Source organism: Aeromonas sp. FDAARGOS 1409, assembly GCF_019048705.1.
GTDB lineage: Bacteria > Pseudomonadota > Gammaproteobacteria > Enterobacterales > Aeromonadaceae > Aeromonas > Aeromonas sanarellii.
On record NZ_CP077395.1, the window covers coordinates 3124615 to 3585987 of the forward strand.

The following is a 461373-nucleotide window of genomic DNA, read 5'->3' on the forward strand; positions in this document are numbered from 1 at the left end:
CGAGGCCATCGGTGCCGATCGCACCACCGCCATCAACCCCATCTTCCAGATCATGCTGGTCTATCAGGCCAAGGTGGACTTCAACGATCTCATCCCCGGCTGCCAGCTGGTGGAGGAGACCTCGCCGGTGCTGCCGGCCAAGACCGACATCTCGGTCAAGGTGACCGAGCTGATGGACTCCGTCAGGGTAGACTGGCTGTTTGCCACCGCCCTGTTCGAGCGAGAAACCATCCAGGCTCTTGCCGATCGCCTGCTGCACCTGATGCGCGCCGTGGTGGCGGCCCCCGAGACCGACATCTGGCAGTTGCCGCTGGAGGCGGGCACCGACCAGGCGGCGCTCGCGGCACAGCTTGCCGACCTGCCGCCGGACTACCCGAGCCGTGACACCCTGCTCTGCCATATCGAGCGGCGGGCTATTCAGTTGCCGGACGCGCTAGCGGTCAGCGACGGCGCGCAATCGTTGACCTATGGCGAGCTGGAGGCGCGCGCCAACCGGCTGGCCCACTGGCTGCAGGCTCAGGGGATCACCCCGGGCGCCGCCATCGGCATCCAGGCCAGACGCGATGTCGCCTTCGTGGTTGCCCTGCTCGCCTGCTGGAAGGCGGGGGCGGCTTATGTGCCCCTCGACCCTGCCTATCCCGCCGAGCGGCTGGCCCATATCCTGGGCGATGCATCCATCAGCCTGGTGTTGGGGGGCGTGCCGGACCCGCGGCTTGGCGAGGCGCTGGCGGGCACGACTGCCGAATATCACGATCTGCACGGGCTGGCGCTGGACAAGATGCCAACCAGCACGCCCGTACTGCCCCGGGACGCCGCCATGCTGGCCCAGATCATCTACACCTCCGGCAGCACCGGCCTACCCAAGGGGGTCATGGTGGAGCAGGGCAGCCTGGTCAACCTGATGGCGGATCACGGTGAGCGCATCGACCTTGGGAAGGGTGGCGCCATGTTCAACTGCATGTCCCTCTCGTTTGATGCGGGCAACATGACCAGCTTGCTGCCCCTGTACTGCGGCGCGGCCCTGCACTTCGGCGTGCCGGGCGAGGGGGTGATCAGTGCCGCGATCGCTTGCGGTGCCAGCCACATGATCCTGCCCACGGCACTGTTGGCGAATCTATTGCCACCGACGGATCTCGGTTCCCTCAAGGCCATCGGCTTTGGCGGCGAGGCGTGCCCGAGCAGCCTGGTGGAGCGTTGGGGAGAGCGGGTGGCGCTGTTCAACATGTACGGCCCGACCGAGTGCACCGTCACCGCGCTCTGCGCGCGGCTCACCCCGGGGACGCCCATCACCATAGGTCGCCCCGTCAACCACCTGAAGGCGCTGATCCTGGACGAGGCGGGCAACCTCTGCCCGGTGGGGGTGCCCGGCGAGCTCTGCCTGGCAGGGCTGGGGCTGGCCCGCGGCTACCTCAATCTGCCACAGCGTACCCAGGAGGCCTTTATCGAGCTGGCCTTTGATGCAACGAATGAGGAACGTACCCATCGCCTCTATCGCACCGGCGATCGGGCCCTGCTGCGCCGCGACGGCAACATCCAGTATCTGGGCCGGATAGACGAGCAGATCAAGCTGCGCGGCTATCGCATCGAGCCGGGTGAGATAGAGACCCGGCTTGCCGAATTGTGCCCGGTTATCCGCCAGATCAAGGTGGTGGTGCAGGAGGGGCGTCTGCTCGCTTACGCCTGTTTGCAGGCCGGGGCCAGGGAGCCCGACGGCGATGCCCTGCTGCAGCGTGCCGGCGAGTGCCTGCCCGAATACATGGTGCCGGCGCGCCTCTGCTGGCTGCCCGAGATGCCGCTCACCCCCAACGGCAAGCTGGATTTGCGCCGCCTGCCCGCCATCGTCTGGCAGCAGAGCAAGGTCGAGCCGCAAAACGAATTGGAGCAGACCGTGCTCGCCATCTGGCAAGGGGTGCTCAAGCAACCGCTCGGGGTGGAGGATGACTTCTTCCGTCTGGGCGGTGACTCCATCCTCAGCATCCAGCTCACCACCCGGTTGCGGGATGCGGGGCTGCACTGCAGCGTGAAGGACGTGTTCGAAGCCAAGACGGTGCGCCGCCTCTGCCGCCAGCTCGGCCAGCAGCAGGCGGTCAGCCACAGAAGCGAGCAGGGCAGCCTGACCGGTGAGTTCCCGCTCCACCCCATCCAGCACTGGTTCTTCGAGCAGGGCTTTGCCAGGCCCGGTCACTGGAATCAGGGGGTGATACTGCGCCTGCCGGCCGGGGTGGACGACGAGGCCCTGCGCGGCTGGCTGAATGCGTTGCGCCAGCACCACGATGCGCTGCGCCTGGCGGTGACCCCGACCGGCCAACGCTACCTGGCCGAACTGCCATTGCCGCCGTTGCCGACCCTGGATGCCGCCAATCTCGATGAGGCAGAGCTGCAGGCCCGCCTGACCGAGCTGCAGGGGGATCTCGACCCTGCCAGCGGCCACACTTTGGCCTGGGCCCGCCTGCGCAATCTCTCCCTCGAGGGGGCGCGCGAGGGCGAGACGGTGGAGGGGCTCTTCCTCGCCTTCCATCACCTGGTCATCGATGCGGTCTCCTGGCGCATCCTGGCCGAGGATCTGGCACGGGTGAGCAGGGGCGAGCCACTGCCCGCCAAGGGCAGCAGCTATCGCCAGTGGGGCGAGGGGCTCGCGGCCTACGCCAAGCGAGAAGAGGAGCAGCTTGGCTTCTGGCTGGCTCAGGGGGAGGCCAGCAAGCTAGGCTTGCTGGAGGAGCGACGCGCCGCCGATGGCCGCGCCGCCGCCAGCCTGCTGCAACTGAGTCAGGAGACCACGGCCCGTCTCATCGACACCGCCAACCAGGCCTACTTCACCCGGGTGCCCGACCTGCTGCTGGCGGCACTGACTCGTACCCTGAGCGAGCAGGGTTACGGCAGCCGTCACTGCGTGATGCTGGAAGGACACGGCCGTGAGGCCATCGATGCTGAACTGGACGTGAGCCGTACCCTGGGCTGGTTCACCAGCACCTACCCGCTGGCGCTGGCGGATGCCGGGGCGTGGGATGCACTGGTGTGCGCCACCAAGGAGCAGCTGCGCGCCGTGCCGGACAAGGGGGTGGGCTTCAACGCCCTGCGGCTGCACCACCCCCGTGGTGCTGAGCTGCCCCAGGCCCTGGTGGTCTTCAACTACCTGGGGGTCAGCCATCAGGGCGAGGCCGCTCAAGCCTGGCAACCCCTGCCCGTGGCGCCGGGGGCACCCACGTCCCCTGACAACCTGCCGCGGGAGCTGGTCAGTCTGCACGGTGGCGTGTTTGATGGCCGCCTCACCCTGCGCCAGGTGGGCGCCCTCAATCAGCAGGCGAGCGACGCCCTGATGGCGCGGCTGGCGGACAATCTGACGGCGCTGGTGGAGCACTGCTGCACAGTGAAGGCCCCGCGCCATACCCCGAGCGACTTCCCGGGGCTTGGCCTCTCGCAAGCCGCGCTCGATGGGGTGCTGAGCGGACGCGAGGTGGAGACCCTGCTGCCCATGACCTCGCTTCAGCAGAGCATGTTCCATCACAGGGCGTTGCTGCCCCGGGATCACGCCTATCACCTGCAGACCGAGATGGACTATCACCAGCCGCTGGACGTGGCGGTCTACCGTCAGGCCTGGCAGGGGCAGATCGCCCGCTGGCAGGCCCTTCGCAGCGAGCTGGTGCTGGCGGATGGGGTCGCGCTGCAGCGCATCTTGAAGTGCGCCGAGTTGCCATTCCACTATGAGGACTTGTCCGAGGTGGGAAATGCAGAGGCACGGGTCCAGGCCTACCGTGAGCAGGATCTGGCCCGCCCGATCCCGCTCGAGCAGGCGCCCCTGCTGCGCCTTGCCTGTTTCAAATTGGCCCCCGATCACCACAAAGTGATCTTCAGCGCCCATCACGGCGTGCTGGATGGCTGGAGCGGCCCCGTGTTGCTGGGTTCCTTGCATCGCGGCTATCAGGCGCTGATGAACGGCCTGTTGCCGCAGGGCGAGCCGGATACCGCCTGGCTCGAGTTTGGCCGCCATATCGCCAGCCGAACCCGCAGCGCCGACGCCTACTGGCAGGGGCGGGGCGAGCTCTTGGCCAAGCCCAACGATCTCGCCTGCCTGTTCGGGGTGACGCTGGACGCTCGCTCAAGCGGGCGCCATACCCAGCAGCGACCGGCGGTGTGCGCCACGGCGCTGCCGGCCGAGGTGGCGACCTTGCTCGCCCATCGTGCCCGCGACCTTGGCGTGACTGCGGGCCTGTTGGCCCAATATGCCTGGCACCGTCTGCTGGCTCGCCGCTCTGGCGATGCCGTCACCCTGGTGGGCAACGTGACCCCGGGCCGGGACTATCCCATCGAGGGGATCACCACGAGCGTCGGGCTCTACATCAACAGCCTGCCGTTGGCGCTGGGGTGGTGCACCGAGCTGACCCTGGCCGAGCATATCGCCCAGTTGCAGACCGACCTGATGGCACTCAATGAGCACGGCACCCAGTCGCTGGCGGCACTGACGAAAGGTAGATCGCGTCTCTTCCAGAGCCTGTTCGTGTTCGAGAACTACCCCATGCCGGCGGCCCCTGCCGCCCCCGAACCCCACCAGCTGGTGCCGCGCTTTGGCACCGTGGTGGAGAAGGTGGAGCTGCCTCTGTCGCTCGTGGTCAGCAGTCGGGGCGAGACGTTCCAGCTGCGCCTCGAGTTTGACGGCGAGCAGATCCCCGAGGCCCGGGCCGAGGCGGTGCTGGCTGACTGGCTGGCCGAGCTTGGCTGGCTGGCGCAGGCGGACCTGAGCCAGCCGGCCAGAGTGGCGGCGGCCGCGCCGTTCCCTGTGAGGGCGCAAGTGGCCGCCACCAAGGCTGATGAACCCGGTCTGGCTCAGCCGCCGGCCGAGGCCCGCGCGCTGGTGGCCCTGTGGGAGCGCCAGTGCGGCGTGCCCGGCATCTGGCAACAAACCTTGATGGATTTGGGGGTGGATTCGGTGCAGCAGCTCGCCCTGCTGGCGGCCCTCAACGAGGCGTTCGCACAGGATCGGGTGCCGCTGACCCTGCAGATGCTCAAGGCCCACCCATCCCCCAGCCGGCTCTATGGGCACTGGCTGGTGCGCCAAACGGAGGCCGCGCTATGACAGTGACCATCAAGCATGAGGCTCAACTTGTGCAAACCCGGCCCGCCCCCCGTGAGGGGGCGGCCAACCTGGGTGCGCGGCTGGCGGCTTGCCTCGCTGCTACCCCGCTGGCCCCCGCCATCCGTATGGGTGGGGAGGGCATCAGTGAGGGCGGATCAGATGAGCAGTGGCTTAGCTACGGCGCGCTCAATGATCGGGTGGCCCAGATTGCCGCCCGATTGCAGGGGCTGGCGGTAGGGGAGCGGGTCGGCCTCTATCTCTCCCGCAGCCCCGATCTGGTGGCCAGCCTGCTGGCCTGCCTGCGCCTCGGCCTCACCTTCGTGCCCCTTGAGCCGGACTTTCCGGTGGAGCGGCTGCAGGGGATCGCCCACCAGGCGCGCCTGTCGGCGGTGATCTGCGACGGCGACAGGCCGGCCCCCGCCTTCGGTTGTCCGCTGCGCACCCTCGACGGGCCGGCAGCGGCAGGGGCCGTCTCCTGGCCCCAGGTGGATGACGCCCTGGCCGCCTACATGATGTTCACCTCGGGCTCCACCGGCGAGCCCAAGGGGGTGGTCATCAGCCGGCGGGCCCTGCTCTGCTTCCTCGACGGGATCCGCGAACGGCTCGGGCTTTCACCGAGCTGCCACTGGCTCTTTATCACCACCCCGGCCTTCGACATCTCGTTGCTGGAGATGCTGGGGCCGCTCTGGGGCGGTGGTCGGCTGACGGTGGCCGGCGGCGAGCACAACAAGGATCCGCTGGGAATGATGGCGCTGCTCGAGGCCGACCCCTCCATCAACTGGCTGCAGGCCACCCCGGCCTGCTGGCGCATGCTGCTCAAGGCCGGCTGGCAGGGGCGCAATATCCTCACCGCCCTGTGCGGCGGTGAGGCGCTGGACCCAGGTCTGGCCGAGCAGCTCTGTGCCCGCACCCGGCGGTTGTGGAACTGCTACGGGCCGACCGAGGCCACCGTCTGGTCGCTGGTGAGCGAGGTGCGCTGGCCACCGACTGATGGCCAGATCACCATCAGCCACAGCCTGCCCGGCTATCGGCACTGGGTGCTGGACGAGGTGGGGAAGCCGGTGGCAGAGGGGGAGTGCGGCGAGCTCTGCATCGAGAGCCCGGCTCTGTGCGAGGGGTACTGGCGCAAGCCGGCCTTGACCAGCGCCGCCTTCCTGCGCCTTGCCACCCATCGCCTCTATCGCACCGGCGATCGGGTACGGCGGCTGGGTGCGGACAGCTTCCTCTATCTGGGACGGCGCGACGATCAGGTCAAGCTGCGCGGTTTTCGCATCGAGCTCGGCGAGGTGGAGGCGGGACTGCGTCGTCAGGCCGGGGTGCAGGAGGCGGCGGTGCGTCTGGTGGGCGAGGGGGACGAGGCCATGCTGGTGGGCTACGTGGAGGCGAAAAGCGGGGTGACCCTCAACCGGCTGGCCCTGCGCAAGGGGCTGCAGGCGACGCTGCCGCACTACATGGTGCCGGCGCGGCTCATGCTGCTGGATGCCCTGCCCAAGACCGGCAGCGGCAAGCTGGACAGAAAGGCGCTGCCCTTGCCGGAATAAGTTGGACGTCAAAAGCCATGAATAAAAAAGAAGCCCGCATATGCGGGCTTCTTTGTGGGCTGCAATCACACGGGCTTACTGGGTGATGGGGGCCGCATCGTGTTTGGCCAGCAGCTGCTCGACGTCGTCTATCACCTGAAGGGCCGCCTGGGGGCCGCCGGTGGAGGTCCAGAGCGACCCGTCCACGGCGCCGAAGCGCTTGCCCTTGATGGCGCCGAGCTGCTGGAAGGCCGGGGTCTGCTCGGCCTGCCTCATGGCATCCACCGCATCGCCGCTGGTGCTGAGGGTACCGACCACCAGCCAGTCACCGTCCAGCAGGTTGAGGGACTCAAGGCTCAGGGCCGGAGAGTGGGGGCTCTTGTCGCCGATCTGGTGGGCAGGGCGAGCCAGCCCCATCTCGGTGACCACGCTGCTGGCGAAGGTGCCGCCATGCATGTAGCTCGGCCCCTTGGGGTTCCAGCGCACTATGCTCATCTGCTCCCCCTGATGTTGGGCGAGCTTGCTGCGGGCCTCTGCCAGGCGGGCCTCATACCGGGTGAGGAAGGCCTTGGCCTCGGCACCCCGGTTCATCGCGTCGGCGCTGCGGCCGAACACGGTTTTCCAGGGCTCGCCCCAGTTGCCGGTGACGACGGTGGGGGCGATCTCCTTGAGCAGGGCCAGCAGCTCGGGCTTGGTCTGGCCGGTGAGGATGAGATCCGGCTCCAGATCGATGAGGGTCTCCAGATTGGGGTTGTCCAGATCCCCGACCACGGCGATCTCCTTGCCCGCCTTGTCCAGCAGATAGCGGGGCAGGGTGGACTGGCCGCGTCCATTGACGGTGCCCACCGGCTGCACCCCCAGAGTCAGGGCGCTGTCGAGATCGAGTTCGCTCAACACGACGACCCGCCGGGGCGCATCGGGGACGCTCTGGGGCTGGCCGTTGGCATCGATGACCTGGCGGCTGCCCGCCTGGGCCTGGAAGCCCGTCAGGCTGGCCAGCATCAGCAAGGTGGCCAGCGGGGAGAAGATCTTCATGGTGACATCCTTATGGGTGAAATCGGTGGGCCGGAGTCTGTGGAAAGTGCCTGAGAGCCGCCCGGTCAGCCCCGAATGGGCGGGGACATGCTACCACAAAGCAAGTGAGAAGCGTTGTCATTTGTATTTGTGGCATGACCTCGGCTTGCTTTGGTACCATCGCAGACACCTGTCAGGAGCCTTTCATGTTGCCTCGTTGTCCCTCACTCGATGGATCCTTTGTCCGTCAATCCGATACCTTGTGCCTGCCGGGCCTGGAGACGCTGCCTCTTCATCGGGTCAGTTTTGATCCCGCCGCCTTCTCGCCGGAGTGCTTTGGGGCGCAGGGCATCATCCTGCCTGCTTCATTGCAGGGGGCTGCCCCCAAGCGCCTCGGGGAGTTTCTGGCGGGGCGTCTCGCAGCCCGTGAGGCCCTGCGTCCCTTCGGTCTTGCAGGATGCAGCGTGGCCATCGGAGCGGCCCGGGAGCCACTCTGGCCTGAAGGGGTGGAGGGGAGCATCAGCCACAGCCGGCTGGCGGGAGAGGGGGTGGCCCTGTGTGCGGTGCGCCCGGGCCAGGAGGGAATAGGGCTGGATCTGGAGGCCTGGCTCGATGGCGACCAAGGGGCGCAGCTCTGGCCCGGCATCATGGATGGGGAGGAGTGGGGACGGCTGGAGGCAGGGGCCCGCGCGCTCGGGCTGGACAGGGCCAGAGGGCTGACCCTGGTGTTTTCCGCCAAGGAGAGTCTGTTCAAGGCGCTCTATCCCAGGGTGGGGCGCTACTTCGACTTTCTCGATGCCCGCTGGCTGGGGATGACGGCACAGACCCTCACCCTGGAGCTTAAGGCTCCTCTTACTCCGACCCTGTCCGCCGGCTGGCGCTGCACCCTGCGCTGGCAGCGGCTGCCGGGAGGCCTGCTTACCCTGCTGGCGCTCTGAATCCGCCAGAACGTCAGACAATAAAAAACCGCCGATGGGCGGTTTTTTATTGTTGGTGTCAGGCGCGCTGCTGGTCCGCCGTGGCTTCGGTGCGCCGGCGCGGCACTATGACAGGGGCGCCATCGCCGGGGGCGTGCAGTATGTCCACGTCGGTCTGGTAGAGGCGGTCGATAAGGGGCTTGGTCACCACCTCCCGGGCCGGGCCCATGGCCTGGATGGCGCCATCCCCCAGGGCGATCAGCTCGTCGCAGTAGCGGGCGGCGGTGGCGAGATCGTGGATGACGATAAGCACCGTCTTGCCCTCGGCGGCGACCCGGTGGATGGCCTCCATCACCTCGGTCTGGTGGCCGATGTCCAGCGCGCTGGTGGGCTCGTCCAGCAAGATGATGTCCGCATCCTGGGCCAGCACCATGGCGAGCCAGACCCGCTGGGCCTGACCGCCGGAGAGCGAGCTGGCGCTCTGGTGCCAGATGCCGTCCAGCTGCATCCGCTCCCGGGCCCAGCCCACCATGCGGGCATCTTCCTCGCTCCACTGATTGAACCAGCCCTGATGGGGATGGCGGCCGTATTGCACCAGTTGCTCCACCAGGATACCGGGGGGGACCAGGGGGCGCTGGGGCAGATAGGCGAGCTCCCGGGCCAGGGCCTTGGCGCCATAGGCCCCGAGAGGTTTCTCCTTGAGCAGGATCTCCCCGGAACGGGGCTGCTCCTGGCCCGCCAGCAGTTTGAGCAGGGTGGACTTACCACCCCCGTTGGGGCCGACGATCCCCACCAGCTTGCCCCGGGGGAGGGAGAAGGAGATCTCCTTGAAGATGGTCTTTTGCGGGTAGCCGAACTGGAGTCGGTTCACGGTGAGCGTCATCGGGCGGCCCTCGGTCTGTGTTGGAAATGGATGAATGCCATGGTCAGTCGGCCTTCTGGCGATCTTTGAGCAGGATGAAGAGCAGCAGCAGGCCGCCGAGAATGCGGGTCATGATGCCGGTGGCCACCTCGTGGGGGCTGGCCAGCACCCGCACCAGGGTGTCGCTGGCGAGCAGCATCAGGGCGCCGCACAGGGCGGCAATCCAGAGCGGCACGATGCGATCCCGGCTGAGCCAGGAGGCGAGGATGGGGGCCGCCATGGCGATGAAGACCACGGGGCCGCCGATGGCGGTGCCAAGGGCTGCGACTATGATGGCCTGGGCCAGCACCCCGAGCTGGACCCGGTTCACGTTGACCCCCAGGGTGCTGGCCGTCACCGGTCCCAGGCGCAGCACGCCGAGGGAGCGGGAGAGACAGACGGTCCAGGGGCAGATGAGCAGGAGCAGCAGGCTCACCGGCAGCAGGGTGCCATAGCCCTGACCGACGAAGTTGCCCATGTTCCACAGATAGAGGCTGGTGAGGTGCACCAGGGACTGGGTGGACATGACGAACTGGCCGAGGGCGTTCATCAGCTCCGAGACCCCGATGCCGATCACCACGAACAGGTAGCCCTGTTCCCCCGGCTTGTTGCACAGGGCATAGAGCACGGCGGCGGCAAACAGGGCGCCGAAGGGGGCGGCCCACCAGGGCCAGCTGCCCAGGGTCAGATAGAGGGAGAAGATGATGATGGCAAGGGATGCCCCCTCGTTGACCCCGATCATGTCCGGGGTGGCGAGGCGGTTTCGCACCAGGGTCTGCACCAGGCAGCCCGAGAGTCCCATGGCGGCGCCGGCCACCAGCACCGCCAACAGGCGCGGCAGGCGGATCTTGAAGACGGTCACCTGATCGAGTCGGCTTCCCTCCCCGAGCAGGGTCTGGATCACCCCCATCATGGTGATCTTGCCGGAGCCCAGGGTGAGGGCCAGCAGGGAGAGCAGCACCAGTGCGACGATCAGCGCGAGGGTGATAAGCCAGGCGCGGCGGTGCAGCAGCAGGGTGCGGTGGCCGAGGCGCAGGCAGAGGGTGCCGCTCGGGAGTGAGAGAGGGTTCTTCATGGGCGTGGCACCTTATTTGACGGCCAGCAGGGAACGGAAGCCGCCGCTGCGCACCACCAGGATGAGTACGGGCGCCCCGATGAGCGCCAGAATGACGCCGTTGGGCAGCTCGTAGGGCTGGATCAGCCAGCGCGCCAGCACATCGGCACCGAGCAGAAAGAGCACCCCGAACAGGGCGGAGAAGCGCACCTGGATGGCGAGGCGTACCGGCTCCACCAGGCGGGCGCAGTAGGCGGCGAGGAAGCCGACGAAGCCGATGGGACCGGCGATGGCGATGGCGCAGGCGGTGAACAGGGTGGCGGCCAAGAGCACGCCGATCCGCACCCGGGTGGGGCGGATGCCGAGGGCCCTGGACTGGTGATCGCCCATCTGCATCAGGGTGAGGGGGCGGCAGAGCGCCAGGGTCAGCAGCAGGCCGAGCAGGGCAAAGGGCATCACGGTGAGCACCGCATCGAGATCTGAGGCGGCCAGCGACCCCAGATTCCAGAAGCGGAACTGCTCAAGCACCACCCGGTTGGAGAGCAGCAGGAAGTTGGAGAGGCCGCCGAAGGTGGCGGAGAGGGCGACCCCCACCAGGATGAGCTTGAGGGGGTTGGAGCGCCCCACCATCAGACCGAGGCCGAGCACGATGAGGTTGCCGAGCAGGGCCCCCATGCCGGACCAGAGCAGGTAACCGTAGGCGGATTCGACGCCAAAATAGGTGAGGCCGATCACCAGGGCAAACACGGCGCCGGCGTTGACTCCGAGCAGGCCGGGTTCGGCCAGCGGATTGCGGGTGGCGCTTTGCAGCATGGAGGCCGCCAGCGCAAGACAGACGCCCACCACCAGGGCACACAGGGTGCGGGGCAATCGCAGGGTGTGGACTATCATGGCGAGCTTTTCATCGGCCATGAGGGCGGGATCGCCCAGCAGAAATCCGGCGACCTCGCGGCCACCATAGACACCGGCCCCGGTGGCCAGTGACAGACAAATCAGCAGGAAGAGGAGCAGCACGCCGAGCCAGAACAGCCGAGCTTGGTATCTGAGCACTCAATGACTCCTTGAATTCGGGGAGGCAGAAACGCAAAAAGGGAGCCCCGCGACCGGGGCTCCCGCATACAGGATGGCTTACAGCTTGTAATCGACCCCGGCGTAGACGGTACGTCCTTCAAGGATGAAGTCGGCGTCGGTGGCCACCTGGTCACGCTTGGTGTTGGTGAGGTTGGTGATGCCGAGCTTGAAGTCCAGGGCCGGGGTGACGGTCCAGTTGGTGTTGACGTCCAGGGTCTGGTAGTGCTTGGAGGTGAACGCCTGGGCGTTGCGGGCCGGCACCTTGATCACCTGGCTGCCGACATACTGCCAGGCCAGGTTGGCGCTGACGAGCTCGCTCGCCTGCCAGTCCAGGCCGAGGTTGCCGGTGTGATCCGGGGTCTTGGCCAGATCGTCCCCCGTGCTCCTGTCCACTGAGTCCAGCAGGGTGAAGTTGCCGGTCAGCTTGACGTTGTCCAGCACGTCGACCCAGCCGGTCAGCTCCAGACCCTTGATGCGGGCCTCCTTGACGTTGAGGTAGGTCATCACGGTCGGACGGTAGCCCGGGCCCCACTGATCGCTCTGGATCAGATCCTCGATCTCGTTGTGGAAGCCGGTCACCCCGGCGCCGAAGCGCGCGGCCTCGTAAGCGGTGCCCAGTTCATAGCTGACGGCGGTTTCCGGCTTCAGATCCGGGTTGCCGATCACCTGGCAGGCGCCGCGGCAGGCGGTGGTGGAGAAGCCTTCGCTGGACTGGGCCAGGGTCGGTGCCTTGAACGCCTTGCCGGCGCCACCCTTGATCACCCACTCGTCGGTCAGGGTGTAGAGGGCATAGGCACGGGGGCTGAACTCGGAGCCATAGGTCTCGTGGTGATCCAGACGACCGGAGAGGGTCAGCGCCAGATCGCCGAAGCCGAACTCGTCCTGCAGGTAGACGGCGCTCTGGGTCGCATCCACGCTGCCATTGGCGATGTTGCGGCTGTGCTCCAGCTCGGTCTTGCGCAGCTCGGCGCCCGAGGTGAGCAGGTGATCCCCGAGGTAGCCGCTGACCTGACCGTCCACCGTGTTGTTGGTCTGGGTGATGTCGGCGGCACCGCCATTGAGCTGGGAGTCGTCCATCAGATCGGTCTGCTCGAAGTAGTAACGAGCCCGGCTGTCGAAGTGCTCCCAACGGCCGTTGTGGGTCAGCCCCAGGCTCAGGCGATCGAGCTTCTGCACGTTGTGCGGGGTGGCCGGTGCGGTCGGGGCGCGCGGCACGTTGTTGAAGTAGCTGTCCATGTCGTTCTGGTTGTAACCCAGATCGAAGTCGATGTCCTGGTTGTCCGCCACCAGCCACTTCAGGCTGGTCAGCACGTTGACCACCTCGCGCTTCTCCAGCGCGTCGGCGTCCGGGTTGTTGGACTGATCGCTCTTCCAGTTGTCGCGCTGATACCCTTCCACCACCACGCTGCCCAGCAGCTTGTCGTCGATGAGGGCGCCGGAGACGAAGGCGCTGCCCTGGTTGGCATCGCCGCCTTCCCCCTTGGTGGGCATGCTGTGGGTGTAACCCACGGCGGCCTCGGTCTTCTCCTTGGCCTGGCGCAGGATCACGTTGACCACGCCCCCCAGGGCATCTGCTCCGTACAGGGAGGAGACGGGGCCACGGATCACCTCGATGCGCTCGATGGCGGCCATGGGGATGGAGCTCAGGTCGAAGTCGTTGCCGTAGGCGCTGCCCAGGGTCTCGCGGGCGTTGACCCGCTTGCCGTTGATCAGCAGCAGGGTGTAGTCACCCCCCATGCCACGGATCTTGATCTCGTTGCGGCCGGTGGGGTTGGTGGCGATGATGTTGACGCCGGGCACGTGCTTGAGGGCATCGCCGATGTTGTTGACGTTCATCTTGTCCAGATCGGCACGGGTCACCACTGAGACGCTGGCCGGGGCGGTCAGCTCGGTGTGCTTGGTCTGGGTGGCGGTGACCACCACAGTCTCGTTGGCCTTGACGGACTCGGCCTGGGCCAGGCCCGGCAGAGCGATAAGGCCGAGGGAGAGCAGGATGGGGTTCAATTTAAACGGGCCGTGCTGCAACTGCATTGTCAAAAACTCCATGAATAAAACCAGGGTTATGGGGTCCGGATTCTTCTGATCCGGTGCTCACTGACTTCCTTGTCTGGCAGTACCAGAGGCAGGATTATTGTTATCTCTTGTGCTCTTCAGGCTCCGGATGAGGAGCCAGACGCCGGCGCAGGCCAGGAGGCCGCAGGCGATGTTGATCCAGGCCAGGGTGGCGAAGTCGTGCAGGGCGCCCCGTTCGTCGGAGACCAGGTATCTGGCGGAGAGCAGGCTGCCGAGCCCGGCCGCCACATTGGTGACCGTGCCCTGGAAAGACACGAAGGCGGCGCGCTGATGGGGGGCCGGAATGGCCGCCGTGACCGCGAGGGTGGTGCTGGCGCGGGCGGAGCTCAGCGCCATGAAGAGGGTAAACAGCAGATAGACGGGCAGGCCTGCCGGCAGGGCGAAGCCCAGCAGGGTGACCAGGGCCAGCAGCAGGCTGGTGATGAGGATGGCCCCCTGGGCGCGGCCGCGGTCAATCCAGCCGCCGCACAGGCGCATGGTGGCCATGCTGGCGAGGCCGCCGCACAGGTAGAGGGTCGCGATCTGCTCGCGCGGGAAACCCAGGTTGAACTGGAAGTAGTTCGCGAAGTGCGGGATCAGCAGGAAGTGGCCGAACATCTGCAAACAGAGAATGCACAGGGCCCCCTGGCAGAGCGGCGACCCCAGCAACTGGCGCACGCCCTGGCCTGCCGGGGCCCGGTTGACCGGCAGGGACGGCAGCAGCCGGGCGCACAGCAGGGCCAGCAACAGGCCGCTGGCGCCAAACAGCAGGAAGGGGCTCTGCCAGCCGAGCCACTGGGCCAGCACCAGGGCGACGGGCACGATCAGGATAGCGGCCAGGGAGAACGCCATGCCCACGTAGGCGAGACGGCGTCCGCGATCGCTTGGGGGCACCAGATCCAGCACCGCCGCCATCAGGATGGCGGAGAGCGGGCCCGCCACGCAGCCGGACAGGATAAAGAGCAGCAGCAGGGTCTGGCTATCCTCGGCCAGGGCGCAGGCCATCAGCAGCAGGAAGCGCAGCGTCAGCAACAGGATCAGGGCGGGTTTGCGATTGACCCGATCCAGCCAGGGGGCGGCCAGGAGCCCCATCAGGGCGGCGGCCAGGGTGGCGCCGCCGCTGAAGTCACCGGTCTGCTCCGGCGCCATGCCGAGACTCGTCACCAGATCCGGCCCAAGGGGCATCACCATCATCATGCTGCCCATGGAGAGCATGTTGATGAGCAGGGCCAGATGGATGGCTGCAGGGGTGGAGACGACGGGTTCTGGCTTCATCAGAGGCTGACTCGAAAAAATGAGTCCGAATTGTATCCGAGGGTTTTTGGTGTGACAACAAATGATAACCATTTTTATTTGTATTGAGTGGTCTTTTAATGAGTCTTTGTGAAGGAGGCTCCTGCCATCCGGCGGGAGTCTGGACGAGCACGTTCATTGCAATCGGGGCGCCATGGCCCATGATGGCAGGAGTGATGGATGCGAGGGGAAGGCGATGATGAGAGTGTGGTTATATGGGGTGCTCGGGTGCTGCTGGCTCTGGGCCCAGCCCCTGCGGGCCGAGGTCAAGGTGATCCCGGTGTTTGAGGCGCAGGCCATGGTGCAGACCCTCAAGGAGATCTACCCGGATCTCGGGGTGAGCGCCATGGGCAACCAGCTGGTGTTGAGCGGCAGCGCGGCCCGGTTGCAGGAGGCCGAGGCAACCCTGGCCCAGCTCAACCTGCCCCCCCAGAGCCTGCTGATCGAGTGGCGGGTGGATGGCGCCTCGAGCAGCCGGCAACTGGGAGTGGGTGTTGGCAATGACAATGCCAGACGAGAGTGGCTGGTGGAGGGCGGGGCCCAGGATTACCAGCGCACCCAGCAGGACAACTGGCAGGTACGCGGCCTCTCCGGGCGGCCCGTGCTGCTGCAGATGGGCTCCTATCAGCCGGTCACCTTCTACCGGTGGCAGGGGGGGAGGGTGGTGGCCATGATGCCGCTGGTGAACGGCCTCTACGCCACCGCGACCCTGATAGGGGAGAGGGTGCAGGTGGCGCTCAGCAGCGAGCAGGCTCGCCTGGAGAGAGGGGATGTCAAGACAGGCCAGAGTGCCACCGAGGTGAGCGGCGCGCCGGGTGAGTGGCTGACGGTGGGAGAGCTTTCCACCACCCAGGGAAGCCAGGGGGCCGCGATCGCCAACCCATCAGGCATAAACACGGCCAGCGGCAGCGAGCGCCAGACCCTGCAGATCCGGGTCACCCGTCAATGAGGCTGATCCACGGCGTAATCCCGCAACTGGCGGCTCCTTAGCAGATACCAGAGTGCCCAGAGGCTGGCGATCAGCACCAGGGCGGTGGGCCAGCTGAACGACCACTGCTGCAGGTTGAGGCTGTGCAACTGCATTACCAGGCCGCTCGCGGTGGAGCAGAGCAACAGGGCGCGGCTGTGGCGCCTGAGCCAGGCGCGCGGGCTTCGGGTCTGGCGATAGGTGCCGCCGCAGGCGAGCAGCGCCAGCATGGCGGGCAGGTCGGTGAGCAGGCTGAGGTAGAGGGTGATCCTGTCCGGGTAGAAGAGGGTCAGGATGGCGCTGCCGCTCTCCCGGGTGACGCCGGCCATCAGAAACAGCCAGACCGAGCGGGTCAGCAGCAGGGCGATGGGCCAGAACCAGAGCGGCGGGCGCAACTGGCCGTGATCGTCGTAGCGGTGTTCGGGGTAGAGGGTCATAAGGCCCGTTCCGGGGTTGAACTATTGATGCAGGGGATATGGGGCGGGGGGCTGCCCTTTGCAAGGCGGGGGAATTAATCGGGGGGCCCTGCCCCCCAATCCACGTCTCTCTTGTCCGGTGCCCGGATGGCCGTTACAGCCAGCCCTTGCGCTTGAAGAAGAGGCCGGTGCCGAGGGACGACATCACCATCAGCACCAGGGACATCGCGTAGCCATATTCCCAGGCGAGCTCCGGCATGCGGCCGAAGTTCATGCCGTAGATGCTGGCGATCAGGGTCGGCGGCAGGAAGATCACCGCGGCCACCGAGAAGATCTTGATCACCTTGTTCTGCTCCAGGTTGGTCACCCCCATGGAGGCCTCCAGCTGGAAGTTGATCTTGTCGAACAGGAACTGGGTGTGGGGCAGCAGGGACTCCACGTCGTGCAGCATCTCGTCGATCCACTTGTTCTGCTCCCCCGTCATGCGCTGGCGCAGGCTGCGCTTGAGGAAACGCAGGGCGCGGCGGGTATCGTGCAGGGAGAGGCGGATCTGGCCGTTGGCCTCTTCCTGGGCCATCAGCTCCTTGAGCATGGGGTTGATCTGGTCCGGCTCGAAGATCTGATCGGCGGTGTTTTCCAGGGTCTTGTACCCATCCTCGATGAGATCGGAGAGATATTCCACCTTGAGGTTCTGCACCTCCAGCAGGATGTCCAGGGCGTCTTCGACCTCCAGCCTGTCCTGGCGCATGTAGTGGCGCAGCAGGCGCACCAGGCCGATGTCATCCTCGCGGATGCTGATCAGCAGGTTGTTGCGCAGGGTGAAGGAGACGTGCACCCCCTTGGTGTCGCGGCCGATGCGCTGGGGAAACAGGGAGTGGATGTGCAGACCGTCGGTGTCCCAGTAGAAGCGGGCGGACGCCTCGATGTCATCCAGCTCCTCCTTGTCGGGGACCTCCTCCAGGAACAGGCCCGTCAACCATTCTCGCTCCGCTGTATCCGGCTTGTAGGCATCCAGCCAGACGGTGTTGTCGGGGACGATGTCGTCCGGCCCGAGCGTGACTATGTCCAGCACCTTGTTGTTGAGAATGTAGGCGGTGATCATCTGTCCCCCCTTAAGAAGTCATGGGTAATCAGGGATGGTTGCACAGGTTCATGCGGCCTTAGATCGCACGGAAAGCGATCCCATGAAATAGCATAACGAGGCCGATGGACAACCTGAATGCGGCGAACTATACAGGGGCGGGCCCCGCTTGTCAGGGCCTATTCATCGGGGGTTCAGCCTGTTTGCTCAAAAAATCGGCGAGGTCGGAGCAGCGGATCCGGCCGCGAAAGCGGGGATCCTGGCGCCGCCCTTTCCTATCCCCCCATGGGGGAGGTGGAGCCGTCTTCTTGTGGGTTGTGGGGCGTCCCAGCCGCAAAGGGGCCGCAGGCGGTGGATCCTCAAGGCCGCCGGCTTCCTCGCATATCGGGATAGTGGGGCCCCGAGCCCCCTGGGGCGGGCCGGGACTGTATTCTGGCACCGAGCATCCTGGATATAGCGGGTCTCCTCACATATTGGGATAGTTGGGCCCCGAGCCCCCCTGAGGCGGGGTCCAGACGATGTTCTGACTGGGGTCCTTGATGTCGCAAGTCTTGCAGTGGATACAGTTGGCTGCGTTTATCTGCAGCCTTGGCCGGGTCTCTTCATCCAGGATCTCGAAGACGCCGGCCGGGCAGTAGCGCTGGGCGGGTTCGGCCCAGGTGGGCAGGTTGACCTCGACCGGAATGCGCGCGTCCTGGAGCCTCAGGTGACAGGGTTGATCCTCGTCGTGGCTGGTGTTGGAGAGATAAACGGAAGAGAGCTTGTCGAAGCTGAGCCGCCCGTCCGGCTTGGGATAGTCGATGGGCTGGCAGCGGCTCGCCAGGCGCAACTGGCGGTAGTCCGGCTCCCGATCCTTCAGGGTGAAGGGGGAATTGCGAGCAAAGAGGCGCTGCTCCAGCCAGTTGAAGGCGCCGCCCAGCCAGGGGCCGAAGCGGTGTAGGGCGGCGCCGAAGTTGCGGGCTGCGATCAGCTCCCTAGCCAGCCAGCTCTGTTGCAGCGCGTCCTGATACTCGGCCAGATCCCGCCCCCCTTCATCGCCCCCGCGCAGGGCCATGGCGACCGTGCTGGCCGCCAACATGCCGGACTTCATGGCGGTGTGGATCCCCTTGATGCGGGAGAAATCCAGGGTGCCGGCGTCGCAGCCGATGAGCAGGCCGCCGGGGAAGTGCATGCGCGGCAAGGAGTGCCAGCCCCCCTTGGCGATGGCGCGGGCACCGTAGCTGATGCGCTCGCCCCCCTGCAGGGTCTGCGCGATGAGCGGGTGGTGCTTGAGGCGCTGGAACTCGTCGAAGGGGCTGAGCCAGGGATTCTGGTAGTTGAGATCGACGATGAGACCGACCGCCACCTGATCCTGGGCCAGATGATAGAGATAAAAGCCCCCCTGGCTCTTGCTGCCCTTCCCCTCGCCGAGCGGCCAGCCGCTGCCGTGCAGCACCCGGCCAGGGTGGGACTGGCTCGCCGGCACCTGCCACAACTCCTTGAAGCCGATGGCGTAATGTTGCGGCTGGATCCTGCTCTCCAGGTTGAACGCGTCGATCAACTGCTTGCCGAGGTGGCCGCGGGCCCCCTCGGCGAACAGGGTGTAGCGGCCATATAGCGCCATGCCGGGCACGTGATCCCCCTTGGGGTTGCCCTCCCGATCCAGCCCGAGATCACCGGTGATCACGCCTCTCACCCTTCCCGCCTCCAGAATGAGCTCGCTCGCGGCGAAGCCCGGGTAGATCTCCACCCCCAGGGCCTCGGCCTGTTTGCCGAGCCAGCGGCAGAGGTTGCCGAGGCTGATGATGTGGCTGCCGTCGTTGTGCATGCGCGGCGGCACCGCCCAGTGGGGCAGTTGCAGGGCGCGGCTGTCGCTTTGCAGCAGGTGCACCTGATCGTCGTTGACCTCGACTCCGAGCGGAGCCTGTTGCCACGTATCCGGCAGCAGCTCCTTGAGGGCGACGGGGTCGAACAGGGCGCCGGAGATCAGATGGGCGCCGATCTCGGCCCCCTTCTCCAGCAGGCAGACCGAGAGGGCCGGGGCCTGCTGCTTCAGTGCGATGGCGGCACTCAGGCCTGCCGGGCCGCCACCGACGATGACGACATCAAATTCCATTGCTTCGCGTTCCATCTTGCCTCTGCACTCGACTTGGCCTAGGGTAGTGCTGGTAGTTTACGTAAACGTAAACCACTTTGTCAGCAGAAAAGTGAGTGACGACAAGGTGGACCCACACAACAGGCACGAGGGATGACCGCCATGAAGCTGCTGGTCGCAGTCAAACGGGTCGTTGATTACAACGTCAGGATCCGGGTCAAGGGCGATGGCTCCGATGTGGAGCTCGCCAATGTGAAGATGGGTATGAACCCGTTTTGTGAAATCGCGGTGGAGGAGGGGGTCAGGCTGCGGGAAGCCGGGGTGGCGAGCGAGCTGGTGGTGGTGACCTTGGGCCCCGAGGCCGCGGCCGAACAGCTGCGCCACGCCCTGGCCCTGGGGGCGGATCGGGCGCTGCACTATGTGACCGACGAAATCCTGACTCCGCTCACCGTGGCCAGGGCGCTGCAAAAGGTGTGCGGGCAGGAGCAGCCCAGTCTGGTGCTGCTCGGCAAGCAGTCCATCGATTCTGACAACAATCAGGTGGGGCAGATGCTCGCCGCCCTCAATGACTGGCCACTCGCCACCTTCGCTTCTGCCATCAGGCTGGTGGAGGGGGAATTGCAGGTGACCCGCGAGATAGACGGCGGCCTCGAGACCCTCGGCATGGCGCTGCCCGCCGTGGTGACCGTGGACTTGCGCCTCAACGAGCCGCGTTTTGCCTCGCTCCCCAACATCATGAAGGCGAAGCGCAAGCCGCTGGAGAGCCAGCCGTTTGCCGCCCTCGGGGTGGTACCGGCCGGCCAGACCCGGCAGCTCGGGGTGATGGCGCCGCCGGTGCGCCGTGCCGGCATCAAGGTGGGCTCGGTGGACGAGCTGCTGGACAAGCTCAAGCACGAAGCCGGGGTGCTCTGATGGGCGGGGTAGGAATGCCTCCCGCAGGCCAGGGCGCCGTGCGTGGGGCAAGGGCCCCGGGGAGCGAGAGATCAATGGATGACATTAAGGTGCTGCCATGAGCGTACTTGTGATTGCGGAACATCATCAGGGGCGGATCGTCGACAACCTGGCCCAGCTGGTCACGGCGGCGGGCCTGCTGGGGGGCGAGGTGCACCTCCTGCTGCTGGGGCAGGGGCTGACGGAGGCGGGCGAGCAGGCCGCCGCCCTCACGGGGGTGAGCCGGGTGCTGCTGGCCGAGCACCCCATGCTGGCTGAGGAGTTGAACGACGGGGTCGACAAGCTGCTGGCCAGCGTGGTGAAGGACTATCAGCACTGCCTGATGGCGGCCAGCAGCCAGGGCAAGGATCTGCTGCCGCGGGTGGCGGCGCGGCTCGGCGTCGAGATGATCGCCGAGGTGATCGGCATCGAGGGGCCCGATACCTTCCTGCGCCCCATCTATGCGGGCAACGCCATCGCCCGGGTGGCGAGCAGTGCCCCCGTCAAGGTGCTCACCGTGCGGCCCACCGCCTTCGCCAAGGCCGGACCCGGCGGCGGTCACGCCGTGATAGAGCGTCTGCCGGTGACCGAGATGTGCTGCCGTACCCGCCTCATCGAGCGGCGTGCGGTGCGCTCGGCACGGCCCGAGCTCGGGGCGGCCCGGGTGGTGGTCTCCGGCGGGCGGGCGCTCGGTTCCAAGGAGCAGTTTGCCCTTATCGACGCCCTGGCGGACAAGCTGGGGGCCGCGGTCGGGGCGTCGCGGGCGGCGGTGGATGCAGGTTATGTCTCCAACGACCTGCAGGTGGGACAGACCGGCAAGGTGGTGGCCCCCGAGCTCTATATCGCGGTGGGCATCTCGGGCGCCATCCAGCATCTGGCGGGGATGAAGGAGTCCAAGGTGATCGTCGCCATCAACAAGGATGCCGAGGCCCCCATCTTCCAGGTGGCGGACTACGGCCTGGTGGGGGATCTCTTCACCCTGCTGCCGGAGCTCACCGCCAAGCTGTAAATCTGTCGACGCGGGGCGGGAGGCGTCAATGGTGCGCGCTTGCTCCCATATCCACGCATGTTCTCTGCAAGCCCTGACTCGTTCAGGGCTTTTTTCTGGTCGGTGCCCGGTGGCGCGGGGGCAAAAGCTTGCGCCGGATCCCAAAAAGCCTTTGCCCCCACGGGGGCCTGTCGTGTAAAAACGTTCGAGTCATCGATCACTCTCATCCACTCACGGAAAGCGTCATGAGCAAACAGATTTACAACTTCTGCGCCGGCCCCGCCATGCTGCCGGTTGAAGTCATGGAGCGCGCCCAGCGCGAATTTTGTAATTTCCAGGGGCTGGGAGCCTCGGTCATGGAGCTGTCCCACCGTGGCAAGCCCTATATGGCGGTCGCCGAGAAGGCCGAGGCGGACCTGCGCGACCTGCTGTCCGTGCCGGACAACTACAAGGTGCTCTTCATGCACGGCGGCGGCCGGGGCCAGTTCTCCGCCGTGCCTATGAACCTGCTGGGGGGCGCCAACAGGAAGGCAGATTACCTGGTGACCGGCGTCTGGGCCCAGAGCGCCGTGGATGAAGCCCAGAAATATGGCGACATCCAGACCTTCCAGGGGGTGGCCAAGAACGAGCAGGGGGTGTCCCACCTGCTGCCGACCCCGGCGTTTCGCACCGATGCCGCCTATGTGCACTACTGCCCGAACGAAACCATCGACGGCATCGAGATGTTCGACATCCCGGCCACCGGCGATGTGCCCCTGGTGGCGGATCTCTCCTCCACCATTCTCTCCCGTCCCCTCGACGTGAGCCGCTTCGGCATCCTCTATGCCGGCGCCCAGAAGAACATCGGCCCCTCGGGGCTGGCCATCGCCATCGTGCGGGACGACCTGCTGAACCAGGCCCGCGCCGACGTGCCCTCTGTCTTCGACTACCGGCTCACCGCCAAGCACGACTCCATGTTCAACACGCCGCCCACCTACGCCTGGTATCTGGCCGGCCTGGTGTTCGAGTGGCTCAAGGGGCAGGGTGGGCTTGAAGCGATGGAGGTGCGCAACAAGGAGAAGGCCGACTTCCTCTACGGCTACCTGGATCAGTCCAGCTTCTATGGCAACAAGGTGGATGCGGCCTGCCGCTCCCGCATGAACGTGCCGTTCCAGCTCAAGAACGAGGCCCTGGACGGACTCTTCCTGGCCGAATCTGAGGCCGCCGGCCTGCTGGCGCTCAAGGGGCACCGCATCGTCGGTGGCATGCGTGCCAGCCTGTACAACGCCATGCCGCTGGAAGGGGTCAAGGCCCTGGTGAGCTTTATGGATGACTTCGCCAAGCGCCACGGCTGAGGCGTGTTTCCCCGATAGCATTGACGCCGGGAATGCCCGGCGTCTGTTTTTCCAGAAGATCCTGACCGCCGGCGTTCTCGTCCCGGTTTTGTGCCGCCGCCGGTCTTGCCGCGCGGGGCGCGGGCTGCTAACGTCCGGTCAGGTGATTTACTTGAGATCGTACAGGAAGTCTATGAATTCGTTGCGTTTGGAACCCATTTCTAGCGTGGCCGGTGTGGTCAATCTGCCCGGCTCCAAGAGCGTGTCCAACCGGGCCCTGCTGCTGGCAGCCCTGGCCCGTGGCACCACCCGGCTCACCAACCTGCTCGACAGCGACGACATCCGCCACATGCTGGCGGCGCTGACCCAGCTTGGCGTGAAGTACAAGCTCTCCGCCGACAAGACGGAGTGCACCGTGCACGGTCTGGGTCGCAGTTTCGCCGTGAAGGAGCCGGTCAATCTGTTCCTCGGCAACGCCGGCACCGCCATGCGTCCGCTGTGCGCCGCGTTGTGTCTGGGCTCCGGCGAATACACCCTGGGCGGCGAGCCACGCATGGAAGAGCGCCCCATCGGTCATCTGGTGGATGCCCTGCGCGAAGCGGGCGCCCACATCCAGTACCTGAAGAAAGACGGCTATCCGCCCCTGGTGGTGGATGCCAAGGGGCTCTGGGGCGGCGACGTCCACGTCGACGGCTCCGTATCCAGCCAGTTCCTGACGGCGTTTTTGATGGCGGCCCCCATGGCGGCCGGCGACACCCGCATCCACATCAAGGGGGAGCTGGTCTCCAAGCCCTACATCGACATCACCCTGCACATCATGAAGCAGTTCGGGGTGGTCATCGAGCACGACGACTACAAGGTGTTCTACATCAAGGGCAACCAGAGCTATGTCAGCCCGGGTGACTTCCTGGTGGAAGGGGATGCCTCCAGCGCCTCCTACTTCCTCGCGGCGGGGGCCATCAAGGGCAAGGTGCGGGTCACCGGCATCGGCAAGCACAGCATCCAGGGGGACATCCACTTCGCCGACGTGCTGGAGAAGATGGGCGCCCGCATCACCTGGGGCGACGACTTCATCGAGGCCGAGCAGGGCGAGCTGCACGGCATCGACATGGACATGAACCACATCCCGGATGCGGCCATGACCATCGCCACCACGGCGCTGTTCGCCAAGGGCACCACCACCATCCGCAACATCTACAACTGGCGTGTGAAGGAGACGGACCGCCTGCACGCCATGGCCACCGAACTGCGCAAGCTGGGCGTGGAGGTGGAGGAGGGGCACGACTTCATCACCGTCACCCCGCCAGAGCAGCTCAAGCACGCGGCCATCGACACCTACAACGATCACCGCATCGCCATGTGCTTCTCCCTGGTGGCCCTGTCGGACACCCCGGTCACCATCAACGATCCGGGTTGTACCTCCAAGACCTTCCCGGATTACTTCGACAAGCTGGCCAGCGTCAGTCAGGCCGTTTAAGCCCGTCGGGCCCGCCTTGGTGCGGGCCTTTTCGTTTCTGCTCCCCGCCAGCCCCCCGCCTTTAGCAGCATTGATAAAACTTGCAAGGTTACGTAATAAAATTCTTTATCAGGGAATGTAATTTTCTATTTACACCGACCCGGCACAGGGCTAGATTGAGATCTCTTCATCGCAGTCATCTAGCAGGAAACTTGGTCATGCAGCATCAAACCGACGACGTTCGTATCAGTGAAATCAAAGAGTTATTGCCCCCGGTTGCGGTGCTTGAGAAGTTTCCGGCGACCGAGACCGCATCAAATACCGTGTTTGAATCCCGTCAGGCCATCCACAACATCCTGGCCGGTGAGGATCAGCGCCTGCTGGTGGTGATCGGCCCCTGCTCCATCCACGATCCGGTTGCCGCCCTGGAGTACGGCAAGCGCCTCAAGGTGCTGCGCGACGAGCTGAAAGATCAGCTGGAGATAGTGATGCGGGTCTACTTCGAGAAGCCGCGCACTACTGTGGGCTGGAAGGGGCTCATCAACGACCCCTACCTCGACAACAGCTGCCAGATCAACGACGGCCTGCGCCTGGGGCGCAAGCTCTTGCTGGATCTCAACGACATGGGGCTGCCGACCGCCTCCGAATTCCTCGACATGATCACCCCGCAATACGTGGCGGATCTGATGAGCTGGGGGGCCATCGGCGCCCGCACCACCGAGTCCCAGGTGCACCGCGAGCTGGCCTCAGGTCTCTCCTGCCCGGTGGGCTTCAAGAACGGCACAGATGGCACCATCAAGGTGGCCATCGACGCCATCGGCGCCGCCAGCGCCCCGCACCACTTCCTGTCGGTGACCAAATACGGCCACTCCGCCATCGTCTCGACTCGGGGCAACCCGGATTGCCACATCATACTGCGCGGTGGCCGCGAGCCGAACTACAGTGCCGCCCACGTGGGCGAGGTGGTGAAGGGGCTGGAGAAGGCCGGTCTGCCCCAGAAGGTGATGATCGACTTCAGCCACGCCAACAGCAGCAAGCAGTTCAAGAACCAGATGCTGGTGGCCGAGGACGTGGCCGGTCAGCTGCGTGCCGGCAGCAAGGCGGTGTTCGGCGTCATGGTGGAGAGCCACCTGGTGGAGGGTCGCCAGGATCTGGTGGAAGGGTGCGAGCTCACCTTCGGCCAGAGCATCACGGACGCCTGCATCGGCTGGGCCGATACCGAGGTGCTGCTGCGCAACCTGGCGGATGCCGTGGCTACCCGCAACGCCCTCTGAGCCGACGGGCAGGCCTGCCCGCCCACGGCGATGAACAGACAATAAAAAAGCGCGACCTCGGGTCGCGCTTTTTGTTGGCTCTTGAAGAGGGGGCTTACTTGGCCCGCTCCTGATGGCCGCGCAGGCGGATGTTGATCATCTCCACCACCAGCGAGAAGGCCATGGCGAAGTAGATGTAACCCTTCGGAATGTGCAGATCCAGCCCCTCGGCCATCAGGGCGACCCCGACCAGGATGAGGAAGGCGAGGGCCAGCATCTTGATGGTGGGGTGGGTGTCGACGAAGTCGCCGATGGCCTTGGCGGCAAACATCATGACGCCGACGGCGATGACGATGGCCAGCACCATGACAGGCACGTGATCCGCCATGCCGACCGCGGTGATGACGGAGTCCAGGCTGAAGATGATGTCGAGGATGGCGATCTGCACCAGGGTCGACAGGAAGCCGGCGGTCTTGCTCACCACCCCCGCCTCTTCGGCGGCCCCTTCCAGGCTCTGGTGGATCTCGTGGGTACTCTTGGCGATGAGGAACAGGCCCCCCACCAGCAGGATCAGATCCCGACCGGAGATGGCTTCATTCAGCACGCTGAACAGCGGCTCGGTGAGGCGCATCACCCAGGCCAGGGAGAGCAGCAGCAGGATGCGGGTGCCCATGGCGAGCCCCAGCCCCAGGATCCGCGCCTTCTGGCGCTGTGCCTCCGGCAGGCGACCCACCAGGATGGAGATGAAGATGATGTTGTCGATGCCCAGCACGATCTCGAGCAGGGTCAGGGTGGCGAGCGCGACCCAGGCGGAGGGGTCAGCAATCCATTCCAGCATGATTGAACCTTGGTTGAACTTTGGTTGAGGGGTGAAGTCGCGCATTCTAGCAGGGGGTTATGGCTTGTCCCAGTGGCGGGAAAAGATAAAAATGGCGGCGATCCAACAGGAGGGAAACATGTTTCGATTAGGGCTCATCATCAACCCCATCGCCGGTATCGGCGGGGCCGTCGGTCTCAAGGGCAGCGACGGCATGGTCGCCGAGGCGCTGGCGCGGGGCGCCGTCCCCAAGGCCCGGGAGCGGGCCCGCCAGGCCCTGGCCCCTCTGTGCGAACTGACCACGCCATTCGAGCTGCTGACGGTGGCCGGGGAGATGGGGGCCGGGCTCGCCGCCGAGCTGAACCTGCCCCATCGCATCGTTTACCAGCCCGCCGGGGCCCAGACGAGCGCCGAGGACACCCGGGCCGCCGCCCTGGCCCTGCGCGAGGCCGGTGTGGATCTGCTGCTCTTCGCCGGTGGCGATGGCACCGCCAGGGACATCTGCGCCGCCGTGGGAGAGTCCTGCCATGTGCTCGGCATCCCGGCGGGGTGCAAGATCCACTCCGGGGTCTACGGGGTGACGCCGGCGGCGAGCGGCCGGGTGGTGGCACGGATGATCGCCGGCGAGCTGCTGAGCCTGGTGGATGCCGAGGTGATGGACATCGACGAGGAGGCGTTCCGGGCGGGCAAGGTGCGTGCCCGCCACTACGGCCAGCTGCTGGTGCCCGGGGATCTGCGCTACGTGCAGGCGACCAAGCAGGGCGGAAAGGAGTCCGAGGAGCTGGTGCTCGCCGATCTCGCCGCCGGCGTGGTGGAGCAGATGGAACCCGATACCCTCTACCTGATGGGGTCGGGGAGCACGGTGGCCGCCTGCATGGCGGAGCTGGGTCTCGAAAATACATTGCTCGGTGTGGATCTGGTGGAAAATGGCCGGCTTATCGGGCAGGATCTGTCCGCCGCGGATATCCTGACCCGGATCCGCGGCCGTCGCTGCCGTCTGATCATCACCCTGATCGGCGGTCAGGGACATCTGTTCGGGCGCGGAAATCAGCAATTGAGTCCAGACGTGATCCGGGCCGTCGGGCGAGACCATATCCAGGTGCTCGCGACCAAGACCAAGCTGGCGGCCCTCGATGGCCGTCCGCTGGTGGTGGATACCGATGACCCGGCACTGAACCGGTCGTTGAGTGGTTATCTGCGCATAACCACGGGATACAAGGATCAGGTCATCTACCCGGTGGCCAACCCGGAATAGGACATCAAGGATGCGGCTGGCCTGGCGCCAGAGAGCCGCGATCAACCGGATCGCGGTTTCACTCCCCCGAATTTTTGCCGGCAACCCCGGAAATGAGGCTGCGTTAAATGACGATTCACGATTTTGAACACAAGTTGTTGGGACTGATCGACGCCATGGTCGCCACGGCCAGCGAAGACGAGCTGTTTGCGGGCGGCTATCTGCGGGGTCATATCTCCCTCGCGGTGGCCCGTGCCGAGCTGGAGGGCAAGACGCTGGTGCGGGACGTCAAGAGCTATGTGCTGCGCAGCCTGAACGAGGCCATCCTGCAGGGGGAGCTCTCCGAGCAGGACGAGGTGCTGGTGCAGGAGATGTGGAAGCGTCTGCAACAGCAGGCGGAAGCTTGATCCCATTCGCAGTTCAAACACAAGTTTAAGTAATCTGCTTCCCTGAGTGTTATCAAAAGGTTAATAATGAGGCTCGCCTTTTGTTTCAGGGATTAAACCATGGCCTCCTCCGCACGCATTGCCAACAAACTGCCGCTCGAGATGCTCTATCACTGGGAGCGGCAGTGTCCCGACCGGATCTACCTTCGCCAGACCATCCACCGCGAGTACGTCGACTTCACCTGGGGTGAGGTCGCCGACGAGGCGCGACGCATGGTGACGGCACTGCGTGCCCTGGGGCTGGCCCCGGGGGACAAGGTGGCCCTGCTCTCCAAGAACTGTGCCCAGTGGTTCATCGCCGATCTGGCGATGCAGATGGGGGGCTACGTGAGCGTACCCATCTACCCCACCGCCAACGTCGACACCATCGAATACGTGCTGCGCCACAGCGAGGCCAGGGCGATCTTCGTCGGCAAGCTGGACGACTGGAAGAGCCAGGAGGCGGGGGTGCCCGGCGACCTGCTGCGCATCGCCTTCCCCTATGACACCATGCCGGCGGCCCACCAGTGGGACGATCTGCTGGCGCAATACGACCCCATTCCGGATAGCCCGGTGCAGGCGCCGGATGCCCTGCTGAGCCTGGTCTACACCTCCGGCAGCACCGGCAAGCCCAAGGGGGCCATGCTGAGCGTGGAGCGTTACGCCTGGTCCTGCGAGAAGCTGGTGGAGGCGGTCTCCCTCACCGCGGAGGATCGCGGGTTCTCCTATCTGCCGCTCGCCCACATCACGGAGCGGGTCTACATCTACGGCGGCAGCCTGTTCAGCGGTGCCACCATCGCCTTCCCCGAGTCCCTCGACACCTTCATCGAGGACGTCAAGCGCTGCCGTCCCACCGTCTTCATCTCGGTGCCGCGGCTCTGGGCCATGTTCCGCATCAAGATCCACGAGAAGCTGCCCCAGAAGAAGCTCGCGCTGCTGCTCAAGATCCCGTTCATTTCCGGCCTGGTGAAAGGCAAGCTGCAAAAGGGGCTGGGGCTGGATCAGGCGCGGGTGCTGGGCTGCGGCTCGGCGCCGGTGGCGCCGGCCCTGCTCGAGTGGTATCACAGCATCGGCCTCAATATCACCGAGGCCTGGGGCATGACCGAAAACCACGCCTACTCCACCCTCAACTACCCCTTCCGGGCGGACAAGATAGGCACCGTCGGCAAGGCAGGGCCCGGGGTGACCATCAGGATCTCCGAGGAAGGGGAGATCCTCTGTCGCTGCGACGGCATGATGGTGGGCTACTACAAGGATCCCGAGCACAGCCGCGAGGCCATCGATGACGACGGCTGGCTCCACACCGGCGACATGGGCAAGCTGGACAGGGAGGGCTACCTCACCATCACCGGCCGCATGAAGGACGTCTTCAAGACCGCCAAGGGCAAGTACGTGGCCCCGGTGCCCATCGAGGGGATGCTGGGGCAGGAGCCTATCATCGAGCAGCTGTGCGTCATCGGCTACGGCATGCCGCAGCCGGTCGCCCTGGTGCAACTGGCGGAGAGCGCCATGAAGGCCGACAGGGCCGGGGTGGACGCCGAGCTGGAGGCCGCCCTCGATCGGGTCAACGACAAGCTGGAGTCCCATGCCCGCCTGCGCGGCATCCTGGTGGTCAAGACCCCCTGGAACATCGAGAACGGGGTGCTGACCCCCACCATGAAGATCCGCCGCCACCTGCTGGAGCAGAAGTACGCGGACATCGGCGAGCGCTGGTCCGGCAGTCAGCGCATCCTGTGGGAGTCCTGACAGGGGAGAGAGAGCGGTATCTGGAAGACACATACAAACAGGGGAGCCAATGGCTCCCCTGATTCGTTCCGGCGCGGGATCAGACCGCCAGGTACTCCAGCTGGACGGCGCCCAAGGCCTTGAGGGTGGACTGGGCCGAATCCCGCTGGCTGATCTGGCCATCCTTGCTCTCCAGCAGCACGGCGCGGCGGACGGTGGCGAGATCCTCGCCATTCAGCACCGCGTGGGCGCAGGCCATCTGCATCGGCGGCAGGCTGGGGTTGAAGGCGGCATTCTCGGCATAGCGGCCACAGAAGATGCGCCCGTCCTCGAACTGCAGCGCCACCGCGGCATAGCCCTGGCTGTAGGGGGCATAGCTCTGACGGGCGGCGGCCAGTGCGGCCTGCCACAGGGGATCGTCGCTCTCAAGCACCAGCTCGTCGTGGGCCTGGGGGCTCATCAGGGCGTCGGTGATCTCGAGATCGGCGGGGCCGAAGGAGTGGGGCAGGAAGGATTGCAGCTCGCTGAGATCGTCCGGCAGGGAGACCTTGAGGATCTTGGCGGTGCTCAGTTCGTTCATGAACTGGCGGCAGTGGCCGCAAGGGGTGTAGTTGACGGTGATCTCCGAGATCCCGGTCTCGCCGCCGAGCCAGGCGTTGGAGATGGCGGACTGCTCGGCGTGCACCGAGTGGAACAGCCCTTGGCCCGCGAACTCCATGTTGGCGCCAAAATACCAGGTACCGCTCAGGCCGCAGGCGATGGCACCGACAAAGAACCTGGAGATGGGCGCCACCGAGCAGGCGGCCGCCAGCGGCAGCAGGGCCAGGCGCAGGGCCCTGTCATCCAGCCCGGTGGCGGCTTTCAGGGTCGCCACCTGACTGGGGGTGAAACGGGCCTGGAAATCGTCCCCCAGCATGGGGTGCAGGCTGGCCTGGAGCGGGGCGGAAAGGGTCTCGAATGGCTTGGCAAAGCGGGGATGCATACTGTGTCCTCAAAGGCCAATTGGGGGGCCATTGTAGGGAGCAAGCGCGGCGAAATGTGTGAGCGCGCTCACGCCTTGATGGGCAAAGGGCCGGGGATGGTAAAGGAAACGTTTGTCTTTCGCAATCTGTGCGCCAGCTCCCGGCATCAGGGGATGAGGGTATCGTATGGAGATGGTGAATGGGCACAGAGGCCATGGCCACAGGGGCGGCCATGGCAGCGGGGATCAGGTCAGCCAGTGGTAGAGGGCGAACAGCAGGGGGGCGATGGCCGCGGTCAGCACGCCGCACACCACCATGGCGAGCGACGAGAAGGCTCCCTGGGTGATCCCCTGCTCGGCGGAGGCGGCGGTGCCGATGGCGTGGGCACAGGCTCCCATGGCGAGCCCCTGGGCCTCGGGGTCGGTCACCCGCATCAGGCGGAGCAGGGGGTAGCCCACCAGGGCCCCCAGGATCCCCACCACCACCACCACGGCGGCGGCGATGGCGGGAATGCCGCCGAGGGACAGGCTGACGCTCATGGCGAGCGGGGTGGTGATGGACTTGGTGGCGATGGAGGCGAGCAGCGCCGGATCCGCCCCCATCAGGTGGCCAATCCCTAGCGTGGTACAGACAGAGATGAGCACAGAGGTCAGGGTGCAGAGGAGGATGGGTTTGAGCTTGTCCCGGATCTGGCGCGCCTGCTGGTAGAGGGGCAGGGCCAGGGTCACCACGGCGGGCTCCAGCAGGGCGGTGAGGGGGGCGGCGCCGCCCTGATATTGCGTCAGCGGCAGATCGAGCCAGAGCAGCAGGCCGATGATGACGGCGGTGGGGATCAGCACCGGATTGATGACGGGCCAGGGCAGGCGGCGGTAGAGGGCCCGGGTCATGAAATAGAGCGCCAGGGTCAGGGGAATGGCCAACCAGAAGATCATGGCTGCATCCTTGTGATGACAGGGTGAGGTGACGTGAGCGGCAGGGCGAACCAGAGCATCATGATCGGTTCATCCTCTGATAGAGGTGGCCGACGGCGGCCAGGATCAGCACTATGCCGAGCACCACGCAGAGCATGATGAGGCCAAACGACTGGCGCAGGGGCTCGAGCCAGGCCACGAGACCGACCGCCACCGGCACGAACAGGACGCCCATGTGGCGCAGCAGCAGGCCGCCCCCCAGCTCGACCCAGGAGAAGCGGATGAGCTGCAAGGAGAGCAGCACGAACAGCAGCAGCATGCCGAGGATGCTGCCGGGGAAGGCGAAGGGCAGCAGGGCGGCCAGGGCCTTGCCGGCGAGGAGGCAGGCGATGATGACCAGAAAATCACGAAGGTAGAGCAGGGTGCGTCGGAGCAGCACGGGGGCCTCATCTTGGCAACTGTGAGCGAGGTCGCAGTTTAACAGGCGCGGGGGGCATGGAACAGGGTCAACTGACCCGCAGGGGATACAATGGCCCCCGCATAGTCCCCATCCACAAGCAGGAGATCCCATGTCGTACCCCTCTCTTCTGGCCAGGCTGCGCCAGCTGCCCGCCGATCCCGCCCTGCCATCCCGGCTGTTACAGACCCGCCAGTGGGAGGGCCCTCTGTGCCGGGTGAGGCTCGACAATACGGGCAGCACCGCGGAGTCGGTGCACCGGTGGCGGCTGTTCGAGGGGGATCTCGGCATCGATCCCGCCTCGGCCATCTACGGGGAGGGGTTCCAGATGCTGGCCCAGACCATGGGTAGCTGGCAGGCCCCCGAGCCGGTGGGGCGCTGCCCGGACGCCTCTGTCTACCGCATCACCGACGACGACGGCTATCACACCGTCCACAACCTGCTGCTGGTGGCGCAGGAAGGGGGCTGGCTGCTGCTGGCGTTCGCAAGCTGCCAACGCTTTGGCGGCGAGTTTCGCCTCTACCCGGACGGGTGCCTCGAAATAGTGATGAACGCCGAGGGGCGCGCCTTGCCCGCCGGGCAGCACTGGCAGAGCGAGGCGCTGATCTGCCTGGAGGGGCCGGACAGGGAGGCCCTGCTCGCGGCGTTGGCGGACTATATCGAGGCCGAACACGGGACTCTCGTCTGCGGGGTCAAGGCGCGCCCTAGCGGCTGGTGCTCCTGGTATCACTACTATGCCCAAGTGAGCGCGGACGACATTCGCGAGAACCTGGGGACACGAGCCAGCCGCTTTCCCGAGCTGCGTTACGTGCAGATCGACGACGGCTATCAGGCCAGGATGGGGGACTGGCTCACCCCTTCCGCCAAGTTCGAGCAGGGGGTGGCCGCGCTGGCACAGGAGATCCGCGCCGCCGGCTGCGAGCCCGCGCTCTGGGTCGCCCCCTTCATCGCAGAGCCCGGCTCCCGGGTGTTTCAGCAGCACCCGGAGTGGTTCGTGAAAGGGGAAGACGGCCTGCCGCTCCCCTCCGAGCGGGTCACCTACGGCGGCTGGCGCTGCACCCCCTGGTACGTGCTGGACGGCACCCATCCCGAGGTGCAGGCCCACCTGGAGCAGTTGTTCCACACCCTGCGCGAGCAGTGGGGCATCAACTACTTCAAGCTGGACGCGAACTTCTGGGGCGCCATTCACGGCGGCCGCTTCCACGACCCTGACGCCACCCGGGTGGAGGCCTATCGCCGTGGCATGGCCGCCATCCTGCGCGGCGCCGGGGAGGGGGTCTTCCTGCTCGGTTGCAATGCGCCGCTGTGGCCCAGTCTCGGCCTGGTGCACGGCATGCGGGTGAGCGACGACGTGGAGCGCCAGGGCCCCCGTTTTCGCCAGATAGCGCGGGAAGCCTTCTGCCGCGCCTGGCAGAACGACCGGCTCTGGGCGCTGGATCCCGACTGTGTCTGCCTGCGGAATATCCCGGGCCAGCACGCCAGCCGCGCGGAGTACGACTTCCACTTGGCCGCCCTGGTGGCGAGCGGCGGCATGGTGCTCGCGGGAGACAGGCTGCAGGATCTGGACGACGCGCAGGGAGCGCACCTTGGCAAGCTGCTGGCCCTGTGCGAGGGACGTGCCCCGGCGGCCCGCTTCGACGACATGGGCTTTGCGCGCGGGCGGGTGGCGCTGCCCGGGAGCGGCGAGCTGCTCTGCCTGTTCAACTGGGGTGAACAAGCCACACGGGTCGCGCTGCCGCCGGGGGGAGTGGATTTCTGGGATGACGCTCCCCAGGCAGAGGGGCTGGTGCTGCAGGGGGGCCAGGGGCGAGTGATCCGCTACGGCTGATCCCGGTCAAGGGCCGGGACAGGCATGAAAAAGGCTCCCAAGGGAGCCTTTTTGCCGGAAGGGGCGCTGATCCCTAGAAGTGCCACTCCACGCCGATGGCGTAGTTGGCGGAGCCATAGCCCGGGATCTCGTTGCTGGAGGCGAGCGCCTTGACGGTCAGGCGGTTGCTGAGGGGAATGCCGAGCCCCATGCCGATGGCGATCTCGTCGCTCTGATCCCCCATCATGTCGACCCGCAGGGTGCGATAGAGGGAGAGATCCTGGCTCATCTGGGCATAGATCTGCGACGACTTGTTGTAGAGCTGGCCGAACACCTCCATCTGGAAGCCGTTCTGCGGCGTGATGGCGAGAGGGATGCCGGCGAAGCGGTAGAGATCCGAGTGGTTGAAGTAGCTGTTGGTGATCTGGGGCGTGAAGTCGGTCTGCTGGTAGAGGGTATTGAAGTTGCGCTCGATCAGCCGATAGGTCTGCTCCGGCAGGCGCAGCAGGTAGTCCGGCACCTCGAAACGCACGCCGGCCAGGGCGGCCGAGGGCAGCAAGGCACAGGCGACGAGTGTCAAAGCAGGCAGAGCTGAACGCATAAGACGAGAGATCCCCAACGGTCGAGAGCACGGCATCCATGCCGGTAGCGCATCGTAATTATCAAACTATCAGGAGCTTGGGCCCCGTGCTCATTATGTCTCGCCCGCGGGGTCGGCACAGGGATTTAACTGTGAATCGGCTCACATCTCACAGATCTTCCAGATAGCGGTAGAGACTCTTTAGAATCGCGAAGTTCCGTTCGTTCCCCTGATTCTGTTCGGCCAGGGCTTCCAGGCGGGGCACATAGTCCGGCAGGCGGCGGCTGAAGTAGTCGCTGCAGTGCAGGCGCCAGCGCTTCTGCTCCGCCTCGCTGAGGGTGTGGGGCCAGTTGCGGGCGCGGTAGCGGAAAAGCATTTCCGGCAGCCGTGGATCCGTGAAGGCAAACTCCCGCTCCCCCAGCAGATCCGCCGGGGTGGCGCGCACCAGATCCATGGTGGATTTGTCGCCGTGGCCGAAGAAGCCGGCGTAGAGCTGGGTATCGGGATCCGCATCGCTCTGGCCTGCAAACTCCTGGTTGAACACCTCCACCAGTTTTTCCCGCACCTCGGGGTGGGCGCGCAGCAGATCCAGGCTCTTGCGGCACTGTTCCCGATCGATGCCCAGCTCGTCGGCGCGCTCCGCCGTCAGGGTGGCGGCCGGGGCCAGCACCGGGCACTTGTTGATGTGTACCAGTTTCACCGGAATGGCCGCCAGATCTCCCAGCTCCTCTTTCCTGGTGTAGAGGCGTTCCCTGATCTCCTCGCTGGTGAGCTCGATGAGGGGGGTGGGGTCGCGGGTCAGATCCACCATGATCACCGCGTTCTGGTTGCTCGGGTGCCAGGCGAGCGGCGACACCCAGCTCGCGCACCCCTGCCAGGGGGAGAACATGCCGGAGACGTGCACCAGGGGCTTCATGGTCACCACGTCGATGAGGGCCTTCACCTTGTTCTTGTTGCGCAGCTCAAAGAGATAGCCGAACAGCTTGGGCTGGGCCTTCTTCACCAGTTTGGCCATCTCTATGGTGGCCAGCACGTCGGAGAGCGCATCGTGGGCGTTGGCGTGGGTCACGCCGTTGGCCACCGTCAGTTTTTCCAGTCGGAAGCTCGGCTTGCCCTCCTCGTCAAAGGCCCACTCTATCCCTTCGGGGCGCAGGGCGTAGCAGGCCCGCAGCATGTCGAGGATGTCCCAGCGGGAGTTGCCGTTCTGCCAGGCGTAGGCATAGGGGTCGTAGAAGTTGCGATACAGGGTGTAGCGGGTCACCTCGTCATCGAAGCGGATGCTGTTGTAGCCCAGCACGCAGGTGCCAGCGGTGGCGAACTCCCCGTGGATCTGGCGGATGAAGTCCGCCTCGCACAATCCGTCCTTCATCGCCTTCTGCGGCGTGATACCGGTGATGAGGCAGGCTTCGGGGTCCGGCAGATAATCCGAGGGCGGCTTGCAATAGATGACCAGGGGCTCCCCGATGACGTTGAAATGGGCGTCGGTGCGAATGCCCGCGAACTGCGCCGGCCTGTCCTTCGCCGGGCTGATGCCGAAGGTCTCGTAGTCGTGGAAATAGAAGGTAGGCTTTGTCTGCTGGCTCATTTCGTGGTTCTGAATTGTGTTTATATGCTTGAAAAACAAGTCGTTATACGGAGTGTTATCTCAGATTGTCTCACTTTGTCTGATCTTGATTCAGTCCGTTTCAGACCAGTTTGGTACGTATCTGTGTACACGTCAGGGCGCGTTAATGTGTCAGTGAAAAATCAGATGGCCAATCACAGGAGAGTCATATGCCACTTACTGATGCGAAGCTACGTGCCCTGTATGGTAAGCCCTACTTTGGTAAGACGGAATTGTCAGATCGTGATGGATTGTCAGCTCGGGTCACCGAGCGTGGCACCATCTCATGGCAATATCGCTATCGCTGGCAAGGAAAAGCGGCGAGACTCAAAATTGGACGCTATCCCGACCTTAAACTCGCTGATGCCAGGGCATTGATCCCTGCTATCCGTGGTGCGCTGGAGCGTAATGAACACCCTAGAGTTTTCTGGGATAAGCTCCACCAGAAGCATGATGTCACACTGAAACAGTGCTGCGAGCATTTTCGTGAGCACCATCTGCCCAAGCTGCGGCCTCGTACGGTCATGCTCTATGAGCATACCATGCAGCGCTATTTCGAACCTCTGTTTATTGGTATTCCGGTTGAACAGATCCCGTTTTCCAGCTGGCTGGAGTGGTTTGATAAAATTGGCAAGAAAAAGCCCAAAAATGCCGGTCATTTATTACGCAGATTAAAGTCCATTCTTAGTTTTTGTATTCGGAGAAATCTCATTGGCGGCTCCCCGGTGTTGCAATTACGCACCGAAGATGTTGGATCTCAACCTGAGAGAGGTACTCGTGTGCTGACCATGCGTGAACTCGCTCAGATTTGGATTGCATTTGAACAGAGCAGGGCCAGCCGCGGATTAAAATTGGCCGCCAAACTGGTGATCCTGCTGGGCTGTCGCAGTGGCGAGGCATTGGGGGCGCAGTGGAGTGAGTTTAATCTGGAGGAGCAAATTTGGACGGTTCCCGCTGCTCGTGCCAAAAGTGGATCACCAATACGTCGGCCTATTCCTACCCGGGTGATGATGTTGCTGCAAGAAGCGGCGGCGAAATCTCGGCTAAAGGGGGGGCCAGTATGTCGCTCGCCGGTGAATCCAAAGCAGTCATTGAGCAGTGCGTCCCTGATCCAGCTAGCAGAGCGGGTGCGAGATAAACTGGATCTTCCGTATTGGCGTATGCACGACATGCGTCGGACGCTGAGTACGCGTTTATCGGAGGAGCGCATCATGCCACAGGTAACCGAGAAAATGCTTGGTCACAGGATGGCTGGTGTCATGGCTATTTACAATCTTCATGATTGGACCAATGAGCAACGTGAGGCATATGAGTTATGGGATAAAAAATTAATGGAGGCAGTGAAATCCATTCAGGAAATGTAAATATTATGGAGTCATAAAATAGCGGTATAATTCATCATCTAAGATGAGCGGTTTTCCCTTGATATCCAACTGTTGACCTCTGCGGCAGAATAAAAGCCTTTATTGTGTGGCGGTGGAAACTTGTGTTCTTTAATCCACCTGTACAGAGTCGATCTAGATATGCCAAGTTTGTTTAATAGTGCTTTGGTTTTTATTAGTGCTGGTTCATTCTTGTTCATATAGCCTCCTGTTTTTTAGGAGGTTAAACATCATTGGTGAATGTGTCAATTTGCTCCGTTTTTAGATGGCTTGCTTTTATGATATAGAAAAACAAGTCGCCATGTTCATACTATAAAAATGAACTTTAAAACTGTTTTTGTATATTATAAAAGCAATGAAAATGGTCGTGTATCAATATGGCTCATGGTCATGATATATAAAATTCAATGATAATGGTGCTCAGTTGGGTGTCTTGGATGTGTTTAGAAGGGCGTTGTTTCCCAAATCAGCGATCAAGTCATGACTTCCCCAGTCCTGGGTGACCACTACACTCGGGGCTTTCTGACAGGTAGGCCAAGGGTATTAAGTTTGTTTATGGTGCTAACATACGCCATGACTTCTCCCACTTGGCCGTTGTAGTTACGCAGACTGATTTTCCCTGTCAGCAACAGCTTGAACCGGCGTTGTTTCCCAAATCAGCCATCAAGTCATGCTTCCCCAGTCCTGGGTGACCACTACACTCGGGGCTTTCTGACAGGTAGGCCAAGGGTATTCAGCTTGTTTATGGCGCTCACATACGCCATGACTTCTCCCACTTGGCCGTTGTAGTTAAGCAGACTGATTTTCCCCGTCAGCAACGGCTTGAACCGATACATCGCCGTCTCTGCCAGCGAGCGACGGTGATTCCCCGATATCTTCTTCCAGTGCGCCAGCCCTTCCTTGCGTATCACAAGCACAGCGTCATTTCTGGGATGCCCCTTTTCCCATAACCCCGCGCTCTTACGAGGCGGGATACAGGCTGTCGCCCCTTTGTGCGCTATCAGCTGACGGCTGGCTTTGCTGTCATAGGCACCATCCGCATAAACATGTCCCAGCTTGCGCCGCAGTGGATTGAGCAAGGTCGGCAACACCTCGGCATCATGGACATTTTCCAGCGAGACCTCCGCCGCCACGATATCGTGGGTGGCCGGGTCGACTGCCAGATGCAACTTGCGCCAGACTCGCCGCTTCTCCGCGCCGTGTTTTCTGACCTTCCACTCGCCTTCACCAAACACCTTCAGGCCAGTCGAGTCGATAACCAAGTCGGTGATGCGCCCCTTGCCGGGCTGCCGATAGGCCACTGTCACCGTGCGGGCCCGCTTGCTGACACAGCTATAGTCCGGTGCGCACAACGGCACATTCATCAACTCGAACAGAGAATCGAGTAGTTCCTGAGTGGCCCGCAGGGTGAGGTTGAAAATCCCCTTGAGCATCAGGAAGGTACAGATGGTCTGGTCAGTGTAAAGCGGGCTGCGGCCCCGCCGCCCATGATGGTCGTGGTGAAACCAGTTGCTCATGGCCTCGGCATCAACCCAGAAGGTGAGTGAACCACGGATAATCAAAGACTTGTTGTATTTAGGCCAGTTGGTGATGGGATGAAGCTATGTGCCCATGATGCAGACTTGAAGAGGATGGTGGTGATCAGATCACCGAGTCCTCAGTTAGTTCCATTCAAGCTGCATCGATTTGGGCAACAACGCCCGTTTCTCTATATCGAATGGAGCTGCGGTTCCCCAGAACTAGGATGCTGGGGTCAGTCCACTCGATTGGTTTACTACAGAGTTGCCAAGTTGAACAGGTCTGGATAAGGTGATCACCGGAATACAGCATTGATGAGTGCAGTATTTATTTTCGATGTTCAGGTCCTGGTCTATTCATATTTAATTCAGGGTTAAAAAAGGCTTTTTGTTTTATCACACAGCCAATGAAATATAAATATTATCGCGTACCTTAATCAAATGATTAAATTAAATATATCACTACATGGTTATGCTAAATAAGGCGGCATAGACTATCACTAAATATTAGTATTTTTAATGTGGCACGCTATATAGAAAACATCTTACCCTGAAATACAGGTGTAGATTGAGATGTAAATGATGAATAGAAAGAAAAGATATGTTTTTTAGCATCGCTAGGGATGGCGGCGAAGACTCATAATATGCATAACAAAGAATTTAATGTAATTGGAGTCAATTGGCATCCATCAAGGGTGCCTGGTTATAATTAATGGTATCCCATTGTACTATCGTTGGACAAGGCTCGGAGATGAGTATGAATGTGAAAGAAATTGAATTTATAGTCACTTCCTCCTCATATTTAATGGGTTTTATGCGTTATCTGTGTGATAAGTAGGTCCAGTAAGGGGGGCATATGGGAGTGTCTGCCAAAATATGGCAGCGCCAAATGCTCATTGCCATATTATGGCACGGATTTTTGACCTTGAGATAGTAGTCTAATTAAGTTAACAAATTGTTTTTTAACATTTTATTTTTTAATGAATAGGGTTTGTGTACATGATTAAATCAAAGACATAGGTATGCCAAAACTTGGAAAAATCTCTGATAAAAATTGCCATAATATGGCAATTCCCCCTTTATATGCCATCAAGCAAACCTTGTCATGAATCTGTATTGAGGATGGTATTTTAATGGTCGTAGCTTTGTACCTGGATGTGGCGTTGTTGCCTAAATCAGCCTGACTTCCCCAGATCCAGATGGCCGTGGCACTCGGCGCGTTCAAACAGGTGTTATTGCACGATGGCACCTCCTTTGCGGTGCACCGACGCCTGGCTGCTGACTTTCCCGGCCGGTTCAAGACCATCAGTCCGGCGGTTATCGAGTGCCATATGACCATGTCTTTGTCGGAGCAGAGCCCGCTGTGCATGAGTGTGTCTGCCGATACCGCAGGGGAACGGAAATCTCTGCCCAAGGCCCACACGCTGACCAACTGCCTGCTGCTGGCTGACGCAGGTTACATTGACAGGGCTTGGTTTGGGCAGGTGAATGAAGCCGGCGGATTTTATCTGGTGCGAGGCACGAAAAGCCTAAACCCCAAGATTATCCAAGCCTGGCGCGGTGATGGACGGGAAGTGCCTAAGCTGGTGGGACTGTCACTGAAAGAAGTCGGGCGACGACGTTGTCGGGCCGAGGTACTGGATACGGTGGTGAAGTCTGGCCAGGTCAAGTACTGGTTGATCCGGCGCTGGTTTGCCGAGGAAAGCGGTCCTGTCTGTAGATGACGAACCTGCCGCGATCGGCATGGTCAGCAGAGCAGGTGATGTGCCTGTATCGCTGCCGTTGGCAGGTGGAGTTGTTATTTAAAGAGTGGAAATCGCACAACCGGCTCAAGGGATTTGTGACGGGGGAGAAAGCCATCGCCGAGGGATTGGTGTGGATGAGCCTACTGTCGCTGGTGATGAAGCGACTGGTTGCGCGGAGTGTGATGAGTGGGGAACTCTCGATGCTGAAAGTGTCTTTGAGTTGCATCTTTGGGATGCTTCATCGTAATATGAAAAACGTCTAATTTTCGAGTTGAACCTGTGTCCTTGCTGCAAAAGTATCTCCGAGTGCTCCTTGCGCTTGTTGTAGTCATCAAAGTGGCTACGGCAGGAGAGTCTTTTGAATTGCATGGCAACGTTCACTCCGGACATCATGAAAATGTGGCAGAGCATGCTGTCTCTCCTCAAGACAAGTATCATGATCATTGCGCTCTCGACTTGGCCAACGCGTCAAGCAGCCATTGCGGTGTCAGTATTTACGCGTTAATCGACTCATCAAGAGCCTTGTTCTACGCCAGCATGGGCGTGGATGTTGTCCCTTTCGTGGATCAAGCATGGTCCACGCTTAATTTCCCTCCGCGTCTACGCCCCCCCATGCGCCTAGCCTGATCCCGGCGCAGTCAATTATTAAAAGAGCACTGACACATGAGGTTAACCCTCGTGTGCTGTGGCGTCTGCGGCTATGCAGAGCCTGCATTGCTATCCTGATTGCGTTGGAATGAATTGATATTTATTCATAATCTAGGATGGTTTTATGACGACTTTCAACCAAATGAAAATCGGGTTGGTTCTGGTCTATTTCTTTTTGACCAGTGCAAATGCTGCCTCTTTGCAGCAGGTGTTGGATCATGCGTGGTCTGCACAGAACAACAAATGGCGTTCAGAGGCTGATAGCCATCTTGCCGAAATTGAGCTCAGCCAGTCATGGACACCTGAGCCGCCCAAGCTTGAAGTTTCGCATACCACCGATCAGGTTGATACCAACCATGGACGTCGCGAATGGGAAGTCGGTGTCGGTATTCCTCTTTGGCTCCCAGGGCAAAGGGATAATTCCATCAATGCAGCTGTTGTCGAGCAACGCGCCTTTCAGGGGCGACAAGCGTTTGAAAAATGGAAATTGGCTGGCGAGCTGAGAGAAGCTTGGTGGGAGACGAGATTCAGTGAGGCAGAGGTTGCCAGCGCAACCAAAAAGCTGCGGTTGCTTGAGCGTTTAACGGCTGACACTGCAAAAAAGCTCAAAGCAGGTGAAGTCGCACCGTTAGAGGTCAACCAAGCAAAACTGGCTGAGTTGGATGCCCGAAAGGAACTGGCTTTGGCTACTGCGGCCTATGACCGGGCCATCCAGGCTTTTCAACTCATTAGCCTCGGTGCTGAATTGCCTGATCAGGCTGAAGAATTACTACAAGGCAGTATTGAACATCCCGCATTGGTAAATGCCGCGCTCGAATCAGGAGCGGTGAGCGCGCAACTGAAAAAAACGAGCAACTCAGTGTTGGGTACACCAGAGCTCGGGCTTTCTTATACCTCAGAACGTGATGCCTTCGATGAACCTTACAGTGGCACTGTCAAAGTGGGCGTCACCATTCCCTGGGGTACAGGGACTCAGAATCGCGCCCAAATGGCCGCAATCAATGCATCGTTAAGCCAAGCCAAGATCAATCAAGAACAAACAAGCAGAGCAATTCTGATGCAACAGCGTATTGCGGCTAATGAATTACAACAGGCCAAAAATAACGCCGATAATGCAGGTATTCAGGTGGAGCTTGCTCGAGAGAAATCAGCTTGGGTAAAGAAAGGATACCAAAAAGGCCAATTTGATCTCGCTATGTACCTGAAGACATTACAGGAAGAGTGGCAATCCCAATCCTTACTTATCCGCTCAAGACTTGAAGTTGCTCGTGCCATCTCGCGCAGTAATCAAGCCGCTGGAGTTAATTAATGAAAAGCAAAATTATGCTGGCATCTTGGATGCTGATTGTCCTGTCAGCCCAAGTCTATGCACATGGTGACGAGGATCATGGCTCCAAAGTGGCAGCTCCCACTACACAAAGCCAACCCTTTGTTGAAACCCATTCTCCTGACTTTGAACTGGTTTTGTCACTGTCAGGTTCACAGTTGCTTCTTTATCTGGATCGATACGCAGATAACAAGCCAGTTGATGGCGCTCAGATCGAGATGGACTATGCCGGTCAATTATTCTCATTCAAGCAAGTTAATCCTGGTGAATATACGGCATTAGCCAGCGACTTGACCAAACCGGGCAAGTACCCAGTCAGTTTCACCGTGCTCGCAGGCGACACGTCCGACTTGCTGGATGCCACATTGGTTGTGCCCCCGTATTCTGATGCCCCTGTTAGCTCAGTCAATAATCAGATGTGGTACTGGGTAGGAGGGGGGATCGTTGCTTTCCTGCTCAGTGGTGGTGCCTACCTATTTCGTCGTCGACCCTCCGGAGTTAAAGCATGAAAACGACCAAATTGCTCTCCCTTCTGCTGTGCATGGTCGCGATGCCACTGTGGGCACATGGCGGTGAAGATCATGGTGAAATGCCTCAGACAACCGTATCGGCAGACAAGCCGCAACGCTTGCCTGATGGGCGGGTACTTTTACCCAAGTCGGCTCAGCATCGACTCTCCATTCATACCACCATTGCCGTGGAGGGATCTTATCCCAAGGCTTTTGAACTCAGTGGGCATGTGGTGATTGACCCCAATAAAGGAGGTTGGGTGCAGTCGGCGGGGGCTGGAAAAATCCAGGCGCCCGCCTCTGGATTTCCTCAGTTGGGTGCCGTGGTTCACAAAGGCCAAACGCTTGCCATAGTCCATCCTGCAGCAGATTCGTTCGAAAGCTCACGGCGACAAGCAGAGCTCTCTGATGCGCAAAGTGCCTTGCGTTTGGCAGAGCAGGACGCCACTCGCCTGGCTGACCTCACCGGCAGTGTGCCACGTAAAGACATTGAAGCCGCGGTGATTCAACTCAAAACAGCCAGAGCGAAAGTCGTTGCCCTGAACGCTGGCTCTGCGGGGGAAATATTGCGAGCGCCGGTTGATGGTGTGGTTGCCACGAGTAATGCAATGAATGGGCAGATGGTTGAGGCCGGAACCCTGATCTTCGAGATCATCGCCGAAGACGGTATGCAAATCGAAGCACTTGCCTACGATGCCTCGATGGTGAATGACATTGCCAGTGCGACTTTGAATGGCAAGCCGTTACGCTATCTTGGTGGAGCCCTTTCTTTACGCGATGGCGCCTTGCCAATGCGTTTCAAACCTGAAGTAACAATGCCGCTTGCGCTCGGCCAACCAGTCAAAATCGTGACCCAAAACAAGGCACAAATGAAAGGTATAAAAGTGCCCGCCAGCAGCGTCGTCAAAAATGCAGCCAACGAATCCATTGTCTGGTTGCATGAGAGCGCACTGTTGTTTCGTGCAATGCCAGTACGGGTGTCCCCTCTTGACGGGGAATCTGTACTTGTCCTTGGCGCTCCAGCCCAGGCGCGTGTCGTTACTCAGGGTGCGACCCTGATCAATCAAATCCGCTAAAGAGGTGAAACATGTTTAGCTGGATTGTGAATCACAGCCTGAATAATCGGCTATTTGTCAGCGCGATTGCACTGATCTTGCTAGTTTGGGGGGGATTAGTCGCCAGCCATATGCCGGTTGATGTGTTCCCTGACTTGAACAAACCGACGATCACCATCATGACGGAAGCGGGCGGTATGGCTCCGGAAGAAGTCGAGCAATTGGTCAGCTTCCCTCTGGAGACGTCGCTTAATGGTATGCCGGGCGTGACTCGGATCCGCTCCGTTTCCGGGGTCGGGCTCTCCATTATTTATGCCGAATTTGACTGGGGATCCGATATCTACCGTAACCGGCAGCTGGTTGCAGAGCGTCTGGCTGAGGTCAAGGAAAGCCTCCCCCCGGAAGTGAGTCCTGTGATGGGGCCAATCTCGTCCGTTATGGGCGAAATCATGCTAATTGCGTTTCCGGCTGATCCCGACAAGGTGAGTCCGATGGCCGTCAGGGAATACGTGGATTTTGTGTTGCGTCCACGCCTGCTGTCTATTCCTGGCGTTGCCCAAGTCATTCCCATTGGTGGCGAGGTACGGCAGTTCAGGGTTGAGCCCAATACAGCATTGATGGCTCAACTCAGAGTCAGTTACAGCGACATTGAGGGGGCGTTGCAAGGGTTTTCCAGTAATACCAGTGGCGGCTACCTCGAACTCAACGCACGTGAATACCTTATCCGCAACATGGGGCGCACAACACGTCTGGAGGATATGCAGAACCTGGCCGTGAAAGATGTCAATGGTCAGCCTATTTTGCTCAAGCAAGTTGCCGAGGTGAAATTCGCTCCTGCATTTAAGCGAGGGGATGCAGGCTTTGGCAGCAAGCCTGCCGTCATTGTCAGTGTGCAAAAACAGCCGAATGCCGATTCAGTGAAGCTCAGCACAGAAATCGAACATGCCCTGGACAGCTTGACCAAGAGTCTGCCTGCCGGGATCAGCAAACCGCAGATTTCGTTCCGTCAGGCCGACTTCATTGATGCTTCCATTGATAACGTCAAAGAGGCGCTGCGAGATGGCGCCATCATGGTGGCGGTGATCCTGTACCTCTTCCTGATGAACATGCGGACCACCCTCATCTCCTTGACTGCCATCCCACTGTCTTTAGCTGTGACGTTCCTCATCTTTAAAGCACTGGGTTTGTCTGTCAATGTGATGACGCTCGGGGGCCTGGCAATTGCGATCGGTGAGTTGGTCGATGATGCTTTGGTCGATGTCGAGAATGTGCTCAGACGGCTCAAAGAGAAGAAACCTGTCGGGATCATCAAGACAATCAAGGTGATCGCCAGTGCTTGCAATGAAGTGCGTTCAGGCGTGGTCGTGGCAACGCTCGTCGTGGTACTGGTGTTCGTGCCACTTTTTGCCTTGCCCGGCATTGAAGGACGACTGTTTGCCCCGCTGGGCGTCGCCTATATCACATCGATACTGGCGAGTCTCGTGGTCGCACTGACCGTCACACCAGTAATGTGCTTTTTCCTGTTGCCACGGATGAAGCAGATTGAGCATGGTGATTCGAAATTGGTGAGCTGGCTCAAGCATTGGGATAAACGCATCCTGCAAGCATCTTTCAACCATGCTCGAGTGGCTTTGGCTGGCGCCACGATTTTACTCGTGGTCACCCTGACTACGGTGCCATTGCTGCCCAGAGCGTTTTTGCCGACGTTCAACGAAGGGACCTTGACCATCAGCCTGCTGTTGAATCCTGGCACGTCATTGACGGAAGCCAATCGAGTGGGAAGCCTGGCGGAGAGCCTCATAGCACAGGTCCCTGAAGTAAAAAGTGTTGGTCGTCGCACAGGCCGTGCAGAACTGGACGAGCATGCTGAGGGGGTACATTCCAGTGAAATTGATGTTGATTTGAAGCCATCTGACCGTAGTCGTGAAGAAGTGATGGCCGATATTCGCAATCAGCTAGCGCCACTTCCTGCCACCACGACAGTTGGCCAACCCATTTCGCACCGGTTGGATCACCTGTTGTCAGGCGTCAGGGCACAAATTGCACTCAAGATTTACGGTGATGATCTGGACACCCTGCGTGGTCAAGCTGCACTTTTGAAGGATCAGTTAGCCGAAATCCCTGGTGTGACTGACCTCCAAGTGGAAAAGCAGGTGCTGATTCCACAGTTGAAAGTTAGGCTGGATTACGATCGTGCTGCCAGCTTGGGCGTTGCGCCAGGAACCCTGCTGAAAATACTGGAGACACTCACGGAAGGGGACTCGGTTGCTCAGATCATCGACAGCAATAAGCGTTTCAACTTGGTGATTCGTTTACCTGACAGCGCACGGACACAACAAGGTCTGAGCAACGTGCTGATCGATACCCCTCATGGCAGTGTTCCGCTAAGCCAGGTCGCGACCATTGAAGAGAGTGATGGGCCAAATCAAATTGGCCGGGAAAACAGTCGTCGTCGGATAGTTGTCTCTGCTAACACCGATGGTTCTGACATGGCTGATATTGTTGCGCAGATCCGTGCTGTCATTGCAGCCAATACGCTTCCTGAAGGATATTTCATCAGCTTGGAAGGGCAATTCCAGGCTCAGGAGGCGGCCAGTAAATTGATTGCGGGGCTGTCCTTAGTATCACTGGCATTGATTTTCATGGTGCTTTACAGCCGATATAAGTCCATCACGCTGGCGACGATGATCATGGGAAATATTCCCATGGCCCTCATTGGGAGTGTGATTGCCATGTGGTTGGCTGATATCACTCTATCGGTGGCCTCGCTGGTCGGTTTTATCACGCTGACGGGTATCGCAACGCGAAACGGAATCCTGAAGGTCAGCCATTACATCAACTTGTGTAAGTTTGAGGGTGAAACATTTAGCCAATCAATGATTATTCGTGGCTCGCTGGAACGGCTTACGCCCGTGCTTATGACAGCACTGACTGCGGCTCTTGCTCTCACGCCCTTGCTGTTTGCCGCAGATGCACCTGGCAAGGAAATCCTGCACCCTGTTGCTGTAGTTATATTTGGTGGATTGGTCAGCTCAACGCTGCTGGATTCACTGTTGACGCCACTGATGTTTTGGCTGTTTGGAGAAAAACCGCTCAAACAGTTATTGGACGATTCAGACCAAGATATGTTCTAAACACCCCATATGGGGAATCAACATAAAAGGAAAATATTATGAAACGAGTTCTGGTTGCAACCTTGCTCTCTTTGGTCTCCACTGCTGCGATGGCTGATGGCGAAATGAAACCTATGCATAACGGCATGATGTCTGAAGCCACTTCCGGTGTTCGGGCAGAATTATCCACTGAGGGCAACATGATTATGCTGTACTTGACCAGCCACCATGGGGAAGCCATTGCGACCCAAGGAGCAAGTGGTGAGTTGACCCTGCTGAAAGGTAAAGACAAGCAGGTGTTGAAACTGCAGCCATCCGGCGGTAACTCATTAATGGCACAAGGGGAGTACAAGCCAGTCTCTGATGCTAAAGCGTTAGCAAAGGTAGCGTTACCAGGCAACGTAGTTGAGCAGTTCCGTTTCGATTTTAAATAACATTCACGTCTCGCACTCTGGCAGCAGAAATAAAAACTCTCTGCTGCCAATTATTAACGGAGGTAAACACATGAATCGACGCCAGTTTATCGTGGGGGTAAGCGGTGTAGGGTTGGTTGCGTTAGTGCCAAAATGGATTACAGCCGCAGAAGAGCACATAGTATCTTCAGCAGAGAATACGATGAGCTTATCGCCATTGTCGGGTTTGAAAGTGGCAAAGGAAGCAGCGCTTTTACCAGAAAATGCACTCCCCATAGGGTTACCACTCCCCAGCCTCAGCATGCTCAAAAACACAAGCTCGGAGCCAAAAACCTTTGCTGCGCAACTGACAGCTGTAATGCATGAGGTCGAATTGGCTGCTGGGGTGCGCACAAAGGTATGGGCGTATAATGGGCAATTACCGGGCCCGTTAATCGAGGTTAATGAGGGCGATATGGTTGAAGTTCACCTGCGCAATCAGCTGCCCCAAGCAACAACAATTCATTGGCATGGTCTACCTATACCTCCGAACCAAGATGGTAATCCCCAAGACGCTGTTCCTGCTGGAGCTGAGCGGATTTACCGATACAAGCTACCAATGGATTCTGCAGGTACCTATTGGTACCATCCTCATCCTCATGGGGATACCCCGGAGCAGGTTTATCGAGGGTTGGCCGGTTTAATGATTGTTCGTAGTAAATCCGACCCGCTTGCGGAATTTGTTGAGCAATATCTAGTTATCTCTGATCTAAAACTTACAGCTGATGGGCAAATTCCTGACAATACAGCTGATGACTGGATGAATGGTCGTGAAGGTCAATTTGTGCTTATCAACGGTGCTTATAGGCCGAAAATAACTATCGCAGGTCGTCAGCGCTTGCGGATTTGGAATGCTTGTAGTGCTCGTTATCTCCGGTTAGCCATTCCAGGCCAAAGTATGACTCTAGTTGGCACTGATGGTGGGTTATTGGAATATCCCCAAGTATTGACAGAGATTCTGCTTGTGCCAGGCCAACGAATTGAAGTGATAGTGGGTGATAATAGCCATGCTAACACTATCTTGGAAAGCTTGATTTATGATCGCAATAAGATGGGGGCTGTTTCAGAAGAGCACAAGCGCACACTAGCCACTCTAAATTTAGTCGCTGGGCCTTCACCCGAAATTCCTGAGACATTGCGAGAAATTTCTGATCTAGGCAAACCAGTTCAAACCAAGAAAGTCGAGTTTAGCGAAACCATGTCCATGGATAATGGTCGACACACGATGAATTTTCTGGTGAATGGTAAAAGATATGATATGGATAGAATCGATTTGATCAGCAAAGCCGGCGATGTTGAAGTTTGGGAGATTTTCAACAATTCACATATGGATCATCCTTTCCATTTACATGGAACTCAATTCTTGATAATGGAGCGCCAACGCGATGGCAAAATTGAAATAGTCAACGAAAAAGCATTGTATGATACAATAAATTTGCAGCCATATGAAAAAATATTGATCAAAGTTAGACAGATGGAACTGGGCATCCGACTTTTTCACTGCCACATTCTGGAGCATGAAGGGCAAGGAATGATGGGGCAACTAAGAGTTATTTAATTCAATGGTTACCATATCTGAAGTACATATATTGAGATGGTATTCACTTGACAACCGTCAGCAAAAGGGAGTGGTCATACGGCTTCAAACCGGATAACAAAACGGTAATCTAACAGGGTGACATGAACCAGATAGCACAAAGCGGCTATATCACAAAGAAGTTATATATTGCAAAGCTATATAAGCTATACTTTCTTGACATTCCCCTTACGGGATGGGTCATGGTTTTTTTGAAACATCAACTGCCATTTGACGCAACATCTACCCGAGTCACCCAAGGAGAATCATCATGAACACTTGGAGAAATGGTATATTTTTAGTCGCCTCAGCTTTATTATTTAATACCTCCTTCGCAGCGCAACCCACCGAAGCTGAACATCAGCAACACCATCCGGAAGCCTCGGTTTCTTCTGCCGTGGAGAGTCAAGTGCCAGACAATGGCGGTGTGGCATCCATGGAGATGATGAAACGTTGCGATACCCAAATGAAGGCGATGCAGGAGATGCACGAAAGGATGCGTAGGGCAACAACTCCTGAGCAACGGCAAGCCCTCTACGACGAGCATGCCAAACTCATGCGTTCGGGCATGGCCATGATGACCGAGTTGAAAGGCATGATGAAGGGGGTGAGCACAACCGGGTCCATGATGCAGGTCAACGAATCGATGATGATGCAAAAGCGCATGGACATGATGGAAATGATGATGCAGATGATGATGGATCGGATGGACTTTACTCCCGCCAACTAATCATCAGCTACATGGAGTCTTGCCATGAAATATCATCACCATGAGAGGCAGAGTCTGCCCCCGTCCTTTTGGAGATCGCGTTACGCCATTGGTCTGCTCGTCATTGGCAGCGTGGCGGGATACTTTCTGTTCACCGAGCATTGGGCTCATCTTCGTAGCGCAGTTCCCTATTTGTTGTTGCTGGCTTGCCCGCTGATGCATTTGTTCATGCACGGTGGACACCATCACGGGACACATGCGGATGATGACAGATCCAAGGACAGCACAGAACGCAAACCGGGAGATCGATCATGAGCCATTCGGAATCTGCTTACGGTTTATGGCTTTTGGTTATATTGAATTCGGCAATTTTTATCCTATTTGCCTTCAGTTTTTTCAAACCCAGAAACGCTCGCGACTGGCGAACATTTGGCGCTTATACGGCCTTCATCGTTGCGTTATTCACCGAAATGTATGGCTTTCCGCTCACCATCTATCTGCTGTCGGGGTGGTTGCAATCAAATTACCCTAATTTGGATTTGCTGGCTCACAATACTGGGCACCTGTGGTCGACTCTGCTGGGTAGCAAGGGGGATCCGCATTTCAGCTTGCTTCATATCGCAAGCTATGTACTACTCATCTCAGGCTTTTACCTGCTCTCCAATGCCTGGCATGTGCTCTATCATGCCCAGTGCGACCACACCCTGGCCCACACCGGGCCCTATGCTTATGTTCGCCACCCCCAGTACGTGGCATTTGTATTAATCCTATTGGGATTTTTGTTTCAATGGCCAACGCTGTTGACCCTGCTAATGTTTCCACTGCTACTGCTGATGTATGGCCGACTCGCCCTTGCTGAGGAGCGCGACATGCAGCATGAGTTCGGTGAGGCCTATCGGGTCTACCAGGACGAGACTCCGAGATTCATCCCTAATTTCCAACGCCGCCGACCCGTTTCAGGATCAGGAGAGTGAATCATGTCCCTCCATACCCATCATGCAGATCACCTACAACCTGAGGTGCACCATGCTATCCACGATCCGGTGTGTGGGATGCCGGTAACGGAGCAATCTACACACCACCTTCAATACCAGAACAAGACCTATTACTTCTGCAGTGAGCACTGCCTGGCCAAGTTTGAACAAGAGCCAACCACGTACATCCCGGGTCCAGATACCAGCCACCGTGCGCAGGGTTCGACAGAACTTCAAGGGCAGGCTGGCACAACCTATACCTGCCCGATGCACCCCGAAATAGTACAAGAGAGTCCGGGTGTCTGCCCCAAATGTGGTATGGCACTGGAGTTGGTATTACCGTCTCTGAACGAGGATGATAATCCGGAGTTACGCGACTTTCAGCGCCGTTTCTGGCGTAGTTTGCCTTTCACTGTGTTGGTTATCAGCGTGGCCATGTTTGGGCATCAGCTGTCTTGGCTGCCTGTTCACCTGCAAAGCTGGTTGGAGTTGTTGCTGTCGGCACCGGTTGTCCTCTGGGCGGGCTGGCCATTTTTTGAACGCGGCATGCGGTCGATATACCAGCTCAGCCCGAATATGTGGACTCTTATCGGAATAGGGACAGGCGCGGCCTTTATCTATAGCCTGGTCGCTACGGTACTACCCGACTCTTTCCCGTCATCCTTCGTTTCGATGGGGAGAGTAGGGGTGTATTACGAGGCGGCAGCCGTCATCATTTCCCTGACCTTACTAGGGCAACTGCTTGAACTAAAAGCACGATCCCAGACTTCTGCGGCCATCAAGTCTCTACTGGGACTAGCGCCCAAGACTGCACGACGAATTCGTGGGGAGGGGGTTGAAGAGGATATTCCACTGAGTCACGTTCATGTCGGTGACTTGTTACGTGTTAGACCGGGTGAAAAAATTCCAGTTGATGGCATCGTCATCGAGGGTTGCAGTGCGGTCGATGAATCTATGCTGACCGGTGAACCACTCCCGGTGACCAAACAAATGGGCGACTCGCTAATAGGCGCAACTCTGAATACCAACGGTGCTCTGATCATGCGATCAGAACGGGTCGGCGCTGCCACTATTCTCTCGCAGATCGTACAAATGGTAGCTCAGGCCCAGCGATCCAAGGCGCCCATGCAGCGAATGGCGGATGCGGTCGCCGGCTATTTTGTCGTGGCCGTGGTCGGCATTGCCCTGTTGGTCTTTCTGGCCTGGGGCTTCTGGGGGCCAGTACAGGGCTGGGTCTACGGATTGATTGCCGCCGTGTCCGTCCTAATCATCGCGTGTCCCTGCGCCCTCGGGCTGGCAACCCCCATGTCGATCATGGTCGCCACGGGACAAGGAGCAATTAACGGTGTGCTGTTCAGGGATGCCGCCGCAATCGAGTGTCTTCGTCGTATTGATACCTTAATCATCGATAAAACCGGCACGCTCACCGAAGGTAAGCCGACATTTGAACAAGCCATTGCTGTCGGCGATATGTCGGAGACAACTATCCTCCAATTGGCTGCCAGTCTGGATCAAGGCAGTGAACATCCTCTGGCGGATGCCATTGTGAAAGCTGCCAACGCACGAGGAATCAGCATCGATCACGTTCAACATTTTGAATCACTGGCTGGTCTGGGGGTGCGTGGTGAGGTGAATGGTCAGGCTCTGCTGCTCGGCAACGCCGCCCTGATGGAGCAAAATAATGTCGACCTAGCATCTTGGCAGGCACAGGCCAACGCCTTACGTGAGCGAGGAGCTAGTGTCATGTATCTGTCCAAGGAAGCAAGGCTCGCTGGATTACTGGTGGTATCCGACCCGATCAAGGCGAGTAGTCAGGAAGCCGTCTCTACTTTGCAAGCATCAGGTTTGCGCATTGTGATGGCCAGTGGTGATGCCGTCGCGAGCGCTAATGCTGTCGGGAAACAGCTTGGGATCGAAGAGATCCACGGTGAGGTCAAGCCAGCCGATAAACTGCAACTGGTCGAATCTCTACAAGCTGGAGGGCGAGTTGTTGCCATGGCGGGTGACGGGATCAATGATGCACCGGCGCTGGCCAAGGCAGACGTCGGTATTGCGATGGGGAGTGGCACTGACGTTGCTATGAACAGCGCACATGTAACCCTGGTGAAAGGCGATTTACGCGGTATTGCCCACGCCAGAGTTCTATCGGTGGCAACAGTGAAAAACATGAAGCAAAATTTGCTGTTTGCTTTCATTTACAATGCTTTGGGAATTCCCATCGCAGCAGGGGTTCTGTACCCGCTCACCGGGTGGATGTTGTCACCGGCACTGGCTGCTTTGGCGATGAGCCTCAGTTCCGTTTCTGTTGTATTTAACGCACTCCGTTTGAAGACAGAAATCAAAATAAATGAGTGAATAACCATAAAATTCTGTTCATAGCACTCTTTATGATACAGCCATAATAACGTGACGAGTTTTATAAATTAATTTTTCAAGTATTAAACTGGAACCCATATGGTAATCCCTCCGAAACACAATGTGGGGATTACCGTGTAATCTTGATCTGATAACGGGTATTTCTACCGCCCCCAGGCATTTTTTCAAGGCAGCCTTTCTCTAACAAGTCGGCCAGATGGCGGGTCGCGGTGGCTTTACTGACCTTGGCTACCTTCTGATACTGGCTGGCGCTGATACCCTGCAAAAAGCCGTTTTCGCCGCCGTCCAGCATCCTGTTCAACACCTTGATCTGTTCGGCACTCAGCGGCTCGCCGCCGTGTTGCTGCCAGACACGGCTCTTGGCCAAGGTGCGGGTGATCGCTTGTTGGGCCTGCTCCAACGTGGCATTGAACAACCTACAGAGAGATCACAACTAGCGACGCCACATCAACCAATGATGGGGTAGCCTCAGTAGAGGCTAAAATCGACCTCATCTGGGATGCGTATTTAGTTAACAACTTTAGTTAGATGATAGCTAAAGAGGTAAATCTTATTGATAATTATTGACTTTCCAGTCGCTGTAGACTTTAGCCTAAATATATAGCTTATGTTAATGGCGACGAAGTCTCATAAGCGCTTCAAGATAAAAGTTAATTAAGGGGTTATGATTTAAGATAATTATTGTATTAAAACAACTGCATCTTAGATAAATGTGTTAATGATTTTTTATAATTAAATTCCAAATATTTTTATAATTTCCTTCGTGGTTTTATTATCCATTCAGTTGGTCCCTTTTTCTGAGAGGCTAGAGAATGTAGAGCTTGATTTATAAGATGTATGCCATGTGCACATGGCTTCATATTTACATGATATGTTGATGTCAGGAAATGATTTTATGTGAAACCTCAATGTTTATTCAGGGAGGAAGTGATGAGCATTGATAAACTATCTAATATGTCTAAAGTTTCAATTGAGATGATTCTATACTATCAGAGAATAGGGTTGATTCCTACCGCATATATAAATGAGAATGGCAGTCATATTTATACACACGTCGATGTTTGCAGGTTAGATTTTATTAGGAGTGCAAGAGAGAGCGGATTTTCAATTTGTGAGATTAAAGAGTTGTTTGATTTAAACCCCAACGTATCATATGAAAATTTTGATGTTGAAAGTATCGTTCATGAATATGCAATAGATCTCGATAATAAGATAGATAGGATGCTGGGTAAAGTTGAAGCCCTTAAGAGTCTGTATTTGTTAATTTAAAGTATCTTTGTTTTTTATGTGAAAATATACTTATCATCTGACAATCCTATGTCAGGTGATAAGTATAACTGTACATACAAATGATTTTTATTGGTAATAGTATGGGCGCTTAAGGCGCCCATACTATATAAATTATGATAACGGTTTAGCTAGTTGCTTAAGAATATTGCAGTGTGGGCTTCCATCACCACGACAACTCTCAGCAAGAGCTGTCAGTACATTCTGCATGTGTTGCAGTTCGGCGATTTTTTCTGATATCTCATTAAGGTGCTGTTGTGCAAGTTGTTTAACTGCACGACTTTCACGCTCGGGATTTTGCCACAACTCAAGCAATGAGTGAATATCAGTCAATGAAAATCCTAGGCTGCGAGCTTGACGGATAAAACGCAATTGATTGACTTGTTCACTGTTGTATAGCCTATAGCCTGAATCGCTACGCAATGAGACTTTAAGCAATCCTAACTGTTCATAATGGCGGATCATCTTTGCCGTTAAACCACTGATTTTGGCTACATCACCTATAGTTAATAATGATTTCATATGAGGCACCTTATTTAAATGACATCCGCTGTAAGCGTAGAGCATTGGTAACAACTAAGACACTACTACAAGCCATCGCTGCACCAGCAATCACTGGATTTAAAAATCCCATAGCTGCCAGAGGAATACCAATTGTGTTAAAGGCGAATGCCCAGAATAAGTTTTGCTGAATATTTTTGTACGTAGCACTAGACAGAAGTAACGCAGAGGATACGAGCTCCGGATTACCACGCATCAACGTAATAGCGGACGCGCTTACTGCGACTTCTGTGCCGGTTGCCATTGCTATTCCCAAATCAGCTTGTGCCAGTGCTGGAGCGTCATTGATACCGTCACCAACCATTGCTACTTTAAATCCTTGTGCCTGATAGTCGATTACGGCTTGAGCTTTACCTTGTGGCAATACTTCTGCTTGAACATTATCCAGACCAAGCTCTTTGGCAATGTAAGCGGCGCTATCTTTTGAATCCCCCGTCAGCATTGCCACCTTGATCCCGCTTTGCTGTAATTTTTGAACCGCAGTTTTCGCCTCTGGTTTTGCTTTATCGGCAAAGCAAAGTAGACCAAGGAGTTCAAGCTCACCTGATTTCATTTCTGCTAGCCAAGATACAGATGCACCTTTTATTGAAATTTTCTCAGTCGGTAATGTCAGACCAAGTTCGCGCATCCAATAACTAGAGCCAAGTAGTATATTACGTTTATCAATTACTGCTTTAACACCTTTTCCTGCTACTACAACGAAATCACTAACCTCACTTAATCTAACCTGATGTAGTTGTGCATAATTTACTACAGCTTTGGCTAATGGATGCTCGCTATTTTTAGATAAAGCATAAGCAAGTATTGCAAGATCATCATTGTTGGTTTGCAATGACATTAACTGCATCAGTTCTGGCTTGCCTTCGGTAAGAGTACCTGTCTTATCAAATATTACATAATCAATTTTCGTTGCCTGTTCAAGTGCAATAGCATCTTTCACTAAAATGCCATGTCGTGCTGCAGTTCCTGTTCCAGCCATGATTGCAGCAGGCGTTGCTAAACCGAGTGCACATGGACACGCGATAACTAGTACGGCAACTGCGTGCAATATTCCTTGTGTCCAGTCATTAAACACCATCCCCCAAACTAGTACGGTGACTAATGAGATTAAAAGAACAGATGGTACGAATATACCACTAATTTTATCAACTAGTGCCTGAACTGGCGCTTTGGCTCCTTGGGCTTGTTCAACCAAACGAATAATCTTCGATAATGTCGATTCTGCACCAACTGCAGACGCTTCAAACTCTAAAACACCATCTAGATTAACAGCACCTCCGGTTACATGATCTGCAATAGCTTTATGTAGTGGAATACTTTCACCACTAATTAGTGCTTCATCAACATGACTGCTACCTTTAGTAACAATACCATCAGATGGTATGCGATCTCCGGGGAGCACTCTGACCTTGTCACCCTTTTTAAGATCCGCTACGGAGATCACTTTCCAATCGTCATCGCGCCATACTGTGGCTGATGTTGGTTTTAAATTTTCGAGAGCTTTAAGAGCGTCAGTTGTGCGCTGTTTTGCTCGTCTCTCTAAAAGCTTTCCAAGTAATACCAGAGTAAGTACAGCTGCACTACTTTCAAAATATAGATGTGGTGCTCCATGGTGCCCATCAAAGGTATACCATAAGTAGATCGATAATCCGTAGGCAGCACTAGTACCTATTGAAACTAACAAGTCCATATTCCCAGAGAAGGCTCTTAATGCATGCCAGCCAGCCTTGTAAAAGCGTGCGCCAAAATAAAACTGTACAGGAGTGGCTAGTAACCACTGCCAGAATGGAGGCAACATCCAATCTACCCCAAATAGAACTCCTAGCATTGGTAGCACTAATGGCAAAGTAAGTATGGTCGCGCCAACTACTGGCCAGCTATCTTTTTCATAAAACTTCTGCGTTGATTTCGCTTCAGTCATCTGAGCCGAATTTTTCTCTACGACTAGATCGTAACCCGCAGCAATTGCTGCTTGCTGTAAGGCTTCAATAGAAGCACTGGCTGTAGTGAGCTCTAGGCTAACTTGCTCGGTGGCGAGATTGACTGTGGCAGATATTACACCAGGTACTTTCAGTAGGGCTTTTTCTACTCGATTTGCACAGGACGAACAAGTCATACCCTTAACATCAAACACTCTTTTATGAGTATTTATTTGATAGCCTGCAGTCAGTATCGCATCAATGACATCTTTTAATTTTGCATTACCATTTACTGTTGCTGTTTCTGTCGCCAAGTTAACATTGGCCTGAGTTACTCCTGTTACTGAGTGTAAGGCTCCCTCAATCCGACTTGCGCAGGATGCGCAAGTCATACCTTCTATTGCTAACTGAATGTTTGCTGTCATGTCTGTTACTCCCAAGTACAAGATGGTAGGGCTTGCAGAACAAGTCTGAACCTTTCCATCGTGTCAAGGTCAAGGCTGCCGCTACTAGGCTATGCCATAAAACTAATGAGGATGTAATATCCATTATTATCAATGCTTTAAATCCTGCTCAGTGCCCCATCGCTATCAGTTGACTGATGGCTTTTGATGCCCCTGTGTTCATATCAACGCATGAATGGGCGCCCTACTCGTTAGCTACATCATCAGGTGTTTGATGACATTCTTGGATACTCCACACCGACACTAACTGGTGCGATATGCCAGATCGTTATCGGATGCGTCTATCGCATCTTGCCTCTGAAAATGCCTATAGCAACGGGGCTTTACGAGCAGAGTTGGATAAAAGTGTCTAAAGAAGCCGGGCGATTCACACAGCACACTTGACCCTGTCATTATGGCAACCTTTACAGTGCTTATTGAACTCAGCAAAGGAGACTCAAAATGATGAAGTTCTACGTTTCGGATATGACATGTGGCCATTGCGTTAGCGTAATTACAAAAGTAATTTTGCAGCTACAGGATGATGCAAAAATTGATGCTGATCTTGTCAACTATACTCTTTCGGTAGAGAGTGAGTTAGATGCAGATGAGATTATTGAAGCGTTAAAAGAGGTTGGCTATGTAGCAACTACCATTAAAACTAGTTGCTGCAGTCCATCGAATAGCTGTCATTCCTGATAAAGAGTACTTCTATTACAAGACACCGGTCTGAAAATCGGTGTCTTTTTATGCGGCGCTGGCTGTACTCTTAAAGTAAGGAAATATCAATTAAAGTGATTTAATAATCTTGGGTTCAGACGCAAAAATTGGGGGTGGAATAATTTTTAGGGCAGCAGTTAAATTTATGCAATGTGATTTGTTCAATAATATCAAGGTGATGTTTTTTACTTGGAAATAGCGGATATATTAAACTATATCCTTTCAACTACTTTCAATTATAGGGAGACAGAGGTTGGCAAAATGATGCCCTCTGGAATGCAGCTTCGTATGAGTTTCATGATCTCAAATCACAGATTTGTTCGCACCTTCCTTAGTTCAAGTCAGTTGTTTCTATGAACTCGATTCTTATGAATTGGCGCGTTTGGCAAGTGAATTGGCGCGTTTTGCCTATAGGTTATCCCTTGCCCCTTGTATTGTTCTGCTATGGCTTAATTTGTGGCTCAAGTCTCTTTTGTGCCTCTTTTTTGCCATGGTACATCCCGTTTCCATTCCACAATTGGAATCATCCATATGAAAAACCTCCATATTTTGCGGCGTAGTGAGTCGCCTTTGTTGATCATGCTTACCTTCGGCATCCTGTTGCTTGCAGGTTGCAACGACAATGCCGGCCCGGTATCTGTTGCTCCGCCCGAGGTGAGCGCGGCGCAGGTTGTGGTCAAACCGGTGACCCAGTGGGATGAATACAGTGGCCGCATTGAAGCGATTCAACATGTCGATCTGCGTCCCCGTGTATCTGGTTACCTCGAGAGCGTGAACTATCGGGAAGGTCAGGAGGTAAAACAAGGCGATGTGCTGTTCACTATCGACGCCCGCAATTACCGCGCCGAGTTGGCGCGTGCCAATGCACAGCTTGCTCGTGCGGCCAGTGTGGCAGCACAGAGCCGCAACGAAGCGCGTCGCGCCAAGGTGCTGGCCGCGCAACACGCCATTTCTACCGAGCTGTGGGAGCAGCGCAACGCCGCCGATAAAGCTGCACAGGCCGATATGATGGCAGCTCAAGCTGCGGTCGATACGGCAAAGCTCAATCTGGAGTGGACCCAGGTACGTGCACCGATCGTCGGTCGGGCAGGGCGTGCGCTGGTGACCAAGGGCAACCTGGTTACGGCAGACGGTACGGCGAGTGTGCTGACCACGCTGGTATCGCAAGACAAGATGTATGCCTATTTCGACATCGATGAGAATGCCTTCTTGCGTTATACCGAGCGCGTCCGCACTGACCTCGGTGGCCACAGCGCCAAGATCCCGGTGCAGGTAGGGCTCTCCAATGAGGAGGGCTTCCTCCATACCGGCGAGGTCGACTTTCTCGACAACCGGGTGGAGCGCAGCAGCGGCACCCTTCGCGTTCGCGCCGTTCTTAATAACAAAGATCGCTTGTTGACCCCCGGTTTGTTTGCTCGGGTGCGCCTGCAAGGTGGCCGTATTCCCAATGCTGTGCTGATCGACAGCAAGGCGCTGCTCACTGATCAGGACCGCAAATATGTCTATGTGGTCGATAAAGATGGCAAGGCTCAGCGCCGTGATGTGGTCCCGGGACGAGAAGCCGAGGGGCTTCGCATCATCGAAAAAGGGTTGGTAGCCGGCGATCGCGTGATCATCGAAGGCTATCAGAAGGTGTTCATGCCGGGCATGCCCGTGAACGCCAAAGAGGTGCCGATGCAGGGCGCGGCAGCATTGACGGCGGCGATGAAATGACCGCACCCATGTTCACTGCTGCACGTGTGCTGACACGACCGGTGCCTCTCGAACCGTCTGTTTAAGGACCTATTCCATGGACTTTTCCCGTTTCTTTATTGAACGGCCAATCTTTGCGGCGGTGTTGTCGATCGTGATCTTCGCTGCGGGATTGATCACTATTCCCAACTTGCCGGTGAGCGAGTACCCGGAAGTGGTGCCACCGTCGGTGGTGGTGCGTACTGTCTATCCGGGTGCCAATCCCAAGGTGATCGCCGAAACTGTGGCCACGCCTTTGGAAGAGGCGATCAATGGCGTCGAAGGCATGATGTATTTCAAGTCGGTAGCTGGGTCTGACGGCGTGCTGCAGATGACCATCACCTTCCGCCCGGGCACCGATCCTGACGCGGCAGCAGTCAAGGTACAAAACCGTGTTGCGCAGGCGCAGGCTCGTCTGCCGGAAGATGTGCGCCGTCAGGGCGTGACCACGCAGAAACAGTCACCGACGTTTCTGATGGTGGTGCATTTGACCTCGCCGGGCGGCAAGTACGACACCCTGTATTTACGTAACTACGCGCGTTTGCATGTGAAAGATGCGCTGGCGCGGATCCCGGGGGTAGGCGATACCCAGGTATTCGGTGGTGGTGACTATGCCATGCGAGCCTGGCTTGACCCGGATAAGGTCGCTGCTTTGGGTCTGACGGCCAGTGATGTGATCAGCGCCATGCGCGAGCAGAACGTGCAAGTATCGGCTGGTCAACTGGGTGCCGAACCGATGCCAAACAGCCAGTTCCTCACGCTGATCAACGCCCAGGGGCGTCTGCGCACCGAGCTGGAATTCGGCGATATCGTGCTGAAAAATGGCGATAACGGTGAAGTGGTGCGGCTGGCTGATGTGGCCCGCCTCGAGCTCGGGGCAGGGGATTACACCCTGCGCTCCCAGCTCGATGGCAAGAATGCGGTCGGTATCGGTATCTTCCAGTCGCCGGGAGCCAATGCGCTTGAGATCCGCGATGCGGTCATCAATGCGATGAACCAGATGCAGAAGACCTTCCCGTCTGATGTGAAGTATGAAGCAGTCTACGACACCACCATCTTTGTGCGTGATTCGATCAGTGCCGTGGTGGACACACTGCTCGAAGCGGTGTTGCTGGTAGTGCTGGTGGTGATCCTGTTCCTGCAGACCTGGCGCGCTTCAATCATTCCGCTGATCGCCGTGCCGGTGTCGGTGGTGGGGACCTTTGCTGCCCTCTATGTGCTGGGCTTTTCCATCAATACCTTGAGCCTGTTCGGTCTGGTGCTCGCCATCGGGATTGTGGTGGACGATGCCATCGTGGTGGTGGAGAACGTCGAACGTAACATCGAAGAGGGACTCTCGCCTGTGGCTGCGGCACACCAGGCGATGCGCGAAGTATCCGGGCCGATCATTGCGATCGCACTGGTGCTGTGCGCCGTGTTTGTGCCGATGGCGTTTTTGTCCGGTGTTACCGGCCAGTTCTACAAGCAGTTCGCCGTCACCATCGCTATCTCGACCGTGATCTCGGCCATCAACTCCTTGACCCTCTCGCCGGCGCTGGCTGCCCGTCTGCTCAAACCGCATGATGCGCCCAAAGATGGCCCGAGCCGACTGATTGACTACCTGCTTGGTTGGCTGTTCCGTCCTTTTAATCGGGCCTTCAAAACGAGCTCCGAGCGCTATGAGCGCAGCATCTCCCGCATTCTTGGCCGCCGTGGCTCCGTGTTTGTGGTTTATGCCCTGCTGCTCGGCGCTACCGGTGTGATGTTCAAACTGGTGCCGCCCGGATTTATCCCGACCCAGGATAAGCTCTACCTGATCGCCGGGGTAAAACTGCCGGAAGGCTCGTCGATTGCCCGTACCGACGAGATGCTGCGCAAGGTTGCCCAGATTGCACAAGAGACCGACGGGGTGGCACACACCATTTCGTTCCCGGGTCTTAACGCGTTGCAGTTCACCAACACGCCTAACACCGGGGTGGCGTTCATACCGCTCAAGCCGTTTGCGGAGCGCAATGGTCGCACAGCGGCACAGATCAATGCCGAGATAAACCAGAAGATCGCTGGTCTGCAAGAGGGCTTCGCCTTCTCGATGATGCCGCCGCCGATCCTGGGGCTTGGTAGCGGTAATGGCTATCAGATGTTTATCGAAGACCGTGGCAATTTCGGTTACGGCAAACTGCAAGAAGCGGTGCAGGCGATGCAAGGTACCGTAGTCCAGACACCGGGCATGGCGTATCCCATCACGAGTTATCAGGCTAACGTGCCGCAACTCGATGCCCATGTGGATCGCGTCAAAGCCAAGGCGCAAGGGGTCGCGCTGACCGAGCTGTTCGATACCCTGCAGACTTACTTGGGTTCGACCTATGTCAATGACTTTAACCAGTTTGGCCGCACCTGGCAGGTGATTGCGCAGGCGGACGGGGCGTTTCGCAATAGCGTCGAGGATATCGGCAAGCTGCAAACCCGTAATGCGCACGGCGAGATGGTACCGATCGGTTCGATGGTGACCATCAAGGAGACCTACGGTCCGGACCCGGTGCTGCGCTTTAACGGCTATCCCGCCGCCGATCTGGCCGGTGAGGCCGATCCGCGCATGCTCTCGTCGGCGCAGGTGATGGGCAAGCTGACCGATATCGCCGGGCAGGTCTTGCCGGTGGGGATGACCACCGAGTGGACGGACTTGAGCTATCAGCAGGCTACCCAAGGCAAGGCTGCCTTTATCGTCTTCCCGGTGGCGATTTTGCTGGTGTTCCTGGTGCTGGCGGCACTGTATGAAAGCTGGACCCTGCCGCTGGCGGTGATCCTGATTGTGCCGATGACGCTGCTCTCGGCGCTGTTTGGAGTCTGGATGACCGGTGGTGATAACAACGTCTTCGTTCAGGTGGGGCTGGTGGTGCTGATGGGTCTGGCGTGCAAGAACGCCATCCTGATCGTCGAGTTTGCCCGCGAGCTGGAGATGAACGGTCGTGGCATTGTCGAGGCCGCGTTGAAGGCATGCCGGCTGCGGTTGCGTCCGATAGTGATGACATCCATTGCCTTTATCGCTGGCACGATTCCGTTGGTGCTCTCTACGGGTGCCGGGGCGGAAGTGCGCTCGGTGACTGGTATTACGGTCTTTGCCGGGATGCTCGGGGTGACGCTGTTTGGCCTGTTCCTGACACCGGTGTTCTATGTGGCGCTGCGTAAACTCTCCGGCCGGCCCTTGGTCCAGCATGGCGAGTCGACCTTCGTGGGCGATCCGCTCTGAATTCGGGCGCATTCCAACCTCTTTTTGGACGAGTAACTTTACGATGTATGTGAACTCGAAAACCCATCCATCCCGTCGCGTGCTCACGGTGAGCCTCGCTGCGCTGTTGTCAGCGTGCAGCGTCGGACCGGACTTTGAACGTCCGACCCTGCCGGTCGTGAGCAGCTATGCCCGTTTGGATGCCACTGTGCGTCAAGAGTCGGCTCCTGATGCGGGGCCGGCGTTCTGGCGCGGATTTAACGACCCGGAGCTCACCAAACTGGTTGAGCTTGCCCTGCGTCATAACCACGATGTGCAGCTGGCCCTGGCCAATTATCAACAGGCCAATGCCATGCTGGGTAGCGCAAAGTACGACTTGCTGCCTACGCTCACCGCCAGCTCGCAGGCAAGCAATGAGCGCAGCAGTGCCAGTCAGCAGCCCGGCGTCGCGGCTGCCGATCGCGATTATCACCAATATCAGGGTAGTGTCGGTTTTAGCTGGGAGCTGGATCTGTTTGGCCGCGTGCGGCGTTCCGTGGAAGCGCAGCGCGCCGACACCCGTGCCAGTGCCGATGATATGGCTGCCATGCAGGTGGCGGTGGTGGGGGAACTGGCCCAGACCTACTTCCAGCTGCGCGGCTGGCAGGAGCAGCTGGGCATCGCCCGTGACAACGCCGCCAACCAGGCGCAAACCCTGTCGCTATTGCAACTGCGGCAAGGAGCGGGCATGGCCAGTACGTTTGATGTGGATAGAAGCCGTGCCCAGCTCGAAACCACCCGAGCCAGCATCCCGCCATTGGAGGCGCAAATTGCGCTGGCTACCCACCGACTTGGTGTACTGACCGGTAATGTGCCGGAGTCATTGATTAGCGAACTGGAGGCGCCGGCAGCGCTGGCGCAGTTGCCTGCCAATGTGCCCATGCAGGCTCCTGGCGAGTTGCTTCGCCGCCGTCCGGATGTCGCTGCTGCCGAGCATCGCCTGGCCGCGTCGACAGCGCGCATCGGTGTGGCCACTGCCGATCTCTTCCCCCGATTTACCCTGGGGGGCTTGATCGGTACTCAGGCATTGGATACCGGCTCTCTGTTTGCTCGGGACAGCGAGACCCGGTCGCTGACACTCGGTATTGATGGCTCATTTTTGAATGTTGGCCGCGTTCGCGCGCGCATCGCTGCCAGCAATGCGCGGGCAGCCGGTGATCTGGCCAGCTATGAGAAAACTGTCCTCACCGCGCTGGAAGAGACCGAGAATGCATTGGTTCAGGTGTCACGCAGTGAGCAGCAGCGCCAGCATCTGGAGCAGGCTGCCGCGGCCAGTGTGCGTGCCGCCGAGGTGGCCAAGGTGCGCTTCGACCAGGGCGCCATCGATCTGCTGGAGTTGCTGGATGCCGAAAACGTGCGTCTGCAAAGTCAGGATGCGTTGGCACAGAGTCGGGTCGGATATACCCGGGCCGTGGTGTCGCTCTACAGAGCCATGGCCGGCGGTTGGCCGGAATATGTGGCCGATGAGGCATCCAACAAAACCTGAGCAATGGGCCCTTGTGTGAGCCGATGACATGGCACCTTCACATATCAAGAACGTGAATGACTGCATGGTGTGATGTCAGATATTTTTTTGCTAAAAAGCGGCATTGGCCCACCAATGCCGCCAAGCGGTATCAGCGACCTGACAAGGTCACGTTATCTACTTTGATTGGGTACAGCGCACGATGATCGATCGTTTTCGGATTTCCAAACAGTGGATGCTGCGCATTGCAGAGCGGGGTCTCTCGTTAGAAATGTTGCAGCGCAAAGCCGGACTGCCTGAGCTGTTTTTTCAGCAAGATAAGATCTATGCCTCCACGGCAGAGTTGTTTTCCCTGTGGAGCACGATCACAGACCATTGTGGCGATGTGGCATTTGGTCTCAAGTTGGGCGCAGATATGCGACTCGAGCGCAATCATCCGATGGCGATTGCGGCGGTGTGCAGCAGTTGTTTACGAGATGCACTGCAGCGTCTGGCCCGTTATAAACGGGTCGTCTGCCCGGAAGAGATCCGTGTCGAGATAAAAGGCGATGAGGTGATCATCGACTCCCATTATCTGGCAACCAGTGAGCAACCGCCCCATATCATGACTGATATGGGCTTCTCTTGGATGACGGCCATGGCACGACACAGCTCTGATGGGCATATTCACCCGCTGCGCATCGAATTGACGCGTGGCCCCGAGCATCTCGCGTTGCTGGAGGGGCACTTTGGTTGCCCGATCACCTTCAATGCGTCGCGCAATGCGCTGGTGTTTCGCACCAGCGATCTGGATTTTCCCTTTTATACCCACAACGAAGAGCTGCTCGCCGTGATTGCCCCGCAGCTCGATGCCGAGTTGCAGGAGCATGACCAAAACACCAGAATCACCTACGCGGTGAAACAGGTGCTGAAACGCACTCTCGCAGGTCGGCGTCCGACGCTGCAATCGCTGGCCAAAGAGCTGGCGATGAGTACGCGAACTCTGCAACGGCGGTTGACCGATGAGGGCATCACTTTTCAGCAACTGGTAGAGGAGACCCGCCGCGAACTGGCGCGATCCTATTTGCAGACTGGCGCGATAGAGCCCAACGAGACGGCGTACCTGCTCGGCTACGAAGATTCCAACTCGTTTTATCGAGCGTTCAACGGCTGGGAGGGGGTATCTCCCGGTGAGTGGCTCGAGTTGCAGCGCAAAGTCGCCAGAGGTGCGGTAGTGTATGGTTCTGGAAGGGGGGGATTTGAGGCTTAAAGCGAACCGGCGTTTTAGTCCAGGTAATGGTGAGACACTCGTATCGCGGCTTAGCGGCCGCATGAGCCGATTTGACCGCGCAGCTATCCAGAGAGCCATAACAAGATCATCCTAGCCTTCTCTGCCTTTTGAAACGATCATCCCTCCTCTGACCGTAGCATCAGTCAACCACTCCATGACTGACAATTTTCGCAGCCCTGAGCATCCATGCTGCCACCACGGCAATTTGCCACCTAATCCCACAAAGCAAGGGGGCCAGTTCGCACTGGCCCCTTCTTCCTAAAACGTTTCAACGTCCGCTGTCAATGTTGCCATCTCCTATCTAAAGGAGGGGCCCTTTGGTGTTTCTGGCATGGTGACGCCTTGGAAAGCGGCGAAGTACTGCTCTGTGTGCTGTTGGGTCGGGATGAGCGAGTACGGTTGGTCTATGGTCTGCTGGTGGGTGCTTTCTACATGGATGAGCCCTTCAGACTCGAATAATGTTGTTTGAATTCTGCAGCAAGTGATTTAAATATATAAGGAAAATGAACTTCTGCAGTTTATGTCCACGAACTTCTGCATGTTGTGTTTCACATATGAAACAGCTGGACGGATCTGGCTTGGCTCTATTACGGCACAAGCGGATGAAATCCTGACCCTTCAGTCACTCAAACGAACACCGTTGCTATTTGTAGCAATAACTCTCAAATTTCACCATGTCCCAATTGTGTACCACAGCCATCGACATTAAAGTAATAAATTCATGTAAATCAGAGCATTAAAAAAGAGGTATTGCAAAACGTGGAAGTAGAAGGTGGGCCCGCTGGCCGGGTGCGCTGTGTTGCTCATGTTGTTCGAGATGGGGTATCCGATGACGGCGGCGTCAGGCGCCGGGGTGGGGGTGCCAGGCACCACAATGGTCAGCATGGTAAACCATAGCGCAGGCGGAGCGAAGTACGGGGCGTCTGCCTGGCGCTTTAATGGGCAACGGGGAGGCTATCTGGCGATAGCCCCCAGGCTCTGCGCTACCCGATGAGCGATGGCTTGAACGGCCCCGGTTCAGGGCAGGGGGAAGAGAGGGGTCAGGCTGCCCAGATCCAGCAGGGTGAAGTAGCCGCCCTCGTCGGGGTACCAGCCGCCGGTGTCGATGTAGTACACATTGCCAAGGCGTGCCGGGACGCTCACCGGGGTGTGGCCCACCACCAGGGCGACGAGATCCGCGACGCCGCTCTCGTCCAGCCGCTCGATGCGGCGCCTTGACCAGAGGCAGACGTTCTTGATGGCCCGAAGCCTCCCGCCGCTTACCCCGGCATCGAGTTGGTCCAGCAGGCCCTGCCAGGAGGAGAAGGGGCAATCGGCGTGGAGCAGCCCGACGGGCCCGGCCGGGGTCGCCACCTCGATGGCGATCGGCAGGGCACGATAGTGGATGGCGAACTGCGCCTGTTCGGCCGGGGTCAGGCGCTGAAACCAAGCGCCGCCGTTCTGGAGCCAGTTCTCCCGATCGCAGCTCTCGTAACGGCAGACGTAGTCGTCGTGATTGCCGCAGACGGGGTGAAACCAGGGGCTTGCCAGCCAGTGGAGGACCTCGCCGCACTCGGGCCCGCGATCGGTCAGGTCCCCCACGGAGAAGAGGCGATCCCGGGCAGGATCAAATCCCACCTCTTGGAGCGCCAGCCGCAGCAGCGCGAAATGGCCGTGGATGTCGCCGACGGCGAGATCGCGCCCCTGCGGATTGGGCGCGAAGCGCCTGATGAGGGGCGAGGGTGTCATGGCTTGCCTCCTTGCCTGAGTCGGTGCGCAGTCACGCTGGGTGTGCTATGCCCGGGCATGACCCATACAGGTGCAGCATGGCACGCTTGGTCGCGACCTTGAAGAGGCAAATGCATCGCCCCGTGGCGGCGCATCTCAGGGATAAAAAATGCCAGTCGATGTCGACTGGCATGGTGTGATGGCGGTCCGGCGTCGGGATCAGAGCAGATCTTCGAGCTGGTACTTCTTGAGCAGGGTGTCGAAGGTGCCGTCGGCCTTGACGCTCTCGATGGCGGCATCGAAGCGGGCCTTGAGCTTGTCATCGTGCTTGCGCAGGGCCACCGCCACCCCTTCCCCGAGGATCTTGTCCTGGGTGCCGTTGAACTGGGGACCGACGAAGGCGAACTGCTTGCCCATCTCCTTGTCGAGGAAGCCCACCTTCAACTGCACCATGTTGCCGAAGGTGTAGTCGGCGCGGCCGGACTGCAGATCCAGCATGGGGGACTGGGCGTTGACGTAGCGCTTGATCTTGGCCACTTCACCGTAGCGGGCGGTGACGAAGTTGTCCTGGGGGGTGCCCTCCTGCACCGCGATCACCTTGCCCTTGAAGTGGGCCGGATCGTCGGCAAAGTCGGCGGCCTTGTCGCTGCGCCCCACGAAGCGGTTCTGCATCATGTAGTAGACCTGGCTGAAGTCCACTTTCTGGCGCCGCTCGTCCGTGATGTTCATGGAGGACATGATGGCGTCGTACTTGCGCACTTGCAGGCCCGGCAGCAGGGCATCCCAGGGCTGGTTGATCACCTCGCACTCGGTCTTCATGGCCGCGCACAGGGCATAGGCCAGATCGACCTCGAAGCCGCCGAGCTTGCCGCTGCTGTCGACCATCTCGAACGGAGGGTAGGTGGCGTCGGTGGCGATCACCAGGGGTTTGGCGGCGGCCTGGCCGGCGGTGGCCAGGGCCATCAGCATCATCAGTGTCTTGAGTTTCATGGTCAGTCCCTTGAAGTGTGGTGTCATTCCTAGCGTGCTAAAGGGTGCCGGCCTCAAGGGCCGACGGCTATCTTGCGATGGGTGAGGGCCGGCAGCTGGCTGCGCACTTTGCGCTGGGCCACCAGATCCAGGGTGGCGATGGCCAGGCCCTGACCTTCCTCTACCTGGGCCAGTATCCGGCCCCAGGGGTCGATGATCATGCTGTGGCCGAAGGTGCGCCGCCCACCGGGGTGGTGCCCTCCCTGGGCGCTGGCAAACACGAAGGCCAGGTTCTCCACCGCCCGGGCCCGCAGCAGCAGCTCCCAGTGCGCGAGCCCGGTGGTGTGGGTGAAGGCCGCGGGCAGGGCGATGAAATCGGGGGCAGGATCGAGTCGAAACAGCTCCGGGAAGCGCAGGTCGTAGCAGATCCCGACGCGCAGCACGCCCCAGGGCAGGGGGTGGCTCACCACCTCCCGGCCCGGGGTCATGGTCGCGGCCTCGTCATACTGCTCCTGCCCGGTGCAAAAGCCAAACAGGTGCAGCTTGTCGTAGCGGCTTGCGAGCTGCCCTTGCGGGTCGATGAGCAGGCTGCTGTTGTGCATCTTGCCGGGTTCGTCGCTGGCAAGCGGCAATGTGCCCGCCAGCAGCCAGATCCCGAGCTCCCGGGCCAGCCCCTGTACCCAGGTCAGCAGGGGATGATCGCTCACGGGGGCGGCCAGGGCGACCCGCGCCCGCTCATTTTCCGGCATCAGGTAGAAGTATTCGGGCAGCAGGGCCAGCTCGGCCCCCTCGGCCGCCGCCTGGCGCAGCAGCGCCTCGGCCTGGGTCAGGTTGTGGTCAAGGTCATCCCCGGAGACCATCTGGAGGACGGCAACGCGCAGTGAATCCATGGTGCCCCCTAGACGCCGCACAGGCGCTCGGCGCCCGCCAGCAGGGTGTCGTCGTCCTTGGAGAAGGAGAGGCGGATGACCCGCTGATCCGTGCCGTCGTGATAGAAGGCGGAGACCGGAATGGTGGCGACCCCGTGATCGCGGATGAGCCGCTGCACGAAGAGGCTGTCCGGCTCGTCGCTTACCCGCTCGTAGCTCGCCAGCATGAAGAAGCTGCCCGCCGAGGGGAGCAGGGTCAGGCGCGAATCCGCCAGGGCCGAGACCAGCAGGTCGCGCTTGCGCTGGTAGAAGGCGGCCAGCCCCTGATAGTGGGCCGGTTGCTGCAACAGGTGGGCGAAGCCGTACTGCATGGGGGTGTCGGCGGCGAACATGGCGAACTGGTGCACCTTGCGGATCTCCTCCATCAGGGGACGGGGAGCCACGCAGTAGCCCACCCGCCAGCCGGTGACGTGGAAGGTCTTGCCGAAGGAGAAGACGGCGACGGAGCGTTCCACCAGCTCCGGATAGCGGATGACGCTCTGGTGCAGGGCGCCGTCGAACACCACGTGCTCGTACACCTCGTCCGAGAGGATCAGGATGTCGGTGCCGCGCACCAGGCGGGCGAGGCGCTCCTGATCCCCTGCCTGCCAGACGGTGCCGGTGGGGTTGTGGGGGGTGTTGAGCACTATCATGCGGGTGCGGGGGGTGATGCGGGCGGCCACCTCGTCCCAGGGAATGGCGAAATCCGGCGCCTTGAGGGCGATCACCACAGGGGTGGCTCCCTGCAACTGGATCATGGGGCGGTAGCTGTCAAACGCCGGCTCGAACATGATCACCTCGTCGCCGGGGTGAACCAGGGCGGTGATGGCGCAGAACAGGGCCTCGCTGGCGCTGGCGGTGATGGTGATCTCGTCGCCCGCGTCATAGTGATGGCCGTAGCTGGCTGCAATCTTGGCTACCAGTTGTTCGCGCAGGGCAGGCAGCCCCGTCATGGGGGCGTACTGGTTTTCACCGGCCAGCATGGCCTCGTGGGTAACCCGGATGAGTTCGGGATCGCAGGGGAAGCTCGGCGCCCCCTGGGAGAGGTTGATGCTGGGGTGGCGGGCGGCCAGATCCCCGATCACGGTGAAGATGGTGGTGCCCACCTGGGGCAGTTTGCTGGAAACCTGGGGGATGGACATGGGGCCGTCACCTGCGTGTGTGAAAGAGGTCCCTTTTTAGCCCCCCCAAGGCTTGCCGGACAACGGATTATTCGGCATGGTATGCATGAGTTTTTCTCAAGCATGGAGGCTTGTATGTTGTCCACCCAGCCGCGCACTCAGCTGCCCCTCTATGGCCTGCAGGTCTTCGAGTGTTCTGCCCGCCACCTGAGTTTCACCCTGGCCGCCGACGAGCTGTGCGTGAGCCAGGGGGCGGTGAGCAAGCAGATCGCCCAGCTGGAGGCGCGCCTCGGCCACCTGCTGTTCGTGCGCGGTACCCGTTGCCTCACCTTGACCCCGGCCGCCGAGCGGCTGCTGCCCTTCGTTCGCGAAGGGCTGGCCCGCATGGGGGAGGGGCTCAGCGCCCTGCAGACCCTGCCCCACGAGCAGGCGATCAGCATCAAGGTGCCCTCCTGCGCCAGCCGCTGGTTGCTGCGGCGGTTGCAGGCGTTCGAGGGGGAGGCGGTGGAGGTGCGTGGCAGCCACAGCCATGGCATCGACTTCTCCCGGGAGCCCTTCGATCTCGCCATCGTCTACCAGCCCTGCCAGGGGCGCTATCCCCACAGCCAGCCCCTGTTCCGGGAACGGCTGACCCCGGTCTGCGCCCCCGCCTTTGCCGCCAAGCACCGCCTGTTCGAGCGCGATCTGAACGAGCTGCCCCTGCTGCCCCTGATCCATGCCAGCGCCGATCGGCGGGACTGGCGCAACTGGTTTGCCTCCTTCCTCGACATTCCCTGGCAGCCCCAGGGGGGGCAGCTGTTCGATACCCTGGACTTGGCGATGAACGCCGCGCTGCAGGGGTTCGGCCTCTCCCTCGGGGATCCCACCATAGTGGCCGAGGAGCTGGAGAGTGGCGCCCTGGTCGCCCCCTTCGCCCCCGTGCTGGAGACGGACCACGAATACGCCCTGCTCGCCCGGCCCGACAGCCAACGTCACGGGGTGCTGCGGGTCTGTCACTGGCTGCTGGAGGGGGATGGTCATCCCTGAGGGGACGCGAAATGAAACAGCCCCGCGGGCGGGGCTGTGATCATGGGGTGACGGGAAGGGGTCAGTGGCAGATCTTGTAGTAGACCTCGTTCCAGCGCAGCTGCTCCTTGAGCGCGGGGATGCGGGTGTGCTCGTCGATCACCACGAACTCGATGCCCAGTATGTCGGCAAAGGTGCGCAGCTGCTCGATGTCCACCGCCTGGGTGAACACCGAGTGGTGGGCGGCGCCCGCCAGGATCCAGGCCTCGGCGCTGGTCTGCAGGTCGGGCATGGGCTTCCACAGGGCGCTCGCCACCGGGAGTTTCGGCATGGCCTCTGGCAAGTCCACCACTTCCAGCTGATTGACCACCAGCCGGAAGCGGTTGCCGAGATCGATGAGGCTGGCGTTGACCGCCTTGCCCGCCGGGGCGGCGAACAGCAGGCGGGCCGGGTCGGCCTTCTTGCCTATCCCTAAATGCTGGGCATCCAGCACGGGTTTGCCCGCGGCGATGGAGGGGCAGACTTCCAGCATGTGGGCCCCCAGCACCAGGTTGTTGCCCGCCTCCAGGTGGTAGGTGTAGTCCTCCATAAAGGAGGCCCCCCCCGGCAGGCCTGCGCCCATCACTTTCAGGGTGCGCAGCAGGGCAGCGGTCTTCCAGTCCCCTTCCGCGCCAAAGCCGAAGCCTTGCTGCATCAGGCGCTGGCAGGCGAGGCCCGGCAGCTGGTGCAGGCCATACAGATCTTCGAAGGTGGTGGTGAAGGCGCCGAAGCCGCCGTCGGTGAGGAACTTCTTCATCCCCAGCTCCTGGCGCGCCGCCTCATACAGGGAGGTGCGAAGCTCCCCGCCCGCCTGCACCGCCTCGGTCAGGGTGTAGGTCTCTTCATATTCGGCCAGCAGCGCCTCGATGTCGCTTGCGGGCACGGCGTCGATCACTTTCACCAGATCGCCGACCGGGTGGTAGTTCACCTGATAGCCGAACTGGATCTGGGCCTCAATCTTGTCGCCCTCGGTGACCGCCACGTTGCGCATGTTGTCGCCGAAGCGGGCGATCTTGAGGTGGCGGCTGTCGTGGATGGCGGCGGCGATGCGCATCCAGTTGCCAATCTTCTGTCTGGCCTCTTCATCCTGCCAGTGACCCACCACCACGGTGCGGGGCAGCCGCAGGCGGGCCCCCATGAAGCCGAACTCGCGCCCGCCGTGGGCGGTCTGGTTCAGGTTCATGAAGTCCATGTCGATCTCGCTCCAGGGGAGATCCCGGTTGAACTGGGTGTGGAACTGCAGCAGGGGCTTTTGCAACTGGCTCAGCGCCGGGATCCACATCTTGGCGGGGGAGAAGGTGTGCATCCACACCATGAGCCCGGCGCAGCGCTGGTCGTGGTTGGCATCCCGGGCCACCGCGCTGATTTCATCCAGGGTGGTACCGGTGGGTTTGAGCACTATCTTGAGGGGCAGGTTCGCCCCCTCGTTGAGCTGGCTGGTGATGGTGTGGGCGTGATCGGCCACCTGCTTCAGGGTGGCGGCGCCATACAGGTGCTGGCTGCCGACCAGGAACCAAACTTCCAGCTGTTTCATCAATTCCATGAGTTTGTCCTCTTTTAGGCTTTTGTTTGGCCGTAATAGGCGTGCTTGCCATGCTTGCGCTGGTAGTGCTTCTCCAGCAGGTAATCGGGCAGGGGGCGGGCCCCCGGGTTGATCTGGCCGGTGAGCCAGGCCATGCGGGCCACCTCTTCCAGCACCACGGCGTTGTGTACCGCGTCCTCGGCGCTCTTGCCCCAGCTGAAGGGGCCGTGGTTGGCTACCAGCACCCCCGGCATGGTGAGGATGGGGGTCTGCTTGAGGGTTTCGACGATGAGATGACCGGTCAGCCCCTCGTAGTCCTCCTCCACTTCGCCCGGGGTGAGCAGGCGGGAGCAGGGGATCTCGCCGTGGAAGTAGTCGGCCTGGGTGGTGCCGAAAATGGGGATGGGGCGCCCCGCCTGGGCCCAGGCGGTGGCATGGGTGGAGTGGGTGTGCACCACGCCGCCAAGCTCGGGATAGGCGCGATAGAGCACCAGGTGGGTGGCGGTGTCGGAGGAGGGGCGAAGGTCCCCCTCCACCTGCTTGCCCGCCAGATCCAGCACCACCATGTCCTCGACCCGCATCCGCTCGTAGCTGACGCCGCTCGGTTTGATCACCACCAGATTGCGCGCTCTGTCGATGCCGCTCACGTTGCCCCAGGTGAAGGTCACCAGGCCGTGGCGCGGCAGATCCAGGTTGGCGGCGAGCACCTGCTCCTTGAGGATCTTGAGGTTCATGCCTGTCCCCCCCGGTTGTAGAGCGGCTCGGCGGCGGCGCCCCAGGCGAGGTAGCGCTGGTAGAGGCGCTCGTACTCGGCGACCCGCTCGGGCTGCGGTTGGTGGGTGCGCTCCACGGCGCTCGCCATGTGGCGCTGGGCCTCGGCCACATCGGGATGGATCCCGGCCGCCACGGCGGCGAAGATGGCCGCCCCCAGGGCGCAGCACTGATCCGAGGCCACTACCTGGATGGGTCGGTTCATCACATCGGCGCAGGTCTGCATCACGGTGGCGGACTTGCGGGCGATGCCGCCAAGGGCGATCACCTGCTCCACCGGCACCTGCTGGTGGGTCAAACACTCCATGATGCTGCGGGCGCCGAAGGCGGTGGAGGCCACCAGGGCGCCGAACAAGTCGGGGGCATCGGTGCCGAGGTTGATCCCCGTGAGGGTGCCTTGCAGGCGCTGGTTGGCATAGGGGGTGCGGCGGCCGTTGAACCAGTCGAGCACCACCGGGAGGTGGGCGAGATCGCGCTGCTGCTCCCAGGCGGCGGCGAGGCCGGGCAGCAGCTCCCGCTTGTGGGCCTCGATGGCGGTGCGCAGCTCCGGATACTGGGCGGCGAGGCTGTCAAGGGGCCAGCCGAGCTGGCGCTGATACCAGGCATAGATGTCACCGAACGCCGATTGTCCCGCCTCCAGCCCCACCCTGTCCGGCACCACGCTGCCATCCACCTGGCCGCAGATCCCGGCAATGGCGCGATCGCCTATGGTGGCTTCGTCGGCGATCAGGATGTCGCAGGTGGAGGTGCCTATCACCTTGACCAGGGCATTGTTGCCGGCCCCGGCTCCCACCGCCCCCATGTGGCAGTCGAAGGCGCCGCCGGCGATCACCACCTCGCAGGAGAGGTGCAGCCGCTCCGCCCACTCCGGGGTCAGGGTGCCGACCGGCAGATCGGCGGTCCAGCTGCCGGTAAAGAGGGGGAAGTCGAGATCCTCCGTCAGCAGGGGATCCAGGGCATTGAGGAAGTCGGCGGGGGGCAGGCCGCCCCAGCTCGGGTGCCAGAGGGACTTGTGGCCGGCGGCGCAGCGACCGCGCTTGAGGGTGGCCGGAGCCTGGGTGCCGCTCAGGATGGCGGGCACCCAGTCGCACAGTTCGACCCAGTTGCAGGCGGCGGCGCGCACGGCGGCATCGGCTCGGGATACGTGCAGGATCTTGGCCCAGAACCACTCGGAGGAGTAGATGCCGCCGATGTAGCGGCTGTAGTCGGGGAACTGGCCGCCGTGGCACAGGGCGGTGATGGCCTCCGCCTCCTCGATGGCGGTGTGATCCTTCCACAGCACGAACATGGCGTTGGGGTTGTCGGCAAACTCCGGACGCAGGGCCAGCACGCGCCCCTCTCTGTCGATGGGGGCGGGGGTGGAGCCTGTGCTGTCCACCCCGATGCCGCGCACGGCGGTGCGCTGACTCGGCGTGAGCTGGCTCACCACCGCCACCACCGCCTGCTCCATGGACTCCAGATAGTCGAGGGGGTGGTGGCGGAACTGGTTGGTGACCGGCTGGCAGTAACGACCTGCCTGCCAGCGGGGGTAATAGACGACCTGGGTCGCCAGCTCGGCGCCGTCCTGGCAGCGCACGGCGAGTGCCCTGACCGAGTCGCTGCCGAAATCGAGTCCGATGACGATGTGTTCAGACATAAGTGCTCCTGACCATCAATGAGGGGTGACTGGGGGGAACCATAGGAGATGGGCAGGAGGGGCGGTTAGCCATTGGCTGCTGGAAATATGGATTTTAACGCTGTCAGTGCGACAGGGTGACGGCTCTCTAAAATTCAATATGTGACGAAATTGCTAATTATATAGACGAAATGGCTGCAATCTCATGGCGTGATCCTGCTCTCCATTTTTAATTGTGAAAACGATTACAACTTGGTTCGCTCAATCAGCAACAACAATAACGTCCTGTTTAAGCATGTTTTTATATGGCTGCGACTTGATTGACTCAACGAGCAGCACTGCGTGGATACATGGATTGATAGAACCGTTGGAGACATTCGCATGAACAAAATCGTTAAAGGCATGATCGCGATGGGGTTCGCCCTTGGTATGGCAAATTCTGCTTTCTCGGCCGAAGCGCTGAAGCTGGGCTACCTGGTCAAGCAGCCCGAGGAGCCCTGGTTCCAGACCGAGTGGAACTTCGCCGACAAGGCGGGCAAGGATCTGGGCTTCGAGGTGATCAAGATAGCCGTCCCCGACGGGGAGAAGACCCTCAATGCCATCGACAGTCTGGCGGCGAATGGCGCCAAGGGCTTCGTCATCTGTACCCCTGATCCCAAACTCGGTGCCGCCATCATGGCCAAGGCCAACAGCATGGATCTGAAGGTCATCACGGTGGATGACCAGTTCGTCAACGCCAAGGGCCAGCCCATGGAGCAAGTGCCCCTGGTGATGATGGCCGCCACCAAGATTGGCGAGCGTCAGGGCCAGGAGCTCTACAAGGAGATGCAAAAGCGCCAGTGGGATGTGAAGAGCACCGCCGTGCTCGCCATCACCGCCGACGAGCTCGACACCGCCCGTCGCCGGGTCGAGGGCTCCCTAGGCGCGCTCAAGGCCGCCGGTTTCCCCGAGGGCCAGATCTTCCGCGCGCCCACCAAGAGCAACGACATTCCGGGGGCGCTGGATGCCGCCAACTCCATGCTGGTGCAACACCCCGAGGTCAAGAACTGGCTCATCGTCGGCATGAATGACAACACCGTGCTGGGCGGCGTGCGCGCCACCGAAGGGCAGGGCTTCAAGGCGGAGAACGTCATCGGCATCGGTATCAACGGGGTGGATGCGGTGAACGAGCTCTCCAAGTCCAGCGCCACCGGCTTCCTCGGCTCCCTGCTGCCCAGCCCGGACGTACACGGCTACAAGAGCATCCAGATGCTCCATGACTGGGTCGTCAACGGCGCCGAGCCTGCCAAGTTCACCGAGGTGACCGACGTGGTACTCATCACCCGCGACAACTTCAAGGCCGAGCTGCAAAAGAAAGGGCTGTGATCCCCATCCCTTGATACCCATGCCGGCATGGCGGAGTGCGCCGTGCCGGCTGGTTGGAGTCATGTCATGAATCAAGTTCCATATCTGGAGTTTTGCGGCATCAGCAAGGAGTTTCCCGGCGTCAAGGCGCTGCAGAACGTCTCCTTCGCCTGCCAGCAGGGCACGGTACACGCGCTGATGGGAGAGAACGGGGCCGGCAAGTCCACCCTGCTCAAGATCCTGAGCGGTTTTCAGGCGCCCACCCGCGGGGTGGTGAAGCTGGCGGGTCAGGAGAAAGTGTTCCAAAACACGGTCGATGCCCTTGAGAGCGGGATCGCCATCATCTATCAGGAGCTGCACCTGGTCCCTGAAATGAGCGTGGCGGAGAACATCTACCTGGGGCAGTTGCCGACCCGGCGCGGCGTCATTGATCGGGAGAAGCTCTATCAGGATGCAGCCAGGCAGTTGGCGCGCCTCGGGATGGACGTCTCCCCCGAGACGCCGCTCAAGTACCTGTCCCTGGGTCAGTGGCAGATGGTGGAGATCGCCAAGGCCCTGACCCGGGACGCCAGCGTCATCGCCTTCGACGAGCCGACCAGCAGCCTGTCGTCCCGCGAGATTGAGCAGCTGTTTCGGGTCATCCGCCAGTTGCGGGACGAGGGCAAGGTCATTCTCTACGTCTCCCACCGCATGGACGAGATCTTCGCCCTGTGCGATGCCATCACGGTGTTCAAGGATGGCCAGTTCGTGCGCACCTTCGCCTCCATGGCCGAGGTGGACCGGGATCTGCTGGTCAAGACCATGGTGGGGCGCGAGCTGACCGACATCTATGGCTACAGCCCAAGGCCGCTTGGCGAGGCGGGCTTCAAGGTGGAACACCTGATGGGGCCCGGTCTCAAGGCGCCGGTGTCGCTCGAGGTGAAACGCGGGGAGATCCTCGGCATCTTCGGGCTGGTGGGGGCCGGGCGCAGCGAGCTGATGAAGCTTATCTTCGGCGCCGAGACACCTCGAGGGGGCGAGATATCGGTGTTCGGCAAGCCGGTGGTGATCCGCAGCCCCATCGACGCCATTCGCAGCGGCATCATGCTCTGCACCGAAGACAGGAAGGCGCTCGGCATCATCCCCATCCATTCGGTGCAGGAGAACATCAACATCAGCGCCCGCCGTCACCACGCGTGGGGAGGCTTCTGGATCAACCAGAAGTGGGAGGACGAGAACGCGAGGCTGCGGATCCGCGACATGCGGGTCAAGACCCCGTCTCCCCAGCAGGCCATCATGAACCTCTCCGGCGGCAACCAGCAGAAGGCCATTCTGGGGCGTTGGCTGTCGGAAGACATGAAAGTGATCCTGCTCGATGAACCGACCCGGGGCATTGACGTCGGGGCGAAGAACGAGATTTACAACGTGATTTACGATCTGGCCAAGGTGGGCATCGCCGTGGTGGTGGTCTCGAGCGAGCTGCCGGAGGTGCTGGGCATCGCGGACCGGATCCTGGTCATGCGGGAGGGGGAGATCGCCGGCGAGCTTTCCCACGACGAGGCCAACGAGGTCAAGGCGCTCAATCTGGCCATGCCGGCCCGTTGATCTGCTGACCGCAACGAGATAGCACCCGGAATTTTCAGGAGAAATACCATGACAACAACGACCTCGGTCGGCCAAGCCGCCAACGACACCGCGGCGAGCGGTACCCGCCTGCAACTGACCCGCATCTGGGATCAGTACGGCATGCTGGTGATCTTCGCCATCCTGTTCCTGCTCGCCTGCGTGCTGGTCCCCAACTTCGCCAGCCTTATCAACATGCGGGGGCTCGGGCTTGCCGTCTCCATGTCGGGCATGGTGGCCTGCGGCATGCTGTTCTGCCTCGCCTCCGGCGAGTTCGACATGTCGGTGGGCTCCGTGGTGGCCTGCTCCGGGGTTGCCTGCGCGGTGGGCATCAACGCCACCGAGAGCATCCCCCTCGGCATTCTGGCCGGTCTCTCGGTGGGCCTTGTCTTTGGCCTCATCAACGGCATCGTCGTGGCCAAATTCAAGATCAACGCCCTCATCACCACCCTTGCCACCATGCAGATGGCGCGCGGGGTGGGCTACATCATCTCCGACGGCAAGGCGGTGGGCATCGTGGAGGAGGGCTTCTTCGAGCTTGGCAACTCCGCCCTGCTTGGCATCCCGACGCCCATCTGGCTGACGGCTGTCTGCTTCGTGTTGTTCGGTCTGCTGCTCAACAAGACCACCTTCGGGCGCAATACCCTGGCCATGGGGGGCAACGAGGAGGCGGCGCGTCTGGCCGGGGTCAACGTGGTGCGCACCAAGATCATCATCTTCACCATGACCGGGCTCATCGCCTCGCTCGCCGGCATCATCCTCGCATCCCGCATGACCTCGGGTCAGCCCATGACCTCCATCGGCTTCGAGCTGGTGGTGATCTCCGCCTGCGTGCTGGGTGGGGTCTCCATGAAGGGGGGGATCGGCAAGATATCCTATATCATCGCCGGGGTGCTGATCCTGGGGCTGATGGAGAACGCCATGAACCTGCTCAACATCTCCCCGTTTGCCCAGTACGTGGTGCGTGGCCTCATCCTGCTCGCCGCCGTGCTGTTCGACCGCTACAAGCAGGTGCGCAAAGCCCGTATCTGAGCGATGTCTTTCCTCGTCACCGGGCCGGCCTCGCGCCGGCCCGGTGTTTTCCCCGGCAAGCTGTGAGCCAGTTCAACAATTTCACAACGAACAGCTTGCGAACATAGGGGGTTCCTACGCCGGATCTCTACAATGGCCCATGTCGACTTTTTTACCGAAACCCTGTTTTCCGCCATGTCCTCGATGCAAAAAGAGAAGCCGAAACAACTCAATCCCCTGCTGCCTGGCTACGCCTTCGACGTCTTCCTGGTCTCGGGGATGACTCCCATCGAGCAGGGGAGCGCGCTGGATTTCACCATCGACAGGCCCCACGGCATGAAGGGGTTCATCGTCAATCTGACCATCAAGGGCAAGGGGCAGATCTTTCAGGGGGACAAGGCCTTCACCGTGGAACCCGGCGACCTGCTGCTCTTTCCACCAGCGGCGGTGCACCATTACGGCCGGGCGCCGGATGCCCGGGAGTGGTATCACCGCTGGGTCTATTTCCGGCCGCGGGCCTATTGGACTGACTGGCTCAAGTGGCCCCAGGTGACGGAGCAGGTGGGGCGACTGCAACTGGCGGACAACCAGCTGCTCACCGAATTCGACGCCCTCTTCCTCGACATCGAGGAGACCCACAAGCAGCTGCGGCCCATGTCGGAGCAACTGGCCATGAACCTCTTGGAGCGGTTGCTCATCCGCTGCTACGAGGCATCGTCCCAGAATGCCTATCCCGCCATCGATCACCGGGTCCACGAGGCGTGCCAGATCCTGAGCGAGTCCCTCTCGGCCGAGATCTCGGTGGAAGCGCTGGCGGAGCAGGTGTTCTTGTCCCCCTCGCGCCTCGCGCACCTGTTTCGCGAGCAGGTGGGGGTGAGCATAGTGCGCTGGCGCGAGGATCAGCGCATCATGCGGGCCAAGCTGCTGCTGCAGACCACGCCGCTGTCGGTCGCCACCATAGGCCAGCAGGTGGGCTATGACGATCAGCTCTACTTCTCGCGGGTGTTTCGAAAGCGGGTAGGGGTCAGCCCCACCGAGTACCGCAAGTGCGCCACCCCGCTGTGAGCAGAGCCCAGAGATGACAAAGCCCTCATGACGAGGGCTTTTGTTATCCATGAGGGGCGGATGCGCAATCAGCCCTGACGAGCCTTGAACCTGGGATTGCTCTTGCAGATGACGAACAACTTGCCGCGCCGACGCACGATCTGGCAGTCCGGGTGACGCGACTTGGCGGATTTCAGGGAGGCGAGGACTTTCATTGTTTCTCTTTTCCTTTGCTGAAGAACTGACCGAATCGCTGGCCGAAGCGAGCGACCTGACCTTCCTTGCCGACCTGCTTCTGTTTGCCGGTATAGAAGGGGTGGGAGGCGCTGGAGACATCCAGCGTCACATAGGGGTAGGTGTTGCCATCTTCCCACTCTCTGGTGCGATCGGTGGCCAGCGTGGAGCCGATCAGAAAGCAGGTATTGCTGGCGAGATCGTGGAACAGAACCTTGCGGTATTCAGGGTGGATGTTGGGGCGCATGATTGTCTCTTTTGTTATGTTATATCATGTCTAAAATGATGCTATGGATGAGAATTAATATCAACTGTTTTTTCCATGATGAAGGGGATGCGAGGAAATGCGGGGCATACCGGCAGCACAACGTTCGCGGGGCCTGATGCGCTATGGTGACCGAAGTGAGGGAGCCGTCTTTACTTTTTAAAATTACTGTATAAAAATACAGTTAATTATCATGGAGACGTACCCTATGCGCCTGGAAATCATCATCGACAGAAAACACCAGATCCCCACCTCGACCATGGAGGCCTTGCGCCAGGAGCTGCTCAAGCAACTGGGTGAGCGCTTTCCCGATCTGCATGTGCGGGTGGCGCCGGGCAGCGCCATGGCCCTGACGGTCAGTCGCGCCAGCAAGGAGGAGAAGGAGCTGGCCGAGGCCATGGTGCAGGAGGTGTGGGAGAACGCCGACAGCTGGATGCCGGAAGAAGAGGCCGTGGAGGCCTGACAAGGCGCCGACAAACTGCCCGGGCACAAGTGTCAGCCGGGTCGAGATCTGCCCACCGCTCGCATCGCTTCGAAAAAAACGCAGCCAATGGCTGCGTTTTGCATTGATGGGTGAGCCTGCAGGAGAAGTAGAGGGAAAGGCAGGCTCCAAGCGGACCGTCAGAGCCCCGCCCAGAGCTTGAGGCTGCCGCTCTGTACCCGCTGGTTGGCCCCTGCGATGTCGCCATTGGCGCGAAGCGCCTTGAGGGCAATGGGCAGGGCTGCGCGGACTTCCTCGGCCGTCATGCCGGCATGAAGGGCGGGGTGATAGGCAAGCTTGAGCAACAGGTAATCGAGCCCGGTGGGAAAGCTGTCGACGCTGTTGTCGTTGAAGATGGAGGGAAACACCTTGTCCGAGTCGTTCGGCAGCCCCATCACCTGGGTCAGCTCTTCCACCACGCAGTCGAGAAAGCGGCCCTTGGCCCGGCTGTAATCCACCGGGATGATGATGGTGGCACGGGTGATCTCGAAGCGGCCGTTGGTGGCGAAGTTGGCCAGGCAGATCCCCTCCTTGAGGGCGATGCGCACCGACTCGTCCTGGCGCATGGTGCGCGCGGCCCAGCTCGCCATCTGCTGGTGCCGGGTCATGACGAGGGTGAGATTGGGGTTGCTGCTGACGATCTCGATGGGATGGCCGGTGATCCTGGCAAGGTGCTGGCTCTGCACCCTGACTACCTCGGCCTGCAGCGGCTTGTCGCCGAACTCGTTGATGAGCTTGAGGCGGATGGGGGCTTGCCAGCGGGAGAAGCGTATCTGGGCCTCATGACCATATTCCCGCTTCATGGCGACTTCCATAAAGCTCTGGAGCAGGTAGTCATCGCGCTGCCAGCGCTCCGCCGCGCAGAGTGGCAGGGAGAGGAGCCAGAGCACCAGCCCCCGGGCGAGCCAGGCCCCATGGCGAGCGGGCTGGTGATGGCATGGCCAAGGGCGCATCTTGCCTCCTTGCAAGCTGGGATCAGCGGCTGGCGCGTTCGATGTCACGCCAGGTGAGCCAGAGCCTGAGATCGAACTCCAGTTGATGATAGTCCGGTTCCATGTGCTGGCAGAGCTGATAGAAAGCCTTGTTGTGATCCTTCTCCCTCAGGTGGGCCAGCTCGTGCACCACTATCATCTTGAGGAAGGCGGGATGGGCCTCCTTGAACAGGGCGGCGATGCGGATCTCGTTCTTGGCCTTGAGTTTGCTGCCCTGCACCCGGCTGACATAGGTGTGCAGGCCGAGGGCATCCTTGATCACGTTGATCTTGCCGTCGAAGATCACCTTGGAGAGCGGTGCCGAGCTCTTGAGATAGCGGTTCTTCAGCTCCATGGTGTAGGCCAGGAGCGCCTTGTCGCTCTGGACGAGGTGGGTCTCCGGATAGCGTTTGGCCAGCATCTCGCCGAGCTTGCCCGCCGCGATCAGCTGCTGAACCTGGGCCTTGAGCGGGTCCGGGTAGCCCCCTAGATAGGTCAGTTCCGCCATGATTCCTCCCTCTGTCACGAAAAAGAGCGCCATTGTAATCGCGGTGCCGGGCCTTGGATACCCGGCGTGATGGCGAGCATCCCCTCGTCCGGCACGAGCTGCGCCTTCATCCAATGATAAGGGCCGTCATGATGACGGCCCTTGTCTGATATTTATCGGTGCAGGGTGTCTGTTCAGCGCCTGCGATAGAGGCCTGGATCCACCTCTTCATACCGGCCCACCAGATACTGGTAGAAGGCGAGATGGGAAGGGGAGCTCGGCTCTTTGAGCTCTTGTGCCACCCGCTCCGGCTTGGCGATGATGAACTTGGGCGACTGGCGCTGGATGTCGGCCAGCACCCGTTCGCGCACGTCATAGGGCGGGTTGACGTTGGCAAAGAACAGATAGGCGGAGGCCGGCTGGCGATCGGTCCAGAGGTAATATTGCGGCTGGATGCCGTCCACCCAGATCTTGTCGGTTGGTCCGGTTTCGGCCTTGATGCGGTCGACCCGCACCTGGGCCGGCGGATTGAACGGCCTGCCCTTGAGGTTGCCCTCCCAGGCGTTGTTGACCAGCAGCGCCAGCATGGCGAGCGAGGCGAGCCAGGGGGTGGTGCTGCGCACGTCCCAGGCGCGCCAGAGCGGCACCAGGATCAGCACCGGCAGGGCCCACAGCAGGCTGTTGCCGAGCACCTCGCGCACCCGCTCCAAGGACCACTCCTTGGTGCTCCAGCCGTAGCCAAGCTGCTGGGCCAAGAGCCAGCTGGCGGTCAGCACCACCAGGGAGATGCAGAGCAGGCCCAGGGCATCGGAGTGCTGTTCGCTGCGATCCAGCAGGCAGGCCAGCGGCAACAGGCCAAGCTGCAGATAGAGCACGTCGTAGTGGTCGAACACATGGCCGGAGACCGAGTTGGCGACCAGGGTGAACAGCACGCCGAACAGGGTGGCGCACAGGACGGGCAGATACCACTCCTGGCGCCGGCTCATCATCAGCAGAATGAAGGCCGGCAGCAGCATGACGAGGCCGGTGCGCAGCAGGCCGACGGCTCCCACCTCCGGCGAGAAGCCGTTGCCGTAGCTGCCCTCGAAGAAGATGCCGAAGGCGTAGTACTGGAATTCGGCCAAGAGGCCATGGTGCTGGAAGTAGGCGAGCAACGGGCCGCCGATCACTGCCAGTCCCAGCAGGCTGGAGAAGAGCAGGGCGAAGGCGCAGCGCCACTGCTCGCGCAGGCACCAGTGGCAGAACAGCACCAGATACCAGGCGCCCCAGAAGGCGCCGTTGTTGGTGCGCATCCAGGCCACGACTGCGAAGGTGAGCGCGGCCACCAGGGCCGGTCCCCAGCTGAATCGCTTGTCCAGCAGCAGGGTGACGAAGGCCCACTGGGCGATGAGGGCCAGATGGAACGTCCAGTCCTCGGTCATGTTGCCGTAGTAGTAGCGGGTGCCATAGAGCGCCAGCAGCGCCAGCATGCTGCCAAGGCGCGCGCGCAGGGAGAGGCCGAGCTGGGCGAAGGCCTGCCAGCTCGCGAGCAGCCCCAGCCAGCAGAGCGCCCACTCCAGCAGCCAGATCCCGAAGAAGCCGCCCAGGGAGTAGCCGAGGGCATCGAGGGCGAAGATCATGGGGCCCTTGATGTCGATCATGTCCCGATAGAGCACGCCCCCCTCGCTCCACATCTTGCCCATGACCGCAAACAGGGAGGCATCGAAGCCCGGCGCCATGGCGTGAAACAGCGGATTGCGCAGGCAGAACAGCAGCGCCATCAGGGCGGTGAGCAGGACAACCAGCGGCCGGATCCCGGGATTGTGGCGTTGCGGGGCAAAGTGGATGGCGTGATTCATGGGTGACCTGTTCCTGCGGGAAAGACTGAAAAAGCGGGCTTATCTTGCCGAGCCGGGCGGCACGATGCAATGGAAGAAGAGTAGGCGCCTGAAATAATTCGCAAAAGTAACGTTTTCAGTGCCGTCACGCACAAGAAAGGCGGGGTTTGCCCTGGCCTTGCCGAGCCGCATGAGGCAGGAAAGCGCTGGCGCCTGGCACATTCGCCAGTCGCCCTCCGTGGTCTGGTTGCCGACGGACGGTGACAGGGGGCCGGGCCCGAGGCCCGGCCCCGGTTTAGTGGCCCTGGTACTCCACCAGCGCCGGCAGGGGGGCGAGCTCGGGCAGGTGACGGGCCCAGCGGATGAAGGCATCCGCCAATGTGATGCCGAGCTCCTGATTGTGCTGGGTCAGGGTGCGTGCCAGCGCCGTGTAACCCTCCTTGCCGGAGGCGGTGTAGGCGCTGGAGACCCCCCGATAGATGGCATCGGGCTCGACCGCCTGCCACTGGCCAGGGCTCGCCTCCCATTCGAGGCGGGTGATCCGGCTCCCTTTCGGCCTGTCGGCCCGATAGCAGAAGCGCACCCCGGCGGTGTAGGGGAAGCTGCCGCTGCCGTTGCCGACCACGCCGTTGTTGGTGGCGTTGTCGATGGCCCCCTCCAGCGCCTCGGCGAGCTCATGGCCGTGCACCCGGTAGAGGGTGAGGGGGATGGCAAACGGCAGCAGGCGACCGGCAATGTCCGCCTCGCTCAGGGGGCCGGGTTCGAGGGAACAGCGCACGCCGCCGGCGTTGTGCAGGGCGAAGTCCACCTGCCCCACCTGCTCGCGGGCGGCGGTCAGCATGGCCTGCGCCACCAGGGGGGCCACCTGGCTGCCGGCGGGCAGGGTCGTATCGGGCAGGCGCTGATGGTGCAGGGGCCCGTCGAGCCGGGTCACCACGCGCTGGGTCATGGTTTCGAGCTCGGGGCGATAGCGCCTGGCCAGATGCTGCTCTATCTCGGGGGCCGGTTCACAGAAGTGCAGCCCTGCGGGGGGCTTGGAGTCGAACGGCCAGGGTTGCCAGGGCAGCCACTCCAGCCGGCCGCGGCTTCGCCGCACCCGGCCGTGCTCGTCAAACGCCAGCTCGCACACCCCGAGGCAGAGGGCGCTGTGGGCGGCGTGCAGGATGGCGACGTCGTTGACCATCAAGGGATATTCCCCCTCGCTCTCGAGCCCGAGGGGGGCCAGATCCCCCAGCAGACTGTGGGTGTGGCCACCGACGATGAGGCTGAGGGCCGGGAAGCGCTCGGCCAGCCGCCTGTCCTGCTCAAGCCCCAGGTGGCTCAGCAAGATGATGTGCTGGATCCTCTCGGCCCTGATCTCGCCGAGGGCGGCGTCCAGGGTCTCCTCGATGCCGTGGAAGCGGGTGTGGGGATCCGGATTCGCGATGGCCGCCATCTGCGGCAGCGTGATGCCGAGCAGGGCGAAGGGAACGCCGTCGATGACGCGCCTGTGCCAGGGGCGGCTGGCGTCATGGAGCCTCGGCAGCCCCTGCAGCCGCAGGGGCGCATCGGCGGGCTCCTGGCGACTGTCGAGGTTGGCCGCCAGCACAGGGAAGTCGAGCTGGCGCAGGAACTCCACCAGGGGACCGTTGCCGAGATCGAACTCGTGGTTGCCGATCACCATGGCATCCGGTCGCAGCAAGGCGAGCAGGTCGGCGTTGGCCCGCCCCTTGAAGCGGTTGAAATAGAGGGAGCCCTGGAAGGTGTCGCCGCCGTGCAGGAAGAGGCAAGTCTGACCGGCCGCCTCGGCCTGTTGGCGCAGGGTGGTGAGCCTGCTCAGGATGCGGGCGTAGCCGCCACACTGGGTGCGCCACTCGGACTCGCCGACGGGGGAGAAGCGCATGGGGGCGCCGTCGAAGTGGGAGTGGCAGTCGCTGAAGTGGGCAAGTTGAACCGTAATACTCATTTCGGTCCTCCCTAGAGAAAAAGAGCACCGAGTCTACTGCATGGGGCGGGGGGGATGCCAGCCCGGCGGGCGCCGGGCTGGCGACCAGTCAGGCAGGTACCATGATCTGGGTGGCGAGGATCACCACCAGCAGGCCGACCGCGACCGGCAACGAGGTGCGCTTGACCACCTCGAACGGCGACAGGTTGCCCATGCCCGCACAGGCGACCACCACCCCGGAGACCGGCGAGATGGTGCGGCCCAGGTTCGAGGCCTGCAGCATGGGGATCACCAGGTAGGCGGGGTTGACCCCGAGGCTGGTGGCGAGATGGGGAATGAGCTCCACGAAGGCGTAGAAGGGGGCATTGCCCGAGCCCGTGGTGAAGGCGGCCAGGGTGGTGATGACCACCAGCATCAGCATGATGACGATGCCGCCGGTGCCAAAGCTCTGGGCCAGATCCAGCAGGTTGGCGATGAAGCCGAGCCCCATCAGCCCCTGGGCGAAGACCCCGGCTCCCACCAGCAGCATCACCACGCCGGCGAAAGCGTCGGCCATGCTGCGCCAGCACACCTGCAGCCCGTCCAGCAACTCGCGGCCGTTGCGCTTGCGCGCCAGCTCCAGCAGGGCGGTCAGCACCAGGCAGATGACGATGATGGTGACGATCTCGAGCTTGGGTCCCAGCTTGCCGTCAAACAGCAGCACGCCGATGATGGGGGTGAAGGGCAGGATGGCGTAGAAGCCGGGGGCATCGGTGACGAGATCGCTCGGGGCGACCGGCGCGTTGTGTTCGCCGGACTTCCCATCCAGATAGCGCTGCCAGAAGAAGTGGGTCACCGCCATGGCGGCGATGGCGGTGAGGGAGATGGGCAGGGTCAGCTTGAAGGCGAAGTCGATGAGCTCCATGTTGGCGGCCTGGGCGGCCAGCACCACGTCCCCCGAGGTGGGGGAGAGGATGATGGCGGCCGGGGAGGCGCACACCGCCGCCGCGGCGCCGCGGGAGATCCCCATGTTGACCATCAGCGGGAACAGGGTGGCCATCAGCAGCACCCCGAGGCCGGTGGCGGAGCTCACCGCGAGCGACATGGCGCAGGCCACCAGGTAGGCGGCTACCAGCAGGATGTAGGGGGACTTGATGACGCCGAGCGGCTTGCTGGCCAGCTTCACCAGTATGGTGTTGGCGCCGATGTGGCTCATGTAGCCGGCGAAGCCACACAGCACCATGATGAGCATGCCGAGACCACCGCCCCTGTCCACCAGCAGGAAGCGCACGTACTCGAACACGTCGGTGGCCGCGTGACCGGTGGAGGTGACGCTGGCGGGCAGCACCGCCTTGCCCATCAGGGCGGTGATGACCAGCAGCAGCAGGCCGCCGCTGAGCAATACTCCGGTGGCCGAGTAGCCCTTGAAGATGTAGCGACCCACGGCCAGGGTGACCAGGGTGCCAATAAGGAGTTCCATCATATGCAGGTTCCTGAGAGTGAAGTGATGCCGGGCCTGTCACGGGATAACCGGGGGTTGTGCTGGTTACATCGACACGGGCCAACAAAAACGCCAGAATTATTACCTCATAAGGAGTATTTCACCACGGGTTAGGTGGCTGCCTGTGATCTCGCCTGCAAATCCCCGCCCGACCGGGGTGATATTTCCCACCTTTGTACCATCCCGCTGCCGACAGCAGGTGACAGCGCCCGGGATCGCGGTTAATCTCCCAATCTGACTATTAATTCATTGATTATTAATTGAAATTAAGCTGGGACTCACAAGGGGCAAGGTCGCGGGCAGATGGGACTCTTTAGCAAGACAGGGGTGATGGCGACCCTCATGTATGCCGCGTCGATCGGTGCAGTGCCATCCCATTACGAAGGCATTCGGGTGGCGCCTGACATCAAGGTCGACTTCCAGTTCTACCGGGTGTCCGGTGCCGATGTGGCCGCCGTGATGCGTCAGATCACCGCCTTGTCCCCCGCCCAGGCGGACGGCCACATCGGCAGGGCTAGCTATCAGCTCTCCTGGCAGTTGCAGACGAGGTCTGCGGTGGCGCGCTGCGAGCTGGATCGGGCCAGCGTGACGGCCAGGATCAGGGTCAGGGTGCCGAACTGGATGGACAAGGCCAGGGCGCCCGCGAAGGAGCGCCAGAAGTGGGACAAGCTGGTGGCGGCCATGTTCGACTACGAGAGTCGTCACAAGGACATCCTGCTCGAGAGCGTCAGCCAGCTCGGCACGCGCCTCGCCCAGTTGCCGGTGACCAAGGACTGTGCCGCCTTGCAGCATCAGGGCTGGCGGGCGGGGCAGGAGGTGCTGGAGGCGACCCGCGAGCGGTTCGCCACCCTGGCCAGGCAGACCGATGGGGGGCGCAAGCTCGGGGTCATCTGGCCAGAGCGACCCTGAACAGGGTCGGTGGACAACAAAAACGGGCTGCCCAGAGGGGCAGCCCGTTTTGTCTGAGGTCCGGCCCTGCTCAGGATGCCGGATCGCGCAGGGGCTTGCCCTTGAGCAGCCGGCGCACCCAGTAGCGGGCGGGATGCAGCGCCTCCAGCAGATCGGTCGACAGCGGCAGCGGCTCGCCGCAGATCTCGCCGGCGATCAGCTCCCCGCACAGGGGGGCCGAGCAGAGACCCCGTGAACCCAATGCGCCCAGCACATAGAGGCCGGGATACAGGGGCAGGGCGGGGGCACTCTGCTGATCGCAAGGTGCCTTCGGATAGTGATCCGCCAACGCCGCCAGTCTGGCGACGGGCCCCGCCACCGGCAGGTGATCCCGGCTGGCGCAGCGCACCCCCACCCTGGCCTCGCCGCCGCTCACATCCACCTCGTTTGGCCAGGTCTCGCCCGGCAGGCAGGCCAGCAGCCTGTCCCGGTTCTGGGCCTGCTCCTCGGGACGATACGCCAGATCGGTCTGGTTGCGGCCATAGCTGGCGCCGATGCAGTGCGCGCCACCCTGGGCCGGAGTGAGGTAGCCGTCGTAGCAGAGCACCGTCTTGAGTAGGCTCAAGCTGGCCGTGGTCGGCACATGGCTCACCTGGCCGCGCACCGGATAGAGCGGCAGTTCGGCGAAGGGGAGCAGGGCGGGCAGATGATGACCGGCGGCCACCACCAGATTGGGGGCTTTCCAGCGGCGGCCATCCTGGCTCTCGATATGCCAGCCATCTGCCTGCTCGGCAATGGCGACAGCCTCGGTATTGAAAGCCACCTGCAGCAGTCCGCTGGCCTGCGCCTCCTCGATGGCGGCGCGGGTGAGATCCGCCGGGCAGAGCCAGCCCCCTAGGGGATAGCCGACGCCACCCGCGCCGCAGGGCAGGCCGACCACCTGCTCAACTTCTGCCGCAGAGAGTGGGCGCATCAGCTCGGGGGGGAAGGGGCCCAGGCTCATCTTGGCGAGCTTGGCGGCGGACTTGTCGTCATAGCCGAGCTGTACCACACCGCACAAGTCGAACGCGACCGGATGGCGCTGTGCGAGTGCCTGCAACCGGCTTCTGGCAAAGCCGAAGGCGAGGGAATAGAAGCGTGAGAGCGCATCGTGTTCGCCGTTGAGCAGGGGGTAGAGGGCCCCCTGGCGGTTGCCAGAGGCGCCGGTTGCCGGCTCGCCATCCTGGCACAATAGGGTCACCCTGCGACCCCGCTCCACCAGGGAGAGCGCCGTCATGGCCGAGGCGATGCCGCCGCCGATGATCAGCACCTCGCCGTCCCGACCGGCGGGCCTGGCATACCAGGGGGCCAGGCTCTGCTCGGGGGACTTGCCCTCCCGCGCGCCCGCCAGCATCTCCCGCTTGCTGCCGTGGCCCTTCACCTTCTTCATGGCAAAGCCCGCGGCGATCAGCCCGCGGCGCACGAAGCCGGCACAGGTAAAGGTGGAGAGAGTGGCGTCGGGGCGGGCGAGGCGGGCCAGTCCGTCGAACAGCGCCTGGGTCCACATCTCGGGATTCTTGGCGGGGGAGAAGCCATCCAGATACCAGGCGTCCACCAGACCGTCTGCCGGATGGGGCACCTGGGGCAGCATCTCCTTGATGTCGCCAAACCAGAGGTCGAGGCGGATGCGGCCGCCCGCAAACAGCAGGCGGTGGCAGCCCGATACCGGCAGGGGCCACTGGGCGATGAGCGGCTGGCTAAGGTGCGCGAGCTCGGGCCAGGCCGACAGGGCCTTGCGCAGATCGTCCTGGGCAAGGGGGTATTTCTCGAAGCTGATGAAGTGCAGCCGGGAGCCCTTGCCCGAGGGAGGCGCCTGCTCCAGAAAGGCCGCCATTGTCGCCAGAAAGTTAAGACCCGTGCCGAAACCTGTTTCACCAATCACGAAATTGTCACTATCGTGGTGCGAAAATCGTTCTGGCAGCCGATTTTGCTGCAAAAAGACGTAGCGGGTTTCACTTAGACCGTTATCATTGGAAAAGTACACATCCCCGAACTCACTGGAGACTGGAGTTCCCGCTTCATTCCAGTCCAATCGGGCATGTTGTAAGGATGTTTGACTCACGTTTTCCTCTGCTCGCGTCACAAAATCGCGGGCATTCTACGTGAAAGCAGACCAGTTTGGCAGCCGAAAGCGGGTAGACTCGGTGCCAGTTTTTCCAGACGAGATGAATTAATGAGAAGAGCAGTGATCACCGGTATCGGCGTCATCTCCAGTATCGGCAACAACAAGGAAGAGGTGCTGGCCTCCCTGAAAGCAGGCAAATCCGGCATCACCTATTCCGAGCAGTTTGAACAGTACAACCTGCGCAGCCGTGTCTGGGGTAACATCAAACTCGATCCGTCTGAACTGATCGACCGTAAAGTCATGCGTTTCATGGGTGACGCCGCGGCCTACGCCTACCTCTCCATGCAGCAGGCCATCGAAGATGCGGGCCTGCCGGAGGAGATGGTCTCCAACGAGCGCACCGGCATCGTCACCGGTTCCGGCGGCGCCTCCGGCAAGAACACCTCGGAGTCTGCGGACATCGCCCGTGAGAAGGGGGTCAAGCGCGTGGGGCCCTACATGGTGCCGCGCACCATGTCCTCCACCACCTCCGCCTGCCTCGCCACCCCGTTCAAGATCAAGGGTGTCAACTACACCATCAGCTCCGCCTGCGCCACCTCTGCCCACTGCATCGGTCACGCCCTGGAACTGATCCAGCTCGGCAAGCAGGACATCGTCTTCGCCGGCGGCGGCGAGGAGCTGGACTGGTCTTCCACCATCCAGTTCGACGCCATGGGCGCGCTGTCCACCAAGTACAACGACAACCCGGAAAAAGCGTCCCGTACCTATGATGCGGATCGCGACGGCTTCGTCATCTCCGGTGGCGGCGGCATCCTGGTGGTCGAGGAGCTGGAACACGCCCTGGCCCGCGGTGCCCACATCTATGCCGAGATCACCGGCTACGGCGCCACCTCCGATGGCTACGACATGGTGGCCCCGAGCGGTGAAGGCGCGGTGCGTTGCATGAAGATGGCGATGCAGGGCGTCGGCAAGGTGGACTACATCAACACCCACGGTACCTCCACCCCGGTCGGCGATACCAAGGAGCTGGAAGCCATCCAGACCCTGTTCGGTGCGGATGCCCCCAAGCTCTCCGCCACCAAGGCGATGACCGGGCACGCCCTGGGCGCCGCCGGCGTGCACGAGGCCGTCTACTCCCTGCTGATGATGGAACACGGTTTCATTGCCCCCAGCATCAACATCGAGAACCTGGACGAGAAGGCGGTGGGCCTGCCCATAGTGCGCGAGTATGAAGAGGCTGACCTCAATACCGTCATGTCCAACAGCTTCGGCTTCGGCGGTACCAACGCCTCCCTGGTGTTCAGCAAGTTCAAGGCTTGATGCTCACCGAGTCGAGATGGAAAAAGGCGCCGAAAGGCGCCTTTTTTATTGGTTTTCTGTCATCAGCACGCTCAGCCCGGCTCAGCCCGGCTCAGCCCGGCTCAGCCCGGCTCGGCCAGGGGCAGGCGCATATAGACTGCGCCCTCCCCATACTCTGCCAGCGACTTCTCCGTGGCGGCGGGAACAAACCCCTGCTTGTGCCAGAAGGCCGGGGCATCCTGTACCGCCACCAGACCCGCATGGCGGTAACCCTCTCGGCTCGCGAAATCCAGCGCCGTGGCGAGGAGGCGTTGACCCACCCCTATGCCGCGCGCCTCGGGGGCGACGGCGAGATCGTGCAGATAGAACTCCTCGTCACCAGCCAGTCCCTGCATGGGCACCGAGAGGGGCGGGGGTTGGTGGGCACGCCAGGGGTGGCAGAGCAGGTAGCCCTGCACCTTGCCCCTGTGCTCGGCGACCCAGCAGCAGGCCGGGGCCAGCTCGGTCTTGTTCTGCATCACCTCGAGAGGCTCGGGATCGAACAGGTGATAGCACTGGTGCTGGATGGCCATGATGGCGGGCCAGTCGAGGGCCCGGATGGTGCGGATGTTAATCATAACCTGTGGCGCTATTGCGGTGGGCCAATCCATGACGGGACACCAAAATAGCATAAGGTGCTGATTAGTTGAATCGGAATGGTTTATATGACGCCCTTATAGGTTCAGCGAACGGCTTCCTTGCTCACCACCTTGATCAGTCGGTAGCGCAGAGAGGAGGCATCCGCCGGCACATCGGTCAGCTGCTCCTTGGTGACTTCCAGCTGATAACGGTAGCCGGGCTCGAAGGTGAAGCCCTCGATCTGCTGATAGAAGAGGCTCCAGCTCTCGCCGGGCTGGCCGCGCACCTGCATGCATTTCATGGGGGCGACACCGATGCAGTCGGCGAGTTTGTCCTGGACATAGAGGGTCTCGGTGGTCGGGGTGCTCTGGCAGGCGCTGAGCAACAGGGTGGAACAGAGTAGCAGGGGGGCTTTCATCAGGGTCTCTCCTTGGTGCGAAAGGGCGCGATTAAAGCGGCAAATAAAAAGGCGGTCAATGACCGCCTTTGTAACAAACCATGTCGGTACGCCGGATCAGCGTTGGTCGAGCGGGGTGAACTCGCGCTGCGGCAGACCGGTGTAGAGCTGGCGCGGGCGGCCGATCTTCTGGTCCGGGTCGGAGTGCATCTCGTTCCAGTGGGCAATCCAGCCGATGGTACGGGAGATGGCGAAGATCACGGTGAACATGGACATGGGGATGCCGATGGCCTTCATGATGATGCCGGAGTAGAAGTCCACGTTCGGGTAGAGCTTCTTCTCGATGAAGTAGGGGTCGGACAGCGCGATGCGCTCCAGCTCCATGGCCACGTCCAGCAGCGGATCCTTGATCTGCAGCTCGGTCAGTACCTCGTGGCAGGTTTCGCGCATCACGGTGGCACGGGGGTCGTGGTTCTTGTAGACCCGGTGGCCGAAGCCCATCAGGCGGAAGGGGTCGTTCTTGTCCTTGGCCTTGGCGATGTACTCGGGGATGCGATCCACGGAGCCAATCTCCTCGAGCATCTTGAGGCAGGCTTCGTTGGCACCGCCGTGGGCCGGACCCCACAGGGAGGCGATCCCCGCGGCGATACAGGCGAACGGGTTGGCACCGGAGGAGCCGGCCAGACGCACGGTGGAGGTGGAGGCGTTCTGCTCATGATCCGCGTGCAGGGTGAAGATGCGGTCCATGGCGCGTTCGACGATGGGGTTGACCTTGTACTCTTCGGTCGGCACGCCAAACATCATGTGCAGGAAGTTGCCTGCATAGGAGAGGGCGTTGCGCGGCTGCATGAAGGGCTGGCCGATGGAGTACTTGTAACACATGGCGGCCAGGGTCGGCATCTTGGAGAGCAGACGGAAGGCACAGATCTCGCGATGCTCCTCGTTGTTGATGTCGAGGGCATCGTGATAGAAGGCGGACAGCGCGCTGACCACACCGCACATGACGGCCATGGGGTGTGCGTCGCGACGGAAGCCACGGAAGAAGAAGGCGATCTGCTCGTGCACCATGGTGTGGCGAGTCACCAGACGCTCAAACTCCGCGTATTGGGTCTTGGTGGGGGCTTCGCCGTACAGCAGGATGTAGCAGACTTCGAGGTAGCTGGCCTGGGTGGCCAACTGGGCGATGGGGTAACCGCGGTGCAGCAAGACACCCTGGTCGCCATCGATGTAGGTGATGGAGGATTTGCAAGAACCGGTGGCCATGAAGCCGGGGTCGAAGGTGAAGTACCCTTGCGCGCCCAGCTTTCTGACATCGATCACATCGGGTCCAACGGTACCGGACAGGATCGGTAGTTCAACCGGCTCTTTTCCGGGCAGATGTAAGGTGGCTATCTTATCAGCCATAGCACGTCTCCTTTGCTCTTTTATAATTTGGTTCCAGCCCTACTTTATTACGACTTTCATGACGCTGGCAAAGGTTCTTACCCGTACCACGGCGGCTGGAGCGCCCTATTTGAACCAGAGAACCACAGCTTTGTCAATTTTGCTGGAGGATCATTAATGACTTGTTAAAGCTGTTGTGGGATCTGGTTTACGGTTTTGGATTTTCTGTGTAGCTATTTGATTGTCATTGGTTAAGGCCGCCGATATACTGCGCCACGTGGGTGATGGTCGTCGGTGTTTGAAACGCTTTCGCAAAGCCAGATGTGATATCTAAAATGTTATTTTTGGCTTTCCTGAGTTGTTTTGGTAACAAAAACCTAACAAATGCCACTCCTAGCCCTCAAAGCGTGTGAAAACAATAACTAACGTGCTCAATGGAGCTGAGTGGGCAAAGCCGTGAAAAACAAACAGAGACCTGTAAACCTCGACCTACAGACGATCAGCTTTCCTGTCACCGCCATCGCTTCCATCTTGCACCGTGTCTCAGGGGTCATCACCTTTGTGGCATTGGCCATCTTGCTGTGGATGCTTGGTACTTCACTCGCCTCTCCCGAAGGATTTGAATCTGTCGTTGCCATCATGGACAACGTCCTAGTCAAGTTCGTGCTGTGGGGGATCCTGACCGCGCTGGCCTACCACATCGTGGGCGGTCTGCGTCACCTGGTCATGGACATGGGCTATTGGGAAGAGCTGGAATCCGGTAATCAGAGCGCCCGCGTGGCCTTCGTGATCACCGCGGTTTTGGCGGTATTGGCGGGGGTGCTGGTATGGTAACCAATTCTGCAACTTTCGGGCGCAGCGGCGTTCACGATTACATTCTGATCCGCGCTACCGCCCTCATCATGACGTGCTACGTCCTCTATCTGGTGGGTTTCGTCGCGTTCAACGACATCACCTACGAGGTGTGGACCGGCTTCTTCGCCAACACCTTCACCAAGGTCTTTACCCTGCTGACGCTCCTGTGCGTATTGATCCACGCCTGGATCGGTCTGTGGCAGGTGCTGACCGACTATATCAAGCCGGTCGGGCTGCGCGGTGCGCTGCAGTTCGTGCTGGTGGTGGTGCTGTTTGTCTATGTGATGACGGGTTTCGTCGTGCTGTGGGGTGTGTAAGGTGACTATTCCAACTCGTGAATTTGATGCGGTCGTGATCGGTGCCGGTGGTGCCGGCATGCGCGCCGCGCTGCAGATTGCCCAATCCGGCAAGAGCTGCGCACTGCTTTCCAAGGTTTTCCCGACTCGTTCCCACACGGTCTCCGCCCAGGGCGGGATCACGGTCGCCCTGGGCAATGCCCACGACGACAACTGGCAGTGGCACATGTACGACACCGTCAAGGGCTCCGATTACATCGGTGATCAGGAAGCCATCGAGTACATGTGCAAGACCGGCCCCGAGGCCATCTATGAACTGGAGAACATGGGCCTGCCCTTCTCCCGTTTTGACAACGGTACCGTCTACCAGCGTCCCTTCGGCGGTCAGTCCAAGAACTTCGGCGGTGAGCAGGCCGCCCGTACCGCGGCGGCGGCCGACCGTACCGGCCACGCCCTGCTGCACACGCTTTATCAGCAGAACGTCAAGAACCAGACCACCGTCTTCTCCGAGTGGTATGCCCTGGATCTGGTGAAGAACCAGGACGGCCACGTGGTGGGTTGCACCGCCATCGACATGGAGAGCGGCGAGGTCGTCTACTTCAAGGCCAAGGCCACGGTGCTCGCCACCGGCGGCGCCGGTCGCATCTATCAGTCCACCACCAACGCCCACATCAACACAGGTGACGGCGTCGGCATGGCGCTGCGTGCCGGGGTCGGCGTGCAGGACATGGAGATGTGGCAGTTCCATCCCACCGGCATCGCCGGGGCAGGGGTGCTGGTGACCGAAGGGTGCCGCGGGGAAGGCGGCTACCTGCTGAACAAGGACGGCGAGCGCTTCATGGAGCGTTATGCGCCGAACGCCAAGGATCTCGCCGGTCGCGACGTGGTGGCCCGCTCCATCATGATCGAGATCCGCGAAGGCCGCGGCTGCGACGGTCCGTGGGGCCCGCACATCAAGCTCAAGCTGGATCACCTGGGCAAGGACGTACTCGAATCCCGCCTGCCGGGCATCTGCGAGCTCTCTCGCACCTTTGCCCACGTGGATCCGGTCAAGGAACCCATCCCCATCATCCCGACCTGCCACTACATGATGGGCGGCGTGCCGACCAACGTGAACGGCCAGTGCCTGACCCAGGACAAGAACGGCAACGACGTGCCGGTGGTCGGTCTGTTCGCGGTAGGGGAGATCGCCTGCGTGTCCGTGCACGGTGCCAACCGCCTCGGCGGCAACTCCCTGCTGGATCTGGTGGTGTTCGGTCGTGCCGCCGGCATGCACCTGGTCAACACCCTGGGTGAGATGGATCACGGTCGCGATGCCTCCGAGTCTGATCTTGATGCCGCCCTGGCCCGCTTCAACCGCTGGGAAAATACCCGCAGCGGCGAAGATCCGGTGCAGATCCGCAAGGACCTGCAGCGCTGCATGCAGAACAACTTCTCCGTGTTCCGTGAAGGGGATGCCATGGCCGAAGGGCTCGAGGAGCTCAAGGTCATTCGCGAGCGCCTCAAGTCCGCCCGTCTGGACGACACCTCCAGGGAGTTCAACACCCAGCGCATCGAGTGCCTGGAGCTGGACAACCTGATGGAAACGGCGTTTGCCACCGCGGTGGCGGCGAACTTCCGCACCGAGAGCCGGGGCGCCCACTGCCGCTTCGACTTCCCGGATCGCGACGACGAAAACTGGCTGTGCCACAGCCTCTATCATCCGGACACCGAGTCCATGACCCGTCGCGCTGTCAACATGTCACCCAAGACCCGTGAGGCGTTCCCGCCCAAGGTCCGGACTTACTGATTGCGGAGCCAGCACAATGAACGTCACATTCTCTGTCTACAGATACAATCCGGACGTTGATAACGTCCCGCATATGAAGGAATATCGTCTTGATATTCCTGAAGGTTCCGACATGATGGTGCTCGACGCACTGATCCAGCTCAAGGAGCTGGATCCCACGCTCGCCTTCCGCCGCTCCTGCCGCGAAGGGGTCTGTGGATCAGACGGTCTCAACATGAATGGCAAGAACGGTCTTGCCTGTATCACCCCGCTCTCCGATCTGCTGAAGAAGGGCAACAAGGTCGTCATCCGGCCCTTGCCCGGTCTGCCGGTGATCCGGGATCTGGTGATCGACATGACCCAGTTCTACACCCAGTGGGAGAAGGTCAAACCCTTCCTCATCAACGATGACAAACTGCCGCCCGTGCGTGAGCACCTGCAATCCCCCGAAGAGCGCGCCAAGCTGGACGGCCTGTACGAGTGCATTCTCTGTGCCTGCTGCTCCACCTCTTGCCCCTCCTTCTGGTGGAACCCGGACAAGTTCATCGGTCCGGCCGGTCTGCTCGCCGCCTATCGCTGGCTGGCAGACAGCCGCGACACCGCCGCGACCGAGCGACTGGGCAACCTGGACGACGCCTTCAGCGTGTTCCGCTGCCACGGCATCATGAACTGCGTGAACGTCTGTCCCAAGGGCTTGAATCCGACCAAGGCCATCGGTCAGATCAAGTCGATGCTGCTCAACCGGGCTGTTTAGTATCAGGGCCAGGGCGCCACGCGCCGGGCCCGACCTCTGGATAGCCATCCCGTCCCTGGTGGGATGGCTATGACCCTACAAGCTGCGCTGCAGTGAACAAGATGTACAAGGGATAGAAATGCATAACGGCGTGATGAAGGCCTGGTTGGAGTCATCTCACCTGGCTGGTGCGAATGCAAGCTACATTGAGGATTTGTACGAATCCTTCCTGGAAAACCCCGACTCCGTGGCCGACGAGTGGCGCAGCCTGTTCCAGGCGCTGCCCCAGGTCAATGGACATGCAGTCGAACAACCCCACTCCCAGGTCCGCGACTATTTCCGCCGCCTGGCCAAGGAACCCTCCCGTTACAGCGCCCCCGTCTCCGATCCCCAGGTGGATGCCAAGCAGGTCCGCGTACTGCAACTGATCAACGCCTTCCGTTTCCGTGGCCATCAGAATGCCAATCTGGATCCCCTGGGTCTGTGGCAGCGCGAACCGGTCGCCGAGCTCGATCCCGCGTTTCACAACCTGCAGGGGGCCGACATGGAGGCCACCTTCAACGTGGGCTCCTACGCCATCGGTCGCGAGACCATGGTGCTCTCCGAACTCTACGCCTCGCTCAAGAAGACCTACTGCAGCAGCATAGGTGCCGACTACATGCACCTCACCTCCACCGAGGAGAAGCGCTGGCTGCAGGACAGGCTCGAATCCATCGAAGGGAAGGGCAGCTACAGCATCGAGGAGAAGACCCGCTTCCTCGAGAGCCTGACCGCCGCCGAAGGGCTGGAAAAATACCTGGGTGCCAAGTTCCCTGGGGCCAAGCGTTTCTCCCTGGAAGGGGGCGATGCCATGGTGCCCATGCTCAAAGAGCTCATTCGCCGCGCCGGTGAGCAGGGCTGCAAGGAGGCCGTCATCGGCATGGCCCACCGCGGTCGCCTGAACGTGCTGATCAACGTGCTGGGCAAGCGCGCCCAGGACCTGTTTGACGAGTTTGCCGGCAAGCACGGGGAATCCTGGGGCACCGGGGACGTGAAGTACCACATGGGCTTCTCCTCCGACTTCGCCACCCCGGGTGGCAACGTCCACCTGGCGCTCGCCTTCAACCCGTCCCACCTCGAGATCGTCAACCCCGTGGTCATCGGCTCCGTGCGTGCCCGCATGGACAGACGCGGCGACAAGGACGGCTCCAGTGTCCTGCCCATCACCATCCACGGCGACTCCGCCATCGCGGGGCAGGGGGTAGTGGCCGAGACCTTCAACATGTCCCAGACCCGTGCCTATGGCGTGGGCGGGACTGTGCGCATCGTCATCAACAACCAGGTGGGCTTCACCACCTCCTATCAGCGTGACCTGCGCTCCACCGAATATTGCACCGACATCGCCAAGGCGGTGCAGGCGCCTGTGCTGCACGTCAACGGGGACGACCCGGAAGCCGTGGTGCTGGTGACCCAGATTGCCCTGGATTATCGCAACACCTTCAAGCGCGACGTGGTGATCGAGCTGGTCTGCTACCGTCGTCACGGCCACAACGAGGCCGACGAGCCGAGCGCGACCCAGCCCCTGATGTACCAGAAGATCAAGCAGCACCCGACCCCGCGCAAGATCTACGCCGATCAGCTGATCGCCGAAGGCAGCATCACGCCGGAGCTGGCCACCACCCTGGTGAACGACTATCGCGACACCCTGGATCGGGGCGAGCGGGTGAGCAAGGAGTGGCGCCCCATGGAGCTGCACTCCGTGGACTGGACCCCGTATCTGGGTCACGACTGGGCCATGGCCTATGACAGCACAGTGCCCATGGATCACTTGAAGGCCCTGGGCGAGCGCATCAGCCAGTACCCGGCCACCCATGTGCTGCAGCGCCAGGTCGAGAAGATCTACGAAGACCGCCGCCTGATGGCCGCCGGCGAGAAGCTGGTGGACTGGGGCTTTGCCGAGACCCTGGCCTACGCCACCCTGGTGGACAAGGGGTCCCGCATTCGCTTCACCGGCGAAGACTCCGGCCGTGGCACCTTCTTCCACCGTCACGCCGTGCTGCACAGCCAGACCGATGCCAGCACCTACACCCCGCTGTGCAACCTGCACGACGAGCAGGGTCCGTTCGAGATCTACGACTCCGTGCTGACCGAGAACGCTGTGTTGGCGTTTGAATATGGCTACGCCAGCGCGGAGCCGGCAGGCCTCACCATCTGGGAAGCCCAGTTCGGCGACTTCGCCAACTGCGCCCAGGTCGTGGTGGACCAGTTCCTCTCCTCCGGCGAGCAGAAGTGGGGCCGGATGTGCGGCCTGACCATGCTGCTGCCCCACGGCTACGAGGGCCAGGGCCCGGAGCACTCCTCCGCCCGTCTGGAGCGCTATCTGCAGATGTGCGCCCAGCACAACATGCAGGTGTGCGTGCCCTCCACCCCGGCGCAGGTGTTCCACATGCTGCGTCGCCAGGTGGTGCGCCCCATGCGCCGTCCGCTCATCGTGATGACGCCGAAATCCCTGCTGCGCCACCCGCTGGCGGTGAGCAAGCTCGAAGAGCTGGCACAAGGCACCTTCCAGAACGCCATCGGCGAGATCGATGCGTTGGATCCGAAGGGCGTCAAGCGCGTGGTGTTCTGCTCCGGCAAGGTCTACTACGACCTGCTCGATGCCCGTCGCAAGGCGGAGCAGCAGGACGTGGCCCTGGTGCGGATCGAGCAGCTCTATCCCTTCCCGGAAGAGGAAGTGCGCACCATCCTGGCCGACTACAGCCATGTCACCGACTTCGTCTGGTGTCAGGAAGAGCCGCAGAACCAGGGCGCCTGGTACAGCACCCGTCATCACTACGACAGCGTGCTGCCAAGCCATGCCCGTCTGCGTTACGCCGGTCGCCCGGCCTCGGCCTCACCGGCCGTCGGTTACATGTCCGTCCACGCCAAGCAGCAGAAAGCCCTGGTGGAAGACGCGCTGACCCTGGAATAAACGAGTTGCGGATGAGGGGGCCCGTGTCGGGACCCTCTCTGACCTGGAACAAGCCTGCTGGCCAAGAAGTAACAAGGAACTGATTACATGACTATCGAGATCAAGGTACCGGACCTGCCGGAATCCGTGGCGGATGCCACCATCGCGACCTGGCACAAGAAACCGGGTGATCTGGTTGCCCGCGACGAAGTGCTGGTTGACATCGAAACCGATAAAGTCGTGCTGGAAGTGCCCGCGCCGGAAGCCGGCGTGCTGGGCGACATCCTGCAGAGCGAAGGGGCCACCGTGCTCTCCCGTCAGCTGATCGCCATGCTCAAGCCTGCCCCCGTGGCCGGCGAAGAGACCAAGGAGAAGCCGGTGGAGGCCGTGGCCGATGACGCCGGCGAGGGGTTGAGCCCCTCCGTGCGCCGTCTGGTGGCCGAGCACGACATCGACGTGGCCAAGCTGACCGGTACCGGCAAGGGCGGTCGCGTCACCAAGGAAGACGTGGAAGCCTTCATCAAGAACCTGGGCAAGCCGGCAGCCCCCGTCGCCGCCGTGGCAGCCGCACCGGTTGCGCCCATTGCCCCCCTGGCCGGTCGCACCGAGAAGCGCGTGCCCATGACCCGTCTGCGCAAGCGCATCGCCGAGCGTCTGCTGGAGGCCAAGAACACCACCGCCATGCTGACGACCTTCAACGAGATCAACATGGCGCCCATCATGAAGCTGCGCAAGCAGTACGGCGAGATCTTCGAGAAGAAGCACGGCATCAAGCTCGGCTTCATGTCCTTCTATGTGAAGGCGGTGGTCGAATCCCTCAAGCGCTACCCGGAAGTGAACGCGGCGCTGGACGGTGACGACATCGTCTACCACAACTACTTCGACGTCAGCATCGCCGTCTCCACCCCCCGCGGTCTGGTGACCCCGGTGCTGCGCGACTGCGACAGCATGAGCCTGGCGGACATCGAGAAGGCCATCAAGGATCTGGCCGGCAAGGGCCGTGACGGCAAGCTGACCGTGGACGAACTGACCGGCGGCAACTTCACCATCACCAACGGTGGCGTGTTCGGCTCCCTGATGTCCACTCCCATCATCAACCCGCCCCAGAGCGCCATTCTGGGCATGCACAAGATCCAGGACCGTCCCATGGCCGTCGACGGCAAGGTCGAGATCCTGCCGATGATGTACCTGGCGCTCTCCTACGATCACCGCATCATCGACGGCCGCGAGTCCGTGGGCTTCCTGGTCTCCGTCAAGGAGCTGCTGGAAGATCCGACCCGTCTGCTGCTGGATGTCTGAGCAACTGACTGAAAGATAACGAGGGGCCGCCCAGGCCCCCATTCACAGGGGATTGAGAAACACGAGCCCCGGACGGAAATACCTACAACACGGATAGAGCATCTATGAATCTGCATGAATATCAGGCAAAACAGCTGTTTGCCGAGTATGGCCTGCCGGTCTCCGAAGGTTATGCCTGCGCTACCCCGCAGGAAGCGGCCGAAGCGGCCGACAAGATTGGCGGCAACACCTGGGTCGTCAAGTGCCAGGTCCACGCCGGTGGCCGCGGCAAGGCGGGTGGCGTCAAGCTGGCCAAGAGCAAGGACGAGATCCGCGCCTTCGCGCAAGCTTGGCTCGGCAAAAACCTGGTGACCTACCAGACTGACGCCAACGGTCAGCCTGTCACCAAGATCCTGGTTGAATCCTGCACCGACATCGCCAAGGAGCTCTACCTGGGCGCCGTGGTTGACCGTGGCTCTCGCCGCGTGGTCTTCATGGCCTCCACCGAAGGTGGCGTGGAGATCGAGAAAGTCGCCCACGAAACCCCGGAACTCATTCACAAGGCCGCCATCGATCCCCTGGTAGGCCCGCAGCCCTATCAGGCCCGTGAGCTGGCCTTCAAGCTGGGTCTGGTCGGAGATCAGATCAAGCAGTTCACCAAGATCTTCATGGGTCTGGGCCAGATGTTCCTGGACTGCGACTTCGCCCTGCTGGAGATCAACCCCCTGGTCATCACCGACAAGGGCAACCTGCACTGCCTGGACGGCAAGATCAACATCGACGCCAACGCCCTGTATCGCCAGCCCAAGCTGCGCGAGATGCACGATCCGTCCCAGGATGACCCCCGCGAAGCGCACGCCGCCCAGTGGGAGCTGAACTATGTGGCGCTCGACGGCAACATCGGCTGCATGGTCAACGGCGCGGGCCTGGCCATGGGTACCATGGACATCGTCAACCTGCACGGCGGCTCACCGGCCAACTTCCTGGACGTCGGCGGCGGCGCCACCAAGGAGCGCGTGACCGAGGCTTTCAAGATCATCCTGTCCGACAGCAAGGTACAAGCCGTGCTGGTCAACATCTTCGGCGGCATCGTGCGCTGCGACATGATCGCGGAAGGCATCATAGGTGCTGTGAAGGAAGTGGGGGTGAAGGTGCCCGTGGTGGTGCGTCTGGAAGGCAACAATGCCGAACTGGGTGCCCGTAAACTGGCCGACAGCGGCCTCAATATCATCGCCGCAACGAGTCTGACTGACGCAGCTCAGCAAGTGGTAAAAGCAGCGGAGGCCAAATAATGAGCGTTCTGATCAACAAAGACACCAAGGTGATCTGCCAGGGCTTTACCGGCGGTCAGGGTACCTTCCACTCCGAGCAGGCCATCGCCTACGGTACCCAGATGGTCGGTGGCGTCTCCCCGGGCAAGGGTGGCACCACCCACCTGGGCCTGCCGGTGTTCAACACCGTCCGTGACGCCGTGGAAGCCACCGGCGCCACCGCCTCCGTCATCTATGTTCCGGCCCCGTTCTGCAAGGACGCCATCCTGGAAGCCATCGATGCCGGCATCAAGCTCATCGTCACCATCACCGAAGGCATCCCGACCCTGGACATGCTGGACGTCAAGGTGAAACTGCAGGAAACCGGCGTGCGCATGATCGGGCCGAACTGCCCGGGCGTCATCACCCCGGGTGAGTGCAAGATCGGCATCATGCCCGGCCACATCCACAAGCCGGGCAAGGTGGGCATCGTCTCCCGCTCCGGCACCCTGACCTATGAAGCGGTCAAGCAGACCACGGACGAGGGTTTCGGCCAGTCCACCTGCGTCGGTATCGGTGGCGACCCCATCCCGGGCTCCAACTTCATCGACATCCTCGAGATGTTCCAGAACGATCCGCAGACCGAAGCCATCGTGATGATCGGCGAGATCGGCGGCAACGCCGAGGAAGACGCGGCTGCCTACATCAAGGCCCACGTCACCAAGCCGGTGGTCTCCTACATCGCGGGTGTCACAGCCCCGGCTGGCAAGCGCATGGGTCATGCGGGCGCCATCATCGCCGGTGGCAAGGGCACAGCGGCCGAGAAATTTGCCGCCTTGGAAGATGCCGGCGTGAAAACCGTACGGTCGCTTGCCGATATCGGCAAGGCCCTGCGTGAAGTGACCGGCTGGTAAGATGTTCTAGCCCATTCTCACCGAGAGAAAAATGCCGGCCCTGGGGCCGGCATTTTTTATGGTCCTGGGTTTCCATGCCGCTGGGTGCCAACAGATATCATGCCTCGTTCTATCGGTGGAGCTCGACCTGCATGGGGCCGGAATGAGAGTGCAAACGCCGGTTCGATGGATCATTGCCTGAAGTGCGGGTGGAAGAGGCCCCGGGGAAGCGGCCAGGGCTGTGCACTTATTCGGTTAAAACAGAGATGTCCTGCTGACCATGCTGCGGCATGGTGGCGGCAAAGTTGTTGCGACCTCCTCCCTTGCCGTAAGCAGGCTCCATTCCTCCTGATGGGAGGGCACCTCCAGCTGCGGGTGCTTCTCCCGGGATCACCGAGGAGGAGCAGGACGTGAGCAATAGCGATGCCGCTATCAGCAATGCAAGTTTCAACGTTTTCATGACAACGTCCTCTGTCCAGCTAATGGGCTGGACTTCGAGTTATCAGTTTAGTTCCTGTTGAGGGGTCACAATGCACCCGCGGTGACACTAACCCTAGTCGTTTGAGGCTTGCTGATGGGGATCTCTTATGAAATCAACGGCAAGAACGTCATGGCAAATTTGCCAAAAAATGCGATGAAATGATTAAAGGTGGATCCATTGTACCACTTTGGATGTCGGCGCCGGTCAACCCAGCCTGCGCAGGCTTAGTGCCGATGGGTGTTGGGCTTGACCCTCTGCCTTGAAAAATCGGGCCATAGGGCGTATAACCACGCGCTTGTCAGTGTATTTAGCGAGCCTTCTATGCAAACTCCTTTTTGGCAGGAAAAGACCCTGCAGCAGATGACCATGGCCGAGTGGGAGTCCCTGTGCGACGGCTGCGGCAAGTGCTGCCTGAACAAGCTGATCGACGAGGACACCGAGGAGCTGGTGTTCACCAACGTGGCCTGCAACCTGCTCAATACCAAGACCTGCCAGTGCTCCGACTACGTCAACCGCTTCAAAAAAGAGCCGGACTGCCTGCAGATCACCCACGACAAGATCGCCGAGTTCAACTGGTTGCCTTCGACCTGCGCCTACCGCCTGCTGGCGGAAGGGCAGAGCCTGCCCGAGTGGCATCCGCTCATCACCGGCAACCGCAGCGCCATGCACCAGGCCGGCCAGTCGGTACGCGGCAAGGTGGTGCACGAAGCCTATGCCGGTGACTGGGCCGACCATATCATCACCTGGGCCAGCTAAGCGGCTGCTCAGGTCATCCACAGCATCTATTTGCCACAGGGGCAGGGGAGGAGACTCTTCTGCCCCTGTGGCATTCAGTGGTCACGACGACGAACAGGGTTGTGACTCTCATCCTGGTCCTCGCAGCATCCCGTGGCTGAGTGAAAGGCAGCTTCCTCCCTGCCTCCCCTTGATAATGGGGAAGGGATAAAAGAACAGATGCCTCTCAGCCTCCTAGTCGGCAGGCCAGGGTGAGCAGGCATAAAAAAACCGGCGCCTGGGCGCCGGTTTTTGTTCACCGAGACTCTATTACAGAGAGGCGGTGAAGGTACGGGTGATGACGTCTTGCTGTTGTTCCTTGGTCAAGGAGTTGAAGCGAACGGCATAACCGGATACGCGGATGGTCAACTGCGGATATTTCTCCGGGTTTTCCATGGCGTCCAGCAGCATTTCACGGTTCATCACGTTGACGTTCAGGTGCTGACCACCTTCCAGGTTGGCTTCGTGGTGGAAGTAACCATCCATCAGGCCGGCCAGGTTGGCTTTCTGGGCTTCCATGTCTTTGCCCAGGGCATTCGGCACGATGGAGAAGGTATAGGAGATACCATCTTTGGCGTAGGCGAACGGCAGCTTGGCAACGGAAGTCAGGGAAGCAACGGCACCCTTCTGATCACGACCGTGCATCGGGTTGGCACCCGGGCCGAACGGCGCACCGGCGCGACGACCATCCGGGGTGTTACCTGTCTTCTTGCCGTACACCACGTTGGAGGTGATGGTCAGCACGGACTGGGTCGCCACGGCGCCGCGGTAGGTGTTGAGCTTCTGAATCTTCTTCATGAAGCGCTCGACCAGGTCGCAGGCGATGTCATCGACGCGAGCGTCGTTGTTGCCGAACTGCGGGTACTCGCCTTCGATCTCGAAGTCGATGGAGACGCCATCGGCATCACGTACCGGCTTGACCTTGGCATACTTGATGGCAGACAGGGAGTCAGCGGCTACGGACAGACCGGCGATACCACAGGCCATGGTGCGATAGACGTCACGGTCGTGCAGCGCCATCAGAGAGGCTTCGTAGCTGTACTTGTCGTGCATGTAGTGGATGATGTTCAGCGCGGCGACGTATTGCTTGGCCAGCCAGTCCATGAAGTGATCCAGTCTGTCCATCACGTCGTTGTAGTCGAGGTACTCGGAGGTGACCATTTCGGTCTTCGGACCGACCTGGATCTTGAGCTTCTCGTCCATACCACCGTTGATTGCATACAGCATGGTCTTGGCCAGGTTGGCACGGGCACCGAAGAACTGCATCTGTTTGCCGACGATCATCGGGGACACACAGCACGCGATGGCGTAGTCATCGTTGTTGAAGTCCGGACGCATCAGGTCGTCGTTCTCGTACTGAACGGAAGAGGTCTCGATGGATACCTTGGCGCAGTACTTCTTGAAACCGACCGGCAGCTTCTCGGACCACAGGATGGTCAGGTTCGGCTCGGGGGACGGGCCCATGGTGTACAGGGTGTTCAGCATACGGAAGCTGTTCTTGGTGACCAGGGTACGGCCATCAACGCCCATACCAGCCAGGGTCTCGGTAGCCCACATCGGGTCGCCGGAGAACAGTGAATCGTATTCCGGGGTACGCAGGAAGCGAACCATACGCAGCTTCATGACCATGTGGTCCATCAGCTCCTGGGCTTCTTGCTCGGTGATCAGGCCTTTCTTCAGATCACGCTCGATGTAGATGTCCAGGAAGCTGGAGGTACGACCGAAGGACATGGCGGCACCGTTCTGGGACTTGACTGCTGCCAGGTAGGCGAAGTAGGTCCACTGGACGGCTTCTTTGGCGTTTTTGGCCGGTACGGAGATATCGCAACCGTACTTGGCAGCCATCACCTTCATCTGTGCCAGGGCACGGTGCTGCTCGGAGATCTCTTCGCGCAGACGGATGGTGGCTTCCAGGTTGACACCGTTTTCCAGGTCGGCCTGCAGGGACTTGAACTGGGCCAGTTTGTCGGCCATCAGGAAGTCGATACCATACAGGGCAACACGACGGTAGTCACCGATGATACGGCCACGGCCGTAGGCATCCGGCAGACCGGTGATGACGCCGGACTTGCGGCAGTTCAGGATGTCTTTGGTGTAAACGTCAAACACGCCCTGGTTGTGAGTCTTGCGGTACTCGGTGAAGATCTTCTCGACCATGGGGTCAAGCTGGCGACCGTACACTTCGCAAGAGGTCTTGACCATCTTGATACCGCCGTTGGCGATGATGGCGCGCTTGAGCGGCTTGTCAGTCTGCAGACCGACGATCTGCTCCAGGCTCTGGTCGATATAGCCGGCATCGTGAGCGGTAATGGTGGAGGGCAGGTCGGTATCAAAATCGACCGGCGCGTGAGTGCGGTTCTCGATCTTGATGCCTTCCATGACCTTGTCCCACAGCTTGGTGGTGGCTTCGGTCGCACCAGCCAGGAAGGACTCGTCACCTTCATACGGGGTGTAGTTCTTCTGGATGAAGTCACGGGTGTTGACAGAGGTCTGCCATTCACCGGCTGCGAAGCCTTCCCATGCTTTTTGGAACTGTTCGTTAAGTTCTGCCATTTTCATTACCTCTCAAGGTATTTATGTGTCTGCCGCCATCCTTAATGATGGCGACGGAAGATAAACCAGTAAGTCAGCCCAACCATTACGCCACCACCAATGATATTACCTATGGTGACAGGGATGAGGTTGTGCAGGACGAAGTTGGACACGGTCAGGTCGGCAAAGGTCGCCGGATCCTGGCCGATGGCCTGCCAGAATTCCGGGCTCGCGACGCTGTGGATGGCGATACCGACCGGGATCATAAACATGTTTGCGATGCTGTGCTCGAAACCGGAGGCCACGAACATGGCGACGGGGAGCAGCATCACCATCACCTTGTCGGTGGCGCTGCGGGCGCCGAAGGCCATCCACACGGCGAGACACACCATGAGGTTGCAGAGGATGCCGAGGGCCACGGCCTCGAAGAAGGTGTGGTGGATCTTGTGCTGGGCCACTTTCATGGCGTTCAGCCCCCACTGGCCATCCGCCGCCGTGTATTCCGCCGACATGATGATGAGCCCGACGATGATGAGTCCGCCGATGAGGTTGCCGAAGTAGACCAGTCCCCAGTTCTTGAGCAACTGGGCCCAGCTGATTCGATTGGCCGCCTTGGCCACCAGGGTCAGGGTGGTGGAGGTGAACAGCTCGGCACCGAGCAGCACACAGAGGATGAGGCCGAGGGAGAAGCAGAGACCACCGACCAGCTTGGCCATACCCCAGGACATGCCGCTTGAGCCGGTAGTGACGGTGATATAGAAGACGAAGGCGATGGCGATGAAGGCGCCTGCCGTGATGGCCAGAGGAATAGTCTTGTATGCGGGCTTGGTGGCCTTGGCATAGGTAATGTCTTCGGCCAGTGCGGCGATGGCTTCGGGCTTGAGACAATCAAAGGGTGATTCTGCTTTCAATTCTCATGTACCTGCATATTTTGCCTGTGGAAATCATAACAAAGGGGCAGATCCCCAAAATTGACTCCGATCAAGAATTACAGATTGTGAATGTAATTTTACTACAGGATTTTTCGTCGTCCGGAAGCTTCTCTTTACACCAGGTTTCAGGTGAAACAGAAGTGAAGCATTTATTAATATTCTGATTTTTAAGAACTTATAAACGGCATCTCTAAAAAAGTACCGGCAAGGCACCTTTGCGGAACCCCTGCACCATGGGCATCAAATTAACAACCCCCTAAGAGGTATTTTTTGTCTTTTATTTCATCTTTGAATAAAGGCCAGCCAAAGCGTAGACCATAAAAAAGAAGGGGCCATAAGGCCCCTTCGTCACACTAGCATATCAGTTCCAGGTATGGATTCGTTTGGCTTTTTGCAATTTCTCGTAAGCGGCCAGCAGTTTCTGGTGCAGCGGGAACTGGGAGAGTGACAGGTCGGCGGCTTCCAGACCGTGGAAGCGCGCCTCGCCGCGGGCATTGGCCCAGGCCTGCGCCAGGGTCTCTTCCCCGAACATGCGGGCGAATACCGGGCGGTATTGCTCGGGGTCGCGATCCTCGTCCAGGAACAGCTCGACGCAGGCGCGCAGGGCGCGGTAGTAAGCGGCGCGATCGGCCGGGAATACCGACTGGTTGAACTCCATGGTCCAGTCGATGAGATCCAGGGCGCTCTCCAGCTCACCGGCGGCCAGCGCCAGCATGGCTTTCAGCTCGCCCACGCGCAGGGTGTGCAGGGCGGTGCCCTTGGCGGCGGCGATGCCGAGCAGCTCGCGCACCCGGGTCCGCTCGTCGTGACCCTCTTCATCCAGCTGATCGAACAGCGCCATGTACTGCTCCGCGTCCCACTTAAGCGACGGCAGCGCCAGTATGGTTTCCCGCAGGTGGGCGCCCATGGTGTTGTTGGCCAGCAGCAGATCTTCAACCGGATAGATGTCGGACATGCCGGGCACCAGGATGCGGCAGGCATAGACGCCGAGGTGTTCGTAATCGGCGATATAGACCGGCTGCTCCAGCTCGTGGAAGATGCCGATCAGGTGGTCGAACTCCTCCTGGGAGCTGCCGCGGAAGTCCCAGTCGGCAAACTCGAAGTCGGACTCCTGCTTGAACAGATCCCAGCTGATGAGGCCGGAGGAGTCGATGAAGTGGGTCTCCAGGTTGTGGTGGTCTGCCACCTGCTCGTTGTCGAATGACGGCGGCACGAAGACGTCCAGATCCTTGAGGCTGCGGCCTTGCAGCAGCTCGGTGACGGTGCGCTCGAAGGCCACTTCGAAGCGCGGGTGGGCGCCGAAGGAGGCGAAGCAGGTGCCGTTGCTCGGGTTGAGCAGCACCACGCAGATGACCGGATAGCGGCCACCCAGGGAGGCATCGAAGCTGTAGATGGGGAAGCCTTCGGCCTCCAGCGCATCGATGGAAGCCTTGATGCCGGGGTAGCGGGCGATGACCTCGCTCGGGATCTCCGGCAGGCTGATGGCCTCGGCGATGATCTTGTTCTTCACGTGGCGCTCGAACACCTCGGACAAACCCTGGGTGCGGGCCTCGGTCTTGGTGTTGCCGGCGCTCATGCCGTTGGAGACATAGAGGTTGCCCACTATGTTCATCGGGATGTAGACGGTCTGGTGATCGGACTGGCGCTCGAAGGGGAGGGCGACGATGCCACGCTCCTCGTTGCCTGATTGCAGATCCACCAGCATGTCGGCGGTCACTTCTCCGTCCGGGTTGTAGAACTTGCGGGTGAAGGGGTCGAGCAGGCCGGCGGGCAGTTGAGCCCCCTCGATGGGGAACCACTTCTCGTTCGGGTAGTGGACGAAGTCGCCATTGGCAACCTGTTCCCCCAGATAGAAGTCGGCGAAGAAGTAGTTGGTGGAGAGACGCTCGAAATATTCGCCAAGGGCCGAGGCCAGTGCCGCCTTCTTGCTGGCGCCCTTGCCGTTGGTGAAGCAGAGGGAGCATTCCTTGTCCCGGATGTGCACGGACCAGACGTTGGGCACGGGGTTGAGCCAGGAGGCCTCCTCGATATCAAACCCCAGGGCTTGCAGCTTGGTCTGGAAGCGTTCGATGGAGTCTTCCAGCGCCGCGTCCTTGCCGGGAATAAAAGTGTGGTCGGTCATCACAATATCCTGATTCTTATGGGCTCATGTTTGGACGCAGATAATAGCATGAGTGACGGGGAAAGCGGCCAGGGCAATGCGGTCGCGTCGCGCGCTTGCACGGCGCCAGGGTGATGATGGATTCATCGCTAAGGGGGAGGCACATCAGTTTTTCTGAAGTGCCTTAAGAGAAAGTCGATTTGATTGCGTGAAGGCTTCTTCCATCATGGCGCCTCGTCTGGTGGCGAGGGCTGCCCCTCGCCACCCCGTGTTTTCTCGTTATTGGTCATCGTTTGCTGACCGGGAGTCGCCATGTCCTTCATGATCCCCCGTATTGCCCCTGACGTCGCCCACCTGGTGTCCGGATTCAGAGCACTCAGTATTTTGGTGGAGACTCCTGGGGTGACGCACCCCGAGGTCGGCGCCGCCGCCCTGGCGCGGGCGTGCAAGGCCGTGCAGGCAGGGGAGGCACCCTGGGCTCAGGCGCATCTGTCTGCCTGGGACGAGGTGTTCAAGTCGTTTGGTGCCAAACCCCAGCGTACCCCCTGTTCGGCGCAGGCACTGCGCAAGCGGGTGCTGCGCGATGGCGTCATGCCCAGCATCGATCCCGTGGTCGATCTCTACAACGCGGTGAGCATCGAATATGCCATTCCTGTGGGTGGGGAAAATCTGGCGGCCTATGAAGGGGAGCCCCGCTTGGTGATCGCCGATGGCAGCGAACGCTTTGACACCATAAAGGAAGGGCTGCCAGCCCAGGAGAGGCCTGAGCCCGGGGAAGTGGTGTGGCGGGACGACAGAGGGGTGACCTGTCGCCGCTGGAACTGGCGTCAGGGGGTCCGTACCCGGCTCAGTGTGGAGTGCGGGCAGATGTGGTTCATCCTGGAGAGCCTGCCATCCATGCCGCTGGCTGCGTTGCACCAGGCCGGAGATCGGTTGATCGAGGGGTTGCTGCAGATGATGCCGCAGGCCCGGATCGAGAGAACCCTGATAGGTGAGCCTGGTGGGGCATGACCAGCGCTTCTCTTGCCGCTCACTGGTAAGAGAGATGTCTCTCACAAGCCGCGGGGGTCTGCTTTGACCGCCCGCGGCTTGTTGTGGTTTTTCGAGTTTTCCTTCGTGGGCAGCGCCGCGGCTCAACCGATCAGCTTCAACCCCAGAATGCCGCCGATGATCAGCAGCAGGCAGAGCACCCGGGCAAGGGTGGCCGGCTCGTTGAACAGCCAGATCCCCATCAGCACGGTGCCGACCGCGCCTATGCCGGTCCAGACCGCGTAGGCGGTGCCGAGCGGCAGTTGCTTGACCGCCATGGCGAGCAGCAGCACGCTTACGGCCATGGCACTCAGGGTCAGTAGGGTGGGGAGAGGGCGGCTGAAGCCGTCGGTGTACTTGAGGCCGATGGCCCAGGCGACCTCGAACAGGCCGGCCAACAGCAGGAGCAACCAGGACATAAGGCAGGTTCCGCAGGGAGCAGGGTCGTCCCTGCGCATCAGGAGGCCTCGGGGTCGTCCCCGAGGGGCAGCGGGGCTGCCGGTCGGTCTCAATGATGCCCCAAGTCGTGGCGGGATGCCAACCGGCCGCTCGCAGGCCGGCCAGGCTGGCGGATATTGCAACGAACGGCACAGAATATTGCGCAATTCGACTTGCGCCCGCCGTCACAATCCGTAATGTGGACAGACACATTCTTCGCAACCCATATTTTGTGAACACCTTGTAAACGGCCTGCGCCGGGCGAGGGGCACGGGTGCAACACACGGTTTCTATAGCAGCTATCCAGGGTAGGACATTATGAAAAAAGTAGGTTTGGTCGGTTGGCGTGGCATGGTGGGTTCGGTCCTGATGAGCCGGATGCAGGAAGAGAAGGATTTTGCCCGCATTCAACCCACCTTCTTCACCACCTCCCAGGCCGGTGAGGCCGCCCCCAACTTCGGCGTCGATGCCGGCATCCTGCAGGATGCCTTCGACATCGAGGCACTGGCCGCACAGGACGTCATCATCACCGCCCAGGGCGGCGACTACACCAAGGATGTCTATCCGCGCCTGAAAGCCGCCGGCTGGCAGGGCTACTGGATCGACGCCGCCTCCTCCCTGCGCATGGAGAAGGACGCGGTCATCATCCTGGATCCGGTCAACGGTGACGTCATCGAGCGGGCGCTGGATGACGGCGTCAAGACCTTCGTCGGCGGCAACTGTACCGTCAGCCTGATGCTGCTGGCCCTGGGCGGTCTGTTCAAGGCCGATCTGGTGGAGTGGGTGAGCGTGGCCACCTATCAGGCGGCTTCCGGCGGGGGCGCGCGCCATATGCGCGAGCTGGTTACCCAGATGGGGCTTCTACGTGATGAAGTGGCGGTGGAGCTGGCGGATCCCGCCTCCGCCATCCTCGACATCGAGCGCAAGATCACCGAGAAGACCCGCTCCGGCACCCTACCGGTGGACAACTTCGGCGTGCCGCTGGCCGGCGGCCTCATCCCCTGGATCGACACCAAGCTCGACAACGGCCAGAGCCGCGAGGAGTGGAAGGGCCAGGCCGAGACCAACAAGATCCTTGGGCTAGAAGACGCCGCCATTCCGGTTGATGGTCTGTGCGTGCGCATCGGCGCCCTGCGCTGCCACAGCCAGGCGTTCACCATCAAGCTGAAGAAGGATGTGCCGCTGGCCGAGATCGAAACCCTGCTGGCTGCCCACAACGACTGGGTCAAGGTGATCCCCAACGATCGCGACATCACTGCCCGCGAGCTGACCCCGGCCGCCGTCACCGGCACCCTCAGCATCCCGGTGGGTCGTCTGCGCAAGCTCAACATGGGGCCGGAATACCTGGCCGCCTTCACCGTGGGCGACCAGCTGCTGTGGGGCGCAGCCGAACCGCTGCGCCGCATGCTCAACATCCTGTTGGCCCGCTGAGCATAGGCCGCGAGCAAGTCCCCGAAGCACAGCAAGGAAGGCCTGGCCTTTCTTGTTGTGTGAGGCGGCAAGGCCAATAAAAAAACGGCATCCCTGCAGGATGCCGTTTTTCAATTTATCCAGTCTGACTCTTACATGTTCTGTGCTTCGTTTGGCACGATGACAGAGGCGTGATTTCCTTTCGGCCCCTGCTGCAGTTCAAAATTGACTGCCTGACCCGCTTTCAGGGTCTTGTAACCTTCCATTTGAATCGTGGAGTAGTGAGCGAAGATATCTTCACCACCGCCTTCCGGACAGATAAACCCAAATCCTTTTGCGTTGTTGAACCACTTGACTGTTCCGGTTGCCATACATCTACATCCTTTTATTGATTACCCTGAAGTCGTTGAGTAACCTGCGCCGGCCTTATATAACTAGGGCATGACCCCATAGCAGACGGGCGCCGATTAGCAAGTAACCAATCTAGTCCAACTTTTAAGCGAGTCAAGAAGTTGTTAACAACCGATGTGATCTGGTTAACAAGTCTATTGACAATCGAGAACGAGACGGTAGTAATCTAGAGGTACCAAAGCACAATTATGAGCAAGCAGAAAGAACTCTTTGCTAATGAAGAGATTGCAGAAGCAGAGAAAACGAAGCTGCAACCGCCACCCATGTACAAGGTTGTCCTGAACAACGATGACTACACACCGATGGAGTTCGTGGTGGAGGTGCTGCAAAGGTTCTTTGGTATGGATCTGGAGAAGGCCACTCAGGTGATGCTGAGCGTGCATTATAGTGGTAAGGGAGTCTGCGGCACCTTTACCGCCGAAATTGCCGAAACCAAGGTGGTCCAGGTCAACACCTATTCACGTAACAACGAACATCCACTGCTATGTACCATGGAAAAGGCTTGAAGCTGATGACTTGATGGCGATAACGACACCGCATTGTTGCTGTACTGAGGGGAGGTGCCTATGTTGAACAAAGATCTAGAAAAGACGCTGAACGAGGCTTTCAAGCTGGCCCGTGACGAGCGCCACGAATTCATGACCGTCGAGCACCTGTTGTTAGCCCTGCTGGATAACAGCTCAGCCCATGAGGCGCTGAGTTCATGTGGTGCGGACGTGGAGCAGATGCGCAAGGAGATCCGCGCATTCATCAATCAAACGACCCCGCTCATTCCCCGTGATGATGAAGACAGGGAAACCCAGCCGACCCTGGGCTTCCAGCGCGTGCTGCAACGGGCCGTGTTCCATGTCCAGTCCTCCGGCAACACCGAGGTGAGCGGTGCGAATGTGCTGGTCGCCATCTTCAGCGAGCAGGAGTCCCAGGCGGCCTATTTCCTGAAAAAGGCCGAAGTCAGCCGACTCGATGTGGTGAACTTCCTCTCCCACGGGGTGCGCAAAGACAGCAAGCCCGAGAGTGGTGGCGGCAATGCCGAGTCCGACGATGAGGTCTCTTCCGCCCAGATCGAGAGTTTTGCCACCAACCTCAACCAGCTGGTACTGGAGGGGCGTATCGATCCGCTCATCGGCCGCGATCAGGAGCTCAACCGCACCATTCAGGTGCTGTGCCGCCGTCGCAAGAACAACCCGCTGCTGGTGGGGGAGGCCGGGGTGGGCAAGACAGCCATCGCCGAGGGGCTGGCCTATCGCATCGTCAAGGGCGATGTGCCCGAGGTGATCGCGGGCAGCACCATCTATTCCCTGGACATGGGCTCCCTGCTGGCGGGGACCAAATACCGCGGTGACTTCGAGAAGCGCCTCAAGGTGCTGCTCAAGCAGATTGAGCGCCAGGAAGGGGCCATCCTCTTCATCGACGAGATCCACACCATCATAGGGGCAGGGGCAGCCTCCGGCGGCCAGCTGGATGCGGCCAACCTCATCAAGCCGCTGCTCTCCAATGGCTTGCTGCGCTGTGTAGGCTCGACCACCTACCAGGAATATTCCCAGATCTTCGAGAAAGACCGTGCCCTGGCCCGTCGATTCCAGAAGATCGACATCGTCGAGCCGAGCCTGGATGACACGACCCGCATCCTGATGGGGCTCAAGAGCCGTTATGAGTCTCACCATGGCGTGCGCTATACCGTCAAGGCGATCCGTGCCGCGGTGGAGCTCTCCGCCAAGTACATCAATGATCGCCACCTGCCGGACAAGGCCATCGACGTGATCGACGAGGCGGGGGCTGGGCAACGCCTGCTGCCGGTCAGCAAGCGCAAGAAGGTGATCAATGTGCCGGAAATCGAGGCCATCGTTGCCAAGATTGCCCGCATTCCCGAAAAGTCCGTCTCCTCTTCCGACAAGGAAGTGCTGAAGAACCTGGAGCGCAACCTCAAGATGGTGGTGTTCGGCCAGGACAAGGCCATCACGGTATTGACCGATGCCATCCGCCTGTCCCGCTCCGGCCTTGGCAACGAGCGCCGTCCCGTCGGCTGCTTCCTGTTTGCCGGCCCGACCGGGGTGGGCAAGACCGAGGTCACCCAGCAACTGGGCAAGGCGCTCGGGGTCGAGGTGCTGCGTTTCGACATGTCGGAGTACATGGAGCGTCACACCGTCTCCCGCCTGATCGGGGCGCCTCCCGGCTACGTGGGGTTCGAGCAGGGCGGCCTGCTGACCGACTCCGTGCTCAAGCACCCGCACTCGGTCGTGCTGCTTGACGAGATCGAGAAGGCGCACCCGGACGTGTTCAACCTGCTGCTGCAGGTGATGGACAACGGCACCCTGACGGACAACAACGGGCGCAAGGCCGATTTTCGCAACGTGATCCTGGTGATGACCACCAACGCAGGGGTGCAGGAGACCCAGCGCAAGTCCATCGGCTTCCAGCAACAGGACATGAGCCACGATGCCATGGCGGTGATCAACAAGACCTTCAGCCCGGAGTTTCGCAACCGGCTGGATCACATCATCTGGTTCAATCATCTGGACATGGCGGTGATCCATCAGGTCGTCGACAAGTTCATCGTCGAGCTGCAGGTTCAGCTGGACGCCAAGGGCGTCTCGCTCGAGGTATCGGAGGAGGCGCGCCACTGGCTGGCCGAGAAGGGCTATGATCGGGCAATGGGAGCCAGACCCATGGGACGGGTCATTCAGGAACACCTCAAGAAGCCTCTGGCCAACGAGATCCTGTTCGGTTCACTGGTCGATGGCGGTGTGGTGAGAGTCGAACTGGTGAACAACAGCCTCAGCTTTGATTTTCAGGTCAACGTTGAAGCTGTATCCCACTAACCTGTGCGAGTGCCAGCAATAGCAAAAAACCCCAACCGAGAGGCTGGGGTTTTTTGCTGAATTCCTGGCTTAGCGAGAGCGGAAAACAATACGTCCCTTGGAGAGATCGTACGGAGTCAGAGCCACCGTTACTTTGTCTCCAGTCAGGATACGGATGTAGTTTTTGCGCATCTTGCCGGAAATATGAGCGATAACCACGTGACCATTTTCCAGTTCCACACGGAACATGGTATTGGGCAAGGTTTCGAGAATGGTACCCTGCATCTCAATACTGTCTTCTTTAGCCATTGAATCCTCTTGATAAGCCACAACAAAAAACCGCTGGATCATGCCGGATTTAAGGCTATGTGTAAAGTTTACTCGGGCTTGGCGTCGAATTTTTTCCATTCTCCCTGCACCAGCAACTCGTGGGGCAGGTATTGGCGTTTGTAATTCATCTTGCGGCACTCCTCCACCAGATAGCCCAGGTACAGCCACTGGCGACCGGTGCGCCTGGCAAGTTCCAGCTGGCTCAGGATGGCGAAGGTGCCGAGCGACCGGTCGGCATAATCGGGATCGAAGAAGGTATACATGGCGCTCAGGGAATGGGGGAGCAGATCCGTGGTCGCCACCCCGATGAGGCGTCCCTCCTTGCGTATCTCCATGTAGAGAGGCGGCATCCAGTCGCAGTGCAAAAAGCCTTTATATTGGGTACGGCTCGGCGGATACATGCTGCCATCCCGGTGGCGCTCGCGGATGTAGCGCTCATAGAGCTGGTAATACTCGGGCTTGTCGTCGTAGCTCAGCACCAGCTCGAGGTCACGGTTCAGCTGGCGGATGCGTTTCTGGCTCCGGCTGGGTACGAAGCGTTCGCTGTGGATGCGCAGGGACTGGCAGGCGCTGCAGGCCGGGCAGTGAGGGCGGTAGATGTCGTTGCCGCTGCGCCGGAATCCGGCTGTCAGCAGCCGCTCATAGCCTGCGGCATTGAGCAGCTCATGGTCCATCAGCACCAGCAGTTGCTCCTGCTCGTGGCCCAGGTAGCTGCAAGGATGCCGGGGGGTCAGGCCTACCTTGAGGATCACTTCTTCACTCACAGGCTGATTCTCCTCGGTTGCCAGCAACCGTCCCGCAGTGGTTGCCGGGTCAGGTTTGCCAATGTGGCCAGAAAGCGGTGTCTGGGCCATTCCTGGACCCCCAGGGTGGCCAGAAAAGGGTTCTGCATCTGGCAGTCGATGAGGGCGCCGCCATGGTGGGCGAAATGGCGGCAGAGTGCCACCATGGCCAGTTTGGCGCCGTTGTCGATGCGGCTGAACATGGATTCACCGCAGAAGAGGCGGCCAAGGGAGAGACCATAGAGCCCAGCCTGCAGCCGATCATCCTGCCAGATCTCGACGGAGTGAGCATGGCCGAGCCGATGCAGTTGCCGATAGGCGTCGATCATGGGGGCACTGATCCAGGTGCCGCTGGCACCGCGACGAGGGGCGGCGCAGGCCGCGATCACCTCGTCGAAGGCACGATTGATGAACACCTCGAAGGACGTGCGGCGAATGCACTTCTGCAGGCTGCGGCCTATGTGGAGTTCGTCGGGCACGATGACTCCCCTGGGGTCCGGTGACCACCACAACAATGGCTGATGGGGTTCATTCCATGGAAAGATCCCGCTGTGGTAAGCTGCCAGCAATCGAGCAGGGGAGAGATCCCCCCCTATCGCCAGCAGCCCGTTGGGCTCTTCCAGCGCATGGCTGGGGGAGGGAAACCAGCACAGCTCATCATCCAGTTCGGTAAGATAGCGAGACATAAGGCAGAGGTTCATAGATGAAGGCCATTATCCTGATAGTATCCAGCTTGCTTGGCTTTGTCACGGCACCCGCCTGGGGCGCCGTGTATGAGCGCAACACGGCGCGTCCGGTGGAGCAGGTGGTCTTTGGCCAGGTCGATACGGTGCGCAACATCACCCAGCGCCAGGTGGTGGAGTCCGAGCATACCGGCTGGAAGACCCTGGGAGGTGCCGTGCTCGGCGGCCTGCTCGGCAATCAGTTTGGCGGCGGCCACGGGCGTGAGATTGCCACTGCCGTCGGGGCGCTGGCGGGGGCGGCCGCGGTGCAACATTACCAGTCCGGGGGCAGCGTGGTGGAGAACAAGCTGGTGGAACTCCTGATCAGGAGCGATCAGGACAGGCTCATCAACGTGATCCAGGATTACGATCCGGCCATGGTGTTTGCACAGGGAGACAAGGTGCGCATCCTCTATTTCAACGATGGGGTGCGGGTCGACAAGACTTACTGACGACTCGGTGGGCAGGGAGCCCTGGGGAAGGAAAATGACCCGGCGGCCACCGCAAGGGGCGCCGGGCGGAACTACACGGAGTGTCTTTCGTGAGGCGTTGTCAGGCGTTCTGGGCGACTATCTTGTCGCGCCCGGTGTTCTTGGCCTGATACAGCTGGCGATCGGCCTCGCAGAGCGCCTCGTCCATGGAGAGCCGCCCGACATTGATGACGCCAAAACTGGCGCGCACAAACAGCGGTGTCTCCCGTGACAACGGTTGCTGGCGCATCTGTTGCCGCAATCCCTCCAGCCGCTTGAGCAGCACGGGGACGGAGCAGTGGGGCACCATCAGGGCGAACTCCTCGCCGCCGAAGCGGGCTATCATGGCATCCGGGAAGAACTGGGTGAGCAGCCGGGTCAGGTGGCAGAGCAACTGATCGCCGATGGCGTGGCCCCAGTGATCGTTAACCTGCTTGAAATGATCCACGTCCAGCACGCACAGGGCGAGCGGCGCCTGTTGACGCTGATGCTCCTCGAACCACTTCTGTCCCTCGTTGAACCAGTAGCGCCGGTTGTAGAGCCCGGTCAGGTAGTCGCGATTGGCCGACTCCTGAATGCTGGTGAACTGCTCCAGTGCCTCCAGATTGTGGCTGACCCGGCACTGCAGTTCCTCGGGCTCGAACGGCTGGTTGAGAAAGTCGTTCGCCCCCTGCTTGAGGTAACGGGCCGAGAGGCCGTGCTTGTCCGACACCGAGATGCCGATGATGGCGAGCTGCTGCTTGCTGTAGCGTTCGCGCAGCATCCGCACCAGGCTGATGCCGTCGATCTCCGGCATGTAGTAGTCCACCAGCATGAGCCGGATGGCGGGATGTTGCTCGAGCAGGGCCAGGGCATCCCGGGCACAGTTGGCCTCGTGAACCTGCAGCAGTTGCTTGCGCAGCTGGGCCGCGGTGCGATGGCGGGAGGTGAGCGAGTCATCGACCACCAGCACTTCGATGGCCTGGTTGAGGTAGAGGCGGTGCACCAGGCTGACGGCGTATTGCAGGGAGTGGCGTGAATCCTTCATCACGTAGTCCAGCACCCCGGCCTCCAGCCAGGCCTCCCGCTTCTCCTCGCTGATGTCGGCGGTGAGAATCACCACCGGCAACCCGCGTGCCAGCAGTACGTTGACGGCTTCCCCGCCGGGGGCGTCAGGCAGGGTGAGATCCACCAGGGCGACCACGTACTCTTCGCCATGACAGTCGCGTGCCCCTTCCAGGGTGTCGAACGCATCGATTTCCAGCCCGGTCTGCTGCGCAATGGCCTGGGTCAGCATGCGGCGAACCGTCAGGCTGTCTTCCACAATCATGATTTTCCGTTTCATTCTGCTCCTTAAAAAGAAAAGGGCATGCCGGTTGGCATGCCCTTTATATCTTTATGGTTACTGGGCGTCCAGATATCGCTCGGCATCGAGGGCCGCCATGCAGCCGGTCCCGGCCGAGGTGATCGCCTGACGATAGACGTGGTCGGCCACGTCGCCGGCGGCGAACACCCCGGGGATGCTGGTCTGGGTCGCAAACCCTTCCAGGCCGCCACGCACCTTCAGGTAGCCGTTCTCCATGGCCAGCTGGCCCTCGAAGATCTGGGTGTTGGGCTGGTGGCCGATGGCGATGAAGACTCCCATCAGCGGCAGCTCGGAGGTGGAGTGATCCCGGGTGCTGCGCAGACGCACCCCAGTCACGCCCATGTCGTCCCCCAGCACTTCGTCCAGAGTCTGGTGGGTGTGCAGCACTATGTTGCCGCTCTCGACCTTGTCATGCAGGCGCTTGATCAGGATCTTCTCGGCGCGGAATTCGTCGCGGCGATGGATGAGGTGCACCTTCTTGGCGATGTTGGCCAGATAGAGCGCCTCTTCCACGGCGGTGTTGCCGCCGCCGACTACGGCCACTTCCTGGTTGCGGTAGAAGAAGCCGTCACAGGTGGCGCAGGCGGAGACGCCGCGGCCCTTGAACGCCTCTTCGGAGGGCAGCCCCAGGTACTTGGCGGAGGCGCCGGTGGCGAGGATCAGCGCATCGCAGGTGTATTCCCCGTTGTCGCCCTTGAGGCGGAAGGGGCGTTCGGTCAGCGTCACTTCATTGATGTGATCGAAGAGGATGCGGGTATCGAACTTCTCCGCATGCTCTTTCATGCGCTCCATCAGGGCCGGGCCGGTCAGCCCTTCCGCATCCCCCGGCCAGTTTTCCACTTCGGTGGTGGTGGTCAGCTGGCCACCTTGCTGCATGCCGGTGATGAGCAGGGGATTGAGGTTGGCGCGGGCGGCATAGACGGCCGCGGTGTAACCTGCCGGGCCGGATCCCAGGATCAGCAGTTTGCTGTGAGTGACTTGGCTCATGATGTGATTTCCGAGACGTGATGAGTTTGCGCGATTGTAGGTAATTCGTGATCCGCGGTCAAAGGCCGGCGCATCGATTGGGACAATCGCCAAAGTGAGGGGCAGGGGGGATGGCAGGCATAAAAAAAAACCGCCCATCGCGGGCGGGTTTTCACTCATCTACCTCCCCTCGCGGGGACGCGATCAGTTCAACAGGGTCAGGGGATCCGTGTAGGCCAGGTTGTGGGCCACGGCGACCTCCTTGCAGGTGATCTTGCCCGCCATCACGTTCAGGCCGTGCCGCAGGTGGGGATCGCTTAGCAGTGCGCTGCGATAGCCCTGTTCGGCCAGCTTGATGATGAAGGGCAGGGTGGCGTTGTTCAGGGCCACGGTGGAGGTGCGTGCCACGGCGCCCGGCATGTTGGCCACGCAGTAGTGCACCACGTCGTCGACGATGAAGGTGGGGTCCTCATGGGTGGTGGCATGGGAGGTCTCGACGCAGCCGCCCTGATCGATGGCCACGTCCACGATGGCCGACCCCGGCTTCATGCGGGCAATGTGGTCACGGCTGACAAGTTTTGGCGCAGTGGCGCCCGGTACCAGCACGCCACCGATGACCAGGTCTGCCGCCAGCAGATGGCGCTCCAGGGTCTCGCGGTTGGAGTAGACCACCTTGGCGGCGCCCTGGAACTCGCTGTCGAGACGGCGCAGGGTATCGATGTTGTTGTCGAGTATGGTGACGTCGGCACGCAGGCCGATGGCCATGCGGGCTGCGTTGGAGCCCACCACGCCTCCGCCGATGATCACCACCTTGGCCGGTTCCACGCCGGGCACGCCGCCGAGCAGCACGCCGCTACCGCCGCGGGATTTCTCCAGCGCCTGGGCACCCGCCTGAATAGACATGCGTCCGGCCACCTCCGACATGGGGGCCAGCAGGGGCAAGCCGCCACGGCCGTCGGTGACGGTTTCATAGGCGATGCAGATAGCGCCGCTGTCCACCAGCTCCCGGGTCTGGGCCAGGTCTGGCGCCAGGTGCAGGTAGGTAAAGAGGGTCTGGCCCGGACGCAGCATGGCGCGCTCGACCGCCTGGGGCTCCTTGACCTTGACGATCATCTCCGCCTTGGCGAAAACGTCTGCCGCAGAGGCCAGGATCTCGGCTCCGGCAGCCAGATAATCTGCGTCACTGAACCCAATGCCATTTCCTGCGCCGCTTTGGACGAAAACGGTATGGTTTCGTGCTGTCAGTTCACGTACACTGGCCGGAACCATGCCTACGCGATATTCATGGTTTTTTATTTCCTTAGGTACACCGATAATCATGCTATCCCTCGTCTATCGATTGGTGGTTTATGTTGCCTAGATGTTAAGCGACATTTGCGCCTAGTATATTCAGGTATTGACAGGATTTGTGACCATTATTATAAAATGACTGGTGATTCTTACCAAAAAATAGCCAAAGGATGGAATTAAATGATGGAAGCTAAGAGTCGGCTAAAGGATTTGGACAGGATTGACCGCAACATTCTGAATGAACTGCAAAAGGATGGCAGGATTTCGAACGTTGAGTTGTCCAAACGAGTTGGCCTGAGTCCCACACCGTGTCTGGAACGGGTTCGTCGCCTGGAGCGACAAGGCTATATCGAAGGATATGCCGCCATTCTGAACCCTCATTATCTGGACGCGTCTCTGCTGGTATTCGTGGAAATTACCCTCAATCGCGGCGCCCCCGACGTGTTCGAACAGTTCAACAAGGCTGTGCAGGTGCTCGAGGAGATCCAGGAGTGCCATCTGGTGTCCGGTGATTTCGATTATCTGCTCAAGACCCGCGTCAGCGACATGTCCGCCTATCGCCGCCTGCTGGGGGAAACCCTGCTGCGTCTGCCCGGCGTCAACGACACCCGCACCTATGTGGTGATGGAAGAGGTCAAACAGAGCAGTCGTCTGGTGATCAGCACCCGATAAGCGGGGTTGTGCTGTGACTTGCTCGTTCCATGACGAGTCACGATAGTCAGAAACGAGCGGCCGGTCCGCTCGTTTCTTCATTATTGCTGTTTCACGGCCCGCCTTCAGGCACTGGCTGACAACCGGTGGGCTTTTCAGGGATACTAGGCCCCCTATCCCGCATTCATGTTTTCACAAAGGAGCCGGAGTTTGGCCGATAAAAAGCTGTTTACTCCTTTATCAGGTACACAACGGATCTTCGAGGCCGTCTTGATCGCCATCACCCTGATGGCTGCCTATCTCTTGCTTGCCCTGTTGACCTATCACCCCGCCGATCCCGGTTGGTCCCAGACCTCCTGGCAGGGGGAGGTGAAGAACCTGGCAGGCAGCGCCGGGGCCTGGCTCGCCGACATCACCATGTTTACCTTCGGGGCGTTCTCCTACCTGGTGCCGCCGCTGACGGTGCTGCTTGGCTGGAGCCTGTTCTGGCGGCCGAGCAAGCTGCTGGAGGTGGACTATCTCACCCTGTCGGTGCGGATCATCGGCTTCATCCTCACCGTGCTCGGCATGTCCGCCATCGCCAGCATGAACTTCAACGACCTGCAGAATTTCTCCGCCGGCGGCCTGGTGGGTGACGTGATCGCCTCCGCCGTGGTGCCGCTGTTCGGCGGGGTGGGAGCCAACCTTATGCTGCTCTGCTTCGTGGCGACCGGCATCACCCTGTTCACCGGCTGGTCCTGGCTCACCATAGTCGAGCGGATCGGTGCCGCCTGCACCGGCAGCGTCAGCGCCATCTACCATTTCCCCACCACCCTGGGGCGCTGGCTGACCGGGGGCTGGCGTCAGCCCCGTTATGAGGGACCGGATCCCCTGCTGGAAGGGGGCGTGGGCGCCTTCGACCAGGACGACGAAGACGAGCCCCACGGCAGCTGGACGCGCAATCCCAAGGCTAAAAATCGGGCTCAAAAGACAAAAGCTGACGAGTGGCTGCCGGAGCTGGACGAGGACACCTTCCAGTTCGAGCCGCAGTTTGACGACGAAGATGAGGACGAGACCCCGGCCCCCAAGGGCAAACGCGTGGCCAGCGGCCGTCAGCGCCCCGTGGTGAGCCAGGAGGATGAGGACGACCTCGATCTGCCCTGGGCCGAGGGGGACGATGAACCCGAGGCACCGGTCGCCCCGGCGCCGGTCAAGGCCAAGCGCCGTCCCCAGCCCGGTCTGGCTCCCTTGCCGAGCATCGAGCTGCTGGACAGGCCGCCTGCCAAGACCCAGATGATGAGCAAGGACGAGCTGGAGCGCATGGGCCGGCTGGTGGAGGCGAAACTCGCCGACTACAACGTGCAGGCCAAGGTGGTCGGTGTCTATCCGGGCCCCGTCATCACCCGTTTCGAACTGGATCTGGCGCCGGGCATGAAGGCGAGCAAGATAACCAACCTGTCGCGGGATCTCGCCCGTTCCCTCTCCGCCAGCAGCGTGCGGGTGGTGGAGGTGATCCCCGGCAAGACCTATGTCGGCATCGAACTGCCCAACCGGGTGCGCCAGACCGTCTACCTGCGTGAAACCCTGGACTGCGAGGCGTTTCGCGACAGCCGCAATCCGCTGACCATGGGGCTGGGCCAGGACATCGCGGGGGAGCCCGTGGTGGTGAACCTCGCCAAGATGCCGCACCTGCTGGTGGCCGGTACCACGGGCTCGGGCAAGTCGGTGGGGGTGAACACCATGATCATCTCCATGCTCTATAAGTCCTCCCCCGAGGATCTGCGCTTCATCATGATCGACCCCAAGATGCTGGAGCTCTCGGTCTACGAGGGGATCCCGCACCTCCTGACCGAGGTGGTGACCGACATGAAGGATGCCGCCAATGCCCTGCGCTGGTGCGTGGGCGAGATGGAGCGCCGCTACAAGCTGATGTCCGCGGTCGGGGTGCGCAACCTCAAGGGCTACAACGACAAGGTGCTGGCCGCCATCGAGGCGGGCGATCCCCTGCTCGATCCCCTGTGGCGTCCGGGCGACTCCATGGATCAGATGCCGCCGGAGCTCGAGAAGCTGCCTCACATCGTAGTGGTGGTGGACGAGTTCGCCGACATGATGATGATCGTCGGCAAGAAGGTGGAAGAGCTCATCGCCCGCATCGCCCAGAAGGCGCGGGCGGCTGGCATCCATCTCATCCTCGCGACCCAGCGCCCGTCTGTGGATGTGATCACCGGCCTCATCAAGGCCAACATCCCGACCCGGATCTCCTTCCAGGTGTCGAGCAAGATAGATTCTCGCACCATCCTGGATCAGGGGGGGGCCGAATCCCTGCTCGGCATGGGGGACATGCTCTACATGCCGGCCGGTACTTCCAACCCGACCCGGGTCCACGGCGCCTTCGTCGATGACCACGAGGTGCACAAGGTGGTGGCGGACTGGAAACTGCGCGGCGAGCCGGACTACATCGACGAGATCCTCTCCGGCGAGTCGGACGGCGAGGGCGGTGGCGGCGACTACGGCGGCGGTGGCGACGAGGAGCTCGATCCCCTGTTCGACGAGGCGGTGGCCTTCGTGGTGGAATCCCGCCGCGGCTCCACCTCCAGCGTGCAGCGCAAGTTCAAGATCGGCTACAACCGGGCGGCCCGTCTCATCGAGCAGATGGAGAACCAGGGCATCGTCAGCGCCCCAGGTGGCAACGGCCAGCGCGACGTGCTGGCACCGCCGCCGGTGCGCGATTAAGCCTCACATCATCCTGGCCATGCCCTCTGCGGGCGTGGCCTTTTATCGAGAACGTCTTTATGAAGAGCCTGATGAAAAAACAACTGTTGATGGGTTCCGTGCTGCTGGTCGCCAGCAGCCAGGTGTGGGCCGATACGGCCAGCGATCTCAAGCAGAAGCTGGCAGGGGTGAGCCTGTTCTCCGCCAAGTTTGCTCAGACCGTCTATGACAGCAAGGGCAAGGAGCTGCAAAAGGCGAGCGGCTCCCTGCTGGTGCAGCGCCCCAACCGTTTCAACTGGCACACCACCTCCCCGGACGAGAGCCTGATCGTGGCCGACGGCAAGGACGTCTGGGTCTATGATCCCTTCGTCGAGCAGGTGACCGCTCTCAAGATGAAGGACGCCGTGCTCAACACCCCCTTCGTGCTCATCGCCGGCAACAACAACAGCCTCTGGAAGAACTACGACGTGACCCAGGAAGGGGATGTCTACACCGTCACCAGCCGCAGCCAGGACGAGCTGATCGCCTCCTTCCGCATCACGTTTGATCGCCAGAACAACATCAGCCGCTTCGACGTGAAGGAGGCCCAGGGGCAGTGGAGCGAATTCACCCTGAGCAACTTCAACCGCAAGCCGGTGCTCAAGGGCAACGAGTTCGTGTTCAAGATCCCCAAGGGGGTCGCGCTGGACGACCAGCGCTGATGACCCGCATCACCCCAAGCGAGCCACGCCGATGAGCAACCTGTCGCTGGACTTTTCCGCTGACTTTCGACCGCTGGCGGCCCGCATGCGGCCGCAGACCCTGGATCAGTACATCGGCCAGCAGCATATCCTGGGGGCCGACAAGCCTCTGCGAAAGGCGATCCTGGCCGGCCACTGCCACTCCATGATCCTCTGGGGTCCGCCCGGCACCGGCAAGACCACGCTGGCGGAACTGATGGCCCACTACTGCCAGGCGGAGGTGGAGCGGCTCTCCGCCGTCACCTCCGGCATCAAGGAGATCCGCGCCGCCATCGACAAGGCGAAGGAGAACGGCTGGCGCGGGGTGCGCACCATCCTGTTCGTGGACGAGGTGCACCGCTTCAACAAGAGCCAGCAGGATGTCTTCCTGCCCCACATCGAAGACGGCACCATCACCTTCATCGGCGCCACCACCGAAAACCCCTCGTTCGAACTCAACAACGCGCTGCTCTCCCGGGCCCGGGTCTATCTGCTCAAACGGCTGGAGGAGGAGGACATCCTCGCCATGATCGATCAGGCGATGACCGATCCCCGCGGCCTCAATGACCCCAGCCTCACCTTCGCCCCCGGGGTGAAGGAGGCGCTGGCAAAAGCCGTGGACGGGGACGGGCGCAAGTCCCTCAACTATCTTGAGCTCCTGGCAGACATGGCGGAGCTCGACGGCAGCGGCCACAAGCAGATCGACAGCGCCCTGCTCGCCGCCGTGGTGGGGGAGCACGTGGCGCGCTTCGACAAGGGCGGCGATCACTTCTACGACCTCATCTCGGCGGTGCACAAGTCCATCCGTGGTTCGGCGCCGGATGCCGCCCTCTACTGGTATGCCCGCATGGTGAGCGCCGGCTGCGATCCCCTCTACATCGCGCGCCGGCTGCTGGCCATCGCCTCGGAAGACGTGGGCAACGCCGACCCCCGCGCCATGCAGGTGGCTCTCTCGGCCTGGGACTGCTTCCACCGTATCGGGCCGGCTGAAGGGGAGCGGGCCATCGCCCAGGCGATCGTCTACCTCGCCTGCGCGCCCAAGAGCAATGCGGTCTACACCGCCTGGAAGGCAGCGCTGGCGGACGCCAAAACCCTGCCGGACTTCGAGGTGCCGCCGCACCTGCGCAACGCCCCCACCAGGCTGATGAGCGAGCTCGGCTACGGCGCCGAGTATCGCTACGCCCACGACGAGCCGGGGGCCTATGCGGCGGGGGAGGAGTACTTTCCGCCCGAGCTCGCCGGCAAGCACTACTACCAGCCCACCGAACGGGGCCTGGAGAAGCAGATCGGCCAGAAGCTCGACTACCTGCGCGAGCTGGACAGGCAGAGCCCGAAGCGGCGGGAAAAATAGCGGCAAGGGCCGGGTTCGGCCCGCTACGAGCGGTCTGCGCCTGGCCGGCCGGACCGATTGTGCGTTAATTGGCCAACCGATTCCATCGGGGTCGCCATCCCCCGGAAAACAGGGCAAAACGACCGCAATAGTCCCTGTTCGGGCGGGGGGGCGGTCTGCTACACTGCCCGTCTGACCCCGCTTGTCTTGGCCTGGTGCCATCTTCTTGATTTCGAAGGCCCCATCTTGCTGGCCCGATGCAAAAGACGACAGGGGTGTGCCAACCGATGTTAACTTCCGGATCTGTTTCCCGGCCCGGTCACGACGACCCGGGCCCAGATCCCATTAAAAAAAGTAGGTAAACCATGCTGGATCCCAAATATCTGCGCAGCGACATCGATGAAGCTGCCGCTCGTCTGGCGACACGTGGCTACGTTCTGGACGTAGCGGCGGTCAACGCTCTGGAAGAGAAACGCAAGGATCTGCAGTCCCGTACCCAGGAGCTGCAGGCCGAGCGCAACGCCCGCTCCAAGTCCATCGGTGAGGCTGCCCGTCGTGGCGAGGATGTGGCCCCGCTCAAGGCCCAGGTGACCAAGATCAACGACGAGCTCGAGACCAGCAAGGTCGAGCTGGACGCCCTGCTGGCCCAGCTCAAGGGGATTGCCGATGCCATCCCGAACCTGCCGAGCGACACCACCCCGGTGGGCCGCGACGAGAACGACAACGTGGAAGTGCGCCGTTGGGGCACCCCGCGCGAGTTCAACTTCCCGGTGCGCGATCACATCGATCTGGGTGAAGCGGCCAAGGGCGTCGACTTCAAGAACGGCGTCAAGCTCTCCGGCGCCCGCTTCGTGGTGATGAAGGGCCAGATTGCCCGCCTGCACCGCGCCCTGGCCCAGTTCATGCTGGACCTGCACACCCTGCAGCACGGCTACACCGAGTGCTACGTGCCCTATCTGGTCAACCCGGACAGCCTGTATGGCACCGGCCAGCTGCCGAAGTTCTCCCAGGATCTCTTCAACACCGGTATCGAGGGGGAAGGGGAAGACGAGGGCAAGCTGCGCAAGTTCTCCCTGATCCCGACCTCCGAAGTGCCACTCACCAACATGGCCCGCGACGAGATCTTCGACGAGCAGGAACTGCCCATCAAGATGACCGCCCACAGCCCCTGCTTCCGCTCCGAAGCGGGCTCCTATGGCCGCGACACCCGTGGTCTCATCCGCATGCACCAGTTCGACAAGGTCGAGATGGTGCAACTGGTGCACCCCGAGAAGTCCTGGGATGCCCTGGAAGAGATGGTGGGCCACGCCGAGAAGGTGCTGCAGCTGCTGGAGCTGCCGTATCGCGTGATGGCGCTCTCTACCGGTGACATGGGCTTCTGCGCCGCCAAGACCTACGATCTGGAAGTCTGGCTGCCGGCCCAGAACACCTACCGCGAGATCTCGTCTGTCTCCAACTGCACCGACTTCCAGGCGCGCCGCATGCAGGCTCGCGTGCGCATCGACGGCAAGCCGCAGCTGATCCACACCCTGAACGGCTCCGGCCTGGCGGTGGGTCGCACCCTGGTGGCGGTGCTGGAGAACTACCAGCAGGAAGATGGCCGCATCGCCATTCCGGCGGCGCTGCAATCCTACATGGGCGGCCTGACCCACATCGGGTAAGCGCTCGTTGCAGACGACAACGCCATGGCTTTGCCATGGCGTTGTGCATTCTGGCGCCGGCCGCGTGAGCGGGGCCCCATCGCCGTCCCGGCACGCCCGTCGTGCGTTTAACACATTTTTATCAAGCATTGCGCAATCGTTTTTGTTAGACTGCGCCGCAATTTCGCAGGACATCTTTTTCTATGGTCTGGATTGATTACGCCATCATGGGCATCGTCGGTTTTTCCGCCCTCATCAGCCTGGTGCGGGGCTTCCTCAAGGAAGCCATGTCCCTCGTCACCTGGTTCGTCGCCTTTTTCATTGCCAGCCGCTTCTATCCCGATCTCGCCGTCTATTTCACCTCCTTCTCCGACGCCATGGTGCGCAACGGCCTCGCCATCGCGGCCCTGTTCGTGGCGACCCTGATCCTCGGCAGCGTGGTCAACTATGTGGTGGGCCTGCTGGTGGAGAAGACGGGGCTCTCCGGGACCGATCGGGTGCTGGGGGTCTGTTTTGGCGCCATTCGCGGGGTGCTGATCGTCAGCGCCCTGCTGTTTTTCATGGATACCTTCACCAGCCTCTCCCAGAGCGACTGGTGGGCGGCATCCAGGCTGGTTCCCGAGTTCAAGCCGGTGATCCAGTGGTTCTTCGGGTTCATGATGAACTCGTCCAGTTTTCTTCAACAGGTACAGTGACATCGAGGTAGCAAAGACATGTGCGGTATTGTCGGTATAGTTGGCACCACCCCCGTCAATCAGGCCCTCTACGACGCCTTGACGGTGTTGCAGCACAGGGGACAGGATGCCGCCGGGATCGTGACCATTGACAGTGGAAACTTCCGGCAACGCAAGGCCAACGGTCTGGTGAAGGATGTGTTTGAAGTGCGCCACATGCAGCGGCTCAAGGGGAATATCGGCATAGGACACGTCCGTTATCCCACCGCCGGCAGCTCCAGTGCCGCGGAGGCCCAGCCGTTTTACGTGAACTCCCCCTACGGCATGGTGCTGGCTCACAACGGCAACCTCACCAACGCCAAGGAGCTCAAGGAGCAGCAGTTCAAGGTGGCCCGCCGCCACATCAACACCACCTCGGACTCCGAAGTGCTGCTGAACGTGCTGGCCCACGAGCTGGACCTGTGCGACAAGATGGCGCTGCGCCCGGAGGACATCTTCTCGGCGGTGCGCAAGGTGCATCAGCAGATCCGCGGCGCCTACGCCGTGGTTTCCCTGGTGATCGGCCACGGTCTCATCGGGTTCCGCGACCCGAACGGCATCCGCCCGCTGATCCTGGGTCGCCGGGTCGACGAGCAGGGCCAGGTGGAGTACATGCTCGCCTCCGAGAGCGTTGCCCTCGACGCCATCGGTTTCGAGACGGTGCGTGACGTCGCGCCGGGCGAGGCCATCTACATCACCGAGCAGGGCCAGCTCTTCTCCGAGCAGTGCGCGGAGAACCCGCAGATGAGCTCCTGCATCTTCGAGTATGTCTACTTCGCCCGCCCCGACTCCTGCATCGACAAGGTCTCCGTCTATGCCGCCCGCCTCAACATGGGTCGCAAGCTGGGCCAGAAGATCGCCCGGGAGTGGGACGATCTCGACGTGGACGTGGTCATCCCCATCCCCGAGACCTCCTGCGACGTGGCGCTGGAGATCGCCCACACCCTGGGTCTGCCCTATCGTCAGGGCTTCGTGAAGAACCGCTATATCGGCCGTACCTTCATCATGCCGGGCCAGACCCAGCGCAAGAAGTCGGTGCGTCGCAAGCTCAACGCCATCAGCTCCGAATTCAAGGGCAAGAAGGTGCTGCTGGTGGACGACAGCATAGTGCGCGGCACCACCTCGGAGCAGATCATCCAGATGGCCCGCGAGGCGGGGGCAGCCAAGGTCTACTTCGCCTCGGCGGCGCCGGAAATTCGCTTCCCCAACGTCTACGGCATCGACATGCCCACCGCCAACGAGCTGATCGCCCACGGCCGGGAAGTGGAAGAGGTGTGCAAGCTGATCGGCGCCGACGGCCTCATCTTCCAGGATCTGGAAGATCTGGAAGCGGCGGTGCGGGAGATCAACCCCGAGCTGCGCCACTTCGAGACCTCGGTGTTCAACGGCCACTACGTGACCTCGGACGTGGATCAGGGTTATCTGGACCACCTCAATGCCCTGCGCAGCGACGACAACAAGGCGGTGCGCGAGTGGCAGGAAGGGACCAGCAACCTGGAAATTTTCAACGAAGGCAGTTAAACGTTTTCCGCGTCGCGCTGAAACAACACATGGGGGCCCTGGGCCCCCATGTTATTTTCCACTGCATTAGTACATCACCCGGGATGCCCGGGCGATGCGCCATCAGGCCAGATCTTCCCCGTGGCTCGCGATCACCTTCCTGTACCACCAGAACGACTTCTTGCGCCTGCGCGCCAGGGTGCCCCGGCCGGCGTCGTCCCTGTCCACGTGGACGAAGCCGTAGCGCTTGCTCATCTCGCCGGTGGAGGCGGACACGAGATCGATGCAGCCCCAGCTGGTGTAGCCCATGAGGGGGATGCCGTCTTCGATGGCATCCCCCATGGCCTGGATGTGTTCCCGCAGGTAGGCGATGCGGTAGTCGTCCTCGATCTCTCCTTGCTCGTTCACCTCGTCCACGGCCCCCAGGCCGTTCTCCACCAGGAACAGCGGTTTCTGGTAGCGGTCGTGCAGGGTGTTGATGGTGATGCGAAGACCCAGAGGATCGATGCCCCAGCCCCATTCGCTTACCTCGATGTAGGGGTTTTTCAGGGACTTGACTACATTGGCCTCGCTGGTGTTGCCCTGGTTCATGTCGGCGGCGGCGCAGCGGGAGGCGTAGTAGCTGAAGGAGACGAAGTCGACGGTGTGCTGGAGGATCTCGTCGTCACCCGGCTCCTTGACCAGCACCACCCCCTTGTCGCGAAACACGCGAGCCGCATAGGCCGGGTAGGCGCCCCGGGCCTGCACGTCGATGAACAGCAGGTTCTCCCGCTCCTTCTGGAGCGCGGTCCAGACGTCGGCGGGCTTGCAGGAGTAGGGGTAGAAGCTGCCCCCCGCCAGCATGCAGCCCACCTGGTTGGCCGGATTGACCTCGTGGGCAATCCGGGTCGCCAGGGCGCTGGCGATGAGCTCGTGGTGGGCCGCCTGGTACTTCACCTGCTCCTGGTGTTCCCCCTCTTCGAACACCAGCCCGGCCCCGGAGAAGGGGCTGTGCAGCAGGATGTTGATCTCGTTGAAGGTGAGCCAGTACTTCACCAGGCCGTCGAACGCCTCGAAGCAGGTGCGGGCGTAGCGGGTGAAGAAGGTCACCATCTGGCGGTTGCGCCAGGAGCCGTATTCGGTCACCAGGTGCATGGGCACGTCGAAGTGGCACAGGGTCACCAGGGGTTCGATGCCGTGCTTCTTGCACTCCTCGAACAGGGCCCGGTAGAAGGCGATGCCCTCGGCATTGGGCTCCCGCTCGTCCCCCCTGGGGTAGATCCGGCTCCAGGCGATGGAGGTGCGAAACACGGTGAAGCCCATCTCGGCCATCAGGGCGATGTCGTCCTTGTAGCGGTGATAGAAGTCGATGGCCCCGTGGCTCGGGTAGAACTCGTCCTCCCGCAGGGAGAAGCGCTTCTCCTGGCCGAGCTTGACCGCCATGCGGCTCGGGCCGTGGGGGATCATGTCCACCGTGGTCAGGCCCTTGCCCCCCTCGAGATGGGCGCCTTCCGCCTGGTTGGCGGCCAGGGCGCCGCCCCACAGGAAGCCTTCGGGAAATCTTGCTAACGACATTGGTTACCTCTTGTCATGTCTGATAGGGAGTCACGCGCCGGCGGTGGCCTGTGCCTGGCTGGCCGCGACGGGCTGGGGAGCAGCGTTCTCGCCGGGGGCCTCCACCGGGATGTCCTCAAACCCCATCACCAGGGTCAGCACGAAGGAGAGCACCACGGAGAGCGCCATCACGCCGAACACCCAGGCGATGGTCATGGGGTTGGCCGGATCGAAGAACTGCACGCTGGTGAAGAGGCCGGGGGCCGCCATGGAGTGGCTGGCGAGGCCGGCCATGCCGGCGACGGCGCCGCAGATGAAGCCGCTGATGAGGCTGGCGATGAGCGGGCGCTTGAGGCGCAGGGCCACGCCGTAGAGGGCGGGTTCCGAGATCCCCGCCATGATGGCGGAGGCGGCCGCCGCGAGCGCGGTCTGGCGCAGCTCAGGGTTTCGGGTGCGCCAGGCCACCGCCAGGGAGGAGCCGCCAAGGGAGAGGTTGGCACCGATTTCGGAGGGCATCACCATGCCTTCCTTGCCGGTCTCGGCGATGGTCTGGATGATGGTCGGGGTGAAGACGCGGTGCATGCCGGTCATCACCAGCAGCGGCCAGAGTGCCCCCATGATGGCCACCGACAGCCAGCCCAGGTAGTCGTGAACCGTGTAGACCAGGCCCGAGATGGCGGTGCCAATCCAGATGCCGACGGGGCCGATGAGCAGGATGGCCAGCGGCGCCGCGATGAGCACGATCAGCATGGGCTTCAAGAAGTTCTTGGTGACCGCCGGGGTGATGCGGTCGACCCAGCGCTCGATGTAGGAGAGGCACCAGGTCATCACCAGGGCCGGAATGACGGTGTAGGTGTATTTGACCGCGGTCACCGGGACCAGGGCGAAGGTCACCTGCTCCCCTTCGGCGGCTCTGGCCATCAGCTCGATGAAGCTGGGGTGCACCAGCACCCCGGCGATGGCGATGGCCAGGGACATATTGGTCTTGAACTTGACGGCGGCGGAGGCGGCCACCATCAGGGGCAGGAAGAAGAAGGCGCCGTCCCCGGCCACAGTGAGGATGGTGAGGGTCGAGGAGCCTTTCTCCAGCAGGCCCGTCATCTCCAGCACCATGGCCAGCAGCTTGAGCATGGAGCCGCCGATGATGGCCGGGATCAGCGGCGACATGGTGCCGATCAGGGCGTCGAGGATGGCGGCGCCCATGCGTCGCAGGCTCCAGCCACGTGCGGGGTCTGGGGGCGGCGTCTGTCCGCCCTGGGGCAGCAGGGCCAGTACCTCGCGATAGGCGTGGGAGACGGTGTTGCCGATGATCACCTGGCACTGGTTGTCGGCCTGCACCACGCCGAGCACGCCCTGGGTGGCCTTCAGGGAAGGGCCGTTGACCCGGGCGGGGTCGCTGAGCACGAAGCGCAGCCGCGTCATGCAGTGCGTCACGGCGACGACGTTGTCGGCGCCGCCGAGTGCGGTGATGACGGTGCTGGCCAGGGCCGCATAGTTCTTTGACATCGAGGTTGATCCTTTTAACCAAGTGGGCCCGCTCGTGCTCGCCGCAGCTGATGGCGAGCGAGAAGGCATGAAACTGAATGTGGAACCGGTTCCACATAGCATGCGCAGTTTCCTGTCGGGACACAAGACGGCCGCCCCCCCATTGTGCAGATCCGTGAATGGGATCACTGAACCCGGGCCATGGCGCCATTCTTGCTACGACAAGCCGGCGAGGGTGCAGTACACTGCGACCCGTCGAACGCAAGGGGGACAAGAATGACGACGATGCTGGAGGTGGCGAAGCGGGCAGGGGTGTCGAAGGCGACGGTCTCCCGCGTGCTGTCGGGCAATGGTTATACCAGCCAGGAGACCCGGGACAGGGTGTTTCAGGCCATCGAGGAGAGCGGCTATCGTCCCAATCTGGTGGCGAGGCAGCTTGCGACCAAGAATACCCAGACCCTGGGGCTGGTGGTCACCAACACCCTCTACCACGGCGTCTACTTCAGCGAGCTGCTCTCCCATGCGGCACGGATGACGGAGGAGCGGGGGCGGCAGCTCATCCTGGCGGATGGCAAGCACAGCGCCTGCGAGGAGCGCCAGGCCATCCAGTACCTGCTCGACTCACGCTGCGACGGCGTCATCATCTATCCGCGTTTTCTCAGCGTCGAGGAGATGGACGAGATCATCGAGCAGCATCCCCAGCCCATCATGGTGCTCAACCGGCGCTTGCCACGTCATCCTGCCCACTGCGTCTATGCGGATCAGCAGGCGGCGGCGGCGGCCGTGGTGGACACGCTGGTGGCCATGGGGCACAGGGAGATCGCCTTCATTGCCGGTTCGGCGGATTCGCCCACCGGCGTCGAGCGTCTGGCCGGCTACCGCGAGGCGCTGATCCGGCACGGCATCCCCGTGCAGGACGCATTGATCGCGCCCGGCAGATGGACACCCGCCTGCGGCGCGGCCGCCGTCTCGACCCTGTTGGCGCGGGGGGCCCGTTTCAGCGCCCTGGTGGCCAGCAACGATGACATGGCGATCGGCGCCATCAAACGGCTGCACGAGTCTGGCGTGGCGGTGCCTGATGCAGTCTCGGTGGTGGGGTTTGACGACATCGCCCTGGCTCCCTATGTCATTCCCTCGCTTGCCAGCGTCAAGATGCCGGTGACCGGGATGATCCAGGAGACCATCAGTCGCCTGATCACCATGGTGGAGGAGGGGGGGAGTGACGCACTGCCCTCGTTCAGCGGCACCCTGATCCGCCGTGACTCTCTCAGGCGCCTGACGGGGTGATCATGATGGCGGTGGGCAGGCCCTGCGGGATCCGTTAGCATAAGCGCCCCGGCGTCCCGGCGTCGCGTGTCGTATCAACAGATGAGAGTTCAGATGGATGACCTGTTAGCCCCCGTGCGCCAATTCCTGCATTGCGAGACCCCGGATGAGTGGGTGGAGATGGCGCGGGATCCCGCCCAATTGCCGACCCTGCTCATCGATCACGCCAACTGTGAGAACAAGGCGGCCCTGACCGCCCACAGCCTGGTGCGCCGCTACTGCCTGCCCAAGGAGAAACGCCACCTGCTGCCCAAGCTCGCGTTTTACCGGGAGCTGGACGCCATCCCCGAGAAGGCGGAGATCCTGGGCAAGCGCACCATGGGCGAGGCCGAGCGCACCGTGTTCGCCGAGCTGGAGCGCAATCCCCTGCTGTTCCCCATGGTGCGGCTCATCCAGGAGGAGCTGCACCACTTCGAGCAGGTGCTGGAGATCATGCAGGCCCGCGGCATTCCCTACGGCCCCGTCACCGCCTCCCGCTACGCCCGCAGCCTGCTGGCCCATGTGCGCACCTACGAGCCGGCCGCCGTGGTGGACAAGATGATCATCGGCGCCTATATCGAGGCGCGATCCTGCGAGCGTTTTGCCAGGCTGGCGCCCCATCTGGACGAGGAGCTTGGCCGCTTCTACGTCTCCCTGCTGCGCTCGGAGGCGCGCCACTATCAGGACTATCTGGCCCTGGCGGAGCAGTATGCGGGAGAGGACATCAGCGAGCGAGTCGCCTATTTTGGCCGGATTGAAGCCGAGCTGATCCGTTCGCCGGACGCGCAATTCAGGTTCCATAGCGGACTGCCTGTCAGATCTGACAGTTGTTGAGGTGACGGGGGCTGCCTACCATTGCCCTGTTCCTACTACGAGCGACGCAATCACTTTTTTGAGCGCAATACCCGGCCTGCAAGCCGGGTTTTTTTATGCCTGCGCTAGGGGGAGGGAGCGCCGTGGGGATCAGCGGCGGTACTCGTTGTTGTAGTTCTGGATGAGGCGCCGGGTCACCTCGTGCTGGGGATCGGCGAACACCTTGAGGGTCTTGCCGCGCTCCACCACCCGGCCCTCGTGCATCACCAGCACCTCGTCGCTAATGTGGCTGACGATGCCCAGATCGTTGGCCACCAGCACATAGCTCAGGCCCATGGTCTCCTGCATCTCCAGCAGCAGGTTGATGATCTGGGAGCGCACCGAGATGTCCAGAGTGGAGAGCGCCTCATCCGCGACCACGATTTTCGGGTTGAGGATCAGCGCCCGCGCCAGCCCCACCCGCTGCTGCTGGCCGGCGGAGAGCATCTGGGGGTAGAAGAGGGCGTGATCCGCCAGCATGCCCACCATGCGCAGGGTCTGGATCACCTTCTCCCGGCGCTCCTCCTCGGTCATCTCGGTGTTGAGGCGCAGCGGCGTCTCCAGGATCTGGCCGACCCGGATCTTGCGGTTGAGCGACGTGTTGGGATCCTGGAAGATCATCCGCAGCAGCTTGCAGCGGGTCTGGTAGTCGCCGTGGACCAGGGGCTGCCCCTCGACGGCGATCTCGCCGCCGCTCGGCTCTATCATGCCCGCTAAAATACGGGCGAGGGTGCTCTTGCCGGAGCCCGCCTCCCCGACGATGGCCAGGGTCTGGCCGACGCCAAGATCGAAGGAGAGCGGCTTGATCGCCTCCACGGCGCGGCGCCGGAACAGGCCGGTACGATTCTGATAGGTCTTGCACAGGCCCCTGACCTGCAGCAGGGCGGGTTCGATCACAGGCTTGGCTCCTCGATGGTGACACTCATGGTAGTGCTCATTTCTTCGATTCTTCCATGTTCAGGGGGACGCGGCAGCTGGGGCATGGATGCCCCTTGGGCTTGTCGGGCGGACATGGGCTGGTGATGACCCCGGCTCATTTCTTCGGCTCTTCCATGTTCAGCGGGAAGTGGCAGCTGAACTGATGCCCCTTCACCTTGCTCATCAGCGGCGTCTGCACGCACTGCTTCTGGGCATAGGGGCAGCGGGGGCCGAGACGGCAGCCGATGGGCAGGTGCTGCAGCGGCGGTATTACCCCGGGCAGGGTCTCGAGCCGTGACTTGTGGCGCACCAGCTTGTCGAAGTCCGGGATGGACTTGAGCAGGGCATCCGTATAGGGGTGGTGGGGGGATTCGAGGATCTGCTCCCGGGTGCCCACCTCCACCATCTGGCCGCAGTACATGATGTTGATGGTGTCGGTCAGGTTCGCGATGGCGGCGATGTCGTTGCTGATGATGAGGATGGTGGTGTTGCCCAGCTTGTTCATCTTGTCCAGCAGACGCAGGATCTGGGAGTGGGTGGTGGACTCCATGGCGCTGGTGGGCTCGTCCGCCACCAGCAGACGCGGCTGGTTGGCGATCGCCATGGCGATCATCACCTTCTGGCACATGCCGTCCGACAGCTCGTGGGGATAGGCCCGCATCACCTTTCGGTGATCCTTGACCCCGACCCGGTGCAAGAGCGCGATGGCCCGCTTCTTGCGCCACTGGAAGCGCTGCCAGAACTTGCCGGCGAAGGCGCTGGTGGGGATGGCCTCCTCGAGCTGGGTGCCGATCTCCTCCGAGGGGTCGAGACAGCTGATGGGGTCCTGGAAGATCATGGCGATCTCCCGGCCCATGATGCGGCGCCGCTCCTTGGGGGCCATGGTCAGCAGGTCCATGTCGTTGAAGCGCATCCGGTCGGCTCGCACCGTCCAGTTGTCCTTCTGGATGCCGACGATCACCTTGGCGACCAAGCTCTTGCCGGAGCCGGATTCCCCCACCAGACCGCGGATCTCCCCCTCGTTCAGGGTCAGGCTGACCCTGTCCACCGCCTTGACCTTGCCCTGGGGGGTGTCAATCTCGATGGTGAGGTTGCGTATGTCGAGCAAGGGCATCAGTGGCGCTCCTCATGAGGGTGTGGCACGGCGCGTTGCATCGGTGTGATGCCGTCCTTGATGGTATAGAGCCGCAGTATCATCAATCGTTCCCCTCTTTGAGCGCTTCGCGGATCCCTTCGCCCACCAGCGGTGGGTTGACCAGCACGCCGTACGGCAATGGGCGGAGAACAAGGGTGAGCATGCCTTTCTTCGGCATAGAACATTGCATCAGTCGTTCCCTTCTTTAAGCGCTTCGCGGATCCCTTCGCCCACCAGCGATGGGTTGACCAGCACGCCGTACGGCAATGGGCGGAGAACAAGGGTGAGCATGCCTTTCTTCGGCATAGAACATTGCATCAGTCGTTCCCTTCTTTAAGCGCTTCGCGAATGCCTTCACCCACCAGATTGGTCACCAGCACGCTGAACAGGATGGCCATGCCCGGCAGGGTCACAGTCCAGGGGGCGAGGTAGATGAGATCGCTGGAGTCGGCCAGCATGGCGCCCCACTCCGGCTGGGGGGACTGGGCCCCGAGGCCGAGGAAGCCCACCGCCGAGATGTCGAGGATGGCGGCGGACAGGGTTCGGGTGGTCTGGGTCACCAAGGTCTCGACGATGTTCGGCAGTATGGCCAGGCGCATGATCCGCAGGGGCGGCGAGCCGTCGAGGCGGCTGGCTATGATGTACTCCTTCTGCATCTCGGCGTGGACCGCGTTGTAGGTCGCCCGGATGAAGGGGGGAATGAGCGCCAGCGTGATGGCGATCAGGGTGTTGAACAATCCAGGCCCCAGGATGGCCACCACTATGATGGCCAGCAGCAGGGAGGGGATGGAGAGCAGGGTGTCGAGCAGGTGATGGAGCACGCTCGACTTCACCCCCTTGCTCATGCCGCCGAGGATGCCGATGGCCGAGCCGACGACGAGGGCGATCACCACCACCAGCAGGGCGTTGCCGAAGGTGAGGCGGGCGCCCGCGACGAGGCGGGAGAGGATGTCGCGGCCCAGATCGTCGGTGCCGAGGAAATAGTCGATGTTGCCCGTGCTGGCCCAGGAGGGGGCGAGCAGCAGGCGGTTGCTGTGCTGATCGTCGATGCCGTAGGGGATCACCAGGGGCCCGATGAGGGTGACCAGCAGCAGCAGGCCAAAGCACCAGAGACCCGCCATGGCCAGCGGGTTGCGCCGGTAGGAGGCCCAGGTCTGCTCCAGGGGGGAGAGGATCCTGAGCTCCGGATAGATGTTCGATTTATCGTGCATGATGCAGGCTCCCGCCCTGGCCGTCAGCGGATTCAGTCTTGTCGTGCATAGAGTTCTTTGCGCCGTGCCGGATACCGCATGATGTTGGTGAGCCGTGCGGTGCTGGGCGGGGGGCGCTGGTGCCGAAAGGCGTCATTCGGCTGCTGTGTTCAGTCTTGTCGTGCATAGAGTTCTTTGCGCCGTGCCGGATACCGCATGATGTTGGTGAGCCGTGCGGTGCTGGGCGGGTGGCGCTGGTGCCGAAAAGTGTCATTCGGCTGCTGTGTTCAGTCTTGTCGTGCATAGAGTTCTTTGCGCCGTGCCGGATACATGATGGTGGTCAGCAGCTCGGTGCTGACGCTGATGAAGATGACGAAGCTGGCCACCACCAGGGAGGCGCCGCGGATGGCGGCATAGTCCTGCAGGGCGATACTGCTCACCAGCCAGCGGCCGATGCCGGGCCAGTCGAACACCACCTCGGTGATCATGGCGGAGGTGAGCACGCTGCCGAGTTGCAGCCCGAGCAGGGGCAGTACGGGCGGCAGGGCATTCTTGAGGCCGTGGCGCCAGACGATCTGGCGACGGGAGAGGCCACGACTGGCGGCGGCCTTGATGTAGTTCTGCTTCATCACGTCGATGAGGGAGCTGCGCACGTGGCGGATCACCTCGGTGGTGGGCACCACGGCCAGCACCAGAGAGGGCAGCACTAGGTGGCGCAGGGCGTCATGCAGCGCCGCTTCCCGCCAGGGCTCCTCGCTCAGCAGCACGTCGACGATGGCGATCCCCGTGATGGAGGGGACGTCGTAGAGCAGGCTGATCTGGCCGGAAGAGGGCAGCCAGCCGAGATCCAGGGAGAAGAACATCACCATCAGCAGGGCCAGCCAGAAGACGGGCACGGCATAGCCGACGAGGCCGGCGGCCATGATGGAGAGATCCAGTCCGCGCCCCTGGTAGAGGGCCGCCAGGGTCCCGAGCGGGATCCCCACCAGCAGCGAGATGGCGAAGGCCGCGAGACAGAGCGCCAGGGTGGCCGGGAAATAGTGGCGGATCTCGTCCAGCACCGGCTGGCCCGAGACGCTGGAGAGGCCGAAGTCCCCCGCGAAGATCCGCAGCAGGAAGTCAGGATAGCCGTGCCAGAAGTCCAGCACCTGGGTGACGAGGCGAAACTCCAGCAGGTAGGCCCCCAGGGTCAGCACCAGCAGGGTGATCACCAGCAGGGTGATGCGGCGCAGAATATAGAAAAACATGCTTATGCCTCCAGGTGCGGCTGCGCCGATGGGCGCCGACGGCCGCCGCCGATGGGATGGGTATCAGTCATCGTCACTCCCGATAGGCCTGGTTGAAGGTGGTGCCCCCGAAGGGCATGAGCCTCAGCCCCTGGATGTCGTTGCGACTCACCTGGGTGCGCAGGGCATGGGCCAGCGGAATGAGCGGCAACTGCTCGTTGAGCAGGGACTGGGCATAGTAATAGTTGCGCAGGCGGAAGGCGAGCTGCGGGGTGGTCACAGCGTCGTCCAGCAGCTGATCGAAGGCCGGGCTGCACCAGCGGCTGTAGTTGTTGCCCCGCTCGACGGCGGCACAGCTCAGCAACTGGCGGAAGAAGTTGTCCGGATCCGCGTTGTCGGCGATCCAGCCGGAGAGCAGGCTGTCGTACTGCCCCTTGGCGAGCCGGGTCTCGATGACCGGCCAGGCCTGCTGCACTATCTTGAGGCTCACCCCAATCTTGGCGAGATCGCTGCGCATCAGCTGGGCGGTCTTGAGGCCGTCCGGGTTGTAGGGGCGGGCGCCGGGTTGCACCAGCACCTGCATCTCGAAGCCGTTCGGGTAGCCCGCGTCCTTGAGCAACTGGCGAGCGAGCTTGAGATCCTGCTTGCGCTGGGGCAGGGAGGGGTTGTAGCCCCAGGAGAGCGGCGGCAACAGGCTGGCGGCGCTCTGGCCCGTCTCGAAATAGACCGCCTGCAGCAGGTTCTGCACGTTGATGGCGCTGGCCAGCGCCTGGCGCACCTGCACCTTGTTGAAGGGCGCCTTGCGGGTGTTGAGGGCGAGGAAGGCGACGTTCATCCCCGACTGCACCGACAGATCCAGGTGGGAGTCCTTGTCGATCACCGACAGCTGGCTGGCGGAGGGGGTGCTCATGACGTCGCACTCACCGGTCAGCAGCTTGGCGAGCCGCTTGGAGGATTTGGGGGTGATGTCGTAGACGAGCTGCTCCATCCTGGTCTCGCCCCCCCAGTAGCCGGGATGGCGCAGGTAGCGCACGAACTCGTTGTGGCGGTACTCCTTGAAGCTGAAGGGGCCGGTGCCGACGGGCCTGCTGTCCAGCAGGTTCGGGGTGCCGGCCTCCTGCATCTGCTGCGCATACTCCGCCGACAGCACGATGGCGTAGTCGCTGGCCAGGGTCGCGAGGAAGGAGGCGTCAGGCCGGCTGAGCTCGAACACCACCTCCCGGGGGCCCTTCTTGTAGACCCGCTTGATGAGGCTGCTGAGCCCCAGCCCGTAGAAATAGGGATACTCGCCGCCGGAGACGTGATGGAAGGGGTGCTGCTCGTCCAGCAGGCGCTGCCAGGTGAACAGGACGTCATCGGCGTTGAAGTGGCGTGTCGGATTGAACCAGGGGGTGTGGTGGAAGGTCACCCCCTTGCGCAGGGTCAGGGTATAGGAGAGGCCGTCCTCGCTCACCCGCCAGCGGGTGGCGAGCCCCCCCTCGATGTCCAGGGTGTTGGCATTGACCTCGAGCAGGCGATCGTAGAGGGGGCGGGCACTGGCATCCAGGGTCGCATCCGAGTTGGCCAGTTGTGGGTTGAAGGTCCGGGGAGCCCCTTCGGCGCAATAGATGAGCCCGGTTTTGGAGGCCTCATCGCGTTTTTGACAGCCGCCGACCAGTACCAGGACACCGATCAGCAGGGGGGTGAGCATTCTCATGTTGGAACCATGTTGTCAGACAAAGTTGCCCGCCATGGGGCGGGCGCGTTGCGGGAGCCTGCCGGGCGGGCACTCCCATCGGGGTTGGCGTGCGTCGCGCTGCGCAGTCCACACGCACAGCACGCACAGACCTGGCCTTGGGCAATCAGCCCTGCTCCAGGTTGCCACTGTTGTCATCCCCGTCGAGCAGCTGGTATTTGCGCAGCATGCCCCTGAACTGGTGGTAGCTCAGGGCCAGCAACTGGGCCGCTTTGCGCTGATTATACTGGGATTGCTGCATCGCTTGCTTGAGTAAATTAATCTCGTATTCCGCTACCGCCCCCTTGAGATCCAGCGGCAGGTTCGGGGCAGAGGCACCGTTTACCTGTGTCGGCTCGGGGGTTGCGGCAACGGTCTTGCCGGTGGCATTGGGGCGCCAGGGGGAGTCAAAGGGGTTGAGCACCAGCTCCGCCAGCGGCAACTGGGGGTTGCCCTGGCGATAGAGGCTGCGCTCCACCACGTTCTTCAGCTCCCGCACGTTGCCGGGCCAGGGGTAGTCCAGCAGCAGCTGGGTCGCCTTGCGCGAGAAGCCGGCAAACAGCGGATAGCCCAGCTCCCGGGTCATGCCGTGGGCGAAGTGCTCCGCCAGCATCAGGATGTCCTCGCGCCGCTCCCGCAGCGGGGGCAGGGTGATGACGTCGAAGGCGAGCCGGTCCAGCAGATCGTGGCGAAACTGCCCCTTGTCGGCCAGCGCCGGCAGATCCTCGTTGGTGGCGCACACCAGTCGCACGTCCACCTTGAGCGCCTTGGCGCCACCCACCCGCTCGAACTCCCCGTACTCGATGACCCGCAGCAGCTTCTCCTGCACCCGGGCGCTGGTGGTGGCCAGCTCGTCGAGGAAGAGGGTGCCGCCGTCGGCCCGCTCGAAGCGGCCCTGATGGCGCTTGGCGGCGCCGGTGAAGGAGCCCGCCTCGTGGCCGAACAGCTCGGTCTCCAGCAGGCTCTCGCTCAAGGTGGCGCAGTTGATGGTGACAAAGCTTTGATCCCAGCGATCCGAGAGATAATGTAGGCGGTGGGCGATGAGCTCCTTGCCGGTCCCCCGCTCGCCGATGATCAGCACGGGCTTGCGCAGGGGCGCGAGGCGCGAGGCCTGCTCGATGATTTCTAGAAACGCGTTGGATTCACCCAACAGACTTTCCGTGGCCGTGGTCATCCCTGCCCCTGTATCGTTGAAAAATCTGGTTAATCTTACCAAAAGTTGGTTATTTTAATCATCTCTTGTTTCTGGGGCACTTGAATGTCAACGGGAGTGCCCATATAAATCAACAAGTTAATAATTGTTCCAGATTGGCACACAAGTTGCCATTGTCAATGGAGAAACAACCCGATGCCTATCACAGGAGTACAATCATGAGCATTTTTTCCCGCCTGGCCGACATCATCAATTCCAATCTGACGTCCCTGCTCGACAAGGCGGAAGATCCCCAGAAGATGGTGCGTCTGATCATCCAGGAGATGGAAGATGAACTGGTGAAGGAGCGCTCCAACCTGGCCCGCTTCCTCGCCAACCAGAAAGAGATCGGCCGTCAGGTGAGCCGCCATCAGGAGCGGGTCGCCGAGTGGCAGGGCAAGGCGGAGCTGGCCCTGACCAAGGGACGGGAGGATCTGGCCCGGGCCGCCCTCATCGAGAAGAGCAAGCAGACCGAGCTCGCCGACACCCTCGAACGGGAGCTGCAGGCGGTGAACAGCGGCATCGACAAGCTGGGGGAGGAGATCCGCCAGCTGGAAGCCAAGCTGGAAGACGCCCGTGCCCGCCAGAAGGCGATGGCCATTCGCAGCGAAGCGGCCAGCAGCCGCCTCAACGTCCAGAGCCAAGTGGCCCGTGGCGGCAGCCAGTCCGTGGTCAGCAAGTTCGAGCGCATGGAGCGCCGCATCGACGAGATGGAGGCCCGCGCCGATCTGGGCCAGTCCGACAAGGCGCTCGCCCAGCAGTTTGCCGAGCTGGAAGCCGACGATCAGATCAGCCGCGAGCTCGAGGCCATGCGCCAGAAACTCGGTCAGAGCGACAGCAAACAGGGGGAGTAACAGATGGAAGATCTGCTGGGTGTGTTGATGGTTCCTATGGTGGTCTTCATGGTGGTGGTGGCCCCCATCTGGCTGGTGCTGCACTACCGTGCCAAGGGGCGGATCGGGGCAGGCCTTGCCGACAGCGAGCGGGAACAGTTGCAGGGGTTATTGGCCCGTGCCGAGAAGATGCAGGAGCGGGTCGGGGCGTTGGAGTCGATTCTGGACGCTGAAGTCCCGGGCTGGAGGAGCAGGGTATGACACAGTGGAGCAGAGAGAAACGCAATCTCTATCGTGACCCCCAGCGGGGCAAGATAGCGGGCGTCTGTGCCGGTCTTGCCGACTACTTCGGCGTCGAGACTTGGATAGTGCGGCTGCTGGCCATCAGCGGCCTCATCTTCGCCGGTTTCATCACCTTCACCGCCTACATCGCCGCCTGGTTCCTGCTCGACAAGAAGCCGGTCACCCTCTACGGGGAGCAGGAGGAGGAGTTTGCCGAGGTGCGCATGAAGGCGCGCAGCTGGCAGGCGGGGATCACCCCCCATCAGGCCCTGGGCCGCATCGCCCGTGAGCTCGACAGCCTGGAGCCCAGGGTGCAGCGCCTCGAGAAGCTGGTGACCTCCAAGGAGTTCACCCTGCAGCGGGAGTTCAGCAAGCTGTAATGCCCTGGGCCCGAGGGTGATGCCTCGCGGCCCCTGCGCCCGACCTGACAACAAGGAGACAAAGACCCGCCTTGATACGCAACAAACTCGAACACTCCTGGTCCGTGCTGCAGCACAAGGCCTTCGAGGTGGTGAACCGGGCCCGGGATCGCCACATCCGGCTGGCGGTCACCGGCCTCTCCCGCAGCGGCAAGACCGCCTTCATCACGGCGCTGGTGAACCAGCTGGAGCACGCGGCCATCGACGGCCGGCTGCCGCTCTGGGATGCCCAGCGCCAGGGGCGGATCCTGGGGGCCCGCCGGGTGCCCCAGCAAAACGCCCACATCCCCACCTTTCCCTACGAGCGGGGCCTGGACGCCCTGTTTGGCGAGCCGCCCGCCTGGCCGGAGCCCACCCGCGGGGTGGCCGAGGTGCGCCTCGAGATCCGCTATCGCACCCGCCACCCGGTGCGTCGGCACCTGGGGGAGATCTCCACCCTCTATGTGGATCTGGTGGACTACCCGGGGGAGTGGCTGCTGGACTTGCCGCTGCTGGAGCTCGACTACGAGCAGTGGAGCGAGCAGGTGCGGGAGCAACTGCGCCGCCCCGAGCTGCAGGCCCTGGCCTCGGGCTGGCTGACGCCCGGCTGGCAGGCGGATCAGCCCTTAGAGGAGCGAGCGGCCAGCGAGCTGGCGGCCCGCTACACCGACTATCTGCACGCCTGCAAGCGGGAGCTCGGGTTGCACCTCATCCAGCCGGGGCGCTTCGTGCTGCCGGGGGAGTATGCCGGTGCGCCGCTGCTGCAGTTCGTGCCCTGGGTCTGGGATGCCCCGGCCCGGACCCCGGCCGATGGTACCCTCTACGCCACCTTCAAGCAGCGCTTCGAGCAGTACAAGCAGCACCTGGTGCAGGGCTTCTACGAGCAGCACTTCGCGGGCTTTGATCGCCAGATCGTGCTGGTGGACTGCCTGCAACCCCTGAATGCCGGCGCCGCCAGCTTCGGCGACATGCAGCAGGCCATCGCCCGCATCATGGAGAGCTTCGCCTATGGCAAGAGCAACTGGTGGCGGCGGCTGTTTGCCCCGCGCATCGACAAGTTGTTGTTCGTGGCGAGCAAGGCGGATCACGTCACCCCGGAGCAGCACGCTCCCCTGGTCTCCCTCTTGCAGCACCTGGTGAGTCGCGGCCGGGGTCAGGCCCGCTTCGAGGGGATAGAGACCGAGTGTCTGGCGCTCGCCGCCATCAAGGCCACCGAGGTCGGCAAGGGAATGGCCAATGGCCGCGAGTTCCCGGCCATTCGCGGCACCAGCCTCGCCGGCGAGCCGCTGCTCGTCTTCCCGGGGGAGGTGCCCTCCCAGATACCGCCGGCCCAGTGGTGGCACACCCAGGGCTTCGATTTTCAGGCATTTCGCCCGCTGCCCATGAGCGCCCATCAGGCGCTGCCCCATATCCGGCTCGACGCGGCGCTGGAGTTTCTGCTCGGGGATCACCTCGAATAACCGGCATCGTCCGAAGGAGCAGACAACAAGATGAACGATCAGATCAAACCGGCACCGCTGCAAGGCAAGGTGATCCTGGAACCCGCCCTGGCGGCGCAGGAAGAGCGGCCACCGGCTCCCGCCCAGCGCCTGGAGGAGGCGAGCTTCGAGCGTCTCGAGGCGCTGGACGAACTCACCGAGGTCGAGCCCGCCCTCACCCCCAGGCCGCGCCGCCGCCACCGCCTGCTAGCCTGGGGGCTGGGGGCGGTCGGTCTGCTCTCCCTGGGCCAGTTCGGCACCTTCCTCGTCGATCAGTTTGCCTCGTCTCCGTTCTGGGGCGGCGCCTGGCTGCTCGCCAGCTGCCTGGTGGCGGTGGGCACGGCCGGCGTGGCAGGGCGCGAATGGCTGCGTCTGCGCACCCTTAAAAAACGGCAGGACGTGCGCTCGCGGGCCGAAGACCTGCTCGCCCATCAGGGTGTCGGGCAGGGGCAGGCATTCTGCGAGCAGCTGGCCGAGCGCAGTGGTGACAAGGGGCGGGAGGGGTATCGCACCTGGCTCGCCCAGCTCGACGAGAGCCACAGCGATCGGGAGGTGCTGACCCTCTACAGCCAGCTGGTGCTAACCGAGCGGGACAGGCTGGCACAGGCCAGGGTGGCGAAATGGTCGGGGGAGGCCGCCGTGCTGGTGGCCCTGAGCCCGCTCGCCACCGTCGACATGATGCTGATGCTGTGGCGCAACCTGCGGATGATCGAGGACATCGCCGACGTCTACGCCATCGAGCTCGGCTACTGGAGCCGCATTCGCCTCATTCGCCAGGTGTTTCGCAACATGCTCTATGCGGGCGCCACCGAGCTGGTGACCGAGGTGGGCATGGACTTGCTGGGCGCCGAGCTCACCGCCAAGCTCTCCGCCCGCGCGGCGCAGGGGGTGGGGGCAGGGCTGCTCACCGCCCGTCTGGGCCTGCGCACCATGGAGGCGTGTCGCCCGCTGCCCTGGAGCGCGGACGAGAAGCCGAAGTTGGGCGAGCTGCGCAAGCGGCTGATCGGCCAGCTGGCGGGCTACCTCAACAAGGGGTGAGTGGCGGGCCAGGGGTCGATTGTGGTTGTCACAAATTATTTACAAATGTCCGCGGCAGCCGACCCTTGGGTCGGCTGCTTTTTTGGGGGGCAAACCGTTACCATGATCCCATGGCTCGCAGGCGAGTCACCGCCCGAAGGGCGGGGTCGGCACCCAGAGGATGGAAGCATTCATGGCAAGTCTCTACACGGCGCATCAACCGGATGCACAGGGCAGGGTCCACTACACGGACGAGGAGCACGGCACCTGGCAGATCCTGATCGAACGCCAGCTCGCGGCGCTGGAGGGCAAGGCCTGCGACGAATACCGGGCAGGGTTGGCGCGACTCGCGCTGCCCCGGGATCGGATCCCGCAGCTGGGCGAGATCAACGCCGCCTTGACCCCAGCCACCGGCTGGTCGGTGACTGCGGTGCCCGCGCTCATCTCCTTCGACCGCTTCTTCGCCCTGCTGGCGGATCGCCAGTTTCCGGTGGCCACCTTCATCCGGCGCCGGGACGAGCTCGACTACCTGCAGGAGCCCGACATCTTTCACGAGATCTTCGGCCACTGCGCCATGCTGACCAACCCGGCCTTCGCCCATTTCACCCACCTCTATGGCCGGCTCGGGCTCGGTGCCAGCAAGGAGGAACGGGTCTTTCTGGCTCGGCTCTACTGGTTTACGGTGGAGTTCGGACTCTTGCAGGGGGGCGAGGGGCTGCGTATCTACGGCGGCGGTATCCTCTCCTCCATCGGCGAGACCGCCTACGCGCTTTCCGGCAAACCCGAGCTGCAACCCTTCGATCTGCTGGAAATACTGCGAACCCCCTATCGCATCGACATCATGCAGCCCGTCTATTTCGTGCTGCCGAGCCTGGATACCCTCTACCGTCTGGCACCCCAGGCCATCATGGACGCCGTCGCCCAGGCCCGTCGCCTCGGCCTGCGTCCGCCCCGCTTTGCGCCCGTTTCCGGCAAGCAGGCGAGCTAACCCGTTTCCATCCCCACGATGCTGTAATGAAAGGAGTCCCGAATGTCTGAACTGGCGAGTCAACGATGCGAGGCGTGCCGCGCCGACGCCCCCAAGGTGAGCGACGAGGAGCTGGGCGAGTTGATGCACCTCATCCCCGACTGGCAGCCCCTGGTGGTCAACGGCGAGCTGCAGCTGAGGCGCGAATTCGTGTTTCGCAACTTCAAGGAGGCGCTGGCCTTCACCAATCGGCTCGGCGAGCTGGCGGAGGCGGAGTTTCACCACCCGGCGATCCTGACGGAGTGGGGCAGGGTGACCGTCAGCTGGTGGACCCACAAGATAGGTGGGCTGCATCGCAACGACTTCATCATGGCGGCACGCACCGACGAGTTGCTGAAGTAATCGCCGCCAAAACACGGCACAAGATGGGCCTGCCCGGTGAAAACGGGGCGGGCCCGCATTTTTATGGGGCAGCGCTCGCACTGGCGGGATCGAGTCTGTATTATCCGGTCATTCAGAATGTTAGCTAGGAAGTGTGTGCCGAATGCGTCTTGAAGTCAGCTGTGAAGACCGTCTGGGCCTGACCCGGGAATTGCTCGACCGACTGGTGGAGCACAACATCGATCTGCGCGGCATCGAAATCGATACCTCAGGCATCATCTATCTCAACTTTCCCGAGCTGGAGTTTCGCGACTTCCAGCACCTGATGCCGGAGATCCGCCGCATTCCCGGGGTCTACGACGTCAAGACCATCCCCTACATGCCCTCCGAGCGGGAGCACCACGAGATCGAGGCCCTGCTCAAGGCGCTGCCGGATCTGGTCTTCTCCCTCGACAGCAAGGGGCGGGTGACCCAGGCCAACCAGGCGGCCCTCACCACCCTCGGCTTGTCGGTGGACGAGGTGCGCGGCGTGGCGCTCGGTTCCCTGGTCAAGGGCTTCTCCTTCACCCGCTGGCTGGAGGCGAGCGAGATCAAGCCCCAGACCTGCAAGCTGAGCCTCGGCGGCGAGGAGTACCTCGGGGATCTGATGCCGCTCTTCGTGGCCGAGGAGAAGGGCAGGCAGGCCCTGGCCGGCGCCGTGGTGGTGCTCAAGTCCGCCCGCCGGGTCGGCATGCACTTCAGCGCCCTGCACGCGGTGGAGGTGGGCGGCTTCGAGCATCTGCAGGCCGAGAGCCCCAAGATGAAAGAGGTGCTGGCCCAGGCGGCCAAGCTCGCGATGCAGGATGCCCCCCTGCTCATCGTGGGCGAGACCGGCACCGGCAAGGAGCTGCTGGCCCGCGCCTGTCACGGTGCCAGCCTGCGCTCCAGCCACCCCTTCATGGCGCTCAACTGCGCCGCCATGCCGGACAACGTGGCCGAGAGCGAGCTGTTCGGCTATGCCCCAGGCGCTTTTGGCAACAACACCGAGGGCAAGCGCGGCGTGCTGGAGCTGGCGAGCGGCGGCACCCTGATGCTGGACGAGATCGGCGACATGTCCCCCCATCTGCAGACCAAGTTTCTGCGGGTACTGCAGGACGGCGTGTTCCGCCGGGTCGGGGACGAGCAGGAGGTGAGGGTCAACGTGCGCTTCATCTGCACCACCCAGAAGCAGCTGCTGGATCTGGTGCACGAGGGCAAGTTCCGGGAAGACCTCTATTATCGCCTCAACGTGCTGAGCCTCAGCCTGCCGCCGCTGCGCGAGCGCAAGGCGGACATCATGGCCCTGGCCCAGCAGTTCGTCGCCCGCTTCGCCAGCGAGTTGCAGCGCCCCCGCCCGCGCTTTACCCGCAACATGGCCGAATACCTGACCGCCTACCGCTGGCCCGGCAACGTGCGCCAGCTGCGCAACTGCCTCTACCGTGCCATGACACTGCTGGAAGGGGACGAGCTCGGCCCCGAGCACGTGGATCTGCCGGTGGCGGCCGATGCCATGCCGCTCATCGACGAGTGGTTCGAGGGGGGGCTGGACGAGGCGGTGAAACGCTTCGAGAGCCGGCTGCTGGAGCGGCTCTACCCGGCATTTCCCTCCACCCGCCAGCTGGCCAAACGGCTCGGGGTCTCCCACACCGCCATCGCCAACAAGCTGCGCGAATACGGGATTGGCAAGAAGTAGCCTCGGCGCGACCTGCCGGAGGACTGTCCTGCCCCTCGGGGGCGCCGTTGCGACACGGGGTGACGCACCCTGTGCGTATACGGATGGGGCTCGGCCCTCCGGCTGGTAAGCTCGGTGCGACTCCCCTTCAGGCACACCCTTCATGGGCGTCGGCCCATTCCGGCGCCGGCGTGAACATAAGCGCGGGCATCATGCAGTTGTTTTGTTTCATCCGGATATTGACGTGGCTGGTGCCGCTGGTCTGCATGCTGGTGCTGGCCAACGCCGCCGTGGCCGCCACCTCGGCCGAGGTGCGCAGCGACATGGTGCGCCAGACGGTGCTCGACATCCTCAGCTATACCCGCTGGCCCAGCGAGCCTGCCCGGCTGCAGGTCTGCATCACGGCTCCGACGGAGTACGCGGCATCGCTCCTCGCCATAGACCGCCAGGCCAACGGGCGTCCGGTGGAGGTACATCGCTACGAGTTCGACGACGAGGCGCTTACCCGGCGCTGCGACGTCATCTATCTGGGGATCCTGACCTCGGAGCAGCGCCTCTCCCTGTTCGAGCGGCTGCGGGGGCACGCCATCCTCAGCATCAGCGAGCAGAGCCGCGAGTGCATCGCCGACGCTGTCTTCTGCCTGCAGGCAGGGGAGCGGGTGCGTTTTCGGGTCAACCTGGATGCGCTCGCCCGCAGCGGCGTGCGGGTGCACCCGGCCGTGCTCAAACTCGCACGGGCAGACGAGGATCCGCGATGAGGATCCCGTACGCAGGCCAGAGGCTCACCCTGCGCCAGAGCCTGGGACGCACCCACATGATGATCTCCCTGACCGCCGTCTGCATGGCGGGCCTGTTCCTGACCGTCACGGCACTGCTGGCGCTGCGCCTCTATGCGGATCACAACCTCAAGCTGGTGGCGCGGGCCATCAGCTATACCGCCGAGGCGGCCGTGGTGTTCGATGACGAGGAGGCGGCGAAGGACGCCCTGGAGGCCATCACCTCTCGGGAAGATGTGGCCAGCGCCAGCATTCTGCTGCCCAATGGCCAGGTGCTGGCGAGCTGGCGCCGGGACATCACCACCCCCTGGACCAGCCTGGAGCAGCACCTGGCCCGCCTCATCCTGCCGGGGCCCGTGGTGCAGCCCATGGTGCGGGAGCACCGGGAGATAGCCCGGGTGCACCTGGTCGGCCACGGGCAGTTCCTGTTGCGTTTCCTGCTGCAAACCCTGCTGGCGACCCTGGTGTGCCTGCTGCTCAGCATCCTCGGGGCGCTCCATGTGGCGCGCCGCATGCAGCGCTCCATCACGGCCCCCCTCAAGGCCCTGACCGAGGTCGCCTACAACGTCAGCCGCCAGCGCGCCCTCAAGCAGCGGGTGCCGGCGGCCAATATTGCCGAACTGCACGAGCTCGGGGAGGACTTCAACTCCCTGCTCGACGAGCTGGAGGCCTGGCAGGCCCATCAGAAGCGGGAGAACGCCAGCCTGTTGCACCGGGCGACCCATGACGCCCTCACCGGCCTGCCCAACCGCGCCCTGTTCGAGGCGCGCCTGGGGCAGGCCATCCAGGCGGGCAGCACCCAGCAGGAGCGCTTCGCCCTGATCTATCTCGATTGCGACCGCTTCAAGCAGATCAACGACAACCTGGGCCACGGCATCGGGGACGAGGTGCTCATCGCGCTGGCGCGTCGGGTGCAGCACCAGCTCAGGCCGCTGGATCTGGTGTGTCGCCTCGGGGGGGACGAGTTCGTCATCCTGCTCGCCCCAGTTCGGGGAGATAGCGAGGTGCATGAGGTCATGGCGCGGATCCAGCAGGCGATGAGCACCCCTGTGGTCCTGAGCGACGGCCGCCATCTGGGGGTGGGCATCAGCATGGGCGCTGCCCTCTATCCCGAGCAGGGGGAGACGGCGGACGCCCTGTTGCAGTGCGCCGACGACGCCATGTATCAAGCCAAACGACAACGGAAGGAGGAGGGGAGAGAGCACAAGAGAGCCACGTGAAGTTGAACCGAATTAGTGTAAGGATGATAACAATGACCATTTTGAACCCGATCAAAACGGGGCTTGTCGCGCTGCTGCTGACGTTGCTGGCCGCATGCCAGAGCGTGCCGCAGGGGCTCACGGCGGAGCAGGTCGCCACCCTCAAGGAGCAGGGCTTTCACCTGACCGACGAGGGCTGGACCCTGGACATCTCCAACAAGGTGTTGTTTGCCAACAATGTCGGGGCCCTCAATCCCCAGACTCGTCAGGTGGTGGAGCGACTCGGCAAGGCCCTCATCGGCGTGGGACTGAACCGGGCCAGAGTTGACGGCCACACCGACTCCAACGGCGAAGCCGCCTACAATCAGCAGCTCTCGCTGAAGCGGGCCCAGTCCGTGGCCGACGTCCTGATGTCGGTGGGGATGCCCCAAGGGAACCTGGATATCCGCGGCCGCGGTGAAGAGGCGCCCATCGCCGACAACGGCACCGCCGCCGGACGGGCGGAGAATCGCCGCGTCGCCATCATCATCGGCAACGACTGAACCCCCAACCCTGCGTCGGCGTCACGATCCCGCCGGGATCCCGTTTCTGTCAGTCCGACTGCGTGTGTGCCACCACTCTCCTGGCGGGGAGTGGCCCTCTCGCCCCGACCCATGCCCCTTCGACGCTTGTACTCCCCATGGCTTGCCGGCTGACAGGATCGGGGAGACGAGTCCCGTGCCCTGGGCTTGATCCAGCACAAGTAAGGCTCAATTGATATTCGTTATCATTTGCATTATTTCCAGATGGTAGCCCCTCGTGATGACACCCCTGCTGACCCCGACCATGACCGGGCTTGCGACCCCGGATCCCCTCAGATTCGCCTTTACCGCCAAGACCTCTGCCCACGCCAGCCGGGGCGGCGGGGGGCCGCTGATGCTCGACGATGCAGGCTGGCACGCCTGGTGGCAGCGGGAGAGCGAGGCCGGGGAGCGGGCGCTCTACATCCACATTCCGTTCTGCCGCAAGCGCTGCAGCTTCTGCAACTTCTTCGAAAACGGCGCCAACCCGACGCGCATGAGCCGCTATGTGGCGGCCCTGTGTGACCAGCTGAGCCGGGCGGCGAAGACACCGCTCGCGCAGAGCAAGCCCTTCTCGGCCGTCTATGTGGGAGGCGGCACGCCGACCGACATGGCGGTGGCCGATCTGGCGCGCCTCGGCGAGGCGATCCGCGCCTTCCCCCTGACCCTGGATGCGGAGCTGACCCTGGAGGGACGGCTCAACGGTTTCGATGACGCCAAGTGGCAGACGGCCCTGGCGGGGGGCTTCAACCGCTTCTCGTTCGGGGTGCAGAGCTTCGATACCGGGGTGCGCCGGCAGGCGGGCCGTTTCGACGACAGGGAGACCCTGCTCGCCCGGTTGGGGGCGCTGACCCGGGGCGACGAGGCCGTCATCGTCGCGGATCTCATCTTCGGCCTGCCCGGTCAGGACGACACCGTCTGGCGTCAGGACATCGCGGACGTGATGGCGAGCGGCGTGCACGGGGTGGATCTCTATCAGCTCATCCCCATGGCGGGCACCAACCTGGCGCGCGCCGAAGCCGGGGGCAAGGCGGGATGGTCGGCGGACGGGCAGCAACGGGCCGCCATGTATGCCCATGGCGCCAGCACCCTGGAGGCGGCCGGATGGCAGCGGCTCTCCTGCAGCCACTGGCGGCGAAGCGATGCCGAGCAGAGCCACTACAACCAGATGGCGAAGCGGGGCGCCGAGATCCTCCCGTTCGGGGCGGGAGCGGGAGGCAACGTGCTGGGCCACGGCCTGATGTATGGCCGGGATCTGGCCGCCTGGCACGCGGCGCTGGCCGCGTGTGTGCGCGCCCCCGGCATGGTGATGAGGCCCAATCCGGATGCCCGCCTCGACGGGCTGCTGCGCGGGGCGCTCGACACCGGATGGCTTGTCCTCGGGCGCTTGCCATCCCCTTTGCGGGCGCATTTGTTGCCGCTCTTTGAACGCTGGCAGCAGCATGGCCTGGCCGAGCTGACCGGGGAGACCCTGGCGCTGACCCTGGCGGGGCGTTTCTGGAACGTCAATCTGCAGGCGGGGCTGTTTGAGTATCTGCAGCGCAATCCGTTGGCAGGGTCGGAGACGACCCCCGCCCATCCGGCGCAGGCCGTGCGCCATTCGCTGGCGTGAGCTTGCGGGCAGGCGGCCGGATCCTGGCAAAGAGGGGATGACGAAAACGGGGGCGCCACTGTGCCCCCGTTTTTCGTCAGCCGTTGTCGACCTCTTCCACCCGCACTCGCAGCTGCCCCTCTGCAAGCGTGGTGACCAGGGGCTGGCCGGCACTCACCTGGCCGGCTCGGCTGATCACCTCGCCGGACGGGGTGCGCACTATGGCGTAGCCGCGTCCCAGGGTGGCCAGGGGGCTCACCCCGTCGAGGCGTGCGCTCAGCATGGCGAGGCGGTGGCTCGCTAGATCCCGGCGCCTGGCGATCAGGGCGTGGAGCCGCTCCTCGGCGAGCTGATGGCGGCGCTTCCCGGCTGCCAAGTGCTTCTCCGGGCTCTGGGCCTGCAGGCGCAGCTCGAGGTTGGCGAGGCGTCGCTCCCCCAGATGGAGGCGGCTTGCCAGCAACTGCTGCAACCGGCGGTCGAGCTCGTCCAGGCGCTGGGACTGCTGCTCCAGCCGGCGCTTGGGATCTTGATGATCGAGCCGCTTCTGCAGCAGGACGAAGCCGTGGCGGGCGGCGGTCTGATGCCGGGTCATGGCCTGGGTGAGCCGCTGGTGCAGGTGCACCAGGCGCTGGGCGCGGGCGCTTCTGTCCGGGGCCACCAGCTCGGCGGCGGCGGAGGGGGTGGGGGCGCGAAGATCCGCGGCAAAGTCGCTGATGGTGACGTCCACCTCGTGGCCCACGGCGCTCACCACCGGGATGGTGGAGTGGGCAATGGCGCGGGCCACCGCCTCCTCGTTGAAGCACCAGAGATCTTCGAGGGAGCCGCCGCCGCGCCCGACGATGAGCACATCCACCTCGACACGGCGATTGGCCAGGGCAATGGCCGCGACGATCTGGGCGGTGGCGGCGCTGCCCTGCACCTGGGTCGGGTAGATAAAGACGGGCAGGTCTGGCGCCCGGCGCCCCAGCACCGTCAGCATGTCGTACAGGGCGGCGCCGGTGGCCGAGGTGACGAGGCCCACGGCGCGGGGCTCGCGGGGGAGCGGGCGCTTGCGGCCCTCGTCAAAGAGCCCTTCGGCCCCGAGGCGGCGCTTGAGCTCCTCGAAGCGCAGGGCCAGCATGCCATCCCCGGCGGGCTGCATGCTCTCGATGATGAGCTGGTAGTCGCCCCGGGGTTCATAGAGGGAGACTCGCGCCTGCACCAGCACCTGCATGCCATCCTGGGGACGGAACGGCACCCGGCGGTTGTTGCCCTTGAACATGGCGCAGCGCACCTGGGCCGACATGTCCTTGAGGGAGAAGTACCAGTGGCCGGAACTTGGCATCGCCAGGTTGGAGAGCTCGCCGGTGAGCCACACCAGCCCGAGATCCTGCTCCAGGATCATGCGCACGGCGCTGTTGAGGCGGGTGACGGTGAAGATCTGCTGTTGTCTGCTCTGACTGGCGGGTTCGAGGTGATTCAAGGCTGGCCCTGCTGTGGTGTCCGCCGGGGCGGGAGAAACGATGGGGGTCATCTTACCCCAGTTGCGCCCATCTGCCGAGCCATGGGTCCGGCAGATGACGCGGAGCCTAGGCTTGTGCCTTGGCCGGTTTGGCGGCTCTGGCGGGGCTCACCACCAGCCAGACCGCGAAGCAGACCACGGCGCCGCCGAGGACGAAGCCGCCGGTGAGGGTCTCGCCCAGCACCAGATAGCCCCACAGGATGCCGAACGGCGGAATGAGGAATGTGACAGTGAGGCTTCGCAGGGGGCCGATGTCGGCGATCAGCCTGAAGTAGAGCAGGTAGGCGAAGGCGGTGCAGAGGAAGCCGACCGCCAGCACGCTGGCCCAGACCCCGGGTTGGGCCCAGTCGACGGCGGGGCCGGTGGCCAGGGTGTAGCCGAAGAAGGGGAGCAGGAATAGGACGGCGCCGATCTGGCTGCCAAAGGCCACCAGTTTGGCGTCCAGGCCCCCCCGCTCGGTGACCCAGCGCCTCGTCAGGAAGCCGGCGCAGCCATAGCAGGCGGTGGCGATGAGGCAGGCCAGCACCCCGATGGCCAGTTGACCGCTCAGGTCGACTTCCCCCGTGGTGGTGGTGAGCCCGATGCCCACCAGCCCCAGCATGACCCCGACCCACTTGCGCAAGGTCAGCACCTCGTGGAAGAAGTAGAAGCCGATGAGGGCCCCCATCAGGGGCGTGGTGGCGTTGAGGATGGCGGAATAACCCGCGGGCAACCAGAGGGCCGCCACGGCATACATCAGGAAGGGGACGCCGGAGTTGATGATGCCAAGCACCATGATGGATTTGAGCTTGCCCTGAAACTGCATGGGGGTGCGCAGCAGCAGGAGCATGGCGGCGAGCCCGACGAGGGCGAAGAAGACCCGCAGGAAGGTGGTGTTGATCGAGCCGAAGGCCGGCGCCGCGATGCGCATGAACAGGAAACTGGCGCCCCAGATGGCCGCCAGTGCCAGCAGCCTTCCATAATCCGATGTTCTCATGCTCTCTCCTTTGACATGGCGGGCCGCGCCATGGTGGCGGGCAGGCTTTGCATCATGCAGGGCCTGCCCGTCTCTGGCAACCTCAGGGTCAAGGCGAAAGACAAGCAAGGCACCCCCCGGGTGATGCCTTGCCCTTTGCGCCGCCGTCACTCGTCCCCGGGCTGGCTGACGAAGGCGATCTTGTGCAGGCCCTGCCGGGAGGACTGGGCCATCACCCGGGCGATGACGCCGTACTCCACGCGCTTGTCGATGCGCAGCTGGATCTCGGGAACCTCTGGCTTGGCCTGGCCGGCCTCGCTCATCCTGGTGAGCAGCGTCGCCTCGTCGACCTCCTTGGCGTTCCAGTAGATCTTGCCGGCCCCGTCGATGGAGAGCACCACGTCCTCCTGCCTGGGCTGGTTGGCCTGGCTGCTGGCCTCGGGCAACTCGAGCTTGACCGCGTTGGTGAGCAGGGGGGCCGTGATCATGAAGACGATGAGCAGCACCAGCATGACGTCGATCATGGGGATCATGTTGATCTCACAGAGTGGCTGATCGTCCGACTCACCCGGCAGTTTGCCAAAAGCCATTATCGCGGTCCCCTCTTGACGGACTCGACGGTGGCGAGCGGGGTGACCTTGGCGGAGCCTTGCGCAAACCCGGTCACCAGCAGGGTGAAGAGGTCATGGGCAAAGTCGTCGAGAGCCGCCAGCGTGAGACGGTTGCGACGCACGAAGAAGTTGTAGACGAGTACCGCCGGCAGGGCGACGGCGAGGCCGAAGCCGGTCATGATCAGCGCCTCGCCGACCGGCCCTGCCACCTTGTCCAGACTGCTCTGGCCGGCGGCCCCTATGGCCAGCAGGGCGTGATAGATGCCCCAGACGGTGCCAAAGAGCCCGACGAAGGGGGCCGCCGAGCCCACGGAGGCGAGGAAGGCCAGACCCTGCTCCTGGCGGATCCGCTCGGCCGTGATGGCCTGGCGCAGGGCGCGCAGCAGAAAATCGTCGGGGGAGCCCAGCGCAAGGGTGGGGGGGCGCTCCTGCATCCGGCCCAACTGGGCCATGGCGGCGAGGGCTGCACGGGTCACGCGGCCATGGCTCTCTTGCGGCGGCGTGCGGGCGAGCTGGCGCTCCACCTCGTGCAGACTCTCCTGCCGCCAGAAGTCGGCGATGAAGCGGGCGCTGTGCCGCTGTTCGCGAGCCCCGAGCCAGAGCTTGAGCAGGGCGTAATAACAGGTGCCAAGTGACATCAGCACCAGCAGGATCAGCGGGACAAGCCCGATCCCGGAGCTCTGGCTGAGCAGGTGGGCGATGCCCATGGCGTGGGTGTCGACTTCCGGATTCATGGTTCAGGTTCCTAGCTTGAAAATGATGGTGACCCTGGCCCAGTCCGCGACGGCGACCTGGTTCTGCCGGGCCGGGATGAAGCGCCAGCGGCTGACGGTCCTGCGGGCCGTCATGTCCAGGCGCCGATGACCGCTGCTGCGTTCGACCTCGACCGACTCCGCCGAGCCCTCCCTGCTGACCCGCACCTTCAGCACCACGCGACCCTCTTCACCTCGTCTGCGCGACTCAGGAGGATAGGGAGGCTCGGGGTTGTGCAAGCTGGCATCCCGGGCGATGGGGGCGCTGCTCCCTCCACTGGTCCCGGTCTGCCGGGTCTTGGCCGGGGCGCTGTGGCTGTTGGCACTCTGGCTATTGGATGTGGACGTGGCCGGTGCGGTGGTTGCAACGGGGGGCACCCCAGGCTGGGCCTGGGTGGCGGGTTTGACCTCAGGAAGGGGTTTGGGCTTGGGCGGCGCCTTGGGTACCGGCTTGGGAGCTGGCTTCTTGACGACGGGCCTGACCACCTTCTGCCGCACCGGCGCAGGCTTGTTGATAGCAGGGGACCGGGCGGGAGCCGCTGCGGCTTTGGCCGGCGCGTCATCCCGGCTCGACTCCCCGGCCCAGCGGGCGGAGAGGGTGAGGGGCTCGGGCGGCGTCATGGGCGCGGGGCGGCTCTCCTGCACCAGCCAGAGGATGGCGAGGTGCAGGACCAGGGCGGTGCTCAGGCAGGCGAGCTGGACGGGGCCAAATGCCATCTTGTCGCGGGCGATGGCCGGTCTCATTGCACTGGCGTTCATCTGCCTGCTTCCTTCCTGACTGTCATCTTCGTACTCAAATGTCTTATGAAATGGCGCCGAGGCCGGCCCGTGGTGCTCAGCATGCGCCACCCTGCACCCATCAAACAAGAAACATTATCAATCGCGTTTTAATCGCCAATGCCGAGATTGAGGCTGCTGACGGCGGAGCGACAGGCACGCTGGGCACAGGTGGGCAGCCTGGGCCGAACAGAGGCTGAGTGGGCAGAAATGAAAGCGCTATCAATCACATACAGCCTACCTCGAGGTCGATGGCGGTCACATTTCGCACTCCGAGGCCAAAAAATGGCCAGTCCATTCCCTAGACTGGTCGGGCTCATCTGAAGGCGGGACGTTGCGGATGGGGGAATGCCGAGACACACCGGCATCACACATAAACAATGAGAATAAAGGACTATCAATGGCTAGATGGATACTCGCGGCCGGATTGTTGGGAACCCTGATCACGGCGCCGAGCACGGCGGCGGAGTGGTTCTTCCGGGGCACCGCGAATGGATGGGCGGCGACCGCCATGACGTCGACGGACGGCGTCAATTTTGATACCTGCCAGCGCTTCGTGAGCGGGGATGCCAGCGGCGGCCCGCGTTTCAAGATAGACAGGTACGGCAACTGGCAGCAGAGCTACCCGGCGGCCGACTACGGGGTCAATGCCAACACGGCGTACCAGATCCGCATCAACGCCAGCACCCAGGCGGTGAGCGCGACGGCGGTGGCCAGTTGCGAGGCCTCGGGGTTTGCCAGCACCTTGCCGCAACTCAACGTGCGCGGCACCTTCAACGGCTGGGCCAGCCTCCCCATGACCCTGGTAGGGGATCACCTGTGGCAGGTGGACGCCTACATGGATGGCAAGGCGAGCCAGCGCCTCAAGTTTGATCAGGCTGGCGACTGGGCCGTCAACTTTGGCGACAGCAACGGCGACGGCGTGCTGGAGAAAAGTGGCGGCGATATCTTCTTGAACGCCGTGGGCACGGTGCGCATCCAGGTCAACGACCAGACCCTGGCCTACAGCATCACCCCACTTGGGGATGACAACCAGCCGCCTCTCGCGGTCATCACCCCGGGGGGCACGGTGAACGTGACCCAGGGGGCGTCCCTGACCTTGAGCGGCAGCGACTCCACGGATCCCGACGGCCAGATCGCGAGCTATCTGTGGAGCAGCGGCGAGACCACGGAGAGCATGGTCGTCAACACTACCCAGACCGGCACCTTCACCTATGGCCTCACGGTCACCGACGATCAGGGTGCCAAGGGCAGCAGCAGCGTGAGCGTGGTGGTCGGGGCAGGACAGAGCGGCGACAGCTGGTACTTCCGGGGCACGGCCAACAACTGGGGGCTCACCCCCATGATCAGCGAGGATGGCACCACCTTCTGCACCGAGCAGGCCTTTGGCAGCAACAACCCCCGCTTCAAGATTGACCACAAGGGGGACTGGACCGAGGCGTATCCGGCCCAGGATTACCTGGTCAGCGCCAACACCAGCTATCGCATCTGCTTTGACAGCCTGCGCAAGGCCATCGAGGTGGAGACGCTGGCCGGGGCCGATCTGCAGGCCCCCACGGTGACGGCCACCCCGGCCCCGGGGAGTTATGTGGACAGCCAGTCCATCACCCTGGGGGTGAGCGACGATCAGGACAGCGCTCCCGCCGTGCATTTCACCACGGACGGCAGCCAGCCCACCACGGCATCGGCCCGCTATGCAGGCCAGCCCCTGGTGGCGAGCGACAAGGGGAGCGGCACCGATCTGGTGATCCGCACCCTTGCCATCGACGCCAGCGGCAATCAGCGCGAGCAGCGCTTCGAGTACCGTATCGGCGAGCAGGGGGTGGCGAGCGGCGATTTTCGCGCCGAGAGCATCTATTTCCTGCTGACCGCCCGCTTCTATGACGGTGATGCCGGCAACAACTACCATAACCGGGATCGCTACAAGGCGGGGGATCCCCACTGGCGCGGCGACTTCAAGGGCTTGATCGCCAAGCTCGACTACATCAAGGATCTCGGCTTCACCGCCATCTGGGTGACGCCGCCGGTGGAGAACCGCTCCGGCCTCGACTACCACGGCTACCATGCCTACGACTTCTACCGGGTCGATCCCCGTCTGGAGTCGCCGGGGGCGGGTTACCGGGAGTTCATCCAGGCGGCCCACGCCAAGGGGCTCAAGGTGATCCAGGACGTAGTGCTCAACCACTCGAGCCAGTACGGCCTGCGCGGCAAGACCTGGATCGATCGCCTGCCCGTCAAATACTACGTACCGGCGGGGTCGAGCCAGGGACTCATCAACAACGGCCCCTATCAGGGCAACCTCGGGGACTACGCCAGCGCCAACCGCTGTGACGACGACAACCCGGCGGCCCCCGACTGGTACAAGGCCCGCTGCCAGTCCGATCCGGCGGGCACCCAGCCCCTGGTGGACCCCAAGACCGGCGCCACAGTGCCGAGCGCAGGCTACAACCCCAACCGCTTCTTCGGCATCGACGCCCAGACCCTGGATCCCGCTTGGTATCACCTGGACGGCTTCATGTCCGGCGGTGACTGGGAGAGCCCGCTCGCCCTGCAGCGCAAGCACATGGCGGGGGACTGCATCGATCTCGCCACCGGCAACCAGAACGTCAAGGAGTACCTCAACGGCGCCATCCGCCAGTACCTCGACATGGGGGTGGACGCGATTCGCATCGATACCTTGAAACACATCGAGCGGGACGAGCTGCTGACCTATGTCCACGACTGGCAGGCCCACAAGCCGGGGCTGTTCGTCTTTGGCGAGAACCTGGTCAAGGGCACCGGCTGGGGCTCTGAGCTGGCCAATGACAACGCCTCGGCGGTGATCCGCCCCTGGTGGTATACCCGCACCACGCCGAACCCGGCGGATCCCCGGGCAGGGGGCGATTCGGGCCTCTCTGTGCTGGACTTCTCCCTCTTCTCCACCTTCCGTGACAACGTCACCCGGGGGAACTTTGGCGGGGTAGGGGGGATTTTCGCCATGGACTGGATCTATGGGGATGCCACCAAGCTCATCACCTTCTTCCAGAACCACGACGTGGGGCCGGACAATGACTTCAAGTACCGCTACGGCGGGGAAGAGGGCAATGCGGCCATGACCTACAACCTGCTCTGGACGGCGCGGGGGATCCCGACCCTCTACTACGGGGAGGAGGTGATGTTCCAGGCCGGCAAGCCCCAGGACATCGACGGGGCCACCATGACGGTGGATCAGACCGGTCGTGCCTACTACGGGGATGTGCTGGACAACCCGGCCACCCCGAGCCACCCGCTCTACCAGCACATCAAGCGCCTGAACCAGATCCGCAAGGCGGTGCCCGCCCTGCAGAAGGCGCCCATGAGCCAGGTGAACGAGTGGGGCAGCGGCATCAGCTTCGTGCGTGATCTGAGCGCCGAAGGCAGCTACGCCGCCGTGGGCCTCGCGGCCAACGCGGCCCAGCAGATCAGCCTGAGCGGCCTGAAGAACGGCACCTACACGGACGCGGTGACCGGCGCGAGCCAGAGCGTCAGCAACGGCAGCCTGAGCTTCCAGGTGCCCGCCTATTCGGCCCGAGTCTGGGTGCTGAATGGCCCGGGCAAGGTGGGGGTGGACGGCAAATACCTCAAGTAAGGAAACGCCGTCGCCCTGTGCAGCGAGTCGGCCTTCGGGCCGACTTTTTTATGGCGCCGAGGCATGAAGCGGGGGGATGAGAGCAGGCGCAGGTCGTGTCGGGCGAGGCAAGCGCACGGCACCGGGATGCACTATTTTAGTGCTCTTGCCCTGATATGGTGCAATTCCTTGTCATTTGCCCTTGAGCCCAATTCCGCAGAAACACGCCATATCGCCCCCATGGCTCCCCCATGATGGGCATCATCCATGCTGTAAAGTGGCATTCCATCGGCATTATCCACCGAATAAACGGGCTGTTCAGGAAGGACCACGACATGTTTTTTGGTTAATTGGCTGAACATGCTGATCCGGCATGGGGGCCGATCCCGGGGCCGGCATGATCAATCTGTTTTTTGTTGGCTGTACGGAATTTAAATTCGATTTTTCATGGTATCGCGGACTCTTGTTTTGATTGGCGCTCTTTTTGCTGTGACTTGTCATCCCCATGATGGCGACATCAGGGGCAGGGGGCCGCAAGGCCGGGGGCGGGTGCCAGCGGGGTGAATGCGCCGCCGCCATCCGTGCCGGAGCGGCCTGGTATTCGGGCATCGGACGCCACAATCGATTCGTGTTAAGGAGTCATATGGAAGGTGAAATGACCATGCAGCCAGCGGCTGTGGACAAGGGATTGGCCCACACCCTCAAGGACGATGTCTACGGCATGGTGCTCGGCGTCATGTTTATCGCCGTGGGGCTCAACCTGCTCAAGTGCGCCGGCATGATCACCGGCGGCATCGCGGGCATCGCTCTGCTGCTCGCCCATGTCAGCAGCCTGCCCATCGGGGTGCTCTTCTTCCTGGCCAACCTGCCCTTTCTGGTGTTTGGCTACGTCACCATGGGGCGGTCCTTCATGGTCAAGACGCTGATCGTCAACGTCGCCCTCTCGGCAGCGACCCAGGCGGTGCCGCTGCTCCTGACGGTGAGCTATGTCCACCCCCTGTTCTCGGCCCTGGTGGGAGGCACCTTCCTCGGGATGGGGGTGCTCTCTCTAGCGCGCCACAACGCCTCGGTGGGGGGGATCGGCGTGGTGACGCTCTGGTTGCAGCGGCGCACCGGCATCAACGCGGGAAAGAGCCAGATGGTGCTGGACGTGCTGGTGTTCGCGCTCTCCCTGCTCACCCTGCCGCTCTCTTTGCTGCTCTGGTCCACCTTAAGTGCGCTCGCCATGAACGCCATGCTGATGAACTGGCACAAGCCCGGTCGTTACCAGGGAAGCTGAGGGCGAGCCTGTGCGGGGGCAAGGGGAGGGGCATGCGGAAAAATGCCGTTGCGAGGGATTGGAGGCAGAAAGGGGCTCAACGGCAAAAAAGATCATCTTGTCGTGGAAAACGGCATGGTTACGGCTGAATTTATTGGTTTTTTGCCCTGTTGGTCCTATTAAATCGGGCTACGCCATAAAAAATTCAAAAAACTTCTTTACCACCGGCCAATGCATGAGTAAAATTTGTCGGCAATATTTTACACCCCCACTCCTCAACGGTGAGATATTGCCATGCTCAGGATTGCCAAAGAAGCGCTGACCTTCGACGATGTACTGTTGGTTCCAGCCCACTCCACTGTTCTCCCCAATACCGCCGACCTGCGTACCAAGCTCACGTCTGCGATCTCGCTGAATATCCCGATGATCTCCGCTGCCATGGACACAGTGACCGAAGCCCGTCTGGCTATCGCACTGGCCCAGGAAGGCGGTATCGGCTTCATTCACAAGAACATGTCCATCGAGCAGCAGGCTGCCGAAGTGCGCAAGGTCAAGAAGTACGAGAGTGGCGTCGTCAGCGACCCCGTTACCGTGCGCCCTGACATGACCATCGCCCAGATCAAGGAGCTGAGCCACAAGAACGGTTTCGCCGGTTACCCCGTGGTGACTGACGGCAACCAGCTGGTGGGCATCATCACCGGCCGTGACGTGCGCTTCGTCATCGATCTCTCCCAGACCGTCGAACAGATCATGACCCAGAAGGATCGTCTGGTGACCGTGCGTGAAGGGGCCCCTCGTGAAGAGGTGGTGGCCCTGATGCAAAAGCACCGCATCGAGAAGGTGCTGGTGGTCAACGGCGACTTCAAGCTCAAGGGCATGATCACCGTGAAGGACTTCCAGAAAGCCGAGCGCAAGCCCAACGCCTGTAAAGACGAGCGTGGCCGCCTGCGGGTCGGTGCCGCCGTCGGTGCCGGTGCCGGCAACGAAGAGCGCGTCGCCGCCCTGGTGGAAGCCGGTGTGGACGTGCTGCTGATTGACTCCTCCCACGGCCACTCCCAGGGCGTGCTGGATCGCATCAAGGCGACCCGTGAAGCCTATCCTGACCTGCAAATCATCGGCGGCAACGTGGCCACCGGCGCCGGTGCCAAGGCGCTGGTGGAAGCGGGCGTCAACGCCGTCAAGGTCGGTATCGGCCCCGGCTCCATCTGTACTACCCGTATCGTGACCGGCGTGGGCGTGCCCCAGATCACCGCCATCTCCGACGCCGTGGACGCCCTGGAAGGCACTGGCGTGCCGGTGATTGCTGATGGCGGCATCCGCTTCTCCGGTGACGTGGCCAAGGCCATCGCCGCCGGTGCGAGCTGCGTCATGGTGGGCTCCATGTTTGCCGGTACCGAAGAGGCGCCGGGCGAGATCGAGCTCTACCAGGGCCGCTCCTTCAAGTCCTACCGCGGCATGGGCTCCCTGGGCGCCATGTCCAAGGGCTCAAGCGATCGCTACTTCCAGACCGACAACGCCGCCGACAAGCTGGTGCCGGAAGGGATCGAAGGGCGCGTGCCGTACAAGGGCCGCCTCAAGGAGATCATCCACCAGCAGATGGGCGGCCTGCGCTCCTCCATGGGTCTGACCGGGAGCGCGACCATCGACGACATGCGCACCAAGGCCGAGTTCGTGCGCATCTCGGGCGCCGGGATGAAAGAGTCCCACGTTCACGACGTGACCATTACCAAAGAAGCCCCCAACTACCGGATGGGCTGATAAGACGGGGCCCTGCGCCCCGTTTTTCCACCCTTTTTTTATCCCGTGCTTTTTGTGACAACATCAGCCTGATGCAGGAATAAAATGACTAAAGACATTCACGCCCACCGCATCCTTATCCTGGATTTCGGTTCCCAGTACACCCAGCTCATCGCCCGTCGCGTCCGTGAAATCGGCGTCTACTGCGAGCTGTGGGCCTGGGATGTAACCGAAGCGCAGATCCGCGAGTTCAACCCGAGCGGCATCATCCTCTCCGGCGGCCCGGAATCCGTGACCGAGGCGGGCAGCCCGCGCGCCCCCGAGTACGTGTTCAACGCCGGCGTGCCGGTGTTCGGCATCTGCTACGGCATGCAGACCATGTCCGAGCAGCTCGGCGGCAAGGTGCAGTCCTCCAACTTGCGTGAATTCGGCTATGCCCAGGTCGAAGTGCTGGGCCACTCCGGCAAGACCAGCGCGCTCTTGCGCAACATCGAAGACGCCATTGCCGACAACGGCAATGCCCTGCTGGATGTCTGGATGAGCCACGGCGACAAGGTCACCGAGATCCCGGCTGGCTTCACCACCATCGCCCAGACCGCGACCTGCCCCCACGCCGCCATGGCCGACGAAGCCAAGCGCTTCTACGGCGTGCAGTTCCACCCGGAAGTGACCCACACCCGTCAGGGTGCCCGGATGCTGGAGCACTTCGTCAAGGACATCTGCGGCTGCGAGTGCCTCTGGACCCCGGCCACCATCATCGACGACGCCGTCGCCCGCATTCGCGAGCAGGTGGGTGACGACGAGGTGATCCTGGGCCTCTCCGGCGGCGTGGACTCCTCCGTGGTCGCCATGCTGGTGCACCGCGCCATCGGCGATCGCCTCACCTGCGTCTTCGTCGACAACGGCTTGCTGCGCCTGAACGAAGGCCAGCAGGTGATGGACATGTTCGGCGATCACTTCGGCCTGAACATCATCAAGGTCGACGCCGAAGAGCGCTTCCTCTCCGCCCTCGCGGGTATCGACGAGCCGGAAGCCAAACGCAAGACCATAGGCCGCGTCTTCGTCGAAGTGTTCGACGACGAGTCCAAGAAGCTCAAGAACGCCAAGTGGCTGGCCCAGGGCACCATCTACCCGGACGTCATCGAATCCGCTGCCAGCAAGACCGGCAAGGCCCACGTCATCAAGTCTCACCACAACGTCGGCGGCCTGCCGGAAGAGATGAAGATGGGTCTGGTGGAGCCGCTGCGCGAGCTGTTCAAGGACGAAGTGCGCCGCGTCGGCCTCGAACTCGGCCTGCCCTACGACATGCTCTACCGTCACCCCTTCCCGGGTCCGGGCCTGGGCGTGCGCGTGCTGGGCGAAGTGAAGAAAGAGTACTGCGACTTGCTGCGCAAGGCTGACGCCATCTTCATCGAAGAGCTGCGCAAGGCCGACCTCTACAACCAGGTCAGCCAGGCGTTCGCCGTCTTCCTGCCGGTGCGCTCCGTCGGCGTCATGGGCGATGGCCGCAAGTACGACTGGGTCATTGCCCTGCGCGCCGTCGAGACCATCGACTTTATGACCGCCCACTGGGCTCACCTGCCGTACGACTTCCTCGGCCACGTGTCGAACCGCATCATCAACGAGATCAACGGCATCTCCCGCGTGGTGTACGACGTCTCCGGCAAGCCGCCCGCAACCATTGAATGGGAATAAAAGGCGTGGGAATAAGCGGTTAACGCCCTTACTGCCGATCACGCAAAACTGTCAAAAAGGCGCCCTTGAGGCGCCTTTTCTTTTTCCAATCGTTTGCGAGAAAATTTTGTCCCTGGCGCAGGGGGTGAGGGCTCTGTTGCCAACGTTGTCGCGGTGAGTGCCCGAGTCGATCGGCAGAGCCTCATCTATCGCGTCCACATAGGGCGGCAGGCTACGGTTTTTCCAGACAGGGGAGGGGGAGCAACCCCTGTCCGCAGTTGCCATGTGGGTAATGGAGCCGGATACCCGCCGTTTGGATGCCCCATCTTGATGCAAGAGGGTGATGCGAGTGGCTGATGCGCCCCCCCCAAGACGGGGTCATTTCTTGATCTGGCTTGGGAAATGCCCACCTTCCGCTTTTTCTTGTTTCTCTCACTCGCTAGGATAGCCGTCTGGGTATGGCCTCTCTGGAGTCACCTATGAACCAGATCAGAGATACCACATGGGCCAAAGGCAGCAAACTGGAGGCTGCCCTGCGGTAGCTTTGCTGTTATTCGGGAATGGTGCGGCACGCCGAGTGTCAGTAGGGGCCTCAGTGGATGGAAGCACATGAAATAGTGAACCCATAACTAACAGGACTATTCTGTACGGATGCTGTAGTGGTGCAAGTGCATCACTGTCCTTACTTGGATTAGTACCACATTCAATCTAATCACTGATAAGCTCCATCAGTGCTAGGGCAGGAAAAAGGCCAGATAAATGGATTGGTTGACGTTTACTAGTAAAGTTATTGATTCGCTTGTTTGGCCTATAGTCGTTCTAATCTTAGGGCTAGTATTCCGTCGTCAAATATCGATTTTAATTCCGTACCTTAGAAAGTTGAAGGCTGGCCCAGTCGAGGCAGAATTTGAAATGGAAGCTAGGCAAGTTCTTGCCAATTCAAAAAAGCTTTCTGTCCAATTTCTGAAAGGAAGCTCTATAAAGGTAGAAAAGCCTACAGAAGAGAAGGAGGCAATAGCCAAGCTAATTGGTGCTAGAAATGACCCTGCGGGAATGATTATAGAGGCCTGGACGGGAGTAGATGGGGCGCTGTTTCGCTTGGGCAAGCAAACTGGCTTGGTTGTTGACCCTTTAGAGCATACTAGAAGCGTATATAGATCAATAGTCTTTTCTGATTTGCTCTCTGAAGAAACTAAAAGCCTTGTTATGGAGCTTTATGAGCTTAGGAACCGCGTGGCGCACGCAAGGGTTAAGCCTACTGTTGGCGCCGCTCAGGATTATGTCCTCGCAGCTGACAAAGTGATAGATATGTTAGAGGCACAAAGAGAAAATGCGATTTCAATCGAATAATATAAGAATTAAAATAAAGCTAAACAAGGCATCCCAACATAGCCTGACAAAAACACTCCGGGCTGAGCTTGCTTCACTACTTTGTACTCGCCGTTGGTTGTAGAATTAGTTTTAAATTTGAGATTGGAGTTTTAATTGAACGCTAAAGTGACATTAAAAAAGCTACATGAAAACGAACAAAGTTTGTTTATCGTTCATTATTCATGCCAGAACCTAAACGATAATAATGAAAATTACTCTCCGAGAATCACATCTATTGCAGTGTTGCACGTAGGTAGTTCAACGATGCATAGCTTTTCAATTCATTTGATTGCAGAAATCAGAAAGATTCCTCGTGATGATATCGATCGACATTACGATGATCTAGAACGAGATATGCTGGCGCAGTTTTTTTCGTTTCTCTCAGATAACGATGGTGGATACTGGTTACATTGGAACATGTCCAACATAAATTATGGTTTCGAGGCTTTGATTCATCGTTATAAGGTCCTATCGGGAGAAGATGGGAAAAGAATTCCAGATTCTAAAAAGTTTAATTTATCTTCATTGATACTTTCTGTATACGGGAAGAACTGCGTAGAGCACCCTAGAATGGCCAGCTTTATGAAGCTAAATGATGGGGAGCACCGAGATGGATTAACGGGAAAAGAAGAGGTAGAGGCTTTTGCGGCCAAAGAATATGTGAAGCTCCATAAATCAACAATGTGCAAAGCTTACTGGTTTCAGCACATGTATTATCTTCTGCAACAAAATAAGGTGATTGTTCATAATAAAAACTGGGGAGCTAAGGTAAATACTTTTCTTGAACTTCCAACAATTAAGGCGCTTGGCTTTATCGCTGTATTGTTCTCGCTTTTTCAAGCTGTTCAATATGGCTATTCAGCACTTGAGCTTAAAGAAACAGAACCAAAGAACTTGCAGGAGAAAACTAAAAAGTCAAGTGGCATGGACAGCGTAAACACCATCGGTTCTTGAAACCTTATATACAAACATATGCCAAGAGACGACATCTCAAAATTCCTTGTCCATTGGACAAAAGGTGAAACTTACGAAGAAGCATTCGACACTCTTCGGAGTATAGTTTTTGAGCAGAAACTGCTTGGTGGCAATGGCCATATAAAGGGTGGCCACACCTGCATCTGTTTTACTGAAGCCCCTCAGGATAAGTTTCATGCGATAGCAGGAAAATACAAACCGTTTGGAGTAAGAGTTTCTAAAAAGTGGTTATTCCAGCAAGGTGGCAGACCAGTAATTTACCAATCAGAACAGGAGTACTACTCTCTTCCAGCAGGGCACGCATGGCGCCATGTGAGGTATGAACCAGATAGGGTGCCTCCCGTAGATTTCTCGTGGGAAAGGGAGTGGAGAATTCAATCAAGTGAACTTGCTCTCCCCCCTGAAGAAGTCTTTCTCATCCTTCCTGATGAACATTGGGTTAGAGTGTTGGAAATGGAGCATGACCATCATGAGTATGGTCAAATCTATATGGAGGTTACTGCTTATGGCGAATGGGCTCAGCGCCCTCCAGAGCCATTTCACTACCAATACAGCATTATTCATGTATAACCGGTCGTTTAATGTCGCCGCTAGGTTATATAAACCAAAATTATGGACACACAAGGCGTTAATGTTCTTGGGTCAGCCGTACTGCATTGACTTTGTTTTCAACATCTTTGTGTTCGCGGAACACGGATGTCCGAATACGACCATGCTTCCCTCTTGATATCGCCGGGCGACTGTCCGGCTATATCTGATGGTATATCGATTCGCGGCTAGGCAGGCTCGATTTCCCCATAGCAAGCAGCGCATAAAGGGCAAGGAGTTCACTCATACCTTGCCGCCTCCCAGGCATGTATCGCCTGCTTGCGGGTCTCGCCCCAGTGATAGCCGCCGAGTTTGCCGTTTTGCTGGATGACTCTGTGGCAGGGGATCATCAAGGCGACAGGGTTGGCGCCCACCGCCAATCCTACGGCGCGGGCGGCCTTGGGGTTGCCGACGGCGCTCGCCACCTGGGCGTAGCTCACCACCTTGGCGGGCGGGATCGCGAGCAGCGCCCGCCAGACGCTGATCTGAAAGTTGGTGCCGCTCACGTGCAAGGAGAGGGGGCGATCCGGCGCCTTGCTGCCATCGAACATGGTGTGGATGACCCCCTGGGTGCGTGATGGCGCTTCTCGCAGTTCTGCCTCAGGCCAACGCTGGGCGAGGGCACTCAGCGGCGTTTGTGGGGCCTGGTCATCGAGAAACGAGAAGTTGCACACCCCCCGCGGGGTCAGGGCGACGAACGCCTGGCCGAAGGGGGTGTCGTGCACCCCGTGATCGATAACCAGCCCGGCCCCGCGCTGCTTGTACTCGCCCGGCGTCACGGCCTCGAGCTGCACGAAGTGATCGTAGAGCCGCGAGCCGCTGCTCAGGCCCAGGGTATCGGCCACCTCCAGCAGCGGGCACGACTCCTGCAGCAGCGCCTTGGCCCGCTCCAGGGTCAGCACCTGCAGATAGCGTTTGGGTGTCACTCCGGCCCAGCGGCTGAACAGCCGCTGGAAGTGAAAGGGGCTTAAGTGAACGTGCGCCGCTATCTCGTCCAGGGTGGGCTGGCGCGCCACCTGGCTTGCAATAAAGGCAATGGCATCACTGATGCGGGCGTAATCGGACATAAAGCGCTCTCACAATAAGGTTGCGGTCGCAGGATCTTGGGGGCGACAAGGTCATGTGCGACAAATAGATACCCCACCATCGGCCAGCAGGGCAATGCCGGTGGTAAAGCTGGATGCATTGGACGCGAGATAAAGGGCCGAGCGGGCGATCTCCTCCGGTTGGGCCAGGCGCTTGAGGGCATGCATATGCTGCACAAAGGCGAGACTCTGTGGCGTATCGGTAAAGGCCCGTCCCATGGGGGTGTCGGTGCCCCCCGGCAGCAGGGCGTTGACCCGCACCCCTTGTGCCCCATATTCGGCGGCCAGCACCTGGGTCAGGCCGATGAGGCCCGCCTTGCTCGCGGCATAGGCCGCCATGCCGGGCAGCCCCAGGGTATGGCCGACGAAGGTGGAGGTAAAGATAAGGGAGCCGCCGCCGCGCGCCTGCATGGCGGGGATCTGGTACTTGGCTCCCACAAAGGCGCTGGTGAGGTTGGTATCCAGGGTCTCCTGCCACTGCGCCAGTTCAAGCGCCAGCACGCTGCCCGGTGTCCCCGTGGTGCCGGCGTTGTTGAAGGCAACGTCGAGCCCGCCGAAACGCCCCACGGCCAGCTCCACCAGGGCGCTGGCGTAAGCTTCGCTTTTCACATCCCCCGAAAGGCTCACCGCCTGGCCCCCGAATCCCCTGATCTCCTCCACCAGCGCATCCAGCTCGGGCTGGCGCCGTGCCCCCAGCACGACGCTGGCCCCCTCCCGAGCAAACAGGATGGCGCTGGCGCGACCGATGCCGGAGCTGGCGCCGGTGATGATGGCGACCTTGTTGGACAGTTGTGGCATGGCAGTTTCCTCGCTGGAGTGTTGTGCGGGCGCACAGGGTTGGTAGTGGGTTGGAACCCCAATGGATTCGGCTCTCAATAGGTTCGAACCCACTTGGGTTTGACCCCGCTCAGGCCCCACTATGGCAACCGGCCCTCGCTGGCACGACCCGGATCTTGCTCTCTTTGCCCTCGCGTCGCTTTGCTGCGCGCTGATGGCGGCCCCTGCGGCAACAAAACAGGGGATCTTCGGCCGTCATTCTCTATAATGCCCCCTCTTTTTTTGACTGCAGGTTTGACTGCCGGGCCAACCACCGGCGGCGCCGTTGGCCGCGAGCCGGCCACCCTGATTGAGACGATGTCATGCATACCCTGGAACAGCTTCGTGCAGGTAAACTCTGCGGCGCCCGCCACCTGAAACTCGCTGAAGGACTCACGGTTTTCCCGCCCGAGATCCTGAGCCTCAAGGAGACGCTGGAGGTGCTGGATCTCACCGGCAACCAACTGAGCGAGTTGCCGGACGGTTTGGCCGAATGCAAGAAACTGCGCATTCTCTTCTGCTCCGAGAACCGCTTCACCGAGTTGCCCGAGGTGCTGGGGCGCTGCCCCGCGCTCACCATGGTGGGCTTCAAGGCCAACCGGATTGAAGTGGTCTCCCCGACATCACTGCCCACCAAACTGCGCTGGCTTATTCTGACCGACAACGAGATTGAGTCGCTGCCGGACGAGCTGGGCCAGTGCAACGCCCTGCAAAAGCTGATGCTCTCGGGCAACCGCCTGCGCGAGCTGCCGGCAAGCCTGGCCAACTGCCACCGGCTCGAGCTGTTGCGCATCGCCGCCAACCGGCTCGAGGTTTTCCCCGACTGGCTGCTGGCGCTACCGCGCCTCAGCTGGCTCGCCTACGCGGGCAACCCCTTCAGCGACAGGCTGGAGCGTCGGCTGGGGCAGTGCGCCTCGGTGGCCGATATCCCGTGGGCTGCATTGAAGGTGGGGGAATTGCTGGGGCAGGGGGCGTCCGGCGTGATCCATCGTGCCGGGCTGGATGGGGAGGAGGGGACGCAGGCGGTGGCGGTCAAGCTCTTCAAGGGGGCCGTGACCAGCGACGGTCTGCCCCGCTGCGAGCTGGCGGTGTCGCTCGCCGCCGGCTACCACCCCAACCTGGTCGGCGTGGTGGGCAGGGTGGGGGATCACCCCTCCGGCATCCCGGCGCTGGTGATGGCGCTGATCCCCCCGGATTATGTCAACCTGGCGGGGCCGCCCAGCCTGGATTCCTGCACCCGGGATGTCTATCCGGCCGGGGTGCGCTTCACACCCGCCGCGCTGCTCAGCCTGGCGCAGGGCGTGGTGAGCGCCGCACGGCATCTGCACGGGCGGGGCATACTGCACGGCGATCTCTATGCCCATAACCTATTGCACTCTGTGCAAGGCAAAGAGCAAGGAAAGGGGCAAGAACAAGCACAGAGCCGGATGCTGCTCGGCGACTTTGGCGCAGCCTCCTGTTACGACCGAGCCGATGAGGCGCTGGCCGGGCGGCTGGAGCGCCTGGAGGTGAGGGCCTTCGGCTGCCTGCTGGAGGAGCTGCTGGCGCGCAGCACCGACAAGCACGAAGTGCTGGCGGGGCTCGGCGAGCTGGTCGGGGAGTGCCTCTGCGAGGCGCCGTCCCGACGCCCCACCTTTGCCCACATTGCCGAGCGGCTCGACGCAGCGCTGGCCCGGCTTGTGGCCGAGCCGGTGGTGGTATGACCCTCCGGCCGGGAACCATCCCTCTCAAGGCTACGGGGCTGGGGCCTATCCAGTCAGGTCACGGCTTGTCTTGCAAAAAGGGTGGGGACGGACGGAGCGGGGCTTGCACCGCCTCGGTGAAGTTGTGATAGTGATGCATCATTGCAGATGACGGGAGGATGAGGATGGAAGCGGCGTTTTGGCATCAGAAGTGGAAAGAGAACCGGATTGGCTTTCATCAGGCAGACTTCAACCGCTGGCTGCAATCCTGGTGGTCTGCCCAGCAGGGGGACGAACCCGTGCTGGTGCCCCTGTGCGGCAAGTCCCGCGACATGCTCTGGCTGCGCGAGCAGGGTCATCCGGTGGATGGCTTCGAGCTCTCCGGGCTCGCCATTACCCAGTTTTTCGGCGAGAACAAGCTGAGTGCAGAGACAAGCGAGGTGGGCCCCTATCAGTGCCACCGGCACGAGGATCTGCGCATCTACCAGGGGGATTTTTTCGCCGCCCCCGAGCTGGGCCGACGTTATCGGCTGGTCTATGACAGGGCCGCTCTCATCGCCCTGCCGACGGCCATGCGCCGCCAGTATGCGACCCTGATGAGCCGCATGGTGGAGGCGGGGGGACAGATCCTGCTGGTGACCCTCGAGTATCAACCCGAGCAGCAGCAACAACCGCCGTTCTCGGTGGGGGAGATGGAGGTGCGTACCCTGTTCGAGCGTGACTTTGGCGTGGAGGTGCTGGGCCGGGCGGCGGAGCTGGATCACCCCAGAGTGCTCTCGGGGCAGCTCTCCTATTTCGATGAGGTGGCCTATCGCCTGATCCGCAGGGGGTGAGGCAAAACTGTGATCCCGCCTGACAAAGCGACAGGTGCCTTCCCCTTTGTTACCTCCTTTGACATAGATCAACGTGGTAAATCGGGGGAATGCCTAAGATGAGGCTGTTTCTCAATCACTGCTGGTGCCGACTGATGGGCTCTGGTTTGAACCCTCAGGCCGACCATCAACCCAGTGTCTGATTTTCACGCTCATGTTCACTTTTGGCGGCTCTGTCGCAATTGTTTTATGGTTTTTCCAGCCGACCCCCAGGGGTCGGCTTTTTATTGCCGGCGAGTGAGAGTCGGGGGAGGGGCGAGGCGGGATCAGGTCTCGAAGGTGGCGGCATTGAGCCGAAACGCCCTGGGGTCGTCGATGAACTGGCCAGTGATCCGCTCGTCGTGCTCGTGGCCCAGGCCATAGCTGCAGAGGATCAGCCGATCCGACGTTCTCGATCTCAGCTGGGTGATAAAGCGCACCAGGTCGGCGCGACTGAGCTGCCCCACCTCCTCGCGCACCCGCTCCCGCTGATCGAAGCCCAGATCCTTGTTGCCGATGCTGACCCAGAGCCGCTGGCCGCGGCTGCGCAGGTTGGCGTCCCGCTCGCTGAGCTGGGCCTGCAGGCCTGCCTTGCTGTCCTGCCACTGCTGCTCGGTGAACTCCAGCATGGCGAGCGGGAAGAGATCGATGAACTCTTCCACCGCGTCCAGCAGGATCTGCGGCCCTGCCACGGGGGACTGGATATAGAAGATGAGGCCCGGGTGGCGGTTGAGGGGCAGGTTGCCGGCCCCCACCACGTAACCGAGCTGCTGGCGGGTGCGCAGCTCGTGGAAGAAGGTGGAGGACATGATGTGGTTGGCCAGGGTGAAGCAGGCGAGATCCCGTGCCCGGGTGGTGCGGGACTGGTAGTAGACCAGGAGCGCTGAGTCTTCGTGCTCGCAGCCCTGCTCGCGAATGAGGGTGCCCCTGTCCTGGATGGAGATGAGGGGGCGGCGGGTCTCGGCGCTGGGCTGACTGCTGGGACCTAGGTGGCGCTCCAGCAGGGACGCGAGTTCGAGGGCCTCGGCCGCCGTCCAGTCGCCGTGCACCAGGGTCTCGATGTGCACCTCGGCGAAGAGCCGGGAGACGAAGTCGGGCATCTCGCCAAGTTCGATGGTGCGCAGGTGGCGCAGCAGTTGCTCGAACGGTGGGTTGTTGGGTTGCAGCAAACTGGTGAGCTGGTTGAACAGCTGGGAGATAGGGCGGGTCTTGGACTGGTTCTCCCAGTTGCGGATGAGCTGCTCCTTGATCTCGCTGAAGCGCGCCGGATCCGGATACCCCAGGGTGCGGTTGCCGAGGATCATGTCGAGCAGCAGCGGCTGCTTGTCGGCAAAGCCGCTCAGGTTGATGGTAAAGCCTCCCTGATGGGCATAAATCTGGTACCCGAGCCCGGCGAGCTCGGCCGGGTAGGTGAGGGCGTTGAGGTGGTCGGTGAGCAGCTCCACCGCAAGCCTGGCCATGGCGATGTGACGCGGGCTTTTGACCGCATGTTCGCTGTCGATGGAGATATAGAGGCTGCCCTTGGGCACCCCAAACAGGTGCTCGTGCAGGTGCCAGAGGCGGAACCCTGGCCTGTCGATGAGGCAGGCGGGCATGTCGGCGGTCAGTGCCGGCAGGCGGGCGTCGAGGCGGCTGCTGATGAAGGGGTTGGGCGCCGGCAGATGCAGGGCGGGATCGGGCTGGCTCTGTTGCCAGCGGATCTTCTCCGCCTCCGTGATAGTGGCCACGCCGTAGGGGGTCTGATACCAGCGGGCCAGGCGATCCGTGCTCACCTCGGGGGCCTGGATGGTCACCCTCAGGTTGTGGGGGGTCAGCTTGGCGAGGAAGCGCCGGATCAGCGGCTCGTCGAACTCGCGCATCATGTAGTCGCCGTGGAGCAGATCGTCCGGGGCATAGCTGAACAGGTTGAGCACCAGCCCTGAGACGGTATCCAGCGCCCGGCCCCGCTCCTGGAAGCGAAACGCGGACTCCAGCACGTTGCGTTTCTCGTCATAGCGCCAGGCCTGCACCCCATCCCGCTCGATGAGTTTCAGATAGCCGAACAGGGCGGCGATGATCTCGTCCACATGGTCAAGCCCGAGGGGGGTGAGGCCGAAGCTCACGCCAAAGTCCTTGAAGTTGGCGCCACTGATGCCGCCGCCGGCGGCGAGCTGGTTGACCCAGCCCCTGCTCTTGAGCAGGGAGAGCAGGCTGCCTTCCCCTTCGTAGCCGATAAGGTGGCTCAGGAAGGTGAGGGGCTTCTTGTCGTAGAGGGCATCCACGCTCGGCAGCGGGAAGGTCAGGGCCAGCTTGCGGGTCTCCTTGACCGGTTTGATCTGGATGCGGATGCCGAGATCATCGAGCCGGTAGAGGGGCACCGACAGGGCCGGCGGGCCCAGGCGGCGATCCGGGATGGCGCTGAAGAAGCGATCACACCAGGCCAGCTGGGTATCGATGGAGGCCGGCGAGAGCATCACCAGCGCCATGCGATCCGCGCTGTAGTGGGTCTCGTAGAACGCAATGAGGTCGGAGCGCAGATCCCGCCCCGGCAGATCCGCCAGGGTGTCCAGATTGCCGACCGAGAACTTGGCGAAGGGGTGGGCCGGGTTGACCGTCTCCTTGTGCACCTGATAGCTGCGGCGCACGTCGTCCTGCAGCTTGAGGCGATATTCGGAGTCGACCGCGTTGCGCTCCTTGTCGACCCACTCGGGGGCGAAGGTGGGGCAGATGAAGAACTGGGAGAAACGATGAAGCCCCGCCTCGAAGAAGCCGTTGTCGATGTCGAAGAAGAAGTTGGTGAACTCAGTCCCGGTCCAGGCGTTGTTGCTGCCCCCGTGGCGGCTCATGAACTGCTGATATTCGCCGGGTTTGGGATAAGTATGAGTACCGAGGAACAGCATATGCTCAAGGAAATGGGCCATGCCCTGGCGATCGACGGGGTCGTCGAAATGGCCGGTGTTGACGGCCAGGGAGGCGGCCGATTTGTCGGTCTGTGGATCGCAGATCAACAGGACCCTGAGCCGGTTCGCCAGCTCCAGATAGTGATACCGCCGATGGTCGTTGGGACTGGCATATGGGCTCATTGGGGCGTGACTCGCGGTGAATTTATTTGAATTTAAACATGATTATCGACCTCGCTATCTCACGAGGCAAACCCTTTTCTGAGAGGTAGCGCAATTGTTTCCCCCGGCATGGCGGGGTAAGATCCCCCGGCTATTTAAACAGGCCCCCTGGGCGAGGTTGTAATGAAAATCTACATCATGCGTCATGGCCAGGCTGGCATGAACGCAAAGACTGATGAACAGCGTCCACTGACCGAACAAGGCATCGAAGAGTCCATCCACATGGCATGCTGGCTGGCTCCCCAGCTGACCGGCTCCCTGAGCCTGGTGATCCACAGCAACTACCTGCGTGCCAGACAGACCTGGCAGGCCATCGCCCCCGAGCTGCCCGAGGCCCTCAAGATCGAGGAGAGTGGCGAGATCACCCCCTATGGCGATCCGGCCTTCGTGGCGAGCTACCTCACCGCGCTGGCGGCGGAGCACGACAACATTCTCATGGTCAGCCACCTGCCTCTGGTGGGGTATCTGGTGCAGAGCCTCTGTCCGGCTGCGGGCGCCCCCATGTTCGCCACCTCCGGCCTGGCCTGCATCGAGTGGCAAGATGGCAAAGGGGCCTTGCTCTGGCTGGAAGGACCGCATACAATACGGTAAAAGTTAATAAAAAGTTACAGATTGGTTTTTTGGGGAAGAGATAGGCGATTTTTCCGGTTTTTTATATAAATTTAACGGAATTATTTCGCAGAAGCTGCTGTCATACGGATACAACTGCAAGAGGTTGCAAACGATGAGAGTATTCAAGAAGTACCTGCCACTGATGGTGGCGAAACATGTCAAAACCTTCTTCAAGGGGCGCATTTATATCCACGGCAGGGGGCGCTTCGACTTCCAGTCGGGTTTGCTGATGATGCCGCTGCAGGCCGACATTCCCCATCGCCAGACGGTGCTCGAGGTCAACGAGCTGATTTCGAGGCTTCATATGGATGCCGCCTGAGGCACCCAGGGTTGACCCTCTTCCCCCATCATGCCCGCCCCAGTGCGGGCATGATGCTTGATGGCCCTGGGGAAGGCCGGGAGGGCCGCCTTCATCCAGGCTGACGCAACATCGTCGCCCCTGCATCAGAGCGCTTGCTTATCCCGTTTGCCTCTCTATACTCCCGCGAAATACCCGCCCCCTTTCTCTGGATATCGCGATGCACACCGCCTTCCTGTTTCCCTTCTCCTGCATGGCCATCTGGGCCGGCAACGGCATCGTCAGCAAGCTGGCGGTGGGCGTGCTCTCGCCGGCGGCCCTGGCCTGGTCGCGCTGGATGGTGGCGGCCCTGGTGCTGACCCCGTTTCTGGCCCATCGGGCCTGGCGGGATCGTGCCAGGTTGCGGGCCGGTTTCTACCAGCTGGCGGTGCTAGCCCTGCTCGGCATGGTGCTGAACCAGACCTTCGGCTATTACGCGGCCCAGACCCTGGGGGCCACCGAGATCGGGCTGATGATGGGGCTGACCCCGCTGATGACGGTGCTGCTCAGCATCTGGCTGCTGCGCGAACGGCCCACCTGGGGCGCCCTGCTCGGGGGCGTCATCTCCCTCTTCGGGCTGGGCATCCTGCTGGGGCAGGGGGATCCGGCCCGGCTGCTGACCCAGGGCATTCATATCGGCTCCGTCTACATGTTGCTCTCGGCGGCCACCTATGCGCTCTACAGCGTGCTGCTCAAACGCTGGGATCTGGGTCTGGACAACTGGTCCATGCTCTACGGTCAGGTGCTGTGCAGCCTCTTGTTCCTCACACCCTTCTATCTGCTGGTGGACGGGCACTGGCCGGCTGGCAGCGCCCTCTGGCTCATCCTCTATGCGGGGATCCCGACCTCGGCCCTCTCCCCCTGGCTCTGGATGCAGGGCATCGCCCTGCTCGGGGCGAGCCGCACCGCCATCTTCATGAACCTGCTGCCGGTGATGACGGCCGCGCTCGCCATCAGCTGGCTCGGGGAGCGGCTCACCAGCTATCACCTCATCGGCGGCGGCATGACCCTGCTGGGGGTCCTGCTGGCCCAGTTGCTGGTCAGGCCCGTGAGGGTGCGAAGGCGGGCCCGGCTGGCGATGGCGGGTTGTCAGGAGAAGTAGGATAAAAAAGAAGTAGGATAAAAAAAGACCGCCCTCGAGGCGGTCTTTTTGGTTCGGTGCCCAGCGTCACTGCGCCGTCAGATAGAGATCCTTGGCATAGACCAGGTCTTGCGGATTCTGATAGGGGTAGCCCTTGACGTTGGGCTTGAGCAGCCGGGATTTCACGTAGAAGTAGACGGGGGCGATGGGGGCCTCCTCGTCGATCAGCACTTCCGCCTGCTGATAGAGCCGGTTGCGCTCGGCCGGATCCTTGGCGTCATGGGCCTTGGCCAGCAGGGCGTCGTACTCCTTATTGAACCACTTGCCGCTGTTGGCGCTGCTGCTGGAGGTCATGATGTCGAGGAAGGTGGAGGCATCGTTGTAGTCCCCGTTCCAGGAGTAGCGGCTCACCCCGAAATCCCCTTCGTTCAGGGCCGACACCATGGTCTTCCACTCCATGTTGTTGAGCTCCGCCTTGACCCCCAGGTTGTGCTTCCACATGGAGGAGATGGCCAGCGCTATCTTCTTGTGCCCCTCGTTGGTGTTGTAGAGGATGTCCACCTCAAGTGGCTTGTCCGGGCCGTATCCGGCCTCGCCGAGCAGCGCCTTGGCCTGCTTGATGCGCTCCTCCTTGCTCATCAGCTCGCTGGCCGGGCGCTTGAGCTCGAAGCCGTCCACGCTCGGCGGGGTCAGGCTGAAGGCCGAGAGCTGACCCTGTCCCAGGATCTTCTCCGTGATGGTGTCCCTGTCGATGGCCAGGGAGAGCGCCTTGCGTACCCTGACGTCGTCGAAGGGTTTGCGCTGGGTGTTGAAGACGTAGTAGTAGGTGGCGAGCAGGGGGGCGCTGACCAGCTCGTCCGGGCTCTGGCGCTTGATCTGCTGATACTGCTCCAGGGGATAGGTGGTGTAGTGCAGCTCGCTCGCACGATAGCGGTTGTAGGCCGCGGTATCGGAGACGATCTCGAGATAGACCACCTTGTTCAGCACTGTGTGCTGGTTGTCCCAGTAGTGGGGGTTGCGCTCGGCGATGAGGCGCTCGTTCGGGGTCCACTCCTTGAGGGCGAAGGCGCCATTGGAGACGATGTTGCCGGGCTTGACCCACTCATGACCAAACTTCTCTATGGTCGCCCTGGGCGCCGGGAAGGTGGTGTAGTGGGAGAGGGTCTTCAGGAAGAAGGGGACCGGGTTTTTCAGGGTGATCTGCAGGGTGTGATCATCGAGCGCCTTGATCCCCAGGGCATCGGGTTTGGCCTTGCCCTGCACCACCTCGCTGGCGTTGGTGACACCGGTCAGCTCGATGAACCAGGCGTAGTTGGAGGCGTTCTTGGGATCCGCCGCCCGCTGCCAGCCATAGACGTAGTCTGCCGCCGTCACCGGCTCGCCGTTGGACCATTTGGCATCGGGTCTGAGCTTGAAGGTGTAGACGGTGCCCGTGGCGTCGAGCTCGTAGCCAAGGGCGCCGGCCGCCTGCAGCTTGCCGTTGCCATCCAGGGTGTAGAGCCCCTCGAACAGATCGTTGACGACGTCGCTGCCCGCGCTCTCTTCCACCATCTGGGGATCGATGGAGGCAGGCTCTGTGCCGATGTTGCGCACGAAGACTTGCTGGGCACTGGGCAGCAGCTGGGTGCCTTCAGGCACCTGGGCGGCCAGGGAGGGGAGGGCGAGCAGGGCGGCAACCGCGCCGGCAATGAGAGTCCTTTTCATTGAATATCCTTATGTTTTTTTGCTTCCAAAGCCTGGCCAGTGTGCGGGATTGAGGGGGAGATCTCAAGAGCCTCCCAACAGGCGGAGCCGGGAGGGGACTGTATGGGGGGGAGATGGAGAGACGACGACCAGGTGCATTCTTGTCACGAATTAACATGACCATGGAGGTCGAATGAACCCGGTTTTTTCGGCGAATGTTCCAGCCATGGCGGGCTTTCTGGCGATTTATGCGCCGCCTTAATTCGCTGCAAAAACAAAAAACAGGCGTTACATTAGGTTACAAAACAACGCTGCCGGGGATCGGCATTTTTTTTGCCGACACTTGCAAACGTTTTCAACGGCCAACGGAAACGATCTTAAAGGAACAAGAATGCGAAACATGATCACCATGGGCGAGTTCATCGTCAAAAAGCAGGCGGATTATCCCACCGCGACCGGCGAGCTGACCTCGCTGCTCAGCTCCATCCGCCTGGCCGCCAAGGTGGTGAACCGGGAGATCAACAAGGCGGGGCTGGCGGACATCATCGGCTCCATGGGCGCTGAAAACGTGCAGGGCGAGGTGCAGCAGAAGCTGGACGTTTACGCCAACGAGCGCTTCAAGGCGGCGCTGGAAGCCCGTGGCGAAGTGTGCGGCATGGCGTCCGAGGAGGAGGAGGATTTCGTCTCCTTCGATTCCGAGCTCTCCCGCCACTCCAAGTATGTGGTATTGATCGACCCCCTCGACGGCTCCTCCAACATCGACGTCAACGTCTCGGTCGGGACCATCTTCTCCATCTATCGCCGGGTCAGCAAGCCGGGCTCCGGGGTCACCCTGGAGGACTTCCTGCAGCCGGGCCACCGTCAGGTCGCGGCGGGTTACGTGGTCTACGGCTCCTCCACCATGCTGGTCTACACCACCGGCTTTGGCGTCAACGGCTTCACCTACGACCCCTCCATCGGCTGCTTCTGCCTCTCCCACGAGAACATCCGCATCCCGGAGGAGGGCAAGATCTACTCCATCAACGAGGGCAACTACATCAAGTTCCCGGACGGGGTGAAGAAGTACCTCAAATATTGTCAGGAGCGGGACGAGGCGACCCACAGACCCTATACCTCCCGTTACATCGGCTCCCTGGTCTCCGATTTCCACCGCAACCTGCTCAAGGGCGGCATCTACATCTATCCGTCCGGCACCAACTCGCCGAACGGCAAGCTGCGCCTGCTCTACGAGTGCAACCCCATGGCGTTCCTGGTGGAGCAGGCCGGTGGCAAGGCCTCAGACGGCTTCGGCCGCATCATGGATATCCAGCCCACCGCCCTGCACCAGCGCACCCCCTATTTCGTGGGGTCCACCAAGATGGTCGAGCGGGCCGAGGCCTTCATGCGGGAGTTCTCCGCCCACGAGGATCCGGCCAATCAGGTGTGACGGCCAGCGTCACGGGATAAAAAACGGGAGCCTTCAGGGCTCCCGTTTTATTTGGGCGAGCGGCTCGCCGCTCCATCACCGTCACCTCAGTGGCTGGCGTGACTGGCGAGATCCGCCAGCAGCCCGTCCACCAGCTTGAGCCTCATGGCCCGCTCCTGGGTCGGCACCTGGAAGCGCAGCCGGGTCGGTCCGTCCATCTTGTAGATGCGTGGCTGCTCCGAGAGCAGCTTGACCAGATAGGCCGGATTGACCCTGGTTTCTTGCGTGAAGTCGAGATAGCCGCCGCGCTCGCTCATCTCCACCCGGCGAATGCCCAGCGCCGTGGCGCGCTGGCGGAAGGCGGCCAGCTCCATGAGGGTCTTGGTCGGTTCCGGCAAGAGGCCGAAGCGATCGATGAGCTCCACCTTGAGTTCGCGCAGCTCCTGCTCGTCGGCGGCGCTGGCGATGCGCTTGTACATGGAGAGGCGCATGTTGACGTCCGGGATGTAGTCGTCCGGCAAGAGGGCGGGCAGGCGCAGCTCCACCTCGGTGTGCTGGCTCATGAGCTGCTCCAGGGACGGCTCCTTGCCATGTTTCAGCGCCTCCACCGCCTGCTCCAGCATCTCCATGTAGAGGGTGAAGCCCACCGATTCGATCTGGCCGCTCTGATCGTCGCCGAGCAGCTCGCCGGCGCCGCGGATCTCCAGATCGTGGGTCGCCAGCGCAAAACCGGCGCCGAGATCTTCCAGCGACGCGATGGCCTCCAGCCGCTTGGCCGCATCCTTGGTCATCAGCTTGGGATGGGGGGTGAGCAGGTAGGCATAGGCCTGGTGGTGGGAGCGACCGACCCGGCCCCGCAGCTGGTGCAGCTGGGCCAATCCCAGGTGATCCGCCCTGTCCATGATGATGGTGTTGGCGCTCGGCACGTCGATGCCGGTCTCTATGATGGTGGTACAGACCAGCAGGTTGAAGCGCTGGTGGTAGAAGTCCGACATGATGCGCTCGAGGTCTCGCTCGCGCATCTGGCCGTGGGCGATGCCGATGCGCGCCTCCGGCACCAGCTCCGCCAGATCGGCGGCGCACTTCTCGATGCTCTCCACATCGTTGTGCAGGTAGTAGACCTGACCGCCGCGCTTCAATTCCCGCAGCACCGCCTCGCGCACCACCGCCGGCTCGTGCTGGCGCACGAAGGTCTTGATGGCGAGCCGCTTGGCGGGCGGGGTGGCGATGATGGAGAGATCCCGCATGCCGGACATCGCCATGTTGAGGGTGCGCGGAATGGGGGTGGCGGTGAGGGTGAGGATGTCCACGTCGGCCCGCAGCGCCTTGATCTTCTCCTTCTGGCGCACCCCGAAGCGATGCTCCTCGTCGACGATGAGCAGGCCGAGATCCTTGAAGGTGAGCTCCGAGCCGAGCAGCTTGTGGGTGCCGATAATGATGTCCACCTTGCCATCGGCCAGCTCTTTCAAGACGCCGGTCTGCTCCTTGGCGGAGCGGAAGCGGCTCAGTACCTCGACCCGCACCGGCCAGTTCGCGAAGCGATCGCGGAAGTTGTCGTAGTGCTGCTGGGCGAGCAATGTGGTGGGCACCAGCACGGCCACCTGCTTGCCGCCGTGCACCGCCACGAAGGCCGCCCGCATCGCCACCTCCGTCTTGCCGAAGCCCACGTCGCCGCATACCAGGCGGTCCATGCTCTTGGCCTGGCACATGTCGCCGAGCACGGCGTTGATGGCGCCCAGCTGATCCTCGGTCTCCTCGAACGGGAAACCGGCGGCAAACTGGCGGTAGGCCTCGCGGTCGTGCTTGAAGGCAAAGCCGGCGCGCGCCGCGCGGTGGGCATAGACGTCGAGCAGCTCGGCCGCCACGTCGCGCACCTTCTCGGCCGCCTTGCGCCGCGCCTTGACCCAGGCCTCGCCGCCGAGCTTGTGGCTGGGCGGGTTGTCGGAACCTGTGTAGCGGCTGATAAGGTGCAAACTGGTGACCGGCACGAACAACTTGTCGCCGCCGGCGTATTCCAGGGTGAGGAACTCGGTGGGCAGGCCGCCGGCGTCTATGGTTTCCAGCCCCAGATAGCGGCCGACCCCGTGATCGAGATGCACCACAGGCTGGCCCTGGGTCAGCTCGCCCAGGTTTCGGATCACCGCATCCGAGCTCAGGTTCTTGCTCTTGTCCCGCTGCCGTTTGCTGCGGATCTTGCCGCCCAGCAGCTCGGTTTCGGTGATGAGGGCGAGCGCCTCCTGCCCCGGCTCCTGCAACAGGAAGCCCCGCTCCAGGGGGCAAACCAGGAGCCCGTGGCGCGCCTCGCTCCCGAGGAAGGCATCGAGGGAGGCAAACTCCCGGGGTTGCAGGTTGATCCGCGCGAGCAGATCCCCGAGCCCTTCGCGGCGCCCCTCGGACTCCACCGCAAACAGGGTGCGTCCGGCAAAGTCTTGCAGGAACTGGCTGAGGGCCAGCAGGGGCTGCTCCTTGCTGTGATCGAGCTGCAGGTCGGGCAGGGGGGCGAGGGGCAGATCGTGCTGGCCCGCGCCGCCGTCACCGGCCGCCTCCTGCAGGCGTACGGCACCATAGTCGCCGAGGGCGGCGAAGAGCTGCTCCACCGGCAGGTAGATGTGCTGGGGCGGCAGCAGGGGACGGGTGTTGTCCCAGCGCCTGTCTTCATAGCGCTGGCCGATGTCGTTCCAGAAGCGCTGGGCCGCGGGGTAGATCTCCCCCACGGTGAGCAGCAGGGTGTTGCCTGGCAGATAGTCGAACAGGCTGGCGGTCTGCTGGAAGAAGAGCGGCAGGTAGTACTCGATGCCGGCGGGCCAGCGCCCCTTGCTCACCTCCTGATAGACGGAGCCCTCGGCACGGGAGATCTCGAACTGCTCCCGATACTGGCCGCGAAACAGCTCGATGGCCCCCTCGTCGGTGGGAAACTCCCGGGCGGGCAGCAGGCTCACCGACTTGACCGGCTCGCTGGAGCGCTGGCTCTCGGGGTCGAAGGGGCGGATGCTGTCCACCTCGTCGTCGAAGAAGTCGATGCGATAGGGGCGGCTGCTCCCCATGGGGAAGAGATCCAGCAGGGAGCCGCGGGCGGCGAACTCGCCGTGCTCCAGTACCTGCTCCACCGCCACATAGCCCGCCTCGGCGAGGCGCCCCCGCAGCTGCTGCAGGTTGAGGCGCTGGCCGCTGGTCACCATCAGGCTGTACTTGTCGAGGTAGGCCTGGGGGGCCGTGCGCAGCATCAGGGTGGAGATGGGTACGATGAGCACGCCGTGGCTCATCTGCGGCAGCCTGTAGAGGGTCTCGAGCCGCTGGGAGATGATGTCCTGATGGGGGGAGAAGCTGTCGTAGGGCAGGGTCTCCCAGTCCGGGAACAGCAGCACGGGGCAATCCTGATCGGCCAGCAGGAAGCCGAGTTCCTGTTCGAGGCGCAGGGCGCTCGGGGTATCTGCGGTCACCAGCAGGACGGGGCGGCGAGCCTCCCGGGTGAGGCGGGCGGCGACCAGTGCCAGGCTGCTGCCGATCAGCTGGCCGAACGTTAACTTCTGGCCCGCCTTGGCGGGCAAGGCGGGGAGTGTCATTGGCATCATGGGATTCTTTCTGGCGTTGGCGTGTTTGTTGGCGTGGACGGGTTAGCGCTGGCGCTCCTGGGCACGCAGCTTGAGCTGTTTTGACTGCACGTGGAGGCTGGCGCGCACCAGCAGCTCCCGGTCATCCTCGCGGATCCGCACGTAGTCGAGCACCACGTGGGTGCCGTGCTCCCCGGGCTCCCGCTGCTTGACCTCGCCATAGCAGTAGACGGCGGAGGCCTCCTCCCGCAGGAAGATCTTGAGCCGCACTATCTGGTGCAGTGCCGGCGGTTCCCCGTGGCCCTGGCGCGGATGCAGGTAGGTGAGCTGGCCGGCACCGAAGCGCAGGGTATGGAAGCGATGCTCGGGATGATCCTGCGCCGCCAGCACATAGCCCATGATCATGTCGATCTTGCGGGACTGCTGGTTGATGATCTCCACCAGATCGTGCATGGGTTCGTTCTGGTTGCGGATCAGGCGGCTGCTGACCAGGTCAATGGAGGTGATGGCGGAGGCGATGCGAAAGGGCTCGGGCAACTCGGCCTCCAGGGCCTCCAGCGTCGGCAGGTGGAAGTCGGCCGGCATGGGGATCACATTGACCGGCATGGCATGGGTGACGCTGAAGAACTGTTCCTGCATGGGGCTATCCCTTGTTGTCTTAACGATGTCGCGGTAGGGGCCGTTGGCGTTTCATCGCGACGCGGGGCTGGCGTGCCCGAGCGGACCGTCACGGGGCCCGTCCCTGGCAAAAGGCGCGGATCATGGCGCCAGGGAGGGTTGCAAAACCCGGTGAGGGAGCGGCCACCGCCTGCGTCCTGCACCGGATCCGGCGCCACTTGCCGCAGCGACGCGGCTTGCGTTGAAGCGTCAACAGACCCTATTATCCGGCATCTTATTTTGTTGGCAACGTAGATATCCTTGAAGACCGGACTTTTTCAGCCACTCTCGCTGGCCATCGGCCTGCGTTACGCAGGCTCGCGACGCAGTAACCGCTTCGTCTCCTTTATCTCCCTGTTCTCCACCTTTGGCATCGCCATCGGGGTCGCCGCCCTCATGGTGGTCATCTCGGTCATGAACGGATTCGAGGGACAGCTCAAGGGGCGGATCCTCGGGGTGATCCCCCATGTGGTGGTGACCAACCAGGCCGGGCGCATGGCGGCCGAGCCAGAGGGCCTGCCCGATCTGGCCGGGCTGCCCCACGTGGTGGCCACGGCACCCATGCTCGACAGCGAAGGCATGTTGCAAAGTCCGGGCCAGCTCACCGGCGTCAGCGTGCAGGGCATCGATCCGGCCCGCTGGCCCAAGGATGACATCCTGCACACCCAGATGCTGGGGGGGCGCCTGGACAGCCTGCAGCGCGGTGAATACCACATCGTACTGGGGCAGGGGGTGGCCAACCGGCTCAAGGTCTCCATTGGCGACCAGGTGCGCCTCATCCTGACCGAAGGCACCCGTTTTACCCCCTTTGGCCGAGTCCCGGCCCAGCGCCTCTTCACCGTCTCCGGCATCTTCGGGGTCGGTGCGGACGTGGACAGCCAGGTGGCGCTCATCGCCCTGGGGGATGCCCAGCGCATGCTGCGCCTGCCTGCGGACCAGGTGGGCGGCATTCGCCTCTGGCTCGACGATCCCTTCGCCGCCGACGAGGTGATCAAGACCGCCCTGCCGGACGGGCTGGAGTGGCAGGACTGGCGCCGCGAGCGCGGCGAGCTGTTCCAGGCGGTGGCCATGGAGAAGCGCATGATGGGGCTGATGCTGGTGCTCATCATCGCGGTCGCCACCTTCAACATCCTCTCCGCCCTGGTGATGGTGGTGACGGACAAGGAAGGGGAGGTGGCCATACTGCGCACCATGGGCATGAGCGAGTCCGGCATCGTCAAGATCTTCATGGTGCTGGGGGCGTCGAGCGGCGTCATCGGCGCCCTGGTGGGCGGCCTTGCTGGGCTGGCGCTCTGTCTCGGTCTCAACCCCCTGCTCGATGGGCTGGGGCTCAACCTCTATATGGCGGCCGGCGGGGCCGGTCTGCCGGTCATCGTCGAACCGGCCCAGGTGGTGACCATCCTGCTGGGGGCCGTGCTGCTCAGCTTCAGTGCCACCCTCTATCCGGCGGCCCGTGCGGCCCGGGTAAAACCGGCCGAGGCACTGCGTTATGAATAGTGCCGTGAATCATTCATCTTCTGTTGCGACCCCAGGTGCGAGTGCCGGCGTCGTGACTGGTATATGTGGAGTCCCCTGTATGAATCAACCCCAGTCCCGTGAGCCGCTGCTGCGCTGCCAGGCCCTCAACCATGTCTACAAAGAGGGCAATCTGGAGACCCAGGTGCTCAAGGGGATCGATCTCTGTGTCGCCCCCGGCGAAATGCTGGCGGTGGTGGGGAGCTCGGGCTCGGGCAAGACTACCCTGCTGCACCTGATGGGGGCGCTGGACAACCCCTCCAGCGGCGCCGTGCTGTTCAAGGGGCAGGACATCCATGGCTGGGACAGCCGTACCCAGGCCAGATTCCGCAACCAGGAGCTGGGCTTCGTCTATCAGTTCCACCACCTGCTCTCCGAGTTCAGCGCGCTGGAAAATGCCGCCATGCCGCTGCTGATCGCGGGTGAGTCGGTGGCGGTCGCCACCGAGAAGGCGAGCAGGATGCTGGGACGGGTGGGGCTCTCCCATCGCCTCCACCACCGTCCTTCCGAGCTCTCCGGCGGCGAGCGCCAGCGGGTGGCCATCGCCCGGGCTCTGGTCAACGAACCCAGCCTGGTGCTGGCGGACGAGCCCACCGGCAACCTGGACCACGCCAGCGCCACCGCCGTCTACGAGCTTCTGTGCGAGCTCAACCGCGAGCTCGGCACGGCGTTCGTGGTGGTCACCCATGACTTGAGCCTGGCCGCCAAGCTGCACCGGCGGGTGACCCTGGTGAGCGGCATCATGGCGGAGGTCGCCTGATGTTCAAGCCGCTGCCCCTCTTCCTGGGCCTGCGTTACAGCCGCTCCCGCCGTCGCAACGGTTTCATCGCCTTTATCTCGGCCTCCTCCCTCATCGGCATCGCCCTCGGGGTGATGGCGCTGATCCTGGGGCTCTCCGCCATGAACGGCTTCGAGCGGGAGCTCAAGAACCGGGTGCTCTCCGTGGTGCCCCACGGCGAGCTCATCGGCATGGAGGCGCCGCTGCCGGACTGGCCGAGGCTCAGAGATTACCTGCTGGCCCAGCCGGGGATCGAGGCGGCTGCCCCCGTCATTCGCCTGGACGGCCTGCTGGAGCACGGCTCGGCCATCAAGGGGGTGCAGGTGCGTGCCGTGCTGCCCGAGCTCGAGGCCAATCTGTCCGATGCGGGCAACTACATGACGGGGCGAGGCTTTCGCGAACTGCAGGCGGGCGAGCACGGCCTCATCCTCGGCAAGACCATCGCCGACAAGCTGGGGGTCAAGATAGGGGACTCGGTCGCCCTGCTGCTGCCCCAGGGGGGCGATGCCACCGGCATCAAGAACCCGAAGCGGGAGGTGCTCAAGGTGGTGGGCCTGCTCGAGATCGGCGGCCAGCTCGACGGCCTGCTCGGTTTCATGCATCTGGCCGACGCCCAGGCCATCACCGGCATGGGCCGCGCCGTGGAGGGCTTCAGCCTCAAGGTGAGCGACGTGCTCAAGGCGCAGTCCATCACGGTGGCGGCGGCCCAGAAATTCCCGCACTACGTCTACATCAGCAGCTGGATGAGCCGCCAGGGCTATCTCTATCAGGACATCCAGATGGTGCGCACCGTGATGTACGTGGTGATGCTGATGGTGGTGGCGGTGGCCTGTTTCAACATCGTCTCCACCCTGGTGATGGCGGTGAACGAGAAGCGCAGCGAAATCGCCATCCTCAAGACCATGGGGGCGAGCCCCGGCCAGATCCGGCTCACCTTCGTCATCCAGGGCATGGTGAACGGGGTGGCGGGTGCCCTCCTGGGCGCCCTGCTCGGCGGCCTGCTCTCCAGCAAGCTGACCCAGATCCTGGGCGCCATCGAAGGGGTGATCGGCCACCGTTTCCTCAATCCGGACATCTACTTCATCGACTTCCTGCCCACCGAGCTGCACATGCAGGACGTGGGGATAGTGACAGGTGCGGCCATCCTGATGAGCCTGGTGGCGACCCTCTACCCCGCCTGGCGGGCGAGCGGCCTGGTGCCGTCCCGGGAGCTGGGACACTGATCCGGACACCACCACGGTGTCAAAATAAAGAAGGGCCCGCCGGCATTGCCGACGGGCCCTTCGTATTGGTGGGGGGTCAGTGGGCGTTCAGCTCGTCCAGGGGAAGCGAGAAGCTCGGCACAAAGACATCGATAAAGTAGCGCATGGGCGGGTTCATCCGCTCGGTCAGCATCTGTTCGAGGCGCTTGCGCGCCGGCTCGAACTCCCGGTTGCCGACGCTCAACTCCTCCAGGCACTTGGTGTAGGCGCAGAGGGTGTCGGCGTCCTTCACCAGCCGGGCGAGGTCGTCATCCTGGGCTGCCGAGTCGAGCAGGGGGCGAAAATCCTCCACCAGCTCGGGTGGCAGCATCCCAAGCAGGCGCTGCTCGGCCGCGAGCTCGATCTTCTTGTATTCACGCGCTATCTCGGGGTTGAAATACTTGACCGGGGTGGGCAGATCCCCGGTCAGCACCTCGCTGCCGTCGTGATAGAGGGCCATGACGGCGGCGCGATCGGCATCGACATGGCCGCCGAACAGCCGGTTGCCGATGACGCCGAGGGCATGGGCCACCATGGCCACCTGCAGGCTGTGCTCGGCGATGTTCTCGGGCTGGATGTTGCGCATCAGCGGCCAGCGGTAGATGAGCCGCATGCGGGAGAGGTTGGCGAAGAAGTGGCTGGGGAGCATGGGGGCCTCGAACTGGGAAATGAAAAGGGCAGACCCTAGTCTGCCCTTTTTTTCGGTTCCAGGCATCGCCCTCAGCGAATATAGCGGCCCGACTCCGCCTCATGGTTGGTCACTATCATCTGGCCGATGGGGGCCAGGCTGATGAGCGCCAGCTTGAGATGCTGGATGCCGAACGGGATGCCGACGATGGTGACGAAACAGGCCAGCGCCGAGGCGATGTGGCCGATGGCGAGCCAGACACCGATCAGCACGAACCAGAGGATGTTGCCGATCATCCCGAGCGCGCCGGTGCCGATGTCGCTCTGGCCCGTCATGGCCTTGCGGCTTACCGCCTGCTTGCCAAACGGGAAGAAGGTGAAGGTGCCGATGACGAAGCAGGCGCGCCCCCAGGGGATCCCGATGAGCGACACGAAGCAGAGCAGCCCTGCCAGCCACCAGGCCAGCCCCATGAAGACGCCTCCCAGTACGAACCAGAGCAGATTGAACAAGAAGCGGAAAAAGGACATGTGGGTGACTCCAACAGCACGTTAATTGGTTGTCACCATAGCGAGCCCTGCCGGGGGACGCAATGGCACAGGCGAGAAGGTGGACAATTTGGGTCGCAACACGCCATTTTGGCGGTCGATTGGGACAGGATAGCGATGAAAATGGCCCGTTCGCCGAGAAAAAGAGTGAGCCAGTGCAAATTATTGCGGATCGATTGCTTGAACTCGGTGCAAGGCTTCCCCATATAGGAGAAAGTCTTGCGCAAATTGTGCTGTCTGTGCCCCGGATGGGGGACGTGCGGCTCGACGCGACCACTGCACGCCGCTATAATGTCGCGTCATATTTTCTCATCACAAAGACAGTCGTTGTCTTTATAAACAGGAAGACTCCGGGTTCGCCCGGGGGCAATAAAGGGTCAGCACACAGTGCTGAGTTGAACGAGGTAAAAGAATGCAAGTTTCTGTAGAGACAACCCAGGGTCTGGAACGCCGTCTTACCATCACTGTACCGGCCGCTACCGTTGACGCCGCCGTGCGCAAAGAATTGAATGGCCTGGCCAAGACTCGTCGCATCGACGGTTTCCGTCCTGGCAAGGCTCCGGTTGCCATCATCAAGAAGATGTTCGGTGCCATGGCTCACGCCCGTGTTGCCGATGAAATGATGCAGAACAACTTCATCAAGGCCATCATCGAGAACAAACTGAGCCCGGCTGGCGCCCCGACCATGGATCCGAAAGAGATCAAGGAAGGCCAGGACTTCGAATTCACCGCTACCTTCGAAGTGTACCCGGAGTTCGAGATCGCCGGTCTGGAGAGCATCAAGGTCGAGAAGCCGGTTGCCTCCGTCAAGGATACCGATCTGGCCAACATGATCGACACCCTGCGCAAGCAGCACGCCACCTGGTCCGAAACTGACGCAGTTGCCGCCAACGGCATGCGTGTGACCCTGGACTTCGTCGGTTCCATCGACGGTGAAGAGTTTGACGGCGGCAAGGCCGAAGGCTTCACGCTGGAACTGGGCGCCGGTCGCATGATCCCGGGCTTCGAAGACGCCATTCTGGGCAAGAAAGCGGGCGACGAGTTCACCATCGACGTGACTTTCCCGGCCGACTACCACGCCGAAGCCCTGAAGGGCAAGGCTGCCAAGTTCGCTTCCAAGCTGCACAAGGTTGAAGAGCAGATCCTGCCCGAGCTGACCGAAGAGTTCGTCAAGCGTTTCGGCATCGAGAGCGGCAGCGTTGAAGAGCTGAAAGCCGAAGTGCGCAAGAATATGGAGCGCGAACTGGCCCAGGCCCTGAAAAACAGCGTGAAAGAGCAGGTGCTGAACGGCCTGGTTGAAGCCAACCAGATCGATCTGCCGAAGGCTGCCGTTGCCCAGGAAATCGACACCCTGCGTCAGCAGGCTCTGCAGCGCTTCGGTGGCTTCCAGGGCGGCAACGCTCCCGAGCTGCCGGCCGAGCTGTTCCAGGCCCAGGCCGAGCGTCGCGTACGCGTTGGCCTGCTGCTGGGCGACGTGATCCGTACCAACGAGATCAAGGCTGACGAAGCCCGTGTGACTAGCATCATCGAGTCCATGGCCACCGCCTACGAAGATCCGAAGGAAGTGATCGAGTACTACCAGCAGAACGAGCAGATGCTGAACGGCGTGCGCAACCTGGCCATTGAAGATCAAGCCATCGATCTGATCCTGTCCAAGGCGCAAGTGACCGAGAAAGAAGTGGCCTTCGACGAAGTGATCAACAAGTCCGGTGCCGCTGCCTAAGAACATTTGACTTAAGGTCAAAACTGTTAAGTATAATGGCTCGTGTGATCTCCACTCGGGCCATTTTATTTTAGGGACAATGCCTTATGTACAAGAACTATAACGATGTGACTGAATCCCCACGCAATGCGCTCATCCCTATGGTGGTCGAGCAGACGGCTAAGGGTGAGCGTTCCTACGACATCTATTCCCGTCTGCTCAAGGAGCGGGTGATCTTCCTGACCGGACAGGTCGAGGACCACATGGCGAACCTGGTGGTGGCCCAGCTGCTGTTCCTGGAGTCCGAGAACCCGGATCAGGACATCAGCATCTACATCAACTCGCCGGGTGGCGCCGTCACTGCGGGTATGTCCATCTATGACACCATGCAGTTCATCAAGCCGGATGTCAGCACCGTCTGCATGGGGCAGGCCTGCTCCATGGGGGCCTTCCTGCTGGCCGGTGGCGCCAAGGGCAAGCGTTTCTGCCTGCCTAATGCCCGTGTGATGATCCACCAGCCGCTGGGCGGCTTCCAGGGTCAGGCTTCTGACATCCAGATCCATGCCCAGGAGATCCTGAAAATCAAGAATACCCTGAACGATCGTCTGGCGTTCCATACCGGTCAGGACATGACCACCATCGAGCGCGACACCGACCGTGACAACTTCATGTCGGCGGAGCAGGCCGTGGCCTATGGTCTGGTTGACGGCATCCTGAGCCAGCGCGGCTGAGCAGGGTATCCCGTCCTGTTGTAAACTCAACAGGACGATCCATCCTCTATTGATAAAACGAGGTCGCTGAATGACAGAGAAACGCAAGGGTGAGGGCGACAAGCTGCTGTATTGCTCTTTCTGCGGCAAAAGCCAGCATGAAGTGCGCAAGCTGATCGCTGGCCCTTCCGTCTACGTATGTGATGAGTGTGTCGAGCTGTGCAACGACATCATCCGCGAGGAGATCCGCGAGATCTCTCCCAAGCGCGATGGTAGCGAGCTGCCGACCCCTCATGAAATCCGCGCCCATCTGGACGACTACGTGATCGGGCAGGAGTACGCCAAGAAGGTGCTGGCGGTCGCCGTCTACAACCACTACAAGCGTCTGCGCAGCGGCAGCGAGTCCGGTGGCGTGGAGCTGGGCAAGTCCAACATCCTGCTGATCGGCCCCACCGGCAGCGGCAAGACCCTGCTGGCCGAGACGCTGGCACGCCTGCTGGATGTCCCCTTCACCATGGCCGATGCCACCACCTTGACCGAAGCCGGTTACGTGGGCGAGGACGTGGAGAACATCATCCAGAAGTTGCTGCAAAAGTGTGACTACGACGTGGAGAAGGCCCAGCGCGGCATCGTCTACATCGACGAGATCGACAAGATCTCCCGCAAGTCGGACAACCCCTCCATCACCCGCGACGTTTCCGGGGAAGGGGTGCAGCAGGCTTTGCTGAAGCTGATCGAGGGCACCATTGCCTCAGTGCCGCCGCAAGGTGGCCGCAAGCACCCGCAGCAGGAGTTCCTGCAGGTCGACACCTCCAAGATCCTCTTCATCTGTGGCGGCGCCTTTGCGGGTCTGGACAAGGTGATCGAGCAGCGCTCCGTCAAGGGGACCGGCATCGGTTTTGGCGCCGAGGTGAAGTCCAAGAATGCCAAGGCAACCCTGAGCGAGAACTTTGCCAAGGTGGAGCCGGAAGATCTCATCAAGTACGGTCTCATCCCCGAGTTCATCGGTCGTCTGCCGGTGGTCGCGACCCTGACCGAGCTGGACGAGGCCGCTCTCATCCAGATCCTGAAAGAGCCGAAGAACGCGCTGACCAAGCAGTATGCCGCGCTGTTTGCTCTGGAAGAGGTGGAGCTGGAGTTCCGTGACGACGCCCTGAACGCCATCGCCCGCAAGGCCATGGAGCGCAAGACCGGTGCCCGCGGTCTGAGATCCATCGTCGAAGCCGTGCTGCTCGACACCATGTATGACCTGCCGTCCCTGAAAGGGGTCAGCAAGGTGGTGATCGACGAGACGGTGATCAAGGGAGACTCAGCGCCCCTGATGATCTACGACAATCCCGAGACTCAGGCCGCAGCCTCAGAGTAACTGTCTGATTTTTAATCACATAAAGGGGCTTTTTGCCCCTTTCATGCTTTTTACGGCCAAGGCGATTGAATCTCATCTTTGCGCCCCCATATACTCAGCCAAGCGCTTTGCCAACGGTATAACAAGCCGAGAGGACATATATGAACCTAGAGCGTTCAGAACGCATCGAGATTCCCGTCCTGCCTCTTCGTGACGTGGTGGTTTACCCCCACATGGTCATTCCACTCTTTGTGGGGCGGGAAAAATCCATTCGCTGTCTGGAAGCGGCCATGGAGCAGGACAAGAAAGTCCTGCTGGTGGCCCAGAAGGATGCGTCTACTGACGAGCCAACGGTGGAGGAGATCTTCTCCGTCGGGACAGTGGCCAATATTTTGCAGATGCTCAAGCTGCCGGACGGCACCGTCAAGGTGCTGGTGGAAGGGAGCCAGCGTGCCCGCCTCGAGCGGATGATCGACGATCGCGACTTCTTCGTCGGCGAGGCGCAGTACATCGCATCCTCCCCCATCGAGGAGAAGGATCAGGACGTGCTGGTGCGCTCCGCCATCGGCCAGTTCGAAGGTTACATCAAGCTCAACAAGAAGATCCCGCCCGAGGTGCTCACCTCGATTTCGGCGATCGACGATGCCGCGCGCCTGGCCGACACCATGGCTGCCCACATGCCGCTCAAGCTCGAAGACAAGCAGAAGGTGCTGGAAATCGCCTCCGTGTCCGAGCGCATCGAGTTTCTGATGGCCATGATGGAGTCGGAGATCGATCTGCTGCAGGTCGAGAAGCGCATTCGCTCCCGGGTCAAGAAGCAGATGGAGAAGAGCCAGCGGGAGTACTACCTCAACGAGCAGATGAAGGCCATCCAGAAAGAGCTGGGTGAGCTGGAAGACAGCCCGGACGAATTCGAAGCCCTCAATCGCAAGATTGACGAGGCGGGGATGCCGGAGGATGCGCGCGAGAAGGCCCAGGCCGAGCTCGCCAAGCTGAAGATGATGTCCCCCATGTCTGCCGAGGCGACCGTGGTGCGCAGCTACGTGGACTGGATGGTGCAGGTGCCCTGGAAGGCGCGCTCCAAGGTCAAGAAGGACCTGGGCAAGGCCCAGGAGGTGCTGGACGCGGATCACTATGGCCTGGACAAGGTCAAGGATCGCATCCTCGAGTACCTGGCGGTGCAGGCGCGGGTCAACAAGCTCAAGGGCCCCATCCTCTGCCTGGTCGGGCCTCCCGGGGTGGGCAAGACCTCCCTCGGTCAGTCCATCGCCAAGGCCACTGGCCGCAAATACGTGCGCATGGCGCTCGGTGGCGTGCGTGACGAGGCGGAGATCCGCGGTCACCGTCGCACCTACATCGGCTCCATGCCCGGCAAGCTCATCCAGAAGATGGCGAAAGTCGGCGTGAAGAACCCGCTGTTCCTGCTCGACGAGATCGACAAGATGAGCTCGGACATGCGTGGCGATCCCGCCTCCGCCCTGCTGGAGGTACTGGATCCCGAGCAGAACAGCAGCTTCAACGATCACTATCTGGAAGTGGATTACGACCTGTCGGACGTGATGTTCGTGGCCACCTCCAACTCCATGAACATCCCGGGTCCACTGCTGGACCGGATGGAGGTGATCCGTCTGTCCGGTTACACCGAGGACGAGAAGCTCAACATCGCCAAGCAGCACCTGGTGGCCAAGCAGATCCAGCGCAACGGCCTGAAGGCCTCCGAGATCACCATCGAGGACTCGGCGCTGATCGGGGTGATCCGCTACTACACCCGCGAGGCTGGGGTGCGCAGCCTGGAGCGCGAGATCTCCAAGATCTGTCGCAAGGCAGTCAAACGCATCCTGCTGGACAAGAGCATCAAGCATGTTCAGGTCAATCAGGCCAACCTCAAGGAGTTCCTGGGGGTACAGCGCTTCGACTACGGCAAGGCCACCGACCAGAACCAGATCGGTCAGGTGTGCGGCCTGGCGTGGACCGAGGTGGGGGGCGATCTGCTCACCATCGAGACCACCAACATGCCGGGCAAGGGCAAGCTCACCTATACCGGCTCCCTCGGTGACGTGATGCAGGAGTCCATCCAGGCGGCCATGACGGTGGTGCGGGCCCGTGCCGAGAAGCTGCGCATCAACGCGGACTTCTACGAGAAGCGCGACATTCATGTGCACGTGCCGGAAGGGGCGACCCCGAAAGACGGTCCGAGCGCCGGCATCGCCATGTGTACCGCCCTGGTCTCCAGCCTCACCGGCAACCCGGTGCGCGCCGACGTGGCCATGACCGGCGAGATCACCCTGCGCGGCGAAGTGCTGCCCATCGGCGGTCTCAAGGAGAAGCTGCTGGCGGCCCATCGCGGTGGCATCAAGCGGGTGCTCATCCCGAAAGAGAACGAGCGTGACCTGGAAGAGATCCCGGCCAACGTCAAACAAGATCTTGAAATCTATCCGGTTCGCTGGATTGACGAGGTGCTTGCACTGGCGCTGCAGGACAATCCGCAGGGTTTCGAACGCGTTTCTGTCGTGTAAATGTTGATGCGCCGCAAATTTGGCGCATTCGGGGGGTGGTTAAGGCTTGCATGCGCCGGACAACGGAAGTAGCCTTGACCACCGATCGGGTACTCATGATGAGTCGCAAGGCGTGATGTGGCGCGGGTTTGCGCCAGATTGTCACTTGCAACTGATCAGGAGGCTTGTTATAAAACCTCCACTTGTTGTGGCCAGGGAAATCAGCGCCGCAGCGATGTTCGATAAAAGGGGAATATAAGAGTGAATAAATCTCAACTGATTGACAAGATTGCAGACGGTGCTGATATCTCCAAAGCTGCCGCTGGCCGTGCGCTGGATGCCTTCATCGATGCCGTGGGCGAAGCTCTGAAAGAGGGTGACCAGGTTGCACTGGTTGGCTTCGGTACTTTCGCCGTGCGCGAGCGTGCCGCCCGTTCTGGCCGTAACCCGCAAACTGGTGCGACCATCGAAATCGCCGCCGGTAAAGTTCCTGCCTTCAAAGCCGGCAAGGCCCTGAAAGACGCGGTCAACTAAGCCGGTCGCTGATATCACATCGGCACCGTCCTTGGTCGTTGACCAGACAAGTGAGAGGGCTCTCCCTCATACTGATTGACCAAGGCGCATCGCAATCGGTGCGCCTTTTCATTATTTACGCCCATCGAGTTCGGGAGCATAAGTACAAACATGATGTTGGATAAACTACGCGAAGGGGCGCAGGGCAAGGTAGCCAAGGTTATCTTGGGCCTGATCATCCTCTCCTTTGCCTTGGCCGGTGTAGGCAGCTACCTCAACGGCCCGGCACGTACCGCCCCCGCCACCGTCAACGGCAATGACATCAGTGCCCCCGCACTGGAGAATGCCTACCGCAACGAGCGGGCCCGTATGGAAGCCCAAATGGGTGAGGCCTTCAACCAGCTGGCCGCCAACCCCGACTACATGAAACAGTTCCGTCGCGGCGTGCTGGACCGGTTGATCGATCAGGCGCTGATCGATGACAAGGCCCGCTCCCTGGGCCTGCGCGTCAGTGACGAGCAGATCAAGCAGGCCATTGTCGCCATGCCGGAGTTTGCCGAAGATGGCAAGTTCAGCAACGACCGCTACCTGCAGCTCATCCGCCGCGCCGGCATGACCCCCGAGATGTTCCGCGACTCCCTGCGCCAGGACATGGTACGCCAGCAACTGATGGGGGCCGTGCTGGGCTCAGAGTTCGCCCTCAAGGGCGAGGCCGAGCAGCTCGACCGGCTCTACAACCAGACCCGGGATCTGCGCCTGGTGCGCCTGGCCGCCTCCGCCTATGTGGACGGGGTCGAGGTCAGCGATGCCGAGATTGAGCAGTTCTACAAGGCCAACAGCGGCCGCTTCATGAACGACGAGAAGGTCAAGGTCGACTATCTGCTGCTGGATGCCGCCAATCTTGGCAAGAACATCAAGGTCACCGAGCAGGACGCCCAGGATTACTACGATCAGCATCAGGATCTGTTCCAGCGTGCCGAGCGTCGCCAGGTGGCTCATATCCTGATCCCGTTTGGCAAGGATGAGAAGGCCGCCGAGCAGAAGGCCGAGGCCGTGCTGGCCAAGGCCAAGGCGGGCGACGACTTCGCCGCGCTGGCCAAGGCCGAGTCTTCCGATACCTTCTCCGCCAAGAAGGGCGGCGAGCTGGACTGGTTCGAGAAAGGGGTGATGGATCCCGCCTTCGAGCAGGCCGCCTTCGCGCTGGCCAAGGCCGGGGATCTCTCTGCCGTGGTGAAGAGCCCGTTTGGTTTCCACATCATCAAGCTGCTGGCGGTCGAGCCTGCCAAGACCAAGCCGTTTGCCGATGTGAAGAGCGACACCATCGCCCGTCTGCAGTCTGACAAGGCCAAGGAGCAGTTCTTTGCCGAGCAGCAGAAGATGGCCGACAGCAGCTTCGAGAATCCGGACTCCCTGGATCTCACCGCCGAGACCATGGGTCTGAAAGTCGTCTCCTCCGACTATTTCAGCCAGGCCGATGCGCCGGCACCGCTCAGCGATCCCAAGGTGCTCTCCGTGGCCTTCTCCGAGCAGCTGCGCGATGACAACACCAACTCCGACGTGATCGAGCTCGGCGACGGCAAGGCGCTGGTGCTGCACATCATGGGTCACCAGCCGAAGGCGGCCAAGCCGCTGGCGGAGGTGAAAGAGCAGGTGATCGCGGCCATCAAGCACGACAAGGCGAGCGAAGTGGCCCGCGGCAAGGCGCAAGGCTTGCTGGACAAGCTGCGTGCCGGCGAATCCATCGAGGCCGACCTGGCTACGCTGGGACTGAAGGTGGAGACCCACAAGGGTGTCGCCCGCTTTGCCCAGGAGATGGATCAGAACCTGGTGGCCCAGGCCTTCCGCATGCCCCATCCGAAGGATGGCAAGCCGAGCGTGGAGCTGGTGACCGAGGCCAACGGCGATCGCGTGGTAGTGGCCCTGGACAGGGTCAACCTGATCAAGGAGCCGTCCCAGATGGTGAGCCTGCTGCAAGGCCAGCTCGGCCAGGGCAAGGCCCAGGCGGACTACAAGTCCCTCATCGACGAACTGCGCAAGGCGGCCAAGATCGAGTACTTCACCGATGTGGAAGCGGCCGTCGAGTAAGCCGACGCCGCTCCCGCTTGAAAACGGCCCCGATACGGGGCCGTTTTTTTATGCGCGAGAGGGGGAGGCCGGTTGCGCGGCCAACTTGTGTTCTGTGCTTTTCTACTGCCTCCTTGCGGGAGAAGGGGGAGCAAGAGAAGCGGGGTTGCAGACCCGGGGGAGGGGACGCGGGCCACCTCCTCTGGACAATCCCGGAAGCGTGAGGCGCCCATAAAAAAACCGGCGCACCTGGCGCCGGTTTCTCTTTGCATTGCGAGGGGTTACACCACGCCCTGGCTGCGCAGGTACTCCTCGTAGGTGCCGCCGAAGTCGCGGATACCGTCTTCAGTCAGCTCCAGAATGCGGGTCGCCAGGGAGGAGACGAACTCACGGTCGTGGGAGACGAAGATCAGGGTGCCCTTGTACATCTCCAGCGCCAGGTTCAAGGATTCGATGGATTCCATGTCCAGGTGGTTGGTCGGCTCATCCATGATCAGGATGTTGGGGCGCTGCATCATCAGCTTGCCGAACAGCATGCGGCCCTGCTCACCACCGGAGAGCACCTTGACCGGCTTCTTGATGTCGTCCTGGGAGAAGAGCAGACGGCCCAGCACGGAGCGTACCGCCTGCTCGTCTTCGTTCTCCTGTTTCCACTGGGCCATCCAGTCGAACACGTTGAGGTCGGTATCGAAGTCCTCGGCGTGATCCTGGGCGTAGTAACCGATCTGGGCGTTTTCGGACCACTTGATGGTGCCGGTATCCGGTGCCAGCGCGCCCACCAGGGTTTTGATCAGGGTGGATTTACCGATCCCGTTGGTCCCCAGAATGGCGACCTTCTCGCCCACTTCCAGCATCATGTTGAGGCCCTTGAACAGAGGGGCTTCGCCATAACCTTTCGATACCCTTTCGATCTCCAGGATGTTGCGGTAGAGCTTCTTCTCCTGCTCGAAGCGGATGAAGGGGTTCTGCCGGCTGGAGACCTTCACTTCCTCAATCTTGATCTTGTCGATCTGCTTGAGACGGGAGGTGGCCTGGCTGGACTTGGAGGCGTTGGCGCTGAAACGCGACACGAAGGATTGCAGATCGGCGATCTGGGCCTTCTTCTTGGCGTTGTCGGCCAGCAGGCGCTCACGGGCCTGGGTGGCGGCCGTCATGTACTCGTCGTAGTTGCCCGGGTAGACCCGCAGCTCGCCGTAGTCCAGATCCGCCATGTGGGTGCAGACGGAGTTCAGGAAGTGACGGTCGTGAGAGATGATGATCATGGTGCTCTCGCGATCGTTGAGCACCTGCTCCAGCCAGCGGATGGTGTTGATGTCCAGGTTGTTGGTCGGTTCGTCCAGCAACAGGATGTCGGGGTTGGAGAAGAGCGCCTGTGCCAGCAGCACCCGCAGTTTCCAGCCTGGCGCCACTTCGCTCATGGGGCCGTTGTGCTGCTCAATGGGGATGCCGGCACCCAGCAGCAGCTCGCCTGCGCGGGATTCGGCGGTATAGCCGTCATACTCGGCGACCAGGCCTTCCAGCTCGGCGGCCTTCATGTAGTCGTCGTCGGTCGCTTCCAGGTTGGCGTAGATGGCATCGCGCTCGGCGATGGCGGCCCACAGCTCGGTGTGACCCATCATGACCACGTCCAGTACGCGCATCTCTTCGTAGGCGAACTGATCCTGACGCAGCTTACCGATACGTTCGTTGACGTCCAGGCTCACATTACCGCCAGTGGGCTCCAGATCGCCGCCGAGGATCTTCATGAAAGTGGACTTGCCACAGCCGTTGGCACCGATAAGGCCGTAGCGGTTGCCGCCGCCAAACTTGACGCTGATGTTCTCAAACAGCGGCTTGGCGCCGAACTGCATGGTGATGTTGTTACTCGAAAGCACTGGAATGTCCCGGTTGATCTGTCAAATGGCGCGCATTATGGCACAGATCCCCCGAAAGTTTTAGCAAGAACTGTGATCCAGACCGGTTGCAGGGGGTTTTGCCATCGTGCAACGGACCCCTGGGGTCGCCGGGGCGAACAGGGGGGGGCGAGGGGCGCCTCACATGAAGAAAGCCGGCGCAAGGCCGGCTTGGAAGGGGGAGGGGGACCTCAGTGGGCGGAGGCGCCGGAGGCACCGAGCCCGGTCTGGGAGCGGACGAACTGCGGGAAAAACTTAGCATGCTCGTCGGAGGCGCTCTGGGACTTGTCGGTCACCGAGAAGAACCAGATCCCGACGAAGGCGAGCGCCATGGAGAAGAGCGCCGGGTATTCGTAGGGGAAGATAGCCTCGGCATGGCCCAGTACCTTCACCCACACGGTGGGACCCAGGATCATCAGGGTCACGGCGCTCACCAGCCCGAGCCAGCCGCCATAGACGGCGCCACGGGTGGTCAGGCGGGACCAGAACATGGAGAGGAAGAGCACAGGGAAGTTGCAGCTCGCCGCGATGGAGAAGGCCAGGCCCACCATGAAGGCGATGTTCTGCTTCTCGAACAGGATGCCCAGACCGATGGCGACGACCCCCAGCACTAGCGTGGTCATCTTGGAGACGCGCAGCTCGTCGGTTTCGTTGACCTTGCCCTGCTTGATCACGCAGGCATAGAGGTCGTGGGAGACCGCGGAGGCACCCGCCAGGGTCAGCCCGGCGACCACCGCGAGTATGGTGGCGAAGGCCACGGCGGAGATGAAGCCCAGGAACAGGCTGCCGCCCACCGCATCGGCCAGGTGGACCGCCGCCATGTTGGTGCCGCCCAGCAGGGCGCCGGTGGCGTCCTTGAAGTCAGGGTTGGTGCTGACCAGCAGGATGGCGCCAAAACCGATGATGAAGGTGAGGATGTAGAAGTACCCGATGAAGCCGGTGGCGTAGAACACCGACTTGCGGGCTTCCTTGGCATCGCTCACGGTGAAGAAGCGCATCAGGATGTGGGGCAGACCGGCGGTGCCGAACATCAGGGCCAGCCCGAGCGAGATGGCGGAGATGGGATCGGCGACCAGGCCGCCCGGGCTCATGATGGCGGCGCCGTTGGCATGGACCTTGACCGCCTCGCTGAACAGGGCGCCGACGTCGAAGTTGACGGACTTCATCACCATGATGGCCATGAAGGAGGCACCGGAGAGCAGCATCACCGCCTTGATGATCTGTACCCAGGTGGTGGCCAGCATGCCGCCGAACAGCACGTAGAGCACCATCAGGATGCCGACCAGCACCACGGCCACATGGTATTGCAGGCCGAACAGCAGCTCGATGAGCTTGCCGGCACCGACCATCTGGGCGATGAGGTAGAGGGCGACCACCACCAGGGAGCCACAGGCGGAGAGGCTGCGCACCGAGGTCTGCTTGAGGCGGTAGGAGGCCACGTCGGCGAAGGTGTACTTGCCGAGGTTGCGCAGCCGCTCCGCGATCAGGAACAGTATGATGGGCCAGCCCACCAGGAAGCCGATGGAGTAGATGAGGCCGTCATAGCCCGAGGTGTAGACCAGGGCGGAGATGCCGAGGAAGGAGGCGGCAGACATGTAGTCACCGGCGATGGCCAGACCGTTCTGGAAGCCGGTGATGCGCCCGCCGGCGGCGTAGTAGTCGGAGGCCGAGCGGTTGCGCTTGGAGGCCCAGTAGGTGATGAACAGGGTGGCGGCCACGAAGGCCACGAACATGACGATGGCCGAGACGTTGAGGGGCTGGCGTTGCACCTCGCCGGTGAGGGCATCGGCCGCCAGCAGGGGGGTGGAGACCAGACCGGTCAACAGCAGCAGAGACTTGCCTTTCATGATTGCACTCCCTTGAGGATCTTCTGGTTCAGCTCGTCAAACTCGCCGTTGGCCCGAAACACATAGACGCCGGTCAGCACGAAGGCCGACAGGATGAGGCCAATCCCGACCGGGATGCCGCGGGTGATGCTCGAGCCTTCGCTCAAGGGGGTGCCGAGCCAGCCGGGGGCGAAGGCGATGAGCAGGATGAACGCCAGGTAGAGTCCCAGCATCAGGATGGAGAGGATCCAGGCAAAGCGCTGGCGCTTGGCGACCAGAGCCTGGAAGTTGGGATCTTGCTGGATCCGAAGATACGGTTGCTGTTCCATTGCAGTGCTCCATGACATTGAGTGTCAGCGGTGGATGAAGGGGGTTCCCTACCGAGCAGCCAGGCCGCTCATGTAAGCAAAATGTGAATTAAATGTTATTTGTCGACAATTAGACTTTGGGATAAGCCAGGGGGCCGCCATTGCGCAGGCGGACAAAGATGAGGGCGGCGGTGGCGGCGTCACTCAGGGCGTTGTGAAGGGGCAGGGGGGGCAGTGCCAGGTGGGCGCAGATGGCGGCTAGATGCAGGTCGATGGCGGCATCGGGATAACGGCGGTAGAGCTGGTCGTGGTAGAGCCGGCTCACCTCAAGGCCCCGCTGGGGCAGGGTGAGCCCCCACAGCCGCTGACACGCCAGGTTGAGGATGCGCAGGTCATAGGCGATATGGTAACCCACCAGTTCGCGGGGACCGATGAAGGCGAGAAGCTGGCGCAGCGCGGCTTCCAGCGTCATGCCCTGTTGCAGATCCCGGTGGCGCAGGCCGTGGATCACCACAGACTGGGTGCTCAGGCTGGCGGGGGCCTGGACCCGGAGGCTGAGGGCGTCGCCTGTCTCTATCCGGTTGCCGCGGATGCGCACCGCCCCGATGGAGACTATTTCCGCCTGCGCCGGGTTGAGGCTGGTGGTCTCGAAGTCCAGCGCCACCCACTCGTCGGCGGGAGGGCTCGCAAAGAGGGGGGCAAACTCCCCGTCCCGGAAGGTCCTGCCTTGCCAGCGGCGTCGCCAGTGCGCCCACATCCCTATTGCCTCAGACGAAAGTGCAAGGTGAGCCACTGCTGGAACTTCTTCACCTGGTGCAGGGCATGGCGCAGCAGATCCCGCTCGGTGTGGCCGAGCCCGGCCACGTGTACCCGTCCGTCCCCCTCCTGCAACTGGCTGCGCAGCCGAAGCCGCATAAACAGTCGAAAGGCCTCCGCTAGATTGGCGCCGTAGTCGCTGCTGAGGCGCCCCTGGGCCACCAGGGCGTCGATGCGCCCCAGGGTCGAGGTCTCCAGCACGCCCGCCTCCAGGGAGAGCACCCGCACACCGTGCACCAGGGGGAAGAGGCCGCCCCGCTTGAGATCCAGCCCTTCGGGATCCTGCTCCAGCCGGCCAAACAGGGTGAGGGGGGTGTGAAAGGCCACCGCCGCCCGCGCCATCTCCGCCAGCAGATCCGGCCTGTCGGCCAGGCAGGCTCTCAGGTGGCGGGCGACGGGGGCGAGCAGGGGGCGATCCCCCATGATGGCCTGGGCATCGGCCAGGGTGGCGAGCCACAGCAGATCGTCCTCGTCGGCCCGGGCGCAGGCCAGCTCGATCTGCGCCTGCCACTGCTGCGCCCCCTTCACCCAGGCCGGGTTGCTGACCATGACATGCCCCGGACAGGGAGGGTAGCCGAGCCGTGCCAGCAGGTCGCTGAAGGCGGCCAGATCCGCCTCCCGTGCGGGCCATGTCAGGCCCTCTGGCAGGATCAGGGCGTTGTCCTGATCGGTTTTCTGGATCTGTTCGCCGCGCCCCTCCGAGCCCAGCATCAGCAGACAGACCTTCTCCTGCACCTCGGGGGGGATCACCAGGGCGAAGGCCTTGGCGATCAGCTGTTCGTTGATGGTGGCGATGAGCTTCATCAGAAAGAGGGTGTGGATCCCCTGGGCAAACAGGGAGCGGGTGAGCTGCTGCTGCTCCCGGGCCACCGCCTCGAGGGCGGCGGGGCTGTCGGCCCGGGCGATGCGCAGGGTCAGCACGTGGGAGTGGGCGGAGAAGAGCCCCAGCACCTGGGTCAGGTGCAGTATGCCCGCCACCTCCTGCCCCTGCCAGATGACCAGGCGCTTGATGCGGTGGCGGGTCATCAGCAGCAGGGCGTCAAACAGATAGCTGCCCTGGGCCAGGCCGATCAGGGGGGCCGGGGTCAGCACCGCGAGCGGCGCCGTGAGCGGCAGTCCCTTGAGGGTCAGCGCATGGAGCAGGGTCTTGCGGGTGGCGAGGCTCAGGCTGCCATCGGCGGCGGGGTAGAGCAGGCAGTCCGTTCCCCGGGCCACCATGGCCTCGGTGGCGGCCAGCAGGCTGGTCTGGCTGTTCAGTTGCAGGGCCGGCTGCAGATGGCCGGGGTCTATCCGCGTCAGGATGAACTCCGCCAGGTTCTGTTGCCCGAGCTGGCCGCGCCGCTCCTGCTCCCGCTGGCGTTCCGCCAGGGTGGCGGTGAAGTAGCGGGCGATGTCGGGATGCTGGTCGCACAGCGCCAGGAAGTCTGGGCGGGGAACGAGCTGGCAGAGGGTGTCTTCCAGGGCGGCGAAGCGGTGGCGGCAGCGACCGTCGAACTGGGCCCGGACGTCGAACATGTCCCCCTCGCCGTAGTCGCCGAACGTCTGATGGGGGGCGGACTCCTCCACGCCCCCCTTGATGATGAGATAGAGGCCCTCGGGCTCGTCCCCCGGGCTCTGCACCGTCTGGCCGGCGCGAAAGTAGCAGATGCTGAGCCGCTGGCCGAGCCGTTGGCGGGCCGCCTCGTCCAGGCAGTCGAACGGCGGGCGGGCAAAATTGAACAGAAGTGACATGACGACTCTCCGCCGTGAGCATGGGGCCAGTCTGGCAAAGGGACAGGGCCGGGGCCAGCCGACTTTAGTCGCAGACCCGGGGTCGCCTCCCTGTACCTGCCGGTAACACTCTGGTAACGTTGTGGTATGACCAGTTGAATGAGAGGACGAGGACGGAAATGGACAAGCCAAGGGTCAAATGGGGGTTTCAGGACGGTATCGCCGAGGTGATGCTGACCCGGGGTGACAAGCTCAACGCGCTGGATCGGGCCATGTTTGACGCCATCGACGAGGTGCTGGGCCAGGTGTCGCGGCAGAAGGGACTGAGGGCGGTGATCCTGCACGGGGAGGGGCGGGCCTTCTGTGCCGGGCTGGATGTGAAATCCATGCTGAGACAGCCGGTGGCGGCGCTCGAGATCCTCAAGCGCGAGGCGGACGAGGCGACCAACCTGGCCCAGCGGGTCGCCTATGGCTGGCACCAGCTGCCGGTGCCGGTGATCGCGGTGACCCAGGGAGTCTGCTTCGGGGGCGGCCTGCAGATCGCGCTCGGCGCCGATTTTCGCTTCAGCACCCCGGATTGCCGCTTCTCGGTGATGGAGATCAAGTGGGGCATCATCCCCGACATGAGCGGCAGCGTCACCCTGCGCAACCTGATGGGGATAGACACCGCCATGGAGCTGGCCATGAGCGGCCGCGAGCTGGAGGCGGCGGAGGCCAAGAGCCTGGGGCTGGTGAGCCGGGTCTGCACTGACCCCCTGGAGGAGGCACGGGCATTCGCCAGGACCCTCATCACCAAGTCGCCGGATGCGCTGGCGGGGATCAAGCAGCTCTACACCCAGGCCTGGGCCCGCAGTGATGAGGCCATGCTGCAAGAGGAGACCCGGCTGCAGCGGCAGATCCTGGGGCGTCCGAACCAGTGGCGGGCCACCCTCAACAGCCTGCTGCGCTGGCGCCTGCCGTTCGGCCCCAGGCGCAACGCCCTCTGAGCGGTTGGCTCACCCGTCTGGCCCAATCAAGATGGATCAAAAAAATGGCAGCCTAGGCTGCCATTTTTTATCTGCTTGTGGATCACAGGGTCAGGTGGGTTCGCGATCCGGCTCGAATGGGTGACCGGATTGCTCCTGCTCCAGGTTCTGCTCCGAGCGGCGGCCCGTCCAGTAGTCGGCGTTCTTGATGCCGAGTTTCTCCGGATGGAACACGGGATCCAGCCCCAGGGCCTTCTGGGCTTCATAGTCCTTCAGGCAGGCGAAGGCGGGCTTTTGCAGCAGCAGGATGGCGCCGATGTTGAGCCAGGCCATCAGGCCCACCCCGATGTCACCCATGCCCCAGGCGAGATCGGCGGTCTTGACGGTGCCGTAGACGGTGGAGGCCATCAGGGCCAGCTTCAGCAGGAAGGTGAGCCAGGGGCGGTTGATCTTGCGGTTGATGTAGGCGATGTTGGTCTCGGCGATGTAGTAGTAGGCCACTATGGTGGTGAACGCGAAGAAGAACAGCGCGATGGCGACGAAGTAGTTGCCAAAGCCCGGCATCATGCTCTCCATGGCGGTCTGCACATAGCCCGGGCCGGCGGCCACGCCGGCGATGCCGGTGTAGAGGGCGGCACCGTCCGGACCCTGCACGTTGTACAGGCCGGTGATGAGCAGCATAAAGCCGGTGGCGGAGCAGACGAACAGGGTGTCGATGTAGACGGAGAACGCCTGCACCAGACCCTGCTTGGCCGGGTGGCTCACCGCGGCGGCGGAGGAGGCGTGCGGACCCGTGCCCTGGGCGGCTTCGTTGGAGTAGACGCCGCGCTTGACGCCCCACATGATGGCCAGGCCCAGAATGGCACCGAAGCCGGCTTCCATCCCGAAGGCGCTCTTCCAGATCAGCAGGATCACGCCCGGCAGCTGGCCGATGTTCAGGGCGATGATGACGCAGGCGACGATGATGTAGCCGAGCGCCATGAAGGGCACCACTGTGCTGGCGAAGTTGGCGATGCGCTTGACGCCGCCGAAGATGATGAAGCCGAGCAGCAGGGCGAGACCGGCGGCGGTCACGTTGGGATCGATGGCAAAGGCGGTCTGCAGGCTGGAGCCGATGGAGTTCGCCTGTACGCCCGGCAGCAGCACGCCGCAGGCGAAGATGGTGGCGATGGCGAAGGTCCAGGCGTACCACTTCATGCCGAGCCCCTTCTCGATGTAGAAGGCCGGGCCGCCGCGGTATTCACCGTTGATCTTCTCCTTGTAGACCTGGCCCAGGGTGGACTCCACGAAGGCGGAGCTGGCACCGAGGAAGGCGACCATCCACATCCAGAACAGGGCACCCGGACCGCCGAAGGTGATGGCGGTGGCGACACCGGCGATGTTGCCGGTACCGACGCGACCGGCCAGGGTCATGGCCAGGGCCTGGAAGGAGGAGACTCCCGCATCCGTGCTCTTGCCATCGAACATCAGGCGAATCATCTCCTTGATATGGCGCAGTTGCAAAAAGCGGCTGCGCAGGGAGAAGTAGAGGCCTACCCCCAGGCACAGATAGATGAGCGCTGGGCTCCAAATCACGCCATTGATGGCATTGACGATCTCATTCATGTACAACAACTCCTTTGTTGCGCTGTCTTGGCGAGGTCTGTGCCTCGCTCCCTTAACATTGAAATAGACGGTGACCAAGGGGGTCACTCAGCATTGGGCAGGACTTTCCACTGCTTGGTCCGCGGGATTTAACATATCGGTTTGTACAGGCCCTTCCTAGTGAAATGTGTTGTCACTTTGTTAATTTGTGAATTGACATTAACAAACGATGAATGGAACTGGACAAGATTCGGTACTTACCCATCATCTACACCTTTTTCATGTCCTGGGGCCAAGGGGCATAATGCAAATAGGAGGCCATGAGTGGCAATGACGGAACAAGAGTGCACCATTCGCCCTGCCGAACGGGGGGATGGGGCCGCGTTGTCGGGACTGTTTGCCCAGCTGGGCTACCCGAACCCTGACGGCGAGGTGGCCGCGCGCCTGGCCGAGCCCGATCCGGCCCGGGAGGTGCTGGTGGCATGTCAGCGGGGTGGCATGGTGGGTGTGCTGGTGTGGCACCGCCTGCACCCCGTGCACCTTGCACCAGCCTGGGGCCTGATCTCGGCGCTGGTTGTCGATGAGGGTGCAAGGGGAGGCGGTATCGGTGCCCGGTTGCTGGCGGCGGCCGAACGGCGGGCCCGTGATCTGGGGTGCTGCCAGCTGGAGCTCTCCAGCAGCCTCAAGCGCGAGGGGGCACACCGTTTCTATCTGGCGCAAGGCTATTGCGAGCGCCCGAAGCGCTTCGTGAAAGCTGTCTGATTGGCAAGAGGAGTCCCTGTGTTCTGGTCCAGGTTGAAAGAGGTGTTTGGGCGTGCCTCCCCCATCGAGCGTGCGCTCCCGGGGGAGCTGGAGTGGCGGCAGGCCCTGGCGGCCGTGCCCATCCTGCAGGGTTTCTCCGGCGAGGAGGAGCAGACTCTGATTGAATTGGCGCGCCACTTCCTTGCGCGCAAGACGCTCACCCAGATAGGGGTCGAGCTGAGCCCCCGGCAGCAGGGTGTACTGGCCCTGCAGGCGGTGCTGCCCATCCTGCACCTGGGGTTGGAGTGGTATCGCGGTTTTCACGAGGTGATCATCATCCCGGAACCCGTCACCCGCCGGCAGGAGGTGCAGGACGAGTTCGGTCTGGTGAGCGAGGTTGAAGAGGAGAACGCCGGTGAATCCTGGCCCCAGGGCCCCCTGGTGCTGGCCTGGAGCGAGCTGCAGCAGGACGGGGACTGGGATGGCTTCAACCTGGTGATCCACGAGCTCGCCCACAAGCTCGACATGCTGGGGGGGGCGGCGGACGGAGCGCCGCCGCTGCCGGGCGGCATGGATCCGCGCCAATGGACCCGGGCGCTGCAAAGCGCATTCGACGAGATGAACGACCAGCTGGCCAGGGGGGAGGTGACCGAGATCGATCCCTATGCGGCCTCGCACCCCGCCGAGTTCTTCGCGGTGTGCAGCGAAAGCTTCTTCACCGAGCCGCTGCGCCTGCGCGACGTCTATCCGGCGGTGTATGAGCAGTTCTGCCGTTTCTACGGCCAGGAGCCTGCCACGCGCTTCCCGGCCACCCGGCTGCTGGCGGGGGAGGCTGAGCCTCGCGGCTAGTTGGGAGATCCCCTGGCATGGCCAAACCAGCAAAAACGAAAAGGCACCCCGCGGGGTGCCTTTTTCGTGACAGCAATGACAGCGGCAGACTTAGGCAGCGGCTTTCAGCTGGACGGCGGCGGCCTTCTTGTGATCGCCGATGGGCAGCACGGTACGGCCGAACTGCTCGTTCAGCACGGTGGCCATGGCCAGGTAGATGGCGCTGGCACCGCAGATGATGCCTTCGAAACCGGCGATGGTGCCGATCAGGGTGCTGCCGGTGAAGTCACGGGCGGCCAGCAGGAAGAACAGCACGGTCAGGGAGGCGAACACGAACTGCTTCACGCGCGGGAAGTTGACGGTGCCGATCAGCATGAACAGGGTGAACATGCCCCACATCAGCAGGTACCAGCCCATGTAGGCGTGGGGAGTGGCTTCGGCCAGACCCATGGTCGGCATCACCAGCAGGAACACCAGGCTCCACCAGAAGGTACCGTAGGAGATGAAGGCGGTGACACCGAAGGTGTTGCCACGCTTGAACTCCATGATGCCGGCGATGATCTGGGCCAGACCGCCATAGCACAGGCCCATGGCCAGGATCATGGCGCTGATGGGGAAGAAACCTGCGTTATGGATGTTCAGCAGAATGGTGGTCATACCGAAACCCATCAGACCCAGAGGGGCAGGGTTGGCCAATTTTTCGCTCACGTGGTGTTCTCCAACAATAGAGGTGGGGGTTGATAAAAGACGCGCGATTTTAGGCAGGCTCTTGGTCCCGGGCAAGGGGGGGAAGGGCTGAAACGGTAAAAAAATGACACGAAATTTTACGCAGCTAACCATTCGTGCGATTCAGGTAGGCAGCACGTGAATGAATAACGTTTTCTTCGTTGCATTTTTGTGTTTTTGACGTCGAAAATGAAACTGGGTAACGAATGGGGCAGTGACCCTGCTGGCAGCGAACGGGCGTTGCGGGACTTGGGTATAAGCAGGGTTTGGTACAAAAAAACATCTGATATGCCATCAGACAAGAGATGTTTACCACCATTTCTCTCACCTCGACTCCCAGACAACCGGCATGCCCTTTTCTGTCGGCCACTCGGAGGCGGACGGGAGAACCCTTGCGAGGGGGTTAAGGGAGGGGAAAGGCCGAACAGCGGCTGTGGGGAAGGGGCGTGGCCGCCAGTAAAGAAAGGGAGTGGCGCCAAGCGTCGAACGGGTGGGGCGTAACCAAGGCTAACGTGCCCGACCACAAAAAGGGGAGCCACTGTGGCTCCCCTTTTTGTGTCAGTCGTCCAGGGTCAGCACGACCTTGGCCTCCTTGTCCGTCTCCTTCACCTGGCTGTCGAGCACGAAGAGGCGCTCCGGCGCTATGCCCTGGGTGTCCACCAGATACTCCTTGGTGTTCTGGGCGCGGCGCATGGCGAGGTTGCGCAGGGACTTGGCGGTGATGAGCTGCTGATCCCGCAGCAGGAGCACCGCCCGGGCGTGCAGGGCCTCGCTCCCTTCCTCGAGCTGCAACCTGTCGGCCAGATCCCCGAGGTCTTCGTTGAACTTGCCCTCATAGGCCTGGGCCAGTGCCGACTGCATGGCGGGATCCTGCTCCAGCTGCGTCAGGTCCACCGGGCTGCCGGTGATCTTGGCCAGCGCCCGCTCGAGCTTCTGGCGCTGCAGTATGGGCCGCTCCTCGTTGAAGTTGACCTTGCCGCGGATGTTCATGCTGAGCCTGGGCCTGTCTTTGAGGGCCTTGGCCAGGGTGGCGAGCTTGGTCTGCAGGGTCGGGGTCAGGGCGGGATCGCCGGGCAGGAAGGGGAGTTCGTCGAGATCCTGGGTGCCGCCCGTCAGGGAGGCCAGCAGGGAGAAGGGGGAGGTGATGGCCTTGCCGAGGGTGTTGCCGAGCACGTCCCAGAAGATGTTGCCCAGGCTGAAATCCGGCTGATCCAGGTTGCCCTTCACCTTGAGGTTCATCTTGATGACGCCGCTGGCATCGCTCAGCAACGCGATGGCGAGGCCCAGGGGCAGATCCCTGGCCTGCTCGCTCTTCACCTTCTCCCCGAGTTGCAGCTTCTTGATGGTGATGTCGTTGTCCCCCTCCAGCCGGTTGCCCTGCAGCTTGTAGTTGAGCCTCATGGAGAGCTGGCCCTTGTCGATGGCGTAGCCCGCATAGGTGCTGGAGTAGGGGGTGAAGGTGGTGAGCTCCAGGTTGTTGAAGGCCACGGCCACGTCGAGCACGGGCTCGGCGATGAGCAGGTTGGCGCCCCCCCGGATGGTGACGGGGGCATACCTGTCCACCTTGCCGTGGAAGGCGAGCTCGGAGCGCTGTCCCGGCGTGTTGCTGATGTGGCGGCTCTGACCCTCGAGGGAGGCGATGTCCACCACGAACTCCGGGCTCAGGCTGCGATCGGCGAAGCGCAGGTTGCCCTGCTCGGTGCGCACCTGATCGATGAGGATGCGTGGGGCTGGGGCGCTCTCCTGGCCGGCCGGTTGCGGCAGCAGCAACTGCTGCACGTTGGTGATCCCCTCTTCGCTGATCTCGATGCGGGCGAAGGGCTTGCTCAGCAGGATGTCGGCAATCGTCACCCGCTGGCTGAGGCCGTCGTAGTGCAGGCCGCTCAGCTGCAGCTTGTCTATCTGCAGCAGGCGCTGGTTGTCGGCCCGATCCAGCACGTTGAGCCCGGCGACGTCGAGCCCGCCGCTGACCTCCAGCTTGCTCAATGCCCCCTTGTCATCGGTGGCCAGCGCCAGCTTGATGCGGCTGGCGAGCTCGCCGTCCCGTACGCTGATGCGCAGCAGATCCTGCAGGTAGGGTTGTACCAGGGTGAGCGGCAGCCCCTGCTGCTTGAGGGTGCCGTCCAGGGTGAAGGGGGCCAGCCCCAGGGTGCCGTCAAAGTCCAGCGTCGTGTGGTTGTCGAACGTGGTGCCGAGGGTGAGGGGGCTGCCCTGGTCTGGCTGGCTGCCGAGGGGGCCCAGGGCCAGCGTGAGGCCGGAGAGCTCCCGCAGCAGGGGCTTGCCGCTGCTGGACTCGGTGAGCTTGAGCCGGCCCTGGTCGATGCGGGTCTGCTTGAGGGCCCAGCGCCAGGGGGCGGCTGGCTTGGCCGGTGGTTTGACCGCCTTGGGGGCCGGCTGGGGAATGATGAGGCCAGCGAGATCCAGCTGCTGCTTGTCGTCGAGCACCGCGGTGACCGCCGGGCTCTTGAGGGTGACGGCATCGACGGCGAGGGAGTGCATGTTGCCATCGACCCGGATCCCGGTCAGCGCCAGTTGCTTGAAGCGGGCAAACTCGCCGCCCTTCTCCTGCTTGAGCTGCCAGTCATCGAGGGTCAGCCTGCCCTTGGAGAGCTGCCACCCCAGCCCCTGCTTGCCCGGGGCGAGGCGATAGTCCAGCTCGGCGCTGGCCTCTCCCTTGGTCAGTCTGGCCCTGACGTAGGGCGCCCAGAGCGGGGCAAAGGGGGCGATAGCCACCTTGCCGAGGCTGAGTCGGCCCTTGCCGGCGCCGGTCAGGAGGTCGAGCTCGCCTTCGGCCTTGAGGGGGCTCCTCTCGTTGAGGGTGGCCCTGAGGCGATAGGGGGTGAGGGCGCCCGCGGCGCTGGAGAAACCGGGCACCTGCAGACCGAGATCGGCAAGGGCGAGGGAGGGCACCCAGCCCGGACTGCCCTGCTTGCGGCTGTCCCGGTAGCTGAGCCGACCCTGTTCAACCGACAGCTTGCCGATGCGCACCGGCAGGGACTCGGTGGCGGATGGCGGCGTCTGCACCTGCGAAGGCGTGAGCAGGGAGGCCAGGGCCTCGGTGAGGTTGAAGCGCACCTCCCCCTTGAGATCGTCCAGGCGCACCAGATCTGCCCTGGGGGCGGTCAGGGTGACCTCCTCCAGTACCAGTGCCCTCTGCCGCCAGCTCTCTTTCAGGGCGGGAATGACCTTCAGCTCGTCGAACGACACCAGGGTCTTTTGTTGCTCATCGAGCAGGGCGCTGGGGCCCAGGGTGAGGGAGGGGGAGCGCAGCCCTACCTTTATTTCTCCCAGGGTGAGGTGCAGACCGTAGTGGGTGGCGAGCCAGCCGGGCAGGTGACGCTGGATCAGGCTGGGGGCTTGCCAGAGCAGCAGGGTGACGCAGACGAGCAGACCGGCGCAGAGATAGAAGGCATAGCGCAGCAGACGAGCAGGGAGGGGCTTGAGCATGATGGTCTCCATTTGATGCGCATATGGTAGCAAGTAATCGAGAGGGGATCATGGCTGGGGCTCATGGGTTGCGCCGTACTCTGACCGGGATGGCACAAATGTTGAACACCATGTTGAGCAAGGGGCACAGAGCCACTCCTGCCGGGGCTGTCGGCCTGTACCTGGGGCGCATCTGTGGCATGGGGGACTCCGGGGGCGATATGCCCCCAGATTCGGTCAATCCGCGTCGGTTTTCAAGCCATCGAGGGAGTGGATGCAGCGCTGCTCGGCGGCATCGAGCTCGGCCATCACCATCTGGATGTCTTCCAGCTGCTGGCGCAGGGAGTGGCGCCTCGCCTCGATGAGCTGGATCATGGAGTGCAGCTGCATCCGGCTCGAGCGGTCGGTGTCGTACATGTCGAACAGCTCGCGGATCTCCGCGAGGCTGAACCCCAGCCGCTTGCCCCGCAGGGTGAGCTTGAGGCGGATCCTGTCCTTGTGGCTGTAGATGCGGGTCTGCCCCTCCCGGGCCGGGGTGATCAGCCCCTCGTCCTCGTAGTAGCGGATGGTGCGCGGGGTGATGTCGAACTCCTGGGCGAGCTCCGAGATGCTGTAGGTTCTCTCCTTGCCGCCGAAGCCGCCGGTCCTCATGACGTTATCCGGCATGGTGATCTCCTTGCGTTGTCTCAGCAGCAGGGTGGCGGGCCCTGGCGTGCAGGGCCTGGCCGACCCGGGAGCCGTTGGGGCGACCGAGCTGCTCGCTCACCCACTGGCCGGTGGCCGCCAGCGCCTCCAGGTTCACCCCGGTGTGCATGCCAAGGCCGTGCAGCAGATAGACCACCTCCTCCGAGGCGACGTTGCCCGAGGCGCCGGGTGCATAAGGGCAGCCACCTAGCCCGGCCACCGAGCAGTCTATGGTGCGGATGCCGCGCTCGAGCGCCGGCAGCAGGTTGGCCAGCCCCTGGCCATAGGTGTCGTGGAAGTGCACCGCGAGGCGCCCGGCCGGCACCTCGTGCAGCACGGCGTCCAGCATGGGGACGACGGTGCCCGGGGTCCCGACGCCTATGGTGTCGCCAAGGGAGATCTCGTGACAGCCGAGATCCAGCAGGCGCTCGGCCAGGGCGGCGACCCGCTTGGGCTTGGTCGGTCCCTCATAGGGGCAGGCGATGACGGTGGAAAGATAGCCTCTCACCTTGATGCCGAGGCGGCGTGCCTCCTGCACCAGAGGGGCGAAACGCACCAGGGACTCCTCCACGCCGATGCCGATGTTGGCCCGGGTAAAGCCGTCCGAGCAGGCGGTGAAGAGGCCGATCTCGTCGACCCTGGCCTGGATGGCCCCCTGCAGGCCCTGCAGGTTGGGCACCAGGGCGCCGTAACGGGTGGCGCCCTTGCGCGGCAACGCCTCGAGCAGGGCGGCGGAGTCCGCCATCTGGGGCACCCGTTTCGGGGAGACGAAGGCCCCCACCTCGATGCGCTGCAGGCCACATGCCACGAGGCGCTCGACGAAGGCCCGCCGCTGGGCCAGCGACAGCATGCGAGCCTCGTTTTGCAGGCCGTCCCTCGGCCCCATCTCCACCAGGCTGACCCGATCGACGGGAGAGCGGATCTCCTTGTTCATGGCGCCTCCCCCTGCTCGTCTGTCTCGTCATGATCGGTGGCGAAGTGCACCAGCAGGGTGCCCTGGCTCACCTGATCCCCCTGGCGACAGGGCAGGGCGGCGACCACCCCGTCCTTGTCCGCTTTCAGGACGTGCTCCATCTTCATGGCTTCCAGTACCAGCAGGGGCTGGCCCCGGGTGACGGCCTGCCCGGCCTCGACCAGGATCGCCACTATGATGCCGTGCATGGGGGCAACGGCGCCCCTGGGGTGGTCGTGATCATGGTGCGGCCTGTGCTGTTGATCGTCTTCGTCAACGCGCAGGCGCCGGCCATCCAGTTGCAGCACGAAGGCCCCGTCGGCCAGCTCGTTGACGGGGCAGCGTAGCCAGCCATCGCCTCGTCGCAGGCGGATGTGATCCTGACCGAGGGCATAGTGGATACTCTCCCCCTGCCACTCGATGCGGCCGGGCAGGGTGCGCAGGGTCAGCACCCTGGTCTCCTCGCCGATGCGCACCGCCGCCGTCAGGCTGCCGGCCTGCCCCAGCCGAAAACCGGGGGCCTGCTGCCAGGGGGAGGGACCGGGGCGACTGGCGAGCCAGAGGGTGGCCAGGGGCCAGGCGAGCGCCGGGATGGGCAGGGGGGCGGTGGGGATGGGCCACTGGGTGTGGTGGCCCATCTGCAGCACCTCGGGATCCTCGCACAGGCGCAGCAGGAGCGGGCCATTGTGCACCAGGGGGCCCAGTGCCAGTGCCGCCAGGGCGTCCGCCAGCCTGGCGAAGGCCTGGGCCCTGTCATCGCCGTGGGCGACGAGCTTGGCGATCATGGGGTCGTAATAGGGGCTCACCGCATCACCGGCGGCCACCCCGGTATCGATGCGTACCCCTTTGGGCCAATTGAGCCACTGGATGGGGCCGCTGGCGGGCAGGAAGCCGGCGGCGACGTCCTCGGCGTAGAGGCGCGCCTCCACCGCGTGGCCGCGCAGCACTATCTCCTCCTGGGTCAGGGGCAGCGGCCTGCCTTCGGCCACCGCCAGCTGCCAGGCCACCAGATCCTGGCCGGTGACGGCTTCGGTGACCGGGTGCTCCACCTGCAGCCGGGTGTTCATCTCCATGAAGAAGAATCCATCCTTGCACAGCAGGAACTCGATGGTGCCGGCCCCCCGATAGTCGATGGCCCGGGCGGCGGCCACGGCCGCCTCGCCCATGGCGCGGCGCAGGGGTGGTGGGATGTCGGGGGCGGGGGCCTCCTCGATCACCTTCTGGTGGCGGCGCTGCAGGGAGCAGTCCCTGTCCCCCAGGTAGAGGGCGTTGCCGAGGGTATCGGCGAAGACCTGCACCTCCACGTGGCGGGCGCGGGGCAGGTAGCGCTCCAGCAGCACCCTGTCGTCGCCAAAGGCCGCCAGGGCCTCGCGCCTGACCGCCGCCAGGGCGGCGTCAAACTCGCCCAGCTGATCGACCCGGCGCATCCCCTTGCCGCCGCCGCCACTGGCGGCCTTGATCAGGAGCGGAAAGCCCACCAGGGTCGCCTGATCACGCAAGACTGCCGGTCGTTGATCCGCACCGTGATAGCCGGGCAGCACGGGCACGCCGGCCGCCTCCATCAGCGCCTTGGCGCCGGACTTGTCCCCCATGGCGAGGATGGCGGCGCCGCTTGGGCCGACAAAGCGCAGGCCGCGTTGTTCGCAGGCGGTGGCGAAGTCGCTGTTCTCCGACAAGAAGCCGTAGCCCGGGTGCACGGCGTCGGCGCCCGTCTCCCTGGCGATGGAGAGCACCTTGCCGGCATCGAGGTAGCTCTCCCGGGCGGGGGCTGGCCCCAGGTGCCAGGCCTCGTCCGCTTCCCGCACGTGCATGGCGTTGGCGTCCGCGTCCGAATAGAGGGCGATGGTGTGAATGCCAAGGCGCCTGGCGGTCTTGATGATGCGCACGGCGATTTCGCCTCGGTTGGCGATAAGCAGGCGCTTGATGGGATGGTATTGGGTCATGCTTCGTCCTTGAAACGGGGGCGCCAGGTGGGGGGGCGCTTGTCGAAGAAGGCCTGGATCCCCTCCTGGGCCTCGAGTCCGACCCGCACCCGGGCGATGGTCTCGACGGTTTTCTCTTCGTGTTGACGGCCGGGGTGATCCTCGATGGCGGCCAGCAGCCGCTTGGTCTCCTTCATCGCCTCTGGACCGTTGCGACACAGGCGCAGGGCCAGCAGGCGCCCTTCGGCCAGCAACTGGGCCGGTTTGCTGAGTCGGTGCGCCACATTGAGCCGGCAGGCGGTGATGGCATCGAAGGGTTCGGCGCTCAGCATGTAGCGGCGGGCCTGGCGCATGCCCATGGCGCGCACCACATAGGGGCTGATCACCGCGGGGACCAGGCCAAGGCTCACCTCCGAGAGGCAGAAGCGGGCATCCTCGCTGGCCAGCACGATGTCGCAGGCGCAGATAAGTCCCAAGGCCCCGCCGTAGGCGGCGCCCTGTACCAGGGCCAGGGTGGGGAAGGGGAGCTCATCCAGAGCCTGCATCAGGTGTGCCAGCACCCTGGCGTCTTCCCGGTTCCGGTCGAAGGCGCCGGGGGAGGCATCCCCTCCGGCCATCTTGCGCATCCAGTTGAGATCGGCGCCGGCACAGAAGTGGGGGCCCTCGGCCCGCAGCAGCAGCACATGGGGGCGTTCGGCCAGGGGCTGGCCGTGGCAGTGGGCCAGATCCCCCAGGCACTCGAGCAGCCCCTGCATCAGGTCGGCGTCGAGGGCGTTGTGGCGTTCGGGGCGCGCGAGCACCAGCTCGATAAGGGGGCCATGGCGCTCCAGCCGAAAACCTGCCAGGGGGTCATTGCAGATAGGGTCAGACATGTCGAACTCCTTACATCCGGAAGATGCCGTACTGCTCGGGGCTGGTTGTTGAGGCTGACAGGGCCCCCTGGCAGGTGGCCAGCGCCAGGGCCAGCACGGTGCGGCTCTGGGCCGGATCGATGACGCCGTCGTCCCACAGCCTGGCGCTGGCGTAATAGGGGTGACCCTGCTGCTCATACTGCGCTATCACGGGGGCGCGGATGGCCTCGGCCTCCTGCTCGCTCAAGGCCTTGCCCTCGGCGGCCAGCCTGTCACGGCGCACCTGCACCAGCACGCCGGCCGCCTGCTCGCCCCCCATCACCGAGATGCGGCTGTTGGGCCAGCTGAAGAGAAAATCGGGTTCATAGGCGCGCCCGCACATGCCGTAGTTGCCGGCGCCGAAGCTGCCGCCGACGATCAGGGTGATCTTGGGTACCCGGCTGCAGGCCACGGCGGTGACCAGCTTGGCGCCGTGCTTGGCGATGCCCTCTTGTTCCGCTTGGCTGCCCACCATAAAGCCGGTGATGTTCTGCAGGAACAGCAGGGGAATCGCGCGTTTATTGCAGAGCTGGATGAAGTGGGCGCCCTTCTGGGCGCTGTCGCTGTGCAGCACCCCGTTGTTGGCGAGGATCCCCACTTGTATGCCTTGGATCCGGGCAAAGCCGGTGACGAGGGTGGTGCCGAACAGCGCCTTGAATTCGTCGAGTTCAGAGCCATCCACCAGACGGGCGATCAGCTCCCGGGCGTCATAGGGGCGCTTGAGACTGGTGCCCACCAGGCCATAGAGCTCCTCGATGGGGTAGAGCGGTTCGTCATGGGCGGCGCTGGATTGGGCGGGTGACTCTCCCGGATTGTTGGCCCCCAGGTTGCTCACCAGGGTGCGGGCAATCGCCAGGGCATGGGCATCGTCTTGCGCCAGGTGATCCGCCACCCCGGAGTGGGCGCAGTGCACCAGGGCGCCGCCCAGGGCCTCGGCGCTGATCTCCTCGCCGGTGGCGGCCTTCACCAGCGGCGGGCCCGCCAGGAAGATGGTGGCCTGGTCCTTGACCATGATGGACTCGTCCGCCATGGCGGGCACATAGGCGCCGCCGGCGGTACAGAGTCCCATCACCACCGCGAGCTGGGGGATGCCCTTGGCCGACATGCGCGCCTGGTTGTAGAAGATGCGGCCGAAGTGGTCCCGATCGGGGAACACCTCGTCCTGCATGGGCAGGAAGGCACCACCGGAATCCACCAGATAGAGGCAGGGGAGGCGCAGCCGCTCGGCGATGGCCTGGGCGCGCAGATGTTTCTTCACCGTGAGGGGGTAGTAGGTGCCGCCCTTCACGGTGGCGTCGTTCACCACCAGCATGCAGAGCCGGCCAGAGACCCGGCCTATGCCGGTGAGGATGCCAGCGGCGGGCACCGGCTCGTCATAGACCTGCCAGGCGGCCAGGGCCGAGAGCTCGAGGAAGGGGGAGCCCGGGTCCAGCAACCGGTCGATGCGCTCCCTGGGGAGCAGCTTGCCCCGGGCCTGGTGGCGGGCGTTGTTGGCGGCGCCGCCCCCCTGGGCTATCTCCTCCAGCCGGGCATGGAGATCCTCGATCAGCCCCTGCATGGCGGATCTGTTGGCGAGGTAGTCGGGGCTGGCCGTGTCGAGACGGGAGTGGATGCGGCTCATCTGCCTTCTCCCCTGGGCGCGTCGTTGCCGATGGTGGTGGACGGGGCGACATGCTTCATGCGTGTTCCCCCATCAGTTCGCGGCCGATGAGCCAGCGGCGGATCTCCGAGGTGCCGGCGCCGATCTCGTAGAGCTTGGCGTCCCGAAGCAGGCGGCCTGTGGGATAGTCGTTGATATAGCCGTTGCCCCCCAGCAGCTGGATGGCGTCCAGAGCCATCTGGGTGGCGTTTTCGGCGGCAAACAGGATGGCGGCGGCGCAATCCTTGCGGCTGGTATGCCCCTTGTCGCAGGCCGAGGCCACCGAATAGACCAGGGCCCGGCTGCTGGCGAGACGGGTATACATGTCGGCGAGCTTGCCCTGCACCAGCTGGAACTCGCCGATGGCCTGACCGAACTGCTTGCGCTCGCGCACATAGGGCAGCACCACGTCCATGCAGGCCTGCATGATGCCGAGCGGCCCGGCCGCCAGCACCACACGCTCGTAGTCGAGGCCGCTCATCAGCACCCGGACGCCGCCGTGCAGGGGGCCGAGGAGATTCTCCTTGGGCACCTTGCACGCCTCGAACACCAGCTCGCAGGTGCTGGAGCCGCGCATGCCGAGCTTGTCGAGCTTCTGGGCCGTGGTAAAGCCCGGCGTCCCTTTCTCCACGATGAAGGCGGAAATGCCTCTGGGACCGGCGGCGGGATCCGTCTTGGCATAGATGACGAAGGTGTCCGCATCGGGCCCGTTGGTGATCCACATCTTGTTGCCGCTCAGCAGGAAGTGATCGCCCCTCTCTTCTGCGCTCAGGCGCATGGCGACCACGTCGGAGCCGGCCCCCGGCTCGCTCATGGCCAGCGCCCCCACGTGTTTACCGCTGACCAGATCAGGTAGGTAGCGGGCCTTCTGATCAGGGGTGCCGTGACGGTGGATCTGGTTGATGCAGAGGTTGGAGTGGGCGCCGTAGGAGAGACCGACCGAGGCGCTGGCGCGGCTCACCTGCTCCATGACCAGTACATGGGCGAGGTAACCCAGGTCCACCCCGCCATAGGCCTCTGCCACCGTGATGCCGTGCAGCCCCAGCTCACCCATCTGCGGCCAGAGATCCCGGGGGAAGGCGTTGCTCCTGTCTATCTCCTCGGCGCGCGGCGCGATGATTTTCTGGCAGAAGGCCTCGACCTGTTCGGTCAGGGTCTGGAGGGTGTCGTCCATCAGGGCATGCATCCGTGCTCTCCTTTTCCTGGGGGTTCCGTTCTGTGGGACCGAGTGCGGTGGGCTCACCCAGGCGGGTTGGCACAGTTGGCACTGGTCAGTCCATTCATGAATCAAGTTTACGTTAGCGTAAACGTAAATGAGTTGTTAGTCTAAGGTAAATTCGTTGCCTGCCGACTGCAAGGGGATCCCTTCGGGTGGGCAACCGCAAGGAGCGAACAGGATGAACAGCATGTGCATGGGGGAGGCGGGTCCGTCGCGAGCCGCCATTTCCTGTCAACCAGAGGAGGGGGCGGCATGAGCCAATACCATACCCAGTACGGGGATCTGCCGCTCCATATCGGCGGCGAGGCCTACCCGTCGGCGAGCGAGCAGTGGATCGAGGTGACCAACCCGGCGGATCAGAGCCTGCTGGCGCGGGTACCGAAAGCCACCCAGGGAGAGATCGCACTCGCGGTGCGCACCGCCCACGACGCCTATCTGCAGTGGCGGGAGGTGCCGGCCTCGGAGCGGGCCCGGGTGATGTTCAACTACCAGCATCTCTTGAAGGTGCATCACGACGAGCTGGCGACCCTGCTGGCCCAGGAGACGGGCAAGAATCTGGCGGACGCCAAGGGGGATGTGTGGCGCGGCATCGAGGTGGTGGAGCAGGCCTGCGCCATCGCGAGCCAGACCCTGGGGGAGACCATGGGCAACGTGGCGCGCCGGGTGGACGGCCACTCCTGGGTGCAGCCGCTCGGGGTGTGCGTGGGCATCACGCCGTTCAATTTCCCGGCCATGATCCCGCTCTGGATGTTCCCGCTGGCGGTGGCCTGCGGCAATGGCTTCGTGCTCAAGCCCTCGGAGCAGGACCCGCTCACCCCCATGCGCCTGGCACAGCTGTTCGCCGAGGCAGGGGCGCCAGCGGGCATTCTGTCGGTGGTGCACGGCGGCGCCGAGCAGGTGGATGCGCTGCTGGCCCATCCCGACGTCAAGGCGGTGAGCTTCGTGGGGTCGGCCCGGGTGGGCGCCCACGTCTATCGCACCGCCACGTCGCAGCTCAAGCGGGCCCAGTGCTTCGTCGGCGCCAAGAACCACATGGTGATCATGCCGGATGCCAACAAGGGGCAGGTGCTCGGCAACCTGGTGGGGGCCGGGGTGGGCGCCGCCGGCCAGCGCTGCATGGCCATCAGCGTGGCGGTGTTCGTGGGGAGCGCCAGGGAGTGGATCCCCGAGCTCGCCGCCGAGTTTGCCAGGGTGAAACCCGGCGTCTGGCACGATCCAGAGGCGGCCTACGGTCCCCTTATCAGCCCCGAGGCCAAAGTCAGGGTGGAAGGTCTTATCGAGGCGGGGATCGCCGAGGGGGCCGAGTGCCTGCTGGACGGCCGCTTCTGCGACGTGCCCGGCTACCCTGTGGGCAACTGGGTGGGGCCCACCCTGTTTCGCGGCGTGACGCCCGAGATGCGCATCTATAGAGAGGAGATCTTCGGGCCCGTGCTGGTCTGCCTCGAGGTGGAGAGCCTGGACGAGGCGCTTGCCCTCATCAACGCCAACCCCTACGGCAACGGCACCTCCCTCTTCACCGGCTGCGGCGCCGCGGCCCGCAAGTTTCGCCACGAGGTGGCGGTGGGCCAGGTGGGGATCAACGTGCCGATCCCGGTGCCGCTGCCGTTCTTCTCCTTCACCGGCTGGCGCGGCTCCTTCTACGGGGATCTGCACGCCTATGGCAAGCAGGCGGTGCGTTTCTACACCGAGACCAAGACGGTGACGGAGCGCTGGTTCGACGAGGACATACCGGGCGGGCCCAATATGACCATCCATTTGCGTTGAGGGATGGGCCTAAGGCACTCCCGCCGGGACAGCCACGACCGGCCACCTGCCTTGAGTGGCCCGAACGATTGAGATAACGAGGAAGCGAACAAGATGGATTTTACCCTGACCGAATCCCAACGAGCCTGTGTCGAGTCGGCCGGCGCCTTCGCCGATCTGGCGCTCAAACCCCACGCCGCGCGCTGGGACAGGGAGCACGAGTTCCCCATCCCCACCATCAAGCAGGCGGCGGCGCTGGGGCTGTGCGGCCTCTACACCCCGGAACAATACGACGGCCTGGGCCTGAGCCGCCTCGATGCCAGCCTGATCTTCGAGCGCCTCGCCATGGGCTGCACCTCCACCACGGCCTATCTCACCATCCACAACATGGTGAGCTGGATGCTGGGCAGCTGGCTGCCTCCTGAGGTGGCCGAGGAGTGGGTGCCGAGGCTCGCCAGCGGCGAGCTGCTGGGCTCCTACTGCCTCACCGAGCCGGGGGCCGGGTCGGATGCGGCGGCCCTCAAGACTCGCGCGGTGCGGGACGGCGATGACTACCTCATCGACGGCAGCAAGGTGTTTATCTCCGGGGCGGGTAGCACCCAGGTGCTGGTGGTGATGGCCCGCACCGGCGGCGAGGGGGCCAAGGGGATCTCCGCCTTTATGGTGCCCGCCGATACGCCCGGGGTGAGCTATGGCAAGGCGGAGGAGAAGATGGGCTGGAACAGCCAGCCGACCCGGGAGGTGAATTTCAGCGCCGTGCGCATCCCCGCCCGCTACCGGCTGGGGGAGGAGGGGGAGGGCTTCAGGTTTGCCATGCAGGCACTCGATGGCGGGCGCATCAATATCGCGAGCTGTTCCCTCGGCACCGCCCAGCAGGCGCTGGACGACGCCCTGGCCCATGTGCGCCAGCGCCAGCAATTTGGGCGTCCGATCAGCGAATTCCAGAGCGTGCAGTTCCGCCTCGCCGACATGGCCACCGAGCTCGCCGCCGCCCGCCTGCTGGTGCGCCAGGCCGCCGCCAAGCTCGACGGAGGCAGCCCGGACAAGAGCGCCTGGTGCGCCATGGCCAAGCGCTTTGCCACCGACGTGGGCCACCGCATCTGCGACGAAGCCCTGCAACTCTTTGGCGGCTATGGTTATATCCGCGAGTACCCCCTGGAGCGCTACCTGCGCGACACCCGGGTGCACCGCATCCTGGAGGGGACGAACGAGGTGATGCGGCTCATCATCGCCCGCCGTCTGCTGGCCGCCCCCGGCCTGTCGCTGGAGTGATGGGGCTCCTTGGGGCCCCCTGGCCAGTAGCGGCGAGGCCCGTTCGCCGTCTGGCTGTGTGAGCCAGCCGAGAGTCGGCGCCATTCAACCCTGCCATCATGGGCAGGTTTCCATGACAAGGACGATGCAATGACAAGGATCAGGCTCGAATACCACGGTCACGTGGCCTACATCACCCTCGATCACCCGCCCGCCAACACCTGGACCCTCGCCAGCCTGCAGGCCTTCCTGCAGATGATGGTGGAGCTCGACAGCCGCCCCGACGTGGTGGCCCTGGTGATCCGCGGCGCCGGGGAGAAGTTCTTCTGCGCCGGCGCCGATCTCAAGATGTTCGCCGACGGCAACCTGGAGCACGCCCGCGAGGTGGCCGAGGCGTTCGGCCGCGCCTTCGAGGCCCTGGCCCGTTTCCATGGGGTCAGCATCGCCGCCATCAACGGCTACGCCATGGGGGGCGGGCTGGAGGTGGCGCTGGCCTGCGACATCCGCATCGCCGAGCAGCAGGCCAAGCTGGGCTTGCCGGAGGCCTCGGTGGGGCTCTTGCCCTGCGCCGGCGGCACCCAGCGACTCACCGAGCTGGTGGGGCCGGGCTGGGCCAAGCGGATGATCCTGTGCGGCGAGAAGGTGAGCGCCACCCTGGCCTACGAGATGGGGCTGGTGGAGGAGGTCGTGACCCAGGGACACGCCTGGACGGCGGCGCAGCAGATGGCGCAATTGGTTGAGCGCCAGAGCCCGAGCGCCCTGCGCGCCTGCAAGACGCTTATCAACCAGGGCCGCAGCACCCATAGAGACGCGGCGCTGCCGCGCGAGCGCAGCCTCTTCCTCGAGTTGTTTGCGGATCCCAACCAGCGCGAGGGGGTGGCGGCCTTCCTCGAGAAGCGCGCCCCGCGCTGGCGATATGACAAGCCCGATGGAGCGACGAATGAATAGACCCGTACGCGTAGAAACCTGTCCCACCGCCGATGGCCACAAGCTGGGCGTGCTGACCCTGGACAGCCCCGCCTCCCTCAATGCCCTGAGCCTGCCGATGATCCAGATCCTGCAGGAGGCGCTCACCGCCTGGGAGCAGGACTCGTCCATCGTCTGCGTGCTGTTGCAGGGGACGGGGGAGAAGGCGTTCTGCGCCGGTGGCGACATCCGCTCCTTTTATTACCGCAAGCAGGAGGCGAGCGAGTCGGAACTGTTTGTCTATGCCCGCGACTTCTTCGAGCAGGAATACCGGCTCGATCACCATATCCACCGCTACACCAAGCCGCTAATCTGCGTGGCGGACGGCATCTGCATGGGGGGAGGCATCGGCCTCTTTGCCGGCGCCGCGTTCCGGATCGTGACCGAGCGGAGCCTGTTCGCCATGCCGGAGGTGACCATAGGCCTCTACCCGGACGTGGGGGCCAGCTGGTTCCTGAGCCGGATGCCGGGTCGGCTCGGGCTCTGGCTCGGCCTCACCGGCGCCCGCTTCAACGGGGCGGATGCCATCGGCCTCGGGCTTGCGGATCACGCCATGGCGAGCCCTGAGCGCGCCGAGCTGCTGCCCCGCCTGGCCGCCCTCGACTGGTCTTCCTGTGCGGATGAATGCCAGGATCCCCGCGAGCAGCTGGATCGGCTGTTCAGGGGGCTGCACAGGGAGGTGACGGCGCGGCTGCCTGCGCCGGTGATCCTGCCCCATCAGGCTCGCATCGATGGCCTGCTGGCGGGCCGCAGCCTGGAAGGGGTGTTGGCCCGGTTGTTTGAGGCCAGCTTCGAGGATGCAGAGGCCGGCCTGGCCCAGGCAAGGGAGATCTGCCAGAGCGGCAGCCCCATCAGCCGCGCCATCCTCTGGCGCCAGTATTGGCAGGCGCGCCGCCAGTCCCTGGCCGAGGTGTTTGCCGACGAGCTGGCGCTCTCGGTCAACTGCGTGCTCAGGGGGGATTTTGTGGAAGGGGTGCGGGCCCTGCTCATCGACAAGGACAAGTCCCCCCGCTGGCAGGCGCCCCGGCCCGGCGCTGACTGGCTCGACGATTTCTATCGCTGGCCACAAGGGAACAACCCTCTGCGCCCCGCCTGCTGACGCGGGATCACACACAAGGAGCACACCATGACAAGGATGGGATTTATCGGGCTCGGCAACATGGGGGGGCCCATGGCCGCCAACCTGGCCAAGGCGGGACACGCCGTGCAGGTCTTCGATCTGGTGCCCGAGCACCTGGATCGGGCAGTCAAGGACGGTTGCATCGCCGCCGGGGATGCCCGCGAGGCGGTAAGCGGCTGCGAGGTGGTGATCAGCATGCTGCCGGCCGGCGAGCACGTGCGCGGGCTCTGGCTCGGCGAGAGTGCCGGTGAGCGGGGTGGTCAGGACTTGTTGGCGGCCCTGCCTGCGGGGGCCCTGGTGATCGACTGCTCCACCATAGACGTGGCCTCGGCCCGCCGGGTGGGGGAGGCGGCGACCTCGCGCGGCATCCGCTTTATCGATGCCCCCGTCTCGGGGGGCGTGGCGGGCGCCACGGCGGGCACTTTGACCTTTATCGTCGGCGGTGAACAGGCCGATTTTGAGGCGGCCAGATCCGTGCTCGCCTGCATGGGGCAGAACCTGTTCCACGCCGGGGCGCTCGGGGCGGGCCAGATCGCCAAGATGTGCAACAACATGCTGCTCGCCATCCACATGGCGGGCACCGCGGAGGCCCTGGCGCTCGGGGTGAAGGAGGGGCTGGACCCGAGCGTCCTCTCCACCATCATGGGCAAGAGCTCGGGCAACAACTGGAGCCTGGAACGCTACAACCCCTGGCCCGGGGTGATGGAAAACACCCCGGCGTCCCGTGGGTATGCAGGGGGCTTTATGACCCGGCTGATGGTCAAGGACCTGGGGCTCGCCATGGCGCTCGCCGAGCATGCCCACAGCGCCGTGCCCATGGGGGCCCTGGCCCGAAACCTCTTCAACCTGCACGCGAGCCAGGGCCAGGAGAACAAGGATTTCTCCAGCATCCTCGAGCTCTATCGGGACAAGACAGCGCCGGGTTAAGGACCGCTATCTACCTTTTTACCCGATAGTCTTTGACTCGACAGTCACCGGCCATCTCACCAGGAGCATTTATGGATATCAAACAGAAAGTCATCGCCATCACGGGGGCCGGAAGGGGCCTGGGTCGCGCCATCGCCCTGAGCCTGGCAGAGCAGGGGGCCGTGCTTGCGCTCATGGATGTCAACCGCGCCGACCTGGAGGTGACCGAGGCCGAGGTGCACAGCCGTGACGGCCGCTGCGCCCTCTTCGTCTGCAACGTGGCGAGCGAGCCGGAGGTGGAGGCGGCCTTCGCCGCCATCGACGAGCAGTTCGGCGCCCTGCACGGTCTCGTGAACTGTGCCGGCATCCTGCGCGACGGCATGCTCATCAAGGTGAAGGAGGGGGAGCTGGTGGAGAAGATGAGCCTGGCCCAGTGGCAGGCGGTTATCGACGTCAACCTCACCGGCACCTTCCTGTGTGGCCGCGAGGGGGCGGCGCTGATGGCGCGAGGGGGGCAGGGCGTCATCATCAACATCTCCTCCATCGCCCGGGCCGGCAACATGGGTCAGAGCAACTATGCCGCCAGCAAGGCGGGGGTGGCCTCATTGGTGGTGACCTGGGGGCGGGAGCTGGCCCGCCACGGCATCCGGGTGATGGGCATAGCCCCCGGGGTCTTTGCCACCGACATGACGGCGGCCATGAAACCCGAAGCCATGGCCCGGATGCAGCAGGCCATCCCGGTGGGGCACCTGGGGGAAGCGGCCCAGCTGGCCCAGACGGTGCAGTTCATCCTCGCCAACGACTATCTGTCGGGGCGGATGATCGAGATAGATGGCGGGCTGAGGCTCTAGCCCCACTTCCCCTTGACTCCACGCCCCGACTCCCGGGGCGTTTTCATGGGCGCGCCCGGCAGGCGATCCCGGGGGATGCATAGCCATGCAGGTCTGGTCCCGAAAACACCGGGTGACATCATGAAAAAACGTGAAAGATCAACGGGTCTCTCTTAATTTGAACCAGCTCACAGGCCCCCCGGGTCAGTGCTGTAAAATTGCGCGCGGTCAAGGTGGCTCATGATTGACGGCAGGAGGGATTGCGGTCGGAATAGTCATGCAATATAGTTGCCGCCTTTTTCACGGGGTATGGATTTTTCGCCCCTCCCATGTCGCGCGCTGTATGAATACGGATGCTCAGCCGCCGCCTAAGAAAACAGGTTTGAGATGGACAAGAAACTAGGGCTGGGCGCCCTCATTTCGCTGGTGATCGGCTCCATGGTCGGCGCCGGGGTCTTCAGTCTGCCACAAAACATCGCGGCGCACGCCAGCGCCGGGGCCGTCGCCCTGGGATGGGCGATCACGGGGATCGGCATGATCTGCCTGGCCCTGGTGTACCAGAACCTCTCCATGCGTCGTCCGGATCTCGACGGCGGCATCTTCAGCTACGCCAAGGCCGGTTTCGGTGACTTCGTCGGTTTCAACGCGGCCTGGGGCTACTGGCTCTGCCAGCTGCTGGCCAACGTCTCCTATGCCATCGTGGTGTTCAGCGCCCTGAGCTACTTCTTCGACACGCCGGACAAAGTCATCTTCGGTGACGGCAACACCCCGGTCGCCATCACGCTCGCCTCCCTGCTTATCTGGTCGGTGCATGCCTTGGTGCTGCGCGGCATCCAGGTGGCGGCCCTGGTGAACATAGTCACCACCATCGCCAAGATGGTGCCCCTCATCGTCTTCTGCGTCGCCATCCTGCTCGCCTTCAACATGGAGACCTTCACCCTGGATCTCTGGGGGCAGGGGAGCCCCGAGCTCGGCTCCGTGATGGATCAGGTGAAGTCCACCATGAAGGTGACGCTCTGGGTCTTCATCGGCATCGAGGGGGCCGTGGTGGTCTCCGCCCGGGCCCGCCATCGCAAGGACGTGGGCCGTGCCACCGTGCTGGCCCTGCTCGGCGCCCTGGCGCTCTACGTCATGGTGACCCTGTTCTCCCTCGGGGTCATGAACCAGCCGCAGCTGGCGGCGCTCAAGAACCCCTCCACCGCCATGATCCTGGAGGCCGTGGTCGGCCCCTGGGGCGCCTGGCTCATCAACATCGGCCTGGTGATCTCGGTGATGGGGGCCCTGCTGAGCTGGACAGTGCTGGCGGCGGAAGTGCCCTACATCGCCGGCAAGACCGGTGTCTTCCCGGCCTGGTTCGCCAGGGAGAACAAGAACGGCTCGCCCCAGGTGTCGCTCTGGTGCTCCACCTGCCTGGTGCAGATCTTCCTCATCATCATCTACTTCCAGAGCAGCACCTATCTGGCGCTGGTGAACATCGCCACCTCGGCGGCCCTGGTGCCCTACGTCTTCTCCGGTGCCTACGGCCTCAAGCTGGCGCTCTCGGGGCAGACCTACGAGCACCAGCCACACCAGCGCAAGCGCGACCTGCTGCTGGCCCTGGTGGCCACCGTCTACGGTTGCTGGCTGGTCTATGCCGCCGGGGTGGAGTACCTCTTGTTGGTGGCGCTGCTCTACAGCCCGGGCATCTTCATCTACTGGAAGGCGCGCCAGCACCATGGCCTGCGCAGCCTCAACCGGCTGGAGCAGGGGATGACGGCGGCCCTGCTCGGTTGCGCCGTGCTGGCCTTCTACAAGGTGATGGACGGTACCATTCCCCTGCATTAATCGGCACAATAAAGAGATGGCCTGGCGCCATCTCTTTTTTTATGCGAATTAATGGTCAACTTGACCGCCATTCACTCGGTGAAGGAATTTTTATGCTGTTTGTGGGGTATCTGGTATTGGGGGCCTTTGCGGGCATGCTGGCCGGGCTGTTCGGCATCGGTGGCGGGCTCATCATCGTCCCCGTGCTGGTCCTGAGTTTTCACGCACAGGGGGTTTCCCCCGAGATCATCACCCACCTGGCGCTTGGCACCTCCCTGCCCACCATGATCTTCACCGGCATCAGCTCCCTGCGGGCGCACCAGGAGGCCGGTGCGGTGGACTGGGTGATGATCCGCAGACTCGGCGCCGGGATGCTGATCGGTGCCTGGCTCGGTGGCATGACCGCCAACCTGCTGAGCGCCAGCACCCTCAACATCATCATCGGCTGCTTCGCCTGGACCATGGCGCTGCAGATGGGGCTCAACCTCAGGCCCAAGGCGGAGCGCCATCTGCCCGGCCCCGTCGGGACCGGCATCGCGGGTACCGTCATCGGCTGGCTCTCCGCCCTGTTCGGCATCGGTGGCGGCTCCATGACGGTGCCCTACCTCAGCTGGAACTCGGTGCCCATGCGCAACGCCGTGGCGGCCTCTGCCGCCTGCAGCATCCCCATCGCCGTGGCGGGCAGCCTCAGCTACCTCTATGCGGGCTGGGGCCGCACCGATCTGCCCGAGTGGAGCGTCGGATTCGTCTACCTGCCGGCGCTGCTCGGCATAGTGCTCACCAGCACCCAGTTTGCCCGGCTCGGCGCCAAACTGGCCCATCGCCTCTCCCCCAGGCGGCTCAAGCAGGCGTTCGCCCTGCTGATGCTGGTGGTGGGGGCAAAATTTATGCTATTTAGCTGATTTATTGGAAAATTGCCGAAAAAGCAGGCGAACGGTCAGGCCCAGGGCAGAAAGCCATTGCATTGGCAGGCCAGTTTGCCTATTCTCCTCGCCGGTGGTCCTATTGGTCCTCTCGCATTGATAACCCGTCGACCTGGTCAGGACCGGAAGGTAGCAGCCAAGGCGGGGGACTCGAGTGCCGGGATGTGGCTGGTAGGGCCACCACTTGTTTCTGAGATTCAATAAGTTACAGCTAATCACCCTCTTCAGACCTCTTGGTAATCCACTTTGTGTGGATGAATCAGGAGTCTTCTCTGTGAATCTCTGGCTCAGTCCTCAAGGTATCTGGTACTACCGCAAGGTGACACTGCTCCCCTGTGGTCGCCGCAAAGACATCAAGAAATCTCTCCGCACTCGGGACAAGCTGGTCGCTCGTGAACAGGTGGCTAAGATGCTTGCCTGTGCGCGTTCTCGGGTAAAACCAGCGGCTGTCCAGCCAGAACCTCAGCCAAACTACCTGCCAGAGCCTCAGTGGCTACAGCAACAGACACCCTCAGCGGCCAATCCTGCTCCTAAGGCAGTCTCTGAGACTCCTTCTGCCATTTCATCCCCTGCACTCTCAGAACTCAGTGAGCGTTATCTGAAAGAGAAGGCCCTATCCTGGGCTCCCAAAGAACTCAGTAATCAGAAGAACTACATCGGCTACTTCATCAAGGCACTGGGGGATAGATCTCCCACCGCGTACAGCAAGGCCGATGTGGTCAAGTTCAAGGACGAGCTACTGAACTCAGGGAAGAGCCCGACGACTATCAACAAGTACCTCCAGAAGCTCTCGCTGTTGTTCGTCTGGCTAGGCAATCACCACGAGGGCATCGTCAATCACTTTGCTGGGCTCAAGCTACAGCGGGTCAAAGAGGTCAATGCTCGAAGTAGCTATACATCTGCGGAGAAACAGCGGTTGATACAATGGGCGAAGGAACAGGAGCCATACCGCAAGTGGATAGCGCTGCTCGGCCTGTATACCGGAGCGAGAGCCAATGAGATTTGCCAGTTGTACGCAGACGATGTGCAGCAGGTCGACGAGGTATGGTGCCTGAACATCAGAGACAACCGCCCAGACCAGAAGCTCAAGACGGCCAACAGTGCTCGCTTGATCCCTATTCACTCCTCGTTGATTGCTGGTGGCTTTATCGGCTTTGTGCAGGAAAGGGCAGGGGGACGGTTGTTCCCTGAGCTACCTCATCGACAAGACGGTTACAGCCATCTCTGGGGGCAGTGGTTCAGTCGTCATCGTCCTGTAGACAAAGACTTCCACAGCTTGCGGCATACCGTAGCAACAGCGTTGAAGGATCATGGGGTACCGCTTCAGTATGCGGCTGCGATCTTGGGGCATACCAACGGGGCGATCAGTTACGACAGGTATGGCGGTGGCGTGGCAGTCGAGAAGTTGCAGGCAGCTATCGAAGAGGCGCTATGAACGAGCGTAGAAGCTTGCTGGGTAGCGAGTGCGAGAAGAAGGGGCCGGTGTGTGCCCCTATGAGATGATGAACTTGTGTCGCAATGGTTGAGCCGATTGGACGGCATGTTAATGCTAAATCATGTTTAAACAGCATTTTTTGTACTTAAGTTCACTACCACAAGGACAAGGCTCATTTCTTCCCACTTTCTGCGCACGGGGTCGGTTGTCCGAGTAATTACGATCTGGCCTAGAAGTAGATGGGGTCGCACGTGATGTGCCAAAGTTGTTGATTGTCTGTTCCAGGATGATTTGCTGTTCAATGACGACCGTTTTATCGTCTTTCATCAAGGACATTGCGGTCATTACTGTTGTCAGGAAAGCGAGAAGTAGGCCAAGAAAGGTGTAAAGTTCCATTCTTGTTTTTGGAAGAATGTCGCTGATGTAGGCTAACTCAGGAGCTTCTTTTTCAATTTGTTCCTGAACTTCCTCTCTTGTTAGTTTTTCCTTTTGGGCTCTATTGAGTATGTTTACGTAACGACTCAATTGTTCAACAGTCTTTCTTGGCGCATCAATTATCTCGATGACATTTCCCAAGACATTGAACACCCCATCGGGGACACTACCCATCCCACCGCAAGCTGGACAAGGACCAGATTTATTACCTGATAAAGAAAGATTATGGATACTACCTTCAAAAGCAAATCCAGATGGAAACGCGGTTCCACAGTTGTCGCAAATCGCAGGGAAATTGGGCATTCTGCATCCTGTATGATTGCTCAAGTAATGTGCTTAATGTTACCCGTTTGAAGATGGGGCAACAACAAGAAGCTCGCAATCGACATCTTGCGAATTCCATTGGTAAATTCTGGAAAAATCCGTGAGGACTTTTAAGGCGTTACCTCCACCCCACTATCCCCCGTCCCCCCTATCTTCTGCCACTCTCCTAGCCGCCTACTGCTCGTCAGTTCTCCTTCGTCTTCAGCATGTCCTGCTGTTCGTCTTAGTAGGGCCTCGTTGGCTCTGGTCTTTTGTGTGTATCAATGGGGTATACATCAACGATACATAGTTTATGTGCCCCAATAAGTGATAAAAAAAATCATTGACCCTACTTCAATGAGACAACTATAGTGAGCCTACATGATTGAGACATGACTGATGAATGATCGGCACTGACATTACGACTGAGAGACAAGGAGAAAAGATGTTTGTGAGGGCATACCTGCGGGCCAGTACACAAGAACAAGATGCACAACGGGCACGTCAGACACTTGCAGACTTTGCCCAAGAGCGAGGCCATACAGTAGCAGCGTGGTATGCGGAGAACGTATCTGGCGCACACTTGGAGCGTCCCGAGTTGACCCGTCTGCTGGCTGACGCTCAACCTGGAGATGTCTTGCTGCTGGAGCAAGTGGATCGCCTGAGTCGTCTAGTTGAATCCGAATGGCAGCAACTCAAACGAGCCGTTGAAGATGCTGGGGTGCGTATAGTCGCTTTGGATCTACCCACCTCTTGGGGAGCTATGGACAAGGGACAGGTTGGAGCCGCAGACATGACTCAGAGGATCCTTGGGGCGGTGAACCTGATGATGCTTGAACTTCTTGCTGCCTTTGCTCGGAAAGACTATGAGGATCGCAGAAGGCGACAAGCTGAAGGCATTGCCAAGGCTAAGGAAGCGGGCAAGTACAGGGGAAGCACAGCTGATGTTGCCAAGCACAAAGTCATGGTTGACCTCAGGCGCAATGGCGTATCAGTGGGGGACATTGTGGAGATGACTGGTATGTCACGAGCTACCGTCATGCGAGTGCTGAAGAAGGCGCGAGAGAGCGGGGAACTATCCGAGTAACCTATAGACATCAAGAGGAGTCGGGTTCCTCTCGCTCTGCTTCCTCATTCAATCTTCCACCATGAGTTGACCACTACACGCACCAAACGATCTCTGAGCAATCGCATAACTGGCCTATGGGGTAGCTTAGGTGCTGGCCATGGATAATCACAGAGGATCATTGAGATGGCTTCCTGTCGATGCCTCTATCCACTGGCAGCCTATCACCTGTCCGATGCTTGGCTGATTTGAATAAACCCTGACCATAGGAGAGAATAAATCTATCGACCCTCTTTCTTACCGCCCCTGTTTTTGGACAGCCTGCCAGCTTGTCCTCGTGATCCTTCCTTTGTAAAATTGCCTTCCAATAAACCCTGACCAATGGAGAACAGCCCATGAGATAAACCAACCAAACCAGAGAAAACTGAATGACCGAACTGACTAATTCCATCGCTACCCCTAAGCGTGGCCGTCCAGTATTTACCCACGATAATCGCTTTGTCCGCCAATGGCTTTACCGCTATAGCACTTCTCTCCCGTTGGAAGATGGGTTGCTGCTACCTTTTAAAGTCCCGTCTATCTACGAGTTGCCAAGCTGGTGCAATGATGTGATTGTTGGAGCTGCAAGGTTGAACAATTCCGAGAAGTACACAGGAAAACCATTAAATACAACACTCATCATCAAGCTACTCATGGCTTTCCCCACGCTGACCAATGCCAATGTGAAGGCGTTCCTCGAGTCTCGAATGGCAGACACTGTCAGCAAGCAATACGTGAGTCAGCTAGCTAATGCTGCTATTAGTGCGAGTAAATCAATCGACTACTACCTTGCTAAGCTAGAACTTGGGGAACAAATCGGAAGGGGGCCAACTGGAAATAGTCTGACATTATTTAGTAATCCGTCAGATCACTCCTCGGTCTGGTCGGAGTGTCAGGCAGCATAGGCTTGAGTTTACAGGGATAGTCTGAACCCATCGATCTTGGTCTGGGATGATTATCAAAAAAGTATTATCTACCAGACCTTCTATCAGATCTGACATCGTTTGCTCATTGGGAATGAATGCCAGCTCTGGCTAGTGATGATTACCAATAAAGACTATCCCAATAATCTTATCTATAAGATACCTATCAGCCCCCCCTCAAACTCGGTGATCTCCATACTTTGGGGATCTCCCCATTCCTGCTGGAATAGAGGGAGGTCTAATGAAGACCAGATCTGTACAAGCTGGGGAAATGCCAAGTTGGTCTGAGCTGGAACGAGTTTTTCTGGCTGTTTATTGAACAGCGTTTGTTTGGAATGCAGGTGTCTCTAAGAATGGTAAGTTATTCACAGTAACTGCTGACATCAGCAACACTAGATTCATAATCAGAATGTGCACTTTGCGCATTACTCATCTCATACGAACAGTCATCTTCAAGATCCAGATTTGTTGCACATGAATGTAATGAGCTCGCTGCTGTTGCAAGAACGTCTGCCGCACTCTCAGCCTCTTCTCTTGCTTGAATGCACTCTTCTGAATCTTCAGATGCGGCAGCAATAGGCAATCCAAACACGACAAGAAGGGAAAATAAGCTAGCACTTAAAATACGCATAAAAGTCTCCGATTCACTATGGAGCTTATTATGCTGAAAGGTCTCTCATCGTTACTTGATCCTCTTCACAACATCCCTTAGATACCAGAGCAAAGGCCAACTACTGGATTTCCAGTGAGCTTCTATTACCCGCTTTTCTTTCACCTGTGGCGCTGTTTTACGTTGGCTTACTACGTCTGTTCTTCATTGGCTTGAAGCATTAGGGGAGGGCAGTTATCATGGGCTCCTCAATTGCCCCTATAGCTACTCCACTTCATGTGGATTACTTTGGTCGGGTTAGTTGTTACATCTTGATTTTAGAAATCTTGTTGATGGCAATCAGTTCCATCCCCAAGTGCCTGATTTATTTGGGCTCGCATTGATAACCCGTCGACCTGGTCAGGACCGGAAGGTAGCAGCCAAGGCGGGGGACTCGAGTGCCGGGATGTGGCTGGTAGGGCCACCACTTGTTTCTGCCATTCAATAAGTTACAGCTAATCACCCTCTTCAGACCTCTTGGTAATCCACTTTATGTGGATGAATCAGGAGTCTTCTCTGTGAATCTCTGGCTCAGTCCTCAAGGTCTCTGGTACTACCGCAAGGTGACACTGCTCCCTGTGGTCGTCATCAAGAGCGGTCGTCGTAACGGGATCAAACATCCCTGCCAACCCGAGACAAGCTGGCAGCCCGTGCAGGTCGTCAATATCCTCTCTTGGTCTTGCCTGTTTTCTCACTTCGCAGGAGGCCGACATGGACGGTTCCAGCATCCGGTATCGGCCGCCATCTGTGTACCACATGGTGGAAGTAAAAGATTGAAAATAGCCCTTGGCATCGGGCTATTTCACTGATCCCGGCATTCCTCATTTCTGATATATCCAAGGGATATCTTGTGCTTTGTGCTCCTTGCGCCGACCCCGTAATCTCGGGGTCGTCATCATTAATTAGCAAGGAAATAGCCATGTTGAAATCGATATTCAAAGTGACACCTCTGGTTGCCGCCATTATTTCTGGGTATGCCAATGCCGGAGAAACCATCCGGCTGGGGATCATGAGCGGCGAAGATGAAGATGTGTGGAAAGTTGCGTCGGCACAGGCCAAGAAACAGGGGCTGGATATCGAACTTGTCAAGTTCAATGACTATATCCTACCCAACGAGGCGCTGGAGAATGGTGAAATAGACGCCAACGCATTCCAGCACAAACCCTACCTGGATAATCAGGTAAAGAGCCGCGGCTATCATATCGTGCCGGTCGGCAATACGGCCGTGTGGCCCATCGGCCTGTATTCCAAGAAATTCAAGGCAGTCGGTGACTTGCCGGAGGAGGCCATCATAGGGGTGCCCAATGATCCCAGCAACGAAGGGCGCGCGCTGCGGGTGCTGGCGTCGGCCGGGGTCATCAAGCTGCGCCCTGGCTCGGGCATACTGGCGACCACCACCGACATCATCGACAACCCCAAGAAATTGCAAATCCGGGAGCTGGATACCGGCATCATAGGGCGCTCGCTGGAGGATCTGGATGCGGCCGTGGTCAATACGGACTGGGCATTGAAATCCGGGCTGAGCCAGCAGCAACGTATTTATTCCGAGACGGCAAAAGAGAATCCTTACAATAATTTCATCGCGGTCAAAAGTGGCAATGAAAGTGCCCCCTGGGTGAAAACCCTGGTTGCTTCTTACCAGAATGAGGAGGTCAAGGCTGCATTGGATAAATATTATAAAGGGACGGCAATCCCCGCGTGGTAATGAAATGACAGTGATTTATCCATCATATCCACCTGCCGTTGATGCCGTTTTTTAATACGGGTTGCCCTCACGGAAGGGGCGCCCGTATACGGCATTCTCTGGCTGCACAATAAGGCCTGACAAGGCATGTCACCAGCAGGGCCCATGATTGACAGGGTCCTTGCCGATTTTTTCGTGTGAACAGGATGTCCCATGAAGTTTCGTTATTTGCCCCGGCACAAAGAGGCCAACGGCTGGGCCGCCATCTTGCCCGAGCGGGTCCCCACACCCCATCTGCAGGAGGTGGTCCAGGGGGACTGGGTGGTGGTAGGGGCGGGCTATGCCGGGCTGGCCTTTGCCCATGCGCTGGCCGAGCATCAGCCACAGGCCCGCATCGTGCTGCTGGAGGCGGGTGTGGAGGGGGACAACGCAGCCGGACGCAACTCGGGGTTTGCCATCGACTTGCCCCACAATATCGGCAGTGGCACCGCCGAGCTGGCCAAGGCCAGCCACTATCGGCGACTGCTGAAAGGGGGACTGGCCCAGCTGGCGCACTGGGTCGGTCGGTATCGCATCGATTGCGACTGGCAGCAGAGCGGCAAGTATCACTGCGCCGTCAAGGCCGGATCCGCCGGGCTGCTCAAGCAATACGCCCACGAGCTGGATCTGCTGGACGAAGGCTATGAGTACCTGGAGGGGGCGGCGCTCTCGGCCCGCCTGGGTACCGGCTTCTACCACTCGGCCATCTATACCCCCAATACAGTGCTGCTCAATCCGGCCGCTCTGGTACGGGGGCTGGCCGACAAGCTGCCGGACAATGTGACCCTGTATGAGCGCAGCCCTGCCCTGCGGGTGGACAACACAGGCGGCGTTCGCATCACCACGCCCCATGGGGAGGTGGTGGCGGGCAAGGCCATGTTTGCCGTCAACGGCGGCGCGGGTCAGCTGACCCCCTTTGCCGGCAAGCTCGCCTCCCTGGTGACCCATGCCACCCTGACCGAGCCGCTGACGCCACGGCAGCGGGCCGGGCTGGGGGACATTGCCCCCTGGGGGCTGACCCCGGTCAACGCCATCGTCGGCGCCACCTTTCGCTACACCCGGGATCACCGCATCCTGATCCGCCAGCATGTGGCTCATGCGCCGACACTGCAAAGTCGTGCCGGGACCAACGAGGCCATGGTGCGGCGTCACCGCCGGCTGTTGCTCTCCCGCTTTCCCGAACTTGGGGAGGTGGCCTTCGCCCATAGCTGGTCCGGGCTCATCAGCGTGAGCCGCAACGGGGCGCCGCTGTGGGGCCAGTTCGGCCCGGATCTCTACGCCGCGCTGGGATGCAACGGGGCCGGGATCAGCAAGCAGACCATGGCGGGCAAGGCGCTGGCCGACCTGGTGTGCGGAGTGGAGAGCCCCTGGGGCGAGCAGATGCGCGCCCTGGGCATGGCAAACTATCTCCCGCCACGGCCCTTGCTGGATCTGGGGGTGCAGGGTTATCTCTGGAAAGAGCGGCTACTGGGGGCGGGCGAATACTAGCGCCTGACCACCACGGGGGAGGTCTGCCCCCTGGCTGAGCAGGAGGCAGACGTTGTTGCTGTGTCATTCAAGCTCGGTGGCGGCAGAGGCCTGGCGCTTGAAGGGGCCTGGCTTGTTGGCCTTGCGGTGTTCCGAAACCAGGATCAGCAGGCGCTGCAGGGCGATGAAGCTGAATAGCAGCAGACCGATGATGATCTTGGTCCACCAGGAGCTGAGGGTGCCGTCGAAGTTGATGTAGGTCTGGATCAGCCCCTGGATCAGCACCCCGAACAGGGAGCCGAAGACGGTGCCCACCCCGCCGCTCAGCAGGGTGCCGCCGATGACCACGGCGGCGATGGCATCGAGCTCCACCCCGACGGCGGCGAGCGGATAGCCCGCCGAGGTATAGAGCGCGAACGCGATACCCGCCAGGGTCGCCAACGTGGTGGAGAGCAGATAGATGCGGATGGTGGTGTGGCGCACCGAGATCCCCATCAGGGCCGCCGAGGTGGCGTTGCCACCGATGGCGTAGACGTTGTTGCCAAAGCGGGTGCGGTTGGCGAGCAGTATGCCAAGCACCACCACCGCCAGCATGATGAGGGCCAGCAGGCTGAGGCGTCCGCCTCCCGGTATCTTCCACGACAGGCTCGACAGGTAGGTGAAGCTGGGGTGATCGATGGGCAGGGACTGCTCGGAGATGAGAAAACTGGCCCCCCGCAGGAAGAACATGCCTGCCAGGGTGATGATGAAGGCGGGGATCTTCAGGGTGTCGATAAGCCAGCCCATGAGGGCGCCGAAGCCCGCGCCGAGCACCAGCACCAGGGGGATGGCCAGCATGGGGCTGACCCCCAGATCCCCGATGAGTTTTGCCAGCAGCACGCCGGTGAAGGCGATGACGGCTCCCACCGAGAGATCTATGCCCCCCGAGAGGATGACGAAGGTCATGCCCACCGCCACTATGCCGAGGAAGGCGTTGTCCGTCAGTATGTTGCAGATGATGCGGGTGGACATGAAGGCAGGGAAGGAGGCCAGGCAGAGCAGATAGCCCACCAGAAACACCATGATGGTCACCATCAGGGGGAGGTTGCGTTTAAACATGGCGAGTCCCTCGCTGGCACAGGTGGTTGAGGGCCGGTGACTGCATGACCAGCACCGCCAGCACCACCAGGGCCTTGACGATCTGGTTCCACTGGGGCTGGTAGCCGGAGAGCAGGATACCTGTGTTCACCCCCTGGATGATCAGTATGCCGATCAGGGAGAGGGCGAGGTTGAAGCGCCCCCCCATCAGGGAGGTGCCCCCTATCACCACCGCCAGGATGGCGTCCATCTCGAGCCAGAGCCCGGCGTTGTTGGCATCGGCACCCCGGATGTCGGCGGCGACTATCATGCCGGCGACGGCGGCCATGATGCCGCTCAACAGGTAGGTGGCGATCACCACCATGGGGGTGTTGAGCCCGGCGTTCTTGGCAGCCTTGATATTGATCCCCACCGCCTCGATGAAGAGGCCGAGGGCGGTGCGCTTGGTCAGCAGCCAGAGCAGCAGCGCCATTCCCAGGGTGATGATGACCGGGGTGGGTAGATAGAAGAGGGAACCGCTGCCGATCCAGGCGAGGGCGTCGTTGTTGAAGGTGATGATCTGCCCCTCGGTGATGAGCTGGGCGATGCCCCGGCCTGCCACCATGAGGATCAGGGTCGCGACTATGGGCTGGATCTTGAACACCGCCACCAGCAGGCCGTTCCACAGGCCGCACAGAAGGCCCACCCCGATGACGGCGGCGAAGATGACCGGCAGGCTGTGACCGCCGGTGGCCAGGCTGGCCATGGTGGCCCCGCTGATGGCCATGACGGCTCCCACCGACAGATCGATGCCGCCGGTGGCGATCACCAGCGTCATGCCAAGGGAGAGCAGGGCCACAGGGGCGCAGCGGTTGAGGATGTCGATGAGGCTGCCAAACAGCCGCCCATCCTGAATGTGGATGGCGAAGAAGTTGTCGGCGACCAGGGCATTGATGAGCAGCACGCCCACCAGGGCGGCGCACTGGGCCGAGCCCGTGGGCCACTCCCTGCGGGCGCGCGACCCCTTGGCGAGGGGGAGGATGGATGACGTCATATCAGGCCTCACATGCAATGGCGTTCATGATGGCAGGGACGCTGAGGGCGTCCGTCGCAAGCTCTGCCACCTGTTTTCTGTCGCGAAGGACGATCACCCGATCGGCATAGCCCACCAGCTCCTCGAGCTCGGAAGAGATGACCAGCAGGGCCAGCCCGTTGGCGCAGAGGGATTCGATGAGGCGGATGATCTCGGCGTGGGCCCCCACGTCGATGCCCCGGGTGGGCTCGTCCAGGATCAGGAACTGGGGCTTGGTGAGCAGCCAGCGGGCGAGCAGCACCTTCTGCTGGTTGCCCCCGGAGAGAAACTGGATGGGCTGCTCCGGCCCCGGGGTCTTGATGGCCAGCTGCTCGATGAGGCGGGCTGTGATCTCGTCCTGCTCCTTGCGAGACAGGGGTCGCAACCAGCCCCGCTGGGCTTGCAGGGCCAGCACCATGTTCTCCCGCACCGAGGCCGAGGCGATGATGCCGGCGCTCTTGCGATCCTCCGGGCAGAAACCAAAGCCGTTGGCGGCCGCCTGGCGTGCAGAGCGGATGGTCACTGGGTTGTCCCGCACCCGGCACTCGCCGCTGTCGCTCGGCACTATGCCGAACATCAGCTCGGCGGTCTCGGTACGACCGGACCCGAGCAGGCCGGCGAGGCCCACTATCTCCCCGGGCATGACGTCGAGGCTGAAGGGGGCGATGACCCCGCGCTTGCCATAGCCCCTGAACGACACCGTGGGCTGGTGGCTGCGCAACGTCTTGCCCGCCCGCTTGAGGGCGTTGTCGTCCAGCTCGCGCCCCAGCATCATCTTGACCAGCTCCAGTTGTGGCAGTGCCTGGGTGTCGCGGGTGCCAACCAGCTCGCCGTTGCGCAGCACTGTGATGCGATCGCTGATGGCGTAGACCTGATCGAGAAAATGGGTGATGAAGATGAGGCTCACCCCCTGATCCCGCAGGCGCGTCATCAGGGCGAAGAGCATCTGGACTTCGCTGGCATCCAGGCTCGCGGTGGGCTCGTCCAGGATCAGGATCCTGGCGGAGAGTGACACCGCCCGGGCGATGGCCACGATCTGCTGCATGGCGACCGAGTAGTGGTCCAGGGGCAGGGTGACATCCATCTCGAAGCCGTGGCTGGCCATGATGGCGCTGGCCTGCCGGGTCATGGCGCCCCGGTCGATGAAGCCGAAACGGCGGGGCTCGTGGCCGATGAAGAGGTTGTCCGCCACCGACATGTTCGGCAGCAGGTTGACCTCCTGATAGACGGTGCCTATCCCCAGGCGCTGGGCATGGGCGGTGTCCGTCGGGGAGATGGGGACGCCATCGAGCTCGATGCGGCCGGCGTCTCGCTGATAGACACCGGTGAGGGTCTTGATCAAAGTGGACTTGCCGGCCCCGTTCTCGCCGAGCAGCGCCATGATCTCCCCCCGGCGCAGGGAGAAGTCCACCTGATGCAGGGCCCGTACCCCGGGAAAGGATTTACAGATCCCGCGGGCATTCAACAGGACATCCTGATTGTTCTGTGACATGAAAATAGGCTCTCCGATATAACACGCCATATCGCAACCCAGCCGATATGACGTGTTATTTGACAGGCTGGCTCAGAGGGCGGGCATTAATAACCCATGTCTTTTTTCAGCTCGAGCTGCGCCTCGGCACTCTCTGGCTCGAACAGAACAGACTCCGTCTTGATAAGTTTGGGGGGCAGGGCGCCATCCTTTTTATAGGCCAGCAGGGCATCGAAGGCGGGGCCTGCCATATTCGGCGTGAGCTCCACCGAGGCATTGGCTTCACCGGCCATCATCGCCTTGAAAATATCCGGCACGCCGTCGATGGAGATGATCTTGATATCCTTGCCTGGTTTCAGCCCGGCCTCTTTAATGGCCTGGATGGCGCCGATGGCCATGTCATCGTTATGGGCGTAGACGGCGCAGATGTTCTTGCCGCTATTTTCCGCCTTGATGAAGCTCTCCATCACCTCCTTGCCCTTGCTGCGGGTGAAGTCGCCGGACTGGGTGCGGATGATCTTGATGGTGGGCACGGCCGCGACGGTGTCGAAGAAGCCCTTCTTGCGATCCAGCGCCACGCTGGCACCCACTGTGCCCTGCAATTCCACCACGTTGCACGGCTTGCCATCCTGCTGCTTGATGAGCCACTGGGCCGCCACCTCCCCTTCGTGGACGCTGTCTGCAGCGACCCCGGTCATGAAGAGACCATCATCTTTTACCGTGATATTGCGATCCAGCAGGAAGACCGGGATCTCGGCCTCTTTCGCCTCCTGCAATACCGGCTCCCAGCCGGTCTGTACCACGGGGGCAATAAAGATGGCATCCACCCCCTGGGCAATAAAGGAGCGAATGGCCTTGATCTGGTTCTCCTGTTTCTGCTGGGCATCGGCAATTTTCAGGATGATGCCGCGTTTTTGGGCTTCGCTCTTGGCGACCGAGGTTTCCGCGGCTCGCCACCCGGATTCAGAACCTATTTGCGAGAAGCCCACGGTCATCTCTGCAGAATATGCAGTGGCCGAGAGAATAAGGGTGCTGATAATGCCCGCCAGTTTCACTTTTTTATACATATGACACTCCTTTGTGATGCATGGTGAAATAAACCGGAACGCGTCAGGTTTTTATTGTACGGGTCAAGGTTATAGGCTCTTTAATTAAACGGCGGGAGGTGGCTCACAGAAAATTTTCAGCAGCACGATGCTTCATACAAACAGCAGAAGAGTTCATATATCCGGCGGGGGCTGCGTTGATTTCTCTGCATATTTATTCCGGCAACCAGAGTGTCCAGAGTGGGCATCGCCTTCTCGCCCCGGAAGAAGGATGGTCAGGGGGGCGTCAGCCTGGCGCGCACCGTTATTTAAAAAAGAGAGGGACCTTGCCTCAGGGGCGCACCGCCGCCAGCAGGTAGTCCACGAAGGCCCGCACCCGGGCGGAGAGGTGGCGGTGCTGGGGATAGAGGGCGTAGAAGGGGCGGGATCGCCCCGCAAAGGGCGTCATGACCTCCACCAGCTTGCCCTGGCGGAGCGCCTCTGCCGCCACGAAATGGTAGATCTGGAACAGGCCGCCGCCCGCCACCGCCCAGCCCAGGCCCGCCAGCACGTCGTCCAGCACCCGCTGGCGGCTGTGCACATGGAGATCGACAGGGGATCCCTGCTCGTCCACAAACTGCCAGGGGAAGGGGCGACCCGTGCTCGGGGTGATGAACTGGATCAGATCGTGTTGCTGCAGGGCGTCCAGGGAGGTCGGCGCGGGGCGGCGGGCGACATAGTCGGGGGCGCAGAAGACCCCGAGGCTGGCATCCTCCAGCTTGCGGGCGATGATCCGCCCATCGCGCGGCTCCCCCAGCCGGATGGCGAGATCGTAGCCGTCCTCCACGAAGTCGATGTTCCTGTTGGAGACATTGAGTTCCAGTTCGACCTCGGGATAGGCCGCCATAAAGCCCGGCAGCAGGGGCACCAGGCGGTGGTGGGCATAGACGGTGCCCACGCTTATGCGCAGCACCCCCTTGGGGTGGCGCTGGCGGCCGGTGATGGCCCGCTCTGCCTCGGCGATCTGCTCGAGCGCCTGCTGGCACTGATCCCGATAGAGCTCACCGTCGTGGGTGAGGCGCACGCTGCGGGTGGTGCGATGGAAGAGTTTGACGCCGAGCCTGGCCTCGAGCCGCTGGATGGAGCGGCTCACCGAGGCGGGCGTCACCCCCAGCACCTGGGCCGTGGCGGTGAAGCTGCCAAGTTCGGCTGCCTTGCAAAAGAGCTCTATGGTGCCGAGCTGGACGGGGTCGAAGGCACGGGACATATGTTCATCCATGTAAATAATCAAGTTCAATGGTGTGAGTTTATTCGCCCGTGGGTAATCAGTAAATTGCTCATCGAGGGCGGCCCGGTGGCCGCCCGATCGATCACTGCCATCAGAAGGAAGATCACGATGAAGAACACCCTCAAGGCCGTGCTGGCCTCACTGCTGCTGGCGACCTCGGCCTCGGCCAGCGCCGCCCCGAAAGGCGAGATCCTGGTGCTGCTCTCGAGCGAGACCGAGCTGCCGCTGCAAGGGGGCAAGAGCCTGACCACCGGCTTCTACCAGAATGAGCTGGGGGTGCCTGCCGCCGCCCTGCTGGAGGCCGGTTATACCCTGACCCCGGTGACCCCGAGAGGGAACCGGCCCGAAGCCGACAAGCACTCCATCGATCCCCAGTATTTTGGCGGCAACCCGCAGGAGATGGCGCGCATCGGCGCCGTGGTGGAGGGCCTGTTTGGTGCCAACCAGGTGCTCTCCCTGAGGGAGGTGCTGCAATCCGGTCCCGAGCGCTATGCCGGCCTCTTCATTCCCGGTGGCCACGCCCCGCTTATCGATCTCGCCAAGGATCCCGAGGTGGGCACCCTGCTGCGCCACTTCCACGACCACCAGAAGCCCACGGCGGCCATCTGCCACGGCCCCATCGCGCTGCTGGCGGCGCAGGAGGATCCAGCCGGGTTCGAGCAGGCCGTCATCGCAGGCAAGGCGGGCGGGGCCAGGGAGTGGATCTACGACGGTTACAGGATGACCATCTTCTCCGACAAGGAGGAGGTGGTGTTCGAAGACTCGCTCAAGGGCGACAAGCTGCGCTACTACCCGGCGCAGGCCATGGCGCAAGCCGGTGGCAAGATGCAGTTCGTCGCCCCCTGGCAGCCCGGCGTGGTGATCGATCGGGAGCTCATCACAGGCCAGAATCCCTTCTCCGACCACGCCCTGGCGAGCGCCTTCATCGCGGCGCTGGACAAGCAGCAAGGGGCGCGCTGACGCCACGGGAGGCGACAGCTCCCCAGACGACAGATGCAGGCAGCCCAGGGTGGGCTGCCTTTTTCATGTCTCGGCCTTGGCGAGAAACGCCTTCATGGCGGGGGTGACGCTGTGTTTTCGGGTGATGAAGGCGATGGTGCCGGCGCTCGCATCGCTCAAGGGGTGGCAGGACAGCTTGAAGAGCTGCTGGGCGGTGGCGGCGATGCCGGCGCTGACCACGGCGCAGCCCAGGTCGTGGCTCACCCCGTTGACCAGGTGGAACAGGGAGTCGGTCTCCAGCACCACCCGCAGGCTGAGCTGCTGGCGGGCGGCGGTCTCGTCGAGGTAGCGGCGAAACTGCATGGTGGTGCTTGGCAGGATCAGGGGGAGATCCTGCAAGTCCGCCAGCCTCAGGGGCTGGTTCTCGTTGAGGTGAGGGGGCAGGGGACCCAGCAGTGCCATGGGGTTGGGGTGGCGCAGCTGGACGTCGAGGGTCCGGCGCTGGTGCTCGGTGAGCAGTTCGTCAAAGCCGAGGCCGATGTCGATGCGGTGTAGATCCAGTTGATCCATCAGGGTGCCGTGGGTCATCACCGACAGGTGCAGGCCGACCTTGGGGAAGGCGTCGTTGAACCCCTTGAGCAGCGGCATGATGTCGATGCTTGACTGGGGCACCACGCCGATGCGCAGGGCCCCCGACAGCCCGCCACTAAACAGACTCAGCTCCTGGCGCAGGGCATCCTGCTCCCGGAGCATCCGCTCGGCGTGGCGCAGCACCACTTCCCCCGCCTGGGTCAGCGCCACGAACTGGCTGTTGCGCACCACCAGCTCGGTGCCGAGGGACTTTTCCAGCGCCGTGATGCTGGCCGACAGGGTCGGCTGGGTGATGAAGCAGGCCTTGGCCGCCTTGGCGAAGTGTTTGTGCTGGGCCAGCTCGTGGAAATAGTGCAACTGCTTGATGTTCATCGAAGAGAGGCGATTGAGGTGGAGGATGGCTGACAAAGTTAATCAATCGACATAGCCATGGCAATAGAGGTTGTCTATCAACGAATAGATTTGTTTCATTGGTTTTGGCGCGGCGGCTTATCTAAACTTGAGGCCCGAATACAGCTTATAAGCGTCTCGCATGAACCCTTTCAATTCACGGTTGCCCAGGCTGGATGAGCTGGTGGAAGAGGTGGCCGTGTCCGTCAACATCAACGGCATCAACCACGCGGTCATGATGGCCACCCCGGACGATCTCGACGACTTCGCCATCGGTTTTCTGTTTGGCGAGGGGATCATCGGCGGCAACCACGATGTGCACGACATCCAGAGCACCCCTTCCGAGCAGGGGGTGGTGCTCGACGTCACCATCGCCAACCGCTGTCTGGCGGCCCTGGGCCAGCGCAAGCGCCGCCTGGCCGGGGCGAGCGGCTGCGGCATCTGCGGGGTGGAGGCCATGGAGCATGCGCTGCCGGCGCTCACCCCCCTGACTCCGGGCGTCCCCTTCGATATCGAGCGTCTGCGGGACTTGCGCGAGCGCATCGCCCCCTGGCAGAGCAAGGCCCGCCAGAGCGGGGCCCTCCATGCCGCCCTGGCGCTGAATGATCGCGGTGAGATCCTCGCCTGCCGGGAGGACATAGGTCGCCACAATGCCCTGGACAAGCTCATCGGCATGCAGCTGCGCCAATCTGCGCAGGCCGATACTCTGGTCATCACCAGCCGCTGCGGCAGCGAACTCATTCACAAGGCGGTGCAATTTGGCGCGGCGCACCTGATCAGCCTCGCCTCTCCCAGCCAGCTCGCGGTGCGACTGGCCCAAAAATACAACCTGACCCTCATTCATGTGCCCCGATCCGACGCCCCGGTCTGCTATGCCAGCCCCCGCGCCCAGGATCACGTTGGAGAACTCCATGTCCCATCATATTGAGAAACCGGCCAAGGCCGGCGGCTTTTCCTCCCTGCAGTCCACCTTCAAGCAGGTGCTACGCAGCCAGAAGACCCGCCAGAACATCAAGAACCTGCTGCGGGTCAACCAGACCGACGGCTTCGACTGCCCGGGTTGCGCCTGGGGTGACAACAAGCAGGGGGCCTTCCAGTTTTGCGAGAACGGCGCCAAGGCGGTGGCCTGGGAATCCACCGGCAAGACGGTGGGGGCCGATTTCTTCGCCGAGCATTCGGTGCGTCGCCTCGCCACCCAGAGCGACTACTGGCTCGAATACCAGGGGCGGCTGACCGAGCCCCTGCGCTACAACCCGGCCACCGACCACTACGAGCCGATAAGCTGGGACCAGGCGTTTGCCCTCATCGCCGACAAGCTCAAGAGCCTGGCCAGCCCCGACGAGGTGGAGTTCTACACCTCGGGACGTGCCAGCAACGAGGCATCCTATCTGTATCAGCTGTTCGGCCGCCTCTATGGCACCAACAACTTCCCCGACTGCTCCAACATGTGCCACGAGGCGAGCGGGGTGGGGCTGATCCAGTCCGTCGGGGTGGGCAAGGGCACAGTGGTGCTCGATGACTTCGACGCCGCCAAAGCCATCTTCGTCTTTGGCCAGAACCCGGGCACCAACCACCCGCGCATGATGAACGCCCTGCGCAAGGCGGCGCGCCAGGGCTGCCAGATAGTCACCTTCAACAACCTGAAAGAGGTGGCCCTCGAGCGCTTCGCCAGCCCCCAGAGCCCGGCGGAGCTGTTGACCCCGGCGGCCACCACCATTAGCCACCAGTACCTCACGCCGAAGCTTGGCGGCGACATGGCGGCCATTCGCGGCATGGCGAAATACATCCTGGAAGAGGAGGGGAGCCGCCTCGATCTCGCCTTTATCGAACAGCACACCGCGCACTTTGACGAGTATCTTGCCAAGGTGAAGGCCACGGAGTGGGCGCAGATAGAGGCGCAATCCGGGCTCGGTCGAGAGGAGATCACCCGGGCGGCGCAGATCTTTGCCAAGAGCGATCGCGTGATCAGCTGCTGGGCCATGGGGATCACCCAGCACAAGCACTCGGTCGACACCATTCGCGAAATCGTCAACCTGCACCTGATGTGCGGCCAGATCGGCAAGCCGGGGGCCGGGCTCTGCCCGGTGCGCGGCCACAGCAACGTGCAGGGCAACCGCACCATGGGGATCAACGAGAAACCCAACGCTGCCTTCCTCGATCGTCTGGAGCGCCGCTTCCCGGTGGGCCTCAAGCGCACGCCGGGCCACAACGTCCATGAGGCCCTCAAGGCCCTGCACGGCGGCAGGAGCAAGGTGCTCATCTGCCTCGGGGGCAACCTGGCGGCCGCGGCGCCGGACACCGACTTCACCTATGAGGCGATGCGCCGCTGCGAGCTCAATGTGCAGATCAGCACCAAGCTCAACCGCAGCCACCTCATGGTCTCCAAGGATGCCCTGATCCTGCCCTGTCTCGGCCGCACCGAGCTCGACCTGCAGCGCAGCGGGGTGCAGAAGATCACCGTGGAGGACACCTTCAGCATGGTGCACGCCTCCACCGGCATGAACGAGCCGGTCTCGCCGCTCTGCCTCTCCGAAATCGACATAGTCGCGCGCATGGCCGAGGCGACGCTCGGCAGCGAGCGGGTGGACTGGCTGGCACTGCGGGATGACTATGGACTGCTGCGCGACCTTATCGCCGAGACCATCGCCGGCTTTGACGACTTCAATCGCCGCATCGAGGAGCCCTGCGGCTTCCACCTGGAGAACAGCGCCGCCCTGCTGCGCTGGAACACCCCGAGCGGGCGCGCCGAATTCAGGGCGAGCAGGTTGCCGGACTCCATCCTGCCCGAGTGCACCAGCCACGCGGAGCAGATGCAGGATCAGCCCGTGCTGCTGCTGCAGAGCCTGCGCTCCCACGATCAGTACAACACCACCATCTACGGCATGGACGATCGCTACCGCGGCATCAAGGGGCGGCGCAACGTGGTCTTCATGAACGAAGAGGACGCCAGGAGGCTGGGGCTCGCCGAGGAGCAGCTAGTGGACATGGCGGCCATCTGCAACGACGGGCGCGAGCGGGTGGTGCGCGGCTTTAGCGTCATCTTCTACGAGATCCCCAGGGGCAACATCGCCGCCTACTACCCGGAGACCAACCCCCTGGTGGCCATCGACAGCATAGGGGAGGGCTCCTTCACCCCCACCTCCAAGTCGGTACCCGTGCTGGTGACCCCAAGCCAGCCACAGGCCGCGAGCCTGGCCGTCAACCTCTGACCCTCCCAAGACCCCTGTCCATGACAGGGGTCTTGGCTTGGGTGGTATTCATCCGGGCCAATGTGTGGCCAAGCTGTATGGCGATTGTATGGCTGACCACCTTTAGGTAGCCGGGGCCCGCGCTTGCACCTATGCTTCTGCCCCTCTCCCGATCCCCCTCGACCAGGCCGGGACGGTTACCTGAAGTGGCGCGCCCGCGTCGGTCCATCCCGAGCGGCGGCGCACTCAACCCGATACGGATCCCACAGATGTTGAATTCAAGCACAGCGCTGCTGGCCAGCCTCGCCCTGATCCTGGCCAGCCCGATCGTGAACGCGGCGCCCGCCGAGGAGGCGAGCCAGGAGGGCGGGGAGGACAAGGAGAAGGCCGGGGCGAACGGCAAGGGGGAGGCCGGGCGCTCGCCCTGGCTGTTTGTGCCGCTGCTAAGCTCCAGCCCCAAGCTGGACACGGCGGGGGGCCTGATGGTGGGCTACCTGCACCAGTTCGACGAGGGATCGCGCCCCTCGCTCTTCACCGTCTCGGCCAAGTACACCACCTCGGAGTCCCTGATCGCGAGCGCCTTCGCCAAGACGTCGTTCGGGGCGGACCACCACCGCCTCGTCGGCGGCATCATCTCGGGGGACATCAACAACGACTACGAGGACTACCTCGGCAGCGGCCGCCCCCTCGAGACCAACGACCACTTCCGCTCCGCCTTCCTGCGCTACCTCCATCGGGTGGAGGGGGACTGGTTCGTCGGCGGCATGGCGGCCTACTCCAACTACGAGATGCAGGGGCAGGATCCACAGTCCGACCAGATCCTGGAGGAGCTGGGGCTGGAGGGTTTCACCTCGGGGGGCCTGGGGCTGGTGGTGCAGCACGACTCCCGTGACAGCGACTTTCGTGCGACCAGGGGCTGGTACCTCAACGTCAACAACCTGGCCTACCGGGAGGGGCTGGGGGGAGAGGAGGACTTCGATATCTACCGGGTGGATTATCGCGGCTACTGGAGCCACGGCGATGGCCATGTGCTCGCCTGGCGCAATCGCAACCAGTTCTCTCACCAGGCGCCGACGGGCTCCTACTCCCCCATCTACCTGCGTGGCTACACCCCGGGGGAATACCTGGGACAGCACATGTCGGCGGTGGAGGTGGAGGAGCGCTACCAGCTGGCGGAACGCTGGACCCTGACCGCCTTTGCCGGGGTGGCCTGCCTCTATGGGGACGGCGTCAACGGCGAGGCCCTCGACTGTGGCGACCGCGACAACGTCTATCCCGCCTGGGGGGCGGGGGTGCAGTACCTGCTCAAGCCGGAGGCGGGCATAGTGGCCAACCTCGAATACGCCATGGGCAAGGATGACAACGCCGGCATCTACCTGAAGATGGGTTACAGCTTCTGATACAACGCGGCCCCTGATGGGGCCGCATGTCAATCCGCCTCTGCCACCACCACGCAGTTTCTGCCCCTGCGCTTGGCCTCGTAGAGCGCCTTGTCCGCCTGCTTGAGCACGGCGGCGAGATCCGGGGTATCCGCCGGCCAGTGGGCGACCCCGAGGGAGATGGTGATATGCCCGCCCGTCTCCATCTCGTGACTGGCCACCCTGGCCCGCAGCCGCTCGGCGATCCGCTGGGCCTGCGCCAGGGAGACCCCGGGCTGCAGCAACAGGAACTCCTCGCCGCCGCTGCGGCACAGAGCGGCATCGGGGCGCAGATCCTGCTGCATCAGGGTCGCCAGGGCGATGATGACGGCATCCCCCACGTCGTGGCCGAAGCCGTCGTTGATGGCCTTGAAGTGATCGATGTCGAGGGCGATCACGGCCAGGGGGCGTGACTGGGCCTGGTAGTCGTCCAGCATCTGCTGCATGGCCCGCCGGTTGAAGAGCCCGGTCATGGGGTCGGTGTGACTGTCGGTGTGCAGCTTGTCTATCTTGGTGTTGAGCAGCCCCAGCCCCTTGAGGATGGCCAGCTTCAGCTGGGCCGCCTCGTAGTACCAGGCGCGGATGCCGGAGATGTTGGAAGCCGCCCCCTGCTGATCCATCAGCCTGGCCCGGTTGGCCAGTTGTCGCAGCGGCCTGGCAATGGCGGTGGCCGAGAGCCAGATGACGAAGAGGATGAAGAGGGTGACCGGGATCATCCCCTTGAGGATCTCGAACATCTGTTGATCCAGCCCGGCCAGGGTGGCGCTGCGGGGGCGCTGGGCCACCACGCCCCAGCCGGCGCCTGCCACCGGGGCGAAGCCCGCCAGCATCTCGTTTCCTCCGGAATTGAGCACGGCCTGCGCGCCCTGCCGCCCTTGCAATACCTCGTCCACCACCCGGTTGTCGCCGACCTTCTGGCCGATGCGCTTGGGATTGGGGTGGTAGATCAGCGTTCTCTGCCGGTCTACCACATAGAGGTAGGAGCCGTCCTGATAGTAGTGCTGGCCCAGCAGGCTGGAGAGCACGCTGGCGGACTCCAGATAGATGCTGCCTGCCACGAAGCCGAGGTAGCGCCCGTCGGCCGCAAAGATCGGATAGGAGAGGCTGATAAGGTAGTTGCCCGAGAGGGCGATGAGCGGGTCCGAGATGAGTGGCTTCCGACTGGCGAGACTCTGACGGGCGCTGCGGGAGCTAAGCTTGACCCCCTTGACCTTCAGGGTCTCGGGGGAGACGGCGACCACGGTGGCCTCGGTGTTCACGACGGCCACCGAGTTGAAGGTGTTGGTCTGCTGGCGCAGCTGACTCATCAGCTCATCGAGCCTCTCGACGTCATTGGCCAGCAGCATGGGCGCCAGCCGGCTGGCGCCATAGGCGAGCTGCCCCTGGGCCGAGCGCAGCATGGCGTCGGTGGAGGCGGCCAGCTTGGCGGCATAGACCCGGTTCGCCTCCAGGGTGCTGTCGATCAGCAACTGCCGCTGGGCCTGATGGATGGCGTAGAAGCTGTTGCCGAAGGTGGCCAGCACGCCGAGCACGGCCAGGGCCAGGATGAGGCGATGAAGGTCAAACCTCAGCAACCAGTGGGATGGCATGGAAGAAACGGATCCTTGTCGTGGGCGCCAGAGGCAATGGCACGATTTTAAGGGGGGTGTCCGCCCAAAGCTACCCTTAATGTGGTTCTCAGGTGATACCCTTCTCGTCGGAGGTAGGGTCGTCGGGTGACACCCTGTTCTGCTGCCCGGGCGGATCGCCGAGGGCGGGATCCGCAAGCGCCGCCACCGTCTGCCAGAAGGGGGTGATGAGGGGGTTGTCGTTGCCTGGCGGGCGAATGAGCCCGATGATCCAGCTCGCCTCGGGCTCCTCCAGGGGCAGGGTCAGCACGTCCGGGTGCTCTATGGTGGTGGAGGAGGGCACCAGGGTCCAGGCGATGCCTGCCGCCGCGGTGGCGATGCCGGCGGCGAAGTCGTTTACGTACTGGATCTCCTGAAACCTCAGCCCGCTCTGGGCCAGGTAGTGGACGAACTGATCGTAAAAGGAGGGGGCCTTGTCCCGGCGCAGGATGGCGAGCGGCCTGTCCACCAGATCTTTGAGGCCGCTGACCCCGGCGTAACTCGCAGGCAGCACGGCGACGAAATGGGCGCGCACCACAGGCAGGCAGTGCCAGCCTTTGGGGGCGGGCAGGCGGCAGAAGCCGAGATCCAGCCGCCCCTCGGCCAGCGCCAGCAACTGGTGGTGGGTGGAGAGATCGTTGAGCTCGATGCCGACCCCGGGGCGGCTGGCCCGAAACCGGGCGATGGCGGCGGGCACCAGCAGCTTGGTGGCGACCCCGAAGCCGATGCGCAGGGTGCCGCCGTTGCCCGCCAGCACGTCGCGGGCGCTGCGGGCGAGCTGCTCGCTCTGGGCCACCAGGGCATAGGCGTCTCCGTAGAGGGCGCGGCCCAGGGCGGTGAGCCGGGTGTGGCTTGCGCTGCGCTCGAACAGATCGCCGCCAAATTCCGCCTCCAGGCGCCGGATCTGCTTGCTCAGGGCCGACTGGGTGATGTGCTGGCGCGCCGCCGCCTGACCGAAGTGCAATACCTCCCCCAGGGTGACGAAGGCTTTCAGATCCCTTAGCTCCATGGTTTCCCCTTTCATTCCTATTGGGAATCTTGAGTGGTCATATTTGTCATTGGACGGAATTTTAGAAGTGTTGGATGCTGATGCCAATTGATTTCGGGCTCCCCGCAGGGGGGGCAGGGCCATTCGCGCAGAAGGAGCAACACCAGATGCATCATCACAAGTTCAACGACTTCCCCACCGATTTTCTGTGGGGCGCCGCCTCCGCCGCCTATCAGGTGGAAGGGGCCTGGAATGCCGATGGCAAGGGCCCCTCGGTGTGGGATCTGTTCACCAAGCTGCCGGGCAAGACCTTTGAGGGCAGCAACGGCGACGTGGCGGTGGATCACTACCACCGTATGGAGGAGGACGTGGCGCTGATGGCGGAGATGGGGCTCAAGGCCTACCGCTTCTCGGTGAGCTGGCCGCGCATCTATCCGACCGGCCGCGGCGAGGTGAACGAGGCGGGGCTGACCTTCTACGAGAAACTCATCGATACCCTGCTGGCCCACGGCATCGAGCCGGTGCTGACCCTCTATCACTGGGACCTGCCCCAGGCGCTGCAGGACGAGTACGGCGGCTGGGAAGACAGGCGCATCATCGACGACTTCGAGCGCTACTGCGTGACCCTCTACCAGCGCTTCGGCGCCAAGGTGAAGTACTGGGTGTCGCTCAACGAGCAGAACTACAACCTGACCAACGCTTATCAACTCGGCACCCACCCGCCCGCGGTGCAGGACAGGAAGCGCTTCTTTGCCGCCAACCACATCGCGTTTCTCGCCAACGCCAGGGTCATCAAGGCGTTCCGCGAGCATGTGCCGGGGGGGCTGATCGGCCCGAGTTTCGCCTACTCGCCCGCCTATCCGGCGTCGTGCGATCCCAAAGACATGCTGGCATTCGAGAACGCCGAGGAGTTCACCAACCTCTGGTGGCTGGACGCCTACTGCTTCGGCCGCTACCCCCAGGCGGCGCTCGCCTACCTGAGGGAAACCGGCGAGGCCCCCGAGATCCTGCCGGGGGATCTGGCACTGCTGAAGGAGGGGACGCCGGACTACATAGGCGTCAACTACTATTACACCCTGACCTTCACCGACAATCCCCTCGGCGGTCAGACCATGCAGCGCATCAACACCACGGGCAAGAAGGGCACCACGCCGTCCAGCGGCATTCCCGGCCTCTACAAGACGGCCCCCAATCCGCACCTTGAGACCAGCAACTGGGACTGGGCCATCGATCCCACCGGGATGCGCATCGCCCTGCGTCGCCTCTCGTCTCGCTACGGCCTGCCGCTGATGATCACCGAGAACGGCCTCGGCGAGTTCGACAAGCTGGAGGCGGGAGACAAGGTGAAGGACGACTACCGCATCGATTACCTGCGCAGCCATATCAAGGCGTGCCAGGAGGCGATGCAGGACGGGGTCGAGCTGCTTGGCTACTGCGCCTGGTCCTTCACCGACATCCTGAGCTGGCTCAACGGCTACCAGAAACGCTACGGCTTCGTCTATGTGGAGCGCGACGAGCAGGGAGGCTCCCTGCGCCGCATCAAGAAGGAGAGCTTCCACTGGTACCGCCAGGTGATCGCCTCCGGCGGCAAGACCCTGTAAGGCGCGAGTGAGCACGGCAGTGCGCAGAGAATGCCCGCCCTGAATGCCAGCAGGCCCCCTCATCCGAGGGGGCCTGCTGTTTTGAGAGGGCTGGCGCGAAGCGCGGCCTAGATAAACATGCCCCCCGAGGCCTCGATGCGCTGGGCGGTGATCCAGCGGCTGTCATCGGAGAGCAGGGCGGCCATGACGCCGCCGATGTCGTCGGGCTGGCCCACCCGGCCGAGGGCCGTCTGGCTCGCGAGAAAGGCGTTGACCCCCTTGTCGTCGCGCACCACGCCACCGCCAAAGTCGGTCTCGATGGCGCCGGGGGCCAGCACGTTGACGGCGATGCCGCGGGGGCCCAGCTCCTTGGCCAGGTAGTGGGTCAGCACCTCCACACCCCCCTTCATGGCGGCGTAGGCGGCATAGCCCGGCATGGCGAAGCGGGTGAGGCCGGTGGAGAGGTTGAGGATGCGGCCGCCATCCGCGATGAGCGGCAGCAGCGCCTGGGTCAGGAAGAAGGTGCCCTTCAGGTGGATGTTGAGCAGGGTGTCGAACTGCTCTTCCGTGGTCTGCTCGAAGCTGGCGCGGATGCCGATGCCGGCGTTGTTGACCAGGAAGTTGAAATGGGTGCGCTGCCATTCCCGGGCGAGCAGCTGCTTCACCTCGTCTGCGAAGGCGGCGAAGGTGGCGCTCTCCCCCACGTCCAGCGCCAGGGCATGGGCCTGTACCCCGAGGGCGCGGGCCCTGGCCACCACGGCGGCGGCCTCCCCGGCCTGGCTGCGATAGGTGAGGATGAGATCGACGCCTTTGGCCGCGAGGGCCAGGGCGCCGTGCTTGCCGAGGCCGCGGCTGGCTCCCGTGATGAGGGCGATGGGTCTGGTCATGGTGTGACTCCTGTCCGGGTGAATGACGAGGGCTCGGTGCGAGCCGACCGGATCACTGTATTGTTCGTTTCAAACTCGATAAATAGCGTGATAATGAAATCACTGTTCCGTTTAGAGAGACAATCAGGCCATGGATCACCTGGATGCGATGAGGGCCTTCGTGCGGGTCGCCGAACTGGAGAGCTTCAGCCGCTGCGCCGAGCTGTCCGGCATCCCCAAGGCGACCCTCTCCGCCGCCATCCGCCGGCTGGAGGAGCGCATGGGCACCCGGCTGTTGCAGCGCACCACGAGGCGGGTGCAACTCACCACGGACGGCCAGATCTGCTATGCCCGCTGCCGGGAGCTGCTGGCGGACATGGAGGAGTTTGACGGCCTGTTTCGCCCGGAGGGCCAGATCTCGGGCCAGTTGCGGGTCGACATGCCGAGCCGGATGGCGCGCCACCTGGTGATCCCCGCGCTGCCGGACTTTCTGGCCAGGCATCCCGCCTTGCAGCTGATGCTGAGCAGCACGGACAGGCGGGTGGACCTGGTGCGCGAGGGGTTTGACTGCGTGGTGCGGGTCGGCAGCCTGGAACCCTCCAGCCTGGTGGCAAGGCCCCTTGGCCACTACCGCCAGATCAACTGCGCCAGCGCCGCCTACCTGGCCCGCCACGGGGTACCGCAGCACCTCGCCGATCTGGCCCACCACCGGCTGGTGCACTATGGCCCCGGGGTTGGCACGGGGAGCTGCGCCGGCCAGGGGCGCCCCGAGCCCGGCTTCGAATACCTGCGGGAGGACGGCAGCCGGGCCCTGCTGCCCATGGCGGGAGCCCTGACGGTCAACGACAGCGAGACCTATCTGGCGGCGGCGCTGGCGGGGCTCGGCATCATCCAGATGCCGAGGGTGGGGGTGGAGGGGCTGCTCGCGCGCGGCGAGCTGGTGAGCATACTGCCCGCCTGGCAGGCGCCGCCGCTCCCCATCCACGCCCTCTATGCCCACCGCCGCCAGCTGGCACCCAGGGTCCAGCTCTTCATCCGCTGGCTGGGCGAGCTGCTCGCCCGCTCCCTGGCCGGGGAGTCAGAGGCGGCCGCGCCTTGAGCGAAACTCCCGGGGGGAGAGGGCGAAGGCCGCGCGAAAGAAGCGGGTGAAACTGCTCTGGTTGGCAAAGCCGAGCCTGTCTCCCACCGCCTGCAGCGGCAGGGCGGGATCCTGCAGCAGGCGGCACGCCTCCTCCCGCCGCACCTGATCCAGCAGCCCGGAGAAGTGGCAGCCCTCCTCCCGCAGGTGGCGGTTGAGGGTCCAGCGGGTCAGCCCGAGGCTGTCGCAGACCACAGCGAGAGGCGCTCGCTCCTCCAGGCCTTCCTGCCAGAGCGTTTGACGGATGAGATCGAGCACGCGATCCCGGTAGCGGGTGCGCGGGCGCAGCAGGGCCATCTGCCGGTTTATCTCCCCCAGCAGCAGGGGCTGCAGGGGGAGGTTGCAGCCCCCGTGGGCGAGATCGAGCAGGGCCGAGGGGAAGCGCAGCTCGAACCCCTGGCCCCGCAGCAGGCGGGCGCCCAGCCAGGTCGCCAGGTCGCGCCAGAGCGCAGGCCTGACGAGGGCGGGCAGCACCAGTTGGCCCTGCCCCGGGTGATAGAACTGGAGCAGGGCATAGAGATTGCCCAGATTCGCCAGGCTGCTCATGGCGATGACGTCCGGGTGATCGGATTCCGAGTGGTAACTCAGCCTCGCCTGACCATCTTCCTCCCGCAGCACTATCCGGTCGCTCTCGCCGATGAGGGGGCGAAAGGAGAGGAAGAAGTGCAGCGCCTGGCGCAGGGTGGCGGCGTTGCAGCACAGGCTTGCGAGCGGCAGAAAGTCGGCGAACAGGCCGGTGAGCGTGGGGGGCGCCCCCCAGTGGTCGCAGTTCATATGGGGGGCGGCCCGGGCCAGCAGCCGGAAGTGGCGCTGGGCGTCGATCCGCCCCTGGGGGAGCAGCAGCTCTTCTCTGGCAATCCCGGCACCTTGCAGGAGCTGGGCCGGATCTCGTCCCTGTCTCTGCCAGTGGGTGAGGCAGTGCAGGGCAATCCGGTTGGAGACGGTTTTCACGGCAAAAATCCTTGTCGGCGGTGGCCTTCCATCATCCGTCAGCGGCGCTGGATTGCCGTGAGCCAGCGCCGCTTTTATGTTTCGGATTTGTAACCAAGGGTAACCCTGCAACCCTTTTCACACTTTTCACCCCTGCTCCCAACCGGCAACTTCCTGCACCCGACGGGCAAGTGAGGGGGGCCGCATTTGCATAGAGTGGTCACTCCTACACACACAAGGAAGATAACAATAATGAAACACCACTCGCTCTCCCGAACCCGTGTCGCCCTCGCCATAGGGGCCCTGCTGCTGGCAGGGTGCAACGACAACGACTCCACCCCCAAACCGGAACAGCCCGTCCTGGGCCATCGCACCGTCGCCCTGATCGAGCAGGACGGCCTGCAGTTCAAGGATCTGGACGGCAATGGCACCCTGACCCCCTACGAGGACTGGCGCCTCGGCGCCGCCGAGCGGGCGCGGGACCTGACGGGTCGGCTCACCCTGGCCCAGAAGGCGGGCCTGATGATGCACGGCACCCTGGTGCTGGATGCCGACGGCCGGGTCGACCTCGCCGCCATGGACAAGATGCTGCGTACCGATGGGGTGAATACCTTCATCACCCGGATGGCGGGGGATCCGGCGGCCATCGCCGAAGACAACAACCGGCTGCAGGCCCTGCTGGAGGGGGTGGGGCTCGGCATCCCCATGACGGTGAGCACGGATCCGCGCAACCACTTCACCCATGATCCCAACGCAACCAGCGTCGGCGCCGGGGCCTTCTCCCAGTGGCCGGAGACCCTGGGGCTGGCCGCCATCGGCGATGCCGCCCTGGTGCAGCGCTTCGGCGACATCGCCCGTCAGGAGTACCGCGCCGTCGGCATTCACGAGGCCCTCTCGCCCCAGGCGGATCTCGCGACCGAGCCGCGCTGGGGGCGCATCAACGGCACCTTCGGCGAAGACAACCAGCTCGCCAAGTCCCTGGTCAAGGCCTATATCCAGGGCTTCCAGCAGGGGAGTGACGGCATTGGCAAGGAGAGCGTGGTCACCGTGGTCAAGCACTTCGCCGGGGCCGGCCCCCAGAAGGACGGGCTGGACGCCCATAACCCCTGGGGTAAGGAGCAGGTCTATCCCGGTGGCCAGTTTGCCTATCACCTGGTGCCGTTCGAGGGGGCCTTCGAGGCCAAAGTCGGGGCCGTGATGCCCTATTACGCCCTGCCCGAGGGGCTGACCCATGAGGGCCAGGCCATCGAGGAGGTGGGTTTTGGCTTCAACCGCCAGATCCTCACCGACTTGCTGCGGGGCCACTTCAAGTTCGACGGCGTGGTGCTGAGCGACTGGGGCATAGTCAACGACTGCGACAGCCGCTGCGAGCAGGGGCTGACCCAGGATGAGGTGACGGCGGGCGTCAGCCCCTGGACAGTGCCCTTTGGCATGTCCTGGGGCGTGGAGAAGCTCACCAAGGCCGAGCGTTACGCCAAGGCCATCGCCGCCGGGGTGGATCAGTTCGGCGGCGTGGAGGATCCCGCCCCCCTGCTGGCGGCGGTGCAGAGCGGTCTGGTGACCGAGGCGGCGCTCACCACCTCGGCCGAGCGCATCCTGGAGCAGAAGTTCGCCCTGGGGCTGTTCGAAAATCCCTATGTGGATGCCGAGGCGGCGGTGACCCTGGTGGGCAAGGCCGAGTTCCAGCAGGCCGCCCAGGCTGCCCAGGCGGCGTCCCACGTGCTGCTGAAGAACGAGGGGGCCCTGCTGCCACTCAAGGCGGACGGCAAGCGGGTCTACCTGCACAACGTCAATGCCGAGGTGGCCGCGGCCAACGGTTATACCGTGGTGACGGACCTGGCCCAGGCGGAGCTCGCCATCGTGCGGGTCAACGCCCCGGGCGAGCAGGATCCCCGCTTCCCGTTTGGCAGCATCCACTTTGGCCAGCTCGGCTTTGCCAGCAATGACCAGGTGGTGCAGGAGACGGCCCACGAGGGGATCTACCACGGGGCCGACGACTTTGCCGCCATCCAGGCCATCGAGCAGGCCGGTGTGCCCCTGGTGCTCTCCGTCTATCTGGACAGGCCCGCCATCCTGACCGAGGTGGCGCCGGCGGCCCGGGTGCTGCTGGCCAACTTCGGTGCTCTGGATCAGTCCCTGTTCGACGTCATCAGCGGCAAGCAGAAGGCCAGCGGCAAGCTGCCCTTCGAGCTGCCCTCCAGCTGGCAGGCGGTGCAAAACCAGTACCCGGACGTGGCGAAGGACTCCGCGAACCCGCTCTACCCCTATGGTGCCGGCCTGGCCTATTGAGAGCGAGCCCGACATCCATGATCACCAAGGCGCCTGCGGGCGCCTTTTCCATGGCCCCCATCGACAATCCCGGTTTGGCGCAAGGGGCTGGCTTGGGCATAATGGCGCCCCATCACCATGTGCCTTGTCCCGTGCCAGAAGCGCCCGGGGAGGCCCATGGCAACGCGCAGAGGAGATGAGATGAAATTTATCGGAGCCCACGTCAGTGCGGCCGGCGGGGTGGAGAACACCATAGCCCGCGCAGAGGCTATCGGGGCCAACGCCTTCGCCCTGTTCACCAAGAACCAGCGCCAGTGGCAGGCGGCGCCCCTGTCGGATGCCAGCATCCGCGCCTTCAAGGCGGCCTGCGACAAGGCAGGCTTTCGCCCGGAGCAGATCCTGCCCCACGACAGCTACCTCATCAACCTGGGCCACCCGGATCCCGACGGCCTCGCCAAGTCCCGGGATGCCTTCCTGGACGAGATGAAGCGCTGCGAGCAGCTCGGGCTCTGCTACCTCAACTTCCACCCCGGCAGCCATTTGAAGCAGATCCCCGAGGCGGCGAGCCTCAAGCTCGTGAGCGAGTCCATCAACTGGGCGCTGGAGCGCAGCCAGGGGGTGACGGCGGTGATCGAGAATACCGCAGGCCAGGGCACCAACCTCGGCTGGTCGTTCGAGCACCTGGCCACCCTGATCGAGGGGGTGGAGGACAAGAGCCGGGTCGGCGTCTGCTTCGATACCTGCCACGCCTTCGCCGCCGGCTACGATCTGCGCACCCCGGAGTCCTGCGCCGCCGTGTTCGCCGAGTTTGAGCGCATCGTGGGCTTTGAGTACCTGAAAGGGATGCATATCAACGGCGCCAAGTGTACCTTCGGTAGTCGGGTCGATCGCCACCACAGCCTGCGGGAGGGGAACCTGGGGGAGGCGGTGTTCCACCACATCATGAATGACGCGCGTTTCGACGGCATCCCGCTGATCCTCGAGACCATAGACGAGTCGATCTGGGGTGAAGAGATCCGCTGGTTGCGCAGCCTGCAGACCAGTCCGGCAGCAGCCTGAGGTTCGGGGCAGGATGCGCGTTGCCACAGGTCAGTGAGGAGACGAGATGCAAGAAGAGGGAAAGGGGCCCCTGCGATGGGGGATTGCCGGGGCGGGTGCCATCGCCCGGCGTTTCTGCCGCGATGTCAACCAGCACGCCAGGGGCGGGCGGGTGGTGGCGATCGCCGCCCGGGATCAGGGGCGGGCCGACGCGTTCGCCCGCGAGCTGGGGCTGCCACTGGCCTATGGCAGCTATCAGGCCCTGGCCGAGAGCCCCGAGGTGGAGGCCGTCTATGTGGCGGTGATCCACCCGGAGCACGCCGCCCTGATCAGGCAGATGCTGCTGGCGGGCAAGCACGTGCTGGTGGAAAAACCGGCGGTGACCCGGGTGGCGGATTGGGACGCCCTGGTGGCGCTCGCCCATGAGCGCGGCCTGCTGCTGCTCGAGGCCATGAAGGTGATGTGCTTCCCCGCCATGCGCGCCCTGCTGCAACGCCTGCCGCTGCTGCCGGCGCCCCGCAGTCTGAGGGCGGCGTTCGGCTCGGCCCAGCCCCCGGTCGGCAAGCTGTTCGATCCCGCCCTGGATGGTGGCGCCGCCTGGGACGTGGGGGTCTATCCGCTCTGGCTCTATGCCGCCCTCTGCGATCGGCTTGGGCTGGCCTGCGGCGTGCCCGAGGTGACCCTGGCGCGGGCCAGCGGGGAGGTGGATCTGGCCGCCAGCTTCACCTTCCACTACCCCTTCTCGGCCGAGCTCGGCGCCTCCATCACCGAGGATCTCGACCGGGATGCCTGGCTGGAGGGGGAGGACTGGTCCCTCGTCATCGAGGGCAAGTGGTGGAACCCCCAGCATATTCGCTGGCAGGGGGGTGGGGCGCCGGTCGCCTGGCCGGCGGACATCTACCTGCCGGTGGAGGGGGGCGGCATGCAGCACGAGGCGGATCACTTCGCCGACTGCCTGCGCCACCGCCTGCTGGACTCCCCCTGGCTGCCCCACGCCCTGACGCGCCGCGTGCTGGGCTGGGTCGAAGGGGGGCTCAAGGGGGCAGGCTGAGGCCGTTAAGCGGCCGTCATCCCAACGAAAGAGAGGGCGCCCAGGCGCCCTCTCTTGCCTTCTCGGCCCGGGCTCAGGGCAGGGTCTGGGCGCGGCAGAAGGTCAGGAAACGGCGCAGTGCCGCGGAGTGGAACTTCTGTTTGTGCCAGGCGAGGGAGAGCCGGCGGGGGAAGCGGCGGCTCGGGGTGAGGGCCACCAGGCGCCCCTGTGCCAGCCGATCGGCGACGGCGAGGCGGGAGATGAAGGAGATGCCGAGCCCCTTCTCCACCGCCAGCATCACCGCCTCCAGGGTGTTGAGCTCGATCCCCGCACGCCAGTGCGGCAGCTGGGGTTGGATCTGCTGCTCGAACTGCTCGCGGCTCCCTGACTGGGGTTCGCGCAGCACCCAGATCTCGCCGGCGAGCCGGCGAAGGGGCAGCTCCGGCTGGCCCGCCAGGGGGTGGTGGGGCGGGGCGATGATCAGCATCTCGTCTTCCAGCCAGGGCTCGCTCACCAGCTCAGGGTGGTGGTTCTCCCCCTCGATGAGGGCCAGATCCAGCTCGAAGTGGGCCAGGGCGTGGCACAGCAGATGGGTGTTGGCGATGGTGACCCTGGGGGCGGCGCCCTGATCCCTGGCTCCTCCCGCCAGCAGATCGGGCAGCAGGTAGTTGCCTATGGTCTGGCTGGCACCGAGGCGCAGCTGGCCGCTGGGCTCGGCATCCGGGCTGAACAGCTGTTCTATCTCCTGCATCCTGGTCAGCATCTCATCGGCGGCCGGTTGCAGCAGGCGCCCCTCGCTGTTGAGCTGGAGCCTGGGGTGCACCCGGTCGAACAGCGGCGTGCCGAGCTGGCGCTCCAGCTCCTGCAGCGCCTGGGAGACGGCCCCCTTGCTGAGGCAGAGCTCGCCGGCCGCCAGCCCCAGGTTGCCGTGGCGGGCTATGGTGGCGAACACCTTGAGTTGTTGCAGGGTGAGCTTCATGTCGTTTGATTTTCCTAAACGCTTGGTTCAAATCATTTAGATATCGTAAACGATAGCCCCCCTTTATCCTATGCCCATCGTCACCAATCAAGAGGGTATACGCCATGATCGCACGCACCCGCCGTTCCCTGGGCCAGGCCCCGACCCCCATGGCCGGGCTGGCGCTCGGGATCGCCAGCCTCGGCTGGGCCTGGGAAAATGCCGGTCGGTTCGATGGCCGCCTGCAATTGCTGGGGGCCGCCATCGCCGCCGTGCTGCTGCTCGTCCTCACCTTCAAGTTCCTGCTCCACCCGCGCCTGCTGTGGCAGGATCTCGCCCACCCCGTGGTGGGCAGCGTGGTGCCCACCTACGCCATGGGCACCATGGTGGTCTCCAAGGCGGTCGGCCTGCTGGCCCCGACCCTGGGACAGGGACTCTGGCTGTTTGCGGTGGTCATCCACCTGGTGTTTCTCGCCACTTTCGTCTGGCACAGGGCCAGGGAGTTTGAAATCCACCACATGGTGCCGAGCTGGTTCGTGCCGCCGGTGGGGATCATCGTCGCCGACGTCGCCTACCCGGGCGGCCCCTTCGCCACCCTGGCCAACGGCCTGCTCTGGTTCGGCATGGGCTGCTACGCCCTGATGCTGCCGCTGATGATCTATCGCCTCATCTTCAGCCACGAGGTGCCGGACGCCGCCAAGCCGACCATCGCCATCCTGGCGGCTCCCGCCAGCCTGTCGCTGGCCGGTTACCTGACCGTGAGCCCGGATCCGTCGCTGCTGCTGGTGGCCGTGCTGCTCGGGATCGCCGTGCTGATGACCGGCATCATCTACCTGGCCTTCATCAAGCTGCTGCGCCTGCCATTCTCGCCCGGTTATGCCGCCTTCACCTTCCCCCTGGTGATCGGCGCCACCGCCCTGTTCAAGGTGAGTCACCTGCTGTCGCAGTGGCCGCAAGCGGCCCGCTATGCCGAGCAGCTCCATCAGCTGGCCTATCTGGAGCTGGGGGTGGCGACCCTGGTGGTGGGGTACGTGGCGCTGCGCTACCTGATGTACTTCCTGCCCCTGGGCCAGGGCGGCGCGCTGGGTGCCCCCCTGCATCGCTGAGAGGGTGTAGCGAGCAACGGACCCCGCCCTGCGGGGTCCGTTTGCATGGGCGTCGCCAGATGAGGCAAATGATCTCCTTGTCAATCCGTGATCCGGCTTAAATAGTTGCTCATACAGGCGACATTCAGTTGGCGTTAACTGGTAATACCTGTCAGGATGCGTGCCATTATCCCACCGTCACCCTTTGCCCTATTTCCATGTCTTCTCACGACCCCGTTTTTGACGCCAGATTCCAGACCCGCCTGCTCCATCCCCGCTACTGGTTGAGCTGGCTCGCCCTCGGCGCCATCGGCGTGCTCGCCTTCGTGCCGCCGCGCTGGCGGGACCGGCTGGCCGAGGCCCTGGCGCCGTTGGTGCTCAGGATCTCGAAGAAGCAGGTCTACATCGCCCGTACCAACCTCGCCATCTGCTTCAAGGGCAAGAGCGAGGCCGAGCGCGACGCCATTCTGATGACTTCCATCCGGGTGGGCCTCAAGAGCCTGCTGGGGTTTGGCGAGTTCACCTGGCGCAGCCCTGCCCACGTGATGGGGCGGATCCGGGTCAGCGGCTGGGAACATATCGAGGCCGAGCAGGCCGCCGGCCGGCCGGTGATCCTGGTGGTGCCCCACAGCTGGCCCATCGACGCGGCGGGCTACTACTTCGCCCAGCGGGGCCTGCCCATGTGCACCATGATGAAGAGCGCCCGCAACCCCGTGTTCGACTGGCACATCAACCGGGCGCGGACCCGGCACGGCTGCCGCGTCTATGAGCGCAGCGCCGGCATCAAGCCGGTGATCAAGGCGGTGAAATCCGGCCTGAGCTTCTTCTACCTGCCGGATCAGGATCACGGCCGCGAGGCGAGCCTGTTTGCCCCCTTCTTCAGCCACCCCAAGGCGACCCTGCCGGCCCTGCCACGGCTGGTGAAGCTGACCGGTGCCAGGGCGCTGCCGGTGCTGGCCTGCTATGACGAGCAGGCGCACGGCTACCGGCTGGAGATCGAGGCCCCCTACGCCGACTATCCCGGGGAGGATCTGCTGGCGGACACCTGCCGCATGAACGACAGCGTGGAACGCCAGCTTCGCCGCCACCCGGGCCAGTACATGTGGTTCCTCAAGATCTTCGACACCCGTGAGGATCAGGTGGGTCCGGATGGCCTCTACGAAGAGGGGATCCGGCGCATTCGCCGGGGGTTGTCGCCCCATCCCTGAGTGCAGGTCAAAGGTGGTCCCAAGCGGACCACTTTTAGTTTCTAACTAGTCTGATCAGTGACTTGGCGTCAGACCCCGGCGCAGGGCAGGGTAGAAAAAACTGTCAGGATCACTAAAATGACGGTCTGTTTTGATGATTCGATGGCGACCATGTCCGCACAAGATCCGGTGTTTGACACCTCCTTTCATCTTCGCCTGCTGCACCCCCGCCTGTGGGGCAGCTGGCTGGCGATTGCCCTGCTCTCCCTGCTGGCCTGGATCCCGGCCAGAGCCCGGGACAAACTGGCCGACGTCCTGGCGCCCACGCTGCTGCGGCTCTCCAGGAAGCAGGCCTACATCGCCGATACCAACCTCAGGATCTGTTTTCCCGAGCTCGATGAGGCGGGCCGTAAGGCCCTGCTGCTGAAATCCATCCGGGTCGGTCTCAAGACCTTCATGGGCTTTGGGGAGCTGACCTGGCGAAGCCAGGCCTTCCTCAAGGAGCGCATCAAGGTGCGGGGCTGGGAGCACGTGGCCGCGGAGCGGGCCGCCGGTCGCCCCATGATCTTCGTGGTGCCCCACACCTGGGCGGTGGACACCATAGGCCGCTTCATCACCAACGAGGGGGTGCCCCTGTGCACCATGATGAAGAGCCCCAAGGATCTGGTGTTCGACTGGTACATCAACCGTGAGCGCAGCAAGGGAGGCCGGGTCTATGAGCGCAGCGTCGGCATCAAGCCCGCCATCAAGGCCCTGCGCGCTGGCGACAGCTTCTTCTACCTGCCGGATCAGGATCACGGCCGCGAGGCGAGCGTGTTCGTGCCCTTCTTCGGGCATCCCAAGGCGACCCTGCCGGCCCTGCCCAAGCTGGTGAAACTCACCGGCGCCAGGGCGGTGCCCATCCTGGCCTGTTATGACGAGGACGAGGGCTGCTACCGGCTGGAGATAGAGCCGCCGTTCGACCCTTATCCCACCGCGGATCTGCTGGCGGATGTCAACGCCATGAACCGCACCGTGGAGCAGCAGCTCGCCCGCTTCCCCGAGCAGTACATGTGGTTTCTCAAGATCTTCGAGACCCAGGAAGAGAACCAGGGAGAGGAGGGCCTCTACGAGGAGGGGATCCGGCGCATCCGCCAGGGTCTGCCCCCGGAACCTTGAGCGACACGGCCCGCCTGAGGGCCGTTTTTATTGACCTGATGACGCAGGCACCGCATGCTCCGGTTTCGGTGATGACCATGGCGGTCAGGGGACACACAGAGGCAACTAAGGCATGAATAGGGTGAAAGGGCGGTCATGAAAATTCCAAATCGAATCCAGCCCCTGGTTGATGACGGCCTGGTGGACGAGGTCATCAGCCGGCTGATGAGCGGCAAAGAGGCCGACGTCTACGTGGTGCGCTGCGGCGACGAGGTGCGCTGCGCCAAAGTCTACAAGGAGGCCTCCAAGCGCAGCTTCAAGCAGGCGGTGGTCTACCAGGAGGGGCGCCGGGTACGCAACAGCCGCAACGCCCGCGCCATGGAGAAGGGCTCCAAGTACGGCCGCCAGCAGCACGAGGAGGTGTGGCAGAACACCGAGGTGGACGCCCTGTTCAAGCTGGCTGCCGCCGGCGTGCGGGTGCCCAGACCCTATGTGTGCCTGGACGGTGTGCTCCTGATGGAGCTGGTCACCGATGCCGACGGCAACGTGGCCCCCCGCCTCAACGACGTGGCGCTCTCCCGGGAGCAGGCGCTCATCGACCATGGCAAGGTGATCCGCTACGTGGTGCGCATGCTCTGCGCCGGCCTCATCCACGGGGATCTCTCGGAGTTCAACGTACTGGTGGACGAGCAGGGCCCCGTCATCATCGATCTGCCCCAGGTGGTGGACGCCGCCGCCAACAACCAGGCGAAGGCCATGCTGGAGCGGGACGTCAACAACATGCGCAACTACTACGGCATGTATGCCCCCGAGCTGCTGAAGACCCGCTACGCCAGAGAGATGTGGGCCCTGTTCGAAGATGGCAAGCTGGGCCCCGAGACCGAGCTCACCGGCCTGTTCGAGGAGAGCCGGGAGGCCATCGATCTGGACGGGGTGCTGCACGAGATCGAGAGCGCCCAGGTGGAGGCCATGGCCCGCCGCGCCAGACAGCAGGCGGAGCAGGAGGAGGGGTTCTGAGCCCCTGTCGTCACGTCGTCAAAAAGAGCGCCATCAGGCGCTCTTTTTGTCTGTGTCGTTCGTGCGGCCTGTCAGAGCCCGGCCAGGGGCGGCGCCTTGAGGCGGGGGCCGGCATAGCCCCGCACCTCGCCAAAGCGGGGATCGCCCCGCTCCCAGTCGGCGGCGGCGGTGCGAATGGCCTGCCTGTCGAAGCTCACGAAGTTCCACCAGATCTGCAGCGGCTGGGCCAGGGGCTCGCCACCGATGAGCAGCAGACGGGCGCCGGGCCTCAGGGTCAGCTCCAGGGTGCGGTTTCCCGGCGGCAGATAGAGCAGCTGCTCGGGGGCGAGGGGATCGTTGGCGACGACTGTCTCCCCCTGCAGGGGGAAGAGGCCGTGCTCGAAGGCGGGATCCAGGGAGAGGGTGATCTGCCCCCCTGCGGGGGCGTGCAGATCCAGCCCCAGGATGGGGGAGAAGTGCAGGGTGGGGGCGCGCTGCCCGTCGTGCTCGCCGATGAGCAGGGTGAGTGTGATCTCCCCCTGTTGCCAGCGGGGGAGCCTGGGGTAGTGATCGAAGCGGGGCGGGGTGTGCTGATCCACCTCGGGCAGGGCTATCCAGAGCTGGGCCGCGTGCAGATCGGGCTGGTTCGGGAGGGACTCCTCGGTGTGGGCGATGCCGTGCCCGGCGGTCATCAGATTGACCTGGCCCGGGCGGATCACCTGCTCGCTGCCCAGGCTGTCCCGGTGCAGTATCTCCCCCTCCAGCATCCAGGTGAAGGTCTGCAGGGCGATGTGGGGGTGGGGCCCCACGTCCAGCCCGGGGGCGCCGGGGGCGAAGCGGGTCGGCCCTATGTGATCGAGGAAGCACCAGGGTCCTATGGTGCGCCGCTCCTTGACCGGGAGGGCCCGGGCCACGGGGATGCCGCCTACGTCGGTGAGGCGGGAGGCGATGCGTTGCCACTCATGTGTCATGTCGTGCTCCTTGTGCGGGAAGAGGGAATGGGGCGAGGCCAGCGGCCCTAGCGGCGGCGACCTCCCCCGACGCTACGCATGGGGGTGAAGCCGGGTCTTATCGCCGGTCTGACGGTGGGGCGTACCGGCGTGGCCAGGGTGCGGGGGAGGTGCGGTCTGGCATCCCCCCTGGGCTGAGCGGAAGGCGTCAGCAAGCCGTTGTCGGCCTTGGGCAGAGTCGAGGGGGCTAGCAGGCCATTCTCGGCCCTGGGAAGAGTGCCGCCTCTGTCGTCCAGCGGCGAGCGCGGGGACTTGTCCGGGTTGCTGATGCTGGGTCTGTTCTGCCGGTTGTCGCGCAGCGCCTGTCGTTGTTCCGGCGTCATGGCATGCCAGCGGGTCGCCAGATCCCCCCGCAGGGTGACCAGGTCTGGCTGGCCATGGTCCTCCTGCCAATCCTGATACTTCTCCTTGATCTCCTGCTGGCGCGCCGGATCGAGCCCATTCCACCACTTCTTGATCAGCTCGTCGAACTCCCCCTGGTTGTCACAGCACCAGGGATAATAGTCGTTCCAATAGCCGTAATAGTCGTCATACCACCAGTAAGAGGCGCCATAGACACCGCCGTAAGGGCCACCAGGGCCGGCCCCTGCTCCGCCGTCCGACGAGGAGCTGCAGCCGGCGAGGCTCAGGGCAAACAGGGGGGCAAGCAGAATGACGCGCATGGAGACTCCTGGGAGAGAGGCTGATCTTGAGCGGATTATACGGCATATCATCGGCCCGGGCAGTCAGGATTGCGGGTCGCTACTGTATGAACGTACAATAGTCTCATCCCAGCCTTGAACCCCATAGCCTGCATGACCGAGATCCAGCCCGCTCCGCCCGCCACCCCGCCGCTCGACGGTTTCATCCTGACCCGTCACGGCCGGGATGTGCAGGGGCGTACCGAGATAGTGATGTGGCTCTGGAGCGCCCAGGGGCCGGTGCGGCTGGTGGTGCCGGGACAGGAGCCAGTCTTCTTCCTGCCGGAGCGCCACCTGGAGGAGGCGGCCGAGCTCTTCAAGGGCGCCGGGGTGCGGGGGCGGTTTCGCCGCCTGCCCATGCACACCTTCGAGGGCAGTCGGGTGGTGGGCTGCTACTTCGCAACCCTGAGCGCCTTCCACCGCGCCATCGAGCTGCTGCTCATCCGCGGCCTGGAGCACTTCGAGGCGGATATCCGGCTGCCGGAGCGCTTTTTGATGGAGCGCTTCATCACCGCCGGGGTGCGCTTCGATGGCAAGGCGAGGCGCAGGGGGGGCAGTCAGGGCTACTGGGAGGTGAACGAGGCGCGCTGCGCGCCCCAGGCCGTGACGCCGACCCTCTCCTGGGTGTCCCTCGACGTGGAGTGCGCCATGGACGGGGCCCTCTTCTCGGTGGGGCTCTATAGCCGTGAGGATGCGCGGGTCATCATGATTGGCACCCCGGAGGCGGATGCCGACAGCTGGGGCACCCGGGTCGAGTGGGTGGCGGACGAGAGCGCCCTGTTCGGCGCCCTGGAGCGCTGGTTCCAGCTGCATGATCCCGATCTCGTCATCGGCTGGAACGTGGTCAACTTCGACTTTCGCCTGCTGCTGCGCCGCGCCGAGCTCGGCAAGCGGCGGCTGCGGCTCGGGCGCGGGAGGGAGCTCTGCTTCTGGCGCTCGTCCCGAAACGACCCCCAGAGCGGCAGCGTCATCATCCCCGGGCGCATGGTGCTGGACGGCATCGATACCCTCAAAAGCGCCACCTGGCAGTTCCCGAGCTACAGCCTGGATGCGGTGGCAAGCGAGCTGCTCGGTCGGGGCAAGGACATCGAGGACGTGGCGAACCGGGGGGAGAAGATCACCGAGCTGTTTCACTCCGACAAGGAGGCGCTGGCCCGCTACAACCTGGAAGACTGCAAGCTGGTGTGGGAGATCTTCGATTTCTGCCACCTCATCCCCTTCGCCATCGAGCGGGCCTCCCTCACCGGGTTGGAGCTCGACAGGGTGGGGGGCTCGGTGGCGGCCTTTACCAACCTCTATCTGCCACGGCTGCATCGCGGCGGCTACGTGGCGCCCAATCTGCCGGCCGACGGCGGGCTGGCGAGTCCCGGCGGCTATGTGATGGACTCCAAACCCGGCCTCTATCGCCACGTGCTGGTGCTCGACTTCAAGAGCCTCTATCCCAGCATCATCCGCACCTTCTGCATCGATCCCATGGGGCTGGTGGAGGGGTTGCAACACCCCGCGCACGCCATTCCTGGCTTTCGCGGCGCCCTGTTCTCCCGCGAGCGGCACTTCCTGCCGGATCTTATCGCCACCCTGTGGGCGGCGCGGGATCGGGCCAAGGCGGCCGGCAACAAGGCGCTCTCCCAGGCCATCAAGATCATCATGAACTCCTTCTACGGGGTGCTGGGCTCGGGGGGCTGCCGCTTCTACGACCCGAGGCTTGCCTCCTCCATCACCCTGCGGGGTCACGGCATCATGCAGCAGACCCGGGAGTGGATAGAGGGGGAGGGGTTCGAGGTGATCTATGGCGACACCGACTCCACCTTCGTGCACCTGGGGCGGGATGCCAGCCCCGAGCAGGCGGACGAGATCGGCCAGCGGCTGGCGAAGCTGATCAACGACAACTGGGCGGCGCGGATCAGGGGGGAGTTCGACTTGCCGAGCCATCTGGAGATCCAGTACGAGACCCACTACCGCCGCTTCCTGATGCCCACCATCCGCGGGCTGGAGAAGGGGAGCAAGAAGCGCTATGCGGGGCTGGTGGGTGAAGGGGAAGCTGAGCACCTGGTGTTCAAGGGGCTGGAGACGGTGCGCACCGACTGGACGCCCCTTGCCAAGGCCTTCCAGACCCGGCTCTATGAGCTGGTCTTCCACGACCAGGATCCCAGCGGCTATGTGCGCACCATGGTGGACGAGACCCGGGCCGGCTTGCACGACGATCTGCTGGTCTATCACAAGCGGCTGCGCCAGAAGCTCGAGGAGTACCAGAAGAACGTGCCGCCCCATGTGCGGGCGGCGCGTCTGGCCGACGAGGAGAACCTGCGCCGCGGTCAGCCCCAGCGCTACCAGCACAGGGGCACCATCGCCTACCTGGTGACCTTGAACGGGCCAGAGCCGCTGGAATACAGGCGCAGCGCCATCGACTACGAACACTATATCGACAAGCAGCTGAGGCCCATCGCCGACGCCATCCTGCCCTTTATCGGCGAATCGTTCGAGCGGATCTGCGGCCAGCAGCTCGATCTCTTCTGAGTAGAGTTGATTGGGGGAGCGGTTGGCCTGCCAGACATGGTTGGGCGTATGGCGGGTTCAGCCGTGCGGATGCCGCGAGAAGTAGGAAAGGGGAGATGCAAAAAGCCCGCTCTAGGAGCGGGCTTTTTCAATCTGGTGCGTCCTAGTGGATTCGAACCACCGACCCCCACCATGTCAAGGTGATGCTCTAACCAGCTGAGCTAAGGACGCAGGGTGCGCAAGGCGACTTTGTGTGTCATTGCAGGGGAGTGGTGGGTTTAATTGGATTCGAACCAACGACCCCTACCATGTCAAGGTAGTGCTCTAACCAACTGAGCTATAAACCCACATCTGCGTTCAACCGGTTTCGAACCAACGACATCGCCTACGCCATGTCAAAGTACTGTTCTAACCAACTGAGCTATAAATCCATATCTGCAATCAATTCAAACTGTTATGGTGCGTCCTAGTGGATTCGAACCACCGACCCCCACCATGTCAAGGTGATGCTCTAACCAGCTGAGCTAAGGACGCATAACAGGGTTTCGTGATGGTGCGTCCTAGTGGATTCGAACCACCGACCCCCACCATGTCAAGGTGGTGCTCTAACCAGCTGAGCTAAGGACGCATCACGAAAAGTGGTGGGTTTAATTGGATTCGAACCAACGACCCCTACCATGTCAAGGTAGTGCTCTAACCAACTGAGCTATAAACCCACTTCATAAACCGGACCGAAAGGCCGTTTTATCCCGCCAGCACTGCTGGCGTGGTCGGCATACTACCCATGGCCCCCAAGGCTGTCAACAAGGGACATGCACAAAGGAGACTGTTTGCCCAGTTCTTGCGCAGCCTGTTGATTTTACAGGCGAGCCGCCAAAAAACGCGCGGCTCCCTGTGCTCTTGGCAGCGCCCTACTGCGCCCGGGAGAGGGCGGTGCAGGCCGCGGGGCTGGCGAAGCGGCCATAGATGACGCGCAGCCGCGCCCCCAGCATCAGGGCGGCAGAGGTGAGGCCGACGATGAAGCCGACCCAGAAGCCCTGGGGCCCCATGCGCGGCACCACCCAGTCGGTCAGTCCCAGGATCATGCCGGTGGGGAGCCCCATGCCCCAGTAGGCGACGATGGTGACGTAGAAGATGGCCTGGGTGTCCTTGTAGCCGCGAAGGGCCGCCGCCGCTACCACCTGCACCGAGTCGGAGATCTGGTAGATGGCGGCGAAGAACAGCAGGATGGCGGCCAGGCCTATCACCTGGAGATCATCGGTGTAGATCCCGGCGATGGGCTCGCGCAGCAGCACGGTGAGGGCGGCGGTCGCGGCGGCGACCCCCATGCCCAGCATCAGGCCGGTGCGGGCGGCGACCCTGGCCTGATCCGGTTGCCCTTCCCCTATGTTGTGACCGACCCGGATGGTCACGCCGACACCGATGGACAGCGGCAGCATAAACACCAGGCTGGAAAAGTTCAGCGCTATCTGGTGGCTCGCCACCGTTTCGGCACCGAACGGGGCCAGCATCAGGGCCACCACGGTAAACAGGGTCACCTCGCAGAAGATAGCCATGGCGATGGGAAACCCCAGGCGGAACAGGCGCCAGATCCGGCTGCCGTTGGGGCGTGCCAGCTGGGCGAAGAGGTTGATCTTCTGGAAGTGGGAGGAGAACTTCACATAGAGGATCATCGCCAGCAGCATGGCCCAGAGCACGATGGCGGTGGCCACGCCACAGCCGACCCCGCCGAGCTTGGGCATGCCGAAGTGGCCGTGGATGAAGATGTAGTTCGCCGGGATATTGACCGCGAGCCCCACGAAGCCGATCACCATGGTCGGCATGGTGTGGGAGAGCCCCTCGCTGAAGTTGCGCAGCACCTGGAACAGCACGAAGGCGGGTAGCCCCCACAGGATGGCGTGCAGGTAGCCGGCGGTCTTCTCCGCCATGACGGGATCCACGTCCATAAACTGCAGCGCCAGGGGGCTGAAGTAGAGCGCCACCATGGCGATGGGGGTCACCATCAGCGCCAGCCAGAAGCCCTGGTGCACGGCGGGGCGCACCTCGTCTTGTTTGCGGGCGCCGTTGAGCTGGGAGACGATGGGGGTGAGCGCCATGATGATGCCCTGCACCAGCAGGATGACCGGCAGCCAGAAGCTGGAGGCCACCGACACGGCGGCGAGATCCACGGCGCTCACCTGTCCCGCCATCACGGTATCGACGAAGTTCATGGCGATCTGGGCCACCTGGGCCACCAGTATGGGGCTGGCTAGACGAAGGAGCTGCTTCGCCTCGGACCAATAACGTTGCACTGACACCTCCGAGTGGATCAGATAATAGAGAAAGAGCGGGTAAGAGAGATGGGCTTTTGCCTCCTCGTCCTGAGGAGACAAAATGCGGGGGTGTCATTCTAGCCTGAAAATCCGCCAACGGGGAAGGTCGGCGGTCGACTTGTGCCCGGGATCAGGCGTCCTCGTGATCGCTGATCAGCAGGTTGGCCGCGGCATAGGCCGCCTGCTCGCGCAGATCCGCCGGCACCCGCTCGTCGGACGCGACGGCGTTGAGCGCCCGTATGCTGGCGGCGATGGCCTGGGGCACATAGCCCTGCTCGCCGGAGCCAATCTGGTTGTAGGCGATGCGAATGGCTTCACAGCACTGATATACCTGCATTTTTGTTTCCTCGTTAAGCCTGGATTGAATGGGGTCACTATAGCGATCGCGCTTCTCCTTGTCAGCCGGCATGCTTGTCTTGCAGGGGGGGCGGGGGTAACCTGCCGACAATTTTGTCACAGCGTGGAGAGACACATGTTTACCGGCATAGTACAGGGGACCGCCGAACTGGTGGCCATCGAGGCGCTGCCCAACTTTCGCACCCACGTGATCCGCATGCCGAGCCCGGCCTGGGGCGAGGGGCTGGCGCTCGGCGCCTCCGTGGCCCACAACGGCTGCTGCCTGACGGTCACCCGGGTGGAGGGGGATCTGGTCAGCTTCGATCTGATGCAGGAGACCCTGCGCCTCACCAACCTCGGGCAACTGGCGGTGGGGGACAAGGTCAACGTGGAGCGGGCCGCCCGCTTTGGGGACGAGATCGGCGGTCATGCCATGTCCGGCCACATCATGGGCACGGCACAGGTGACCTCGGTCATCGACACCCCGAACAACCGCCAGGTGTGGTATCGCCTCGCCCCCGAACTGATGAAATACGTGCTGACCAAGGGCTACATCGGCATCGACGGCATCAGCCTCACCGTGGGGGAAGTGCGCGGCAGCGAGTTCTGCGTCAATCTCATTCCCGAGACGCTGGCTCGCACCAACCTGGGTTGGGTCAAAGCCGGCTGGCAGACCAACATCGAGATTGACCCCCAGACCCAGGCCATCGTCGACACGGTGGAGCGGGTACTGGCGGCCCGTCAGCCGGGGTAAGCTGACCAACGCGCCCTCAGGGAGTTGCCATAGAAAAGGGCCTGCATCATGCAGGCCCTTGGCGATCTGGTGGGTGGGTTCACTGGCAGTCAGAACATCTGCTCGTCGTCCGCATCCACGAACAGTTGCAGGCAGTCGCGGGCCTCGTCCCGGTGCAGCCGCAGGTGGATGGGATTGCAGCAGGCCATGCAATCCTCGTAGAACTCCTGATCCCCCTGGCTGGCATCCAGCTCGACCCGGGTGTGATGACCACAGTGGGGGCAGACGATGCGCTTGCTGGTGTACTCGATCATGATGACCTCCCGGGGCCAACGGGCCGCCTCTGTTACCCTGATTCTAGTCGCCAAGAGGCGGCGCAACCGCGAGCAAGCGCACGTTTATGACCGGGATCAAGGGGCGCCGGTGGAGGGCACTGCAAACGCCCCTGCGGGATTACTTGATCCAGCGAGCCAGCATCTCGGCATCCAGCTCGCTCAGGCAGGCGAGCCGATGGTTGGCGATGGCCAGACGGGGGTCGCCGACCAGGGCAGGGTCCGGCACGATCAGCGCCGTCATGGAGGCGGCCTTGGCGGCGAGCAGGCCGGTGAAGCTGTCCTCGATGGCAAGACAGTGCACGGGCTCCACCCCCAGCTTCTCGGCGGCGTGGATGTAGACATCCGGGTGAGGCTTGCCAAAGCGCTCCACCTCGGCGGAGTGCACCGCCAGGAAGCGATCCCGGATGCCGAGCTTGCCGAGCACCGCCTCCACCATGGCGAAGGGGGAGGAGGTAGCCAGACCTACTTTCAGCCCTTGCGCCTCGATGAGGTCGAGGGCTTCCAGCACACCAGCCTTGGCCTGACCCTCCTGCAGGATGAGGGTGATCACCTGATCCAAGATGCGTTGCACGACTTCTTCCTGGCTCGGCCCGCTCCAGGGGCGCAGACGATACCAGTGGGCCACCAGCTGATCGATGCGCACCCCTATGGTGGAGTTGCAGTCCTCTTCCGTGTGGGGATGGCCCAGCTCGGAAAACACGGCCATCTGGGCTCGTTGCCAAAAGGGTTCCGAGTCGATCAGAACACCGTCCATATCGAAGATCACGGCAGCTAACATCTTGTACTCCTGACATAGGTGAAGGGGGGATTATAAGCGAGATGCCCCGATGGAAAAGGGGCAGTCGCCTGCCCCTTGCGCCGGATCATGCCGGCAAACGTTTGTTTTTGCGTGGTAAAAAATGAGGTCAGAAAAGCACCTCGACCCGGGCGGCGACCGTCTTGGCCTGTTCGACCGCCTCAGTGCAATCCTGGCCACGGGCCAGCGCCACCCCGAGTCGGCGACGACCGGCGATCTCGGGCTTGCCGAACAGGCGCAACTGGGCACCTGGCACCAGGGCCTCGCCAATCCCTTGATAGCGAATGTCCTGGCTGTGGCCCTCCCGCAGCACCACGGCGGAGGCGCTTGGCCCGAACGTGGTGATGGTGCCGATGGGCAGCCCCAGGATAGCGCGCACGTGCAGGGCGAACTCGGAGAGATCCTGGGAGATCAGGGTCACCATGCCGGTGTCGTGGGGGCGGGGGGAAACCTCGCTGAACCACACCTCGTCCCCCTTGACGAACAACTCCACTCCGAACAGACCGTAGCCGCCGAGGGCCTCGACCACCTTGGCCGCCACCTCCTTGGCGCGAGCCAGTGCCAGCTCGCTCATCGCCTGGGGTTGCCAGGATTCGCGGTAGTCCCCGTCTTCCTGACGGTGGCCTATGGGGTCGCAGAAGTGGATGCCGTCCACGGCGCGCACCGTGAGCAGGGTGATCTCGTACTCGAAGGGGACGAAGCCTTCGACGATCACCTTGCCGCGACCGGCGCGGCCCCCCTCCTGGGCATAGGTCCAGGCCGCCTCCAGTTTGGCGAGATCGCGCAGCAGGCTCTGGCCCTTGCCGGAGGAGCTCATCACCGGTTTCACCACGCAGGGCAGGCCGATCGCCTCGACGGCTGCGACGAACTCCTCCTTGCTCTGGGCGAAGCGGTAGCTGGAGGTGGGCAGCCCCAGGGTCTCGGCGGCGAGGCGGCGGATCCCCTCCCGGTTCATGGTGAGTTGGGTGGCGCGGGCATTGGGCACTACCCTGACCCCTTCCTGCTCCAGGGCGGCCAGGGTGTCGGTGGCGATGGCTTCAATCTCGGGGATGATGAGGTCGGGCTTGACCTCGGCCACCAGGGCGCGCAGGGCCGCGCCATCGAGCATGTCCAGCACGCGGGCTTGGTGCGCCACCTGCATGGCGGGGGCGTTGGGATAGCGGTCGGCGGCGATCACCTCGATGCCGAGGCGCTGCAGCTCGATGGCGACTTCCTTGCCGAGTTCGCCTGAGCCGAGCAGCAGGGCACGGGTGGCGCCGGGGCGGGTGGCGGTTCCAAACATGTGATCTCTCCTGAGGTCGAGGGTCAGAGGGGCTGACCCGGGTGAGCAAAAAAAGAGGCACGCATGGCGTGCCTCAGGAAACGGATCTGTGGGCGCGCTGCTCCAGATGGGTCAGCAGCGTGATGGCCCCGATGATGATGGCGGCCCCCAGCCACAATCGGCCGGGGGGCGCCCAACCAAACACCAGCCAGCCGGCCAGCACGTTCATGGGCAGCTTGGCAAAGTCGAAGGGTTGCACGAAGGAGGCCTCGGCCACGCTGTAGGCGCGGGCGATGGACATCTGGGCCAGGGCCGACAGCACGCCGGAGGCGGCCACCAGCAACCACTGGGTTTCGCTTGGCCACTGCCAGTCGGGGAGCGCCAGCATGGCGTTGAACGGGGTACTGAAGATAAGCAGGTAGACGACTATGGTGTGGGACGACTCGCTAGCCGCCTGATAACGCACCAGCAGGGAGTAACCGGCCCAGAAGAGGGCGGCCGCCACCGGCAGCAGCGAGGCCCAGCTGAAGTCGTCGGTCCAGGGGGCCAGGATCAGCATGGCGCCAGCGAAGCCGGCCAGGGTCGCCAGGATCCGGGCCCGGCTCACCTGCTCCTTGAGCAGCAGGGCGGAGCCGAGCGTGGCAAACAGGGGCGAGGTCATCAGCAGCGCGATTCCCTGCCAGATGGGGACGGGCACCGCCAGCGCCCAGAGCCAGAACTGGATGCCGACCACGGCCAGGGCGACCCGCAGCAGGTGCAGCCGCAGCTGGTTCGTCATCAGGGACTGACGCAGGCCGTGACGGATGAGCCAGGGCAGCAGGCAGACCAGGGCGATCAGGTACTGATGGAAGGCGACCTGGGTCGAGGGGAGGCCGAGCTGGAAGCTGACATACTGGCTCAGGCTGTTGACGGCGGCGAAGCAGAGGCCTGCCACCATCATCCAGATGGCGCCGGCAAAGGGGGAGTGCCTGCGGGAGGAGGTCATGGGATCCGGGTCACTTACAAAAAGTGCGGCGGATCATAACGGCAATCGTTTGTTCTGCCAAGGGCAGGGAGTTCGCTGAGTACCTCTGCTGGCCTGAGGGAGTCGAAGCATCAAATTTTTTGAATAAATTGAGCATCTATTTTCGCTATCAGGCTTGAATCTCAATCTTTATAGTGACCTCCATCGACAGCCTGGCTGTTCAATTGACAATCAAATGGAGTTTCACCATGGCCAATATCCTCGTACTCAAGTCCAGCATCCTGGGCCAATATTCCCAATCCAACGCGCTGATCGACGGCTACCTGGCCGATCGCCAGGGTGACACCATCAAGGTGCGCGATCTGGCGACCCTGAACCTGCCGGTGCTGGACGGCGAGCTGGCCATGGGCCTGCGTGGCGGCGAGAACCTGAACGAGCGTCAGCAAGCGGTGCTGGCCCAGTCCGACGAGCTGGTCGCCGAGCTCAAGGCGAGCGACCTGGTGATCATCGCGGCCCCCATGTACAACTTCAACATCCCGACCCAGCTGAAGAACTGGATCGATCTGGTGGCCCGTGCCGGCGTGACCTTCCGCTACACCGAGACCGGCCCGGTGGGCCTGGTGGAGAACACCCGCGCTCTGGTGGTCAGCCCCCGTGGCGGCATGCACGTGGGCAACGCCACCGACCTGGTGACCCCCTACATGCGCACCGTGCTGGGCTTCATCGGCATCAAGGACGTGGACTTCATCTATGCCGAGGGCATGGGCATGGGGCCGGAGGCGCAAGCCAAGGGGATCGAGCAGGCCAAGGAGCAGCTGGAAACCCTGGCCTACTGATGTCCCTCGGGGTCACCCCAAGGATGTGAAAAAAACAACGCAGCCCAAGGGCTGCGTTGTTTTTTTGCGAGGTATCGCAGGCGAGTCACTCCCGCAGGAAGTGGCGGCAGCCGCTGCCGACCATCAGGCAGACCGCCACCAGGGACCCCAGCAGCAGGGTGGTGAGCCACTGTTCGGCACTGTCAGGCAATTGGGGGGAGAAGAGGCTGATCATCAGCAGGGCGCTGAGGGTGATCAGGCTGGTGGAACGGGTCAGGCGCATCATGGGTCATCCTTGGCTGCTGGGCTGAACGAGAGGCTAACCTCGGTCTGTGACAGCAAGATGTATCCGTACGCCTTGCCACTGGCCACTGACCGGGTAGCCATCACCATAGCAGTTTTTGTCGCCGTCGCCAGCGGCATGGGCCGGGTTGTGATCCGGATCCCTATCTGAACTGCCTCTGTGCGGGCAGATAGTGGAAATCACCGGTGGCGAGGCGGGCCACCAGGGCCGCCTTGTCGAGATCCTGGGACTGGCAGAGATCGTCCAGATCATCGTAGTGATCACGCAGCTGCATGTTGACCAGGCTCAGCAGCATGTTGACGTCCATGGTGGCAAACTGGGTCAGCTTCATGACTGTTGCTCCTTGTCCAGCAGGTGGAGCTGCTCGATGGCGTCGCTGACGCTCTGCAGGTGGAAGCGGATGCTCTGGCGCGCCTCCTCCGGCAGATAGTCGGTGAGGGTATGCTGCCAGCTGCCCGCCTCGGTCTTGAGCTGCTGGAACAGGGTGAGCCCCGCCGGGGTGAAGGAGACCAGGCTGATGCGCTTGTCCTGCACGCTGTTCTCGGTGAACAGTATGCCCTTCTCCACCAGGCGGTGGATCTCGCGGGAGATCCGCACCTTGTCCATGCCGCTCGCCTCCACCAGCTCCTTCTGGCTGATGGGGTAGTGGGGACCGAGCACCATCATCAGGCGCCACTGGGGGACCGTCAGCTGGTAACGCTGCTGATAAAACTGTTCAAAGGTATCGCGCACCATCTCAGCGGCGTGCACCAGCTGATAGGGAGGGTAATGCGCGAGCAGCTCTATGATCTTCGACATATGACATCCTGCTGTGGCGGCTGCATCGAGTGCAGTTTCTCTTGATACTTTGACCTTGATGATACGTAACACAGGGGCATTTGTCCGACCAGGCACCAGAAAAATGTGCGTTTGCGCACGTGTTGCATCATCAAGGGGACAAATAGGCTCTCAACTGACCTGTTTGCTGACCCCTTTACGCAGCCAGATCAAGGCATTATGCGCAAGCCAGGCCTCACGGCTCTGCAAGGCATAGAGTGCGGCCTCGTCCCGGCTGCCCGGCTGCCAGTGCGGGGGATCCTGCCTGGGGAGCTTGCGCTGGCCCAGCAGGCAGGCGGGCACATGGGGGTTTGCGCCAAGGGCGGCGGCCAGATGCGGGCGGGCCGCCTCTGGCCCCTCGCAGACAAAGCTCATCAGCGCCCTGTTGTAGAGCAGCCAGCAGGAGGCCTCGTCGAAGCGCACCAGCAGCGCCTTGAGAGCGTCCCACTCCCCTTGCAGGGCATAGAGGCTGGAGAGAGGGTGGCGGCAACCCGGCTCGTCGGCGAGGCAGAGCGCGAGCAGGGCAAGGTATTCGTCCCTGGCCTGCGCCAGCTGTCCCAGGCGCAGCAGGCAGTCGGCCCGCCCCGCCCTGGCCGCGATCAGGGGCCGGGCCTCGGGGGCCTGCCAGCCATGGCCTGCGTGCTGCCGCCAGAACGCCTCGTCGAACAGGGGGGTGGCATCGGCCACGATGCGGTCGAACCAGCCAAGGCGGGCGAGGGGGTCGCGGCTCTGGGCCGCCTGCTCGAACCACTGCTGCCACTGGCGGGTCTGGTCGTTCTCGGGGAGCTCTGGCTCCTCGGGCCTGGCTTCGTAGTGTTCAAGGCCGAGCAGGAGGTTCAGGGCCGTCTTCATCTGCTGGCGCTGGCGCTTGCAAAAATCGAGGAAGGGCAGCTCGCTGGCCGCAGCCTGGTGCAGCATCATGGCCATGGGCTTGTCGCGAAACAGGCAGAGCTCGGCGACCAGGCTGAAGCGCTGGCGGGTGGCCGGATCGTTCAGGTCCGTCGGGGTGGGCCAGCAGGCGACCCCCTGGCTGAAGCCGTAGCTCCACTGGCCCAGAGGATGGCTCTTGTCAAACACCTGCTCCGGGTTGTCGGTGGCGAGGCGACACTGGCTGGGCAGGGTGAGCTGTGCCGCGTCGGCCTGGGCCTCCAGCTCGGCGATCAGCTGGTGCAGCGCCTCGGCACTCTTCTCGTCCAGCTCGGCCTCATGGGGCAGCAGACCGGCCAGCGGATCCCGCCAGTCGGGGGCGGTCGGCCCCGCCAGGCGGGCGCAGAGAAAGCCGTGCAGGGCCGGATAACTCATGTCCTGCCGGCTGTGGGCCTGGATCCACTGATTGAGATGACGGGTACGAGTGGCTGGGTTCATCGACGCTTCCTCCGGATTTGACGGCCGCGAAGTCTACCTAAAAGTGGGGTTATTTGCAGTAAAGGGGCGACCGAATGCTGCTAATATCGCCAATCTGGGCGCTAGGGAACGGGAAAATAGTCCGCGTCCAGAGGGCAGAGGACTAGGTCCAGCCCCCGCTCTGGGGTAACATGCGCGCCTGCATGAGAAATAAGCCCCGTCCTCTTTACGTCGGACGACGGCGGCGATGCGCCTCCATTTACGGGCCGGCAAAACGGGCCCATCCGGATATTGAAAGAAGAGATCACCATGTTACAGATTGGCAAGATGAACACCCTCACCGTCGTTGAGCTCGAGGATCGCGGCGCCTGGCTGGCTGCGGGGGAATACGGCGAGCTGCTGCTGCCCAGGCGCCAGCTGCCGGAAGGCGTCGCCGAAGGGGGTGAGGTGTCCGTCTTCCTCTATCTGGACGCCGATTGCGAGCCGGTGATCACCACCGACAAGCCCTTCGCCATGGTGGGGGACATCGTCGGCCTCAAGGTGGTCAACGCCAACAAGATAGGCGCCTTCCTCGACTGGGGCATGAAGAAGGATCTGTTCGTGCCGAGCCGCGAGCAGAACAAGCCGATGCAGGTGGGTCACGTCTATCTGGTGCACCTGATGCTGGACAACGAGGGGCGCATGGTGGGCACCAGTCGCCTGGAGCGCTTCCTGCGCAGCGATCCCCCCTTCAAGGCCGGCGACGAGGTGACGGCCCTGCCGGGGGAACACACCCCCCTCGGCATCAAGGCAGTGGTCAACGGCCAGTACGCCGGCATGCTGTTCAGGAACGAGGTGTTCGGCCGGGTGATGACGGGTCGGCCGCTGACCGCCTGGGTCAAGCAGGTGCGTGAGGATGGCAAGCTGGATCTGGCCCTGCAAAAACCCGGGCTGGCCCGCATGGACGACGCCGGGGAGCGCATCCTGACCCGGCTGCAAAAGCAGGGGGGGAGTCTGGCGGTGGGGGACAAGAGCGACCCCGAGCTCATCTACAAGATGTTCAACATGAGCAAGGGCACCTTCAAGAAGGCGATCGGCGGGCTCTACAAGCAGGGCAGGATCGTCATCGAAGACAACAGCATCAGCCTCACCGGGGCGAATGCGGCCGGGGACGGCGAATAAGGTGCCGAGCCCCTGCATAGGCCAGTGCCAGGCCAGGGATGGGCTCTGCCTCGGCTGCGGTCGGACCCTGACCGAGATAGGCCAGTGGTCCGCCATGGACAGCGAGGCCCAGCTGGCGCGCATGGCGGAGCTGGACGGGACCATCAGCACCCATGTCTGCCCGGGATGCGGCGAGCCGGCGTTTTGCGCCGTCTCTGCCGGTGAGCCCATCGAGCGCTGCTGGTGCAGCCAGTTGCCGGCTCTGCCCATGAGCGATGCCGGTGCCTGCTGGTGCCGGCGCTGCCTGGCCAAGGCCGTCGCGGCACGGCCCTGAACCGGTGAATCGCAAAAACGAAAAAGGCGCCAGGGGCGCCTTTCTTATGCCTGTTGCTGGCGGTGCCAGCGAACGTGCACCTCGTGTTCACTCTGATCCCGGGGCAGCAGGAAGGTAGCGTAGATCACCTCGAACTCCTCCTGATGATCCAGCAAGCCGACCCAGACCTCGGCCCAACGCGCCATGTCGACCGGTTCGCCGAGTTCGGTCGACCAGTCGGCATTGGGCAGGGTCGCCTCGACGGCGCCACGCTGCTCGAACTCGAGGGTAATGTCGACGATTTGTTCGGGGGCCAGCATGTCGGCGGCCTGCTCCAGAAACTGATCATAGGCCCACTCGACCAGCTGATCCGGGCTACGTTGTTCCATGAAATCACTCCAGATACGTCCAGGTTCGCCACTTTAACAAGTATTGGGATGGGCAGCCAGCCCGGGGGCGGTGACGCCGTGCTGTCAAATGGCGGGATCAGGGGATAAGGTTAACAGAGCCGCCGCGCGGGCGGCATGACGAGGCGTGCAGGCAGCATGAAGCGACGACACTACAGGCGACGGATCACGCGGCGACGGGAGACCTGGTGGTGGCACTATCTGCCGTTGCACCGGGAAACCGTCGGCGGTCATCTTGGCCCTGCGCCCGATGCCGCCGACCCGCCTAGCCCGCCTCGTGGACCCGGTTCAGGGTGATCTGGCCGAGCTGGCCCATCTGGCGGCGGATCCAGGCCGAGCGCTTTTGCACATAGGGCGAGGGGGGCTTGACCCGGTAGCGCCAGGGGTTGGGCAGGGCGGCGGCCAGCAGGGAGGCCTCGTAGCGGGTCAGCCGCGCCGCCGGCTTGCCGAAGTAGTGCCTGGCGGCGGCCTCGGCGCCATAGATGCCGGGCCCGAACTCCACGATGTTCAGATACACCTCGAGGATGCGGGACTTGTCCCAGCCCAGCTCCATCAGCAGGGTGAACCAGGCCTCGATCCCCTTGCGCAGGAAGCTGCGATCGCTCCACATGAAGAGGTTCTTCGCCGTCTGCTGGCTGAGGGTGCTGGCGCCACGCACCCGCCGGCTCTGCTGGTTGTGCCTGAGGGCGGAGCTGATGGCATCCATGTCGAAGCCGTTGTGCTCGGCAAAGCGCTGATCCTCGGCGGCGATGACCGCCAGCTGTAGCTCGCGGGAGATCTGCTCGAGGGGCACCCAGTCGTGCTTCACCTCGGCCACCTTGGCCGGCGGGAACAGCGCCCGTTCGAGGCGCCAGGTCCACATGGGGGGATCGATGAAGCGCAGCAATGCCACCGAGACTATGGTGCTGAGGAAGGCGGCCAGCAACAGCTTGCCGAGCCAGCCCAGCAGGCGCCGCCACCCCGTCGCCCTCACGGGCTCGGGCTCTGCGTCCCAGTCATAGTGACCGGGATCATCGGGGTCCGGAATTATTGGGGCAGCCATTCGATGTGGCAGAACTTCTCGTCGACGCGGCGGGAGAGCAGCATGCGGGCGAACAGGTGTTCGTACTCTTCCTGTTCGTTGCCAAGGCCGATCCAGACCTCGATATAGTCGGCATCACTGACTTCGAAGCCCACGTCCGCCGCCCAGTCGTCGGCGGGATCGGTTTCCGCCAGCAGGCCGCGGTCGTTGAACTCCTGGTTGAAACGGGCGATCTCCTGCTCGGGCAGGTTGTCGGAGGCCAGCTCCATGAAGAGCGCGAGGGCGGTGTCGAGCAGTTCCTCGACGCTGTGCATTTCGTCGTGCAAAGACATAAGTTCGGTGTTCCAGATGATGGGGAGGGGCGCCGTCGGCAGGCCCTCGTGGTGCGCGGTATTCTAGCCGCCCCCGTCGCCCTTGGCGAGATGTGCCGGCACCAATAAAAAACCGGATCCTGGCAAAGGATCCGGTCTTCATTGGGGGAAAGGGTCGCGCATGGGGCGTCAGCTCATCCCTTCTTGTCGTCGGCGAAGGTGATGTTGAGCTCCAGCACCGACAGCTCGTCGCTCTTCTTGTCGAGCTGGACCGTGATCTTGTCAGGGTCTATCTCCACGTATTTGCGGATCACGTCGAGGATGTCCTGCTTGAGCTGGGGCAGGTAATCCGGCCCCCCTCTGGATGAGCGCTCGTGGGCGACGATGATCTGCAACCGCTCTTTGGCCAGTTGTGCGGTGTTCTGTTTCTTGTTGGAACGAAAATAATCCAATAATGACATGTTTAACTCCCGAACAGTCGGCTAAAGAAGCCCTTCTTCTCTTCTTCCAGAAAACGAAAATCCTTGGTGTCACCCAGCAGGCGCGCGACGGCGTCCTCATAGGCCTGGCCGGCATCGGACTCCTTGTCCAGGATCACCGGCTCGCCGGAGTTGGAGGCGCGCAGCACCGCCTGGGACTCCGGGATCACCCCGAGCAGTTTGATGGCCAGGATCTCCTGCACGTCCTGCACGCTCAGCATGTCGCCACGGTTGACGCGGGTCGGGCAGTAGCGGGTCAGCAGCAGGTGCTCCTTGATGGGATCCTCGCCACGCTCGGCACGGCGGGACTTGGAGGCCAGGATGCCGAGGATGCGATCGGAATCGCGCACGGAAGAGACTTCCGGGTTGGTGGTGACGATGGCCTCGTCGGCGAAGTAGAGCGCCATCAGGGCGCCAGACTCGATGCCGGCGGGGGAGTCGCAGACGATGTAGTCGAACTTCATCTCTGCCAGCTGATCCAGGATCTTCTCGACCCCGTCACGGGTCAGGGCGTCCTTGTCCCGGGTCTGGGAGGCGGGCAGGATGAACAGATTTTCGCAGCGCTTGTCCTTGATGAGGGCCTGGTTGAGGTTGGCTTCCCCGTTGATGACGTTGACGAAGTCATACACCACGCGGCGCTCGCAGCCCATGATGAGATCCAGGTTTCTCAGGCCAATGTCAAAATCGATGACCACTGTCTTGTGGCCACGCTGGGCTAAACCGGTACTCAGGGCCGCGCTGGTTGTGGTCTTGCCAACGCCACCTTTGCCCGATGTAACGACTATGATTCGCGCCATTCTCGCTTCCTTGTAACTCTATTTGATTCGGTCTATACGAAGTTGTTCGTTGTCCAGCCGGATATGGACTGGCTCTTGGATCAGGCCTGCCGGCAATGCATCGCTGAGCTGGAAAGTGCCCGCGATGGAGAGCAGCTCGGCCTGCAATTGCTGGCAATAAATGCGGGCCTGGGGATTGCCCTTGGCCCCCGCGATGGCACGGCCACGCAGGGCGCCATAAACATGGATGCTGTCGTCGGCGATGACCTCGGCGCCCGGGCTCACCGAGCCCAGTACCACCAGGGAGGTGCCGGCGGCATAGATCTGCTGGCCGGAGCGCACCGGCCCGACGTGGACCTTGCTCGCCTCCAGGGGGGCCTGAACGGGGGCGACTGGTGTTGCCTCAGGTTCGGGGGGCGGCGCGGGTGCCACGGGCTCGGCCTTGCGGCTCTTGCCCGAGACCAACACCGCGAGACCGGCCGCCTTGGCCGCCGTCTTCATCGCCTCGTCCCGGGTCCCTGTGATGCCGACCAGCACGAAATCCTCCGACTCGACCAGCTCCTTGAGCTGTTCGAAATCCGGGATCTCGGTGAGGCGTTCCACATTGAGGACGAGGGGGGCACAATTAAAAAACTGGGGGGCCTGCGCGACCTTGGCCTCCAGCAGTTGCCGGATCCGGGCCGGATTGCCATCGCTGAGATGCAACACAGAAATAGTGAAGGTGGTCCCTTTCAATTCGTTATCGCGTTCAACCATGAATCTTCCCCGAACCGAGACGGCAATACGTTATTGTTATTCAATTCCTGATGTTATAGTTTGCCACCACCAGAGGCAATAAACCCGTCGGATTATATCAAGTTCCATGTTGTGTGCAGTCTATAAAAGTCGCAAAAAAGCCGAGACCTATCTCTTTATTGAAAGAAGAGAGGACTTTTCCCGGGTGCCAGAGGCACTGATGAGTACCTTCGGGCGTCCCGAGCTGGTCCTGATGACCAAACTGGACCCGGCCAAACCCCTGGGGCTGGCCTCGACCGAGCGGGTGATGGCCGCCCTGAAGAGCCAGGGCTTCTACCTGCAGGTACCGCCCCCGCCGGAAAACCTGCTGGAGCAGCACAAGGCGCAATTGAAGGCCTCATCCTGATGCGGGGTCGGCTGGCGCTGCTATTGCTCGGCGGTTTGTTGAGCGCGCCACTGCAGGCCAGCCCCGACTTCGCACGCTATGTCGAGGGCCTCAAACAGGAGGCGGTGACAGCGGGGATCCCGGCCGCCACCGTGCAGGCCGCCTTTGCCGATGTCCGCCTCATCGAGGCGGCGATCCGGCACGACAAAAACCAGCCGGAATTCAAATTGACGCTGGACACATATATTCCCCGCGCGGTGCCGGAATGGAAAGTCAAGCAAGCCAACGCCTTATATCGCCAGCATTTGCCGCTGCTCACAAAAATAGGCCGTGAATATGGGGTGCAACCCCGTTTTATTGTCGCCCTGTGGGGAATTGAAACCAATTTCGGCAAATTGACCGGTAATTTCCCGCTGATCTCCTCCCTGGCGACCCTGGCCTGGGACGGACGACGGGAAGCTTTCTTCAAGGATCAACTGTTCGATGCCCTTCGCATCCTGGAGCAGGGGCATGTGAGCCCGGCCGCCTTCCAGGGATCCTGGGCGGGGGCCATGGGGCAGGTGCAGTTCATGCCCTCCTCCTTCCTCGCATACGCGGTGGATCAGGACGGGGATGGCAGGAAGGATCTGTGGGGAAATCTCGCGGATGTCTTTGGATCCGCTGCCAATTATCTGCACCGGAACGGCTGGCGCGAGGACGAGACCTGGGGTCGGCGGGTGAGGGTGCCCGGTGATCTCGATCCTGCCCTGCTGGGGCTTGAGACCCGCAAGCCGCTCTCGGCCTGGCAGGCGCTGGGGGTGCGGCAACTGGACGGCTCCCCCCTGCCCAGGGTCGACATGCAGGCCTCCCTCATCCGCCCCGACGATATTCACGGGCGCAGCTACCTCGCCTACGACAATTACCGGGTGCTGCGTCACTGGAACCGCTCACCCTATTTCGTGGTGGCCGTCGGCACCCTGGCCGATCGCATCGGGGAATAGTCGCCTCTTGCTCCCTCACTGACCCACCCCTCATGGCCACCCGCATCGGGTCGCTTGTCGCCTGTTTTTTCTCTTTGCTTCTCTATCAAACGCGCCTTAATCAAGGGCTTTGCTCAGCAAGCCCGTGAAATAACGACCAAAAAAAAAGCGGGAATATATCCCGCTCTCTTCATGTCATCGCGATCCGGATTTAGTCGCAGGCAACCTGCATCACCTTGATGGCCAGGCCACCGCGGGAAGTCTCGCGGTACTTGGAGTCCATGTCCTTGCCGGTGATGTACATGGTCTCGATCACCTTGTCGAGGGACACCCGCGGCTTGGAGGTGCGACGCAGGGCCATGCGGGAGGCGTTGACCGCCTTCATGGCGGCGATGGCGTTGCGCTCGATGCAGGGTACCTGTACCTGGCCGGCCACCGGGTCGCAGGTCAGACCCAGGTTGTGTTCCATGCCGATCTCGGCGGCTTCACAGACGTGCTCCGGGCTGCCGCCCATCAGCTCGGTCAGGCCGGCGGCGGCCATGGAGCAGGAGACGCCCACTTCACCCTGGCAGCCCACTTCGGCGCCGGAGATGGAGGCGTTCATCTTGTAGAGCATGCCGACGGCGGCGGCGGCCAGATAGAAGCGGGTGTACTCGTCGCGACCCACCGGCTGGATGAACTTGTCATAGTAGGCCAGCACGGCCGGGATGATGCCGGCGGCACCGTTGGTCGGCGCGGTGACGACGCGGCCACCGGCGGCGTTCTCCTCGCTCACCGCCAGGGCGAACATGTTGACCCAGTCCACGATGTTCATGGGATCGTTGGAGAGGTTCTCGTTGGTGGTCAGCTGGCGATAGAGCGGCGCGGCACGGCGCGGTACCCGCAGCGGGCCGGAGAGCACGCCCTCGGTGCGGCAGCCGCGCTCGATCCCTTCACGCATGGTGGTCCAGATCTTGCCGAGCTTCTTGTAGATCTCTTCCGGGGTGTTGAAGCACTTCTCGTTCTCCATCATCAGGGCGGAGATGGAGAGGCCGCTCTGGCCGCAATGGGCGAGCAGTTCGGCCGCGCTCTTGAACGGGTAGCTGACGGCCATGTCGCCGCTGTCACCCTTGCCGAAGTTCTCTTCGTCGACGATGAAGCCGCCACCGATGGAGTAGTAGGTCTTGCTGTAGATGGCCTCGTCTTCGATAAAGGCGGTCAGCTTCATGCCGTTCTCGTGCAGGGGCAGGGCCTCGTCATGGAACACCATGGCCCCCTTCGGGAAGCTGACGGTGTGGCAGTGCAGGCCGATGGGCAGGCGCCCGGTCTGCTCGACCCGGGAGATGAACTCGGGAATGGCGTCGATGTCGACGTTTTCCGGCAGGTTGCCCGCCAGGCCCATGATGATGGCGGTATCCGTGTGGTGGCCCTTGCCGGTCCAGGAGAGGGAGCCGTAGACATCGACCTGGATCCGGGTGATGTCACGGATCTTGCCGCCAGCACGCAGTTCATCCACGAACTGTTTGGCAGCCTTCATGGGGCCGACAGTGTGGGAAGAGGAGGGGCCAACACCGATTTTGAAGATATCAAAAACGCTGATCATGTAACAATTACCTCAGGGTAGAAGGGGGCGCCATGCCCGCTCGCAGAAAGGGGATCCATGGGACGGGTCTGTCGTCACAAAGGCCAGGGAACCGGATAACCACAGTGTAACGGCTCTATGCCTAAAAAAAGTTGAAACAGATCTATTTTTGTTGAATTCGCGGCGCGAGTATAAAATTTATTTTGATGGTTATCCATTTTGTTAAGCGCCGTGCAAACGTTTTGCAAAAAAATACCCGGCAAGGCCGGGTAGTTGAGTGTCGTATGTGGCTGGTTTACGGCGCATTAACATTCGGTGATGTTGACGGCGAGGCCGCCACGGGCGGTTTCCTTGTATTTGGTTTTCATGTCGTTGCCGGTCTCCCACATGGTTCTGATCACCTTGTCCAGGGACACCTTGTGTTCGCCGGTGCCGCGCAGGGCGAGCCGGGCGGCATTGATCGCCTTGACCGCCCCCATGGCGTTGCGCTCGATGCAGGGCACCTGCACCAGGCCGCCGATGGGATCGCACGTCAAACCTAAGTTGTGCTCCATGCCGATCTCGGCGGCGTTCTCGACGATGGCCGGGCTGGCCCCCAGCAGCTCGGCCAGGGCGCCGGCGGCCATGGAGCAGGCGACGCCCACCTCGCCCTGGCAGCCCACCTCCGCCCCCGACAGGGAGGCGTTCTTCTTGTAGAGGATGCCGATGGCGGCGGCGGTGAGGAAGTACTGCATCAGCAGATCGTCATCCACCTTGCGCACGAAGCGATCATAGTAGTGCAGCACGGCGGGGATGATGCCGGCGGCGCCGTTGGTGGGGGCCGTCACCACCCGGCCGCCGGCGGCGTTCTCCTCGTTGACGGCCAGGGCAAACAGGTCCACCCACTCCATCACCATCAGGGGATCCTTGTTGAAGCTGGTCTCGCCACAGAGCTGGCGATAGAGGGCGGGGGCCCGGCGCTTCACCTTGAGGCCGCCGGGCAGCACCCCCTCGCTCCTGCAACCGCGCTCGACACAGCTCTGCATCGCCTGCCAGATCTTGCGCAGGCCCGCCTTTATCTCCGCCTCGCTGCGAAACACCTTCTCGTTGGCCAGCATCAGCCCCGAGATGGAGAGGCCGCTCTCCTGACACTGGGCCAGCAGCTCGGCACCGCTCTCGAACGGGTAGGGGATGGGGTGGGCGGCATCGAAGCGGGCGGCCTCTTCCCGGGCATTGGCGAAGTGGCTCTCCTCGATGATGAAGCCGCCGCCGATGGAGTAGTAGGTCTGCTCGAAGATCAGGGTCTCGCCGTCGAAGGCACGCAACGTCATGCCGTTGGAGTGGGCGGGCAGGGTCTTGCGCCGGTTGAAGAGGATGGCGCCGACCCGGGGAAACTGGCTCGGCTGTTCCCCCCCGAGGCGCAGGCTCTGACTGTGCTCCACCTGGTCGAGGAAGGCGGGAATGGCTTCGATATCCACGGACTCGGGTTCAAAACCCGCCAGCCCCAGGATGATGGCCTTGCCTGTGCCGTGCCCCTTGCCGGTCTGACCCAGTGAGCCGTAACACTCGGTGACGACGCGCCCGGTACGGGAGAGGAGTGCGTTCTGCTTGAGGGCGTGGACGAAGGCGAAGGCGGCCCGCATCGGCCCCACGGTATGGGAGGAGGAGGGGCCTATCCCGATGGAAAACAGGTCGAAGACACTGATCATGACGTACTCCAATTATGGATTTCGTCTAAACATTGTAAATTTTTTGTAGTCGTTGAAAAGGGGGGAAAGGGCGGGGTGTGATGGCGGTGCGAAAATGGGGTCAGGGTGAAGAGCGCCATGAGAGCCGGTCCGGCATCCCACGGCGCCCGTGACGCCATCAGTCGAGGAACTCGCACAGATAGGCGGTGGCGATCTTCACTTCCAGCTTGAACGAGGAGTGACCGGCCACGTCGAAGGACTCGCCCTGATGGTAGGTGTGCCACTCATCCTCGTCGGCCAGCTGGATGGTGAGGGCGCCCTTGATCACCGTCATGCGTTCCGGGGCGGCGGTGTTGAACAGGTACTCACCCGCTTCCATCACACCGACCGTGGCCTTCTCGCTTTTTTGCTCGAAACCGATAGATTTAACATTTCCGTCAAAATACTCGTTAACTTTCAGCATCTTTTCTTCCCTGTATGCACGTTTGCAAGGCCAACGTAGCACACTGTTTTGGTCTTTGTCATGGTGAAATCGGTGAAAACCGATGAGGTTCCTATGAGGCTCCGTTTTTTCGGAGATATGAAAAATTCGATCCGTTCAGGAATCGGGATGTTAAACGGCATGCAAATATGAGATAAAGCGCACCGCCAGAGCAATGGAGAGGATTTGACGCTCTGGGTGGTCATTTACGCTGCAAAAGTGTGAGTAATTGCTAAATAAAGGAACATTCTGTGTTAACGAAAGGATTAATCAAAAATATCGGCTTCCAGGTCGTGGTTGCCATGGTGCTGGGTGCGCTGGCGGGGGCGCTCATGGGAGAGCAGGCCACGGTGTTTGCGCCGCTCGGCACCCTGTTTATCCAGTTGATCAAGATGCTGGTGATCCCGCTGGTGGCGGTCGCCATCCTGTCCGGTGCCGCCAACCTGGGCGCGAGCCCCGCCGCGGGCAAGATAGGGGTGACCACGCTCGCCTTCTTCCTCATTACCTCAGCCCTGGCGGTGTTCCTGGCCCTGGTGATGGGGCAGATCTTCAAGCCCGGCGTCGGCGTGGACTTCGGCTCCACCGCGGCCATGTTCTCCGGTGACTACGCCGACAAGGGCGAACTGCCCGATGCGATCGCCACCCTGCTCGGCATGATCCCGACCAACGTGTTCAGCGCCCTGAACGAGGCGAACATCCTGCAGATCCTGGTGTTCTGCATGTTCCTCGGCATCGCCCTGGCCAAGCAGCCCCGCGAGCGCGCCAAGCCGCTGGTGGACGGGCTCAACACCCTGGTGGACGCCTTCGTCTGGATGATCAACAAGGTGATGCTGATTGCCCCCATCGGGGTATTCGGCCTGATGGCCGACGCCATCGGCACCTATGGCTTCGACGTGCTGACCCTGGTGCTCAAGCTGTTCGTGGTCTATGTCGCCGCCATCCTGATCTTCGGCTTCGTGGTCTATCCGCTGCTCATCGCGTTCTTCTCCAACACGCCGGTACGCAAGTACTTCTCGGCGATGAAGAAGCCGCAGATCGTGGCCTTCTCCACCGCCTCGTCCATGGCGACCCTGCCGGTCAACATGGAGACCTGCGAGCGCGATCTGAAGGTGACCAACGCCACCGCGTCCTTCGTGCTGCCGCTCGGCGCCACCATCAACATGAGCGGCAACGCCATCTATTACGGCCTGGTCGCCATCTTCTTCGCCCAGGTCTACAACATCGATCTCTCCATGGGAGCCTGGGCGGCGATCATCGTCACCTCCACCCTGGGTGCCATCGGTCAGGCCGGCGTGCCGGGCCCGAGCTTCCTGGTGGTCGCCGTGCTGCTGGCGGCCGGGATCCCCATCGAGGGTCTGCCGCTGCTGTTCGCGCTGGATCGCCTTTTCGACATGATCCGGACCGCGCTGAACATCACCGGCGATGCGGCCTGCGCCATCATCGTCGATCGCTACAGCCCGGATTACGATCCGGATCGCTGGAGCAAGGAGGCCTGATACCGGGCCAGGCGTGATAAACAGAAGAGGGAGGCCAAGTGCCTCCCTCTTCTTTTCCCCGTGTTCTCCGTCAGCCCGGGCGAACGCCCCGAGTTCAGGCGCCCAGCTGGGCCAGGGCCTGTCGGCAGCGCTGCTCGGCCGCCTCCAGCTCCAGCAGCACCATCTGAATGTCTTCGAGCTGCTGCTGCAGCGTCTCCCGCTTGTCGGCCACCAGTCCCAGCATGGTCTGCAACTGGGAGCGGCTGCTCTTGTCCGCGTCGTAGAGATCGAACAGCTCGCGAATGTCCGCCAGGCTGAAGCCCAGCCGCTTGCCGCGCAGGGTCAGCTTGAGGCGTACCCTGTCCTGACGGCTGTAGATCCGGGTCTGCCCCTGGCGGGTCGGGTTCAGCAACCCCTGATCCTCGTAGAAGCGGATGCTGCGGGTGGTCACATCGAACTCGCGGGCCAGTTCGCTGATGCTGAAGGTACGGCTCTCATCCTTGGATTTGGTCATAGGGCTGTCTTGGCTGTCATCTGATTGTCAATGCAGGCTGGCACCTTACCCAAACGTCAACTTCCCCGCAAGTCTTGTTCCGGTGACGGCGGCGGCATATGTTATCCCAATGTAACAAGGAGAGTGCTATCGATGGATATCGTGATTGTTGCGGCCAAACGTACCCCCATGGGGGCTTTTCAGGGAGCCCTGAGCGGTCTGACGGCTCCCGAGCTCGGCGCCTGCGCCATCCGCGCCGCGCTGACGGCGGCGGGCATTGATGGGGACAGGGTCGATGAGGTCTACTTCGGCAACGTGCTGAGTGCCGGGGTCGGGCAGGCCCCGGCCCGCCAGGCGGCGCTCAAGGCCGGGCTGCCGGACAGCGTGCCCTGCACCACCCTGAACAAGGTGTGCGGCTCCGGCATGAAGGCGGTGATGCTGGCGGCGGACAGCCTGCGCCTGGGGGAAGCCGAGGTGGTGGTGGCGGGGGGCATGGAGAGCATGAGCCGGGCCCCCTATCTGCTGGACAAGGCGCGCAGCGGTTATCGCATGGGCCATTCGACCGTGCTGGATCACATGTTCCTCGACGGCTTGCAGGATGCCTACGAGGGGCAGCTGATGGGGCACTATGCCCAGCTCTGCGCGGACCGGGCCGGGTTGACCCGGGCCGACATGGATGCCTTCGCCATCGCCTCCCTGGAGCGGGCCCTGGCGGCGCAGCAGAGTGGCGCCTTCCAGGCAGAGCTGGCGCCCGTGATGGCCGCTGATGCCCTGCTGCTGGCCGATGACGAGCAACCGGGCAAGGCCAGGCCCGACAAGATACCGACCCTGAAACCGGCCTTCAGCAAGACCGGCACCATCACGGCGGCCAACGCCAGCTCCATCTCGGACGGGGCGGCGGCGCTGGTGCTGATGCGGGCCGAGACCGCCGAGCGCCTGGGGTTGTCCGTGCTTGCCAGGGTGGTGGGCTACCAGAGCCATGCCGCCCTGCCGGCGGAGTTTACCAGCGCCCCCGTCGGCGCCATCGACAAGCTGCTGGCCCGGGTGGGCTGGTCGGTGGAGGAAGTGGATCTGTTCGAGGTGAACGAGGCCTTCGCCATGGTGAGCATGCTGGCCATGGCGGGCTGCGGCATCCCCCATCACAAGCTGAACGTGAACGGCGGGGCCTGCGCGCTGGGGCATCCCCTCGGGGCCAGCGGCGCCCGCATCCTGGTGACCCTGGTTCACGCCCTGCGCACGCGCGGGCTCAAGCGGGGGGTGGCGAGTCTGTGCATCGGGGGCGGGGAGGCGACCGCCATAGCCATCGAGCTGGGCTGACGCCAGACAACGGACTCGGGCACGATGGTCCTGCACGATGAAATGACAACGTCCCTCCATGAGGGACGTTGTCATTTAGAGGTGAGGGAGAGGGGTCTATTCCACCCCCATGGCCTGGAGCTGCTGATCGACCCAGGCGGTGGCGGTCAGATAGAGGTGGCTGACCTTCTCCTCGTTGAGGCCGAGGCGGACAGTGCTGGCGGCGATCCGCTGCCAGTTGGCCTTCTCGTACTCTTCACAGAACGCGAGGTAGAAGCCCAGATTGCCCGTGCGCGCCAGCAGGGCGGCGCGAATGTCGTCGGTCAGGGGGATGGTGCCGAGCAGTTGCTCCAGCGGCTGCCCCATCAGCACGTCCAAGAGGGAGAAGAGTCCGGTGATGAAGGCCTGCTGTGCCTGCTGGGCGGGGCCGTGGGTCTGTGCCAGCAGCTCGCAGAACCGGGCCCGGATGAGGGACATCTGGTAGAGCTCGGCACTCTTGTCGTGACCGGCGCTGGTGGCGGCGATGAGGGCCACGAAGCGCTTCAGCTGGGCGTGGCCCAGGGAGCTGGCGGCCTGGCGAAAGGAGGCGATGGGCTGGGGAAAGCGCTTGAGGTGGTTGACGTAGCGCAGCAGCTTGAGGGAGAGGGAGAGATCCTGATTGAGCAGCCGCTCTATCCTGTCCAGATCCGGCTCGGGCTGGTTGACTACCTCCAGCAGCTGCATCACCACCAGCTGGGCCGGCGGCATGGCAGGTTGCTGCACCATCTGGGGAAGGCTGAAGAAGAAGCCCTGGAACAGGGTGACGCCGAGCCGCTTCATCTGCTCAAACTCGGCCTGATCCTCCACCTTCTCGGCGAGATAGGTCAGGGGCAGGTGGCGATGGCTCGCCATGAACCGCTCGATGCAGGGGAGCGGCGTGCTGCGCAGATCGAACTTGATGATGTGGATATAGGGAAGGAACCTGTCCCACTCCGAGACCAGGGTGAAGTCGTCCAGCGCCAGCCGATAGCCCAGCTCGTAGAGCTGGATCACCTTGGCCAGGAGGGCGTCATCGGGCTCGGCGTCTTCCAGTATCTCGATGACGACCTTGTCATGGGGAAGGCATTCGGCCAGGCCATCCAGCAGCAGGGAGTGGGGGAAGTTGATGAAGCAGGGGTGCCCGCCCAGCAGGTGATCGATGTTCTGCTGCAGAAACTGTTCGGCCACCAGTCGGGAGGTGGCCTGCTGTGCCGAGACGGGGGGAAACACGTTGTCCAGGCTGTCGCGAAACAGCAGCTCATAGGCTTGGGTTCTCAACTCCCGATCCAGAATGGGCTGCCTTGCTACATAGGAATACATGCATCTCTCCACCATGGGTGCAGGCTTGATTCTATGGTGAAGCGGATCACTATGCCAGTGTCGAGCGGGTCGAGACGGTCAACAACTGGCAGAGTGTTGCACGGCAGGATTTGGGGTCAGAAGAGGTAGTTGAGCTGCAGGCCGGCCAGCCAGGCGTCCCCTTCCGAAGTGCCCTGGAAGGTGGAGGTGGTTTGCGGCACGCCGGGCTTGAGCTGCAGGGTCTCGCTCACATCCACCTTCTTGCCGTCGATCAGGGTGAGGCCGACGTCCAGCGACAGATTGCGATCTATCTGGTAGCCCACCCCGGCGCTGTACCAGATCCGGTCCGAGTCGGGGATGGAGATGGTGCGGCGATCGGCGGGCACCGGGCTGCGATCATAGGCAAGGCCGGAGCGCAGCTGCCACTGGGGCGCCGGCTGGTAGGTCAGGCCGAGGGCGTAGCGCCAGCTGTCTTCCCAGTGCTCGTCCTTGATATGCATGGTGCCATAGTGATCGAGCTCGGATTCGAGCTGCACGAACTTGCTCCAGTTGGTCCAGTTGATGCTCGAGTGCAGCGCCAGGGACGGGGTCAGCTGATGGAACAGGGCCAGCTCGGCGGTGGCGGGCAGGGGCAGATCCAGGCTGCCGGTGTCGGTGAAGGTGCGACCCTGCAGATCCGTGCCGACGGCGTCGCCTGAGAGGGTCAGGTTCACGTCGTGGCGATAGGAGAGACCGATGCGGGTGGCCTGTGACAGCTCAAGCAGGGTGCCCAGGTGCCAGCCGAGGGCCCAGCCGTCCCCCTTGAGGTGCTTGGCTATCTTGTTGTTGGAGGGGAAGGTGCCGCCCACTTCCCCCTCCCCATGGATGGCGGAGAGGCCGGCCCCGAGGCTCCAGCTGTCGCTGATGCGGTAGGCCAGGGAGGCCCCCAGATCCACCGTCTTGATGTCGGAAACGTTGCCGAAGTGGCCGGCGTTGTAGTTATCCGGCATCTGGATGCCGAGGCCGTAGTAGGAGGTTGCCGCCAGACCCAGCCACCACTGTTCATTCAGGGGAAGGATGAGGTAGGCGTTGGGGACCCAGGCATTGTCCGCGATGTCGTGGGCGCTGGCGTCGAGGGCCACCGGCCCCGTGGCGGTGGGGACCCGGGTCACTCCCTCGATGTTGACGTCGGGCTGAATATGGATGACGCCACCGGAGAAGGCGGTGCGATCGAAGCGGGTCATGGTGGCGGCGTTGCGGGCGAGCACGCTGGCATTGTCGGCGATGGCGGCTTCGCCTGCGAAGGCACGCCCCAGGCCGGTGGCCGATTGCTCCGCCAGCTGGAAGCCGGCGCCCTGGGCATGGCCAGACAACAGCAGCAGGGCGATGAGGGAGGGTTTGATGGTCGGATGCATGGCTTGTCCTCGGAGTGAACTGGACGTTCATTCTGTTATTCGGTTGGGGCCGGGATTTTATATGGTACGACCAGTAAGGCAACGGGCGGCGTGGCCAGGGGAGCAAAACGGGATTAAATGCTGGCAGGCATGGCTATAACAGATTGATAAAAAACGAAAAGAGAACAGTTGTTTGCTACATGTGTGCGCCGAAACAGGGCCCTGGTATAAAAAAAGAGCGCCCTGGGGCGCTCTCTTTGATGGCGATGAAATCAGAACTTCATGTTGAACTGGGCGGAGGCCAGGAAGGCGTTGCCGTGGGAGGTGCCTTTCCAGCGCAGGGCGTCGCCGTGGCTGCGCAGGCCTTCGTTCACGTCCACTTCCTTGCCGTCCAGGTAGGCCATGCCGAAATCGACGCTCATGTCCTGATCGATGTGGTAGGTGGCACCGGCGCTGTACCAGACGCGGTCGGAGTCGGGGATGCTCAGGCTGCGGTATTCCGGCTCGATGGGGCTGTTGTCATAGGCGAAGCCGATGCGGGCTTCCCAGGACGGGTTGACGTACCAGGTGCCGCCCAAGGCGTAGCGGGCGGAATCCTTGAACTTCTCGTCCTTTTGCAGGCAGACACCGCCGGCACAGTTGCTGCTGGTGGCCTTGAGCTCCTGGAAGGCGCTCCAGTCGGTCCAGTTCACTGAGTAGTGCACCGCGAACTGCTGGTTCAGACGGTGGTAACCGGCGAATTCGGCCTGGGCCGGCAGATCCAGCTTCAGGTTGCCGTCGACGACGCGGTTGCCGGAGGTGGCGCCCTGGAAGTCGCCGTCAAAGCTCAAGTCCACCTGGGAGCGGTAGGTCAGGGCGAGGCGGTGGTTTTCGTTGATCTCGTACAGGGTGCCGACGTTCCAGCCAAAGCCCCAGGTGTCGCCCTTCAGGTGCGCCAGGCGGGTATCGGAGTTGGCACCCGGGATGGCGGCAGCCAGCGCACCGGCATAGCGGTTCAGCTCGGCCTGGGCATAGACGGCGTTGATACCGGCGCCGACGCTGAAGTTGGAGTTGATGCGATAGGCGATGTTGGGGTTGATGTTCAGGGTGACCAGCTCGGTGTCACCGGCACCGGCACCGGCCGCGAAGGTCTTGGAGTACTCGGTGGAGAGGCCGTAGTTGGAGAACAGGCCGATGCCCCAGGCCCACTGATCGTTCAGGGGCTGGATGAAGTAGCTGGCCGGCACGAAGGCATCGGGGGCGATGTCGCTCTCGCTGGACGGTGCCAGCTTGGTCGGACCGGCATAGATGTCGCCTGCCACGTCCACGTCGGGCTTGATATAGGTGCCGGAGACAGACAGAGCCATCTTGTCGAAGGTGGTCATGGCTGCCGGGTTGCGGGACAGCACGGCTGCATTGTCGGCGATGGCGGCTTCACCGGCATAGGCACGGCCCAGACCGGAGGCCGAGTGCTCGTTCAGCTGGAACGCGGCGGCGAAGGTCTGGGTGCTGGCCAGGGTCATGGCCGTAGCGATCAGGCTTTTCTTGAAAAAGGCAGTCGTCATAGTGTTCTCTCTTTGTAGCAGATTTTCTGTCGACATCGCGGCTCTTTGGCCGCTGTAGGCGACAAGATCTGTTGTTATGTCAGCTTCTTCCCATACATTTCTGGCGTGATTCTATGGATCTGGTAGGAGGTAAGAAATCAGACCAGTGACAGCAGAATACATAAAAGTTTCCATTGTGTTAATCATTTGTTTGAATTTGCCGTTTTATTGGTCTGTTTTATCCATTATTGGATAAATAAGAAACAAAGGGTTTCGTTCGTGTCATTCAAAATAAATGGCAAAAATGTGATGTCAGAGAGGCAAGAAGCGGGAACGTGCGGGGATTCTGAGATGAACAGGCAGACATTGAGGGTATCTGCCTGTGTTTTTGCGTGGCACCGGTTCCGGTCAGCCAGGGTTAAGATCTGTTAAATGGACCACTGCAGGTGGGACTCGATCTGCCGGGCAACGGGGGCGAGCGGCTCCTGCATGTCGCCGATCAGCACCATGTTGGCCCCCTTGAGCGGCAGTATCTCCCCCTTGAGCCGACCATCGGCAAAATCGGGCTGGATCGCCAGTGGCAGGTGCTTGGGCACCAGGAACAGGGTGACAGGCCCCATCTTGCCCTGGATCACCATGTGCAGGGCCGGCCCCTGATAAAAGGCACAGTGATTGATATAGGTCACCGTCATGCCCTGCATGTCCGTCAGGGTGGCGCCATATTTTTCCATCTTGGCGTTGATGGTCTGCAGGCTCACCTTCTCGTCCACATCGTGGATGAAGGGCTCCTCGCCGTAGACGTGAGCCATGGCGACCTGGGCCAGCGAGAAGGGTTCGGAGGCCGGGGGCCAGCTGATCCAGCGGGTGCTCAGGCCGAGCAGGAAGGCGACCGAGGCCGCGATGGCGACGGGGCGCCAGGTGCGGCGCGGGGCCGCAGGGGTGAGGGGGACCACGACCTCGTCGCTGGCCTCCACCGCCTGCCTGAGCAGGATCCGGTCGGCGAGCCCGGCCGGGACCTCCACCTCCAGGGTGCGGCGCAGCTGCCGGTCGAGCTGCTTCATCTCCTCCAGGTGCTTGCGATTGGCAGGGGAGGTCTCTGCGGCCTCCAGAAAGGCGGGATCCCTGTCCGAGGGATGGGTGATGGCCCGGCGGCGAAATTCAAGCTCATCCATTGGTGTGTCCTCTCTGTTGCTGCGCAGACTCCATGGCCTCTTTGATCTGGTTGCGGGCCCGAAACAGCCGCGTCATGACGGTGTTCTTGTTCAGGCCGAGTTGCTCGGCGATCTCCTCGCCACTGAATCCCCCAAGCATCTGCAGCAACAGGGGCTCCCGATACTCGGCGGGCAGGCGGGCGATGTGGCGCCTCAGCCACTCGTGCTCCATCTCCTGCTCGTTGTGCAGGGCGGCCTGATCGCGCTGGGGATGCTCGTCGAGATCGACGAGATCGAACTGCTTGCGCTCGAAACGACGGGCATTCTCCCGCCGCAAGATGGTGATGAGCCACGCCTTGGCGGCCTTGTCATCCTGCAGGGTGTCGATCCCCTTCCAGGCGCGCAGGAAGGTCTCCTGCACCAGATCCTCGGCGATTTGCGGATCCCGGCACAGCCAGTAGGCGTAGCGGTAGATGTCCCCGTGCAGGGCGTGCACCAGGGCCTCGTATTTGGTTTGTCTGTCTGCCATCTCCTGATAGACCGGGTTGGCCGAGGGATCCTTTCCCGTTCCCGCCTTCTTTTTTCTAAAAAAACCTAACGCCATGAAGGGATGTCCTTTTGCATGAGTGGCTCCCGGCAGGCGTCAGGAACGTCGCCAGGCCAGCTTGCCAAGAGCATAGGCTATCGCAAAGGTCTCCCGGGTGCACAGCTCCCGGGCCAGCGCCTGCCAGTGCAGCGTGTCGCCGACGGCCTGAGGCGGGCCGAAACAGGCCCGATCCAGCCCGTCAAGCAGGGGGCCCATGACGGGGGCCCGGTGACAGGGCAGGCTGGCCAGGTGCTGGCAGGGGGTACCCCAGCGCAGCGCCGCCCAGGCCAGCAGGGCCCGTCTGGCCGCGTCCGGCGCGCGGGCGGCGAGGGCGCGCTGCAGGCGATAGAAGGCGAGCCAGCGTGGCCAGCGCCGCCACCAGGCGCGCAGCAAGATCGCCATCACCACCCAGTAGAGGCTCTGCGTACCCGGCGGCGGGGCGGCGGCCTCGCCTGCGCCGGCCTCGAACACCAGGATCTGTGCGGGCAGTTGGGCCTCCTCGATGCGCCCGCTCCGGGTGTTGAACCAGCGCAGGGTCTGCGCCGGCAACGCATAGGAACCCGCCGCCCCTGCGGTCAGGGCCTGGCGCCACTGGCGCTCGAAGCGCAGCACCCCTTCGGCCACGAAGCGCTCCTGCTGCTGCTCGCCGTCCGGCTGCATGGAGAGGCCGGCGGGCAGAGGCGGTGCCGGGAGCGGGGACAGGCGGCTGCCGTCCCCTCCCTCCATCACCAGGGTGAGGGTGCGGATCACGGGCTCGCCGACCCGGGCCCGGGGCGGACTGAGCTGCTGGCGCAGTACCAGGCTGCTTGCCACCGGCTCCAGCGGCGCCTTGTCCACCTTGACGAAGAGGGTGGTCGCCCTGGCGGACAGCCGCTCCTCCGTCCCCGTCGGCGCGGCGGCGTCCGGCAGCCGTCCCTCCAGGCGGGGGGATTCGATGGCGTGCTGTCCGGGCTCCCTGGCCTGCAGCAGCCACTTGCGGGTCAGGCGCCCGGGCATGCCGGGGCTCGCGGGGGACTCCCAGCGATCGTCGCCGAGCCGGCGGATGGTGAAGGCGGGGGCAGTGGGCTCGCCGAGATGGGGGGCCTCCAGGTTGGCCGGCAGCCACAGGCTCAACTGATAGATGAAGGGCTGGCCCGGGTAGAGGGGGCCCTGGTGCAGCACCTGGGCCTGCAGCTCGACGGGGGAGACGAGCTGCGCGGGGAGGGGCACCAGGGTGCCGACTGCCCGGCGTGCCGTCAGGGGGCGCTGCGGGGTGAATTCGGTTCCGAGGGGCAGGGGGGGCACGAGGCGCGGGCTGGTGTCCAGCAGGTGCAGGGGGATCTGCCAGCGGGTCAGGCGGCGGGTCTGGGTATGGACGCGGCTGATGCTGACCCGGCCCACCGCAAACTGGCGCAGCAGGGGGCGCAGGTCGAGCTCGTCATCGCGCCGCTCCCCGTCGGCTTCGACGATGAGCAGCCAGTCGCTCTCCTTTGCCCCCGGCAGCAGCTCGACGCGAGGGGGCGCGGCCTGTGCCGGCAAGGCCAGCAGGAGGACAACCAGCAGCCAGCCGGTCCAGGCGTGGACAGATGAGAGGCATGAGCGAACGCAGGGGATCACCAGGGCTCCTCCACCTTGAGAAGGGGGCGGCGCTGGGCCTCCTTGCGCAGGCGCTGCTCCAGCAGCAGCACGGGGGGGGCAGGAGGGCGGGGGCTATCCGATGCGTTCGAAGGGTCGGGACGCTCGCCGGGATCGGCGGGCTGTGCCTGGGGGGCTGCCTGGGGCGCGCCGGCCCGCAGCAGGGCCAGGTTGTGCAGGGCATCCTGATGGCCGGGCTCCCGCTTGAGGGCGGCCAGATAGGCCTGCTCGGCCGCCGCGAGATCCCCGAGCCAGACCAGGGCATTGCCGCGGTTGTAATGGGCGGTGGCGCTGTCGGCGCGGCCATAGGCGGCCACGGCCCTGGCATGGTCGCCGGCCCTGTACCAGGCGTTGCCTTGCCAGACGGGATCCTGGAAGGTCCTGGCCGCTTCCTGATAGCGGCCCTGCTGGAAGGCGCGCCAGCCTTGCTGGTCCTGCCAGGAGCCAGCCGCCTGCAGGGGAGGCGGGCAGAGGCCGATGGCCATGAGCACGATCAGCCAGTGGGCGCCGATGCGCGCCAGCAGCGCCAGGGGCAGCAGGGGGATCAGCAGCCAGGGGCCGAGATCCCGGGACTGCACCTGGGTGAGGGTCTGGCTCATGGGCAGGGGGGCGAAGCGGGGCTGGCCTGCCTGCAGCCACTGCAGCGTCCCCCCAGTGCTGGCCGCGAGCCGCGCCATGGCCGCCGCGTCGGGGGCCGGCAGGGTGGGGCTTCCGAGCTGCCTGTGCTCGGCGGCGGGCAGCTGTGTCTCCTGGCCGCCGCTGGCCAGCAGAATGTCGAGGCGGGGGGGGGTTCCCTTGGGGCAGAAGAGGTCGTCCAGACAGGGCCAGAGGGCGGCGATGCGTTCGCGCTGCGTCTGCGACAGGCCGTCGGTGACGAGGAGCAGGCGGGCGGACTGGCCTGGGGGGATCTGTGCGAGGGCCAGGGCCACGGCCCGCTCGGGGGCGCTGCCCTGAATGGGCATGATGGCCGGGCGCAGGTCCGGCAGCAGCAGGGCGACGGCCTGATGATCCCGGGTCGGCGGCATGGCGAGGTAGGCATCCCCGGCAAACAGGATGAGGCCGAGGGGATGGGGTGCCTGCCGGGTGTCGGTGGCCGCCAGCATCTCCCGCAGTTGCAGCCGTACCCGGGTCGCCCTGTCCGGCGGCAGATCCTGCGCCTGCATGGAGTCGGAGAGATCCAGCAGCCAGAGATCCAGGGCCGGGCTCTGGATGGCGAGGCTCTGCTGGCGCAGGGCGGGGCCCGAGAGCGCCAGGATCACCGGCAGACAGGCGAGCCAGAGCCAGGGAATGGCCCGGCGCCGGGCCGGCAGCAGATAGGCCTGCATGGCGGGGGAGAGCAGCTCGGGTGAGCGACGGCGCCGCCACCCCTGCCAGAGCCAGGGGATCAGTGCCAGAAGCCAGAGCGGGCGCAGCAGGGTGAATTCCATCAGGGGGCCCTCCGGGGGGAATGATCACCCATGGGGCCACTCCCCTGTCGGACGCAGACGCCCCGGCCAGCGGGCGGGCCAAGCCAGCAGCAGCCAGGCCAGGGCCAGTGGCCAGGGGTAGAGCTCCTGGCGGGGTCGATAGAGGGTCTGGGGACGGGCGGCGGGCTCCAGGGCGTCGAGGGCCTGGTTGATGGCGGTCAGCTCCCCCTGGTTGCGGGCGCGAAAATAGCGGCCCTGCCCCAGCCGGGCCAGCTGCTGCAGCAGGGCTTCATCCAGCTCGGCGCTGGGATCGGCGTCCCCTGCTGGAGCGGCAAAGGTGTCGGGATCGGCGCCCACCCCCAGGGTATAGAGGCGGATGCCGGCGGCCGCGGCCAGTCTGGCCTCGGTCAGGGGATCCGCGTTGCCCGAGGTGTTGCGCCCGTCAGTCACCAGCAGCAGGGCGGTGGGGCGTGTGGGGTCGGCGTGCTGGCGGGCCAGCAGCAGGGCTTCGCCGAGGGCCGTGGTGCGCCCTGCCAGATCGAAGTCGAGCTCGCGGGTGAGGGCGAGCAGGGCCCCGGTCTCCTGGGTCAGGGGGGAGAGCAGATAGGCGTGATCGGCGAAGACGATGAGGGCGATGCGATCGCCAGGCCGCGCGGCGATGAGCCCGTCGATCTGCTGGCGCACCGCGGCCAGCCTGTCTTTCTGCTCCCCCTCGTCCAGCATGTCCTGGGTGCGCATGCTGTCGGAGAGATCCACCGCCAGGATGAGATCCCGGCTGCTATGGTAGTGGATGACGGGGGCCTCCTGCCACTGGGGGCGGCACAGGGCCAGCACCAGGGCGCACCAGCAGAGCGCCATGCGCCAGAACGGCTGCCCCGCCTGGGGCTGGAGCAGGGGAAAACCGATATGGGAGAGCCTGGCGCGGCCTCCCCCTGCCAGGGGCGGCAGGCCGAAGCGCACCAGCAGCGGCAGGACCAGGGCGAGGGCGAACCAGGGCCAGGCGAGGATCATGGCACCCTCCGGGCGCGTCCTGCGTCCCGTCTCAGTGACGGCAGCCCCGGCCTGCTGACGCAGCGGCGCCCCCAGCTGAGGTAAGCGCGGCGCAGCCTTGCCCGTTGTCCCTCGTTGGGCCTCTGTGAGCCATAGAGCCAGCGGGGCCACTGGGAGGCAAACTGGCCAAAATCGCCGCCGCCCTTCTCGTCGAGCCAGGCGAGCCAGTCCTCTCCCTGCAGGGAGGCCGCCTCGGGCCAGCGGGCCATGGCCGCCTCCCGCAGCGTCTCGTGCAGCCTTGGCACGAGATCGTCGGCCTGCCACTCGATCTGGCGCGCCCAGCGGCGCTGGCGCCACAGGGTGAGCACCGTGGCCCAGATCAGCCAGGCGGCGATGGCCGCGATCAGCAGCCACCCCAGGGCAGGCAGGCGGGGATCGAGCTCGGTCTCGAGGGACGGCCCCGGATGGATGTCGCGAAGCTGGGCCTGGATCCCCTGCAAGGGGGTCGACGGGGAAGTCGGCCCGCTCCCGGGGGCGGCGTTCAGAACAGACGGCATCCACCCTCCTGCCACTGGCGTTGCAGCGATGCGCCGTTGTCGAGGCGGTAGAGGCGTGTCACCAGGGGCAGCAGTTGCTGCTGGCTGGCCGCCGCCTGCTCCCTGGCCGCTGCCTGATAGCGTGCGCGAAAGCGGGGTTGCCCCCCATCGAGCCAGCCGCTGCGCCTGCCCGATTGCACCGCCAGTTGCCCCTGATCGGGCAGGGCCGCCTCCAGGGGGTCCCGGATCTGCCAGTAGTGGATGTCGTGGCGCAGGCGAAGGCGCTGCAACTGCTGGCACAGCGTCTTGTCCGGCGCCTGGTGGTGGCTTATCAGGGTCAGCCTGGCGCCATGGGGCAGGGTGAGCCGCGCCAGGGTCTGGGCCAGGAGTTGGGGCTGGGGGGCGCGATCCAGCCCCGCCTCGTAGTGGTGGCAGAGCGCCTCCAGCAAGGGGATGAGGGGGCCGCGCTGGTGCAGGGGACGGGTGTCCATGCCGTGACAGATCAGGGTGTTGGCCTGCTTCTCCCCCTGCCAGAGCAGGGCGGCCGCGAGCTCGCAGCCGAGGCGGGCCTTGAGCTGGGCGCGGGAACCGAAGTACATGGCCGGGGAGAGATCCAGCAGCAACCAGTGGGCCTGCTCCTGCTCCTCCCCGTAGAGGCGGGTGTGGGGGCGGCCGAGGCGGGCGGTGACCCGCCAGTCGATGTGGCGCACCTCGTCTCCGGCCTGATAGAGGCGCAGCTCGCGAAAGCTCAGGCCAGGTTGGCGCCTGACGCGTCCCTGGCGCGCCTGGTGAATGCGGGCCCGCTCGCCCTGCCGCGCCCAGAGCCGCACCGCCAGCAGGCGGTCGAGGGTGAGGGCGATGTCGGGGTGATCCCGGGGCTCGGCGGCACGGGTCATGACTGCCGGGGCCTCGGGGGCGAGGAGACCATGGGCTGACGAAGGCTCAGGGGCATGGAACGGCATCCAGCAGCAGGGCGATCAGCGCCTCGTTGTCCAGGTTGTCCGCCAGGGCCTGGTAGCTGGGGATGAGGCGGTGGCGCAGCACGGCGGGGGCCAGCAGCTGGATGTCCTCGGGCAGCACGAAGTCACGCCCCGCAAGCCAGGCGCGGGCACGGGCGGCGCGGGCCAATCCGATGCTGGCCCTGGGGCTGGCTCCCACAGCGACAAGGGGTTCGAGCTCGGGGCACAGGCCGCAGCCTGGGCGGGTGGCGCAGACCAGCTGCACCAGGTAGTGCTCGAGGCGCCCCTGCATCTGCACGGCCTGCACCGCGGTGCGGGCCGAGAGCAGATCGGCCTGGCTCAGGGTCAATGGCGGTGGCGGCAGGGCGTCGCCCCGGGCGTTGAGCTGGAGGATGGCGAGCTCCATGGCGGGGCTGGGGTAGTCCACCAGCAGCTTGAGCAGGAAGCGGTCGAGCTGGGCCTCCGGCAGGGGGTAGGTGCCCTCTTGTTCTATGGGGTTCTGGGTGGCGGCCACCATAAAGAGCGGCGGCAGGCGCCAGCTCTTCTTGCCCACGGTGATCTGGTGCTCGGCCATGGCCTCCAGCAGGGCGGACTGCACCTTGGCCGGGGCCCGGTTGATCTCGTCCGCCAGCACCAGGTGGTTGAAGAGGGGGCCGGGTTGAAACACGAAGCTGGCATCCTGGGGATGGAACACCTCGCTGCCGGTGAGATCGGCAGGGAGCAGATCCGGGGTGAACTGGATGCGGGAGAAGCGACCCTCCACCGCCCCGGCCAGCGCCTTGACGGCCCGGGTCTTGGCGAGGCCAGGCGCCCCCTCGATCAGCACATGTCCTTCACATAACAGGGCGATCAAGAGCCCCTCGATGAGGGGCCCCTGTCCCAGGATCTGGCTGCCCAGATAGTCTCCAAGTGCTCTGAACTCGGCCGCTGCCATGCGATAAACCCGTTGTTTTTATGGAAGTTGATCTTTTTATACCCCAGTTGGCCCGCAAGGGCGAGGGAGGGTGGCAAGATGGGGACAATTTAGTTTCAATCAGCTGTATGAAAGTTGTGAGCGGATTGTTAAGATGTGGCGCAATGAGGTCTGACCTCTGCCTTTTCAACCCAAGGAGCCAGGATGAAACAGCCATTGAAACTGACGACTCGCCAGGGCGAACGGATAGCCGTCGTGGCGGGTCTGCGCACCCCCTTTGCCAAGCAGGCCACCGCTTTTCACGGCGTGCCTGCGGTGGATCTCGGCAAACTGGTGGTGAGCGAGATGCTCGCTCGCACCGATCTCGATCCCATGCTCATCGACCAACTGGTGTTCGGCCAGGTGGTGCAGATGCCGGAAGCGCCGAACATCGCCCGTGAGATCGTGCTCGGCACCGGCATGAGCGTCAGCACCGATGCCTATAGCGTGTCGCGTGCCTGTGCCACCAGCTTCCAGGCGGTGGCCAACGTCACCGAGTCCATCATGGCCGGCACGGTGGACATCGCCATCGCCGGCGGCGCCGACTCCTCTTCCGTACTGCCCATCGGGGTCAGCAAGTCTTTGGCCCGCGCCCTGGTGGATCTCAACAAGGCGCGCAACCTTCAGCAGCGTTTCAATATTCTGCGCCGCCTGCGTCTGAAGGACCTGCTGCCGGTGCCCCCTGCCGTGGCCGAGTACTCCACCGGTCTCTCCATGGGGCAGACCGCCGAGCAGATGGCCAAGACCCATCAGATCAGCCGCGAGGCGCAAGATGCGCTGGCCCACCGCTCCCACACCCTGGCGGCAGAAGCCTGGGCGCAGGGTAAATTGAGTGGCGAGGTGTTCACCGCCCACGTGCCCCCCTACAAGTCGCCGCTGGAGCGGGACAACAACATCCGCGAAGGCTCGGATCTGGCGAGCTACGCCAAGCTCAAGCCGGTGTTTGACCGGGCTCACGGCTCGGTGACCGCCGCCAACGCCACTCCGCTCACCGACGGCGCCGCCGCCGTGCTGATGATGCGTGAAGGGCGTGCCCGCGAGCTCGGTCTGGAGCCGCTGGGCTACATTCGCAGCTTCGCGTTCTCCGCCATCGACGTGTGGCAGGACATGCTGATGGGCCCCTCCTACGCCACGCCGCTGGCGCTGGACCGCGCGGGCATCACCTTGGCTGATCTCACCCTCATCGACATGCACGAAGCCTTCGCCGCCCAGACCCTGGCGAACCTCAAGATGTTTGCCAGTGCCGAATTTGCCCGTGACAAGCTGGGCCGGGATCAGGCCATCGGCGAGGTGGACATGGACAAATTCAACGTGCTCGGCGGCTCCCTGGCCTTTGGTCACCCCTTTGCCGCCACCGGGGCGCGCATGATCACCCAGACCCTGCACGAGCTGCGGCGTCGGGGCGGGGGACTGGGGCTCAATACCGCCTGTGCGGCGGGCGGGCTGGGTGTGGCCATGGTGCTGGAGGTGGAATGATGAGCGAGAAGACTTTTTCCCTGGAAATTCGCAAAGACGGCATCGGCATCCTGACCATGGATGTGCCCGGTGAGAGCATGAACACCCTGAAGGCCTCCTTTGCAGACGAGATCCGCACTCTGCTGGCCGAGGTGCGGGGGAACGGGGATCTGATCGGCCTGGTGATCGTCTCCGGCAAGAAGGACTCCTTCATCGCGGGGGCCGACATCGCCATGCTGGCGGCCTGCACCAGCGCCCAGGACGCCGAGGCGCTGTCGAAAGCCGGGCAGGAAGTGTTCGCCGAGATCGAATCCCTGGGCATACCGGTGATCGCCGCCATCCACGGCCCCTGCCTCGGCGGCGGGCTGGAGCTGGCGCTCGCCTGCCATGGCCGGGTGGTGACCGATCACGCTAAAACCGTGCTGGGGCTGCCGGAAGTGCAGCTCGGCCTGCTGCCGGGCTCCGGCGGCACCCAGCGTCTGCCGCGCCTCATCGGGGTGGCCAAGGCGCTGGATCTGATGCTGACCGGCAAGCAGGTGCGGGCCAAGCAGGCCAAGAAACTCGGGCTGGTGGATGACATGGTGCCCACCTCCATTTTGCTGGAAGCCGCCATCAAGCTCGCCAAGAAGGGCAAGCCGCGCCACCGCCTGAAGCGGGATCTGCAGGGCAAGGTGCTGGAGACCAACGCGCTTGGGCGCAAGGTGCTGTTCGATCAGGCCCGCAAGGGGGTGAAGGCGAAGACCCGGGGCAACTACCCGGCGCCGGAGCGCATCATCGAGGTGGTGCGCATCGGCGTGGAGGAGGGGATGCAGGCCGGTCTGCTGGCCGAGGCCCGCCACTTCGGCGAGCTGGTGATGACGCCGGAATCCGCCGCCCTGCGCTCTATTTTCTTCGCCACCACAGAGATGAAGAAAGAGGTGAGCTATCAGGGGGCCGAGCCCCGCAAGGTGGCCCATGCGGCCGTGCTGGGGGGCGGCCTGATGGGGGGCGGCATCGCCTTCGTCACCGCCACCAAGGCGAGAGTGCCGGTGCGGATCAAGGATGTGGCGAGCGCCGGCATCGGCAACGCCATGCGCTACAGCTACGACATCCTGGCCAGGAAGCTCAAGCGTCGCCAACTGCTGCGCAGCGAACTGGAGAAACAGATGAGCCTGCTCACCGGCACCCTGGACTACTCCGGCTTCCACCGGGTCGACATGGTGGTGGAGGCGGTGTTCGAGGATATCGATCTCAAGCACCGGATGGTGCAGGACGTGGAGCGCGAGTGCGCTGAGCACACGGTGTTTGCCTCCAACACCTCCTCCCTGCCCATCCACCAGATCGCCTCGGCGGCGACGCATCCGGAGCGGGTGGTGGGGCTGCACTACTTCAGCCCGGTGGACAAGATGCCGCTCGCCGAGATCATTCCCCACGCGGGCACCAGTGCCGAGACGGTGGCCACCACCCTGGCGTTCGCCCGGGCCCAAGGCAAGACCCCCATCGTCGTGAAGGACGAGGCGGGTTTCTACGTCAACCGCATCCTGGCCCCCTACATGAACGAGGCGGCCCGCCTGGTGCTGGAAGGGGAGCCGGTGGAGGTGCTGGACGGCGCCCTGCTCGACTTCGGCTTCCCGGTGGGCCCCATCACCCTGCTGGACGAGGTGGGGATCGACGTGGGGGCCAAGATCTCCCCCATCCTCGAAAAGGAGCTGGGTGGCGAGCAGTTCCAGGCCCCCAAGGCGTTTGACAAGCTGCTGGAAGACGATCGCAAGGGGCGCAAGAACGGCAAGGGCTTCTACCTCTATGGCAAGGCGGCGCCGCGCAACCGGCTCACCGGCAAGGAGGGCAAGAAGACGGTGGACGCGAGCGTCTACGACGTGCTCGGCGTCAAGCCCCAGGCCAGACTGGCCAGGCAGGAGATCGCCGAGCGCTGCGTGCTGCTGATGCTCAACGAGGCGGCCATGGCGCTCGACAGCGGCGTGGTGGCCTCGGCCCGGGACGGCGACATCGGCGCCATCTTCGGCATCGGCTTCCCGCCGTTCCTGGGCGGCCCCTTCCGCTACATGGACAGCCTCGGCATCGACTATCTGGTGGGGCGCCTCGAGCACCATCAGAAGCGCTTCGGCGACCGCTTTGCCCCCTGTGCGCGGCTCAAGGCGATGGCGGCGGAGCAGCAGCGCTTCTACGGCTGAGGCGTCTGCGTGACAAACAGGCGGGGCGGCCCTGGGTCGCCCCGCCTTTTTTGTCCAAGCCAGGGGCCCCGGGGAGCGGAAAACGGGGTGACAAGGGGCTAAATTATTGATCTGGCGCAAACTGGTGCCCCATTTATTACTTTGGTGGCATAGGACTCAGGCGCGGGTTGAGGTCAAATAGCCTTATCAGGAGCGGGGACTACCCCGTCGCGAAAGGGACACCCATTTCACTGGATGAAGGACACACTATGAGTCTGCTCGAACAAACCATCTGGAACATATTGGGATACGGGGCCATGCCCTTTATCTTTCTGAGTGGCTTCGTGGCCGTGGCAGTCACCTGCTGCCTGCTGCTCAATGCCTTCGGGGTCAAGTCCGCCGAGAAGTGAGTCACTCTCGTTCATGCCGCCAAATGCCAGTCCTCGGACTGGCATTTGTTTTTTGTGTCTCCTGAAGCACTTATCCCGACCCTGATAGGGTAAAGGGAGCTCAAGACGGTCGAACCCGGCGGCCATTTTGATTACACTGATGCCCGGCATGTCCGCCCCTTTCTCTTTTATCAGGTGTTCACGACTTCTATGGCGCTCAAGGCAACCATCTTCAAGGCCCAGATCAGCTTGTCTGACATGGATCGCAATCTCTATCAGGACTTCTCCCTCACCCTGGCCCGTCACCCCTCCGAGACCGACGAGCGCATGATGATCCGTCTTGCGGCCTTCGCCTGGCATGCCGCCGAGCGGCTGGAGTTCACCAAGGGGCTCTCTGCCGACGACGAACCCGAGCTCTGGCGCAAGAACTACTCCGACGAGATTGAACTCTGGATTGAGCTGGGCCAGCCGGACGAGAAGCGCCTCAAGAAGGCGTGCAACCGCTCCCGCCAGGTGGTGCTCTACCTCTACGGCGGCCGTGGCACCAGCGTCTGGTGGAAGCAGAACCAGGGCAAGCTCGGTCTGCACGACAACCTGAGCGTCATCGAGCTCTCCGACAGCCAGACCCTGCCGCTGGCGGCCATGGTGGAGCGCACCATGCAGCTCACCTGCACCATCTCCGACGGCCAGCTCTGGGTCAGCAACGGCAGCCAGGAGGTCACCCTGGATCCCGTGGTGCTGATGGGACGTCCGGCCCGCGAACTCTGATCGGGAGCCCCCATGTTCAGCGCCCTGCTCAATATCGTCATCCCGGTGTTTGCGGTGGCGGGCCTTGGCGCCCTCTATGGGCGGCTGCGACCGGGTGGCGACCTGAGTTACATCAACCGGGCCAATATCGAGCTCTTTACCCCGGCGCTGGTCTTCTCGGCCCTGGTGAAATACCCGCTGGATCTGGCGGCGCACCTGCCGCTTGTCGCGGCCGGCGCCCTGGTGATTTTGCTCCCCGGCCTGCTGCTCGCCCTGCTGAGGCCCAAGGAGATAGCACGGGCGGCCCTGATCCTGCCCGCCATGTTTCGCAACACGGGCAATCTCGGCATTCCGCTGATGGTGCTCGCCTTTGGCGAGCAGCAGCTCGGCGCCATCGTCATCCTGTTCGTGCTCTCCAACCTGCTCCACTTCACGGTGGGCATGTTTATCCTCTCGGCCAGCAGCTCCCGCTGGGGTTGGCTGAAAAGCCCGGTGCTCTGGGCCGCCTTCGCCGGCCTGCTGGTGGCCAACCTGCATATCCCGCTGCCGGAATACCTGGTGACCTGCACCGCCCTGCTCGGCCAGATAGCGGTGCCCCTGATGCTGTTTGCCTTGGGGGTGAGACTGATGGAAGGGGAGCTGGGTCATCTGGGGCTGGCCCTCAAGTGCAACCTGCTCTATCTGCTGGCGGGGGGACTCTCCCTTGGGCTCGCCGTCTGGCTGCTGCCCCTGGAGCCTGCCTGGATCCCGCTGCTGACACTCTCGGTGGCACTGCCCCCGGCGGTATTGAATTACATCCTGTGCGAGCAGTACCAGTGCCAGCCCGACAAGGTGGCCAGCATAGTGCTCGGCGGCAATGCGCTCTCTGTGGTGGTGATCCCGCTGGCGGTCTGGTTGGCGCTGCATCTGGGGAGTTGACCCGGTCTTATTTTCACCTGCAAGGACGCCTGATGGCGTCCTTTTTATCGCTATCGTGCATGTCCGATGTTGCTTTGCTCATCGAGCACAGCCGAGCTTGCTCGCTTATCTGGCAAGGTCTTGAAACAGGTTCTGGTTAGCCGGATAAGGCAGAGAGTGGAAGGGGGAGGAAAGGGAATAAAACCGGGCGGCCTTGGCCGCCCTGTTTATTGATGGGTGGCCGGCTGAACCTGGCCATCCTTGCGCAACTGGGTATAGAGGCCAACCCCAGCCAGCAGGCCGGCGAGGGCCAGCAGCCACCAGATGGCGTTGGCGGGGCGGCTGCCCGCATCCCCCAGCATAAAGCCGATGAGCAGGTTGCCAAAGAGCGCCATGCAGCCCCCGGCGCTGGCATAGAAGCCGTAGTAGCTGCCGAGCTGCTCAGGGGGGGCGTAGCGGGGCAGTTGGGCGGCGAAGAGCGGGAAGCAGAGGATGGAGCCCAAGGAAAGCAGGGCCACCTGCGTCAACACGCCTGCCGTCGGCCAGGGTGCCAGCAGGGGCAGGGCCAGGTAGCTCAGGCCCATCATGCCTATCCCCAGCCCCATGGCGAGCGGCACTCCCAGGCGGCGCTCCACCAGGCGGGAGGCGGGGAGCTGGAGCACGACACCGATCACCGCCGAGAGGGTGAAGACGCCGCCGAGCAGCTGGGTGGCGTCCGGCAGGCTCTGGATATGGGCGGGGAGGGCGAGATAGAGCTGGTGGAACAGGATCTGGTAGCTGCCTGCCAGCAGGGTGAACCCCATAAAGGGGCGCTGGCGCACTATCTCCCCCCATTGGCGCAAGATGGCGCCACGGGGGCTCTGGCTGCTTACCGGGCGTTTGGGCAGCACCCGGTATTGCAGCACCCCGAGCAGGGCGAAGAGGCTCGCCGCCAGGATCCCCGTCAGGGTATAGCTCTGCTGGGTCAAGGTGAGGCCGACCAGGGGGCCGAGCAGCATGCCCGCCTCGCTGGCCAGATTGTGCAGGGCGAAGGCGCGCTGACGCTGGCTCGGGTTGTGGCATTCGCTGGCAAGGTAGGCCTGGGCGCAGGGGGTGAACAGGGCCCCCGCAAAGCCGGTGAGGGCGGCGGCCAGCAGCAGTATGGGCAGGGACTCGGCCCAGCCCAGCAGCACGAAGCCTATGGAGCGCACCAGGCAGCCCCAGACGATGGCGGGGTGATAGCCGATGCGATCCCCAAGGGTGCCGCCCAACAGGAACAGCCCCTGCTGGCTGAAGACCCGCATCCCCATGACCAGGCCACAGGCCCAGCCGGCCAGGCCCAGGCCGCTGCCCATGTGCTGGGCGAGGAAGGGCATCATCATGTAGAAGCCGAGGTTGAAGGCGAGCCCGTTGGTGATGAGCAGGCGGGCGGCCGGGCTCATACCCTGCCAGTCCCGCCAGTAGGAGGCGCCGTTCATGGTCGCCTCCCGCCACCGTGTCGGGAGGAGGTCGCCGGGGTCATGCAGCGCCGTGTCATGACGTCTTTCGCAGGGTTCTGAGGAAGGGGATGCCGCGCTGATCGTGGCTTATCTCCACCGGCACCTGGTAGAGGCGCTCGATGAGGGCGGCGTCGAGCACCCGGACGGGGGGGCCGAAGGCTTGCAGCTCCCCCCCTGCCAGCACGATCAGCTGATCGGCAAACTGGGCCGCCAGGTTGAGATCGTGCAGTACCACCAGGGTGATCCACTGCTGCACCCGGGTCTGCTGGCACAGGTGCTCCATCAGCTGCATCTGGTGGTGCAGGTCCAGGGCGCTGACCGGCTCGTCCAGCATCATGATGCGGGGATCGCGCAGCAGCACCTGGGCGAAGAGCACCATCTGCCGCTGGCCGCCGCTCAGGGAGTAGAGGGGGCGATCTGCCAGATGGGCGATGCCGAGCGCCTGCAGGGCGCGGCCGGCCGCCAGTATGTCCTCGTCCGCGAGGCGCATGGAGAGGCTGTCGAGGCGCCCGAGCACCACCACTTCGATGACGCTGAGGTCCAGCTCCAGCTGGATGTTCTGGGGCATGTAGCCAAACTGCTGGCGCCACCTGGCCTGCGTCATCTGGCGGGCACTTTGGTCCCCCAGGCGGATGTCGCCACTGTCCGGGGTCAGTTCACCAAAGAGGGTGCGCATCAAGGAGGTCTTGCCGGTCCCGTTTGGGCCGATGATCACATGGACCTGACCCGGATGCAGAGTGAGGCTGAGATCCCGCAGCAGGGTCTGCTGGCCGAGGGAGAGGGAGAGTCGGGATATTTCAAGCACGTTTACGCCCCCTGCCGAGGATCAACCAGATGAAGAAGGGCACGCCAATGAGCGCGGTGACGATGCCGATGGGGAAGAGGGCTCCCGGAATGATGGACTTGGAGAGCACCGAGGCCGCCGAGAGCATGCAGGCGCCGCACAGGGCGGAGAGGGGGATCAAAAAGCGCTGATCTTCCCCCACCAGCATGCGGGCGATATGGGGGGCCACCAGGCCGACGAAGCCGATCACGCCGACGAAGCTGGTGGCGGTGGCGGTGAGCAAGGCGACCAGCACCAGGGTCTTCATGCGCAGCCTGTCGACGTTGACCCCGAGGCTGCGGGCGCGGGCTTCCCCGAGGCGCAGGCTGGTGAGGGCCCAGGCATCCCGGTAGATGAGCAGGGTGCAGATCAGGGTGACGACGGCGGTGATGATCAGGGAGTCCCAGGTGGTGCGCATCAGGCTGCCAAACAGCCAGAACAGGATCTGCTGGTTGAGCTCGGGGGAGGAGAGGAACTGCAGCAGGGAGAGCAGGGACTGGAACAGGAACAGCAGGGCGATGCCCGCCAGGATCAGGGTCTGGCTGCTGACATGGCGCATCATGGCCAGTCCAAACAGCAGGCAGGCGGCAAACATGCACACAATGAAGGCACCGGCCGGGATGGCCACCAGGGGAGGAAGCCCGAGGCCGCCGGTGTAGAGGGCCAGCGCCGCGCCCAGGCCCGCCGCCGCCGCGAGCCCGAGGGTATAGGGACTGGCGAGGGGGTTGTCCAGCAGGGTCTGCATCTGCACGCCGCCAAGGCCGAGGGAGGCTCCGACCACCAGGGCCATGAGGGCGATGGGCAGGCGCATGTCGTGGACGATGGTGCGGGTCATGGGATCGGCCTGGGCGGGGGAAACCAGGGCATCGATCACGTCGTGCAGGGCCAGCAGGGAGGGGCCGGTGGCGATGTCGAGCACCAGGGTAATGCACAGGACCAGGGTGAGCAGCAGGAGCCAGTGCCAGCGACGGCGCTCCCGTTGCCGCTGCCGGGCGAGGGTCTGCTGCAGGGCAGCCAAATCATTCATGATGTCAATCCTGAAACGGGCGCCGCAAGAGGCGCCCACACAATCCAAGAGGGTTGCTGAAGAGGGTGTGGCCGAGGTGGGCCGCACCCGAATTGCCGGGGTTAGCTTGCGTCATCCTGCTTGATGCCCAGCATGAAGGTGCCCTGGGGACGGATGGGCAGGTAGTGCTGATAGAACGCCTGATAGGTGGCCAGGGGATCGAGATCCTGGAAGAGGTCCGGATAGAGGGCCTTGGCCATGAACTCGATGAGGGCGGCATCCATGATGCTGCGGGTGGCGCCGTGATAGACCGCGTAGAGGCGACCCTCCTTCACCGCAGGCAGCTCGCTCCAGCCCGGACGGGCAGCAAAGCCTTGCAGACGCTGGCGCACGGTCTCTGCCGACACATCCTGGCCCACCTGCATGGCGACAGCACTGCTCACGCTCTCGTAGCCCGCCATCAGGATCACCTCGGGCTTGCTCGCCAGCAGTTGTTCCGGGTGGATGGGGCCCCAGCGATCGACGAAGGGGGCGGCCACGTTGTCGCCACCGGCCAGCAGGGCCATGGCGCCCCACATGTCCTTGCCATAGGTGTAGCTGTACTCGGCCGGCCCCTTGTCACCCAGCTCGATGTAGACCCGGGGCGGCGTGCGCTTCGCGGCGGCAATGCGGGAGGTGATGGTGTCAATCTTGGCCTTGTACTCGTCGGCCATCTTCCGGGCGCGGGCCTCCTGGCCGGTCAGCTTGCCAAGCAGCAGGGTGCTCGCCATGTGCTGTGCCAGGGTCTGGGCGTTGTAGTCGATGACCACCACCGGGATCCCCGCCTGCTCAAGGCGTGGCAGGTCCGCGGCCAGGGCTTCATATTGCCACTTCGCCAGGATCACCAGGTCGGGCTTGACCGCCAGGGTCTTCTCGATGGAGAAACTCTGATCCTGCACGTTGCCAAGGTCGGGGACCTTGGCCAGTTGTGGCTGGCTGGCCACATAGAGCGACCAGATGGCGGGACGGGACTTCATGAACCAGCCCAGGGACATGCCCACCAGGCGTTCGGCCCCGCCTTCACCGGCCACCGCCAGGTAATCCTCGGGATAGAAACCGAGCACGATGCGGCTTGCCGGAAGGCTGAGGGAGACCTTGCGGCCCATCACATCTTCCACTTCAACGGGGGGAGCGGCCTGCGCCATCCAGCTCACCAGGACGAGCTGGCCGAGCAGCAGCAACTTTGCCAGGGGGTGAAGAAACATCTTGTAACACCTCGAGAATAGAGACGGTCAAAAAAGAAAGTGAGAACTATTGCTATTCGTGAGCGCAAAAGCAACAAACGTTTGTGTCATCCCCTCTCTTGTTATTTCTGTCATTACTGGAACCGGTTCCACAAGAGCACCAGGAGAGAGTCTCATCCCCCGGTTTTCTGCCTTCTCGGGCCACGAAGGGAGTGGCGCCCGGTATGGCACCCATGGATTTGCCCATGATCCAGTGTCTGTGAGTGGGGTTGCTCACGAAATGGTACCGGGCAGAGGCCGCCGTAGTGCTCCCCCCGTCTGGCCCGGCGCCGATGTCGATCCCTGACAGAGGCCGCCAGCAGGGGCTGGGGGGGCGACAGTTTCCTGCGCAGCGATGGCAGACACTGCCCATTCGGGTATTGCCCGTCACCTTGGCGCAACATTTTGTTGTCATTGTTAGCCAGCTCGCAGCAGCCCCGGCGCCGACGGGGCAGAGTGGGCGCGCAGTTTCGGCCGGGGGCTGACATGCCTCCCGTTGATGGCTGCATCCAAGGTGCTGCGGCCCGCCTTGCGCGGGGCGCCAATAACACGAACTGCAAATAAAAAAAGGAAACTGACCATGTCAGGAAGACACTCTCTCGTGGCGCTGGCCGTCGGGCTGGCGCTCGCTGGACAGGCGCAGGCGCAACTGCTTATCAGCGAATATCTGGAAGGATCCAGCAACAACAAGGCGGTGGAGCTGAGCAATGTGGGCTCCAGCATCATCGACCTCTCCCAATACCGGTTGGCACTCTATGCCAACGGCAAACCCCTCACCGAGGCCCCCACCAACAGCCTGGCGCTGCAGGGCACCCTGGCGCCGGGGGCCAGCCTGGTGCTGGCCAACCCCTCCGCCAGCAGCGAGATCCTGGCCAAGGCCAATCAGACCAGCGGCAACCTGGTGTTCAACGGTGACGACGCCCTGGTGCTCTATCGCGGCAGCGAGCTTGTGGACAGCTTCGGCCAGGTGGGGGTGGATCCGGGCACGGCCTGGGTATCGGGCAACGTCTCGACCCTGGACATGACCCTGCGCCGCAAGGCCACCGTCACCACGGGCCGGGTCGATGCGACCGCCCCTTTCGATCCAGCGCTCGAATATGTGGCTGCTCTCAAGGATGACGCCAGTGGTCTGGGCTGCAGCGGCGATGGTCCCTGCGATGGTACCCAGCCGCCCGCCTTCGTCTGCCCGGTGGACAGCCTGGTGCCGGTGCCTGCCATTCAGGGCCCTGGCAGCAGCAGCCCCCTGGTGCCGGCCGGCAAGTTTGAGTCCGAACAGGCCTATGCCACCCGCGGCGTGGTGACCCAGGTGGTGAGCGGCCTCTACAAGGGCTTCTTCATTCAGGACGTGCAGGGGGACGGGGATCCGGCCACCTCCGATGGCCTCTTCGTCTACAGCACCAAGGCCAACGCTGCCATAGTGCCGGGGGCCGAGGTGTGCGTCTCGGGCAAGGTGAAGGAGTATTTCAACCAGACCCAGCTCAGTGCCGACGAACTGGTGGTGACCCAGCCTGCCGGCGCCGTGCCGGCGGCGGTGGATCTGCTGCCGGTGGCGGGGGAAAGCCTGAGCCAGCTGCTGGAGCGTCACGAGGGGATGCAGGTGCGGCTGGTGCCCGAATCCAGCCTGGTGGTGACCCGCAACTTCAGCTTCGACTACGACGGCAAGCGCAACAACCTGGTGCTGGCCTATGGCGCGCCGCTCATCAAGTCGACCCAGAAGTTTGCCGCCCTGAGCGAGGAGGCGAGCCAGTGGGCCCTGCGCAACCAGCAGAACCAGCTGGTTGTGGAGACCGACGCCAAGGCGCCGGACGGCGTGCTGCCCTGGTATCCCGGCTTCAATGCCGAGGACGGTTACCTGCGCATCGGCGACAGGCTCAACGGGCTGGAGGGGGCGCTTGGTTACTCCTACAACCTGTTCAGGCTGGTGGCGAACAACCGCATCGACGCCAGCAACATCGATCACAGCGGCTGGGATCGGGTGGAAACCCCCGAGCTCGCCGAGGCGGGGGATCTGCGGGTCGCGAGCTTCAACGTGCTCAACTTCTTCACCACTGTGGTGGGGGGGGATGCCAACCCCACCGGCAGCAACCGGGGCGCCCTCACGGTGGCGGAGTTCGAGCTGCAGCGCACCAAGATCGTCAGCGCCATCACCCGCCTCAATGCCGACGTGGTGGGGCTGATGGAGATAGAGAACAACGGCTATGGCGACAACTCCGCCATCGCCAACCTGGTGGGGGCCCTCAACGCCGCCCAGCCGGACGAGGAGGATCACTACCGCTGGATTGCCTCGCCGGATGGCAAGCCCATCGGCACCGACGCCATCACTGTGGGCCTCATCTACCGGCCCGCCAAGGTGACCCCGGAGGGGGCCGCCAGCCTCATCGCGCTGCCGGTGCAGCAGGCCGAGGCGCAGGACGCCAGCGGCAAGCCGGTGACCATCAACCAGGGGATGCGCGAGTCGCTGGTACAGCGCTTCAGCTCGCCCAAGGGGGATGCGCCCCTGACCCTGGTGGTCAACCACCTCAAGTCCAAGGGCTCCGCCTGCTTCGAGGATTACCCCGACTACGCCACAGCCGATCCGCTGGATGGCCAGGGCCACTGCAATGCGCTGCGGGTCTCCGCCGCCAAGGTGCTGGGGGAACAGCTCAAGGGGGTGAGCGGGGATCTGCTGCTTATCGGCGACATGAACGCCTACGGCATGGAGGATCCCATCCGGGTGCTGACCGACTATGATCCGGCCGCCCAGTCGCGCCAGATCATGAGCGCCTCCTTCACCACATTGGCGGGTCAGCCCTTCGAGGAGAGCGGCAGCGCCCTGGGCAAGGGGTATGGGTTCATCAACCTCAACACCCGCTTCCACGGCACCGACACCTACTCCTACAGCTATGAGGGAGAGCTCGGCAACCTGGATCACGCCCTGGCCAATCCGAGCCTCGCGGCCAAGGTGATCGGCATCGAGGATTGGCACATCAACTCCGCCGAGAGCAACTTCTTCGAGTACGGCAGCAAGTACAGCGGCCAGCTGGCGAAATCCGAAGGGCCCTTCAGCGCCTCGGATCACGACCCCGTGCTGGTGGCCATCCAGTATCCGCTGCCCCCCGCCGGGGTGTTGAGCCTCGAGAGCGCCGCCGCGAATGTGGAGGAGGGCAGCACCTTGTCCCTGACCGTCAGCCGCAGCGACGGCAGTCATGGGGAGGCCAGCGTCGGTTACCGCATTGCCTACGGCAGCGCCGATGCCAACGACGTGGCACCCCTCACCGGCACCCTGCACTGGGGGGCGGGCGAGAGCGACAGCCAGACCATCAGCATCCCGGTGAAGAGCGACACCCTGCGCGAAGGGGACGAGACATTCACCCTGGAGCTGTTTGATGCGAGCGGCGCGGCCCTGGGGGATCAGCACCAGACCCTGGTGACCATCAAGGACAAGCTGGCGCCGTCCACCATTGCGCTGGCTCACCCCACCCTGACGGTGAACGAGGGGCAGTGGTTTGCCGAGATCCCCCTGGTGCGCACCGGCGATCTCAGCAAGCCCGCCCGTGCCAGGGTGAGCCTTGAGGGGAGCACGGCGCGCTGGGGGCTGGACTTCCTGCCCTGGCTCGGCCAGTCGGTGAGCTGGGCCGCGGGCGAGGGGGGCAGCAAGTCGGTCAAGGTGCTGATCATCGATGACTGGTTTGTCGAGCCCACCGAGCAGTTCAGCGTGAACCTCGAGAAGCTGAAAGGGGCCCAGCCGGGCGCCGTCCAGCAGACCCGGGTCGACATTCTGGACAACGACAAGTCCTGGTGGCCCTTCGGTCGCAAGTAACCGGGAGAAAGCATGACAACGGGAGCCATCATGGCTCCCGTTTTTTTATGAAGGGCGCCGTGCTCTGCATCTGGCGCGAGGGCAACCTCGGCCCGGACGCTGGCTGCCGGCGAACGCGCCCAGGGGGATGGCGATCACAGCACCCATGACAGGCTCAGGGTGCCAAAGTCGGTCTGCTCTCGCTGGGTGTCGAAGGTCTCGGTGAAAAAGGTGCGGGCGAACCCCAGGGTCAACTTGCCGCGCCGCAGGCAGAAGCCGAAGGAGCCCATGCCGATGACGGGCTCGGAATCGACGGAGTGACTGGTGCGAAACAGGGTGCCGTCGAGGGGCAGGTAGTGAACGACCCCGTAGGCACCGCCGCCGCCAAAGAGCGAGACCGACCAGCGATTCTGCGGCGCAATGCCGACCGTGGAGGCGGCATTGAGGCCGGAGCGCAGGGCGGTGACCCCCAGGGCATCCACCAGATCCCAGCCTATTTCGCCATAGAGACCGACCCCGGCTCCGGTGAAATAGTTGCCGACTCCGGCGGTGGCCAGGGGCACCAGACGCCATTCCAGCTCTGCCGCCGTGTGTCCGGCGGCGGCGAGGTGGGCCACCGTGTAGTTGAGGTTGACGATGGGTTCGTTCGGTAGCTGGGTATCCCAGCCTTGCGGCTTGTCGGCCCCGATCAGGCGATGGAACTCCCGCTGGGTGTCGTCGGCCTGGGAGGCGGGGCCCACCACCCCCAGTTTGAGCTGCCAGGCGTGGCTCCAGTCCCACCTGCGGGCATAGAGAGTGCTGTCGACCACCAGCACCCCTGAGTAGGGCTGATCGTCGACATCGGGATGGGGTTCCCCTATGTCGTCCGGGGTGTTGATCTCTTGGGCCAGGGCCCAGGAGGCATAAGTGGAATAGCCCTCATCGGCCACGAACGGCAGAAATGACCAGAGCCGGGTCCATTGACCGAGTGCACCCTGGTCATCGGGGTCTATGTCCCCAGATACCCAGGCGATCCCCACGCCATTGGTGTAGTTGTTGTCGGAGCCGGTAAAGACATCGTTCTCCACCGTGAGGGTCAGGGTGCCCTCCATGGCCTGGCTGGCGCCGCTCAGCAGCAGCCCCGTCAGCATCAGCGCTGTGCGTCCCTTGTTCACTATGCTCGCTCCTCTGCGCCAGCGGCCTGCGCCAGGGTGCGCCCGGTCTCCTTGACCGGGGCGATCCGGAACCAGGCAGCATAGAGGGAGGGCACGAAGAAGATGGTCAGCAGGGTGGCGATGGTCAGCCCCCCCATGATGGCGATGGCCATGGGGCCCCAGAAGACACTGCGGGTCAGGGGGATCATGGCCAGCACGGTGGCCGCCGCCGTCAGCATCACCGGGCGGGCCCGCATCACGGCGGCCTCGACCACGGCGCTCCAGGGATCCCGGCCACTGGCGGTCTCTATCTGGATCTGGTCGATCAGGATCACCGAGTTGCGCATGATCATGCCGCACAGGGCGATGACGCCCAGGATGGCGACAAAGCCCAGGGGCGCCTGGAACAGCAGCAGGGCGGCCACCACCCCGATCATCCCAAGCGGCGCGGTCAGCAGCACCATGGTCATCAGGGAAAAGCTCTGCAGTTGCAGCATCAGGATCAGCAAGATGGTGATCAGCATCACGGGGGCCACGGCGATCAGCGCCTCGTTGGCCTTGTTGCTCTCCTCGACCGCGCCGCCGACGTCAATCCGGTAACCGGAGGGCAGGGTCGCCTCTATCTCCTTGAACAGGGGGGTGATGGCCTGGGTCACGGAGACCGCCTGGGCGCCGTCCACCACGTCGGCCCGCACCGTGATCGCCATGTCACGGTTGCGCCGCCACAGCACAGGTTCTTCCAGCCCATGGCGTACGGTCGCAATCTGCGACAGTGACACCACTGTGCCCTGGCTCGTGTAGAGGTTGACGTCCTTCAGGGTCTCGACGTCGAGTCGCTCCGAGGGAATGGCGCGGGCGACTACGTCGATCAGCTCCTCGCCGTCGCGCAACTGGGTCAGGGTCACCCCCTGCATCAGGGACTGGGTCGCCATCGCCACCTCCGCGGGGGAGAGCCCCAGGGCGCGCACCTTCTCCTGATCGAGCTCGACCCCGAGGGCGCGCACCGGATCGTTCCAGTCGAGCTGGACGTCGCGCACCTGGGGATGACTCGCTACCAGGTGTTCGATCCTGCGGGCGATGGCACGCACCACCTGGGTGTCGGCGCCGACGATGCGGTACTGGATCGGGAAGCCCACCGGTGGCCCGAGCTCGAGGCGGGTGACGCGCACCCAGGCCTGGGGGAACCGCTCGCCGGCCATGGCCATCAGGCGCGAACGCACGCGCTCACGGGCCTCCAGATCCCGGGTCATCACCACGAACTGGGCATAGCCCGGGTTGGGCATCTCGGGATCCAGGGAGAGGTAGAAGCGCGGCGCGCCGGCCCCCGTGTAGGCGGTGTAGAAGCGCACGTCTTCGTCCTTGGCCAGCACCTGCTCCAGGCCCTTGACCTGCGCTGTGGTCGCGGCGAACGAGGCCCCTTCCTTGACCCGCAGCTCGACGATGAGCTCGGGGCGCGTGCTGTTGGGGAAGAACTGTTGCGGCACCAGCTTGACCGCCAGCACGGCCAGCACCAGGGCCCCGAAGGTGACGCCGATGACCAGCCAGCGGCGCGCGATGGCCTGCTGGATCCAGCCACGCAGCTTGCGATAGCCCTTGGTGTCATAAGGGCCCGCATCCCCATGGTGATGGCCGAGTCGGTCCGGCAGCATCTTGACGGCGAGGTAGGGGGTGAAGAGGCCCGAGCAGAGCCAGGAGAAGATCACCGCCACGCCGACGATCCAGAAGATGCCGCCGGCGTACTCCCCCGTGGTGGACTGTGAGAAACCCACCGGCATGAAGGCGGCGGCGGTGATCAGGGCACCGGAGAGACGGGGCATGGCGGTCGCCTGATAGGAGTAGGAGGCGGCCTTGACCTTGTCCCAGCCCGCTTCCATCTTCACCACCATCATCTCGAGGGCGATGATGGCGTCGTCCACCAGCAGGCCCAGGGCGATGATGAGCGACCCCAGGGAGATCCGCTCCAGATTCCAGCCTGTCCCCAGCATGAAGATGGCGACCATGCACAGCACCAGGGGCACCGACAGGGCGACCACTATGCCGGTGCGCCAACCCAGGCTCAGCAGGCTGACGATGACGACGATCACCAGGGCCTCCACCAGGGAGCGCTCGAAGTCCCAGACCGCCTCCTTGACCGTGGTGGGCTGGTCGGCGACCTGCTCGAGCTCGACACCGTAGGGCAGCTCGTGCTGGATCTCGGTGATGACGGTCTCAAGCGCCGCGCCCAGCTGGACTATGTTGCCGTCATTGGTCATGGAGAGACCCAGCATCAGCACCTGCTGGCCGTTGTGGCGGATGCTGTAGGTCTGGGGATCCTCATAGCCCCGGCGCACAGTGGTGAAGTCGCCGAGCTTGATCAGGCGTCCGCCTGCGGCAATGGGCAGGTTGCGAATGTCGTCGAGACTGCGGAACTGGCCGCTGATCCGCACATGGATCCGGTCGGAGGCGGTATCGAGGGAGCCTGCCGGCAGGATGGCGTTCTGGCTCTTCAGGGCCGCCATGATCTGCACAGGCTGGATGCCCAGCGCCGCCAGGCGTTCGTGGGAGAATTCGATATGGACTTTTTCCGTCTGCTTGCCGAGCAGATCCACCTTCTTGACCATGGGGACTTTCAACAGGCGGCGCTTGATGATCTCCCCCTGATCGGCGAGATCCGCGAGGCTGACCCCATCCCCCTTGATGGCGTACATCAGGCCGTAGACGTCGCCAAATTCGTCGTTGAAGATGGGGCCCACGACCCCCTCTGGCAGCTCGAGCTCGAGATCGCTGAACTTCTTTCGCGCCTGGTACCAGGCCTCCTGCTGATCCGCCTTGGAGGTGCCCCCCTTGACGGTGATCAGCATGCCGCCGAACCCCTGGCGGGCGAAGGTCTTGACCTTCTCGAAGTGGTCGAGCTGCTCGAACTTCTTCTCCATGCGGTTGAGCACTTCATCCTGGAGCTGCTGCGCCGTGGCGCCGGGCCAGACCACCATGGCGGTCATGGAGGGCACCGAGAAGTTGGGGTCCTCCAGCTGACCCAGCCTGCCAAAGCCCAGGGTCCCCGCCACCGTCACCAGCAGGATCAGGAACAGCACCACGGCGCGGTGGCTCAGCGCCCATTCGGTGAGATTGAACGATTTCATGGGGTCACTTCCTCACGTTCAGAGCGTGATGCGGATGCGGGCAGGGCGACTCTCAGCCCTGGCGCCATCTTCTGCACCCCGGCGGTGACGACGAGGGCGCCCTCGGCGGGACCGGAGACGAGCACCTCGTCGCTGCGATAGCCCTGGATGGCGACCTTGACCAGCTTGACGGTGCCCGTATTGCCCTTGCCGTCCTGTTGCACCGTCCACACGGCCGGCGCCCCCTGCTCCTGGGTCAGGGCCGTAGCGGGGAGGGTAGCGACGCGGGTGCCCTCATCGGTGCGCTCGGCGATCAGGGTGGCGGTCGCCCCCAGCGGCAGTGCTCTGGGCTCGACCGGCTTGAGGCGGGCTCGGTAGGTGCGGGTCTGCGCCGAGGCCTGGGCCGAGAGCTCGCGCAGCTCGACCGCAAAATAGCGCTCCGGCGCCGTGGCCAGCGCGGCCTTGTAGCGTGCGGCCTTGAACTCGGCCAGCCGGTTCTCGGGAATATCCGCCACGATTTCCGGCTTGCCCTCGTTGGCGAGGGTGATGACGGGCTGACCCGCCGCCACCACCTGGCCTGTTTCCATGCGCAGCGCCGTCACCACGCCGCTGATGGGGGCCCGCAGCTGGGTGTAATTGACCTGGTTGCGGGCCAGCTCGAACTGACGGGCCTCCGCCTGTGCCGCCGCCCTGGCGGTGAGCAGGGTGCTGTGTGCCTGCTCCTCGTGGGAGGCGCTGACGGAGCCGTTCTTCTTCAGCTCACTGAGGCGCTGCCAATCCGATTCGGCCTGCCAGGCGGCCGCCTTGGCCGCCGCCAGACGCTGGCGGGCGGCCTCTTCGGCGAGCAGGTAGTCCGCATCATCCAGGATGGCGAGCACATCGCCCTCTTTCACGACCTGGCCGACATCGACCTTGCGCACCAGCACCTTGCCGCCAATGCGAAAGGCCTGTTCGACCTCGTAGCGGGAGGCGACCGAGGCAAAATAGCGCTGGCTGTCGCGCAGGCTGTCGTAATGAAGCGCCATGGTGTTCACCGGTCTGAGTGCGCCCGTGGAGGGGGCGGGCTCGGAGCAGGCACACAGCAAGGCAGTAAGGGTGGCGGCACTGGCCGCGGCGACGAAGGATTTCACGACGATTCCTCGTTAGTGGATAAAGGGGTGGGGGTGATGCGTTTGGACACGGCTGTCTCGGGGGTATGGGTTGTCGCCGGCTCGAAGGCCTGCCAGCCACCGCCCAGCGCCTTGAACAGCGTCACGCTGTCGAGCAGGGCCTGGGTCTGGCTGTCATTGGCGCCGAGCTGCACGGTCAGGCGTGCGCGCTGGGCATCGAGCAGCGGCAACAGATCGATCTGTCCCCGCTGATAGAGGGACTCGGCGTGCTTGAGGGCCATTTGCGCCGACCGTGCGGCCCCTTGCAGCACGTCTGCCCGCTCACGCTCGTCGCGCAGGGCGACCAGGCTGTTCTCCACATCCTCGAGCGCACGGACGATGCCATCCTCGTAGCGCAGCAGCGCCTCGGACTGGGCGCTCTCGGCGATCTCGTTGACGGCGCTGGTTCGGCCCCAGTCCAGCAGCGGCATCGTCATCAGGCCGGCGATGTTGCCAAAGCGGGCCGATCCGAGCGCCATGCCGTTCACATCCAGATCCTCGCGACCGAACAGGGCGCTGACGAACAGGCGGGGGAACCACTGCGTTTTTGCCTGCTGGCGACGCCAGTTCGAGGCTGCCAGCTGGGCACGCAGCGCCAGCAGGTCCGGGCGACGCTCCAGCAGGCTGGCCGGTTGTCCGGGGCGTACCGGCGGGGTCTTGATGACGGCCTGGGAAGGGGTGATCCTGGCGGTCGCCGGCTGGGCGCCGATCAGCACGGCGAGACGATGGCGCGAGACGGCGATCAGGGTGGCGAGTCGCGGCATGGCCGCCCGTGCCTGGGCGGCATCGGTGCGCGCCCGTTCGACATCGAAGGGGGAGGCCAACCCGACCTGCTGGCGCGCCGTCACCAGACGCAAGGTCTCGTCCTGGGCCTCCGAGATGGCGTGTACCGTCTCCAGCTGGCGCTGTGCGCCGACCAGGGTGAAATAGTTGCTGGCCACATCCGTCAGCACCAGCAGACGCACGCCGCGTGCCTGCGCCTCGCTGGCCTCGGCCTCTGCCGCGGCGGCGGCCGCGCCGGCCCGCAGACGGCCGGTGAGATCCACTTCCCACGAGACGCTCAGGCCCGCAGAGAGACTGCTCGTCTCGGGGGCGGCCTGCCGTGCGCCACTGCCATAGCCGTTGTCGCTGTGGCCGGCACTGCCCGTCACCCCCAGGTTGGGCAGGAGGACGGAGCGGCTGATCGTCTCTCCCGCCCGGGCGGCGCGCAGGCGCTGGGCGGCGATGCGGATGTCGCGGTTTGCGTGGGCCGCCTGGACGATCAGCTCGCTGAGCACAGGATCGCCGTAGCTCTCCCACCACTGCACGTCCGGCTCGGCCGCCTCCCGCGAGGTGGCGAAGCTGGCGGGGAGATCCAGAGTGGAGTCCAGTTGGGGCGTGGTGCAGCCAGCCGAGGCAAGCGCCAGGGCAGAGGAGACCAGGGCTGGGATGACGCGCATCCTTCGCGGGCGCGGGGCCCGGGAGATGGCAGGTGCTGGAGACATCGTATAACTCGCATCATGGGGTGGACGGGATCGGGTAGGAAGACTAGCAAGCCGGGCCGCGGCCATGGTCAGGAAGGGGTCGGACTTTGGTCGGAAATGGGTGGGAGCGGGTGGCCGTCAGGGAATGGGGTCAGGACTCTGCCCGGGGGCGTCCTCGCGCTCGAGATCCCGCTCCATCAGGCCGTGCAGCTCCTGCGCCGATGCGAAGTGGCGCTGCGTGCCGGAGACGAGGTTTTCAAGGCGCCCATGGAGCGCATCTGGCGTGGCGTCCCGGTCCAGCTTGACGACGTACATGCGATGGAGGGGGTATTGGGGATCGGATCTGAGGATCATGGGCAGCATCCATCAATATTCGGGCTTGCCGCAGAAGATTACGGGAGTACGAGGGCGAAGTGGTGGATAAAAGGTCGGAATTGGGTGGCGATCTGTTCACAGTCGCGTCATGAAGAGCTCCGTCGGCAGGGGGAGAGAGGGTGGCTCGATATCGCCAGCGGCATGCTGGCCCAGACCCACCATCACGACGCTGCGCCATCCCCGTTCGGCCAGCCCCAGCTAGGCATCCAGCCAGTCAGCATCAAAGTCATCCACGGTGCAAGTGGCCAGGTTCAGGGTCGCCGCTCCCAGCAAGAGTGCGCCCAGGGCCATGTAGATCGGGTGAGAGGCGCCGGCGAGGGCCGCCTGCTCTGCCGCGTGCTCCCGGGGGGCTGCCGGATATTCGGCATGGTGCCCGGGGACGGCCGTCGGCAACGCCCCATCATAGGCGGCCCGCCTCGGCCCTGTTCTGGCGCACAGCACCACGATATGGGACGCCTTGTGGAGCAGGCAGGGGGCGAAGGGGAGCGCCCCGCTGACCACCGCATTGATGCGCCGCTTCGCATCCAGCGAGGAGGCCACCATGACATGCCAGGGCAGGCGGTGCTGTGATGGCTGGCCAAGGCAGGCCAGCGAGCAGAGCTCGTCGATGATCGACTCTGGCAGGGGCCTGCCTGAGGCGAATCTATCCTTGCAACGGCCTGACTGACGGCAATCACAGATATCCATGGGGGCACCGGTATCACGTAAATGGAGGCAAGAGGCCGCCACAAACGCGTGAACGCGACCGATGGCGGCGTCAGGTACAAGGAACTCCTGGCCTGCCGTTCAATCCCCCTGTGTCCATGGCTGGGCTTGAATGACGGGGATCGCCAGGCCCTGTCGAGGGTGTTGGCGAGGCGGGGGCCAGAGGATCCCCCTTCTCACACCAGGACGCGGGCCAGTGGCCGGATCACGCCCATTACCTGTCGCAATCGAGTATAAGGACGACGAATGGGCATGTGGTCAGGGAGAGGTGGGGATTCGGTCGGGAGGGGCGCTTATTGAGCCGCCTTGCCGTTTGCAAGGGGGCGCACCGTCCTGACAAGGGGGGCGGGCTCTCCCTGCGCGGCGAGTCGCTCTTCCCATCCGGCGAGCGCCGCCCTCTCTTCTGGCGTCGCAGTACCCTGGTCGCAAAGGGCGGTCAATGCCATGACCTCGAGCCATGGCGCGGCTTGGGCCATGGCCTCGGCGCGTGCATGGCGTGCCGAGGTTGCCGCGGCCGTCACGTCGCCCCTGGCCTGCTCTGTGGCCGCGCGAAGCAGCAACAATTGCGGCAGGACAATGCGCTCCCCGTGGCTGTGCACGAACGCCAGCGCCCGCGCCAGCGTCGCCTGGGCTCCTTCCCACTCCTGCTGGAGGACCAGGGCCTCGGCGGCATAGCCCAGGGTTTCGCTGCTCCCTGACAGCATCCCGAGCGCCCGGTTCTCTTCGTAAGCCAGGCAGATCTGGCGGCCTCCTTCCTGGGGGCTGCCGCAATGGCTCTCTGCCCACCCCTGGAACCAGCGGCAGGCCGCCTTGCCCTGGGCAAGGGAGAAGCGGTCGACGAGGGTCGCCATCTCTCCGGCCAGCGCCGCGACTCGCGCTACGTCGCCATGCCGGATGGCACAGAGCGCATCGCACCAGAGGGTAAACATCAGCGCCATCGGCTGGGCAAGGTGGCGGGAGCGGGCATAAGCCTGCTGGAGGCGTTCGCGCGCCTGATGGAACAGGCCCAGCTGGGCGAGGGAGAGACTCAGCAAGGCGAGCACAGTCGCCTGGGGATCGGCGATGAACCCGATGAAATTGTGCTCTGTCGTCGCCGTCGCCTGCTCGAGGGCCGGCAACGCCAGCTCCAGTACCTCCCTGGCCGCCAGATGATGGCCCTGCATCATGAGCGCATGCCCCTGTATGGTGCAGGCCGCCAGCGTCAGCAGGGGATCCGCCCTCTCGGTGGCGAGGGCTTGCGCCCGTGCGGCTATGGCCAGCGCCTCGTCATACTCGGCCCGAAAATCGAGCAGCAGGCCAAAACCGTGCAGTGCCAGGCCGGCCATGGGATGCGATGGCACCTCGACGAGGCGCCTGGTCGCACGCTGGTAGGCGGCGCGGGTGTCGTCCCCGGCCCCCAGGGTGTGGAAGGCGGCGCAGCCGCGCAGCGTGACCAGGGTGATCTCGAGCGCATGGCGCTGGGCACTCTCCGGCATCTGATCGATTAGATAGAGCGCCCGCTCGGTCAGTCCCATGCACTCGACGGGGCTGAGATGGAGCAAGGCCGCCCGAGCTGCCTCGGCATAATAGCCAAGCGCCTTCATGGGCTCACGGCCCCGATCGAAATGCATCGCCAGTTCGGCGGCCGTTGCGCTCCCGTCCTGCTGGAGCAGGGCCCCTATCTTGCCGTGCCAGGCGGCGCGCACCGCGCCGGGCAAGCCGTCATAAAGGCGCTGGCGGAACAGCTGGTGGTGGAACACGAAGGAAGGCATCACCCCGAGTGCGGGTTCGCTCGATGTGACTTCCGTCAGCCAGAGCCGCTCCCGTGCCAGCCGATCACAGAGCTCCGCCACCTGTACAGGATCGCTGTCCAGCACCCGTGACAGCATGTCGAGACGCAGCGTCATGCCAAACACGGCGGCCGCCGTGAGCAACTGGCGCCGCTCGCCCGAGAGTTTGGCCACATGGTGATCGATCAGGGCGTTCAGGCTCTCGGGGATCCGGGTGCGGGCCAGATCCGCCAGCCCGGCGAGGCTGCCACGGTCGGCCTGGGCGAGGACCTCGTTGGCGAGGGATGCCACGAACAGGGGCACGCCACTCGTGCGTTCATGCAGGGCCTTCACGAATCTGTCCTCGGCGGCCAGCGTCGGCAGCCGCGTGCAGACATAGGTCGCCACATCCCGCTCGGAGAAGGCGTCGAGCAGGATCTCTTCGCACAAGCCCTGCGGGCGCAGCTCGTGTCTGAGCTCGTTGAGAGGATGATCCTGGGCGATGATCTCGGTCAGGCGGAAACTGCCAAGCCACATCAGGCGGCTGTGGCTGCGCCGGCGGGCGAGATAGTCGACAAGCTGCAGGGTGGAGGGATCGCCCCAGTGCAGGTCTTCGGTGATCAGCAGCAGCGGCTGATGCTCGGTGTAACGATCCAGAAACTCGCTCATCTCCCGCAACATGCGCTGCGGGTGGGCGCCGACCAGTTCATTCAGCAGGGCTTCTCGCTGCGCGGCCGAGCAGAGCCAGGGCAGTTGCAGCAGCCAGGTGGGGGCCACGCTGCGAAGGAGGGGGATCGCCTGCTCATCGCGACGGCACAGCTCGGCGATGGCCTCCAGCACCGGCAGATAGGGTTCGCCCGCCCCATGCAGTTGCACGCACTGCCCCCGCACCCAGAGGGCGTGGTCGAGCCCGGAGCAGAAGTGCGCGATCAGGGTGGACTTGCCGATCCCGGGTTCGCCCGCGACCCAGACTATGGTGCGCTGACCCTGAGTCGCCCGTCGCCAGGCGTCCTGCAACCGGGCCAGCTCCTCCCCGCGGCCGATGAATCCCTCGGGGGATGGGGTGCCGATGCTCGGCACCCGGACTGCTGGTGGGAGGGGGCCCTCGGGCGGGGCAGACTCCCCCTGGGGGAGGAGCGGGCAGATGAAGCGATAACCGCGGCGTGAGACCGTCTCTATGAAGCGCGGCTGACGGGGACTGTCTCCCAGCAGGGTGCGAAGATCACTGATGGCCCCTTTCAGCACGGAGGCACTGACGAAGCGATGACCCCATACCCGGTCGAGCAGCTCGTCCTTGGTCAGGAGGGCGCCGGGATCCCGTACCAGGGCACACAAGAGGTTGAACGGGATGGGGGAGAGGGGGATGACCCTGTGGCTGCGCAGCAAGAGTGCGTTGCGTTCATCCAGTTCGAACTCGCCAAAGCGGACATGCAATGGAAGCGATGTACTTGATATCTTTGACATATTCAAACCGTTATACCGCAGGCTGGCAATCGGAATCATCTTAGTCGGCCCGTCATGGGGGTCAAGAAAAAAGACAGCCGTAGCGGCGATGGGGAGAGAAAACCGGGGGCGGCAGTGAAAAAGGGAAGCTAATGACGCCCGCCAGTGGCTTGACGACTAGCCAGATGACACCCATTGGCAATGAGGGGGGCGAGCCACAGGCAGGGCAGAGGTGGCCGTGGCTCCGGTGCTTTTCCAACGGTGACCCAAGAAAAAGGCCCACCTCTCTGGTGGGCCTTCCTCATGGCAGGGCGCTCCTAACGGAGTATCAACCCTGCTCGTTGCTCAGTACCAGCTTGCCATCCTTGACCGGGATGGTGGCGCCGGGTTGTTTCTCCATGCGCACCACCCCTTCCTGGCCGGCGAGGCGGTAGGTGACGTCATAGCCCAGGGTGCGGGTGCTGCTCTCCTGCACCGTCTTGCAGCGCTGCTCAGTGGTGGTGTAGGTGTCGCCCGCCTGCATGTTGCCCTGCACCTGGTTGCCGGCGTAGCCGCCGGCCACGGCACCGGCCGCGGTGGCGATCTTCTTGCCGCTGCCGCCGCCAAACTGGTGGCCGACCACGCCCCCCAGCGCCGCCCCGACCACGGTCCCCAGGATCTTGTGCTCGTCCTGCACCGGCTTGCGGTGGGTGACGGTGACGTTGCGGCACTCCTGGCGCGGCGTCTTGATGGTTTCGGTCACCGGCTTGCTGGCCAGCACCTCGGCAAACTGGGGCTCTGAGGTAAACAGGGATCCGCTGGCGGCGGCCGACAAGGCCAGCGCAGAGGCCACACCGATCCCGATACCTGCCAACATGGATGTGTTCATCGTCTCTCTCCTCATACAGATGCCCACTTCGGGCCTGGGTGCATTCTTGGCATTTTCCCCCTCCGGCTCAAGCAGACCGCCCCCCGACTGCGACAGAGACTGACTGCGCAAAAAACGACCTTGGCAAAAGAGCGTCGGCGATTGGCGACAACGAGGGGCAGGCCTGCACCCTAAGACGTTTCGCTAATACCTGGGATCACGCCCCCTTGATACCCTTTCATCCGTTCTCGAGAGTCGCCCCTGCGCTGCGTCGGGCGGCATCTCGAACGCGAGACGCACTCCGCTTTGTACCCGACGAGGAAGGAACCCGATGACAAAGCCCCACATCTACGAGACCGGCCTTGGCAAGACTCCCGCCAATTTCGAGGCGCTGACCCCCCTGAGCTTCCTGGCCAGGACGGCCAGCGTCTACCCCGACTACCCGGCGCTGATCCACGGCCCCCTGCGCCAGAGCTGGGCCCAGACCGAGGTGCGCTGCCGCCGGCTCGCCTCGGCCCTGCGCCGCCGCGGCATCGGCGAGGGGGACACCGTTTCCATCGTCGCCCCCAATGTGCCTGCGATGTTCGAGGCCCACTTCGGGGTGCCCATGAGCGGCGCCGTGCTCAACACCATCAACACCCGGCTCGATGCCGACGCCATGGCCTTTATCTTCCAGCATGCCCAGAGCAAGGCGGTGCTGGTGGACCGGGAGTTTGGCGCCGTGGTGCGCAGGGCGCTCTCCCAGATAGACAACCAGCCCCTGGTCATCGCCATCGACGATCCCCTCTACCGGGAGGGGGAGCTCATTGGCGAGCTGGATTACGAGGCCTTTATTGCCGGGGGCAACGGCGATGAGCCCGGCTGGCTGCCCGGGGACGAGTGGCAGGCCATCTCGCTCAACTACACCTCGGGCACCACAGGCAACCCCAAGGGGGTGGTCTATCACCATCGCGGTGCCCACCTCAACGCGGTGAACAACGCCCTCTCCTGGGAGCTGCCCAAGCACAGCGTCTATCTCTGGACCCTGCCGATGTTCCACTGCAACGGCTGGTGCTTCCCCTGGACTTTGGCGGCCACCGCCGGGGTGAGCGTCTGCCTGCGTCACGTGCAGGCGGCGGCCATCTATGAGGCGCTGCACGAGCACAAGGTGACGCATTTTTGCGCCGCCCCCATAGTGCTCAATATGCTCAACAATGCCGATCCGGCCCTCAAGCAGGGACTCGACCACCCCGTCAAGGCGATGACGGCGGGGGCAGCGCCGCCCGCCACCGTGATCGCCGGCATGGAGGCCATGGGGATAGCCGTGACCCATGTCTACGGTCTCACCGAGACCTATGGCCCCTGCGTGGTGTGCGAGCCGCAGCGAAGCTGGGAAGGACAGGACGCCACCACGCTGTCCCGCCTCAAGGCGCGCCAGGGGGTGGCCTCACCACTGCAGGGGGAGATGCGGGTCATCCACCCGGTGAGCGGCGAGCCGGTTCCCCGGGATGGCAAGACCCTGGGGGAGATAGTGCTGCGCGGCAACATCGTCATGAAGGGCTACCTCAAGAATCCGGCGGCGAGCGAGGAGGCGATGGCAGACGGCTGGTTTCGGAGCGGGGATCTCGCGGTCTGGCACCCGGACGGCTATGTGGAGATCAAGGACAGATCCAAGGACATCATCATCTCCGGCGGGGAGAACATCTCCAGCCTGGAGGTGGAGGACGTGCTCTATCGCCACCCGGACGTGGACGAGGCGGCGGTGATCGCCATGCCGGACGAGAAGTGGGGGGAGGTACCCTGCGCCTTCGTCAAGCTCAAGGAGGGCCGCGAGCTCACCCAAGCCGACCTCATCGCGTTCTGCCGCGAGCAGATGGCCCACTTCAAGGCCCCCAAGCGCATCATTTTCACCCCGCTGCCCAAGACCTCCACCGGCAAGGTGCAGAAATTTATGCTGCGCAAGCAGCTGGAGTAGAACGGGAAGTCACAGTCATGTGAAGGTTTAAGCTGGCGCCATATTGCCTCGGGGTGATATGGCGCCAATTCCTATGTTCATCAAACTCTTTTGGATCTCACTCTGGTAATATCCTGCTCAGTATCGGAACAGGAAAACACTATGACGGTTGCAGCATTTGATTGGAGTGAGCCACTTCCATGGGCTGGCCCGGGAGCCATCGACGGAGTGGTGGAGGATTTGGCAGGTGACAGGCTGGACCGCGCTCGCTATGCCGAGTTTTTGAGCAACTATCTGGCGGCAGAGGGCAAGCAGCGCAACTATGTGCTGAACCTCAATGCCGAATGGGGTGCAGGCAAGACCTGGTTTATCAAGCGCTGGTATATGGAACTTAAAGAGTGCTATCCCACCGTTTATATCGACGCCTGGCAGCAGGACTTTTCCGATGATCCCTTGTTGACGGTGATCTCGTCGATTATTGAACAATTGAGAGACGCCACCGGAAATAATGTTGCCGTACCTGATGGCATCAAGTCCAGGCTATTGGGGTTGCTTAAGGTCGGCGGAAAATTGGTGATCAAGTCAGCCATTAAAAAGGCTGGGCTGGAGGATGGTGATTTCTCTTTGGAAAGTGAAGATGCAGATCAGTTAGTTGATACTCTCTGTAGTAATCATAGAGAGCGTTATGAATCTATCCAGTATCTTAAAAAAGAGATCCGGCAATGGGTTGAGGCCGCTGTTTCTGCTAACTTGGATCAATTGGATGACAAAGGTCGTTTGGATTATCCCGCCTTTATTTTGATTGATGAGCTGGATCGCTGTCGTCCCTCCTATGCGGTAGAAATGCTGGAAACCATCAAGCATATCTTCGATATCTCTGGTGTGGTGTTTGTGCTCGCAACGGATACCGAACAACTTCAGCATGCTATCAAGGTAATTTATGGTGAAGGCTTTGATGCGGAGAGCTATCTTGGACGATTTTTTCATAGACGATTTACGTTAGGCAGTATCTCTCGGCGAGAGTTTATTCAACAGACAATAGTAGATAAAGAATTGCATTTTGAGCATGTCAAGGTATGGCCGGAGATAACTGATACCCAAGTATTGGTAAATATATTGACAGCTGTCAGTGATCATTTTTTATTGAGCTTAAGAAAAACAGAGCAAGTGTTGGATAGAACGTTTGCTTCCATCGTGAATTATCAAGGATGCACATTAAATCTGATTTTTCTTGTTTACTTGTTCTCTCTGTGCGAGAAAAACAATGAAGATTATCGCGCTGTAACGGATGGCAAAATGCCTACGACAGATAACCATCCAAAGCTAAAAGGTTTCAATACACTAATGAATGAGTATGGAGAGCAATACTTTCAATGCTTTATAAAAGCAGGAAGTGCCATAGGAAGTTATGTTGAGGATGTCGATTATGAACGATATTTAAATCCATTTAGAGATGGTGAATATATGGTTTCATTAAAGAACGTTTTGCTCATGTCTTATGAAAACCTATTCAAACCGGGTTCAGATGATGAATTTTCTTATCGTTTAATCACGTTGGCAAAAGATTGTGCTAAGCGAATGCGAAATTTGACTGTAGAAGAAAATACTATATTGGCCGAAAAAGAGCTGTCACAGTTGGAGCGACGTTTAGCAACGTATAAGAATTTAGTAGAGCTGGCAGTACACCTTGACTAAATAAAGCCGGGAAATCCCGGCTTTATTATCAGATCACTTGGTGTGGCGCTCATACAGCCGCTGCACCACATCCTTCAGCCCCAGCCCCTCGTTTTGCAGCAGCACGGTCAGGTGATAGAGCAGATCGGCGGATTCGTTGATGAGCTCCTCCCGATCCTTGGCCATGGCGGCCAGGGCCACTTCGACCCCCTCTTCGCCCACCTTCTGGGCGATGCGCTTGGTGCCTTTGCCATAGAGGCTGGCGGTGTAGCTGGTGGCGGGGTCCGCCCCCTTGCGGGCGGCGAGGATCTGCTCGAGCTCGGCGAGGAAACCCAGCGGCGGCAGCGGGTGCTCGTCGAAGCACGACGGGGTGCCCAGGTGGCAGGTGGGGCCCACGGGATCGGCGGCGATGAGCAGGGAGTCCTGATCGCAGTCGGTGGAGATGGCGACGAGTTTGAGCACATGGCCTGAGCTCTCCCCCTTGGTCCAGAGGCGCTGCTTGCTGCGGCTGAAGAAGGTGACCTGGCCGGTGGCCTGGGTCTTCTCCAGCGCCTCTTTGGTCATGAAGCCCTGCATCAGCACCTGGCCGCTCGCGGCGTGCTGGACGATGGCGGGGATCATGCCGTCACACTTGGCCCAGTCCAGGCGCTCGGCCAGCGGCAATGGGTTGTCTACTGCTTGATTATTCACGGATGGCGACTCCTTCGTTTTTCAGCCAGCGTTTCAATTCGGGAATGGGGATGAGGCCCTTGTGGAACACGGAAGCCGCCAGGGCACCGTCCACGTCGGCCAGGGTAAAGGCATCGCGAAAGTGCTCCATGGCACCGGCGCCGCCGGAGGCGATGAGGGGCACCTTGCAGACGGCGCGCACCAGCCTGAGCTGTTCGAGATCATAGCCCTGGCGCATGCCGTCCTGGTTCATCACGTTCAGCACGATTTCGCCGGCACCGCGGCGCTGCACTTCCTGCACCCAGTCGAGGGTGGTCCAGGCGGTGGTGCGGGTGCGGCTCTCGTCGCCGGTGAACTGCTTGACCTGATACTGGCCGAGGGCCGCGTCGAAGTAGGAGTCGATGCCCACCACCACGCACTGCACGCCGAAACGCTCGGCCAGACGGGTGATCAGGGTGGGATCGGCCAGGGCCGGGGAGTTGATGGAGACCTTGTCGGCACCAAATTCCAAGATCTGGCGCGCATCCTCCACGCTCTTGATGCCGCCGGCGACGCAGAAGGGGATGTCGATCACCTCCGCCACCCGGCTCACCCAGCTCTTGTCCACCACCCGCTCGTCGCTCGAGGCGGTGATGTCATAGAAGACCAGCTCGTCGGCCCCCTCGGCGGCGTAGCGGCGGGCGAGTTCGACGATGCCGCCCATCACCTCGTGGTTGCGAAACTGCACGCCCTTGACCACCACGCCATCTTTGACGTCGAGACAGGGGATAATACGCTTTGACAACATGCTCATTGCTCCATGTAAAGCACGGTTAAACAACATCGTTCTGCCGCCGACGCAGGATCTGGCGGCGAATGGGAAAGCGGTCGGCATGCCTCGCGGGATCCTGAAGGGGTAGGGGCAGTCACACGGCTGCCCATCCCCGGGACCCACACTATATGCATGACTTCATTCAGTGGTTCAACCCCTTGTCGCCCTTGATCAGGCCAGGATTGCGCGACGGGGTGTCGGCAAGCGGGGTCAGGTCATCGGGATCGGGCTCGTCCGCAGCCATGTGCTGGCGAAGGGTGAGCAGGGCGGCGTCGAAGTCGAACTCCTTCAACTGCCTGGCCAGGGTCTCGCTTCGAGTGCCCAACATGAGCCGCAGGGGGGCGGCGTATTGCTCGTACAGGGGGATCACCGCGGTGTCGCTCTGCACCAGCAGCGCCTCCATCTGGCGAAGCAGCTGGCGGCGCCACGGGTTGCCGAGGGGCACCAGATCCGTGGCCATGGCCGCCTCTTCGTTCCCCAGTCGTTCGTGCAGGGCGGCAAGCCACCTGTCGATGGTCGACATCAGTTCTGCCGGCGGGGGGGTACCGGCGGCGATCTCCTGCTCCAGCTGCAGGCAGTGCTGCGCCAGCTCCACCGCCCCCAGGGTGCTGGCCACGCCGCGCAGGGTGTGAACCAGGTGGGAGGCGGCGGTCTGGTCCCCGGTCTGTAGATGCTGGCTCAGCAGGACCATGTCCTGATCGTGCTCGCTGGCGAAGTAGCGCAGCAGGGATAGGTACTTCTCCTGATTGCCCTTGAGCACCGCCAGCCCCTGCTGCAGATCCAGCCCGGAGAGTCCCAGCAGGGGGGAGAGGGGGCCCGTTTCTATGCCAGGATCATGCTCCTCATGGCGGAGCCCGGCCACTTTGCCGTCGGGCAGCCACCGCTGCAGGGCCTCAAACAGCTTGGCGGGGGTGACGGGTTTGGGGATGAAGTCGTTCATGCCGGCCGATTCGCTCGCCTTCCTGTCCTCCTCGAAGGCGCTGGCCGTCAGGGCCAGGATGGGAACCTGCTCCCAGCCGGGCAGCGCCCGGATGGCTCGGGTGGCGCTGTAACCGTCCATCAGCGGCATCTGTATGTCCATCAGGATGAGATCGAAGGAGTGCTGCCTGACACGCTCCAGCGCCTCCTGGCCATTGACTGCGGTCTCGATGACGAGGCCGCTGTTGCACAGCAGCTCCAGCACCACCTCGCGGTTGATGGCGTTGTCCTCCACCAGCAATACCCTGGCATGGCCCGGGAAATAGCGCGTCTGCTCCATCTGTTCGAGCAGCGGCGATGGCTGCACCTCCTCCCTGGCCTTGAACAGACGGGCGGTAAACCAGAAGCAGCTCCCCTTGCCCGGGGTGCTGGTGACGCCGACTTCTCCCCCCATCAGGGCCGCGATCCGGCTGGTGATCGCCAGGCCCAGGCCGGTGCCGCCATATTTGCGGGTGGTGGAGACATCGGCCTGCTCGAACGCCTGGAACAGCTTCTCGCGCTGCTCTGGGGTGATGCCGATGCCGGTGTCCTCCACCTCGAAACGCAGCAGATAGCCGGTGGTGAGCGGGCGGGTGACCCGGACCCTGAGGGTGACCGAGCCCTGTTCGGTGAACTTGATGGCGTTGGTCGCGTAGTTGAGCAGCGCCTGGCGCAGCCGGGTGATGTCACCGTGGACCCAGGCCGGGGCATCCCCGATGTCGATCACGATGGCGAGCCCCTTGGCGCGGGCCTGCTCGCTCATCAGGGCGCTGACGTTGTCCAGCATGGCGGTGAGGGAGAAGTCGGTCAGCTCCAGCGCCATCTTGCCCGCATCGATCTTGGAGAGGTCCAGGATGTCGTTGATGATGCTCAGCAGATGCTGGGCGGCGTTGTCTATCTTCTCCAGCCGCTCGTGCTGGATGCGATCCGGCGTGTCGCGCTTGAGCAGATAGGTGAGCCCCAGGATGGCGTTCATGGGGGTGCGGATCTCGTGGCTCATGTTGGCCAGGAAGGCACTCTTGGCGTGATTGGCGCTCTCGGCGCGCTGGTGGGCCAGGGCCAACTGCAGGGTGCGCTCGTTGACCATCTCCTCCAGGTGGTAGCGATACTGGTCCAGCTCCTCGCCGAGCTGCTTCTTCTCGGTGATGTCGGCCTGCACGGTCACATAGTGGGTGATCTCACCGTTCTCCTGGCGGATGGGGGAGACGGTGGCCAGCACCTGGTAGTGGGCACCATCCTTGCGCCGGTTGATGAACTCCCCGTGCCAGCGCTGGCCGTGGTGGATGGCATCCCACAGCGCGACATAGGTGGCATTCGGGGTGAGACCGGAGCGCAGCAGGGAGGGCGTCTGGCCGATCACCTCGCTCTTCTGGTAGCCGCTGGCGGCGAGGAAGGCGGCGTTGACGTACTCGATGCGTGACCGGGTGTCCGTGATGAAGACGCCGTCCGGGCTCTGCTCCAGGGCCAGGGACAACTGGCGCAGCTGCTGCTCGGCCAGCTTGCGCTCCGTGATGTCCAGATGGATGCCAAGGAGGCGGACAGGGCGCTGCTGGGCATCCCGGTAGACGCTCCCCTTGCTCGCCAGCCAGCGCACGTTGCCGTCCGGCAGCAGGATGCGGAACTCGAGCTCGACCGGTGCCCCGCTCACCGCCCGCTCGGCCAGCAACTGCTCGATGCGGGGCCTGTCATCGGGATGCAGGCAGGCCTGCCAGGCGGCGAAATCACCCAGGTCCTGGGCGCTGCGGCCATAGAGGCGGGCACATTCGGGCGAGAAGAAGAGACGGTTGCTGACCATGTCCCACTCCCAGATCCCCACGTGGGCCCCTTCCTGAGCCATCAACAGCCGCTGCTCGCTCTCGCGCAGGGCGCTGCTGATGGTCTCGGCACGCACCCGGGCGCTGATGGCATCGTCCATCAGGTTCAGTGCCGCGAGGCGGGCGCGGCGCTGGGTATCGAGCGCAGCCTGTTGATTGTGCAGCAGTCGCTGCTCGGCCAGCTTGCGCTCCGTGATGTCCTGCACTGTCCCATAGAGCTCGATGATGGTGCCGTCAGGCGCTGTGAGGGCCGCGCCACGGGCGATGACCCAGGCGGATTCCCCCTGCTCGTTGATGATCTCGGCATCGCACTCGTAGGGTTGCCCGTCCCGTCGGCAGCGCTCGACGGCCTGGGCGACGGCGTGCCACCCCTCCTGGGTGAAGTACTTTCTCACCTCGGGATAGACGGCGGGGGGCAGGGCGGGATCGCGGCCGTAGATGCGATAGATCTCCGGCGACCAGAAGTGGCTGTCGTCGGCAATGCGCCAGCGCCAGTTGCCAATCTTGGCCAGCCGCTGGGACTCGCGCAGTATGGCCTCGTTGCGGCGCAGGGCCTCCTCGGTCTCCTTGTTCTGCCGATTGTCCTCAATGATGGAGATGAAGTAGTCGGGTTCTTCGTCGAGGTTCCTCACCAGGGCCACCGTCAGGGTCGTCCAGATGGTCTCTCCCCCCTTGTGCAGGTAGCGCTTTTGCAGGGTGTAGTGGGGGATCTCCCCCGCCAGCACCCGGGCAACATGGGTCTCATCGATGAAGAGATCGTCCGGGTGGGTCAGCTGCTGGAACGTCATCTCGGTGAGCTCGTCGGCCCGGTAGCCCAGCATGTCGCACAAGCGCTGGTTGACCCGCAGCCAGTGACCATCGGGGGAGACCAGGGCGATGCCGACCGCCGCCTGCTCGAAGGTGGCCTGGAAGCGGTTCTCGCTCTGCTGCAGGCGGGACTGGGTGTTCATCAGCTCCTGCCAGTGCAGGATCTCCCGGGCCCGGGCGCTGTGGATGGCGGCACTGAGCAGGCTGACGAGGAGGCCGTTGGCGATGAGGAGCCCCCACTGCACCAGATCCTGGCCCGCCGTAATGCGCAGCTCATTGACGGGGGGCAGCATGAAATAGGTGGTGACCAGGGCGCTGACCAGGGTGCAGAGCAGGCCAGGCAGCAGGCCTCCCAGCAGGGCGCAGATGATGATGGGCAGCATGAAGAGCACCAGCAGCGGGCGCTCTCCGAAGGCGATGGGCAGCTGGATCCGGATCTGCAGCATCAGCAGGGGAAGCAGCACCGCCAGCAGGCAGACGCCCCAGCGTTGGGTAGAGGGGCGAACATGCCAGAGTTGCGACCAGCTCATGATGGGAGATCCTCCGGTGGCGTGGGGGCCTGGGGGTACGGAGGCGGCAGCCCGAGCTGGCGCGAGAGCCCGTTGATCTGGTGCTTGAGCGCCAGCATGGCGAGCTCCCTGTCCACCATCACCTTGTTGAAACGCTCCAGCTCATGGTTCTGCTGGCGCAGCTCGTCGGCCTGGTGGGTCAGGGCCTGTTCGACCTGCTCCCGCTCGGTGACGTCGAGCAGGAGCCCGATCACCGCGGGCTGGCCGCGATAATCGACGCGCCGCCCGTAGAGCTCGACCTCCAGGGCCTCCCCCTGCCGGTGCTGGGCGCTGAAACGGGTGTGGATTTCGCTGTCATCCTGCTCGCACGCCTGTATCAGTTCGGCCACCCTGGCGCTGTCCTTGGGGGCGGCGAGGGCGTGCAGGCTGCCAACGCCGAGCAAGGCCCCGGGTGAATCATAGCCAAACAGCTGGGCAAAGCAGGGATTGATGTAGCAGAGACGCCCCTGCTGGATGATGTAGATGCCGGCGAGGGACTGCTCTACCAGGGCGCGAAACAGCCCCTCCCGCTCGCGCAAGTCGGCCTCTGCCCGCTTGGCGTCCGTGATGTCGCGGGAGATGCCGAAGATGCCGATCACCCGGCCATCGCTGTCTTGCAGCGGCCCCTTGGTGGCGAGGAAGACGCGATCCCCTGAGGGCAGGGTCAGGTACTCCTCCTCGGTCTGTACCCGGTTGCGTTCAATCACCTGGCGGCCGGCGGCCATCAGCATCCGGGCCTGCTGCGGGGGGAAGATGGCCATGTCGTCCTGGCCCAGCATCTCGGCGGCGGATTTGCCGACGAACCGGCTGGCGGCGCGATTGAACAGGATGTACTTGCCCTCCCTGTCCTTGGCAAAGATGGCATCTTCCGAACTGTCGGCGATGGCGGAGAGCAGCTGCAGCGCCTCCAGCCGCTGGGACTGGGAGTGGTGGAGCTGCTCGGCCATCTGCAGCCGGGTGTGCTGGCGCAGCAGGATGACGCCGGCGTTGGTGATGAAGAGCACCAGCAGGCCGATGAGGCCGATCCAGATGCTCTCCTTGAAGGTGGCCTGATAGAGCTCGGCCTTGTCTATCTTGGCCAGCAGATACCAGTCCGTGTTCATCACAGGGTAGACGACGCCAAATACCTCGGTGTCCCGATAATCCTTGCCGGAGAGCACCCGGGATTCGCCCTGACCGGCGTAGAGACGCAGGTACTGGGCGGCCAGCAGGGTCTGGTGGGTGAGGGGGTAGTGCAGGGTGAGGGCCGCGTCATCGGGGCGATAACGCAGGCCACTCAGATAACGCACCTGATCCCCCTGCTGGCGAAACAGCATGGCTTCGCCACTGCTGTCGGGAATGGGCCAGGTGCGAAGGATGCGATCGGCCCAGTCAGTGCCGATGATCTGCAGCGCGATCACGGGGGAAGCCTTGCCCGGGGTGTTCAGGGCGGCCAGAAAATCCAGCCTGGATTGTCCCCGCTCATCGAGGTAGGGGCCCACCCTGAGCACCTTGCCTGCTTCCACCCGGGCCAGGGCATCCTGCAGGGTAGTATTCATGGTGCCGGCCCCCGGGGTGTGCCACAGGGTCTGGGCGGTTGGACCAAACACGGCGGCCCCCTGGAATCCTCGCAGTGAGATGAAGTCCAGCAGCTGTGTCTGCCACTGCGCCTGTTCATGGGATGATGCGGCCGCCAGCCCATCCCGATGCAGGGCGTCATAGCGCGGACTCTCGATGATCTGGCGGACATCCTGCTCGCGGTTGTCGAGCCATTCGGTGATGCGCCTGCTCTTGAGATCGGCGATGGCTTCGAGGCGGGCGACCTCCTTGCTCCGGGTCAGCTCGATGTTCTGGGCAATGGCCATGCCGGTCAGCGCCAGGATGAGCCCGTTGAGCAGCACGAAGGGGAGCCACTGACGCCGGGTGACGCCGGGGGTGACCAGGGCCTGGTCGGTGCGACGGCGCAGCATGGCATAGAGCATGAGCGCTGTGATGAGAATGAAGAGCCAGCCCTTGATGGTGCTGGCGAGGGCGAACTGGGCCGGGGTGCTGAACAGCCACTCCACCGCCTTGTCGGAGAGCAGGATCCACAGGCTCGCCACGGCGGCATAGGTGAGCACCACGTTGAGCACGTGGGCCCGGGTCAGCGGAGGCCGTTCAGCCATGCGCGACCTCGCCGTCATCCCGGTAGCGCTCGGCGATGCTCACGAACTCCTCGAAGTGACGGTCGAAGGCCGCCACCACGTCCGGATCGAAGTGCTGGCCGCTGCCGGAGAGAATGAGGGCGCGCGCCTCCTCATAGGGCATGGCCGGTTTGTAGACCCGGGCACAGATGAGGGCGTCAAACACGTCGGCCAGCGCCATCAGACGGGCAGAAAGGGGGATGGCGTCCCCCTGCAGGGCATCCGGGTAGCCGCTGCCGTCCCACTTCTCGTGGTGCCAGTGGGCGATCTCCTTGGCCAGGGTCAGGAAGGCCAGGGGTTGCTCCATGTCCTGTTCGGCCTGCTCGATGGCGTCGCTGCCGAGCTTGGCGTGGGAGCGCATGACCTGCCACTCCTCCGGGGTCAGCTTGCCCGGCTTGAGCAGGATGTGGTCGGGAATGCCCACCTTGCCGATGTCGTGCAGGGGGGCCGAGCGGCTCAGCAGATCGATGTAGCCCGGGGTCAGGGTATGGACGAAACGGGGGTGATCAGCCAGGGCGCTGGCCAGCAGGTGCACGTACCCCTGGGTGCGCAGTATGTGGTTGCCGGTCTCGGGATCGCGGATCTCCGCCAGGTGGGCGAGGGCGCGGATGGCCACCTGCTGGATCAGATCGTTTTCGGCCATCCGCCTGGCCACTTCGGCTTCCAGGGCCGCATTCTGGTTCTGCAGGCCGTCGCGGGCCTGCTTGGCTTCCAGCTGGGTGCGCACCCTGGCCTGAACGATGATCGGCTTGATGGGCTTGGTGATGTAGTCGACGGCGCCAAGGGAGAGACCGTACTCCTCGCTCTGGGGATCGGCGAGGGCGGTGAGCAGGACCACAGGGATGGTGCTGCCACCCGGGGACTGGCGCAGTTGTCTGAGCACCTCATAACCGTCCATGCCCGGCATCATGACGTCCAGCAGGATGAGATCCGGCTGGGTGTCGCTGCCGACGATGCGCAGGCACTTCTCTCCGCTTTGGGCGGCCAGCACGCGGTAGTGAGGGGAGAGCAGTTCGGTCAGTACCATCAGATTTTCGGGCGAGTCGTCGACAATCAGGATGGTGGCGCTGTGAGGTGTCAACATATGTCTTCCATGACGCTGTCCCTATGGGGTCGAGTATAGAGCCAATTGCTGCCAAATCATAAGGTTCGCACACATCGGGGAAGAGAGGCCCGCCCGTATGGGCAGGCTCTCCCGGTTCACCGGGTCGTGGTGCCCTGGCCCCAGCACAGGATAGCGTCTCTTACGTCGAACTTGCCCTCCAGCAGGGCGCGACCGAGGATGATCCCCTTGACCCCCGAGTCCTTGAGCGCCTCGATGTCGGCCAGGCCACCGATGCCGCCTGAGGCCTGAAAGCCGACGCTCGGGTAGCGGGCACAGAGATCCCGGTAGAGCGCGACATTGGTACCGGCCAGGGTGCCGTCCCGGCTGATGTCGGTGCAGAGCACGTGCTTGAGCCCGGCGGGGAGGAAACGCTCGATCAGGGCTTCGATGGTGACACCGCTGTTCTCCTGCCAGCCCGCCACCGCAATATGGCGATTGCCCTCCTCATCGATGTTGACGTCCAGGGCCAGCACGATGCGCTCGGGGCCGTATTTCTCCATCCAGCTGGCCACCAGCTCCGGAGACTTGACGGCGGTGGAGCCGATCACGACCCGGTTGGCGCCTGCCGCCAGCAGATCGGCCACGTCCTGCTCGGTGCGCACGCCGCCGCCGACCTGCACCGGGGCGTCGGTGGCCGACAGCAGCCGGGTGATCAGGGACAGCTGGCGCGCTTTGGCATCCTTGGCACCGTCCAGATCCACCAGGTGCAATTGCCCCGCCCCCTGGGCGACGTATTCATCGAAGCGGGCCTGGGGGCTGCTGCTGTAGGCGGTCTTCTGGTCGTAGTCCCCCTGATAGAGTCGAACCACCTGACCGTTAATCAAATCAATGGCGGGAATGATCATCCTTGTCACAGCTCCAGAAAGTTTTGCAGTAAACGGGCGCCGGCCGCACCGGATCGCTCCGGGTGGAATTGGGCACCAAAGAAATTGTCGCGGCCCACGATGGCGGTAAAGGGTCGGCCATAGTCGCAGGTGGCCAGGGTCGCCTCGGTCACCTCCAGCGCATAGGAGTGCACGAAGTAGAAGTAGCTGCCGCTGTGGATCCCCTTGAGCAGCGGGTGGGTCTCGTCGTGGGTGATCTGGTTCCAGCCCATGTGGGGCAGGCGCAGATTGCCCACCTCCATCAGCCGGATCTTGCCCGGCACTATGCCGAGGCAGTCGATCTCGCCGCATCCCTGATCCGCTGTGTTCATGCTCTCTTCGGAGGCCTGCGCCAGCATCTGCATGCCGAGGCAAAAGCCCAGCAGCGGCTGTTTGGCGGCGCGAATGAGGGGCACCAGCCCGCGTTCGTTCAAGTTCTTCATGGCGGCCACCGCAGTGCCGACCCCGGGCAGGATCAGCTTGTCGGCCTGCTCGATGTCGACGGCCTTGCTGGAGACCTGGGGCTGCACGCCCAGGCGCTCGAACGCCATCCTGACCGAGGCCAGGTTCGCGCAGCCGGTGTCGATGATGACCAGCTTCTGGTTTGCCATCACAGCACCCCCTTGCTGGAGGGGAGCTCGCTCCCTTCCACCCGGATTGCCTGGCGCAGGGCACGGCCGAAGCCCTTGAACAGCGCCTCCACCTGGTGGTGGGTGTTGCCGCTGCCGACCTTCATCTGCAGGGTGATGGCCATGGCGTCCGAGAGCGAGCGGAAGAAGTGGGGCACCATCTCGGTGGCCATCTCGCCCACGCTGTCGCGGCCAAAGCCGCTCGGGCAGTCGAACACGAAGTAGGGGCGACCGCTGAGATCCAGGGCCGTGGCCACATCCAATTCGGTCAGGGAGGGGGCCTGCTCGTTGCCGCTCGTGGCTTCTGCCGGACGGGGACGGCCGTCGATCACCGCCTGCACCTCGTCCATCGCCAGCACGAAGCCGAAGCGGCCAATGCCGCGCTTGTTGCCAAGGGCCTGGCGCAGGGCCTGGCCCAGCGCCAGCCCGACGTCTTCCACCGTGTGGTGATCGTCGATGTGCAGATCGCCGCTCACCTTGAGCCTGAGGCGAAAGCCCGCGTGGGTCGCTATCTGATCCAGCATGTGATCGAAGAAGCCGATGCCGGTGGCGATCTGGTTGCCGCCGCTCTTGTCGAGATCCACCGCCACCTGGATGCGGGTCTCCTTGGTGTAGCGCTCCACCTCGGCGGTGCGCCCCTTGGAGAGCAACTGATCACGGATGGCGAGCCAGCCACTCTCCTGCGGGTGGTAGCGAATGCCACGGATGCCCATGTTCTCGGCGAGCTGCAGGTCGGTCTGGCGATCGCCAATGACGAAGGAGTTGGCGAAGTCGATGCGACCCGAGGCCAGGTACTCCTTCACCAGGCCCAGGTTGGGCTTGCGGCAGCTGCAGCCGTCGGTGGGGAAGTGGGGGCAGATCAGCACCTGCTCCCAGGTGACGCCCTGGGATTCGAACAGGTGCATCATCAGATCGTGGGGGGGCTGGAAGTTCTCCAGCGGCAGGCTGGCGGTGCCCAGCCCATCCTGGTTGGTCACCATCACCAGCACGTAGCCGGCGGCCTGGAGTTCTCGCAGCACAGGGATCACCATGGGCTCGAAGCGCAGCTTGGCCAGGCTGTCCACCTGCTTGTCGGTGACCGGCTCCTCGATCAGGGTGCCGTCGCGGTCGATAAACAAAAACGGGGTCTTCATCTCTTCTACATCCTTATACGCTGGCGGCAGACGGGGTGGTGGCGGCAACATCGCGCAGCACCTGGAGCACGGCATCCATTTCGCCCTGATAGCCGATGGTGATGCGGATGCTGTTGTCGAGCCCCGGCTTGCTGGAAAAATCTCGCAGTATGATGCCGGCGGCCTTCATGGCGGCGAACACGGCGGCCCCGTCATTGAAGCGCACTAGCACGAAGTTGCCCTTGTCCTCGAACACTTCCTTGACGCAGGGCAGACGGAGCAGTTCGGCCTTGATGATCGCTTTTTGCTTGTTGAGCTCCTGCACCCGCTCCTGCATCAATTCCAGCCCCATGGGGGAGAGCGCCTGGCTTGCTATCTGGGCGATGGGGTCGGGAATGGGGTAGGGGGCGATCACCTTGGCCAGCATGGCGATGACCTCGGGATCCCCCAGGGTGAAGCCGCAGCGGATCCCCGCCAGGGCGAAGGCCTTGGAGAGGGTGCGGGTCACCACCAGGTTGGGGTATTGGGCGAGCAGGTCCACCACGCTCGCCTCCGGACAGAACTCGATATAGGCCTCGTCCACGACGATGATGGCGCGCTCCCGGGCCTTCTCCAGCAGGGCGATGAGCCCCTTGCGGCCCACCAGATCCCCGGTGGGGTTGTTGGGGGAGCAGAGAAACACCAGCTTCACGTCCGACAGCCGATCGGCGATGGCGGGCCAGTCGGGTTGACGGCTCGCGGTGAGCGGCTGCTCCACGATGCCGACGCCGCAGGTCTCGGCGCTGATGGCGTACATGCCGTAGGTGGGCGGACAGATGAGGATCTGATCCTCCCCCGCCTCGCAGAAGGTGCGGATCAAGAGCTCGATGGCCTCGTCGGCCCCGCGGCTCACCAGCACCCGATCCGGGGTCACCCCGGCGTAGGCGGCGTAACTGTTCACCACCTCGGCCGGCTGGCACTCGGGGTAGCGGTTGAGGCGGCTGCCCTCGACGGTGAAGGGGTAGGCCAGCGGCGCCTCGTTGGCGTTGAGCCAGACGTGGCCCTTGCCACCGATGCGGCGGGCGGACTGATAGGGGGTGAGGGCCCGCACCACGCGGCGAGCCAGGTTGGCGATGCTCATGATAAATCCTTTTGCAGTGCGTTCAGTCTGAGGGTAACGGCATTCTTGTGGGCATCGAGCCCTTCCGCCTCGGCGATGCGCTGGACGATGGGGCCCAGGCCGCGGATCCCTTCCGCACTCAGCTCCTGCACCGTGTAGCGGCGCTGATAGTCGGCGAGCCCCAGGCTCGAGCAGGTGCGGGCATAGCCGTAGGTGGGCAGGGTGTGGTTGGTGCCGCTGGCGTAATCGCCGACCGACTCCGGGGTCCATGCGCCGAGGAAGATGGAGCCAGCGTTCTCGAGCTTATCGAGCAAGTCGCGCGGCGCCTCGGTCTGCACAATCAGGTGCTCGGGGGCGTAGGCGTTGGAGATGGCGCAGGCCTCGTCCAGGTTGTCGCAGAGGATCACCAGACTGCTGCCGAGCGCCTGGGTGGAGATGTCGCGGCGGCTGAGCAGCGCCAGCTGCGCCGCCAGCTCCTCTTCGACCACTTTCGCCAACAGCGCAGAGGTGGTCACCAGCACCACCTGGCTGTCGGGGCCGTGCTCGGCCTGGGAGAGCAGATCTGCGGCCACGAAGGCGGGGTTGGCACTGTCGTCGGCGATCACTAGCACCTCGGAGGGGCCGGCGGGCATGTCGATGGCGGCGCCGCGCCAGTCGCGGGAGACCTGGCCCTTGGCCTCGGTCACGTAGGCGTTGCCCGGGCCGAAGATCTTGTCCACCTTGGGGATCGTCTGCGTGCCATAGGCCATGGCCGCGATGGCCTGAGCACCGCCGATGGCGAACACCTGGCGCACGCCGCAGGCGCGGGCGGCGAACAGGATCTCGTCGCTGGCCGGCGACGGGGTGCAGAGCACCACCTCGCGGCAGCCGGCGATGGCTGCTGGAATGGCCAGCATCATCACGGTGGAGGGCAGCGGGGCACTGCCCCCCGGCACGTAGAGGCCGACCCGGCCGATGGGCTGGGTGCGCAGCTCGCACAGGACGCCGGGCTGGGTCTCGACCCGCACGACGGGCTGCACCTGGGCGGCGTGGAAGGTACGGATATTGGCGATGGCGGCCAGGATGGCGCCCTTGATGTCGTCATCCAGTCGGGCACAGGCGGCGTCTATCTCTGCCTCGCTCACCCGCAGTTGCTCGCGGGGGGCGCGCTCGAAGCGCTGGCTAAGCTCGCGCAGCGCCTCATCGCCCCGGGCCCGTACGGAGGCGATGATCTCCCGCACCACGGCGCCGATGTCGGCCTCGTCGCCGAGGGCGGGGCGGGTCAGCACCTCGGCCTGCCGGGCGGGGGAGAGACTCTTCCAGATCAGGGTCTGCATGATGTTGCTTCCTTATTCCATCATCTTCTCGATGGGCAGCACCAGGATGGAGCTGGCCCCCAGGGCCTTGAGCTGCTCCATGGTCTCCCAGAACAGGGTTTCGCTGGAGACGACGTGCAGCGCCACCTGATTGGTCTCGCCGGCGAGCTGCATGATGGTGGGGCGCTCTGCGCCGGGTAGCAGGGAGGTGATGGCGTCGAGCTTGTCTTTCGGGGCGTGCAGCATGATGTACTTGCTCTCGCGGGCCTGCTGCATCCCCTGGATGCGGGGCAGCAGCTTGTCGATGAGCCTCTGCTTGGTGTCGTTCAGGGGGTTGGGAGCCTGCACCAGCACCGCCTTGGAGCGGTAGATCACCTCGACCTCTTTGAGGCCGTTGGCCTCCAGGGTCGCGCCGGTGGAGACCAGATCGCAGATGGCATCGGCCAGGCCCGCGCGCGGCGCCACTTCCACCGAGCCCCCCAGCATCACGCTCTTGAAGCCCAGGCCCTGCTCGTCGAAGAAGCGCTTGAGCAGCCCGGGGTAGGAGGTGGCGATGCGCTTGCCGGCGAGGCTCGCAGGGCCTTGATAGTCCACGTCGTCCGGCACGGCCAGAGAGAGGCGGCAGCCGCCAAAATCGAGCTGTTTGAGGGTCTTGACCTCGGCTGGCAGTCCCTGGGCGGCGCGGATGAGCTGCACCTCTTCCAGCACGTTCTCGCCGATGATGCCGAGATCGACCACCCCTTCCATCACCAGACCCGGAATGTCGTCATCGCGCACCCGCAGGATGTCGATGGGCATGTTCTCCACATGGGCGATGAGGCGCTGCTCCCGCAGGTTGATCTTGAGGCCGCAGCTCTTGAACAGGGCCTGGGAGTCCTGGCTCAGGCGGCCGGACTTTTGCATGGCGATGCGCAGACGTTGTGTTTCCATTGCTCGATTTTCCTTCTAGTCAAAAACGAAAAAACCCTCGGAAGTGGGTGCTTCCGAGGGTTTATGAATCTTGCGGTCCTTTTGGAAGTCACCAGTTAAGTGTCTTCCAGCAGTCAACCTCCTGAAAGACTATTCGGGATGATGATGGTGGTGATGAGTCTTCAGGGTGGTGAACTTCATGATGTAATGAATCCTTTACAAATCAGATGTCGTTGTTGACGCCCGATTTAAACTACCTGCCTTGACGGAAAAAGCAACCGAAAAATGTGATCCGGACGATTAAAGTTGAGAAAACGGTTTTCTGGTCGATAACTAAACGATGAAGAGCCAGAGGAGGCGACATCATGCCCAGCCAGGACCTGTTATTCCCCATCTTGCCCCGCGCGCCCTCGACGCCGAGCCCCGACGACATCAAGCGGGAGGTGACCCAGATCAGCCAGAAGCATCAGCTGCGCAAGATAGGCACCGAGAATGGCGGCGGTGGCGGCCAGCCGCACCAGCAGAGGTATCATCCGGAGCGGCGTGATCAGCCGAAGGTGCAGGAAGATGATCACAAGCCGGACCCCGATCACCAGATCGATCTCTTCGTTTGAACGTATTATCAGTCCCGCTTTCGCCGCGCTTTTGGCATAATGCCCGCTTTTGCTGCGGGACACGCCTTTGACCATCCAGACCCTGTTCAAGCCAGACGGCCCTCTGGCCCGCCACATCGATGGCTTCAAGGCCCGCGCGCCGCAACTGGAGATGGCCGAGGCGGTGGCGCGCGCCATCCGGCACGGTGGTCGCCTGCTGGTGGAGGCGGGCACGGGCACCGGCAAGACCTACGCCTACCTGGTGCCGGCACTGGAGTCCGGCAAGCGGATCGTCATCAGCACGGGCTCCAAGAACCTGCAGGAGCAGCTCTTCTACCGGGATCTCCCCACCATCACGGGGGCGCTCGACTACACGCGGCCTGTGGCCCTGCTCAAGGGGCGCAGCAACTACCTGTGCATCGAGCGGATGAACCGCCTGCTCGCCGAATCCCACCTGCAAAAGCCCGACGTGCTCAATGATCTGGTCAAGGTGAAGTCCTGGTCCACCACCACGGACAATGGCGATGTGGGGGACATTCCGGGGCTGCAGGAGAATGCCGAGATCCTCCCCCATGTCACCAGCACCAACGAGAACTGCCTGGGCCGCGACTGTCCCTACTATGACGACTGCCATCTGGTGGTGGCCCGCCGCCGCGCCATGGAGGCCCAGGTGGTGGTGATCAACCATCACCTCTTCTTCGCCGACATGGCGGTGAAAGACACCGGTTTTGGCGAGCTGGTGCCCGAGGCGCAGGTCTATGTGTTCGACGAGGCGCACCAGCTGCCCGAGATCGCCAGCAACTACTTCGGCAAGTCGGTGGGCAGCCGCACCATCCAGGATCTGGCTCAGGACATCCAGTTGGCTTATCGGGCCGAGGCTCACGACATGGCCCAGCTCGGCAAGGCGGCGGACCGGCTCGCCATCGCCAGCCAGGATCTGCGTCTGGCCTTCGGCGTGGAGGGGGGGCGCGGCAACACCCGAGACCTGCTGCGCCAGCCGCTCTGGGCCCAGGCGCTGGCTCGCCTCAACGACGCGCTCGGGCTCTGCTACGAGGTGCTGAAACTGGCGCTGGGGCGTGGCGAGCAGCTCGACCACTGTTTCGAGCGCATCAGCGAGCTGCGCACCCGGCTTGGGGAGGTGCTGGCCATCAACCAGACCGGTTTCTCCTACTGGTACGACTGTTCGCGCCTGCACTTCACCCTGAGCCTCACCCCGCTCTCGGTGGCCGAGCGCTTTGGCGCCGAGGTCCTTCGCCCCGAGGTGGCCTGGATCTTCACCTCCGCCACCCTGACGGTGGACAATCGCTTCGATCACTTTGTGGCCGAGATGGGGCTGGCCGGCAGTGCCGAGCTCATCCTCGACAGCCCGTTCGATTATGCCGAGCAGGCGCGGCTATGCGTGCCTCGTTTCTTGCCCGAGCCCAATGCCTTCGGGCGGGGGGAGCAACTGGCCACCCTGATGATCCCGCTCATCAACAAGACGCCGGGGGGCTGTTTCTTCCTCTGCACCAGCCATCAGGTGATGCGGCAGGTGGCAGAGGTGCTGCGCCGGGAGATAGGCCGCACCGTCTTGTTGCAGGGGGAGGACAACAAGCAGCGGCTGCTCAAGACCTTCGTGGAGAACGGCCGCGCCGTGCTGGTGGCCACCAGCAGCTTCTGGGAGGGGATAGACGTGCGGGGGGCCGCATTGTCCTGTGTTATCATCGACAAGCTGCCCTTTGCGAGCCCGGATGATCCCCAGCTCAAGGCGCGGGTGGAGGATTGCAGGCTCAAGGGGGGAGATCCCTTCGCCGAACTTCAACTGCCCAAGGCGGTGATTGCGCTCAAGCAGGGGGTCGGGCGGCTCATTCGTGATCGCAGTGATCACGGGGTTCTTGTTATCTGTGATCCCCGGGTGGTCAACAAGCCCTACGGCGCCACCTTCATCAAGAGCCTGCCCGCCATCCCAAGGACCCGGGAGCTGGCGAGCCTGGGAGACTTTTTCGGACCACGGGAGTGAGTCCACCGTGCCGGGAACTCGTCCCGGCCAGTGCATGACGGCAGGCCAAGGCCATGCTGACGATTTAACTGATTGATGTGAAGAGAATAAAAAAGAATGGATGAGTTGAAGATCCTGGCCGTTGATACTGCCACCGAAGCCTGCTCCGCTGCACTCATGGTGGGCGACAAGGTGTTCTCCCGCTGGGAGGAGGCGCCGCGGGATCACACCCGCAAGATCCTGCCCATGGTTCAGGCTGTGTTAGCCGACGCCGGTCTATCGTTGGAGCAACTCGACGCCATCGCCTTCGGGCGGGGACCGGGCTCCTTCACCGGGGTGCGGATCGGGATCAGCGTGGCCCAGGGGCTTGCCTTTGGGGCCGGCGTGCCGCTCATCGGCATCTCCACCCTGGCGGCCATGGCTCAGGGGGCTCACCGTCTGGAAGGGGCCGAGCGGGTGCTGGCCGCCATCGATGCGCGCATGGACGAGGTCTACTTCGGCCACTACGAGTGGCAGGGCGACACGATGCAACTGGTGGGGGAGGAGGTGGTAAGCCACCCTGGCGCACTGGCTGAGGCCCGTGGCACGCTGAACGGGCGTGTTGCCTGTGTCGGCACCGGCTTTGAGACCTATGGCGAGACGCTCGACGATCTGGCCGAGGTCCTGGTGACGAGCCAGGTGCGCTTCCCGGCGGCGCTCGACATGCTGCCCCTGGCAAGCAAAGCCTGGCTGGCGGGGGAGGCGGTGCCGGTGGAGCAGGCCACACCGGTATATTTGCGCGACAAGGTGACCTGGAAAAAACTGCCGGGTCGCGAGTGAGAGCGAACTGCTAGCCGCCCTCGAGGCCATGAGGGCGGATAAGGAGAGGCGAATGATGAAATCCGTGATCATGCTGGCGGGGCTGCTGCTGGCGGGCTGCAGCTCGGTGCCCAGGGAGCTGGTCTATGAGCCGGAAAACCAGCTGGTGGCCTATCAACCCGCCCTGCAGGGGATGGAGGGCAAGCCTGCGCGCTGGAGCGGGGTCATCTCGGCGGTGCACAACGAACAGGATCAGAGCGTGGTGGAGGTGGTCTATCTGCCGCTCAAGGCCAACGGGGTGCCGACCCAGACCGAGCAGAGCCCGGGGCGCTTCCTCGCCGTCATGAAGGGCTTTGTCGATCCGACGCTCTACGCCAAGGGGCGCAGCCTGACGGTGCTCGGCACCCTGGACAAGCCGGTGGACAGCCAGATAGGGGAGCACAAGTATCGTTTCTCCGTGCTCAAGGTGACCGCCAGCAAGCTGTGGCCACCGGTGAAGGAGGTGGAGATCCGCTACGTGGACCCCTACTTCTACGACCCCTTCTATGATCCCTTCTGGCCAAGGCGCCACTACTCCCGCTGGTGATGATGACAGAGCGCTTCATCACCCTGGCGGACGGGCGGCGCATCGCGCTGCTGGACAACGGTCGGCAGGGCAGGCCGCTGCTCGTCGCCCTGCACGGCTGGCTCGACAACGGCGCAAGCTTTCTGCCCCTGGCGCCTCATCTTGAGGCATTTCACCTCGTCTGTATCGATCTGCCGGGGCACGGCCATTCGGATCACAAGGTGACCCCCTATGTCTTCGTTGACTGGCTGGACGATCTCCACCAGATCGTGCAGGTCGCAGGCTGGTCGCGCTTCATCCTGCTGGGGCACTCCCTGGGAGCGCTGATCGCCAGTGCCTATGCCGGGGTCTTTCCCGAGCAGGTGGCGCGCCTCATCCTGCTGGAGGGGCTCGGGCCGCTGAGCCAGCCCGACGAAGAGGTGCCCGGGCAACTGCGCCGCGCCATTCTCAATCGCAGCCGCACTCGCGAGCGCGCGTCCGGTGGGTTTGCCTCCCTCGACGAGGCGGTGGCGGCCCGCTGCAAGGTGGCTGACATCTCCCCGGCGGCGGCGCGCCTTATCTGTGAGCGTCAGTTGGAGGAGCGGGAAGGGCGCTGGCATTGGCGCAGCGATCCCCGTCTGCGGGATCTCTCGCCGCTGCGCATGAGCGAAGGGCAGGCCCAGGCGCTGATCCGGGCCATCGCCTGTCCCGTGCTGTTCATCCGGGGGGAACAGGGTTTCCCCGGGCTGCTGGCGCAATGGCAGTTGCGGGGGCCGCTCTTTGGCCAGATTGAAATGGTGCAGGTGGCGGGAAATCACCATTTCCACATGGAAAATTCGGCACAAACCGCCGTTTATATCGAAAAGTTCAGTCATATCCGGTAGGATCGCCGGCTTTGAATCATGTCAGGTTTGCTTTCTTCCTCACACTTCCCGTTGTTAATTCGCTGTTAATCAATGTTGCCTTATGTAAATATGTGCGGCATTAGAGCATGAGCTTAAAACAACTGATTGAAATGGATGTGACAGGGACGGAGGCAACACAGTGAGCGCACAGGTGCGAGTTATGCAGGAGAAGTTCGTGGAAAGAGTCTGGCTGAAGCGTTATCCAGAAGGGGTGCCCGCCGAGATCAATCCAGACCAATACGGCTCCCTGGTCGAGATGTTTGAAGAGTCGGTGACCCAGTTTGCCGACCAGCCCGCCTTCGTCAACATGGGGCAGACCATTACCTATCGCCGGCTGGAGGAGCAGTCCCGTGCCTTTGCCGCCTATCTGCAGAACGAGCTCAAGCTCGGCAAGGGCGACAGGGTGGCGGTGATGATGCCGAACCTGCTGCAATACCCCATCGCCGTGTTCGGCATACTGCGGGCCGGCATGACGGTGGTGAACGTCAACCCCCTCTATACCCCGCGCGAGCTGGAGCACCAGCTCAACGACTCCGGCGCCAAGGCCATCGTCATCGTCTCCAACTTCGCCCATACCCTGGAGAAGGTGGTCTACGACACCCCGGTCAAGCACGTGATCCTGACCCGCATGGGGGACAACCTCGGCCTGGCCAAGGGCACGCTAGTCAACTTCGTGGTGAAATACGTCAAGAAGCTGGTGCCCAAATACAACCTGCCCCATGCCAGCACCATGCGCCAGGCGCTCGCCAAGGGGCGCTATCTGCAGTACATCAAGCCGGAGATCAGCAACCAGGACATCGCCTTCCTGCAATACACCGGCGGCACCACGGGTCTCTCCAAGGGGGCCATGCTGACCCACCGCAACATGATTGCGAACGTGGAGCAGTGCCTCGGCGTTTACGGTCCCGTGCTGGAGCGGGGCAAGGAGTTTGTGGTCACGGCGCTGCCGCTCTACCACGTGTTCGCCCTCACCGTGAACTGTCTGCTGTTCATGCGCCTGGGTGGCTATAACCTGCTCATCAGCAATCCCCGCGACATCCCGGGCTTCGTCAAGGAGATCAAGAAGTACCCCTTCACCTGCATCACCGGGGTCAACACCCTGTTCAACGCCCTGGTCAACAACGACGAGTTCAAGGGCATGGATTTTGCCAAGCTCAAGCTCACCATAGGCGGCGGCATGGCGGTGCAGCGGGCGGTGGCCGAGCAGTGGAAGGCGCTGACCCTCACCCCGCTGCTGGAAGGCTATGGCCTGACCGAGTGCTCCCCCCTGGTGAGCGTCTGCCCCTACGATCTGGTGGACTACAACGGCTCCATCGGCCTGCCGGTTTGCTCCACCGAGATCCGGCTGGTGGATGACGAGGGGAACCTCGTCACCCAGAGCGGCACCCCCGGCGAGATGCAGGTACGCGGCCCCCAGGTGATGACCGGCTACTGGCAGCGCCCGGAGGCCACCGCCGAGGTGATGCAGGATGGCTGGCTCTGCACCGGCGACATCGCGGTGTGCGACGAGCAGGGCTTCTTCAAGATCGTGGATCGCAAGAAGGACATGATCCTGGTCTCCGGCTTCAACGTCTATCCGAACGAGATCGAAGACGTGGTGGCGCTCCACCCCAAGGTGCTGGAAGTGGCCGCCGTCGGCGTGCCGAACCCGGTCTCCGGCGAGCAGGTCAAGATCTTCGTGGTCAAGAAAGATGCGGCGCTTGCAGAGAACGAGATAATTGCCCACTGCCGCAAACATCTGACTGCCTATAAGGTGCCGAAACTGGTAGAATTTCGCGACGAACTTCCCAAGACCAACGTGGGCAAGATCCTGCGCCGCGTGCTGCGCGACGAGGAGATTGCCAAGCAGTAACCGGCATGCACTGCTCTGCAGTCACGCGCTGTCGTTATGCAAAACCGTGGGGCATCCACGGTTTTTTCTTTCTGGGTCCGACCAACGTGCAGGCAACGATGCAATATCAACTCATTTCACAGCAAGCCGAACTGGATCAGTATCTCGCTTCCCTGGCCGACGTTCCCCTGGCCATCGATACCGAATTCGTTCGCACCCGTACCTACTATCCTCAGCTCGGTCTGTTCCAGATCTATGACGGCGAGCGCCTCGCCCTGCTGGATCCCCTGACGCTCGATCTCTCCGCTTTGTGGCAGCGCCTAGGCCGGGCAGGGCAGATCGCCATTTTGCACGCCTCCGGCGAGGATCTGGAGCTTATCCAGCATCAGGCGGGTCATCTGCCGAACCAGATGCACGACACCCAGCTGGCGGCGGCCTTCCTGGGCCATGGCGTCTCGGTCGGCTTTGGCGCCCTGGTCAACGAATTCCTCGGGGTCGAGCTTGAGAAGGATCAGGCTCGCACCGACTGGCTGGCTCGTCCGCTTACCCCTCGTCAGCTGGAATATGCCGCGGCGGATGTCTTCTATCTGCTGCCCCTCTACGACAAGGTGATGAGCAAGCTGCGCGAGAGCGGCAAGTTCGCCTGGTTCGAGCAGGAGTGCCAGAACCACTCCGCCCGCAAGACCCAGGGGAGCGATCCCCGCCAGGCCTACCTCGAGATCGTCAACGCCTGGCAACTGGGACGCCGTGAGCTGGCCATCTTGCGCGAGCTGGCCGCCTGGCGCCAGCAGGAGGCGGTGCGCCGGGATCTCGCCCTCAACTTCGTGGTCAAGGAGCTGCACCTGTTCAAGGTGGCGGAGCGCAGGCCTGGGTCGCTGCGGGATCTCAACGAGCTGGGGCTGTCTCCCATCGAGATCAAGATCCACGGCAAGAGGATGCTGGATATCGTCGCTTCGGCCCAGCAGAGCGATCCCGAGAGCTGGCCCGAGCCCATCCGCCGGCTGGTGGACTTCCCCCAGTACAAGGCCGAGCTCAAGCGCATCAAGGCCATGGTGGAAGAGAAGGCCAAGGCCAGCAACATTCCGCCAGAGCTGGTGGCGAGCAAGAAGATCATCCACCAGTACTTCACCTGGAGCTGGCGCATGAACGAGGAAGAGCGGGCCCGGGCGGACAAGCCCATGCTGCTGCAAGGCTGGCGCCATGAGCTGGTGGGCCACCTGCTGGCGCAGTAATGGCCCCCCTTCTGTGATGAAAAAAGCCCCGGCAGTCCGTGCTGCCGGGGCTTTTGCTTGTCCGGGCGTTCCCGCCTTCACTCTGTCATGAGTCAGCCGCTTGCCTTGCTGCTGCCGCTTTCTCACCTTCCTGGCAGTCAACGACCAGGCTAAGCCTTGTTGAATGCAGGCCCTGACTCAGGTCCCGCACGGCTATGCCGATAGCTGGTGGGTCTCGTCGCCGAAGTAGGTACGAACGATATCGGCCCCCGTGGTGCCATAGCCGCTCAGGGTCGCGATGTCGACAAAGTTGGCGCCACCGGCACTGCCGTTGACATCCACCTGCACCCTGATGTCGCTGCCGGACTGCACCACCTGGACAAAATCGCCGACCTGGCTGATGCCGGGAGCAAAGTTGGCGTCCAGCAGGGCCGAGAGGTCGATGCTGTCGCCTTCGCCGGCGTTGTAGTCGAGGATAGTGTCGACCCCTTCGCTGAGGTTGAGGTACTTGAACTGGTCGGCCCCGCTGCCGCCCGTCAGAATGTCTGCCCCCAGGCCGCCTTCAAGCACATCGTCACCGGCGCCGCCGGACAATGAGTCGTTGCCGGCGCCTCCTCTGAGCACATCGTTGCTACTGCTGCCGGTCAGGTTGTCGTCAAAGCCGGAGCCGATCACCCCCTCCATATTCTTGTAGCTGTCGCTGCCCAGGCCGACCGTGGCCAGATTGACCAGGGTGCTGCTGCCACTCTGCACCAGGTTGAAATTCAAGGCACCGCTGGCATCGGACAGGTCCAGCAGATCGATGCCGCCAGCCCCGTCCAGTGTATCGTTACCGCCACCACCGCGGATCACGTCATTGCCTGCGCTGCCAGTCAGGGTGTCGCTGTAGGCCGAGCCGATCACCCCCTCCATGTTCAGGTAAATGTCATTGCCCAGACCCTGGCCGAAGTTGAACTGTACCGCGCTGCTGCTTTGTACCAAGGTAAAGTTGATGCTGCCGGTGGCATCGGACAGGTCCAGAAGGTCGATGCCGGCCCCACCATTTAGGGTGTCATTATTGCCGCCGCCACGCAGCACATCATTGCTGTCCCCACCATTTAGGGTGTCGTTGTTGTCGCCACCGATCAGCAGATCGCCAGGTGTTCCCCCAGTGAGGGCGTCATTACCGCCCTTGCCGTCGATATAGGAGGCGGCGTAGACGCCCTCACTGCTGAGATCGACGGTATTGGCGCCACCGCCAGGACCGGTATCGCTAGTGGCGCGGATGTCCAGGGTGACGGTGGCCACGCTCGTGTTGAGGCCGTCAGACAGGGTGTAGGTGAAGCTGCCCGCGGTGGCCCCGGTGATCGAACCCGAGAGGAAGCTGATGGTGCCGTCTTCGTTCAGCAGCAGGTTCTGGATGCCGACCGCATTGCCGACCTCGGTGATGCGAAGGGAGGGTCCGTCGATATCGACATCGTTGGCCAACAGGGCGCTAACGGCGAGCTTGACCTGAGTATTGGTGGATACGATGACGCGATCATTGGTCGCCACGGGGGCGTCGTTGAGTGCCGTCACCGTAATCGCGGCGGTGTCGGTGCTCGTGGAGAAGGCGCTCGATCCGCCATTGACCAGGGTGCTCGCCTTGATGCCGGCCGTACCGCTGCTCAGATCCCAGGCGCGGAAGGTGATGCCTTCGCTGAGAGTCCCGTTGAAGTCGTTGCTGCCCTGGAAGTACAGGCGGGTGTTGGCGTCCGCCGCCAGCAACAGGGCTGCGCTGTTGGAAACGGCCCCGATCTGCGACCAGCTGCTGCCGCTATTGGTCGAATACCACCAGGTGCCGTGCGTGGAGTCGAGCCCGGTGATCGCCATGCCGATCAGCGATCCGTCGTCAGTGACGTTGTCCAGTCCTCCCGCTGCCGAACTCAGATCGACCAGGGACGCGACCAGGGTTCCGACCGCACCACTGGGGGCGCCGGCGTCTTCCTGCACACTGGTCAGGACGGGCGAAGCCGCTGCATTGAGGGTTGGTGCACTGTTGTCGGCAGTGCCGGTGATATTGATGGTCACAGAGGTGTGCGTGCCGTCGGCGCTGACCACGTCGAAGCTGTCGGTGTAGAGCTGGCCGTCGACGAACTCGTTGTGCGCCGAGTCGGCGTTGTAGCTCCAGGCGCCGCTGGCGTCGATGCTGAAGTGGCCATAGCTGCCGGCAGTGTCGTTCTGCACGACGAAGCTCTCGTCGCTGTCGACGTCGCTGATGGTCAGGATGCCACTGGTGCTGATATCCGCAGCGGAGTCGGTCTCGATGAGGTTGGCAATATCGGCGCTGAGTATGGCTGCGTCGTTGGTGCCGTGCATGGTCACGGTCAACACCTGGGTGGTGCCGTCAGCGGTGGCAACGGCGATGGAGTCGGTGTAGTCCTGGCCTCCGACAAACTCGTCGTGGGCGCTGTTCATGGCGTAGGTCCAGGTGCCATCCGCCGCGATGCTGAATGTGCCGTAGCCGTTGCTGCCGGCAACGTTGGTCTGCACCACGAAGGCGGCGGAGCTGTCCACATCGGTGGCGTCGAGTTTGCCGCCGGTGCTCTGGGCTGCGTCGGTTTCGGTCAGCTGGGCGGTGCTGGAGCCGGTGATGACGGCGGCATCGTTGGTGCCGTGCATGGTCACGGTCAACACCTGGGTGGTGCCGTCAGCGGTGGCGACGGTGATGGAGTCGGTGTAGTCCTGGCCTCCGACAAACTCGTCATGGGCGTTGTCCATGACGTAAGTCCAGGTGCCGTCCGCCGCGATGCTGAACGTGCCGTAGCCGCTGCTGCCGGCAACGTCGGTCTGCACCACGAAGGCGGCGGAGCTGTCCACATCGGTGGCGTCGAGTTTGCCGCCGGAGCTCAAGGCTGCGTTGGTTTCGGTCAGCTGAGCGGTGCTGGTGCCGGTGATGACGGCGGCATCGTTGGTGCCGTGCATGGTCACGGTCAACACCTGGGTGGTGCCGTCGGCGGTAGCGACGGTGATGGAGTCGGTGTAGTCCACGCCGCCCACGAACTCGTCGTGGGCGCTGTTCATGGCGTAGGTCCAGGTGCCATCGGCCGCAATGGTGAACTTGCCGTAACCGTTGTTGCCGGCAACGTCGGTCTGCACCACGAAGGCGGCGGAGCTGTCCACATCGGTGGCGTCGAGTTTGCCGCCGGTGCTCTGGGCTGCGTTGGTTTCGGTCAGCAGGGCGGTGCTGGTGCCGGTGATGATGGCCGCATCGTTGGTGCCGTGCATGGTCACGGTCAACACCTGGGTGGTGCCGTCGGCGGTAGTGACGGTGATGGAGTCGGTGTAGTCCACGCCGCCCACGAACTCGTCGTGGGCGCTGTTCATGGCGTAGGTCCAGGTGCCATCGGCCGCAATGGTGAACTTGCCGTAACCGTTGTTGCCGGCAACGTCGGTCTGCACCACGAAGGCGGCGGAGCTGTCCACATCGGTGGCGTCGAGTTTGCCGCCGGTGCTCTGGGCTGCGTTGGTTTCGGTCAGCAGGGCGGTGCTGGTGCCGGTGATGATGGCCGCATCGTTGGTGCCGTGCATGGTCACGGTCAACACCTGGGTGGTGCCGTCGGCGGTAGTGACGGTGATGGAGTCGGTGTAGTCCACGCCGCCCACGAACTCGTCGTGGGCGCTGTTCATGGCGTAGGTCCAGGTGCCATCGGCCGCAATGGTGAACTTGCCGTAACCGTTGTTGCCGGCAACGTCGGTCTGCACCACGAAGGCGGCGGAGCTGTCCACATCGGTGGCGTCGAGTTTGCCGCCGGTGCTCTGGGCTGCGTTGGTTTCGGTCAGCAGGGCGGTGCTGGTGCCGGTGATGATGGCCGCATCGTTGGTGCCGTGCATGGTCACGGTCAACACCTGGGTGGTGCCGTCGGCGGTAGTGACGGTGATGGAGTCGGTGTAGTCCACGCCGCCCACGAACTCGTCGTGGGCGCTGTTCATGGCGTAGGTCCAGGTGCCATCGGCCGCAATGGTGAACTTGCCGTAACCGTTGTTGCCGGCAACGTCGGTCTGCACCACGAAGGCGGCGGAGCTGTCCACATCGGTGGCGTCGAGTTTGCCGCCGGTGCTCTGGGCTGCGTTGGTTTCGGTCAGCAGGGCGGTGCTGGTGCCGGTGATGATGGCCGCATCGTTGGTGCCGTGCATGGTCACGGTCAACACCTGGGTGGTGCCGTCGGCGGTAGTGACGGTGATGGAGTCGGTGTAGTCCACGCCGCCCACGAACTCGTCGTGGGCGCTGTTCATGGCGTAGGTCCAGGTGCCATCGGCCGCAATGGTGAACTTGCCGTAACCGTTGTTGCCGGCAACGTCGGTCTGCACCACGAAGGCGGCGGAGCTGTCCACATCGGTGGCGTCGAGTTTGCCGCCGGTGCTCTGGGCTGCGTTGGTTTCGGTCAGCAGGGCGGTGCTGGTGCCGGTGATGATGGCCGCATCGTTGGTGCCGTGCATGGTCACGGTCAACACCTGGGTGGTGCCGTCGGCGGTAGTGACGGTGATGGAGTCGGTGTAGTCCACGCCGCCCACGAACTCGTCGTGGGCGTTGTTCATGGCGTAGGTCCAGGTGCCATCGGCCGCAATGGTGAACTTGCCGTAACCGTTGTTGCCGGCAACGTCGGTCTGCACCACGAAGGCGGCGGAGCTGTCCACATCGGTGGCGTCGAGTTTGCCACCTGTGTTCTGGGCTGCGTCACTTTCGCTCAGGGTAAGAGTGCTGGTGCCGGTAATGACGGCGACGTCGTTGACGCCAGCAAACTGGATAGTGGCCGTCGCCCAGCTCAGGGTGCCATTACCGAGACGAATCGAGTAGGTGAAGCTGTCACTCAGGGTCTGCCCGGGGGAGAGCGCCTGCAGGGCCTCTCTGAATGTGGCGGACAGGGTGCTGGCATCGTAGCCCACCTTGCCCTCCGCGGTGATCCAGATCTTGGCGCCATAGTAGCTAGTGTCTGTGCTGACCGACTCGTATCTGGCTGTGTCCTGGGTGAGGAGGTCGGTGGGGGCATAGGTCTTGAGAGAGCTCGATTCGCTGATCCCGTCATCCAGGGACCAGAGGGTTTTCGCATTGCCGCCCAGGTCGTTGGCCATGACGTCCAGATAGACGATGCCGGTGAAGTCTTCGGTGATGAGGCTGCCACTCACGCCATCGATGAGGGCGGTGCTGAAACTGTCGTCCTTGGCTTGGGTGGTATTGGAAAATGAGGTCACGGTTCCGCCGTCTGTCGTGGTGGTGGCCATCTCTGCTCTCCTTGGCTTCAGATGTGAAGGTTGCCTTCTTGGCAACCTGTTCGCGCACTTGGCAACACAGGGGGCTATTTCACCAGCAGTTGCAGCCCCTTGATCTGGACCGCTATCCCGGTCAGACAGCCCTCTTGCTCCCGTCTCACAACCTGCCCGCAGCAGCGCAGCGTCATGGCGCCGTGTGTCATGCCCATGTCGAGCTCGAAGCAGACTTCGCACTCAGTCATGGCCGCGCCCTCGAGTTGCAGGTAACAGCCGCCGATGCTGATGTCCCGGGTGTAGCCCGTCTGGCCCGAGAGCCGGATCGGCAGCACCGCCGCGACGCGCTCATGCCGACGGGCATGGGGGTGGGATGGAGTTGTCATGCAGATAGCCTAGGCCAGAAGGGGAAGATGAAAAATGGAAGAATCAGACCGATTTATGTGGGACAAAGTGTCGGTCGACCCAGGACAAAACCAGGATATTTCAACTAATTTGAGAGGGGACCATTGTCAGGCAGGATGCCTGTCACGTTGTCGTAGGCGTAGGGGGCGGGGTATGGATACCAGAATCAATGTCATCGTGATCTGCGACTTGCCGATAGTCGCCTGGGGGTTGTGCGGGGCGATCAATACGATGCCTGGCGAGATGAAGGTGATTGCCTGCGTGGCCGATCCGGCCGAGGCTGTGCAGTGGATTGCGCCGGGCAGGACCTATGTCGTCCTGTTCGATCTGGATGGCAGCAATGGGATGGATCAGATCCCCTCCTTGCTCTCTGGCACCCAGGTGCGCGTGCTGACCATTGCCACCACGGAGGACATGGATCAGCAGGACAGGGCGGTCATGGCCGGCGCCTGCGGCGCCATCAGCAAGCGTGAGTCGGTCGAGGTGCTGTGCAAGGCCATCCGCAAGGTGCACGGAGGAGAATACTGGGTGGATCGCGCCGCGACCGAACGCATCCTGATGGCCATCGCGCGGGAGAGGGGAGCGAGTCATGCCGAGCAGGCTAAGATCGCGCGCCTGACCCGCAAGGAGAGGCAGACCATCGCCGCCATCACCCTGGGTCTGGAGGCGAGCACGCTGGAGATCGCCGAGCGCCTCAACATCAGTGAGCATACCCTGCGCAATCACTTGACCTCCATCTACACCAAGCTGGGGGTGCGCAACCGCATGGGGCTCTATGCCTATGCGCAGAAACATGCGCTGACGGAATAGGAACGCCGGATTTGGAAGCGCCCCTCTAGCCGCCACACATCTGGGCCGGCTCGCAAAAAGGCGCCCGCCTGAGCAGCAGGTTGTCAGACGGGACCTTGGCAAGGGGGAGGGCAATGAGGGGATGAGTGAGGGGAGAGGTGTTCCCCCTCAGAGTTCGTGGGCGTGAAATCCCTTGCGATAGCGGGTTTCGCAGCGCGGGCAGCGCTGCAGGGTGGGATCCTGATCGAGCTGGTCGATGTCGAGCGGCTCCTCGCAATCGGAACAGAGCCCGTAGAGCCCCAGATCCATCTGGCAGAGTGCGGCGTCGAGCCGCTTGAGACGCGCCACGCTCTGCTCCACCTTGGGCAGATCGAGGCGACTGGTCAGATCCACCAGTTGATCCCGCTCGCAGTTCTCCACCTTCTGTGCCCAGTCATCTTGTCGACAGGCCTTGAGCTGACGGATCAGCTCCTCTCTTGTTTGCGCCCAGTCGGTCAGAAGGCGCTCATGCCATTCGGCCAACCGGGCTTGCGTCACTTCACACACAGCAGCCCCCAAAGACGAGTCATAAAACCCGGCCAGTATAGGGAAAGAAGCGGTTTATCAAGATGACATGAGTCAAGTAAAAGTGGGTTAGCTCACAGTTTTCGCGGCTTGCAGCAAGGCGTCCCGGATAGGTCCTGTCTCTTTGTGCAGACGAATCTCCTGGAAAAGTACGGCAGCCTGGGGATATTCACGCTTGAGATAGCTGAACCACTGCTTGATCCGGCTGGGATAGTAGTCGGCCTTCTCGCTCGCCAGATCCTGCTCGGTGTAGGTCACCATCAGCTGCAGTACCTCGGCCCAGCTCATGTGGGCACACCCCGTCTTCATCACATTGGCGAGGTTGGGCAGGGAGATGGCGCCCCGGCCCACCATGAGGGCATCGCAACCGGACACCCGGGCACAGGCGAGGGCATCCTTGTGATCCCAGATCTCGCCGTTGGCGGTGACGGGGATGGGCAGGGCGCGACGGATGGCGTCCACGTACTCCCAGTGGGCCGGCGCCTTGTAGCCTTCGCGCTTGGTGCGGGCATGCACTGCGAGTTCGTCGGCGCCCCCCTGATAGACCGCCTGGGCGTTGTCCAGGTAGAGCTCCTTGTCGTCGTAGCCGAGGCGGATCTTGGCGCTCACCGGCAGGTGAGCGGGCACGGCCTCTCGCACCGCCTTGACGATGTGATAGACGGTTTCGGGTTCCTTGAGCAGCACGGCGCCCCCCTTGCTCTTGTTGACCGTGGGAGCGGGGCAGCCGAAGTTGAGATCGACCCCGGGAGAGCCGAGCTCGATGGCGCGCACCGCGTTTTCTGCCAGCCATTCGGGGTGCTGGCCCAGCAGTTGCACCCGTACCGGGGTGCCGGCCCGGGTCTTGCCATCCTGCTTGAGCTCGGGGCAGAGGCGATAGAAGACCTTGGCGGGCAGCAGCTGATCGACCACCCGGATGAATTCGCTGACGCAGAGGTCGTAATCGTTGACGGAGGTAAGCACCTCCCGCATCAGGTGATCCAGCACCCCCTGCATGGGGGCCAAAATAACGCGCATAGCTGCTTCCGAAGACAAGGGGAGAAAAAAGAGCGCAGATTGTAGTGGCAATGGCTGGCGTTGTCAGCCGTCTGCCCACTCGATGAACCCAATCGACTGCCGCTGCCTGGGCCAGGCTGTCAGCCTCCGGGCCAACTCTGTTAGGCTAAAGGCAGAGATACATTCAGAGGAGTACCCATGAAACGCTGGTGTCTGATGGCCCTGGGCTGGCTCGCCTTTGCCACCGGGATACTCGGGATAGTCCTGCCCCTGCTGCCGACGACGCCCTTCATGCTGCTGGCGGCGGCCCTCTTTGCCCGATCCTCCCCCCGGTTTCACCGCTGGATGCTGGCCCATCCCTGGTTCGGCCCGCCCATTCTGGACTGGCAGCAGTATCGCGGCATTCGCCGCCATGCCAGACGCCGTGCTGTCATCTTCATCCTGATCTCCTTCTCGGTGTCGCTCCTGGTCGTGCCGCTGCCCTGGGTGAGGCTGTTGCTCGTTGTCATAATGGTGATCCTGCTCACCTGGTTGATGCGCCTGCCGGTGCTGGAGCCAGTTGCAATGAAGAAGTGAAATCCCTAAGCTATTGCGGCAATAATGCTATGGAGTCGGCCTGTCATTTTTTGCATGACGGGCCTTTTTATTGCCCGCTGGCGGGCATAGCAAGAGACGCCACGCCTGGGCGCAAAAATAAGCGGTCAAATAATGAATCCGGATACCCTGAAGTTTATCGAAGCGAGCATCAAGACCATCCCCGACTATCCGAAGCCGGGCATCCTGTTTCGCGACATCACCAGCCTGATCGAGAACGCCGAGGCCTTCAAGGCCACCATCGATCTGCTGGCCGACCATTATCGTGATCAAGGGATCACCAAGATCGTCGGCACCGAGGCCCGCGGCTTCATCTTCGGCGCCCCGGTCGCCTACGCCATGGGGCTGGGGTTCGTGCCGGTGCGCAAGCCGGGCAAGCTGCCCCGCAGCGTCATCGAGGAGTCCTATGCCCTCGAGTACGGTACCGATACCCTGCAGCTGCACAGCGATGCCATCGTGCCCGGTGACAAGGTGCTGGTCGTGGACGATCTGCTGGCCACCGGCGGCACCGTCGATGCCACCGTCAAGCTGATCCGCCGTGCCGGCGGCGAGGTGGCCGATGCGGCCTTCATCATCTCCCTGCCGTCCCTCGGCGGTGAGGACCGTCTGACTGCCGCTGGCGTCAAGGTGGTCTCTCTGGTGGAACTCGCGGGCGCCTAAGCCGCGAAGCGGCGTGACTGGCAGGCCTCGTCAGCCTGCCAACCGCCGACAACCGGTGCCTGAATGGGCACCGGTTTGAAAATCAAGCGATCCCTCCCAAGGCGGCCGATAGGCCATACAGCCCGCTCCCCATTTGTGTTAGCATCCTGCCTCAATGCCTCGTTTTCCAGCATCGAGATCTATGAGCTATCAGGTTCTGGCGCGTAAATGGCGCCCCCATACGTTTGAACAAGTGGTTGGCCAGCAGCATGTGCTGACCGCCTTGACCAATGCCCTGGATCAGGGGCGGCTTCATCACGCCTATCTGCTGAGCGGGACCCGCGGGGTCGGCAAGACCACCATCGCCCGTATCCTGGCCAAGAGCCTCAACTGCGAGCAGGGGATCAGCAGCCACCCGTGCGGCGTGTGCGACACCTGCCGCGAGATCGATCAGGGCAACTTCGTCGATCTGCTGGAGATCGACGCGGCGTCCCGCACCAAGGTGGAAGATACCCGCGAGCTGCTGGACAACGTCCAGTACCGCCCGGCCCGCGGCCGCTTCAAGGTGTACCTCATCGACGAAGTGCACATGCTGTCGCGCCACAGTTTCAATGCGCTGCTGAAAACCCTGGAAGAGCCGCCCCCCTATGTGAAGTTCCTGCTGGCCACCACGGATCCCCAGAAGCTGCCCATCACCATCTTGTCGCGCTGCCTGCAGTTTCATCTCAAGAGCCTGGATCAGACCCAGATCGCCAAGCAGCTCGAATGGGTGCTGGACAGGGAAGGCCAGCCCTTTGAACCGCGGGCACTGCTGGCCCTGGCCAAGGCGGCCGACGGCAGTATGCGCGATGCCCTGAGCCTGACGGATCAGGCCCTGGCCCACGGCAACGGCAGCGTGCGGCTGGACAGCGTGCTCACCATGCTGGGGACCCTCGATCACCACCATCTACATCAGTTGCTGGAGGCCATCCTGCGTCAGGATGCGCCGGCCACCATGGCCAAGATCACCGAAATCGCCACCCTGGGGCCGGATTTCGACCAGCTCCACGCCGAGCTGGAAGCCCTGCTCCACCGGGTTGCCATGGCGCAGCTGCTGCCGGCCAGCGTGCAGGAGCAGGGGGCGGATGCCGATGCCCTGCTGCAACTGGCCCGGGCCATGAGCCCGGAAGAGGTGCAGCTCTGCTATCAAATCGTGCTGGGGGGGCGCAAGGATCTGCCCTGGGCTCCCGATGGACGCACCGCGCTGGAGATGACCTGCCTGCGGATGCTCGCCTTCTCGCCGCGCCGTGAGGTGATGCACCCCGCCAACCTGACGGCCTTGCCGCCAGCCATGGCCGGGCAAGTCCCCTCAGCGGTGGGGAGGGAGGCCGTATCGACCCTGCCGGGAAAGCCTCAAGGGGCTGAGCCGGCCCCGCATCAGGGGACCAGGGCGATCGGTGCGAGCGAACCCGCAGCCATGGCGGCGAGCGGACCCATGCCTGAGTTGCAGGCCGATGAACCGGCACCCGGTGACGATGAGCCCAATGCGAGCCTCTTTGCCGAGCAGAGCGAACTGCTGCAAGCCGCAGAGCAAATGGGGTACGAGGTGCAGTCCATGGCGCCTGAGGCGAGACCGGACGACCTGGCTGCCGCAAAGGAGGCCTGCGAGCCCGAATCGTCGCATTCTTCCCATGATGGCCCCGCTCCCGCGCCAGACCGGGAGCCCGAGGCGGCGCCTTCGGCGGCCTCCAGCATGCAGAGCCTGCTGGGCAAGCGCAATCTGCTGCGCAGTCGCCTGCGCGGCGAGCAGAGCGCGGGCGCCGCGCCCGCCCGGACGGCCCCCAAATCGCTGGCTGTCGCAAAACCTGCGCCTGGTGTGCAAGCCGCCGTCCCCTCGTCCCTGGTTGCCGAACTACCTGTGGCGCGACCGGATAGTCAGGGGCAAGCGCCCGCCCTGGGGTATGACGATCTGCCGCCCCTCGATGCCTATGAAGAGAGCGGCAGTGACTACGAAGAGTATCTGAATCAAGGCTTCAGCGACGGGTTCGCCAGCGCCCCGCTGCCGGAGCGGGCTGCACCGGTCCCTCATCCTGCCACTGTGACCATGGTTCCCCCGGAGCAGGACCTGCCGCCCTGGGATCTGGACGCTGACGTCAGCCGGCGGGCCACGGCACCGTCGACTGCGCCGTTCTCGCCTCCCGTGGCCGTGCCTCAGGAGGCTGTGAGCAGGCCGGAACCCGCCGTCCCGGTGATGGAGACCATCGATTGGGACGCGCTGGAAAATGACGATCAGCCGGAGGACGCGGGGGAGGTATCCCGTCTGATCCCGTCCTCTCTCCTGGTCAACTGCGGCGATCCCTGGGCCGAGCTGATCGCCCGTACCGGGGTGGGGGGCCGGCTGCGCCAGCTCGCCATCAACTCGGTGATGAGCCAGCAGGGGGAGCTGGTCTCCCTCGTTCTCAAACCAGAGCAGCGTCATCTGGTGAGCGACAAGGCCCGCGCCGATCTGGCCGAGATCATAGGCCCGGCATTGGGGGGCAGGGTGCGCATCGAGGTGACCCTGGGCACAGATCCCGAGCGGGAGACGCCGCTCGAGATTGAGCACCGTCTCTATCTCGGGGTCCGTGAGCAGGTGAGCCGGGATCTGGCGGCCGATCCCAACGTACAGTTTTTGCAGCAACGATTCGGCGCCGTGCTCCATCCCGAGAGCATCGAGCCCCTGAGTCGCTGACGCGCGGTCAAAAAACCGCGTCGGGGTCTGGATCCCCGTTGAAAAGCCTTTTGGCTGCCCCCACTTAGGGCAGATGAACCCACAGCCCGGCGCTGGATGCCGGATTTCAAGACGAGAGACGATCTATGTTTGGTAAAGGTGGAATGGGTAACCTGATGAAACAGGCCCAGCAGATGCAAGAGCGCATGCAGAAGATGCAGGAGCAGCTGGCCCAGATGGAAGTAGTCGGCGAAGCCGGCGCCGGCATGGTCAAGGTGACCATGGCAGGCAGCCACAGCGTGCGCCGCATCGAGATCGATCCCAGCCTGATGGAAGATGACAAGGAGATGCTGGAAGATCTGGTCGCCGCCGCCGTCAACGACGCCGTGCGCCGGGTGGAAGAGCAGAACAAGAGCAAGATGAGCGAGCTGACCGGCGGCATGCAATTGCCCCCGGGCTTCAAGATGCCGTTCTGAGGATCTGATTCCTTTTAAGTCAAGAGGCTGTGCCTCGTGATGACGCAGCGGATACGGTTACCCCGTCCCCGCTGCGTTTTGTTTTTCCTCCACCCAGCCCACTATTGTGCCGGGCCTGTCTGGGCAAGGCGAAGTCCCCTTCCCGAATGCGCTGCGTCGCAGCTGTCCGTGTGGCAGGGCCTGGTGCTATGCCTTGCAGCCAGCCGGCATCCCCGCATTATCAGGCTTGCTGCGGGTTTGAGGCGCATCTGGCTCACCTGATCGAGAGAATATTGCCGCCCCGCTCACGAGTACCCATCTGATGGGGCGCACGTCACCATGAACGACGGATCTATTCCATACGCTAGAGCAGCAGCCTGACGCATTGATATGCTCGGGAGGAAGGGGGCATATAGCCCAGATGTGGCACCAGTAAAAGAAAAGGCCCCGGATTCCCGGGGCCGGTGTGTATTACTTGCTGCTCTGGACGGTGGTGTAGCTGTTGATCAGATTGCGATAGTCGGGGATGTGGTTGGCGAACAGGGTGCCCAGGCCTTCCACATCGTTGCGCCAGTCGCGGTGCAGTTCACAGGCGGCGCCAAACCAGGTCATCAGCTGTGCCCCGGCGGATGACATGCGATCCCAGGCCGAGTGACGGGTGATCTCATTGAACGTTCCCGAGGCATCGGTGATGACAAACACCTCGTACCCCTCCTCGAGCGCGGACAGGGCCGGGAAGGCCACGCACACCTCGGTGACGATGCCGGCGATGATCAGCTGTTTCTTGCCGGTGGCCTTGACTGCCTTGACGAATTCCTCGTTGTCCCAGGCGTTGATCTGCCCGGGGCGGGCAATGTAAGGGGCATCCGGGAAGGTCTCCTTGAGCTCCGTCATCAATGGGCCGTTGGGCCCGTTTTCGAAACTGGTGGTCAGTATGGTGGGCAGCTGGAAATACTTGGCGGTCGCGGCCAGCGCCAGGACATTGTTGCGAAACTTGTCCGGCTCGATGTCGCGCACCAGGGAGGAGAGGCCGGCCTGGTGATCCACCAGCAGCACGGCAGCGTTGTGCTTGTCGAGTTTGACGTAGGGCTTGTTCATGACTTTTCTCCAGGTTTGTTGGTCAGGACATTCACGCTGGGGATCCAGCACTTCGTGGTTGTTGCAGGACGATTGATGCCTTGCTCCACCTGGCTTATCCAGGGGGAGCAGGCCAGCCAGCACGGGAGCCAGTGTGATGCCCTGTGCCATCCCGGCGTGGCCGACATGGGCGCCTGGCTGTTCACTGTGCGCCTGTTGCCGGACTCGGGGTTCAGCGTCCGATCTGGCCGAAACGGCCGCTGTTGTAATCATTGATGGCCTGCACGATCTCTTCCTGGGTATTCATGACGAAGGGACCGTGACCGACGATGGGTTCATTGAGGGGGGCGCCATTGAGCAGCAGCAGCGTCGTCTCCTCCTCGACCTCCATCACCAGTTCCGTGCCGCGGCGCTCCATGACTGCCAGTTCGGCGGTGCGGATCGGGTGGCGGTCGCCAAGACGGATAGCCCCTTTGAGCACGAACAAGGCGGTGGTGTGCCCTTCCGGCAAGGGGATCGTGACCCTGTGGTGGGCGTTCAGGCGCATGTCCCAGACGTTCATCGGGGTAAAGGTGCGGGCAGTGCCAGCTGTCTCGCCGAAGCGCCCGGCGATGATGCGCGCTTCGCCAGCGCCATCCGGCAAGGCCACCCGAGGGATCTCTCCTGCGGTGATGCCCTGGTAGCCAGGGGCCGTCATCTTGTCACGGGCGGGCAGGTTCACCCACAGCTGCACCATCTCGAAGGCGCCACCTGTCCTGGCAAAGTCCGGGCTGTGGTACTCCTCGTGGATAAGGCCGGACGCGGCCGTCATCCACTGCACATCCCCCGGTCCTATGGTGCCGCCGCCCCCCGAGGAGTCTCTGTGCGAGACGCCGCCTTCATAGACGATGGTCACCGTTTCGAACCCGCGATGAGGATGCTGGCCGACCCCGAGCCGATGGGATGTGGCCGGGAAAGTGGCCGGGCCCGCGTAGTCCATCAGCAGGAAGGGGGACATCTCCTCGGCGATGTCGTTGTAGGAGAAGATGCTCCTGACGGGGAAGCCGTCACCCACCCAGTGTCGTCCGTTGCTGCGCTTGATAAATGCCAGTTCTTTCATCTCGGTGTCTCCATGAAGCGATGGAAACAGTGTAGGAAGTGGTCATCTGTCCAACTAGGTGGTTAAATCAGAAAACACTTTCTATTGAGTTGGATGATGGACTTCAATCAGGTCGTTGTATTCGTCAAGGTCGTGCAAGCCGGCAGTTTCAGTGCCGCTGCCCGTCTGCTGGGGTTGCCGACCTCAACGGTCAGCCATCGGGTGGCCATGCTGGAGAAGCGACTGGGCGTCACGCTCTTGCAGCGGACGACCCGTCGCCTGCATCTGACCGAGGCCGGACAGATCTATTTCGAGCACGCCTCGACCGGGCTGGCGCATGTGTTCGATGCCGAGGCCGCCGTGACCGAGTCGCGGGAGGAGCCCTGCGGGTTGCTGCGGATCACGGCGCCCGTTGATATCGGCGACCAGATACTGTCGTCGCTCCTGGGGCAGATGCGCAGCCAGTGGCCAAAGGTCGATGTGGAACTGGTGTTGATGAACCGCTACGTGGATCTGGTCGCAGAAGGCGTCGATGTCGCCATCCGTACCGGCCCACTCAAGGACTCGACGCTGATCGCCAGGCAGGTGGGCGTTGCGCGCTGGGCACTGTTTGCGAGCCCGGATTACCTCGCCAGTGCGCCGGCGCTCGATGCACCGCAGGCGCTGCGACAGCATGCCTGCCTGCAGTTCACCCCACTGGGCAAAGAGGCCTGGGACCTCCAGGACGAGGCCGCCAACAGCCTGACCGTCTCTTTGTCACGGCAGACGCTGATCAACGATGTCGGCTTGATCATGACCATGGTCCTGGCCGCTGAGGGGGTGGCACTCTTGCCGTCCTACCTGTGTCGCCAGGCCTGCGACGAGGGGAGACTGGTGGCTGTCCTCCCTCAATGGCATGGGAAGGTCGACCCCATCCATATCGTCTACCCAAGGCAGCGCTTCATGTCCCCCGGATTGCGTGCCTTTGTCGATCTCGCCACGCTGGCCCTGCGAAGGTGGTTCGATTGAAGCGTTATTCTTGTCCATCATCAGTCTGGTGCCATCAGGCGCTGTGTTGATGAGCGGTATCGCGCCGCCGCGCCGGACAGTCATCAGGGTCAGAGGCTGTCAGGATGCGGGCGGACGGGGCGGGCTGCACGGATCACTCTCGTGGTTCCGGCTCCTGGTGACCACGGGTGTCCGAAGGGAAGAGGGCACCACTACATCAAAAACATTGTGAAAAGCGACCAGAACCCGGATAAACCTGAGCCGGGATTTGGTTTTTTTCATGCTTTTCATCGGCCTGACTTTATACATAACCATTAATGAATTAGTCATAAAGGCTTTATTCATTTGACTACTTTTCGAGTTTCTCATTGCAGAGTAAGATGCCACTTCAATAAAAATAAGAATTAGGAGTTCGGGTGTGAAGGCATTAGAGAAAGAAAGGATATCGCCCTATATCAGCCAGTTATACGAGTGCGGTATTAATGATTCTGACATTAAGCTGGTGGTGGACCAATTTCGCGCGGACGTCTCCTGCAGCTCGTCCCTGTTTTTATTGCGGGACGATGACAAGAGCGACGGAATAAAGCTCTTTTCCAGCGGGTTGAGCGAGGCCCAGCAACAGTTTTATGTACAGCACCATCGCCAGGATGTGTGGTTCAATCATTATCTGGACAAGGGCTGTCAGGGGATCGTCAGCGCCAACACCATCTCCAGCTCGGTGGGTCTGCTGGCAAGCTTCGGCGCCCAGTTTGCGGCCGGTGGCGTCTGCCGGGTGAAGGGAAGGGGTCTTAGCAGCCTGTGCAGCTATCGCGGTGCCTCCCAGGATGACTTCAGCAGCCGGGAGCTCATGTCGCTGTCGGAGATCTATTCCGGTCTTGCCGCGTGGAGCCACCATTATTGGAATCTGCTGGCCCTGGAAACCCAGAACTACCAGTTGCAGCAGCTGGTAAAAAATCATAATAAGCCCAGCGCCATCATAGATGACAAGGGACATATCCATTATTCCAATGTGGCATTCAACCGCATTGCCGATGAAAATGTGGAACTGCGCGCCATCAATGGCATTTTCTCTTTGCAAAATAAAGAGCAGCAGCGCCAGCTCAAGGAGATCCTCAACGGATTTGCCTATTTGCTGCCGGGGGCAAGCGCCTATATGTCCATTCCCCGCCAGGCCAACCTCAGGCCGCTGCTGATCCAGTGCACCCTGATGAGCGGCCTCAGCCGTTTCGAGCGTTATGTGGAGGTGGTGCTGCGCGACCCCGAGCACTCCTTCAACCCGGACATCGAAGCCTTGGCCAGCCTCTATCCGCTCACCATCGGCGAGAAGGAGCTGCTGGTGCTGATGAGCAAGGGGTACAGCAGCAACGACATCGCCGAACTGCGCGGGGTCAAGGTGGAAACCGTGCGTTCCACCCTCAAGGGCGTCTTCAAGAAGACCGACTGCCACAGCCAGAACGAGCTGCTGCTGTTGCTGCAATCCATCTCCTGATCCGTGCGCGCTATGCTTGGAGTGAGCCGGACATAGTGCCCGGCTCTTGCCTCCCCTCGGGAGGCCTGTTGGGGGAAAACGTCATGGAATCACTCAAGGCAAAGGAATACATGCAGACCAAGCCCATCACCTTCAGCGCGGAGATGATGGTGCAGGCGGCGGTGGAGAAATTTCTCAACAGCCATCAGCTGGGCGGCCCCGTGGTGGACAGCCGGGGGCATCTGATTGGTTGGGTATCCGAGCAGGATTGCATCGCCGTCATGCTCAAAGAGGCCTACCACTGTGAACAGGTGGCCCAGGTCAAGGATGTGATGCGCAAGGAGGTGCTGGCGGTGGGCCCCGACACCAGCATTCTGGATCTGGCCGAGATGATGATGGGGCAGAAACCCAAGATCTATCCGGTGGTGGAGGAGGGGCGCCTGCTCGGGGTGATCAATCGCCACAACGTGATGCAGGCCATCCATGCCCAGCTCGGCACCTGCTTCGTGCACCACCAGGCCAGAGTCTGACGCTCCCTGTGTCACGGCATTCATGAGCAGGCCCCGGCCTGCTCTTTTCATCCGTGGTTGTCATGAGGGCTCCGGTTCATGCCCTGGTGCGCCGCTTTAAGGCTTGCACCCTCCGGCCTCGCTCTTTAGGATCGCTCCCAGCTTGTCGATATGGCCCCCTTGCCGGGCACTCTTTTAAGGAATTCGTACCTTGTCTCTCTCTATCGAGGCGCTGCGCCGCCGTCTCTCTGCCTGCATGAACCTCGACGCCCGCCGTCTCTCCAGCCGTCTGCACGGCGTCAAGAAGTTGCCGGAAGCCAAGCAAGGCCAGGTGCTTGAGACCATAGCCGCCGAGCTGGATGCCGCCCAGGCGCGCTATCAGTCCCGTCTGGCGGGCGTCCCCAGGGTCACCTATCCGGACAACCTGCCGGTGAGCCAGAAGCAGGCGGAGATCGCCAAGGCCATTCAGGACCATCAGGTGGTGATCATCGCCGGGGAAACCGGCTCGGGCAAAACCACCCAGATCCCCAAGATCTGCCTGGCGCTCGGGCGCGGGGTCAAGGGCTTTATCGGCCACACCCAGCCGCGCCGCCTCGCGGCCCGCACCGTGGCGGCCCGCATCGCCGAGGAGATGGAGTCTGAGCTCGGACATTACGTGGGCTACAAGGTGCGCTTTACCGATCAGGTGAGCGAGCAGACCCACATCAAGCTGATGACCGACGGTATCCTGCTGGCGGAGATCCAGAACGACCGGATGCTGACCCAGTACGACACCATCATCATCGACGAGGCCCACGAGCGCAGCCTCAACATCGACTTCATCCTGGGCTACTTGAAACAACTGCTGCCCAAGCGCCCGGATCTCAAGGTGATCATCACCTCGGCCACCATAGACCCACAGCGTTTCTCCCGCCACTTCAACAAGGCGCCGGTGATCGAGGTCTCCGGTCGCACCTACCCGGTGGAGGTGCGTTACCGCCCGCTCACCAGCGATAAAAGTGAGGGGCTGGAGGAGCGCGACGAGCTGCAGGGGATCTTCGATGCGGTGGAAGAGCTGGCTAGAGAAGGTTTAGGAGACATCCTTGTCTTCATGAACGGCGAGCGGGAGATCCGCGACACCGCCGACGCCCTGCGCAAGCTCAACCTGCGCGACACCGAGGTGCTGCCGCTCTATGCCCGCCTCTCCAACGCCGAGCAGAACAAGGTGTTCCAGCCCCACGCCGGGCGGCGCATCGTGCTCGCCACCAACGTGGCGGAGACCTCGCTGACGGTACCGGGCATTCGCTACGTGATCGATCCGGGCACCGCCCGCATCAGCCGCTACTCCTGGCGTACCAAGGTGCAGCGCCTGCCCATCGAGCCGGTCTCCCAAGCCAGCGCCAACCAGCGTAAAGGTCGCTGCGGCCGGGTGGCGGACGGGATCTGCATCCGTCTCTACTCGGAGGAGGATTTCAACGGCCGCCCGGCCTTCACCGATCCCGAGATCCTGCGCACCAACCTGGCCTCCGTCATCCTGCAGATGCTGGCGCTCGGCCTTGGCAACATGGAGGCGTTCCCCTTCGTCGAGCCACCCGAGTCGCGCCATATCAAGGACGGCCTGACCCTGCTCAAAGAGCTGGAGGCGGTACGCGAGCTGCCTGCCACCGGCGATCACGAAGCTAAACTTCAGCTGACCGAGACTGGTCGCCAGTTATCGCGCATCCCCCTTGATCCGCGTCTGGCGAAGATGGTGATCAGCGCAGCGCAGACCGGTTGCCTGAGCGAGGTGATGGTGATCACCTCTGCTCTCAGTATTCAGGATCCCCGCGAGCGGCCCATGGAGAAGAAGCAGGCCGCCGACGAACAGCACAGACGCTTTGAAGACAAGGATTCCGACTTCCTCGCCTTCGTCAATCTGTGGAACTACCTGAAAGAGCAGCAGGATGCCCTTGGCAGCAACCCGTTCCGCCGCATGTGCCAGAAGGAGTTTCTCTCCTACCTGCGGGTGCGCGAGTGGCAGGACATTCACTTCCAGCTGCGTCAGACGGTGAAAGAACTTGGTTTTAAAGCCAACCATGAACCGGCGGATTTCAAGACGGTGCACTGCGCGCTGCTGACCGGCCTCTTGAGCCACATCGGCAACAAGGATCTGGAAAAGCCCGAATTCCTCGGGGCCCGCAACGGTCGTTTCCACCTGTTCCCGGCCTCGGGTCTGTTCAAAAAGCCGCCCAAGTGGGTGATGGCCGCCGAGTTGGTGGAGACCTCGCGCCTCTACGCCCGCATCAACGCCAAGATTGAACCCGAGTGGGTGGAGCCGTTGGCAGGTCACCTCATCAAGCTGCACCACAGCGACCCTCACTGGTCGAAGAAAAATGGCGCCGTGATGGCCAAGGAGAAGGTGACCCTCTATGGCCTGACCCTGGTTGCCGAGCGCACCATCAACTTCAGCCGTATCGATCCGGCCCTGTGTCGTGAGCTCTTTATCCGCCGCGCCTTGGTGGAGGGGGATTTCGAGACCCGCCACCGCTTCTTCGAAGGCAACCGCAAGCTCCTGGCCGAGGTGGAGGCGCTGGAGCACAAGTCGCGCCGGCGCGACATTCTGGTGGATGACGAGGACTTGTTCCGCTTCTACGATGCCCGCCTGCCGGAGGAGGTCATCTCCGCCCGTCACTTCGACAAGTGGTGGAAGGAGGCGCAAAAGCAGGATCCCGAGCTGCTCAACTTCGAGAAAGAGATGTTGATGAAGGGGGACGCGGCCCACATCAGCGATCTCGACTACCCCAACTTCTGGCAGCAGGGGCGTCTCAAGCTCAAGTTGACCTACCAGTTCGAGCCGGGGGAGGCGGCGGATGGCGTGACCCTGCATATTCCGCTGCCGCTCCTGAACCAGGTGGAAGTGAAGGGGTTCGAGTGGCTGATCCCGGGGCTTCGTCACGAGCTGTTGGTGGCCCTCATCAAGTCGATGCCAAAACCGATGCGCAAGAACTTTGTGCCGGCGCCCAACTACGCCGATGCGCTGCTTGCCAGCATCAACCCTGAGCAGGGGCCGCTGCTGGACGAGATGGAGCGCCAGCTGCGCCGCATGACCGGCGTGACCGTGCCCCGTGAATCCTGGGACTGGTCTGCGGTGCCCGATCACCTGAAACTCACCTTCCGGGTGGTGGACGACAAACACAAGAAGGTGGCGGAAGGCAAAGATCTGGAGGCATTGAAAGAGTCGCTGCGCGGCAAGGTGCAGGAGACCCTGTCACAAGTGGCGGACGATGACATCGAGCAGTCCGGCCTCACCCTCTGGAGCTTTGGCGAGTTGCCCCAGGAGTACAGCCAGAAGCGGGGCGGGTTTGAGGTGAAAGCCTATCCGGCCCTGGTGGATCAGAAGGATTCGGTCGCCATCCAGCTGGTGGAGAGCCCGGTGGTGCAGCAGCAGCTGATGTGGGCTGGTCAGCGCCGGTTGGTGCTGCTCAACGTACCATCCCCCATCAAATACCTGCAGGAGAAGTTGCCCAACAAGGCCAAGCTGGGCCTCTATTTCAACCCCTTTGGCAAGGTGGCCGAGTTGATTGACGACTGCATCGCCTGCGGCTGCGACAAGCTCATCGAGCAGCACGGCGGCATGGCCTGGGACGAGGCCGGTTTCGAGGCGCTCAAGGAGTATGTCCGCGCCGAGCTCAACGACGCCGTGGTGGAGGTGGCCAAGCAGGTGGAAGCCGTGCTGACCCTCTCCCATGAGATCAAGAAACGGCTCAAGGGCAAGATGCAGCTCGATACCGCCTTTGCCATGTCGGACATCCAGCTGCAGCTGGACAAGCTCATCCACAAAGGCTTCGTCACCGAGACCGGCTGGCAGCGGCTGCCTGACCTGCTGCGCTACCTGAGGGCCATCGAGCGGCGTCTGGAGAAGCTCGCCATCGATCCCAACCGGGATCGGGTCTACATGCTCAAGGTGCAGAGCGTGGAGTCGGAGTACAAGGCGCTGCTGGCCAAGATCCCCAAATCCCAGCCGATGCCACCCGAGGTGGCCAATATCCGCTGGATGATAGAGGAGCTGAGAGTCTCCTTCTTCGCCCAGCAGCTGGGGACGCCGTACCCCATCTCGGATAAACGGGTGCAGAGCGCCATCGCCCAGTGCTAAGCTGCTATCTATCTGTTTTATTGGATAGAATGAGAACAGAGAAGGCTTGAAGGGAAGGGAGGCCATCATATGCTGGGGATCTGGTTGGGGGTGGCGCTGGTCAACATCAGCGGTTACCAGCCCATTGCGGAGCAAACCTGGGTGCAGCTCAACCCGGAGTTCTATCCGGTGCACCGCGCCGTGCCGCCCATCTTCGCCGCCTGGCGGGGCAATCAGTTCCCGCCGCTGGAGCAGAAAAAGAAGAACGGCCGCTGGCAGATCCTCTTTCCCGCCCGTCTGGTGCCCCCCTTCGATCTGTTCGAGGGGGAGGCCCAGCTCTCCAAGGCCTACCTGGCCAGGCTCAAGCGCATCGACGAGATGGCCTATGGCATGGCCCCCCATCAATCGCAACCGACTGCGGCCGCACTGTATCAACCCTCCTTCGAGGCGCCGGGGGCCAGTGCCTTTATTGCCGAGTTCTCCTTGCCTGGTGCCATGACGGGCAGAGGCCGGATGGCGCAGGGGGAGCCCTTGCTGGCCAGGCTGGCGGTGCCGTCACTGTCCGGGGCGGGCGTGCAGCTTGCCGCAGCCAGCCCGTTGCCAGAGGGCGCCATCCTGACCCTCTCCGCCACGGCGGCAGGGGGGGATGGGCGGGTCTGTCATCAGGTGGCGGTGGGGGAGACACTCTGGCGTATCGCGAGCCAGTTGCAGGCGCAGGCGGGTAGCGGATCCGACACCTACAGCTATCTGCTGGCGCTGGTGGCGGAGAACCGTCCCGCCATGGGCAAGGGGATCCGGGTGCAGACCGGCCAGCGACTCTACTGCCCGAAAGCGGAGACCCTGGCGCAGTTTGAGGCCCTGAGCCCGGCCCAGCGCCAGCAGCAGTTTGCCCGCCTGGAGCAGGGGCGCTGAGGGGCGCGTCGGGGCAGGGGAGAGCCTCGGCATCTGCCAGTGCGATGGCAAGCGGTTCGTCCCTTGTATCCACCCCGGGCCCGTGCTAGTATTCGCGCTCGTTTTGCGAGGTGCTGACCGGTCGCAGTCAACACCATACATTCATCTAAAAGAGATACTTACTATGTCTTTCGTATTCCAAGCTGAAGTCCGTTCTGACCTGGGGAAAGGTGCGAGCCGCCGCCTGCGTCATGCTGACCAAGTTCCTGCCATCGTTTACGGTGCAGGCAAAGAAGCCGTGTCCGTTACCCTGGACCACAAGAAGCTGATCCTGGCCCAAGAGAAGCCGGAGTTCTACTCCTCCGAGCTGACCCTGGTCATCAACGGCGAAGAAGTGAAAGTGAACGTGAAGGCTATCCAGCGTCACCCGGTTCGCTACAAGCTGGTTCACTTGGACTTCGTTCGCGTCTAATCGACAACGAATGTTCCTGTGAAGAGGCCACCCAATCGGGTGGCCTCTTTGTTTTTACAGCATTTTTGCCGGGAAAATAAAATACTCAAACAGCACTATTGGTCTTTACTTGTAGGCATGATTGACAGCAGGTCACGTGTTGTGATGCTCTGATGTCCACAAGGTGCTCGAACAAATCCATTTTTCGGGGTGATGTTGACCGTTATGAAGGGAATCGTACGGACATATTTCCTGCTGTTTTCACCTATTCTGCTGTTGGTCCTGGCGGGGGGCTATCTGCTGGGCAATGCACTGATCGAGCGCGAGCTCTACCGCGTTCGCAGCGATGAGAACACCTTCCTGGCGCTTGCCAGCGGCCGCCTTGACGGCGAGCTGGCGGTGCCGCTGCGTCATGTGCGCAGCATGTCGGAAGAGCCCATTCTGCTCGAGGCGGCGGGTCGCAATGACCGTGACACCTTGGCCGTCCAGTTCACCATCCTGATGAACCGTAATCCCGACTATGCCCAGGTGCGTTGGCTTGCCCCGGATGGCATGGAGTTGGTGCGCATCGATCGTCAGGGACAGCGTGTGTGGCGTGTGACGGACGACCAGTTGCAGAACAAGGGGGAACGTTACTATTTTCGCGACGCCATGGCGCTGCCCTGGGAGCGGGTCTACGTCTCGCCGCTCGATCTCAACGTTGAACACGGAGTGATCGAACGTCCCTTCAACCCCATGATCCGCATTGCCAAGCGTATGCGCCTTGGGGGACGAGATCTTGGTCTGCTGCTTATCAACGTGCAGGCCGCCCGTATGCTCAAGGAGTTTGCCGACAGCAGCGGCAAGGCGGCCGATCACACCATGCTGTTCAACCAGGACGGATATTGGCTGCACAGCCCGGACCCATCCCAGGAATGGGGCTTCATGCTCGAACGTCCGGATCTCACCCTGAAGCACACGTCTCCCCAGGCCTGGCAGGCGTTCTGGGGCGCATCAAACGGCCAGATGGAGTCTGCCGACGGACTGTGGAGCTGGACCACTCTGTACCCGGCACAGAATCATGATCAGCTGATCTGGAAAGCCGCTTCCCTGGTGCCGCGCAGCGAGCTGCTGGCCATTCGCACTCACATCTGGGGGATCATCTCGGCCACTTGCGCGATGCTGCTGCTGTTGTTTGGTGCCGGGGTAGCCGCATTGGTTCGCAGCAGGCACAGAGAACAACTGGCCCAGCAGGAGGCGGCCAGGCTGGCACAGGTCAAAGGGGATTTCATCGCCAACATGAGCCACGAGATCCGCACCCCCATGAACGCCATCATGGGGCTGACTTACCTGCTCGAGCAGGGAGGGCTCGACGATGGCCAGCATGTCCTGGTGCGCAAAATCCACCAGGCCGGGCAGGCGCTGCTCGGGATCATCAACGACATTCTCGATTTTTCCAAGATTGAGTCGGGCCGGCTCGAGCTTGAGCGGGTGCCATTCAGTCTTGAAGAGGTGCTCGATCACGTGGCGGCCATCATGTCCACCTGCGTTGGCCAGAAGCACCTGGAACTGGTGGTGAGCAGCGCTCCCGAGCAGGTCTCCCATCTGATCGGGGACGCCCTGCGCCTCGAGCAGGTGCTGCTCAACCTGACCGGCAATGCCATCAAATTTACCGAGCGCGGGGAGGTGGAGGTCAAGGTCGAGCTGGAAGCAGAGCAAGACGGCATGGCCACCTTGCTGTTTCGGGTGCGCGACACCGGGATCGGCATTCCCCCCGAGCAGCAGGCCAATATTTTCAATGCGTTCTCCCAGGCAGACTCCTCCACCAGCCGCCGTTTCGGAGGGACCGGGCTCGGTCTGACCATCAGTCGCCGCTTGGTGAACCTGATGGGGGGGGATATCGGCGTCACCAGCGAACTGGGCAAGGGGAGCGAGTTCTGGTTCCGCGTCCGGCTGGAGCAGGTGGAGCGGCCCGAGGCCCTGAACGAGCGTCTGCAGCACATCTCGCTGCTCATCGCCGACGACAATCAGGTGACCCGTGACGCCCTGTCGATGACGGTGGGTTCCCTCGGTTGGCAGTCACGGGTGGTGGAGTCCGGTGAGCAGGCGCTGCACCATCTGCTGCGCCAGGGGGAGCGTTTCGATGTGATCCTGCTCGACTGGATCATGCCGGGCATGGACGGACTCGAGACCTGTCTGGCCATTCGCCGCGCCTTCGAGCAGCAGGAGCGTTCACCCATCATCATCATGGCGACCGCCTACTCCCAGGATGAGCTGATGCACTGCCCCGGCTCGGAGCAAGTGGATCTGGTGCTGCACAAACCGGTGACCGGCTCCAGTCTTTACAACGCGGTGGCACGCCTCATCCACGAGAAGCGCGAGCACGTGGAGCCGCTTGAGAGTGGCCAGCGCCGTCTGCGCCTGCCGGGCGTGCATGTCCTGCTGGTCGATGACAGCGACATCAACCTGGAGGTGGCGACCCGCTTGCTGCAACGGGAGGGGGCCGAGGTGATCACCGCCATCGACGGGGAGCGGGCCCTGGCTTGTCTCGCCGATCCGGCGCGGCGCATCGATCTGGTGCTCATGGATGTGCAGATGCCGGTGATGGATGGCTACGAGGCGACCCGTCGCCTGCGCCAACTGCCGGGACGCGGGGAGACTCCCGTGCTGGCACTCACCGCCGGGGTATTCAAGGATCAGCGCGAAGCGGCGCTGGCCTCTGGCATGAACGACTTCATCGCCAAGCCGCTCGATGTGGAGCAGCTCATCGCGACCTTGCTGCGCTATCTGCCGGACTGCGTCCTGCCGCTCACCGTGAGCGATGAGCCACGGGCCCAGGAGCCGGTGGCCGGCATCGATATCGATACCGGACTTCGCAACTGGGGTGAAGCCTCGGTCTATCTCAAGTACCTGCGCCGTTTCCGCGATGACTACATGACGGTCGGCACCGTGTTGCCGGACTACATCGCCCAGCACGAGACCGATGCGGCCGCAAGCCTGACGCACAAGATTAAGGGGGTGGCGGGCAGTCTGTCGCTCACGGATGTGGCGCGCATCAGCGCCGAGCTGAACGAGGCCATCGAGCAGGGGGGCGACACCAGTCAGCTCATCGCCCCCTTCCTCGAGGCGCTGGAGCAGGCACAACACGCCATCGATACCTATGCCGGGCGCGAGCCGGGCGCTGTCAGCTCCCCGCTGGCCCAGGGGGAAGCGCGGGAGGTCTGCCTGCACGCCCTGCATCAGGCCCTGGTGAGCGAGGATCTGGAGCTGATTGAGCCGGCGCTGAGTCAGGCCAGGAGTTACCTGCCTTGCGAGCTGGTGAGCGAGATAAGTGCGGCCCTGGAGCTGTTCGATATCCCGTTCGCCACCCGCAAGCTGGAGGATTATCTGGAGGATCGGGAGGAACCTGCGCCATGAATCGACCGCGAGTGCTGATCATCGACGACGAGCCGAGCAACCTTGGGCTGCTGCGGCAAATCCTCAAGGAGGAGTACAACCTCTTCTTTGCCAAGGGAGGAGAGGAGGGGCTGGCCGCCGTGGGGCGCCACGAGCCGGCCCTGATCCTGCTTGATGTGCGCATGCCCGACATGGATGGCTACGAGGTGTGCCGCCGGCTCAAGGCCGATCCGGCCCACGCCGGGATCCCGGTACTCTTTATCACCGCGAGCGACAACGCAGACAGCGAGAGCCAGGGGTTTGAGGCGGGCGGGGTGGATTACATCTACAAGCCGGTCTGCCCGAGCACGGTGCGTGCCCGGGTGCGCAATCACCTCTCCCTGGTGCGCCTCGATCAGCTCGAGTGCAGCTATCGCACCGCCATCGTCATGCTGAGCGAGGCGGGTCACTACAACGACACCGACACCGGCGTGCATATCTGGCGCATGGCCGCTTACGCCCGGGCCTTGGCCGATGCTGCGGGCTGGAGTCCGGAGCAGTCGGAGTTGCTGGAGCTGGCGGCCCCCATGCACGACATGGGCAAGATTGGTATCCCCGATCACATCCTCAAGAAGCCCGGTCCCCTCACCGAGGAGGAGTGGGTCATCATGCGCAGTCACCCGCGCATCGGTTACGAGATCCTCAGGCGATCCGATGCCCCCATCTTTCGCATGGCGGCGGAGATTGCCCTGCATCACCACGAGAAATGGGACGGCTCGGGTTATCCCGCCGGCGAGACCGGCGAGGGGATCCCCGAGGCGTCGCGGATCGTGGCCATTGCCGATGTGTTTGACGCCCTGAGCGTGCGCCGCCCCTACAAGGAGCCCTGGCCTCTGGACAGAGTGCTGGCGACCATGCGTGATGGGGCCGGCCAGCACTTCGATCCCCGGCTGCTCGCCCGCTTTCTCGAGATCATGCCGGAGATCTTGCGCCTCAAGGCCCAATGGGATGCCCGCGAGGCGCGGGGGGATTACCAGATGGGCGCTGTCAGATAGGGATTGCTGGCCTTCTCGCGACCGAAGGTGGAGCTGGGACCATGGCCTGGGATGAAGACGATGTCATCCCCGAGCGGCAGCAGGGTCTCGGTGATCGACTTGAGCAGGATGGCGTGATCTCCACGCGGGAAGTCGGTACGGCCTATGCTGCCGGCAAAGAGCACGTCCCCCACCCAGGCCAGGCGCTCGGCCTGGCTGAGCAGCACGACATGACCCGGGGTGTGGCCCGGGCAGAAATAGACCTCCAGCTCGCAATTTCCAAGCTGAACCTTGTCCCCCTGGGCGAGCCAGCCATCCGGGGTGAAGGCCGGGGTATGGGCAAAGCCGAACATCTGGCTCTGCTGGGGCAGGATGTCGAGCCAGAAGGCATCTTCCCGGTGGGGGCCGACAATGCTGACGCCGGTGCGAGTGCGCAGTTCGGCGGCGGCCCCCACGTGATCCAGGTGGCCATGGGTCAGGATGATCTTCACCAGCCGCAGCTCGTGCCTGGCGATGGCGGCCAGCAGCTTGTCCGCCTCGCCACCGGGATCGATCAGCGCCGCCTGGCGGGTCTCGTCACACCAGATGAGGGAACAATTCTGGGCGAACTGGGTGACGGGGATCACCTCGAACTTCAACATGTGGGACTCTCCTGATGGGTCTGAAGGGCGTGCTGCTCGGCGAAGAAGGCGAGGCAGGCCTCTTTGTCGCCGCGAAACCGGATCCGCTCGCGCTTGTTGTCCAGCTGATAGCGGTACATGGGGTCATAGTAGCGGGTCAGCAGAAGGCGGATCCAGGCGAGGTGCAGTGTGGTCTCCCCGCTTTCGGCCTGCTCGGTGAGGGCGGCCTGCAACAAGCCATCCAGCTCGCGGTGGTCCTTGTCCCCGAGCCGGCGCTTGAGCCGGGCCATGGCGTCGGTGAGGTAGCCGGCAAAGAGCGGCCAGCCCGCCTCCTGGCCATACATTGCCAGGTAGCGCTGCCAGAGATCCTGCACATAATCGATGCGGATCTGCTCGGCGCGTTCATCTTGTGACACCTCCACCACCACCAGGGGCGCCCGGCACATGGCCTCATAGAGGTTCAGCGGCAGGGCGCAGCGACCGATGAGGCGGCTCTCGTCCTCCACCACGAAATGCGTCTCCCCCCGGTGGCGGCGCTTGAGCAGTTCGATGGCGATCCGGTTCTCGAAGTTGATGTTGCTGGGCTGCCCCCCCGGCAGCTGGCCAAAGGAGGAGCCCCTGTGATGGGCGTGCCCCTCCAGATCCACCGCCTGGGCAATGTGGCCAAGCATGTGGGTCTTGCCGGAGCCGGTCATGCCGGTCAGTACCGTCCAGCGGCACTCGGTCGAGGCGCTCGCCTGGGTGTCGATGAGGAAGCGACGCAGCTCCTTGTAGCCGCCATCCACCCGGGGACGGGTGACGCCGGCCTCGGCCAGCCACTGCTGCACCGTCTGGGAGCGCAGGCCGCCACGGAAGCAATAGAGCAGGGCATCTGGCTGCTGGCGCAGCTGGGCCAGCCACCCCTCGATGCGCGCGGCGCGCACCTCGCCCCCCACCAGCCGGTGACCCAGCGCGATGGCGGCGGCCTGACCTTGCTGCTTGTAGCAGGTACCGACCCGGGCACGCTCCTCGTCCGTCATCAGCGGCAGGCTGACGGCATTGGGGAAGGCCCCCTCATTGAACTCGACGGGAGCGCGCAGATCGATGAGCGGCACATCCTCGAGGAAGATGCGCGCCAGGTTCGTTTCGAGCGGCAGTGCACTCATTGGACAACCTCGATAAAGCGCGTGCCTTCCAGCGGCTTCATTGCCCCGACAGGGGTGAGGGAGAGCCCTTCCTCCCGCGCGATGGCCAGCAGCTCGGTCTCGCTCTGGGAGCCCACCGCCACCAGCAGGCCGCCGCTGGTCTGGGGATCACACAGTATGTTGCGGGTGCGCTCATCCATGGTGTCCAGCTTGTGGCCGTAGGAGTCGTGGTTGCGCAGGGTGCCGCCCGGCACGCAGCCTTCACTCAGGTAGTGATCCACCTCGGGCAGCAGCGGCAGCGCCTTGAAGTCCAGGCGGGCGCAAACCCCTGAGCCTTCGCACATCTCCAGCAGGTGGCCCGCCAGGCCAAAACCGGTCACGTCCGTCATGGCGTGGACCCCGGGCAGGGCCGCGAAGCGCTGGCCAATCTTGTTGAGGGTGCACATGGCCTCTGGGGCCAGCTGCTCGTGCTCGGGTTTGAGCTTGCCCTTCTTCTGGGCCGTGGTGAGGATGCCGATGCCAAGGGGCTTGGTCAGATAGAGGGTGTCGCCCACCCGGGCGGTGTCGTTCTGCTTGATGGCATCGAGCGGCACTATGCCGGTCACCGCCAGACCGAAGATGGGCTCGGGGGCGTCGATGCTGTGGCCGCCGGCGAGCGAAATGCCCGCCTCGTGGCACACCTGGCGGCCACCGTCGATCACCTGCTGGGCAATCTCGGGCGCCAGCGTGTTGATGGGCCAGCCGAGGATGGCGATGGCGACGATGGGTTTGCCGCCCATGGCATAGATGTCGCTGATGGCGTTGGTGGCGGCGATGCGGCCGAAGGTAAAAGGATCATCGACGATGGGCATGAAGAAGTCGGTGGTGGAGACGATGCCCTGGCCGTTGCCGATGTCCACCACGGCGGCGTCATCCTTGCTGCTGTTGCCGACGATCAGGGTGGGATCGTCAAAGCCCGGGATCTGGCTCTTCAAGATGGTGTCGAGCACCCTGGGGGAGATTTTGCAACCACAGCCGGCGCCGTGGCTGTACTGGGTGAGACGAATGGCAGGCATACATACCCCTCTTGGTTCAAGCTGGTGTCGGCTCGCACCCCGGGGTGCGACCACACTCATGGTCCACGACAGTAGTGATCCCGGACAGGGCCGAGGAGCCACAGGACCAGGCCTGGGAGGGCCGGGCGGGATCACGAAACGCCGCATTATGCCACAAAGCGTGTGGGGAGTCCGCAGCCCGTGCCAGGGACGTGAAGAGAGGGGCCCGGCAGAGGCGCCCGGTTGGGAATAGACTGGTCAGGACATCCCCATACAAGGAGTGATCCCGATGAAACTCTACGCCCATCCCTTCTCGTCCTACAGCCAGAAGGTGCTGATCGCCCTCTACGAGAATGACATCGCCTTCGATTACCTCAACCTGGAGTCCGCGGCGGTGAAGGCCGAGCTCGCGCGCCTCTGGCCCCTCAAGCGCTTCCCCGTGCTGGTGGACGGGGATCGCACCCTGCTCGAGAGCAGCACCATCATCGAGTATCTTCAGTGCCGTCATCCCGGCTCCCACTGCCTGGTGCCCGAGGGGGAGGCGGGGATCGAGGTGCACATGCTGGATCGCCTGTTCGACAACTATGTGATGACGCCGATGCAGAAGGTGGTGCTGGACAGGATGCGCCCGGCCACCGAGCGCGACGGTTACGGGGTGGCCCAGGCACGCGAGATGCTGGACAAGATCTACCCCTGGCTGGATGAGCGTCTCGCCGGGCGGACCTGGGCGGCGGGAGAGGCGTTCACCCTGGCCGACTGCGCCGCCGCCCCATCGCTCTTCTATGCCGACTGGGCCCACGAGATCCCGCCTGCCTGCGCCGGGCTTCGCGCCTATCGCGCCCGCCTGCTGGCCCGTCCTGTCATCGCCCGGGTGGTAGACGAGGCGAGGCCCTATCGCCACTACTTTCCTCTGGGTGCCCCCGCGCGGGACTGAGGCACCAAGCCCCGATAAAAAACAGGCCCGCGATGCGGGCCTGTGTGATCAATATGTCTGTGTCTTGGATGATCAGCGGGCGCGGACCACCAAGCCCTTGAGGTAGAAGCCTTCCGGGTAGGCGGTGCCGATGGGGTGATCCGAGGCCTGGGACAGCAGTTCCAGGATCTGGGCATCGCGACCGGCATCGAGCGCCGCATCGGCCACTATCTTCTGGAACAGGCTCTGCTCCATCAGGCCGGAGCAGGAGTAGGTGAGCAACACGCCGCCCGGCGCCAGCAGCTGGAACGCCAGCATGTTGATGTCCTTGTAACCGCGGCAGGCCCCCAGCAACTGGGCCTTGCTCTCGGCAAACTTCGGCGGATCCAGCACGATGACGTCGAACTTCTCGCCCTTGTCGCGGTATTCCCGCAGCAGCTTGAACACGTCGTGGCGGATGAACTGGGCTTTGGTGGCGTCCAGGCCGTTCAGTTCGGCGTTCTGGCGGGCGATGTCCAGCGCATTCTGGGAGAGATCCACGTTGACCACTTCTCTGGCGCCCCCCTTGAGGGCGTAGACGCCGAAACCGCCGGTGTAGCAGAAGCAGTTGAGCACCCGCTTGCCCTCGGTGTACTTGGCGGCCGCCTGGCGGTTGTCACGCTGATCCAGATAGAAGCCGGTCTTGTGGCCGTTACGGATGTCCACCAGGATCTTGACGCCGCCGTTCTCCTCGATGACCACGGGCTCGGTCGGAGTCTCGCCATGGATGACGCCGGTGCGCTCCTTCAACCCCTCCTTCTTGCGCACCGCCACGTCGGAACGCTCGTAGATGCTGCACTCCGGGTAGAAGGTGCGCAGGGCCTGGGTGATGAGCTCACGCTGGAACTCGGCGCCGGCGGAGAGGATCTGGCACACCAGAAAATCGGCGTAGCGGTCTATGGTCAGGCCCGGCAGGCCGTCGGACTCGGCGGCGCAGAGGCGATAGCCGGTGAGACCCTGACGCTTGATGAGCCCGTCACGGGACTCCTGCGCATATTTGAGGCGACGGATAAAGAAGTCCAGATCCACGGTCTCGTCCTTGTCGAAGGTCCAGACCCTGGCGCGGATCTGGGAGCTGCCGGACCAGGCGCCGCGGGCGAGCCACTTGCCATCGTTCGTGAAGATCTCGACGGTGTCACCGTCGATGGGGTTGCCCTGAACCCGCTCGATGCCCTTGGAGAAGATCCAGGGGTGGCGGCGCAGCAGGGATTTTTCGCGGCCTTTGACGAGATAGATGGAAGCGCTCATGGGTAGTTGCCGATGCTAGGAACAGAAGGGGGCATATAGTAGGGGTTGTCAGGGCTTGGGCGCAAGCCGCACCGCAGCGATAAGTGGCCTCAGTGGGAGGGGTTGCATCCAGGGTTGGGCAAAATCGTGCCGTTTCAGGCCAACGGAACCCCGAAAAAAACACGGACCATCTGCAAGATGGCCCGTGGGGATGGCGAGGATCAGATCCTGAGGCCGGTCAGTGCCCGACCGAGCTCGCTGGCCGTGCCCTTGAGGCCTGTGGTGCCGGCCACGGCGGCACTGGCGGACTCCTCCACTTGGCACGCCTCCTGGCGTACCCTGTCCAGGTTGCGGGTGATCTCCTCGGCCACCGAGCTCTGCTCTTCGCTCGAGGTGGCGATCTGGGTGCTCATCTCCAGCACGGCGTCGCTGTGGCTGCTGAGTTTGTCGATGTCGAGCCCTACCTCGGTGATGAGCTGCTGGCTGCTGGCGGCGCGGCCCACCGTCTTCTCCATGATGTCGTTCAGGGCACTGGTGCCGGCCTGCAGCTCCTCGATCATCTGCTGGATCTCCACGGTCGCCTGCTGGGTGCGGCTGGCGAGGGTGCGCACCTCGTCCGCCACTACCGCAAAGCCGCGGCCCTGCTCGCCGGCACGGGCGGCCTCAATGGCGGCGTTGAGGGCCAGCAGGTTGGTCTGCTGGGAGATGGCATTGATGACGTTGACCACTTCGTTGATGCGGTTGGCGTTCTGGGTCAGCCGTTCCACGGCGCCGGAGGCGTTGCCTATCTCGTCGGCCAGGGTGGCGATGGCGTTGATGGTGCGTGAGACCCGCGCTGCCCCGTTGGCGGCCTCCTCGCTGGACTGGCGGGTCTGTTGCAGGGTGTCATTGGCATTGCGGGCCACCTCGCGAATGGCGGCGGACATCTGCTCCATGGCGGCGGCCAGGGAGTCCATGTGCTGGCGCTGGGCGCGGGCCTGGGTCTCGCCATCGCTGGCGTGCTCGCGAAACTCGTCCGCCGCCAGGGTGAGCGCCTCGGCGGACTCTTCCACCAGTTGTACTATCTTGTGCTGGCGATCGGTGAACTTGTCGATGCTGCCCGCCAGGATGGAGAACTCGTCCCGTACCGGGAAGAAATTGAGGCGGAAGGTGAGATCGCCGCCCGCCACCGTCTGCAGCGCCTTGTTGGTGGAGTAGAGCGCCCCGGAGACGAAGGTCATCAGATAGTGGGTGATGAGAGCAAGCAGGGCGGCCAGCACGGCGATGATGGTGAGGGTGCTGCCCTGACCATCCCACATGGAGTAGCGGGCGGTGTCTAGGGTGCCGGTCACGAAGCCGGCCTGACCCGCGCTGACGCCGTAGTGATAGAGCTCTCCCTGCTGGTTCAGGCCGGCCGTGGCGGTCGGCGTCAGGACGAGATCCGCAGGCAGGGTTAGGGTCGGTTGCTGGCTCACCAGCTGGGCCGTGGTCTCGACCCGTTGCTTGAGTTGATCCAGCCTGAGCTGCATCTGTTGATCATGGCTGTCGGCCAGCAGGTACCAGGTGAGGAAGGCAATGAACAACAGGGGACACCAGAAGGTGATGAGAAATTTCTCGCTGATCGTGAGGTGAATGAGATAACGGTCAACCCACCGGAATTTAACTTCTTTCATAATGATATTGCGTCCTGCAAGGGGAGGAGAGTGTCGCGTTCATTATCGCCCCGGGGAAAAATTACTTAAGGGAAAGGTGTGATAAATGGGAGAGCAATCGTTTGTCGTTCGGGTGTGGGGCCAGGTTCAGGGGGTGGGGTTTCGCTACTTCACCCGGGAGCGGGCGCTGCAGCTGGGGTTGCGGGGTCATGCCTACAACCTGGAGGATGGGTCGGTGGAGATCCTGATCGCCGGACCTGAACAGAAGGTGCAGATGATGCTGGGCTGGCTGGAGCACGGACCCCGCACCGCCACCGTGACCAGGATGGAGTGCGCCAACGCGCTGCCTCCTACCGGGTCAGGCTTTCATACCAACTGAGCGGGGCGGATGATGACGACACTGGGGGTCGAGCAGGCCCGCCGGCTCATCGAACAGTACGGGGCGGCCACGCAGGCCCTGCGCCAGCGGGTCGGGGCGGACGAGGTGCACGCCTACCGGATTGCGGCCCGCCGTCTGCTGGCCCTGCTCGCCCTGTGGCGGCCCCTCATCCACGCCCCTGAGCTGGAGTCGCGGTTGAGCCGCGCGGTGGGACGGCTCTCCGCCCTGCGCGATGCCCAGGTCTATGCGGCACATTTTGGCGGCCCCTCCCACCAGGAGCAGGTGCCCACCAGGGTGCCCGGGCTGGCGGGACGCCTGGCGCGCTGGTTGGCGAGGCTGGAGGAGGTGCCCGCCGGGGTGGATCCCTTGCCGCTCTTTCAGCTGCATCTGGCGCTCAGCCTGGCCGATGCCCTGGCGGCGCCCGGATTGTCCTCTTCTGACGGTCGCAAGGCGCGGCTGCGCCACTGGCACAGGCTGCGGCTGGTGCTCAAGCGGATCCGCTATGGGGTGGAGCTGCTGATCGGGCAAGGGGAGGGAAATCCGGCCTGGCTGCCCATGCTGGTGGAGTGGCAGGACAGGCTGGGCCAGTTGCAGGATACGCGGCAATGGCTCAGGCGCCTGGGGGATCAGAAGGGGCGTGGCAAGCGCAGGCGAACCCTGGAAGAGGCGATGCGCTGCCAGCTGCGCCAGCTCGATTGCCAGCAGGCGGAGCTGGTGGGGCTCAGGATGGCGTTGCTGCGCCAGGGGTAGTTCGCCGGCGCGTCTGATAAAAAGGAATGCAAAAAAAGAGAGGCCATCGGCCTCTCTCTTCATCTGCGGGGCTTGCCCTTACTTGACGCGCATGCCGGGCTGGGCACCGTCCTGGGGCTCCAGGATCCAGAGATCCTTGCCGCCCGGGCCGGCCGCTAGCACCATGCCCTCGGACATGCCGAAACGCATCTTGCGCGGTGCCAGGTTGGCGACCATCACGGTCAGCTTGCCTTCCAGATCTTCGGGATTGTAGGCGGACTTGATGCCGGCGAACACCTGGCGGGTCTCGCCCCCGATGTCGAGCTGCAGCTTCAGCAGCTTCTCCGCTTCCGGCACTGCTTCGGCCTTCTTGATCAGCGCCACCCGCAGGTCAATCTTGGCGAAGTCCTCGTAGGCGATGGTGTCGTTGATGGGGTCGTCCGCCAGGGGGCCGGTCACCTTCGGCGCCTGCTCCTTGGCGAGGTCTTCCTTTGAGGCCTCGATCATGGCGTCAATCTTGGCCGGCTCGATGCGGGAGAAGAGCGCCTTGAAGGGGGCGACGGTGTGGTCGACCAGGGGGGCGGCGATGCCGTCCCAGGAGAGCGTCTCACCCAGGAAGGCCTCGGCGCGCTCGGCGAGCTCGGGCATGACCGGCTTGAGGTAGGCCATCAGCACCCGGAACAGGTTGATGCCGACGGAGCAGACCGCCTGCAGCTCGGCATCCGCCCCTTCCTGCTTGGCGATGACCCAGGGAGCCTTGTCGTCCACGTAGCGGTTCGCCTTGTCGGCCAGCGCCATGATCTCGCGGATGGCGCGGCTGAACTCGCGGCTCTCGTAGGCCTCGGCGATGGCGGCGCTGGCGTTGGCAAACTCGGCGTAGAGCGCGGGCTCGGCGCAGGTGGCGGCCAGCTTGCCGTCGAAGCGCTTGGCGATAAAGCCGGCGTTACGGGAGGCCAGGTTGACCAGCTTGTTGACCACGTCGGCATTGACGCGGGAGACGAAGTCTTCCAGGTTCAGGTCCAGATCGTCGATGCGGCTGTTGAGCTTGGCGGCGTAGTAGTAACGCAGGCACTCGGGATCCAGATGATTGAGGTAGGTCGATGCCTTGATGAAGGTGCCCTTGGACTTGGACATCTTGGCGCCGTTGACGGTCACATAGCCGTGCACGTTGACCTTGGTCGGCTTGCGGAAACCCGCCCCTTCCAGCATGGCCGGCCAGAACAGGCAGTGGAAGTAGGCGATGTCCTTGCCGATGAAGTGGTAGAGCTCGGCATCGGAGTCTTTCTTCCAGTAGCTGTCGAAGTCGATGTCGCCGCGCTTGTTGCACAGGTTCTTGAACGAGGCCATGTAGCCGATGGGGGCATCCAGCCAGACGTAGAAATACTTGCCGGGGGCGCCCGGGATCTCGAAGCCGAAGTAGGGGGCGTCGCGGGTGATGTCCCACTGCTGCAGGCCGCTCTCGAACCACTCCTGCATCTTGTTGGCCATCTCTTCCTGGATGGCGCCGGAGCCGCGCACCCAGTCGGCGAGCCAGGCTTCGAACTGGGGCAGGTCGAAGAAGTAGTGCTCGGAGTCCTTCATCACCGGGGTCGCGCCGGAGACGGCGGATTTCGGGTCGATGAGCTCGGTCGGGCTGTAGGTGGCGCCACAGCTGTCGCAGTTGTCACCGTACTGGTCGGGGGACTTGCACTTGGGACAGGTGCCCTTGACGAAGCGGTCCGGCAGGAACATGGACTTTTCCGGATCGAACAGCTGGGAGATGGTGCGGATCTTGATCTTGCCGGACTCTTTGAGACGGCCATAGATCACGCCCGCCAGCTCGCGGTTCTCGTCGCTGTGGGTGGAGTGGTAGTTGTCGAAGCTGATGTTGAAGCCGGCGAAGTCGCTCTGATGCTCCTCGGAGACCGCCGCGATCATCGCCTCCGGGGTGATCCCCATCTGCTGTGCCTTGAGCATGATGGGGGTACCGTGGGCGTCGTCGGCGCAGACGAAATGCACCTGATGGCCACGCATTCGCTGATAACGAACCCAGATATCGGCCTGGATGTGTTCCAGCATGTGGCCAAGATGGATGGAGCCGTTGGCATAGGGGAGGGCGCAGGTTACCAGCATTCTACGAGGATCAGTTGCCATAATACGTTCTTTATGTGCCTGTTGGGATGATACAGTGCCGTGCATGTTACCCGAATTGGGGGCGGCCTGCCTAGGGTTGTGGCCCGCCGGGCACAGGCCGGCGGCATCGCTGGAACGTCGGCAAGCCACTGATTTGTGTGCGGTAACCGTTCACCTCAGCATAACGACAACATAATGGGGAGTTAATGGTGATTGATTCAGTAAAACTGATCCTGGCCGAATTTAAGCCGGCCGGGTGGGGCAAGGATCTGGTGGCAGCCGGTTTTGTGCGCACCATAGCGCATCAGGGGCAGACCCTGACCATCAAGCTGGTGCTGCCCTTTGCCGGCCAATCCCTGTTTGACGAGATAAAAGCCGCCTTCGATGCGCGGCTGCGCAGCGCCACGGGCGCGACCCGCATCGACTGGACGGGGGAGATCGACGTGGCCAGCATGCCGCGCGCCCAGCAGCTCGCGGCGGTGCAAGGCATTCGCAACATCCTGGTGGTCGCTTCCGGCAAGGGGGGGGTGGGCAAGTCCACCACCGCGGTCAACCTGGCGCTGGCGCTGCAAAAGGAGGGGGCGCGGGTCGCCATCCTGGATGCGGACATCTATGGCCCCTCCATTCCGACCATGACCGGGACCCTCAAGGAGCGTCCCGTCAGTTTCGATGGCAAGCTGATGGAGCCGGTGATGGCGTGCGGCCTCAAGAGCAACAGCATCGGTTATCTGGTGGCCGAGCAGGATGCCACCATCTGGCGCGGCCCCATGGCGAGTAAGGCACTCGGGCAGATCCTGCATGAGACCCGCTGGGGCGAGGTGGATTACCTGGTGGTGGACATGCCCCCCGGCACCGGTGACATCCAGCTGACCCTGGCCCAGCAGGTGCCGACCACGGCCGCCGTGATCGTCACCACGCCCCAGGACGTGGCGCTGGCGGATGCCCGCAAGGGGATCGCCATGTTCAACAAGGTCAATGTGCCGGTGCTCGGCATTGTCGAGAACATGAGCTACCACGTCTGCAGTGCTTGCGGTCATCACGAGGCGCTGTTCGGCACCGGTGGCGGAAAGAAGATGGCAGAGCAGTATCAAGTGGCGCTGCTTGGCCAGCTGCCGCTGCACATCGACATTCGCCAGCATATGGACGACGGTTGTCCGACCGTGTTCGGGGCGCCGGACGGAGAGCTGGCACAGGCCTATCTGAAGCTGGCCCGCCGGGTGGGGGCCGAGCTCTATTTCAGCGGTAAACCGATTGCGACCCCGCTCTACACGGTGGCGCTGGACGAATAATCGGCTGTCGGCCGTCACAGGCGGATTTGGGGTGGGCATGGCCCACCCTTTTTCATATAATGGATCGGTTTAAACAATCCCCAGTGCTCTTCTCTTTAGGTATTTTCAATGTCTGATACTCAACATTCCTGTGTGATCATCGGTATTGCTGGTGCATCCGCTTCCGGCAAGAGTCTTATCGCCCAAACCATCTATGAAGAGCTGGTGGCCGAGCTGGGGGCGGGTCAGATTGGTGTGATCACCGAGGATTGCTACTACCGTGATCAGACCCACCTGACCATGGAAGAGCGGGTCAAGACCAACTATGACCACCCCAATGCCCTGGATCACGATCTGCTGGTTGAGCATCTGACCCAGCTGATGCAGGGGGAGGCGGTCAATATCCCCCAGTACTCCTATACCGAGCACACGCGGATGAGTGACGTCACCGTCTTCGCGCCGCGCCGCGTCATCATTCTGGAAGGGATACTGCTGCTGACCGACAGCCGGTTGCGCGAGTTGATGGATGCCTCCATCTTCATGGACACCCCCCTCGACATCTGTCTGCTGCGCCGTCTGGTGCGCGACGTGCAGGAGCGCGGCCGTACCATGGACTCCGTGCTCAAGCAGTATCAGAAGACGGTGCGTCCCATGTTCATGCAGTTCATCGACCCGTCCAAGCAGTATGCCGACGTGATCGTGCCCCGTGGCGGCAAGAACCGCATCGCCATCGACATGCTCAAGGCGCGTATCCGCCACATGCTGATTGGTTGAGAGAAAACAAGCCGGGTGATGCCCGGCTTTTTTAAATGAATCATTTGTCAGGAGAGTCGCAGAATGCGTCTTTGTGATACCGATATCGAACGGCATCTGGATGAAGGCAAGATCGTCATCGAGCCGCGGCCCGGTGTTGAGCGGATCAGCGGCGTCAGCGTCGATGTGCTGCTTGGCAACGAGTTTCGGGTGTTTCGCGATCATACCGCGCCTTATATCGACCTCGGGGGTACCAGTGCCGAGATGGCCGATGCCATCGAGCGGGTGATGAGCGAGGAGATCCACGTGCCGGACGGCGAAGCCTTCTATCTGCACCCGGGTCAGCTGGCACTGGCGGTGACCTATGAATCCGTGACCCTGCCTGCCGACATCGTCGGCTGGCTGGATGGTCGCTCCTCCCTGGCCCGCCTGGGCCTCATGGTGCACGTCACCGCGCACCGCATCGATCCGGGCTGGTCCGGCCGCATCGTGCTGGAGTTCTACAACGGTGGCAAGTTGCCCCTGGCCCTGCGCCCCAAGATGAAGATAGGGGCGCTGAACTTCGAGATGCTCTCCGGCACCGCGGCTCGCCCGTACAACAAGCGGGAGAATGCCAAGTACAAGAGCCAGCAAGGGGCGGTGGCCAGCCGGATCAACCAGGACTGAGCTTGACGCCATTGCTTATATGACGCCATTGCTTATATAAGGAGGGTGCCGCGGCACCCTTTTTCTCACCCTGTGGCAGGTGACGGGAGGTATGAAGCGGCGTTCAGGCATGGGAGAGCTGCCACTGATAGCCCTGTTTGAACCTCGTTCACCGGGTTGCCACGGGCTTTAATTAATCGATGACAAGTCTCATTCCGTCAGGGCCTAAGACATTTTTTGACGGAATGCCCTTTTTTTTTCTTACTGAAATATTTCAACAACGGGTATGGCGCATCGAGCCTTCTGGCATAATCCGCCGCAACTCATAAACAGGTTCGTTTTTATGTTTGAAATGTTTAGTGGTTTGGGTTTGTGGTGGTCAATCGGTTTGGTATTGGCCGTTTTTTTTGTGCTGGCCTATGAGTTCATCAACGGCTTTCACGATACCGCCAACGCGGTAGCAACGGTTATCTATACCAAGGCGATGCCGGCCCATATGGCGGTAGTGGCTTCCGGGTTGTTCAATTTTGCCGGTGTCATGCTGGGTGGACTGGGGGTGGCCTATGCCATCGTTCATCTGCTGCCCATCGATCTGCTGCTCGGCATGGATTCCACCCAGGGCCTGATCATGGTCTTCTCCCTGCTGTTTTCAGCCATCGTCTGGAACCTGGGGACCTGGTACTTCGGCATTCCGGCGTCCAGCTCGCACACCCTGATCGGTTCCATCCTGGGGGTTGGCGGTGCCTATGCCCTGATCAGCCATCAACCTCTGAAAGAAGGCATCAACGTCGGCAAAGCCATCGACATCATGCTCTCTCTCATTATTTCTCCCACCGTGGGCTTCATCATCGCCGCCTTGCTGCTGTTCGCCATGAAGCGAGTCTGGCTGGGCAGCAAGATCCACAAGACCCCCGAAGAGCGCCTGCTGGTGGACGGCAAGAAGCATCCGCCGTTCTGGGCACGTCTGACCCTGGTGGCCTCCGCCATGGGCGTGAGCTTCGTGCACGGCTCCAACGACGGCCAGAAGGGTATTGGTCTGGTGATGCTGGTGCTGATCTGCATGGCCCCTGCCTATTTTGCTCTGGACATGAACAGCCGCTCCTACGATCTGGACCGTACCCAGGATGCCAACCAGCGCATCATGGAAATCTACCAGCGCAACCATGAGCAGGTCTCCCACCTGGTGAACTTCAGCGTACCGGCCCAGGCCCAGGAAGAGCTGATGACCCACTGTGAGGCCGGCGAGGCCCTGCAGGCCATGGCCACCCTCGACAATCGTCTCGGCCAGGTGCGCACCTACGAGGAGATGAGCCTGGTCGATCGCCGCGAGGTGCGTCGCCTGCTGCTGTGCATCGACGACACCGCGCGCAAGGTCTCCAAGCTGCCGCTGCCGGCCAAGGAGCTGACCGATCTCGCCAAATGGCGCAAGGATCTGACTGCGACCGCCGAATATGCACCGACCTGGGTCATTGTCTCCATCGCTCTGGCCCTGGGCTGCGGTACCATGGTGGGCTGGCGCCGTATCGTCTACACGGTAGGCGAGAAGATCGGTTCCTCCGGCATGACCTACAGCCAGGGGATCGCCGCCCAGATCACCGCCGCCGCCTCCATCGGCGTAGCCAGCTTGACCGGCATGCCGGTCTCCACCACCCATATCCTCTCCTCCGCGGTGGCGGGGACCATGGTGGCGAACAAGTCGGGCCTGCAGACCCAGACCATCAAGACCATACTGCTGGCCTGGGTGCTGACGCTGCCGCTGACCATGCTGCTCTCCGGCGGTCTGTTCCTGCTGAGCAACCATCTGTTTGGCGGCTGACCGCCAAGCATTCTCTCGAATAAGAAGGGCCTACGGGCCCTTTTTTCTTGGGTCAAGAAAGGGGATTAGCCAGATGGGGATGACTGGCAGGGTTCCTCGAGCCGGACAGGTGGCTTCCCAGGCTTTAGCCGCCGATCCTTGGCACGACATTCTGCTGGCGAGCGACCCTGTGAAGCCGGATCCTTGCAAGAAAGTGATGGCTGTATGCCTGACTCCTGTTGTTGTGGCCTTCTGATGGGCTTTTATATGCCATCAAACTAAATTTTTAATAAACCATATCTACACTCCATTACTCCTCTTATTCCATGGCCAACCCCTGTTTTGCAACCCTGGCAAGCCTTGGCCGACTCGAAAGCCGGGGAGGTGACACGTTCAGTAGATGGAGGGGGCGGACATATCGTATCCAGGGGCCTGGATGGACAGCCAAGACGCCCATACAGGGGAGATAAAGAGGGCATTCCAAAGGCGAACAGGGCTTATGGTTCGGGCATTTGCCCTGGACCTCTGTCCGGGCCATGGATGGCCAAGCTGGTTCAGTGGGATAAGCACGGGGGCTCAGGAGTGTCGAGTAGGATATCCAGGGTGAGAGTGCAATCAGAGGATGTGGGGTACCGAGGACTTCTACGCGACTCTGCCAGAAGGGCAAGTCGGGATCGTCGACAACGCTGGCACTCGCCCTGGTATTGAGAGCGGGCGCCATCACCATGATAAAAGGGGTAGGGATAGGGAGAGACAGATCGGCGCGCAAAAAAAGAGCCACACAGTGTGTGGCCCTTTGATCAGGTTAGCGAGTCCGCTCAGGGACGACCGGCCGGGCTGGTTGCCACGTTGCTGGCCGCGGTGCTGCCACCGTGACGACCCGAGGTCGTCACTGCGCTGCGCACCAGAGGTTCGTATTCAACCGGTGCGCGAGGCGCCGGTGTTGGGGCGGCCGCCGGTGTTGCCATGGGGGCAGAGGCCATGCGAGCACGGGCCAGCACGCCGGCACCCTTGCTCAGGGTCTTGGCCGCAGGTACGGCAACGGGCGCAGGCTGGGCCACCACAGCCTCGGGGGTTGTGACGACTTCGGCCTCAGCTGCTACAACTGGGGCCACCGGCTCGGCGGTAACGGCGGGGGCCGCTTCCACCTCGGCGACGACCTCGTTCATCACGGGTTCGGCAACGACGGCAGCACTGGGCTGGGCATCATCGGCCTGGACCACCACGTCGGCAACTACGGGGTCGGCAGTCACGACGTCAGCTGCTTCTTCGACCGCAGCTACTGCGACTACGGCTACGGCTGCCGGTTCAACCGCCCGCTCGGCAGTCTCGGTGACAGGTTTGACGGCCAAGGCGGCTTGTGCCTGCTCGGCAGCTTCTTCGGCAATGGCCTCGGCAACCACGTGCTCGGTCAGGGCGGCAGAGGCTTGCAGCGCTGCAGCCACGGCTTCCGCGCTCGGAATGGTGACGACAGGCACGGCAGGCTCTTCCACCTTGACCTGGGCCGCATCCGCCTGGGCGGCTGTGGTGAGTTGCACCTCGCCCTGAGGCTCGTCGTCACGCTGACCGCGTGCATCTTCGTTGATGCGCTTGCGACGCTGGCCTTCGATTCGCTGGCTGCGAGGCGTGCGACGGGAACGGCGCTGGCCTTCACCCTGCTCGTCCTGCTGCTCGACGGTTGCGGCTTGCACCACGGCGATATCGCCTGCCTGCTCGTCAACCGGCAGGGCAGGGGAGTCGGTTGCGGCGACATCGACGCGGATCTGCTTGCGCAGCTGACGACGTTCGCGGCGCTCGGCCACCTTCTGCTCTTTCTCCTGGCGCGGTTCGGCATCGACAGCGGTAATAGCAGCTTGGGTCTCTACCGCCTCAACCACGACCTCGGCACGGGGTTCACGGGGAGCGCGCGGCTCACGGGCCGGGCGCGGGGCGCGAGGTTCACGCTCCTGACGAGGCTCACGCTCCTGACGAGGCTCACGGGGCTCACGTTCCATGCGCTGTTCGCTGCGCACTTCACCACGGGCTTCCCGTTCCTGGCGCGGTTCCCGCTCTTGACGAGGCTCACGCTCTTTGCGCGGACGGCGATTGCGATCACCGCTCTCGCGGCTGGCTGTGCCTTCACGCTTCTCGCCGGCCTCGGCATTGCGACTGCCGCGGTTGTCGTCGCGACGGCCACGCTGGCCACGGCTGCGGGACTCATCACGCTGATGGCGATGGCCTTCGTCCTTGCGCGCGTCGCGCTGGGCGGCCGGTTTCTCGGCTGTCGCCTTGGTCTCGGCCGGAGCAGCCTCGGTGGAGGAGCCGAACAGACCGGAGAAGGCCTTGGCCAGCTTGCCAAAGAAGCCGCTTTGTTCTGCAACCGGAGCGGGAGCCGCAACAGGCGTCGGGGCGGCGACGGGGGCGACCGGCTGGGGAGCCGGGGCGAAGCCCTGCAACAGCGGCTGCTCGCGTTCGATCACCTGCGCCTGGCGAGGCTGATAGACCGGCTTGGCGATCTCGGTCTTGAGCTCGTAGCTGGCCGCTTCCGGGATCTCGTTCTGACGGATGCGGGTCACTTCGTAGTGCGGCGTTTCCAGATGCTGGTTCGGAATGATGTAGACACGCACATCATTGCGCTGCTCCAGATTGGCGATGGAGGTGCGCTTCTCGTTGAGCAGATAGGCGGCCACATCGACCGGCACCTGAGCGTGAACCTGCTCGGTGTTGTCCTTCATGGCCTCTTCTTCGATGAGACGCAGGATGGAGAGGGCGAGGGATTCGTTGTCACGGATGACCCCCTGACCCTGGCAACGGGGGCAGATATGGCTGCTGGACTCGTTGAGGGAGGGACGCAGGCGCTGGCGAGACATCTCCAGCAGACCAAAGCGGGAGATCCGGCCCAGCTGGATGCGGGCGCGGTCCTGGTGCACGGCTTCACGCAGACGGTTTTCCACCTCGCGCTGATGGCGCACCGGGGTCATGTCGATGAAGTCGATGACAATCAGGCCACCCAGGTCGCGCAGGCGCAGTTGACGGGCAATCTCGTCGGCCGCTTCCAGGTTGGTCTGCAGCGCTGTCTCTTCGATATCGCCGCCCTTGGTGGCGCGGGAGGAGTTGATATCGATGGAGGTCAGGGCCTCGGTCGGATCGATGACGATGCTGCCACCGGAGGGCAGACGCACTTCGCGCTGGAAGGCCGATTCGATCTGGCTCTCGATCTGGAAGTGGTTGAACAGGGCGACATCACCCTTGTACAGCTTCACGCGATTGAGGAAGTCGGGACGGACCAGCTCGATATGCGACTTGGCGCGTTCGAAGATGACCGGATTGTCGATCAGGATCTCGCCCACATCGCGACGCAGGTAGTCACGGATGGCGCGCACGATGACGTTGCTCTCCTGGTGGATCAACACCGGGGCGGAACGTTGTTGTGACGCCTTGTGGATGGAGTCCCAGTGGTTGAGCAGGACGTTCAGATCCCACTCCAGCTCTTCCGGAGACTTGCCTACACCGGCGGTACGCACGATGAGGCCCATGCCGTCCGGCACGGTCAGACCGCTCAGGGCTTCCTTCAACTCGGTCCGCTCGTCACCCTCGATGCGACGGGAGATACCGCCGGCACGGGGGTTGTTCGGCATCAGCACCAGGTAGCTGCCGGCCAGACTGATAAAGGTGGTGAGGGCCGCACCCTTGGTGCCACGCTCTTCCTTGTCGATCTGGACGATCACTTCCTGGCCTTCACGGACCACTTCTTTGATGTTGGGACGACCCTGATAGGAGTAACCGGAGGGGAAGTAATTGCGGGCGATTTCCTTCAACGGCAGGAAACCGTGGCGCTCGGCGCCATAGTCGACAAAAGCAGCTTCGAGACTGGGTTCTACGCGGGTGATTTTGCCCTTGTAAATGTTCGCTTTTTTCTGCTCATGCCCCGGACTTTCAATATCCAAATCGTAGAGCTGTTGTCCGTCAACCAGCGCTACGCGCAACTCCTCTTCCTGAGTCGCGTTGATTAGCATTCTTTTCATTGAGTTCTCATTATTTTGTCATTTTGATTCCTCCACAGGATCCTGCCGGCGCCGGCCTCGGGTCTTCAGCATGCTTGGACAACCTCCCGGTTGGGGTATGCATGAGGCGCAAACTAAGGGCACTCTGGTTCAGCCATCTCGAGAGGGCGTGAATTAAGGATACCGGTGTGGAGACAATTTACGTCGGCTCTGTTTGCGTTCTCCATGCGTTGTACCTCGCACCCGGGAACCGTCATGTTCTTGTATACACGGTGTTTCGGGATTGGGTGGCATACATTTTGGCCACTTAGTACAAGGCTTGAACACAATGACAAAACCTTGTTTATTATCCCATTTAAATCACTTTTATAGCAAGACGCCATTTTTTAACAAAGCATGCAGCCAAGGGCTGTCGGCGGTGTTAAAATCCGCGCCATGACACAGATACATCAACAAGTGCAGCTGCTCACCATCGAAGCTGAGCATGACGGGCAGCGCATCGACAATTTTCTCAAGACTCAGTTAAAGGGCGTCCCCAAGAGCCTGATCTATCGCATCCTTCGCAAAGGGGAGGTGCGCGTCAACAAGAAGCGCATCAAACCGGAATACAAGCTCTGTGCCGGCGACGAGGTGCGCGTGCCCCCCGTGCGCGTCGCCGAGAAGAACGAATTGCCCTCCGCCAACCTCGGCAGCATCCAGCGTCTGGAGAGCCAGATCCTGTTTGAAGACGACGCAATGATAGTGCTGAACAAGCCGTCCGGCATGGCGGTGCACGGTGGCAGCGGCTTGAGCTTTGGCGTCATCGAGGGGCTGCGCGCCCTGCGCCCGGAGGCCCGTTTCCTGGAGCTGGTACACCGACTCGATCGAGACACCTCCGGCGTGCTGCTGGTTGCCAAGAAGCGCAGTGCCCTGCGCAGCCTGCACGAGCAACTGCGGGTCAAGACCATGCGCAAGCAGTACCTGGCGCTGGTGCGTGGCCAGTGGCAACCCCACGTCAAGGTGGTCAATGCGCCGCTGCGCAAGAACGATCTGCAATCTGGCGAGCGGGTGGTGCGGGTCAGCAGCGATGGCAAGCCCTCCGAGACCCGTTTCCGGATTGCCCGCCAGTTTGCCGAGGCGACCCTGGTGGAGTGCAGCCCGATCACCGGCCGGACCCACCAGATCCGTGTCCACACCCAGCACGCCGGCCACCCCATCGCCTGCGATGACAAGTACGGTGAGGCCGCGTTCGATGAAAAGATGAGAGGGCAGGGGCTAAAGCGTCTGTTCCTGCACGCCTGGAAGCTTACTTTCACGCACCCGGTGGATGATCGGGAGATGCAGGTGGAAGCGCCATTGTCACCGGAGCTTGAGGCGTTCCTCGCCAAGCTGCCACGCTGACACGAATGAAAAACGGGAGCCTTGGCTCCCGTTTTTCATCGTTGGCGCAGCCCTTGTCTCAAGGCAGATGAAGTCCATGCAATGCCAGCAGGTCGATCAGGCCGATGAGGGGAAGACCGACAAGGGCGTTGGGATCGCGCCCCTCCAAGGCCTTGAACAGCACTATGCCCATCCCTTCGCACTTGAAGCTGCCGGCACAATCCAGAGGACGTTCGGCTTCCACATAGCGGCGGATGGCGGCCTCGCCGAGGGAGCGAAAATGCACGGTAAAGGGTTCGACGAGCTGCTCGACATGGCCGTTGGCGGCATTGACGACACACAACCCGGTATGAAAGGTGACGCTCCTGCCCTGGGCCAGCATCAACTGCGCCACCGCATTCTCCACCGTGCCAGGCTTGCCGAGAATGCGCCCGTCGCAGACACACACCTGATCCGATCCGATGATCAACCCCTGATCATGCTGACGTGCTATGGCGCTCGCCTTGGCATGGGCCAGCCGGCGGACCAGGGTGTCTGCCGTTTCCCCGGGTCGAGGGGTCTCGTCCACCTCGGGTGAGGCACACTGAAACCGCAGGCCAAGTTTTTCCAGCAGCGCCTTGCGATAGCGAGAGGTGGAGGCGAGGATCAAGGGCGTTTGCATCTTCTGATGATATCCATTTATAAATCAATTGCTTGATTCTATCTGTGCGAACAGGGCTGCGCAAATTGCGTCGATCATCTGCCTGCCTCTGAGTGGGCGACTCAGGATCCGGGCTGGAAGCAGGCGTCCCGGCGGCTGACAATGACATAGAGCGATACGATGAGGCCGAGGGAGATGGCAAGATACGCGGTACTGGCCCTGATGCTGCTTTCTTTCGCAGGCTGGGGGGAGGGGTGGCAATTGCGGCCGGGGAAGGAGGGGATCCTGCTCTGGACCCAGGCTCGTCCCCCGTCGCCCTTTCTGGCGCTGCGTCTGGAGATGCAGGTCAATGCGGATCCCGCCGCACTGCTGAAGGTGCTGCGCAACACGGCGCGCCACCAGGAGTGGCTGCCCCGGAGCCGCGAAGTCAGGTTGCTGGCAAGGTCCGGTCCCGACGATGATCTGGTGTACACCCGATTGTCTGCCCCCTGGCCGGTTCAGGACAGGGAGTTGATCACTCGCTCCCATCTGAGCAGGGGAGCCGATTGCGGGCTGACGCTCGAGGTCTGGGCCGAGCCCAATGCGCTGCCAGTGCGGGCCGGGCGATTCCGGATCCAGGAAAGCTCGGGTCGGTGGGAGGCGCAGCCCAGGCCGGATGGCACCACCCTGATCAGACTCGAGACCTATACCAACCCGGGCAGCAACCTGCCGGGCTGGCTGGCCAATCCCATGGCCATCAAGGGAGCCCTTGAGAGTTTTCAGGCCATCCGCCGGCTGATGGAAGAGCAACCCAGGGTGGTGAATCCGCAGCACCTGCTCAGCGCCAGCCAGCGCTGCCCGCCACTTTCGGAGTAAGAGTGTGCCCCTATATCCTGTCTGGGAGGTGGTGAGGATCCTGTGCGGGATCCTGCGGTTTATGGCATAATCGGCCACCGATGAGCGCAAGTTCCTCCCCGCAGGGGCCTGTGCAGTTAAAATCATCGGCGGTAAGGACTTTTTCCTTTGACTATCCCTTGTTGGACCTATAATATTCGCGCCCTATGCAAAAGGTGAAGTTGCCCGTTAAGGTTGATCCAGTCCGTAATGCCTTGAAGCTACTCGACTATGTCGGGATAGTGGAAAAGTCGCAGATGCCCAGGCTGGAGGAATCAACCGAAGGCTTGCGAAGTGATGTGGATGTCACCCTGCACTTTGGCAAAGATGTCCAGAAGTTGACTGTTATGAAAGGCACTGCCCATGCCAAGGTCGACCTGGTTTGCCAGCGTTGTGGAGAGACATTCGAACACCTTTGTGAAGCTAGTTTTATCTACACTCCGCTGTTCGAAAGGACAAACGAGGAAGAACTGCCGGAAGCTTATGAGCCCATTGAGTTGGACGAAAACGGCGAGATAGATCTTCATCAAATCCTGGAGGATGAGCTCATCCTCTCGTTGCCTCAGGTGGCCATGCATCCAGTGGATGTCTGCCCGCGAGGAAACATGGAGATGACCTGGGGTGAAATCGAACCTGCTGATGAGCGGCCGAATCCCTTTGCAGTTCTTGAAGCGCTCAAACGTAAGTGAATTTTAGGAGTTAGCCTACCATGGCCGTACAACAGAACCGTAAAACCCGCGCCAAGCGTGGCATGCGTCGTTCCCACGATGCACTGACCACCGCAGCCCTGACTGTTGATCAGACCAGTGGCGAAATTCATCGTCGTCACCACGTGACTGCCGATGGTTTCTACCGCGGTAAAAAGGTAATCGCTTAAGGATTGCCTTTGTCTACGCAAACTGTCGCGCTAGACATAATGGGGGGAGATATCGGCCCCTCGGAAACAGTGCCTGCCGCCGTGCAGGCACTGTCTCTTCTGCCCCAGCTACGTCTTGTCTTGGTCGGTGATCAACACCAGACCGCTCCTCTGTTGCAGCAACACGGTTTGCTCAACCATCCCCGGGTCCGTCTCGTGCATGCCTCCCAGGTCGTGGGTATGGGCGAAAAGCCGATCGTGGCGCTGCGTACCCTGAAAGACTCCTCCATGCGCGTGACCCTGGATCTGGTCAAGAGCGGCGACGCCGATGCCTGCGTCAGTGCCGGCAACACCGGTGCTCTGATGGCCATGGCCAAGTGCGTGCTCAAGTCCTTGCCCGGCGTCGACAGACCCGCCCTCATCAAGGCGCTGCCGACCGTGAATGGCAAGCGCACCGTGATGCTGGATCTGGGGGCGAACGTGAGCTGCGATGCCGATACCTTGCTGCAATTTGCGGTGATGGGGGCCGTGGTCGCCGAAAAGGTCGAAGGGATCCCTTTCCCCCGGGTGGCGCTGCTCAACGTGGGGGAGGAGGAGATCAAGGGCAACGACCTGGTTCGCCACAGCGCGGAGCTGCTGCGCCAGTGCAACGCCCTCAATTTCGCCGGTTTCATCGAGGGTGACAGGATCTTCAGCGGCGACTGTGACGTCATCGTCTGCGACGGTTTCGTGGGCAACGTGGCGCTCAAGACCGCCGAGGGCGTGGTGCGGATGATGGCCGAACTGGCCGGATATCCGCGCAAAAAGCGCAGTTTTCTTGGTCGACTCGCCGGATTTATGTTCAAACGGCGTTTTTCTTACCTGAACCCCGACCAGTATAATGGCGCGAGTCTGTTAGGATTGCGCGGCATTGTGGTAAAAAGCCATGGGCGGGCCGAGCGCCGCGCTCTGTGTCATGCGATTCTGCTGGCCGCACAAGAAGCCAAACACCAACTTCCGTTGCACATTGCAGATCGCCTTGAATCTGTCTTTTCCGACAGGGATTAATAAAACTCTATGCATAGCAAAATTCTGGGTACTGGCAGTTATCTGCCGAGTTCGGTCCGTACCAACGCCGATCTTGAGCAGATGGTTGAAACCAGTGACGAATGGATCGTGGAACGCACCGGGATCCGTGAACGCCGCATCGCGGGCAGCGACGAAACCGTCGCGACCCTCTCTCACCAGGCGGCCTTGCGGGCGCTGGACGCCGCGGGTCTGACCGCGGCGGATCTGGACATGATAGTGCTGGCGACCACCAGTGCGGAGAATGCCTTCCCTGCCGCCGCCTGCGAACTGCAGGGGCTGCTCGAGGTGCCGGGGATCCCGGCCTTTGACGTCGCGGCTGCCTGCGCCGGCTTTACCTATGCCCTCGCCATCGCCGATCAGTTCGTCAAGTCCGGCGCCGCCCGCCACGTACTGGTCGTGGGCGCCGACGTGCTCTCACGCATGTGTGATCCCGAGGATCGCGGCACCATCATCCTGTTCGGGGATGGGGCAGGGGCCGTGGTCATCGGCGCCAGCGAGACGCCGGGGATCCTCTCCACCCACCTGCATGCAGATGGCCGTTACGGGGAGCTGCTCAAGCTGCCGCAACCCCGTCGTGGCATGCCGGGGGCCGAGCTCGAAGCCTACATGTACATGAAGGGGAACGACGTCTTCAAGGTGGCGGTCACTCGCCTGAGCGAAATCGTCACCGAAACCCTGGCCGCCGCCGACATCGAGCCGAGCGAGCTGGACTGGCTGGTGCCCCATCAGGCCAACTTCCGCATCATCAACGCCACCGCCAAGAAACTCGGCATGGGGCTCGACAAGGTGATCCTGACCCTGGATCGTCACGGCAACACTTCCGCGGCCTCCGTGCCCATCGCCTTCGATGAAGGGGTGCGTGACGGCCGCATCAAACCCGGCCAGCTGGTCCTGCTGGAAGCCTTCGGCGGCGGTTTTGCCTGGGGCTCTGCGCTGGTTCGCCTCTGATACCGAGCGGCGTCTGACTCCGGGCGCCCGCTTACCGAATTCGTCTTACCTTAAAGGAATCAATGATGACCCGATTTGCCATTGCCTTCCCGGGACAAGGCTCCCAGAGCGTCGGCATGCTGGCCGAACTGGCCGAGCAACACGCCGTGATTAAAGAGACCTTCGCCGAGGCGAGCCAGGTGCTGGGCTATGACCTGTTTGCCCTGGTCATGGAAGGGCCGGCCGAGGATCTGAACAAGACTTGGCGCACCCAGCCCGCACTGCTGACCGCCTCTGTCGCCCTGTGGCGCCTGTGGCAGCAGCAGGGCGGGGCAACTCCCGCCGTGATGGCCGGCCACAGCCTGGGGGAATACTCCGCCCTGGTGTGCAGCGGCGCACTGGCGTTTTCCGATGCGGTCAAGCTGGTCGAGCTGCGTGGTCTGGCCATGCAGGAAGCCGTGCCGGAAGGCACCGGTGCCATGGCAGCCATCATCGGGCTGGACAATGACAGCATCGCCGCCAACTGCGAGAAAGCCGCGCAAGGTCAGGTGGTCTCTCCGGTCAACTTCAACTCCCCGGGCCAGGTGGTCATCGCCGGTCACAAAGAGGCCGTCGAGCGCGCCAACGTGCTGATGAAGGAGTCGGGCGCCAAGCGTGCGCTGCCGCTGCCGGTCTCCGTGCCGTCTCACTGCGCGCTGATGAAACCGGCCGCCGAAAAGCTGGCCGCCGCCCTGGATGGGATCGAGATCAAGGTTCCCGCCATCGCCGTCATCAATAATGTCGACGTATCCTGTGAGCAGGATCCGGCCGCCATCAAGCAGGCCCTGGTGCGCCAGCTGTTCAGCCCGGTTCGCTGGACCGAGACGGTCGAGCGCATGGCCAACGACGGCATTACCCTCGAGATCGAGATGGGGCCGGGCAAGGTGCTGACTGGCTTGGCCAAGCGCATCGATGCGCGGGTGGAAGGCATTCACGCCAACGACGCAGCCTCGTTCGAGCAGGCACTGGCCCAGATCAAGTAAACAGGAGCAAGTCATGAGTTTTACCGATAAGGTTGTGTTGGTCACCGGTGCCAGTCGTGGCATCGGTCGTGCGATTGCCGAGACGTTTGCTGCCCGTGGTGCGAAAGTGGTGGGCACGGCGACCAGCGAGAGCGGTGCCGAGGCCATCAGCGCCTATCTGGGCGAGCAGGGCTGTGGCATGGCACTGAACGTGACCAGCCAGGAATCCATCGAGACTGTCTTTGCCGCCATCAAGGAACGCTTCGGTGACATCGACATCCTGATCAACAACGCTGGCATTACCCGCGACAACCTGTTGATGCGGATGAAGGATGACGAGTGGAACGAGATCATCGATACCAATCTGACCTCTCTCTATCGTCTGAGCAAACCGGTGCTGCGTGCCATGATGAAGAAGCGCAACGGTCGCATCATCAGCATCGGCTCCGTGGTCGGTACCATGGGCAATGCCGGTCAGGTCAACTATGCTGCTGCCAAGGCAGGTCTGGTCGGCTTCACCAAGTCGCTGGCCCGTGAAGTGGCGTCCCGTGGCATCACGGTGAACGCGGTTGCTCCCGGTTTCATCGAGACCGACATGACCAAGGCGCTCAACGAAGAACAGCGCGCCGGCATCATGAACCAGGTGCCTGCCGCCCGTTTGGGCGATCCGAAGGAAATTGCTGCCGCTGTGGTATTCTTGGCATCGGATGATGCCGCCTATATCACCGGCGAAACCCTGCATGTTAATGGCGGGATGTACATGGTGTAATCAATTTGTCGTGAGTTCTGTTCAAATTTGCGATAATACGCCGAAGTTTGGCGAATTTCGTGGTTTGACCAGCGGCAAGTCACTTGCAAACTCACGTCAATTGAATACACTACCCCAACCAGACGCAATAGCGTATTTTTAAAGGAAAATTCAGGTCATGAGCAACATCGAAGAACGCGTAAAGAAAATCATCATCGAACAACTGGGTGTTAAAGAAGAAGACGTGAAGAACGCTGCTTCCTTCGTCGACGACCTGGGCGCTGACTCTTTGGATACCGTTGAACTGGTAATGGCGCTGGAAGAAGAATTCGATACCGAAATTCCTGATGAAGAAGCCGAGAAGATCACCACTGTTCAAGCGGCTATCGACTACATCACCGCTAATCAGGAATAAGTTCCTGTTCTGAAGGAAGCGGCCCAAGGGCCGCTTCTTTTATGTTTACCCCTTTCAAAACACCTCTCGGAGACTACCTCAGTGTCAAAACGCAGAGTCGTGGTGACCGGCTTGGGGATGCTTTCCCCGGTGGGCAACACTGCCGAATCCAGCTGGCAAGCCCTGCTCAAGGGGCAGAGCGGCATTTCCCTCATCGACCATTTTGATGCCAGCGAGTATGCGACCCGTTTCGCCGGCCTGGTCAAAGATTTCGACCCCGAAGCGTTCGGCATCAACCGCAAAGAAGCCCGCAAGATGGATCTCTTCATCCAGTACGGCGTGGCGGCGGGCGTGCAGGCCCTGGACGATGCCGGCCTGGCCATCACCGAAGAAAACGCGGAGCGGGTTGGCGTCGCCATCGGTTCCGGCATCGGCGGCCTGGGTCTCATCGAGCAGAACCACAGCAGCCTCGTCAACGGCGGCCCCCGCAAGCTGAGCCCCTTCTTCGTGCCGTCCACCATCATCAATATGGTGTCCGGTCATCTCTCCATTATGAAAGGCCTGCAGGGTCCGAACATCGCCGTCACCACCGCCTGTACCACGGGTACCCATGCCATCGGCATGGCAGGCCGGATGATCGCCTACGGTGACGCGGACGTGATGGTCGCCGGCGGTGCCGAGAAGGCCTCCACCCCCATGGGCATGGGTGGCTTTGCCGCTGCCAAGGCGCTCTCCACCCGCAACGACGAGCCGATCAAGGCGAGCCGTCCCTGGGACAAGGATCGCGACGGCTTCGTGCTGGGTGACGGTGCCGGCGTACTGGTGCTGGAAGAGTACGAACACGCCAAGGCCCGCGGTGCCAAGATCTACGCCGAACTGGTCGGTTTTGGCATGAGTGGCGACGCCTATCACATGACGGCGCCGCCTTCTGACGGTGACGGTGGCGCGCGCGCCATGAAGAACGCCATCAAGGATGCCGGCATCGCGCCCGAGCAGGTGGGTTACATCAACGCCCACGGCACCTCCACCCCCCTCGGCGATGTGGCCGAGCTGCGCGGCATGAAGAAGGTGTTTGGCGAACATGCCAAGTCCCTGATGGTCAGCTCCACCAAGTCCATGACAGGCCACCTGCTGGGGGCGGCGGGCGCCATCGAGGCGATCATTACCGTGCTCTCCCTGCGCGACCAGATGGTGGCCCCCACCATCAACCTGGACAACCCGGATGAGGAGTGCGATCTGGATCTGGTGCCCCATGTGGCCAAGGCAGGCCAGTTCGAGTATGCCCTGTCCAATTCCTTCGGGTTTGGCGGCACCAATGGCTCCCTGATCTTCAAACGCGTATAATTCGCCTTGGGCGAACCATGAGGCCCGATACCCAGTATCGGGCCTTTTTTATCGGAGGGATCCCCTTGCTGATTAATGGAATAGCGACAGAAAGCCTCAGCGCCAGGGATCGTGGTCTGGCGTATGGTGACGGTCATTTCACCACCATGCTGGTGAAAGCAGGGGAGGTGGTCTGGTGGCCGGCGCACCTGGCCAGGTTGCAGCATGCCAACGCCAGGCTCGGCCTTGCCGAACAACCCTGGGATGCCCTTGCCGCCGAGGTGGCGCAAATGGCGGCAGGACAGACGCAGGCTGTCGTCAAGGTCGTACTGACCCGAGGCGTTGGCGGACGGGGTTATGACAGCGGCGGCTGCGATGCACCGACCCGCATCGTCTCCCTCGCCCCCTACCCGGAGCATTATCCTGGCTGGCAGCAGCACGGCATCGCGGCCCTGGTCTGTCAGCAGCCGCTCGGTGAGGCCCCCATGCTGGCGGGCCTCAAGACGCTGGGGCGCCTCGAACAAGTGATGCTGAAACGCGAACTTGCGGCGCGCGGCGGGGTCGAAGGTATAGTCTTGAACAGCCGGGGATTTCTGGTAGAAGGGGTCAGCGCAAATCTGTTTTGGCGTCGCGGCAGGACGGTGTTCACGCCGGATCTATCCCGCGCCGGGATCGATGGCATCATGCGCAAGCGAGTGATGACGATGCTTAAACAGATGGGCATTGAACTGCGTGTCGTGGAGGCTCCGCTGGAGTCGCTGTGGCAGGCCGAAGAAGTATGGTTGACCAATACCCTGATGGGTATAGTGCCGATCACCAGCATCGGGGAGGTGCACTATCCCAGCCCGGTATTGATCCGCCGTTTACAGGAGCGTTTGGTCATTGAAGTTTAATCGGCTCTACACCCTGCTCGCGGGGGCGGCCCTGACCGTTGCCGCCGCGGGGGGGTATGTATATTACAAATGGCAGCAGGTGGAGACGCTCACCAACAAGGGGCCGACCCGCCTCTTTACCGTCGAGAAAGGCGCCCACGCGGCGCGCCTGATTGCCGAGCTGGGGGAGGGGGAAACCAGTCCCTGGGCGGTGCGGCTCTGGCTGCGCGGCCATCCTGAACTGGTGGCCATCAAGTCAGGCACTTACGAGATCAAGGAAGGGGCCCCGCTCAAGGAGACCCTCTCCCTGTTCGCCTCCGGCAAGGAGTTTCACTTCAGCCTGACCTTTGTCGAGGGTTCCCGTTTCGAAGACTGGCTGAAGCAGCTCTCCAGCGCCCCCTATCTGGAGCGCCTCACCGTGGAGCAGAGCGAGGCGGATCTGGCCCAGGAGCTCGGCATCGAGAATGGCAAGCTGGAGGGCTGGTTCCTGCCGGAAACCTACGCCTATACCACCCATGCCAGCGACATCTCCATCCTGCGCCGCGCCTACCAGGACATGAAAGCCTTCCTGGACGCATCCTGGGAGAAGCGTCAGGCCAATCTGCCCTACAAGACCCCCTATGAGGCGCTCATCATGGCCTCCATCATAGAGAAAGAGACGGGTCAGCCGGATGAACGGGCCCAGATCGCCTCTGTGTTCGTCAATCGCCTGCGCCTCGGCATGAAGCTGCAGACCGATCCCACCGTCATCTACGGGGTGAAAGACAGGTACGACGGCAATATTCGCCGCAGCGATCTGACCGACGTGAACCCCTACAACACCTATGTGATCGATGGCCTGCCGCCTACCCCTATCGCCATGCCGGGCAAGGCGTCCATCGAGGCGGCCCTCAATCCCAAGTCGACCGACTATCTCTACTTCGTCGCCAAGGGAGGCGGGGCCCACTATTTCTCCAAGACCCTCGATGAACACAATCGGGCGGTACGCGAATACATATTGAAGAAGCCCTAATGTCTAAATTTATCGTGATTGAAGGATTGGAAGGGGCAGGGAAGAGCTCCGCTGTGCGCTACGTGACCGACTATCTGCGGGCCCACGGTATCGAGCGCATCGAGTGCACCCGCGAGCCGGGCGGCACACCGCTGGCGGAGCGGATGCGCGCCATCGTCAAGGAGGTGCACGACGAGCGTCTGACCGTCGAGGCCGAGCTGCTGCTGATGTACGCCTCCCGGGTCCAGCTGGTCGAGACCCGCATCAAGCCGGCGCTGGCCGAGGGGATCTGGGTGGTGGGGGACAGGCACGATCTCTCCTCCCAGGCTTACCAAGGTGGCGGGCGCGGCATTGATGCCAATCTCATCGGAGCCATCAAGCGGGCGGTGCTCGGCGACTTCAAGCCGGACCTGACCCTCTATCTCGACATCGATCCCGCCATCGGTCTGCAGCGGGCCCGCCACCGCGGCGAGCTGGACAGGATCGAGCTGGAGCAGCTCAGCTTCTTCGAGCGCACGCGCGCCCGCTATCTGGAACTTGCGGCAAAGGATGACAGCATTCTGGTGATCGATGCCGGCCAGACGCCGGACCGGGTCAAGGCGGCCATCGAGACCGCGCTGGATCACTACCTCGCAAGCGAGGGGCTATGCATCCCTGGCTGATCCCGGACTGGCATGCCCTGAGCCAGACGGCCCAGGCCGGACGGCTCGGGCACGCCTGGCTGCTGCTCGGGGATCCCGGCCTTGGCAAGGAGCTGCTGGCCGATCGCCTGGCCCGACTGCACCTGTGCCAGCAACCGCAACGGGGCGAGCCCTGCGGCCAGTGTCACTCCTGCCAGTTGTTCGAGAAGGGCCATCACCCGGATCTCGGCACCCTGGGGCCTGAGGGCAAGACCATAGGGGTCGAGGCCATCCGCGAGCTCTGCAGCCGCTTGCAGAGCACGGCCAAGCTCGGCCGCGGCAAGGTGGTGATCATTGAAGATGCCGAGCGCATGACCGAATCCGCCGCCAACGCCTTGCTGAAGACCCTGGAGGAGCCGGCGGGTGACAGCCTCTTGCTGCTTATCGCCTCCCAGATCTCCCGTTTGTTGCCCACCATTCTCAGCCGTTGTCACAAGCATGTCTGCCGGTTGCCGGCGGAGGGTGAGATCCTGGCCTGGCTGGCACAACAGGGGTATCAGGCTACCCAGGCTCAGGTGCGGATCTGCCAGGGAGCGCCGCTGCGGGTGCTGCGCTATATCGAGGAGCAGCAGGACGCTGCCCGCCGGGAGCTGCTGGAGAGTTTCGTCTCCCTGTCGCAGACGCCGACCCGGGCGACCAGCGTCTGCGCCCAGTTGGCGGAGGACTGCCAGGTCAGGCTGCACTGGCTGCAGCTCTTCCTATGCGATGCGCTCAAGACCCAGGCGGGCTGTGGCCATCACCAGCTGGCGATGCCGGATCTGGCGACCCTCAGCCAGCAACTGGCCGAGCGTCACGGCAGCGAGCGGCTGCTCGAGGCGGAGCAGCAACTCGTCGCGCTCAAGGAGGCCTGTCAGCCGGGTCAGCTCTCCAATCCCACCATTCATCTGATGAACTGGCTCCACCGCTGGTTATGAACAAGGTTGTCTATGTTACTCGTTGATTCCCATTGCCACCTCGATCGCCTGAGCTATGGCAACAAGCAGACCGACATGGCCGATGTGCTGGCCAAGGCGGCAAAACAGGATGTGGGATATTTTCTCTGCGTGAGCGTGACCCAGGCGCAGTTTCCGACCATGCTGGCCGCCATCGCGCCCTATCCCCAGGTGTTTGCCTCCTGCGGGGTGCATCCCCTCAATCAGGATCCCGGCGTGGATGGTGAACTGCTGCTGACCCAGGCTGCCGATGAAAGGGTGGTGGCCATTGGTGAAACCGGGCTCGACTACTTCTACTCCCCGGAGAACAAGGAGGTGCAGCAGGCCTCCTTCCGGGAACATATCCGGGTGGCGCGGGCGCTGAACAAGCCCCTCATCATCCACACCCGGGATGCCCAGGAGGATACCCTGCAGATCATGCGGGAGGAGGGGGCCAGCCAGGTGGGCGGCGTGTTCCACTGCTTCACCGAGTCCCTCGAGATGGCACAGGCCGCGATGGAAATGGGGTTCTATATCTCCATTTCAGGGATAGCCACCTTCAAGAATGCCGCAGCCTTGCAGGAGGTGGTCAAGGCGTTGCCCCTGGAGCGCCTGCTGGTCGAGACGGATTCCCCTTACCTTGCCCCCGTTCCCCACAGGGGGAGGGAAAACGAACCGGCTTTCGTTCGGGACGTTGCCCAGTTTATCGCCGATCTGCGCCAGATCCCCCTCGCCGAGCTGGCCGAGGCCACCAGCAACAATTTCTTCGAATTATTCAAGCTGGCGAAGAAATAATCATAAACAGCCCCGAATATCGGGGCTGTTTATTTCAAATCATTACTGCAACACCCCTCAATAATACCAATAGGCCACATCGTTATCTCTCACAAATACTCTCCGATGGGATAGCTACCTGAATAACAATATACCCGGTATCAAATTTGCCGATGAAATGAGAGGAGGTTGGACGCTGCTTAAATAGAATCTCTATAAGTATCGATAATATTCATTATCGATACTTGATGGATCTGCAAGATCCTGTAAGATCCTCCTCAACTTCACATTAAATCATAGAGTTAAGTGACCCACTCCACCTTCCCAAGTCCGGCACAGCACTCGCTGCAGGCCGTATTCGACTCACAGCTCAATAGCCGGGCCAGACGTTTTTTACGCAGTGCCAAAGCCGGCTCCACCCTCAATGCCTACCAGGCGGATACCCGTATCTTTGTCTTCTGGTGCCAGTTGCACGGACTGGATCCCTTGCAGACCACACACCACGACATCATGAACTTTCTCGCGGATCAGGCGGACGGCATCCTGGCGGACTGGGTATGGTTGGATAAGGAAGAGGGGAAAGGTGAACTTCGCAACGGTGAACCTCGTAAACCCGCGACCCTGGTAAGACGGCTTGCCGGCATTCGCTATGCCTTCAAGCAGAAGGGCATCCATCCCATGCCGACCGAGCATGCGGAGATCAAGGAGATGATGCGCGGCATAGTGCGTCTCGGTGACAACCGCAAACGCAAGACGGGGGCCCTGACCCTGACACCGCTCGCCTGCGTACTGGACGAGATAGATACCAACAGCCTGGCGGGGCTTCGGGATTACACCCTGCTGCTCCTGATGTTCAGCGGCGCCTTGCGCCGCTCGGAGGCGGCCAGGATCGAGGTGGATGACCTGCAGTTCGTGGGGCAGGGGATACGGCTTCGCCTCAAGCCGAGCAAGCATCAGCTCCATGAGTCCGAGATCGCCCTCATCCCGGGCCAGCACTACTGCCCGGTGTCGGCGCTGCAGCGCTGGCTGAAGAAGAGCCGGATAGAGGCGGGCCCCCTGTTTCGCCGGATGAACCGCTGGGGACAACTCACGGCCGATCCCCTGGGACCACAGGGGATCAACCTGATGATCAAACGTCGCACCGGCCAGGCCATCGACGACCTCCATGTCAGCGGCCACAGCCTGCGCCGAGGTTTCATCACCTCGGCGGTGACGGCGGGCAAGCCCATGAACAAGATTATCGAGGTGACTCGCCACAAGGACATGCGCACCCTGCAGGAGTACTTCGACGACGCACAAAAGTTCTCCGATCACGCCCTCGCGGGCCTGCTCTGAAAAACCGCGTCACTCTGTTTCTTATGTTAAATGGCATCTAGTTGATTTGATGATATATTTGCCGCACTTCTCCGCATACCTATCCGCAGGGGAGGATTTGCCTCCCGATGCTCTCCGTACAGGAAGGCGTGAGAGATAACGTGTCGAGTTTATCCAATTCAGCAAGGACATATGAGCCAGGAAATCAAAAGCGCCGGGGCACAAGACAATGCCGAACGGCAGCGCCAGCATGTGAAGCGCAAGCAGGAGACCCATAGCCGGCTGCAATGCTGGATAAGCAATCGTCACGCCGAACGGTTGCAGGAGCTGGGTCTCCATCTGGAGGACAGCCAGGCTTCCCTCATCGAGCAGGCGATCGATCTGCTCTACCAGCACGAACTGGTCACCCGGGTGCGCGCCGAGCATTCGCCGGTGGAGGCCCTGGAGTAGGACAGAGACGGAGCATAAAAAAAGCCAGGTACGAATTCCTTGTACCTGGCATAGGGGAATTGGCTCCTTGCAGAGCCGTGCGCTAACTGGTATGCGGATAGCCTTAAGCTTAGACAAGGCTAGGGGCATTTCAAGAACCGGGTAAAAGTTCAACCAGAGTGTGGGTTTTTCAGACTCGAACAGGCGCCATTTTCACTCCTGGGTGCCGGCCTCACTCATTGAACAGGTTGTTGTCCCGTACCAGCTCGCGGGGCAGGGCATTCTTGATACGGCTCCCCACCCATTTCCCCATGCCGAGCGGGTGCCCCTGATAGCGGACGATCACCTCGCCGCTCCCCGCATCCTGCTCGGGCCAGACATCCCGGCCCATCATGAACTCCCGCGCATTGGCGGCATCGAGCTCGACGCATCCCCGTGTGGCCAGCGTGCCGTAGGCCAGCGCCCATTCATGGGTCAGTCGATACCCTTTCTTGAAGGTCTCCGCCAGCTTGATGCCGATGCGATCGAAGCGCAGCTTGCCCTGTACCTGCTCGAAGGCGCGGGGGAAGAGCCAGATCTCGTCGTTGCGCCCAAACAGCCGGCCACTGGGGGCGATGCCGAAGCTCGCCGCTATCTCCCGCAGCATGGGGTCGGCCTCTTTCTCAGGCAGAGGAGAGAAGGGGAACTTGCCGAGCTTGCCCGGCTTGAACATGATGTTGGGCACCGAGTGGTGCTTGCGCAGCCTGGCGACGAAGAAGCCCTCGCTGTCGAAGATCTGGGGCCAGACGTGCAGGAATCCCTCCGGGGTACAGGCCTTCTCTGCATCGGGGAAAAGGTTGGCCAGGGAGTCAACGCTCAGGGCATCGCCGAACTTCTCCTGCAGCGACTGACAGACGGCCTGATTCTCCTGCAGGCTCAGGGTACAGGTGGAGTAGACCAGCACACCGCCGGGTTTGAGGGCGTGGAAGGCGCTCTCCAGCAGACCCCGCTGCACCGCCGCTATCTCCTCGATGCTCTCGAGGCTCCAGTTGCGCAAGGCGTCTTCATCCTTGCGCACCGTCCCCTCGCCGGAGCAGGGGGCGTCGAGCAGAATGGCGTCGAAGGTTTCCGGCAGCCACTGACCAAAGACCTTGGCATCGAAATGGGTCATGCCGACATTGGTCACGCCACAACGCTGGAGATTCGCGCTCAGCACTTTCAGCCTGCTGCTGGAAAACTCGTTGGCGATCAGCATGCCCTGGTTCTCCATCAGCGCCGCGATCTGGGTGGTCTTGGAGCCGGGAGCGGCCGCCGCATCCAGCAGCATGCCATCGTGCTTGATCCGATCGCTGGCGAAGAGCGCCGTCACCGGCAGCATGGAGCTCGCCTCCTGGATGTAGAAGAGGCCGCACAGGTGCTCGGCGGTGTTGCCAAGGGGGACGCTTTCATCGCTGCGAGTGAGCCAGAAGCCGGTGTCGCACCAGGGCACGGGATCCAGCTGCCAGCCCAGTGGCGCCATGCGGGCGATAAAGTCGGACACGGAGATCTTGAGGGTGTTGACCCGGATGCTGCGCCGCAGCGGTCGCCGACAACTCGCCACGAAGTCCTCCATGGAGAGGTGGGGCGGCATGAAGGCCGCAATGTGGCGTAGGAAGTGATCGGGGAGGTAGGTGTTGTCGTGCACGGCGCAATCTCGCTGACCCAAAATGAGGGGCGACATCTTACCACAGCACCGGCCTGTTCTTCAGGCGCCTTTGCTCTGGCCACAGGAGGCCAATCAATAAAAAAACCGGCGCAGGGCCGGTTTTTGACGAATGTGGGATGGCTCAGGGCAGGATGCGGGGGCTCCACGCCAGCCACTCCTTCTCGGCCTTGGCATGAAGCGGATAACGATGGCCGGCCTTGACGGTGGCGCCCATCTCCCGCTCCGGGGTATTGAAGGCGATGCCGCCGGCCAGCAGGCTCTGCACTGTCTCCACCTCTATGGTGCCGCCGGTCAGGCCGATGTCGGCCTTGAGGCCGGAGACGTTCCAGAAGCGACTGTTGGCGCGCACCAGGTGGGCATAATTCCCGTCGACGTTCACGTCGATCAGCACCTCGCTGCCATCCCGGGCCAGGGTCACGCCGGTGACGCTGCCCACCACCATCTTGCGAAACAGCAGGGGGCTGCCGACGCCGATGCCATCGACGGAGGGGCTCTTGAGGGTCAGCGCCAGGCCGACGGGGCCGCTCTGGTGCAGGGGGAAGCGCTCCTTGCCCGCCCCCTGACCGGGGCTCGCCTCCACGAAGGCGCCCTTGATCAGGGTGTCGAGATGGGCGACCCCGCCGAGCCCGACCTTGGCCTGCACAAGGGTATAGCGCGCCCCGGACTGCAGGAAACGGGCGGCATATTGCTGATCCAGCTCGGCCTTGAAACGAACCTGTCCGAGGGAGGGATCCAGTTCGACCTGCTCCACCTTGCCGATGTCTACCCCCCGATAGCGGATGGGGCTGCCCACCCCGAGACCCGGGTTGTGATCGGCGGTCAGGGTGAGAGTGCGCACCTGGGTACCGGCCTGTTCCTTGCTGTCAAAGAGCTGATGGCTGCTGCGACCGGTGCCGAGCCTGTCGAACTCGATGGCGCCGCGCAGCAGGGTGGCGAGGTTCCCCATCTTGACCTGCACCCCGTCGAGCCGGATCTTGCCGTCGATGGCGGCCTTCTTCCAGAACTGGGGCTGCTGCCTGAGCAGGGGCGCATAGACGGCATCGATCTCCAGGGTGATCGCCACGCCGCTGCCCTCGGCCTTCAGCGTCTTGACCTTGCCCGCCTCCAGCCCCAGGTAGAGGACGGGGGAGCCAACGCCTATTCCATCGGCCTGCTCGGCGCGCAGCACCCAGCGTTCTGGCTTGGCATGGCGGCTGCCCAGCAGGGCCAGCTCCTGGCTGGGGTAGAGGCGATCGATGCGCTCGCCCTCCGGTGCCTGCACCAGCTTGATCCCGCCCCCCAGCCAGGCACTCGCCGGGCTGGTTTCCACCTTGACGCCGCTCAGATCCGCCTCGACCAGCAAGGGGGAGGCGCGATAGAAGCGAGCCCGCTGCAGCAGGTGGCGATACCGCTCGTTCACCAGCAGATCGACGCTGGCATTGCCACCGGCGTCCAGGGTCAGCGCCCCCAGCTGGCCTATCTGCAGGCCCTTGAACCAGAGCGGCGCCCCCTCGGTCAATCCCGCGAGGTCATCCGCCTGCAGGGTCAGCGGGATGCCGCCGCGCTGGGCCTGGCTCTCCAGCGTCATGGTGCTGACCCGCTCGCCCGCCGCATAGTCGAGGCGGATGGCGGGCCCGGCCAGCAGGCGATCCGCATGCTTGAGCCCGGACGGGGAGAGGGAGACCGTCTCCCAGACGAGGCGGCTCTTGCCGGTCATCCGAAACGCCTGCTCGGGGTTGATCAGCGCCGTGACGACCCGGCCCTGCTCGGTGAGTCGAATGGGGTCGACCCGACCAATCTCTATCCCTTCATAGAGAATGGGCATGCCCTCCTTGATGGGCAGATCGTCCGCCTGGATGGTGATGCGCTCGCCCCTGGCCGCCTCGGCCAGCCCCTTGTAGAGCACGAAGTTGAGCCCCTTCTCGGCTACGGGAGAAGCCTTGGGAGAATCGAAGGCGATGCCGCCGCTCAGGATGGAGGTGAGGCTGCCGGCCTCCACGCTGACGCCCGCCAGACTGAACGAACCCTTGATGCCGCTGATGTTCCAGAAGCGGCTGTCCACCTTGACGAGATGCTCGAAGCGCGGCTCTATCACCAGATCCAGGATCACGTGCTGGTTCTCTTCCCCGAGGCGGGTGTTGATGACGCTGCCCACCTCCAGGCCCCGGAAGTAGATCTTGGCTCCGATGCCGACCGACCCCAGCGAGTCGGCCGTCAGGTGCAGGGTGCGCCCCTGGGCCTGATAGCCGGGGGGAGGGCCGTCCAGGGCGTCGAATTCATCTTCCAGCGGGTTGTTCTCCCGCCCGGGCTGCAGGTTGATGTAGTTACCGGACACCAGGGTATCCAGGCCAGAGATCTCGGTGAGCGACGCCTTGGGGCTCACCAGCCAGAAGTCGGACCCCTTGCGAATGAGTGGGCGGGCGCGGCTGTCGACCTTGGCCAGCACGGCGATCTTGCGACCATCCTGCGCCAGCTCCAGCTCCTGGACCACGCCGATGGCCACCCCCTGATAGCGCAGCTGGGTCTTGCCCGGCAAGATGCCGTTGCCCTGGGCAAAGTTGATGCGGATCAGCTGGCCACTGCTCGCCCACTGCTGATAGATGAAGCCTCCCGCCAGCAAGAGGGCGATGAAGGGCAACAGCCAGACCGGGGATAACCAGCGATGTTTCTTAATGACGGGTTCAGCCCCGATCATACCGACTCCTTACATTGGCCGTGATGGCACGGCACATCCGAGACAAAAGAGATTAACGGGCCGCCTTGTCCCACAACAGGCGGGTATCGAGCATCCGGGCCGACATCATGGTGAGCACCACCACGCCGGCGAAGGCCGTCGCCCCAGGGCCTGCACGCACGTTGAGCAGCACGCCGCGATCCACCAGGGCCACCATCAGGGAGATGACGAACAGATCCAGCATGGACCAGCGCCCGATGAAATCGATGATGCGGTACATGATGAGCTGACGCTTGCGCCGCACCGGCTTGCTGCGCTGCAACTGCCAGCAGATCCAGCCAAGGCCCAGGATCTTGCCAATGGGGACTATGATGCTCGCGGTCAGCACTATGGTGGCGATGCCGGACATCTTGCTGCGATAGAGCGCCATGATACCGCTGAAAATGGTATCGGACTGCAATAATCCCTTGTTGTAAAAGTGGGTGATGGGCAGCAGGTTGGCCGGCAGCAGCATGAAGGTAGCCAGCGCCAGCAGGCCCCACGACCAGGCAAGCGAATGGGGGATGCGCATCTGCAAGGAGGTGTGACAGCGCGGGCAGTTCATGGCGCTCTGGTAACGCACCAGCAAGCCGCAGGTATGGCAGCGGCAAAGCCCCAGTTCACGGGCGCTGGTCGGGTGCATGTTCCGGCTCCAGAGAGGCTGGTTGCAGCGGTATCCGCTCCCAGTAGGGGGCGGGATCGAACAGGATCAAGAGCGTCATGTTGAGCAGCATCAGGCAGCCGAGGCTCAGCAGACCGCCTCCCAGACGCACGTCGGCGATGTCGATCAGTTTGAACAGGGCGACCAGCAGGCTGACGATGTAGACCTCCAGCATGGCCCAGTGCCGGAATACCTCGACCGACTTCAGCGTTGGCGCCAGCAGGTGCCAGCGCTTGGCCAGACCGGAGGCGAGGGCAAAAATTCCGAGCAACAGCCCTGTCGGCGCCAGCACGGCGCACCAGAGCACCAGACTCGCCACCCAGACTTCGCTCTCTGCAAACAGCATGAGTATGCCCTTGACCAGGTTGGCATCGGAGTTGACCCCGGCCAGACGCAGATAGATCAGGGGCTCAAAAAAGGCGGAGGGCAACAACAGGAAACCCGTGATGGTGAGCGCCATCAACTGGGAAGGGCGAAAGGCATAGCGCCCGTAGAGGTGCTGGTGACAGCGGGGGCAATGGGCGTGACGGCGCAGCGGCAGCAACTTGCGTTCGATCAGCAAGTCACAGGCCGGACAGACGATCACGGAGTGCGGATCCGACATACGATTCAACCTGTTGAAGGAATTGATAAAATTTACCCTAAAACGCCTTCGCTGTCTTGCCGTACCACCGACTTGTCGCCAAGAAAGGCCTTCAGCCTGCGCAAAAGGCTGAAGAACGGGCGACAGGCGAGGGGGAGTGTCAACGCAACTCGCTCAGCGTCACTGGGCTGGGTTGCGCTTCCTCCGTATCCTGATTTGCAATACTGTATATCCATACATATACTCATGTGCACTATCAGAGGAGGACGCCGCTATGGCCGTTGAAATCAAGTATGTTGTGGTCCGTGGGGGAGTGGAGAAGATGACCTTTGCCAGCAAGAAAGAGGCCGATGCCTATGACAAGCTGCTGGATACCGCCGACGAACTGATGACGCTGCTGGCAGGTGCCCCCATCGCGCTGGCACCAGAGCAGCAGGAGAGCCTGGCCTTTTACCTGGCCGAGCAGCGGGATCAGCTGCAGAACGTGCTGCGCGGGGGCAAAGGGCAGGGAAGTGTCCCCAGGGAAGAGAAGGTGGATGCCGAGCCGCCGAAGGGCAAGGCCCTCAAGAGCGTGGCCTGACACGAACGAACGGGCAGGGGGCTGCGAGAAAACGGCGGCCCTCTGGATATGCACTTAAAAAGCAATTCAAGTCATTTTAAATGGTATTTACCCCGAGAATTTTCCAACCAAGCTGCATATTCATTGAATAATCCTGGTATTCGTCATGATGGGGGCCACACCGGGATCTCCAGGTCATCGACCTCAAGACAACCGGCAGGCCCTGATGCCGATAACCCCATTTATCGGCATCAGGGTTCAGTGGCGCCCACCCATACTCATTCAAACGACACCACAAGTACCACCATGACAGATCCCTCACTGCCACCCGCCATGCCGCTGTTCGATGGCGTCAATCATCTGGAGGCCGGCAACTCTCAGGTCAACCAGTACCTGGCCACCCTGAGCTTTGGCACTGTCCCCGATGCGGGCCTCGTCTACGAGCTGGCCGTCGACTGGCTGCTGGAGCAGCGCCATAGCGAAAACAATTACAAGACCTACCGCAGCGAGCTGACCACCTTCCTGCACTGGTGCTTCTGCGAGGTGGCCATCAGCCCGAAAGACCTCACCAGGCGCATCATGATGCGCTATCTCGACTATTGTCAGGCACCGCCATCCGAGCTTATTGCCTATCGCAACGTCGCCCAGTTCGTATTCGACAAGGAGTGGGGGGAGAGGCTGCCCAACCCCTTGTGGCGACCGTTTCTGGGCAAGCGGGAGCTGGGCCGCGAGCTGCCATACCGCCTGAGCGAGCAGGCGATGAAAACCAAGCTCGCCATCCTGTCCGCCTTCTTCCAGTTTCTCATTCAGGAGGAGTACATGGACCGCAATCCGGCGCTCCTGCTGCAACGGGTGAAGCGACCGGACAGCCAGGATATGGGCGAAGAGGCCCAATCCTTCACCGAACTGCAGTGGTCCTATGTGATGCAGGCCGCCGAACAGCTGGCAACCGAATGTCCGGCTCAGCATGAGCGCAGCCGGTTTCTCATCTGCCTGATGTACGCCTGTTATCTGCGGATCTCCGAGGTGGCGGCCAGACCCGGCTTCAGTCCCGTCATGAGCCAGTTTCGCCGCGACAGCAAGACCGGGGTCTGGGGCTATGACATACCCCGCAGCAAAGGCGGCAAACGCCGCACCGTGGCCGTTTCCCAGGCCTTGCTGGAGGCGTTGGCACGTTATCGCACCTTTCTTGGGCTCTCGCCGCTGCCCACCCCGGGCGAACAGACGCCGCTGTTCGTACGCCACAAGGCGGCCGCCCATGGCCGGGAGCAAGGCGAGCTCAATGCCAATCTCGGGATCCGCCAACTGCGCGACTTGGTGATGGCGGTCTTCGAGCAAGCGGCCAGCCTAGCCGAGCAGGATGGCTTTGCCCAGGATGCCGCCGAGATGCGCACCCTGACGCCGCATTCCATCCGCCATACCGGCATCACCCACGACATCAATCTTCATGGCCGGCCGCTGTCACACGTGCAAGCCGACGCCGGACACGACAGCATAGACACCACCTCCAAATATCTGCACACCGGCAACAGCGAACGCCACGAGAGCGCCAGTCGCAAACCGCTGGACAGGCTGATCGAGTAGAGGTCGTGAGCGGTGAGAGATAACAGATGACAAGTCACGAATACCTGTTCATCAAGATCAAGGCACGACAAAAGTCATACAGAGGTGGTGAACCATCGCCCGCCGGTTTCCCTGAAACCCCATAACCGCGCATAATGTATATTATGTTAAATTAAATGTGCTTGTTTCCTGTTCCCCTCAATTGAACTGTGTATAATGCTGACAATTGATCCTATTCCCGACCGGATGTCTTAAGTGGCTGAATTAACATCAGAACAACTAAAACCCGCTTTCACGATTGAGCAGTTTCCCGCGCTCAGCGAACTCGACCCCATCCCTTTTTCCGCCCTGCAGCCCAGAGCCATTTCGGGCATCAAGCGGTTGGCCAGTTTTGACGGTGACTGCCCGGTCATGATCCTCAACGGCTTCCCCGGTGCGGATTATGAGAATGTCTGTCAGACCCTGATCGCCACCTCCAATGGCAAGGATGGCGATCTGTTCGATCTCTGTTACACCGAGAACCTGAACAACCCGTTCAAGCCCATCTGGCTCAGGCTGCAACCGGGCTCCGGTTTCGAATTCTGCGAGATGGTCGGTGAATTGCTCAAGCTGATGAGCCATCACCTGGATGCCGAGCGCCTCGTCACCCGGATCATCCGCAAGCAGAACAACGACCCCAAGATCGTGGACTTTCTCTCCGATCTCGCCGCCCATGTGGCCCAGGGGCTCGAGTTCCAGCACCCCGTGCTCATCAACCTGCTCATTCATCATGAAGATCAGCAGGCCCCCGTCATCTATGGTCGCGACTTGAATTGGGACACCCTGTTCGGCTCCATCAACTACCAGACGGAACAAGGCTCGGTCTATGCCAACCAGCATTTGCTGGAGCCGGGGTTGCTGCGGGAAGCCAACGGCGGCTACCTCATCCTGCAACTCGACGAGTTGCTGGATCAGCCCCACCTCTGGTTCAAGCTCAAGAACGCCATGCAAAAAGGCGAGCTGGACTGGAATGCCTATCAGGAAGGCAAGACGCTGACGCCTTTCTTCACCCCGGAGGCGACACCGATCCGGTTCAAGCTGATCCTGGTGGGCGATCGACTGGAGGTGGCCGAGTTCCAGATGCTGGACCGAGATATGGCGGAACGCATCTTCCTGCGCGCCGACCTGGTTTCCGAGGTCAATATCGAAGAGGACTTGCCCGAATTTCTGCAATATCTGGCCTGGCTGCGCGAGCGCTGGGAGTTGCTGGATTTCACCCCAAGCGCCCTTCTCGCCCTCTGTCGCCACGCCAGCCGCCTGTGCGATCATCAGGAGTGGCTCTCCATCGAAGAGGTACAGCTCGGCGCCATCATGCGCATGGCCGACAGCCTGGCCCGCGAGCTGGAAGCAGGCAGCGTGACCGATGAGCACATCATGCTCGCCCTGGAGGAGCAGGATTACCGCCTCAACTACCTGGTGGAACAGTCGGATCAGGGGGTCATCGACGGCCAGATCCTGCTGCAGACCGACGGTGAGGAGGTCGGCCAGATCAACGGCCTCTCCGTCATCCAGGTCGCGGGTCACCCCTACGACTTCGGCGAGCCGGTGCGCCTGACCGCCACCGTTCACCTGGGGGACGGGGACGTGGCGGACATCGAGCGCAAGGCGGAACTCGCCGGACACATCCATGCCAAGGCGATGATGATCATTCACGGCTACCTCTCCAACAAGTTCGGTGCCGAGAACCCCTCCCCCCTCTCGGCCAACCTGGTGTTCGAGCAGTCCTACCACGAGATCGATGGCGACAGCGCCTCCCTGACCGGTCTGTGCGCCCTGCTCTCCGCCCTCGCCCGCCAGCCCATTTACCAGCACTTCGCCGTCACCGGTGCGGTCGATCAGTTTGGCAACGTGCAGGCGGTGGGCGGCGTGAACGAGAAGATCGAAGGCTTCTTCCGGGTGTGCAAGATCCACGGTCTCACCGGCAAGCAAGGTATCTTGCTGCCCGGCACCAACGCCCAGCAGCTCAATCTCTCCGACGAGGTGATCGCCGCCGTCGAGGCTGGCCAGTTCCATATCCATCCGGTGGATCACGTGGAAGAGGCCATCGAACTGCTGACCGGTTGCGTCGCGGGTGAACCCGACATGCCGGATACCCTGTTTGGCCGCATCCAGGAGCGACTGGATGAGCTCAATGGCACGACCGCCAAGAGCGGCCTGCTACGGCGCCTGCTCGACCGGCTATTCGGCCATTGAATGAAGTGATCGGAGTTGTTTGGCGAACAACTGTACGCTAAATTGGCCCGGCTTTGACCCATATGAAGGATAAACAGCGTGACCCTAGACAACGACACCACTAATCCCCGCCTCTCCCTGTGCGAACAAGGCAAAGAGTCCTTTACCCGTGAAGAGCTGCTTGCCTGCAGCCGTGGCGAATTATTTGGTGAGGGTAACAGCCAGCTGCCCGCCCCCAACATGCTGATGATGGATCGCATCGTCAAGATCAATGACCACGGCGGCGAGCATGGCAAGGGCGAAATCCTGGCCGAGCTCGACATCACCCCGGACCTCTGGTTCTTCGATTGCCACTTCCCCGGTGATCCCGTCATGCCGGGCTGTCTGGGGCTGGATGCCATGTGGCAACTGGTCGGCTTCTTCCTGGGCTGGAAAGGCGGCCCTGGCAAAGGCCGTGCGCTGGGTGTCGGTGAAGTCAAGTTCACCGGCCAGATCCTGCCGACCGCCAAGAAGGTCACCTACAAGATCACCTTCAAGCGCGTCATCAATCGCAAGCTGGTCATGGGCATTGCCGACGGCGTGGTGGAAGTGGACGGTCGTCCCATCTACAGCGCGACCGACCTGAAAGTGGGTCTGTTCAAAGACACCACCGCATTCTGATCTTCCGCTCTGGTTCAGTGCCAGAGGGATAACGTAAAGGGGCCGCCAAGGCCCCTTTCCTGTTTGAAATGAGTGATGAAGTATCGGTTACTTCATGAAGAGGCCTGAGCCTCGCCCTTCCATGGCGTCGCGCCAACCACCAAGCCAGTGCCCTCTGGCATCCAAGCATTGATAAGGACACGCTTCTTTCTGTTTGCCGACTACGCCAGCCTGATAACCACGAGCGCGAGCTCTCTCCAGACGGTCCCGTTTCTGTCTCTTCATCATCTACGACCCTCTTCGTGGAACAAAAAAAGCGACCAGTTTTTCACCGGTCGCCTTCATCTTTACCCCAGGGGGGAGGCAGGGTCAAACAAAAAATTCCATGCTATTCAGGGGTTGTGACACAAGATACTGAAGTGCATTAATTTTTCATGACACATTTTTATCGCTGGTAACGACGCAGCCAGGCAAAGGGCAAGGCCAGCAGAGTCAACCAGAACAGGCTGCCACCGCCACCTTCACCATCCTGACCGGTCTGGTTGTTGACCGGGGCATTGCTGACCACATAGCTGGCCGGCGTGTTGCCCTGGTAGTCCGCCACCGCCGGCGTCAGCTTGACGGCCACCACGGTCGCATTGGTGCGGTTGTTCAGATCGCTCTCGCTGGCGTAGCGGTAGGCGGTCGCGGCTATGGTGCCATCGCTGCTGATACCGCTGGCATAGGCGATGTGGTAGTAGTAACCGTTCTGGGCGCACTGCTTGGCGCCCGCATCGTTCAGGCCGCAGATCAGGTCGTTCAGATACCAGCTGTTGCTCGGGGCAGCCGCGTTGAGCAGGAAGGCCTCCTGCATGCGGTTGGTGCCGTTGACCACCGGCTGGGTCTGATGACGGGAGTCGCGCCAGCCGACCACCATGTTGTGGTCATTGATGGCCGCCGCCTCGGAGCCGGAGCCGGAGAGCGGCTTGTCCTGCAGGGGAAGGGTGGCCGCCGTGCCGGGCGTGCCCAGATTGAACAGGAACATCTCCACCGGGCGGTTCTGCCCCTTGTTGATGCGGTAGCGCTGGTTGCCTATCACGTAGCCGTTGTCGTTGACCGCCACTGCCCAGCTATGTTGCAGCACGCCGTCGTCCTTGCCCGGCTCGCCATCCGGCAGCGGAATGACCTTGGTGGCGCCCACTGTGCCGGCGTTCAGATCCAGAGCCCAGTAGCTGGCCAGGTTGCGGCCATCCAGGTCCCCCGACCCCACCTCGCCGGTGGAGCTGTAACCCACGCCATAGAGGGTGCCGTTGTATTCGGCCGCGCCGAGCGCGGAGGCCGTCTGCAGCACCTCATCCCGTCGATGGGCATAGTCGGGTGCCTGCATCAGCTTGCTGAGGCCGCCGGAGCCATTGAGCAGCCAGAAGCTGGCCTGGGTATCGGCACCTGGGCAGTACCGGAAGTCGCCGTACTCATCGTCGTTGCCCTCGAAGCACCACTTGTAGAAATCGCCGCCCACCTTGTGGCGATACTTGTCGGTAGCGGCGGTGCCGGTCACCAGATACTGGCCGTTGTCCAGCTTCTTGATGCTGGTCGGGACACTCAGGCTGTGGGTGCTGGCAGCATCTTTCAGCTCGACCGTGTCACCATCCCCCGCGATGGCGAAGGCGGTGCGCAGCTTGCCATCCATCGTGTAACCCACTTGGGTGTCCGGCGTCTCACCAAGGGCCGTCACCAGGCCATCGGTCTCGCTCTGTTGTACGTCACCTACGTTGCTGCGCTGATCGACGATGTCGAGGAAGTCACGGCGCCACTGATAGGTAAAACCGGCGTTGTCATCCCAAAAGGAGTCGCAAACGGAGCTTGACAGGAAGCAGCCCTGCTCGAAACGGAAACGATCGACCAGGAAGTCGGCAGAGCGCACGGTCGAGAAGTATTCGGCCATGTTGTTCTTGGTGTTGATCCCGACGAGGCTGCTGCCATCTGCGCTGATCGCGCTAGCATAGCCTTTGACTTCGTCATCGACGATGGTGAAAAAGGAGCTTTGTGCCGCCTGCGCGTTGAGGCTGGCGCCGACCAGGATGGCCAGCATGGATAATTGCTTTTTCATCTACTTCCTTAGTCTTGATGTTTCAACGCTTCCAACTCCTCCCAGCGGGAGAAGGCGTGTTCCAATGCGGCTTCTGCCGCATTCAATGCATCCAGTCTGGGCTGGGTCTGCTCCGCGGGCAGGGAGAAGAAACCGGGGTGGTTGATCTCGGCCTGCAGGGCATCGAGCTCGGCTTCCAGCTGCTCCAGCCGGGCAGGCAGATTATCCAGCTCCAGTTGCAACTTGTAAGAGAGTTTGCGCGTTTTTTTCGCCGGCTCTGCCGCCTGCGCGACAGGCTCTGCCACCTTGACCGACGCCGCCTTGGCCGCCAGCAGGGAAGCCTGCTGGGCGCGGGTGGCCATCATGTCGGCATAGCCCCCGACATAATCGCTGATCCGCCCATCCCCTTCAAACAGCCAGCAACCGGTCACCGTATTGTCGATGAAACGGCGATCGTGGCTGACCAGCAGCAGGGTGCCCGGGTAATCGGTGAGCAGCTCCTCCAGCAATTCCAGCGTTTCGACATCCAGGTCGTTGGTTGGTTCATCGAGAATCAACAAGTTACTGGGTTTGAGGAAGAGCTTGGCCAACAGTAGACGGTTTTTCTCGCCCCCTGACAAGGCCTTCACCGGGGTACGCGCCCGCTTGGGCTCGAACAGGAAGTCCTGCAGGTAGCCGAGGATGTGGCGGGAACGCCCGCGCACCATCACCTCCTGCTTGCCCTCCCCCACGTTGTCCACCACCGTCTTCTCGGGATCGAGCTGCTCGCGGTACTGATCGAAATAGGCCACCTCCAGGTTGGTTCCCTGGCGCACCGACCCGCGGCTCGCCTCGAGCTGGCCCAGCAGCAGCTTGATCAGGGTCGACTTGCCGCAGCCATTGGGGCCGACCAGGGCTATCTTGTCCCCGCGCAGCACCTGCAAATCCAGCCCCTGGAACAGGGTGCGATCGCCAAAGTCCAGACCCAGTCCCTCGGTCTCGAACACCAGCTTGCCGGAGCGGCCCGCCTCGTCCAGCTGCAGCTTGGCCTTGCCCTGCAGCTCGCGGCGCTGGTTACGCTCCATGCGCATCGCCTTGAGGGCGCGCACCCGCCCCTCGTTGCGGGTGCGGCGGGCCTTGATCCCCTGACGCACCCACACCTCTTCCTGGGCCAGCTTGCGGTCGAACTCGGCGTTTTTCAGCTCCTCGACCCGCAGCCACTCCTCCTTGCCCTGCAGGTAGTCGTCATAGTTGCCGGGCCAGGAGGTGATCACGCCGCGATCGAGATCGATGATCCGGGTCGCCAGCTTGTGAATGAACTCCCGGTCGTGGGAGATGAAGACGATGGCGCCGCGAAAGTCCTTGAGGAACTCTTCCAGCCAGTTGATGGCGTCGATGTCCAGGTGGTTGGTCGGCTCGTCCAGCAACAGCAGATCCGGATCGCAGGCCAGGGCGCGGGCCAGGGCCACCTTGCGCAGCCAGCCGCCGGAGAGGCTGTCGAGGGTCACGTCGGGGTCGAGATCGAGCAGGGTCAGCACCTGGTTGATGCGGGTCTCGAACTGCCAGCCGTTCTGATAGTCAAGCTGCTCCTGCAACTGGCTCATGGTGCGAATGTTGGCATCGGAGGGGTCGCTCGCCAGCGCCATGGAGACATGGTGATACTGCTTGAGCAGCTCCCCCACCCCGGCCAGCCCTTCGGCGGCGTAATCGAACACGGTGAGCTCACTCGAGGCGGGGGGATCCTGCTCGAGACGGGTCACTTTCAAGTCCTGCTGCAACACCAGGCGACCTTCGTCCAGCGGTAGTTCGCCGGCGATGACCTTCATCAGGGTGGACTTGCCCGCCCCGTTGCGCCCCACCAGGCAGAGGCGCTCGCCCCGCTCTATGGTGAGCTCGGCCTGATCCAGCAGCGGGAAGTCACTGAACGACAGGGAGGCGCCGTGCAATGTCAAAAGAGCCATGTTTGTTCCTTGTTGCTTATGAAAAAACGGGCGGCAGACTGGATCTGCCCCCGTTTCATCGTCAAATCGGTATCACCCCTGGGCCTGCCACGCCTGGAGCTCCGCCAGGGTGAAGGGCCAGCCCAGTTCGCGGCCGGCCTCATCGCAGAGCACCGGGATCCGCACCCGGTAGGCCGCGAGCCAGGCGTCATCGTCCAGGATGTCGCAGCGGCGGGTCAGCTCCGCCAGCCCGGCCTGCTCCACCAGCGCCCAGGCCTGCTCGCACAGGTGGCAGCCGTCGGTGTGAAACAGGGTCAGCATCAGCCCTGCGCCTCGGCGTGGGTGATGATCCAGCAGTTGTGGATATGCTGGTTGCGCTCGAAATCCTTCGGCCGGGTCTTGCCGGTGATGTTCTGGGCCTTGAGGCCGATGGCCTCGAGTCCGGCCAGGTCCATCTTGAAGTGGCGCTTGTTGTTGGAGAAGACCAGGGTGCCGTCCGCCGCCAGCAGGCGTTTGAGGTGCTGCATCAGCAGCAGGTGATCCCGCTGCACGTCGAAGCTCTCGTCCATCCGCTTGGAGTTGGAGAAGGTGGGCGGATCGATGAAGATGAGGTCGTACTGCTCATCCGCCTCGGAGAGCCACTTCAGGCAGTCCGCCTGGACGAACTTGTGCTCACGGCCCACCAGCGAGTTCAGGCGCATGTTGTCCTGCGCCCAGTTGAGATAGGTGCGGGACATGTCCACCGTGGTGGTCTCGCGGGCGCCGCCCAGCCCCGCGTGCACCGTGGCGCTGCCGGTGTAGGCGAACAGGTTCAGGAAGCGCTTGCCCCTGGCCATCTGGCCCAGCATGCGGCGGGTCTGACGGTGATCGAGGAAGAGGCCGGTGTCCAGGTAGTCGTAGAGGTTGACCCACAGCCGCGCCCCGTACTCCTGCACCTCCATCCGGTGCTGCTCTTCGGAGAGCTTCTGGTACTGCTGCTTGCCCTCCTGACGCTCGCGCACCTTCAGGATCACCTTCTCGCCGTCCATGCCGGTCACCTTGATGGCGGCCTGCACCATGTCGAGCAGACGCTGACGGGTCTTCTGGGCGGGAATGTCCTTGGGCGCGGCATACTCCTGCACCACCAGATAATCCCGGTAGCGGTCGATGGCGGCGTTGTATTCCGGCAAGTCCGCGTCATAGAGGCGATAGCAGTCGAGGTTTTCCTTGCTGGCCCACTTCTCCAGGGCCTTGAGGTTCTTTCGCAGGCGGTTCGCGAAGTCCTGGGCCACCTCTTTCTGGGAGGCAACGGAGTCCAGCGCGATCTGGTAGTTGCGCAGCTGGCACTCGAGCGCCCCGTTGAACAGGCGGTACTGCTTGTCGGCGCGCAGGCGCAGGCAGCTCAGCAGCTCGGGCGAGGCGGAGAGGATGGTGACTCGCCAGCCCTGGAAGCTGCGGCGCAGGGCATCGCCGAGCGCCTGGTGCACTTCCAGCAGCGCCGGAAACTCCCCAAGACGCTCGCCATAGGGCGGGTTGGAGATGAGCATGCCCACTTGGCGCGCCTCCCCTTCGGCCGGCATGGGCAGCGGGTTCTCCAGGGCGGTGACGTCGGCCTGCTTGAAGGTGACGAGGTGGGCCACGCCGGCGGCTTTCGCATTGTCACGGGCCTTCGCCAGCACGCGGGAGTCCGCATCACAGCCGAACAGCTTCACTTCGCAGCGCTGCATGCCGCGCTTGGCACGCACCTGGGCCTCCATCAGCAGGCTCTGCCACAATTCGCCATCGTGCTGTAGCCAGCGATCGAAGCCGAAGCGCTCGCGGCGCAGGGCCGGCGCCATGTCGGCGGCGATAAAGGCCGCTTCAATCAGCAGGGTACCGGAACCGCACATGGGGTCCATCATGGGCTCGCCGGCCCAGCCGCTGCGGGCGATCATGGCCGCGGCCAGGTTCTCCTTGAGGGGCGCCTCACCGGTGCCCTGGCGATAGAAGCGCTGATGCAAGGCGGGACCGGACAGGTCCAGCGTGATGTTGGCCTTGCCCTTGCCCAGATGCGCCATGATGCGGATGTCCGGGGACTTCTTGTCCACGTCCGGGCGCACGTGGCCGCGCTTGGTGAAGCGATCGACGATGGCATCCTTGATCTTGAGCGCCCCGTACTGGGTATTGCGGATGGAAGCATTGGTCCCGGTAAAGTCCACCGCTATGGTGGCGGTGCCGGAGAAGTGCTCTTCCCAGGGGATGGTGTGGGCTCCCAGATAGAGATCCAGATCGTCGTTCATCTGGAATTCGGAGAGCACCAGCACGATGCGGGAGGCGAAGCGGCTCCACAGGCAGGCCTTGTAGCCGATGGCCAGTTCGCCCTTGAAGTGGACGCCGGCCACGGTCTCACGGACCTGCTCCGCGCCCAGATTGGTCAGCTCGACGGCCAGCAGGTTTTCCAGCCCCTTGGGGCAGGTTGCAAAAAATTCTTTCATCACGCTCACGGGGATGCCATAAAAATAGTGCCGCATTATACCTTATCGGCCCGCGCTCGGCACCCGAACCTTGGGCATCACACGAATATTAACGGCGCCGGGTACGGCATGAGGTCGCCCTCCTCCCCTCGCAGGCAGCAGGATCTCCGGAATGAACGGGCGATGCCTCCCTATTTCAAGGGAACGATATCGAAGGTCTTGCCCGCCGGGGGCAAAAATCACACAGATTGGCAGTACGGCGGCAAATAACGGGACAGGATGGCTGCAGGCCTGCTCATATTTCAACCTGCTACGCTCGCAATATTCGAGGTCAGCTGACGTGGCGATATTGTGCCTGCACCCGGACTCTGGATTGCATCCGGTTATTCATCACCTTGATCACGGCAAACCGTGGCAGCGTCTTGCTGGTGGTCAGCACCAGTTCCTCGGTCAGATTCAGACAGACGCTGGCCTGCTCGCCGGCTTCGATGACCATGAATTCCCCCCGGCCATGGGGAGTCTCCATCCACACCAGGGCGCCCATATCCGGAATAAAGTGAGTCTGCTGTTCATGAAAGAACCAGCTTTGTGGCATCAAGGGTTTATAAAAGCGGCTGACGGCGATGGCATTGAGTACCAGCTGAACCTGATGGGGCACACTCCAATCGAGTTCGGCGGCTTTGTCCATCAACTGGTAATAGAGGGCGGCATCGTCCACGCAAAAAGGCTGGGTGGTGAAGGAGCTGGGGACGAGTTGCCGACCTTTATATTCGGTGGCAAATATCATGCGATCGGATAAATCCAGCATCAGACGATCATCCTGAGCGTCATAATGCCACTGCCAATTATCATTGGGTTGGATGCACATGGTGGAGCCCTTATCTAAGCCGTCCCTCGACTTTATTCCATGTCGAGAATTTGAGCAACGTTAAATAAGGGCCGCCGGTTATTTTTTATATATTGGTGACGATCTCTTTCACCAGGCTCGGCCCCTTATAAATAAAGCCGCTGTAAATCTGGACCAGGGTGGCACCCGCCGCCAGTTTCTCCCGGGCCGCCATGGCGCTGTCGATGCCCCCTACCCCTATGATGGGCAGTGCACCATCGAGGGCCTTGGCCAGCTGACGGATCACTTCGGTGCTCTTGTGCTGGAGCGGACGGCCGCTGAGTCCCCCCGCTTCACCGGCATGGGGCATGTCATAAATCATGTCGCGCTCGAGGGTGGTATTGGTGGCGATGACCCCATCGATGCCGTTTTTGATCAGGGAGGCCGCCACCTGGTTAATTTCATCCTGGCTCAAGTCGGGGGCAATTTTAACGGCCAGCGGCACATACTTTTTATATTTTTCCGCCAGCTCCTGTTGGCGCTGTTTCAATGCGGCCAGCAATTCATCCAATGCATCGCCGTATTGCAATTGACGCAGACCCGGGGTGTTTGGCGAGGAGATATTGACCGCAATATAACCGGCATGGTCATACACCTTGTCCATGCAGATCAGGTAATCGTCCTTGCCCTGCTCGATGGGCGTATCCTTGTTCTTACCGATATTGATGCCGATGACGCCCTGATATTTGGCTTCCCGTACCCGGGCGACCAGATGATCGACCCCCTTGTTGTTGAATCCCATCCGGTTGATGATCCCCTCTGCTGGAATAACCCGGAACAGGCGCGGCTTATCATTGCCGCTCTGGGGTCTGGGGGTCACGGTACCGACTTCAATAAAGCCAAATCCCATGGCCCCAAAGGCATCGATGCACTCGCCATCCTTGTCCAGCCCGGCCGCCAGACCGACCGGATTGGCAAAATTAAGCCCCATGCAGGTGACGGGGCGTTGGGGCAGTGAATGGCGGAAGAAACAATCGAGCGGTGTACCGAGAAGGCGGGGCAAATATTTGATGGAGAGATCGTGGGCCTGTTCCGGATTGAGCTTGAACAGGAAATGCCTGGCGAGGGGGTACAGCATGCTTGCTCCTTAAAAAAAGCCCCGGCGACTGGCCGGGGCTTTGATGATGCCAATAAACGTTATATCGAAGTTCGGCAATTCAACTGGAGCAGGTTCAACTCTCGCAAGGCCACGGAGAACTTGGCGAACTCGTGGGTGCTGGTGGTCTTGAAGTCGGCCAACATGTGGGTCCAACGGGACAAGAGCTGCTCATGCTCCGAAATCCAGTCGGCCAGTATGGTAGCGCATTCCCCCTGCTCTTTGCACCCTTCCAGTACCACGGAAGTGAGGCTGCGCTGCTGCCAGTCCAGATCCTCGCGGAAGGAGGCCCGCGCCATCGCCTGCCAGTGGTTGCCCACCGGCTGGTGGTTGATTTGCTCGAGGAACCAGTGCAGATCCAGCTTGGCACCGAGACGGTAGTAGACGTTGGCGGCGCGCAGGATGTCGGTCTTGTGCTCCGCGGCGATCTGCGCCAGATCCAGGCAGGAGAAGAGACTGCTCATGTGCGCCACCTGACGGGCGATGGCCTCCGGCACCTGCTTGGCCATCAGGGCGGCGACCGCCTGTCTGTGCTCGGCCACTTCGCTCTCGTCCATCACCTCGTAGAGGTGCTCCCCCAGGGTCTCGAAGGCCGGACGGAAGAAGGCGATGTTTTCGCCGATGCTCCAGCTGCGGTTGCGGGCACGCAGGAACCAGCGGGTGGCACGGCGCACGATGCGACGGCTGTAGAACATCAGCTCGAGCTGGGTGTTGGCGTCTACCAGGTTGTCACAGGCTTCGATGTCGCGCCACAGGGTGCCGAGGCCAAACACCTCCCGGGCCATGGCGAAGCAGCAGGCCACTTCCGCTACCGAGGCACCGGTCTCGTCCTTCATACGGCTGGCGAAGTTGAGCCCCATGTCGTTGACCAGCATGTTGGCCACCCGGGTCGCGATGATCTCGCCCCGCAGCGGATGCTGGGCCAGTGCCGCCCCAAACTGCTGCTGCAGCTGGGCCGGGAAGCTGGTGACCAGCATGTTGGCGAGGAAGGGCTCCTCGGTCACTTCCGGGCAGTTGAGCTGCTCCTTGAGCACCATCTTGCCGTAGGCCACCAGCACGGCCAGCTCGGGCCGGGTCAGCCCCTGCCCCGCCGCCATCCGCTCGGAGAGCTCCTCGTCGGAGGGCAGGAACTCGAGGGCGCGGTCCAGCTTGCCTTCGCGCTCCAGCCCCTGGATGAAGCGCTGCTGCTCCTTGAGCTGCTCGGCGCCACGGAAGGCGGTGACCGAGATGGACTGGGACTGGCGGTAGGCGTTGGTGATGACGACTTGCGCCACCGCATCCGTCATCTCGTAGAGCATCTGGTTGCGCTGCTTGAGGGTCAGATCGCCGGCTGCCACCAATTGGTTGAGCAGGATCTTGATGTTCACCTCGTTGTCGGAGCAGTCCACCCCGCCCACGTTGTCGGTGAAGTCGGTGTTGATGCGGCCACCCTGGCTCGCGTACTCCACCCGGCCAAGCTGGGTGAAGCCGAGGTTGCCCCCCTCGCCCACGATGCGGGCACGCAGATCGCGGCCGTTGACCCGCAGCACGTCGTTGCTGCGATCCCCGACATCTGCATCGCTCTCGCGAGCGCTCTTCACATAGGTGCCGATGCCGCCGTTCCACAGCAGGTCCACGTTGAGGCAGAGCAGGGCCTTGATCAGCTCGTTCGGGGCCATGCTGGCCTTGTCGGTGCCGAGCAGGGTCTGCATCTCGGGACTCAGCTTGATGGACTTGGCGGAGCGCAGGAAGATGCCGCCCCCTTGCGATATCAGCTCACGGTTGTAGTCATCCCAGCTCGAGCCCGGCAGTTCGAACAGGCGCTGGCGCTCGACGAAGCTTCTGGCCGCATCCGGGGTCGGGTCGACAAAGATGTGCATGTGGTTGAAGGCGCCCACCAGCCGGGTGTGCTCGGAGAGCAGCATGCCGTTGCCGAACACGTCCCCCGCCATGTCGCCGATGCCGACGCAGGTGAAGTCCGTGGTCTGGCAGTTGACGCCGATCTCGCGGAAGTGACGCTTGACCGACTCCCATGCACCGCGTGCGGTGATGCCCATCTTCTTGTGGTCGTAGCCGACCGAGCCGCCGGAGGCGAACGCATCGCCGAGCCAGTGGCCGTATTCCAGGCTGATTTCGTTGGCGATGTCGGAGAAGGTGGCGGTGCCCTTGTCGGCGGCCACCACCAGGTAGTAGTCATCCTCGTCGTGACGCACCACGGATTTCGGCGGGATCACCTCGCCGCCGATGATGTTGTCGGTCACATCGAGCAGGCCGCGGATGAACAGGCGGTAGCAGGCCTTGCCCTCTTCCTGGATGACGGCACGGGGTGCGCCCGCCGGCATCTGCTTGCAGTAGAAGCCGCCCTTGGCGCCGACCGGCACGATGACGGTGTTCTTCACCTGCTGCGCCTTCACCAGACCCAGCACCTCGGTACGGAAGTCCTCCTTGCGATCGGACCAGCGCAGGCCGCCACGGGCCACCTTGCCCCAGCGCAGGTGCACCCCTTCCACCCGCGGGGAATAGACGAAGATCTCGAACTTCGGCAGCGGCAGCGGCATGTCGGTGATGCTGGAAGGCGCCAGCTTGAAGGAGATGTAGGGCTTGATCTTGCCCTCCTTGTCCAGCTGGTAGTAGTTGGTGCGCAGGGTGGCGTCGATCATCTCCACATAACGGCGGATGATGCGATCGTCGTCCAGGTTCGCCACCTGATCGAGCTTGGCGGCGAGCTGCTCGTGCAGCTTGGCCTGTACCTTGGCGTCCTGCTTGCCGGCAGGGTCCAGGCGCTGCTCGAACAGGGTGAACAGCAGCTCGGCGATATCCGGATAACGGGTCAGGGTCTCCTCGATGTAGGACTGGCTGAAGGAGACACCGGTCTGGCGCATGTATTTGGCATAGGCACGCAGCACCGAGACCTGGCGGCCGCTGAGACCGGCCCCCAGCACCAGACGGTTGAAGCCGTCATCTTCCAGTTGCTTGTTCCAGATGGCGGCGAAGGCCTGCTGGAAGCGCTGCTGACTCTGCTCCAGATCGAACGGTTGATCGCCGCGCAGCAGCATGGAGAAGTCCAGGATCCAGAACACCTCGCCGGTAGGGGTGCGCACCTGGTACGGGGTCTCGCCGATGACTCGCAGCCCCATGTTTTCCAGCATGGGCAGGACGTCGGAGAGATGGATGGGTTCGGCGCGGTGGAACAGCTTGAGGCGTACCCGGCGATCGTTCTCCTCCTCCTGGGCGCGATAGAACAACATGCCCAGCGGCTCGGCCTCGCTCAGGCCGTCGAGGGCCATGATGTCGGCGACGGCGGAGCCCGGCAGCACGTCTTCCTTGTAGGCGCGGGGGAAGGCGGTGCTGAAGCGACGGCGCAGCTCGTTGCCGCGGGCCTCGCCATAGTGGGAGAGCAGCACGGAGTCCAGGCGGTCATCCCAGCTGCGGGCGGCTTCGATCAGGTTGTTCTGTACTTCGTTCACATCCACATCCACGTTGTTGTTGTTGACCCGCACTATGTAGTGGGTCCGTGCCAGCACGCCCTCGGTGAAGTAGACGTTGAACTCCACCTCCTCGCTGCTGCCGAAATATTTCTGCAGTATCTGTTGGGTCTTGATGCGCAGCGCCGTGTTGTAGCGCTCCTTGGTGACGTAGACCATGCAGGAGAAGAAACGGCCGTAGACATCCCGGCGCACGAACAGGCGCAGCATGTCGCGCTCCTGCATCTCCAGCACCCCGAGACCGGTGGCCAGCAGCTCCTCTTCCCGGGCCTGGATCAGCTCGTCGCGCGGGTAGGTTTCCAGCACGTTCAGCAGCGCCTTGTAGGCGTGGGAGCCCGTTTCAAAGCCGGAGGCGGCCATGATGCGCTCGAGGCGGTGACTGATGAGGGGGATCTGGGTGGCACTGGTGTTGTAGATAGAGGAGGCATACAGACCGATGAAGCGATCCTCCCCCACCACCTTGCCGTGCTCGTCGAAACGCTTGATGCCGATGTAGTCCACGTAGGCCGGGCGGTGCACCCTGGACTTGCTGTTGGACTTGGTGAGGATCAGCAAGGAGGAGCTCAGGGCCGCGTGGCGGGCGCTGGCCGGCATGGTGCCCAGGCGCTGCCCCTCGTCCTTGATGGAGTTCTTCATCAGGCCCAGGCTGGACTCGGGCCGGGGCAGGATCTCGTGATCCCCCTCCACCGCCTTGACGTCGTAGCGACGATATCCCATCAGGGTGAAGTTGTGGGCGGCGACCCATTTGAGGAAGGCGACGCAGGAGTCCACCTCGGCCTGGCTGACCGGGTGCTTGCGCTTGGGCAGCTCCTCGATGATCTCGTTCAGGCGCGCCAGCATGGGCTGCCAGTCCCCCACCGCCAGGGCCACTTCCCGTGCCACCGAGTTGAGCTCGGCGGTCAGGGCCTCCATCTCCTCCTCCTCGGTCAGGTGATCGATCTCGATGAGGAAGGCGGTCTCCACCGAGGTCTGGGACGCCGTGTTGTCCAGATCCAGGATGGCGCCAATCTTGCCCCCCTCGCTGCGGATCAGGTGCAGCGGCTGGTGCAGCATCATGTGCGCCGTGATGCCGCGACGCTTGAGGGCCATGCGGATGGAGTCAACCAGGAAGGGGGAATCCTGCAGGATGATCTCGACGATGGTATGGGGAGACTGCCATCCGTGGCGAGTCAGCTCGGGGTTGTAGACCCGGATGTAGGGATCGGTGCCGGTGCGCAGGTTGAGCGCATTCCACAGGCTGAGGGCGGCGCCATAGAGATCGCTGTCATTGCGATCGTGCAGATCGGTGCTCGCCATGTTGCCGTAGAACTTGGCGACGAAGCATTCGACCAGGGAAGCGCTGTTTTTGGGCAATTTCTGATGGACCAGGCTGAGAACGTTTTCGAGCAGAACTGAGGTAGGGGCGTCTTTCAATGCCATTGCTAGTTTCCTTATCGGACGACATCACAGACACGGCGACATCCACCCAGGATGCCCACCGGTACAGAGTTGCAGCGAAGTGTAATGGCTTGGATCGAGGAAGGCGAGCAAAGGTGATAACGAGATGTTAAAAACAAGGGGCAGATCACGGCTTGGGTTGTGATAAATTTTGCCAAGTTGGCAAATTTTAGAAAATCACACTGGATGCTGAGGAATTTACCGGATAGATAGTGACTTAAAGCAGATATTTACCCGGAATAATGTTCAACTTTTGTTAATTTATGCGTTCCAGAGAAATGAAGCGATGATCGTCCTGGGTTTTCAGCCGAAAGTAGCCGTATACACCGCTGTCCGACACGAAGCCGCGCAGCTTCTCCAACCCCAGCTCCAGGGTCAGCCCCTGCTCGGTGCGCACCACCAGCCGCCTGACGTGCCCCTGGTACATCAGCATGATCTCGTCGCGCCCGAGGGCCAGCCGAAAGGTGTATTGCCGCATTTTCCCTCCTCCCGGGAATAGTCATGAAAAACGGGCAGGAGAGCCTGGCTCCCCTGCCCGCTGCCGATGGGCTTACTGCGCCAGCGCCTTGCTCACCTTCTCGAACAGATCCCGTGCCAGCCCGTCCAGGTTCGCCAGGCGAGTCAGCTCGGCGCGGACAAGCGCCTTGCGCCCCTCGTCGAGCCGCTTGAACTGGATGAGCGGGGTGATGAGGCGGGACGCCACCTGGGGATTGACCTCGTTGAGCTCGATCAGGAGATCGGTCAGGAAGCGGTAGCCGCTGCCGTCCACGGCGTGGAACTGTACCTGGTTCGTGGCGAAACTGCCGACGAGCGCCCGCAGCCGGTTCGGGTTGCGGATGCTGAAGGTGGGGTGCGCCATCGCCTGCTTCACGTCGCCGAGCACATCGGCGGCGGGCTTGCTGCCCACCAGACGCAGCCAGTTGTCCAGCACCAGGCCGTCGTGGGCCCACTTGCTCTCGAAGTCGGCCATCAGTGCGGCGCGACACGGCAGCAGATGAGCGTTGGCCACCTGCAAGGCCGCCAGGGTGTCGGTCATATTGTCGGCCCCCTGGTACTGCTCGCGCACCAGAGCATCGGCCTGCTCTGGATCCAGGGCCGCCAGATAGCCGAGCACCACGGCCTTGAGGGCACGCCTGGCGGTGTCGGCATGGGTCACCCGATAGCCCGTCAGGCGCTGCCCCTCATAGGTGCTGGCCAGCCGGGCACCGAAGGCCTCGGCCAGTTGGTCATGGATGGCATTGCGCACCCGATGGATGGCGTCTATGTCCGCCACCTCGAACAGCTCGGCCAGGGTCGCCTCCCCCGGCAGCGCCAGGATCTCCGCCTTGAGGGCCGGGTCCAGCGCGGCGTCGTCGAAGATGGCGACGAAGGCACCGAGCAGCGCCCCGGAGAGTTGCACCTCCTGCCCCTGCTGCACCCGGGCCCCCCCGGCGATCACCGCCTTGTTGACCAGCATCTGGGCCGCGTCCCAGCGGGCAAACTCGTTGCGGGCATGGCGCATCAGGAAGGCGAGCGCCTCGTCGCTGTAATCAAAGTGCAGCTTGACCGGCGCCGAGAAGTCCCGCAGCAATGAGGGCACCGGCTTGACCGGTACCCGATCGAACACGAAGGTCTGCTCTTCTTCCAGCACGTTCAGTACATTGCCGATGGCCTTGCCCTGATACTGCAGCGGGATCACGGCCCCTTGCTCATCGTACAGCTCGATATCGAGGGGAATGTGCAGCGGCAGCTTTTGCGGCTGATCCTGGGTCGGCGGGGTGTGCTGACGCACATGGAGGCGGTAGACGCCGCTGGCGGCATCGTACTCGTCGGTCACGGTCAGCTCAGGGGTGCCGGACTGGCTGTACCAGCGGCGGAAGCGGCCGAGATCCACCCCGGAGGCGTCTTCCATCGCCTGCACGAAGTCGTCGCAGGTGGCGGCCGAGCCGTCGTGACGCTCGAAATAGAGCTTCATCCCTGCCTGGAAGGCGGCCTCGCCCAGCAGGGTGTGCAGCATGCGGATCACTTCCGAGCCCTTCTCGTAGACGGTCAGGGTGTAGAAGTTGTTCATCTCGATCACCACATCCGGGCGGATGGGGTGCGCCATGGGGCCCGCGTCTTCGGCAAACTGCGGGCCGCGCACGGTGCGCACGTTGTTGATGCGGTTGACGCCGCGGGAACCCAGATCGGAGGAGAACTCCTGATCCCGGAACACCGTCAGCCCCTCTTTCAGGCTGAGCTGGAACCAGTCGCGACAGGTGACACGGTTGCCGGTCCAGTTGTGGAAGTATTCGTGGGCGATGACCCGCTCGATGCCGTGGTAGTCGGCGTCGGTGGCGGTGGCCGGGTTGGCCAGCACGAACTTGGAGTTGAAGATGTTGAGCCCCTTGTTCTCCATGGCGCCCATGTTGAAGAAGTCCACCGCCACGATCATGTAGATGTCGAGGTCATACTCGAGGCCGAAGCGCTGCTCGTCCCAGCGCATGGACTTGATGAGGCTCTCCATGGCGAAACCGGCGCGGTCCAGGTTGCCCTTGTCCACGAAGATCTCGAGGGCCACCTTGCGACCGCTCCGGGTGACGTAATGGTTGCGCTCCACGTCGAAGTCACCGGCCACCAGGGCAAACAGGTAGCTGGGCTTGGGGAAGGGATCCTGCCACTGCACGAAGTGGCGGCCACCCTCCAGATCGCCGCTCGCCACCTTGTTGCCGTTGGAGAGCAGATAGGGGTACTTGGCCTTGTCGGCGCTGATGCGGGTGCTGTAACGGGCCAGGATGTCCGGCCTGTCCATGTAATAGGTGATGCGACGAAAGCCCTCCGCCTCGCACTGGGTGCAGTAGGCGTCGCCGGACTTGTAGAGCCCCTCCAGCGCCGTGTTGGCGGCGGGATCGATGTCGGTGACCAGGGTCAGCACGCACTCGGCCGGCAGGTTGAACAGGGTCAGACTGCCCTCTCCCTGCTCGTATTGCTGATAGGGCACGCCGTCCACGCTGACGCTGACGAGGGTGAGTCCCTCGCCGTCCAGCACCAGGGGCTCGTTGTGATCGCCGCTGCGACGCAGTCGGGAGATGGCGGTGACCCGGGTCAGGGGCTCCTCCAACTGGAAATCGAGATCGATGCTGTCGCACCAGTAGAGGGGCGCCCGGTAGTCCTGGCGGTATTTGGCCGTCATGGCCTGGGAGTGATCGGTCATTATTGTGTGCTTCCACGCTTTGTTATCGACGTGTCAGAGGCTGTCACAACGGATCGGCAGGGTCAAATAGTTTGCATTCAGGCAAAAGAAAGGGCGACCAACGTCGCCCTTGTAGACTGCGGATACCGCTGCCGAGGATCAGCCCTGCTTGCTGAGGGTCGCCAGATCCGCGGTGATGTTCGCCGCTTCGACCTGATACTCGTCGGGCGCCTCGAAGTCGGTGGGCAGCTCATCCAGGCTCTTCACCGCCGGCTTGCCAAGACGGGCCAGTCGCTCGTTGGCTCGCACCAGCGCCTTCTCGTCCTGCGTGGCCTGCTCGTCCAGCCGCACGGCTTCATTCAGGGAGACCGACTTCTTGTCCTTGTCCACCTGATACTCCTTGATGTCCTGCAGGACGTAGGCGAACTCGGGATCCTTGGCAATCCGCGCCTCGTGGGCCGTCTTCAACCTGGGCAGCAGGCGGGAGAAGTCACCCAACCGCTCGTAGCTGGCCGAGGCGATCTTGTCCCAGGGCAGGGCGTTGAACTCGCGGCTCTCCCCCGTCTCGTCCGGTGCCACCGCCGTGGGGAAGGCGATGTCCGGTGCCACCCCCTTGTTCTGGGTACTGCCGCCGTCGATGCGGTAGAACTTGGCGATGGTGTACTGCACGTGACCGAGCGGCTGCTCGTAGAAGTCGTAGACCTTGGCCAGGCTGCGATGCTGCTGCACCGTGCCCTTGCCGAACGAGTTCTCGCCGAGGATCAGGGCGCGGCCGTAGTCCTGCATGGCGGCGGCGAAGATCTCGGAGGCCGAGGCGCTGTAGCGGTCGATCATCACCGACATGGGGCCGCCGTAATAGACGTTGCCGTCGTCGTCGCCGTTGACGGTGATGCGACCCATGTGATCACGGATCTGTACCACGGGACCGCTCGTGAAGAAGAGACCGCTCAGGGCCGAGGCTTCCGTCAGGGCACCGCCGCCATTGCCGCGCAGATCCACGATGAGACCGTCGATCTTCTGCTTGTTGAGGCTGGAGAGCTCCTTGATCACGTCGTCGTGCAGGTTGACGTAGAAGCTCGGGATCTCGAGCACCCCTATCTTCTTGCCTTCGGCGGTGATCACCTTGGACTTGGCGGCCCTGTCTTCCAGGCGCACCTTGTCGCGGGTCAGCTCCACCAGCTCGGTCTTGGCACTGGCGCCCTTGCCGCGCTGGATCTCCAGCTTCACCTTGCTGCCTTTCGGGCCCTTGATGAGCTCGACCACGTCGTCCAGACGCCAGCCGATCACATCGACGATCTTGCCATCGTCCTGCCCCACCCCGGTGATCTTGTCATCGGGCTTCAGGTGGTTGGACTTGGCTGCCGGGCCGCCGGGCACCAGGGAGCGGATGACGGTGAAGTCATCTTCCGCCTGCAGCACGGCCCCGATCCCTTCCAGCGAGAGGTTCATCTCGGTGTTGAAGCGATCGGCGCTGCGCGGCGACAGGTAGCTGGTATGCGGCTCGATGGCACGGGCGAAGGAGTTCATGAAGAGCTGGAACACGTCCTCGCTCTCGGTCTGGGACATCCGCTTGATGGCGTTGTTGTAACGCTTGCCAAGCAACTCCTTGATCTCGGGCCACTCCTTGCCGCTGAGCTTGAGGCTCAGGGCATCGAACTTGACCCGCTGGCGCCACAGCTCGTCAAGCTCGGCTTCATCCTTGGGCCAGGGGGCCCCTTCCCGATCGAAGACGTAGTCGTCCTGCTGGGTAAAATCGAAGGGAGTGTCGAGCAGTTTGAGGGCGTATTCGAACCGCTCGTAACGCCGCTGCTGACTCAGGTTGAACATCTCGTAGGCTGGCGCCAGCCGCCCTCTCTCGAGGTCGGTGTCAAAGCCGGTACGGTACTTTTCAAAACGGCTGATGTCAGAGGCCAGAAACAGGTTGCGGCTGTAGTCCAGATTCTCCAAGTACTTGTCGAAGACCACGGAGGAAAAGGCATCGTCCAGCTTGAACTGTTTGTAGTGGGAGCGGGTAAACAGATTGGCAATTCGCTTGCTGGCCGTAGCATGTTGGCTCTCCTGAGCCAACACAGGCAAATCACTTTCCTTGAGCACCGGCTCGATGGCCTGTGCGAGCCCGGCAAGCGCCAGGCTACAGGCAACGAGGGAAAAACGAATCACGCCATGCTTCAACATTCGTCTCCTTAGAGAACCAGATGCTCGAACTTGACCCGCAACATCATGCCGGTCTGCAATTGAACCTGTACGTCATCCTTGGTCACTTCCTTGATGGTGGCAGGCACGGGAGACTTGCCGAGCACGACGCGCACACCCTGTTCCACTTTCAGGGTCGCGGCATCCACCTTGACCAGAGGGGCTTCGTCGGCAACGGGAGCCGCCTTGGGCGCCACTTTCGGCTTGCCGGATTTGGCAGCGGCCTCAGCCTTGCGCGGAGCGGGACGACGAGGCTGCTTGGGCTTGTCTTCCTTCTCTTTGGTGTTGGTGCGGCGGCTGGCAAAGACACGCTCCTTGCTCTCCTTGAGGGCCTGCTTGGCGTGTTCGATGTGCTCTTCGGTCAGCAGTTCACCCGGGTTGCCGTCCAGATCGACACGGGCCTGGCCAGCCTTGAGGCCATGCAGGTAACGCCAGCTGGAGGTGTATTGACGCAGAGCAGAGCGCAGCATGGTCTTGGAGACTCTCTCGTCGTCGGCAAGACGCGCAGCCAGATCCTGGAAGATGCCAATCTTGAGCGGCTTGGCCTCTCCTTCGGCGATGAAGCAGGCCGGGAATTTCTCGACCAGGTAGGCGACGATCTCTTTACTGTTCTTCAGCTTTTCAGTGTTTTCCATGTATAACCTTGGCTTTCATATAGACGCACGGGGCAGCCCCGAACACAACAAAGGCCCCATTATAGAGAGCTTGGGACCTTTTGCGAACCATCTAGCAATGACTTAGAGCATGCTTTCCAAAATTTGCACCGTTTCTTCGAGGCCGATGCGGTCCTGCTCGTCGAAACGGTTAAAGATTGGGCTATCGATATCCAGCACCCCGATGATCTCGCCTGCGCGGCGAAGGGGGATCACGATCTCCGAGTTGCTGGCACCGTCACAGGCGATGTGACCCGCAAACTGGTGCACGTCGTCCACCAGTTGGGTCCTGCCCTCGGCGACCGCGGTGCCACAGACGCCACGCCCGACCGGAATGCGCACGCAGGCGGGCTTGCCCTGGAAGGGCCCCAGCACCAGGGTCTCCCCCTGCAGCAGGTAGAAGCCGACCCAGTTGATGTCGGTCAGCTCCTGGTTGAGCAGGGCGGAGAGGTTCGCCAGGGTGGCGATCAGATCGGGCTCCCCCTCCAGCAATGCCTGGGCCTGCTGGTTGAGGGTGCGATAAAATGCTTGTTTTTCAGTCATGATTAAATGAGCTTCACTCCTTGATAGTGAATGCAAGGTACCGTCCTGCCTGAAAAATTCAAATCAATTTTCACTTCTCCCCCCTCCCGGGGCACCTTAGGTTCTCTCCGGTCAGCGGGCGACGGAGAGCGCCAGCTGCTGGCGCTGGCCATTGCTCCACTCGATATTGAGCAACCAGTCCATGGTCTCCGTGGTGCAGCTCCCCACCTGGGTCGTTCCCTGCCAGCCCCCGTTGCCGGCCTCAAATTGCACCGGGATCCGTCCCATGAACATCTCCTTTCCCTCCAGCCAGGATGTGACCGGTGTGATGGCCGGATGACCTCCCTGAAGGCGCAAGACAAAGTCATGTTCAGGACGGATCGGCAGGCCGTCGACGCTGACCGTCAGGGGCGCATCGCCGACAAGCAGGGTGCAGGGGCTGTGGGACAGATCACAAATCTGATCATTTGTTTCCTCCGATTTCACGCTTTGGGGGCCCGAAAACCAGGTCCGATAAGCTATCAGGGAGAGCAAAATGGCCAGCACCAAGGTCAAGTGCCCGATTTTGCGTGAAGTGAGTCTCTCTTTCATGAAAAAACAGCCCTGTAAGGTACTTTGAAAATGCGATTTTCGTGATCTGGCGCAAGGTAAAAACTGGCGGACACCAGACCCGCTGGAGCCAAATATATCACTGTTTGTACTGTTATTTTACTGGTCACTTCAGTATCATTCTCAATGAATTTTCATTTAACCACCTTTTGCTTTTCCTTTTATTAACAGATGTTAACGAGAGGATTTTGCAAAACAGGGGTGAAAATGGCCCAGCACACCGGGCACGACAAACAACAGCATCGGAAGCGGAATACAACGATGAGCCATACAACAAACCACCCTGAGTACAACTACACCGTTGTGCGCCAGTTCACCGTCATGACGATCGTCTGGGGAATTGTCGGTATGTCGGTGGGTGTACTGATTGCAGCCCAGTTGATCTGGCCTGCCCTCAACTTCGATACCCCCTGGCTGACCTACAGCCGCCTGCGTCCCCTGCACACCAACGCGGTCATCTTCGCGTTCGGCGTGAGCGCGCTGATGGCCACCTCCTTCTACGTGGTGCAGCGCACCTGCCAGACCCGACTGTTCGGTGGCCCGCTCGCCTCCTTCGTGTTCTGGGGCTGGCAGGCGATCATCCTCTCGGCCGCCATCTCCCTCCCGCTCGGGTACACCACCTCCAAGGAGTACGCCGAACTGGAGTGGCCCATCGACATCGCCATCGCCGTGGTCTGGGTCAGCTACGCCATCGTCTTCTTTGGCACCCTGGCCAAGCGCACCACCTCCCACATCTATGTGGCGAACTGGTTCTTCGGTGCCTTCATCATCACGGTGGCCGTGCTGCACATCGTCAACAACATGGAAGTGCCGCTGTCCGGCATGAAGTCCTACTCCATGTACTCCGGCGCCATGGATGCCATGGTGCAGTGGTGGTATGGCCACAACGCGGTGGGCTTCCTGCTGACCGCAGGCTTCCTTGGGATGATGTACTACTTCGTGCCCAAGCAGGCGGGCCGCCCTGTCTACTCCTACCGCCTCTCCATCGTGCACTTCTGGGCGCTGATCTCCCTCTATATCTGGGCCGGTCCGCACCACCTGCACTACACCGCCCTGCCCGACTGGGCCCAGTCGCTGGGCATGGTGATGTCCCTCATCCTGTTCGTCCCCTCCTGGGGCGGCATGATCAACGGCATCATGACCCTGTCGGGTGCCTGGCACAAGCTGCGCTATGACCCCATACTGCGCTTCCTGATCGTGTCCCTGTCCTTCTACGGCATGTCCACCTTCGAAGGCCCCATGATGGCGATCAAGACGGTCAACGCCCTCTCCCACTACACCGACTGGACCATAGGTCACGTTCACTCCGGTGCCCTGGGCTGGGTTGCCATGGTGTCCATCGGCGCCGTGTATCACCTGATCCCGAACCTGTTCGGCCAGGGCCGCATGTACAGCATCAAGCTCATCAACGTCCACTTCTGGCTGGCGACCGTGGGCACAGTGCTCTACATCGTCGCCATGTGGATTTCCGGGGTGATGCAGGGTCTGATGTGGCGTGCGGTCAACGACGACGGCACCCTGACCTACAGCTTCGTGGAGGCATTGCAGGCCTCTTATCCCTTCTACTTCGTGCGCTTCCTGGGTGGCTGCTTCTTCGTCACCGGCATGCTGCTGATGGCCTACAACGCCTATCGCACCGTCACTGCGCCCAAGGGTTCCCTGGAACCCGTCGCACAGCCAGCCTGATTTGAAGGGGTCTAACGCATGAGCAACAACAACCGTCACGAAATTTTTGAAAAGAGCGTTCCCATGCTGGTGGTCGGCATCATCTTTGCCATCAGCCTGGGGGGCCTGGTCGAGATCACCCCGCTGTTCTTCCAGAAGCAGACCACTGAGCCGGTGGAGGGCCTCAAGCCCTACACCGCCCTGCAGATGGAAGGGCGCGACATCTTCATCCGCGAAGGGTGCAACGTCTGCCACAGCCAGATGATCCGCCCGTTCCGCGCCGAAACCGAGCGCTACGGCCACTACTCGGTCGCCGGCGAGAGCGTGTGGGAGCACCCCTTCCTGTGGGGCTCCAAGCGTACCGGTCCGGATCTGGCCCGGGTCGGCGGCCGCTACTCCGATGACTGGCACCGTGCCCACCTCATCAACCCGCGCGACGTGGTGCCCGAGTCCAACATGCCTGCCTTCCCCTGGCTCGAGACCAACGTCCTGAGCGGCGAGCTGACCGGCAAGAAGCTGGCCCTGTTCCGGGATCACTTCGGCGTGCCCTACACGGATGCCGATATCCAGGGCGCGGGCGACGCGGTCAAGGGCAAGACGGAGCTGGATGCCCTGGTGGCCTATCTGCAATCACTGGGTCATGCCCTGAAATAAGGAGTCGAAATATGGATTACGGCACCTTCCGCGGCCTGTACACCCTGCTGTTGATGGCCATCATGATCGGCATCATCGTCTGGGCCTACAGCAAGCGCCGCAAGGCCTCCTTCGACGAGGCCGCCAACCTGGTCTTTGCCGACGACGAGCAACCCAGTGCTGATAACAAGAACGCAGGAGCGAAGCAATAATGAGCACTCTGTTTAGCATTTTTGTGACCGTCATCAGTCTTGGCACCATTCTCGGCTGCTTCCTGCTGCTGGCCTGGTGCATGAGAGACAAGATGGGAACCGAAGAGGGCAAGTCCATGGGCCACGCCTTCGACGGCATCGAGGAGATCAACAACCCGTTGCCGAAGTGGTGGTCCTACATGTTCCTCTTCTTCATCGTCACCGGGCTCATCTACCTGCTCGCCTTCCCGGGCCTTGGCAACTTCAAGGGTCTGCTGGGCTGGCAGAGCTCCAACCAGGACGTTCGCTCGCTGGCCGAGTCCAAGGCTGCAGCCGAGTCTGCCAAGGCCGAAGGGCGCGCGGTGGAGTACGACCGTGAGCTTGCCAAGGCCGACGAGGTCTATGGCGCCAAGTTCCGCGAGCTGACCTATCAGGCGGACGGCAAGAACTACAAGGAGATCACCGAGATCGCCAAGGATCCTGAAGCCCTGAAGGTGGGTCAGCGCCTGTTCCTGCAGAACTGCTCCCAGTGCCACGGCTCCGATGCCCGCGGTGGTCGCGGCTTCCCGAACCTGACCGACAGCGAATGGCAGTGGGGTGGCCAGCCCGACCAGATCAAGACCACCATCATGGGCGGTCGTCAGGGGGTCATGGCCGCCTGGGGCGAGATCCTGGGTCAGGACGGGGTGAAGGAGGTGGCCTCCTACGTGCTGAGCCTCTCCGGCCGCAAGGTGGATCTGGTGGAAGCCAAGAAGGGTGAGGCGCGCTTCGCCATGTGCGCCGCCTGCCACGGCCCGGATGCCAAGGGCGGCATCGCCTTCGGGGCGCCGGATCTTACCAACAACACCTGGCTTTACGGCGGCTCCCGTCAGGTGGTCGAGCAGACCATCACCCACGGGCGTCACGGCGTGATGCCAGCCTGGAAGGATATACTGGGTGAAGACAAGGTCCACCTGCTGGCATCCTATGTCTATAGTTTGTCCCACCAGGCGCAGTAACATAAGCAGTAACATGTGATAAGCACGTGATTACTCAGCAAAAAGCCTCGACTCTTCGAGGCTTTTTGTTATCTTGTGTTGGCTGAAAAGCCTCCATTTTGTTAATCATAGGTTTCGGTAACACCATGTCCCAACCCTGGTATCGCCAATTCTGGCCCTGGTTCATCATCGCCCTCCCCTGCGCCGCCGTCATCGGCAGCATCGCCACCGCCATCATCGCCAGCCAGGACGGTGTCAACCTGGTGGCGGAGGACTATTACAAGCAGGGCAAGGAGATCAACCAGGATCTCAGCAAGTTCGATCGCGCCGAGGCCCTCGGCATCCGCATCGCCCTCTCGGTCAGCGACAAGGAGCTGACCCTGAAACCCCTGTCGGGAGACATTCCCCCCGGCCAGGCGCTGCGCCTCTCCCTGTTTCATCCGACCCTGGCGGGCCTGGACAGCGAACACCTGCTGACGGCCGACGGCAACGGCGTCTATCGCCTGCTGCTGGAGAAACCCGTCACCGGCAAATGGCATGTCCGGGTCGACGCCTTCAATCATGAATGGCGCCTGCAGGAGACGACACAACTGCCGACCCGGGCCCCCGTCGAACTCGATCCCAAGGGACGTTGAACCATGGAGGAGCAGCAGCCGTCTCCCGGCATGCGCGCCTCCTCCCTTATCTTGCCCACGAGGGCTGCTGCAAAGAGGGATCATGCCCATGACCGGCTGTTTTCACTGTGGTGAACCGGTTCCCACTGACAGTCACTTTACCCTAGAGATCAAAGGCATAGTCCAGCCCATGTGCTGCCCCGGTTGCCAGGCCGTGGCGCAGACCATTCTCGAGTGCGGCCTCGCCAGTTACTACGAACACCGCACCGCACCGGGCAGCAAGGGGGAGCTGGTGCCGAGCGAGCTGGCCGCCCTCACCCATTATGATCTTGCCGAGGTGCAACAGGAGTTCGTCACCGAGACGGGCACGGGGAGCCAGCGAATGCGGGAGATCCAGCTCACCGTGGAGGGGCTGACCTGCGCCGCCTGCGCCTGGCTTATCGAGCGCCACTTGAGCAAGCTCTCTGGCCTGCACTATGTCAACGTCAACACCACCACCCACCGCGCCCGCATCAAGTGGGATCCGGAGAGGCTTAGCTTGAGCGACATCCTCAAGGGCTTCGCCAAGATAGGTTACCGCGCCTACCCCTTCCAGACCCACAGCCAGGAGGCGCTCTACGCCCGCGAGGTGCGCAGCTACATGTTCCGCATGGCGCTGGCTGGCCTCGGCTCCATGCAGGTGATGATGTGCGCCGTGGCGCTCTACATGGACCTCTTCATCAGCGTGGAGGAGGAGTTCATGATCTACTTCAAGTGGATAAGCCTGCTGCTCTCCACCCCCATCATGATCTACTCGGCCCAGCCCTTCTACCTGGGGGCCTGGCGCAGCCTGAAGCAGGGCCACCTCTCCATGAACGTCTCGGTGTCGCTGGCCCTCATCGGAGCCTTCGTCGCCTCCCTCTGGGCCACCGTCTCCAACACCGGCGAGGTCTATTACGACTCCATCACCATGTTCGTCTTCTTCCTGCTGCTGGGGCGCCTGCTCGAGCTGAGAGCCAGGCGCAAGGCGTCGGAGTCCAGCTCCAACCTGGCGCGCCTGGTCCCCGTCATGGCCACCCGGATCGACGACGATGGCGAGCGCGAGGTGGCGGCCAAGACGCTGCGGATCGGAGACAGGGTCCGGGTGCTGGCCGGTGCCACCCTGCCCGCCGACGGCCTCATTCTCCAGGGTCAGGCCAGCCTCAACGAAGCCATGCTGACCGGCGAGCAGTTGCCGCTGCTCAAGCAGGCGGGGGATCCCGTCTACGCCGGCACCATCAACACGGACGCGCCGCTGGAGATCCGGGTCAGCCACCCCATCGAGGAGTCGCGCCTCGCCCAGATCATGCGCCTGCAGGATCACGCGCTGGACGACAAGCCCGCCATCGCCCAGCTGGCGGACGTGCTATCCCGCCACTTTATCCTGGTACTGCTGGTGATTGCCGCCTTGGT

385 protein-coding genes, 5 tRNA genes, 2 other RNA genes, 2 pseudogenes and 1 other annotated feature (2 of these 395 cut by a window edge) are annotated in these 461373 nt (G+C 62.7%); of the genes and pseudogenes, 198 read left to right on the forward strand and 196 right to left on the reverse strand.

The genetic code is table 11. The features are described 5' to 3' along the window. Window positions 1–5071, forward strand: the 3' portion of a protein-coding gene (gene amoG, locus I6L39_RS14790; protein ID WP_216990075.1) for an amonabactin biosynthesis non-ribosomal peptide synthetase AmoG. 1208 nt of this gene lie to the left of the window's left edge; 5071 of the gene's 6279 nt are visible here — the last part of the coding sequence; its start codon lies beyond the left edge, outside the window; it ends in the stop codon at window positions 5069–5071. Continuing rightward, entirely contained in the window at window positions 5068–6612 is a 1545-nt protein-coding gene (gene amoH, locus I6L39_RS14795; protein WP_216990076.1) for an amonabactin biosynthesis glycine adenylation protein AmoH, read from the forward strand. The genes amoG and amoH overlap by 4 nt, the downstream gene beginning before the upstream one ends. A 75-nt stretch (window positions 6613–6687) precedes the next feature. Here amoH and I6L39_RS14800 read toward each other — a convergent pair whose 3' ends face one another. Further along, on the reverse strand, window positions 6688–7626 hold the full coding sequence (locus I6L39_RS14800; RefSeq protein WP_216990077.1) for an iron-siderophore ABC transporter substrate-binding protein: 939 nt from the start codon (window positions 7624–7626) through the stop codon (window positions 6688–6690). A 185-nt stretch (window positions 7627–7811) separates the two neighbouring features. On the opposite strand from I6L39_RS14800, the gene I6L39_RS14805 reads away from it, so the two are divergent. After that, entirely contained in the window at window positions 7812–8543 is a 732-nt protein-coding gene (locus I6L39_RS14805) for a 4'-phosphopantetheinyl transferase (RefSeq protein WP_216990078.1), read from the forward strand. Between the two features lie 58 nt (window positions 8544–8601). On the opposite strand, the gene I6L39_RS14810 is transcribed toward I6L39_RS14805, so the two are convergent. The 5 genes from I6L39_RS14810 to I6L39_RS14830 form a co-directional block, all read right to left on the reverse strand. After that, window positions 8602–9405: an amonabactin ABC transporter ATP-binding protein gene (locus I6L39_RS14810; RefSeq protein WP_216990079.1), complete on the reverse strand. Its 804-nt coding sequence runs from the start codon at window positions 9403–9405 to the stop codon at window positions 8602–8604. Between the two features lie 43 nt (window positions 9406–9448). Further along, window positions 9449–10498, reverse strand: coding sequence for an amonabactin ABC transporter permease subunit 1 (locus tag I6L39_RS14815; protein ID WP_216990080.1), 1050 nt, complete (start codon window positions 10496–10498; stop codon window positions 9449–9451). Between the two features lie 12 nt (window positions 10499–10510). Continuing rightward, window positions 10511–11527, reverse strand: coding sequence for an iron ABC transporter permease (locus I6L39_RS14820; RefSeq protein ID WP_209791933.1), 1017 nt, complete (start codon window positions 11525–11527; stop codon window positions 10511–10513). A 78-nt stretch (window positions 11528–11605) separates the two neighbouring features. Further along, a complete protein-coding gene (locus tag I6L39_RS14825; RefSeq protein WP_209793093.1) occupies window positions 11606–13579 on the reverse strand; it encodes a TonB-dependent receptor in 1974 nt (657 codons plus the stop codon). A 60-nt stretch (window positions 13580–13639) separates the two neighbouring features. After that, window positions 13640–14875, reverse strand: a complete 1236-nt coding sequence (locus tag I6L39_RS14830) for an MFS transporter (protein ID WP_209791935.1) — start codon at window positions 14873–14875, stop codon at window positions 13640–13642. Between the two features lie 217 nt (window positions 14876–15092). Between I6L39_RS14830 and I6L39_RS14835 the strand changes: the two genes are divergently transcribed. Then, the gene (locus tag I6L39_RS14835; RefSeq protein WP_254203659.1) at window positions 15093–15842 is read left to right on the forward strand and encodes a hypothetical protein; all 750 of its coding nucleotides are present in this window, start codon (window positions 15093–15095) and stop codon (window positions 15840–15842) included. Here I6L39_RS14835 and I6L39_RS14840 read toward each other — a convergent pair. From I6L39_RS14840 to I6L39_RS14850, 3 genes are all read right to left on the reverse strand, one after another. Continuing rightward, the gene (locus I6L39_RS14840) at window positions 15836–16297 is read right to left on the reverse strand and encodes a DUF2919 domain-containing protein (protein WP_209791939.1); all 462 of its coding nucleotides are present in this window, start codon (window positions 16295–16297) and stop codon (window positions 15836–15838) included. The two genes, I6L39_RS14835 and I6L39_RS14840, sit on opposite strands and share 7 nt — an antisense overlap. Before the next feature lie 133 nt (window positions 16298–16430). Then, window positions 16431–17378 carry a magnesium/cobalt transporter CorA gene (gene corA / locus I6L39_RS14845; RefSeq protein WP_209791942.1) on the reverse strand — a complete coding sequence of 316 codons (948 nt, stop codon included), beginning with the start codon at window positions 17376–17378 and terminating at the stop codon, window positions 16431–16433. A gap of 445 nt (window positions 17379–17823) precedes the next feature. Further along, complete coding sequence (locus I6L39_RS14850) at window positions 17824–19467, reverse strand: electron transfer flavoprotein-ubiquinone oxidoreductase (protein WP_042075360.1); 1644 nt, start codon at window positions 19465–19467, stop codon at window positions 17824–17826. 126 nt (window positions 19468–19593) lie between these two features. On the opposite strand from I6L39_RS14850, the gene I6L39_RS14855 reads away from it, so the two are divergent. From I6L39_RS14855 to aroG, 5 genes are all read left to right on the forward strand, one after another. Then, window positions 19594–20343 (forward strand): electron transfer flavoprotein subunit beta/FixA family protein, encoded by a 750-nt coding sequence (locus I6L39_RS14855; RefSeq protein WP_216990082.1) that lies wholly within the window; start codon window positions 19594–19596, stop codon window positions 20341–20343. Between the two features lie 97 nt (window positions 20344–20440). Next, entirely contained in the window at window positions 20441–21370 is a 930-nt protein-coding gene (locus I6L39_RS14860; RefSeq protein WP_216990083.1) for an electron transfer flavoprotein subunit alpha/FixB family protein, read from the forward strand. Window positions 21371–21594: 224 nt separating this feature from the next. After that, a complete protein-coding gene (gene serC, locus I6L39_RS14865) occupies window positions 21595–22683 on the forward strand; it encodes a 3-phosphoserine/phosphohydroxythreonine transaminase (protein ID WP_216990084.1) in 1089 nt (362 codons plus the stop codon). Between the two features lie 172 nt (window positions 22684–22855). Next, window positions 22856–24139, forward strand: coding sequence for a 3-phosphoshikimate 1-carboxyvinyltransferase (gene aroA, locus I6L39_RS14870; protein WP_209791947.1), 1284 nt, complete (start codon window positions 22856–22858; stop codon window positions 24137–24139). Window positions 24140–24336: 197 nt separating this feature from the next. Beyond that, window positions 24337–25392, forward strand: a complete 1056-nt coding sequence (aroG, locus tag I6L39_RS14875) for a 3-deoxy-7-phosphoheptulonate synthase AroG (RefSeq protein ID WP_209791949.1) — start codon at window positions 24337–24339, stop codon at window positions 25390–25392. 94 nt (window positions 25393–25486) lie between these two features. Here the strand turns inward: aroG and I6L39_RS14880 are convergent, their stop codons facing one another. Beyond that, complete coding sequence (locus tag I6L39_RS14880) at window positions 25487–26254, reverse strand: TerC family protein (protein WP_042075372.1); 768 nt, start codon at window positions 26252–26254, stop codon at window positions 25487–25489. Between the two features lie 73 nt (window positions 26255–26327). On the opposite strand from I6L39_RS14880, the gene I6L39_RS14885 reads away from it, so the two are divergent. From I6L39_RS14885 to I6L39_RS14895, 3 genes are all read left to right on the forward strand, one after another. Beyond that, window positions 26328–27443: an ATP-NAD kinase family protein gene (locus I6L39_RS14885; RefSeq protein WP_216990085.1), complete on the forward strand. Its 1116-nt coding sequence runs from the start codon at window positions 26328–26330 to the stop codon at window positions 27441–27443. A 107-nt stretch (window positions 27444–27550) separates the two neighbouring features. After that, window positions 27551–27829, forward strand: coding sequence for a YfcL family protein (locus I6L39_RS14890; protein WP_005332956.1), 279 nt, complete (start codon window positions 27551–27553; stop codon window positions 27827–27829). Between the two features lie 99 nt (window positions 27830–27928). Beyond that, window positions 27929–29593, forward strand: a complete 1665-nt coding sequence (locus I6L39_RS14895; protein ID WP_216990086.1) for an AMP-binding protein — start codon at window positions 27929–27931, stop codon at window positions 29591–29593. A 79-nt stretch (window positions 29594–29672) separates the two neighbouring features. Here the strand turns inward: I6L39_RS14895 and cdd are convergent, their stop codons facing one another. From cdd to I6L39_RS14910, 3 genes are all read right to left on the reverse strand, one after another. Beyond that, the gene (cdd, locus tag I6L39_RS14900; protein ID WP_216990087.1) at window positions 29673–30554 is read right to left on the reverse strand and encodes a cytidine deaminase; all 882 of its coding nucleotides are present in this window, start codon (window positions 30552–30554) and stop codon (window positions 29673–29675) included. 225 nt (window positions 30555–30779) lie between these two features. After that, window positions 30780–31466: an LrgB family protein gene (locus I6L39_RS14905; RefSeq protein WP_216990088.1), complete on the reverse strand. Its 687-nt coding sequence runs from the start codon at window positions 31464–31466 to the stop codon at window positions 30780–30782. A gap of 58 nt (window positions 31467–31524) precedes the next feature. Then, window positions 31525–31884 carry a CidA/LrgA family protein gene (locus I6L39_RS14910; protein WP_042075385.1) on the reverse strand — a complete coding sequence of 120 codons (360 nt, stop codon included), beginning with the start codon at window positions 31882–31884 and terminating at the stop codon, window positions 31525–31527. Between the two features lie 130 nt (window positions 31885–32014). On the opposite strand from I6L39_RS14910, the gene I6L39_RS14915 reads away from it, so the two are divergent. After that, the gene (locus I6L39_RS14915) at window positions 32015–33730 is read left to right on the forward strand and encodes a glycoside hydrolase family 36 protein (RefSeq protein WP_216990089.1); all 1716 of its coding nucleotides are present in this window, start codon (window positions 32015–32017) and stop codon (window positions 33728–33730) included. Window positions 33731–33803: 73 nt separating this feature from the next. Here the strand turns inward: I6L39_RS14915 and I6L39_RS14920 are convergent, their stop codons facing one another. Both I6L39_RS14920 and sbcB read right to left on the reverse strand, forming a co-directional pair. Continuing rightward, window positions 33804–34310 (reverse strand): hypothetical protein, encoded by a 507-nt coding sequence (locus I6L39_RS14920; RefSeq protein WP_042075388.1) that lies wholly within the window; start codon window positions 34308–34310, stop codon window positions 33804–33806. Window positions 34311–34458: 148 nt separating this feature from the next. Beyond that, on the reverse strand, window positions 34459–35874 hold the full coding sequence (gene sbcB / locus I6L39_RS14925) for an exodeoxyribonuclease I (RefSeq protein ID WP_216990090.1): 1416 nt from the start codon (window positions 35872–35874) through the stop codon (window positions 34459–34461). 188 nt (window positions 35875–36062) lie between these two features. Between sbcB and I6L39_RS14930 the strand changes: the two genes are divergently transcribed. Then, entirely contained in the window at window positions 36063–37256 is a 1194-nt protein-coding gene (locus I6L39_RS14930; RefSeq protein WP_042863736.1) for a site-specific integrase, read from the forward strand. A 38-nt stretch (window positions 37257–37294) separates the two neighbouring features. Here I6L39_RS14930 and I6L39_RS20390 read toward each other — a convergent pair whose 3' ends face one another. The 3 genes and pseudogenes from I6L39_RS20390 to I6L39_RS14945 form a co-directional block, all read right to left on the reverse strand. Further along, complete coding sequence (locus I6L39_RS20390; protein WP_216990091.1) at window positions 37295–37474, reverse strand: AlpA family transcriptional regulator; 180 nt, start codon at window positions 37472–37474, stop codon at window positions 37295–37297. A 306-nt stretch (window positions 37475–37780) separates the two neighbouring features. Further along, a pseudogene (locus I6L39_RS14940) lies at window positions 37781–37915 on the reverse strand (IS5/IS1182 family transposase); the annotation flags it as partial. 54 nt (window positions 37916–37969) lie between these two features. Further along, window positions 37970–38866: an IS5 family transposase gene (locus I6L39_RS14945; protein WP_216991812.1), complete on the reverse strand. Its 897-nt coding sequence runs from the start codon at window positions 38864–38866 to the stop codon at window positions 37970–37972. A 1133-nt stretch (window positions 38867–39999) separates the two neighbouring features. Here I6L39_RS14945 and I6L39_RS14950 point away from each other — a divergent pair. From I6L39_RS14950 to I6L39_RS15000, 11 genes and pseudogenes are all read left to right on the forward strand, one after another. Next, window positions 40000–40745, forward strand: a pseudogene (locus I6L39_RS14950) (IS4 family transposase); the annotation flags it as partial. Between the two features lie 563 nt (window positions 40746–41308). After that, on the forward strand, window positions 41309–42493 hold the full coding sequence (locus I6L39_RS14955) for a TolC family protein (RefSeq protein ID WP_216990092.1): 1185 nt from the start codon (window positions 41309–41311) through the stop codon (window positions 42491–42493). Beyond that, the gene (locus tag I6L39_RS14960) at window positions 42493–43020 is read left to right on the forward strand and encodes a hypothetical protein (RefSeq protein ID WP_052815134.1); all 528 of its coding nucleotides are present in this window, start codon (window positions 42493–42495) and stop codon (window positions 43018–43020) included. The genes I6L39_RS14955 and I6L39_RS14960 overlap by 1 nt, the downstream gene beginning before the upstream one ends. Continuing rightward, a complete protein-coding gene (locus I6L39_RS14965; RefSeq protein ID WP_052815133.1) occupies window positions 43017–44096 on the forward strand; it encodes an efflux RND transporter periplasmic adaptor subunit in 1080 nt (359 codons plus the stop codon). The genes I6L39_RS14960 and I6L39_RS14965 overlap by 4 nt, the downstream gene beginning before the upstream one ends. Window positions 44097–44107: 11 nt before the next feature. Next, window positions 44108–47209: an efflux RND transporter permease subunit gene (locus I6L39_RS14970; protein WP_052815132.1), complete on the forward strand. Its 3102-nt coding sequence runs from the start codon at window positions 44108–44110 to the stop codon at window positions 47207–47209. Between the two features lie 38 nt (window positions 47210–47247). Continuing rightward, window positions 47248–47622: a hypothetical protein gene (locus I6L39_RS14975; RefSeq protein WP_052815131.1), complete on the forward strand. Its 375-nt coding sequence runs from the start codon at window positions 47248–47250 to the stop codon at window positions 47620–47622. Window positions 47623–47692: 70 nt separating this feature from the next. Continuing rightward, the gene (locus I6L39_RS14980; RefSeq protein ID WP_216990093.1) at window positions 47693–49198 is read left to right on the forward strand and encodes a multicopper oxidase family protein; all 1506 of its coding nucleotides are present in this window, start codon (window positions 47693–47695) and stop codon (window positions 49196–49198) included. A 289-nt stretch (window positions 49199–49487) separates the two neighbouring features. Beyond that, the gene (locus tag I6L39_RS14985) at window positions 49488–49946 is read left to right on the forward strand and encodes a hypothetical protein (protein ID WP_216990094.1); all 459 of its coding nucleotides are present in this window, start codon (window positions 49488–49490) and stop codon (window positions 49944–49946) included. 24 nt (window positions 49947–49970) lie between these two features. Continuing rightward, on the forward strand, window positions 49971–50240 hold the full coding sequence (locus I6L39_RS14990; protein ID WP_216990095.1) for a DUF2933 domain-containing protein: 270 nt from the start codon (window positions 49971–49973) through the stop codon (window positions 50238–50240). Then, window positions 50237–50899, forward strand: coding sequence for an isoprenylcysteine carboxylmethyltransferase family protein (locus I6L39_RS14995; protein ID WP_216990096.1), 663 nt, complete (start codon window positions 50237–50239; stop codon window positions 50897–50899). Before I6L39_RS14990 ends, I6L39_RS14995 begins: the two co-directional genes overlap by 4 nt. 3 nt (window positions 50900–50902) lie before the next feature. Beyond that, on the forward strand, window positions 50903–53254 hold the full coding sequence (locus tag I6L39_RS15000) for a heavy metal translocating P-type ATPase (protein ID WP_216990097.1): 2352 nt from the start codon (window positions 50903–50905) through the stop codon (window positions 53252–53254). A gap of 130 nt (window positions 53255–53384) precedes the next feature. Here I6L39_RS15000 and I6L39_RS15005 read toward each other — a convergent pair whose 3' ends face one another. Then, entirely contained in the window at window positions 53385–53690 is a 306-nt protein-coding gene (locus I6L39_RS15005) for a hypothetical protein (protein WP_216990098.1), read from the reverse strand. Window positions 53691–54205: 515 nt separating this feature from the next. Here I6L39_RS15005 and I6L39_RS15010 point away from each other — a divergent pair. Further along, the gene (locus I6L39_RS15010) at window positions 54206–54544 is read left to right on the forward strand and encodes a MerR family transcriptional regulator (RefSeq protein WP_216990099.1); all 339 of its coding nucleotides are present in this window, start codon (window positions 54206–54208) and stop codon (window positions 54542–54544) included. A gap of 132 nt (window positions 54545–54676) precedes the next feature. On the opposite strand, the gene cueR is transcribed toward I6L39_RS15010, so the two are convergent. After that, a complete protein-coding gene (cueR, locus tag I6L39_RS15015) occupies window positions 54677–55084 on the reverse strand; it encodes a Cu(I)-responsive transcriptional regulator (protein ID WP_216990100.1) in 408 nt (135 codons plus the stop codon). A 10-nt stretch (window positions 55085–55094) separates the two neighbouring features. Next, window positions 55095–57467 carry a heavy metal translocating P-type ATPase gene (locus I6L39_RS15020; protein WP_216990101.1) on the reverse strand — a complete coding sequence of 791 codons (2373 nt, stop codon included), beginning with the start codon at window positions 57465–57467 and terminating at the stop codon, window positions 55095–55097. A 480-nt stretch (window positions 57468–57947) separates the two neighbouring features. Here I6L39_RS15020 and I6L39_RS15025 point away from each other — a divergent pair, with 480 nt between their 5' ends. The 5 genes from I6L39_RS15025 (at window position 57948) to I6L39_RS15045 (ending at window position 65894) form a co-directional block, all read left to right on the forward strand. Then, window positions 57948–58184: a heavy-metal-associated domain-containing protein gene (locus tag I6L39_RS15025; protein ID WP_216990102.1), complete on the forward strand. Its 237-nt coding sequence runs from the start codon at window positions 57948–57950 to the stop codon at window positions 58182–58184. 552 nt (window positions 58185–58736) lie between these two features. Beyond that, complete coding sequence (locus I6L39_RS15030) at window positions 58737–59918, forward strand: efflux RND transporter periplasmic adaptor subunit (RefSeq protein WP_216990103.1); 1182 nt, start codon at window positions 58737–58739, stop codon at window positions 59916–59918. Between the two features lie 76 nt (window positions 59919–59994). Continuing rightward, window positions 59995–63162 carry an efflux RND transporter permease subunit gene (locus I6L39_RS15035; RefSeq protein ID WP_216990104.1) on the forward strand — a complete coding sequence of 1056 codons (3168 nt, stop codon included), beginning with the start codon at window positions 59995–59997 and terminating at the stop codon, window positions 63160–63162. A gap of 43 nt (window positions 63163–63205) precedes the next feature. Beyond that, window positions 63206–64666, forward strand: coding sequence for an efflux transporter outer membrane subunit (locus I6L39_RS15040; RefSeq protein ID WP_216990105.1), 1461 nt, complete (start codon window positions 63206–63208; stop codon window positions 64664–64666). A gap of 181 nt (window positions 64667–64847) precedes the next feature. Then, window positions 64848–65894: an AraC family transcriptional regulator gene (locus tag I6L39_RS15045; protein WP_216990106.1), complete on the forward strand. Its 1047-nt coding sequence runs from the start codon at window positions 64848–64850 to the stop codon at window positions 65892–65894. Window positions 65895–66620: 726 nt separating this feature from the next. Here I6L39_RS15045 and I6L39_RS15050 read toward each other — a convergent pair. From I6L39_RS15050 to I6L39_RS15070, 5 genes are all read right to left on the reverse strand, one after another. Next, a complete protein-coding gene (locus tag I6L39_RS15050) occupies window positions 66621–66800 on the reverse strand; it encodes a hypothetical protein (protein ID WP_216991852.1) in 180 nt (59 codons plus the stop codon). 132 nt (window positions 66801–66932) lie between these two features. Continuing rightward, window positions 66933–67643: a metallophosphoesterase gene (locus I6L39_RS15055; RefSeq protein WP_216990107.1), complete on the reverse strand. Its 711-nt coding sequence runs from the start codon at window positions 67641–67643 to the stop codon at window positions 66933–66935. Between the two features lie 198 nt (window positions 67644–67841). Next, window positions 67842–68612, reverse strand: coding sequence for an ABC transporter substrate-binding protein (locus tag I6L39_RS15060; protein ID WP_216990108.1), 771 nt, complete (start codon window positions 68610–68612; stop codon window positions 67842–67844). Window positions 68613–68665: 53 nt separating this feature from the next. Next, window positions 68666–69481, reverse strand: a complete 816-nt coding sequence (locus I6L39_RS15065) for a carbon-nitrogen hydrolase family protein (protein WP_216990109.1) — start codon at window positions 69479–69481, stop codon at window positions 68666–68668. Window positions 69482–69489: 8 nt separating this feature from the next. After that, window positions 69490–70641: a methionine aminotransferase gene (locus I6L39_RS15070; RefSeq protein WP_216990110.1), complete on the reverse strand. Its 1152-nt coding sequence runs from the start codon at window positions 70639–70641 to the stop codon at window positions 69490–69492. A gap of 114 nt (window positions 70642–70755) precedes the next feature. Here I6L39_RS15070 and I6L39_RS15075 point away from each other — a divergent pair, with 114 nt between their 5' ends. Further along, window positions 70756–71646 carry a LysR family transcriptional regulator gene (locus I6L39_RS15075; protein ID WP_216990111.1) on the forward strand — a complete coding sequence of 297 codons (891 nt, stop codon included), beginning with the start codon at window positions 70756–70758 and terminating at the stop codon, window positions 71644–71646. Window positions 71647–71707: 61 nt separating this feature from the next. Here I6L39_RS15075 and araA read toward each other — a convergent pair whose 3' ends face one another. From araA to I6L39_RS15090, 3 genes are read right to left on the reverse strand one after another with little or no spacing between them, the layout of a single operon-like run. After that, window positions 71708–73207, reverse strand: a complete 1500-nt coding sequence (araA, locus tag I6L39_RS15080; protein WP_216990112.1) for an L-arabinose isomerase — start codon at window positions 73205–73207, stop codon at window positions 71708–71710. A 14-nt stretch (window positions 73208–73221) separates the two neighbouring features. Then, window positions 73222–73920, reverse strand: coding sequence for an L-ribulose-5-phosphate 4-epimerase (locus I6L39_RS15085; protein WP_216990113.1), 699 nt, complete (start codon window positions 73918–73920; stop codon window positions 73222–73224). Further along, window positions 73917–75593, reverse strand: a complete 1677-nt coding sequence (locus I6L39_RS15090; RefSeq protein WP_216990114.1) for a ribulokinase — start codon at window positions 75591–75593, stop codon at window positions 73917–73919. Before I6L39_RS15090 ends, I6L39_RS15085 begins: the two co-directional genes overlap by 4 nt. A gap of 360 nt (window positions 75594–75953) precedes the next feature. On the opposite strand from I6L39_RS15090, the gene I6L39_RS15095 reads away from it, so the two are divergent. The 4 genes from I6L39_RS15095 (at window position 75954) to araC (ending at window position 80594) form a co-directional block, all read left to right on the forward strand. Then, window positions 75954–76937 (forward strand): arabinose ABC transporter substrate-binding protein, encoded by a 984-nt coding sequence (locus I6L39_RS15095; RefSeq protein ID WP_216990115.1) that lies wholly within the window; start codon window positions 75954–75956, stop codon window positions 76935–76937. Between the two features lie 66 nt (window positions 76938–77003). Then, the gene (araG, locus tag I6L39_RS15100) at window positions 77004–78500 is read left to right on the forward strand and encodes an L-arabinose ABC transporter ATP-binding protein AraG (RefSeq protein WP_216990116.1); all 1497 of its coding nucleotides are present in this window, start codon (window positions 77004–77006) and stop codon (window positions 78498–78500) included. Between the two features lie 48 nt (window positions 78501–78548). Next, window positions 78549–79550, forward strand: coding sequence for an L-arabinose ABC transporter permease AraH (gene araH, locus I6L39_RS15105; RefSeq protein WP_010674477.1), 1002 nt, complete (start codon window positions 78549–78551; stop codon window positions 79548–79550). A 132-nt stretch (window positions 79551–79682) separates the two neighbouring features. Then, window positions 79683–80594 (forward strand): arabinose operon transcriptional regulator AraC, encoded by a 912-nt coding sequence (gene araC / locus I6L39_RS15110; protein WP_010674478.1) that lies wholly within the window; start codon window positions 79683–79685, stop codon window positions 80592–80594. Between the two features lie 68 nt (window positions 80595–80662). On the opposite strand, the gene ykgO is transcribed toward araC, so the two are convergent. Next, the gene (gene ykgO / locus I6L39_RS15115; RefSeq protein ID WP_010674479.1) at window positions 80663–80788 is read right to left on the reverse strand and encodes a type B 50S ribosomal protein L36; all 126 of its coding nucleotides are present in this window, start codon (window positions 80786–80788) and stop codon (window positions 80663–80665) included. After that, window positions 80785–81054 (reverse strand): type B 50S ribosomal protein L31, encoded by a 270-nt coding sequence (locus I6L39_RS15120; protein ID WP_209791980.1) that lies wholly within the window; start codon window positions 81052–81054, stop codon window positions 80785–80787. Before I6L39_RS15120 ends, ykgO begins: the two co-directional genes overlap by 4 nt. Window positions 81055–81280: 226 nt before the next feature. Between I6L39_RS15120 and I6L39_RS15125 the strand changes: the two genes are divergently transcribed. After that, window positions 81281–81535: a DinI family protein gene (locus I6L39_RS15125; protein WP_042075405.1), complete on the forward strand. Its 255-nt coding sequence runs from the start codon at window positions 81281–81283 to the stop codon at window positions 81533–81535. 158 nt (window positions 81536–81693) lie between these two features. Here I6L39_RS15125 and I6L39_RS15130 read toward each other — a convergent pair whose 3' ends face one another. From I6L39_RS15130 to dcuC, 5 genes are all read right to left on the reverse strand, one after another. Then, window positions 81694–82506, reverse strand: coding sequence for a DUF2927 domain-containing protein (locus I6L39_RS15130; protein WP_254203661.1), 813 nt, complete (start codon window positions 82504–82506; stop codon window positions 81694–81696). Between the two features lie 22 nt (window positions 82507–82528). Beyond that, window positions 82529–83032: a M48 family metallopeptidase gene (locus I6L39_RS15135; RefSeq protein ID WP_042075408.1), complete on the reverse strand. Its 504-nt coding sequence runs from the start codon at window positions 83030–83032 to the stop codon at window positions 82529–82531. Window positions 83033–83205: 173 nt separating this feature from the next. Then, a complete protein-coding gene (locus I6L39_RS15140) occupies window positions 83206–84849 on the reverse strand; it encodes a hypothetical protein (RefSeq protein ID WP_216990117.1) in 1644 nt (547 codons plus the stop codon). A 274-nt stretch (window positions 84850–85123) separates the two neighbouring features. After that, window positions 85124–86773: a bifunctional UDP-sugar hydrolase/5'-nucleotidase gene (locus tag I6L39_RS15145; RefSeq protein ID WP_216990118.1), complete on the reverse strand. Its 1650-nt coding sequence runs from the start codon at window positions 86771–86773 to the stop codon at window positions 85124–85126. Between the two features lie 88 nt (window positions 86774–86861). Next, a complete protein-coding gene (gene dcuC / locus I6L39_RS15150; protein WP_042075417.1) occupies window positions 86862–88214 on the reverse strand; it encodes an anaerobic C4-dicarboxylate transporter DcuC in 1353 nt (450 codons plus the stop codon). Window positions 88215–88535: 321 nt separating this feature from the next. Between dcuC and I6L39_RS15155 the strand changes: the two genes are divergently transcribed. Next, window positions 88536–89141 carry a DUF922 domain-containing protein gene (locus I6L39_RS15155; RefSeq protein WP_042075419.1) on the forward strand — a complete coding sequence of 202 codons (606 nt, stop codon included), beginning with the start codon at window positions 88536–88538 and terminating at the stop codon, window positions 89139–89141. A gap of 70 nt (window positions 89142–89211) precedes the next feature. Here I6L39_RS15155 and mnmC read toward each other — a convergent pair whose 3' ends face one another. Continuing rightward, a complete protein-coding gene (gene mnmC / locus I6L39_RS15160) occupies window positions 89212–91242 on the reverse strand; it encodes a bifunctional tRNA (5-methylaminomethyl-2-thiouridine)(34)-methyltransferase MnmD/FAD-dependent 5-carboxymethylaminomethyl-2-thiouridine(34) oxidoreductase MnmC (RefSeq protein WP_216990119.1) in 2031 nt (676 codons plus the stop codon). Window positions 91243–91332: 90 nt separating this feature from the next. Here mnmC and fabB point away from each other — a divergent pair, with 90 nt between their 5' ends. Continuing rightward, window positions 91333–92544, forward strand: coding sequence for a beta-ketoacyl-ACP synthase I (gene fabB / locus I6L39_RS15165; RefSeq protein WP_209791993.1), 1212 nt, complete (start codon window positions 91333–91335; stop codon window positions 92542–92544). Window positions 92545–92645: 101 nt separating this feature from the next. Here the strand turns inward: fabB and I6L39_RS15170 are convergent, their stop codons facing one another. The 3 genes from I6L39_RS15170 to I6L39_RS15180 all read right to left on the reverse strand — a co-directional run bounded on the left by I6L39_RS15170 (window position 92646) and on the right by I6L39_RS15180 (window position 94942). Further along, window positions 92646–93140: a GNAT family N-acetyltransferase gene (locus I6L39_RS15170; protein ID WP_216990120.1), complete on the reverse strand. Its 495-nt coding sequence runs from the start codon at window positions 93138–93140 to the stop codon at window positions 92646–92648. A gap of 104 nt (window positions 93141–93244) precedes the next feature. Further along, window positions 93245–93559 carry a DUF4377 domain-containing protein gene (locus I6L39_RS15175; protein ID WP_042075428.1) on the reverse strand — a complete coding sequence of 105 codons (315 nt, stop codon included), beginning with the start codon at window positions 93557–93559 and terminating at the stop codon, window positions 93245–93247. A gap of 96 nt (window positions 93560–93655) precedes the next feature. Beyond that, the gene (locus I6L39_RS15180; protein ID WP_216990121.1) at window positions 93656–94942 is read right to left on the reverse strand and encodes a citrate synthase; all 1287 of its coding nucleotides are present in this window, start codon (window positions 94940–94942) and stop codon (window positions 93656–93658) included. A 423-nt stretch (window positions 94943–95365) separates the two neighbouring features. Between I6L39_RS15180 and sdhC the strand changes: the two genes are divergently transcribed. From sdhC to sucD, 8 genes are all read left to right on the forward strand, one after another. Then, on the forward strand, window positions 95366–95755 hold the full coding sequence (gene sdhC, locus I6L39_RS15185; protein ID WP_042075432.1) for a succinate dehydrogenase cytochrome b556 subunit: 390 nt from the start codon (window positions 95366–95368) through the stop codon (window positions 95753–95755). After that, window positions 95749–96093 (forward strand): succinate dehydrogenase, hydrophobic membrane anchor protein, encoded by a 345-nt coding sequence (sdhD, locus tag I6L39_RS15190; protein WP_042075434.1) that lies wholly within the window; start codon window positions 95749–95751, stop codon window positions 96091–96093. Before sdhC ends, sdhD begins: the two co-directional genes overlap by 7 nt. A 1-nt stretch (window position 96094) precedes the next feature. Then, entirely contained in the window at window positions 96095–97861 is a 1767-nt protein-coding gene (gene sdhA, locus I6L39_RS15195; protein ID WP_042075436.1) for a succinate dehydrogenase flavoprotein subunit, read from the forward strand. 16 nt (window positions 97862–97877) lie between these two features. Beyond that, complete coding sequence (locus I6L39_RS15200) at window positions 97878–98594, forward strand: succinate dehydrogenase iron-sulfur subunit (protein WP_042075439.1); 717 nt, start codon at window positions 97878–97880, stop codon at window positions 98592–98594. A gap of 118 nt (window positions 98595–98712) precedes the next feature. After that, window positions 98713–101523: a 2-oxoglutarate dehydrogenase E1 component gene (sucA, locus tag I6L39_RS15205; protein WP_209791999.1), complete on the forward strand. Its 2811-nt coding sequence runs from the start codon at window positions 98713–98715 to the stop codon at window positions 101521–101523. An 87-nt stretch (window positions 101524–101610) separates the two neighbouring features. After that, window positions 101611–102801 carry a 2-oxoglutarate dehydrogenase complex dihydrolipoyllysine-residue succinyltransferase gene (gene odhB / locus I6L39_RS15210; protein WP_042075442.1) on the forward strand — a complete coding sequence of 397 codons (1191 nt, stop codon included), beginning with the start codon at window positions 101611–101613 and terminating at the stop codon, window positions 102799–102801. 104 nt (window positions 102802–102905) lie between these two features. Continuing rightward, entirely contained in the window at window positions 102906–104072 is a 1167-nt protein-coding gene (gene sucC / locus I6L39_RS15215) for an ADP-forming succinate--CoA ligase subunit beta (protein WP_042075444.1), read from the forward strand. Next, on the forward strand, window positions 104072–104944 hold the full coding sequence (gene sucD / locus I6L39_RS15220; protein ID WP_005300222.1) for a succinate--CoA ligase subunit alpha: 873 nt from the start codon (window positions 104072–104074) through the stop codon (window positions 104942–104944). The genes sucC and sucD overlap by 1 nt, the downstream gene beginning before the upstream one ends. 226 nt (window positions 104945–105170) lie before the next feature. Here sucD and I6L39_RS15225 read toward each other — a convergent pair whose 3' ends face one another. Next, window positions 105171–105383 (reverse strand): hypothetical protein, encoded by a 213-nt coding sequence (locus I6L39_RS15225; protein ID WP_157005320.1) that lies wholly within the window; start codon window positions 105381–105383, stop codon window positions 105171–105173. A gap of 342 nt (window positions 105384–105725) precedes the next feature. On the opposite strand from I6L39_RS15225, the gene I6L39_RS15230 reads away from it, so the two are divergent. After that, window positions 105726–106160: a YcgN family cysteine cluster protein gene (locus I6L39_RS15230; protein WP_202040812.1), complete on the forward strand. Its 435-nt coding sequence runs from the start codon at window positions 105726–105728 to the stop codon at window positions 106158–106160. A 288-nt stretch (window positions 106161–106448) separates the two neighbouring features. Here I6L39_RS15230 and pflB read toward each other — a convergent pair whose 3' ends face one another. The 3 genes from pflB to ycaO all read right to left on the reverse strand — a co-directional run bounded on the left by pflB (window position 106449) and on the right by ycaO (window position 111764). After that, entirely contained in the window at window positions 106449–108731 is a 2283-nt protein-coding gene (pflB, locus tag I6L39_RS15235; protein WP_277856965.1) for a formate C-acetyltransferase, read from the reverse strand. Window positions 108732–108772: 41 nt separating this feature from the next. Further along, window positions 108773–109621 carry a formate transporter FocA gene (focA, locus tag I6L39_RS15240; RefSeq protein WP_200164719.1) on the reverse strand — a complete coding sequence of 283 codons (849 nt, stop codon included), beginning with the start codon at window positions 109619–109621 and terminating at the stop codon, window positions 108773–108775. Between the two features lie 382 nt (window positions 109622–110003). Next, complete coding sequence (gene ycaO, locus I6L39_RS15245) at window positions 110004–111764, reverse strand: 30S ribosomal protein S12 methylthiotransferase accessory factor YcaO (protein ID WP_216990123.1); 1761 nt, start codon at window positions 111762–111764, stop codon at window positions 110004–110006. Window positions 111765–112055: 291 nt separating this feature from the next. Between ycaO and I6L39_RS15250 the strand changes: the two genes are divergently transcribed. Beyond that, complete coding sequence (locus tag I6L39_RS15250; RefSeq protein WP_216990124.1) at window positions 112056–112754, forward strand: B3/4 domain-containing protein; 699 nt, start codon at window positions 112056–112058, stop codon at window positions 112752–112754. A 122-nt stretch (window positions 112755–112876) separates the two neighbouring features. On the opposite strand, the gene sugE is transcribed toward I6L39_RS15250, so the two are convergent. Beyond that, entirely contained in the window at window positions 112877–113191 is a 315-nt protein-coding gene (sugE, locus tag I6L39_RS15255; RefSeq protein ID WP_042075456.1) for a quaternary ammonium compound efflux SMR transporter SugE, read from the reverse strand. Between the two features lie 337 nt (window positions 113192–113528). Here sugE and asd point away from each other — a divergent pair, with 337 nt between their 5' ends. Further along, window positions 113529–114641 (forward strand): aspartate-semialdehyde dehydrogenase, encoded by a 1113-nt coding sequence (asd, locus tag I6L39_RS15260; protein WP_042075458.1) that lies wholly within the window; start codon window positions 113529–113531, stop codon window positions 114639–114641. Between the two features lie 131 nt (window positions 114642–114772). Here the strand turns inward: asd and cspD are convergent, their stop codons facing one another. Beyond that, the gene (gene cspD, locus I6L39_RS15265) at window positions 114773–114991 is read right to left on the reverse strand and encodes a cold shock-like protein CspD (protein WP_005300025.1); all 219 of its coding nucleotides are present in this window, start codon (window positions 114989–114991) and stop codon (window positions 114773–114775) included. A 228-nt stretch (window positions 114992–115219) separates the two neighbouring features. Between cspD and clpS the strand changes: the two genes are divergently transcribed. Beyond that, entirely contained in the window at window positions 115220–115537 is a 318-nt protein-coding gene (gene clpS, locus I6L39_RS15270) for an ATP-dependent Clp protease adapter ClpS (RefSeq protein ID WP_005325410.1), read from the forward strand. Window positions 115538–115597: 60 nt separating this feature from the next. Then, on the forward strand, window positions 115598–117850 hold the full coding sequence (gene clpA, locus I6L39_RS15275; protein WP_216990125.1) for an ATP-dependent Clp protease ATP-binding subunit ClpA: 2253 nt from the start codon (window positions 115598–115600) through the stop codon (window positions 117848–117850). A gap of 69 nt (window positions 117851–117919) precedes the next feature. Here the strand turns inward: clpA and infA are convergent, their stop codons facing one another. The 3 genes from infA to aat all read right to left on the reverse strand — a co-directional run bounded on the left by infA (window position 117920) and on the right by aat (window position 119627). Next, window positions 117920–118138 carry a translation initiation factor IF-1 gene (infA, locus tag I6L39_RS15280; RefSeq protein WP_005300033.1) on the reverse strand — a complete coding sequence of 73 codons (219 nt, stop codon included), beginning with the start codon at window positions 118136–118138 and terminating at the stop codon, window positions 117920–117922. 68 nt (window positions 118139–118206) lie between these two features. Then, complete coding sequence (locus I6L39_RS15285; protein ID WP_216990126.1) at window positions 118207–118923, reverse strand: arginyltransferase; 717 nt, start codon at window positions 118921–118923, stop codon at window positions 118207–118209. Beyond that, window positions 118920–119627 (reverse strand): leucyl/phenylalanyl-tRNA--protein transferase, encoded by a 708-nt coding sequence (gene aat / locus I6L39_RS15290; RefSeq protein WP_216990127.1) that lies wholly within the window; start codon window positions 119625–119627, stop codon window positions 118920–118922. The genes I6L39_RS15285 and aat overlap by 4 nt, the downstream gene beginning before the upstream one ends. Window positions 119628–119644: 17 nt before the next feature. Between aat and I6L39_RS15295 the strand changes: the two genes are divergently transcribed. Next, the gene (locus tag I6L39_RS15295) at window positions 119645–120115 is read left to right on the forward strand and encodes a glycine zipper 2TM domain-containing protein (RefSeq protein ID WP_042075463.1); all 471 of its coding nucleotides are present in this window, start codon (window positions 119645–119647) and stop codon (window positions 120113–120115) included. Window positions 120116–120215: 100 nt separating this feature from the next. On the opposite strand, the gene I6L39_RS15300 is transcribed toward I6L39_RS15295, so the two are convergent. From I6L39_RS15300 to ald, 3 genes are all read right to left on the reverse strand, one after another. Next, complete coding sequence (locus I6L39_RS15300) at window positions 120216–121457, reverse strand: diguanylate cyclase (protein ID WP_042075465.1); 1242 nt, start codon at window positions 121455–121457, stop codon at window positions 120216–120218. Window positions 121458–121514: 57 nt separating this feature from the next. Continuing rightward, window positions 121515–122465: a thioredoxin-disulfide reductase gene (gene trxB / locus I6L39_RS15305; protein WP_042075469.1), complete on the reverse strand. Its 951-nt coding sequence runs from the start codon at window positions 122463–122465 to the stop codon at window positions 121515–121517. Between the two features lie 183 nt (window positions 122466–122648). Beyond that, window positions 122649–123764 carry an alanine dehydrogenase gene (ald, locus tag I6L39_RS15310; RefSeq protein WP_216990128.1) on the reverse strand — a complete coding sequence of 372 codons (1116 nt, stop codon included), beginning with the start codon at window positions 123762–123764 and terminating at the stop codon, window positions 122649–122651. A 150-nt stretch (window positions 123765–123914) separates the two neighbouring features. Between ald and lrp the strand changes: the two genes are divergently transcribed. From lrp to purF, 7 genes are all read left to right on the forward strand, one after another. Further along, window positions 123915–124406 carry a leucine-responsive transcriptional regulator Lrp gene (lrp, locus tag I6L39_RS15315; protein ID WP_005300047.1) on the forward strand — a complete coding sequence of 164 codons (492 nt, stop codon included), beginning with the start codon at window positions 123915–123917 and terminating at the stop codon, window positions 124404–124406. A gap of 189 nt (window positions 124407–124595) precedes the next feature. Then, window positions 124596–127097 (forward strand): DNA translocase FtsK, encoded by a 2502-nt coding sequence (locus tag I6L39_RS15320; RefSeq protein ID WP_216990129.1) that lies wholly within the window; start codon window positions 124596–124598, stop codon window positions 127095–127097. A gap of 71 nt (window positions 127098–127168) precedes the next feature. Further along, window positions 127169–127777: an outer membrane lipoprotein chaperone LolA gene (gene lolA, locus I6L39_RS15325; protein ID WP_216990130.1), complete on the forward strand. Its 609-nt coding sequence runs from the start codon at window positions 127169–127171 to the stop codon at window positions 127775–127777. A gap of 31 nt (window positions 127778–127808) precedes the next feature. Then, window positions 127809–129146 carry a replication-associated recombination protein A gene (locus I6L39_RS15330; protein WP_216990131.1) on the forward strand — a complete coding sequence of 446 codons (1338 nt, stop codon included), beginning with the start codon at window positions 127809–127811 and terminating at the stop codon, window positions 129144–129146. Window positions 129147–129490: 344 nt separating this feature from the next. Continuing rightward, on the forward strand, window positions 129491–130786 hold the full coding sequence (gene serS / locus I6L39_RS15335; protein WP_209792014.1) for a serine--tRNA ligase: 1296 nt from the start codon (window positions 129491–129493) through the stop codon (window positions 130784–130786). A gap of 182 nt (window positions 130787–130968) precedes the next feature. Continuing rightward, window positions 130969–131460, forward strand: a complete 492-nt coding sequence (locus I6L39_RS15340) for a CvpA family protein (protein ID WP_042075481.1) — start codon at window positions 130969–130971, stop codon at window positions 131458–131460. An 18-nt stretch (window positions 131461–131478) separates the two neighbouring features. Further along, window positions 131479–132999: an amidophosphoribosyltransferase gene (gene purF, locus I6L39_RS15345; RefSeq protein WP_042075483.1), complete on the forward strand. Its 1521-nt coding sequence runs from the start codon at window positions 131479–131481 to the stop codon at window positions 132997–132999. Window positions 133000–133101: 102 nt separating this feature from the next. On the opposite strand, the gene I6L39_RS15350 is transcribed toward purF, so the two are convergent. After that, window positions 133102–134532 carry a 6-phospho-beta-glucosidase gene (locus I6L39_RS15350; RefSeq protein ID WP_216990132.1) on the reverse strand — a complete coding sequence of 477 codons (1431 nt, stop codon included), beginning with the start codon at window positions 134530–134532 and terminating at the stop codon, window positions 133102–133104. Window positions 134533–134562: 30 nt separating this feature from the next. Beyond that, window positions 134563–136017 carry a PTS cellobiose/arbutin/salicin transporter subunit IIBC gene (gene ascF, locus I6L39_RS15355; RefSeq protein WP_216990133.1) on the reverse strand — a complete coding sequence of 485 codons (1455 nt, stop codon included), beginning with the start codon at window positions 136015–136017 and terminating at the stop codon, window positions 134563–134565. Window positions 136018–136272: 255 nt separating this feature from the next. Between ascF and I6L39_RS15360 the strand changes: the two genes are divergently transcribed. Then, entirely contained in the window at window positions 136273–137283 is a 1011-nt protein-coding gene (locus I6L39_RS15360) for a LacI family DNA-binding transcriptional regulator (RefSeq protein ID WP_216990134.1), read from the forward strand. Between the two features lie 93 nt (window positions 137284–137376). Next, a complete protein-coding gene (locus I6L39_RS15365; RefSeq protein WP_216990135.1) occupies window positions 137377–138135 on the forward strand; it encodes a tRNA-(ms[2]io[6]A)-hydroxylase in 759 nt (252 codons plus the stop codon). A gap of 129 nt (window positions 138136–138264) precedes the next feature. On the opposite strand, the gene I6L39_RS15370 is transcribed toward I6L39_RS15365, so the two are convergent. The 8 genes from I6L39_RS15370 to pspF all read right to left on the reverse strand — a co-directional run bounded on the left by I6L39_RS15370 (window position 138265) and on the right by pspF (window position 145510). Next, the gene (locus tag I6L39_RS15370) at window positions 138265–139050 is read right to left on the reverse strand and encodes an ABC transporter ATP-binding protein (protein WP_042075491.1); all 786 of its coding nucleotides are present in this window, start codon (window positions 139048–139050) and stop codon (window positions 138265–138267) included. A 136-nt stretch (window positions 139051–139186) separates the two neighbouring features. After that, window positions 139187–140185 carry an oligopeptide/dipeptide ABC transporter ATP-binding protein gene (locus I6L39_RS15375; RefSeq protein WP_209792020.1) on the reverse strand — a complete coding sequence of 333 codons (999 nt, stop codon included), beginning with the start codon at window positions 140183–140185 and terminating at the stop codon, window positions 139187–139189. Between the two features lie 82 nt (window positions 140186–140267). After that, window positions 140268–140396 carry a hypothetical protein gene (locus tag I6L39_RS20345; RefSeq protein ID WP_302055598.1) on the reverse strand — a complete coding sequence of 43 codons (129 nt, stop codon included), beginning with the start codon at window positions 140394–140396 and terminating at the stop codon, window positions 140268–140270. Next, window positions 140396–140524, reverse strand: a complete 129-nt coding sequence (locus I6L39_RS20350; RefSeq protein ID WP_302055599.1) for a hypothetical protein — start codon at window positions 140522–140524, stop codon at window positions 140396–140398. Before I6L39_RS20350 ends, I6L39_RS20345 begins: the two co-directional genes overlap by 1 nt. Then, window positions 140524–141417, reverse strand: coding sequence for an ABC transporter permease subunit (locus tag I6L39_RS15380; RefSeq protein WP_042075494.1), 894 nt, complete (start codon window positions 141415–141417; stop codon window positions 140524–140526). The genes I6L39_RS20350 and I6L39_RS15380 overlap by 1 nt, the downstream gene beginning before the upstream one ends. Before the next feature lie 266 nt (window positions 141418–141683). Further along, window positions 141684–142643, reverse strand: coding sequence for an ABC transporter permease subunit (locus tag I6L39_RS15385; protein ID WP_209792021.1), 960 nt, complete (start codon window positions 142641–142643; stop codon window positions 141684–141686). Window positions 142644–142716: 73 nt separating this feature from the next. Beyond that, the gene (gene sapA, locus I6L39_RS15390) at window positions 142717–144312 is read right to left on the reverse strand and encodes an ABC transporter substrate-binding protein SapA (RefSeq protein WP_216991814.1); all 1596 of its coding nucleotides are present in this window, start codon (window positions 144310–144312) and stop codon (window positions 142717–142719) included. A 151-nt stretch (window positions 144313–144463) separates the two neighbouring features. Continuing rightward, on the reverse strand, window positions 144464–145510 hold the full coding sequence (gene pspF, locus I6L39_RS15395; protein ID WP_216990136.1) for a phage shock protein operon transcriptional activator: 1047 nt from the start codon (window positions 145508–145510) through the stop codon (window positions 144464–144466). 197 nt (window positions 145511–145707) lie between these two features. On the opposite strand from pspF, the gene pspA reads away from it, so the two are divergent. From pspA to hutW, 12 genes are all read left to right on the forward strand, one after another. Beyond that, window positions 145708–146382: a phage shock protein PspA gene (gene pspA / locus I6L39_RS15400; protein ID WP_042075501.1), complete on the forward strand. Its 675-nt coding sequence runs from the start codon at window positions 145708–145710 to the stop codon at window positions 146380–146382. A 3-nt stretch (window positions 146383–146385) separates the two neighbouring features. Continuing rightward, window positions 146386–146622 carry an envelope stress response membrane protein PspB gene (gene pspB / locus I6L39_RS15405; RefSeq protein ID WP_042075503.1) on the forward strand — a complete coding sequence of 79 codons (237 nt, stop codon included), beginning with the start codon at window positions 146386–146388 and terminating at the stop codon, window positions 146620–146622. Further along, window positions 146619–147023, forward strand: a complete 405-nt coding sequence (gene pspC / locus I6L39_RS15410; protein ID WP_042075505.1) for an envelope stress response membrane protein PspC — start codon at window positions 146619–146621, stop codon at window positions 147021–147023. Before pspB ends, pspC begins: the two co-directional genes overlap by 4 nt. A 71-nt stretch (window positions 147024–147094) precedes the next feature. Then, entirely contained in the window at window positions 147095–148501 is a 1407-nt protein-coding gene (locus tag I6L39_RS15415; RefSeq protein WP_216990137.1) for a YcjX family protein, read from the forward strand. Between the two features lie 30 nt (window positions 148502–148531). Next, window positions 148532–149557 (forward strand): YcjF family protein, encoded by a 1026-nt coding sequence (locus tag I6L39_RS15420; RefSeq protein WP_216990138.1) that lies wholly within the window; start codon window positions 148532–148534, stop codon window positions 149555–149557. A gap of 172 nt (window positions 149558–149729) precedes the next feature. Next, window positions 149730–150524: a phenylalanine 4-monooxygenase gene (gene phhA, locus I6L39_RS15425; RefSeq protein WP_209792031.1), complete on the forward strand. Its 795-nt coding sequence runs from the start codon at window positions 149730–149732 to the stop codon at window positions 150522–150524. Window positions 150525–150566: 42 nt separating this feature from the next. Beyond that, complete coding sequence (locus I6L39_RS15430; protein WP_042075512.1) at window positions 150567–150905, forward strand: 4a-hydroxytetrahydrobiopterin dehydratase; 339 nt, start codon at window positions 150567–150569, stop codon at window positions 150903–150905. A gap of 142 nt (window positions 150906–151047) precedes the next feature. Then, on the forward strand, window positions 151048–152595 hold the full coding sequence (gene tyrR, locus I6L39_RS15435) for a transcriptional regulator TyrR (RefSeq protein ID WP_209792035.1): 1548 nt from the start codon (window positions 151048–151050) through the stop codon (window positions 152593–152595). A gap of 191 nt (window positions 152596–152786) precedes the next feature. After that, window positions 152787–153332 carry a YfiR family protein gene (locus tag I6L39_RS15440; RefSeq protein ID WP_216990139.1) on the forward strand — a complete coding sequence of 182 codons (546 nt, stop codon included), beginning with the start codon at window positions 152787–152789 and terminating at the stop codon, window positions 153330–153332. Continuing rightward, window positions 153329–154570, forward strand: coding sequence for a diguanylate cyclase (locus tag I6L39_RS15445; RefSeq protein ID WP_216990140.1), 1242 nt, complete (start codon window positions 153329–153331; stop codon window positions 154568–154570). The genes I6L39_RS15440 and I6L39_RS15445 overlap by 4 nt, the downstream gene beginning before the upstream one ends. Before the next feature lie 32 nt (window positions 154571–154602). Continuing rightward, window positions 154603–155091 (forward strand): OmpA family protein, encoded by a 489-nt coding sequence (locus I6L39_RS15450; protein ID WP_216990141.1) that lies wholly within the window; start codon window positions 154603–154605, stop codon window positions 155089–155091. 259 nt (window positions 155092–155350) lie between these two features. Beyond that, window positions 155351–156721 (forward strand): heme anaerobic degradation radical SAM methyltransferase ChuW/HutW, encoded by a 1371-nt coding sequence (gene hutW, locus I6L39_RS15455; protein ID WP_216991815.1) that lies wholly within the window; start codon window positions 155351–155353, stop codon window positions 156719–156721. 76 nt (window positions 156722–156797) lie between these two features. Here hutW and xseA read toward each other — a convergent pair whose 3' ends face one another. The 5 genes from xseA to I6L39_RS15480 all read right to left on the reverse strand — a co-directional run bounded on the left by xseA (window position 156798) and on the right by I6L39_RS15480 (window position 161278). Next, window positions 156798–158084, reverse strand: a complete 1287-nt coding sequence (xseA, locus tag I6L39_RS15460) for an exodeoxyribonuclease VII large subunit (RefSeq protein ID WP_254203783.1) — start codon at window positions 158082–158084, stop codon at window positions 156798–156800. A 184-nt stretch (window positions 158085–158268) separates the two neighbouring features. Beyond that, window positions 158269–159177: a DMT family transporter gene (locus I6L39_RS15465; protein WP_216990143.1), complete on the reverse strand. Its 909-nt coding sequence runs from the start codon at window positions 159175–159177 to the stop codon at window positions 158269–158271. Between the two features lie 146 nt (window positions 159178–159323). Beyond that, entirely contained in the window at window positions 159324–159746 is a 423-nt protein-coding gene (locus tag I6L39_RS15470) for a biopolymer transporter ExbD (RefSeq protein WP_216990144.1), read from the reverse strand. Then, window positions 159746–160501 (reverse strand): MotA/TolQ/ExbB proton channel family protein, encoded by a 756-nt coding sequence (locus tag I6L39_RS15475; protein WP_216990145.1) that lies wholly within the window; start codon window positions 160499–160501, stop codon window positions 159746–159748. The genes I6L39_RS15470 and I6L39_RS15475 overlap by 1 nt, the downstream gene beginning before the upstream one ends. Before the next feature lie 3 nt (window positions 160502–160504). Beyond that, window positions 160505–161278 (reverse strand): energy transducer TonB, encoded by a 774-nt coding sequence (locus tag I6L39_RS15480; RefSeq protein WP_216990146.1) that lies wholly within the window; start codon window positions 161276–161278, stop codon window positions 160505–160507. A 418-nt stretch (window positions 161279–161696) separates the two neighbouring features. Between I6L39_RS15480 and I6L39_RS15485 the strand changes: the two genes are divergently transcribed. After that, complete coding sequence (locus I6L39_RS15485) at window positions 161697–164903, forward strand: alpha-amylase family glycosyl hydrolase (RefSeq protein ID WP_254203663.1); 3207 nt, start codon at window positions 161697–161699, stop codon at window positions 164901–164903. 131 nt (window positions 164904–165034) lie between these two features. On the opposite strand, the gene I6L39_RS15490 is transcribed toward I6L39_RS15485, so the two are convergent. Continuing rightward, a complete protein-coding gene (locus I6L39_RS15490; protein ID WP_216990147.1) occupies window positions 165035–165244 on the reverse strand; it encodes a hypothetical protein in 210 nt (69 codons plus the stop codon). A gap of 299 nt (window positions 165245–165543) precedes the next feature. Here I6L39_RS15490 and I6L39_RS15495 point away from each other — a divergent pair, with 299 nt between their 5' ends. The 6 genes from I6L39_RS15495 (at window position 165544) to I6L39_RS15520 (ending at window position 172467) form a co-directional block, all read left to right on the forward strand. Beyond that, on the forward strand, window positions 165544–166161 hold the full coding sequence (locus I6L39_RS15495) for a YitT family protein (RefSeq protein WP_254203664.1): 618 nt from the start codon (window positions 165544–165546) through the stop codon (window positions 166159–166161). A gap of 273 nt (window positions 166162–166434) precedes the next feature. After that, entirely contained in the window at window positions 166435–167898 is a 1464-nt protein-coding gene (gene guaB, locus I6L39_RS15500; protein ID WP_042075533.1) for an IMP dehydrogenase, read from the forward strand. A gap of 84 nt (window positions 167899–167982) precedes the next feature. Beyond that, a complete protein-coding gene (gene guaA / locus I6L39_RS15505) occupies window positions 167983–169572 on the forward strand; it encodes a glutamine-hydrolyzing GMP synthase (RefSeq protein WP_042075534.1) in 1590 nt (529 codons plus the stop codon). 738 nt (window positions 169573–170310) lie between these two features. Continuing rightward, on the forward strand, window positions 170311–170901 hold the full coding sequence (locus I6L39_RS15510) for a hypothetical protein (protein WP_216990149.1): 591 nt from the start codon (window positions 170311–170313) through the stop codon (window positions 170899–170901). Window positions 170902–171036: 135 nt separating this feature from the next. After that, window positions 171037–171876 (forward strand): hypothetical protein, encoded by an 840-nt coding sequence (locus I6L39_RS15515; protein WP_216990150.1) that lies wholly within the window; start codon window positions 171037–171039, stop codon window positions 171874–171876. 18 nt (window positions 171877–171894) lie between these two features. Beyond that, on the forward strand, window positions 171895–172467 hold the full coding sequence (locus tag I6L39_RS15520; RefSeq protein ID WP_216990151.1) for a hypothetical protein: 573 nt from the start codon (window positions 171895–171897) through the stop codon (window positions 172465–172467). A gap of 257 nt (window positions 172468–172724) precedes the next feature. On the opposite strand, the gene I6L39_RS15525 is transcribed toward I6L39_RS15520, so the two are convergent. Further along, window positions 172725–173552, reverse strand: a complete 828-nt coding sequence (locus I6L39_RS15525; protein WP_216990152.1) for a methylated-DNA--[protein]-cysteine S-methyltransferase — start codon at window positions 173550–173552, stop codon at window positions 172725–172727. Between the two features lie 51 nt (window positions 173553–173603). Continuing rightward, window positions 173604–174368, reverse strand: coding sequence for an SDR family oxidoreductase (locus I6L39_RS15530; RefSeq protein ID WP_216990153.1), 765 nt, complete (start codon window positions 174366–174368; stop codon window positions 173604–173606). 341 nt (window positions 174369–174709) lie between these two features. Here I6L39_RS15530 and I6L39_RS15535 point away from each other — a divergent pair, with 341 nt between their 5' ends. Beyond that, window positions 174710–176089: a leucine-rich repeat-containing protein kinase family protein gene (locus tag I6L39_RS15535; protein ID WP_216990154.1), complete on the forward strand. Its 1380-nt coding sequence runs from the start codon at window positions 174710–174712 to the stop codon at window positions 176087–176089. A gap of 164 nt (window positions 176090–176253) precedes the next feature. Continuing rightward, window positions 176254–176901: a thiopurine S-methyltransferase gene (locus I6L39_RS15540; protein ID WP_042075539.1), complete on the forward strand. Its 648-nt coding sequence runs from the start codon at window positions 176254–176256 to the stop codon at window positions 176899–176901. 305 nt (window positions 176902–177206) lie between these two features. Here I6L39_RS15540 and I6L39_RS15545 read toward each other — a convergent pair whose 3' ends face one another. Next, complete coding sequence (locus I6L39_RS15545) at window positions 177207–179981, reverse strand: insulinase family protein (protein WP_216990155.1); 2775 nt, start codon at window positions 179979–179981, stop codon at window positions 177207–177209. A 162-nt stretch (window positions 179982–180143) separates the two neighbouring features. On the opposite strand from I6L39_RS15545, the gene sixA reads away from it, so the two are divergent. The 3 genes from sixA (at window position 180144) to I6L39_RS15560 (ending at window position 182071) form a co-directional block, all read left to right on the forward strand. Further along, entirely contained in the window at window positions 180144–180611 is a 468-nt protein-coding gene (gene sixA, locus I6L39_RS15550; RefSeq protein WP_216990156.1) for a phosphohistidine phosphatase SixA, read from the forward strand. A gap of 133 nt (window positions 180612–180744) precedes the next feature. After that, window positions 180745–180951 carry a DUF1107 domain-containing protein gene (locus tag I6L39_RS15555; protein WP_005324080.1) on the forward strand — a complete coding sequence of 69 codons (207 nt, stop codon included), beginning with the start codon at window positions 180745–180747 and terminating at the stop codon, window positions 180949–180951. A gap of 199 nt (window positions 180952–181150) precedes the next feature. After that, window positions 181151–182071: a DMT family transporter gene (locus I6L39_RS15560; RefSeq protein ID WP_216990157.1), complete on the forward strand. Its 921-nt coding sequence runs from the start codon at window positions 181151–181153 to the stop codon at window positions 182069–182071. 66 nt (window positions 182072–182137) lie between these two features. On the opposite strand, the gene I6L39_RS15565 is transcribed toward I6L39_RS15560, so the two are convergent. Continuing rightward, the gene (locus I6L39_RS15565) at window positions 182138–183754 is read right to left on the reverse strand and encodes a peptide ABC transporter substrate-binding protein (RefSeq protein ID WP_216990158.1); all 1617 of its coding nucleotides are present in this window, start codon (window positions 183752–183754) and stop codon (window positions 182138–182140) included. A gap of 370 nt (window positions 183755–184124) precedes the next feature. Here I6L39_RS15565 and fbp point away from each other — a divergent pair, with 370 nt between their 5' ends. Next, entirely contained in the window at window positions 184125–185159 is a 1035-nt protein-coding gene (fbp, locus tag I6L39_RS15570) for a class 1 fructose-bisphosphatase (RefSeq protein ID WP_216990159.1), read from the forward strand. A gap of 86 nt (window positions 185160–185245) precedes the next feature. On the opposite strand, the gene mfd is transcribed toward fbp, so the two are convergent. Both mfd and I6L39_RS15580 read right to left on the reverse strand, forming a co-directional pair. Continuing rightward, window positions 185246–188710, reverse strand: coding sequence for a transcription-repair coupling factor (mfd, locus tag I6L39_RS15575; protein ID WP_216990160.1), 3465 nt, complete (start codon window positions 188708–188710; stop codon window positions 185246–185248). Window positions 188711–188752: 42 nt separating this feature from the next. Continuing rightward, on the reverse strand, window positions 188753–189328 hold the full coding sequence (locus tag I6L39_RS15580; RefSeq protein WP_216990161.1) for a PilZ domain-containing protein: 576 nt from the start codon (window positions 189326–189328) through the stop codon (window positions 188753–188755). A gap of 279 nt (window positions 189329–189607) precedes the next feature. Between I6L39_RS15580 and I6L39_RS15585 the strand changes: the two genes are divergently transcribed. The 3 genes from I6L39_RS15585 to lolE all read left to right on the forward strand — a co-directional run bounded on the left by I6L39_RS15585 (window position 189608) and on the right by lolE (window position 192862). Further along, the gene (locus I6L39_RS15585) at window positions 189608–190843 is read left to right on the forward strand and encodes a lipoprotein-releasing ABC transporter permease subunit (protein ID WP_216990162.1); all 1236 of its coding nucleotides are present in this window, start codon (window positions 189608–189610) and stop codon (window positions 190841–190843) included. A 79-nt stretch (window positions 190844–190922) separates the two neighbouring features. Beyond that, entirely contained in the window at window positions 190923–191621 is a 699-nt protein-coding gene (gene lolD / locus I6L39_RS15590) for a lipoprotein-releasing ABC transporter ATP-binding protein LolD (RefSeq protein WP_209792069.1), read from the forward strand. Continuing rightward, window positions 191621–192862, forward strand: coding sequence for a lipoprotein-releasing ABC transporter permease subunit LolE (lolE, locus tag I6L39_RS15595; RefSeq protein ID WP_216990163.1), 1242 nt, complete (start codon window positions 191621–191623; stop codon window positions 192860–192862). Before lolD ends, lolE begins: the two co-directional genes overlap by 1 nt. Before the next feature lie 76 nt (window positions 192863–192938). Here lolE and yfbR read toward each other — a convergent pair whose 3' ends face one another. Beyond that, a complete protein-coding gene (yfbR, locus tag I6L39_RS15600; protein WP_042075561.1) occupies window positions 192939–193529 on the reverse strand; it encodes a 5'-deoxynucleotidase in 591 nt (196 codons plus the stop codon). A gap of 71 nt (window positions 193530–193600) precedes the next feature. Further along, window positions 193601–194035, reverse strand: a complete 435-nt coding sequence (locus I6L39_RS15605) for a YccF domain-containing protein (RefSeq protein WP_042075563.1) — start codon at window positions 194033–194035, stop codon at window positions 193601–193603. Between the two features lie 430 nt (window positions 194036–194465). Here I6L39_RS15605 and tig point away from each other — a divergent pair, with 430 nt between their 5' ends. The 6 genes from tig (at window position 194466) to ppiD (ending at window position 202903) form a co-directional block, all read left to right on the forward strand. Next, window positions 194466–195776, forward strand: a complete 1311-nt coding sequence (gene tig, locus I6L39_RS15610) for a trigger factor (RefSeq protein ID WP_042075565.1) — start codon at window positions 194466–194468, stop codon at window positions 195774–195776. 86 nt (window positions 195777–195862) lie between these two features. Continuing rightward, a complete protein-coding gene (gene clpP, locus I6L39_RS15615; protein WP_216990164.1) occupies window positions 195863–196486 on the forward strand; it encodes an ATP-dependent Clp endopeptidase proteolytic subunit ClpP in 624 nt (207 codons plus the stop codon). Window positions 196487–196556: 70 nt separating this feature from the next. Beyond that, window positions 196557–197831: an ATP-dependent protease ATP-binding subunit ClpX gene (gene clpX / locus I6L39_RS15620; RefSeq protein WP_010674573.1), complete on the forward strand. Its 1275-nt coding sequence runs from the start codon at window positions 196557–196559 to the stop codon at window positions 197829–197831. 140 nt (window positions 197832–197971) lie between these two features. Next, entirely contained in the window at window positions 197972–200326 is a 2355-nt protein-coding gene (lon, locus tag I6L39_RS15625; protein WP_209792075.1) for an endopeptidase La, read from the forward strand. 240 nt (window positions 200327–200566) lie between these two features. Further along, window positions 200567–200839 (forward strand): nucleoid-associated protein HU-beta, encoded by a 273-nt coding sequence (gene hupB / locus I6L39_RS15630; protein WP_005315375.1) that lies wholly within the window; start codon window positions 200567–200569, stop codon window positions 200837–200839. A gap of 150 nt (window positions 200840–200989) precedes the next feature. Next, entirely contained in the window at window positions 200990–202903 is a 1914-nt protein-coding gene (gene ppiD, locus I6L39_RS15635) for a peptidylprolyl isomerase (protein ID WP_216990165.1), read from the forward strand. A 260-nt stretch (window positions 202904–203163) separates the two neighbouring features. Here the strand turns inward: ppiD and I6L39_RS15640 are convergent, their stop codons facing one another. From I6L39_RS15640 to I6L39_RS15660, 5 genes are all read right to left on the reverse strand, one after another. Next, the gene (locus I6L39_RS15640) at window positions 203164–204756 is read right to left on the reverse strand and encodes an ABC-F family ATPase (RefSeq protein WP_216990166.1); all 1593 of its coding nucleotides are present in this window, start codon (window positions 204754–204756) and stop codon (window positions 203164–203166) included. A 209-nt stretch (window positions 204757–204965) separates the two neighbouring features. Continuing rightward, window positions 204966–206621, reverse strand: a complete 1656-nt coding sequence (locus tag I6L39_RS15645; RefSeq protein ID WP_042077833.1) for a cation acetate symporter — start codon at window positions 206619–206621, stop codon at window positions 204966–204968. After that, window positions 206618–206929, reverse strand: a complete 312-nt coding sequence (locus I6L39_RS15650; protein ID WP_042077834.1) for a DUF485 domain-containing protein — start codon at window positions 206927–206929, stop codon at window positions 206618–206620. The genes I6L39_RS15645 and I6L39_RS15650 overlap by 4 nt, the downstream gene beginning before the upstream one ends. Window positions 206930–207038: 109 nt before the next feature. After that, the gene (locus I6L39_RS15655) at window positions 207039–207665 is read right to left on the reverse strand and encodes a 3'-5' exonuclease (RefSeq protein WP_216990167.1); all 627 of its coding nucleotides are present in this window, start codon (window positions 207663–207665) and stop codon (window positions 207039–207041) included. 2 nt (window positions 207666–207667) lie between these two features. Next, on the reverse strand, window positions 207668–209455 hold the full coding sequence (locus tag I6L39_RS15660) for a putative nucleotidyltransferase substrate binding domain-containing protein (RefSeq protein WP_216990168.1): 1788 nt from the start codon (window positions 209453–209455) through the stop codon (window positions 207668–207670). A gap of 158 nt (window positions 209456–209613) precedes the next feature. On the opposite strand from I6L39_RS15660, the gene I6L39_RS15665 reads away from it, so the two are divergent. Further along, window positions 209614–210420: a crotonase/enoyl-CoA hydratase family protein gene (locus tag I6L39_RS15665; RefSeq protein WP_042077837.1), complete on the forward strand. Its 807-nt coding sequence runs from the start codon at window positions 209614–209616 to the stop codon at window positions 210418–210420. A gap of 90 nt (window positions 210421–210510) precedes the next feature. Here the strand turns inward: I6L39_RS15665 and I6L39_RS15670 are convergent, their stop codons facing one another. After that, entirely contained in the window at window positions 210511–212004 is a 1494-nt protein-coding gene (locus tag I6L39_RS15670; protein WP_216990169.1) for a sodium:alanine symporter family protein, read from the reverse strand. A gap of 309 nt (window positions 212005–212313) precedes the next feature. Here I6L39_RS15670 and I6L39_RS15675 point away from each other — a divergent pair, with 309 nt between their 5' ends. Both I6L39_RS15675 and I6L39_RS15680 read left to right on the forward strand, forming a co-directional pair. After that, a complete protein-coding gene (locus tag I6L39_RS15675; protein ID WP_042077839.1) occupies window positions 212314–212745 on the forward strand; it encodes a GNAT family N-acetyltransferase in 432 nt (143 codons plus the stop codon). An 18-nt stretch (window positions 212746–212763) separates the two neighbouring features. Then, window positions 212764–213573 carry a zinc-dependent peptidase gene (locus I6L39_RS15680; protein WP_042077840.1) on the forward strand — a complete coding sequence of 270 codons (810 nt, stop codon included), beginning with the start codon at window positions 212764–212766 and terminating at the stop codon, window positions 213571–213573. Between the two features lie 90 nt (window positions 213574–213663). Here the strand turns inward: I6L39_RS15680 and I6L39_RS15685 are convergent, their stop codons facing one another. From I6L39_RS15685 to I6L39_RS15720, 8 genes are all read right to left on the reverse strand, one after another. Next, window positions 213664–214260, reverse strand: coding sequence for a GPR1/FUN34/YaaH family transporter (locus tag I6L39_RS15685; RefSeq protein WP_042077841.1), 597 nt, complete (start codon window positions 214258–214260; stop codon window positions 213664–213666). 576 nt (window positions 214261–214836) lie between these two features. Next, the gene (locus tag I6L39_RS15690; RefSeq protein WP_254203665.1) at window positions 214837–217725 is read right to left on the reverse strand and encodes a DUF748 domain-containing protein; all 2889 of its coding nucleotides are present in this window, start codon (window positions 217723–217725) and stop codon (window positions 214837–214839) included. Between the two features lie 216 nt (window positions 217726–217941). Further along, window positions 217942–218370 carry a MerR family DNA-binding transcriptional regulator gene (locus tag I6L39_RS15695; RefSeq protein ID WP_245195859.1) on the reverse strand — a complete coding sequence of 143 codons (429 nt, stop codon included), beginning with the start codon at window positions 218368–218370 and terminating at the stop codon, window positions 217942–217944. Further along, on the reverse strand, window positions 218360–219322 hold the full coding sequence (locus tag I6L39_RS15700; protein WP_216990171.1) for a hydroxymethylglutaryl-CoA lyase: 963 nt from the start codon (window positions 219320–219322) through the stop codon (window positions 218360–218362). The genes I6L39_RS15695 and I6L39_RS15700 overlap by 11 nt, the downstream gene beginning before the upstream one ends. After that, window positions 219319–221283 carry a biotin carboxylase N-terminal domain-containing protein gene (locus tag I6L39_RS15705; RefSeq protein ID WP_216990172.1) on the reverse strand — a complete coding sequence of 655 codons (1965 nt, stop codon included), beginning with the start codon at window positions 221281–221283 and terminating at the stop codon, window positions 219319–219321. The genes I6L39_RS15700 and I6L39_RS15705 overlap by 4 nt, the downstream gene beginning before the upstream one ends. Continuing rightward, a complete protein-coding gene (locus tag I6L39_RS15710; protein ID WP_216990173.1) occupies window positions 221280–222134 on the reverse strand; it encodes an enoyl-CoA hydratase-related protein in 855 nt (284 codons plus the stop codon). The genes I6L39_RS15705 and I6L39_RS15710 overlap by 4 nt, the downstream gene beginning before the upstream one ends. Window positions 222135–222144: 10 nt before the next feature. Continuing rightward, complete coding sequence (locus tag I6L39_RS15715) at window positions 222145–223773, reverse strand: carboxyl transferase domain-containing protein (protein ID WP_209792092.1); 1629 nt, start codon at window positions 223771–223773, stop codon at window positions 222145–222147. Window positions 223774–223828: 55 nt separating this feature from the next. Continuing rightward, a complete protein-coding gene (locus I6L39_RS15720; RefSeq protein WP_216990174.1) occupies window positions 223829–224977 on the reverse strand; it encodes an isovaleryl-CoA dehydrogenase in 1149 nt (382 codons plus the stop codon). Between the two features lie 285 nt (window positions 224978–225262). Between I6L39_RS15720 and I6L39_RS15725 the strand changes: the two genes are divergently transcribed. The 10 genes from I6L39_RS15725 (at window position 225263) to I6L39_RS15770 (ending at window position 235987) form a co-directional block, all read left to right on the forward strand. Further along, window positions 225263–226774 carry a CoA-acylating methylmalonate-semialdehyde dehydrogenase gene (locus tag I6L39_RS15725; protein WP_216990175.1) on the forward strand — a complete coding sequence of 504 codons (1512 nt, stop codon included), beginning with the start codon at window positions 225263–225265 and terminating at the stop codon, window positions 226772–226774. 93 nt (window positions 226775–226867) lie between these two features. Next, entirely contained in the window at window positions 226868–228025 is a 1158-nt protein-coding gene (locus tag I6L39_RS15730) for an acyl-CoA dehydrogenase family protein (protein ID WP_216990176.1), read from the forward strand. A 129-nt stretch (window positions 228026–228154) separates the two neighbouring features. Further along, window positions 228155–228952 carry an enoyl-CoA hydratase gene (locus tag I6L39_RS15735; protein WP_042078249.1) on the forward strand — a complete coding sequence of 266 codons (798 nt, stop codon included), beginning with the start codon at window positions 228155–228157 and terminating at the stop codon, window positions 228950–228952. Then, window positions 228945–230069: an enoyl-CoA hydratase/isomerase family protein gene (locus I6L39_RS15740; RefSeq protein WP_216990177.1), complete on the forward strand. Its 1125-nt coding sequence runs from the start codon at window positions 228945–228947 to the stop codon at window positions 230067–230069. The genes I6L39_RS15735 and I6L39_RS15740 overlap by 8 nt, the downstream gene beginning before the upstream one ends. Before the next feature lie 27 nt (window positions 230070–230096). Continuing rightward, window positions 230097–231017: a 3-hydroxyisobutyrate dehydrogenase gene (mmsB, locus tag I6L39_RS15745; protein ID WP_216990178.1), complete on the forward strand. Its 921-nt coding sequence runs from the start codon at window positions 230097–230099 to the stop codon at window positions 231015–231017. 71 nt (window positions 231018–231088) lie between these two features. After that, window positions 231089–231847: an SDR family oxidoreductase gene (locus I6L39_RS15750; protein WP_042078252.1), complete on the forward strand. Its 759-nt coding sequence runs from the start codon at window positions 231089–231091 to the stop codon at window positions 231845–231847. A 366-nt stretch (window positions 231848–232213) separates the two neighbouring features. After that, a complete protein-coding gene (arcD, locus tag I6L39_RS15755) occupies window positions 232214–233650 on the forward strand; it encodes an arginine-ornithine antiporter (protein ID WP_042078253.1) in 1437 nt (478 codons plus the stop codon). Between the two features lie 92 nt (window positions 233651–233742). Further along, the gene (locus tag I6L39_RS15760; protein WP_042078254.1) at window positions 233743–234531 is read left to right on the forward strand and encodes a sulfite exporter TauE/SafE family protein; all 789 of its coding nucleotides are present in this window, start codon (window positions 233743–233745) and stop codon (window positions 234529–234531) included. Between the two features lie 101 nt (window positions 234532–234632). Beyond that, an RNA gene (gene ffs, locus I6L39_RS15765) (signal recognition particle sRNA small type) lies at window positions 234633–234729 on the forward strand. 97 nt (window positions 234730–234826) lie between these two features. After that, a complete protein-coding gene (locus I6L39_RS15770; RefSeq protein ID WP_216990179.1) occupies window positions 234827–235987 on the forward strand; it encodes a site-specific integrase in 1161 nt (386 codons plus the stop codon). 114 nt (window positions 235988–236101) lie between these two features. Here I6L39_RS15770 and I6L39_RS15775 read toward each other — a convergent pair whose 3' ends face one another. Continuing rightward, window positions 236102–236725, reverse strand: coding sequence for an SEC-C metal-binding domain-containing protein (locus I6L39_RS15775; protein WP_124245254.1), 624 nt, complete (start codon window positions 236723–236725; stop codon window positions 236102–236104). Between the two features lie 403 nt (window positions 236726–237128). Between I6L39_RS15775 and I6L39_RS15780 the strand changes: the two genes are divergently transcribed. Together I6L39_RS15780 and I6L39_RS15785 are read left to right on the forward strand one after the other, a co-directional pair. Then, window positions 237129–237812, forward strand: a complete 684-nt coding sequence (locus I6L39_RS15780) for a recombinase family protein (RefSeq protein ID WP_223953114.1) — start codon at window positions 237129–237131, stop codon at window positions 237810–237812. 407 nt (window positions 237813–238219) lie between these two features. Beyond that, window positions 238220–238735, forward strand: a complete 516-nt coding sequence (locus tag I6L39_RS15785; RefSeq protein WP_182963760.1) for a hypothetical protein — start codon at window positions 238220–238222, stop codon at window positions 238733–238735. A gap of 379 nt (window positions 238736–239114) precedes the next feature. Here the strand turns inward: I6L39_RS15785 and I6L39_RS15790 are convergent, their stop codons facing one another. After that, a complete protein-coding gene (locus tag I6L39_RS15790; RefSeq protein ID WP_124245252.1) occupies window positions 239115–239384 on the reverse strand; it encodes a hypothetical protein in 270 nt (89 codons plus the stop codon). Between the two features lie 345 nt (window positions 239385–239729). On the opposite strand from I6L39_RS15790, the gene ffs (I6L39_RS15795) reads away from it, so the two are divergent. From ffs (I6L39_RS15795) to I6L39_RS15805, 3 genes are all read left to right on the forward strand, one after another. Then, window positions 239730–239823, forward strand: an RNA gene (gene ffs / locus I6L39_RS15795) — signal recognition particle sRNA small type. A 498-nt stretch (window positions 239824–240321) separates the two neighbouring features. Beyond that, window positions 240322–241107, forward strand: a complete 786-nt coding sequence (locus tag I6L39_RS15800) for a MetQ/NlpA family ABC transporter substrate-binding protein (protein WP_216990180.1) — start codon at window positions 240322–240324, stop codon at window positions 241105–241107. A gap of 192 nt (window positions 241108–241299) precedes the next feature. Further along, window positions 241300–242613, forward strand: a complete 1314-nt coding sequence (locus I6L39_RS15805; protein ID WP_216990181.1) for an FAD-binding oxidoreductase — start codon at window positions 241300–241302, stop codon at window positions 242611–242613. A 63-nt stretch (window positions 242614–242676) separates the two neighbouring features. On the opposite strand, the gene yjfF is transcribed toward I6L39_RS15805, so the two are convergent. The 5 genes from yjfF to I6L39_RS15830 all read right to left on the reverse strand — a co-directional run bounded on the left by yjfF (window position 242677) and on the right by I6L39_RS15830 (window position 248495). After that, window positions 242677–243690 carry a galactofuranose ABC transporter, permease protein YjfF gene (yjfF, locus tag I6L39_RS15810; RefSeq protein ID WP_216990182.1) on the reverse strand — a complete coding sequence of 338 codons (1014 nt, stop codon included), beginning with the start codon at window positions 243688–243690 and terminating at the stop codon, window positions 242677–242679. Continuing rightward, window positions 243683–244702: a galactofuranose ABC transporter, ATP-binding protein YtfT gene (ytfT, locus tag I6L39_RS15815; protein ID WP_216990183.1), complete on the reverse strand. Its 1020-nt coding sequence runs from the start codon at window positions 244700–244702 to the stop codon at window positions 243683–243685. Before ytfT ends, yjfF begins: the two co-directional genes overlap by 8 nt. 1 nt (window position 244703) lies before the next feature. Beyond that, the gene (gene ytfR / locus I6L39_RS15820; RefSeq protein ID WP_216990184.1) at window positions 244704–246212 is read right to left on the reverse strand and encodes a galactofuranose ABC transporter, ATP-binding protein YtfR; all 1509 of its coding nucleotides are present in this window, start codon (window positions 246210–246212) and stop codon (window positions 244704–244706) included. A gap of 86 nt (window positions 246213–246298) precedes the next feature. Beyond that, window positions 246299–247258 carry a galactofuranose ABC transporter, galactofuranose-binding protein YtfQ gene (gene ytfQ, locus I6L39_RS15825; RefSeq protein ID WP_042078264.1) on the reverse strand — a complete coding sequence of 320 codons (960 nt, stop codon included), beginning with the start codon at window positions 247256–247258 and terminating at the stop codon, window positions 246299–246301. A 310-nt stretch (window positions 247259–247568) separates the two neighbouring features. Continuing rightward, a complete protein-coding gene (locus tag I6L39_RS15830; protein ID WP_254203667.1) occupies window positions 247569–248495 on the reverse strand; it encodes a LysR family transcriptional regulator in 927 nt (308 codons plus the stop codon). Between the two features lie 117 nt (window positions 248496–248612). Between I6L39_RS15830 and I6L39_RS15835 the strand changes: the two genes are divergently transcribed. After that, window positions 248613–249464: a type 1 glutamine amidotransferase domain-containing protein gene (locus I6L39_RS15835; protein ID WP_216990185.1), complete on the forward strand. Its 852-nt coding sequence runs from the start codon at window positions 248613–248615 to the stop codon at window positions 249462–249464. 63 nt (window positions 249465–249527) lie between these two features. On the opposite strand, the gene I6L39_RS15840 is transcribed toward I6L39_RS15835, so the two are convergent. Beyond that, on the reverse strand, window positions 249528–250406 hold the full coding sequence (locus I6L39_RS15840) for a LysR family transcriptional regulator (protein ID WP_216991817.1): 879 nt from the start codon (window positions 250404–250406) through the stop codon (window positions 249528–249530). A 160-nt stretch (window positions 250407–250566) separates the two neighbouring features. Here I6L39_RS15840 and fdhD point away from each other — a divergent pair, with 160 nt between their 5' ends. The 3 genes from fdhD to I6L39_RS15855 all read left to right on the forward strand — a co-directional run bounded on the left by fdhD (window position 250567) and on the right by I6L39_RS15855 (window position 255012). Beyond that, on the forward strand, window positions 250567–251352 hold the full coding sequence (gene fdhD, locus I6L39_RS15845; RefSeq protein WP_216990186.1) for a formate dehydrogenase accessory sulfurtransferase FdhD: 786 nt from the start codon (window positions 250567–250569) through the stop codon (window positions 251350–251352). Beyond that, window positions 251336–253633: an FdhF/YdeP family oxidoreductase gene (locus tag I6L39_RS15850; RefSeq protein WP_216990187.1), complete on the forward strand. Its 2298-nt coding sequence runs from the start codon at window positions 251336–251338 to the stop codon at window positions 253631–253633. The genes fdhD and I6L39_RS15850 overlap by 17 nt, the downstream gene beginning before the upstream one ends. Before the next feature lie 248 nt (window positions 253634–253881). Next, window positions 253882–255012, forward strand: coding sequence for a BamA/TamA family outer membrane protein (locus I6L39_RS15855; RefSeq protein ID WP_254203668.1), 1131 nt, complete (start codon window positions 253882–253884; stop codon window positions 255010–255012). A 29-nt stretch (window positions 255013–255041) separates the two neighbouring features. On the opposite strand, the gene I6L39_RS15860 is transcribed toward I6L39_RS15855, so the two are convergent. Then, window positions 255042–256619 carry a sensor domain-containing diguanylate cyclase gene (locus tag I6L39_RS15860; protein WP_216990188.1) on the reverse strand — a complete coding sequence of 526 codons (1578 nt, stop codon included), beginning with the start codon at window positions 256617–256619 and terminating at the stop codon, window positions 255042–255044. A gap of 88 nt (window positions 256620–256707) precedes the next feature. Then, window positions 256708–257646, reverse strand: a complete 939-nt coding sequence (locus tag I6L39_RS15865) for a LysR family transcriptional regulator (protein WP_254203670.1) — start codon at window positions 257644–257646, stop codon at window positions 256708–256710. 146 nt (window positions 257647–257792) lie between these two features. On the opposite strand from I6L39_RS15865, the gene I6L39_RS15870 reads away from it, so the two are divergent. After that, window positions 257793–259226, forward strand: a complete 1434-nt coding sequence (locus I6L39_RS15870; RefSeq protein ID WP_216990189.1) for a glycoside hydrolase family 1 protein — start codon at window positions 257793–257795, stop codon at window positions 259224–259226. A gap of 107 nt (window positions 259227–259333) precedes the next feature. On the opposite strand, the gene I6L39_RS15875 is transcribed toward I6L39_RS15870, so the two are convergent. Further along, on the reverse strand, window positions 259334–260092 hold the full coding sequence (locus I6L39_RS15875; protein ID WP_216990190.1) for an SDR family NAD(P)-dependent oxidoreductase: 759 nt from the start codon (window positions 260090–260092) through the stop codon (window positions 259334–259336). Between the two features lie 130 nt (window positions 260093–260222). On the opposite strand from I6L39_RS15875, the gene I6L39_RS15880 reads away from it, so the two are divergent. Continuing rightward, window positions 260223–261170: a LysR family transcriptional regulator gene (locus tag I6L39_RS15880; protein ID WP_216990191.1), complete on the forward strand. Its 948-nt coding sequence runs from the start codon at window positions 260223–260225 to the stop codon at window positions 261168–261170. Here I6L39_RS15880 and I6L39_RS15885 read toward each other — a convergent pair. Next, a complete protein-coding gene (locus I6L39_RS15885; protein ID WP_216990192.1) occupies window positions 261150–262160 on the reverse strand; it encodes an AraC family transcriptional regulator in 1011 nt (336 codons plus the stop codon). The genes I6L39_RS15880 and I6L39_RS15885 overlap by 21 nt on opposite strands. Before the next feature lie 231 nt (window positions 262161–262391). Between I6L39_RS15885 and I6L39_RS15890 the strand changes: the two genes are divergently transcribed. The 3 genes from I6L39_RS15890 to I6L39_RS15900 all read left to right on the forward strand — a co-directional run bounded on the left by I6L39_RS15890 (window position 262392) and on the right by I6L39_RS15900 (window position 266496). After that, window positions 262392–264428, forward strand: a complete 2037-nt coding sequence (locus I6L39_RS15890) for a glycoside hydrolase family 3 protein (RefSeq protein WP_216990193.1) — start codon at window positions 262392–262394, stop codon at window positions 264426–264428. A gap of 180 nt (window positions 264429–264608) precedes the next feature. Next, window positions 264609–265466, forward strand: a complete 858-nt coding sequence (gene nfo, locus I6L39_RS15895; protein WP_209792139.1) for a deoxyribonuclease IV — start codon at window positions 264609–264611, stop codon at window positions 265464–265466. 46 nt (window positions 265467–265512) lie between these two features. Beyond that, window positions 265513–266496: a Gfo/Idh/MocA family protein gene (locus I6L39_RS15900; RefSeq protein WP_216990194.1), complete on the forward strand. Its 984-nt coding sequence runs from the start codon at window positions 265513–265515 to the stop codon at window positions 266494–266496. Window positions 266497–266569: 73 nt separating this feature from the next. On the opposite strand, the gene I6L39_RS15905 is transcribed toward I6L39_RS15900, so the two are convergent. Continuing rightward, on the reverse strand, window positions 266570–267454 hold the full coding sequence (locus I6L39_RS15905) for a LysR substrate-binding domain-containing protein (RefSeq protein WP_209792143.1): 885 nt from the start codon (window positions 267452–267454) through the stop codon (window positions 266570–266572). Between the two features lie 104 nt (window positions 267455–267558). On the opposite strand from I6L39_RS15905, the gene I6L39_RS15910 reads away from it, so the two are divergent. The 4 genes from I6L39_RS15910 (at window position 267559) to I6L39_RS15925 (ending at window position 271859) form a co-directional block, all read left to right on the forward strand. Next, the gene (locus I6L39_RS15910) at window positions 267559–268539 is read left to right on the forward strand and encodes a TDT family transporter (RefSeq protein ID WP_042075721.1); all 981 of its coding nucleotides are present in this window, start codon (window positions 267559–267561) and stop codon (window positions 268537–268539) included. Window positions 268540–268736: 197 nt separating this feature from the next. Then, window positions 268737–269726, forward strand: coding sequence for a lipid A biosynthesis (KDO)2-(lauroyl)-lipid IVA acyltransferase (locus I6L39_RS15915; protein ID WP_216990195.1), 990 nt, complete (start codon window positions 268737–268739; stop codon window positions 269724–269726). A 141-nt stretch (window positions 269727–269867) separates the two neighbouring features. Continuing rightward, window positions 269868–270863 (forward strand): lauroyl-Kdo(2)-lipid IV(A) myristoyltransferase, encoded by a 996-nt coding sequence (locus I6L39_RS15920; RefSeq protein WP_216991819.1) that lies wholly within the window; start codon window positions 269868–269870, stop codon window positions 270861–270863. Between the two features lie 135 nt (window positions 270864–270998). Beyond that, entirely contained in the window at window positions 270999–271859 is an 861-nt protein-coding gene (locus tag I6L39_RS15925; protein WP_216990196.1) for a PA4780 family RIO1-like protein kinase, read from the forward strand. 71 nt (window positions 271860–271930) lie between these two features. Here the strand turns inward: I6L39_RS15925 and I6L39_RS15930 are convergent, their stop codons facing one another. Continuing rightward, the gene (locus I6L39_RS15930; protein WP_216990197.1) at window positions 271931–272809 is read right to left on the reverse strand and encodes a pirin family protein; all 879 of its coding nucleotides are present in this window, start codon (window positions 272807–272809) and stop codon (window positions 271931–271933) included. Between the two features lie 47 nt (window positions 272810–272856). Beyond that, window positions 272857–273510: a DUF3106 domain-containing protein gene (locus tag I6L39_RS15935; protein WP_216990198.1), complete on the reverse strand. Its 654-nt coding sequence runs from the start codon at window positions 273508–273510 to the stop codon at window positions 272857–272859. A 132-nt stretch (window positions 273511–273642) separates the two neighbouring features. Between I6L39_RS15935 and I6L39_RS15940 the strand changes: the two genes are divergently transcribed. Beyond that, entirely contained in the window at window positions 273643–276045 is a 2403-nt protein-coding gene (locus I6L39_RS15940; protein ID WP_216990199.1) for a DNA polymerase II, read from the forward strand. 133 nt (window positions 276046–276178) lie between these two features. Here I6L39_RS15940 and I6L39_RS15945 read toward each other — a convergent pair. The 7 genes from I6L39_RS15945 to I6L39_RS15975 all read right to left on the reverse strand — a co-directional run bounded on the left by I6L39_RS15945 (window position 276179) and on the right by I6L39_RS15975 (window position 278673). Then, window positions 276179–276255: transfer RNA gene (locus I6L39_RS15945), tRNA-Val, on the reverse strand. Between the two features lie 39 nt (window positions 276256–276294). Next, a tRNA-Val gene (locus tag I6L39_RS15950) sits at window positions 276295–276371 on the reverse strand. Window positions 276372–276481: 110 nt separating this feature from the next. Continuing rightward, a tRNA-Val gene (locus I6L39_RS15955) sits at window positions 276482–276558 on the reverse strand. Between the two features lie 17 nt (window positions 276559–276575). After that, a tRNA-Val gene (locus I6L39_RS15960) sits at window positions 276576–276652 on the reverse strand. 11 nt (window positions 276653–276663) lie between these two features. After that, window positions 276664–276740: transfer RNA gene (locus I6L39_RS15965), tRNA-Val, on the reverse strand. 195 nt (window positions 276741–276935) lie between these two features. Then, window positions 276936–278315, reverse strand: a complete 1380-nt coding sequence (locus I6L39_RS15970; protein ID WP_216990200.1) for an MATE family efflux transporter — start codon at window positions 278313–278315, stop codon at window positions 276936–276938. Between the two features lie 151 nt (window positions 278316–278466). Beyond that, a complete protein-coding gene (locus tag I6L39_RS15975; protein WP_010674629.1) occupies window positions 278467–278673 on the reverse strand; it encodes a YaeP family protein in 207 nt (68 codons plus the stop codon). Window positions 278674–278808: 135 nt separating this feature from the next. Here I6L39_RS15975 and I6L39_RS15980 point away from each other — a divergent pair, with 135 nt between their 5' ends. Next, a complete protein-coding gene (locus I6L39_RS15980) occupies window positions 278809–279426 on the forward strand; it encodes a riboflavin synthase subunit alpha (protein ID WP_216990201.1) in 618 nt (205 codons plus the stop codon). 89 nt (window positions 279427–279515) lie between these two features. Here the strand turns inward: I6L39_RS15980 and I6L39_RS15985 are convergent, their stop codons facing one another. The 4 genes from I6L39_RS15985 to I6L39_RS16000 form a co-directional block, all read right to left on the reverse strand. Further along, window positions 279516–279719 (reverse strand): CPXCG motif-containing cysteine-rich protein, encoded by a 204-nt coding sequence (locus tag I6L39_RS15985; protein ID WP_005301298.1) that lies wholly within the window; start codon window positions 279717–279719, stop codon window positions 279516–279518. A gap of 139 nt (window positions 279720–279858) precedes the next feature. Beyond that, window positions 279859–280518, reverse strand: coding sequence for a hexitol phosphatase HxpB (hxpB, locus tag I6L39_RS15990; protein WP_216990202.1), 660 nt, complete (start codon window positions 280516–280518; stop codon window positions 279859–279861). A 127-nt stretch (window positions 280519–280645) separates the two neighbouring features. Continuing rightward, window positions 280646–281818, reverse strand: coding sequence for a formate-dependent phosphoribosylglycinamide formyltransferase (purT, locus tag I6L39_RS15995; RefSeq protein WP_216990203.1), 1173 nt, complete (start codon window positions 281816–281818; stop codon window positions 280646–280648). 73 nt (window positions 281819–281891) lie between these two features. Further along, window positions 281892–282782, reverse strand: a complete 891-nt coding sequence (locus tag I6L39_RS16000; protein ID WP_216990204.1) for a DMT family transporter — start codon at window positions 282780–282782, stop codon at window positions 281892–281894. Between the two features lie 227 nt (window positions 282783–283009). Between I6L39_RS16000 and I6L39_RS16005 the strand changes: the two genes are divergently transcribed. Further along, window positions 283010–283597, forward strand: a complete 588-nt coding sequence (locus tag I6L39_RS16005) for an FMN-dependent NADH-azoreductase (protein ID WP_042075699.1) — start codon at window positions 283010–283012, stop codon at window positions 283595–283597. An 85-nt stretch (window positions 283598–283682) separates the two neighbouring features. Here the strand turns inward: I6L39_RS16005 and I6L39_RS16010 are convergent, their stop codons facing one another. The 4 genes from I6L39_RS16010 to I6L39_RS16025 form a co-directional block, all read right to left on the reverse strand. After that, window positions 283683–283862: a hypothetical protein gene (locus I6L39_RS16010; RefSeq protein ID WP_042075698.1), complete on the reverse strand. Its 180-nt coding sequence runs from the start codon at window positions 283860–283862 to the stop codon at window positions 283683–283685. Window positions 283863–284022: 160 nt separating this feature from the next. Beyond that, window positions 284023–284211: a DUF4250 domain-containing protein gene (locus tag I6L39_RS16015; protein WP_042075696.1), complete on the reverse strand. Its 189-nt coding sequence runs from the start codon at window positions 284209–284211 to the stop codon at window positions 284023–284025. Further along, window positions 284208–284678: a MarR family winged helix-turn-helix transcriptional regulator gene (locus I6L39_RS16020; RefSeq protein WP_042075694.1), complete on the reverse strand. Its 471-nt coding sequence runs from the start codon at window positions 284676–284678 to the stop codon at window positions 284208–284210. Before I6L39_RS16020 ends, I6L39_RS16015 begins: the two co-directional genes overlap by 4 nt. A gap of 150 nt (window positions 284679–284828) precedes the next feature. Then, complete coding sequence (locus I6L39_RS16025; RefSeq protein WP_216990205.1) at window positions 284829–286061, reverse strand: UPF0149 family protein; 1233 nt, start codon at window positions 286059–286061, stop codon at window positions 284829–284831. A 270-nt stretch (window positions 286062–286331) separates the two neighbouring features. Between I6L39_RS16025 and I6L39_RS16030 the strand changes: the two genes are divergently transcribed. Both I6L39_RS16030 and I6L39_RS16035 read left to right on the forward strand, forming a co-directional pair. Beyond that, window positions 286332–287201 (forward strand): S1 RNA-binding domain-containing protein, encoded by an 870-nt coding sequence (locus I6L39_RS16030; protein ID WP_042075691.1) that lies wholly within the window; start codon window positions 286332–286334, stop codon window positions 287199–287201. A gap of 1 nt (window position 287202) precedes the next feature. Further along, entirely contained in the window at window positions 287203–287514 is a 312-nt protein-coding gene (locus I6L39_RS16035) for a DUF1289 domain-containing protein (RefSeq protein ID WP_042075689.1), read from the forward strand. Window positions 287515–287558: 44 nt separating this feature from the next. Here I6L39_RS16035 and I6L39_RS16040 read toward each other — a convergent pair whose 3' ends face one another. From I6L39_RS16040 to minC, 6 genes are all read right to left on the reverse strand, one after another. Then, the gene (locus I6L39_RS16040) at window positions 287559–287882 is read right to left on the reverse strand and encodes an HI1450 family dsDNA-mimic protein (RefSeq protein WP_209792179.1); all 324 of its coding nucleotides are present in this window, start codon (window positions 287880–287882) and stop codon (window positions 287559–287561) included. 283 nt (window positions 287883–288165) lie between these two features. Further along, window positions 288166–288942 (reverse strand): monofunctional biosynthetic peptidoglycan transglycosylase, encoded by a 777-nt coding sequence (mtgA, locus tag I6L39_RS16045; protein WP_216990206.1) that lies wholly within the window; start codon window positions 288940–288942, stop codon window positions 288166–288168. Beyond that, complete coding sequence (locus I6L39_RS16050; RefSeq protein ID WP_042075684.1) at window positions 288927–289253, reverse strand: HI1450 family dsDNA-mimic protein; 327 nt, start codon at window positions 289251–289253, stop codon at window positions 288927–288929. Before I6L39_RS16050 ends, mtgA begins: the two co-directional genes overlap by 16 nt. Window positions 289254–289426: 173 nt before the next feature. Then, window positions 289427–289693 (reverse strand): cell division topological specificity factor MinE, encoded by a 267-nt coding sequence (gene minE / locus I6L39_RS16055; protein ID WP_042075683.1) that lies wholly within the window; start codon window positions 289691–289693, stop codon window positions 289427–289429. 2 nt (window positions 289694–289695) lie between these two features. Continuing rightward, complete coding sequence (gene minD / locus I6L39_RS16060) at window positions 289696–290508, reverse strand: septum site-determining protein MinD (RefSeq protein ID WP_042075682.1); 813 nt, start codon at window positions 290506–290508, stop codon at window positions 289696–289698. An 18-nt stretch (window positions 290509–290526) separates the two neighbouring features. Then, window positions 290527–291243, reverse strand: a complete 717-nt coding sequence (minC, locus tag I6L39_RS16065; protein WP_216990207.1) for a septum site-determining protein MinC — start codon at window positions 291241–291243, stop codon at window positions 290527–290529. 106 nt (window positions 291244–291349) lie between these two features. Between minC and I6L39_RS16070 the strand changes: the two genes are divergently transcribed. Further along, on the forward strand, window positions 291350–291628 hold the full coding sequence (locus tag I6L39_RS16070; protein WP_042075678.1) for a YcgL domain-containing protein: 279 nt from the start codon (window positions 291350–291352) through the stop codon (window positions 291626–291628). Next, window positions 291628–292587 carry a lytic transglycosylase domain-containing protein gene (locus tag I6L39_RS16075; protein WP_216990208.1) on the forward strand — a complete coding sequence of 320 codons (960 nt, stop codon included), beginning with the start codon at window positions 291628–291630 and terminating at the stop codon, window positions 292585–292587. Before I6L39_RS16070 ends, I6L39_RS16075 begins: the two co-directional genes overlap by 1 nt. A 190-nt stretch (window positions 292588–292777) precedes the next feature. Here I6L39_RS16075 and I6L39_RS16080 read toward each other — a convergent pair whose 3' ends face one another. The 3 genes from I6L39_RS16080 to I6L39_RS16090 all read right to left on the reverse strand — a co-directional run bounded on the left by I6L39_RS16080 (window position 292778) and on the right by I6L39_RS16090 (window position 296257). Beyond that, the gene (locus I6L39_RS16080; RefSeq protein ID WP_042075674.1) at window positions 292778–294148 is read right to left on the reverse strand and encodes an L-serine ammonia-lyase; all 1371 of its coding nucleotides are present in this window, start codon (window positions 294146–294148) and stop codon (window positions 292778–292780) included. A gap of 284 nt (window positions 294149–294432) precedes the next feature. Next, window positions 294433–295815 (reverse strand): L-serine ammonia-lyase, encoded by a 1383-nt coding sequence (locus I6L39_RS16085; RefSeq protein ID WP_209792187.1) that lies wholly within the window; start codon window positions 295813–295815, stop codon window positions 294433–294435. A gap of 157 nt (window positions 295816–295972) precedes the next feature. Next, window positions 295973–296257, reverse strand: coding sequence for a pyrimidine/purine nucleoside phosphorylase (locus I6L39_RS16090; RefSeq protein ID WP_216990209.1), 285 nt, complete (start codon window positions 296255–296257; stop codon window positions 295973–295975). A gap of 269 nt (window positions 296258–296526) precedes the next feature. Here I6L39_RS16090 and I6L39_RS16095 point away from each other — a divergent pair, with 269 nt between their 5' ends. Beyond that, a complete protein-coding gene (locus I6L39_RS16095) occupies window positions 296527–297771 on the forward strand; it encodes a dicarboxylate/amino acid:cation symporter (protein WP_042075668.1) in 1245 nt (414 codons plus the stop codon). Between the two features lie 94 nt (window positions 297772–297865). Here I6L39_RS16095 and I6L39_RS16100 read toward each other — a convergent pair whose 3' ends face one another. Further along, complete coding sequence (locus I6L39_RS16100) at window positions 297866–298264, reverse strand: MerR family DNA-binding transcriptional regulator (protein ID WP_042075666.1); 399 nt, start codon at window positions 298262–298264, stop codon at window positions 297866–297868. 132 nt (window positions 298265–298396) lie between these two features. Here I6L39_RS16100 and I6L39_RS16105 point away from each other — a divergent pair, with 132 nt between their 5' ends. Beyond that, window positions 298397–299560, forward strand: coding sequence for an acetyl-CoA C-acyltransferase (locus I6L39_RS16105; RefSeq protein WP_216990210.1), 1164 nt, complete (start codon window positions 298397–298399; stop codon window positions 299558–299560). Between the two features lie 96 nt (window positions 299561–299656). Here I6L39_RS16105 and I6L39_RS16110 read toward each other — a convergent pair whose 3' ends face one another. The 11 genes from I6L39_RS16110 to I6L39_RS16160 form a co-directional block, all read right to left on the reverse strand. Beyond that, window positions 299657–300877 (reverse strand): EAL and HDOD domain-containing protein, encoded by a 1221-nt coding sequence (locus tag I6L39_RS16110; protein ID WP_216990211.1) that lies wholly within the window; start codon window positions 300875–300877, stop codon window positions 299657–299659. 116 nt (window positions 300878–300993) lie between these two features. Then, the gene (locus I6L39_RS16115) at window positions 300994–302250 is read right to left on the reverse strand and encodes an OmpP1/FadL family transporter (RefSeq protein ID WP_216990212.1); all 1257 of its coding nucleotides are present in this window, start codon (window positions 302248–302250) and stop codon (window positions 300994–300996) included. 251 nt (window positions 302251–302501) lie between these two features. Beyond that, a complete protein-coding gene (locus I6L39_RS16120; protein ID WP_216990213.1) occupies window positions 302502–303773 on the reverse strand; it encodes an outer membrane protein transport protein in 1272 nt (423 codons plus the stop codon). A gap of 407 nt (window positions 303774–304180) precedes the next feature. Further along, a complete protein-coding gene (locus tag I6L39_RS16125) occupies window positions 304181–304924 on the reverse strand; it encodes a DUF3379 domain-containing protein (RefSeq protein WP_216990214.1) in 744 nt (247 codons plus the stop codon). Continuing rightward, on the reverse strand, window positions 304917–305507 hold the full coding sequence (locus I6L39_RS16130; RefSeq protein WP_084202601.1) for a sigma-70 family RNA polymerase sigma factor: 591 nt from the start codon (window positions 305505–305507) through the stop codon (window positions 304917–304919). Before I6L39_RS16130 ends, I6L39_RS16125 begins: the two co-directional genes overlap by 8 nt. A gap of 39 nt (window positions 305508–305546) precedes the next feature. Then, on the reverse strand, window positions 305547–307085 hold the full coding sequence (locus tag I6L39_RS16135; protein ID WP_216990215.1) for a BatD family protein: 1539 nt from the start codon (window positions 307083–307085) through the stop codon (window positions 305547–305549). Further along, window positions 307082–308530 carry a tetratricopeptide repeat protein gene (locus tag I6L39_RS16140; protein ID WP_216990216.1) on the reverse strand — a complete coding sequence of 483 codons (1449 nt, stop codon included), beginning with the start codon at window positions 308528–308530 and terminating at the stop codon, window positions 307082–307084. Before I6L39_RS16140 ends, I6L39_RS16135 begins: the two co-directional genes overlap by 4 nt. Window positions 308531–308554: 24 nt before the next feature. Then, window positions 308555–309520: a VWA domain-containing protein gene (locus I6L39_RS16145; RefSeq protein ID WP_216990217.1), complete on the reverse strand. Its 966-nt coding sequence runs from the start codon at window positions 309518–309520 to the stop codon at window positions 308555–308557. Further along, window positions 309517–310056: a DUF4381 domain-containing protein gene (locus tag I6L39_RS16150; RefSeq protein ID WP_216990218.1), complete on the reverse strand. Its 540-nt coding sequence runs from the start codon at window positions 310054–310056 to the stop codon at window positions 309517–309519. The genes I6L39_RS16145 and I6L39_RS16150 overlap by 4 nt, the downstream gene beginning before the upstream one ends. Then, window positions 310041–310931: a DUF58 domain-containing protein gene (locus I6L39_RS16155; protein WP_216990219.1), complete on the reverse strand. Its 891-nt coding sequence runs from the start codon at window positions 310929–310931 to the stop codon at window positions 310041–310043. Before I6L39_RS16155 ends, I6L39_RS16150 begins: the two co-directional genes overlap by 16 nt. Before the next feature lie 46 nt (window positions 310932–310977). After that, entirely contained in the window at window positions 310978–311928 is a 951-nt protein-coding gene (locus I6L39_RS16160; protein WP_216990220.1) for a MoxR family ATPase, read from the reverse strand. Window positions 311929–312111: 183 nt separating this feature from the next. On the opposite strand from I6L39_RS16160, the gene fadI reads away from it, so the two are divergent. The 5 genes from fadI to I6L39_RS16185 all read left to right on the forward strand — a co-directional run bounded on the left by fadI (window position 312112) and on the right by I6L39_RS16185 (window position 317605). Beyond that, complete coding sequence (fadI, locus tag I6L39_RS16165; RefSeq protein ID WP_216990221.1) at window positions 312112–313422, forward strand: acetyl-CoA C-acyltransferase FadI; 1311 nt, start codon at window positions 312112–312114, stop codon at window positions 313420–313422. Continuing rightward, window positions 313422–315572 carry a fatty acid oxidation complex subunit alpha FadJ gene (fadJ, locus tag I6L39_RS16170; protein WP_216990222.1) on the forward strand — a complete coding sequence of 717 codons (2151 nt, stop codon included), beginning with the start codon at window positions 313422–313424 and terminating at the stop codon, window positions 315570–315572. Before fadI ends, fadJ begins: the two co-directional genes overlap by 1 nt. A 248-nt stretch (window positions 315573–315820) precedes the next feature. Further along, window positions 315821–315961, forward strand: a complete 141-nt coding sequence (locus I6L39_RS16175) for a TIGR02808 family protein (RefSeq protein ID WP_005325161.1) — start codon at window positions 315821–315823, stop codon at window positions 315959–315961. Window positions 315962–316150: 189 nt separating this feature from the next. Next, the gene (locus I6L39_RS16180; RefSeq protein ID WP_052815038.1) at window positions 316151–316708 is read left to right on the forward strand and encodes a YaeQ family protein; all 558 of its coding nucleotides are present in this window, start codon (window positions 316151–316153) and stop codon (window positions 316706–316708) included. Between the two features lie 12 nt (window positions 316709–316720). Next, entirely contained in the window at window positions 316721–317605 is an 885-nt protein-coding gene (locus tag I6L39_RS16185; protein WP_216990223.1) for an AEC family transporter, read from the forward strand. A 206-nt stretch (window positions 317606–317811) separates the two neighbouring features. Here the strand turns inward: I6L39_RS16185 and I6L39_RS16190 are convergent, their stop codons facing one another. From I6L39_RS16190 to I6L39_RS16205, 4 genes are all read right to left on the reverse strand, one after another. Then, window positions 317812–319041 (reverse strand): MFS transporter, encoded by a 1230-nt coding sequence (locus I6L39_RS16190; RefSeq protein WP_216990224.1) that lies wholly within the window; start codon window positions 319039–319041, stop codon window positions 317812–317814. Between the two features lie 55 nt (window positions 319042–319096). After that, window positions 319097–319867, reverse strand: a complete 771-nt coding sequence (locus I6L39_RS16195; RefSeq protein ID WP_216990225.1) for an ABC transporter ATP-binding protein — start codon at window positions 319865–319867, stop codon at window positions 319097–319099. After that, window positions 319860–320912, reverse strand: a complete 1053-nt coding sequence (locus I6L39_RS16200) for an iron ABC transporter permease (RefSeq protein WP_201873068.1) — start codon at window positions 320910–320912, stop codon at window positions 319860–319862. The genes I6L39_RS16195 and I6L39_RS16200 overlap by 8 nt, the downstream gene beginning before the upstream one ends. Before the next feature lie 101 nt (window positions 320913–321013). Then, a complete protein-coding gene (locus tag I6L39_RS16205) occupies window positions 321014–322135 on the reverse strand; it encodes an ABC transporter substrate-binding protein (protein ID WP_216990226.1) in 1122 nt (373 codons plus the stop codon). Window positions 322136–322733: 598 nt separating this feature from the next. On the opposite strand from I6L39_RS16205, the gene I6L39_RS16210 reads away from it, so the two are divergent. Then, on the forward strand, window positions 322734–325952 hold the full coding sequence (locus tag I6L39_RS16210; RefSeq protein WP_254203672.1) for an ExeM/NucH family extracellular endonuclease: 3219 nt from the start codon (window positions 322734–322736) through the stop codon (window positions 325950–325952). Between the two features lie 134 nt (window positions 325953–326086). On the opposite strand, the gene I6L39_RS16215 is transcribed toward I6L39_RS16210, so the two are convergent. From I6L39_RS16215 to I6L39_RS16250, 8 genes are all read right to left on the reverse strand, one after another. After that, complete coding sequence (locus tag I6L39_RS16215; RefSeq protein WP_216990227.1) at window positions 326087–327085, reverse strand: lipid A deacylase LpxR family protein; 999 nt, start codon at window positions 327083–327085, stop codon at window positions 326087–326089. Further along, window positions 327085–330183 (reverse strand): efflux RND transporter permease subunit, encoded by a 3099-nt coding sequence (locus I6L39_RS16220; protein ID WP_216990228.1) that lies wholly within the window; start codon window positions 330181–330183, stop codon window positions 327085–327087. The genes I6L39_RS16215 and I6L39_RS16220 overlap by 1 nt, the downstream gene beginning before the upstream one ends. After that, on the reverse strand, window positions 330180–331292 hold the full coding sequence (locus tag I6L39_RS16225) for an efflux RND transporter periplasmic adaptor subunit (RefSeq protein ID WP_216990229.1): 1113 nt from the start codon (window positions 331290–331292) through the stop codon (window positions 330180–330182). The genes I6L39_RS16220 and I6L39_RS16225 overlap by 4 nt, the downstream gene beginning before the upstream one ends. After that, a complete protein-coding gene (locus I6L39_RS16230) occupies window positions 331289–332749 on the reverse strand; it encodes an efflux transporter outer membrane subunit (protein ID WP_216990230.1) in 1461 nt (486 codons plus the stop codon). Before I6L39_RS16230 ends, I6L39_RS16225 begins: the two co-directional genes overlap by 4 nt. Before the next feature lie 162 nt (window positions 332750–332911). After that, window positions 332912–333127, reverse strand: a complete 216-nt coding sequence (locus I6L39_RS16235) for a hypothetical protein (RefSeq protein ID WP_042077501.1) — start codon at window positions 333125–333127, stop codon at window positions 332912–332914. Window positions 333128–333346: 219 nt separating this feature from the next. Continuing rightward, window positions 333347–333835 (reverse strand): hypothetical protein, encoded by a 489-nt coding sequence (locus tag I6L39_RS16240; RefSeq protein WP_216990231.1) that lies wholly within the window; start codon window positions 333833–333835, stop codon window positions 333347–333349. A 311-nt stretch (window positions 333836–334146) separates the two neighbouring features. After that, window positions 334147–337065, reverse strand: coding sequence for an AAA family ATPase (locus I6L39_RS16245; RefSeq protein ID WP_216990232.1), 2919 nt, complete (start codon window positions 337063–337065; stop codon window positions 334147–334149). A 307-nt stretch (window positions 337066–337372) separates the two neighbouring features. After that, window positions 337373–337912, reverse strand: a complete 540-nt coding sequence (locus I6L39_RS16250; protein ID WP_219144221.1) for a glycine zipper 2TM domain-containing protein — start codon at window positions 337910–337912, stop codon at window positions 337373–337375. Between the two features lie 310 nt (window positions 337913–338222). Between I6L39_RS16250 and I6L39_RS16255 the strand changes: the two genes are divergently transcribed. Next, a complete protein-coding gene (locus tag I6L39_RS16255; protein WP_216990233.1) occupies window positions 338223–339845 on the forward strand; it encodes an acyl-CoA synthetase in 1623 nt (540 codons plus the stop codon). Between the two features lie 141 nt (window positions 339846–339986). Further along, on the forward strand, window positions 339987–341519 hold the full coding sequence (locus tag I6L39_RS16260) for a P-loop NTPase fold protein (RefSeq protein WP_216990234.1): 1533 nt from the start codon (window positions 339987–339989) through the stop codon (window positions 341517–341519). A 33-nt stretch (window positions 341520–341552) separates the two neighbouring features. Here I6L39_RS16260 and hisIE read toward each other — a convergent pair whose 3' ends face one another. The 11 genes from hisIE to hisG all read right to left on the reverse strand — a co-directional run bounded on the left by hisIE (window position 341553) and on the right by hisG (window position 356299). After that, complete coding sequence (gene hisIE, locus I6L39_RS16265; RefSeq protein WP_216990235.1) at window positions 341553–342188, reverse strand: bifunctional phosphoribosyl-AMP cyclohydrolase/phosphoribosyl-ATP diphosphatase HisIE; 636 nt, start codon at window positions 342186–342188, stop codon at window positions 341553–341555. Then, window positions 342181–342954 (reverse strand): imidazole glycerol phosphate synthase subunit HisF, encoded by a 774-nt coding sequence (gene hisF / locus I6L39_RS16270; protein WP_042078718.1) that lies wholly within the window; start codon window positions 342952–342954, stop codon window positions 342181–342183. The genes hisIE and hisF overlap by 8 nt, the downstream gene beginning before the upstream one ends. A gap of 166 nt (window positions 342955–343120) precedes the next feature. Further along, window positions 343121–347089 carry a PAS domain S-box protein gene (locus tag I6L39_RS16275; RefSeq protein WP_216991821.1) on the reverse strand — a complete coding sequence of 1323 codons (3969 nt, stop codon included), beginning with the start codon at window positions 347087–347089 and terminating at the stop codon, window positions 343121–343123. Further along, window positions 347083–349248 carry a PAS domain S-box protein gene (locus I6L39_RS16280; protein WP_216990236.1) on the reverse strand — a complete coding sequence of 722 codons (2166 nt, stop codon included), beginning with the start codon at window positions 349246–349248 and terminating at the stop codon, window positions 347083–347085. The genes I6L39_RS16275 and I6L39_RS16280 overlap by 7 nt, the downstream gene beginning before the upstream one ends. Continuing rightward, entirely contained in the window at window positions 349241–350350 is a 1110-nt protein-coding gene (locus I6L39_RS16285; RefSeq protein ID WP_216990237.1) for a two-component system response regulator, read from the reverse strand. Before I6L39_RS16285 ends, I6L39_RS16280 begins: the two co-directional genes overlap by 8 nt. Window positions 350351–350466: 116 nt before the next feature. Next, a complete protein-coding gene (hisA, locus tag I6L39_RS16290; protein ID WP_216990238.1) occupies window positions 350467–351216 on the reverse strand; it encodes a 1-(5-phosphoribosyl)-5-[(5-phosphoribosylamino)methylideneamino]imidazole-4-carboxamide isomerase in 750 nt (249 codons plus the stop codon). 5 nt (window positions 351217–351221) lie between these two features. Then, window positions 351222–351845, reverse strand: a complete 624-nt coding sequence (gene hisH / locus I6L39_RS16295; RefSeq protein ID WP_216990239.1) for an imidazole glycerol phosphate synthase subunit HisH — start codon at window positions 351843–351845, stop codon at window positions 351222–351224. After that, window positions 351845–352996, reverse strand: coding sequence for a bifunctional histidinol-phosphatase/imidazoleglycerol-phosphate dehydratase HisB (hisB, locus tag I6L39_RS16300; RefSeq protein WP_216990240.1), 1152 nt, complete (start codon window positions 352994–352996; stop codon window positions 351845–351847). Before hisB ends, hisH begins: the two co-directional genes overlap by 1 nt. A 13-nt stretch (window positions 352997–353009) precedes the next feature. Continuing rightward, window positions 353010–354095, reverse strand: a complete 1086-nt coding sequence (gene hisC, locus I6L39_RS16305; RefSeq protein ID WP_216990241.1) for a histidinol-phosphate transaminase — start codon at window positions 354093–354095, stop codon at window positions 353010–353012. Further along, entirely contained in the window at window positions 354092–355390 is a 1299-nt protein-coding gene (gene hisD, locus I6L39_RS16310; protein ID WP_216990242.1) for a histidinol dehydrogenase, read from the reverse strand. Before hisD ends, hisC begins: the two co-directional genes overlap by 4 nt. A gap of 12 nt (window positions 355391–355402) precedes the next feature. Further along, a complete protein-coding gene (gene hisG, locus I6L39_RS16315) occupies window positions 355403–356299 on the reverse strand; it encodes an ATP phosphoribosyltransferase (RefSeq protein WP_216990243.1) in 897 nt (298 codons plus the stop codon). 29 nt (window positions 356300–356328) lie between these two features. Continuing rightward, window positions 356329–356453: a sequence feature (His leader region), on the reverse strand. Window positions 356454–356643: 190 nt separating this feature from the next. On the opposite strand from hisG, the gene I6L39_RS16320 reads away from it, so the two are divergent. From I6L39_RS16320 to rnd, 7 genes are all read left to right on the forward strand, one after another. After that, entirely contained in the window at window positions 356644–356892 is a 249-nt protein-coding gene (locus tag I6L39_RS16320) for a hypothetical protein (protein WP_216990244.1), read from the forward strand. A 67-nt stretch (window positions 356893–356959) separates the two neighbouring features. Next, window positions 356960–358870, forward strand: a complete 1911-nt coding sequence (locus tag I6L39_RS16325; protein ID WP_216990245.1) for an ATP-dependent DNA helicase — start codon at window positions 356960–356962, stop codon at window positions 358868–358870. A 96-nt stretch (window positions 358871–358966) separates the two neighbouring features. Further along, a complete protein-coding gene (tsaB, locus tag I6L39_RS16330; protein ID WP_209792263.1) occupies window positions 358967–359668 on the forward strand; it encodes a tRNA (adenosine(37)-N6)-threonylcarbamoyltransferase complex dimerization subunit type 1 TsaB in 702 nt (233 codons plus the stop codon). A 52-nt stretch (window positions 359669–359720) separates the two neighbouring features. Then, the gene (locus I6L39_RS16335; protein ID WP_042078700.1) at window positions 359721–360233 is read left to right on the forward strand and encodes a Slp family lipoprotein; all 513 of its coding nucleotides are present in this window, start codon (window positions 359721–359723) and stop codon (window positions 360231–360233) included. Continuing rightward, entirely contained in the window at window positions 360233–361075 is an 843-nt protein-coding gene (locus I6L39_RS16340) for an alpha/beta fold hydrolase (protein WP_209792265.1), read from the forward strand. Before I6L39_RS16335 ends, I6L39_RS16340 begins: the two co-directional genes overlap by 1 nt. A 196-nt stretch (window positions 361076–361271) precedes the next feature. Next, a complete protein-coding gene (fadD, locus tag I6L39_RS16345) occupies window positions 361272–362948 on the forward strand; it encodes a long-chain-fatty-acid--CoA ligase FadD (RefSeq protein WP_084203006.1) in 1677 nt (558 codons plus the stop codon). 98 nt (window positions 362949–363046) lie between these two features. Further along, window positions 363047–364159 carry a ribonuclease D gene (gene rnd / locus I6L39_RS16350; protein ID WP_216990246.1) on the forward strand — a complete coding sequence of 371 codons (1113 nt, stop codon included), beginning with the start codon at window positions 363047–363049 and terminating at the stop codon, window positions 364157–364159. Window positions 364160–364351: 192 nt separating this feature from the next. On the opposite strand, the gene I6L39_RS16355 is transcribed toward rnd, so the two are convergent. Continuing rightward, window positions 364352–369379 carry a VCBS domain-containing protein gene (locus I6L39_RS16355; RefSeq protein ID WP_216990247.1) on the reverse strand — a complete coding sequence of 1676 codons (5028 nt, stop codon included), beginning with the start codon at window positions 369377–369379 and terminating at the stop codon, window positions 364352–364354. A 74-nt stretch (window positions 369380–369453) separates the two neighbouring features. After that, window positions 369454–369747 (reverse strand): PilZ domain-containing protein, encoded by a 294-nt coding sequence (locus I6L39_RS16360; protein ID WP_216990248.1) that lies wholly within the window; start codon window positions 369745–369747, stop codon window positions 369454–369456. A gap of 172 nt (window positions 369748–369919) precedes the next feature. Between I6L39_RS16360 and I6L39_RS16365 the strand changes: the two genes are divergently transcribed. Next, on the forward strand, window positions 369920–370576 hold the full coding sequence (locus I6L39_RS16365) for a response regulator transcription factor (RefSeq protein WP_216990249.1): 657 nt from the start codon (window positions 369920–369922) through the stop codon (window positions 370574–370576). A 147-nt stretch (window positions 370577–370723) separates the two neighbouring features. Here I6L39_RS16365 and I6L39_RS16370 read toward each other — a convergent pair whose 3' ends face one another. Next, complete coding sequence (locus I6L39_RS16370; protein WP_216991822.1) at window positions 370724–371092, reverse strand: conjugal transfer protein TraR; 369 nt, start codon at window positions 371090–371092, stop codon at window positions 370724–370726. A 96-nt stretch (window positions 371093–371188) separates the two neighbouring features. Then, complete coding sequence (gene dusC, locus I6L39_RS16375) at window positions 371189–372133, reverse strand: tRNA dihydrouridine(16) synthase DusC (RefSeq protein ID WP_216990250.1); 945 nt, start codon at window positions 372131–372133, stop codon at window positions 371189–371191. A 177-nt stretch (window positions 372134–372310) separates the two neighbouring features. Between dusC and I6L39_RS16380 the strand changes: the two genes are divergently transcribed. From I6L39_RS16380 to I6L39_RS16395, 4 genes are all read left to right on the forward strand, one after another. Beyond that, complete coding sequence (locus tag I6L39_RS16380; protein ID WP_216990251.1) at window positions 372311–372688, forward strand: YbaN family protein; 378 nt, start codon at window positions 372311–372313, stop codon at window positions 372686–372688. 132 nt (window positions 372689–372820) lie between these two features. Then, a complete protein-coding gene (gene apt / locus I6L39_RS16385) occupies window positions 372821–373366 on the forward strand; it encodes an adenine phosphoribosyltransferase (protein WP_216990252.1) in 546 nt (181 codons plus the stop codon). A 181-nt stretch (window positions 373367–373547) separates the two neighbouring features. After that, a complete protein-coding gene (dnaX, locus tag I6L39_RS16390; RefSeq protein WP_216990253.1) occupies window positions 373548–376055 on the forward strand; it encodes a DNA polymerase III subunit gamma/tau in 2508 nt (835 codons plus the stop codon). A 125-nt stretch (window positions 376056–376180) separates the two neighbouring features. Next, window positions 376181–376510 (forward strand): YbaB/EbfC family nucleoid-associated protein, encoded by a 330-nt coding sequence (locus tag I6L39_RS16395; RefSeq protein WP_042077772.1) that lies wholly within the window; start codon window positions 376181–376183, stop codon window positions 376508–376510. 450 nt (window positions 376511–376960) lie between these two features. Here I6L39_RS16395 and ycaC read toward each other — a convergent pair whose 3' ends face one another. Together ycaC and I6L39_RS16405 are read right to left on the reverse strand one after the other, a co-directional pair. After that, a complete protein-coding gene (ycaC, locus tag I6L39_RS16400) occupies window positions 376961–377587 on the reverse strand; it encodes an isochorismate family cysteine hydrolase YcaC (RefSeq protein ID WP_042077773.1) in 627 nt (208 codons plus the stop codon). A 211-nt stretch (window positions 377588–377798) separates the two neighbouring features. Then, window positions 377799–378665, reverse strand: coding sequence for a pirin family protein (locus I6L39_RS16405; protein ID WP_216990254.1), 867 nt, complete (start codon window positions 378663–378665; stop codon window positions 377799–377801). A 96-nt stretch (window positions 378666–378761) separates the two neighbouring features. On the opposite strand from I6L39_RS16405, the gene I6L39_RS16410 reads away from it, so the two are divergent. The 8 genes from I6L39_RS16410 to I6L39_RS16445 all read left to right on the forward strand — a co-directional run bounded on the left by I6L39_RS16410 (window position 378762) and on the right by I6L39_RS16445 (window position 391449). After that, window positions 378762–379652 (forward strand): LysR family transcriptional regulator, encoded by an 891-nt coding sequence (locus I6L39_RS16410; RefSeq protein ID WP_209793122.1) that lies wholly within the window; start codon window positions 378762–378764, stop codon window positions 379650–379652. Window positions 379653–380049: 397 nt separating this feature from the next. Beyond that, a complete protein-coding gene (locus I6L39_RS16415; RefSeq protein WP_042077776.1) occupies window positions 380050–381120 on the forward strand; it encodes a helix-turn-helix transcriptional regulator in 1071 nt (356 codons plus the stop codon). 83 nt (window positions 381121–381203) lie between these two features. Next, entirely contained in the window at window positions 381204–381629 is a 426-nt protein-coding gene (locus tag I6L39_RS16420; protein WP_216990255.1) for a CBS domain-containing protein, read from the forward strand. Window positions 381630–381819: 190 nt separating this feature from the next. Further along, a complete protein-coding gene (gene hrpA / locus I6L39_RS16425) occupies window positions 381820–385719 on the forward strand; it encodes an ATP-dependent RNA helicase HrpA (RefSeq protein WP_216990256.1) in 3900 nt (1299 codons plus the stop codon). A 69-nt stretch (window positions 385720–385788) separates the two neighbouring features. Beyond that, window positions 385789–386610: a hypothetical protein gene (locus I6L39_RS16430; RefSeq protein WP_216990257.1), complete on the forward strand. Its 822-nt coding sequence runs from the start codon at window positions 385789–385791 to the stop codon at window positions 386608–386610. A gap of 163 nt (window positions 386611–386773) precedes the next feature. Then, the gene (gene rplY, locus I6L39_RS16435; protein WP_041205748.1) at window positions 386774–387061 is read left to right on the forward strand and encodes a 50S ribosomal protein L25; all 288 of its coding nucleotides are present in this window, start codon (window positions 386774–386776) and stop codon (window positions 387059–387061) included. A gap of 204 nt (window positions 387062–387265) precedes the next feature. Continuing rightward, window positions 387266–390436 (forward strand): hybrid sensor histidine kinase/response regulator, encoded by a 3171-nt coding sequence (locus tag I6L39_RS16440; RefSeq protein ID WP_216990258.1) that lies wholly within the window; start codon window positions 387266–387268, stop codon window positions 390434–390436. Continuing rightward, entirely contained in the window at window positions 390433–391449 is a 1017-nt protein-coding gene (locus I6L39_RS16445) for an HD domain-containing phosphohydrolase (RefSeq protein ID WP_042075996.1), read from the forward strand. Before I6L39_RS16440 ends, I6L39_RS16445 begins: the two co-directional genes overlap by 4 nt. On the opposite strand, the gene I6L39_RS16450 is transcribed toward I6L39_RS16445, so the two are convergent. Genes I6L39_RS16450 through selD form a run of 3 tightly spaced genes read right to left on the reverse strand, consistent with a single transcriptional unit; the run spans window position 391425 to window position 394227 of the window. Further along, the gene (locus I6L39_RS16450; protein WP_216990259.1) at window positions 391425–392069 is read right to left on the reverse strand and encodes an MBL fold metallo-hydrolase; all 645 of its coding nucleotides are present in this window, start codon (window positions 392067–392069) and stop codon (window positions 391425–391427) included. The genes I6L39_RS16445 and I6L39_RS16450 overlap by 25 nt on opposite strands. Beyond that, on the reverse strand, window positions 392063–393193 hold the full coding sequence (mnmH, locus tag I6L39_RS16455) for a tRNA 2-selenouridine(34) synthase MnmH (RefSeq protein WP_216990260.1): 1131 nt from the start codon (window positions 393191–393193) through the stop codon (window positions 392063–392065). Before mnmH ends, I6L39_RS16450 begins: the two co-directional genes overlap by 7 nt. Next, on the reverse strand, window positions 393190–394227 hold the full coding sequence (gene selD / locus I6L39_RS16460; RefSeq protein WP_209792293.1) for a selenide, water dikinase SelD: 1038 nt from the start codon (window positions 394225–394227) through the stop codon (window positions 393190–393192). Before selD ends, mnmH begins: the two co-directional genes overlap by 4 nt. 268 nt (window positions 394228–394495) lie before the next feature. On the opposite strand from selD, the gene I6L39_RS16465 reads away from it, so the two are divergent. Then, window positions 394496–395140 carry a glutathione S-transferase family protein gene (locus I6L39_RS16465; RefSeq protein WP_209792294.1) on the forward strand — a complete coding sequence of 215 codons (645 nt, stop codon included), beginning with the start codon at window positions 394496–394498 and terminating at the stop codon, window positions 395138–395140. Window positions 395141–395212: 72 nt separating this feature from the next. Here I6L39_RS16465 and I6L39_RS16470 read toward each other — a convergent pair whose 3' ends face one another. Then, window positions 395213–396406, reverse strand: coding sequence for a class I SAM-dependent methyltransferase (locus I6L39_RS16470; RefSeq protein ID WP_216990261.1), 1194 nt, complete (start codon window positions 396404–396406; stop codon window positions 395213–395215). A gap of 200 nt (window positions 396407–396606) precedes the next feature. Beyond that, window positions 396607–398037 (reverse strand): methyl-accepting chemotaxis protein, encoded by a 1431-nt coding sequence (locus I6L39_RS16475; RefSeq protein ID WP_216990262.1) that lies wholly within the window; start codon window positions 398035–398037, stop codon window positions 396607–396609. An 85-nt stretch (window positions 398038–398122) separates the two neighbouring features. Between I6L39_RS16475 and I6L39_RS16480 the strand changes: the two genes are divergently transcribed. After that, window positions 398123–398395, forward strand: coding sequence for an acylphosphatase (locus tag I6L39_RS16480; protein ID WP_042076323.1), 273 nt, complete (start codon window positions 398123–398125; stop codon window positions 398393–398395). Between the two features lie 9 nt (window positions 398396–398404). Then, window positions 398405–399145: a CHAD domain-containing protein gene (locus tag I6L39_RS16485; RefSeq protein WP_254203674.1), complete on the forward strand. Its 741-nt coding sequence runs from the start codon at window positions 398405–398407 to the stop codon at window positions 399143–399145. 78 nt (window positions 399146–399223) lie between these two features. Here I6L39_RS16485 and metG read toward each other — a convergent pair whose 3' ends face one another. Continuing rightward, on the reverse strand, window positions 399224–401257 hold the full coding sequence (gene metG, locus I6L39_RS16490; RefSeq protein WP_216990263.1) for a methionine--tRNA ligase: 2034 nt from the start codon (window positions 401255–401257) through the stop codon (window positions 399224–399226). A gap of 185 nt (window positions 401258–401442) precedes the next feature. Here metG and apbC point away from each other — a divergent pair, with 185 nt between their 5' ends. From apbC to I6L39_RS16510, 4 genes are all read left to right on the forward strand, one after another. Continuing rightward, the gene (gene apbC, locus I6L39_RS16495; protein ID WP_216990264.1) at window positions 401443–402525 is read left to right on the forward strand and encodes an iron-sulfur cluster carrier protein ApbC; all 1083 of its coding nucleotides are present in this window, start codon (window positions 401443–401445) and stop codon (window positions 402523–402525) included. A gap of 108 nt (window positions 402526–402633) precedes the next feature. Continuing rightward, entirely contained in the window at window positions 402634–403278 is a 645-nt protein-coding gene (udk, locus tag I6L39_RS16500; RefSeq protein ID WP_042076317.1) for a uridine kinase, read from the forward strand. Window positions 403279–403341: 63 nt separating this feature from the next. Then, a complete protein-coding gene (dcd, locus tag I6L39_RS16505; RefSeq protein ID WP_010674732.1) occupies window positions 403342–403923 on the forward strand; it encodes a dCTP deaminase in 582 nt (193 codons plus the stop codon). Between the two features lie 322 nt (window positions 403924–404245). Further along, the gene (locus I6L39_RS16510) at window positions 404246–405718 is read left to right on the forward strand and encodes an inorganic phosphate transporter (RefSeq protein ID WP_209792311.1); all 1473 of its coding nucleotides are present in this window, start codon (window positions 404246–404248) and stop codon (window positions 405716–405718) included. 797 nt (window positions 405719–406515) lie between these two features. Here I6L39_RS16510 and rne read toward each other — a convergent pair. Continuing rightward, window positions 406516–409701, reverse strand: coding sequence for a ribonuclease E (gene rne / locus I6L39_RS16515; RefSeq protein WP_216990265.1), 3186 nt, complete (start codon window positions 409699–409701; stop codon window positions 406516–406518). A 414-nt stretch (window positions 409702–410115) separates the two neighbouring features. On the opposite strand from rne, the gene rluC reads away from it, so the two are divergent. After that, window positions 410116–411060: a 23S rRNA pseudouridine(955/2504/2580) synthase RluC gene (gene rluC, locus I6L39_RS16520; RefSeq protein ID WP_216990266.1), complete on the forward strand. Its 945-nt coding sequence runs from the start codon at window positions 410116–410118 to the stop codon at window positions 411058–411060. Between the two features lie 58 nt (window positions 411061–411118). On the opposite strand, the gene I6L39_RS16525 is transcribed toward rluC, so the two are convergent. Further along, window positions 411119–411700 (reverse strand): nucleoside triphosphate pyrophosphatase, encoded by a 582-nt coding sequence (locus I6L39_RS16525; RefSeq protein ID WP_216990267.1) that lies wholly within the window; start codon window positions 411698–411700, stop codon window positions 411119–411121. Window positions 411701–411874: 174 nt separating this feature from the next. Here I6L39_RS16525 and I6L39_RS16530 point away from each other — a divergent pair, with 174 nt between their 5' ends. From I6L39_RS16530 to I6L39_RS16605, 16 genes are all read left to right on the forward strand, one after another. Beyond that, window positions 411875–412534 carry an START domain-containing protein gene (locus I6L39_RS16530; RefSeq protein ID WP_216990268.1) on the forward strand — a complete coding sequence of 220 codons (660 nt, stop codon included), beginning with the start codon at window positions 411875–411877 and terminating at the stop codon, window positions 412532–412534. Between the two features lie 185 nt (window positions 412535–412719). Continuing rightward, complete coding sequence (yceD, locus tag I6L39_RS16535) at window positions 412720–413241, forward strand: 23S rRNA accumulation protein YceD (RefSeq protein WP_029314532.1); 522 nt, start codon at window positions 412720–412722, stop codon at window positions 413239–413241. Between the two features lie 20 nt (window positions 413242–413261). Further along, entirely contained in the window at window positions 413262–413429 is a 168-nt protein-coding gene (rpmF, locus tag I6L39_RS16540) for a 50S ribosomal protein L32 (protein ID WP_005300935.1), read from the forward strand. Window positions 413430–413438: 9 nt separating this feature from the next. Next, window positions 413439–414455 (forward strand): phosphate acyltransferase PlsX, encoded by a 1017-nt coding sequence (plsX, locus tag I6L39_RS16545; protein ID WP_216990269.1) that lies wholly within the window; start codon window positions 413439–413441, stop codon window positions 414453–414455. A gap of 9 nt (window positions 414456–414464) precedes the next feature. Next, window positions 414465–415424 carry a beta-ketoacyl-ACP synthase III gene (locus tag I6L39_RS16550; RefSeq protein ID WP_042076307.1) on the forward strand — a complete coding sequence of 320 codons (960 nt, stop codon included), beginning with the start codon at window positions 414465–414467 and terminating at the stop codon, window positions 415422–415424. 65 nt (window positions 415425–415489) lie between these two features. Then, window positions 415490–416425, forward strand: a complete 936-nt coding sequence (gene fabD / locus I6L39_RS16555; protein ID WP_209792327.1) for an ACP S-malonyltransferase — start codon at window positions 415490–415492, stop codon at window positions 416423–416425. Window positions 416426–416438: 13 nt separating this feature from the next. Then, window positions 416439–417173: a 3-oxoacyl-ACP reductase FabG gene (gene fabG / locus I6L39_RS16560; RefSeq protein WP_216990270.1), complete on the forward strand. Its 735-nt coding sequence runs from the start codon at window positions 416439–416441 to the stop codon at window positions 417171–417173. Window positions 417174–417330: 157 nt separating this feature from the next. Then, entirely contained in the window at window positions 417331–417567 is a 237-nt protein-coding gene (gene acpP / locus I6L39_RS16565; protein ID WP_005300909.1) for an acyl carrier protein, read from the forward strand. Between the two features lie 81 nt (window positions 417568–417648). Then, the gene (gene fabF, locus I6L39_RS16570) at window positions 417649–418890 is read left to right on the forward strand and encodes a beta-ketoacyl-ACP synthase II (RefSeq protein WP_216990271.1); all 1242 of its coding nucleotides are present in this window, start codon (window positions 417649–417651) and stop codon (window positions 418888–418890) included. 17 nt (window positions 418891–418907) lie between these two features. Beyond that, window positions 418908–419762 (forward strand): aminodeoxychorismate lyase, encoded by an 855-nt coding sequence (gene pabC / locus I6L39_RS16575; protein WP_216990272.1) that lies wholly within the window; start codon window positions 418908–418910, stop codon window positions 419760–419762. Continuing rightward, window positions 419752–420753 (forward strand): endolytic transglycosylase MltG, encoded by a 1002-nt coding sequence (gene mltG / locus I6L39_RS16580; RefSeq protein WP_042076299.1) that lies wholly within the window; start codon window positions 419752–419754, stop codon window positions 420751–420753. The genes pabC and mltG overlap by 11 nt, the downstream gene beginning before the upstream one ends. Further along, complete coding sequence (gene tmk / locus I6L39_RS16585) at window positions 420753–421394, forward strand: dTMP kinase (RefSeq protein ID WP_042076298.1); 642 nt, start codon at window positions 420753–420755, stop codon at window positions 421392–421394. Before mltG ends, tmk begins: the two co-directional genes overlap by 1 nt. Continuing rightward, window positions 421379–422326 (forward strand): DNA polymerase III subunit delta', encoded by a 948-nt coding sequence (gene holB / locus I6L39_RS16590; protein ID WP_216990273.1) that lies wholly within the window; start codon window positions 421379–421381, stop codon window positions 422324–422326. The genes tmk and holB overlap by 16 nt, the downstream gene beginning before the upstream one ends. Before the next feature lie 12 nt (window positions 422327–422338). Further along, entirely contained in the window at window positions 422339–423118 is a 780-nt protein-coding gene (locus I6L39_RS16595; protein ID WP_216990274.1) for a TatD family hydrolase, read from the forward strand. 324 nt (window positions 423119–423442) lie between these two features. Continuing rightward, a complete protein-coding gene (locus I6L39_RS16600) occupies window positions 423443–424432 on the forward strand; it encodes a site-specific integrase (RefSeq protein ID WP_216991824.1) in 990 nt (329 codons plus the stop codon). 171 nt (window positions 424433–424603) lie between these two features. Next, window positions 424604–424861, forward strand: coding sequence for a RepB family protein (locus tag I6L39_RS16605; protein ID WP_042076293.1), 258 nt, complete (start codon window positions 424604–424606; stop codon window positions 424859–424861). 211 nt (window positions 424862–425072) lie between these two features. Here the strand turns inward: I6L39_RS16605 and rsmF are convergent, their stop codons facing one another. The 4 genes from rsmF to I6L39_RS16625 all read right to left on the reverse strand — a co-directional run bounded on the left by rsmF (window position 425073) and on the right by I6L39_RS16625 (window position 430481). Further along, window positions 425073–426503 carry a 16S rRNA (cytosine(1407)-C(5))-methyltransferase RsmF gene (gene rsmF / locus I6L39_RS16610; protein ID WP_216991825.1) on the reverse strand — a complete coding sequence of 477 codons (1431 nt, stop codon included), beginning with the start codon at window positions 426501–426503 and terminating at the stop codon, window positions 425073–425075. A 142-nt stretch (window positions 426504–426645) separates the two neighbouring features. Further along, complete coding sequence (locus I6L39_RS16615) at window positions 426646–429198, reverse strand: MlaD family protein (RefSeq protein ID WP_216990275.1); 2553 nt, start codon at window positions 429196–429198, stop codon at window positions 426646–426648. A 52-nt stretch (window positions 429199–429250) separates the two neighbouring features. Next, window positions 429251–429859, reverse strand: coding sequence for a paraquat-inducible protein A (locus I6L39_RS16620; protein ID WP_042076288.1), 609 nt, complete (start codon window positions 429857–429859; stop codon window positions 429251–429253). Next, a complete protein-coding gene (locus tag I6L39_RS16625) occupies window positions 429837–430481 on the reverse strand; it encodes a paraquat-inducible protein A (protein ID WP_209792353.1) in 645 nt (214 codons plus the stop codon). Before I6L39_RS16625 ends, I6L39_RS16620 begins: the two co-directional genes overlap by 23 nt. Before the next feature lie 253 nt (window positions 430482–430734). Here I6L39_RS16625 and I6L39_RS16630 point away from each other — a divergent pair, with 253 nt between their 5' ends. The 4 genes from I6L39_RS16630 (at window position 430735) to fabA (ending at window position 435453) form a co-directional block, all read left to right on the forward strand. Continuing rightward, the gene (locus tag I6L39_RS16630; RefSeq protein ID WP_216990276.1) at window positions 430735–431040 is read left to right on the forward strand and encodes a YebG family protein; all 306 of its coding nucleotides are present in this window, start codon (window positions 430735–430737) and stop codon (window positions 431038–431040) included. A gap of 285 nt (window positions 431041–431325) precedes the next feature. Then, window positions 431326–432603 (forward strand): site-specific integrase, encoded by a 1278-nt coding sequence (locus tag I6L39_RS16635; protein WP_216990277.1) that lies wholly within the window; start codon window positions 431326–431328, stop codon window positions 432601–432603. Between the two features lie 234 nt (window positions 432604–432837). Next, window positions 432838–434814 carry a Lon protease family protein gene (locus I6L39_RS16640; protein WP_216990278.1) on the forward strand — a complete coding sequence of 659 codons (1977 nt, stop codon included), beginning with the start codon at window positions 432838–432840 and terminating at the stop codon, window positions 434812–434814. Window positions 434815–434892: 78 nt separating this feature from the next. Beyond that, window positions 434893–435453: a 3-hydroxyacyl-[acyl-carrier-protein] dehydratase FabA gene (gene fabA / locus I6L39_RS16645; protein WP_042076258.1), complete on the forward strand. Its 561-nt coding sequence runs from the start codon at window positions 434893–434895 to the stop codon at window positions 435451–435453. Between the two features lie 87 nt (window positions 435454–435540). On the opposite strand, the gene rmf is transcribed toward fabA, so the two are convergent. The 14 genes from rmf to I6L39_RS16715 form a co-directional block, all read right to left on the reverse strand. Further along, window positions 435541–435717 carry a ribosome modulation factor gene (gene rmf, locus I6L39_RS16650; RefSeq protein ID WP_010674759.1) on the reverse strand — a complete coding sequence of 59 codons (177 nt, stop codon included), beginning with the start codon at window positions 435715–435717 and terminating at the stop codon, window positions 435541–435543. 160 nt (window positions 435718–435877) lie between these two features. Beyond that, a complete protein-coding gene (locus I6L39_RS16655; protein ID WP_216990279.1) occupies window positions 435878–437521 on the reverse strand; it encodes a DUF3466 family protein in 1644 nt (547 codons plus the stop codon). Between the two features lie 8 nt (window positions 437522–437529). Continuing rightward, a complete protein-coding gene (locus I6L39_RS16660) occupies window positions 437530–439440 on the reverse strand; it encodes an ABC transporter ATP-binding protein (RefSeq protein WP_216990280.1) in 1911 nt (636 codons plus the stop codon). 72 nt (window positions 439441–439512) lie between these two features. Continuing rightward, entirely contained in the window at window positions 439513–439740 is a 228-nt protein-coding gene (locus I6L39_RS16665; protein ID WP_216990281.1) for a glutaredoxin family protein, read from the reverse strand. Beyond that, on the reverse strand, window positions 439740–441908 hold the full coding sequence (rlmKL, locus tag I6L39_RS16670) for a bifunctional 23S rRNA (guanine(2069)-N(7))-methyltransferase RlmK/23S rRNA (guanine(2445)-N(2))-methyltransferase RlmL (protein ID WP_042076251.1): 2169 nt from the start codon (window positions 441906–441908) through the stop codon (window positions 439740–439742). Before rlmKL ends, I6L39_RS16665 begins: the two co-directional genes overlap by 1 nt. A 274-nt stretch (window positions 441909–442182) precedes the next feature. Continuing rightward, entirely contained in the window at window positions 442183–442719 is a 537-nt protein-coding gene (locus tag I6L39_RS16675) for a cell division protein ZapC (protein WP_042076249.1), read from the reverse strand. An 85-nt stretch (window positions 442720–442804) separates the two neighbouring features. Then, complete coding sequence (gene pyrD, locus I6L39_RS16680) at window positions 442805–443815, reverse strand: quinone-dependent dihydroorotate dehydrogenase (protein WP_042076248.1); 1011 nt, start codon at window positions 443813–443815, stop codon at window positions 442805–442807. 59 nt (window positions 443816–443874) lie between these two features. Beyond that, window positions 443875–448716, reverse strand: coding sequence for an NAD-glutamate dehydrogenase (locus tag I6L39_RS16685; RefSeq protein WP_042076247.1), 4842 nt, complete (start codon window positions 448714–448716; stop codon window positions 443875–443877). A gap of 274 nt (window positions 448717–448990) precedes the next feature. Next, window positions 448991–449212: a DUF2835 family protein gene (locus I6L39_RS16690; protein WP_042076245.1), complete on the reverse strand. Its 222-nt coding sequence runs from the start codon at window positions 449210–449212 to the stop codon at window positions 448991–448993. A 72-nt stretch (window positions 449213–449284) separates the two neighbouring features. After that, window positions 449285–451906 carry an aminopeptidase N gene (gene pepN, locus I6L39_RS16695; RefSeq protein ID WP_216990282.1) on the reverse strand — a complete coding sequence of 874 codons (2622 nt, stop codon included), beginning with the start codon at window positions 451904–451906 and terminating at the stop codon, window positions 449285–449287. Window positions 451907–452044: 138 nt separating this feature from the next. Beyond that, window positions 452045–454060 carry a carboxy terminal-processing peptidase gene (prc, locus tag I6L39_RS16700; protein WP_042076241.1) on the reverse strand — a complete coding sequence of 672 codons (2016 nt, stop codon included), beginning with the start codon at window positions 454058–454060 and terminating at the stop codon, window positions 452045–452047. Between the two features lie 8 nt (window positions 454061–454068). Further along, window positions 454069–454713 (reverse strand): RNA chaperone ProQ, encoded by a 645-nt coding sequence (gene proQ / locus I6L39_RS16705; protein WP_042076240.1) that lies wholly within the window; start codon window positions 454711–454713, stop codon window positions 454069–454071. A 102-nt stretch (window positions 454714–454815) separates the two neighbouring features. Continuing rightward, window positions 454816–455274 carry a GAF domain-containing protein gene (locus tag I6L39_RS16710; RefSeq protein ID WP_042076238.1) on the reverse strand — a complete coding sequence of 153 codons (459 nt, stop codon included), beginning with the start codon at window positions 455272–455274 and terminating at the stop codon, window positions 454816–454818. Between the two features lie 111 nt (window positions 455275–455385). After that, on the reverse strand, window positions 455386–455844 hold the full coding sequence (locus tag I6L39_RS16715) for a hypothetical protein (RefSeq protein WP_216990283.1): 459 nt from the start codon (window positions 455842–455844) through the stop codon (window positions 455386–455388). Window positions 455845–456123: 279 nt separating this feature from the next. On the opposite strand from I6L39_RS16715, the gene ccoN reads away from it, so the two are divergent. The 6 genes from ccoN to I6L39_RS16745 all read left to right on the forward strand — a co-directional run. Next, complete coding sequence (ccoN, locus tag I6L39_RS16720) at window positions 456124–457548, forward strand: cytochrome-c oxidase, cbb3-type subunit I (RefSeq protein WP_042076236.1); 1425 nt, start codon at window positions 456124–456126, stop codon at window positions 457546–457548. 18 nt (window positions 457549–457566) lie between these two features. After that, complete coding sequence (ccoO, locus tag I6L39_RS16725) at window positions 457567–458181, forward strand: cytochrome-c oxidase, cbb3-type subunit II (protein WP_042076233.1); 615 nt, start codon at window positions 457567–457569, stop codon at window positions 458179–458181. Between the two features lie 11 nt (window positions 458182–458192). Then, the gene (locus I6L39_RS16730; RefSeq protein ID WP_042076232.1) at window positions 458193–458372 is read left to right on the forward strand and encodes a CcoQ/FixQ family Cbb3-type cytochrome c oxidase assembly chaperone; all 180 of its coding nucleotides are present in this window, start codon (window positions 458193–458195) and stop codon (window positions 458370–458372) included. After that, window positions 458372–459349, forward strand: coding sequence for a cytochrome-c oxidase, cbb3-type subunit III (ccoP, locus tag I6L39_RS16735; protein WP_216990284.1), 978 nt, complete (start codon window positions 458372–458374; stop codon window positions 459347–459349). The genes I6L39_RS16730 and ccoP overlap by 1 nt, the downstream gene beginning before the upstream one ends. 125 nt (window positions 459350–459474) lie before the next feature. After that, window positions 459475–459963, forward strand: a complete 489-nt coding sequence (locus I6L39_RS16740) for a FixH family protein (RefSeq protein ID WP_042076229.1) — start codon at window positions 459475–459477, stop codon at window positions 459961–459963. 88 nt (window positions 459964–460051) lie between these two features. Next, window positions 460052–461373 carry the 5' portion of a heavy metal translocating P-type ATPase gene (locus I6L39_RS16745; RefSeq protein WP_216990285.1) on the forward strand. The gene runs 1075 nt beyond the window's last position, so the window shows 1322 of its 2397 coding nt (coding positions 1–1322); it begins with the start codon at window positions 460052–460054; its stop codon lies beyond the right edge, outside the window.

Coding starts and splice junctions, on each gene's coding strand:
- amoH (WP_216990076.1), top strand. CDS start 5,068: ATGACAGTGACCATCAAGCATGAGGCTCAACTTGTGCAAACCCGGCCC.
- I6L39_RS14800 (WP_216990077.1), bottom strand. CDS start 7,626: ATGAAGATCTTCTCCCCGCTGGCCACCTTGCTGATGCTGGCCAGCCTG.
- I6L39_RS14805 (WP_216990078.1), top strand. CDS start 7,812: ATGTTGCCTCGTTGTCCCTCACTCGATGGATCCTTTGTCCGTCAATCC.
- I6L39_RS14810 (WP_216990079.1), bottom strand. CDS start 9,405: ATGACGCTCACCGTGAACCGACTCCAGTTCGGCTACCCGCAAAAGACC.
- I6L39_RS14815 (WP_216990080.1), bottom strand. CDS start 10,498: ATGAAGAACCCTCTCTCACTCCCGAGCGGCACCCTCTGCCTGCGCCTC.
- I6L39_RS14825 (WP_209793093.1), bottom strand. CDS start 13,579: ATGCAGTTGCAGCACGGCCCGTTTAAATTGAACCCCATCCTGCTCTCC.
- I6L39_RS14830 (WP_209791935.1), bottom strand. CDS start 14,875: ATGAAGCCAGAACCCGTCGTCTCCACCCCTGCAGCCATCCATCTGGCC.
- I6L39_RS14835 (WP_254203659.1), top strand. CDS start 15,093: ATGAGAGTGTGGTTATATGGGGTGCTCGGGTGCTGCTGGCTCTGGGCC.
- I6L39_RS14840 (WP_209791939.1), bottom strand. CDS start 16,297: ATGACCCTCTACCCCGAACACCGCTACGACGATCACGGCCAGTTGCGC.
- corA (WP_209791942.1), bottom strand. CDS start 17,378: ATGATCACCGCCTACATTCTCAACAACAAGGTGCTGGACATAGTCACG.
- I6L39_RS14850 (WP_042075360.1), bottom strand. CDS start 19,467: ATGGAACGCGAAGCAATGGAATTTGATGTCGTCATCGTCGGTGGCGGC.
- I6L39_RS14855 (WP_216990082.1), top strand. CDS start 19,594: ATGAAGCTGCTGGTCGCAGTCAAACGGGTCGTTGATTACAACGTCAGG.
- I6L39_RS14860 (WP_216990083.1), top strand. CDS start 20,441: ATGAGCGTACTTGTGATTGCGGAACATCATCAGGGGCGGATCGTCGAC.
- serC (WP_216990084.1), top strand. CDS start 21,595: ATGAGCAAACAGATTTACAACTTCTGCGCCGGCCCCGCCATGCTGCCG.
- aroA (WP_209791947.1), top strand. CDS start 22,856: ATGAATTCGTTGCGTTTGGAACCCATTTCTAGCGTGGCCGGTGTGGTC.
- aroG (WP_209791949.1), top strand. CDS start 24,337: ATGCAGCATCAAACCGACGACGTTCGTATCAGTGAAATCAAAGAGTTA.
- I6L39_RS14880 (WP_042075372.1), bottom strand. CDS start 26,254: ATGCGCGACTTCACCCCTCAACCAAAGTTCAACCAAGGTTCAATCATG.
- I6L39_RS14885 (WP_216990085.1), top strand. CDS start 26,328: ATGTTTCGATTAGGGCTCATCATCAACCCCATCGCCGGTATCGGCGGG.
- I6L39_RS14890 (WP_005332956.1), top strand. CDS start 27,551: ATGACGATTCACGATTTTGAACACAAGTTGTTGGGACTGATCGACGCC.
- I6L39_RS14895 (WP_216990086.1), top strand. CDS start 27,929: ATGGCCTCCTCCGCACGCATTGCCAACAAACTGCCGCTCGAGATGCTC.
- cdd (WP_216990087.1), bottom strand. CDS start 30,554: ATGCATCCCCGCTTTGCCAAGCCATTCGAGACCCTTTCCGCCCCGCTC.
- I6L39_RS14905 (WP_216990088.1), bottom strand. CDS start 31,466: ATGATCTTCTGGTTGGCCATTCCCCTGACCCTGGCGCTCTATTTCATG.
- I6L39_RS14915 (WP_216990089.1), top strand. CDS start 32,015: ATGTCGTACCCCTCTCTTCTGGCCAGGCTGCGCCAGCTGCCCGCCGAT.
- I6L39_RS14920 (WP_042075388.1), bottom strand. CDS start 34,310: ATGCGTTCAGCTCTGCCTGCTTTGACACTCGTCGCCTGTGCCTTGCTG.
- sbcB (WP_216990090.1), bottom strand. CDS start 35,874: ATGAGCCAGCAGACAAAGCCTACCTTCTATTTCCACGACTACGAGACC.
- I6L39_RS14930 (WP_042863736.1), top strand. CDS start 36,063: ATGCCACTTACTGATGCGAAGCTACGTGCCCTGTATGGTAAGCCCTAC.
- I6L39_RS20390 (WP_216990091.1), bottom strand. CDS start 37,474: ATGAACAAGAATGAACCAGCACTAATAAAAACCAAAGCACTATTAAAC.
- I6L39_RS14955 (WP_216990092.1), top strand. CDS start 41,309: ATGACGACTTTCAACCAAATGAAAATCGGGTTGGTTCTGGTCTATTTC.
- I6L39_RS14960 (WP_052815134.1), top strand. CDS start 42,493: ATGAAAAGCAAAATTATGCTGGCATCTTGGATGCTGATTGTCCTGTCA.
- I6L39_RS14965 (WP_052815133.1), top strand. CDS start 43,017: ATGAAAACGACCAAATTGCTCTCCCTTCTGCTGTGCATGGTCGCGATG.
- I6L39_RS14970 (WP_052815132.1), top strand. CDS start 44,108: ATGTTTAGCTGGATTGTGAATCACAGCCTGAATAATCGGCTATTTGTC.
- I6L39_RS14975 (WP_052815131.1), top strand. CDS start 47,248: ATGAAACGAGTTCTGGTTGCAACCTTGCTCTCTTTGGTCTCCACTGCT.
- I6L39_RS14980 (WP_216990093.1), top strand. CDS start 47,693: ATGAATCGACGCCAGTTTATCGTGGGGGTAAGCGGTGTAGGGTTGGTT.
- I6L39_RS14985 (WP_216990094.1), top strand. CDS start 49,488: ATGAACACTTGGAGAAATGGTATATTTTTAGTCGCCTCAGCTTTATTA.
- I6L39_RS14990 (WP_216990095.1), top strand. CDS start 49,971: ATGAAATATCATCACCATGAGAGGCAGAGTCTGCCCCCGTCCTTTTGG.
- I6L39_RS14995 (WP_216990096.1), top strand. CDS start 50,237: ATGAGCCATTCGGAATCTGCTTACGGTTTATGGCTTTTGGTTATATTG.
- I6L39_RS15000 (WP_216990097.1), top strand. CDS start 50,903: ATGTCCCTCCATACCCATCATGCAGATCACCTACAACCTGAGGTGCAC.
- I6L39_RS15010 (WP_216990099.1), top strand. CDS start 54,206: ATGAGCATTGATAAACTATCTAATATGTCTAAAGTTTCAATTGAGATG.
- cueR (WP_216990100.1), bottom strand. CDS start 55,084: ATGAAATCATTATTAACTATAGGTGATGTAGCCAAAATCAGTGGTTTA.
- I6L39_RS15020 (WP_216990101.1), bottom strand. CDS start 57,467: ATGACAGCAAACATTCAGTTAGCAATAGAAGGTATGACTTGCGCATCC.
- I6L39_RS15025 (WP_216990102.1), top strand. CDS start 57,948: ATGATGAAGTTCTACGTTTCGGATATGACATGTGGCCATTGCGTTAGC.
- I6L39_RS15030 (WP_216990103.1), top strand. CDS start 58,737: ATGAAAAACCTCCATATTTTGCGGCGTAGTGAGTCGCCTTTGTTGATC.
- I6L39_RS15035 (WP_216990104.1), top strand. CDS start 59,995: ATGGACTTTTCCCGTTTCTTTATTGAACGGCCAATCTTTGCGGCGGTG.
- I6L39_RS15040 (WP_216990105.1), top strand. CDS start 63,206: ATGTATGTGAACTCGAAAACCCATCCATCCCGTCGCGTGCTCACGGTG.
- I6L39_RS15045 (WP_216990106.1), top strand. CDS start 64,848: ATGATCGATCGTTTTCGGATTTCCAAACAGTGGATGCTGCGCATTGCA.
- I6L39_RS15050 (WP_216991852.1), bottom strand. CDS start 66,800: ATGCTGACCATTGTGGTGCCTGGCACCCCCACCCCGGCGCCTGACGCC.
- I6L39_RS15055 (WP_216990107.1), bottom strand. CDS start 67,643: ATGACACCCTCGCCCCTCATCAGGCGCTTCGCGCCCAATCCGCAGGGG.
- I6L39_RS15060 (WP_216990108.1), bottom strand. CDS start 68,612: ATGAAACTCAAGACACTGATGATGCTGATGGCCCTGGCCACCGCCGGC.
- I6L39_RS15065 (WP_216990109.1), bottom strand. CDS start 69,481: ATGGATTCACTGCGCGTTGCCGTCCTCCAGATGGTCTCCGGGGATGAC.
- I6L39_RS15070 (WP_216990110.1), bottom strand. CDS start 70,641: ATGTCCATCCCCCAGGTTTCCAGCAAACTGCCCCAGGTGGGCACCACC.
- I6L39_RS15075 (WP_216990111.1), top strand. CDS start 70,756: ATGTTGTCCACCCAGCCGCGCACTCAGCTGCCCCTCTATGGCCTGCAG.
- araA (WP_216990112.1), bottom strand. CDS start 73,207: ATGGAATTGATGAAACAGCTGGAAGTTTGGTTCCTGGTCGGCAGCCAG.
- I6L39_RS15085 (WP_216990113.1), bottom strand. CDS start 73,920: ATGAACCTCAAGATCCTCAAGGAGCAGGTGCTCGCCGCCAACCTGGAT.
- I6L39_RS15090 (WP_216990114.1), bottom strand. CDS start 75,593: ATGTCTGAACACATCGTCATCGGACTCGATTTCGGCAGCGACTCGGTC.
- I6L39_RS15095 (WP_216990115.1), top strand. CDS start 75,954: ATGAACAAAATCGTTAAAGGCATGATCGCGATGGGGTTCGCCCTTGGT.
- araG (WP_216990116.1), top strand. CDS start 77,004: ATGAATCAAGTTCCATATCTGGAGTTTTGCGGCATCAGCAAGGAGTTT.
- araH (WP_010674477.1), top strand. CDS start 78,549: ATGACAACAACGACCTCGGTCGGCCAAGCCGCCAACGACACCGCGGCG.
- araC (WP_010674478.1), top strand. CDS start 79,683: ATGGCCCATGTCGACTTTTTTACCGAAACCCTGTTTTCCGCCATGTCC.
- ykgO (WP_010674479.1), bottom strand. CDS start 80,788: ATGAAAGTCCTCGCCTCCCTGAAATCCGCCAAGTCGCGTCACCCGGAC.
- I6L39_RS15120 (WP_209791980.1), bottom strand. CDS start 81,054: ATGCGCCCCAACATCCACCCTGAATACCGCAAGGTTCTGTTCCACGAT.
- I6L39_RS15125 (WP_042075405.1), top strand. CDS start 81,281: ATGCGCCTGGAAATCATCATCGACAGAAAACACCAGATCCCCACCTCG.
- I6L39_RS15130 (WP_254203661.1), bottom strand. CDS start 82,506: ATGCGCCCTTGGCCATGCCATCACCAGCCCGCTCGCCATGGGGCCTGG.
- I6L39_RS15135 (WP_042075408.1), bottom strand. CDS start 83,032: ATGGCGGAACTGACCTATCTAGGGGGCTACCCGGACCCGCTCAAGGCC.
- I6L39_RS15140 (WP_216990117.1), bottom strand. CDS start 84,849: ATGAATCACGCCATCCACTTTGCCCCGCAACGCCACAATCCCGGGATC.
- I6L39_RS15145 (WP_216990118.1), bottom strand. CDS start 86,773: ATGAGTATTACGGTTCAACTTGCCCACTTCAGCGACTGCCACTCCCAC.
- dcuC (WP_042075417.1), bottom strand. CDS start 88,214: ATGATGGAACTCCTTATTGGCACCCTGGTCACCCTGGCCGTGGGTCGC.
- I6L39_RS15155 (WP_042075419.1), top strand. CDS start 88,536: ATGGGACTCTTTAGCAAGACAGGGGTGATGGCGACCCTCATGTATGCC.
- fabB (WP_209791993.1), top strand. CDS start 91,333: ATGAGAAGAGCAGTGATCACCGGTATCGGCGTCATCTCCAGTATCGGC.
- I6L39_RS15170 (WP_216990120.1), bottom strand. CDS start 93,140: ATGATTAACATCCGCACCATCCGGGCCCTCGACTGGCCCGCCATCATG.
- I6L39_RS15175 (WP_042075428.1), bottom strand. CDS start 93,559: ATGAAAGCCCCCCTGCTACTCTGTTCCACCCTGTTGCTCAGCGCCTGC.
- I6L39_RS15180 (WP_216990121.1), bottom strand. CDS start 94,942: ATGGCTGATAAGATAGCCACCTTACATCTGCCCGGAAAAGAGCCGGTT.
- sdhD (WP_042075434.1), top strand. CDS start 95,749: ATGGTAACCAATTCTGCAACTTTCGGGCGCAGCGGCGTTCACGATTAC.
- I6L39_RS15200 (WP_042075439.1), top strand. CDS start 97,878: ATGAACGTCACATTCTCTGTCTACAGATACAATCCGGACGTTGATAAC.
- sucA (WP_209791999.1), top strand. CDS start 98,713: ATGCATAACGGCGTGATGAAGGCCTGGTTGGAGTCATCTCACCTGGCT.
- odhB (WP_042075442.1), top strand. CDS start 101,611: ATGACTATCGAGATCAAGGTACCGGACCTGCCGGAATCCGTGGCGGAT.
- sucC (WP_042075444.1), top strand. CDS start 102,906: ATGAATCTGCATGAATATCAGGCAAAACAGCTGTTTGCCGAGTATGGC.
- sucD (WP_005300222.1), top strand. CDS start 104,072: ATGAGCGTTCTGATCAACAAAGACACCAAGGTGATCTGCCAGGGCTTT.
- I6L39_RS15225 (WP_157005320.1), bottom strand. CDS start 105,383: ATGAAAACGTTGAAACTTGCATTGCTGATAGCGGCATCGCTATTGCTC.
- I6L39_RS15230 (WP_202040812.1), top strand. CDS start 105,726: ATGCAAACTCCTTTTTGGCAGGAAAAGACCCTGCAGCAGATGACCATG.
- pflB (WP_277856965.1), bottom strand. CDS start 108,731: ATGGCAGAACTTAACGAACAGTTCCAAAAAGCATGGGAAGGCTTCGCA.
- ycaO (WP_216990123.1), bottom strand. CDS start 111,764: ATGACCGACCACACTTTTATTCCCGGCAAGGACGCGGCGCTGGAAGAC.
- I6L39_RS15250 (WP_216990124.1), top strand. CDS start 112,056: ATGTCCTTCATGATCCCCCGTATTGCCCCTGACGTCGCCCACCTGGTG.
- sugE (WP_042075456.1), bottom strand. CDS start 113,191: ATGTCCTGGTTGCTCCTGCTGTTGGCCGGCCTGTTCGAGGTCGCCTGG.
- asd (WP_042075458.1), top strand. CDS start 113,529: ATGAAAAAAGTAGGTTTGGTCGGTTGGCGTGGCATGGTGGGTTCGGTC.
- cspD (WP_005300025.1), bottom strand. CDS start 114,991: ATGGCAACCGGAACAGTCAAGTGGTTCAACAACGCAAAAGGATTTGGG.
- clpS (WP_005325410.1), top strand. CDS start 115,220: ATGAGCAAGCAGAAAGAACTCTTTGCTAATGAAGAGATTGCAGAAGCA.
- clpA (WP_216990125.1), top strand. CDS start 115,598: ATGTTGAACAAAGATCTAGAAAAGACGCTGAACGAGGCTTTCAAGCTG.
- infA (WP_005300033.1), bottom strand. CDS start 118,138: ATGGCTAAAGAAGACAGTATTGAGATGCAGGGTACCATTCTCGAAACC.
- aat (WP_216990127.1), bottom strand. CDS start 119,627: ATGTCTCGCTATCTTACCGAACTGGATGATGAGCTGTGCTGGTTTCCC.
- I6L39_RS15295 (WP_042075463.1), top strand. CDS start 119,645: ATGAAGGCCATTATCCTGATAGTATCCAGCTTGCTTGGCTTTGTCACG.
- I6L39_RS15300 (WP_042075465.1), bottom strand. CDS start 121,457: ATGAAACGGAAAATCATGATTGTGGAAGACAGCCTGACGGTTCGCCGC.
- trxB (WP_042075469.1), bottom strand. CDS start 122,465: ATGAGCCAAGTCACTCACAGCAAACTGCTGATCCTGGGATCCGGCCCG.
- ald (WP_216990128.1), bottom strand. CDS start 123,764: ATGATTATCGGTGTACCTAAGGAAATAAAAAACCATGAATATCGCGTA.
- lrp (WP_005300047.1), top strand. CDS start 123,915: ATGATGGAAGCTAAGAGTCGGCTAAAGGATTTGGACAGGATTGACCGC.
- lolA (WP_216990130.1), top strand. CDS start 127,169: ATGAAAAAACAACTGTTGATGGGTTCCGTGCTGCTGGTCGCCAGCAGC.
- I6L39_RS15330 (WP_216990131.1), top strand. CDS start 127,809: ATGAGCAACCTGTCGCTGGACTTTTCCGCTGACTTTCGACCGCTGGCG.
- serS (WP_209792014.1), top strand. CDS start 129,491: ATGCTGGATCCCAAATATCTGCGCAGCGACATCGATGAAGCTGCCGCT.
- I6L39_RS15340 (WP_042075481.1), top strand. CDS start 130,969: ATGGTCTGGATTGATTACGCCATCATGGGCATCGTCGGTTTTTCCGCC.
- purF (WP_042075483.1), top strand. CDS start 131,479: ATGTGCGGTATTGTCGGTATAGTTGGCACCACCCCCGTCAATCAGGCC.
- I6L39_RS15350 (WP_216990132.1), bottom strand. CDS start 134,532: ATGTCGTTAGCAAGATTTCCCGAAGGCTTCCTGTGGGGCGGCGCCCTG.
- ascF (WP_216990133.1), bottom strand. CDS start 136,017: ATGTCAAAGAACTATGCGGCCCTGGCCAGCACCGTCATCACCGCACTC.
- I6L39_RS15360 (WP_216990134.1), top strand. CDS start 136,273: ATGACGACGATGCTGGAGGTGGCGAAGCGGGCAGGGGTGTCGAAGGCG.
- I6L39_RS15365 (WP_216990135.1), top strand. CDS start 137,377: ATGGATGACCTGTTAGCCCCCGTGCGCCAATTCCTGCATTGCGAGACC.
- I6L39_RS15375 (WP_209792020.1), bottom strand. CDS start 140,185: ATGCCCTTGCTCGACATACGCAACCTCACCATCGAGATTGACACCCCC.
- I6L39_RS20345 (WP_302055598.1), bottom strand. CDS start 140,396: ATGCAATGTTCTATGCCGAAGAAAGGCATGCTCACCCTTGTTCTCCGC.
- I6L39_RS20350 (WP_302055599.1), bottom strand. CDS start 140,524: ATGCAATGTTCTATGCCGAAGAAAGGCATGCTCACCCTTGTTCTCCGC.
- I6L39_RS15380 (WP_042075494.1), bottom strand. CDS start 141,417: ATGCACGATAAATCGAACATCTATCCGGAGCTCAGGATCCTCTCCCCC.
- I6L39_RS15385 (WP_209792021.1), bottom strand. CDS start 142,643: ATGTTTTTCTATATTCTGCGCCGCATCACCCTGCTGGTGATCACCCTG.
- sapA (WP_216991814.1), bottom strand. CDS start 144,312: ATGCTCACCCCCCTGCTGATCGGTGTCCTGGTACTGGTCGGCGGCTGT.
- pspF (WP_216990136.1), bottom strand. CDS start 145,510: ATGACCACGGCCACGGAAAGTCTGTTGGGTGAATCCAACGCGTTTCTA.
- pspA (WP_042075501.1), top strand. CDS start 145,708: ATGAGCATTTTTTCCCGCCTGGCCGACATCATCAATTCCAATCTGACG.
- pspB (WP_042075503.1), top strand. CDS start 146,386: ATGGAAGATCTGCTGGGTGTGTTGATGGTTCCTATGGTGGTCTTCATG.
- pspC (WP_042075505.1), top strand. CDS start 146,619: ATGACACAGTGGAGCAGAGAGAAACGCAATCTCTATCGTGACCCCCAG.
- I6L39_RS15420 (WP_216990138.1), top strand. CDS start 148,532: ATGAACGATCAGATCAAACCGGCACCGCTGCAAGGCAAGGTGATCCTG.
- phhA (WP_209792031.1), top strand. CDS start 149,730: ATGGCAAGTCTCTACACGGCGCATCAACCGGATGCACAGGGCAGGGTC.
- I6L39_RS15430 (WP_042075512.1), top strand. CDS start 150,567: ATGTCTGAACTGGCGAGTCAACGATGCGAGGCGTGCCGCGCCGACGCC.
- tyrR (WP_209792035.1), top strand. CDS start 151,048: ATGCGTCTTGAAGTCAGCTGTGAAGACCGTCTGGGCCTGACCCGGGAA.
- I6L39_RS15440 (WP_216990139.1), top strand. CDS start 152,787: ATGCAGTTGTTTTGTTTCATCCGGATATTGACGTGGCTGGTGCCGCTG.
- I6L39_RS15445 (WP_216990140.1), top strand. CDS start 153,329: ATGAGGATCCCGTACGCAGGCCAGAGGCTCACCCTGCGCCAGAGCCTG.
- I6L39_RS15450 (WP_216990141.1), top strand. CDS start 154,603: ATGACCATTTTGAACCCGATCAAAACGGGGCTTGTCGCGCTGCTGCTG.
- hutW (WP_216991815.1), top strand. CDS start 155,351: ATGACACCCCTGCTGACCCCGACCATGACCGGGCTTGCGACCCCGGAT.
- xseA (WP_254203783.1), bottom strand. CDS start 158,084: ATGATCCTGGAGCAGGATCTCGGGCTGGTGTGGCTCACCGGCGAGCTC.
- I6L39_RS15465 (WP_216990143.1), bottom strand. CDS start 159,177: ATGAGAACATCGGATTATGGAAGGCTGCTGGCACTGGCGGCCATCTGG.
- I6L39_RS15470 (WP_216990144.1), bottom strand. CDS start 159,746: ATGGCTTTTGGCAAACTGCCGGGTGAGTCGGACGATCAGCCACTCTGT.
- I6L39_RS15475 (WP_216990145.1), bottom strand. CDS start 160,501: ATGAATCCGGAAGTCGACACCCACGCCATGGGCATCGCCCACCTGCTC.
- I6L39_RS15480 (WP_216990146.1), bottom strand. CDS start 161,278: ATGAACGCCAGTGCAATGAGACCGGCCATCGCCCGCGACAAGATGGCA.
- I6L39_RS15485 (WP_254203663.1), top strand. CDS start 161,697: ATGGCTAGATGGATACTCGCGGCCGGATTGTTGGGAACCCTGATCACG.
- I6L39_RS15490 (WP_216990147.1), bottom strand. CDS start 165,244: ATGTTCAGCCAATTAACCAAAAAACATGTCGTGGTCCTTCCTGAACAG.
- I6L39_RS15495 (WP_254203664.1), top strand. CDS start 165,544: ATGCAGCCAGCGGCTGTGGACAAGGGATTGGCCCACACCCTCAAGGAC.
- guaB (WP_042075533.1), top strand. CDS start 166,435: ATGCTCAGGATTGCCAAAGAAGCGCTGACCTTCGACGATGTACTGTTG.
- guaA (WP_042075534.1), top strand. CDS start 167,983: ATGACTAAAGACATTCACGCCCACCGCATCCTTATCCTGGATTTCGGT.
- I6L39_RS15510 (WP_216990149.1), top strand. CDS start 170,311: ATGGATTGGTTGACGTTTACTAGTAAAGTTATTGATTCGCTTGTTTGG.
- I6L39_RS15520 (WP_216990151.1), top strand. CDS start 171,895: ATGCCAAGAGACGACATCTCAAAATTCCTTGTCCATTGGACAAAAGGT.
- I6L39_RS15525 (WP_216990152.1), bottom strand. CDS start 173,552: ATGTCCGATTACGCCCGCATCAGTGATGCCATTGCCTTTATTGCAAGC.
- I6L39_RS15530 (WP_216990153.1), bottom strand. CDS start 174,368: ATGCCACAACTGTCCAACAAGGTCGCCATCATCACCGGCGCCAGCTCC.
- I6L39_RS15535 (WP_216990154.1), top strand. CDS start 174,710: ATGCATACCCTGGAACAGCTTCGTGCAGGTAAACTCTGCGGCGCCCGC.
- I6L39_RS15540 (WP_042075539.1), top strand. CDS start 176,254: ATGGAAGCGGCGTTTTGGCATCAGAAGTGGAAAGAGAACCGGATTGGC.
- I6L39_RS15545 (WP_216990155.1), bottom strand. CDS start 179,981: ATGAGCCCATATGCCAGTCCCAACGACCATCGGCGGTATCACTATCTG.
- sixA (WP_216990156.1), top strand. CDS start 180,144: ATGAAAATCTACATCATGCGTCATGGCCAGGCTGGCATGAACGCAAAG.
- I6L39_RS15555 (WP_005324080.1), top strand. CDS start 180,745: ATGAGAGTATTCAAGAAGTACCTGCCACTGATGGTGGCGAAACATGTC.
- I6L39_RS15560 (WP_216990157.1), top strand. CDS start 181,151: ATGCACACCGCCTTCCTGTTTCCCTTCTCCTGCATGGCCATCTGGGCC.
- I6L39_RS15565 (WP_216990158.1), bottom strand. CDS start 183,754: ATGAAAAGGACTCTCATTGCCGGCGCGGTTGCCGCCCTGCTCGCCCTC.
- fbp (WP_216990159.1), top strand. CDS start 184,125: ATGCGAAACATGATCACCATGGGCGAGTTCATCGTCAAAAAGCAGGCG.
- mfd (WP_216990160.1), bottom strand. CDS start 188,710: ATGATGCCAATGACACTCCCCGCCTTGCCCGCCAAGGCGGGCCAGAAG.
- I6L39_RS15580 (WP_216990161.1), bottom strand. CDS start 189,328: ATGCAGGAACAGTTCTTCAGCGTCACCCATGCCATGCCGGTCAATGTG.
- lolD (WP_209792069.1), top strand. CDS start 190,923: ATGAATCAACCCCAGTCCCGTGAGCCGCTGCTGCGCTGCCAGGCCCTC.
- lolE (WP_216990163.1), top strand. CDS start 191,621: ATGTTCAAGCCGCTGCCCCTCTTCCTGGGCCTGCGTTACAGCCGCTCC.
- yfbR (WP_042075561.1), bottom strand. CDS start 193,529: ATGCTCCCCAGCCACTTCTTCGCCAACCTCTCCCGCATGCGGCTCATC.
- I6L39_RS15605 (WP_042075563.1), bottom strand. CDS start 194,035: ATGTCCTTTTTCCGCTTCTTGTTCAATCTGCTCTGGTTCGTACTGGGA.
- tig (WP_042075565.1), top strand. CDS start 194,466: ATGCAAGTTTCTGTAGAGACAACCCAGGGTCTGGAACGCCGTCTTACC.
- clpP (WP_216990164.1), top strand. CDS start 195,863: ATGTACAAGAACTATAACGATGTGACTGAATCCCCACGCAATGCGCTC.
- clpX (WP_010674573.1), top strand. CDS start 196,557: ATGACAGAGAAACGCAAGGGTGAGGGCGACAAGCTGCTGTATTGCTCT.
- lon (WP_209792075.1), top strand. CDS start 197,972: ATGAACCTAGAGCGTTCAGAACGCATCGAGATTCCCGTCCTGCCTCTT.
- ppiD (WP_216990165.1), top strand. CDS start 200,990: ATGATGTTGGATAAACTACGCGAAGGGGCGCAGGGCAAGGTAGCCAAG.
- I6L39_RS15645 (WP_042077833.1), bottom strand. CDS start 206,621: ATGAAAGGCAAGTCTCTGCTGCTGTTGACCGGTCTGGTCTCCACCCCC.
- I6L39_RS15650 (WP_042077834.1), bottom strand. CDS start 206,929: ATGGAACAGCAACCGTATCTTCGGATCCAGCAAGATCCCAACTTCCAG.
- I6L39_RS15655 (WP_216990167.1), bottom strand. CDS start 207,665: ATGTGGGCGCACTGGCGACGCCGCTGGCAAGGCAGGACCTTCCGGGAC.
- I6L39_RS15660 (WP_216990168.1), bottom strand. CDS start 209,455: ATGTCACTTCTGTTCAATTTTGCCCGCCCGCCGTTCGACTGCCTGGAC.
- I6L39_RS15665 (WP_042077837.1), top strand. CDS start 209,614: ATGGACAAGCCAAGGGTCAAATGGGGGTTTCAGGACGGTATCGCCGAG.
- I6L39_RS15670 (WP_216990169.1), bottom strand. CDS start 212,004: ATGAATGAGATCGTCAATGCCATCAATGGCGTGATTTGGAGCCCAGCG.
- I6L39_RS15675 (WP_042077839.1), top strand. CDS start 212,314: ATGACGGAACAAGAGTGCACCATTCGCCCTGCCGAACGGGGGGATGGG.
- I6L39_RS15690 (WP_254203665.1), bottom strand. CDS start 217,725: ATGCTCAAGCCCCTCCCTGCTCGTCTGCTGCGCTATGCCTTCTATCTC.
- I6L39_RS15695 (WP_245195859.1), bottom strand. CDS start 218,370: ATGCCGGATAACGTCATGAGGACCGGCGGCTTCGGCGGCAAGGAGAGA.
- I6L39_RS15700 (WP_216990171.1), bottom strand. CDS start 219,322: ATGAACAAGGAGATCCGCTCTCCCGTCGATCGGGTCAGCCTGGTGGAG.
- I6L39_RS15705 (WP_216990172.1), bottom strand. CDS start 221,283: ATGACCCAATACCATCCCATCAAGCGCCTGCTTATCGCCAACCGAGGC.
- I6L39_RS15710 (WP_216990173.1), bottom strand. CDS start 222,134: ATGTCTGACCCTATCTGCAATGACCCCCTGGCAGGTTTTCGGCTGGAG.
- I6L39_RS15715 (WP_209792092.1), bottom strand. CDS start 223,773: ATGAGCCGCATCCACTCCCGTCTCGACACGGCCAGCCCCGACTACCTC.
- I6L39_RS15720 (WP_216990174.1), bottom strand. CDS start 224,977: ATGCATGCCCTGATGGACGACACCCTCCAGACCCTGACCGAACAGGTC.
- I6L39_RS15725 (WP_216990175.1), top strand. CDS start 225,263: ATGAGCCAATACCATACCCAGTACGGGGATCTGCCGCTCCATATCGGC.
- I6L39_RS15730 (WP_216990176.1), top strand. CDS start 226,868: ATGGATTTTACCCTGACCGAATCCCAACGAGCCTGTGTCGAGTCGGCC.
- I6L39_RS15735 (WP_042078249.1), top strand. CDS start 228,155: ATGACAAGGATCAGGCTCGAATACCACGGTCACGTGGCCTACATCACC.
- I6L39_RS15740 (WP_216990177.1), top strand. CDS start 228,945: ATGAATAGACCCGTACGCGTAGAAACCTGTCCCACCGCCGATGGCCAC.
- mmsB (WP_216990178.1), top strand. CDS start 230,097: ATGACAAGGATGGGATTTATCGGGCTCGGCAACATGGGGGGGCCCATG.
- I6L39_RS15750 (WP_042078252.1), top strand. CDS start 231,089: ATGGATATCAAACAGAAAGTCATCGCCATCACGGGGGCCGGAAGGGGC.
- arcD (WP_042078253.1), top strand. CDS start 232,214: ATGGACAAGAAACTAGGGCTGGGCGCCCTCATTTCGCTGGTGATCGGC.
- I6L39_RS15760 (WP_042078254.1), top strand. CDS start 233,743: ATGCTGTTTGTGGGGTATCTGGTATTGGGGGCCTTTGCGGGCATGCTG.
- I6L39_RS15775 (WP_124245254.1), bottom strand. CDS start 236,725: ATGCCCAATTTCCCTGCGATTTGCGACAACTGTGGAACCGCGTTTCCA.
- I6L39_RS15780 (WP_223953114.1), top strand. CDS start 237,129: ATGATCGGCACTGACATTACGACTGAGAGACAAGGAGAAAAGATGTTT.
- I6L39_RS15785 (WP_182963760.1), top strand. CDS start 238,220: ATGACCGAACTGACTAATTCCATCGCTACCCCTAAGCGTGGCCGTCCA.
- I6L39_RS15790 (WP_124245252.1), bottom strand. CDS start 239,384: ATGCGTATTTTAAGTGCTAGCTTATTTTCCCTTCTTGTCGTGTTTGGA.
- I6L39_RS15800 (WP_216990180.1), top strand. CDS start 240,322: ATGTTGAAATCGATATTCAAAGTGACACCTCTGGTTGCCGCCATTATT.
- I6L39_RS15805 (WP_216990181.1), top strand. CDS start 241,300: ATGAAGTTTCGTTATTTGCCCCGGCACAAAGAGGCCAACGGCTGGGCC.
- yjfF (WP_216990182.1), bottom strand. CDS start 243,690: ATGTTTAAACGCAACCTCCCCCTGATGGTGACCATCATGGTGTTTCTG.
- ytfT (WP_216990183.1), bottom strand. CDS start 244,702: ATGACGTCATCCATCCTCCCCCTCGCCAAGGGGTCGCGCGCCCGCAGG.
- ytfR (WP_216990184.1), bottom strand. CDS start 246,212: ATGTCACAGAACAATCAGGATGTCCTGTTGAATGCCCGCGGGATCTGT.
- ytfQ (WP_042078264.1), bottom strand. CDS start 247,258: ATGTATAAAAAAGTGAAACTGGCGGGCATTATCAGCACCCTTATTCTC.
- I6L39_RS15830 (WP_254203667.1), bottom strand. CDS start 248,495: ATGGATGAACATATGTCCCGTGCCTTCGACCCCGTCCAGCTCGGCACC.
- I6L39_RS15835 (WP_216990185.1), top strand. CDS start 248,613: ATGAAGAACACCCTCAAGGCCGTGCTGGCCTCACTGCTGCTGGCGACC.
- I6L39_RS15840 (WP_216991817.1), bottom strand. CDS start 250,406: ATGAACATCAAGCAGTTGCACTATTTCCACGAGCTGGCCCAGCACAAA.
- fdhD (WP_216990186.1), top strand. CDS start 250,567: ATGAACCCTTTCAATTCACGGTTGCCCAGGCTGGATGAGCTGGTGGAA.
- I6L39_RS15850 (WP_216990187.1), top strand. CDS start 251,336: ATGTCCCATCATATTGAGAAACCGGCCAAGGCCGGCGGCTTTTCCTCC.
- I6L39_RS15855 (WP_254203668.1), top strand. CDS start 253,882: ATGTTGAATTCAAGCACAGCGCTGCTGGCCAGCCTCGCCCTGATCCTG.
- I6L39_RS15860 (WP_216990188.1), bottom strand. CDS start 256,619: ATGCCATCCCACTGGTTGCTGAGGTTTGACCTTCATCGCCTCATCCTG.
- I6L39_RS15865 (WP_254203670.1), bottom strand. CDS start 257,646: ATGGAGCTAAGGGATCTGAAAGCCTTCGTCACCCTGGGGGAGGTATTG.
- I6L39_RS15870 (WP_216990189.1), top strand. CDS start 257,793: ATGCATCATCACAAGTTCAACGACTTCCCCACCGATTTTCTGTGGGGC.
- I6L39_RS15875 (WP_216990190.1), bottom strand. CDS start 260,092: ATGACCAGACCCATCGCCCTCATCACGGGAGCCAGCCGCGGCCTCGGC.
- I6L39_RS15880 (WP_216990191.1), top strand. CDS start 260,223: ATGGATCACCTGGATGCGATGAGGGCCTTCGTGCGGGTCGCCGAACTG.
- I6L39_RS15890 (WP_216990193.1), top strand. CDS start 262,392: ATGAAACACCACTCGCTCTCCCGAACCCGTGTCGCCCTCGCCATAGGG.
- nfo (WP_209792139.1), top strand. CDS start 264,609: ATGAAATTTATCGGAGCCCACGTCAGTGCGGCCGGCGGGGTGGAGAAC.
- I6L39_RS15900 (WP_216990194.1), top strand. CDS start 265,513: ATGCAAGAAGAGGGAAAGGGGCCCCTGCGATGGGGGATTGCCGGGGCG.
- I6L39_RS15905 (WP_209792143.1), bottom strand. CDS start 267,454: ATGAAGCTCACCCTGCAACAACTCAAGGTGTTCGCCACCATAGCCCGC.
- I6L39_RS15910 (WP_042075721.1), top strand. CDS start 267,559: ATGATCGCACGCACCCGCCGTTCCCTGGGCCAGGCCCCGACCCCCATG.
- I6L39_RS15915 (WP_216990195.1), top strand. CDS start 268,737: ATGTCTTCTCACGACCCCGTTTTTGACGCCAGATTCCAGACCCGCCTG.
- I6L39_RS15920 (WP_216991819.1), top strand. CDS start 269,868: ATGGCGACCATGTCCGCACAAGATCCGGTGTTTGACACCTCCTTTCAT.
- I6L39_RS15925 (WP_216990196.1), top strand. CDS start 270,999: ATGAAAATTCCAAATCGAATCCAGCCCCTGGTTGATGACGGCCTGGTG.
- I6L39_RS15930 (WP_216990197.1), bottom strand. CDS start 272,809: ATGACACATGAGTGGCAACGCATCGCCTCCCGCCTCACCGACGTAGGC.
- I6L39_RS15935 (WP_216990198.1), bottom strand. CDS start 273,510: ATGCGCGTCATTCTGCTTGCCCCCCTGTTTGCCCTGAGCCTCGCCGGC.
- I6L39_RS15940 (WP_216990199.1), top strand. CDS start 273,643: ATGACCGAGATCCAGCCCGCTCCGCCCGCCACCCCGCCGCTCGACGGT.
- I6L39_RS15975 (WP_010674629.1), bottom strand. CDS start 278,673: ATGCAGGTATATCAGTGCTGTGAAGCCATTCGCATCGCCTACAACCAG.
- I6L39_RS15980 (WP_216990201.1), top strand. CDS start 278,809: ATGTTTACCGGCATAGTACAGGGGACCGCCGAACTGGTGGCCATCGAG.
- I6L39_RS15985 (WP_005301298.1), bottom strand. CDS start 279,719: ATGATCGAGTACACCAGCAAGCGCATCGTCTGCCCCCACTGTGGTCAT.
- hxpB (WP_216990202.1), bottom strand. CDS start 280,518: ATGTTAGCTGCCGTGATCTTCGATATGGACGGTGTTCTGATCGACTCG.
- purT (WP_216990203.1), bottom strand. CDS start 281,818: ATGTTTGGAACCGCCACCCGCCCCGGCGCCACCCGTGCCCTGCTGCTC.
- I6L39_RS16000 (WP_216990204.1), bottom strand. CDS start 282,782: ATGACCTCCTCCCGCAGGCACTCCCCCTTTGCCGGCGCCATCTGGATG.
- I6L39_RS16005 (WP_042075699.1), top strand. CDS start 283,010: ATGGCCAATATCCTCGTACTCAAGTCCAGCATCCTGGGCCAATATTCC.
- I6L39_RS16010 (WP_042075698.1), bottom strand. CDS start 283,862: ATGATGCGCCTGACCCGTTCCACCAGCCTGATCACCCTCAGCGCCCTG.
- I6L39_RS16015 (WP_042075696.1), bottom strand. CDS start 284,211: ATGAAGCTGACCCAGTTTGCCACCATGGACGTCAACATGCTGCTGAGC.
- I6L39_RS16020 (WP_042075694.1), bottom strand. CDS start 284,678: ATGTCGAAGATCATAGAGCTGCTCGCGCATTACCCTCCCTATCAGCTG.
- I6L39_RS16025 (WP_216990205.1), bottom strand. CDS start 286,061: ATGAACCCAGCCACTCGTACCCGTCATCTCAATCAGTGGATCCAGGCC.
- I6L39_RS16040 (WP_209792179.1), bottom strand. CDS start 287,882: ATGGAACAACGTAGCCCGGATCAGCTGGTCGAGTGGGCCTATGATCAG.
- mtgA (WP_216990206.1), bottom strand. CDS start 288,942: ATGGCTGCCCCAATAATTCCGGACCCCGATGATCCCGGTCACTATGAC.
- I6L39_RS16050 (WP_042075684.1), bottom strand. CDS start 289,253: ATGTCTTTGCACGACGAAATGCACAGCGTCGAGGAACTGCTCGACACC.
- minE (WP_042075683.1), bottom strand. CDS start 289,693: ATGTCATTATTGGATTATTTTCGTTCCAACAAGAAACAGAACACCGCA.
- minD (WP_042075682.1), bottom strand. CDS start 290,508: ATGGCGCGAATCATAGTCGTTACATCGGGCAAAGGTGGCGTTGGCAAG.
- minC (WP_216990207.1), bottom strand. CDS start 291,243: ATGGTTGAACGCGATAACGAATTGAAAGGGACCACCTTCACTATTTCT.
- I6L39_RS16070 (WP_042075678.1), top strand. CDS start 291,350: ATGTTGTGTGCAGTCTATAAAAGTCGCAAAAAAGCCGAGACCTATCTC.
- I6L39_RS16075 (WP_216990208.1), top strand. CDS start 291,628: ATGCGGGGTCGGCTGGCGCTGCTATTGCTCGGCGGTTTGTTGAGCGCG.
- I6L39_RS16080 (WP_042075674.1), bottom strand. CDS start 294,148: ATGATCAGCGTTTTTGATATCTTCAAAATCGGTGTTGGCCCCTCCTCT.
- I6L39_RS16085 (WP_209792187.1), bottom strand. CDS start 295,815: ATGATCAGTGTCTTCGACCTGTTTTCCATCGGGATAGGCCCCTCCTCC.
- I6L39_RS16090 (WP_216990209.1), bottom strand. CDS start 296,257: ATGCTGAAAGTTAACGAGTATTTTGACGGAAATGTTAAATCTATCGGT.
- I6L39_RS16100 (WP_042075666.1), bottom strand. CDS start 298,264: ATGACCAAATCCAAGGATGAGAGCCGTACCTTCAGCATCAGCGAACTG.
- I6L39_RS16105 (WP_216990210.1), top strand. CDS start 298,397: ATGGATATCGTGATTGTTGCGGCCAAACGTACCCCCATGGGGGCTTTT.
- I6L39_RS16110 (WP_216990211.1), bottom strand. CDS start 300,877: ATGTATTCCTATGTAGCAAGGCAGCCCATTCTGGATCGGGAGTTGAGA.
- I6L39_RS16115 (WP_216990212.1), bottom strand. CDS start 302,250: ATGCATCCGACCATCAAACCCTCCCTCATCGCCCTGCTGCTGTTGTCT.
- I6L39_RS16120 (WP_216990213.1), bottom strand. CDS start 303,773: ATGACGACTGCCTTTTTCAAGAAAAGCCTGATCGCTACGGCCATGACC.
- I6L39_RS16125 (WP_216990214.1), bottom strand. CDS start 304,924: ATGGATGAGCTTGAATTTCGCCGCCGGGCCATCACCCATCCCTCGGAC.
- I6L39_RS16130 (WP_084202601.1), bottom strand. CDS start 305,507: ATGGCGTTAGGTTTTTTTAGAAAAAAGAAGGCGGGAACGGGAAAGGAT.
- I6L39_RS16140 (WP_216990216.1), bottom strand. CDS start 308,530: ATGGAATTCACCCTGCTGCGCCCGCTCTGGCTTCTGGCACTGATCCCC.
- I6L39_RS16145 (WP_216990217.1), bottom strand. CDS start 309,520: ATGATCCTCGCCTGGCCCTGGTTCGCCCTCGCCCTGGTCCTGCCGCTG.
- I6L39_RS16150 (WP_216990218.1), bottom strand. CDS start 310,056: ATGCCGTCTGTTCTGAACGCCGCCCCCGGGAGCGGGCCGACTTCCCCG.
- I6L39_RS16155 (WP_216990219.1), bottom strand. CDS start 310,931: ATGACCCGTGCCGCCGAGCCCCGGGATCACCCCGACATCGCCCTCACC.
- I6L39_RS16160 (WP_216990220.1), bottom strand. CDS start 311,928: ATGGCAGCGGCCGAGTTCAGAGCACTTGGAGACTATCTGGGCAGCCAG.
- fadI (WP_216990221.1), top strand. CDS start 312,112: ATGAAACAGCCATTGAAACTGACGACTCGCCAGGGCGAACGGATAGCC.
- fadJ (WP_216990222.1), top strand. CDS start 313,422: ATGAGCGAGAAGACTTTTTCCCTGGAAATTCGCAAAGACGGCATCGGC.
- I6L39_RS16175 (WP_005325161.1), top strand. CDS start 315,821: ATGAGTCTGCTCGAACAAACCATCTGGAACATATTGGGATACGGGGCC.
- I6L39_RS16180 (WP_052815038.1), top strand. CDS start 316,151: ATGGCGCTCAAGGCAACCATCTTCAAGGCCCAGATCAGCTTGTCTGAC.
- I6L39_RS16185 (WP_216990223.1), top strand. CDS start 316,721: ATGTTCAGCGCCCTGCTCAATATCGTCATCCCGGTGTTTGCGGTGGCG.
- I6L39_RS16190 (WP_216990224.1), bottom strand. CDS start 319,041: ATGAACGGCGCCTCCTACTGGCGGGACTGGCAGGGTATGAGCCCGGCC.
- I6L39_RS16200 (WP_201873068.1), bottom strand. CDS start 320,912: ATGAATGATTTGGCTGCCCTGCAGCAGACCCTCGCCCGGCAGCGGCAA.
- I6L39_RS16205 (WP_216990226.1), bottom strand. CDS start 322,135: ATGTTTCTTCACCCCCTGGCAAAGTTGCTGCTGCTCGGCCAGCTCGTC.
- I6L39_RS16210 (WP_254203672.1), top strand. CDS start 322,734: ATGTCAGGAAGACACTCTCTCGTGGCGCTGGCCGTCGGGCTGGCGCTC.
- I6L39_RS16220 (WP_216990228.1), bottom strand. CDS start 330,183: ATGAAATCGTTCAATCTCACCGAATGGGCGCTGAGCCACCGCGCCGTG.
- I6L39_RS16230 (WP_216990230.1), bottom strand. CDS start 332,749: ATGCGCGTCATCCCAGCCCTGGTCTCCTCTGCCCTGGCGCTTGCCTCG.
- I6L39_RS16235 (WP_042077501.1), bottom strand. CDS start 333,127: ATGATCCTCAGATCCGATCCCCAATACCCCCTCCATCGCATGTACGTC.
- I6L39_RS16240 (WP_216990231.1), bottom strand. CDS start 333,835: ATGGATATCTGTGATTGCCGTCAGTCAGGCCGTTGCAAGGATAGATTC.
- I6L39_RS16245 (WP_216990232.1), bottom strand. CDS start 337,065: ATGTCAAAGATATCAAGTACATCGCTTCCATTGCATGTCCGCTTTGGC.
- I6L39_RS16250 (WP_219144221.1), bottom strand. CDS start 337,912: ATGAACACATCCATGTTGGCAGGTATCGGGATCGGTGTGGCCTCTGCG.
- I6L39_RS16255 (WP_216990233.1), top strand. CDS start 338,223: ATGACAAAGCCCCACATCTACGAGACCGGCCTTGGCAAGACTCCCGCC.
- I6L39_RS16260 (WP_216990234.1), top strand. CDS start 339,987: ATGACGGTTGCAGCATTTGATTGGAGTGAGCCACTTCCATGGGCTGGC.
- hisF (WP_042078718.1), bottom strand. CDS start 342,954: ATGTTGTCAAAGCGTATTATCCCCTGTCTCGACGTCAAAGATGGCGTG.
- I6L39_RS16280 (WP_216990236.1), bottom strand. CDS start 349,248: ATGGCTGAACGGCCTCCGCTGACCCGGGCCCACGTGCTCAACGTGGTG.
- I6L39_RS16285 (WP_216990237.1), bottom strand. CDS start 350,350: ATGTTGACACCTCACAGCGCCACCATCCTGATTGTCGACGACTCGCCC.
- hisA (WP_216990238.1), bottom strand. CDS start 351,216: ATGATCATTCCCGCCATTGATTTGATTAACGGTCAGGTGGTTCGACTC.
- hisH (WP_216990239.1), bottom strand. CDS start 351,845: ATGGCAAACCAGAAGCTGGTCATCATCGACACCGGCTGCGCGAACCTG.
- hisB (WP_216990240.1), bottom strand. CDS start 352,996: ATGAAGACCCCGTTTTTGTTTATCGACCGCGACGGCACCCTGATCGAG.
- hisC (WP_216990241.1), bottom strand. CDS start 354,095: ATGAGCATCGCCAACCTGGCTCGCCGCGTGGTGCGGGCCCTCACCCCC.
- hisD (WP_216990242.1), bottom strand. CDS start 355,390: ATGCAGACCCTGATCTGGAAGAGTCTCTCCCCCGCCCGGCAGGCCGAG.
- hisG (WP_216990243.1), bottom strand. CDS start 356,299: ATGGAAACACAACGTCTGCGCATCGCCATGCAAAAGTCCGGCCGCCTG.
- I6L39_RS16320 (WP_216990244.1), top strand. CDS start 356,644: ATGCCCAGCCAGGACCTGTTATTCCCCATCTTGCCCCGCGCGCCCTCG.
- tsaB (WP_209792263.1), top strand. CDS start 358,967: ATGGATGAGTTGAAGATCCTGGCCGTTGATACTGCCACCGAAGCCTGC.
- I6L39_RS16335 (WP_042078700.1), top strand. CDS start 359,721: ATGATGAAATCCGTGATCATGCTGGCGGGGCTGCTGCTGGCGGGCTGC.
- I6L39_RS16340 (WP_209792265.1), top strand. CDS start 360,233: ATGATGACAGAGCGCTTCATCACCCTGGCGGACGGGCGGCGCATCGCG.
- rnd (WP_216990246.1), top strand. CDS start 363,047: ATGCAATATCAACTCATTTCACAGCAAGCCGAACTGGATCAGTATCTC.
- I6L39_RS16355 (WP_216990247.1), bottom strand. CDS start 369,379: ATGGCCACCACCACGACAGACGGCGGAACCGTGACCTCATTTTCCAAT.
- I6L39_RS16360 (WP_216990248.1), bottom strand. CDS start 369,747: ATGACAACTCCATCCCACCCCCATGCCCGTCGGCATGAGCGCGTCGCG.
- I6L39_RS16365 (WP_216990249.1), top strand. CDS start 369,920: ATGGATACCAGAATCAATGTCATCGTGATCTGCGACTTGCCGATAGTC.
- dusC (WP_216990250.1), bottom strand. CDS start 372,133: ATGCGCGTTATTTTGGCCCCCATGCAGGGGGTGCTGGATCACCTGATG.
- I6L39_RS16380 (WP_216990251.1), top strand. CDS start 372,311: ATGAAACGCTGGTGTCTGATGGCCCTGGGCTGGCTCGCCTTTGCCACC.
- apt (WP_216990252.1), top strand. CDS start 372,821: ATGAATCCGGATACCCTGAAGTTTATCGAAGCGAGCATCAAGACCATC.
- dnaX (WP_216990253.1), top strand. CDS start 373,548: ATGAGCTATCAGGTTCTGGCGCGTAAATGGCGCCCCCATACGTTTGAA.
- I6L39_RS16395 (WP_042077772.1), top strand. CDS start 376,181: ATGTTTGGTAAAGGTGGAATGGGTAACCTGATGAAACAGGCCCAGCAG.
- ycaC (WP_042077773.1), bottom strand. CDS start 377,587: ATGAACAAGCCCTACGTCAAACTCGACAAGCACAACGCTGCCGTGCTG.
- I6L39_RS16405 (WP_216990254.1), bottom strand. CDS start 378,665: ATGAAAGAACTGGCATTTATCAAGCGCAGCAACGGACGACACTGGGTG.
- I6L39_RS16410 (WP_209793122.1), top strand. CDS start 378,762: ATGGACTTCAATCAGGTCGTTGTATTCGTCAAGGTCGTGCAAGCCGGC.
- I6L39_RS16420 (WP_216990255.1), top strand. CDS start 381,204: ATGGAATCACTCAAGGCAAAGGAATACATGCAGACCAAGCCCATCACC.
- I6L39_RS16430 (WP_216990257.1), top strand. CDS start 385,789: ATGCTGGGGATCTGGTTGGGGGTGGCGCTGGTCAACATCAGCGGTTAC.
- rplY (WP_041205748.1), top strand. CDS start 386,774: ATGTCTTTCGTATTCCAAGCTGAAGTCCGTTCTGACCTGGGGAAAGGT.
- I6L39_RS16440 (WP_216990258.1), top strand. CDS start 387,266: ATGAAGGGAATCGTACGGACATATTTCCTGCTGTTTTCACCTATTCTG.
- I6L39_RS16445 (WP_042075996.1), top strand. CDS start 390,433: ATGAATCGACCGCGAGTGCTGATCATCGACGACGAGCCGAGCAACCTT.
- I6L39_RS16450 (WP_216990259.1), bottom strand. CDS start 392,069: ATGTTGAAGTTCGAGGTGATCCCCGTCACCCAGTTCGCCCAGAATTGT.
- mnmH (WP_216990260.1), bottom strand. CDS start 393,193: ATGAGTGCACTGCCGCTCGAAACGAACCTGGCGCGCATCTTCCTCGAG.
- selD (WP_209792293.1), bottom strand. CDS start 394,227: ATGCCTGCCATTCGTCTCACCCAGTACAGCCACGGCGCCGGCTGTGGT.
- I6L39_RS16465 (WP_209792294.1), top strand. CDS start 394,496: ATGAAACTCTACGCCCATCCCTTCTCGTCCTACAGCCAGAAGGTGCTG.
- I6L39_RS16470 (WP_216990261.1), bottom strand. CDS start 396,406: ATGAGCGCTTCCATCTATCTCGTCAAAGGCCGCGAAAAATCCCTGCTG.
- I6L39_RS16475 (WP_216990262.1), bottom strand. CDS start 398,037: ATGAAAGAAGTTAAATTCCGGTGGGTTGACCGTTATCTCATTCACCTC.
- I6L39_RS16480 (WP_042076323.1), top strand. CDS start 398,123: ATGGGAGAGCAATCGTTTGTCGTTCGGGTGTGGGGCCAGGTTCAGGGG.
- I6L39_RS16485 (WP_254203674.1), top strand. CDS start 398,405: ATGATGACGACACTGGGGGTCGAGCAGGCCCGCCGGCTCATCGAACAG.
- metG (WP_216990263.1), bottom strand. CDS start 401,257: ATGGCAACTGATCCTCGTAGAATGCTGGTAACCTGCGCCCTCCCCTAT.
- apbC (WP_216990264.1), top strand. CDS start 401,443: ATGGTGATTGATTCAGTAAAACTGATCCTGGCCGAATTTAAGCCGGCC.
- udk (WP_042076317.1), top strand. CDS start 402,634: ATGTCTGATACTCAACATTCCTGTGTGATCATCGGTATTGCTGGTGCA.
- dcd (WP_010674732.1), top strand. CDS start 403,342: ATGCGTCTTTGTGATACCGATATCGAACGGCATCTGGATGAAGGCAAG.
- I6L39_RS16510 (WP_209792311.1), top strand. CDS start 404,246: ATGTTTGAAATGTTTAGTGGTTTGGGTTTGTGGTGGTCAATCGGTTTG.
- rne (WP_216990265.1), bottom strand. CDS start 409,701: ATGAAAAGAATGCTAATCAACGCGACTCAGGAAGAGGAGTTGCGCGTA.
- rluC (WP_216990266.1), top strand. CDS start 410,116: ATGACACAGATACATCAACAAGTGCAGCTGCTCACCATCGAAGCTGAG.
- I6L39_RS16525 (WP_216990267.1), bottom strand. CDS start 411,700: ATGCAAACGCCCTTGATCCTCGCCTCCACCTCTCGCTATCGCAAGGCG.
- I6L39_RS16530 (WP_216990268.1), top strand. CDS start 411,875: ATGGCAAGATACGCGGTACTGGCCCTGATGCTGCTTTCTTTCGCAGGC.
- yceD (WP_029314532.1), top strand. CDS start 412,720: ATGCAAAAGGTGAAGTTGCCCGTTAAGGTTGATCCAGTCCGTAATGCC.
- rpmF (WP_005300935.1), top strand. CDS start 413,262: ATGGCCGTACAACAGAACCGTAAAACCCGCGCCAAGCGTGGCATGCGT.
- I6L39_RS16550 (WP_042076307.1), top strand. CDS start 414,465: ATGCATAGCAAAATTCTGGGTACTGGCAGTTATCTGCCGAGTTCGGTC.
- fabD (WP_209792327.1), top strand. CDS start 415,490: ATGACCCGATTTGCCATTGCCTTCCCGGGACAAGGCTCCCAGAGCGTC.
- fabG (WP_216990270.1), top strand. CDS start 416,439: ATGAGTTTTACCGATAAGGTTGTGTTGGTCACCGGTGCCAGTCGTGGC.
- acpP (WP_005300909.1), top strand. CDS start 417,331: ATGAGCAACATCGAAGAACGCGTAAAGAAAATCATCATCGAACAACTG.
- pabC (WP_216990272.1), top strand. CDS start 418,908: ATGAGGCCCGATACCCAGTATCGGGCCTTTTTTATCGGAGGGATCCCC.
- tmk (WP_042076298.1), top strand. CDS start 420,753: ATGTCTAAATTTATCGTGATTGAAGGATTGGAAGGGGCAGGGAAGAGC.
- holB (WP_216990273.1), top strand. CDS start 421,379: ATGCATCCCTGGCTGATCCCGGACTGGCATGCCCTGAGCCAGACGGCC.
- I6L39_RS16595 (WP_216990274.1), top strand. CDS start 422,339: ATGTTACTCGTTGATTCCCATTGCCACCTCGATCGCCTGAGCTATGGC.
- I6L39_RS16605 (WP_042076293.1), top strand. CDS start 424,604: ATGAGCCAGGAAATCAAAAGCGCCGGGGCACAAGACAATGCCGAACGG.
- I6L39_RS16615 (WP_216990275.1), bottom strand. CDS start 429,198: ATGATCGGGGCTGAACCCGTCATTAAGAAACATCGCTGGTTATCCCCG.
- I6L39_RS16620 (WP_042076288.1), bottom strand. CDS start 429,859: ATGCACCCGACCAGCGCCCGTGAACTGGGGCTTTGCCGCTGCCATACC.
- I6L39_RS16625 (WP_209792353.1), bottom strand. CDS start 430,481: ATGTCGGATCCGCACTCCGTGATCGTCTGTCCGGCCTGTGACTTGCTG.
- I6L39_RS16630 (WP_216990276.1), top strand. CDS start 430,735: ATGGCCGTTGAAATCAAGTATGTTGTGGTCCGTGGGGGAGTGGAGAAG.
- I6L39_RS16635 (WP_216990277.1), top strand. CDS start 431,326: ATGACAGATCCCTCACTGCCACCCGCCATGCCGCTGTTCGATGGCGTC.
- rmf (WP_010674759.1), bottom strand. CDS start 435,717: ATGAAGAGACAGAAACGGGACCGTCTGGAGAGAGCTCGCGCTCGTGGT.
- I6L39_RS16655 (WP_216990279.1), bottom strand. CDS start 437,521: ATGAAAAAGCAATTATCCATGCTGGCCATCCTGGTCGGCGCCAGCCTC.
- I6L39_RS16660 (WP_216990280.1), bottom strand. CDS start 439,440: ATGGCTCTTTTGACATTGCACGGCGCCTCCCTGTCGTTCAGTGACTTC.
- I6L39_RS16665 (WP_216990281.1), bottom strand. CDS start 439,740: ATGCTGACCCTGTTTCACACCGACGGCTGCCACCTGTGCGAGCAGGCC.
- rlmKL (WP_042076251.1), bottom strand. CDS start 441,908: ATGCGGCACTATTTTTATGGCATCCCCGTGAGCGTGATGAAAGAATTT.
- I6L39_RS16675 (WP_042076249.1), bottom strand. CDS start 442,719: ATGTGCATCCAACCCAATGATAATTGGCAGTGGCATTATGACGCTCAG.
- pyrD (WP_042076248.1), bottom strand. CDS start 443,815: ATGCTGTACCCCCTCGCCAGGCATTTCCTGTTCAAGCTCAATCCGGAA.
- I6L39_RS16685 (WP_042076247.1), bottom strand. CDS start 448,716: ATGGCATTGAAAGACGCCCCTACCTCAGTTCTGCTCGAAAACGTTCTC.
- I6L39_RS16690 (WP_042076245.1), bottom strand. CDS start 449,212: ATGCGGCAATACACCTTTCGGCTGGCCCTCGGGCGCGACGAGATCATG.
- pepN (WP_216990282.1), bottom strand. CDS start 451,906: ATGACCGATCACTCCCAGGCCATGACGGCCAAATACCGCCAGGACTAC.
- prc (WP_042076241.1), bottom strand. CDS start 454,060: ATGTTGAAGCATGGCGTGATTCGTTTTTCCCTCGTTGCCTGTAGCCTG.
- proQ (WP_042076240.1), bottom strand. CDS start 454,713: ATGGAAAACACTGAAAAGCTGAAGAACAGTAAAGAGATCGTCGCCTAC.
- I6L39_RS16710 (WP_042076238.1), bottom strand. CDS start 455,274: ATGACTGAAAAACAAGCATTTTATCGCACCCTCAACCAGCAGGCCCAG.
- I6L39_RS16715 (WP_216990283.1), bottom strand. CDS start 455,844: ATGAAAGAGAGACTCACTTCACGCAAAATCGGGCACTTGACCTTGGTG.
- ccoN (WP_042076236.1), top strand. CDS start 456,124: ATGAGCCATACAACAAACCACCCTGAGTACAACTACACCGTTGTGCGC.
- ccoO (WP_042076233.1), top strand. CDS start 457,567: ATGAGCAACAACAACCGTCACGAAATTTTTGAAAAGAGCGTTCCCATG.
- I6L39_RS16730 (WP_042076232.1), top strand. CDS start 458,193: ATGGATTACGGCACCTTCCGCGGCCTGTACACCCTGCTGTTGATGGCC.
- ccoP (WP_216990284.1), top strand. CDS start 458,372: ATGAGCACTCTGTTTAGCATTTTTGTGACCGTCATCAGTCTTGGCACC.
- I6L39_RS16740 (WP_042076229.1), top strand. CDS start 459,475: ATGTCCCAACCCTGGTATCGCCAATTCTGGCCCTGGTTCATCATCGCC.